This is a genomic window from Chitinophaga sp. YR627 (assembly GCF_900114995.1).
Lineage (GTDB): Bacteria > Bacteroidota > Bacteroidia > Chitinophagales > Chitinophagaceae > Chitinophaga.
The window spans coordinates 288,358-749,730 of sequence record NZ_FOUX01000001.1 but is presented as its reverse complement, the minus strand read 5'-3'; the positions used below and the strand labels follow the sequence as shown (position 1 = coordinate 749,730).

General features: G+C 45.8%; 369 protein-coding genes, 1 tRNA gene and 1 pseudogene (2 of these 371 cut by a window edge). 168 read left to right on the top strand and 203 right to left on the bottom strand.

Features of this window, described 5'->3' with window-relative positions:
- The 7 genes in view from tssD to BMZ72_RS02615 are tightly spaced (at most 46 nt apart) and all read right to left on the bottom strand, a layout consistent with a single transcriptional unit that may run on beyond the window.
- Window positions 1–381, bottom strand: partial view of a type VI secretion system tube protein TssD gene (gene tssD / locus BMZ72_RS02645; protein ID WP_012792473.1) — the 5' portion only. Its footprint begins 12 nt before the window's first position; only the first 381 of its 393 coding nucleotides appear in the window; it begins with the start codon at window positions 379–381; its stop codon lies off the left edge, out of view.
- A 42-nt stretch (window positions 382–423) separates the two neighbouring features.
- Entirely contained in the window at window positions 424–1,794 is a 1,371-nt protein-coding gene (locus BMZ72_RS02640; RefSeq protein WP_089807181.1) for a DUF5458 family protein, read from the bottom strand.
- Between the two features lie 31 nt (window positions 1,795–1,825).
- Window positions 1,826–2,272 carry a hypothetical protein gene (locus tag BMZ72_RS02635; protein ID WP_089804980.1) on the bottom strand — a complete coding sequence of 149 codons (447 nt, stop codon included), beginning with the start codon at window positions 2,270–2,272 and terminating at the stop codon, window positions 1,826–1,828.
- A gap of 31 nt (window positions 2,273–2,303) precedes the next feature.
- Entirely contained in the window at window positions 2,304–4,775 is a 2,472-nt protein-coding gene (locus tag BMZ72_RS02630) for an ATP-dependent Clp protease ATP-binding subunit (RefSeq protein WP_089804978.1), read from the bottom strand.
- 8 nt (window positions 4,776–4,783) lie between these two features.
- Entirely contained in the window at window positions 4,784–7,120 is a 2,337-nt protein-coding gene (gene tssR, locus BMZ72_RS02625; protein ID WP_089804975.1) for a type VI secretion system protein TssR domain-containing protein, read from the bottom strand.
- A gap of 6 nt (window positions 7,121–7,126) precedes the next feature.
- A complete protein-coding gene (locus BMZ72_RS02620) occupies window positions 7,127–8,068 on the bottom strand; it encodes a PKD domain-containing protein (RefSeq protein ID WP_089804973.1) in 942 nt (313 codons plus the stop codon).
- 46 nt (window positions 8,069–8,114) lie between these two features.
- Complete coding sequence (locus BMZ72_RS02615; protein WP_089804971.1) at window positions 8,115–8,609, bottom strand: type VI secretion system transmembrane protein TssO; 495 nt, start codon at window positions 8,607–8,609, stop codon at window positions 8,115–8,117.
- Window positions 8,610–8,828: 219 nt separating this feature from the next.
- Here BMZ72_RS02615 and BMZ72_RS02610 point away from each other — a divergent pair, with 219 nt between their 5' ends.
- Entirely contained in the window at window positions 8,829–10,268 is a 1,440-nt protein-coding gene (locus tag BMZ72_RS02610; protein WP_089804969.1) for a L,D-transpeptidase family protein, read from the top strand.
- Here BMZ72_RS02610 and BMZ72_RS02605 read toward each other — a convergent pair.
- Genes BMZ72_RS02605 through BMZ72_RS02585 form a run of 5 tightly spaced genes read right to left on the bottom strand, consistent with a single transcriptional unit; the run spans window position 10,261 to window position 14,903 of the window.
- A complete protein-coding gene (locus BMZ72_RS02605; RefSeq protein WP_089804967.1) occupies window positions 10,261–10,941 on the bottom strand; it encodes an ABC transporter ATP-binding protein in 681 nt (226 codons plus the stop codon). The genes BMZ72_RS02610 and BMZ72_RS02605 overlap by 8 nt on opposite strands.
- 1 nt (window position 10,942) lies before the next feature.
- Window positions 10,943–12,196 (bottom strand): ABC transporter permease, encoded by a 1,254-nt coding sequence (locus tag BMZ72_RS02600; protein ID WP_089804965.1) that lies wholly within the window; start codon window positions 12,194–12,196, stop codon window positions 10,943–10,945.
- Window positions 12,193–13,272: an efflux RND transporter periplasmic adaptor subunit gene (locus BMZ72_RS02595; RefSeq protein ID WP_218155193.1), complete on the bottom strand. Its 1,080-nt coding sequence runs from the start codon at window positions 13,270–13,272 to the stop codon at window positions 12,193–12,195. Before BMZ72_RS02595 ends, BMZ72_RS02600 begins: the two co-directional genes overlap by 4 nt.
- Window positions 13,273–13,283: 11 nt before the next feature.
- Window positions 13,284–14,222 (bottom strand): 1-phosphofructokinase family hexose kinase, encoded by a 939-nt coding sequence (locus tag BMZ72_RS02590; protein ID WP_089804961.1) that lies wholly within the window; start codon window positions 14,220–14,222, stop codon window positions 13,284–13,286.
- A 21-nt stretch (window positions 14,223–14,243) separates the two neighbouring features.
- The gene (locus BMZ72_RS02585; protein ID WP_089804959.1) at window positions 14,244–14,903 is read right to left on the bottom strand and encodes a hypothetical protein; all 660 of its coding nucleotides are present in this window, start codon (window positions 14,901–14,903) and stop codon (window positions 14,244–14,246) included.
- 284 nt (window positions 14,904–15,187) lie between these two features.
- Between BMZ72_RS02585 and BMZ72_RS02580 the strand changes: the two genes are divergently transcribed.
- The 4 genes from BMZ72_RS02580 (at window position 15,188) to BMZ72_RS02565 (ending at window position 17,725) form a co-directional block, all read left to right on the top strand.
- The gene (locus BMZ72_RS02580; RefSeq protein ID WP_089804957.1) at window positions 15,188–15,694 is read left to right on the top strand and encodes a nicotinate-nucleotide adenylyltransferase; all 507 of its coding nucleotides are present in this window, start codon (window positions 15,188–15,190) and stop codon (window positions 15,692–15,694) included.
- Window positions 15,695–15,751: 57 nt separating this feature from the next.
- Window positions 15,752–15,934, top strand: coding sequence for a hypothetical protein (locus BMZ72_RS02575; RefSeq protein ID WP_089804955.1), 183 nt, complete (start codon window positions 15,752–15,754; stop codon window positions 15,932–15,934).
- 54 nt (window positions 15,935–15,988) lie between these two features.
- Complete coding sequence (locus tag BMZ72_RS02570) at window positions 15,989–16,810, top strand: adenine nucleotide alpha hydrolase family protein (protein WP_089804953.1); 822 nt, start codon at window positions 15,989–15,991, stop codon at window positions 16,808–16,810.
- Between the two features lie 120 nt (window positions 16,811–16,930).
- Complete coding sequence (locus BMZ72_RS02565) at window positions 16,931–17,725, top strand: polysaccharide deacetylase family protein (protein WP_143087574.1); 795 nt, start codon at window positions 16,931–16,933, stop codon at window positions 17,723–17,725.
- A gap of 142 nt (window positions 17,726–17,867) precedes the next feature.
- Here BMZ72_RS02565 and BMZ72_RS02560 read toward each other — a convergent pair whose 3' ends face one another.
- Together BMZ72_RS02560 and BMZ72_RS02555 are read right to left on the bottom strand one after the other, a co-directional pair.
- On the bottom strand, window positions 17,868–18,353 hold the full coding sequence (locus BMZ72_RS02560) for a glycosyltransferase (RefSeq protein WP_177222660.1): 486 nt from the start codon (window positions 18,351–18,353) through the stop codon (window positions 17,868–17,870).
- Window positions 18,354–18,366: 13 nt separating this feature from the next.
- Window positions 18,367–19,131, bottom strand: coding sequence for a glycoside hydrolase family 57 protein (locus BMZ72_RS02555; protein ID WP_089804947.1), 765 nt, complete (start codon window positions 19,129–19,131; stop codon window positions 18,367–18,369).
- 179 nt (window positions 19,132–19,310) lie between these two features.
- Between BMZ72_RS02555 and BMZ72_RS02550 the strand changes: the two genes are divergently transcribed.
- On the top strand, window positions 19,311–20,327 hold the full coding sequence (locus BMZ72_RS02550; protein ID WP_143087573.1) for a hypothetical protein: 1,017 nt from the start codon (window positions 19,311–19,313) through the stop codon (window positions 20,325–20,327).
- 196 nt (window positions 20,328–20,523) lie between these two features.
- On the opposite strand, the gene BMZ72_RS02540 is transcribed toward BMZ72_RS02550, so the two are convergent.
- A complete protein-coding gene (locus tag BMZ72_RS02540) occupies window positions 20,524–21,627 on the bottom strand; it encodes a site-2 protease family protein (RefSeq protein ID WP_089804939.1) in 1,104 nt (367 codons plus the stop codon).
- A 180-nt stretch (window positions 21,628–21,807) separates the two neighbouring features.
- Between BMZ72_RS02540 and BMZ72_RS02535 the strand changes: the two genes are divergently transcribed.
- The 4 genes from BMZ72_RS02535 to BMZ72_RS02520 all read left to right on the top strand — a co-directional run bounded on the left by BMZ72_RS02535 (window position 21,808) and on the right by BMZ72_RS02520 (window position 29,561).
- Window positions 21,808–22,461, top strand: a complete 654-nt coding sequence (locus tag BMZ72_RS02535) for a BON domain-containing protein (RefSeq protein WP_089804937.1) — start codon at window positions 21,808–21,810, stop codon at window positions 22,459–22,461.
- Window positions 22,462–22,471: 10 nt separating this feature from the next.
- Window positions 22,472–24,466 carry an amylo-alpha-1,6-glucosidase gene (locus tag BMZ72_RS02530; RefSeq protein WP_089804935.1) on the top strand — a complete coding sequence of 665 codons (1,995 nt, stop codon included), beginning with the start codon at window positions 22,472–22,474 and terminating at the stop codon, window positions 24,464–24,466.
- Window positions 24,439–28,608: an alpha-glucan family phosphorylase gene (gene glgP, locus BMZ72_RS02525; RefSeq protein ID WP_089804933.1), complete on the top strand. Its 4,170-nt coding sequence runs from the start codon at window positions 24,439–24,441 to the stop codon at window positions 28,606–28,608. The genes BMZ72_RS02530 and glgP overlap by 28 nt, the downstream gene beginning before the upstream one ends.
- 116 nt (window positions 28,609–28,724) lie before the next feature.
- Window positions 28,725–29,561: a universal stress protein gene (locus BMZ72_RS02520; RefSeq protein WP_089804932.1), complete on the top strand. Its 837-nt coding sequence runs from the start codon at window positions 28,725–28,727 to the stop codon at window positions 29,559–29,561.
- A gap of 107 nt (window positions 29,562–29,668) precedes the next feature.
- Here the strand turns inward: BMZ72_RS02520 and BMZ72_RS02515 are convergent, their stop codons facing one another.
- Window positions 29,669–30,112: an Hsp20/alpha crystallin family protein gene (locus tag BMZ72_RS02515; RefSeq protein WP_089804930.1), complete on the bottom strand. Its 444-nt coding sequence runs from the start codon at window positions 30,110–30,112 to the stop codon at window positions 29,669–29,671.
- 257 nt (window positions 30,113–30,369) lie between these two features.
- On the opposite strand from BMZ72_RS02515, the gene BMZ72_RS37100 reads away from it, so the two are divergent.
- A complete protein-coding gene (locus tag BMZ72_RS37100) occupies window positions 30,370–31,428 on the top strand; it encodes a response regulator (protein ID WP_089804928.1) in 1,059 nt (352 codons plus the stop codon).
- Between the two features lie 15 nt (window positions 31,429–31,443).
- Here BMZ72_RS37100 and ppsA read toward each other — a convergent pair whose 3' ends face one another.
- From ppsA to BMZ72_RS02480, 6 genes are read right to left on the bottom strand one after another with little or no spacing between them, the layout of a single operon-like run.
- Window positions 31,444–33,834, bottom strand: coding sequence for a phosphoenolpyruvate synthase (gene ppsA, locus BMZ72_RS02505; RefSeq protein ID WP_089804926.1), 2,391 nt, complete (start codon window positions 33,832–33,834; stop codon window positions 31,444–31,446).
- A gap of 11 nt (window positions 33,835–33,845) precedes the next feature.
- Entirely contained in the window at window positions 33,846–34,682 is an 837-nt protein-coding gene (locus tag BMZ72_RS02500) for a universal stress protein (protein WP_089804924.1), read from the bottom strand.
- Between the two features lie 16 nt (window positions 34,683–34,698).
- Window positions 34,699–35,535 carry a universal stress protein gene (locus BMZ72_RS02495; RefSeq protein ID WP_089804922.1) on the bottom strand — a complete coding sequence of 279 codons (837 nt, stop codon included), beginning with the start codon at window positions 35,533–35,535 and terminating at the stop codon, window positions 34,699–34,701.
- A 12-nt stretch (window positions 35,536–35,547) separates the two neighbouring features.
- Window positions 35,548–36,375, bottom strand: a complete 828-nt coding sequence (locus BMZ72_RS02490; RefSeq protein WP_089804920.1) for a hypothetical protein — start codon at window positions 36,373–36,375, stop codon at window positions 35,548–35,550.
- Window positions 36,350–38,107 carry a hypothetical protein gene (locus tag BMZ72_RS02485; RefSeq protein WP_089804918.1) on the bottom strand — a complete coding sequence of 586 codons (1,758 nt, stop codon included), beginning with the start codon at window positions 38,105–38,107 and terminating at the stop codon, window positions 36,350–36,352. The genes BMZ72_RS02490 and BMZ72_RS02485 overlap by 26 nt, the downstream gene beginning before the upstream one ends.
- Window positions 38,104–38,607 carry a hypothetical protein gene (locus BMZ72_RS02480; RefSeq protein WP_089804916.1) on the bottom strand — a complete coding sequence of 168 codons (504 nt, stop codon included), beginning with the start codon at window positions 38,605–38,607 and terminating at the stop codon, window positions 38,104–38,106. The genes BMZ72_RS02485 and BMZ72_RS02480 overlap by 4 nt, the downstream gene beginning before the upstream one ends.
- A 175-nt stretch (window positions 38,608–38,782) precedes the next feature.
- On the opposite strand from BMZ72_RS02480, the gene BMZ72_RS02475 reads away from it, so the two are divergent.
- A complete protein-coding gene (locus BMZ72_RS02475) occupies window positions 38,783–39,016 on the top strand; it encodes a YgaP family membrane protein (protein ID WP_089804914.1) in 234 nt (77 codons plus the stop codon).
- A gap of 95 nt (window positions 39,017–39,111) precedes the next feature.
- Here BMZ72_RS02475 and BMZ72_RS02470 read toward each other — a convergent pair whose 3' ends face one another.
- Window positions 39,112–39,570, bottom strand: a complete 459-nt coding sequence (locus tag BMZ72_RS02470; protein ID WP_089804912.1) for a pyridoxamine 5'-phosphate oxidase family protein — start codon at window positions 39,568–39,570, stop codon at window positions 39,112–39,114.
- Window positions 39,571–39,712: 142 nt separating this feature from the next.
- Here BMZ72_RS02470 and BMZ72_RS02465 point away from each other — a divergent pair, with 142 nt between their 5' ends.
- Genes BMZ72_RS02465 through BMZ72_RS02450 form a run of 4 tightly spaced genes read left to right on the top strand, consistent with a single transcriptional unit; the run spans window position 39,713 to window position 45,057 of the window.
- Window positions 39,713–40,753: a zinc-dependent alcohol dehydrogenase family protein gene (locus BMZ72_RS02465; protein WP_089804910.1), complete on the top strand. Its 1,041-nt coding sequence runs from the start codon at window positions 39,713–39,715 to the stop codon at window positions 40,751–40,753.
- Window positions 40,746–41,774, top strand: coding sequence for a zinc-dependent alcohol dehydrogenase family protein (locus BMZ72_RS02460; protein WP_218155192.1), 1,029 nt, complete (start codon window positions 40,746–40,748; stop codon window positions 41,772–41,774). The genes BMZ72_RS02465 and BMZ72_RS02460 overlap by 8 nt, the downstream gene beginning before the upstream one ends.
- A gap of 14 nt (window positions 41,775–41,788) precedes the next feature.
- Window positions 41,789–42,553 (top strand): LOG family protein, encoded by a 765-nt coding sequence (locus BMZ72_RS02455; RefSeq protein ID WP_089804908.1) that lies wholly within the window; start codon window positions 41,789–41,791, stop codon window positions 42,551–42,553.
- A gap of 11 nt (window positions 42,554–42,564) precedes the next feature.
- Entirely contained in the window at window positions 42,565–45,057 is a 2,493-nt protein-coding gene (locus tag BMZ72_RS02450) for a cation-translocating P-type ATPase (RefSeq protein WP_177222659.1), read from the top strand.
- A gap of 232 nt (window positions 45,058–45,289) precedes the next feature.
- On the opposite strand, the gene BMZ72_RS02445 is transcribed toward BMZ72_RS02450, so the two are convergent.
- Window positions 45,290–45,736 (bottom strand): pyridoxamine 5'-phosphate oxidase family protein, encoded by a 447-nt coding sequence (locus BMZ72_RS02445; RefSeq protein ID WP_089804905.1) that lies wholly within the window; start codon window positions 45,734–45,736, stop codon window positions 45,290–45,292.
- 93 nt (window positions 45,737–45,829) lie between these two features.
- A complete protein-coding gene (locus BMZ72_RS02440; RefSeq protein WP_089804903.1) occupies window positions 45,830–47,917 on the bottom strand; it encodes an LTA synthase family protein in 2,088 nt (695 codons plus the stop codon).
- 191 nt (window positions 47,918–48,108) lie between these two features.
- Between BMZ72_RS02440 and BMZ72_RS02435 the strand changes: the two genes are divergently transcribed.
- From BMZ72_RS02435 to BMZ72_RS02415, 5 genes are all read left to right on the top strand, one after another.
- Window positions 48,109–48,783 (top strand): response regulator transcription factor, encoded by a 675-nt coding sequence (locus BMZ72_RS02435; RefSeq protein ID WP_012792484.1) that lies wholly within the window; start codon window positions 48,109–48,111, stop codon window positions 48,781–48,783.
- Entirely contained in the window at window positions 48,780–49,823 is a 1,044-nt protein-coding gene (locus BMZ72_RS02430) for a sensor histidine kinase (protein ID WP_089807175.1), read from the top strand. Before BMZ72_RS02435 ends, BMZ72_RS02430 begins: the two co-directional genes overlap by 4 nt.
- Before the next feature lie 51 nt (window positions 49,824–49,874).
- Complete coding sequence (locus tag BMZ72_RS02425; protein WP_089804900.1) at window positions 49,875–52,277, top strand: TonB-dependent receptor; 2,403 nt, start codon at window positions 49,875–49,877, stop codon at window positions 52,275–52,277.
- Between the two features lie 260 nt (window positions 52,278–52,537).
- A complete protein-coding gene (locus tag BMZ72_RS02420; RefSeq protein ID WP_089804898.1) occupies window positions 52,538–53,782 on the top strand; it encodes an exonuclease SbcCD subunit D C-terminal domain-containing protein in 1,245 nt (414 codons plus the stop codon).
- 6 nt (window positions 53,783–53,788) lie between these two features.
- The gene (locus tag BMZ72_RS02415; RefSeq protein ID WP_089804896.1) at window positions 53,789–57,523 is read left to right on the top strand and encodes an AAA family ATPase; all 3,735 of its coding nucleotides are present in this window, start codon (window positions 53,789–53,791) and stop codon (window positions 57,521–57,523) included.
- On the opposite strand, the gene BMZ72_RS02410 is transcribed toward BMZ72_RS02415, so the two are convergent.
- The 4 genes from BMZ72_RS02410 to BMZ72_RS02395 all read right to left on the bottom strand — a co-directional run bounded on the left by BMZ72_RS02410 (window position 57,520) and on the right by BMZ72_RS02395 (window position 61,726).
- Window positions 57,520–58,464, bottom strand: a complete 945-nt coding sequence (locus tag BMZ72_RS02410) for a lysophospholipid acyltransferase family protein (RefSeq protein ID WP_255373081.1) — start codon at window positions 58,462–58,464, stop codon at window positions 57,520–57,522. The two genes, BMZ72_RS02415 and BMZ72_RS02410, sit on opposite strands and share 4 nt — an antisense overlap.
- 256 nt (window positions 58,465–58,720) lie before the next feature.
- Window positions 58,721–59,140 (bottom strand): response regulator, encoded by a 420-nt coding sequence (locus BMZ72_RS02405; RefSeq protein ID WP_089804894.1) that lies wholly within the window; start codon window positions 59,138–59,140, stop codon window positions 58,721–58,723.
- 382 nt (window positions 59,141–59,522) lie between these two features.
- The gene (locus BMZ72_RS02400; RefSeq protein ID WP_143087572.1) at window positions 59,523–61,289 is read right to left on the bottom strand and encodes a hypothetical protein; all 1,767 of its coding nucleotides are present in this window, start codon (window positions 61,287–61,289) and stop codon (window positions 59,523–59,525) included.
- Window positions 61,290–61,318: 29 nt separating this feature from the next.
- Entirely contained in the window at window positions 61,319–61,726 is a 408-nt protein-coding gene (locus BMZ72_RS02395; protein ID WP_089804890.1) for a hypothetical protein, read from the bottom strand.
- Between the two features lie 106 nt (window positions 61,727–61,832).
- On the opposite strand from BMZ72_RS02395, the gene BMZ72_RS02390 reads away from it, so the two are divergent.
- The gene (locus tag BMZ72_RS02390; protein WP_089804888.1) at window positions 61,833–62,324 is read left to right on the top strand and encodes a DinB family protein; all 492 of its coding nucleotides are present in this window, start codon (window positions 61,833–61,835) and stop codon (window positions 62,322–62,324) included.
- Between the two features lie 61 nt (window positions 62,325–62,385).
- On the opposite strand, the gene BMZ72_RS02385 is transcribed toward BMZ72_RS02390, so the two are convergent.
- Window positions 62,386–63,513, bottom strand: a complete 1,128-nt coding sequence (locus BMZ72_RS02385; protein ID WP_089804886.1) for a hypothetical protein — start codon at window positions 63,511–63,513, stop codon at window positions 62,386–62,388.
- Between the two features lie 125 nt (window positions 63,514–63,638).
- Here BMZ72_RS02385 and BMZ72_RS02380 point away from each other — a divergent pair, with 125 nt between their 5' ends.
- On the top strand, window positions 63,639–64,934 hold the full coding sequence (locus tag BMZ72_RS02380) for a hypothetical protein (RefSeq protein ID WP_089804884.1): 1,296 nt from the start codon (window positions 63,639–63,641) through the stop codon (window positions 64,932–64,934).
- 88 nt (window positions 64,935–65,022) lie between these two features.
- Window positions 65,023–65,466, top strand: a complete 444-nt coding sequence (locus tag BMZ72_RS02375; RefSeq protein ID WP_089804882.1) for a hypothetical protein — start codon at window positions 65,023–65,025, stop codon at window positions 65,464–65,466.
- A 93-nt stretch (window positions 65,467–65,559) separates the two neighbouring features.
- Here BMZ72_RS02375 and BMZ72_RS36240 read toward each other — a convergent pair whose 3' ends face one another.
- Window positions 65,560–66,054 carry a hypothetical protein gene (locus BMZ72_RS36240; RefSeq protein WP_143087571.1) on the bottom strand — a complete coding sequence of 165 codons (495 nt, stop codon included), beginning with the start codon at window positions 66,052–66,054 and terminating at the stop codon, window positions 65,560–65,562.
- Between the two features lie 600 nt (window positions 66,055–66,654).
- Here BMZ72_RS36240 and BMZ72_RS02360 point away from each other — a divergent pair.
- The 6 genes from BMZ72_RS02360 to BMZ72_RS02335 all read left to right on the top strand — a co-directional run bounded on the left by BMZ72_RS02360 (window position 66,655) and on the right by BMZ72_RS02335 (window position 70,970).
- Window positions 66,655–67,404, top strand: a complete 750-nt coding sequence (locus tag BMZ72_RS02360) for an SDR family oxidoreductase (protein ID WP_089804876.1) — start codon at window positions 66,655–66,657, stop codon at window positions 67,402–67,404.
- A gap of 48 nt (window positions 67,405–67,452) precedes the next feature.
- A complete protein-coding gene (locus BMZ72_RS02355; RefSeq protein WP_089804873.1) occupies window positions 67,453–68,034 on the top strand; it encodes a TetR/AcrR family transcriptional regulator in 582 nt (193 codons plus the stop codon).
- Between the two features lie 271 nt (window positions 68,035–68,305).
- Complete coding sequence (locus BMZ72_RS02350) at window positions 68,306–68,860, top strand: phage tail protein (RefSeq protein WP_089804871.1); 555 nt, start codon at window positions 68,306–68,308, stop codon at window positions 68,858–68,860.
- A gap of 41 nt (window positions 68,861–68,901) precedes the next feature.
- The gene (locus BMZ72_RS02345) at window positions 68,902–69,453 is read left to right on the top strand and encodes a phage tail protein (RefSeq protein ID WP_089804869.1); all 552 of its coding nucleotides are present in this window, start codon (window positions 68,902–68,904) and stop codon (window positions 69,451–69,453) included.
- A gap of 24 nt (window positions 69,454–69,477) precedes the next feature.
- Window positions 69,478–70,056, top strand: a complete 579-nt coding sequence (locus tag BMZ72_RS02340; protein WP_089804867.1) for a phage tail protein — start codon at window positions 69,478–69,480, stop codon at window positions 70,054–70,056.
- 8 nt (window positions 70,057–70,064) lie between these two features.
- Window positions 70,065–70,970: a methionyl-tRNA formyltransferase gene (locus tag BMZ72_RS02335; protein WP_089804864.1), complete on the top strand. Its 906-nt coding sequence runs from the start codon at window positions 70,065–70,067 to the stop codon at window positions 70,968–70,970.
- Between the two features lie 3 nt (window positions 70,971–70,973).
- Here the strand turns inward: BMZ72_RS02335 and BMZ72_RS36900 are convergent, their stop codons facing one another.
- From BMZ72_RS36900 to BMZ72_RS02320, 5 genes are all read right to left on the bottom strand, one after another.
- The gene (locus BMZ72_RS36900) at window positions 70,974–71,099 is read right to left on the bottom strand and encodes a hypothetical protein (protein ID WP_255373080.1); all 126 of its coding nucleotides are present in this window, start codon (window positions 71,097–71,099) and stop codon (window positions 70,974–70,976) included.
- Window positions 71,096–71,233: a hypothetical protein gene (locus BMZ72_RS36770; protein ID WP_218155191.1), complete on the bottom strand. Its 138-nt coding sequence runs from the start codon at window positions 71,231–71,233 to the stop codon at window positions 71,096–71,098. Before BMZ72_RS36770 ends, BMZ72_RS36900 begins: the two co-directional genes overlap by 4 nt.
- A gap of 226 nt (window positions 71,234–71,459) precedes the next feature.
- A complete protein-coding gene (locus BMZ72_RS02330; RefSeq protein ID WP_089804862.1) occupies window positions 71,460–73,301 on the bottom strand; it encodes an asparagine synthetase B family protein in 1,842 nt (613 codons plus the stop codon).
- A gap of 3 nt (window positions 73,302–73,304) precedes the next feature.
- The gene (locus BMZ72_RS02325; protein WP_177222658.1) at window positions 73,305–73,712 is read right to left on the bottom strand and encodes a lasso peptide biosynthesis B2 protein; all 408 of its coding nucleotides are present in this window, start codon (window positions 73,710–73,712) and stop codon (window positions 73,305–73,307) included.
- A gap of 2 nt (window positions 73,713–73,714) precedes the next feature.
- Window positions 73,715–74,551 carry a phosphoenolpyruvate carboxykinase (ATP) gene (locus BMZ72_RS02320; RefSeq protein ID WP_143087570.1) on the bottom strand — a complete coding sequence of 279 codons (837 nt, stop codon included), beginning with the start codon at window positions 74,549–74,551 and terminating at the stop codon, window positions 73,715–73,717.
- A 135-nt stretch (window positions 74,552–74,686) separates the two neighbouring features.
- Here BMZ72_RS02320 and BMZ72_RS02315 point away from each other — a divergent pair, with 135 nt between their 5' ends.
- Together BMZ72_RS02315 and BMZ72_RS02310 are read left to right on the top strand one after the other, a co-directional pair.
- Window positions 74,687–74,986, top strand: a complete 300-nt coding sequence (locus BMZ72_RS02315) for a PqqD family peptide modification chaperone (protein WP_089807171.1) — start codon at window positions 74,687–74,689, stop codon at window positions 74,984–74,986.
- A 4-nt stretch (window positions 74,987–74,990) separates the two neighbouring features.
- Window positions 74,991–76,091: a nucleotidyltransferase family protein gene (locus tag BMZ72_RS02310; RefSeq protein WP_143087569.1), complete on the top strand. Its 1,101-nt coding sequence runs from the start codon at window positions 74,991–74,993 to the stop codon at window positions 76,089–76,091.
- Window positions 76,092–76,149: 58 nt separating this feature from the next.
- Here the strand turns inward: BMZ72_RS02310 and BMZ72_RS02305 are convergent, their stop codons facing one another.
- The 3 genes from BMZ72_RS02305 to BMZ72_RS02295 form a co-directional block, all read right to left on the bottom strand.
- The gene (locus BMZ72_RS02305; RefSeq protein WP_089804853.1) at window positions 76,150–78,897 is read right to left on the bottom strand and encodes a galactose-binding domain-containing protein; all 2,748 of its coding nucleotides are present in this window, start codon (window positions 78,895–78,897) and stop codon (window positions 76,150–76,152) included.
- Between the two features lie 255 nt (window positions 78,898–79,152).
- Window positions 79,153–79,386 (bottom strand): hypothetical protein, encoded by a 234-nt coding sequence (locus BMZ72_RS36235; RefSeq protein WP_143087568.1) that lies wholly within the window; start codon window positions 79,384–79,386, stop codon window positions 79,153–79,155.
- A gap of 319 nt (window positions 79,387–79,705) precedes the next feature.
- On the bottom strand, window positions 79,706–79,936 hold the full coding sequence (locus BMZ72_RS02295; protein WP_089804849.1) for a hypothetical protein: 231 nt from the start codon (window positions 79,934–79,936) through the stop codon (window positions 79,706–79,708).
- A gap of 188 nt (window positions 79,937–80,124) precedes the next feature.
- Here BMZ72_RS02295 and BMZ72_RS02290 point away from each other — a divergent pair, with 188 nt between their 5' ends.
- From BMZ72_RS02290 to BMZ72_RS02280, 3 genes are all read left to right on the top strand, one after another.
- A complete protein-coding gene (locus tag BMZ72_RS02290; RefSeq protein ID WP_089804847.1) occupies window positions 80,125–80,610 on the top strand; it encodes a dual specificity protein phosphatase family protein in 486 nt (161 codons plus the stop codon).
- A gap of 254 nt (window positions 80,611–80,864) precedes the next feature.
- Window positions 80,865–82,415, top strand: coding sequence for a CotH kinase family protein (locus BMZ72_RS02285; protein WP_089804845.1), 1,551 nt, complete (start codon window positions 80,865–80,867; stop codon window positions 82,413–82,415).
- 126 nt (window positions 82,416–82,541) lie between these two features.
- Complete coding sequence (locus BMZ72_RS02280) at window positions 82,542–84,950, top strand: ABC transporter permease (protein ID WP_089804843.1); 2,409 nt, start codon at window positions 82,542–82,544, stop codon at window positions 84,948–84,950.
- A gap of 6 nt (window positions 84,951–84,956) precedes the next feature.
- On the opposite strand, the gene BMZ72_RS02275 is transcribed toward BMZ72_RS02280, so the two are convergent.
- Window positions 84,957–85,454: a GyrI-like domain-containing protein gene (locus BMZ72_RS02275; protein WP_089804841.1), complete on the bottom strand. Its 498-nt coding sequence runs from the start codon at window positions 85,452–85,454 to the stop codon at window positions 84,957–84,959.
- 412 nt (window positions 85,455–85,866) lie between these two features.
- Here BMZ72_RS02275 and BMZ72_RS02270 point away from each other — a divergent pair, with 412 nt between their 5' ends.
- From BMZ72_RS02270 to BMZ72_RS02250, 5 genes are all read left to right on the top strand, one after another.
- A complete protein-coding gene (locus BMZ72_RS02270) occupies window positions 85,867–86,379 on the top strand; it encodes a DUF4402 domain-containing protein (protein ID WP_089804839.1) in 513 nt (170 codons plus the stop codon).
- A gap of 86 nt (window positions 86,380–86,465) precedes the next feature.
- A complete protein-coding gene (locus BMZ72_RS02265; RefSeq protein ID WP_089804837.1) occupies window positions 86,466–87,296 on the top strand; it encodes a fimbrial biogenesis chaperone in 831 nt (276 codons plus the stop codon).
- 58 nt (window positions 87,297–87,354) lie between these two features.
- Complete coding sequence (locus BMZ72_RS02260) at window positions 87,355–95,307, top strand: T9SS type A sorting domain-containing protein (RefSeq protein WP_089804835.1); 7,953 nt, start codon at window positions 87,355–87,357, stop codon at window positions 95,305–95,307.
- A gap of 7 nt (window positions 95,308–95,314) precedes the next feature.
- Window positions 95,315–95,818: a DUF4402 domain-containing protein gene (locus tag BMZ72_RS02255; protein ID WP_177222657.1), complete on the top strand. Its 504-nt coding sequence runs from the start codon at window positions 95,315–95,317 to the stop codon at window positions 95,816–95,818.
- 7 nt (window positions 95,819–95,825) lie between these two features.
- Entirely contained in the window at window positions 95,826–98,468 is a 2,643-nt protein-coding gene (locus BMZ72_RS02250) for a hypothetical protein (RefSeq protein WP_089804832.1), read from the top strand.
- Here the strand turns inward: BMZ72_RS02250 and rhaM are convergent, their stop codons facing one another.
- The 18 genes from rhaM to BMZ72_RS02160 form a co-directional block, all read right to left on the bottom strand.
- A complete protein-coding gene (gene rhaM, locus BMZ72_RS02245) occupies window positions 98,469–98,780 on the bottom strand; it encodes an L-rhamnose mutarotase (RefSeq protein ID WP_089804830.1) in 312 nt (103 codons plus the stop codon). It lies immediately after the preceding gene.
- Window positions 98,781–98,798: 18 nt separating this feature from the next.
- Complete coding sequence (locus BMZ72_RS02240) at window positions 98,799–99,380, bottom strand: LutC/YkgG family protein (RefSeq protein WP_089804829.1); 582 nt, start codon at window positions 99,378–99,380, stop codon at window positions 98,799–98,801.
- Between the two features lie 47 nt (window positions 99,381–99,427).
- A complete protein-coding gene (locus BMZ72_RS02235; protein ID WP_089804827.1) occupies window positions 99,428–100,810 on the bottom strand; it encodes a lactate utilization protein B in 1,383 nt (460 codons plus the stop codon).
- A 3-nt stretch (window positions 100,811–100,813) separates the two neighbouring features.
- Window positions 100,814–101,554 carry a (Fe-S)-binding protein gene (locus BMZ72_RS02230; protein WP_089804825.1) on the bottom strand — a complete coding sequence of 247 codons (741 nt, stop codon included), beginning with the start codon at window positions 101,552–101,554 and terminating at the stop codon, window positions 100,814–100,816.
- Window positions 101,555–101,559: 5 nt separating this feature from the next.
- Window positions 101,560–102,942, bottom strand: coding sequence for an FGGY-family carbohydrate kinase (locus BMZ72_RS02225; RefSeq protein WP_089804823.1), 1,383 nt, complete (start codon window positions 102,940–102,942; stop codon window positions 101,560–101,562).
- Between the two features lie 177 nt (window positions 102,943–103,119).
- Window positions 103,120–104,394 carry a sugar isomerase gene (locus BMZ72_RS02220; protein WP_089804821.1) on the bottom strand — a complete coding sequence of 425 codons (1,275 nt, stop codon included), beginning with the start codon at window positions 104,392–104,394 and terminating at the stop codon, window positions 103,120–103,122.
- 149 nt (window positions 104,395–104,543) lie between these two features.
- Complete coding sequence (locus BMZ72_RS02215; protein WP_089804819.1) at window positions 104,544–106,667, bottom strand: bifunctional aldolase/short-chain dehydrogenase; 2,124 nt, start codon at window positions 106,665–106,667, stop codon at window positions 104,544–104,546.
- Between the two features lie 39 nt (window positions 106,668–106,706).
- Window positions 106,707–107,759: an L-rhamnose/proton symporter RhaT gene (rhaT, locus tag BMZ72_RS02210; RefSeq protein WP_089804817.1), complete on the bottom strand. Its 1,053-nt coding sequence runs from the start codon at window positions 107,757–107,759 to the stop codon at window positions 106,707–106,709.
- A 154-nt stretch (window positions 107,760–107,913) separates the two neighbouring features.
- Window positions 107,914–108,534 (bottom strand): hypothetical protein, encoded by a 621-nt coding sequence (locus tag BMZ72_RS02205; RefSeq protein WP_089804815.1) that lies wholly within the window; start codon window positions 108,532–108,534, stop codon window positions 107,914–107,916.
- Between the two features lie 44 nt (window positions 108,535–108,578).
- The gene (locus tag BMZ72_RS02200) at window positions 108,579–110,558 is read right to left on the bottom strand and encodes a sensor histidine kinase (protein ID WP_089804813.1); all 1,980 of its coding nucleotides are present in this window, start codon (window positions 110,556–110,558) and stop codon (window positions 108,579–108,581) included.
- A 96-nt stretch (window positions 110,559–110,654) separates the two neighbouring features.
- Window positions 110,655–111,680, bottom strand: coding sequence for an LLM class flavin-dependent oxidoreductase (locus tag BMZ72_RS02195; RefSeq protein WP_089804810.1), 1,026 nt, complete (start codon window positions 111,678–111,680; stop codon window positions 110,655–110,657).
- Between the two features lie 124 nt (window positions 111,681–111,804).
- Complete coding sequence (locus BMZ72_RS02190) at window positions 111,805–112,251, bottom strand: PepSY domain-containing protein (protein WP_089804808.1); 447 nt, start codon at window positions 112,249–112,251, stop codon at window positions 111,805–111,807.
- A gap of 85 nt (window positions 112,252–112,336) precedes the next feature.
- Window positions 112,337–113,131 (bottom strand): HAEPLYID family protein, encoded by a 795-nt coding sequence (locus BMZ72_RS02185; protein WP_143087567.1) that lies wholly within the window; start codon window positions 113,129–113,131, stop codon window positions 112,337–112,339.
- A 107-nt stretch (window positions 113,132–113,238) separates the two neighbouring features.
- Window positions 113,239–114,519 carry a sensor histidine kinase gene (locus BMZ72_RS02180; RefSeq protein ID WP_089804804.1) on the bottom strand — a complete coding sequence of 427 codons (1,281 nt, stop codon included), beginning with the start codon at window positions 114,517–114,519 and terminating at the stop codon, window positions 113,239–113,241.
- Entirely contained in the window at window positions 114,516–115,190 is a 675-nt protein-coding gene (locus BMZ72_RS02175) for a response regulator transcription factor (RefSeq protein ID WP_089804802.1), read from the bottom strand. Before BMZ72_RS02175 ends, BMZ72_RS02180 begins: the two co-directional genes overlap by 4 nt.
- Window positions 115,191–115,321: 131 nt before the next feature.
- On the bottom strand, window positions 115,322–116,608 hold the full coding sequence (locus tag BMZ72_RS02170) for an MgtC/SapB family protein (RefSeq protein WP_089804800.1): 1,287 nt from the start codon (window positions 116,606–116,608) through the stop codon (window positions 115,322–115,324).
- Window positions 116,609–116,885: 277 nt separating this feature from the next.
- On the bottom strand, window positions 116,886–119,096 hold the full coding sequence (locus BMZ72_RS02165) for a helix-turn-helix domain-containing protein (protein WP_089804798.1): 2,211 nt from the start codon (window positions 119,094–119,096) through the stop codon (window positions 116,886–116,888).
- Between the two features lie 51 nt (window positions 119,097–119,147).
- Window positions 119,148–120,041: an SAM hydrolase/SAM-dependent halogenase family protein gene (locus BMZ72_RS02160; RefSeq protein ID WP_089804796.1), complete on the bottom strand. Its 894-nt coding sequence runs from the start codon at window positions 120,039–120,041 to the stop codon at window positions 119,148–119,150.
- Window positions 120,042–120,162: 121 nt separating this feature from the next.
- On the opposite strand from BMZ72_RS02160, the gene BMZ72_RS02155 reads away from it, so the two are divergent.
- Window positions 120,163–120,501, top strand: coding sequence for a four-helix bundle copper-binding protein (locus tag BMZ72_RS02155; RefSeq protein ID WP_089804793.1), 339 nt, complete (start codon window positions 120,163–120,165; stop codon window positions 120,499–120,501).
- Window positions 120,477–121,055: an HD domain-containing protein gene (locus BMZ72_RS02150; RefSeq protein ID WP_255373079.1), complete on the top strand. Its 579-nt coding sequence runs from the start codon at window positions 120,477–120,479 to the stop codon at window positions 121,053–121,055. Before BMZ72_RS02155 ends, BMZ72_RS02150 begins: the two co-directional genes overlap by 25 nt.
- Before the next feature lie 318 nt (window positions 121,056–121,373).
- Here the strand turns inward: BMZ72_RS02150 and BMZ72_RS02145 are convergent, their stop codons facing one another.
- From BMZ72_RS02145 to BMZ72_RS02115, 7 genes are all read right to left on the bottom strand, one after another.
- Window positions 121,374–122,594 (bottom strand): ABC transporter permease, encoded by a 1,221-nt coding sequence (locus BMZ72_RS02145; RefSeq protein WP_089804791.1) that lies wholly within the window; start codon window positions 122,592–122,594, stop codon window positions 121,374–121,376.
- A gap of 2 nt (window positions 122,595–122,596) precedes the next feature.
- The gene (locus BMZ72_RS02140; RefSeq protein WP_089804788.1) at window positions 122,597–123,346 is read right to left on the bottom strand and encodes an ABC transporter ATP-binding protein; all 750 of its coding nucleotides are present in this window, start codon (window positions 123,344–123,346) and stop codon (window positions 122,597–122,599) included.
- The gene (locus BMZ72_RS02135; protein WP_089804785.1) at window positions 123,343–124,602 is read right to left on the bottom strand and encodes an efflux RND transporter periplasmic adaptor subunit; all 1,260 of its coding nucleotides are present in this window, start codon (window positions 124,600–124,602) and stop codon (window positions 123,343–123,345) included. Before BMZ72_RS02135 ends, BMZ72_RS02140 begins: the two co-directional genes overlap by 4 nt.
- Before the next feature lie 16 nt (window positions 124,603–124,618).
- A complete protein-coding gene (locus BMZ72_RS02130) occupies window positions 124,619–125,968 on the bottom strand; it encodes a TolC family protein (RefSeq protein WP_089804783.1) in 1,350 nt (449 codons plus the stop codon).
- A gap of 332 nt (window positions 125,969–126,300) precedes the next feature.
- A complete protein-coding gene (locus BMZ72_RS02125) occupies window positions 126,301–126,738 on the bottom strand; it encodes a hypothetical protein (RefSeq protein WP_089804781.1) in 438 nt (145 codons plus the stop codon).
- Window positions 126,739–126,751: 13 nt separating this feature from the next.
- Window positions 126,752–127,621: a helix-turn-helix domain-containing protein gene (locus tag BMZ72_RS36895; protein WP_255373078.1), complete on the bottom strand. Its 870-nt coding sequence runs from the start codon at window positions 127,619–127,621 to the stop codon at window positions 126,752–126,754.
- Between the two features lie 448 nt (window positions 127,622–128,069).
- Window positions 128,070–130,052 (bottom strand): alpha-L-arabinofuranosidase C-terminal domain-containing protein, encoded by a 1,983-nt coding sequence (locus tag BMZ72_RS02115; protein WP_089804778.1) that lies wholly within the window; start codon window positions 130,050–130,052, stop codon window positions 128,070–128,072.
- A 534-nt stretch (window positions 130,053–130,586) separates the two neighbouring features.
- Between BMZ72_RS02115 and BMZ72_RS02110 the strand changes: the two genes are divergently transcribed.
- A complete protein-coding gene (locus BMZ72_RS02110) occupies window positions 130,587–131,270 on the top strand; it encodes a hypothetical protein (RefSeq protein ID WP_143087566.1) in 684 nt (227 codons plus the stop codon).
- A gap of 68 nt (window positions 131,271–131,338) precedes the next feature.
- On the opposite strand, the gene BMZ72_RS02105 is transcribed toward BMZ72_RS02110, so the two are convergent.
- The 5 genes from BMZ72_RS02105 to BMZ72_RS02085 all read right to left on the bottom strand — a co-directional run bounded on the left by BMZ72_RS02105 (window position 131,339) and on the right by BMZ72_RS02085 (window position 135,803).
- Complete coding sequence (locus tag BMZ72_RS02105) at window positions 131,339–131,881, bottom strand: hypothetical protein (RefSeq protein ID WP_089804775.1); 543 nt, start codon at window positions 131,879–131,881, stop codon at window positions 131,339–131,341.
- A 66-nt stretch (window positions 131,882–131,947) separates the two neighbouring features.
- On the bottom strand, window positions 131,948–132,316 hold the full coding sequence (locus BMZ72_RS02100; RefSeq protein ID WP_089804773.1) for a hypothetical protein: 369 nt from the start codon (window positions 132,314–132,316) through the stop codon (window positions 131,948–131,950).
- Window positions 132,317–132,684: 368 nt separating this feature from the next.
- The gene (locus BMZ72_RS02095) at window positions 132,685–132,891 is read right to left on the bottom strand and encodes a heavy metal transport/detoxification protein (protein WP_089804771.1); all 207 of its coding nucleotides are present in this window, start codon (window positions 132,889–132,891) and stop codon (window positions 132,685–132,687) included.
- 11 nt (window positions 132,892–132,902) lie between these two features.
- Window positions 132,903–135,149, bottom strand: coding sequence for a heavy metal translocating P-type ATPase (locus tag BMZ72_RS02090; RefSeq protein ID WP_089804769.1), 2,247 nt, complete (start codon window positions 135,147–135,149; stop codon window positions 132,903–132,905).
- Between the two features lie 90 nt (window positions 135,150–135,239).
- Window positions 135,240–135,803: a helix-turn-helix domain-containing protein gene (locus BMZ72_RS02085; RefSeq protein ID WP_089804767.1), complete on the bottom strand. Its 564-nt coding sequence runs from the start codon at window positions 135,801–135,803 to the stop codon at window positions 135,240–135,242.
- 133 nt (window positions 135,804–135,936) lie between these two features.
- Between BMZ72_RS02085 and BMZ72_RS02080 the strand changes: the two genes are divergently transcribed.
- Window positions 135,937–136,785 carry a hypothetical protein gene (locus BMZ72_RS02080; protein WP_089804765.1) on the top strand — a complete coding sequence of 283 codons (849 nt, stop codon included), beginning with the start codon at window positions 135,937–135,939 and terminating at the stop codon, window positions 136,783–136,785.
- A gap of 187 nt (window positions 136,786–136,972) precedes the next feature.
- Here BMZ72_RS02080 and BMZ72_RS02075 read toward each other — a convergent pair whose 3' ends face one another.
- Entirely contained in the window at window positions 136,973–140,023 is a 3,051-nt protein-coding gene (locus tag BMZ72_RS02075) for a response regulator (protein ID WP_089804762.1), read from the bottom strand.
- Between the two features lie 3 nt (window positions 140,024–140,026).
- Window positions 140,027–141,193, bottom strand: coding sequence for a lycopene cyclase family protein (locus BMZ72_RS02070; protein ID WP_089804760.1), 1,167 nt, complete (start codon window positions 141,191–141,193; stop codon window positions 140,027–140,029).
- A 181-nt stretch (window positions 141,194–141,374) separates the two neighbouring features.
- On the opposite strand from BMZ72_RS02070, the gene BMZ72_RS02065 reads away from it, so the two are divergent.
- Entirely contained in the window at window positions 141,375–142,007 is a 633-nt protein-coding gene (locus BMZ72_RS02065) for a MarR family winged helix-turn-helix transcriptional regulator (RefSeq protein WP_089804758.1), read from the top strand.
- Window positions 142,008–142,009: 2 nt separating this feature from the next.
- Here BMZ72_RS02065 and BMZ72_RS02060 read toward each other — a convergent pair whose 3' ends face one another.
- The 3 genes from BMZ72_RS02060 to BMZ72_RS02050 all read right to left on the bottom strand — a co-directional run bounded on the left by BMZ72_RS02060 (window position 142,010) and on the right by BMZ72_RS02050 (window position 146,462).
- Complete coding sequence (locus BMZ72_RS02060) at window positions 142,010–142,441, bottom strand: SRPBCC family protein (protein WP_089804756.1); 432 nt, start codon at window positions 142,439–142,441, stop codon at window positions 142,010–142,012.
- A gap of 156 nt (window positions 142,442–142,597) precedes the next feature.
- On the bottom strand, window positions 142,598–143,959 hold the full coding sequence (gene xrtN / locus BMZ72_RS02055) for an exosortase N (protein ID WP_089804754.1): 1,362 nt from the start codon (window positions 143,957–143,959) through the stop codon (window positions 142,598–142,600).
- Window positions 143,952–146,462 carry an XrtN system VIT domain-containing protein gene (locus BMZ72_RS02050; RefSeq protein ID WP_218155190.1) on the bottom strand — a complete coding sequence of 837 codons (2,511 nt, stop codon included), beginning with the start codon at window positions 146,460–146,462 and terminating at the stop codon, window positions 143,952–143,954. The genes xrtN and BMZ72_RS02050 overlap by 8 nt, the downstream gene beginning before the upstream one ends.
- A 237-nt stretch (window positions 146,463–146,699) precedes the next feature.
- On the opposite strand from BMZ72_RS02050, the gene BMZ72_RS02045 reads away from it, so the two are divergent.
- From BMZ72_RS02045 to BMZ72_RS02020, 6 genes are read left to right on the top strand one after another with little or no spacing between them, the layout of a single operon-like run.
- Window positions 146,700–146,981, top strand: coding sequence for a DUF427 domain-containing protein (locus BMZ72_RS02045; protein ID WP_089804750.1), 282 nt, complete (start codon window positions 146,700–146,702; stop codon window positions 146,979–146,981).
- A gap of 25 nt (window positions 146,982–147,006) precedes the next feature.
- Window positions 147,007–148,389, top strand: coding sequence for a mercuric reductase (locus BMZ72_RS02040; RefSeq protein WP_089804748.1), 1,383 nt, complete (start codon window positions 147,007–147,009; stop codon window positions 148,387–148,389).
- A gap of 43 nt (window positions 148,390–148,432) precedes the next feature.
- Window positions 148,433–149,419: an ABC transporter ATP-binding protein gene (locus BMZ72_RS02035; protein ID WP_089804746.1), complete on the top strand. Its 987-nt coding sequence runs from the start codon at window positions 148,433–148,435 to the stop codon at window positions 149,417–149,419.
- Complete coding sequence (locus tag BMZ72_RS02030; RefSeq protein WP_089804744.1) at window positions 149,394–150,962, top strand: ABC transporter permease/substrate-binding protein; 1,569 nt, start codon at window positions 149,394–149,396, stop codon at window positions 150,960–150,962. Before BMZ72_RS02035 ends, BMZ72_RS02030 begins: the two co-directional genes overlap by 26 nt.
- A gap of 12 nt (window positions 150,963–150,974) precedes the next feature.
- Window positions 150,975–152,126: an ergothioneine biosynthesis protein EgtB gene (egtB, locus tag BMZ72_RS02025; RefSeq protein WP_089804742.1), complete on the top strand. Its 1,152-nt coding sequence runs from the start codon at window positions 150,975–150,977 to the stop codon at window positions 152,124–152,126.
- 29 nt (window positions 152,127–152,155) lie between these two features.
- Window positions 152,156–153,148 (top strand): L-histidine N(alpha)-methyltransferase, encoded by a 993-nt coding sequence (locus tag BMZ72_RS02020; RefSeq protein WP_089804740.1) that lies wholly within the window; start codon window positions 152,156–152,158, stop codon window positions 153,146–153,148.
- A gap of 71 nt (window positions 153,149–153,219) precedes the next feature.
- On the opposite strand, the gene BMZ72_RS02015 is transcribed toward BMZ72_RS02020, so the two are convergent.
- A complete protein-coding gene (locus tag BMZ72_RS02015) occupies window positions 153,220–153,708 on the bottom strand; it encodes a DinB family protein (protein WP_089804737.1) in 489 nt (162 codons plus the stop codon).
- Window positions 153,709–153,812: 104 nt separating this feature from the next.
- On the opposite strand from BMZ72_RS02015, the gene BMZ72_RS02010 reads away from it, so the two are divergent.
- Window positions 153,813–154,373, top strand: a complete 561-nt coding sequence (locus tag BMZ72_RS02010; protein WP_089804735.1) for a TetR/AcrR family transcriptional regulator — start codon at window positions 153,813–153,815, stop codon at window positions 154,371–154,373.
- A gap of 132 nt (window positions 154,374–154,505) precedes the next feature.
- A complete protein-coding gene (gene fabF, locus BMZ72_RS02005) occupies window positions 154,506–155,759 on the top strand; it encodes a beta-ketoacyl-ACP synthase II (RefSeq protein WP_089804733.1) in 1,254 nt (417 codons plus the stop codon).
- Between the two features lie 16 nt (window positions 155,760–155,775).
- Here the strand turns inward: fabF and BMZ72_RS02000 are convergent, their stop codons facing one another.
- Complete coding sequence (locus BMZ72_RS02000) at window positions 155,776–156,003, bottom strand: DUF3820 family protein (protein WP_089807167.1); 228 nt, start codon at window positions 156,001–156,003, stop codon at window positions 155,776–155,778.
- 412 nt (window positions 156,004–156,415) lie between these two features.
- Here BMZ72_RS02000 and BMZ72_RS01995 point away from each other — a divergent pair, with 412 nt between their 5' ends.
- Entirely contained in the window at window positions 156,416–157,570 is a 1,155-nt protein-coding gene (locus tag BMZ72_RS01995) for a sensor histidine kinase (protein WP_089804731.1), read from the top strand.
- A 21-nt stretch (window positions 157,571–157,591) separates the two neighbouring features.
- Window positions 157,592–158,005 (top strand): response regulator, encoded by a 414-nt coding sequence (locus BMZ72_RS01990; RefSeq protein ID WP_089804729.1) that lies wholly within the window; start codon window positions 157,592–157,594, stop codon window positions 158,003–158,005.
- On the opposite strand, the gene BMZ72_RS01985 is transcribed toward BMZ72_RS01990, so the two are convergent.
- From BMZ72_RS01985 to BMZ72_RS01970, 4 genes are all read right to left on the bottom strand, one after another.
- Window positions 158,000–159,232 (bottom strand): hypothetical protein, encoded by a 1,233-nt coding sequence (locus tag BMZ72_RS01985; protein ID WP_089804727.1) that lies wholly within the window; start codon window positions 159,230–159,232, stop codon window positions 158,000–158,002. The two genes, BMZ72_RS01990 and BMZ72_RS01985, sit on opposite strands and share 6 nt — an antisense overlap.
- 132 nt (window positions 159,233–159,364) lie before the next feature.
- The gene (locus BMZ72_RS01980) at window positions 159,365–160,042 is read right to left on the bottom strand and encodes a DUF3823 domain-containing protein (RefSeq protein ID WP_089804726.1); all 678 of its coding nucleotides are present in this window, start codon (window positions 160,040–160,042) and stop codon (window positions 159,365–159,367) included.
- Between the two features lie 19 nt (window positions 160,043–160,061).
- Entirely contained in the window at window positions 160,062–161,951 is a 1,890-nt protein-coding gene (locus BMZ72_RS01975; RefSeq protein ID WP_177222656.1) for a RagB/SusD family nutrient uptake outer membrane protein, read from the bottom strand.
- A gap of 20 nt (window positions 161,952–161,971) precedes the next feature.
- Complete coding sequence (locus BMZ72_RS01970) at window positions 161,972–165,139, bottom strand: SusC/RagA family TonB-linked outer membrane protein (protein WP_089804722.1); 3,168 nt, start codon at window positions 165,137–165,139, stop codon at window positions 161,972–161,974.
- 365 nt (window positions 165,140–165,504) lie between these two features.
- Between BMZ72_RS01970 and BMZ72_RS01965 the strand changes: the two genes are divergently transcribed.
- On the top strand, window positions 165,505–166,269 hold the full coding sequence (locus BMZ72_RS01965; RefSeq protein WP_089804720.1) for a hypothetical protein: 765 nt from the start codon (window positions 165,505–165,507) through the stop codon (window positions 166,267–166,269).
- Window positions 166,270–166,532: 263 nt separating this feature from the next.
- On the opposite strand, the gene BMZ72_RS01960 is transcribed toward BMZ72_RS01965, so the two are convergent.
- Both BMZ72_RS01960 and BMZ72_RS01955 read right to left on the bottom strand, forming a co-directional pair.
- The gene (locus BMZ72_RS01960) at window positions 166,533–166,958 is read right to left on the bottom strand and encodes a hypothetical protein (protein WP_089804718.1); all 426 of its coding nucleotides are present in this window, start codon (window positions 166,956–166,958) and stop codon (window positions 166,533–166,535) included.
- Window positions 166,959–167,049: 91 nt separating this feature from the next.
- Window positions 167,050–167,478: a hypothetical protein gene (locus BMZ72_RS01955; RefSeq protein ID WP_089804716.1), complete on the bottom strand. Its 429-nt coding sequence runs from the start codon at window positions 167,476–167,478 to the stop codon at window positions 167,050–167,052.
- Between the two features lie 334 nt (window positions 167,479–167,812).
- Between BMZ72_RS01955 and BMZ72_RS01950 the strand changes: the two genes are divergently transcribed.
- Window positions 167,813–172,069: a sugar-binding protein gene (locus BMZ72_RS01950; protein ID WP_089804715.1), complete on the top strand. Its 4,257-nt coding sequence runs from the start codon at window positions 167,813–167,815 to the stop codon at window positions 172,067–172,069.
- 165 nt (window positions 172,070–172,234) lie between these two features.
- Here the strand turns inward: BMZ72_RS01950 and BMZ72_RS01945 are convergent, their stop codons facing one another.
- Both BMZ72_RS01945 and BMZ72_RS01940 read right to left on the bottom strand, forming a co-directional pair.
- Window positions 172,235–172,627, bottom strand: a complete 393-nt coding sequence (locus BMZ72_RS01945; protein WP_089804713.1) for a hypothetical protein — start codon at window positions 172,625–172,627, stop codon at window positions 172,235–172,237.
- Window positions 172,628–172,638: 11 nt separating this feature from the next.
- Window positions 172,639–172,992 (bottom strand): hypothetical protein, encoded by a 354-nt coding sequence (locus BMZ72_RS01940; RefSeq protein WP_089804712.1) that lies wholly within the window; start codon window positions 172,990–172,992, stop codon window positions 172,639–172,641.
- Between the two features lie 202 nt (window positions 172,993–173,194).
- On the opposite strand from BMZ72_RS01940, the gene BMZ72_RS01935 reads away from it, so the two are divergent.
- Both BMZ72_RS01935 and BMZ72_RS01930 read left to right on the top strand, forming a co-directional pair.
- Entirely contained in the window at window positions 173,195–174,091 is an 897-nt protein-coding gene (locus BMZ72_RS01935; RefSeq protein ID WP_089804710.1) for a LysR family transcriptional regulator, read from the top strand.
- Between the two features lie 78 nt (window positions 174,092–174,169).
- On the top strand, window positions 174,170–174,439 hold the full coding sequence (locus tag BMZ72_RS01930) for a hypothetical protein (RefSeq protein ID WP_089804708.1): 270 nt from the start codon (window positions 174,170–174,172) through the stop codon (window positions 174,437–174,439).
- 4 nt (window positions 174,440–174,443) lie between these two features.
- Here the strand turns inward: BMZ72_RS01930 and BMZ72_RS01925 are convergent, their stop codons facing one another.
- From BMZ72_RS01925 to BMZ72_RS01880, 10 genes are all read right to left on the bottom strand, one after another.
- The gene (locus BMZ72_RS01925; protein ID WP_089804706.1) at window positions 174,444–174,914 is read right to left on the bottom strand and encodes a hypothetical protein; all 471 of its coding nucleotides are present in this window, start codon (window positions 174,912–174,914) and stop codon (window positions 174,444–174,446) included.
- 2 nt (window positions 174,915–174,916) lie between these two features.
- Window positions 174,917–175,297: an SRPBCC domain-containing protein gene (locus BMZ72_RS01920; RefSeq protein ID WP_089804704.1), complete on the bottom strand. Its 381-nt coding sequence runs from the start codon at window positions 175,295–175,297 to the stop codon at window positions 174,917–174,919.
- Between the two features lie 285 nt (window positions 175,298–175,582).
- Window positions 175,583–176,098, bottom strand: a complete 516-nt coding sequence (locus BMZ72_RS01915; RefSeq protein ID WP_089804702.1) for a hypothetical protein — start codon at window positions 176,096–176,098, stop codon at window positions 175,583–175,585.
- A complete protein-coding gene (locus BMZ72_RS01910; protein ID WP_089804700.1) occupies window positions 176,095–184,689 on the bottom strand; it encodes an RHS repeat-associated core domain-containing protein in 8,595 nt (2,864 codons plus the stop codon). The genes BMZ72_RS01915 and BMZ72_RS01910 overlap by 4 nt, the downstream gene beginning before the upstream one ends.
- 12 nt (window positions 184,690–184,701) lie before the next feature.
- Entirely contained in the window at window positions 184,702–185,490 is a 789-nt protein-coding gene (locus BMZ72_RS01905) for a hypothetical protein (protein ID WP_089804698.1), read from the bottom strand.
- A gap of 13 nt (window positions 185,491–185,503) precedes the next feature.
- Window positions 185,504–192,895, bottom strand: a complete 7,392-nt coding sequence (locus BMZ72_RS01900) for a hypothetical protein (RefSeq protein WP_089804695.1) — start codon at window positions 192,893–192,895, stop codon at window positions 185,504–185,506.
- Window positions 192,892–193,392, bottom strand: a complete 501-nt coding sequence (locus BMZ72_RS01895; protein WP_143087565.1) for a hypothetical protein — start codon at window positions 193,390–193,392, stop codon at window positions 192,892–192,894. Before BMZ72_RS01895 ends, BMZ72_RS01900 begins: the two co-directional genes overlap by 4 nt.
- A complete protein-coding gene (locus BMZ72_RS01890) occupies window positions 193,392–194,489 on the bottom strand; it encodes a hypothetical protein (RefSeq protein ID WP_089804691.1) in 1,098 nt (365 codons plus the stop codon). The genes BMZ72_RS01895 and BMZ72_RS01890 overlap by 1 nt, the downstream gene beginning before the upstream one ends.
- 6 nt (window positions 194,490–194,495) lie before the next feature.
- Complete coding sequence (locus BMZ72_RS01885) at window positions 194,496–196,895, bottom strand: hypothetical protein (RefSeq protein ID WP_089804689.1); 2,400 nt, start codon at window positions 196,893–196,895, stop codon at window positions 194,496–194,498.
- Between the two features lie 870 nt (window positions 196,896–197,765).
- Window positions 197,766–198,434 (bottom strand): NAD(P)H-dependent oxidoreductase, encoded by a 669-nt coding sequence (locus BMZ72_RS01880; protein ID WP_089804687.1) that lies wholly within the window; start codon window positions 198,432–198,434, stop codon window positions 197,766–197,768.
- Between the two features lie 100 nt (window positions 198,435–198,534).
- Here BMZ72_RS01880 and BMZ72_RS01875 point away from each other — a divergent pair, with 100 nt between their 5' ends.
- The 3 genes from BMZ72_RS01875 (at window position 198,535) to BMZ72_RS01865 (ending at window position 200,044) form a co-directional block, all read left to right on the top strand.
- Window positions 198,535–198,912 (top strand): winged helix-turn-helix transcriptional regulator, encoded by a 378-nt coding sequence (locus BMZ72_RS01875; protein WP_089804685.1) that lies wholly within the window; start codon window positions 198,535–198,537, stop codon window positions 198,910–198,912.
- A 103-nt stretch (window positions 198,913–199,015) separates the two neighbouring features.
- Window positions 199,016–199,492, top strand: a complete 477-nt coding sequence (locus tag BMZ72_RS01870) for an RNA polymerase sigma factor (RefSeq protein ID WP_089804683.1) — start codon at window positions 199,016–199,018, stop codon at window positions 199,490–199,492.
- Window positions 199,493–199,495: 3 nt separating this feature from the next.
- Window positions 199,496–200,044 (top strand): hypothetical protein, encoded by a 549-nt coding sequence (locus BMZ72_RS01865; protein WP_143087564.1) that lies wholly within the window; start codon window positions 199,496–199,498, stop codon window positions 200,042–200,044.
- A gap of 5 nt (window positions 200,045–200,049) precedes the next feature.
- On the opposite strand, the gene BMZ72_RS01860 is transcribed toward BMZ72_RS01865, so the two are convergent.
- Genes BMZ72_RS01860 through BMZ72_RS01850 form a run of 3 tightly spaced genes read right to left on the bottom strand, consistent with a single transcriptional unit; the run spans window position 200,050 to window position 201,333 of the window.
- On the bottom strand, window positions 200,050–200,454 hold the full coding sequence (locus BMZ72_RS01860; RefSeq protein ID WP_089804680.1) for a DUF5071 domain-containing protein: 405 nt from the start codon (window positions 200,452–200,454) through the stop codon (window positions 200,050–200,052).
- A 10-nt stretch (window positions 200,455–200,464) separates the two neighbouring features.
- Entirely contained in the window at window positions 200,465–200,875 is a 411-nt protein-coding gene (locus tag BMZ72_RS01855; RefSeq protein WP_089804678.1) for a hypothetical protein, read from the bottom strand.
- Between the two features lie 2 nt (window positions 200,876–200,877).
- A complete protein-coding gene (locus BMZ72_RS01850; protein ID WP_089804675.1) occupies window positions 200,878–201,333 on the bottom strand; it encodes a macro domain-containing protein in 456 nt (151 codons plus the stop codon).
- A 467-nt stretch (window positions 201,334–201,800) separates the two neighbouring features.
- On the opposite strand from BMZ72_RS01850, the gene BMZ72_RS01845 reads away from it, so the two are divergent.
- Entirely contained in the window at window positions 201,801–204,902 is a 3,102-nt protein-coding gene (locus BMZ72_RS01845; RefSeq protein WP_089804673.1) for a SusC/RagA family TonB-linked outer membrane protein, read from the top strand.
- Between the two features lie 11 nt (window positions 204,903–204,913).
- Window positions 204,914–206,722, top strand: coding sequence for a RagB/SusD family nutrient uptake outer membrane protein (locus tag BMZ72_RS01840; protein ID WP_089804671.1), 1,809 nt, complete (start codon window positions 204,914–204,916; stop codon window positions 206,720–206,722).
- A gap of 55 nt (window positions 206,723–206,777) precedes the next feature.
- On the opposite strand, the gene BMZ72_RS01835 is transcribed toward BMZ72_RS01840, so the two are convergent.
- From BMZ72_RS01835 to BMZ72_RS01825, 3 genes are all read right to left on the bottom strand, one after another.
- Window positions 206,778–209,096 carry a family 20 glycosylhydrolase gene (locus BMZ72_RS01835; protein WP_089807165.1) on the bottom strand — a complete coding sequence of 773 codons (2,319 nt, stop codon included), beginning with the start codon at window positions 209,094–209,096 and terminating at the stop codon, window positions 206,778–206,780.
- Between the two features lie 75 nt (window positions 209,097–209,171).
- Window positions 209,172–209,810 carry a pseudouridine synthase gene (locus BMZ72_RS01830; RefSeq protein ID WP_089804669.1) on the bottom strand — a complete coding sequence of 213 codons (639 nt, stop codon included), beginning with the start codon at window positions 209,808–209,810 and terminating at the stop codon, window positions 209,172–209,174.
- On the bottom strand, window positions 209,810–211,246 hold the full coding sequence (locus tag BMZ72_RS01825) for a hypothetical protein (RefSeq protein WP_143087563.1): 1,437 nt from the start codon (window positions 211,244–211,246) through the stop codon (window positions 209,810–209,812). The genes BMZ72_RS01830 and BMZ72_RS01825 overlap by 1 nt, the downstream gene beginning before the upstream one ends.
- 126 nt (window positions 211,247–211,372) lie before the next feature.
- On the opposite strand from BMZ72_RS01825, the gene BMZ72_RS01820 reads away from it, so the two are divergent.
- From BMZ72_RS01820 to BMZ72_RS01810, 3 genes are all read left to right on the top strand, one after another.
- Window positions 211,373–213,775 carry a glycoside hydrolase family 127 protein gene (locus BMZ72_RS01820; protein ID WP_089804666.1) on the top strand — a complete coding sequence of 801 codons (2,403 nt, stop codon included), beginning with the start codon at window positions 211,373–211,375 and terminating at the stop codon, window positions 213,773–213,775.
- Window positions 213,776–213,803: 28 nt separating this feature from the next.
- Entirely contained in the window at window positions 213,804–214,625 is an 822-nt protein-coding gene (locus tag BMZ72_RS01815) for an MBL fold metallo-hydrolase (RefSeq protein WP_089804664.1), read from the top strand.
- An 88-nt stretch (window positions 214,626–214,713) separates the two neighbouring features.
- The gene (locus BMZ72_RS01810) at window positions 214,714–216,012 is read left to right on the top strand and encodes an acetyl-CoA hydrolase/transferase family protein (RefSeq protein WP_089804662.1); all 1,299 of its coding nucleotides are present in this window, start codon (window positions 214,714–214,716) and stop codon (window positions 216,010–216,012) included.
- Window positions 216,013–216,015: 3 nt separating this feature from the next.
- Here the strand turns inward: BMZ72_RS01810 and BMZ72_RS01805 are convergent, their stop codons facing one another.
- Window positions 216,016–216,414, bottom strand: coding sequence for a winged helix-turn-helix transcriptional regulator (locus BMZ72_RS01805; RefSeq protein ID WP_089804659.1), 399 nt, complete (start codon window positions 216,412–216,414; stop codon window positions 216,016–216,018).
- 99 nt (window positions 216,415–216,513) lie between these two features.
- Between BMZ72_RS01805 and BMZ72_RS01800 the strand changes: the two genes are divergently transcribed.
- The 3 genes from BMZ72_RS01800 (at window position 216,514) to BMZ72_RS01790 (ending at window position 219,861) form a co-directional block, all read left to right on the top strand.
- A complete protein-coding gene (locus tag BMZ72_RS01800) occupies window positions 216,514–217,233 on the top strand; it encodes a DsbA family oxidoreductase (protein ID WP_255373077.1) in 720 nt (239 codons plus the stop codon).
- A 213-nt stretch (window positions 217,234–217,446) separates the two neighbouring features.
- On the top strand, window positions 217,447–218,505 hold the full coding sequence (locus tag BMZ72_RS01795) for a winged helix DNA-binding domain-containing protein (RefSeq protein WP_089804657.1): 1,059 nt from the start codon (window positions 217,447–217,449) through the stop codon (window positions 218,503–218,505).
- 24 nt (window positions 218,506–218,529) lie between these two features.
- Window positions 218,530–219,861, top strand: a complete 1,332-nt coding sequence (locus BMZ72_RS01790; RefSeq protein ID WP_089804655.1) for a S41 family peptidase — start codon at window positions 218,530–218,532, stop codon at window positions 219,859–219,861.
- Window positions 219,862–219,937: 76 nt separating this feature from the next.
- Here BMZ72_RS01790 and BMZ72_RS01785 read toward each other — a convergent pair whose 3' ends face one another.
- The gene (locus BMZ72_RS01785; protein ID WP_089804653.1) at window positions 219,938–220,939 is read right to left on the bottom strand and encodes a YeiH family protein; all 1,002 of its coding nucleotides are present in this window, start codon (window positions 220,937–220,939) and stop codon (window positions 219,938–219,940) included.
- A 273-nt stretch (window positions 220,940–221,212) separates the two neighbouring features.
- Here BMZ72_RS01785 and BMZ72_RS01780 point away from each other — a divergent pair, with 273 nt between their 5' ends.
- The 4 genes from BMZ72_RS01780 to BMZ72_RS01765 all read left to right on the top strand — a co-directional run bounded on the left by BMZ72_RS01780 (window position 221,213) and on the right by BMZ72_RS01765 (window position 224,936).
- Complete coding sequence (locus BMZ72_RS01780; RefSeq protein WP_089804651.1) at window positions 221,213–221,797, top strand: TetR/AcrR family transcriptional regulator; 585 nt, start codon at window positions 221,213–221,215, stop codon at window positions 221,795–221,797.
- Window positions 221,798–221,861: 64 nt separating this feature from the next.
- A complete protein-coding gene (locus BMZ72_RS01775; RefSeq protein ID WP_089804649.1) occupies window positions 221,862–222,602 on the top strand; it encodes an SDR family oxidoreductase in 741 nt (246 codons plus the stop codon).
- A 68-nt stretch (window positions 222,603–222,670) separates the two neighbouring features.
- A complete protein-coding gene (locus tag BMZ72_RS01770) occupies window positions 222,671–224,212 on the top strand; it encodes a DHA2 family efflux MFS transporter permease subunit (protein WP_089804647.1) in 1,542 nt (513 codons plus the stop codon).
- A gap of 79 nt (window positions 224,213–224,291) precedes the next feature.
- The gene (locus tag BMZ72_RS01765; RefSeq protein WP_089804645.1) at window positions 224,292–224,936 is read left to right on the top strand and encodes a class I SAM-dependent methyltransferase; all 645 of its coding nucleotides are present in this window, start codon (window positions 224,292–224,294) and stop codon (window positions 224,934–224,936) included.
- Window positions 224,937–225,176: 240 nt separating this feature from the next.
- Here the strand turns inward: BMZ72_RS01765 and BMZ72_RS01755 are convergent, their stop codons facing one another.
- Entirely contained in the window at window positions 225,177–225,383 is a 207-nt protein-coding gene (locus tag BMZ72_RS01755) for a hypothetical protein (protein WP_089804641.1), read from the bottom strand.
- 163 nt (window positions 225,384–225,546) lie between these two features.
- On the bottom strand, window positions 225,547–225,939 hold the full coding sequence (locus tag BMZ72_RS01750; protein ID WP_089804639.1) for a hypothetical protein: 393 nt from the start codon (window positions 225,937–225,939) through the stop codon (window positions 225,547–225,549).
- A gap of 328 nt (window positions 225,940–226,267) precedes the next feature.
- Between BMZ72_RS01750 and BMZ72_RS01745 the strand changes: the two genes are divergently transcribed.
- From BMZ72_RS01745 to BMZ72_RS01715, 7 genes are all read left to right on the top strand, one after another.
- Window positions 226,268–226,987, top strand: coding sequence for a pirin family protein (locus BMZ72_RS01745; RefSeq protein ID WP_089804637.1), 720 nt, complete (start codon window positions 226,268–226,270; stop codon window positions 226,985–226,987).
- 82 nt (window positions 226,988–227,069) lie between these two features.
- Window positions 227,070–227,645 (top strand): nitroreductase family protein, encoded by a 576-nt coding sequence (locus tag BMZ72_RS01740; RefSeq protein ID WP_089804635.1) that lies wholly within the window; start codon window positions 227,070–227,072, stop codon window positions 227,643–227,645.
- Between the two features lie 10 nt (window positions 227,646–227,655).
- Complete coding sequence (locus BMZ72_RS01735; RefSeq protein WP_089804633.1) at window positions 227,656–227,967, top strand: hypothetical protein; 312 nt, start codon at window positions 227,656–227,658, stop codon at window positions 227,965–227,967.
- A gap of 23 nt (window positions 227,968–227,990) precedes the next feature.
- On the top strand, window positions 227,991–228,851 hold the full coding sequence (locus BMZ72_RS01730) for a pirin family protein (RefSeq protein WP_089804631.1): 861 nt from the start codon (window positions 227,991–227,993) through the stop codon (window positions 228,849–228,851).
- 17 nt (window positions 228,852–228,868) lie between these two features.
- The gene (locus BMZ72_RS01725; RefSeq protein ID WP_089804629.1) at window positions 228,869–229,801 is read left to right on the top strand and encodes a ring-cleaving dioxygenase; all 933 of its coding nucleotides are present in this window, start codon (window positions 228,869–228,871) and stop codon (window positions 229,799–229,801) included.
- Between the two features lie 10 nt (window positions 229,802–229,811).
- Window positions 229,812–230,114 carry a GNAT family N-acetyltransferase gene (locus BMZ72_RS01720; RefSeq protein ID WP_089804628.1) on the top strand — a complete coding sequence of 101 codons (303 nt, stop codon included), beginning with the start codon at window positions 229,812–229,814 and terminating at the stop codon, window positions 230,112–230,114.
- Window positions 230,115–230,132: 18 nt separating this feature from the next.
- Window positions 230,133–230,753, top strand: a complete 621-nt coding sequence (locus BMZ72_RS01715; protein WP_089804625.1) for an alpha/beta hydrolase — start codon at window positions 230,133–230,135, stop codon at window positions 230,751–230,753.
- A gap of 199 nt (window positions 230,754–230,952) precedes the next feature.
- On the opposite strand, the gene BMZ72_RS01710 is transcribed toward BMZ72_RS01715, so the two are convergent.
- Window positions 230,953–231,537, bottom strand: coding sequence for a Crp/Fnr family transcriptional regulator (locus BMZ72_RS01710; RefSeq protein ID WP_089804624.1), 585 nt, complete (start codon window positions 231,535–231,537; stop codon window positions 230,953–230,955).
- 117 nt (window positions 231,538–231,654) lie between these two features.
- Between BMZ72_RS01710 and BMZ72_RS01705 the strand changes: the two genes are divergently transcribed.
- The 3 genes from BMZ72_RS01705 (at window position 231,655) to BMZ72_RS01695 (ending at window position 236,361) form a co-directional block, all read left to right on the top strand.
- Window positions 231,655–234,102 (top strand): MG2 domain-containing protein, encoded by a 2,448-nt coding sequence (locus BMZ72_RS01705; RefSeq protein WP_089804622.1) that lies wholly within the window; start codon window positions 231,655–231,657, stop codon window positions 234,100–234,102.
- 412 nt (window positions 234,103–234,514) lie between these two features.
- On the top strand, window positions 234,515–235,687 hold the full coding sequence (locus tag BMZ72_RS01700) for an MFS transporter (protein WP_089804621.1): 1,173 nt from the start codon (window positions 234,515–234,517) through the stop codon (window positions 235,685–235,687).
- A 2-nt stretch (window positions 235,688–235,689) separates the two neighbouring features.
- On the top strand, window positions 235,690–236,361 hold the full coding sequence (locus BMZ72_RS01695; protein ID WP_089804620.1) for an HAD-IA family hydrolase: 672 nt from the start codon (window positions 235,690–235,692) through the stop codon (window positions 236,359–236,361).
- Window positions 236,362–236,485: 124 nt separating this feature from the next.
- Here BMZ72_RS01695 and BMZ72_RS01690 read toward each other — a convergent pair whose 3' ends face one another.
- Window positions 236,486–236,725: a hypothetical protein gene (locus tag BMZ72_RS01690; RefSeq protein WP_089804619.1), complete on the bottom strand. Its 240-nt coding sequence runs from the start codon at window positions 236,723–236,725 to the stop codon at window positions 236,486–236,488.
- A 149-nt stretch (window positions 236,726–236,874) separates the two neighbouring features.
- Here BMZ72_RS01690 and BMZ72_RS36485 point away from each other — a divergent pair, with 149 nt between their 5' ends.
- The gene (locus BMZ72_RS36485) at window positions 236,875–237,048 is read left to right on the top strand and encodes a DUF305 domain-containing protein (protein WP_177222655.1); all 174 of its coding nucleotides are present in this window, start codon (window positions 236,875–236,877) and stop codon (window positions 237,046–237,048) included.
- Between the two features lie 13 nt (window positions 237,049–237,061).
- Complete coding sequence (locus BMZ72_RS01685; protein WP_089804617.1) at window positions 237,062–237,454, top strand: SPW repeat domain-containing protein; 393 nt, start codon at window positions 237,062–237,064, stop codon at window positions 237,452–237,454.
- Window positions 237,455–237,505: 51 nt separating this feature from the next.
- On the opposite strand, the gene BMZ72_RS01680 is transcribed toward BMZ72_RS01685, so the two are convergent.
- The 10 genes from BMZ72_RS01680 to BMZ72_RS01635 are packed head-to-tail and all read right to left on the bottom strand — an operon-like array spanning window position 237,506 to window position 245,013.
- Window positions 237,506–238,486, bottom strand: a complete 981-nt coding sequence (locus tag BMZ72_RS01680; RefSeq protein ID WP_089804615.1) for a TIGR03885 family FMN-dependent LLM class oxidoreductase — start codon at window positions 238,484–238,486, stop codon at window positions 237,506–237,508.
- Window positions 238,487–238,528: 42 nt separating this feature from the next.
- A complete protein-coding gene (locus BMZ72_RS01675) occupies window positions 238,529–238,780 on the bottom strand; it encodes a hypothetical protein (protein ID WP_089804613.1) in 252 nt (83 codons plus the stop codon).
- Between the two features lie 38 nt (window positions 238,781–238,818).
- A complete protein-coding gene (locus BMZ72_RS01670; RefSeq protein WP_089804610.1) occupies window positions 238,819–239,358 on the bottom strand; it encodes a 4'-phosphopantetheinyl transferase family protein in 540 nt (179 codons plus the stop codon).
- Window positions 239,355–239,618: an acyl carrier protein gene (locus BMZ72_RS01665; RefSeq protein WP_255373076.1), complete on the bottom strand. Its 264-nt coding sequence runs from the start codon at window positions 239,616–239,618 to the stop codon at window positions 239,355–239,357. The genes BMZ72_RS01670 and BMZ72_RS01665 overlap by 4 nt, the downstream gene beginning before the upstream one ends.
- On the bottom strand, window positions 239,615–240,886 hold the full coding sequence (locus BMZ72_RS01660; protein WP_089804608.1) for a beta-ketoacyl-[acyl-carrier-protein] synthase family protein: 1,272 nt from the start codon (window positions 240,884–240,886) through the stop codon (window positions 239,615–239,617). The genes BMZ72_RS01665 and BMZ72_RS01660 overlap by 4 nt, the downstream gene beginning before the upstream one ends.
- Window positions 240,879–241,325, bottom strand: a complete 447-nt coding sequence (locus BMZ72_RS01655; protein ID WP_089804606.1) for a 3-hydroxyacyl-ACP dehydratase FabZ family protein — start codon at window positions 241,323–241,325, stop codon at window positions 240,879–240,881. The genes BMZ72_RS01660 and BMZ72_RS01655 overlap by 8 nt, the downstream gene beginning before the upstream one ends.
- A 3-nt stretch (window positions 241,326–241,328) precedes the next feature.
- Complete coding sequence (locus BMZ72_RS01650) at window positions 241,329–242,126, bottom strand: SDR family NAD(P)-dependent oxidoreductase (RefSeq protein ID WP_089804604.1); 798 nt, start codon at window positions 242,124–242,126, stop codon at window positions 241,329–241,331.
- Window positions 242,120–243,172, bottom strand: coding sequence for a type III polyketide synthase (locus tag BMZ72_RS01645; protein WP_089804601.1), 1,053 nt, complete (start codon window positions 243,170–243,172; stop codon window positions 242,120–242,122). Before BMZ72_RS01645 ends, BMZ72_RS01650 begins: the two co-directional genes overlap by 7 nt.
- Window positions 243,169–243,882, bottom strand: a complete 714-nt coding sequence (locus tag BMZ72_RS01640) for a methyltransferase domain-containing protein (protein ID WP_089804599.1) — start codon at window positions 243,880–243,882, stop codon at window positions 243,169–243,171. The genes BMZ72_RS01645 and BMZ72_RS01640 overlap by 4 nt, the downstream gene beginning before the upstream one ends.
- A gap of 6 nt (window positions 243,883–243,888) precedes the next feature.
- Window positions 243,889–245,013 (bottom strand): NAD(P)/FAD-dependent oxidoreductase, encoded by a 1,125-nt coding sequence (locus tag BMZ72_RS01635; RefSeq protein ID WP_089804597.1) that lies wholly within the window; start codon window positions 245,011–245,013, stop codon window positions 243,889–243,891.
- A 135-nt stretch (window positions 245,014–245,148) separates the two neighbouring features.
- Here BMZ72_RS01635 and BMZ72_RS01630 point away from each other — a divergent pair, with 135 nt between their 5' ends.
- The 5 genes from BMZ72_RS01630 to BMZ72_RS01610 all read left to right on the top strand — a co-directional run bounded on the left by BMZ72_RS01630 (window position 245,149) and on the right by BMZ72_RS01610 (window position 250,623).
- A complete protein-coding gene (locus BMZ72_RS01630) occupies window positions 245,149–246,066 on the top strand; it encodes a bestrophin family protein (RefSeq protein ID WP_089804594.1) in 918 nt (305 codons plus the stop codon).
- Window positions 246,067–246,517: 451 nt separating this feature from the next.
- Entirely contained in the window at window positions 246,518–246,802 is a 285-nt protein-coding gene (locus BMZ72_RS36480; protein WP_177222654.1) for a hypothetical protein, read from the top strand.
- Window positions 246,803–246,909: 107 nt separating this feature from the next.
- A complete protein-coding gene (locus tag BMZ72_RS01620) occupies window positions 246,910–248,628 on the top strand; it encodes a carbamoyltransferase family protein (protein ID WP_089804593.1) in 1,719 nt (572 codons plus the stop codon).
- 10 nt (window positions 248,629–248,638) lie between these two features.
- On the top strand, window positions 248,639–249,610 hold the full coding sequence (locus tag BMZ72_RS01615; RefSeq protein WP_089804592.1) for a glycosyltransferase family 2 protein: 972 nt from the start codon (window positions 248,639–248,641) through the stop codon (window positions 249,608–249,610).
- Between the two features lie 2 nt (window positions 249,611–249,612).
- Window positions 249,613–250,623 carry a glycosyltransferase family 9 protein gene (locus BMZ72_RS01610; RefSeq protein ID WP_089804590.1) on the top strand — a complete coding sequence of 337 codons (1,011 nt, stop codon included), beginning with the start codon at window positions 249,613–249,615 and terminating at the stop codon, window positions 250,621–250,623.
- Here the strand turns inward: BMZ72_RS01610 and BMZ72_RS01605 are convergent.
- The 5 genes from BMZ72_RS01605 to BMZ72_RS01585 form a co-directional block, all read right to left on the bottom strand.
- Window positions 250,576–251,607, bottom strand: a complete 1,032-nt coding sequence (locus BMZ72_RS01605; protein WP_255373075.1) for a glycosyltransferase family 9 protein — start codon at window positions 251,605–251,607, stop codon at window positions 250,576–250,578. The two genes, BMZ72_RS01610 and BMZ72_RS01605, sit on opposite strands and share 48 nt — an antisense overlap.
- Before the next feature lie 69 nt (window positions 251,608–251,676).
- Window positions 251,677–253,161: a PfkB family carbohydrate kinase gene (locus BMZ72_RS01600; protein ID WP_089804586.1), complete on the bottom strand. Its 1,485-nt coding sequence runs from the start codon at window positions 253,159–253,161 to the stop codon at window positions 251,677–251,679.
- Window positions 253,137–253,733, bottom strand: coding sequence for a D-glycero-alpha-D-manno-heptose-1,7-bisphosphate 7-phosphatase (locus BMZ72_RS01595; protein ID WP_089804584.1), 597 nt, complete (start codon window positions 253,731–253,733; stop codon window positions 253,137–253,139). The genes BMZ72_RS01600 and BMZ72_RS01595 overlap by 25 nt, the downstream gene beginning before the upstream one ends.
- Complete coding sequence (locus BMZ72_RS01590; protein WP_089804582.1) at window positions 253,730–254,998, bottom strand: glycosyltransferase; 1,269 nt, start codon at window positions 254,996–254,998, stop codon at window positions 253,730–253,732. Before BMZ72_RS01590 ends, BMZ72_RS01595 begins: the two co-directional genes overlap by 4 nt.
- Window positions 254,999–255,015: 17 nt before the next feature.
- The gene (locus BMZ72_RS01585) at window positions 255,016–256,059 is read right to left on the bottom strand and encodes a glycosyltransferase (protein ID WP_089804580.1); all 1,044 of its coding nucleotides are present in this window, start codon (window positions 256,057–256,059) and stop codon (window positions 255,016–255,018) included.
- A 449-nt stretch (window positions 256,060–256,508) separates the two neighbouring features.
- On the opposite strand from BMZ72_RS01585, the gene BMZ72_RS01580 reads away from it, so the two are divergent.
- The 4 genes from BMZ72_RS01580 (at window position 256,509) to BMZ72_RS01565 (ending at window position 260,209) form a co-directional block, all read left to right on the top strand.
- Entirely contained in the window at window positions 256,509–257,666 is a 1,158-nt protein-coding gene (locus BMZ72_RS01580; protein WP_089804578.1) for a zinc-dependent alcohol dehydrogenase, read from the top strand.
- Window positions 257,667–257,895: 229 nt separating this feature from the next.
- The gene (locus tag BMZ72_RS01575) at window positions 257,896–259,437 is read left to right on the top strand and encodes an FAD-dependent oxidoreductase (RefSeq protein WP_089804576.1); all 1,542 of its coding nucleotides are present in this window, start codon (window positions 257,896–257,898) and stop codon (window positions 259,435–259,437) included.
- Window positions 259,434–259,937 carry a CinA family protein gene (locus BMZ72_RS01570; RefSeq protein WP_089804574.1) on the top strand — a complete coding sequence of 168 codons (504 nt, stop codon included), beginning with the start codon at window positions 259,434–259,436 and terminating at the stop codon, window positions 259,935–259,937. Before BMZ72_RS01575 ends, BMZ72_RS01570 begins: the two co-directional genes overlap by 4 nt.
- A gap of 47 nt (window positions 259,938–259,984) precedes the next feature.
- Window positions 259,985–260,209, top strand: a complete 225-nt coding sequence (locus BMZ72_RS01565; RefSeq protein WP_089804573.1) for a hypothetical protein — start codon at window positions 259,985–259,987, stop codon at window positions 260,207–260,209.
- A gap of 64 nt (window positions 260,210–260,273) precedes the next feature.
- On the opposite strand, the gene BMZ72_RS01560 is transcribed toward BMZ72_RS01565, so the two are convergent.
- The gene (locus tag BMZ72_RS01560) at window positions 260,274–260,807 is read right to left on the bottom strand and encodes a hypothetical protein (RefSeq protein WP_089804571.1); all 534 of its coding nucleotides are present in this window, start codon (window positions 260,805–260,807) and stop codon (window positions 260,274–260,276) included.
- 384 nt (window positions 260,808–261,191) lie between these two features.
- Between BMZ72_RS01560 and BMZ72_RS01550 the strand changes: the two genes are divergently transcribed.
- Window positions 261,192–262,580 (top strand): MFS transporter, encoded by a 1,389-nt coding sequence (locus tag BMZ72_RS01550; RefSeq protein ID WP_089804567.1) that lies wholly within the window; start codon window positions 261,192–261,194, stop codon window positions 262,578–262,580.
- A gap of 37 nt (window positions 262,581–262,617) precedes the next feature.
- On the opposite strand, the gene BMZ72_RS01545 is transcribed toward BMZ72_RS01550, so the two are convergent.
- A complete protein-coding gene (locus tag BMZ72_RS01545) occupies window positions 262,618–262,992 on the bottom strand; it encodes a response regulator (protein WP_177222653.1) in 375 nt (124 codons plus the stop codon).
- A 429-nt stretch (window positions 262,993–263,421) separates the two neighbouring features.
- Between BMZ72_RS01545 and BMZ72_RS01540 the strand changes: the two genes are divergently transcribed.
- Entirely contained in the window at window positions 263,422–264,180 is a 759-nt protein-coding gene (locus BMZ72_RS01540) for a 4'-phosphopantetheinyl transferase superfamily protein (RefSeq protein WP_089804564.1), read from the top strand.
- Window positions 264,181–264,631: 451 nt separating this feature from the next.
- Here the strand turns inward: BMZ72_RS01540 and BMZ72_RS01535 are convergent, their stop codons facing one another.
- The 4 genes from BMZ72_RS01535 to BMZ72_RS01520 all read right to left on the bottom strand — a co-directional run bounded on the left by BMZ72_RS01535 (window position 264,632) and on the right by BMZ72_RS01520 (window position 269,125).
- Complete coding sequence (locus BMZ72_RS01535) at window positions 264,632–265,783, bottom strand: putative sensor domain DACNV-containing protein (protein WP_177222652.1); 1,152 nt, start codon at window positions 265,781–265,783, stop codon at window positions 264,632–264,634.
- A 312-nt stretch (window positions 265,784–266,095) separates the two neighbouring features.
- On the bottom strand, window positions 266,096–266,839 hold the full coding sequence (locus tag BMZ72_RS01530) for a LytR/AlgR family response regulator transcription factor (RefSeq protein ID WP_089804562.1): 744 nt from the start codon (window positions 266,837–266,839) through the stop codon (window positions 266,096–266,098).
- Window positions 266,805–268,562, bottom strand: coding sequence for a sensor histidine kinase (locus BMZ72_RS01525; RefSeq protein WP_177222651.1), 1,758 nt, complete (start codon window positions 268,560–268,562; stop codon window positions 266,805–266,807). The genes BMZ72_RS01530 and BMZ72_RS01525 overlap by 35 nt, the downstream gene beginning before the upstream one ends.
- A 92-nt stretch (window positions 268,563–268,654) precedes the next feature.
- A complete protein-coding gene (locus tag BMZ72_RS01520) occupies window positions 268,655–269,125 on the bottom strand; it encodes a hypothetical protein (protein WP_089804558.1) in 471 nt (156 codons plus the stop codon).
- Between the two features lie 89 nt (window positions 269,126–269,214).
- Between BMZ72_RS01520 and BMZ72_RS01515 the strand changes: the two genes are divergently transcribed.
- Window positions 269,215–270,126, top strand: coding sequence for a DnaJ C-terminal domain-containing protein (locus BMZ72_RS01515; protein ID WP_089807158.1), 912 nt, complete (start codon window positions 269,215–269,217; stop codon window positions 270,124–270,126).
- Between the two features lie 10 nt (window positions 270,127–270,136).
- Window positions 270,137–270,430, top strand: coding sequence for a chaperone modulator CbpM (locus BMZ72_RS01510; protein WP_089804556.1), 294 nt, complete (start codon window positions 270,137–270,139; stop codon window positions 270,428–270,430).
- A 349-nt stretch (window positions 270,431–270,779) separates the two neighbouring features.
- Here the strand turns inward: BMZ72_RS01510 and BMZ72_RS01505 are convergent, their stop codons facing one another.
- From BMZ72_RS01505 to BMZ72_RS01490, 4 genes are all read right to left on the bottom strand, one after another.
- Complete coding sequence (locus BMZ72_RS01505) at window positions 270,780–272,048, bottom strand: PQQ-dependent sugar dehydrogenase (protein ID WP_089807156.1); 1,269 nt, start codon at window positions 272,046–272,048, stop codon at window positions 270,780–270,782.
- Window positions 272,049–272,231: 183 nt separating this feature from the next.
- Window positions 272,232–272,666, bottom strand: coding sequence for a hypothetical protein (locus BMZ72_RS01500; RefSeq protein WP_089804554.1), 435 nt, complete (start codon window positions 272,664–272,666; stop codon window positions 272,232–272,234).
- 887 nt (window positions 272,667–273,553) lie between these two features.
- On the bottom strand, window positions 273,554–274,207 hold the full coding sequence (locus BMZ72_RS01495) for a GDSL-type esterase/lipase family protein (RefSeq protein WP_089807154.1): 654 nt from the start codon (window positions 274,205–274,207) through the stop codon (window positions 273,554–273,556).
- 27 nt (window positions 274,208–274,234) lie between these two features.
- A complete protein-coding gene (locus BMZ72_RS01490) occupies window positions 274,235–274,747 on the bottom strand; it encodes an alpha-ketoglutarate-dependent dioxygenase AlkB (RefSeq protein WP_089804551.1) in 513 nt (170 codons plus the stop codon).
- Between the two features lie 123 nt (window positions 274,748–274,870).
- On the opposite strand from BMZ72_RS01490, the gene BMZ72_RS01485 reads away from it, so the two are divergent.
- Entirely contained in the window at window positions 274,871–276,217 is a 1,347-nt protein-coding gene (locus BMZ72_RS01485) for an NAD(P)/FAD-dependent oxidoreductase (protein WP_218155189.1), read from the top strand.
- Here BMZ72_RS01485 and BMZ72_RS01480 read toward each other — a convergent pair.
- Genes BMZ72_RS01480 through BMZ72_RS01470 form a run of 3 tightly spaced genes read right to left on the bottom strand, consistent with a single transcriptional unit; the run spans window position 276,201 to window position 279,288 of the window.
- A complete protein-coding gene (locus BMZ72_RS01480; RefSeq protein ID WP_089804549.1) occupies window positions 276,201–277,373 on the bottom strand; it encodes a DUF5009 domain-containing protein in 1,173 nt (390 codons plus the stop codon). The two genes, BMZ72_RS01485 and BMZ72_RS01480, sit on opposite strands and share 17 nt — an antisense overlap.
- Window position 277,374: 1 nt before the next feature.
- Window positions 277,375–278,988 (bottom strand): alpha,alpha-trehalase TreF, encoded by a 1,614-nt coding sequence (gene treF, locus BMZ72_RS01475; protein WP_089804548.1) that lies wholly within the window; start codon window positions 278,986–278,988, stop codon window positions 277,375–277,377.
- Between the two features lie 33 nt (window positions 278,989–279,021).
- A complete protein-coding gene (locus BMZ72_RS01470; protein ID WP_089804544.1) occupies window positions 279,022–279,288 on the bottom strand; it encodes a hypothetical protein in 267 nt (88 codons plus the stop codon).
- A 125-nt stretch (window positions 279,289–279,413) separates the two neighbouring features.
- On the opposite strand from BMZ72_RS01470, the gene BMZ72_RS01465 reads away from it, so the two are divergent.
- The 7 genes from BMZ72_RS01465 (at window position 279,414) to BMZ72_RS01435 (ending at window position 285,430) form a co-directional block, all read left to right on the top strand.
- Window positions 279,414–280,508 carry a DNA alkylation repair protein gene (locus BMZ72_RS01465; protein WP_089804542.1) on the top strand — a complete coding sequence of 365 codons (1,095 nt, stop codon included), beginning with the start codon at window positions 279,414–279,416 and terminating at the stop codon, window positions 280,506–280,508.
- Window positions 280,509–280,652: 144 nt separating this feature from the next.
- Window positions 280,653–281,426, top strand: coding sequence for a DUF899 domain-containing protein (locus tag BMZ72_RS01460; protein WP_089804540.1), 774 nt, complete (start codon window positions 280,653–280,655; stop codon window positions 281,424–281,426).
- An 11-nt stretch (window positions 281,427–281,437) separates the two neighbouring features.
- Window positions 281,438–281,866 carry a hypothetical protein gene (locus BMZ72_RS01455; protein ID WP_089804538.1) on the top strand — a complete coding sequence of 143 codons (429 nt, stop codon included), beginning with the start codon at window positions 281,438–281,440 and terminating at the stop codon, window positions 281,864–281,866.
- A gap of 44 nt (window positions 281,867–281,910) precedes the next feature.
- Window positions 281,911–282,555, top strand: a complete 645-nt coding sequence (locus tag BMZ72_RS01450) for a hypothetical protein (protein ID WP_089804536.1) — start codon at window positions 281,911–281,913, stop codon at window positions 282,553–282,555.
- A complete protein-coding gene (locus BMZ72_RS01445; protein ID WP_089804533.1) occupies window positions 282,556–283,497 on the top strand; it encodes a hypothetical protein in 942 nt (313 codons plus the stop codon).
- Window positions 283,498–283,523: 26 nt separating this feature from the next.
- Window positions 283,524–284,312, top strand: coding sequence for a hypothetical protein (locus BMZ72_RS01440; RefSeq protein WP_089804531.1), 789 nt, complete (start codon window positions 283,524–283,526; stop codon window positions 284,310–284,312).
- A 143-nt stretch (window positions 284,313–284,455) separates the two neighbouring features.
- Window positions 284,456–285,430 (top strand): hypothetical protein, encoded by a 975-nt coding sequence (locus BMZ72_RS01435; protein WP_089804529.1) that lies wholly within the window; start codon window positions 284,456–284,458, stop codon window positions 285,428–285,430.
- Window positions 285,431–285,498: 68 nt separating this feature from the next.
- Here the strand turns inward: BMZ72_RS01435 and BMZ72_RS01430 are convergent, their stop codons facing one another.
- Both BMZ72_RS01430 and BMZ72_RS01425 read right to left on the bottom strand, forming a co-directional pair.
- The gene (locus BMZ72_RS01430; RefSeq protein ID WP_089804527.1) at window positions 285,499–287,208 is read right to left on the bottom strand and encodes a GMC oxidoreductase; all 1,710 of its coding nucleotides are present in this window, start codon (window positions 287,206–287,208) and stop codon (window positions 285,499–285,501) included.
- A gap of 12 nt (window positions 287,209–287,220) precedes the next feature.
- The gene (locus BMZ72_RS01425) at window positions 287,221–287,772 is read right to left on the bottom strand and encodes a gluconate 2-dehydrogenase subunit 3 family protein (RefSeq protein WP_089804525.1); all 552 of its coding nucleotides are present in this window, start codon (window positions 287,770–287,772) and stop codon (window positions 287,221–287,223) included.
- A 121-nt stretch (window positions 287,773–287,893) separates the two neighbouring features.
- Between BMZ72_RS01425 and BMZ72_RS01420 the strand changes: the two genes are divergently transcribed.
- Window positions 287,894–289,543, top strand: coding sequence for a carboxylesterase/lipase family protein (locus BMZ72_RS01420; RefSeq protein WP_089804523.1), 1,650 nt, complete (start codon window positions 287,894–287,896; stop codon window positions 289,541–289,543).
- A gap of 171 nt (window positions 289,544–289,714) precedes the next feature.
- Window positions 289,715–289,990: a hypothetical protein gene (locus tag BMZ72_RS01415; RefSeq protein WP_089804522.1), complete on the top strand. Its 276-nt coding sequence runs from the start codon at window positions 289,715–289,717 to the stop codon at window positions 289,988–289,990.
- A gap of 3 nt (window positions 289,991–289,993) precedes the next feature.
- Here the strand turns inward: BMZ72_RS01415 and BMZ72_RS01410 are convergent, their stop codons facing one another.
- Window positions 289,994–290,872 (bottom strand): SDR family oxidoreductase, encoded by an 879-nt coding sequence (locus BMZ72_RS01410; protein WP_089804520.1) that lies wholly within the window; start codon window positions 290,870–290,872, stop codon window positions 289,994–289,996.
- A gap of 220 nt (window positions 290,873–291,092) precedes the next feature.
- Between BMZ72_RS01410 and BMZ72_RS01405 the strand changes: the two genes are divergently transcribed.
- From BMZ72_RS01405 to BMZ72_RS01395, 3 genes are all read left to right on the top strand, one after another.
- Window positions 291,093–291,971, top strand: a complete 879-nt coding sequence (locus BMZ72_RS01405) for a hypothetical protein (protein WP_089804518.1) — start codon at window positions 291,093–291,095, stop codon at window positions 291,969–291,971.
- 253 nt (window positions 291,972–292,224) lie between these two features.
- Window positions 292,225–292,686 carry an SRPBCC family protein gene (locus BMZ72_RS01400; RefSeq protein ID WP_089804517.1) on the top strand — a complete coding sequence of 154 codons (462 nt, stop codon included), beginning with the start codon at window positions 292,225–292,227 and terminating at the stop codon, window positions 292,684–292,686.
- On the top strand, window positions 292,664–293,008 hold the full coding sequence (locus tag BMZ72_RS01395) for an ArsR/SmtB family transcription factor (RefSeq protein ID WP_089804515.1): 345 nt from the start codon (window positions 292,664–292,666) through the stop codon (window positions 293,006–293,008). The genes BMZ72_RS01400 and BMZ72_RS01395 overlap by 23 nt, the downstream gene beginning before the upstream one ends.
- A gap of 105 nt (window positions 293,009–293,113) precedes the next feature.
- Here the strand turns inward: BMZ72_RS01395 and BMZ72_RS01390 are convergent, their stop codons facing one another.
- The 8 genes from BMZ72_RS01390 to BMZ72_RS01355 form a co-directional block, all read right to left on the bottom strand.
- The gene (locus tag BMZ72_RS01390) at window positions 293,114–294,487 is read right to left on the bottom strand and encodes an MFS transporter (protein WP_089804513.1); all 1,374 of its coding nucleotides are present in this window, start codon (window positions 294,485–294,487) and stop codon (window positions 293,114–293,116) included.
- A 12-nt stretch (window positions 294,488–294,499) separates the two neighbouring features.
- Complete coding sequence (locus BMZ72_RS01385) at window positions 294,500–296,824, bottom strand: glycoside hydrolase family 65 protein (protein WP_089804511.1); 2,325 nt, start codon at window positions 296,822–296,824, stop codon at window positions 294,500–294,502.
- Window positions 296,825–296,869: 45 nt separating this feature from the next.
- Window positions 296,870–297,529, bottom strand: coding sequence for a beta-phosphoglucomutase (gene pgmB, locus BMZ72_RS01380; protein ID WP_089804509.1), 660 nt, complete (start codon window positions 297,527–297,529; stop codon window positions 296,870–296,872).
- A 29-nt stretch (window positions 297,530–297,558) separates the two neighbouring features.
- Entirely contained in the window at window positions 297,559–299,418 is a 1,860-nt protein-coding gene (locus tag BMZ72_RS01375) for a glycoside hydrolase family 13 protein (protein WP_089804507.1), read from the bottom strand.
- 67 nt (window positions 299,419–299,485) lie between these two features.
- The gene (locus tag BMZ72_RS01370) at window positions 299,486–300,523 is read right to left on the bottom strand and encodes a SusE domain-containing protein (RefSeq protein WP_089804505.1); all 1,038 of its coding nucleotides are present in this window, start codon (window positions 300,521–300,523) and stop codon (window positions 299,486–299,488) included.
- Between the two features lie 43 nt (window positions 300,524–300,566).
- Entirely contained in the window at window positions 300,567–302,159 is a 1,593-nt protein-coding gene (locus BMZ72_RS01365; protein ID WP_089804502.1) for a RagB/SusD family nutrient uptake outer membrane protein, read from the bottom strand.
- A gap of 19 nt (window positions 302,160–302,178) precedes the next feature.
- The gene (locus tag BMZ72_RS01360) at window positions 302,179–305,145 is read right to left on the bottom strand and encodes a SusC/RagA family TonB-linked outer membrane protein (RefSeq protein WP_089804500.1); all 2,967 of its coding nucleotides are present in this window, start codon (window positions 305,143–305,145) and stop codon (window positions 302,179–302,181) included.
- A 426-nt stretch (window positions 305,146–305,571) separates the two neighbouring features.
- Window positions 305,572–306,603 (bottom strand): LacI family DNA-binding transcriptional regulator, encoded by a 1,032-nt coding sequence (locus BMZ72_RS01355; protein ID WP_089804498.1) that lies wholly within the window; start codon window positions 306,601–306,603, stop codon window positions 305,572–305,574.
- A gap of 331 nt (window positions 306,604–306,934) precedes the next feature.
- Here BMZ72_RS01355 and BMZ72_RS01350 point away from each other — a divergent pair, with 331 nt between their 5' ends.
- Entirely contained in the window at window positions 306,935–316,804 is a 9,870-nt protein-coding gene (locus BMZ72_RS01350) for a Calx-beta domain-containing protein (protein ID WP_177222650.1), read from the top strand.
- An 89-nt stretch (window positions 316,805–316,893) separates the two neighbouring features.
- On the opposite strand, the gene BMZ72_RS01345 is transcribed toward BMZ72_RS01350, so the two are convergent.
- From BMZ72_RS01345 to BMZ72_RS01335, 3 genes are all read right to left on the bottom strand, one after another.
- Window positions 316,894–317,496 carry a TetR/AcrR family transcriptional regulator gene (locus BMZ72_RS01345; RefSeq protein WP_089804494.1) on the bottom strand — a complete coding sequence of 201 codons (603 nt, stop codon included), beginning with the start codon at window positions 317,494–317,496 and terminating at the stop codon, window positions 316,894–316,896.
- A gap of 141 nt (window positions 317,497–317,637) precedes the next feature.
- Window positions 317,638–318,231, bottom strand: a complete 594-nt coding sequence (locus BMZ72_RS01340; RefSeq protein WP_089804493.1) for a TetR/AcrR family transcriptional regulator — start codon at window positions 318,229–318,231, stop codon at window positions 317,638–317,640.
- Between the two features lie 145 nt (window positions 318,232–318,376).
- Window positions 318,377–319,129 (bottom strand): hypothetical protein, encoded by a 753-nt coding sequence (locus BMZ72_RS01335; protein WP_089804491.1) that lies wholly within the window; start codon window positions 319,127–319,129, stop codon window positions 318,377–318,379.
- Between the two features lie 374 nt (window positions 319,130–319,503).
- On the opposite strand from BMZ72_RS01335, the gene BMZ72_RS01330 reads away from it, so the two are divergent.
- From BMZ72_RS01330 to BMZ72_RS01315, 4 genes are all read left to right on the top strand, one after another.
- Window positions 319,504–319,749: a hypothetical protein gene (locus tag BMZ72_RS01330; protein WP_089804488.1), complete on the top strand. Its 246-nt coding sequence runs from the start codon at window positions 319,504–319,506 to the stop codon at window positions 319,747–319,749.
- Window positions 319,750–320,162: 413 nt separating this feature from the next.
- Window positions 320,163–320,756 (top strand): inclusion body family protein, encoded by a 594-nt coding sequence (locus BMZ72_RS01325; protein WP_177222649.1) that lies wholly within the window; start codon window positions 320,163–320,165, stop codon window positions 320,754–320,756.
- Window positions 320,757–320,895: 139 nt separating this feature from the next.
- Window positions 320,896–321,201, top strand: coding sequence for a c-type cytochrome (locus BMZ72_RS01320; RefSeq protein WP_089804483.1), 306 nt, complete (start codon window positions 320,896–320,898; stop codon window positions 321,199–321,201).
- Window positions 321,198–321,752 carry an anthrone oxygenase family protein gene (locus BMZ72_RS01315; protein WP_255373074.1) on the top strand — a complete coding sequence of 185 codons (555 nt, stop codon included), beginning with the start codon at window positions 321,198–321,200 and terminating at the stop codon, window positions 321,750–321,752. Before BMZ72_RS01320 ends, BMZ72_RS01315 begins: the two co-directional genes overlap by 4 nt.
- An 85-nt stretch (window positions 321,753–321,837) precedes the next feature.
- On the opposite strand, the gene BMZ72_RS01310 is transcribed toward BMZ72_RS01315, so the two are convergent.
- The 3 genes from BMZ72_RS01310 to BMZ72_RS01300 all read right to left on the bottom strand — a co-directional run bounded on the left by BMZ72_RS01310 (window position 321,838) and on the right by BMZ72_RS01300 (window position 324,548).
- Window positions 321,838–323,235 carry an aminopeptidase P family protein gene (locus tag BMZ72_RS01310; protein ID WP_089804481.1) on the bottom strand — a complete coding sequence of 466 codons (1,398 nt, stop codon included), beginning with the start codon at window positions 323,233–323,235 and terminating at the stop codon, window positions 321,838–321,840.
- A 300-nt stretch (window positions 323,236–323,535) separates the two neighbouring features.
- Complete coding sequence (locus BMZ72_RS01305; protein WP_089804479.1) at window positions 323,536–324,096, bottom strand: group I truncated hemoglobin; 561 nt, start codon at window positions 324,094–324,096, stop codon at window positions 323,536–323,538.
- 20 nt (window positions 324,097–324,116) lie between these two features.
- Window positions 324,117–324,548, bottom strand: coding sequence for a hypothetical protein (locus BMZ72_RS01300; protein ID WP_089804477.1), 432 nt, complete (start codon window positions 324,546–324,548; stop codon window positions 324,117–324,119).
- Window positions 324,549–324,944: 396 nt separating this feature from the next.
- Between BMZ72_RS01300 and BMZ72_RS01295 the strand changes: the two genes are divergently transcribed.
- The 3 genes from BMZ72_RS01295 to BMZ72_RS01285 all read left to right on the top strand — a co-directional run bounded on the left by BMZ72_RS01295 (window position 324,945) and on the right by BMZ72_RS01285 (window position 326,815).
- Window positions 324,945–325,709: a hypothetical protein gene (locus tag BMZ72_RS01295; protein WP_089804475.1), complete on the top strand. Its 765-nt coding sequence runs from the start codon at window positions 324,945–324,947 to the stop codon at window positions 325,707–325,709.
- A gap of 63 nt (window positions 325,710–325,772) precedes the next feature.
- Window positions 325,773–326,039 carry a DUF2024 family protein gene (locus BMZ72_RS01290; RefSeq protein ID WP_089804473.1) on the top strand — a complete coding sequence of 89 codons (267 nt, stop codon included), beginning with the start codon at window positions 325,773–325,775 and terminating at the stop codon, window positions 326,037–326,039.
- A gap of 155 nt (window positions 326,040–326,194) precedes the next feature.
- Window positions 326,195–326,815: a MarR family winged helix-turn-helix transcriptional regulator gene (locus BMZ72_RS01285; protein WP_089804471.1), complete on the top strand. Its 621-nt coding sequence runs from the start codon at window positions 326,195–326,197 to the stop codon at window positions 326,813–326,815.
- A gap of 6 nt (window positions 326,816–326,821) precedes the next feature.
- Here BMZ72_RS01285 and BMZ72_RS01280 read toward each other — a convergent pair whose 3' ends face one another.
- A complete protein-coding gene (locus BMZ72_RS01280; RefSeq protein ID WP_089804469.1) occupies window positions 326,822–327,838 on the bottom strand; it encodes a serine hydrolase domain-containing protein in 1,017 nt (338 codons plus the stop codon).
- A 186-nt stretch (window positions 327,839–328,024) separates the two neighbouring features.
- Here BMZ72_RS01280 and BMZ72_RS01275 point away from each other — a divergent pair, with 186 nt between their 5' ends.
- The gene (locus tag BMZ72_RS01275; protein ID WP_089804467.1) at window positions 328,025–330,298 is read left to right on the top strand and encodes a GAF domain-containing protein; all 2,274 of its coding nucleotides are present in this window, start codon (window positions 328,025–328,027) and stop codon (window positions 330,296–330,298) included.
- 319 nt (window positions 330,299–330,617) lie between these two features.
- On the opposite strand, the gene BMZ72_RS01270 is transcribed toward BMZ72_RS01275, so the two are convergent.
- Window positions 330,618–331,847 (bottom strand): family 16 glycosylhydrolase, encoded by a 1,230-nt coding sequence (locus BMZ72_RS01270; protein WP_089804465.1) that lies wholly within the window; start codon window positions 331,845–331,847, stop codon window positions 330,618–330,620.
- Between the two features lie 281 nt (window positions 331,848–332,128).
- Here BMZ72_RS01270 and BMZ72_RS01265 point away from each other — a divergent pair, with 281 nt between their 5' ends.
- The 14 genes from BMZ72_RS01265 to BMZ72_RS01200 all read left to right on the top strand — a co-directional run bounded on the left by BMZ72_RS01265 (window position 332,129) and on the right by BMZ72_RS01200 (window position 357,898).
- On the top strand, window positions 332,129–335,029 hold the full coding sequence (locus BMZ72_RS01265; RefSeq protein WP_089804463.1) for a ligand-binding sensor domain-containing protein: 2,901 nt from the start codon (window positions 332,129–332,131) through the stop codon (window positions 335,027–335,029).
- A 45-nt stretch (window positions 335,030–335,074) separates the two neighbouring features.
- The gene (locus tag BMZ72_RS01260) at window positions 335,075–335,689 is read left to right on the top strand and encodes an RNA polymerase sigma factor (RefSeq protein WP_089804461.1); all 615 of its coding nucleotides are present in this window, start codon (window positions 335,075–335,077) and stop codon (window positions 335,687–335,689) included.
- A gap of 76 nt (window positions 335,690–335,765) precedes the next feature.
- Window positions 335,766–336,992 carry a FecR family protein gene (locus BMZ72_RS01255; RefSeq protein WP_177222648.1) on the top strand — a complete coding sequence of 409 codons (1,227 nt, stop codon included), beginning with the start codon at window positions 335,766–335,768 and terminating at the stop codon, window positions 336,990–336,992.
- 317 nt (window positions 336,993–337,309) lie between these two features.
- Complete coding sequence (locus tag BMZ72_RS01250) at window positions 337,310–340,558, top strand: SusC/RagA family TonB-linked outer membrane protein (protein ID WP_177222647.1); 3,249 nt, start codon at window positions 337,310–337,312, stop codon at window positions 340,556–340,558.
- Between the two features lie 11 nt (window positions 340,559–340,569).
- On the top strand, window positions 340,570–342,012 hold the full coding sequence (locus tag BMZ72_RS01245) for a RagB/SusD family nutrient uptake outer membrane protein (RefSeq protein WP_089804455.1): 1,443 nt from the start codon (window positions 340,570–340,572) through the stop codon (window positions 342,010–342,012).
- Window positions 342,013–342,086: 74 nt separating this feature from the next.
- Window positions 342,087–344,627, top strand: coding sequence for a zinc-dependent metalloprotease (locus BMZ72_RS01240; RefSeq protein ID WP_089804453.1), 2,541 nt, complete (start codon window positions 342,087–342,089; stop codon window positions 344,625–344,627).
- Between the two features lie 333 nt (window positions 344,628–344,960).
- The gene (locus BMZ72_RS01235) at window positions 344,961–348,137 is read left to right on the top strand and encodes an Ig-like domain-containing protein (protein ID WP_089804451.1); all 3,177 of its coding nucleotides are present in this window, start codon (window positions 344,961–344,963) and stop codon (window positions 348,135–348,137) included.
- 296 nt (window positions 348,138–348,433) lie between these two features.
- A complete protein-coding gene (locus BMZ72_RS01230; protein ID WP_089804449.1) occupies window positions 348,434–351,832 on the top strand; it encodes a carbohydrate-binding protein in 3,399 nt (1,132 codons plus the stop codon).
- 111 nt (window positions 351,833–351,943) lie between these two features.
- Window positions 351,944–352,016: transfer RNA gene (locus tag BMZ72_RS01225), tRNA-Lys, on the top strand.
- A gap of 189 nt (window positions 352,017–352,205) precedes the next feature.
- Window positions 352,206–353,438 carry a toll/interleukin-1 receptor domain-containing protein gene (locus BMZ72_RS01220; protein ID WP_089804447.1) on the top strand — a complete coding sequence of 411 codons (1,233 nt, stop codon included), beginning with the start codon at window positions 352,206–352,208 and terminating at the stop codon, window positions 353,436–353,438.
- 1,413 nt (window positions 353,439–354,851) lie between these two features.
- Complete coding sequence (locus tag BMZ72_RS01215; RefSeq protein ID WP_177222646.1) at window positions 354,852–355,907, top strand: hypothetical protein; 1,056 nt, start codon at window positions 354,852–354,854, stop codon at window positions 355,905–355,907.
- Entirely contained in the window at window positions 355,904–356,878 is a 975-nt protein-coding gene (locus BMZ72_RS01210) for a CBASS system CD-NTase-associated NAD(+) hydrolase Cap12 (RefSeq protein ID WP_089804445.1), read from the top strand. The genes BMZ72_RS01215 and BMZ72_RS01210 overlap by 4 nt, the downstream gene beginning before the upstream one ends.
- Window positions 356,879–356,902: 24 nt before the next feature.
- Window positions 356,903–357,181, top strand: a complete 279-nt coding sequence (locus BMZ72_RS01205) for a hypothetical protein (protein ID WP_089804443.1) — start codon at window positions 356,903–356,905, stop codon at window positions 357,179–357,181.
- A 195-nt stretch (window positions 357,182–357,376) separates the two neighbouring features.
- On the top strand, window positions 357,377–357,898 hold the full coding sequence (locus BMZ72_RS01200; protein WP_089804441.1) for a hypothetical protein: 522 nt from the start codon (window positions 357,377–357,379) through the stop codon (window positions 357,896–357,898).
- A 324-nt stretch (window positions 357,899–358,222) separates the two neighbouring features.
- Here the strand turns inward: BMZ72_RS01200 and BMZ72_RS01195 are convergent, their stop codons facing one another.
- The 7 genes from BMZ72_RS01195 to BMZ72_RS01165 form a co-directional block, all read right to left on the bottom strand.
- A complete protein-coding gene (locus tag BMZ72_RS01195; RefSeq protein WP_089804439.1) occupies window positions 358,223–358,552 on the bottom strand; it encodes a nuclear transport factor 2 family protein in 330 nt (109 codons plus the stop codon).
- 9 nt (window positions 358,553–358,561) lie between these two features.
- Window positions 358,562–359,530, bottom strand: a complete 969-nt coding sequence (locus BMZ72_RS01190) for a zinc-dependent alcohol dehydrogenase family protein (RefSeq protein ID WP_089804438.1) — start codon at window positions 359,528–359,530, stop codon at window positions 358,562–358,564.
- A gap of 50 nt (window positions 359,531–359,580) precedes the next feature.
- Window positions 359,581–359,886, bottom strand: a complete 306-nt coding sequence (locus BMZ72_RS01185) for an ArsR/SmtB family transcription factor (RefSeq protein ID WP_089804435.1) — start codon at window positions 359,884–359,886, stop codon at window positions 359,581–359,583.
- 473 nt (window positions 359,887–360,359) lie between these two features.
- Window positions 360,360–360,770 carry a hypothetical protein gene (locus tag BMZ72_RS01180; protein WP_089804433.1) on the bottom strand — a complete coding sequence of 137 codons (411 nt, stop codon included), beginning with the start codon at window positions 360,768–360,770 and terminating at the stop codon, window positions 360,360–360,362.
- A gap of 300 nt (window positions 360,771–361,070) precedes the next feature.
- Complete coding sequence (locus BMZ72_RS01175) at window positions 361,071–361,844, bottom strand: SDR family oxidoreductase (protein WP_089804431.1); 774 nt, start codon at window positions 361,842–361,844, stop codon at window positions 361,071–361,073.
- 314 nt (window positions 361,845–362,158) lie between these two features.
- Window positions 362,159–362,938, bottom strand: coding sequence for a helix-turn-helix transcriptional regulator (locus tag BMZ72_RS01170; protein WP_089804429.1), 780 nt, complete (start codon window positions 362,936–362,938; stop codon window positions 362,159–362,161).
- A 268-nt stretch (window positions 362,939–363,206) separates the two neighbouring features.
- Window positions 363,207–365,780 (bottom strand): TonB-dependent receptor, encoded by a 2,574-nt coding sequence (locus tag BMZ72_RS01165; RefSeq protein ID WP_177222645.1) that lies wholly within the window; start codon window positions 365,778–365,780, stop codon window positions 363,207–363,209.
- Between the two features lie 685 nt (window positions 365,781–366,465).
- On the opposite strand from BMZ72_RS01165, the gene BMZ72_RS01160 reads away from it, so the two are divergent.
- Both BMZ72_RS01160 and BMZ72_RS01155 read left to right on the top strand, forming a co-directional pair.
- The gene (locus tag BMZ72_RS01160; RefSeq protein ID WP_089804425.1) at window positions 366,466–367,395 is read left to right on the top strand and encodes a GlxA family transcriptional regulator; all 930 of its coding nucleotides are present in this window, start codon (window positions 366,466–366,468) and stop codon (window positions 367,393–367,395) included.
- A gap of 65 nt (window positions 367,396–367,460) precedes the next feature.
- Complete coding sequence (locus BMZ72_RS01155; RefSeq protein ID WP_177222644.1) at window positions 367,461–368,225, top strand: DJ-1/PfpI family protein; 765 nt, start codon at window positions 367,461–367,463, stop codon at window positions 368,223–368,225.
- 176 nt (window positions 368,226–368,401) lie between these two features.
- Here the strand turns inward: BMZ72_RS01155 and BMZ72_RS01150 are convergent, their stop codons facing one another.
- Together BMZ72_RS01150 and BMZ72_RS01145 are read right to left on the bottom strand one after the other, a co-directional pair.
- Window positions 368,402–369,376: an SMI1/KNR4 family protein gene (locus tag BMZ72_RS01150; protein ID WP_089804420.1), complete on the bottom strand. Its 975-nt coding sequence runs from the start codon at window positions 369,374–369,376 to the stop codon at window positions 368,402–368,404.
- Between the two features lie 227 nt (window positions 369,377–369,603).
- Entirely contained in the window at window positions 369,604–369,993 is a 390-nt protein-coding gene (locus tag BMZ72_RS01145) for a hypothetical protein (RefSeq protein ID WP_089804418.1), read from the bottom strand.
- A gap of 157 nt (window positions 369,994–370,150) precedes the next feature.
- Between BMZ72_RS01145 and BMZ72_RS01140 the strand changes: the two genes are divergently transcribed.
- Window positions 370,151–370,810: an SMI1/KNR4 family protein gene (locus BMZ72_RS01140; RefSeq protein ID WP_089804417.1), complete on the top strand. Its 660-nt coding sequence runs from the start codon at window positions 370,151–370,153 to the stop codon at window positions 370,808–370,810.
- 162 nt (window positions 370,811–370,972) lie between these two features.
- On the opposite strand, the gene BMZ72_RS01135 is transcribed toward BMZ72_RS01140, so the two are convergent.
- Window positions 370,973–372,436, bottom strand: coding sequence for a M56 family metallopeptidase (locus tag BMZ72_RS01135; protein ID WP_089804415.1), 1,464 nt, complete (start codon window positions 372,434–372,436; stop codon window positions 370,973–370,975).
- Between the two features lie 6 nt (window positions 372,437–372,442).
- A pseudogene (locus BMZ72_RS01130) lies at window positions 372,443–372,787 on the bottom strand (BlaI/MecI/CopY family transcriptional regulator).
- 304 nt (window positions 372,788–373,091) lie between these two features.
- On the opposite strand from BMZ72_RS01130, the gene BMZ72_RS01125 reads away from it, so the two are divergent.
- The 3 genes from BMZ72_RS01125 to BMZ72_RS01115 all read left to right on the top strand — a co-directional run bounded on the left by BMZ72_RS01125 (window position 373,092) and on the right by BMZ72_RS01115 (window position 379,532).
- Entirely contained in the window at window positions 373,092–374,789 is a 1,698-nt protein-coding gene (locus BMZ72_RS01125; protein ID WP_089804413.1) for an RICIN domain-containing protein, read from the top strand.
- A gap of 82 nt (window positions 374,790–374,871) precedes the next feature.
- Window positions 374,872–376,836 (top strand): hypothetical protein, encoded by a 1,965-nt coding sequence (locus tag BMZ72_RS01120; RefSeq protein WP_143087561.1) that lies wholly within the window; start codon window positions 374,872–374,874, stop codon window positions 376,834–376,836.
- Window positions 376,837–377,153: 317 nt separating this feature from the next.
- Window positions 377,154–379,532, top strand: a complete 2,379-nt coding sequence (locus tag BMZ72_RS01115) for an ABC transporter permease (protein ID WP_089804410.1) — start codon at window positions 377,154–377,156, stop codon at window positions 379,530–379,532.
- 73 nt (window positions 379,533–379,605) lie between these two features.
- Here BMZ72_RS01115 and BMZ72_RS01110 read toward each other — a convergent pair whose 3' ends face one another.
- A complete protein-coding gene (locus BMZ72_RS01110; protein WP_089804408.1) occupies window positions 379,606–381,975 on the bottom strand; it encodes a TonB-dependent receptor in 2,370 nt (789 codons plus the stop codon).
- A 282-nt stretch (window positions 381,976–382,257) separates the two neighbouring features.
- Entirely contained in the window at window positions 382,258–382,686 is a 429-nt protein-coding gene (locus BMZ72_RS01105; RefSeq protein ID WP_089804406.1) for an EthD family reductase, read from the bottom strand.
- Between the two features lie 225 nt (window positions 382,687–382,911).
- Between BMZ72_RS01105 and BMZ72_RS01100 the strand changes: the two genes are divergently transcribed.
- Window positions 382,912–383,454, top strand: a complete 543-nt coding sequence (locus BMZ72_RS01100; protein ID WP_089804404.1) for a glycosyl-4,4'-diaponeurosporenoate acyltransferase CrtO family protein — start codon at window positions 382,912–382,914, stop codon at window positions 383,452–383,454.
- Between the two features lies 1 nt (window position 383,455).
- Entirely contained in the window at window positions 383,456–383,650 is a 195-nt protein-coding gene (locus tag BMZ72_RS01095) for a hypothetical protein (protein ID WP_089804402.1), read from the top strand.
- 59 nt (window positions 383,651–383,709) lie between these two features.
- Here BMZ72_RS01095 and BMZ72_RS01090 read toward each other — a convergent pair whose 3' ends face one another.
- The 8 genes from BMZ72_RS01090 to BMZ72_RS01055 all read right to left on the bottom strand — a co-directional run bounded on the left by BMZ72_RS01090 (window position 383,710) and on the right by BMZ72_RS01055 (window position 396,593).
- Complete coding sequence (locus BMZ72_RS01090) at window positions 383,710–386,223, bottom strand: zinc-dependent metalloprotease (protein ID WP_089804400.1); 2,514 nt, start codon at window positions 386,221–386,223, stop codon at window positions 383,710–383,712.
- A gap of 4 nt (window positions 386,224–386,227) precedes the next feature.
- The gene (locus tag BMZ72_RS01085; RefSeq protein ID WP_089804398.1) at window positions 386,228–387,082 is read right to left on the bottom strand and encodes a peroxiredoxin family protein; all 855 of its coding nucleotides are present in this window, start codon (window positions 387,080–387,082) and stop codon (window positions 386,228–386,230) included.
- An 84-nt stretch (window positions 387,083–387,166) separates the two neighbouring features.
- Entirely contained in the window at window positions 387,167–388,633 is a 1,467-nt protein-coding gene (locus BMZ72_RS01080) for a PKD-like family lipoprotein (RefSeq protein ID WP_089804396.1), read from the bottom strand.
- An 18-nt stretch (window positions 388,634–388,651) separates the two neighbouring features.
- Window positions 388,652–389,476: a DUF4843 domain-containing protein gene (locus BMZ72_RS01075; protein ID WP_089807146.1), complete on the bottom strand. Its 825-nt coding sequence runs from the start codon at window positions 389,474–389,476 to the stop codon at window positions 388,652–388,654.
- A gap of 8 nt (window positions 389,477–389,484) precedes the next feature.
- The gene (locus BMZ72_RS01070; protein ID WP_089804394.1) at window positions 389,485–390,987 is read right to left on the bottom strand and encodes a RagB/SusD family nutrient uptake outer membrane protein; all 1,503 of its coding nucleotides are present in this window, start codon (window positions 390,985–390,987) and stop codon (window positions 389,485–389,487) included.
- A gap of 12 nt (window positions 390,988–390,999) precedes the next feature.
- A complete protein-coding gene (locus BMZ72_RS01065) occupies window positions 391,000–394,344 on the bottom strand; it encodes a SusC/RagA family TonB-linked outer membrane protein (protein ID WP_255373073.1) in 3,345 nt (1,114 codons plus the stop codon).
- Between the two features lie 366 nt (window positions 394,345–394,710).
- Window positions 394,711–395,952 carry a FecR family protein gene (locus BMZ72_RS01060; RefSeq protein WP_089804390.1) on the bottom strand — a complete coding sequence of 414 codons (1,242 nt, stop codon included), beginning with the start codon at window positions 395,950–395,952 and terminating at the stop codon, window positions 394,711–394,713.
- A 53-nt stretch (window positions 395,953–396,005) separates the two neighbouring features.
- Window positions 396,006–396,593, bottom strand: a complete 588-nt coding sequence (locus BMZ72_RS01055) for an RNA polymerase sigma factor (RefSeq protein WP_177222643.1) — start codon at window positions 396,591–396,593, stop codon at window positions 396,006–396,008.
- 240 nt (window positions 396,594–396,833) lie between these two features.
- Between BMZ72_RS01055 and BMZ72_RS01050 the strand changes: the two genes are divergently transcribed.
- Window positions 396,834–398,534 (top strand): GH39 family glycosyl hydrolase, encoded by a 1,701-nt coding sequence (locus BMZ72_RS01050; RefSeq protein WP_089804386.1) that lies wholly within the window; start codon window positions 396,834–396,836, stop codon window positions 398,532–398,534.
- Between the two features lie 448 nt (window positions 398,535–398,982).
- Here BMZ72_RS01050 and BMZ72_RS01045 read toward each other — a convergent pair whose 3' ends face one another.
- The 4 genes from BMZ72_RS01045 to BMZ72_RS01030 all read right to left on the bottom strand — a co-directional run bounded on the left by BMZ72_RS01045 (window position 398,983) and on the right by BMZ72_RS01030 (window position 402,121).
- Window positions 398,983–399,498, bottom strand: coding sequence for a VOC family protein (locus BMZ72_RS01045; protein ID WP_089804384.1), 516 nt, complete (start codon window positions 399,496–399,498; stop codon window positions 398,983–398,985).
- Between the two features lie 94 nt (window positions 399,499–399,592).
- Window positions 399,593–400,423 (bottom strand): pseudouridylate synthase, encoded by an 831-nt coding sequence (locus BMZ72_RS01040; protein WP_089804382.1) that lies wholly within the window; start codon window positions 400,421–400,423, stop codon window positions 399,593–399,595.
- 53 nt (window positions 400,424–400,476) lie between these two features.
- Window positions 400,477–401,163 carry a hypothetical protein gene (locus tag BMZ72_RS01035; RefSeq protein WP_089804380.1) on the bottom strand — a complete coding sequence of 229 codons (687 nt, stop codon included), beginning with the start codon at window positions 401,161–401,163 and terminating at the stop codon, window positions 400,477–400,479.
- The gene (locus tag BMZ72_RS01030) at window positions 401,144–402,121 is read right to left on the bottom strand and encodes a hypothetical protein (RefSeq protein WP_089804379.1); all 978 of its coding nucleotides are present in this window, start codon (window positions 402,119–402,121) and stop codon (window positions 401,144–401,146) included. The genes BMZ72_RS01035 and BMZ72_RS01030 overlap by 20 nt, the downstream gene beginning before the upstream one ends.
- Before the next feature lie 227 nt (window positions 402,122–402,348).
- Here BMZ72_RS01030 and BMZ72_RS01025 point away from each other — a divergent pair, with 227 nt between their 5' ends.
- On the top strand, window positions 402,349–404,229 hold the full coding sequence (locus BMZ72_RS01025; protein ID WP_089804377.1) for a helix-turn-helix transcriptional regulator: 1,881 nt from the start codon (window positions 402,349–402,351) through the stop codon (window positions 404,227–404,229).
- Here BMZ72_RS01025 and BMZ72_RS01020 read toward each other — a convergent pair.
- The 7 genes from BMZ72_RS01020 to BMZ72_RS00990 form a co-directional block, all read right to left on the bottom strand.
- Complete coding sequence (locus tag BMZ72_RS01020; RefSeq protein WP_089804375.1) at window positions 404,192–404,764, bottom strand: cupin domain-containing protein; 573 nt, start codon at window positions 404,762–404,764, stop codon at window positions 404,192–404,194. The two genes, BMZ72_RS01025 and BMZ72_RS01020, sit on opposite strands and share 38 nt — an antisense overlap.
- Window positions 404,765–404,926: 162 nt before the next feature.
- A complete protein-coding gene (gene mgrA, locus BMZ72_RS01015) occupies window positions 404,927–405,961 on the bottom strand; it encodes an L-glyceraldehyde 3-phosphate reductase (RefSeq protein ID WP_089804373.1) in 1,035 nt (344 codons plus the stop codon).
- A gap of 86 nt (window positions 405,962–406,047) precedes the next feature.
- Complete coding sequence (locus tag BMZ72_RS01010) at window positions 406,048–406,806, bottom strand: response regulator transcription factor (RefSeq protein WP_089804371.1); 759 nt, start codon at window positions 406,804–406,806, stop codon at window positions 406,048–406,050.
- A 52-nt stretch (window positions 406,807–406,858) separates the two neighbouring features.
- The gene (locus tag BMZ72_RS01005) at window positions 406,859–408,901 is read right to left on the bottom strand and encodes a S9 family peptidase (protein ID WP_255373072.1); all 2,043 of its coding nucleotides are present in this window, start codon (window positions 408,899–408,901) and stop codon (window positions 406,859–406,861) included.
- Window positions 408,902–409,135: 234 nt separating this feature from the next.
- On the bottom strand, window positions 409,136–409,540 hold the full coding sequence (locus BMZ72_RS01000; protein ID WP_089804369.1) for a hypothetical protein: 405 nt from the start codon (window positions 409,538–409,540) through the stop codon (window positions 409,136–409,138).
- 54 nt (window positions 409,541–409,594) lie between these two features.
- A complete protein-coding gene (locus tag BMZ72_RS00995; protein ID WP_089804368.1) occupies window positions 409,595–410,341 on the bottom strand; it encodes a LytR/AlgR family response regulator transcription factor in 747 nt (248 codons plus the stop codon).
- A gap of 3 nt (window positions 410,342–410,344) precedes the next feature.
- Complete coding sequence (locus BMZ72_RS00990) at window positions 410,345–411,550, bottom strand: sensor histidine kinase (RefSeq protein ID WP_177222642.1); 1,206 nt, start codon at window positions 411,548–411,550, stop codon at window positions 410,345–410,347.
- A 185-nt stretch (window positions 411,551–411,735) separates the two neighbouring features.
- Between BMZ72_RS00990 and BMZ72_RS00985 the strand changes: the two genes are divergently transcribed.
- Complete coding sequence (locus tag BMZ72_RS00985; RefSeq protein WP_089804364.1) at window positions 411,736–412,680, top strand: hypothetical protein; 945 nt, start codon at window positions 411,736–411,738, stop codon at window positions 412,678–412,680.
- A 120-nt stretch (window positions 412,681–412,800) separates the two neighbouring features.
- On the opposite strand, the gene BMZ72_RS00980 is transcribed toward BMZ72_RS00985, so the two are convergent.
- Both BMZ72_RS00980 and BMZ72_RS00975 read right to left on the bottom strand, forming a co-directional pair.
- Window positions 412,801–413,145, bottom strand: a complete 345-nt coding sequence (locus BMZ72_RS00980) for a DUF488 domain-containing protein (RefSeq protein ID WP_089804362.1) — start codon at window positions 413,143–413,145, stop codon at window positions 412,801–412,803.
- A gap of 20 nt (window positions 413,146–413,165) precedes the next feature.
- The gene (locus tag BMZ72_RS00975) at window positions 413,166–413,699 is read right to left on the bottom strand and encodes a hypothetical protein (RefSeq protein ID WP_089804360.1); all 534 of its coding nucleotides are present in this window, start codon (window positions 413,697–413,699) and stop codon (window positions 413,166–413,168) included.
- A 250-nt stretch (window positions 413,700–413,949) separates the two neighbouring features.
- Here BMZ72_RS00975 and BMZ72_RS00970 point away from each other — a divergent pair, with 250 nt between their 5' ends.
- Window positions 413,950–416,076: a hypothetical protein gene (locus BMZ72_RS00970; protein WP_089804359.1), complete on the top strand. Its 2,127-nt coding sequence runs from the start codon at window positions 413,950–413,952 to the stop codon at window positions 416,074–416,076.
- Between the two features lie 124 nt (window positions 416,077–416,200).
- On the opposite strand, the gene BMZ72_RS00965 is transcribed toward BMZ72_RS00970, so the two are convergent.
- Both BMZ72_RS00965 and BMZ72_RS00960 read right to left on the bottom strand, forming a co-directional pair.
- On the bottom strand, window positions 416,201–416,773 hold the full coding sequence (locus BMZ72_RS00965; protein ID WP_255373071.1) for a cold-shock protein: 573 nt from the start codon (window positions 416,771–416,773) through the stop codon (window positions 416,201–416,203).
- A 455-nt stretch (window positions 416,774–417,228) separates the two neighbouring features.
- Window positions 417,229–418,113: a sugar phosphate isomerase/epimerase family protein gene (locus tag BMZ72_RS00960; RefSeq protein WP_089804357.1), complete on the bottom strand. Its 885-nt coding sequence runs from the start codon at window positions 418,111–418,113 to the stop codon at window positions 417,229–417,231.
- Window positions 418,114–418,564: 451 nt separating this feature from the next.
- Between BMZ72_RS00960 and BMZ72_RS00955 the strand changes: the two genes are divergently transcribed.
- Together BMZ72_RS00955 and BMZ72_RS00950 are read left to right on the top strand one after the other, a co-directional pair.
- Window positions 418,565–419,314, top strand: coding sequence for a hypothetical protein (locus tag BMZ72_RS00955; RefSeq protein WP_089804355.1), 750 nt, complete (start codon window positions 418,565–418,567; stop codon window positions 419,312–419,314).
- Window positions 419,315–419,453: 139 nt separating this feature from the next.
- A complete protein-coding gene (locus BMZ72_RS00950; RefSeq protein WP_089804353.1) occupies window positions 419,454–420,017 on the top strand; it encodes a PhnA domain-containing protein in 564 nt (187 codons plus the stop codon).
- Window positions 420,018–420,117: 100 nt separating this feature from the next.
- On the opposite strand, the gene BMZ72_RS00945 is transcribed toward BMZ72_RS00950, so the two are convergent.
- A complete protein-coding gene (locus tag BMZ72_RS00945) occupies window positions 420,118–420,714 on the bottom strand; it encodes a hypothetical protein (protein ID WP_089804351.1) in 597 nt (198 codons plus the stop codon).
- A 165-nt stretch (window positions 420,715–420,879) separates the two neighbouring features.
- Between BMZ72_RS00945 and BMZ72_RS00940 the strand changes: the two genes are divergently transcribed.
- The 3 genes from BMZ72_RS00940 (at window position 420,880) to BMZ72_RS00930 (ending at window position 425,312) form a co-directional block, all read left to right on the top strand.
- A complete protein-coding gene (locus BMZ72_RS00940; protein WP_089804349.1) occupies window positions 420,880–423,357 on the top strand; it encodes a hypothetical protein in 2,478 nt (825 codons plus the stop codon).
- Window positions 423,358–423,500: 143 nt separating this feature from the next.
- On the top strand, window positions 423,501–424,370 hold the full coding sequence (locus BMZ72_RS00935; protein WP_317043479.1) for a hypothetical protein: 870 nt from the start codon (window positions 423,501–423,503) through the stop codon (window positions 424,368–424,370).
- A 45-nt stretch (window positions 424,371–424,415) separates the two neighbouring features.
- Window positions 424,416–425,312 (top strand): Ppx/GppA phosphatase family protein, encoded by an 897-nt coding sequence (locus BMZ72_RS00930; RefSeq protein WP_089804346.1) that lies wholly within the window; start codon window positions 424,416–424,418, stop codon window positions 425,310–425,312.
- Window positions 425,313–425,432: 120 nt separating this feature from the next.
- Here BMZ72_RS00930 and BMZ72_RS00925 read toward each other — a convergent pair whose 3' ends face one another.
- Window positions 425,433–426,092, bottom strand: coding sequence for a dihydrofolate reductase family protein (locus tag BMZ72_RS00925; protein WP_089804344.1), 660 nt, complete (start codon window positions 426,090–426,092; stop codon window positions 425,433–425,435).
- Between the two features lie 164 nt (window positions 426,093–426,256).
- On the opposite strand from BMZ72_RS00925, the gene BMZ72_RS00920 reads away from it, so the two are divergent.
- Together BMZ72_RS00920 and BMZ72_RS00915 are read left to right on the top strand one after the other, a co-directional pair.
- Complete coding sequence (locus BMZ72_RS00920; protein ID WP_143087560.1) at window positions 426,257–426,631, top strand: DUF7674 family protein; 375 nt, start codon at window positions 426,257–426,259, stop codon at window positions 426,629–426,631.
- Between the two features lie 72 nt (window positions 426,632–426,703).
- On the top strand, window positions 426,704–427,693 hold the full coding sequence (locus BMZ72_RS00915) for a hypothetical protein (RefSeq protein ID WP_089804340.1): 990 nt from the start codon (window positions 426,704–426,706) through the stop codon (window positions 427,691–427,693).
- A 72-nt stretch (window positions 427,694–427,765) separates the two neighbouring features.
- On the opposite strand, the gene BMZ72_RS00910 is transcribed toward BMZ72_RS00915, so the two are convergent.
- Complete coding sequence (locus BMZ72_RS00910; protein ID WP_089804337.1) at window positions 427,766–428,341, bottom strand: hypothetical protein; 576 nt, start codon at window positions 428,339–428,341, stop codon at window positions 427,766–427,768.
- A 231-nt stretch (window positions 428,342–428,572) separates the two neighbouring features.
- On the opposite strand from BMZ72_RS00910, the gene BMZ72_RS00905 reads away from it, so the two are divergent.
- From BMZ72_RS00905 to BMZ72_RS00890, 4 genes are all read left to right on the top strand, one after another.
- On the top strand, window positions 428,573–428,995 hold the full coding sequence (locus BMZ72_RS00905; protein WP_089804335.1) for a hypothetical protein: 423 nt from the start codon (window positions 428,573–428,575) through the stop codon (window positions 428,993–428,995).
- Between the two features lie 172 nt (window positions 428,996–429,167).
- Complete coding sequence (locus tag BMZ72_RS00900) at window positions 429,168–430,253, top strand: efflux RND transporter periplasmic adaptor subunit (RefSeq protein ID WP_089804333.1); 1,086 nt, start codon at window positions 429,168–429,170, stop codon at window positions 430,251–430,253.
- 24 nt (window positions 430,254–430,277) lie between these two features.
- Window positions 430,278–433,445 (top strand): efflux RND transporter permease subunit, encoded by a 3,168-nt coding sequence (locus BMZ72_RS00895; RefSeq protein ID WP_089804332.1) that lies wholly within the window; start codon window positions 430,278–430,280, stop codon window positions 433,443–433,445.
- Complete coding sequence (locus BMZ72_RS00890; protein WP_089804330.1) at window positions 433,438–434,871, top strand: TolC family protein; 1,434 nt, start codon at window positions 433,438–433,440, stop codon at window positions 434,869–434,871. Before BMZ72_RS00895 ends, BMZ72_RS00890 begins: the two co-directional genes overlap by 8 nt.
- Window positions 434,872–434,966: 95 nt before the next feature.
- On the opposite strand, the gene BMZ72_RS00885 is transcribed toward BMZ72_RS00890, so the two are convergent.
- From BMZ72_RS00885 to BMZ72_RS00860, 6 genes are all read right to left on the bottom strand, one after another.
- Window positions 434,967–435,692: a DUF7003 family protein gene (locus BMZ72_RS00885; RefSeq protein WP_089804328.1), complete on the bottom strand. Its 726-nt coding sequence runs from the start codon at window positions 435,690–435,692 to the stop codon at window positions 434,967–434,969.
- A 121-nt stretch (window positions 435,693–435,813) separates the two neighbouring features.
- On the bottom strand, window positions 435,814–437,577 hold the full coding sequence (locus BMZ72_RS00880) for a RagB/SusD family nutrient uptake outer membrane protein (RefSeq protein WP_089804326.1): 1,764 nt from the start codon (window positions 437,575–437,577) through the stop codon (window positions 435,814–435,816).
- Window positions 437,578–437,588: 11 nt separating this feature from the next.
- Window positions 437,589–440,603, bottom strand: a complete 3,015-nt coding sequence (locus BMZ72_RS00875) for a SusC/RagA family TonB-linked outer membrane protein (RefSeq protein ID WP_089804324.1) — start codon at window positions 440,601–440,603, stop codon at window positions 437,589–437,591.
- A gap of 353 nt (window positions 440,604–440,956) precedes the next feature.
- The gene (locus tag BMZ72_RS00870; protein ID WP_089804323.1) at window positions 440,957–441,775 is read right to left on the bottom strand and encodes a hypothetical protein; all 819 of its coding nucleotides are present in this window, start codon (window positions 441,773–441,775) and stop codon (window positions 440,957–440,959) included.
- A gap of 145 nt (window positions 441,776–441,920) precedes the next feature.
- A complete protein-coding gene (locus tag BMZ72_RS00865; protein WP_218155188.1) occupies window positions 441,921–442,403 on the bottom strand; it encodes an LIC11966 family surface protein in 483 nt (160 codons plus the stop codon).
- Window positions 442,404–442,505: 102 nt separating this feature from the next.
- Window positions 442,506–443,015: an SRPBCC family protein gene (locus BMZ72_RS00860; protein WP_089804320.1), complete on the bottom strand. Its 510-nt coding sequence runs from the start codon at window positions 443,013–443,015 to the stop codon at window positions 442,506–442,508.
- A 153-nt stretch (window positions 443,016–443,168) separates the two neighbouring features.
- Between BMZ72_RS00860 and BMZ72_RS00855 the strand changes: the two genes are divergently transcribed.
- Window positions 443,169–444,143: a GlxA family transcriptional regulator gene (locus tag BMZ72_RS00855; RefSeq protein ID WP_089804318.1), complete on the top strand. Its 975-nt coding sequence runs from the start codon at window positions 443,169–443,171 to the stop codon at window positions 444,141–444,143.
- A 13-nt stretch (window positions 444,144–444,156) separates the two neighbouring features.
- Here the strand turns inward: BMZ72_RS00855 and BMZ72_RS00850 are convergent, their stop codons facing one another.
- Together BMZ72_RS00850 and BMZ72_RS00845 are read right to left on the bottom strand one after the other, a co-directional pair.
- Complete coding sequence (locus BMZ72_RS00850) at window positions 444,157–444,792, bottom strand: alpha-ketoglutarate-dependent dioxygenase AlkB family protein (RefSeq protein WP_089804316.1); 636 nt, start codon at window positions 444,790–444,792, stop codon at window positions 444,157–444,159.
- A 95-nt stretch (window positions 444,793–444,887) separates the two neighbouring features.
- On the bottom strand, window positions 444,888–445,220 hold the full coding sequence (locus tag BMZ72_RS00845; RefSeq protein ID WP_089804314.1) for a winged helix-turn-helix transcriptional regulator: 333 nt from the start codon (window positions 445,218–445,220) through the stop codon (window positions 444,888–444,890).
- Window positions 445,221–445,382: 162 nt separating this feature from the next.
- On the opposite strand from BMZ72_RS00845, the gene BMZ72_RS00840 reads away from it, so the two are divergent.
- From BMZ72_RS00840 to BMZ72_RS00830, 3 genes are all read left to right on the top strand, one after another.
- On the top strand, window positions 445,383–446,291 hold the full coding sequence (locus BMZ72_RS00840) for a ClpXP adapter SpxH family protein (RefSeq protein WP_177222641.1): 909 nt from the start codon (window positions 445,383–445,385) through the stop codon (window positions 446,289–446,291).
- A gap of 129 nt (window positions 446,292–446,420) precedes the next feature.
- Window positions 446,421–447,536 (top strand): acyltransferase family protein, encoded by a 1,116-nt coding sequence (locus BMZ72_RS00835; RefSeq protein WP_089804312.1) that lies wholly within the window; start codon window positions 446,421–446,423, stop codon window positions 447,534–447,536.
- A 40-nt stretch (window positions 447,537–447,576) separates the two neighbouring features.
- A complete protein-coding gene (locus BMZ72_RS00830; protein WP_143087559.1) occupies window positions 447,577–449,214 on the top strand; it encodes an alpha-N-arabinofuranosidase in 1,638 nt (545 codons plus the stop codon).
- 82 nt (window positions 449,215–449,296) lie between these two features.
- Here the strand turns inward: BMZ72_RS00830 and BMZ72_RS00825 are convergent, their stop codons facing one another.
- Window positions 449,297–450,241, bottom strand: coding sequence for an alpha/beta fold hydrolase (locus BMZ72_RS00825; RefSeq protein ID WP_089804308.1), 945 nt, complete (start codon window positions 450,239–450,241; stop codon window positions 449,297–449,299).
- A 243-nt stretch (window positions 450,242–450,484) separates the two neighbouring features.
- Here BMZ72_RS00825 and BMZ72_RS00820 point away from each other — a divergent pair, with 243 nt between their 5' ends.
- From BMZ72_RS00820 to BMZ72_RS36475, 6 genes are all read left to right on the top strand, one after another.
- Window positions 450,485–451,627: an alkene reductase gene (locus tag BMZ72_RS00820; RefSeq protein WP_089804306.1), complete on the top strand. Its 1,143-nt coding sequence runs from the start codon at window positions 450,485–450,487 to the stop codon at window positions 451,625–451,627.
- 120 nt (window positions 451,628–451,747) lie between these two features.
- Complete coding sequence (locus BMZ72_RS00815; RefSeq protein WP_089804304.1) at window positions 451,748–452,380, top strand: hypothetical protein; 633 nt, start codon at window positions 451,748–451,750, stop codon at window positions 452,378–452,380.
- 39 nt (window positions 452,381–452,419) lie between these two features.
- Window positions 452,420–453,604 carry an acyltransferase family protein gene (locus BMZ72_RS00810; RefSeq protein WP_089804303.1) on the top strand — a complete coding sequence of 395 codons (1,185 nt, stop codon included), beginning with the start codon at window positions 452,420–452,422 and terminating at the stop codon, window positions 453,602–453,604.
- 169 nt (window positions 453,605–453,773) lie between these two features.
- A complete protein-coding gene (locus tag BMZ72_RS00805) occupies window positions 453,774–458,666 on the top strand; it encodes an Ig-like domain-containing protein (protein WP_089804301.1) in 4,893 nt (1,630 codons plus the stop codon).
- Window positions 458,667–458,677: 11 nt separating this feature from the next.
- Window positions 458,678–459,760, top strand: coding sequence for a PorP/SprF family type IX secretion system membrane protein (locus BMZ72_RS00800; protein ID WP_089804299.1), 1,083 nt, complete (start codon window positions 458,678–458,680; stop codon window positions 459,758–459,760).
- Between the two features lie 362 nt (window positions 459,761–460,122).
- Entirely contained in the window at window positions 460,123–460,263 is a 141-nt protein-coding gene (locus BMZ72_RS36475; protein ID WP_177222640.1) for a hypothetical protein, read from the top strand.
- A gap of 279 nt (window positions 460,264–460,542) precedes the next feature.
- Here the strand turns inward: BMZ72_RS36475 and BMZ72_RS00795 are convergent, their stop codons facing one another.
- On the bottom strand, window positions 460,543–461,373 hold the 3' portion of the coding sequence (locus BMZ72_RS00795) for a M48 family metallopeptidase (RefSeq protein ID WP_089804297.1). It continues 243 nt past the right edge of the window; 831 of the gene's 1,074 nt are visible here — the last part of the coding sequence; its start codon lies off the right edge, out of view; its stop codon occupies window positions 460,543–460,545.

Below are 461,373 nucleotides of genomic sequence, written 5' to 3'. Positions count from 1 at the left end.
GTCGTTCTCATGATCTGCATTACCCATCTTGATCTGACGGGCAGAGATCTGAAAGCTGACCGTCATCGGACTATCACTGTAAGCATTCATACCTTCAGAGAAGCTAACGATATATGCATCGGAAAAGGTGATCTCTTTCATTTTGGCATCTTCATCCTGTTTCTTGATGGTGATGCTGCCGTTCACCGGCTTAAACTGGTTATTTACCATACTTTCGATGATCGAAGTATCCTGATTGGATTCAACTTCCACATCGATCTTACCACCGTACACACCGGAAGTAGGTCTGCCTTTCAGGTCCACATCGCGATACATGGAATAGGAGCACTGTAATACATCATATTGTTTACCAGAGAAGGTTAATGTTGCTTTGAAGGCCATAACTGTAATTTTTTAAAAGTTTATGTTTTGATGGTTTGTTTATTATTGTTGTGCATATTCTGATGCCCAGGTGGTGGCTTCGTCTTCCCCTTTATAGCCATCGAGTTTTACCACAAAACTCTTGGCCGGGAAATAAGGCGTGATATGAATATCCAGGTGGATGGTATCCTTCTGTACTTCATCTCTTTCAAAACGCATGATCTTAAAATGTTCGATCAGGCGGTCTGGCCCCTGTATCCTGTCCAGGAATTTAACGATCTGTCCACGCAGGTCTTTTTCTGTCTTGGATGTCCAGTTTTCAAACGCGCGTCTGTTGAGGAAGTCAAAGAGCACTTTGGTGATGTAGTCAAATACCCTTACGACAGAATAGGTTTGCAAACCGATGTTATCGCCGTTGAAGAGGGTCTTGGCAGAGAAAGCCATCACCTTCCCGTACTCATTTACCATCGGTACCAGACCCAGTCTTTCGAGATGGGAGATCTCGCTCTTCTTCAGTTCGAAGCGTACGCCATCCACATCGTTCATAGAACCATGTTTCTTACCAGCCGTTACCTGCGACATGAGGGTATGGTACATTTTGCCTGCCAGTGCTGCCGAACCGGGTACAGTCAGGTCATCGTTTTCTCCGACTTCCTGCACTTTACCACGGCCGATCAGCCAGTTGCAGGTCATAATTACGTTTGATCTGTAGGCGTCGCCACCGGTAAGATTGGCTTCTGTGAACAGGTCGATCACATCATCCGGATGATCCAGATCAGCAAAGTCTGTGATCAGCATGGCTTTATGCCTATAGGCAATAGCTGCCCACTTCTCCACTACTTTATTGGAACCCATATAACCAGGTACTACCAGCAGGGAATAGTTCTCCCGCAGATCCAGACGGTCATATTTCTGCTTCAGTTCATCATTTACATATTCGATGAAACGGGGATTATCCAGATCCTGTATCTGCTCCTGAGAAGCATTCAGCAGTACCACATTCTTCAGTTTATCAGCCTCCGTATTCTGATAGAACAGGTTCACTGCACGGTAAGATTGTTCCAGTTCACGGGTCGCTTTCAGGGCGATACCGATATTCTTATTGATGTTCTCTTCTGCTACCTGTAAGCGCTCGTTGCTACGTTCTATCATGGTAGCTACAGAGTCTGCATTCTCCAGGATATCTATCCAGAGGCGGATCTTCTTTTTCAGTTCTTCACGTTCCCTGCGTTTCTCATTACCTGTGAGAAAGATCTGTTTCCTGGCTTTTCTGTCAGGGTTCAGGTTCTGTAAACCATCAATTGCTGTTTCCAGCAGATCGATGCCACCCACACGGGCCAGTTTTTCCAGGCTTTCTGCCAGGGACAGTTCGGCCTTTACTGCTTTCTCAGCGGTTTGAACACCGGCCGCCTGTTGTTTTTCGGTACTTGCCATATCCATTTATTTTTATAGCACGATGTGCCGGTTATTTATTGTCTTCCAGTTCGGTGATGAAATTTTTGAGCGCACTGATAAATGCGTTCTTTGTCTCCTCGTTGTCCAGTGTTGTCTTTAAGGTCTTATTCGACTTCAGCTGTTTTATCACACTCATTGACATTTCTTTTTCAATGCTCACATTGTTGAGATGCTGGCTTTGTCCCACAATACTCTTAATGGAGAAGTCGCCCAGGTTATTGAACTGCAGGTTCTCATTGGCAAAAGAACCGTCATAGCGTTCAAACTCCACATTCACATTCGGTTTGTAGTGATTGAATACTTCCTGTACTGTCTTCAGTCCTTCCACTTTCTCCGGTCTGATCGGGTCATTATCCGTGAGCTTTTGTACAAAAAGTGTCTTATTGTAGGCAATGTCAGCAAATGCCTCCGAGGTGTCGATCTTTCTTTCGTTGCCGCCTATTTCGTAGTTAAACATGGTATTATTATTTACAAGTGATGATTACGTGTTATTGTATGCTCCATTCCAGCTTCTCTTCAGCTGTATGTCTGCCCACCCTGATCTCCTGTCCTTTCTTTACATCTCCAGCGATAATAAACCGGGAGATGGGTCTTCGCAGTTCATTCCGGATGACACCTGATAACTGTCTGGCGCCATACTTCGGATTGAATCCTCCTAATGCAAGCATACGCGCTGCATCTTCTTCTACCTGCAGCCGGATGCCCTGTTGTTGTAAAGCCTGCGTCAGACTATGCAGTTGCATTTCGAAGATGCGTACCACGTTCTGTTCACTGATCGGTGCGAAGGGCACGATCTCTGACAAACGGGCCAGGAATTCAGGCCGGAAATAAGGAGACATGATCTCCAGCAGTTGCTGTGAAGCGGGAATCTCTCCCCTGCTGATCTGTGCTGCTATCTGTTCGCTACCGATATTCGAAGTGAACAGGATCAGACTATTGGAGAAGTCACCTTCTTTACCCAGACGATCATGCATATGTCCTTCATCAAGTATCTGGAGGAAAGTGTCAAATACAGAAGGATGCGCTTTTTCTATTTCATCAAACAGCAGTACGGTATATGGCTGTTGTCTGATCTTGTTGACCAGCAGTCCGCCTTCCTCGTAGCCCACATATCCCGGAGGAGCGCCATACAGCAGGGCTGCCGAATGTTCTTCTTTGAACTCGGACATATCAAAACGGATCATGGCTTTTTCATCATTGAAGAGGAACTCTGCGATAGACTTCGCCAGTTCTGTCTTGCCTGTACCGGTAGGTCCCAGGAGAAAGAAGGAACCAATAGGTTGTCCTTTTTTATTCAGTCCGCTCCGGGATTCGAGAATGGCATCTGCCACTACCCTGAGTGCATGGTCCTGTCCTACGACCCTATTCTTCAGGAAAGGCACCATATTCAGTAGTTTTTCCCTTTCCCCTGCCTGAATCTTACCCAGGGGGATACCGGTCTTATAAGAGACGATAGCCGCTATTTCATGTCCGCTGACTTCCTGCACCGGTATTGTCGCGAGCTGTTGTAAGGCAGTCAGTGTTCTTTCCAGGTATTCCTGGTATTGTGCGTTTGTCTCAAAACCAGCGACAGCCGTTTCGTCCTGTAGTTGTCCCAGCAGTACCGGACTTACCTTGTCCTGCAATTGTGTATACAACCACTGATAATCATTGAGTGATACAGGTGTTTCCGCTGACACCAATGCCTGTAAGGCATGTTGCAGGTCTTCCAGTACTTTCGCGCTGGTATCGTTCATCAGTTTGATGGCAGCCAGTGTACGGTCCAGCAGATCGAAAGCTGCATCCGGTAAACGGCGGTCTTTCATATATCGCTTGGCCAGGTGTACACAATCAGCCAATGCAGCAGGCTGTATCTGTAACTGGTGATGAGTGGCATACCGTTCACTCAGTTTCTCCAGCATCCGAATGGCGGCTGCTTCAGTAGGCTCTCCGATCTGCAATACTTCAAATCTTCTGCTGAATGCCTGTTCCGGTTCAATGTATTTGCGGTATTCTTCCAGTGTAGTAGCGCCGATCACCGTGATCTCTCCCCTGGCTAGTTCCGGTTTCAGAAGGTTGCCGATACCCGCTCCCAGCGGACCTTTACTATCCAGCAGGGTATGTATCTCATCGATAAAGAGGACAGCTTTATCAAACTGTTTGATCTCTTTCAGAATGTTCTTCAGACGGTCTTCTGTTTCTCCCTTATAGGAAGCACCAGCTATCAGCGCTCCCAGGTCCAGTTCGAAGAGTTGCGTATGTTTCAGTTGTTCCGGTACTTCACCCGCTACGATATCTGCTGCGAATCCGTCTACCAGTGCTGTCTTCCCTACGCCTGCGTCGCCTGTAATGATGACATTCGGTTTGGTACGGCGACACAGTATTTCCATCATCATGCGCAGTTCTCTGTCTCTTCCGATGATCGGATCCGTTTTGCCTTCACGTGCCGGCGTCAGACGATCAATACAGTATTTGTACAAAGCAGCGGTAGAAGTAATGGTTGCTTTCTCACCTGTCTGGCTTACCGGTGCAACCACCTGTCTGATCTCCTCATCCCGCATAAAACCGTCCAGTACCTCCCGTTCCTTCAGCGGAAAGGATTTTAGTTGCTCAACAGAGAAGGCAACAGTGGGTTTACAGAGTGCTGCCAGTACACAAACCGGATTGATCAGATCTGCCCCGATCTTCAGCCGGATATGGTCAGCCTCTTCAAACACAGCCGCTATCTCCATACTGCCTTTCACTTCATCCATCACCTGTGCGGTCTTCTCCAGTGATTCGATGCGCACTTCCGCCCATTCTGCGATGTATGTAGCATCTTTATTGATAGCAGCCAGAAAACTGTAGAGGCTTACTTCTTTATGCATCAGTGCTTTCAGCAGATGCGCGGGGGTAAATTCACCGTTATGATATTCCTTTGCCAGGGACTGTGCGATCCGGATGGCAATCTTCACCGATTCATTACTATTCGAAATGTTCATACTGCTATTTACTTTGTGGTGTCAGTACTGAAATTGTCTCTTGTGATGTAGTAGTAGATCTTCCCGTTGGAGATGAACTGTTGTCCTACCTGCGTAGCGATCTTGATCTGCTCTCCTGAATGGATCAGGAATCGGATATAATTCTCAAAATCAGCTTTAGGCATACGGCTATCCTTTTTGAGATCGCCTACTGTAAAGCGGTCAAAGGACATTTGTTGCAATGGGAAGCCGGTCACTGTTTTAAAGTATTCCGTCAGCGACATAGACCGGATCGCATTTTTCGACAGATCAAGATCTAACAGATGACGGGGGACGCTGATATAGTTAGTCACCAGTTTCTTTCTGAAAGAGGACTGATCCGGCGCCAGGTTCTGACCAGCCATAAAGGCAATGATATCGTTCATCTGTTTGTACTCTGCCGCATTCAGTACAAGTGTGTATTGCAGCAGTCCGGGATGAGCAGCGACCACATTCGCGGGAACATCACTTGTCATAAAATATTTGAACCCATTATGTGGCATTCTGTCGGCAACGTCTTCTCCAACAGGCACCGGCAACTGTGCCTTCACCGTTTCAGAGAGATTGGCATTTGCGATACCTCGCAGCCGGAAGGCGCTATCCAGTGAGGTGATCTGTGTGCGGATATCATAATCTGTCTCCCGCAGGAATCTTCGGGTAGCTTCTGTGATATACTTTTTGGAGTTCACTTCCCCTTTGGTCGGGAATACCACACCACCCTGTATCAGACTATTCTCCGGATAATCCAGGAAGTAGGACACGGAATCCTGCTGACTGATATTGTAGGCATGACGTTCATCCAGTCCTTCGCCATTGATGAGGAATTTCTTTTTCACTTCGGATGCATAGACGGCTGATTCAGAAACCAGTTTCTTTGCATTCAGCACGAAATTATTATACCACTCATTGTAGTCACTGTACATCTGCATCGTCAGTAAGCGAACATTCTGCTTACCCAGTTGCTCGCTGAGCTGCTGAAAATGTTCCGTAGAATCGCCTACACTACCGATCAGCATAATGAGATTAGTTTCGTTATGATGGGACTTAAACAGATCAAGCGCTGCACGTACGCCATCATACATGGGTTCAGCCGTAACATTGTTATTACACTGTGCTGTTTTCTCTGCCTGTGTACCCAGAAAGGCCATCAGCTTACGATAATCCGGATAGATGCCGCCGGTAGTTTCTATGCCCCTTGCCACACAGTTCTGATTATCTCTGTACACCACTGCTCCAAAGCTTAACTGATGTTGTTTATCATATTCACCGAAAATATTCTCGAGTGACTGAATCGTGTTGGTCAATCCGGGATAGTATTTCTTCATGGCGCTGCTGGCATCGATCACAAATACGACGTTCAGCTGATGAATATGTTTCCGCAGATCGAGGTAGTCATTGTATTGCAAGGCTGATCCATCTATCGTAATCAGTGTATTATGTGATTTATCATATACATCCACGGTTTTACCTACCTTATATCCTGTAGCAATATTGTTCAGTACCGGTGCGCTTTTCAGGATAAAATCCTCCTCACGCAACAAGGGGTCTGCGTGTTCCTGGTGTAAGACAAGAGAAGCTGAGTCTACCAGTGATTCATCCGCAGGAGAAGCTGGTGATATATATAATCTGTCGCCCCAGTTATGCAGGGCATCCGCCGCAATCCATCCACAGATCACTTTATCTGCGCTATCAGCCACCAGCTGTGTCTCGTTCCCGATCAGGTATTTCCTGCCATCTTCTGAACGTTTATAGATGTAGCTGATCTGGTGTAACCTAACCTTTGCTACTGCCCTTTTCAGTTCCGGGGAACTATATACAAAGGCTGAATCCGTACGGTCATAGTAAGTCTGTGCAGACGTCAATGGCATTTTATCACTGATCACGGTGATGGCTTTCTCCGGAAAACCTGTCTTTGTATCGGACCACGACCTATTCCACATCAGCAGTTTCCAGCGGGAGATCCAGCCATAGCTAACAGCGCTTTTCTTATTATTGATCTTTCTGCCCGTTAATAAGCTGGTATTGTATTTTACCAGTTTCACATAACCACCTTTTTCTTCTGTTAAATAGAAAGCTTCCATAAAGGTCAGCTTCTTCATCACCAGACTACCACCGGGCGTTGTAGTCGTGTAGTTATCATCTCTGTCGGAGAATACCACCCACGGTGCAGCCGTTTTAGGTTTCTGTGTACTTAATCTTGTGTCTTCTGCAGGCTTTACAAAAGCATCAGGCAAAGGCTTTACTTTCTGATGAAAGGGCAAAGTTATCTGCGCACTTACCCAGACCGCCTGGGTAAGCAGTATAAAAAGAGAAAATATGTGCTTCATGATTACTTATTTATTCGCTGTGCGGGCGGAGTGTTGTTTGATGTTTAACAATGTGGCGCAGGATGCTTTCGGACTAATGGTTAACTGTGCCTGATCGACAGAGATCTCTCCACCGAAGGTGAGTCCCATACAGTAAGTATAGAAATCACTGCTTTTTTTGTTGCTGTCCTGTTCAATCGCAACTGTGATCTTTTCGTTGCCGCACAGATATTTGTTGATGAGGTAGTAGTAATTACTGTTAAAGTCTTCTCCATCGGCTATGGCCTGCAGGCGTGCACGGATATCATCAATGATCTTGCGTTCTCCTTCTCCGGGCACTACCAGCACCGTATCCAGACTTGGATCGGTGATGTACATGATATGGGTGACCGGATGACTCTTATCACTGATCAGTCTTACCATATAGGTGCCCGGTTTGCGGAAGGTATACAAAGCAGTACGGCCGTTGACATCTACCCTACCGGTCTCACCGAAGGACCATTCGAACTGCGTTCCTTTTCCTTCTGCTTCCAGGCGTACTTCTTCATTGACTACGCCGGAAGTAGGTCCGTTGATGATGAGTGTCGTGTCAGTCTGCGCGATCACGGTATCTTTCACCGTTACGGGAAACTGTACCTGCATATCCCCGTCTATTGTGAGACGCACGATATAAGAGCCTGCTTTTCCGTAGTGATAAGTACCACTTTGTGTATTGGAAGCGTTACCGTCTCCGAATTCCCAGCGCCAGTTTTTTGCACTACTGGTATTATCCGCATAGACCAGTTCTTCGTTCATATACAGCTCATTTTTCAGGATACTGGCGTCACTGCTGCGTTTATCGGCAAAGACGTTCTTAAACAGAAAGATGAATGCTGTCAGCGCCAGGATAACAATAATGACATAGATAAAGATGGATCGTCTCGAATTACTGTTCACTGACTTTGCATCGTCGATGATTGGGTCGAACATGTTGTGTTGTGTTTACTTAAAAAAAGAATAATGGTTATTTTGGGGCTTAATGGTTACCCTGCGTCCCGATACTTTCTTTCAGTTGACGGGTCGATAATTTGCAATCCTCCAGCGTCTTTCTGAGGTTGTCAATATCATTGATATTCCCTTTCAGCTCCCGCCTGTTGAAGAAAAAAGTATTATATAACAGTGATACCTGCAGAAAGGACTTATATCTTGGGTCAAAGGCCTGTCTGTCGTAGTTGGATTTGATAGAGCCAAGTGAATACCGGATATCATTCTCCAGGAATACCGCTTTCACGGCGGGGTCGAAGTTAACGATCTGTTTATATGCCGTGTCAATGGTCGCGCGTTGCACCTTTACCAGTTCTTCAAACTCCGCATCGCGGGAGAGTTTATCTGTGAGGTCCTCTTTTGATATGGTTTTGCTATCTCCAAAATCATGAAACAATCCAAATCCGAGGAGGCTAACGGTGAACAAAAATATTCCGCCAAGGAATAAGAATTGTTCCCTTCGTTCTTTTACGCTAAGTTTTATCATCGTTCGTTGTTGTATAATCTGTCACAATTATTTCACGACTCAAAATTGAGGATAAATCAATTCATGGGATATCCCCAAATGTGGGAGTATCGGTCACCGGTAGCGGTGTGAATGAGAATTTTAACATATATGATCATAATAAGTGACCACTGACAGGTACTGTCATAACGATCATCATTGCTGCCGGAGATGCAATAATGTAGCTTTAAAAAAAAAGCGATGATGAGAAAAATTTGTTATCTGATCATCTGTATGATGATGCATGCTGCCATCGGCCGTGCCGCAGAAAAGATGTTCTGGTTACCGGCTGGGTGCACACACAACCGTCAGCAACTATTCACTTACTTTAGCCAGGCCCCTTTACTGGGACTAGACCAGCGGGATTATGCGTATGCACTCGTGCAGCAACTGGGATCCGGCTACGTACCTACTGACTCGCTCAAAACCGATAAGGCACTCTCAGAAGCTGCGGTGGCCTTCTTTACGGATGTAGCTTATGGCCCTGTAACCACACGTATGGGATATGATGGTCTTAAATATGTTCCTGATTGTCTTGATATACCCGGACTGCTTTACAGCGCTCTTTCCAATAACAGCTTTAGTCAATTGCTGGAAAAAGTAGAACCCTCTGCGCCGCAATACAATGCCTTAAAAAGTAAGATCGCTCTCTATACCGACAGATTACAACGCAAAGACTATCATCCTGTAAAAATCATAGCCGAAATAGCTGACAGCAGCAATCATCCACTAATAGACAAATTATACCAACTTGGTTTCCTGGATACGTCTGATTATACAATTCACGAAGACACCCTTCGCATAAAAATAAGGTCAGCACAGTATACGTTCGAATTCCTGGAAGATGGCGCGCTGAGACCAGGTGTAATAGAAGAACTAAATGTATCTCTTGAAAAAAGACTGTTAGAACTCAAACATGCATTAAACACATTCCGATGGCTGAATTGCCTGCGGAAATACCAATCAGTTGTTATAGTAGACATCCCTGCTGCTGAACTGTTTGTATATCTTGGCGACAGTACAATACTCAATTCCCGGGTAATTGTAGGTAAAGCTAAAACGCCCTCATCACCGCTGAGCAGTAAAATAGACGAAATTATTATGTTCCCTTACTGGACGGTGCCACATAATATTGCTGTTAAGGAGCTATTACCTGGTATTAAAGGAGCCCCATCATTATATCTTGAAGCAGGGAATTATCAGGTATTAGACAAATCCGGTAGAATACTGGACCCACTATCTATCAACTGGGCGGCCCTGAATAAACATAATTTCCCTTATACACTCAGGCAAATGAATGGCTGCGACAATTCACTTGGTATAATTAAATTAAACTTCTTTAATCCCTACAGCACATATCTTCATGATACACCGGCCAGAAGTTACTTTATGTTTAACAGCAGGTATTTCAGCCACGGTTGCATTCGCGTAGAAGATGCCATTCCATTGGCAAAATTGCTCTTACCGGCTGAATCAGCGCGTATTGATAGTCTATCTAAACTAAAAGATGCGCCAGCAGGTAAACCTGTCATTATTCCGGTAAAGCCGGGCATTCCTGTAATGGTACTGTATGAAGTAGCCTGGCCGGAAGCAAATGGTACGGTGCGTTTCTTTGAAGACGTATACGATAAATTTAAATAAGGTAGATTTTTCCATCTTCCATTTTTATGGTCCTTTGAGTTCTTGCAGCAAATTCCTCATCATGTGTCACAATTAACAGCGCCTGTTTTTGCTGACTGGCAAGCTCATAAAATATATTAAATACTATTTCACTATTCTTTTTGTCAAGATTTCCGGTAGGTTCATCTCCCATGATAATACAGGGATTATTGATCAATGCCCTTGCGATCGCAACACGCTGCTTTTCGCCGCCGGACAACTGATTTGCTTTTTTAATCGCCAGTTGTCCGATTCCAAGCATGTTAAGTTTCTCCATCGCCATATGTTCAACTTCCGCCGCCGGATATTTGTTTAGTTTTAATCCGGGTAGCATTACATTATGTAATACGGTGAACTCATTGAGCAGATAGTGAAACTGAAAAACAAATCCGATTTTCTCATTTCTTATTCTTGCCAGCTCCGGCTCTGTTTTATTATTCATCGTTACATCCTCAATAAGCAGTTCACCACTATAATCTGTATCCATGGTCGATAATATGTATAAAAGGGTGGACTTGCCACATCCTGACTTACCAGTCACCGCAACAAACTCGCCCTTCTTTATAATGAGATTAATATCGCTTAATACTTTCACATCAACAGGATCGTGGAAGTATTTATTGATATGACGTGCTTCAAGTATAATATCTCCCATATTATTTCCCTCTGATAATGATTACCGGATCAACTTTACTAGCCTTTCTGGCAGGCTGCCAACTCGCCAGGTAACAGGACAATAGCGTAAAACTGAGACCTACGAAATAAATATACGGTGCATAACTTACGGGATAAGTTGTCATAGTTGGTAATGACATTGTATGAAAAGGCACCTGATCTATGCCCAGAGACACTAAAAAACCTGTTATAAGCCCCGTCAGTCCTCCCCCTAAGCCAATGCTCATAGCAATTAGAACAAATATTCTCTTCACATCTCTGCCCGCAAAACCAGTAGCTTTCAATATAGCGATAGCATCCATTTTTTCGTAGATCATCATATTTAGTATATTAAAAATTCCAAAACCCGATACAGTAAGCAGGGTGATACCTACCGCATAAGATATAAGAGACCGTATAAAACTTCCTGTTTCAAATTCTGCACTGAGCGTCTGAAAGTCCTGAGCGCTGATATCAAAAAGTCTGCTGTACTCGCGCGCCATTTCCGGGGCGCTGGCGATATCTTTAATGCTGACCTGAATATCTGTTATATAATTAGCAGTTTTACCCAACAATTTCTGTGCTGTAGCTAACGATGTAAAACTCTGGACCTTATCATAATCCTGAATACCTGATTGCCATAATGCAACAACTTTAAGCGGGAACCGCTCTCCTTCCGCAGTTGTCAACTGCACAGTTTCACCAATATGGACCAACAGATTCTCCGCGAGCGCCTTACCAAGTATAATGCTATTGGGATCCTCCGCCAGCCGCGATGCATCTCCCTCGACAATATAATCTTCAAAATGAAATAGTCTACTTTCCGCACGTTCTTCAATTCCATTCACTGTAGCCGTTATATCAATGGTTCCTTCATTGAAAAAAGCCTGCATGGTTATTTTGGAAGCTATGCCGGCAACACGTTTGTCCCGGTGTAATGACGCAAGGATGGCCAAAGCATTATAAATTCCCTGCCGGCTGCCCGTTGCCTTCACCGACCTGATAAAATGATAACCGGAGCGGTAAGCCGGAGACTTCTCCATTGGCTGAACAACCGCCGGCCTTATCTCATTATAGAGACGGACATGCGGCGTACGGTTCAGGAAAAGAGAATCCATCATTTCATTCAGTCCGGTCATAAAACCGAGCAGCGACACAAACATCATGATGCTAAATGCCACTCCAATAGCAGCAACGAGACTTTGCCGCCATCTTGCCCTCAGCAGTGACCAGGCAATATTAACTATAAGCTTCATGGCATGGGTTTTAAGACTACATCATCTATGGTAAGCCCGGAAAGCACCTCTACCCTTTCATAGTCCATCAACCCGGTAGATATCTTCCTCCTTCTGTTGTTGGTCAGAAGAACAAAATTACCATCCAGGAGGCAGGAACGGGGAATTGTAAGTGCTCCCGACCGGTCTGCAGTAATAATATTTGCTTCACAGGTCAGATTGGGATATAATATAGGGGGTGGTTTCAGGAAGCATGCTTCCACCGTAAAGGTCTTTGATCTTTCATGCATATATGGTCTTACCTGCGTGACACTCGCTTCAAATATCTGCCCCCTGTAACTGTCCATAGCCACGATGATTTTTTGTCCGGGCTGAATGAGTGCTATATCATATTCATCTACCTGCAGCTCCAGCAGGAAAGAGGCAGTATCCCCAATTACCGCCACAGGTTGCTGTGTATTGACCATTTCCCCTTCTTCAATAAGTATATTATACACTCTACCGCTATACTCGCTTCTTACAGTATAATCACTGGTGCGTGACCGCGATATTTTCAGGTCATTCAATGCCTGCTGCTCATCATACTTTAGCGTCCTCTCCAACTCTGCATAGCGCAGACAGGCAGCATCATAATTATCATGAGAAGTTTTCCAGCTGAGTTCCCGCTGCTCGAGTTCATTACGGCTACCTATCTGTTGAGACCAGAGATTTTGCTGGCGCCTGAGTTGCAAGGCATCCTGATCCATTTTTATCTTCGCCTGATCGATCAGCAAACGTAGTTCATCCAGTCTCCTGAAGTTGGCTGCCTGTGCAGCATTTTTTGCGGCAATATCTGCACTTTTAGCCTGTAGTTGCGCTGTTACTGAGGAAAGCTGAAGAATAGCATCGTTCTGACGCACAATATCGCCCTCCTTCACAAGTCTCTTTTTTAAAATTCCATTAACCGCCGGAAAAACATCATACTGATGATTACTTTTGACATAACCGGAAGCATACACCGATTCCGTAATCCGCTCAAACACAGGTTTTATTTTTTCCAGCCTGTCCCTGCAACCGATTATCACAAACAATAACATAATAGCAAATAAGCATTTCATAAGCCCGCATATTACATTTCCGCCTTAATGTTCTCCGACAAATCCTTATATATCCTCTGAACATCACTCAGTTTACATAGTGCAGTACCCGGATTCAGGGTTGCAGCTGTTCCACACGCAACTCCAAAGCGGGTCGCATCTGCCAGATCCTGCCCCCTGAGCAGTGCAAAGACGATCCCAGCCACCATTGAATCACCAGCGCCAACCGTACTCTTCACAGGTACTGCTGGTGCTGAAATAGTCACAGAAGCTTCCCTGGTAATAAGTATTGCACCAGCGGCGCCCAGCGAAACAACGACATTTTCGCAGCGCCCTCCCTGAATAATACTTCTGGCGACAGGCACAACATCATTGATATCACACGCCTTCCTGCCGGCTAATAAAGCAAGTTCATTCAGACTTGGCTTTATCAGATAGGTGCCGACTTTGACAGCCTGTAACAGTGCATCACCAGAGGTATCAACGATATATTTGGCGCCCATTTCTGCCGCGATTATGCCCAGTCTGGCAAAAGTATCGCCAGGCATTCCCGGTGATAGACTTCCGCTGGCCACCAGATAATCTGCCGGACCACTATTTTTTATTTTTTTCAGACCATTATCCAATTCCTCCGCAGATATATCCGGACCAGGCATAACAAAGCGGTATTGACAGGCGGCTGTGCTATCATATACTGTGATGTTCTCGCGTGATTCCGCCTTTGCAGGCAACATAACAGCGGCAACTCCTTCATTTGCCAGCAGGCGATCTATCTCCTTTCCTACACAGCCTCCTCCCCAGAAGAATGCTGTTGCTTTAGCTCCCAGCGATGTAAGTGCACGGGCAACATTAATACCCCCTCCTCCCGGTTCCGGCACTGCTGCCGAACAACGCATTTTTCTTTCAGGAACTAAAGCCTGAATACTAATAGATTTATCCAACGCGGGATTAAACGTTACTGTAATTATCATGGCATTCAATTTATCTGATTGTCAGTCTTTCAAAGCCTGCTGCTGTCCCGGTAAGGCTATTACATCGTGACTTACCAGGTACCTTGCTATAAGCTTACCGTGTTCATGCGCGAGCTTATCTGTGGATAAAGGATCAAATGATTCCGTTTGTAACGAGCAGACCAGCTCTCCGGTACGAAGGTTATAAAGATTACTTTCCCAGAAATAACGCGTATTTTCCGCATAGTATCCGGGCGTGATCATATGCTCATATATTCTGGAATAGTAACTCCAGAAACGTAACTCATACAAAACATCAGGAGTATAAAAAATACGGCCCTGAACATAATGACTTCCCTTTGCTTTGTCCAGCAATACAATAGTTATGACAGCATCAAAATTGCCTCTCTTTAACTTACTGATGGCAATACGCTCCTCACTGGCAAAAAATCCACCTGGACCGTATTCCTCCAATGAAGTAACGGCATCGCAGCCAAGCTTCTTCAAGTCATCTGCCAGGTGCCTCTCCATCTGATAACGCAAACCGGTGCTGCTATCATTGCCTAAACACAACACCAGCATTTTATCATACTTTTCAGGGAGTTTGTTTTCTACCTGCCATGACTGTGACATCCTGACGGTATCACATCCAGATAACAGCAACAATACACTTATATAAATAAGTAGCTCCTTCCCTTTCATCTTTCTGCGATTTGTAAAATCAAGCTAGCACAAATAATATAAATATTAGATGACCATGGTCACTGGTAATTACGACACATCTCATCATTTACGCTCCCGGATAACATTTATGACAGCCGGATGAATGACCACGTAACTGTATTGCCTGTAAATGCGCGTATCTGCTTTTGATGAACTTCAATCATTTCAGTGATCACCGTCATTGTCCGACACTCTGTTAGACAGTTAATTTTACAAGAAGAAACTTGTAAATAACACACATTTTGAAAGCAAAAACCACGAATATGAAACAGATTAAACTAATACTGCTTACCGGTTTATTACTTACCGGATCACACATCACATTATTTGCCCAACAGGTATTACCAGAATTTGTTGTGCTGGCAAGAAACTATAAGTACCTGAGCTCAGTAGACGGTGATGTGGGCCAGCCCGTCAGATTGCTGCGCCAGCAAGCAGTCTCATACGACATAAAAAATTCAGAGATCTACCAGGAAGATTATGACACTTACTCAATATCTTTCTACTTGCCGGGCGGTTATATACTCGCTGCCTATGACTCCAAAGGAGCCTTGATAAGCACAGCTGAAAAGTACAAGAATGTAGCGCTTCCAGAGGCAATTACCACTGCTGTGGCAGAAAGATATCCCAACTGGGGTATAGCTAACGATACCTATCTCGTAAATTATAAGGATGGCCGGGCAACACGTATATTGTATAAGCTGGTGCTACAAAACGGCGATAAACGCCTGCGTGTAAAATTAAATCCCAATGGCGATTTTCTGGATTGACATTCGGCTGCCTGCAGAAAAACAGCTGACATACCTCATACATGCTAAAAAAAATCTATGAAAAAAGAATTTCCAGCTCAGACATCCCAGGGAGCTATATATGGATTGGGCTTTATCGGAGCAGCCATCTTTTATATCTCACATGCGGTAAGCTTCTGGCCGGGTGTAATAGGCTTACTGAAGGCATTCGTCTGGCCCGCATTTCTGGTATATGAGGCTTTAAAAGCACTAAGTACCTGAGAGCCGGCCGGAAACAACCTTTACTTATGTATTTACTTGTTAAAACAAAGATTTATGAGAAAGATATTGTTATCATTTGAAGGCACCGATTATTCGCAGGGCGCTTTTGACTTTGCCAGAAGAATGAATGAAGGTGAACCTGTTTTGCTGACCGGCGTTTTTTTACCACAGGTCGATATTGCCAACTCATGGAGTTACGCTTATGGAGGGGGAAGTGTGTATATTCCGCTCATCGAGCGGGTCGACGCCGAAACTGTGGAAGAAAATATATCAAGGTTTAAAGCCGCCTGTGCGCGTTATGGAATCGACCACAGAGTACATACTAATTTCAGTTCCTACGCACTTCCTGAACTTCAGAAAGAAACCCGTTTTGCTGACCTCATGATACTGGGTGGACAACTCTTTTACGAGAATCTGGGTACCGAAAGTCCCAACGAATATTTACGGGATGTACTGCACGAGGCCGAATGTCCGGTGGTGGTAACACCGGAAAAATTCAACTATCCGGAAAGTATAGTACTCGCCTATGATGGTAGCAGCGCCTCCGTACGCGCTATTAAAAACTTCGCCTACCTGTTTCCTGAACTATGTGAATTACCAGCTACTGTCGCATTTGCATCAGACAAAAGCGGTAAAAAATTACCAGACGAGGACTATATCAGAGAACTGGTTGCCAGGCACTTCAGCGATCTGACCTTCCGCGAGCTGCAATTTGCACCAAAAGATTACTTTTCAACATGGATGGCTGATCAGGCCAACCCAATACTGGTAACTGGCGCATTTGGCCGTTCCGGTTTCTCACAAATATTCAGGCACAGCTTTGCCTCTGATATGATAACAGATCATCTGTTTCCGGTATTTATATCACATGGATAATGATTATGCTTCAACAGACACGTTGTGTTTCCATCATCTGATTACACATTTAAGGTAGCCACTCTGCATATCGGCTACCTTAAATGTGCTTTAAATTTCAACAGCATTAAATTCATCCACATGCTCAAAATCAAATACACCCTCCTCATGACACTATTAATATCCGCAGTCGCCCCAGCCTGCTATAAATATGCCTATGATCACACCCAGGTTCCCTGGCAACCATTCTCCACTGGTATATTGTCTGATAATATTCCGGTTCTTTGCTATCATAACATCAGTATGACCGGAGGGAAAGAAGATGTTTACCATATCAGCGCACTGCATTTTGATGAACAGATAAAAATATTGCATGACAGCGGCTATCATGCTATCCTGCCGGATCAGTTATATGATTACCTTACCCAGCGGCAGCCGCTTCCTTCCAGACCGGTAATGATAACTTTTGACGACACACATGAAACACATGCGTCGATTGCCGCACCTATACTTGAAAAATATGGATTCAGGGGCACTTTCTTTATAATGACCGTTTGTATAGGGAAGAAAAACTACCTGACCACACAACAAATCAGGTTTTTGTCCCGGAAAGGCCATGTAATAGGATGTCACAGTTATGATCACCCGGCTGTTACCACCAGCGCAGGGCAGCAATGGAAACATCAGGTGGACGAACCCGTAAAGCAACTTGAGGCCATAACCGGAACAACGATCAGGTATTATGCTTACCCTTTTGGCGTATGGAATAATACCGCAATTACCGCATTAAAGAGGCTAGGGATCAAGGCAGCATTTCAATTATCTGAGGAGACAAGTTCAGAGGAACCTCTTTATACGGTGAGGCGAATGCTGGTGTCGGGAAAATGGTCTCAGATGGATTTACTGAAACGGATAAAAAAGCAGGTCCGTTCATGAAGCTGATAATGTTTCATACAGCTTTTTTATCAGGTGAGTCTGTTTTTCCCAGCTAAGGTGCCACAACTCTTCCTGTGCGCCTTTTTTAAGTATTTTTGAGAGACTGTTGTATTTTGCAAGACCATATATTGCATCAGCCATTTTATCTACATTCCACCAATCCACCTTTAAGGCATATTTTAGTACCTCCTGTACACCGGATTGCCGCGAAACTATAACCGGCTTTAATCGCTTCCAGTGGAGATATCCCGAAAGGCTCAGATACCGATGGCATCACATAAACGTCAGTCAGGGAAAACAGGTGCAATAAATGCGGCAGATCTACAAAACCGGGAAAATGTACTTTTGCAGATATACCCAGCATTGCTGCCTTTTGAATCATTTTGTCGCGTAACTCACCGTTTCCAGCCATTACAAAACGGAAATGAGGATCTTTCTCAAGTATACGCTTCTCCGCATAAAGAAAATTTTCCGGATTTTTCTGATAAGTGATCCTGCTCACAAAAGACACAATCTTTTCACTGAATGGACGCGCATGATGCAATGTATGACTAAAGGAAGCCGCCGGCATTGCATTATTAACAACGGTTATCTTGTGTGAGGGAATATCATATTGACTGACAAGCATTTTCCCGGTAAATTCACTGACTGTAATTATGCTGTCCGCCGAAGGTCTCATAGTCCATAAACAGATTCAACAATTGCTCATCGCCTGGTATTGCGTTCAGCCAGGAAATATATCTATTAGGCGAGAGTGGCCATTCTTTCCAACCCCGATCGGCAAACCGGAAGGCAATATCATCACTCAACTGTCCATTCTTCAGCAAAAGTTTCACCGCCGGACAACCTGCTGCAGCGTAAATATAATTAGGGCTACGCCATTGTAAAACATCATGTCCGGCATCCGCCAGTATTGAATCAAAACCGAGATCATTGATTATCGGAGCAATACTGTCAGCATAAATAAGCTCCGTATTACGGAAAGTCTGGGGCATCTGCCCAAAAAGATCATATATAAGATGAGTATGTGCGCGCACCTGTTCGCGGAACTCTTTCTCACTGACTATTGCAGCCAGGGAATGTGCTGCTGTTTCACCCAGGAGCTCTACGCAACCAGTAGCTACCAATGCCCGGAAACTATCCAGCACTTCGGGGACATACCACAACAACTGCTCAATTACTGTACTGCTAAGGGAAAAACTAACCTGCAGCCTATACCCCGTAGACTCGATCAACCTGAGTAAGAGCCCGTTGAACGGCAGATAGCAATTATACGCAACTCTCCTTAATATATCCCGGTTCATCATTTCATCAAAATAGGCCTCGTCCGAACCTATCTGAAAGAATGAATAATTATTCAGCCGGAATGGCTGGTGTACCTGAAAATACAGACAGATGTTCTTCATGTGATAAATGCTTGTTGTATTTCCAAAATAACATCCATCTGTTGACTACGGCAATGATGCTCATCACTGACAGTCATAACGTCCTTCATTATTCCGGTGACAATGATCATGCGATCCCGGCCGCTGGGTCATCTGTATACTGTCTGCCTTCGGCTAACTTGAAATAAAAAACAGCTATGATGCCGCAATCAAAAAAAATGATCACAGCCTTATGCCTATGGTGCATGTTGCAATCCTGCACAGCTACACCGACAGAAGAAAACGGGAATTCCCTTACTGATTACGTGATTACAGACACCCCTTTACCAGGGAATCAGCTGCCTGCAGACAGCAGCATTTATCAACGAAAACTGCAGCACATGGTACATAACAGGCCTGGTACAAAATGGCCTGTTGTGGGAAATGAGCCGGAACAAGCGGGAGTACTACCATATAGCCGGATTCTGGCTTACTATGGTAACTTCTATACGCCGGCAATGGGTGTTTTGGGCGGCCCTGAGGCAGAAATGCTTACCCGCCTCAAAGCGGAAGCAGAAAGATGGTACAGAGCCGACACAATGATGCCGGTGATACCAGCGATACACTACATCGCAGTTACAGCGCAACGCAATCCCGGCATATCCGGGAAATACCGCCTGAGGATGCCGCCGGCACAAATCAATAAAGCGATAAACCTGGCAACCACCAACAACATGCTCTTATTTCTCGATGTACAGGTCGGCCTCAGTACGCTTCAGGAAGAACTTCCACCATTGGAAACTTATCTCAGGCGCCCTGATACCCATCTGGGCATTGACCCCGAATATGCTATGAAAAATAAGGCAATTCCCTGTTCCAGTATAGGCACTTTTGACGCAGCTGATATTAATTATGCAGTTTCCTTTCTTGCCAACATTGTCAGAATATATCACCTGCCGCCCAAAATACTGGTCGTACATCGTTTTACACAAGCCATGCTTACAAACTATAAAAATATAATACGGGTTCCGGAAGTACAGATTGTCATCAACATGGATGGATTCGGATCACCTGCGAAAAAAATAGACAGTTATAAAGGTTTTGTTGCGGCAGAACCTGTACAGTTCACAGGATTCAAATTATTCTACGACGTAGATCCCAGGACAGGGAAGCGGATCATGGAGCCGGAAGAAGTACTGGCTTTATATCCCAGCCCCTTATATATTCAATATCAATAAAATCTACTTTTATGCATACCAGTATCATTCCTGTTAAGTCTCATACTCGCCCTGCTGATAAATTTACGGATGTGCATATTGCCATAGTCGCATATATGTCGGCAATGCTACTCGCAACAATGACTTTTCCACTACGGAAAAGCCTTCTGCTGTTAATGCTTGACAAGTTATATGCGGTATTAATAGAGCACAGGTACTAACTGTATACCTGCCCAAGCGCATCCTCCTGATCATGCAGGATCAGATATTCAACAATTGTATCCCTGCTGATTACACCCGCTATATTGCCATTGACGGTGATAGGAACGATCATGTCAAATTCAGGAGGTAATTGTTCCCAGGCTACAATTGCTGGTATTCCGGCATCAAATGCCTGACATTGTTTATCCAGTAATTCAGTCACAGGACGCCCTATATGCCTCCTGTCAATACTGTGTAACATCTTTCCCCTGTCAAGCACCCCAATAGGGTGTTTTCCGTCAGTGATGATAAAATATGGTTGGCGGTAGTCAGCAAGTGCTTCCAGTGCATCACGCAATGACATGTTACCCGGAATTGAATGATATCTGGTTGTCATCAAATCTTTCAGCAAAAGTCCGGACAGACGCATCCTGATCACAGCATGCTCTTTCTCAACAGCGCCCTGCAACAACAGGTACAGACCAGCTACGATCAGCAATATATTTACATTCAGAATGCCTGTTGCGAGAACCAGCAATGAGATAAAACGACCGGTCCAGATAGTAATGTTTGTCGCTTTTACGGGAGTCGTAAATACTTCCAGCACCGCCCTCAGTATTCTGCCGCCATCCATCGGAAACACCGGGATCAGATTGACGATCGCTACCAATATATTGACGGCATGCATCAGGAATAAAAAATTTGCACGGTCCGTATTCAGGAAAAACGGTACGGATTTCCATACGGGCGCCTGCTCCGGCAGCAGCGGTATAAGTATAATTCCAATCAGGAGATTGGCCAGCGGGCCGCTTAGACTTATCATTATCTCCCTTCCAGGCGTATCAGGCAGACTTCTTAAATGCGTAAATCCACCAATCGGAGATAACAGAATATCCCGCGTCTTTATTCCAAAATAGCTTGCAGTATACATATGTGCTAATTCATGTACGATGACAGTGGCCAGTATTCCCATTACCACCAGCAGACTCCAGAAAGTATGCATAGCAGATTTCCCGGACTGCCCTTCGATGATCAGTAACCATCCGATCAGCAAAAGAAAAGACCAGTGAATCCCTACCCTTGTACCTTTGATCGTCATCAGGGTGAATGTATGTTTCATAACAGCTCATTTAGTTCATCTCAAGATCTTATATCATCCGGAAGGGATCAATGACGAACATTATGGACTGAGATTGATACAGATCACCGGTAAAAGCAACTACCGTCATTGCAGTGCACTTCGCGCTGCTGTAAATTGAATACTGGTTAATCATTCTTCACATTATTAATTCCTCATTTTATGAAAACAGATCTGCAACTCCAACAGGATGTTATGGACGAACTGCTCTGGGACCCTACGCTGGAAGCAGCCGAAATCGGTGTTGCCGTTAGTGACGGCGTTGTGACGCTTAGCGGAACAGTAAATAGCTACACAAAAAAGCTGGCCGCTGAAAAAGCCGCCAAACGGGTTAAAGACGTACAGGCGGTTGCAATGGATATCTCCGTTCACTTCTTCAACGGTGAAAGCAGGTCAGATACAGACATTGCCCATGCCGGCATTAATGCCTTGTCATGGAGTACAGTTGTACCTAAAGACCATGTAACACTAAAGGTGGAAAATGGATGGATTACCCTCGAAGGCGAACTCGATTGGCAATACCAGCGGCAAGCTGCCGAAAACCTGACAAAAGACTTACAGGGCGTTAAAGGAATTACTAACCTGATCCGGCTGAAAGAGGCGCCTACAGAAAGAATAGTAAAAGATATCATCAAAAAGGCGCTGGAACGAAGCGCAGAAGTAGAAGCTGCTGCTATCAATATTATCACCGAAGGGCACCGTGTTATCCTGAAGGGCAGAGTACGTTCCTGGGGAGAGCGAAGCGAAGTAGAAAAAGCCGTGTGGGCCGCCCCCGGTGTCACAGAAGTAAGAGATGAACTGATCATCGCACCTTAAATGCTGTCATATGCTATACGATTGCTTCCACGCGCCGCTAATGCAGGACCTGAACTTCTCGGCAACCAGGGAATACCTGGTTGCTGCGCCTTCGGGCGCCTGGTCTGCCAGCACCATCTCCGGTTGCAACACAAGAAAATACCATGGTTTGATGGTGATGCCTCAGTCTTTCCCTGGAGATGACAATTATGTATTATTATCTTCACTGGACGATACATTCACCTGTAATGAAGAGAGCACCGATTTGTTCTTCCATTACTATGCCGATACCTGTCCGCCTGCCCGGAAGCAACTGCTTGCTTTCACCGCCAATCCATTACCTCAGTGGTGGTACCAGATACAGGATGAAGTTATAGTAAAAGAACTGCTCATGGATGCTGATGGAACACTGATGATCAGATATACCCGCATCATCGGTCAACATCCCGTAAATCTAAGGCTGCGTCCACTCCTGGCCTTCCGGAACATGCACTGTCTGACCTTTCAGAACAGCCACGCAGACACTGCAGTAAATGAGCTGCAGGACGGCATCGGAATGGAGCTCTATGGAGGATACAGCGAGCTTTTTATGCAGGTAAGCGCCGGTTCATTTGTCCAGGAAGGCTATTGGTATAAAAACATTGAATACCCCAGTGAAAAACAACGTGGCTATGACTGGAAGGAAGATCTATACTCGCCGGGCTATTTTGATATCAGTCTGCCGCCCGGTGAATCCGTAATATTCGCCGGCAGCCTGCATCAACAGCATATGCCATCCATACAGAACCGCTTCAGTCAGCTTCAGCACACCACTGACCGCCCTATTACGCTGAAAGCACACCTTTTATCGGCAGCAACACAATTCCTCAGAGATAACGGTATAAAAGCCGGCTATTACTGGTTCAATAACTGGGGCCGCGATACCTTCATATCTCTGCCCGGCCTGACACTGGTCACCGGGAAAATAGCTTCTTTTATCCAAATTACCAGATCATGGATTTCACAGATAAAAGATGGGCTTCTTCCCAATACCGGGCATGATGCAACAGCTACCTATAACAGCGCAGATGCGCCACTCTGGTTAATATGGTCAATACAGCAATATGCAGAAAAGACACACTCCTGGAAAGAGATCTGGCGTAATTACGGACAAATATTAAGCAGTATCCTCGATGCCTACAAACATGGCACCCAATATAATATTCGTATGGAGCAGGACGGTCTCATCACTGCCGGTATTACCGGGACTGCCCTCACCTGGATGGATGCAGTAACAGATGGAGAACCAGTGACTCCCCGCACAGGCAAAGCTGTCGACATCAATGCACTATGGTATAATGCCGTATGCTTTTGCCTCAAAGTATCTCTCCATGCCAAAGACAGTGCATTTACAGATAGCTGGGAAAGCTATCCTGAAATGATAGCAAAGTCATTCAGTGCAACCTTCTGGAATGAAGAAAAAAGATACCTGGCTGATGTTGTGCACAACGATATAAAAGACTGGTCTGTCCGGCCGAATCAGTTATTTGCCGTATCTCTTCCGTTTTCTCCACTGGCACCGGCACAGCAACGCGCTGTCATGTCAAAAATAAAAAGCGACCTGCTCACACCAAGGGGGCTGAGAACACTGTCTCCATCCGATCCGGCTTATAACCCAACATACCAGGGTGATCAGCATGCAAGAGACAGGTCTTATCATCAGGGTACAGTTTGGCCCTGGTTACTGGCTCATTTTGCAGAAGGACTACTAAGAACCGAAGGACCGGTAGTCCTGCCTTTGCTGGACAAAATTTATGATGGCTTTAAATACGTACTCGATGAATACTGTCTGAATACTATTCCGGAGATATTCGATGGTGATTTCCCGCATACAGCCAGAGGAGCTGTTGCCCAGGCATGGAGCGTGGCAGAACTGCTCCGCATGGAAGACTTACTTGCAGGATTTAAATTCCGGAACGCCGCCACATTATTTTCTCATCATGAAGAAACATTACAGATATGGAACCTTTCACTAACGGACACTTGACGCCGGACTATCTATTTGAGGTAAGCTGGGAAGTATGCAATAAGGTCGGAGGCATACATACTGTCGTCAGTACAAAAGCAGGATTGCTGCAGGAAAAGCTGAAAGAACGGCTTATCATGATCGGACCTGATATTGTAAAAGCCAGTGGAGGCGTGCCGGTCTTTCAGGAAGACAGAACGCTGTTTCCATTATTACAGGAAAAGGCTACCGCCGCCGGACTAAAAATAAGGACCGGACATTGGAATATTGCAGGCGCTCCACAGGTGATACTCATTGACTTCACCACCTTATACAAAAACAAAAATGATATTTTCACCACCCTCTGGAGAGATTTCAGGCTTGATTCACTGTCTGGTCAGTGGGATTACATTGACCCGGCCCTCTTCGGTTATGCCGCAGGTCTGATAATTCAATTTTTTTACGAATTACACCTGAATGCAAACGAACATATCATAGCACAGTTTCATGAGTGGATGACCGGGGCAGGTATTCTCTACCTCGAAAAACATGTACCTCAGGTAGCAACCGTGCTTACAACGCATGCTACCGTACTAGGACGAACGCTATCAGGCGCCGGACAACCTGTCTATAACTGTTCCGCCCCACTCGCAGATGCCGCCAGGTACGGTATCACCTCCAAACACTCCCTGGAGACTATTGCAGCATCAACAGCAGACTGCTTTACCTGCGTCAGCGAAACAACTGCAAATGAATGCCGTTTGCTATTGCATAAAAATCCTGACTATCTTACGCCTAACGGCTTTGATTTGTCCATAGTTCCCAAAAAAGATTTTTCTGAAAAACGTACAACCGCACGCAATGTGCTCCTCCGTATAGCCAGCCAGCTGATACAGGAAACACTACCACCGGAAACTATATTGATTCTAAAAAGTGGCCGTTATGAATTTCATAACAAGGGAATAGATGTTTTTTTAGACGCGTTAGGAATATTAAATCATCAATCGTTTTCCACTCCTGTCGTCGTGTTTATATTTGTTCCCGCGGCTCATACAGGCCCCAAACACAAATCATTGATATCGGGAGATCAGGTGCTGACGCATAACTTGTATACAGCCGCCAAAGATCCGATATTCATCAAGTTGCATGAAAAGCAGCTGGATAACACAGCTCGCGCCAACGTCAAAGTCGTTTACGCGCCGGTTTACCTGGATGGAAACGATGGCGTTTTTAATCTTGATTATTATAGTTTGTTACCGGGTTTCGACCTCGGTATATTTCCATCCTGGTATGAGCCCTGGGGTTATACGCCCCTCGAAAGCAGTGCATTTTATATCCCATCAATGACCACCTCCCAATCAGGTTTTGGGCAGGCAGTAAGCACACTGCCCGCAGATAACAGAAAAGGTATCACTATTCTGAACAGATGCGAAAACGACGATCCAGGTACCGCTCCTGATATCGCAGCATTCATACACTCAATTATAACACTGTCTTCCGAAAAGATAGCCAGTCTCCGCGAAAACGCGCATGCAGCAGCTGCTCATTTCAGTTGGAAAGTTTTACTGCCGAAATATTACGATGCCTATAACTTTGCATTGCATAGAAGCAGACAGCGGGAAGATCTGTATTGCGACAAGCCACAGGCACAGCCTGTGCTGACAGGAACACCTGAAAAAGACAAGGTTGTTTGGCGGGAAGTCTACATCGCAACAAATTTTCCGGCACAGCTGGAACCTCTCAAAAGACTCAGCAGGAATATATGGTGGAGCTGGCATCCAGATGCGGCGGCATTGTTCCGGAGCATAGATCCGGTAAGCTGGGACGAGGTAAACGAAAACCCCGTCAGACTATTAAACAACCTGCGTTATGAACAACTGGAAATGCTAAGTCGCAACAATAGATTTCTGGCAGCTATGCAATTGCAGGAAGAAACACTTGACGAATACCTGCATATGACATCCGAAAATACTCCTGCTATCGCTTACTTCTGCATGGAATATGCTTTGCTGGGAGCCCTTCGCATCTATTCCGGTGGCCTTGGCGTGCTGGCCGGAGACTTTCTCAAAACAGCCAGTGATAGCGGTATGAACTGCGTGGCCATCGGGTTGTTTTATAAACAGGGATACTTCCATCAGCACTTTTCTGATGACGGCAGACAGATTGCTGTGCCGGAACAACTGGACCCATCTGATTTCCCTATGGAAAAAGTATCAGGCTGCAATGGCGAACGATTACTGATCCCCTTCACCTTCCCTGGACGGACTGTCCATGCTGAAGTCTGGAAAATACAGGTCGGAAGAGTTCCTTTATATCTGCTGGACACAGACATAGCTGACAATACCACGGCGGACCGCCTCATTACCTCCAGGCTGTATCCATCAGACCGGGAAACACGCTTACAGCAGGAAATTATTCTGGGGCAGGGCGGTGTACGTCTGCTGAATGCTCTTCAGGTAACAACTGACGTGTATCACTGTAATGAGGGACATGCTGCCTTTCTATCAATTGAAAGAATTGCACAATTAATTTTGCATAACCACCTGTCATTTGACGATGCCCTTGAAGTTGTCAGAGCATCTTTACTTTTTACGACTCATACTTCTGCTCCTGCAGCGATGGATAGTTTTAATGAGCATCTGCTGCGAACCTATTTTTCAGGTCTTACCGTGTCGTCCTGCATTAGTTGGGAAGAATTCATGTCCTTAGGCAAAAGACAATCTTCACAAATGCAGGAAGAATTTTCAATGTTTTATCTCGCAGCCCATACTGCGGGAGAGATCAATGCGGTGAGCCGTATACATCAGGCTGTATCCGCCAGTCTTTTGCAGAAGATCTGGGATGAATATTATCCCGCCGAAATCCCCGTCAGCTATATCACAAACGGTGTACATCTATCTACATGGCTGGCGCCGGAGTGGAAAAATGTGTTTCAGGAATGCAACATAAATATCTCCCAGGGCAATGGCTACTGGCAACATTTTCAAACCATAAGTGATGCTAAAATCTGGCTTACCAGAACGCAGATCAAAAAAAAGTTCCTCGAAAAACTTAAACAGATTATTGTCCGGCAATTAAGACAACATCATACAGCTACTGAAAAAATTACTGAGATGATGCGGGTCCTGCAACCAGATACCATGTTTATAGGATTTGCCAGGAGATTTACCCCATACAAAAGATCGACTATATTATTCTACGATCACACAGAACTGGAAAAAATTACCGGCAACCTGCATCAGCCTGTCGTCTTTCTTATCTCCGGCAAAGCACATCCTGATGACCAGGCAGGCACAAATATGTTGCAGGAGATCATTGGTCATACATACGATCATCGAATTATCTTTCTGGAAGATTATGATCTTGATATTGCCCGCCTGATGGTACAGGGCTGCGATTTATGGCTGAACTTTCCGGTAAGGGGGAAAGAAGCTTGTGGCACAAGCGGCATGAAAGCACTGCTGAATGGCGTATTACAGTTCAGTACTCCCGATGGCTGGTGGGCAGAGCAATATCATCCGGAAACCGGATGGGCGCTAAAAGCAGGTCCAATGTATCAGGAAGAATCAAAACAATTTGAAGTAGATGCAGCGGAAGTATATAGCATGCTACAACACGAGATCATACCGCTCTTTTTTGATCGAAATGAACAAGGATTGCCCCATGGATGGATACAGAAGATAAGAAATGCATTGTCTGTGTCCGGAGAGGCAGTTTGTATGACAAATGCACTGCAGCAATACATAGAAAGTTACAAAAAGCTTGCTGACCGTACATATATGCTTAGTACTGGCGATTTTGCAGCAGCTAAAGCGCTCACGGCATGGAAAGAAAAGATCCGTAAGGGCTGGGAAAGCGTTAAGATCCGCAATGCATTACCCCGAAATGATCAGACACCCGCTGCCGTAACAGGAGATGAATTGAACGTCTCACTTGATGTAGACACCGGCACACTGACAGCAGATGATATCGGGGCCGAAATTCTATTCACACCAAAACATGGAGGAAAAGAAACTTTCTTCAAAAAAGAACTGCTTGTATCTCAGCAGCATGGCAATAAACTGCTACTTACAGCAAGCGTACCGTTAAAATATAATGGAGATTATAACTATTCATTCCGTGTTTACCCAAGGAATTTCACACTTACCCACAGAACCGATATTGTACGTCTTAAACCGGCATAACCGCCGTCATATAGACTTCCAACCAGAGACATCGTATAAGAGACCACCGTCATTGCCGGGCGCTCATAGCTTCAATAGCTTTACCCGTAGATTCTATCACACTAAACTCATTAATAATGAAAAAAATAGTTGCCATTATCGATGCCATAAACTACAAAGAAGAGCAGCTGGATGCCATCGAATATATATCCGGTATGATCAAAAGCACACTGACCATCATTATGATGGAAGATATCAATAGCATCTCTACCCTGATGGCGCCTGACTTTGCGGAAGGCGTACCTGCACATTATTATGAGATCGTCATTAAGGCCGCGGACGAAAAAAAGAAGATCATAAAGGAAAACACAGCCGCTTTACAAAAGGCCTGCAAAGAACGAAATATCGCCTGCACGATCCGGGGAGATAAAGGATCTGCTGTCGAAGAGACTATCCTGGAGAGCAGATTTGCCGATCTCCTGCTGATCGGCAGAGATATCTCTTTCCCCTTCCTGTTTGACACCAATCCAACCAGTTATGTCAGAGATATGCTGGTAGCCGCGCAATGCCCGGTAATGGTTATCCCTGATAACCTGCTCGTACCCAAAGGTGTTATATTCTGCTATAACGGCACCTATTCTTCCATGTACGCTATCAGGGCTTTTGCCTCGTTATTTCCCGCACTGGTCGCCAAAAGCTGTACAGTTTTATATGTTTGTGAAAAGGGCAATAGCGTGCCTCCAAATGAAAAGTTATTACAGGAGTACCTCTCTTCCTATAACGACCAGGTAGCATTCAAGATTCTTTCAGGACGAATGGACAATGTTCTTACCGGCTACCTGGAAGGTAAATCAGATTATATCAGCACTTTTGGCGCTTATGGCAGAAGCAGGTTGTCACGCTTTTTTGATGACAGTAGCGCCGAAAGTATTCTCAGAAAAATGAAAGGGCCTCTTTTCATCACACATCCATAAAAGTTTATCCGGGTTTTAGGTACATAACGAAAAAGATAGCGGCTATAGCTGCTATCTTTTTCAATTATACCCAAAAATTCGCCGGAAAGACTTCCGGCGGGGATAAATCAATGAATCTCTATCTTTTTGGCTTGATCAGCTTTAAGGGCTACTTCTTTTTTTGGCAGGATGACCTTTAACACGCCGTCCTGATACACAGCAGAAATATTATCCATTTTCACTCCCTCAGGCAGCCGGAAACTACGGGTAAAGCTGGAATAGTTATACTCTTCCCTGTTTACCTTTTCTTCTTTTGTTTCCTTCTTTTCTTCTTTTTCTGCGCTGATCGTGAGCACATCTCCATCCACGTCAACATTAAAATCACCCTTACTCATTCCAGGGGCGGCAAGTGATAATTTAAATACATCCTTCTCCTCACTGATGTTAACAGCTGGGACTGTAGCAGTCCAGGAGCGGCCGCCATTCGAGTCAAACAGGTCTTTCCAGGGTTTGAACATATCATCAAAGAAAGAGGGCAGTAATGGGGTAGCTTTAGCTAAGTTTGCAGACATAATTACCTCCTTGTTTTTGTTGGTAAGATTTGTATTAACACTACTAAGTTACCATCTGAGGAAACCTGATAAAATGATGTTCCTCAGCGAGTAAGATGATTGTTGTCAATATCATCGTGACTGGTAATAAATTATCCTGTTTTCCCATTTTTGGTTTATTATGCTTAATTTTGAATGCACGTTAAAAACATTCCCCCGTCACACAACATTTATAGAACAGAATAAGATAACATGTAACAACTCATAAAACACCATACATGCCCACAATACTGTTAATTGAGGATAACGACCACGTACGGGAAAACACCGCCGAAATCTTAGAGTTGGCCAACTATAAAGTACTAACCGCTCCGGAAGGTAAAACCGGTATTCGGCTGGCAGAAGAACATAAGCCAGACCTGATCATATGCGATCTGACAATGCCTATTCTTGACGGATTCGGCGTTTTACATTTATTAAGTAAAAAGCCGGAACTCAGCTATATCCCTTTTATTTTCCTTACAGCCCGAAGTGAACGTGCTGACATACGTAAGGGGATGGATATGGGGGCAGATGATTACATCACTAAACCCTTTGACCCCCTGGAGTTACTGAATTCAATTGAACGGAGGCTGAAGAAAGCCTCTACGTTAAAAGAGGCAGCGCTACATGGTATCAATGGCGTAAATTCACTTTTACAAATGGTATCTGCAGAGCAATCCATCAAAGCATTGAAAGAAGGCCGTAATATCCTTAAACATAAAAAGAAACAATGTATATACCAGGAAGGAAACCATCCCTCATGTCTGTTTTACATTTTAAAAGGAAAAATTAAAATCTATAAAACAAATGAAGATGGCAAGGAGCTGATCACAGGACTTTACAATGAGGGTGATTTTCTGGGTTATGCAGCCCTCCTGGAAGATACGGTCTATAAAGACAATGCCGAGACAATGGACGAGACGGAACTTGCCGTCATACCCAGAAAAGATTTTGATGAACTGACAAATGTCAATCCACAGGTTACACAGCGGTTTATTAAATTACTGGCAAATAACATTGCAGAGAAAGAAACACAGCTATTAAGCATTGCATATAATTCACTACGGAAAAAAGTAGCAGAAGCCCTACTAACGGTGCATAAGAAATACAGTCCTTCCGGAAGCGATTGCTTCGGCATAGATATCAGCAGGGAAAATCTCGCCGCCATAGCTGGTGTGGCTAAAGAATCCCTTATCCGGACAGTTGGTGACTTCAGAGATGAAAAACTCGTCGATATAAAAGAAGGTTATATTTTTATTATCAATGCAAGGAAACTTGCAGATCTGGCCAACTAATTCCTGGCGCTACGGTCAAAGCAGTATCAGGTGTCTCTTCAGGCTATTTTCAGCCGCTACAATGTTCTTTATTCCTTTCAGGACCGCATCAGCATTGAAAGAAATGCTATTGATGCCAGCTCTCACAAGCAGATCTGCAAATGCCGGCAGATCGCTGGCTGCCTGGCCACAAAGTCCGATATGCCTTCGTGATTTATTGGCTCTTTTTATCATATGTGATAGCATGGCTTCCACTGCAGGATCTTCTTCATTAAAAAGCCCGGATATCATCGCTGAATCACGGTCTATGCCCAGCGTTAGTTGTGTAAGATCATTAGACCCTATAGAAAAGCCATCAAATAGTAGAGCAAATTTATCTGCCTGCATTACGTTTGAAGGCAATTCTGCCATAACATAAACTTCGAGTCCGTTATCACCGCGTTTCAGTCCATAAGTGGCCATTGCTGACAAAACCGATTCTCCTTCCGCTACCGTACGGCAGAAAGGAATCATCACCTTTACATTTGTCAGCCCCATGCGCTCTCTTACAAAACGCACAGCGGCGCATTCCAATGCAAATGCCGGACTATAAGCCGGATGATAATAGCGGGATGCTCCACGGAAGCCAAGCATCGGATTTTCTTCCCGGGGCTCAAATTCAATACCTCCCAGCAATTGCGCATATTCATTTGTTTTAAAATCACTCATCCGAAGTATGACCTCCCTCGGATAAAATGCTGCCGCAATAGTACTGATGCCCTGCGACAACTTCTCTACAAAGAATTGCTTTTTATCAGCGTAGCCCGCCGTCAGTTCACCAATACGTGTCATTACTGCTGTGTCTTTCAGATCCGGATACCTGATCAGCGCCATGGGGTGAATACCGATCGTATGAGTGATCATAAATTCCATACGCAGCAGACCTACACCAGCAACAGGAAGGGCTGAAAGTTTAAACGCTTGTCCCGGATCACTCATGATCAGCATCGGTTTCACTTTCTCCGGAAGTTCAATATCTGTGATACCGGAAGCAGTTTTCTCGTAACGAAGCGCCCCCTCATAAATAACACCGGTTTTGCCTTCAGCGCAGGACACCGTAATTTTCATACCGGTTTTAATAACAGTAGTGGCATTGCCACAACCAACGATAGCGGGTACACCCTGCTCTCTGGCTACAATAGCGGCATGACTCGTACGTCCGCCGGCGTCTGTAACGATGGCGGCAGCTTTTTTGAGCAGTGGGTCCCAGTCAGGCGTCGTAGTGCGGGTAATAATGATTTCCCCATTTTCCAGCTGTCCTCCCTCCTCCGGAGAGTTCAGTACTCTCGCCGTGCCGGTAGCGATCATGGTACCCACAGCCTGTCCTTCCGCCAGTACAGCCCCTTTTTCAAGCAGCCGGCATTCATATTCTTTGGTGCCTGCTTTCTGTGAATGGACAGTCTCAGGACGCGCCTGTACGATGAACAATCGTCCGTCTGTACCATCTTTTGCCCATTCAAAATCCATAGGACATTTATAATGCTGCTCGATCAGCAATGCCCAGCGGGCCAGCTGCTGCAACTCCTCATCTGTTAATGTCAACCGGGAGCGTTGTTCATCCGGGGTAGTAACATTCATTGTCTCTCCGGATGCGGCCCTGTATATCATTGTGAGTTGCTTGGCGCCTGCTTTCTTGCTGAGGATAGCGTATTTCCCTCTTAACAGGCCCGGTTTGAACACACAAAATTCATCCGGGTCCACATTGCCCTGCACTATATTTTCGCCAAGTCCCCAACAACCGGAAATAAGGATAATATCCCTGAATCCCGATTCCGGATCAAGTGTAAATCCAACACCTGAACATGCCAGGTCCGCACGTACCATCTGTTGTATACAGGCGCAAAGCGCCACCTTTTCATGAACAATTCCATTGTCCTCGCGATATTTGATCGCCCTGTCAGTATATAAAGAAGAATAGCAGTGTAAAAGCGCATCTACTACAGCATCATGACCCGTAACATTCAGAAAAGACTCATGCTGGCCCGCAAAACTGGCAAAAGGCATGTCTTCAGCTGTAGCGCTGCTCCTGACTGCCACAGCAACAGGTTGCAGAAAACACATCCTTTCATAGGCCTCTTTCACTTCCCTGACGACGATCTCAGGCACATCCGCTTTTAGTATCATCTCCCTGGCAGCAGCGCCGATTACCTTCAGATTACTGAAGTTTTGCCGGTCAAGTTTCATCATTAAAGCGGCCAGCGGCTCCCACAGATTGTTATAATCCAGGAACGTCCAGTAGGCAAACGCGGTAGTCGCAAAGCCATCAGGAATATTAATTCCCATAGGCACGAGATAATGCATCATCTCTCCCAGCGAAGCACTCTTGCCTCCAACAATAGCGACGTCCTTCATATTAACCTCAGAAAGACGTTTTATGAAACCTTCCATAAAAAATATAATTATTGATGAGCAATAAATACCGGCCATTGCAACTCCTGCAGCAAGGCATCCGCCATACTTTCCCTGAAAAGCCTCGAAAAGGCGCTTCTCCTGTAAGCACCGGCTACGACTACCACACCTGGCCCCTGCTTCCGTAAATGCAAAGGTATTTCCTCTTCCGCGAGCCCTCTCACGACGGTATATACTGCATTTTTGTGATGGCGTTTCATAAATTCCTTCATCAGCGCATTGTCCGGCAAATGAAGGTCCTCGTCAGTAGTCTTGACAGTAAATACTTCAGCAGGTAAGGCACTCAAAACAGGCAGCAGATAACTAAACATTTTGACCGCATACACAGACGAAGGCTTACCATCATATAACAATACTGATTGCTTTATAGGAACATAAGTTTTAGGAACAAGCAATACCGGGCATTGTACATCAGCCAGAAATTCCCGGATAAACCTGGCAGGCGGCGAATCAAAATACCGGTTGAACGTTTCCCCCTCTCCTATAACAACCAGGTCAGCATAAATGCTTTCATGTAAGAGCTCCCGCAGCGCAATGTTTTTATCTTTGTGAACGGAATAGTTAATGGCTTCTTCGCTACAGGCACTAATAAAGCGCTGGACGGCCTTCTCCCTGGTTGCATGATCATCCTCCTCTAGTGCTTCCAGTGTCCAGCCGGAATTTACAGCATCCGTCATAACTGCGTAGGGACTTCTGCTGAAATAAGTCATATCGTTCAGAAATACCCCGACGAGGTGTGCATCATGCTGTCTGCATAATGTAGTTGCATACTGCAGGGTACTTTCTGAAAATTTGAGTCCGTCAAAGGCGGCAACGATCTTTTTCATATTCTTAATTATTAAATCACTGATGAGCAATAAAAACAGGCTGGGCTACCAGTTTGAGTACCGGGGTGGCATGACTCGGCGTAAACATATTCGAGAATGCATTTCTGCCATACGCTCCCATGACAATGAAATCCTTCGTCCTCAAGAGCAGACTATCCAGCAAACTGGTTTTAACATTACCATCCATGACAATAAAGTCAACATCTGTATAATGATCATGCAGCCATTCTTTTAACTTGTACCTTTCTTCAGGCAGCGGTTTTTTTCCCTCCATAACCGTAATCACAACAACCGGATGATCCTTCAGCTCCGGAAAAAGATAGGTAAACTGTTTAATAGCAAATACAGAAGAACTGCGTCCATCATAAGTAAATACAACTTTATTCAGACCCTCAAAACTTTCAGGCAGCACTACCACAGGACATTCCGCATCAGCAAGTACGTCCATTACAAAACGTGTCGGAACAGCTTCGTGCTGTGCCGAGAAAGAAGTGGCGGCATCTATCAGTAACAGATCGGCATACCTGCTTTCCATAATCACATCATCAACAGGCACTCCCTGATCCCTGTGTATAATGCCTGTTACTCCTCTCCGCTCACATCCGTCTTTAAAAATCTGAATATTTTCGGCTGTACAACGCTCCTTCAGCTCCACGGGATTGCTGGTCTGAACGTTGATACCACTTTCCATCGCTGTTTTCTGTAGCAGGCTGGCCGGTCTGAACTCATTACTCAGGTTTTCAAGGAATATACCTATCAGCTTAGAATGGGACAAACTACACAGATAACAGGCAAAATCAAGCGTAGCCACATCTAACTTCAAAACATCAGTTACATACAGTATCTTTTTCATGGTTATAGGTTTTCAGTGATTAGTAATAAATAGCGGAAAAGGAAGCGTTTTTAATTGCAAATCGGACAAGCTGTGCTGAAAGAAACGAAGAAGTGTTGCCCTGCCATGAGCCCCGGTGACGACCATTACTTTCTTCTTTCTTAAAAGATAATCGAATAGCCCTTTCTCCTGATGGTCTTTCAGCATTACCACGTCTCCGTAATCGTAATAACGGCTCAGCCAGTCCATGATATGATGTTTATCATAGATCTCTGTTTGTTCTTCGCTCTGTGCCACTGCAATCGTTGATTTCACGTATTCAGGAACCTCAAACAAATAGGCAAACTGTTTCATCGCAAAGGCAGCAGAAGTACTTCCGTTATACCAAAAGACGATCTCTTCAATTTCCTCAAAGGAAGCGGGCGCAATAATGACCGGACATTCCACGGCAGCCACCAGTTCCTTTACGATTCTTTCATGTACAGCTTCTGCCGGCAATCCTTCAGCGGGAGTAGCATCCACTATAATGAGATCGGCGAAACGGCTTTCTGAGACCAGCTCGGGTGTGGTAAACCGGGTGGCATTATGAACAGTAGCATGTATTCCCTTTCTGTCGCAGACTTCCTGAAAACGATGGATATCACTTATTATTCGTTCGTCCCGAATATGACTTTCGTCTGCATCTATCCATGTGCGCGCGGAGTGCTCTTTTTCCACTAATTCAGTCGGGTGTCTCTCATATTCAATCACCTCCTGAAAGACACCTATCAAACGCGCTTGGGTCAGACCCGCCATATAGCATCCAAAATTCAGCAGATTGACTGAAGCGCTGCCGTTAAAGATCAATAGAATCTTTTTCATGACTGTCGTTTTTATAGGTCATTAAATGCTGTTGTTTGAACCGCTGTACATTCTCCCAGTTTCCTGTATTAAGAATATCTGCTTTACCACACCATCCGCGGCGGGCCATAATGACACCCATCTGCATATAATCATATTGACTGCAAAGCTGTGCACAACTATTAATAACGATCTTAACACCGCTTACTGCCGCACCTTTAATCAACCTATCCGACAGGTCCAGATGCTGTGGTTGTGCATTTACCTCCAGGGCAGTGCCTGTTTTCACTGCACGTTTGAATAACTGGTCCCAGTTTTGGGTACTGCTTTCCCTGGCGCCGATAATTCTACCGGTCGGATTCGCAATACAATTGATCAGGGGATGATCGCAGGCACTGATGAACAGCTGTCTGTACCTGAATGGCTCATGCTCATTAATGATCGCCGTTACCCATTCCGCTTCACGTAATAACTTCTCCGGAACGGCTATCGCTTCTGCAGTCATCTCCACCACTATTCCTTTTTTCAGAAAAGGATACCCCAGTTCACTGTTTACACGATCGATCTCTGCAAACTGCTGATGATACATTTCAAACGGTAACTGATCTGCCACAACCAGGTATTCATAATGAGGAAACGCATTAATCGCATAGCGTGCGATCGTGTTCAGCGATTCTCCCCCTTTTTCGTAATCTGTACGGATACGCATATCTCCCCTTATATCACTGAAAGTGACCAGCTGCGGCAGCATATTCCTGCCTGCGCGGTATATTTCCCGCCCACCTTCCCGTAATTCCGGTGGTACGTAGGCAAGTTCAAGTTCTTTGAAAATGCCTCCTTCTGTATCACCGGCAACCCAGACCCCGGTAATTCCATTGAACAAACCCATTGGCGTAAACAGATAACCTCTTTTCTCCGCACGTTCAGTTAATATGGCCACATGTCGCAGAGAACCGGTATAATATATCAGGGATGCACCATAAGACTTTTCATCTGTAAGGCGGATGTCCAGTTGTGTATCATTATATAACACTACAGATACCCGTCTCCAGCCAGTAGAAACGATGTACTGGATTTGCGGCAGCTGGAGCAGATGTCTTATGAAATCTGCACGACTTTCTATCCGCACACTTACCACCATATCAATATCTCCTACAGTCTCAGCTCCCCGCCGTAAACTACCGGTAAGAGAAACATCATCCACCTCCGGAATACCTTTTATCACCCTCAGAATTTCATTTCCCTGCAGAATAGCGTCCCAGAGTAATAATCTGGAACCCAGTGATTTATATAATTTCAGATTTCTTTTAAGCAGATCGATCTTCGCATTGCTGAATCCCCGAACCCTTTTCAGCGCGCCGGAAAGAATAGCCGTTTTCAACTCCTCTTCAGATGTTATATTCAATTCTTCATAAAGCTTACGGACCAATGTCGCAGCAATCCCTTTTACCTCCAGCGTATCCAGTAATGCTGCCGGCACACGCTGCAAAAGGCGGCTGTATTTCCTCAGCGTTCCTGTCGCCGAAAATTCAGAAAGATCCTTCTCCAGCAGCGCTGGGATACTTTGCTCATTGATAATATCCGGAGAGGGCATGATCGTTTTCAGCATGCCCGCCTGAATAGCCATCTGCTCATATAACCTGGTCATTGATCCTCTTCCCAGGTACCGGTAGCAACCGGCCATAGTATAATAGATGTCGCTGAGCGCTGCCTGACAACGGGGTAATACGGTATGATTTGCAATTGTGCTCATGATATGATTTTTTTACTATCTGATTTGATATGAAACAGCGTCTCAGGCCAGGGCTTAATCTCCTTTTCCCTCATCAGTAGCAGACAAGCCAGGGCCAACAGTAACGAACTTGGAAAAGAAGATCCCGCTCCCAGTGGAGCTATAGCCACCAGGAACATCGTAGCGCCGCCAAGTGCAAATTTTTCCAGTGTTCCCTTCCAGATAAGCAGACCGCCGATGATAAACTGCGCGGTTGCTATAGATAATACTATTGTGGTAATATGACGGCTGAAGAAACCATTTATAAACTGTACATACAACGGCACTGCTGCCACATCTGCATAAGTCAGATAAAGCCTTGGATGTGAAATGGCGATGACCGTATTCACGATTGATGCGCCAATAAAAAGAATTGAGATACACATCCTGCCAAATGCCGGCTTCAGTATACAGAGATACACTATCATCACCGCAATAACATTGGATAACATGTAAGCTGTTGAAAAGATATTACCTCTCATAACCGGAAAATTAAAGGGAGTTAAACAATCTGTTTCAAAGCTATTTATGATTAGTTTACACTACAATAACACTCATGACCGGTTTTCAGGATATAAATCATCACTTGCGATGATGCCTGTCACCAGTCCCGAATAAAATCTGTGCTATTTTCGGGATGTATTCAAAACATGCATTATGAAAAAGAATGAAGGTATGTTTGACCGAATTCTGCGGGCGACACTGGCATTAACCGCTTTCTTTATTTATTACAATAAACTCGTAACAGGCACCGGGGGTATTATTCTGCTGATCATTGCTGCTGTGCTGGCAATCACCAGTCTGATAGGTATTTGCCCACTATATACCGCTCTGGGGATATCCACTGAGAAACAGCATAAAACAAGCGCGGGCGCCCATCCCCGCGATTGACCTGAAAAATACTCTACTGTATGTAGTCGTTGACGCCAAAAATGTACAAGGTCTGCTTTTCAGCAGACCTTTAATCTTTATTATTTACAATCATTTCACATTTTCTCGTACCTGCCCGTCATGTGCTGCAGTCGTATCCGGTATACAACCGGGCGTATGTGTGGCGGCAGTAAAGATTCCTCCTCCCCTTCCTCGCTCACATGAGACAAGTGTGCAGTCTCACTGACCCTGAGATGAACCAGGCGGCTGACAAGAAATTTCGTCGCGTAATACTTCTCTTTTTCGTTATGAATCTCTTCATATCTGCCAAAACAGATAACGCTTTTCCAGTTGCCCAGGTCCTGTATCTCGTCGACTTCAAAACAGACCTCCGGTTTTTTTCTCATCATTCTTATCTTAAGTCCTTCTGAAGAATGAGCGATGATATATTTATCATTGTACGCGTAACTGACAGGGACTATGTAAACGCGGTCACCATCCCTGCACCCGATCCTTCCGGTTACATTATTGAGTAACAGGTCCTGCATTTCCTTGTGGCTAAGTATACCCAACATACAATACGATTTAGAGATGAACAATAAGTGCTGAAACAAATTGACAACTATTCCGGTATCGTATCAATGACAACAATCACCGACCGACTGGTGTTTCGTCATTCCCGAATGATTGCGCGCGTGGTAAATTCACAAAAAAAAGATGAAAGCACTGGTATATCATGGCCCCGGCCAGAAAGCATTCGAAGAAAAACCTAAACCTGTTATACAGACGCCAACTGACGCGATTGTCAGGATCCTCAAAACGACGATCTGCGGAACTGACCTTCATATATTGAAAGGTGATGTACCGGAGGTAACAGATGGCCGCACCCTTGGCCATGAAGGCGTGGGTATGATCGAGGAGACCGGCAGTAATGTATCCAATTTTAAAAAGGGCGATCATGTACTCATTTCCTGTATTACCTCCTGTGGCAAATGCGACTATTGTCGTAAGGGCATGTACTCACATTGTGAAAACGGAGGATGGGTCCTTGGACACCTGATAGATGGCACACAGGCCGAATATGTCAGGATTCCTTTTGCGGATACCAGCCTTTACCATATTCCGGAGGGTACAGACGAAGAAGCGCTTGTTATGTTAAGTGATATCCTGCCCACGGGCTACGAATGCGGGGTGCTGAATGGGAAAGTTTCCCCCGGCAGTACAGTGGCTATCGTTGGCGCAGGACCCATTGGGCTTGCAGCCCTTCTGACAGCCGCTTTTTATTCCCCTGCAAAAATCATTATGATCGATCTGGATGAAAACAGATTGCAGGTAGCCCGGCAATTTGGAGCCACTCATACAATTAACAGCGGGAAAGAATCCGTAACGGCAAGATTGATGGCTATGACCGGCAATCGCGGGGTCGATACAGCAATAGAAGCCGTAGGTATACCGGCTACCTTCGAACTATGCGAAACTATAATAGCCCCGGGAGGTTGCATCGCAAATATTGGTGTTCACGGTAAACCTGCCACACTTCATTTACAGGACCTATGGGCAAAGAATATCACCATTACCACCCGGCTGGTAGATACTGTGACAACACCCTTATTGCTGAATACCGTTGTCTCAAAAAAACTCGATCCCGGACGTCTGATTACACACCGGTTCAAACTCAATGAGATCATGCAGGCATATGAGACATTTGCCCATGCAGATAAGGAAAAATCACTAAAAGTAATTCTTTCCAATGACTAGCATTATACCTTCAACCATGCAGGCAATGGTACTGGAGATGCCAGGGACGCCACTACAACATAGAACAGTGGAGACGCCCGTACCTAACCCTGATCAGGTACTGATCAGGGTAATGGCCTGCGGTATCTGCAGGACCGATCTGCATATATTGGATGGTGAACTAAAGAATGCACGTTTCCCCCTAATACCCGGACATGAAATAATCGGCATTGTTGCCGCAAGGGGGAGCAATGTACAAACACCCCTCATAGGTACGATAGTAGGCGTTCCCTGGCTCGCATATACCTGCGGTAAATGCAGGTATTGTCAGCATCAGCGGGAAAATTTATGCGAGAATCCATTATTTACCGGCTACACGGTTGACGGTGGATACGCTGAGTATACAACTGCCTGGGCGAAATACTGTTTTGTACTTCCGGCACCATACAATACAGCTGTTGCTGCGCCGCTGTTGTGCGCCGGACTTATCGGGTACCGCTCCTGGCGGATGTTACCTGACAACGCCACGAATGTTGGTTTATATGGCTTCGGGGCAGCAGCACACATCCTGACACAGTTCGCCTCCCAACAGGGAAAATCAATTTATGCCTTTACCAAAAAAGATGACCTGTCTACGCAGTCATTTGCACTAAACCTGGGCGCTACCTGGGCGGGAAGTATAGATCAGGCGCCTCCGGTAAAGATGGATGGAGCTATCATATTTGCCCCGGAAGGCAGCCTCATTCCACTTGCATTATCGCATGTTGATAAGGGCGGACAGATCATCTGCGGAGGAATACATATGAGCGATATCCCAGGCTTTCCCTACCGCCTGCTTTGGGAAGAACGGCTTGTCAGATCTGTGGCAAATCTCACAAGGGAAGACGGCATTCTCTTCTTTGATACTATTGCCAGGTTGAATGTAAAGACAAGCACACGGCTATTTACGTTATCTGCGGCTAATGAAGCCATCGCAATGCTAAGAAGCGGTGCAATTAAAGGGGCGGCGGTACTGGTACCGGGCTTAATAGGCAATCACTGAAATCAGGACTAACAATGGACGCCACTACGTTAAACGAAAAACTGAAAAGTACTGGTAAAGGCTTTCAGGAGCACGAAGAAAAGTATTTCCTCGAGGGCCCCCGCTCCAGGTTGAGGGAATTACTATTTGTCATAAAGATCTTCTTTGAATTTATACGGGGCTTTAGAATACTGCACTTCGTTGGGCCATGTGTCTCCGTTTTCGGCTCCGCCAGAACAACGTCAGACTCCCCTTTCTATAAAAGAGCCACCAGCATGGGCGCTGGTATTGCAAAACTTGGCTTTACCGTAATGACAGGCGGCGGTCCGGGTATCATGGAAGCGGCCAACAAAGGCGCTAAATCAAGCGGCGGTTTTTCAGTAGGATGCAATATAAAACTACCAAAAGAACAGCAACCCAACCTGTTCATGGACAAATATTTCACCTGCGAATATTTCTTTGTACGAAAAGTACTCATGTTTAAATATTCGTATGCTTTTGTCATTATGCCTGGTGGTATAGGTACAATGGACGAATTCTTCGAAGCACTAACGCTGATCCAGACGCGAAAAATACTGGACTTCCCGGTAATATTAATGGGCAGACAATACTGGGAGCCCCTGATGCCACTCTTTGATAATATGCTTGAAGCCGGAATGATAGACAAAAAAGACCTGAAATATGTACTTTTTACGGACTCAGAAGAAGAGGCACTGGCACATATTAACCGGTTTGCCAGAGAAAAATATCATTCCAGGAGACAGTTGCTGTACAAAAAATTCCGTCTGCTTGCTGAATAAATATGGGCAACATGATCACAAATTCCACATACAAATCACCATCCGGTCTGCGAAGTGCAGATATTCCGGCCCTGCATGCTCATCATGGCAGGAACGTGCTTACAGACAGGCGGAAGTACCGCCTGCTGAAAACATTTGGCCATATAATTGCAGAGCCGATGTTCGTGCTGCTGTTGTTTGCAACAGGTTTATATTTCCTGCTCGGCAGCATTGCTGAAGGATTCATGATGATCGTAGCCATCTTGCTGGTATCTGCCATTTCTTTTTACCAGGAAGTTAAAAGCGAAAATGCGCTGGAAGCACTCAGGCAATATACAGCCAGCTTAAGCACCGTTATCCGGGATGGCAAAGAGACACAAGTTCCCTCTTCCGATCTCGTGCCCGACGACATCATTCTCTTACAGGAAGGCGAACTCATTCCCGCAGATGCCCTGGTTATCAGTTCAAATGACTTTACTGTCAATGAATCTATACTCACCGGAGAGGCATATCCTGTGGAAAAAAATGCTGTCACTGCTGCAACACTTTTCCATGGTACTACCGTTAATTCCGGATCCTGTATCGCAAAGATCAGTGAAACAGGAGATAGTACCCTGCTTGGCAAACTGGGTAAAAGCATCTCCGGGGTGACTTCAGAACCCACATTACTGCAACGACAAACAAGCGTGTTTGTACGTCAGCTGGCAACCTTCGGCATATTGGGTTGTATTGTTGTATTCGTTGTCAACTTTGCACGCAGCGGTAACTGGAGCAATAGTTTTTTACTTGGTCTTACACTCGCTATGGCTGCAATTCCGGAAGAAATACCCGTTTCCTTTTCCTCATTTATGGCGCTGGGTGCTTATTATATGAGCCGCATGGGCATCATTCCCCGCCAGGCCCAGATCATTGAGAACCTTGGAGCCGCTAATGTATTATGTCTGGATAAAACAGGGACACTTACAGAAAACCGTATGAAAGCAGTCGCCCTTTACGACTACCGTGCAGATATCCAATACGACCTTCAGAACAACCTGCTGCCTCCGGATAACCACGTCCTTTTTCTGAGCGCATTGGCCTGTGAAAAGAAACCATTCGACCAGATGGAGAAGGCGATCCTTGAAGCCTTTCATGAAAATAATGCCCGTGGGATAACGCTGCCACCAATGATCCATGAATATCCCCTGGAAGGCAAACCGCCTATGATGACGCACGTCTATAACTGGAATGGTGTTACACTGGCTGCGGGTAAAGGCGCAATAGAAAGAATATTGCAGGTCTGCCAGCTGAGCCCTATAATAAGCAATAACGTTTTGCAGATTGCCGGAGAAATGGGGAATAAAGGCTATCGTGTGCTGGGCATAGCAACGGCAGTAATACCTGGAACTCTTATGCCAGCCAGACAGGATGATGCAGCATGGCAATTTTCAGGACTGCTGGCATTGTACGATCCTCCACGCAAAGGAATGCCTGACGTTATTGCAACAATTAAACAGGCTGGCATCAGGCCAATGTTACTAACCGGAGACCATGCGGCTACCGCTGCGTATATCGCTGGTTGTGCAGGGATCGCATTTAACCGACCCGTTACAGGAGATGACGTTATGAATATGCAGGAACCGGAACTTCGCCTCATCGTACAACAGGAATCACTGTTTGTCCGAATGTTCCCTGATGCCAAACAGAGAGTTATAGAGGCACTTAAGGCCGATGGCGGGATCGTTGCCATGACCGGAGACGGCGTGAATGATGGTCCCGCCATTAAGGCCGCCAACATTGGTATTGCCATGGGGCAAAAGGGAACAGAAATCGCCAGGCAGGCAGCCGATCTGGTCATTACTGATGACAACCTTAGCAGTATTCCGATAGCAATAGAACAGGGTCGTAAAATATATAGTAATCTCAAAAAGGCAATACGCTACATCATTTCCATTCACATTCCTATTATACTTGTTGCGGCCGCGCCGTTACTGCTGAACTGGAAATATGTCAATATATTTTCCCCCGTCCATGTAATATTCCTTGAACTCATAATGGGCCCCACCTGCTCACTGTTCTTTGAAAAAGAACCTGTGGAAAGCAATCTTATGCGCCTGCCGCCGCGAAAAGCGACATCAAGCCTGTTTACCGGAGGTGAAATGACAATGAGCGTTATACAGGGTCTTGTTATCACCAGCGGCATTCTTACGCTATATGCCCTTTACATGCAACAGCATGATATTGCCTATACACGAAGCATCGTATTTATCTGTCTGATACTTTGCAATGTATTACTCACGTTTACTAACAGGTCCTTTACAGCTAACATCAACGTAACGATGCGCTATCATAATGTCCTGACGCCCTATATCCCAGGCCTCTCAGTCGTTTTTGTCGTAGTTTTGCAACTTATCCCTGCTGTCAGAGACCTCTTCGGATTAAAACTGCTTTCACTGTCAGATATGGGTATCTGTCTCCTGACGGCATTAATCTGTACGGGCTGGCCTGAGTTATATAAAATTTACGTCCGCAGACAGCGTCAATAAAGCTGCCGCTTATGTTTCAGGAGCCAGCTGATAATCTGGTAATACACGATGGCTTCCCGCGAAGAAGAGAGTGTCTGTTAAATACCCGGAAAACATCAACTAGTTTGTATTTTCAATAAAACCCTCCATAATGTTTCTGCCTGGATTCACCGGGTATCGTCCTTTCACTACAAACCAAAAAAGTCTGCTATAAAGCAGACTTCGTTGCAACTTTCGGATACATATACAACTATTACGCAAATTCATATCTTCCTGTCATCGTCTCCATACGGATACGATATACGATAGGTCTTATCAGCGGAACAACCTGCCCTTCATCTACCGCATCCGGTAACCGTGCCGTCTCACTCAATTGCGTGTGCATCAGCCGGCTTACCAGAAACTTCATAGCATAATATTTCTCTTTCTCATCCAATATTTCTTCAAACCTCCCCTGACAGATCACACTCTTCCAATTCCGCTGATCACTGATCTCATCTACTTCAAAACCCACATAAGGATTCTTCCGCATCATATCTATCTTCAATCCCTCGCTGGAATGGGCAATGATATATTTGTCATTATACGCGTAACTCACCGGCACGATATATATCTGATCACCATCACGGCAACCAATTCTACCGGTTATATTACGCAACAATAATTCTTCTATTTCCTGTTGACTGAGTGTGCCTAACATACGTCCCTGTTTTATGTTATGACACAAATAGACGACTATTCAGTCGCCATGACAATGACGACAATCAGCAGATAACCCGGCATTGGTCATATATCAAAACGACTGTTTTCTGTTCTTCAGGAGCCAGCTGATACTCTGATAGTATGCAATAGCCTCCCGGGACAGGTCAGATTCTACCTGTACAGGCGCCGCATTGCCATTATGAAAGTCGGGGATATACTCATGTACGTTCTTTACCGGCGACTGTACCACCAGTTTCCCAGCCCGCAGGTAACCTAGTCCCTGATAAGTACTGATAAACGCGCGTTGTTTGTCTGATGGCGTATTCAGTACATCCTGACCAAAGAATTTAGAACGATAATCCAGGTGGAGTAAACCGAGAATAGTGGGTGCCACATCTATCTGGGCCGTCAGGGTATTCACCTCCTGCGGCTGGAGTATTTTTGGCGCATAGATAAGCATAGGAATATGATAACCCGTTACCGGTAATTCCACACTTCCCGCACTACCGGCACAATGATCTGCTACGATCACAAACAAGGTGCTGTCAAACCAGGGTTTATGACTGGCCTCCCGGAGAAATTTATTGATGGAGTAGTCAGTATACTTCACCGCCCCCTGTCTTACCTGCATAGCGGCAGGAATGTCTATCCTTCCGTCAGGGTATGTAAACGGACGATGATTACTTACCGTCATAATATGTGTGAAGAAAGGCCTTCCGGCACTGTTATCCTTATCCAGTACATTCAGTGCTAAAGTGAACAGGTCTTCATCTGCAACACCCCAGATGTTCTCATAATGGATTTTATCAGCTGGTATGGCAGCGCGGTCGATGACAGTATAACCATTGTTCCCAAAAAACTCCTTCATATTATCAAAGTAACTATAGCCGCCATACAGATACTGTGTAGTATATCCATGTGCACGTAATACACTGCCCATAGAGAAGAGATGTGCATTATCCGGACGTTTCACAATACTCTGTCCAGGCGATGGAGGAATGGATAATGATAAGGCTTCCAGTCCGCGGACCGTCCTTGTACCGGAGGAATACAGCTGCGTAAACAACAAACTTTTTTTCGAAAGCGAATCCAGGTAGGGTGTGATGTTCTCTGTACTACCGAATGTTTGCATAAAATCAGCACTCAGACTCTCCACGCTGATCATCACTACATTCAGCTTACGTTCAGGCCCCGGATAGTTAATATCTCTTTCGATACTATAAGGATCTTTACCGACAAAATGACTATTGGGAGAAGCCAGCTGTTGTCTTACCATACTAAACGCAGTGGTATCAGGGATCGTCTGATAGAATTTATAGAAGTCCAGCTCATTTTGCGTAAAGGCGACTGCAAACTCATAGAGACCATTGCCTGCAAGCGAATTGGCATATTCATTCCTGCTGAAATGCCGGTATCTCCCGTTAACAAGAGTATAGGTTGCAAAAGCAAACAGGAACAAACTCACCGCAACAATCGTCCGTCTTACAAAAGACATCCGCGCAACACTGATGCTTTCTCTTATCGGACGCCGCACAATAACAACAATCAGAATAGCTATCAAAACGAGTGTACTCACAATCGGCACCAGCGGATACGACTCAGAGATATTCCCCAGCACTTCCGTTGTATACACCAGGTAATCTACCGCTATAAAGTTATACCGCGTAGAAAACTCCCGCCAGAAGAACCACTCACTAACAGCATTCACCAGCAACACAAACACCGTCAATGCTGTCACGATATACAGGACACCCGTCCGCCATTGCAGGCGAAAACGATACGGCATAAAAAACAGGAACAGGTAAATGACAAACCGTGCAGTCAGGTAATACAACAGGATATGATACAGGTCGCTGTTATAGTCTTTCGGTACGAGATGCGTAAAAAGCAATATCCCCATCAACACGAGAAATCCTCCTGCTATAAAGGGCAATACTTTCTGCTGATAAATAAAATCATTCTGTAACCAGAGGTGTAGTACAAAAGGAATGATAACAAGGGAAGCGACCGACAGGTCATACATCCCGCCAATAAACAAGGCACTCACAAATTGTATGGCTGATACGCCTGAAACCGGTGTACTCAGCAGTAAAACGACACGTGTCAGGGAGGAAAGTACAAGTACCAACAGTACAATCAATACAATCAGTGAGAATCTGTTGCGAAACACATTCTTCATTATCCAGGCTGTTTTAATCTGCCTGCAAACTTACCAGCGAATTCTGTCGGAAATTGGTGCTGATCGTCTGTACGCTGCCCATATGCCTCTATTTTCACAATACATTAACGCCCAATAAAATATATGTCCTAAAAACCGCACAATAAATCTTAACTTCAGAATGTTTTTAGAATTCCTCTATATTTTCACGGATGAAAATTTTGATAATAGAAGACGAACCGGCTCTTTCAAAAAGCATCGGCGCTTATCTGGCGGACGAAAATTATCTCTGCGAATATGCAGGCAACTTCGGACAGGCCATCGACAAGATCACCGTATATGACTATGATTGTATCCTGCTGGACCTGATGCTACCCGGTGGTGACGGACTCAAAATACTGGAAGAGATCAAAGAGCAGAATAAACAGGATGGCGTCATCATCATCTCTGCCAAAAACTCACTGGACGATAAGATCAAAGGCCTGCAGATCGGTGCGGATGATTATCTGACCAAACCCTTCCATCTCCCCGAACTCGCAGCACGTATCTATTCTGTGATCAGACGTAAACAATTCGGGAACGTCAACATCATCGAACTAAACGAACTAAAGATCAATCTGCTGGCAAAAACAGTCTCCGTTAACGATAACAACGTTGTACTCACCAAAAAGGAATTTGACCTCCTCCTCTACTTCATCAGCAATAAAAATAAAGTCATTTCCAAAAGCGCCCTCGCAGAGCACCTTTCGGGTGATGTTGCCGATATGTTTGACAATTATGACTTCATCTACGTGCACATCAAAAACCTGAAAAAGAAACTGACAGAAGCCGGTTGTGACAACTACCTGAAAACACTCTACGGCACAGGTTATAAATGGGAAATATGAGCAAGCTGCTGAACCGCACCATGAAACGTTTTATGGGATACGCCGGACTGGTACTGATCATCAGCATACCGGTGTATTACTATGTGATCAATATGCTTTGGCACCACGAACTCGATGAACATAAGATCGAACTCACCGCCGCCGCCGGACGGGAAGACCGGTATCTCATTATCCTCTTTGTGACACTGCTGACAGTATTATTTTTCCTCCTCCTCATGATCGGATTTATACTACTGAACCGCAGGATATCCAAACGCCTCTGGCAACCCTTTTATAATAGTCTCGCACAGATCAAGGGCTTCAACCTGGACCAGCAGCAGACCGTCAGTTTCGAAGAAACTGATATCGAAGAATTCTCAGAACTGAATAGTAGTCTGAATAAGCTGATTGCAGGCAATATCGCCGTGTACAATCAACAGAAAGAATTTGCCGATAATGCATCTCACGAACTACAGACACCGCTCGCAATTATTCAATCCAAACTGGACCTCTTACTGCAAACCAAACTGCTGACAGACGAACAGTATGATCTCATTGAAGATGCCAACAAGGCACTGGCCCGCGTCACCCGTATCAACAAAAACCTGTTACTGCTGACCAAGATCGAGAACAGTCAGTTCATGGATAAAGAAACCATCGATCTTTCCGAACTACTGGAAAATTCACTGATCCTGTTCTCTATTTTTTCAGAGAATAAAAACCTGGTATTTGATAAAGACATCGCTACCGGTGTAACCATTGAGGGTAATAAAATACTGGTGGAAATATTATTAAATAATCTGATCACTAACGCCATCCGGTATACACCCAATGACAACACCATCCAGATCACATTGAACCATAAAGCACTGTTCATTGCGAATCCGGGTACACTTAGTCTGCAACAGGAACAATTGTTCAAACGCTTCGGTAACACCTCTGCGGAAACACCTGGCACCGGATTAGGATTGTCTCTGGTGAAGCAGATCTGCAGCCGTTACAACTGGAGAACGGATTATACATTTAGTGACATGCGGCATATCTTCTCCGTAACGTTTTAGTTTAGATTTCCTTTCGAATCGCGTCTTAACTATGCAGAAAATATCAACTGCATGAAAGGCGTCTCATTATTCTGTATCATCTTACTTTTTCTTGCGCAGCACCTACACGCGCAAGCTATCAAGGTGACGCTTTCCGGGCAGATGAAAGAAGCTTCCGGCAAGCGCCCCTTACCATTTGTAAGCGTAACCCTCAAAAAAGCAAAAGACAGTAGTTTTGTAACCGGTACTATTTCCGGTGATGATGGCCGCTTCAAAATCGCAGACCTCAGCAGTGGCAACTACCTGCTGGAATTCTCCTATATCGGATATCAGCCGCTTACCCAAAGCCTGACCATCGGACAATTAAGTCCGGTACTGGAACTGGGCGGCATAGAACTGACCGCTGATCCCAAATCCCTGAACACGGTAACCATTACCGGCAAACAGGAAGAGGTCCGTCTTGATAAGAAAACGTTCAGCGTAGCGGATAATATCAGTCAGGCCGGTGGTTCCGTATTGGAGGCCATGAAAAATCTGCCAGGTGTGACCACACAGGATGGAAAAATCGTATTAAGAGGCAGTGATAAGGTGATGATATTGATGGATGGAAAGCAGACCGCGCTGACAGGCTTCGGCGGACAAACCAGTCTGGACAACATTCCTGCATCCGCCATCGAAAAGATAGAGATCATCAACAATCCTTCTTCAAAATACGACGCCAACGGTAATGCCGGCATCATCAATATCATCTACAAAAAAGAGAAAAAAGAAGGCTTTAACGGTAAAATCGGCCTGAGTGCAGGTGCGGGTGCTTTATGGATAAAAAGACAGAATTACCCTACCATAAGACGGCAATACCAGGGTACTCCCAAGATCAATCCCTCCCTGTCACTGAACTACCGGAAGAACAAAGTCAATCTGTTCTTACAGGCAGATGATCTGTACACCAAAACACTGAATAAAAACGAATTCGTAGACAGGTATTACGATAACGGAAATGTGGTAAAACAACAGACCAAACGTAACCGGAACACCAATTTCTCCAATGTAAAAGCCGGTATGGACTGGGCAATCAATGGTAACAATACCATCACGGTTTCCGGCATGTATGGTACGGAGAAAATACTGGACCATGGCGATGAACCTTTCTTTAACGGTAATCTGACCGAAAGACAGCGCCTCTGGCAGTTCCTGGAAGACGAACTGAAGACTACCGTGGTAGGTTCTGCTATCTGGCAGCACAATTTCCATGAACCAGGCAGAACCCTGAATGTAAGCTTAAGCAGTACTTTCCACCGCGAAGATGAAAAGTACTTTTTTACGAACATCATGCCCGAATATACCGGCATAGATTCCTTCAAGGTACTGTCTGACGAGCACGTTACCGACATCAATATCGACTATGTACAGCCACTGCGGCACGGTCGTTTTGAAGGTGGCGTGAAATTCAGGTACCGCTATATTCCTGTGAATATGGACTTCAAACCAGGCGTACACTCTGTACTGGACGCACGTGCCGGTGGATTCACCCGCTATAAGGAGAATATCCCGGCCATTTATGGTAATTATGTCTACGAAAACAAACACTTCGAACTGGAAGCCGGTCTGCGACTGGAATATGTACACCTGGCCTATGACGTCAATCCGAATCACCCGGTGTACAAAAGCGACGGCTACAACTATACACAGCCATTCCCAAACCTACGACTGGCTTATAAACTGACGGACAATAACAAGGTATCCTTCTTCTACAACCGTCGTGTGGACCGCCCTAACGAAGGCGATATCCGTATCTTCCCGAAATACGACGATGCGGAGATCATCAAAGTAGGTAATCCTGCACTTCGTCCGCAGTATACCAATCTCTTCGAACTGGGCGACAAAACCAGCTGGGGTAAAGGATACCTGTTGTCCTCCGTCTACCACAAACGTATGGATGCCACCATTACCCGTATCGGCAGCACCGTACCAGGCAGCAATATCATCTATAACATCTTCCAGAATGCCGGTAAAAGCTACATGACCGGTATCGAACTGGTATTCTCCCAACAGGTGGCAAAATGGGCTACCTTTAACCTGGCCCTGAATGGCTATAACAATATCATCGACTCCTTCACCGTGGTCAACAAATACCCGGTTGAAAACGTTTTCAGTGCTGCCCGTGAAGATATCTTCTCCGGTAATATCAAGCTGAACGGTCAGTTCCATTTCGCCAGACAGATAGACGCACAGTTAAGCGCGATTTACCAGGCGCCTGACCTGGTACCGCAGGGAAAGATCTATTCCCGTTTTTCTGTAGATTTGGGTGTTAAAAAAACTATTCAGCAGGGAAAAGGAGAGATCTTTGTCAATGCGACCGATGTGGCCAATACCCTGCGTAATAAAAGGGAGATCAGGGGAAATGGATTCCATTACCTGGCTACTGACTACAATGAGACGCAGGTAATAAGGGCCGGATATAGTTATAAGTTTTAATTGATCTTCATTATCCTACGTTAATCCTACGTTCATGAACGTAAGATTAACGTAGGATAATGAAGAATTAGAAATTAACTATTAGGAACTAGGAATTGAATGCAGCGAAGATTAACGCGGAGTAATTCCTAATTCCTATTCCCCTCTCTCCCAGGGCATAAAGCCCCTTTCCACTTGCGGAAAATACCTGATTTTTACACATTCCCCTTCCCTTTTCTGGCTTAACCACTCAGGTAATTTATCTTTGTAAAAAAGAGTGGATGAAAATATTGCATACTGCGGACTGGCATATCGGACAAACCTTTTATCAGTATGACAGGACGTATGAACATCAGCAGTTTTTACACTGGCTGGTGGATACCATTAAAGCAAAAGATATAGAGCTGCTGATCATCAGCGGAGATGTCTTTGATATCGCCAATCCATCCGCTGTTGCTATAAAATTGTTTTACGCATTTCTCAATAGTGCCGTAAAGGCACAACCCGGATTGCAGATCATCGTGACCGCCGGTAACCATGACTCTGCCGCCCGTCTGGAAGCACCAAAACCCTTACTGGAATCGTCCGATATCCATATTGTCGGACTGATAGAACGCAAGGCTGACGGCAGTATTGATTATGAAAAAATGCTGATCCCTGTGAGAGACAGGAGCGGTGAAACAGTGCTGTGGTGTATGGCGATCCCATTTCTGCGCATGGGTGATTATCCGGCGGTAGCCGAAAGCCAAACCCTCTATGCAGATGGCGTAAGCGCACTGTATAAAGAGGCCTATGAACATGCACTGACAAAAAAACAAGGAGGACAGGGCATCATCGCAATGGCACACCTGCATACGCTGGATGCTGAACTGTCTGATCACGATAAATCAGAGAGAGTTATCATGGGAGGTATTGAATTCGTTCCTGCGAAAGCATTTCATGAAGATCTGCTGTACGTAGCATTGGGACATATTCATAAAGCCCAGAAAATAGGCGGCAAAGACCATATCCGCTACAGTGGTAGTCCGCTGCCCATGTCATTCTCCGAAATGAACTACAAACACCAGGTGGTGAGCTTTGATATCAGCAATGGTGTCATGAGCGGACTGGAAATGCTGGAAATACCGGTGACGACCGAACTACTGCGGGTACCTGCCAAACCGCAGCCGATCGATACGGTGCTGGAAGCCTTACTGCAACTGCCGGAAGCGACGGAGACCATACATACCGCTCCTTACCTGGAAGTACGCGTACTGCTGGAAGGACCCGAACCTGCCCTGCGACATAAGATAGAAACGGCCCTTGCCGGTAAACACGTACGACTGGCCAAAATAGACGTCCGCTATCCATCCTCTGCAGGCGAAGGAGCAGAAGAACGGATCGCCAGCGCTACACAGCTGCAGGAGTTAAGTCCGCTGGATATCTTTAAAAAGATCTACCACGAAGACTATGAACGTGAAACACCGGAAGAGCTGGTGGCCCTGTTTCAGCAGGTATTGCAGGAGATTAACACAAAAGAGGAGTAATTACGCATGAAGATATTAGCCATTCGTTTCAGGAACCTGGCATCACTGGAAGATACGAACGAGATAGATTTCACAAAAGAACCACTGAGCAAAGCAGGGATCTTTGCTATTACCGGTCCGATAGGTGCAGGTAAGTCCACCTTACTGGACGCCCTTTGTCTGGGCTTGTATGCAAAAACTCCCCGCTATCTGCAAGCCAAAGAGACGGGTATAGAGATACAGGATCAGGGAGGTACTACAATGAGCCAGGGAGATGTCAGAAGTATTCTGCGTAAAGGTACCGCAGAAGGATTTGCAGAGGTTGAATTTGCAGGGGTTGACGGCAACAATTACAAGGCAAAATGGTCCGTTAAACGCGCCCGTAACAAGATCAATGGTAACCTGCAGGCAGATACGGTGGAATTGCTCAATCTGACCACCAACGGTACCTTCCCGGGAAAGAAAACAGAAACCCTGCGGGAAATAGAGCGGGTGGTCGGACTGAACTTCGAACAGTTTACCCGTTCGGTACTACTGGCACAGGGAGACTTTACCGCCTTTCTGAAAGCTGATAAGGATGCCAAGGCATCCCTGCTGGAAAAGCTGACCGGGACAAACATCTATTCTGAAATATCCGTTGGCATCTATAATAAATTCAAAGAGGCAGATACGGAACTCAGGAACCTGAAACAACAGGTGGCAGGTATCGAGCGACTGACCGAAGAAGAAAGAATGATCCTGCATGCCCAACAGGAGGAACTGGGTGTAAAGATCAGCAGTCAGCAGATCACCATCGCGGAACTGGGAGCTGCCATCAGCTGGTATCAGTTACTGGATACCCTGGAAAAAAGCAGGAAACAGGCAGCTGATCAATATCAGCAGGCTGCACTGGCCATGGAAAATGCAGGAGAAAGGATCCGCACTTTTACACTGGTAGAACATGTACAGGCGGCGAGAGGTCCGGTGGAAGCCCGCAGATCGCACGAGCTGCAATTGGTGGAAAAAGAGAAGGCATTACAGGAGATCAACGCCCATATCTTACGTACCACTGAGGCACAACAACAGACGGCAGCTGCGCTGGAAACAGCCAATACAGCTGTCCTGCAGGCACAGCAGGAAGCTGCGAAGCACCAGCCTGATATTGTGCGGGCAAGGGAATTAGATACGCTGACAGGCGAAAAAGACCGGCAACTGCAACAGGCGGGTACAGAAGCTGCCAATGCACAAAAGCAACAGGATGCCCATCTGAAAGCATTCGAAGAAAAGGAAAAAGAGATCCAGACACTGGCACAGGCCATTGGTAAACTGGAAGACTGGCAGCGGGAAAACCTGGGCAGAAAAGATATTGCAGAGAATATTATAGAGATCAGCGCGCAACTGGGGCATACCGCCAAACTATTGCCTGTACAGCAGGAAGCGCTGAAAGAACAACAGGAAAATGCCAGCTTTATACAAAAAGCACAGGACCAGATAAAAGATTTACAGGAAAAAGCGGATAAAGAACAGGCAGAGAGCACCCGTTTACAGACAGCACTGGAGACTGCCAATAAGGAGTTACAGACCATTCCACTGGAAACGCTGAAAGAAAACGATACGAACCTTGTTCTGCAGATAAGAGAAGGCGAAGCGGCGAAAATACATTGGGAAAGACTGTTTGGTAGTCTGCAGGAAAAAGAAAGAACCGCCCGTCAGCTGGAAAACTGCGAACAGGAACTAAAAGAAAAAACGGTTGCCCGCACAGAAAAACAAGCCGAACTGACCATCGCCCGGGCAAAAAAGGAACAATCCGATAAGCTACTGCATCAGGCACGCCTGCAGGTAGCAGAAAATGTCGAATCCCTGCGTGCACAACTGGTACAGGATGAACCCTGTCCGGTATGCGGCAGTAAAGAACATCCTTTCGTTACAGATAATCCGCTGGCACATGCCATGCTGCAAACACTGGAAGCTGAATTCAATGCGGCTTCAGGGCACTATAACGCCTTATCAGGTGATATCATCAGTCTGGAGCAATTCTGTAAAAAACTGCAGCTGGACAGTGAAACATTCACCAGGTCTTTACAGGAAAGAGTTGCACAGATAAGGATCCTGGAAGAGAAATGGGCTGGTTTCAGTCTGGCAGCTGCCAGTGCAGTAATTGCTGACGAAAACAGGGCACATTGGCTGGAAGAACAGGTGCAGCAATTACAGACTACCCAACGGGAGATGACCGTACAGCTAAATGCTTATGAAGCGAAAAGAAATGCGGCGGAGGGACTGAAAAATCAGCTGGATCTGAAACAACAGGCGCTGTCTGCGAATAAAGAGCAGCTGAAGGACAGGCAACGTGAAAAGACCAGTAAAGAAGAAGCGCAGGAACGTATTGACAAACAACTGGAGCATATTGAGGATAGTCTGCGGACCATGACCGAACAACTGGCCCCGCATTTTAGTAATCCGGACTGGGTAGACAACTGGAAAAAAGATCCGCAGGGATTCAATGCAAAAATAGTGGCCTTCGCCCAGCTGTGGAAGCAACAGGCAGAAGCGATCGTAGCCAGTAATCAGCAGCTGCGTGAGCACCAGTCAGCCTTACAGGAAATGGGCAGACAGGGTCCCGCCATCGCCGCTGCATTAAGTGAAAAGATCAATGCCCTGCAACACCAGCAACAGGCGTTTAATGCCCTGCAACAGGAACGGCAGGCATTATTGAATGGAGAAGCGGTGGCCAGTTTTGAACAAAGGTTAAAACAGGTCATTGAACAGGCTGTTCTCACACAACAAAGGGCTACAGAGGCATTTAATGCAGGAAAGGAAGATCTCCGGGCCTATACCGCCAGTAAAGACACGACAACAGCAGATATTACCGGCATCCGCAGTAATATCGACAAAGAGCGGACAGCGATCAGTGACTGGTTAAACAATTATGCAGCAACGTATGGCAATACATTGACAGAAGAAGAACTGACGCAGCTCCTCTCCTATACGGCCGGCTGGATAGAGACAGAAAGAAAAGCGATCACTGCCCTGCGGGATACTGTCAATACCACCCAGGCGACCCTGACGGAAAGAACATTACAGTTCAATAATCACCAGGAAAAGCGGGTAAGCGAAGAATCACTGGAAGCGCTGACGGCCTCCTCTAATGAAACAAAACAGGTATTGGAAGACCTGGGCAGGGAAAAGAATAATCTTGCCTACAGATTGCAACGCGATGAGGAAAATAAACTTAGAATAGGCGATCTGCAATACACCATCGACGCGAAAACAACGGTACATGAAAACTGGAGTAAACTGAATGAACTGATTGGTTCCGCAGATGGCAAGAAATTCCGGCAGATCGCACAGGAATACACACTGGATATGCTTCTGGATCATGCAAATATGCATTTATCTATGCTGACCAGCCGTTATAAATTATTGAGAATACCCGGTAACCTGGCTTTACAGGTCCTTGATAAAGATATGGGCGATGAACTGAGGACTGTTTTTTCTCTTTCCGGAGGAGAATCTTTCCTGGTATCACTGGCACTGGCATTAGGATTGGCATCCTTATCCTCCAGTAAGATGAAAGTAGAATCCCTGTTTATTGATGAAGGTTTTGGAGCACTGGACCCTGATACGCTGAATATTGCTATGGATGCACTGGAACGTTTACACAATCAGGGACGTAAGGTTGGGGTGATCTCTCACGTACAGGAGATGACAGAACGTATTCCTACACAGATAAAGGTGATCAGGATGGCCAATGGAAAAAGTAAGGTGGAAGTGACCGGCTCTTAACCATGTTCCCGCTCCCACTGTTTATGCGTCCATAACCAGTACGCCGGTGCATGCATGATATCATGTTCCAGGTACCAGGCAAAAATCTTTGTGATCTCATTTGACTCTATATCCGCTGTTTCCTCTGTAATCAGGGAAAAACCGATATCCCAGCCAGGCGCGCCGCTACGTTTCCTGACAGAAGCATATAATACGACCGCATCCAGGGATCGCGCCAGTTGTTCGGCACCGGTAAACAGGCCGGTAGACTGGTGCAGGAAATGCGTCTGGTAACGGGGTCTGACCACGGGAGACTGGTCCGCAATAAATACATAAGCATTCGGATGCTGGCGGTTGGATAACATGAAACGGGCCGTCTCATTGGTTGACAGCAACTTAATACCAAAGCGCGACCGGATACGGTACAAGACCATATTCAGCAACCGGTAAGGCGTTGGCTTATAGACCGCATATACGTCAAAGGATAGGTATTTTGGCAAAATATTCAGGCATTCCCAGTTACCGTAATGTCCCATCACAATGATGATATTTCTGCCCTCCTTATGGCAATGTTCTAATACCTCCGGATTATGCAGGCGTACCCGTTTACGATGCTGTTTCTCCGACATGGTTAACAGTTGTAAAGTCTCTATTATCAATACACTGAAATGGCGGTAAAAGGAACGCGCCATTATCTGTATCTGGCGATAGCTTCTATCCGGAAAGGAACGCGAAAGATTCTGCACTACAACATCAGTTCTGTATCTGATCACCCGGTGGAGGAGCCAGTATAATAATTTCTGAATGATTTTCAATACCCATGCAGGTAAAAGGCTTATGAGATAAATAACCGCAAACAGCGGCTCATACACCAGGTTACGGCGTTTAAGCATTGCCGGAACTTTTATCTCCTGTTTGACATAACCTACTGGTCTTCTGATGGAATTAGCAGCGTCGTACATAGGCTTCTACTTTGGCCTTGAGGGTTTATTTTTTTTCTGACCTGTCTCTGCTTTAACGCAAATTTAGAACCGATTTATATACGTGCTCAAATCTTAACTTTTCTTTGCAACGCACATAAATCTCCCATCTTGCTATTATATTGAGTGCCAGTTGTCCATAAAAAAAAGCACAAACATACTATTCAAAAAATGAGTAGATAAGGATGTGTAGGGAATGCACGAGGTGGGGAATCGCCGATGTGTTTACTGGTGTGTCTTATTCGTTTGGACTTCTTGCCATCAGCCAGTATTCAAGAATTGCCCTGATCTGGTTGGCTATATCGTCGTAAAATGGCTTCTTGATAAAGTATCCCTGTACGGTGAGGTCATATACTTCATCAACGATCTCCTTAGACTCTATTGTTGTGAGAAATACAAAAGGAATGCTCTTCTTTCTGAGCACCTCATCCTGATCGATCCGGCGTCTCAATTCCAGGCCGTTCATCCTTGGTACATTGATATCCGCAATGATCACCAGCGGCTTCTCTGTTGTCTCTTCCAGAAAAGATAACAGGGCATCTCCCGAATCGAAAAAATGGATCGTATTACGCAATCCCAGCTCCTTCAGGACATTCTGATATAATTCCCTGTCATCTTCATCGTCTTCGAGTATCAGCAGCGGACCATACTTTGCCATATCACTAATAATTTACATGGAGATAATAGTACAATTTGTGTACACAGCTGCATTAGTCATGCCAAAATTGACATGCAAATTTCCCCATAATATGCTACTACATATATAGTAAACAATAACCCCTCCCGGTTGTTGAGCACAATGAGATATTCTTATGCAGGTTGTCATCATTAATGACCATCGTTATGAAATATAACCATATGATTATCTGATATCAGCAGCGGTTACATGAATAAATCACGCTGACTGGTTATCTGTTTGATAAAGAACCAGGCGAAGGATCATTCGTACAACATCGCTTTTCCATGGGTTAGAACATAAAAAAGGCTTTCGTGTAAGTACGAAAGCCTTTTATTGTATATAACTGTAGGATTAAAGCGTGTTATCTGGCGCCTGCATTACCACCCAGACTCATAGTAGGAATAGGCAGTCTGAAGCCCACAAATACATAATGCGCACCATAAAACAGGTTATACGCCCAACCTACCTGCAAATAATCATGTAATGTGGAGGCTACCACGCCAAGGCCTAATTCGGGTACATCGTCCTTATCAAAATCAGGAGAAGACACGTGTAAACCAAAGTTCAGGTCCAGCAGGTTATTCGGCAGCGAAGAATTACGTTTCCATTTTTGACTCATCCCCAATATCCCTTTAAACAGAACGTTATAATAAGGAGCCATCTGGACATCCTTTTCGATCTTCGTTGTCTTTAGCGGATGTGCGAAGATCACGCCGACAGTCGCCTCTATATGGGCAAGAATACGGTATAAGGTCAGACTATGCGTTTCTTCCATCAGGTTCCTTTTCGAACTACCGTTGGTCACCTGCATTTTGATCACTACCCTGTCGCCTGATTCCCGATAACCGGAATAAAGCAGGTCAGTGGTAGCCTCTGAAGGGATATTCCCTAAAGCCAAGGAAAATACCTTGTCAGAGAAACGGAGCGCCAGTTCTGCGAGCTTTCTTTCTTCTTTACCGAATTGCAATACATCATCGGGAATCACCATATCAGCCAGTGCGGTCACTTTACCGGAAGCCAGCGACAACAGATTAGCACATTGCGTCTGTACAGCTGCGGAAGCTGCCGGAATATCTGTTTTTATGGCTGTCAGCAGCCCTTTCATTTTGGTGAATTCCCCATTTATGCTTGTAACGTCTGACTGCAAACGCGACATAAATCCGGATAATTCAAACTTACTGGTATTATCGAGGGCCTGGTAATACTTCACTTTTTCATTCAGCAGGGACTTGATCAGTTCTCCCTGTGCCAGTGCCTGCTGTATATCTGTAATGATCTGTTCATCCTGCAAAGTGCTCAGTACCTTCTCTCCTTCTTTTCTGAAGTCTTCGTAGTCTGCTTTCAGTCTTTGCTGCAGGATATCGGTGAACTGCCGTACATATTCGCCCCGTAGGATCTCATTGACATTCATTTCCCGCTGCTGACTGCTTTTTACCCATTTCTGGATGTCTTCCAGCTGGGAAAGCTGTGCGTCAGACAGAGTGAACTTCCAGCGTTGCACTTCATAGTACTCTCCCTGCGGATTATCATCCAGTCCGTTGAAATGCAGCGGAGAAGGCTGGTTATTATGCATCAGCCATCCACCGATCTGTACGCGGACATCGTTGTAAGCACCGCCATCAGTCAGTTGCTTTTCCAGATCGGCAATACGCTTATTCAGGGCGTAGGTGATACCTCCCCATATATCGGTTACATCGTCGTAGGCTTCGAAGTAATCACGCGTAGCCGGATCACGGTCAAAGACAGTGGTGATTTCCTGGGCAATAGAAGAAGTCTTTTCCAGGAAGGCCGGCAGACTGTTTTTATCGCCGCGTACATGCTGGCGGACAGCATCTTCCATTCCTTTAGCCCATATATCAACCTTTCTTGTTCCTTCATATAGTACATTGAGGAGGCTAACGGCATCTTCTGGTAGTGGATTACCAATACCCGCTGTATTCACCTTCCGGATAAACGCAGAGCGGTCAAAACGGATGGTCAGCCGGCTATTGATATCGGCGTTATTTTTATTGTCGTAGGTTTTATTATTCTGGTCTGTTTCCCGGATAGTCAGGATAGACTGTGCAACAGCACTGCTACCTAACAGTACAGGGAACAGTATGGCACATGGCAATAGTAGACGTCGCATATTGGATTTTCATTAAGGTAAACAGGGCCTCAGCCATTGGCGTAAGCAGTCATGACAGCGGTATGCATACTACCTCTGCCTTTCATAAAACGAGCTTTGGTAACGCCTTCTGAAATAACGTTCCTGAATGGAGAAATAGACAACAGCACAAAACTGTCATAGTCGGATGGCTTGACACGCGGATGCCATTCCATTTTCTTTAGTACCGGAAGAATGACCTGGGGATTGGTCACCCGTAAAAAGATGACCATGTCATACATTCCCATTCCTGTTTTACCGATCCTGGACCTGATAAAGTTGGCTGTATCATTTGCTTCAGCAGCCACCTCGTCGTCTCCCAAAATCAGTAATAAAAGCTGGTCAGGTTGATCCAGCAGATCCTGAAAAACTTTTAGTGCCTCGGCTTCGGCTGTGGGAAGCTCTACATAATTTTGCATTTACAGTTTGTTAAGTGTGTCAGCATTGGGGGGAAAACATGAAAATAGATAATTAAACGGGAATTCCAATATTATAACACAAAAATTCTAATATATAAGACACCGTATGAATAAAGTTTACAGACAGGGAGCAAAGGGCGCTTTATTAGATGAATATGAGCGGGTTATCGGGGAATTGCAACAAACGATAACAGGCCTCAGCAACAGGGAGTTAACAACAGTTACTGACCCTCATACACAGGACGACAACTGTCGTTCTATACAAACGGTCCTGTCGCATGTGGTCAATTCTGCGCATAGCTATGCGATCTATATTCTGCACGCCTACGGTTATCAGATGGTGAGACCGGAGAAACGTTACCATCCAACCGTAAACGACTATATCAGGGAGCTGCAGGAAGCCTTTGCATTCACGCAGATGGTCTTCCAGGATATTAAGGACAGCGAACTGGAACAGCCGGACAACGATAAAAAGATCCTGACCCGCTGGGGGCAGATATATGATATCGAGCAACTGATGGAACATGCCATCGTACATGTGATGCGGCACAGGCGGCAGATTGAGCAATTCAGGATCATACTGGGGACGGTATCCTGAAAGAAGGGCAAGGCTGTCCACCTGACGGAAGGACAGCCTTACTACATCATTCTTCCACTACTTAATCGAGTCGCGCAATAATCCCCCAGCCGTAGAAGCTATTGGCGATGCCGATGAGCAGTTCGTTATCGCCTTCGTTCAGCGGAACGCTAAAGGCTGTATTTTCAATGGAACACCTGCCTTCAGGCGTTTTCATGATCGGCATACCGTACAGGTTCTTGTCCACATACAGGTATTTACCATTGATAAATACCCATACTTCATCACTGAAACCCAGGTTAAGCTTTTTCAGTTGTTGTTTCTCCGCATGGATGCTGGTCTTCAGCCATACGATACGACGTTCCTTACTCATCCCAAATTTGCGGGTCAGGTTCACCAACCCACCTCTTTCTGTCCAGATATCCTCCCAGGCCGCTTCCTTTGCCGGCATAAAACTGCTGCTGAAGTCTACATCTTTGGTTGTCACCAGGGGACTGGTAACTTTCCATGCACGGAGATAACGCGGATCACTATCGGTAGGGTCAGGCGATTCAACAGGAGAAAGGCCACCGGTATCACCTGGCCGGATCACGAGATTAGCAATGATGACCTGGCCTTCAAAACCGATACTGCCATGTTTTGCATTGGCTTCCAGGCGGGGAACCTTTAGTGCAGCACGGGCGGTATCATTGATGTATACCCACATCTGTTTTCCGGAGATGACCAGTTTAACGTGGTTCCATTTCCCCCTTTCATAGGTCGCATTACCCTGATAACCTGGCAGCATGTCCCAGAGGTTGACACCTGCGATAAATGGCGCATACTGGATGGCATCCATGGCCATGTTATTACCGGCAGCTTTGGTACGGAAGTAAAAGCATTCCCTTTCATCTGTGGAACTTTGTCTGAAGTACATGGATGTAAAACGCGGATCAACGGGGTCCATATCGTACTCGATGGTCCCGTCGGTGAAATCTATCCCTTTGAGTACGGCCGAGCCGTCGCTGCTTGTTATTTTCATGGCAGGGACAGATTGCCAGGTCAGGAATTCAACGGAGTTAGGTTTAACTTCCCAGTTGTCGGGCGTTAATGCAATACTGTTTCTTTGTGGTGCGGATAATGATTTGCCCTGTTGTCTGCTCACCCTGGGTTGTGCGGCGGCAATAAGGGAGCAAAGCAGCAATACTAAAAAGGCGGATGTCTTGTACATGGTCTGTCGTTTTAAGTTTTCAGATGATAATGCCGCAAAGCTGAATAATAAGTAACTTGACATCAATTCAAAGAATGTTCAAGTTTGTGCAAGTCTGTTCACGGAGATAACAAACTCATTATCAAATGGAAAACAATTTAGAAACAGATCACATACAATATTGTCTAACACTGGCAGAGAAGCGGTTCAACCGGGGTAGCAGTGACAGGTGGACGACCTATGATTTTGAAAAACTGAGTGAATCCATCCAGGAAGTAACCGGCGTTGTGTTGAGCGTGACCACTTTAAAGCGGTTATGGGGGAAATTGTCTTATACGAATACGCCGGCAACGACAACGCTGAATACCTTAGCCCGATATGCCGGTTTTGAAGACTGGAGTTCATTAAGAGCACAACCAGAGCCGGAAGAAAAACAGGAAAACGAACCGGTGAGGATCATTCCTGCAATACCCGCTACCCCTCCACAGGAGGAAAGGCGTCAGGGACGGCGTTGGCCTTTATGGGGATTGGCCATGTTGCCGCTGGCTTTTGTGCTGTATCTCGGACTTCGTTCAGACGGCCGGACAACAACCCCTGACCGGCGTGCGAACTATCAGTTCAGCAGTAATAAGACCGTCCTGAAAGGGATACCGAATTCGGTAATTTTCAGATATGACGCCAGTGCTGCGGGTAAGGATACAGTGTATATCTCTCAGTCATGGGACATCAGCCGGAAATTTGCGGTCCCCAAAGACCAGAAGGAGTATTCCTCCATTTACTATTATCCCGGTTATTTCAGGGCGAAGCTGATGGTCGGGAAAGAGATCGTAAAGGAACATGATCTGATGATCAGTTCCAATGGCTGGCTGGCACTCGCCGATCAACAGAAGGTGCCGGTTTATTTTGCAAAAAAGGAATTCCTGCGTGATAGTATCGTGATGGTGGACAAAGAGATGCTGGATGCCTATAATATTCAGATGCAGCCGGAGCTCCCGGACCTCCGTTTCTTTTATGTGGAAGATATGGGCGGACTACGGAGCGACGATTTTCGTTTTGATACCAGGATAAAAAGCACTTATAGTATAGGCGCGGCTGCCTGTCAGCGGATAGAGGTATTGATCCTCTGCAAGAACGACGTGTTTATTATTCCGCTATGTGCAAAGGGTTGTGAAGGAGCGCTTTTTCTGCGGGCGGGTAACCGGTTTCTGGAAAGTAAAGATACTGACCTGTCAAAGTTTGGCAGGGATCTCCATGAGTGGGTACGGCTGCAGGTGGAAGCGAAAGATAAACAGGTGCGGATCCTGGTCGATGGAGAAGTAGCCTGCGCTTTTAAAGCGGATTATATGGCTACGGATATAGTCGGTGTGCAATATCGGTTTCAGGGACCCGGAGCGGTAAAAGACACCCATTTTTCAAACGGGGAACGGGTGATTAACTTGTGATGCTTTCGGTAAATTTTCCTACATTTAAATCATTAACCCTGCTTACACACAACTGATAGTTTTCACGTTTCAAACCCTTAACAATTCCATGATGACAACTGATGAGATTATCAAGGCACTTACCTCCTTTGAGCCTGACGGGCGTTCTGATGATGACAATATCTCTTATTTCTACGAACTGATGGACGCGCTGAAACACAATGCTGATAAAGACAAAGCGATAGAACCTATTTTCCGGCTGATAGAAAAGCATCCGCATCTTGATTACGGCTCTCCCGGACCACTGGCGCACACGCTGGAATCCTTCCATGAATTCTATCATGAACCGCTTTTTGCTTCACTGGACAGACGCCCTACCCCACTGACGGTATGGATGCTGAACCGGCTGACAAACGCCGATCAGAACTACCTGGAACATAAGACACTGGTGGAGAAAATGCATTCATTGCTCCAGCATCCGGAGCTGGATGATGTAACCAGAAGTGCGATACAAGACTTTGTGGATTTCCAGGACCATCCTGGTGAGGAATAGGCGCGAAGGCGTCACAGGAAAGTATACTCAGGAGGGGCGATCCTTCTGACATCTACACCATGAATGGCTTATCACTGTCCACCGGTTCTCAGGTCAGGAGATACTATTCCTTCTGGCTTTCACACCGAGTTGCTGCAGATGCCAGATCATATCATCAATATATGGTCTGTCTGTAATGCGGTACTCGATGGTTTTGCCATGTGTTTTAATCCGCATAAAAGTGCCTCTTCGCGGACCGCTGAAGCGGGTGAACTGGACCTGTCTGATCGCCGACAACGGAATAACCGTAGTAGTACCTGACAGGTGTGTCAGGGGCTTCTTAACCACCAGTTTGTCGCCATACAGATGGAAGGTATGCGGCGTAAAAAGGATCCAGCCGGCAATTAACAGGAAGAAGAGCGCCATGGTGAGCTGGCCGCCCCATGAAGTGGGTGACATGAGATACATACAGACGATGGCCGCAATGACAGATATTGTGGCAAAGGATATGCAGATCAGCAGATCACCAAAAAAAAGATTCGTCTCAAATAAAGGTAGGGACGATGGTTCCTCCGCCGTAGCGGACGGATGTGTTACAGTTTCGGACATCGGAAAATCAGGTTACTCCTAATTTAACGAAAAAAAAGACCATTCTCTGATAAAGAATGGTCTTTTTCTTTTTTACCACCAGATGTTGTCTTCTGATTTCACCAAAAGGAGGTCTTGGGCTTCCCATTTACGACGCCATTTCACCGCGATTTCACGGGAGATCTCATAGATGCTGTGCTAAGGGCAGTAGCCTGGGTACCGGCCGGGGTTGTCAGTTGGTCCTGCATGTTGTGTGGTTTTAATGTTAACAGGCATGTCATATAAAATATAATCTTAATTGAATAGAGCAGGAAGGGAAACGTCTGCTGTCTTTCCATTGTGCTGTCCGTTTTAAAGGGGTATTAAAAAACTTAAGGAGAAAGCAGCTATCAGACAGCAGCAATTGCGCTATAAAAGACCACTCCCGTCTCTCTGGCCATTGATCCAAAAAACATCCCCAATTGTACATTTCAACTTTTCCATTTCCGTTCTTATGGCTTTTATAAAACTTTATTTGGAACATTCGTTCCACATACTTAATTTTACATCCGGAACGATCGTTCCAAACAAACAAAGGGAAATTTAAATCATCAACAACAACTCACAATTAAATCAAGTTTTATGAACAGGTTACAGAATAAAGTGGCAGTAATTACCGGCGGTAACAGCGGTATTGGTTTTGCAACAGCACAGCTTTTCATTGCAGAAGGCGCACAGGTGATCATTACGGGCCGTAATAAGGAGTCAGTGGACAAAGCGGTTGCAGAACTGGGTCAGTCAGCAAAGGGTATTGTCTCTGATACAGGCAGTATGAAAGACATCAAACAGTTACAGGCACAGGTAGCAGCCATACATCCGGTGATCGACATTATATTCCTGAATGCAGGCGTAGCAAAATTTTCCCCTATTGAAAATGCGGATGAGGCTTTCTTTGATGAACAGTTCAACATTAACGTGAAAGGTTCTTATTTCACCGTACAGCAATTACTGCCTTTACTGAAAGAAGGCGCTTCTATCGTACTGAACACTTCTATCAATGCACATATCGGTATGGCGAATGCCGCTGTTTATGCAGCGAGTAAAGCGGCGCAGTTAACGTTGATCAGAAATCTTTCCGCAGAATTCCTGAGCAAAAAGATCCGCGTGAATGCCGTAAGTCCTGGTCCGGTTTCTACACCGCTTTATGGCAAACTGGGTCTGTCCGAAGAGCAATTGTCTGCTACTGCCAGCGGCATATTATCCAGCATACCTATGGGCCGTTTTGGTACGCCGGAAGAAATCGCAAAAACAGTCCTCTTCCTGGCTTCTGATGACTCCACTTTCCTGCTGGGTGCTGAGCTGATTGCAGACGGTGGCATGAGTACATTATAATTTTTTTTCGTACATTTGGAACGACTATTCCAAACAAACTATCGTACGATGCCTAAAGAAGTATTATTCAATGAAGCAACAGTGTTACAGAAAGCGACCGAATTATTCTGGCATAAGGGATATAACGGTACGTCGATGGATGATCTTACCAGGGCAACAGGATTGAGTCGTTCCAGTTTGTACAACTCTTTTGGCGACAAGCACAGTCTGTTCATGCGTTGTCTGAACTATTATTTGTCGGATCAGGAGAAATCGCTGATGCAGGCTGTGGGCGGGACCAGTTCTCCTTTGAAGAAAATAAAGATCGCGTTTAAATACATGGTGGATGTTATCCTGCGGGATGATAAAAGGGATGGATGTCTGATGGTCAATACCACAACAGAACTTTCCAATGTAGATGAAGAAGTGGGTACGTTGGTGTTACAGAATACAGACGCCATGGAACATCTTTTCCAGCAATGGGTAAAGGAGGCGCAGCAACAGGGTGAGATCAGCAAAACCTTTACGCCGCAGGCGATCGCAAAACATCTCTTCAATACGTACAGTGGTCTGCGTATCAGCGGACAGGCAAGACCGGATAAGAAGTCGCTGGATGATATTGTGAAAGTGGCACTTTCCGTACTCGGCTAAACGGGCATCATACCTATTAATATATATTTACCGAATTTAAGGGGAAATAAAAAGTCTTTTATTTCCCCTTAAATTTTTATTTCCCATTCAGTTCCATTAACTTAGAAATAACTTAAACAGAAAAATATACCTGCTACAGAGTTAAAAAATGTTTCCCTGAAGTAATTACCAGTTCCATGAAAAACAGAATGCGCTAACTCCACTTTTTTGATGTAGTCATACATTTTGTAATCTTTTATCATTTATTATTCACCCAAAAAAAGCACCCCTTATGGCAGATGCGTACATAGGCGAGATAAGAGCCTTTGGATTCAATTTTACACCTACGGGATGGCTTCCCTGTAACGGCGCCATCTATTCCATTCAAAGTAATCCTGCCCTGTTTTCAATCCTGGGTACCAATTACGGCGGTAATGGCACCACTACTTTCGCGGTTCCTGATCTTCGTGGTGTTGCAGCGATAGGCATCAACCTGCAAAACCCTTCATTCGGCGTACCCGGGGTAAAGGGCGGCAGTGAGAACGTCACGCTGACAACGGCCACCATACCTGCGCACACGCACATGATGCAGGCAGTTGTCCGTACCAGTCTGGCACAAACGGCAGCGGCTATTTCACAACCAGGCCCCAATGCATATCTGACGAATGCGTTCAGTAGCGGGCCAGGCAAAGGTGTTGTTGCTTATTCCAACAATACTTCAGGCGCCACATTAAATCCGCAGGCTATCGGTATTGCAGGCGGCGGCGTCCCTCATAATAACATGGACCCCTATCTGGCAATGACCTACTGTATATGCGCCAGTGGTGTGTTCCCTCAACACCCGTAAGCATTTCACCACATTTCCTCACCTTATCTTCATCTTAAACCATGGAAAACTATCTCGGAGAGATCCGTTTGTTCCCTTATACACACATCCCCAGAGGCTGGGTATCCTGTAGCGGACAAACACTGGCTATTGCCCAAAACCAGGCGCTTTTTGCATTACTGGGCGTCTACTATGGCGGCAATGGCACTACTAACTTTATGTTACCCAATCTAAATGGCCGTGCGATTGTCGGTACAGGCCAGAGTACCACTGGTACGGTCTATAATATCGGCGAAGCCGCCGGTACGGAAACCGTTACACTAGTGCCTAATAACCTGGCTCCACACTCCCATCCTGTGAAAGTGAATGTTTCTTACGATCAGGGTAGTCCCAATACAAACTACTTCGGTAACGCAAACACCCCCAGCAGTCCGACACAACCGGGACAAAACACCGGCACTGTCAATCTCTTTGCCCCTGCGACGACCCCTCTGGTAGAGATGGCTCCTTCTGTAACAGCAACGGGCGGTGGCCTTCCGCATGATAACAGGATGCCGTACCTGACCCTTATCTACTGCATCGCAACACAAGGCATATTCCCTTCACGCAACTAAATGTCAAACCTCTAAAAAGATTTTATGGATAATTATCTGGGAGAGATCAGATTATTTGCGGGCAACTTTGCGCCTGTGAACTGGTCCGTATGTAATGGAAGCCTGCTAGCCATCAGTCAGTATGATGCGCTATTCAGCCTGATCGGTACACAATACGGCGGGGATGGCATTACGACCTTTGCCCTGCCTGATCTGCGTGTAAGAGTACCAATCAGTATCGGTCAAATCTCCCCTACTGGCGGTAGCGGCAACTATATCCTCGGCCAGGCAGCTGGCAGCCCTAATATTACGCTGCTGACAAGTAATATTCCCAATCATACACATCCGCTGATGGCAGTCAATACCACTGCCACTACCGGCGATCCTGTCAACAACATGCTGGCTGCTACAAATGGTAATAACAATACCGGTCCAACTGCCTATCCGGATGTCAACCTGTATACCACACTTCCTTTGCCAGGCGGTGGTACAACCATTCCCAATGCCCTGATGGACCCTGCTTCTATCACCCCTATAGGTGGCACACAGGCACACGACAATATGATGCCATACGTAACAATAAATTATATTATAGCTTTGTACGGTATCTATCCAAGCTCTTAAGACAAAATATGAAAGTAGGAATTATAACAGGCAGCGATTATTTCATTCCCCTCGCCTACACACTTGCAAGCCATGGCATGCAAGTGTGTATTTTCTTTTCACCGACAGAAGACATTGTCGCTCAACAGAAAGTACAGGCATTTATCCATACCACCAAACTGCCCATGCAGACGGAAAGAGACCCTGATACAGACGTCTACTACTGGCTGGAAACGACCAGGCCGGAAGTCGTATTTGTCTACGGATACCGTTATCTGCTGGATATAAGGCGTTTCGGGGGAATACCCGCTTTTAATATCCATAGCGGTCCGTTACCTTCCTTCCGCGGACCATCACCTGTATTCTGGCAACTAAAAACCGGACAACCCACACTGGGATTCACCATACATGTACTATCTGAAAAATTTGATGCGGGTACAGTCGTATGGGCAAAGAGCATTCCGGACCAGCCGCATTATCACTATGCCATGGTCAACCAGTTATGTGCACAATTCTGCATTGAAGGCGTCTGGACTATCATGGGAGCCATACAGCAACGCCTGCCGCTTCCCGAAATTAATAACGGAAATACGCCTGCGAAATATTACAAACGGCCACAGCTACAGGATGTGATGATCAATTGGGAAAAGATGACGCCAGTTGAGGTAAGTAATCTGATACGGGCATGCAATCCATGGAACAGAGGCGCTATTACGATCTTTAACGGACAGGAATTAAAACTGATGGACGGCACCCCCACAGGAACACAGACGGATGCTGCTCCTGGTACCATACTGGTACAGGATGACATCTTCCATATTGCCTGCGCGGGCGGCACAACCATCAAAACAAACATGCTGTACCTGCAGGATGGATATATACCCGTTTATTATGCAGGTATGTACGGCATACGGCAGGGTATTAAACTGGGATAAGTCTTAACTTAATTCTCCAAATACATCACCGCCGAAGTACCAGTAACCAAGTGTTACCTCATTAATGGGGAGCACTGTCATGTCAGGGGATTCCCAGGTAAGCAGATGTGAAGATATATCGTTTTTCATCCGGCACTGACTTCCCATTCGGCGGCAAAATCTGAACCGGATCCAGCTTCGCCAAGTGTAACGTCATGAATGGGTAGTACGACCATTTCTGGCGTTTCCCAGGTAAGTAGCAGTTGTTGCGTATTGTTTTTCATTACGTGAGTCAGGATTAAGTGGAATGGAAGAAAATGGATTACTGTCTGGAAACCCAGACAGTAATAAATCAGACACTGATTTCGGATCCGAAATCTGTACCAGCGGCTCCTGCGCCTAATGTAATTTCATTAATAGGAAGCACTGTCATATCAGGTGTCTCCCATGAGGTCTTTAATTGAGTTGTTTCGTTTTTCATATGTGATATTAGATTGGAATGAACTGAAGTTAAGAAAAGTTTCCATCAAACAGATACCCATTTTTTTGCAGAACAGAAATTACCTCGCTACATATAACACCCTGTATCAGTCTGATAGCAGATAATTCATTACCGTCCGCCAGCTGAGACATGGCAGGTCCCGAGAGGTATTTATCGAATGCCAGCGCGTATTCAGGCGATTGTATGATCGCGCCCGTTCGTGGTATCCCGGCCTGGCTGCGCGCCATAAAATCAGGCGAATACTTGCCTTTATCCTTTCTCCAGATTACTTCATCAGGAACAATGCCTTCCATGGCATGTCGTATCAGGCTACGTTTATGACCGTTATACACGAACATCTGATCGGGCACATCCATCATGTACTCCAGCACGGTCCTGTCGAGCAGCGGGACAGCGGAGATGATACCATATGCTTCATTCCGGTTCGAGAGCAGCGCCGGCAATAATCCAACACGGCCATTCGTGACATTATCCATCATAGCAGCGAAAACATCTGTTACCGGACGCAGATCGATCATCTGTTTATATTTGCGGATAAATTCTTTACGTAATGCGGTACCGTTGAGCGATTTTCGTCTCCCTCCCCGCAATGCACGATAAATGGAAGTCTGAGCGGCCAGTTCTCTTTTAACGATCTGTAAGGGATGTCGTTGTTCCTGTTCCGCAAACTCCATGATCAACTGATAAACCAGCTGATAACGGCCTGCAGCAAGCATATTGTAAATAACAGTATGCCCCTGCCACGATACCCAGTGATCGCCTCCGTAACCGGTGAACAGGACCCCCACTCCTTTTTCCTTTGCTGCCCGCAATATTGCATGGTCCATGTAGAAGAATGGATTGGGAAATGTTCCGTCACGGTCAAATGCATCGCTGATATCATCAAACGGACCACAGGCAGGCGCATCTACAAACGTTGGAATGATATTCGGACAATGCCGGAGTATCCGTTCTATATAGGCTCTCTCATCCTTTCCCTGTGCCGTTTCTGGCAGTACTGAAGAGAATGCATATAAGGGCTTGTTGACGGCGGCCAGTTCCTTTGCCAGCAAACAGGCGATCGAGGAAGAGTCCAGTCCGCCGCTGAGTGTAATACCTATCGGACGGTCTGTGCTGATCCTGTTCTTTACCACAGTTGTAAGCAGGTTCCGCATTTCCCAGGCACATTCTTCTCCGTCATCAAAACTGTATTTACCCGGTGATGGATTCCAGTAGCGTACCTGCCGCATACACCGGTCTTCCAGGGTCAACCCATAGCCTCCCAATAACGCATACACATACTTTGTATGTGTGGCCACGGGATCGCCATCACGGAAGTGGTAAGTAATGAGACTTTCTTCATTGAAATAATGCGGTAATGGTTTTACTGCCAGCAGTCCTTTCTGCTCTGTACAGAAAATAAACATATCCGGCGTATCATAATAGTAAAGTGATTTGAAACCTACACGATCTGTTGCCAGAAACAACCGGTTATGCTCCCGCTCCCATATACCAAAAGCAAATTCTCCATTGAAATAATACACGCAATGCTGTCCCCACATACGGAACGCTGCCAGCAATAGTTCTATATCGGTCGCCTCTTTGGGTGAGTTGGTGAGTTTACGTATATAGGGACCATTATCAATACGAATATCCGCTACTATGACCAGATCATCTGTTACAAGCGGCATCGGCCAGGATTTATCTGCTGCCTTAAATGTCAGCATACACTGCCCCAGCACAACATTCTCTTCATGCCAGCTGCCTTCTCCATCTATCGCACGGTGTCGCATGGCACTGGCCATGATATGCGCAGTTTCCTGCGATACCGGATCTCCATTCTTATGTATAATACCATAGATCGCGCTCATGGTTCAGTTTTTAAAACGTGCGATAACTGTATACTGTTCTATTCCTTTTGCCCCTGTGATGATGACGCCTTCTGATTCCAGCCAGGCATGTGCTTTCAGCTCTGTGCCGGCCTTATTGACACCAAAGAAAATAACACCGGGCATTCTTCTGTAACGTAGCATCAGTTTACCTGCCAGGGCCTGTTCAAAACACTTCGTACGCCAGGGAGCGCAGGATGCTGCTCTGGTGATAGCAGCCCTGATCCGTTGCGGCCGCAGGGAAGAAGGTAAAGCAGCCGTATCTGTATAGATAGATTCCCCCAGCATGGGCGCTATTTTCCGGAAAGGCATAAATAGCAGCATCGCGCGTGCCACGCCCAGGTACATCCAGGCTTCTGCAAACAGAAAAGATGCTTTAAATATGCGTTTCATTTTCATAACAAGGCTGTTACCGTGTTCAGCAAATGTTCCGGGTCACAAACCGAGGGACGTCTTATCAGATGTGTCTCTGCGTGTCTGGTCATTGCGCTGATCGTATCAAAACACAATGCCCGGGTAGCAGGTTGCCGGAATAACACCTCTTTATAGATATGTTGCACAATATGGGTAAAAGCTTTACTCCCACTTAACGCTTCATGCTGAATTTTATCGACCTCCCCTGCAGAGAGCAGTATTATTTTTCTGACAGGATAATGCTGTGTATCAAAATGCTGGTGAAAGAATATACCATATTTCTCCATACCCGGCATTACCGGAAAAGAGCGGTCATTCCATTGCAGAGTTTGCAGGGATTGTTCCCAGAGTTTCAGCATGGGATAAGACGCTATTCCCCGGACGCAATCGTCATCGGGCAATTGTCTTAAGACAGTGACATCATCTGTAAAAATGCGGTATCCTCTTTCCTGCAGGCCCGCAAGCGTGGTAGACTTACCCGCGCCTGAATGTCCGCTGATCAGTGTCAGTCCATCTTCCATCACAATACCCGCAGCATGCAGGGGCAGCTGTTTGCGTTGCTGTAATATACCCGCCATGGCGCCAGCCAGTACAAACATCCGTAAGAAACGGTCTTCTACTTCTGTTGTTAATGGGGAAATAATAACCCTGTTACCATCAGCGATATAATAAGACGCAAGATCTCCCACCGTAAAGATCAGTTCACGATCATTCATATAATACGTAATACGTCCTGTACTGAAAGTGGCTGTCGCATAGATTTGTGGAATTACATCGATTGTAATGGTTACATCTGTATGCGGGGATGATGCAGGCATCAGTTCAGGGAATTCAATTCCGGACGAAATCAACAGGCCGAAGCCCCAATATTTGTGCATGTAGGTTAAACTATTTCGGGTCATTTTATGTTACCAATACTATATACACGCAACTTATCATTAATGTTTAAACATATGTCACAAAGTGTACAAACGTCCCTCTGTAAGGAAACGATCGTGCGACGAAACGAGCGAAATTTCCTGGTAAGCCGCATTGGAGAAGAAGTCGTCCTGATGGACATCCATAACGGACAATACATAGGTCTCAATGCTGTCGGCAGCGCTATCTGGGAAAAACTGGAACAGCCTGTAGCTATTCATGATGTCGTAAACGCACTGATGCAGGAATATGCGATCAGTATGCAACTCTGCGAGCAGGAAACCCTTCTTTTTCTTCAAAAGATGATGCAGCACAGGATGCTGATTGTTGATTAACCTCATGCTGAACAACGAAGTCACTGTAGTAGTACTATGCTGTAGGGTATATCTGCAAACCAGCGCCATCTCCGATCTCAAAGCCTTTATAAACCAGCACCCGGTCCAGTGGCAGCAGGTATATCAGCTGAGCACGAAACACAGGATGAGGCCACTGGTATTTAAGGTCCTAAGTAAGTTGTCTGCTGACGTACCTGCAGCAACCCTGCAACAATTCAGGGCTTATTGCCGGGAATTCCTGTTGTTTGCCGTTGACCGGCACCAGGAAGCTGCGCGTATTATCAGCCTGTTGCAGGAACAGGGTATCGCCGCCAGACACTATAAAGGAACGGATTATGCCTTACTGCTGTACCGTGATATCGGTATGCGGGAGTTTACTGATATCGATATTATTATCGATGAGCGACAGGCAGACCGTGTAACCGCCCTCATGCAGATGGAAGGTTATGACATGTATCATGAAAAATACTACAGAAAATATCCCGCCCATTTTCAGCGGCATATCAAAGAGGTGACATTCGGGAAAGCTTGTCAGCGGGGTCGGAGATTCTCTTTTGAATTTCATTACCGCCCGACCCACGGACTGATGGACCTGCAATATTCATTTGCCGGTCTGCTGGGAACTGATTACCTGCAAAGAGCATATACCGCTGAAGACTATTACAAACTGATGGTGGTCAACAATGGCGCCAGCGACTTTTTCCCGCATCTCCGTTCATTGATGGATATGATATTGTTGTACCAGAAAGGCCCCTTTTCAGTACCTGCAGCATTACGTCCATATGAATTGCTATGGCAACAACTGGCGGCCAGTTTATTGGGATTCGAGACAGCGGCCCCTCCGGCGCACAACAATACCTACCAGTTACTGGCACACAGATTACAAGCCCGGGCAGGACAGTCCTACACCCTGCTGCAACAGGCCCGTGTGCGGTTGTCACTCGCTGCGGATATCTCCGCCAAATGGCGTATCACGCACCGTTATCTGACCCACCTGCTCCGGCCAAATGCCAATGATATAGCAGCCCTGCAATTGCCTTATTTCCTCTACTATTTCACCAAGCCGGTCAGACTCGCCTCCAATCTGCTGAAGCAGAAAAAATAAAAGGCCGCCCGCTTTTGACGGACAGCCTTTTGCTTCAAGACAGTATTCGCTGGTAGAATTATTGTTTAATGATCTTCTGGTTGATCACACCCTCTTTACCAAAGATCCGGATGATGTACATACCGGCCTTCAGCTGACTCAGATCGATCTTCGCACCAGTTACCTGTGTTCTTAATGCAGGCGTACCATCCATATAAAGCACTGTTACATGGGAACGGTCTTCCACACCTTCTACATTGTAGTTATTTACAACAGGATTAGGATAGCCTCTGAACTTCGCTGTGATGATCTTATCTTCAGCTGGTTTGAGTGCCGCCTGGGTATTGGCAGGCAGTGAAGCTGCGCTGCCATAGACCTCTGTTGAGAAGATGGAATAACCCCATTGTGTACCTCTGGCCGTTCCATAGATACGAACATAACGTCCGGTACCGGAGAGGCCTGTCCAGTCGTTAGCAAGAGCGGTATTAGCGGTCACCGTCTTCAGCACCTGCCAGTTATTGAGATCAGTGGAGATCTCAACACGGTAATCTCTCCCTAAAGCCGTTTCCCAGGTTACTTTCACCCGATTGACGTTATAGTTACCTCCCAGGTCTACATAGATCCATTGCGGGTCTGTATAGGCACTTTCCCAACGGGAGCCCGCATCTGCATCAAATGCATTATTGGCATTAAATACGCCTGTTACACTGGACGCGGTACCGGTTTTATTCAGGGCAATATTGGCGGAAGTAGACGCACCGGAACCATAAACTTCCATACCAAAGATGGAATAGCCGTATTGCGTACCACGCGCCGTTCCATATACCCTTACATACCTGCCGGAACCAGAGAGTGCTGTCCAGTCGTTCACCAAAGCGGTATTACCTGTCACCGTCTTCAGCAATTGCCAGTTGTTGAGGTCATTGGAGATCTCTATACGGTAGTCTTTACCCATGGCTGGTTCCCAGGTGATCTTCACACGGTTCACATTGTAGGTATTACCGAGGTCTACATAGATCCATTGCGGATCCGCATAGGCACTTTCCCAACGGCTAGTGGCACTGGCGTCGAACGCATTGGAAGCCGCAAAAGCACCGGTTACACTGGAAGCGGTACCAGGTCTGTTCAGGGCCAGATTAGAGCTTGTGCCATTCACGGCAATTGTCACCGCGTTAGAGGTGGCAGTAGCACCACCATTATCAGTTGCTTTTGCGGTGATGGTATAGCTACCTGCCGCTACATTATTCCACTGAACGCTGTATGGAGCGGAGTTATCAGTACCGATGACAGCTGTACCGTTGTAGAATGTCACAGAAGAAATAGTACCACCATCACGGTCGCTGGCGGTAGCGGTCAGGGTAATGTTACCCGGCGCTGCATAGGTTTCTGTACCGGTTGGCGCTGTCAGCGCGACTACCGGCGGAGGATTATAGGTAATACCATTGGAATACACCCTTACCCAGTCGATGTACACATCAGCAGGGAAGATAGCCTGATCCACGATCGGACCTCCATAGGTATTGCCACTGCCGCCTACGCCTACGCTCAGGATAGCGTACATTTTATGTTCGAAAGGATGCCATTCGGAATAGAGGTTGGAGAACTCCGATTTGCGGACGCGTTTACCATTGATCACCTGTACCTGAGCTTCGTTCTGACCATCAGCGGCAAAGGCGGCGCCATCTTCAAAATAATGGATATGATAAACGTTACCATCTACAAAGAACTCCATTCTGTCGGCAAACCAGTCTATCCCATACTCGTGCCAGCCATTAGCGGCTACTGCAGGATCAGTGGTGGAAGACTGCGCACAACACTGGTAATCAGGGTTTCTCAGGGAACTGCTCCAACGGGTCGTCGCGGAACCATCAAATGCTAATCCGGCAGCGACATCGGCTCCCTGGGTAGAAGAGGCTACAGCAGGCTTGTTTAATGCAAGATTAGCACTGCTGCCACCAAATACCTGAAATTCGAAGAGTGAATAGCCCCAGTCGTTGGAGCGCTGCGTACCGTACATTCTGACGAAACGCGCATTCCTGGCGCCGAAGGTGATATTGTCAATACCGCCATCACCGGCTGTTGTCGTATAAGCGTCTGACCAGGTGGTACCGTCCGTAGATGTCTGGATTTTGAAGGACTTACCGGTATTCTCCCAGCTCAGCTCTACCCTGTCCACTGATACAACTGCACCCAGATCTACCCGGATATACTCCGGATTATCAGGCGCCTGTTGTTCTGCGAAACTGTAATAACCGCCCTGGTGACCATGGTTCCAATCGGCCCACTGGTTATTATTCCATGCCCAGGCATAGTGCGTGGAACCTAGGTTAAAAGTGGGAATGCTACCGACATACTCCATGATATCGATCTCTCCACCCTGGGGCCAGCTGATAGTGCTCTGCCCCTGCGGCAATTCATCAGGCATCATCCAGAAGGCGAAGCCCTGTCCCATGGTGCGTACACCTTTGGGCCATACCCTGGCTACAATTCTGTGCTGAGGACCCCAGCTGGCCTTTCCATTAGAATTGATCCTGCCGCTGGTATAGTTACGATCAATATAAAATTCTTTTCTCGTGGATATTCTGAGCACATTGCCATTGGCTCCGGCGATACCGGATTCAATACCAACGTTCTCTATGCGATTGGTTGCACGATCCAGCTGACCGGTACCAAAGTCTCCGTTGACACCGGTACCTGTTTCATAAGACCATTTTGTAAGATCAAGGGAAGGACCGTTGAATTCATCACTCCAGATGAGAGTCCAGTTCTGGGCGCGTACAGTACAGCATAGTAGCAGTGCTACGCTGAGGCTTAAAAGTGTTTTCATGTGGTTTTCAGTTTGGTTACTTCGAGATTTAGTTTAATAACGTGACGTGGGTTTCCGGACGGGCACAGGTGGACTGTGGGCTGCCCTGAATCGTGGAATTGCCATCTTTTTTAATTGTTTCTGCGATCTGTCTTGAAGTGGAGAAGGGTTTATTGAAATTTAATTAAAAAAACGGGGATATACAACAGGGAGATGGCTACTGCTGCGGAGGTTTTTCAGGGAAGGAGGTTATGGGGATGGAATATGTGAGCTTTATTATACTGTTGGTTTGAGTTTGTAGAAAAAAGAGGCCGGAATGATAACAACGGCATTGGCAATAAATATCAGTAAAACGAACTTGTCAGTCAGACCTCTTCCCACAAAAATGGTCAGACTGCCGGCTAATTCAATGAGTATTATCAACATCAGCAGAGATTTCTTCCAGAAAACGTCCCAGCTTCTTGCATTGATGATCATCACCGTAATACAATAGAGAAAAAATGCGGGCACTGAACATATAAAAGCTATTGAGGTGGCAAATATTATAAAAACGGGGATTTCGTACAGACCAGGAGAACGGACGTCTGACCTCATATTTATAAACATCAATATTCCGAATATTAGTGCACCCAATATTATGGTCGTCAGCCAGACATTTCTCGCATATTCAAAATCATTACTGTGAAAACGTAGCTTTTGGGTGATATACTGTACTAATGGCATAGACATAAGTTCTTTTAAATATCAGGAATTGTTCTGATCAAGTCCACCTCTTCACCGGCGCCAGGTCGTCGCTTATTCATCGGAAAGACCTCCCGATGGCTGTTTATCAGCGGGAAGCGGATGACTTCACCGGGTCCATATCATAAAAGAAAATAGTCCCGGCTGCTACCAGACCGTAGATAACAGCCATATTTAACGGCAGGCCTGACAGCTGATGCTTTGAGCAACTGATCAGGATCATTTCACCTGTCGCAACTGCCACTAATAAGCTTTTCTTTTGTTTATCGGAGATCTTCAGCAACTGTACAAGCCTCACGGCGATAAAAAAAATAAGCATAGAGATCGGCCTGCTTAGGTTACTATATAATGAAGCAGGCAATCCGCAAGATATATTTTTCTCCAAATATTTGAAACAAACGATATCTGGCGCGATCCATGCATGTATTACCCGAAATCGCCACAATAACAAATGTGGTGTATTGACAGGTTTATGTATTTTTAGGTCGCAATAAGTAAGGAAATTTCATGATACAGGTATTTGAGAATCTATATGTAGGAACTAACACAGACTGTCAGCAGGTGACTCCAGGCTTTGCCATCATTCATGCCTGTAAGGAACCCTGTCACCGGCAGGCGGTTGGTTACAGCGGCAATCTGAAGGCCAGTCACCCCTCCTACCTGATGCACCTCCATGGTGACCGTCACCTGTATCTGAATATGGTGGATATGGACCAGGAACTATCTCCCCAGTACACCCATCCCATTATGGAAAGATCCATGTTGTTCATCGAGCGGCATATCCACGACAAAAAAGTACTCGTACACTGTAACTGGGGTATATCCCGTTCCCCTTCCATTGCCCTGCTGTACATGGCGCGTAAAAAGGCGATAGGTAATGCTACCTATGATATGGCTAGAAACGATTTTAACACCATTTACGCTGCGTATACCCCTGGCAGAGGTATTTCGGGCTATATGGAAAGATATTGGGCAAATCTGCTCTCTATTTAAATAAAACATCCTGTTATAAAAAAACTTACCTTCAGGGCGCTGATAGCTATCAGGCGCCCCGATTGACCATTCTTATCCGTTAGTATTTTGCCAGTATAACAGCTTATTATTCCATGTCCATGATTAACGTCGTGCGCAGCTAACGAGCTATGCGCCAAATTTGCCACCAGACAGAACCAATAAAGACAGCACAACCGAAATCACCAGCGCCAATCCACTTTCACCCGGCTATGCCCGGATAATATCTCCTACTTATGACCAGAAACATCTACGCCATTTTGGTTTTACTATGTACTGTACTGCCTGCCTGCAGAAAAGAGGATGCACCACAGCTGACCAGCGAATCGATAGCAGATACTGTCGTGCCTTCCGCAAAAGAAATACTGTCATTCACGTTTGAAGCAAAGAACAATCCACAGCAACTGGTAAGGGACGTCGTCTGCCATGTCTACGAAGACCATATCAGCGGTTGTATCCCCTACCTCAGTAGTAACAAGTCATTGATTGCCACGTTTACCTCCAATGGTACATCTGTAACTGTCAATGGGGTTGTACAACAAACCGGCATCACCAGTAATGATTTCAGCCGCCCGCTCACATTTACGGTAAAAGCAGCTGATAACACCACAAAAGACTATACGTTACAACTCTTTACATTCACCGGTCTGCCTATACTTTATATTGAAACGGAAGCGCCGGTTGTATCAAAAGAGGACTATGTAAAAGGCAGCATGACGATAGACGCCAATACAAAGTATCCGCAGACCGTCACCAATATGCAACTGGAAATGAGAGGCCGGGGCAGCAGCACCTGGAACATGCCAAAAAAGCCTTACCGTATCAAGCTAAATAGCAAAACAGAAATGCTTGGGATGCCCGCTGCTAAAAAATGGGTATTGCTCGCCAATTTTGCCGACAAGACCTTACTGCGCAACTATCTGGCGCTGGAAATCGGCCGCCGGTTTGAGGCGGCCTTTACGCCCCGTGCCCGCTTTGTAGAAGTCATCCTGAACGGAGAATTTATGGGCAATTACCTGCTCACTGACCAGGTAGAGGTTGGGGCTACACGGGTCAATATCCCCGAACTGAAGTCTTCCTCTACAGATATCAGTGGCGGTTATCTGCTGGAAGTCGATGAACGGCTGGATGAAACAGTCTGGTTCAGAAGTCAGTTGCAGGTGCCCTTTACGATCAAATCACCGGAGGATATTACATCCGCTCAACTCGACTACATCAGAAATTACATCCAGCAAACAGAAAACACATTGTATAGTCCGGGCTTTGCCGATCCCGTGGAAGGCTACAGCAAGTATATCAATGCATCTACTTTCATTAACTGGTTCCTGGTCAATGAGCTGCTGAAAAACAACGATGCTGTTTTTTTCAGCAGTGTATTCATGTACAAGGACAAAAATGCGAAACTCTCCATGGGACCCATATGGGACTTTGACCTGGCATTGGGCAATATCACCTACAATGGCAACAATATTCCGGAAGGATGGTGGGTGAAAAATGCAGTCTGGATCAACAGATTATTTGACGATCCGGTGTTTGTAAATCAGGTAAAGGGCAGATGGAATGCGCTCAAAACCACGCAGATCAGCACCTTATACACTTTCATCAACGAGAGTGCCGCACAACTGAAATATTCCCAACAGGAGAATTTCAACAAATGGGACCTCCTCTATGACTATACCTGGCCCAACGCCGTATCACTGGGATCATATGATTCGGAAGTACAGTATATGAAAGACTGGCTCGCTAAACGGATAAAGTGGATGGATGCTGAAATAAACAAATTGTAAAAACGGACAAATACTGTATTAAAACCGGACAGTTCCATTTGTTTCACTATCCCGATCCCATTGATTATAAGCATTATAGTATTGAGGTATATTTTTTGAACTGTCCGGTTCTTTTAACTTACAGTTATGCTCAGGAACTACATCAGGATCGCGTTGCGAAACTTACGTCGTCACTCGTTTTATACGATCTTAAATGTATTCGGTCTGTCACTGGGTATTGCCTGTGCGCTGATCCTGTATCAGTTTATCAGCTGGCATCTTGCATTTGATACACAGCACAGTAAGGGGCAAAATATCTATAAGGTCGTTACGGAACTCCACCTCGACGATGGCTCCGTACAATACGAAAAAGGGACTCCCGTAGCGCTGGCAACAGCTATCAAAACAGAAATCCCGCAAATCCGTACACAGGCATTCCTGTTCCATAATTACAGAGATCTTCCCTTCACGATAGCCATTCCACAAAGTGGTCACACACAGCAGCTTTTTTCAGAGCATGGAAATGTGGCCTTTACAGACCAGCACTGGTTTGAACTGTTTGACTACAAATGGGAAACCGGTCAGCCGGCAACATCGCTGGAAGCTCCCAATACCGCGGTGCTGACAAGGAAACAGGCAAACAAATACTTTGGCAATGCCGATCCCATTGGCAGGACTATACGCATCAACGATAAAATTACGGCCACAGTGACCGGCATCCTGAAAGACTATCCACCAGAAACGAGTACCAAAGTAGATATCTTTCTGTCTGCCGCCTCCATGAAGGGCCTGTATCCGGAGATGTTTCCTTCCATGGAGACCGAATGGGGCTGGATCAATTCTTCCAATAATCTGTTTCTGTTACTGCCGGATGGTCTTTCTGCTGATCGTCTTAATAAAACATTACGTACCGTTACCCAACGGCATATGGGAGAAATGGCCAAATACTATCATTTCCACCTGGAGCCGCTAAAAGACCTGCATTTCGATGCACGTTTTGGTGGAGTGATCTCCAAATCCCTACTGACAACCCTGTCAATCATTGCACTGATCATCCTTGTTATTGCAGGCGTGAACTTCATCAACCTGGCAACAGCGCAGAACGTACGCAGATCTAAAGAGATCAGTACCAGGAAGGTACTGGGCAGCAGTGCCGCCAGTATCTTCTGGCAGTTCATGACGGAAACCTTCTGCATCACACTGTCTGCTACCATGTTGTCACTGGTATGGGTTGCATTTGCTTTACCTGTATTAAATCCCTGGTTGCAGACCTCACTTTCCCTTTCTCCTTTCGCCCATCCTCAACTGATCATCGCCTTAATGTCCCTTGTCCTGTTCATTACGTTATTATCAGGTTCCTATCCGGCGTTTCTTCTGAGCAGGTACAAACCTGTTGCGCTCTTAAAAGCGAATCAGACCAGCGCCGGACGTCCCTGGATGCGGAAGAGCTTAATACTGTTTCAGAACCTGGTGGCACAGTCTCTGATTATTTGTACGCTGATCATTACCCTACAGACCAGGTTCATGAAAACCGTCAATCCTGGCTTCGACAAAGCAGGCGTTGTCATGGTACCACTCCCATCCGCAGACAAAAACAAACTTGACTATCTGCGCACGCAACTGATGCATACGTCAGGAGTAAAAGATGTCAGCTTTTGTTTCCGTCCGCCGGCCTCGGCGACCTTTAAAGCCGGTTCCGTCAAATTTGACAACAGGGAATGGGAAGACTATACCGCACTATGCACGCTGGGAGACGCCCATTATCTGCAAACCTTCGGTATACAGTTACTGGCGGGCAGAAATCTCCTGGAAAGTGATACGGCCAGTGAGTTTCTCATCAATGAATACATGATGAAACAGCTGGGATTCCACCAGCCATCCGAAGTGATCGGACACCAACTGGTAGCAGGTACACTGGATGATCGTCCGGGCATAATTGTAGGTGTGGTCAGGGATTTCAATCTGCACTCATTACATAGTAAAATGGAGCCGCTGATCATGACCTCACAGGCAAAAGATTATGCCTATGCAGGTATTAAAATAAGTGGGACGGGCATGATGAAAAGTATCAGTGGTATTAAGGATAACTGGCAGTCGCTATATCCGGATAATGTGTTTGAATATGACTTTCTGGACGATCAGATAGCAGCGTTTTATAAAGCGGAAGATTTGCTTAACAGATTGATTGGTGGCGCCGCTATACTGGCTATTTCAATCAGTTGTATCGGCCTGTTAGGACTGATATCACTACTAACTGTCCAGCGTACAAAAGAGATCGGCATACGAAAGGTGATTGGTGCCTCCGTGGCGAATATTGTACTGTTATTATCGGGAGATCTGATGAAATTAGTGGGGATTGCATTGGTACTGGCGGCAGGTGGCAGCTGGCTGGCCATGCAGTACTGGTTACAGGGATTTGCCTACAGGATCAATATACCCTGGTGGGTGTTTGTGCTGGCTGGTATGTGCAATGTGGCACTGGCGCTGGTAACGATCGGTTATCATGCGGTGAAGGCGGCGACGATGAATCCGGTAAAGAGTCTGAAGGCGGAGTAGGCATCATCACCTATCCGCCAGTAATATCACCACATCTGTCCGCCAATCTTCCGGATCTTCCACCTCATCAGGATCCGTCAGATAAAACTCGGTACGGGCCGCATACTCCGTTCCATTTACTTTCTGCACCCCTTCCTTCAACCCGTTCTCTTTCATCCATGCCTCAAGTCCCATATGTACCTCTTTCAGGTTGCTATAATCCCCCATATACGTCACTGTCACATACTCCGCATCAGGAAAAGAACCGGCCACCACATCTCCATTCACCTCAGCAGGCACCTGTGTCGGTACACCTACATCCACCAGTAACTGGTCTTCATGATCAAATTGCAGATATCGGAAAAATACCGGGCCTGCCTGGGCTATATGGTGCTGTTCCATCCACTGAACGATCTGCGGCACCAATGGCGGCAAAATGACTGGAATTTCGGCCATTTTCACCCTTTTGCGGATCGCTATATATGGCTGCTCAGGATGGCGTGCTATTTTAGGATCGCTGGTCATATCATATCTATTTTTATAATAAGTGTTACTACTGCTAAAGTAGTAAGGTAATCACAAGCAGCAACGGTGTAAACAGGACAATATAGCGGGGCGGCTCCGACAACTTACCGCTGAAAAATGTCCATTAAGGATTAGCAAAAATGAACAAACGGACTTTACAACTGTATTTTGCAGACCCCGGTAAGCATAAAAAAAGTCTTGCATTAAAGAATTAATGACTGGCTTTTTTCTATATTCGTCAAGGATTTGGTTAATCCCCGCAGCAAGCGGTAACCCTGTCAAGCAAAATGCAATAAGTAAACTGTGCAGGGAAGCACAGTGACCATCATTCTATCAACCTCGTCTCACTCCTCAGACGTAAGGACACGTCTATGCGATAAAATCTCTACTGTAACAATCTAAAAAAGTAAAAATGAAAAGAACACGACTGCTTTTCGTTGCTTCGTTTGCATTAGTATGCGCGGCAACAACAGCGCGGGCACAGGAGACGGCATCGGCGACGGTGACGGCGACTATTGTCACGCCTATCAGCATCACCAAGGATGTTGATATGAACTTCGGTAATGTGGCCGTACGATCCTCTGCAGGTGGTACGGTTGTACTGACGCCTGCCGGTACACGTACAACCACTGGTGGCGTAACATTACCAACAACTGCCGGAACAGTAACAGCGGCTTCATTTACGGTAAACGGTACATCCGGTTATACGTATGTCATTACACTGCCTACCACACCGTTAACCATTACCAGTGGTGCTAACACGATGACAGTAACTGCCTTTACCAGCGACCCTTCCGGTACAGGTACACTGACTGGCGGTACACAGGTACTGAATGTAGGCGCAACACTGAACGTCAGTGCAGCACAACCTGCTGGTCAGTACGTATCCGGTACCCCATTCAATGTTACTGTTAACTACAACTAACGGTACACTGATCTTTACCCAAAGGCCCTCCCGGTATACATGATGCCCGGGAGGGGCTTCCCGGGTATTTAACTTCAATTCTGCTTATGCGCATTATCCATTTACTGACATTCATTACGCTCTTACTATTCCCGTTACTCTCCTCCGCCCAGGGCAACCTGCTGATTACACCGATGAGGGTCATTTTCGACGGGCAGAAAAGAATACAGGAACTTAATCTTGCCAATACCGGCCAGGACACTGCCCGGTATCTGATTTCTATCATTGAAATACGCATGAACAGCAATGGCACTTTTGATAAGATCACCGAACCTGATTCAGGACAATTATTCGCCAGTAGTTTCCTCCGTTTCTTTCCCAAAAGCGTCACACTCGCTCCGGGAGAAGCGCAGCTGGTTAAAGTACAGCTGATCAAAACAGGACAACTGCAGGCCGGTGAATACCGCTCGCATATCTATTTCAGGGCAGTACCAGATCCTAAAGTACAGGGAGAACCGATCAGACTGAAAGACTCCTCCAGTATTTCTGTGAGTCTGACACCCGTCTTCGGTATCAGCATTCCTGTGATCATCAGAACAGGGGCGCCTGACGCACAGGTGAACCTGACCGATATTTCACTACAGGCCCCGGAAAATGCACCGGCCCATCTGAACATGGTAGTACGCCGCTCCGGTAATCATTCCGTATACGGCGATATCAATATTGACTATGTATCTGAAAAAGGCAAGATCACCACTGTTGGAAGTGTAAAAGGCCTCGCGGTATATACCCCCAATGTGTTCAGACAATTCCAGATGAAACTGGAAACAAAGCCGGGCATCGATTATCACAACGGCAAACTGAGGATCTCTTATACCAAACCATCAAAAGACGCTGTTCCCGATCCGATGGCGCAGACAGAACTGCAGCTACACTGATCATTGATTGGTATTATTCCGGTGTACGTGTGGTATGCCCTGAACAATAACAAAACACATGAATACTGACAGAAGATTTACACTTGTTTGTTTTACGCTCCTTATTCTATCACTCAGCCTGCCGCTTACCCTGTGGGGTCAGACGACAAGCTGGAAGGGCACTGTGAGCACCGCATGGGCCACTGCTGACAACTGGACAGCAGGTGTTCCTACAGCATCTGTAGACGCGATCATTGGCGACGCGGCGTTCACAGGGTCCTTCCAGCCTACCATCAGTGGCACCACCGCTGCAAGCAGGGCGCTTACACTCGTCACCAGCGCCAAAAATCCGGTACTGACCATCTCCAAAGCTATTACCATATCCGGTACACTCACCAATGGTAGCGGTTGTACGATCTCGCACAGAGGCGTAACCGTTACGGTAAAAGGAGATTTTGTCAATAATGGGACTTATACGACCACCAGTACCTCCTCCAGGATCACAATGGCAGGTACGACACAAAGTATTAGTGGTAGTGGTATTTCCTTTAGAAGACTGACCATTAACTCAGGTGCCACTGTCACTCCTGCTGTCAGTTTTCCGGTTACTGTAGCCCTTTCTGTCAGCGGTAACCTGGTTCCACCGGAAGGTACAACCACACTTATTTCCGGCGCGGGTACACTCAGCGTGACCGCTACGGGTGTGTTACATGTCAAAGGGGCAACCTTCGCTACCAACTATACACTCACCGGCACCAATACGCTCGCTGCGGGTAGTACCGTTGAATATAGCGCGACCACCATCAATCAGACTGTCCGGAATGACCTCACCTACTCTACGCTCAGGATCAGCGGCGCGCTGGTAAAAACGCTGGCAGGCAACCTTAACGCGATGAATGCTACAACCAGCACATCGGGGATGATCGTTGTGAATAGCGGGATACTGAACCTCTCCACCTTTACGGCCAACAGAGGCACTACCGTAGCTGGCGGCGCTGTCAGTGTCGCAAACGGAGCGACCCTGCGAATCGGTGGTACAGGTACCTTTCCGGCCAACTTTGCTTCCCGTTCACTGGCACTGACAAGTACTATTGAATACAACGGACTTGCCCAGACTGTATCTGCAGAAACATATGGCAATCTAACCTTATCCAGCTCCAGTGGCGCTGTTGTAAAAACACTGCCCTCAACCGCATTTACTGTTGCAGGTAATTTCTACTGCACTCCGGGAGCCGGTACCAGCGTAAGCGCCACAGCTGCTGCCAATATTATTGTCACAGGAAGCACCACATTAGATGCCGGTGCGACGCTTAATGGCGGAAGCTTCACAATAGATCTTAGCGGTAACTGGATCAACAACGGTAATTTCACCGGCAGCACCGGCACCGTGAATTTCAACGGTCCGGGCACCAATATCAGTGGAACAGGCACACAGAGTTTCAATAACGTCAATATCACTGCTACGAATATCACGGCTGCTGCAAACGCAGCACTTACAATTGCCGGAAACCTGGCCACTACCGGTCCGGGCGTATTTACACAGGCATCAGGTGGTACGCTGACAATGACTGGTGCAACCAAAACAATCTCAGGCGCCAGTATCACACTGGATAACCTCACCATATCGGGATCCGTCAGCAGTACCAGTAGTATTTTACTGACAGGCAATCTCGCAGTAAGTGGCTCCTTTACCGGCACAGGCGGATCCGTTACCATTCAGGGCGCCAGCAAAACTATTTCAGGCGCAGGTACGCTCACATTTGGCTCGCTGATCGTACCTGGTTCTGTTACAACTGCTATTCCTTTTTCCATCGGCACCACCCTGGATGTTAGTGGCACGTTCAGCGCCAGCGCCGGTACAGCGACTTTTACAGGTACCAGTACCCTCAATGGTACCGCCAACCTGTTCAATGTGACCCTCAATGGCACCTCTTTACAATTATCTACCAATGCCGTACTTGGCATCGCCAGCACATTCACTGTTACTGCAGGTACACTAAACGTGTCGGCGACTCCACCAAATACGGTCAACTTCAACGGCACCGCCGCCCAGAATATCAATGCCCTGACCTACAACAGACTATTACTCTCCGGCAACTCCGCCAAAACAGCGGCGGGCGCTATCACAACCAGCTATTTTACGCTGGCAACAGGAACGACCTTTAACGCCAGTTCCTTTAGCCATACCATACTAATAGACTTTGTGAATAGCGGCACCTTTAATGCCGGTACAAGTACATTCACCTTTACTGGCGCCAATCTATCAACCATTACCGGCGTCACTACATTCAACATTCTTACACTGAATAAAAGCTTACAGTCTACACTGGTGAACATGAACAATGATGTGAATGTATCTACTGTAAATATGACTGTCGGCACCATCAATACCGGGGCTAACATTTTCAATATGACGGTGGACAGGACAGGGCCAGGTATTATACTAGGTAACGTACGCCGTACGCAATCCTTCGGACTGGGTGGTATATACGCCTTCGAGAGCCCGAATACGACGCTGAGTCTTGTCGGACTTCCATTAACAGGCGCCATCACCGTTTCTGTAGCCATTGGTCCGGTAAGTGACTTTCCACAGGGTAGTGCAGTTAACCGCGTCTATACGGTCAGTACTGGCCTGACAGTTAGTTTGACCACGCTCAGATTCCATTATGAAGATGCAGAACTGAATGGTAACAATGAGTCCTCTATGAACCTCTGGTATAACAGTGGCAGCAGCTGGGTGCTTCAGGGCAGAACAGCCGGTAATACAACATCAAATTATGTAGAATACGGTTCAACACTGGCTATTAACGGCCGCTGGGCCTTCTCTGATAATTCAAACGTAGTACGCTGGAACGGTTCTGTCAGCAGTGACTGGTCAAATGCCAGCAACTGGACTGTGGTACAGGGTAGTCCGTCCCGTCCTCCGGGCGTCAATGATATCGTTGAAATTGGTACGGCCGCATTCACCAATCAACCCACCATCAACACTGCGGTATCTGTAAAAGCGATATCATTAGGCAGTACACAGGCGGCAACACTTACCCTCGCTTCAGGTGGTAGTCTGACCACACAGGGTAACATTGCAGGTAAATGGTCCTCCAATGTGACCCATACTATCAACACAGGTGCACAGGCACTCACTGTAAACGGGGACCTTGCCCTTAGTGACGGTACCGCTGCACATGCCATCAACCTGAATATCGGTACGGGAACGGTGACAGTAGGTGGTTCCCTGACGCAATCCGGAGGTGCTAATGTTATCTTCTCCGGTGCAGGCACCCTTAACATTGGTAGTAACTACAACTACACAAATGGCACGTTTACATCCAGTACCGGGACCGTCAATTATAACGGCAGTGGTGCACAAACAGTGGCAGGATTAGCTTATAATAATCTACTAATAGGTAAATCAGCCGGCGATGCATTATTAAGCAGTGCGTCCAGTGTAGCAGGAGACCTGAGTGTGACCGGCGGCTCCATGACCATGAATGGCGCCACTACGGTAACGGGCAATGTCAATATTTCCTCCGGTGCTACGTTGAACAGTGGGGTCATCGGATTAACTGTTGGCGGTAACTGGAATAACAACGGCACCTTCTCTTCTTCCGGTGGTACGGTTACCTTAAATGGTACCGGTACACAAACCGTCTCTGCGACTACATTCAATAACCTGATCATTACCAAAGGAGCCGGAACGGCTACACTGACCGGTAACTGTCCTGTTAACAGTAACCTGACCGTCAATACCGGTACGCTGAATCTGTCTACATTTACGGCTAACAGAGCTTCTGCCGGCGGGGCATTTACACTGGCGAATGGCACTACATTACAGGCAGGCGGGGTGAATAACTTCCCTTCAGGCTATTCTACCTATACATTAGGCGCTACCAGTACGACAAACTATAACGGTACCGTCGCACAGACGGTTGCGGGTGTGCCTTACGGTCATCTTATCTTCAGTAATGGCGGCACAAAAACACTGGCCGCTACCTGTACTGTCAACGGAGACCTGACCATCAATAGCGGAGCGACCTTTAACGGTGCGACCTACACCATCAACCTTTATGGTAACTGGAACAACAGCGGCACCTTCACTCCTGCTACCAGTACCATCACACTTAACGGTGCAACTAAAACCATCACAGGAAATACCGTCTTCAATCGTATGACCGTCTATGGCAGTTATACCGTAGCCGGTAGCGATATCACCTATAATGGTCTGCTGACGATCACCACAGGTGGTTCATATGTCGCAGGCGCAGGAACGGCAACTGTAAACGGTGACCTGACAAACAATGGCTCTCTTACCAGCACCGGGACCACCACCTTCACCGGGACTGCCTTACAGACGATCCGTTTTGTCAATGCAATTGTATCCAACTCAAGCGGTATTATCAACTTCAACGGTACGGTGCCGCCAGTACTCAATTCTACCAGTACACCTACCTACGCTACGCTCAATGTCAATAATACCGGCGGTGTAACTGCAAGCGTTGGCTGGATCGTGGGAATTGCTTTCAACATCGGTAGTGGCGCTACCTTCAATGGTGGTGTTTCTACGCATAATGTTCTTGGTTCGTTTACAAATAATGGTACAGTGACCAGCAGTGGTACAATGAACTTCACTCCTTCTGCTGCACAAACCATCAAACTGGCTGGTACGGCCTTTACCAGCACAGGTACGGTACAATTTGGCGGTACTGCGGCCATGAGCGTAACCGGTACACCGAATGCACTGGGTAATGTACTGATCACTAACACATCTGGTGTAACGCCTGCTTCGAACTGGCCGGTAAATGGCGACTTTATGATTACCAATAACGCCATCTTCAACGCAGGCACCTATACATACACGGTAGCGGGTGACGTAGAAAGCAATGGTACACTGAATGGCGGAACATCCCTGTTCACCATGACGGCTTCAGATGCACAATTAACAGGCACACCAACGACCACTTTTTATGACCTGACGATCACCGGTATCACTACCGCTATTTCCGATTATAATGTCAGTCATAACTTCACCAATAATGGTACCTATGATGGTACCGTAGGCACGCTCACCATGACAGGTGGTCTGCCTTCTATTATAACCGGTTCTGCCGCTTCATTTAACCTGGCGCAGGTCACTAATCAGAAAGATCCCGGCATTACCACTACCCTCGCTAAAGCTATTACTGCAGTAGATGATATTACGATCACTACAGGGATACTGGATGCAGCTGGTTTTGCTATCACGCCAAGTGCAACCGGTTCATTGACCATAGAAGACAATGCCCGGTTAATACTACGCGGTACACAGACCTTACCTGCATTCAGTACCTATTCGCTGGATACGCTTAGTACCGTAGAATATGGCGGTAGCACGCAGGCTATTTCTTCTGCTACGCCTTATGGTAACCTGGTTATCTCTGCAACGGGGTCTAAAACAGCATCCGCAGTGCTGAAAATTCTGAATGACTTTACCCTGTCTACCGGCACCTTTGTACAGGGTAGCTTCACAGATACTGTTGGCGGCAACTGGACCATGAGCAGTGGTACTTACACCAATACCGGCTCCACTGTTTATTTCAATGGCCTCGGTACGCAGACTATTACCTCTACCGGTGCATTCAATAATCTGACGGTTAATAAATCAGCTGGCATCATCAACCTTGGGTCTAATGTGACGGTCAGCAGTGTACTGAATTTCATCCTGAATAAGATCAATACCGGCAGCACATTCGCTCTGATCCAGCCTACCACGGGTACAGTGACCGGCGCTTCCCAGTCCACCGGCTGGGTAATTGGCAGACTACAAAAAGCCCTGCCAACCGGTAGTGTAACCAGGAATTTCGAACTGGGTGACGCCACCTATTACAGTCCTGCATCTATCACTTTCACCAATGTGACTACCTCTGGTAGTATACTGGCCACCGTCACACCCACAGATCATCCGAATATTGCTACATCCCCGGTAAATCCCAACAGAAGCGTCAATCGCTACTGGTCGTTCACCAATACAGGAACCAGCTTTACTACCGCTTCTGTCACTATGAACTGGAACGCGGCCGATGTAGATGCGGGGTCTAATACAGCTAATTTCAAAGTAGGCAGCTACAATGGCTCTACCTGGACAACACCGGCAACGGCCAGTCCGCTGCCGACCTCCATACAGGCTACGGGCCTAACGAATCTCAGTGTGGCGCTGGCCGTCGGACAACTGATCGCTGACAACGTATGGACAGGTGCTGTGAGTGTCAACTGGTTCGTAACCGGCAACTGGTCCAATAACCTCGTCCCTGTCAGCACGACCAATGCAACGATCCCAACAGGTCTGACCAACTATCCGTTGATCAATACGGGTACCGCGATGACTAACAATCTGATCATACAAAGCGGAGCCTCAGTTACCGTCAGCGGCGGTACATTACAGATATACGGCGCGATCACCAATAGTGGCACATTCACTGCCAGCAACGGAAGTATCGAAATAACCGGCGCCGCTTCCCAGACAATACCTGCAAATACTTTTGCCGGTAATACAGTGCTCAACCTCACTACGAACAATGTGGCGGGTGTATCACTATTGGGCACGCTGAATATCGCCGGTGTATTAAAGGCCACAACGGGCCTGTTTGTAACAGGCACCAACCTTACTTTGCTGTCTACAGCTACCCGTACGGCGTTGATAGACGGCACCGGTGTTGGCTCCGTATTGGGTAGCGTTACCATCCAGCGTTACCGTCCGAATAGCTTTGGTTATGTATATCTCAGTTCGCCGTTAAACGCCGCGACTGTAAATGAATTTTCTGACGATGTGAACCTGAATTCCAGCTTCCCGTCCTTCTATCGTTATGTAGAAAACAGGGCTTCTTCCGGTTGGGTATCCTATACTGCTGCTTCTGGTATCCTGGCCTCCATGGTCGGTTATGCAGGTAATCTGGGTACGAGCATGTCTCCTGTTACCCTCGATATGACCGGCACAGTTAATAACGGTACGATCACCGCTCCTACCCTTACCAACAACAACCAGCCTTATACCAAAGGCTTTAACCTGGTGGGTAATCCTTATCCGTCACCGGTCGACTGGGATGCAGCAGGTGGATGGACACGCGTGAATGTCGACAATGCGATTTACTATTTCAATGCCGGTACGACCAATCAATACACGGGTACTTACAGTTCCTACATCAATGGTGTTTCCAGCGATGGCGTTGCTAACAACGTCGTTCCTGCCATGCAGGGCTTCTTTGTACACGTGACCAACGGTACATTCCCGGTATCGGGTACGCTGACCGTAAATAATACCGCCAGGGTCAATAATCTGGCGCCTAACTTCCACAGGGAACGACCACTGACAGAACCATTACTCCGACTGAGCGCAGGCTTTACCGACGAAGGCTCTCCTTCCGATCCGGCAGTTATCTATTTTGACAATAGCTACTCAAGAGATTTCGAGCAGGACATTGACGCGCTGAAGATCATCAATACCGACGAACATGTGCCCAATCTGTATGTCATGGCAGGCACAGAACGGCAATCAATCGCTGCATGGCCCAATGATATTGATAGTACGGAAATGATCCCGCTGGGTATTACGACAGAGCAGGAAGGATATGTCAGCTTTACCATGCCGCTGATCGAACGCATGCCGGCTGGCAGACATTTCTATCTGTATGATAAAGAAGCGGGCATCACACATGATCTGCATCAGACGACTCCTTACAGACTCTTCCTGCGTAAAGGAAGTTTTGATACCCGTTTCTTCCTGGTACTGAAAGCAGGCGATGACGGTGGCGTGTCAACTGAAACGCCGTTGTATCATGCTTACGCAGCTGGTAACAGTCTGTACGCACAGTTTGACAAAATACCAGGAGAGAAATGTACGATCACCGTAAGCAATGTAAACGGACAGGTACTGCTACGGAAAGACTATACTGGTAATGGTCGTTACCTGCTGGGATCACATTACAACGGAGGTATTTACATCGTCACCTTCTACGCGAATAAACAACAGGTATCGAAGAAAGTGTTTATTGCTAACCAATAACAAAGTGATGAGCAAATTCAAACATATATATCACCTTTTTTTCAGCGGTCTGCTACTGGCACCTTTTGTGGTACGGGCGCAGGAACCTCCTCCACGGCCGATCTCCGTGTTCGTCAATCCGGCACAGGGATTGATCTTCGGCGCATTTTTCCAAGGCATCACAGGAGGAACGGTAATCCTCTATCCGGATGGCTCCCGCTCTGTAACCGGGACTATTGTGCAGGCGAATCTGGGTTATCCATTCTCCCCTGCCATTTTTGAAGTAGATGCAAATCCGGGCACACTTATTTCCATCATGAATGGTCCGGATGTGACACTGACAGGCAGTAACGGCGGCTTTTTATCACTACATATAGGGACGGCCAGTACCGGCACTCCTTTCATAGCTACGGCTACATCTCCTGCCCGCACGATCGTGCGTATCGGAGGCACTCTTACAGTAGGGCCACCTCCGGCAAATCCTGCGGGCAATTACAGCGGCGTGTTTCAGGTCACATTCATACAGGAATAAAACATTGATGACAGGCATTACTATCCATACCAATCCATTGAAGCGCCTTTGCTGCAAAGCAGTTTGCATACTGCTGCTGGCAGCTTGTACGCTACCCCTTGCCGCCAAAGATAAGGACGGCGATAACGACGAAGACCCCAAATATGAAGAAACCTCTATCATGGTTGTGTTACAGGGTGTCGGCGGTGCCGAGATCCCTGCTGTTGTTCAGGACGAAGTTGCCTATCTGTCTATTCAGGACGTATTCAACTTCCTGAAGATCCGGAATGCCTCTTCTGAGACACTGGACACCCTTTCCGGCTTCTTCATCACACAGGACGCAGCTTTTCTGATTGATAAGAAGAATAACCAGATCCGGTTCCGGGACAAGGTATTCAAGGTCGGGGCAAACGGTCTTGTGAAAACAGAAACCGGCTTATACCTGCGTACAGACTACTTCGCCAGTATATTTCAGCTGAGCTGTAATTTTAACTTCCGCAGCTTATCTGTAAAAGTGGAGTCAAAGGTTGAACTACCCGCTATCCGGGAAATGCGGCAACAGCTGATGTACCGCAACCTGAACAAACTGAAAGGGAATATTGTCGCCGATACCACCATCGGACGAAGCAATAAGCTCTTTAAATTCGGGATGGCCGACTGGTCGGTCGTATCTACACAGCGACTGCAAAGCACCAATGATACCTGGTTTAATCTGACGATGGGTGGCACCTTCGCAGGTGGAGAAGCGACCGTTTCATTGAATTATAACAACTTCGCACGGCAGCAACTGAAACCAACGCATCCGGACAGTAACATCATCCGTCCTTTTGACCAGCGGCAGCAATATTATCGCCTGCGCTTTGTCAATAACGACCGGAAATGGCTGCGTCAGATCATTGCCGGAAAGATCTTCACCCCTACCATTGCCTCCCTTTACGCACCGGTAGTGGGTGTGCAGGTGACCAATGCGCCTACCACCTACCGTCGCTCTTATGGCACTTATACACTCAGTAATTTCACTGACCCGGGATGGACGGTGGAATTATATATCAACAATGCCCTTGTAGATTATACAGTGGCTGACGCTGCTGGTTTCTATACATTCCAGGTTCCCCTGGTGTATGGCAATTCGCAGATAAAACTGCGTTTCTATGGCCCGTGGGGAGAAGAACGATTCCAGGAAGAGAATATCAGTATTCCTTTCAACTTCATTCCCGCAAAGGAATTTGAATACACAGCCAGCGCGGGTGTGGCAGAAGACACCGTAAACAGCAAATTAGGCCGTATACAGGCCAATTACGGCCTTACAAACACCATTACGGTAGGTGCAGGGGTCGAGTACCTTTCATCGATCAGAAAGGCTAATACGCTTCCTTTTGTGACAGCCTCCCTCCGACTGGTATCCAACCTGCTGTTTTATGGTGAATATACCTACGGCGTGCGCTCAAGAGGAATTCTGAGCTACCGCTCCCAGAACAATCTGCAGGCAGAACTGAACTATACCCGGTATAATAAAGGACAGACGGCCATCATCTATAACTGGCTGGAAGAACGCAAAGCAGTCATATCCAAACCTTTTACATCGAAGAACTTCTCGATGTTTACGCGTCTGACCCTAGACCAGATCATTCTGCCAGGGTCCTATTATACTACTACAGAATGGCTGATGTCGGGTGCACTGTATAAAGTAGGCACCAGTCTGTCCACCTACGCGATCTTCATCAAGGACGAAACGCCTTTTGTATATACCAACCTGGCCCTGACCTTCCGGGTACCGGGCAATATTCTGCTGACGCCACAGGTACAATACGAATACAACAGCAACCGCTTTATGGCCCTACGTTGTGAAGCAGGTAAATACCTGTTTAAAAACGGATACCTGAACTTTTCCTACGAAAAGAACTATCGTACCGACATTACCAACATCGGTATCGGCCTGCGTTATGACTTCTCTTTTTCACAGATCGGGTTCTCCCTCTGGCGCAACAACAACCTGACAACATTCGTGGAATCAGCCAGGGGTAGTATCATCCATGACGGCGCCTCCGGTTATTCAGGTACACATAACCGCTCCAGTGTAGGTTCAGGGGGTGTGGTGTTTGTGCCATTCCTCGACCTCAATAACAACGAAAAGTTTGATAAAGGAGAACCAAGGGTAGAAGGTTTGCAAATGAAATATAACGGTGGAAGGATGATCCGCAGTCTGAGAGATACCAGCATTTGTATACTTGATATGGAGCCTTATGCGGCCTATCTGTTCGAACTGGAATCAAAAGGCTTTGAAAGTGTATCCTGGCAGATCCGTAAACCAACCATCCGTATCACGATCGAACCGAATCAGCTGCGCCGCATCGATGTACCAGTATCTGTGATGGGAGAAGTATCGGGTAGTGTAAGTCTGCGGGAAGACTCCACCCTGAAGGAACAGGGTGGTATCAAGATCTGTATTTACAGATCGGACAGTACCCTGGTAAAATGTCTGTTGACGGAATCAGATGGTTATTTCAACTACATGGGCCTGCCACCGGGCGACTACGTCATCCAGCCGGATAAAGCACAGCTGAAAAAGCTGAAGCTAAGACCACAGCAGGCGGCTTACGACCTCCATATCAGTACGAAACGGGAAGGTGATGTGATAGATGATATTCACTTTATACTGGAAAGGAAATAGTCAGTCCATGTGAAAGACCTGCACTAATGGTCTGGTGACAGGAGAATTGTCTTCATTGGTATCCATGATATCGGCCATATATGCCCACCAGCGCTGTACAATGGGTAAGGTCCCCAGATCCTGGGATGACTGTTCGCCTGTTTGCTGCTGTACGCCAAACAGGATATTGGTCTCCTCATCCAGGAAGATAGAATAGTCGCTTACGCCATTGTCTTTCAGCAATGCTTTCAGTTCCGGCCAGATGGCGTCATGGCGTTTGCGGTATTCTTCTTTGCAGCCAGGTTTGAGCTGCATTTTAAAAGCGATTTTCATAACATGGAAATTGATGGGTTATCCGATCATAAAGACCGTCAGACTTTTCGCCCCATGCGCTCCTAACACCAATGATTGTTCGATATCTGCAGTCTTGGATGGTCCGGCGATAAAAGCGCTAAAACCAGTTGACGGCGCACCGATACGTGCATAGGCATCGTGCATGGTGGGCAGGATGCTCTTACTGTCAATAACGATCGCCAGATGTTGTGTGATAAACGGCAACACTCTTACTTCAATCTCACTTTCCGTCACCCAGATAGCGCCGTTTTCGGCTACGCCCAGTTGTCCGGGGATAATAGCCAGATCCACGTGTTCCAGCTGACGACCATCTCCTGTCTGCCACTGCGTAGCAGCACCAGGGAGATATTCCTCTTTGATAGCAACTACCTGTTTCAGATCAGTATAATGTTCCGCCACGAGCGGTTGTATTTCTGCGAATGAGTTGATTTCATATACCTGCCCGCCGAGCGTTTCCACGACCTTTTTAAAGGCAGCTGGATCTCCTGGTCCTGCCTGACCGAAGCCTGACAGATCGGGTAATGCCTGATATTCAGGCTGATTCTTTTTTATGGCGGCGAGTATCGCTTCGCGTGACATATCGTAATTACAAATTAATAATTGAGAATGATTGCCGGATGGTCCGCTTATTTCCTGTTCTTCTTATACCAATCAGCAAATGACTCTTTCGGAGGAGCCGGCATTTCGCGTTGTTTATACCATGGATTCATACCATTGTTCACCACAGCAGGGAATGTACGCATCACCCAACGCCCTACACCACCAGCTGTTTTATAGAGTCCTGGTTTGGATAGCACGATATTCATCGCATGCATACCTGCCGCTTTCGTCTTTTTGGTATAACCCTCTTTAGTGATCACCTGTCTCCATTTATAGAGCTGCTGGTGTATGTCGATCTTCACCGGACAAACATTCGAACACGAACCACATAAAGTGGACGCGAAAGGCAGATCGGCATAATCTTTCATATCCAGGTTAGGCGCCAGAATAGACCCGATCGGTCCTGCGATCGCATTATGGTAACTATGACCACCACTGCGACGATATACAGGACAGGTATTCATACACGCGCCGCAACGGATACATTTCAGAGAGTTACGGAAATCTTCCCTGCCCAGCTGACGGCTACGGCCATTATCAACCAGTACGATATGTAACTGCTGTCCTTCTTTCGGTTTACGGAAATGACTGCTGTAAGTGGTAATAGGCTGTCCTGTCGCACTTCTTGCCAGCAAACGAAGGAATACCCCCAGGTGTTTGCGCTGCGGGATAAGCTTCTCGATACCCATACAGGCAATATGTACATCTGCCAGGTGAGCGCCCATATCGGCATTTCCTTCATTGGTACAAACCACCATTTCTCCCGTTTCAGCAACAGCAAAATTGACACCGGTGATAGCAACCCTTGACTGAATGAATTCTTTTCTGAGATGCTGACGGGCAGCTGCTGTCAGGAACTTCGGATCAGCATTACCTGCTGGTGTGCCCAGATGTTCATGGAACAGATCTCCTATTTCTTCTTTCTTCTTATGAATACACGGCAACACGATATGACTGGGTGGCTCCTTTGCCAGCTGCACGATACGTTCACCCAGATCGGTATCTATCACCTCAATGCCATGTTCTGCGAGATATGGATTCAGGTGACACTCTTCCGTCAACATGGATTTACTCTTCACCATGCGCTTCACGCCCTGTTCCTGGAGCAGTTGCAGCACGATCTTGTTATGCTCAGCTGCATCAGCAGCCCAGTGAACGACGGCGCCATTGGCAATCGCATTCTTTTCAAACTCAAGCAGGTAATCATGCATATTACCCAGCACGTTATGTTTGATCTGGGAAGCCGCTTCCCTCAATTCCTCCCACTCCGGAATGCTCCAGGCCATCCGGTCACGTTTCTGACGTACCCACCAGAGCGTTTCATCATGCCAGTCCACACGGGGCTCATTCTGGTTAAAAGCGTCCGCAAGGACGGCATGTTCCTGATGTTTATGATTCTCGTGTTCCATTGATTAGTCTATACTAGCATTTAATATTTCTGCCATATGCAGCACCTTCACATTGCTTTGTTGTCTGCGTAAGATCCCTTCCAGGTGCATCAGGCAACTCACATCATTTCCCGTAATATACTCAGCACCATTGTTGACGTGATCTGCAATACGGTCCTTTCCCATTTTTACCGAAACGGCCTCCTCAAACACACAGAAAGTACCGCCAAATCCGCAGCATTCATCCTTACGTTTGAGTTCTACCAGTTCCAGCCCTTCTACCATCTGCAATAACTGCTGTGGTTTGGAGAATGGTTCCGCCACCAGTTCACTCATCTGGGAGAGTCCTAAACCACGTTGTCCGTGACAACTCTGGTGGATACCTACTTTGTGAGGGAATCTGGCCTGCAGACTTTCCACCTTCAATACATCCGTCAGGAATTCTGCCAGTTCATAAATGCGCTGGCGGATATGGGTGGCTTTATCTTCCCGCTCCGGTACATGCAGATGGTCTTTAATATGCAGTACGCAGCTTCCGGAAGGCCCAACGATGTAGTCAAAGTCCTGGAAATGGTCTACGAAAAGTGTATTACAACCGGAAGTAAGGTGTTCGAATCCGGAATTGGCCATGGGTTGACCACAGCAGGTTTGTCCCTGCGGGTATACCACTTCACAACCCAGTTTCTCCAGTAGCGATAACGTGGCGATACCTACCTGTGGATAAAACTGGTCGATGTAACATGGTATGAATAGTCCTACTTTCATCTTGTTCAAATATAAATCGAGCCGTGGCTATAGTGTCTCATCTCTACAAGGTCAGCCGGTAGTGATTGCGTATTCCAGTGCCTGTGGATAGCGAGAGCGGCTCCTACTGCCGTAGCCTGGGCTACCGAGGCAGCATACACTTCCATCTGAGGGAATGCTGCTGCCAGCAGATGCATATATACCGTATTCCTGCTAAAACCACCGTCCACGAAAATCCGTTTTACCGGTGTGTCTGCCAATACCAGCGATGAAGAAAACTGCTGCTGTTCCATGATATCCATCAGTAAACGGTGATAAGCGATCTCATAGCTGGTAAAGTCAGTTAATGACCTTTCTGCAAAGCGGGAAGACTGCAACAGGCCTGTACCAGGTACAGGTATTTGGTGTTGCGGAGGTACCGTGAGCAATTGAGCAAATATAGCGGGGTCGAATACGACTTGCTGGTAGTAATTTACCGGTGTCTGATAATATTCTGCCAGCCTTTTCACCTGCTGCTCATGTTCGTTGCCGGCAAACAGTCTTGCGGCCTTTACAGGGCGGTTTTCATAGGTGAGATAGCAAAGACAGTCTGATGCCAGTTCGGTGGGAGTTAAGGGGCTATTATTGAACGGATTAAGGGTAATACACCAGGTGCCTGTCGAGATCAGGGCAAATGGCTCAGAAAAGCTGGATAAGTAAGGGATCAGTGCAGCAGAGCTGTCATGCAGTCCGACACCTGCCATATAATGCTGCTCTTTAATAGTGGCAGGTAATACCCTGTTACCAGGAAATACCGGCGCCAGCTTCTCCGCCAGTCCCTCCTTCAGCACCCACTCATGATAGTGCTGCCGGGAAAAGTCCCACAACATCGTATGGCAACCAATACTGGTGATATCCGACAGGGGCTGTCCAGTCACAAGGAAACTAATATACTGTGGCAGATGCAGTGCATACCTGATCTTATCAAACAGCGCAGGTCTTGTCTTTTTGATACGGTACAACTGTAATCCTGCATTCAGACTACCCAGTGCCGGAGAAGCCGTATCACTGCATACCTTATCAAGTCCGCCACTCTCCGCACAAAGCGCTTCCTGCATTCCCTGCGGAAATGGCTTCAGGTAGTTATAAAGAGGCGCCAGTACATGCCCTTCCTCATCGAGGTAGACCATGCTGGCGCCATAAGTACTGAAATTGATTGCGACCACCGTATACTCCGGTAAAGAAACCAGTTCATGGAGATTGTCTTTTACCCAGTCGGTCAGCAGCGTAATGTCTTCACAAAGATCACCGTCTTCGTCTTTTGTTTCAGGGAAACAGGTGCCACTCTCCCGGACAATCCGGTAGTGTTCATCTATAAGAAAGGCTTTCTTATTGGTTTTACCAATATCAAGTATCGCAATACAACGCATGAGGAGAATTAAGAATTAAAAATTTATAATTAAGAACTGGCCTTAGCAACTGGAATTTACTTAATCAGGAAACGGACTAATCTATTTGCATGTTGGATATTGCTGTTTCAGCCTTACATCCAATGTTCCGGCAATTACGCATCATTCTTAATTGTTAATTCCTAATTCTTAATTTATTTAAAGTCCTGTAGCAACCGTCTTCAGTCCTCTTTCCTTAATGAGCTGTTCTCTTATCTTATACTCACGATAGAAAGCAACAGGCTGTAAAACACCTCCTGCCTGCAGGCGCGCCTGCGCTACCAATGGACGAACATCTGTACGGTAAGCAGCCTGTAATATTTCCTGTGCAGCCACCACATCATTATTCTGCTGTGCGGCCTGTAATGCTTTTGTATCTACCAACAATGACTGGGCATACGCGATCATAATAGCTTCAACAGATTGCAGGAGGTCCTCCAGCGGATCTTTCACATTATGAGAGGCATCGATCATCCAACCCAGGTCAGTCGCGTGATTCATACCACGGGCATCCATTCCCTCCACCAGTTCATTGAAGATCAGGAACAGCTGATAAGGATTGATGCTACCAACTGTGAGGTCATCATCACCGTATTTCGAATCATTAAAATGGAAACCAGCTAGTTTACCTTCCATCAGCAATAAAGAGACGATCTGCTCGATATTGGCATTAGGCAGATGATGCCCCAGATCAACCAGTGTATACGCCTTAGGCCCAAGTTTATTGGCAAAAAGCAGGGATTGGCCCCAGTCTCCGATGGTGGTGGAGTAGAAATTAGGTTCAAATGCCTTGTATTCGATATACAGTTTCCAGGCATCCGGCAATGCTGCATAGATCTCCTGCAAACTGTCCAGTGTACGTTTGAATGCCCCCCTGAAATTCAGCTGACCAGGAAAACAGGACCCGTCTGCCAGCCAGAGACTGAGCGCGTTCGACCCGAGTTCCACACCGTATCTGATCACTTCGATGTTATGTTCTATTGCCTGTTTGCGAACAGCCTTATCTACATGGTGCAGGGAGCCAAATTTATAGCTATGCGCCTGATCTGCCTGGTCCTGGAAGGTATTGGAATTAACCGCATCAAAACGGATATCATATTGCGCCGCCAGGGCTTTGATGTTAGCCGCATTCTCCGGAATATCCCAGGGAATATGCAAAGAAATAGCGCCACTGCTTCTGTTCAGCGCGTGTAATATGCCAATATCAGAGATTTTCTCTTCAAGATTACCCGGTTCTCCTCCTCCGGAGAAACGGCCAAAGCGGGTCCCACCTGTCCCCAGGGCCCAGCTGGGAATCGCTACCTGGAAATCCTGCAATTTCTGAATCACATCCTGTACGTCTGGAACACTAGCAGCAACATGCTCAAAATTGCGCTCATGTGCCTGTATATGGGAATCATTAAAAGCAGCGGTCTGGAATTTTTCTATATTCATAACGGGTGGTTTGGGTCATGAGTAAATTAGGAAAAGTTTTTCGTTAGTGGCAGCAAATCTCCTCACATCGGCAACACATGCCGTTCTGGTGGAAACCAGAAGCATGTGTTGTCTCAATGTTAAGGAATGTAACTGAAGAACTTATGACATTATCGTACAAATGCTGCCGCTACGCCGCCATCTACATTGATCACGTTGCCGGTTGATTTGCTGAGCAAACCACCGGTAACAGCAAAGCAGGCGCTGGCAATATCTTCAGGAAGGATCACCTGGTTCAGCAGGGTACGTTTCGCATAGTAACCCGGCAGCTCTTCTACCGTAATACCGTACGCTTTGGCACGACCAGCGGCCCAGTCGCCTTCCCATATTTTACTATCTGCAATAACAGCGTCCGGATTGATCACATTTACACGGATACCATCCTGACCCAGTTCTGCCGCATTCAGACGGCTCAGGTGTAACTGAGCAGCTTTCGCAGAACCATAGCCTGCATTATTCGGACCGCTCATCAGCGCATTTTTGCTAACAATATTGATGACATCTCCGCCCAGATCCTGTTTGCGCATCACGGCTACGCCTTGCTGTGTTACGAGGAACTGACCTTTTACCAGTACATCATACAGCAGATCCCAGTCCTTTTCCGTATGCGCTTCCAATGGTTTGGAGATCGACAGACCAGCACAATTCACCACCATATCAATACCTCCAAATGCCAGACTGGCCACTTCATATGCAGCATGTATGTCAGCTGCTTTTGTTACGTCCAGCACAGCCGTTGCAAATACATCTGCGCCATACTGTTTGGTAAATTCTTCTTTGGCAGATTGCAGACGACCCGCATCATTGTCATTGATGATCACACAAGCGCCTTCATCAGCAAAACGCTTTGCAATCGCCTTTCCGATACCACCTGCACTACCCGTGATCAATGCGATACGACCAGACAATGCTTTCGGTTTTGGCATACGCTGTAATTTCGCTTCTTCCAGCAACCAGTATTCTATATCAAATGCTTCCTGTCTTGGCAAAGCGGTATATTCAGAGATCGCCTCTGCTCCTTTCATTACATTGATCGCATTGGTATAAAACTCTGCAGCCACCCTGGCGGTCTGTTTATCTTTAGAGAACGTAAACATACCAATGCCCGGATAGAGGATCACCACAGGATTGGGATCACGTAAAGCCGGACTGTTGGAATGACGGCAGGTATTGTAATAGTCGGTATACATATCTCTGTAGGCAGCAAACAGTGGTTCAAGCTGTTGCTTGAGTACCGCTACATCTTCCAGCGAAGCCTGGGGTTCCAATGGCAATACCAGCGGACTAATCTTCGTGCGCAGGAAGTGATCCGGACAACTGGTACCCAGTGGTGCTAATCTGTCGAGATCTTTTGAATTGATGAATTCCAGCACCCGCGGATCATCGGTAAAATGTCCGACCATACGTGTATGTCCGGAGCAGAGTCCGCGTAACACCGGCGCCAGGGCGGCAGCCTGTTTCTTACGCACTTCTGCTTCTGGAGAACTGATACGCGCACCGCCAAATACAGGGCCTTTTTTGCCATAATGTTCTTCCAGGTAAGCTGCGCAACGCTCAATCACTTCCAGGGTATTGATATAACTTTCGTAAGCAGTATCCCCCCAGGTGAACAGCCCATGTGAACCCAGCATAATACCTCTGATACCAGGATTATCCTGCAGACATTGTCTCAGTTGCAACCCCAGATCAAAACCAGGACGCTGCCAGGGTACCCAGCCAATTGTACCACCGAATAATTCTTCTGTGATACGTTTACCATCTTTTGCCGCAGCGATCGCAATAGCAGCATCAGGATGCAGGTGATCTATATGTTTGAACGGCAGAAAACCGTGTAATGGCGTATCAATAGAAGGTGCTTTAGAGCTCAGGTCAAAGATGCAGTGGTTGAACAGTTCCACCATCTCATCTTCATGTTCAATACCTCTGTAGATGTTTTCAAGGCTATGCAGTCTGTCGACATATAAAGCAGCCAGACCACTGCGTTTCAGCGTTCCGAGGTCTCCACCGGAACCTTTTACCCACATGACTTCCGTTTGTTTACCAGTAAGCGGATCTTTGGCCATCACTTTGCAGGAGGTATTACCACCACCATAGTTTGTCAGCCTCAAATCGGCTCCCAGCAGGTTGGAACGGTAAATCAGCAATGCTACTTCATCCCCCGCCAATGCTGCGGCCTTCTGCTCATCCCAGAGATAGCTTACGTGTTTGAAATTTGTTAAGGAAGAAACCGACATATATTCTTATTTAAATGAATTACAATGATTCTCTTGCTGTCAGATCGAGTTACCGTATCCAACCAGCATCACAGACAAAAAGATGGTCAATACGCCGAGCAGTATTGTGCCGAATGTTTTACGGCTTACGCCTTTCCACTCCTTCAGGGTAATGCCCCACAGGCTGGATATCATGATAATGAAGGCCATATGTAAGATCCAGGAACTGGCGCCATTTCCCAGTTTGCTTTCACCCATACCATAGAAGAAAAACTGGAAAAACCAGGTGGTACCTGCCAGGGCGGCAAAGAAGTAGTTGCCGGCCAGCGGCGTGTCTTTATTTACATAATCGCCGAAAGTCTTATTACGTACATTGAGGATCATACACCAGAACAGATTGGTGGTCAATCCACCCCACAATAACACGACGAAAATGACATTGTTCTGAAACAGCGGATTGCTGCCCTGTTCTACAGCGATAGCTGCCATTGGCTTACCTGCCTCTATCCCAAAATTGAAACAGGCGCTCAGGACACCTGATATCGTAGCCACGATCAGTCCTTTACGCAGATTAAACTCCTGGATGCTTTGTTTTTTTGCTTCATCAGAAAGCTCGCGTTCCTTCATTACCCCTGCAGCACCACAGATCGCGATACCGATCAGACATACGGCTACGCCGGATAAAACCAGTAGTCCGCCGGGACTCTGGATCATATTGGAAAAGGTATGTTCCGTATCATTTGTGAAAATATCCCTGTATATAGGCGGGATGAGTGCCCCAAAAGCCGAAGTGTATCCCAGTGCTACAGACATACCCAGAGACATACCCAGATAGCGCATCGCCAGACCAAAAGTCAGACCACCAATGCCCCACAATACGCCCATAAAATAAGTCCAGAAAAGTGTTGTACCGTCTGTTGCGCTGATGATGCTCAGAAAGTCCGGCACAGTGATCCAGGCAGCCAGAAAAGGTACGATCAGCCAGGAAAAGAAACCACCAACGATCCAGTAACTTTCCCAGGACCAGTTCTTTACTTTCTTAAAAGGGATATAAAAACTGCCCGAGGCAAAACCTCCGATAAAATGAAAGAATACACCTAAAATAGCTTGCATAAATGTGGAATTGTTTGTTTTATTCGTGGAACCTTTCAAATTTAAACAAACACCATGGGGCAACTGTCCTACACACTCCTACTGGGCTAAAATTAGAAAAGGCCATCCGCAAACAGCGGACAGCCTTTATTTTCTCTGCATAAATATCTTAATATCAGTACGTTACTTTAACGTCTGCAATTACGTAGTCAGTGCTCATTGCTTTCACTTTAATGATACCTTTCTTGCCAAAACCGTTCTGGAAGAATACCACCAGTGGCAGGTCGGCCGTCGCAAAAGACTGATCATCAGTTTTTACAGTAAGCTTCTTGAGAGTAGATGCGTGCATGATCGTATCGAAAGCATTCACATCAAAGGTATCTATTGGTACATAGTTACGCACCAGCGTAGTCAGTGTACCAGGTATTTTCAGATCAACAGTGGCGTCATTCGCGCTGGCGAAGAACATATAGTTCGCACCAAAGTTGTTGAAAAAGATATCGACGTATTTTCCCATGGTATCAGGGATCTCTTTATCCGGGAAAACTTTGCCCTTGAAAGAAGAGAACGCACGACCATAACTTTCATTACCAGGAGTAAGGGAGAATTTCAGGTCTGTAAAGGTTACAACACTATCAGCAGTCTTTCCACCACTACCACCATTGGAGCCGGATCCATTTCCAGGTGTAGATGTTGAATCACCCGGATTGTTTGTTCCACCGCCCACGCCGGATTCCTTTGTACAGGCAGCAAACGTCAGCACTATAGCTGCAATCAGCAGGAAGTATTTTCTCATAGGATAGGATCAGTTATTTCCAGCAAAAATATAAAAAAATATAATCAAGTGTACGCCGGTAGAATAACTATGAAGGTAGCACCCTCTTTTTCTGCTGATTCTGCGTAGATAATACCATGGTGAGCGATCACTATTTTCTGGCATAACGCAAGCCCGATACCGCTTCCCTCATATTCTCCTCTCCCATGCAGGCGCTGGAAAATGACAAATATTTTGCGTGCATACGTTGGGGCGAAACCGATGCCATTGTCCTTTACCCTTATTTCACAATACGTTGTGCCGTTTTGTAGCTGTGGATGTGCCGCTACTTCCTGAGGGTCCATCATCCTGGAAGTGACAGCAATTACCGGTGGCTCCTCTACTTTACTGAACTTCAGGGCATTACTCAACAGATTCTGGAATAACTGGGTCATATGCAGCGGAATAGCCTTCACCGGACAAAGTCCGTCGTATTCAATCCTGGCTCCTTTCTGCTGTACAGTAACCTCCACATCTGCTATTACCTGTTCAAGTATCTGCCGCAGGTCGACTTTTTCAAAAAGATGATCCTGACGGGATACCCTGGAGAAGGCCAGCAGGTCCTGTATCAATGTGGTCATACGGGTAGCCGCATTCCGGATAATACCCAGATTACGTACGCCCGTTTCATTCAGCTCATTGGCATATTTATCCTGTAACAGCGCGGAGAACATATTGATCTTACGGAGTGGCTCCTGTAAGTCATGACTGGCCACATAAGCAAATTGTTCCAGGTTCTGGTTTACGATATTCAGATCGATATTAGCTTTTTTCAGCTCGTCTGTTCGCAGTTCCACTAATCTTTCGAGTTCCTGCTCATTATCGATCATCTGCTGCCGCAGCGCCTTTTCTTCCCGCAGATCGCGTGCGATACTGGCCCTTCCCTGAGAAGCACCCGTTACCGGATCATATACAAGCATGGTCGTCGCCTGTACAGGTATTATTTCCCCTGTTTTGAAATGACGATAGGATATTTCCCCTGACCATTGTCCCCGGTTAAATAATTGCGCATTCACCTCCTGCTTCAGCCGGTCCTTCTCCTCCGGCATCAGGTAATTGCTGTTATGGATCTTTGCCTCCTGTAAACTATCCAGTCCGACAAGCCTCAGACCAGCCGCATTGACATAGGATACCTGTCCATCTTCATCAGACAGACTAACAAAATCACGGCTATTTTCCAGTAAGGCGAGTAATTTCTGTTGCTCTTTCTTGGCTTCCAGTTCGGGCCGGAGATCACGCAAAGAAGCCCCGCGACCAATAATACTATTGTTCCTCGGGTCTCTGATAGCGGTATAATCCGCGTGAAAAGGGATGATTTCTTTAGTAAGATAATGTTTGAGATAGAGTGTTCCGGTCCATTTCCGGCCATTTTTCAATCCAGGAAGTACATCATTGCAGAAAGACTGATAGTTTTCAGCATTATACAGCTCTTTTTCCTCCAGCTGAGAAATATCCAGTTCCATGGGAATGCCCAGCAATTTCCTGCCGGACGCGTTCATATAAAACAGGCCGCCATCCATATCAGAAGCGGCCATACAATCAGAACTACTTTCTACCAGGGAAAACAACATTGCCTGTCTTTCCCTGCTTTTACGCTGTTTCGTAATATCCTGCGCAGTACCAGCAAAACGAAAGGCGATGCCGCTTTCATTGAAATAGGCCTGTCCGATACATCGTAACCAGCGTAACTTATGATCTACAGCGCCAATCGTACGGAACTCCATATCATACCGGCCTCCCTGTTCGTCAGAAAGCGCACGGTTAACGGCATTCTCTACCAGCTCTTTATCTTCCGGATGGATATAGGCCATTACGTTATCAAATGACGTCACATTACCTTCTGGAAATCCATACAGTTCTCTGCAACGCTCATCCCATATTACGTGCTTATTGATAGGATCCATGTCCCAGGTACCGAGCCCGGCAGACTGTAACGCAAAGCGCATCCATTCCTGATATTCACCCCGGTACGTAACCGGATCTACTCCCTTATCTTTTTGTTCCATTGCAGTATAAACAGACGAATTTAATTTGCTCTTCCTGTAAAGGAACAATAATCGGTAATATCTGCCAATACTACGTAAATGTCAGGGGATATTTTATTAAATGTTTCTTGGCTGCAGCTCAAAAATCTCTGCCAGTAGCTCATACGAACGGAAACGATCTTCCGCATGCTCCGCCATGGTTGCGGCTACAATCTCGTTCACATCATAATCAGCCGCCAGTTTCAACATACGTTCCTTCACCTGGTCCGGTGTACCGGCAATCATACGTCCTCTGTTAGCCATTACACGCTGCCACTCCATATCGCTGTATTCATAGTCTCTTACTTCTTCATAAGATGGGAACTCGTCAAACCTGCCTTTCTCGAAACTCAGCAAACGGTAATCCATCATTGCCTGTAGTTCATCCGCTTTTTCCTGTGTATCTGCACAGAAAACAAAGATGCCTACACTCGCGGCCGGTTCCTGTAAAAACTGAGATGCTTTAAATCGTTCTCTATAGTTTCTGACAGCCTGCGGGCCACCTACCGGATAAATAAAATGCGCAAAAGACAACGCCCAGCCCTGTCTTGCAGCCAGCAAACCACTTTCTCCGCTGGATGTCAGCATCCACAGTTCGGGGGCTGTTTCAATAGTTGGAATAGCTATCACTTTCTCGTGAATCGTACCTGCTTCCCTGGAATCAGATAAATATCCCTCGAGGTCATTTATCTGTTGTACGAAATCTCTCGGTTCAAAGGTATTGGAGGGATTCAGTACATGCGCCGTCAGACGGTCTCCTCCTGGTGCACGGCCGATCCCCAGATCGATACGTCCCGGATATAAAGCCTCCAGCAGACGGAAATTCTCCGCCACCTTAAGCGTACTATGGTTCGGCAACATCACTCCTCCTGATCCCAGGCGAATATGTTTAGTAGCTGCCGCCAGTCTGGCGATTAATATTTCAGGTGATGCACCTGCGAGAGAGCGGGTATTATGATGTTCTGAAAGCCAGTAACGGGTAAAACCCAGACGGTCTGCCATCTGGGCCAGCCTGATGCTTTCCTGTAATGCTTCCACTGCATTGCTGCCCCTTCTGATGGGCGATTGATCCAATACACTGATTCTTAATTTGCTTTCGGCCATGAATTCGTCTTTTTAGAATGATTGTTCCAAAATTACGAAAGAATTGTGAAAGAAAAGGTAGAATTGGCAGTTTTAACCTAAAAGAAGGGGCAGGAACCAGGGAACGGGACAGCTGTTGTTCCCGCTAGTCACGCTTATCAGAGATAATTTTACCGGCAGGGTCGATTACCAGGTCCCATTCGTCACCGGCGTTATTCTTCACCTCAATCTTATAGGTTACAGCGCCCGTCTCGATCTTTTTCGCTTCTGTTAATACCGTTCCGGGGTGTTTGGACATTGCTGCTGCACGTACCGGCTGAGGAACAGCAGCAGTATCCATTTCCTCTTCGTAGGACAGCATCGCCCCTTTTGTATCATATTTGATCTCATAATCACGGTGCGCTACTTCAAACTCTACTTTATAATATCCGTTCTTTAACTTCCATTCCACATCTTCTGCATTACGGAACTTTGTCTGAAAATTGTTCAGTATAACCGAAGGCACCTCTTTCGACGACAGCTTCTGAGCGGATACCGATACTGTGCTAAAAGTCAGCATTGCTGCGCCTATTACTAATAATCTGTTTTTCATGCTTTGCGTTTTATTGGTATTTCAGTGACAATGTTTATTGATAAAACAAAGTTGCAACCTGAAACCGGAAAGAATCTGGAATTCGCTACAATTTTATCTCCAGACTTCCCTGAATATTAATCCCTTCGTGTGTTTTTTTTGCTGGAATAGCTGCCGCCAGACAAAGATCCATATGCCTGGTGAGTGCCATTTTTAGTTGTGGATAGATCTCAGGTACTGTTTCTTTTCCGCTTTTATAGACGTATTCAAGGCCTACATACTGACGCTTTGCCACCTGCCAGTGAATACTGATATCGCTATGTAAAACGGGCTTACGGGATGCACCAGGCATTATTTCCCATTCCGGTCCTGTATACAACATTGTATGTATACGTCTGCCCAAGCGTTTGGCAGCAACAAAAGCCGCAGTTTCGGAATAACCTTTCATCAGGCGACTACCCTTTTTCATTGATGTAAAAGAATGAAAATGACTTTCGTGGATCAGCGCAAGCGCCATGGTTGTCCTGATCTGCTGTATAGTGGAAAAGGTATATTGCAGCCCCAGTTTTAGCCCCTCTATCCTGTTGTGAGGAATATCCGCCGCTGTATTATAACCTGATTTCAGACCATATAAACTGAGTGGCATCGCTAGCTCCATTCCCAGTCTCTGTGAAAAGGTATGCTCATATTCCAACTCGATACTCACTGCATTATAGCGATGTTGCAGATCAATATCAAGATCAATCTCCAGCTGTCTGTCACCCTTACGGGCATTCAGATCCTGTATCAGATCTACCTGCAATGGTTCGACGTGCTTAATATTCTGCCTCACTGAGGACTGGGCGTTAACATTGATTGCATACATGATCAATAACTGAAATAGTATCGTTCTTTTCATCATCGCAGACATTTTTTTCTACGACAAGATTAGGACCCGAAACCGGAAGAATCCGGGAATAACAAAAGACTTCAGGACGATCTATCCTGTTATGAATAGATTGTTCACAGCTAATGATCTGATTTCTTGGGAAACAAAAGAGAAATAACGTGCAGGCCATCTCTATAGCTATATACAGCATTCAGTCCATACTGATTGGCAATCGCCTTTACGATAGCCAATCCCAATCCCGTGGATTGCTTATTCGCTGAGTTCTTATAAAAGCGGTCAAAAACTCTTTTTACATCCAGCGGCTCCTGTGCACCTGTATTCGCAATCTCGAGTCTGTCAGCATAGGTGGCAACTATGACTTTCCCCTGTTCAACGTTATGTACAATCGCATTTTTCAGGAGATTTACTATCAATATCCCTGCAAGATCTTCATTCATAGATAACTGCAGCGAGGGATTATTTTCTGTAAACTGAACCTGCACACTCTTATGCCCTGCCAGGTCTTCAAATTCATGTATCAGAGAGGCGATCAGTTTATTGAAGTTCACCACCGTCGTGTCTAAATACTGGTTATTTTCTATCCGGGTCAGTAAGAGTAAAGTCTTATTCAGACGGGAAAGCCGTTCCAGTCCTTTCATCACCTGTGAGACAGCGGTCGCACCTTCAGGGGAAAGAGGTTCATTTTCCAGTAGTAGTTCCAGTCTGTTTAAGCTGATCGCCAGGGGTGTTTGTAGTTCATGAGATGCATTCTCCACGAACTGGCGCTGACCAGAGAAAGCATCTTCTGCTCTTGCTACCAGTGATTCAATGGTCTCGTTCAGTGATGCAAACTCTGAAATCTTTGTGGGCGTTGTTGTAATACGGGTATTCTTCCCTAACTGGAACTTTTCAATCTGGCGGATAATGGCATAAAATGGCCGCCAGACTTTCCTTAACAGTAAGTTATTGATAAACAGCACACTCAGTAAGAGTGCCAGATACAAAAGAATAATACCATAAAGGATATTTTTGATCAGGGTATCTTCCTCTAAAGTTGAAGTAGTCACTTCAAGCCTGTAATAATGGCCATTCAGTTCAAAAGCGGAGCTTAATCTCCGGGCAGCAATCGTTTCCCCGTCCTGTTCAATTGTGTTGTCCTCATATCTGTCGCGGATCTTCAGCGCTTCTTCTTCTCCGATCTCCTGTACCTGAAAGAAGTTACCCGATACTGATAAACGTGTTAATACAGCAGCATCCTTTTGTGCAGATTCAATAAAATCAAGTTTATAATTACTGAGATTCCGGTCCAGGCTCTCCCCTATTTCCTGCCTGATATGCAGATAAAACAGCACTCCCCACAAAACAATAATCGATAGCAGTGCTATTGCCAGATATTTCAGTGTATAATTGTGCAGTTTCATGCTTCCAGCTTATACCCCATCCCATACATCGCGCTAATTTTAACTTCTGCGCCGCTGTCCTTCAGTTTCTTTCGTAAGTTTTTTATCTGGGAATAGAGAAATTCAAAATCATCAGCATCGTCCATATAGTCTCCCCATACCTTCTCTGCAAGGGAAGATTTGCTGATCAGACGATTCCGGTTTGCCATGAGATACACCAGGATATCAAACTCCTTTCTGTTCAGCGTCATGGGTATATCATTCACATGCGCCATAAACTCATTGAGATCCACCTTTATATTTGCGCATTCGAGGATATTCTTTCCTTCAAATGTCTTTCTGCGCAAGACCGATTTAACCCGTGCATTGAGTTCTGCAATATGAAAAGGTTTAGTCAGATAATCATCTGCCCCGAGGTTCAAACCCCTGATCTTATCATCTACTGAATCTTTTGCTGATATGATGATCACATTCTCTGACTTACCTATATTCTTAAGGTGTTCCAGTATCTGCAGCCCATCACCGCCTGGCAACGTGATATCCAGTAACACGCAGTCATAGTCGTAAAAACTGATCTTTTTCAATCCTTCCTGAAAGGTATCAGCAGTTTCCACCAGGAATCCCTCCTTTGCAAGCGAATCTTTCACTACTTCCTGTAAATCCGTTTCATCTTCTATCAGCAGTATATTCATTACCCGGGAACGTTTTTAGTCTTGTCTATTGATGGAATTTCATAAAATAGTCCAGGCAGCAAAGTTCAGGCCCAAATCTGGAAAGAAACTGGAATTGATAGCTGTAAACCATTACGGGATAGGAGAAATGTTTACTTTATTGCATTGATCAGGGCTTCTGATATCCTGAAAATATGATCAAGCGCTACTGCGGCAAACCCCACGACGAGCACACTTGTCAGCTTCAGACTAAATGCCTTTACCAGGCGCTTATCCCTGATATTCTTCCATACTATCGGAAAGTCTACCAATGCGCTGGCCATCGATGAAAGGATGGCTGTACTACCAGCCAATGCAGGTGAGATCTGTCCATGAGACGCCATGGTCGCCGCTGCGGCTGTGGTACTGGCACTGCTGACCAGCCCTCCCAGAAAACCAGTCGCCAGCAGGCCACCCTCTCCCAGCATGCGGGTTAACAAGGTGCCCCCTATCTGAATAATTAAAAATAACAGGCCAAATGATAGGATTTTCTTTACCGATATTGGAGAGGTTAATTGAAGCTCCTGCTCCACTTCTCCATAGGCTGCCTCCTGCTTCAGATCGCGCCAGATCCAGAAACCGGCCACACAGGACATTGCCAGGAGGGGCAGTAAGGTCGCGGTCAGGGATAATGGCACAAAAATGGCCGCCAGTATCATATTCCTTGTAAACATGGAAATATTGATGATACTTGACAAAATCGTGATCCTTGAGGGAGTACCTGATTCCTCCACTCTCGTAGTCATCTCCGCTATCGTAGCGGTACTGTTGACCAGTCCTCCGAAAACAGCGCCAAGATACAGCCCCTTCGAACTGAATAATTTCAGGAAAATGTAATTGAGAAAGCCGATACCCGCAATTGCTATAATACTGACCCAGGCATCACTTAGATTGACAATCTCCCAGCGGTCAATATAGCGGTCAGGCAACAATGGATATATAACAAAACCAATCAACCCAAGCAGGATGGCACTTCTTATCTCTGAAGGCTGTAATCCGCCGGCAAACTTCCTTAATTCTGATTTCCAGGCGAGCAGCATGGTGATCACAATTGCCGCCGCCACCGGCGTAAATATGTGCCCCTTGCCAATCAGCACTCCAAGTATATAACACGCGATCAGCGCCGCAGAAGTGGTCATTTCCGAACTTCTGTCTGTCAGGAAACTCTTCAGGTTAGATATAATGATCAGCAGACATACTGCGGCAAGTCCTGCTACAACCAGACTGGTATCTATCTGCATGCATAACATGCCCGTCAGTGAAACGATAGAAAATGTCCGGATACCGGCCTCTTTATGCGACCAGTTTCTTTCAAGGCCAATCAGCATACCTATACCCACGGCGACTGCAATCTTCATTGCAATGGACAAAACATCAAAATGCTCTACCTGATCATTCAACGCTACATCTATTTAAGTTAACAATACATTTGTCCCCTGAATATAATCAATCTGGCATGAATGTGCTCTGCACCCTGATACACCAGATACAGATAATGTGCCTGCATATAGCACCTGTCTTTACCCGCACAACATCATATCCACACCGAAACTGATAGTACCATCATCAGCGCATATTATTCCATAGCCATCCTCCTACGTGCCTGTACCGTCCTTATTACCATCCAGGTAACATCCTTTACGAACCATACCGAATAAAGCCCTCATCACCTGCACACTATTCCATCGCTCTCCTCCAATGTGCCTGCACGGCCCTTATCTCTGCCCAGGTCACGTCTTCTCCCAATCGTGCCTTAATCGGCCCTGAAGCAGTCACACCCAGCTCCTTCACAAGCGGCAATATCATGGCCAGTTTTTTATCACCTACAAAGCGGTTCACCTGTAATTCGTCATTAGCAACACAATCCGCAAGATGACTCTCTACCGTACTCAGTGCCAAACCACGTTCTGCAGAGATCTCTGCCAGTGATTTACCGGCGAGGTACAATTCAAGGGTGCCTCTCCGGCTGCCTCCGGCCTCACGTTTCTTGCCCGCTTTCTCCTTTTCCTTAGCCTTCTCCTCATTAGCTGGCGCACGCAGTGTGCCATAGTCTGGCAACCCTTCATTGAATTTCAGGTTCCCGTAACTTGCGTCAGCAAAAAGCTGTAACCTGTTCCAGAGGAAATGTTCCAGTCCTGATAATTGCAGCACATATTTTTTCACTTTGGCAATACTCTTCACCAGGTCTCTTTCCCTTCTGATCGGCTGTATGAACCCTTCGTATATTTCATTTGTAAAGTATGCCACTGCCTTCCCTACACGCTCTTTCAACAGGGATGTATTCCCATTCAATAACACATCTTTCAGCAGGGGATCCAGTTGTTGCCTGAATTTTAGTCCTACTTCGTGCAACTGAGCACCCCGCTGCTGCAAACCACGGCTCAGTGTCACCGCGCTTTCCATACCGTTCATTTTCTTGTCTCTCAACCAGGCAGCATGTTGTTGCAGTTCCGTCAGGATCTTTTCCGCTCCGAATAACTTCAGCAGCTGTTCTGCCCAGAAAACCATTTTCTCGCTATCCAGCAGCAGTTCCAGTTCATCTTCCTTATGGAAACCGGAAGAGAACTCCTGTACCTGCTGATCCGTACGGATCGCACCAGGGTGAATACGCGAGTGTAATACCAGTCCGTCCAGGGAAGTACAGCGGCTCAATGCCACATAAACCTGTCCGGGGGCAAAGGCATTACCTGCATCTATAATAGCTTTTTCAAAGGTCAGGCCCTGACTTTTATGGATCGTGATCGCCCAGGCAAGCCGGATAGGGTATTGTTTGAAACTACCCAGTTCTTCCTCGTCGACGGTTTCTTCTGTCTTGTTCCAGGAATAACGAATATTCCGCCAGGTCTCTTTTTCAAGCACGAGCGTGTCCTCGCCACCTGCCAGTTTCACGACTACCTTATCGTCTGATAGAATATCTATCACCGTACCCAGTTTACCGTTAAAATACCTGCGGGGCTCTGCCACGTCATTTTTGATAAACATGACCTGTGCGCCCAGCTTAATACGCAGGTCCATATCGGTAGGCAACGCCTTATCGCTGAAATCTCCACTGATCTCACCCGTGAATGTATGCATCTGTCCGGGCATAGCGGCCAGACGGGCATTATTGATCTCATCTGCGCGACGGTTATGCGTTGTCAGTACGATATACTGTTCGTCATCGCCGGTAAAATGAGGCAGATAACGCTGATTCAATATTTCCAGGTCATCCCAGTCCAGTGTACTGTTACGTACACCATTGAGCAGATTGATGAAAGTTGCTTCATTCTGCCGGTAGATCTTGTTCAGTTCGATGAACAGCGGCGCTGACTGCCGCATCACCCTGGCATGAAAGAAGAATACGCTCTCATAATGATCTTTCAGGAACTGCCATTGATCATCCGGCATTACCGGTGGCAGTTGATAGAGGTCTCCGATATACAATACCTGCACACCTCCGAAAGGCAGCAGCGGTTGTCCCCGGAAATGACGGAGAATAGCATCAATAGCGTCCAGTGTATCGGCACGCACCATGCTGACCTCGTCTATAATCAGCAGCTCCATCTCTCTCAGGAGCTCTTTTTTATCATGGTTAAATCGGATGTTACGGAAAAGCGCATGTGTATCAGTCACCCCGTTGTTCACACCAAAAAGATGTGCATTCGCGGGCACATAAGGACCAAATGGCAACTGGAAAAACGAGTGCATGGTCACACCTCCTGCATTGATCGCGGCAACGCCTGTCGGCGCTACTACTACAGTATTTTTAGCAGTATGCTCCCGAATGTATTTCAGGAAGGTAGTTTTACCCGTTCCGGCTTTACCTGTCAGAAATATGTGGCGGTTGGTATGATTGATAAAGTCTGCCGCCAGATGAAACATCGTATTTGTAGTATCCGGTTGTGGCATCTGAAATTTGTAAGATTAAAAAAGCTAAGCGACAAAAATAAGTAAAATTCTCTATGGACGACTAATCACCACTGTCCAATCCGGACCACTCTTTACCTGATGGCGCGCCGCAAAGTCACCCATATTCACTGCAAATGACACATTTAGCAGGCTATTGAGGTATAAAAGCTGTTCGCCCTCAGGCACAGCAGCAAAGGTGTTAGCCAGCGGCATTGTACCGTTATAAATCTGTTCACTCCCCTTGTAGATGACCACCTTCAGCAGATCACCCGGTTTTACCTGCATTTTTGCAAAGGTCTGCTGATCTATGTTTGTCCAGATATTGCCATACTGCACATCCAGTACCGGGATATTCCCCTTTACAGCACCATCCGCATACACAGGCTGCTGAAAAGAAATCGTTACGACCGAGTCTGCCAGTTTAGGTCCTACCTGCTCAAAGCTGATCTTACCGGCAGCCAGTTTACCTGCTGTGAAAGCATATACATCCCTTCCATGGAAAGTATAGGAAGCCCCTGAGTTTTTCCGGCGGTTGACCGCCTCGTCAATCTGCCTGATTTCCGCAATTCCCAGCTGTTTTGCCACCAGGGTCAGCGTGCCGTTATCAGGGGTGACAAAGAAATGGCCGGTTTTCGTCTTGAGTACAACAGAGCGTCTGTCTGAACCCACACCAGGGTCCACCACGGAAACAAACACCGTTCCCGCCGGCCAGTAAGGTGCGGTCTGTTGCAGACGATAAGCCGCCTCCCAGATGTTATAGGCAGGTATTTCATGTGTGAGATCGAACATTGGAATATCAGGTGACAGACTGTACACCACTCCTTTCATTTCGGCGACAGCCCCATCCTTCAGTCCGAAGTCCGTCTGAAAGACCAGTGCGCGCTTTTGCGCAAAGCAGGAGCAGCAGATAATAATCAAACAATGGAAAAGAAAAGTATGTTTCATCGGCGCAAATTAGCAAATTCTGCCACAATATTGGCTGAGCATGCCTGCTCAGATTTGTATGGTATTTGAAGTGATTAAGAAAGAACGCTTTAGATTTCTTCACCACCAATAAATACTCAAAATGAAAAACGGTTATCACTTCTACAAGGACTGTATCGAGATCTGCCTCCGTTGTGCAGCCATCTGTAATCACTGCGCCTCTTCCTGTACAGACGAAAAAGACGTCACCATGATGGCCCGCTGTATCCAGCTGGATATGGAATGTGCCGCTATTTGTTACGCTACCGCACAGTTAATGAGCCTGGGAAGCGCAAATGCAGTACAAATTTGTTCAATTTGTGCCGATATTTGCGAAGCATGCGCCGCAGAATGCAGTCAGCACAGCAACAAACATTGCCAGGAATGTGCTGAAAGCTGTAAACAATGCGCCGAGGCATGCAGAAAATTACTCGTATCCTGATGGACCAACTTACCCAGATAAAAGACTTCGCCGGACAGGCGCACGGCAGCCAAAGGCGTAAATTTGCCGACGAACCGTATATCAACCATCCTGTAAGAGTGATGGAAATATGCAGGGCATACATCCCAGATCTTCCGGTATTGTCAGCAGCCCTGTTGCATGACGTACTGGAAGATACTGCCGTTACGAAGGAAGAATTATCAGACTGGCTGCACAAGACCCTGTCTTCCGCAGACGCAGATCGTGCACTCACCCTGACCGTCGAGCTGACAGACATCTATTCAAAGAAAGATTACCCGCATTGGAACAGACGCAAACGCAAACAAATGGAAGCTAAGCGCCTCGGCCAGATCAGCGCGGCAGGTCAGACAATAAAGTATGCTGATATCGTCGATAATGCCAATGACATTGCCAGTGCCGATGCTGATTTCATTCCGACCTTTCTGCATGAATGTCGGCAACTGCTGAATGTAATGGAAAAAGGAAACCCTGAACTACGGCAGCGTGCCATGGATATTGTCAATAAGCACCTGTCTGCAGCAGATAAACATTAGTAGTTAACAAGGTTCGCTACAGGTTAACCTTTGCGTATAGTTTATATCAGACATCTGCCAGCGATGAAGAATCGAATTCTTAGCTATAATAGCGATAGATAAGGCTTAAGTGCGCCCTATCTGCAATAGCTCAAAATGTCAGCTCTCCATTCTGCAAACCACCTGGCATTAACTCCATCAACTGTGGCCTGCAATGCAAGGACAAATCCAGCGCTATGGTAGCCGTAAATAGTCAGCTAAACTGAGTTACAGGCATGCCTGACCAGGTATTGCCAACGTATGTCTACCTGACGAACAGGCTACAATAACAAATACGATCTATTCATATCGTAACGCCTCTATCGGATCCAGCCGGGAGGCTTTCTGCGCAGGATAATATCCAAAAAAGACACCTGTCAGCGCACATACCATAAAAGATAATATAATCGAAGATTCAGACACCAACGTTGGCCAATGCAAGAAATAGGTGATCAACCACGCAGAAGTAATACCCAGTACAACGCCGATCAGCCCACCGGTAATACTGATCATGATCGCTTCTATCAGGAACTGCATCAGTATATCTATCCCTCGTGCGCCAATAGACATGCGCAAACCGATTTCCCGGGTACGTTCTGTTACCGACACATACATAATGTTCATGATACCGATCCCGCCAATCACCAGGGATATACCGGCGATAGCAGTCAGCAGAATTGTCAGCAGATTACTGGTAGAACTCAGTGTATTGATCAGTTCTGCCATGGTCCTCACCTGAAAGTCGTTTTCATCCGCATCCCTCAGACGGTGAGATTTTCGCAGGATGGTCTCAATTTCTTTTGTCGCAGCATCTGTCGCGGCCTCACTTACTGCGGAGACATATAGTGTCCTGAAATAGATAGTAGCCAGGATACGTTTCTGCACTGTAGTATAAGGCGCTAATATCACATCATCCTGGTCCTGACCGAAAGAACTCTGTCCTTTGGCAGCCAATATACCAATCACCTGGAAGGGAATATTATTGAAACGGATAATTTTCCCTACAGGATTGTCTCCATTAGGAAAGAGGTTACTGACAACAGTCTGCCCCAGCAGACAAACCTTCGCGGACGCCCTCACATCTTCATCTGTAAATGGCACCCCATCCTGCAGACTCCATTTCCTGATATCCAGATATCCCGGCGCAACGCCCTGTATACTGGTGGGCCAGTTAAAGGCGCCGTTGATGGATTGTCCGCTGGAATTGGCAGCAGGTGAAATCGCACTGATATTAAGTGCCTGTTTCTGAATCGCCTTTACATCTTCTATGGTCAGTGTCTGCACACTCGCCCCTTCCAGTCTGGCGCCCCCTGTCACATTACTTGCCGGCAGTATGGTGATCATATTTGACCCCATACTGGATAATTGCGATTGTATACTTTCCTTTGAGCCTTGTCCGATAGCTACCATTGCGATCACCGCCGCCACACCGATAATAATACCGAGCATGGTCAGAAATGCCCTCAGCTTATTCCGCTGCAGCGCCTTTAAAGCAATCCGTATCAGGTTAAGAATATTCATAATCAATAATCATCCGCTGGTGGTAATGACGCCAGCGCGTCTTTTGCCGAGCGTATATTTTCGTTGACAGTATCTTTTACCACTTTGCCGTCGCGTAACATTACTGTACGGCTGCTGAAAGCAGCGATATCCGGTTCATGCGTTACGAATACGATCGTTTTCCCCTGTTCCCTGTTAAGCTCCTGCATCAAAGCCATGATTTCATAGGAAGTACGTGTATCGAGGTTACCCGTTGCCTCATCCGCCAGGATCATCACGGGTTCATTTACCAGTGCACGGGCAATGGCCACACGTTGTTGCTGACCACCTGATAACTGATTGGGTGTATGTCCCAGACGTTCTCCCAGCTTTACAGCTTCCAGGGAATGAATCGCCTTCTGCCGGCGTTGTTCATGTGTGATCTCCATGTTGTACAGCAATGGCAGTTCTACATTCTCCAGTGCCGAAGTACGGGGGAGCAGGTTATATGCCTGAAATACAAACCCGATCTTCCTGTTCCGCAATGTAGCCAGATCATTCCTGGACAGCTGGCCAATATTCACACCGTCCAGCAGATAATTTCCGTCAGTCGGTTTATCCAGGCAGCCCAGTATATTCAGCAGCGTGGTCTTACCAGATCCGCTACTCCCCATGATGGTTACAAACTCCCCGGCGAAAACATCAAAAGATACGCCTTTAAGCGCACGAACCACCTCCGTGCCCATCCGGAACTCCCGTTTGATATTTTGTATTTCCAGTATCTTTTTACTCATCGTCTTCTTCTTTGAGGCATGAAAGGACTGGCTTGTCCCCCGCTTCCAGCCGTGCCTTTTTTACCGCTCAATTCCTGCATACCGGTAATCACGTCTTCGTCGGGCGATAAACCAGCAATCACCTCCGCATGGGTATTATCATTCAATCCTATTACTACCTTCTTTTGCAACAGGGTATCTCCCTGCCGCACCCATACATAGTTAGCTGCCTCTCCCAGTTTCTTCTCCGACCCAGGCATATTCCTTCTGATCGTATCTCTGTTCCCCCCTGTTACCGGTGTTGCGCTTTTCCTGCGCTCTGTTGCTGCCGGTGCTACAGCGATCACTTTAAACTGCCCTGACAAAGCAGAATCCGGCTTAAACATCAATGCCTTTGAAGGAATCAGCATTACATTATCTTTCTCAGACGTATAGATCGTCACTGTCGCCGTCATACCCGGCTTCAGTTTCATACTTTCATTAGAGGCGCTGATCATGGTGGTATAGGTCACTACGTTCGCCGACACTGACGGACGTAAACGGATCTCCTGCACCTTTCCGGCAAATTCTTCATCCAGATAGGCATCTACCGTAAAAGACACCCGCTGGCTATCCCGCACGTTGCCAATATCTGCTTCATCCACACTGGCCTGCACCTGCATTTTGGTAATATCTTTTGCCAGCACGAATAAGGTAGGTGTATTAAAGCTCGCGGCCACCGTCTGACCAACACTCACACTTCTGTTCAGCACCACGCCATCTATAGGAGAATAGATCTCTGTAAAAAACAGGTTCCTTTCTGCTGTCCGCAAAGAGGCCGCAGCACTTTCCACACTGGCCTGGGCCGCCTTATTCAGATAGGTTGCGTTGTCATAATCTGCCCTGCTGATGGCGCCTACCTTATATAACTGATCCTGCCTTTTATATTGTGCCTGCTGGTATATCAGCTGACTTTGTGCATTCGCCAGCGTGCCTTTATTCCGGTCTACCTCTGCCTGAAGCAATACCTTATCCAGTTCTGCCAGCAACTGTCCTTTTTTTACCGGCTGATTAAAATCCGTGTAGATATATTTAAGAATACCGGAGACCTGTGTACCCACAGCAACCGTATCCACAGGTTGTACGGTCCCCGTGGCAGTCACGCTGGTGGATATATGACCATATCCTGGTTTTTGTGTACTGATCACCACCTGACTTTCTTTTTTGCGGAAAAAGAAGTACCAGATGGCAAGTGCGGCCAACAGTACTATTATTGTAATGACGATCTTTCTCTTCATTCCTTATTATTTTATACTATAAATGGACTGGCACGCCCCTGTAGAAATCATATATCCTGATATACAGCGCTGCTGCGTATTTGGCCTGAATGTATGATTGCATGGACTGGACATAGAGATTTTTCTGTTGCAGCACTTCCACGGTATTCGCTGCACCTATTTTCAGCTGTTCATTGGCAATCCGGTATGCCTCCTGCGTATAGCGCAACTGTTCAACGGCTGCATCATACTGTCCCTGTGCATTCTGCACATTGATGTATGCACGTTCCACTTCCTGTGACAGATTGGTACGTGTATTCTGTAACGTCAGTTCGGCCTGTCCCACGCCTATTTTTGCTTTTTCCTCATTCACCCTGTTTGCACGGCGGCTGAAAATAGGTACCGACAAGGTCAGTCCTACCTGCTGATAAAAGTTGTTATCCAGCTGTCGTAGAAAAGAGTAGTTGTCATTATGCGCATAACTGGTCCCTAATCCGGCTCCTGCAGTCAATGCCGGCAGGTATCCTGCCCGCGCCTTCCTGACATCTAATGTAGCCACCTGCACACCCAGTTCGCTGCTTTTCACTTCAGGTCGTGTATCCAGTGCTGTCTGCTGGGCGTCAAGTAATGGCGTCAGCAAGGCATTCCCCATCAATGTATCCGGTTCCACGATCTCAAAAGGCGTAACCGTCGGTAACTGTAACAGTTGTTTCAGCACCAGCAAATTTTGCCGGTGTGTATTTTCAGCTGTGACAAGTGTATATTTATCATTGGCCAGCTGCGCCTGTAACTGAACAAGATCTTTCAGTGCGACTGCTCCTACATCATAAAACTGTTGCTGTTGCTGTACCTGTGCGCTGGAGGTAGCCACCACGTCCCTGACATACACGATATTCTCTTTAGCCAGCAGAATATTGAGATAAGCCTGTGTGATCTGCAGGGTAATATCATTTTCAACAGTTGCCACATCCAGCCCTGCAATCTTTACCAGCAGGTCTTTCTGCTGGATATCCGTCTTCAGATATCCTCCATTATACAATATCACTGATGAATTCAGCGAACTACTACCTGAAAACCGCACACCCGATTTCAGGTCACCGGTAACCGGATCGATCGTCTTACTCTGTATCAACGAAGGGGATGCACTGGCAGAAAGATTGGGTAGCACAGCGGCTTTAGACAGCTCCAGGTCCTGCTGACTGCTAAGGCGGTTCAGCCGGTAACTGTTTAATGTAATATTATTGATCTTTGCGTAGTCCAGACAAGCCTGCAAGTCCCATTTCTCAGGTAATTTCACCTGTGAAGCGGTGGTGTCCTGTGCATATGTAGGAACTATTCTGAAAATCAATATCCAAAAGAGGAACCGATGTATATAATTGCTGAACATATACTTGCATTTCCGGTAGTCCGGTCTCAGATAAGGCCTAAAAAGCGTGCCACAGCGGGCATAAGCGGCTTAAAGATGGCTTAAAATCCATGAGTGTCCGGTTATACCCTATACAAGGCATATAACAGCAGAATACCGGAAATAGTTGAAGACAGACTAACAAACAACGAAGCTGTATATTGTGTAAACGTCCCCGAAAGAGACCTACATATTGAGGAGAACAAGCGTCGGTCGTCTGCACCGCTATCTATACCAGATAAAAACAACGAATAACAGCGTTCTATAAATACTGCGCGTACAATGTTCAATACACCGGCATCAGCTAACCTATATCATGCATCCTGCACTACTTCCCGTAAGATCTTTTCCGGTGCGACAAGCGGCAGAACAATCGCCCCCATCAGATCATTCCTTCCCCTTTCATATAACAATCCCCGTGTATTATTATAGGCAATACCAATCAGGTAATTCTCCAGTTCCGGTGTAATTACTGCTGGCTTCTCAGCCGTCTTTGTCTTCCCCGGTCCTGCTTCCACCAAAAACACCGTCTGGGTTTCAATATAACCCACCGGGAGCATCTGCGTACCTTTTCCGGTTCTGATATAACCTTCCGCCTTTATTACCACAGCTATTTTCTTAACAGCCGCCTGGTACCTTATCACAGCAGCAACTCTCAGTTCACCGCTATAATGTTCCTTCTCCTCAACAGGATTATATGCTTTGTAGGTAATGATCGAAAGGGATTCCAGTGTAGTGCTGAATACAGACATAAGTTTACAGATATTAATACTTCTTCAATACAAAAGGCAGGGACAACATCTGCCCTTCCGGAATTTTATACAGGGGGTTACTTACTTTCACCTCCTGTATATCCCGCTTTGGTGCGATGCTGCTCAGTGGCACCACCACCGCATTATCAGGATGTAAGCGTCCCATCACCGTCCTTTTACGGCCGCTTTTAGGGATCTCAATAACTTTTACGCCGAGCGCCAGATTGATCTTTGCGATCGTATCGAACGTAAAGTTATGTGTCCCTCTCATCCATTTGCTGATCTCTGACTCTGACTTGCCCAATGCCGCCGCCAGCTCCCGGTGCGACATACCTTTCATTTCCAGTATCGCCTCGATACGATCAACAACATCAAGGCTCATAGCAGCTCTTTCCTGCCCATACGCAGGCACTGCATTCATTGCATCTTCGAAAATTTTACTCATAACAATCTCCAATTTTAAAATGTAATTACCTTCAAACTGTTTGTTAACGATTTTGAGATCTCCGGAAACAATACGCTGTGTGATCTGGGTGCTTAAAGCATTCACTAACTCAAAATGAAACAGACAATCTTTACTTTGCTGTACCTTCTGTGTGATCTTTACACAACCATTTCCAAGAATAACGATGTCTCTGGTGATCCTGCTGCAATAAAGCCTTACATCTCCTGATGTATAGGGCGGCGGTAATGCCTCTGCAGCTTTTTCGTGCCGGAAGTATTTTGCTTCCGCACCTCTGTTCATGCCCATCTCCCTGATAACAGACATGATATTATGATAGTCCTCTCCGTATGCCGGTTCATTAAATGTGGTCACAAACTTCTCTACTTCACACAGGTCATCTCCATCAATATGAAATGAATAATAAGTAATCTTATTCATTGTCATTACCGGTCTTATTTTACCGTTTAAAAACTTCACCTTTAAGTTAAGTTCAAAAGTACAACAATAGCCAGTGTTTTCAAAAAAATCACCAACTTTTTTCTTCTTAACTCATTGTCAGACATAGTAGTTATGAAATAATAAGATCACTATGATAATACATAGATCATTTATCATTCCCCGCGTTTAGGCGGCAATTGATCATCGTAATTTATAAAGGGGAGAAACGAGCGCTCAGAAAGAAATATTGAAGTAACGTTACTACAAATCTGAGACGAATGAAGTTAGCTAACAAACTATTGTACAACCAATTTACATCTTTTTTTCAAAGCAAAAATATTTCTTCCACTTTTCACAAAATTTTTCCTCTCTATCATGCCTACACACAACAAAAAGCCCGCTACTGTTATACAGCGCGGGCATTCTGTGTTTTAAAACCAATAACAGTTTACTTATAAGGTATCGTGATTACATTCAGAGAATTAGCCCCCGTGGTGACCGTCACTTTATTCTTTGCGGCTTTAAGCTGCATAGTAACAGGCTTTACTACCGATGGCGCATCCAACGTATTGAAATCAGTTTTATCCTTCGCCGTCAGCACCTCCTGCGTAGCTGTACCCTGAGCCGCTACTGCGCCTTCCAGCGCAATTGTATACGGCACTGCTTTATCCGTTGTATTCACTACTTTCAGCAGTATTTTGCGGGTCTGTTTGTCGATCGTTGCACTTGCATAAATACCCTCCTGTCCTGTTAACGCCTGATTGCCCGATGTAACTGATACAGTATGCGTACCTTTATTGTTAGCAAAAAGACGCTGCACATAATAATTCGGTGTTCCAACGGAACGCAGGTTGTCAAACCAGATCAGATCCGGCCGCCACTGCCACGCATCCACATGGGCGAGTAAAGGCGCATAGGAAGCCATTTGTACAAGATCCGCATTTCTTTCCAGTCCTGTCATAAATGCCGCCTCTGCCAATGCACTCTCCCAGGTATTCCTTCCTTCTGCTGTATCCGTCTCTTTTTTGCCCTGCGGCACCTTCACATGCGCCGCATATTCACCTGCAAAGATCTTTGGTCCCTTCCGCTCATATTTATCATAACGGGCGCTATTTTTCAAAAACCACTCCGGTGGCATATAGTAATGCTCATCTACAAGATCCGCTTTTGAAGGCTTCAGTTCAGACCACAGATAATCAAACCGCTCGCCGCTGGAAAAAGGGCCTACACTGGACACCAGTTTTATCTCAGGATGTCTGGTCTTCAGTACCTCCTCAAAACGCTGATAACGGGCTATATACTGACTATCCCATTGCTCATTGCCCACTCCCATCAGTTTCAGGTTAAACGGCGCAGGATGCCCCATTTCTGCCCTCAGCTGTCCCCATTTCGTGCTCGTACTACCGTTTGCAAATTCGATCAGGTCCAGCGCATCCTGTATATACGTTTCCACGTCCTCATCGGCTGCCACTTCTCCGGTATTAAACTGACAGGCCATACCACAGTTCAGGATCGGTAATGGTTCGGCACCTACATCTTCCGATAACTGGAAATATTCAAAAAAGCCCAGTCCATAGCTCTGGAAATAATCCCCCGGGGCACGATGTGCAAACTCCGTATTCCAGCGATTCACAATCAGCGTACGATCTTCTACCTTACCCACCGTCTTTTTCCATTGATACCGGTTTGCCAGGTCCCGTCCTTCTACAATACAGCCTCCGGGAAACCTCACAAATCCGGGATGCAGGTCAGCCAGCAACTGTACCAGGTCACTACGCAGGCCTCCCGGACGCTGTTTCCAGGTATCCTGGGGGAATAATGACACCATATCTATATCAAGGGCTCCCGTGCCGGAGAACAACAACTGTACGCCTCCTTTGGCCACCGTACGATCAGCGGTCACCGTAGCCGTATACTTTTTCCATTCCTTATCACCTGCCGTAACCATCGCCTCCCCTATTGGCACTCCTTTATCATCTACCAGTACCAGCTTCCCACTCACCTTACCAGCCGTACTACGTGCCAGAAAAGAGAAGTTATATGACAGCCCTTTTTTGAAGCCCATACCACGAAACCCCTCATTGAACAGTCCGTAACTACCTTTGTCCGCAGTTACCGTAATATGTGCATACCTGGGGTTAGCCGCATGCCCCGTTTCCCGGTTCACTATTAATATATTACCCGCTCCCTCTTTCTTTACCTCTTTCCAACCCATCATCGGCTCTGTAAATTCAAAAGAGCGGTTCTTTATCAATTCAGCGTAGATCCCCCCATCTGCGGAGAAGTTAATGTCCTCAAAGAAGATTCCCCACATCGTTGGTGAGACCTCCGACTGCGGACCATTTACTTTTAGCGTCATTGTCTGAGAAAGGGATGCTGATCCTGTCAGCAGCAAAAATGCTGTGGCAACAAAGTTTATTATTCGTATCATAACGGGATTTGTTACAACAATATACACCCTAAAATCAATATCTGCAAGAATTATAAGCACTTTTTGTGTTCAATTGACATTTATTTATCCCACTGCTGTAATCAGACAGGTATATGGTCATAAGGACAAACTGCAATCATCTGAATAGCTCCTTCCCCGGATACTACTAAGCCCATTATGCCGGCATCACCGGACATATTATTGCTGATTGCTACTGTCAATAATGCAAGGAAATGTTAACGGTTTCAGTGTACACATGCTATATAGAGAAATTGTGAAAGCGTATACCCGGTATTGTTACCTCCTGTCCACATTATGAAATATTTACAGACTTACTCTTACCAGTAAAGTTTAATACACGATAGAAAACTACTCAAACAAGAAAAACCCACAATTGATTAGTAATCAATAAGATAAAAAGAAGTGAAATCACTTTAACATTTCGTTAGAGTATTCTTGCAGGATTTTGGTTGAAATGTATTCAACCATCTTTTATTGAGATCTTTATTTTTTAACCAGTTAAATTGAAAAACCATGAAAAAGCAATTATTGAGATTTGGCCTCATGGCTGGCCTGGGAGCATTCGTAATGACACAGACAAACGCAGTAAATGCGATGACATCAAAGGCAGACACTGCAAACTTCGTACTCGACACAGCGAACTTTGTAAGCGACACTGCTAACTTTGCGCCAGACACCGCCAATTTTGCAATGGACACAGCCAACTTCAAATTTGACACAGCCAACTTCAGGATGGACACGGCTAACTTCAAAATGGATACGGCTAATTTCAAAGCAGACACCGCCAATTTCTCACCAGACACAGCCAACTTCAAAATGGACACGGCTAACTTTAAGTACGACACAGCGAACTTCAGGTTAGACACCGCAAATTTTGTAAGTGACACGGCTGCCTTTGGCAAGGACACTGTCAGCTTTTCAAAAGACACTGCATTCTTCAAAGACACTGCAAACTTTGCTTTTAAAGCAGATACAGTAGCGTTCAGAAATGCAGACACAGTAGCGATTAAAGCAGACACTGCTACTACCAGAGACACACTCAGTTTCGCCGCGAAACTGGACACAGCAACAGCCGCTGCCGATACTGCCGCTGCTAAACGCGACACAGCAGTCATTAAAAAAGATACTGCTGCCGCAACTCCGGCTGACACTTCCGCAGCGAAGAAGTCAAAAGCCGTTAAAGTGAACAAAAAGTAATTACAGGTCTAATGAAAAAGGGCTTCCGGAATCCGGAAGCCCTTTTTTTATTGCAACAACTTTTCAACTTAGAAATTATAACCGGCTTTCAGACCAAAGAAACCACTGGTTCCGTCTTTAAACCACATTTCATATTTTCCTTCCACATCCAGGCCCAGGAAACGAATACCGATACCCGGAGCAAAGATGGCTGCAGTACCTTTGTACCCATCTGACTTGCCACCTACAAATGTAGCACTACCACCCTCAGCCTTCACATACAATAACGGAAAACCGAATTTGTACTTCAGACCAACTCTTACCGGCAGCGCCTTAATAGATTCTGCTTTTACACTAGTCCGGTTGCCCTCAATATCAAAGACATCATAGCTTTTACCAGAGAAATACATGAAACCAGCAGAGCCAGTCACGCCAAATCCTGCGATCAGCTTAATATCTGCGTTCAAACCACCTCCGAAACCAGAGTTATGCGTGTCCTTAAAATCACCCACTGGGGTGCCGATTTCAGCATAAGGACCAATACTGAAACCTTTTAACTGTGCTTTGGCTTTACCAGCAAACATGCAGGTCGCTGCCATGAAAAGCCCAGCGGTGTACAAGGTCTTTAACATAGAGGATATTTTAAAATTTCCACAAATGTAAGTAATTCAAACTAAACCAAACAAACCAGATCCCTGCTATTGCGGCTTCACCTTAAACACAGTGTCCGTACGCAGGCTGTCAGATGGAGCCTTCTGTAATGCTCCCGTGGCCGGAGATTTTGTGGCCGGTTTGGTATCGCCGCCAGACTCAGATGCCTGATTAGGTGCGCCGATGGGATAACCCATTTTTTCCAGATCCTTCCGTTCCTTTTTACTGAAAAGATATTGCGGGTTCTTTTCCTTTTTTAATCCTTCCTCAAAGCGATATTCCGCGCCCATTCTCGGAGCCGGATCGTAACCGCGATTGGTTCTGCAAGCTGTAAAAGTGAAAATACCTGCCAGCATACAAAATGCGATCGTCCTGCTGGCAGGTTGTCTAAATGATTTCCAGGTGGAGTTTAACATATTTCCTGGGTTTACTGTCCGGTTAAATAACGTTACTGTAGAGCAATTATTATACCGTTAATATATTCGCTGATGAATACCTCTTTTATTATTCGATGTATTCCCTTATTACACCGTCATTACGCCGTTATTTCTTCGTTCCCGAGCGGACAAATAGCGGCGTAGTAACGGTATAATGGCGATATAATCGAAGAAATAGTACCTTTCCTATACTACATCAGTCTTTTACCTGTTCTTCTCCGTCACAACTCCGTTTTGAACGTAGCATTAACGCAGCATAACTATAGTCAGACTATAGATAAACCCATAAAAAAAACCGGACTGATATGTATCAGCCCGGTAAAACACTAAAGATTATATATCTGCAACTATAATTGTGCTGCCTTGTATCCGGCCTTCTCTACCGCACTGATAATCGCTGCTGCAGATACAGCATCAGCCGATACCGTCAGTATCTTTTCAGGTGCTGCCGTATCTACCTTCCAGGTATTTTCACCTGCTGCTTCATTGAGAAATGGTGTGACTGTTGCTATACAGCCGCCGCATTTGATATTTGTTTTAAACTGTTGTTCCATAGTTTATATTATTAAATTTTTGACCATTTTAGCCGCAGACTATTACTTACCACCGACACAGAACTTAACGCCATCGCTGCGCCTGCTATCATCGGGTTCAGCAGGAATCCGTTCACCGGGAATAATACACCTGCAGCCAGCGGAATACCGATAATGTTATAGATAAACGCCCAGAAAAGATTCTGGCGGATCGTACGGACTGTTTTACGGGATAATTGCAGCGCCTTTGGAATGACATTCAGATCGGAGGTGATCAGGGTCATTTTCGCTACGTCCATCGCTATATCCGTTCCTTTGCCCATCGCAATACTAACATCCGCCTGTGCCAGTGCATGACTGTCGTTAATACCATCTCCGGCCATTGCAACCACTTTTCCCTGCTCCTGTAATGACTGCACAAAAGCAGCTTTTTCTGCGGGCAACACGCCCGCCTTATAATGCCTGATACCAACCTGTCCGGCTACGGCTGCTGCCGTGTGCTCATTATCACCGGTAAGCATATATACCGTAATACCACTCTTCTGCAAATTCTCCACCGCCAGCGCCGACGTCGCCTTCACTTTATCTTCTATCGCAATAATACCCAGGATCTTTCCATCTCCTGCAAAGGCAATTACCGTTCTTGCAGCAGACTGCCAGTCCGCAATCTTCTTTGACAAAACATCATCTGTCCGGATGCCATTATCCGCCAGTAATGCCATGTTGCCAGCCAGGTATTTCATTCCCCGATAACGGGCCTGTATACCCTTTCCTGTGATACTTTCAAGTGCCGTGAAAGGAATACCAGGCAATGCAGCAACGCCCTTCTGCTGTAAGTCCTTTACGATCGCAGCAGCCAGCGGATGCTCAGAATGCTGTTCTATGGTAAGCAGGACACGTTGCAGTTCCCATTGTTGATCCGAAGCCGCTAACCAGTAGCTGTCAGTCACCACAGGCTTTCCTTCTGTAATAGTCCCTGTTTTATCCAATACCAGGGCATTTACTTTGTGCGCCAGCTCCAGACTTTCCGCATCTCTGATCAGCATATTATTCTCTGCGCCTTTTCCGACACCTACCATGATCGCTGTCGGTGTGGCCAGTCCTAATGCACAGGGACAGGCAATCACCAACACGGTAACGGCTGATAATAAGCCGTGCGTAAATGCATTCTCCCCTCCTGCCATCATCCAGACACCAAAAGTCAGTATCGCAATACCAATCACCACCGGCACAAAAATACCCGCGATCTTATCGACCAGCTGCTGCACAGGTGCTTTACTACCCTGTGCTTCTCTTACCATTCGGATGATCTGTGCCAATACCGTATCAGCACCTACTTTTTCCGCCTTAAAATAAAAACTTCCCTGTTGATTGATCGTTCCTGCAAACACCGCTGTATCCTTCTCTTTCAGTACTGGTACCGGTTCTCCGGTGATCATACTTTCATCTACCCAGGAACTGCCACTTTGTACGTGTCCATCCACAGGGATACGTGCACCTGGTTTTACCAGTAACAGATTACCTGCCTGCACCTCACTTAAAGGAGTCTCTTTTGTATCAGCACCATTGTTGACTACTATAAATGCAGTCGCTGGCTGTAATCCCATCAGCTTTTTTAATGCTGCAGAGGTGTTTGATTTTGCTTTCTCTTCCAGTAATCTCCCCAGCGAGATAAACGCTACCACGACCGCTGCCGCTTCAAAATACACATGCGCATGTAAACCACGGGCATGCCAGTATTCGGGATATACAGTGTTAAATAAACTAAATAACCATGCAATACCGGTACTCAGCGCCACCAGTGTATCCATATTGGCTTTGCGGTGACGGGCCTGCTTCCAGGCATTCAGAAAGAACTGCCGGCCGAGGTAGAAAATAACGGGAGTTGACAATACCAGCATGATCCAGTTGGCATATGGTATATCCATAAAGAACATCCCGATCAGCACTACCGGCGCTGACAATATCAGTGAAGCAATTGTTCTTTTTTTCAGTGATTGATAGTGATCCAGCTGTGCCTGTTCCTGTACCTGCTCACGGTTATGTGTATCGATGACAAGATCATAGCCGATACCACGGATCACATTCCTTAATCCTTCAGGCGTAACACTGTCACTATCATAAGTGACGCGGGCTGTCTGATCGGCATAGTTTACCGATGCATCCGACACACCTGGTACAGATTGCAGCATGGAAGCGACGCTGACAGCGCAGGCCGCACAGCTCATCTCCAGTACAGGAAACGTTTCTTTTGTTATATGTCCGGTTGTTGTAGCCATTGTCCAAACTTTTCACAAAGCTACTACCGGGTAAGAGAAAGATTGTTATAGAATGATGGGGAATATGTATATAATTATGACGAGTGCCCCTCACACTTTATCAAGGGGCTTTCTGTCATTATGTTTTAACTGACGGTAGCCGGTTGGCGTCAGACCAGTCACCTTTTTAAACTGCTGAGACAAATGCTGCACACTGCTATACCCCATACTGTCGGCGATTTCACTGAGGTTCATCTCATCATAATGCAACAGTTCTTTCACACGCTCTATACGTTGTAAAATGACATATTTTTCGATCGTCAGTCCTTCTGTTGAAGAAAACAATGTTGAAAGATAATGATAATCAACGTCCAGCGCTTCCTGTAACACCACTGACAACTTCGTATTCAGCATCTCATTATCATTCCCATGGATCAGGCGTATAATAGTTGTCTTTATCTTCTCGATTAAAGCGTCTTTCTTATCATCCAGTACCTCAAAACCAAGGGCATGCAATTGCTGGCCAAGCGCATCCAGCTTAGCTTCGGAAGGCGCCTGCTCCATCTCCACATCTCCCAGCTGAATGCGTGAATAAGGTATCTCCAGTTTATCTAATTCCTGCTGTACTACCAGAATACAGCGATTACAAACCATATTTTTTATAAACAGATGCATGAATCCCATTTGAATGGACAAAGGTAGCTGAAAAATACTATCTCAACCCAGCGAAAGCAGAAATGCAATATTTCCCACTATTTATGGGACGGGAGACTTTGAAACAAGTTTATATTCATTAATTTTAGCGATCATGAAAAATCATTCATACCTCTTATTAGCATTGCTGCTGACTGCCTGTGTCGACAACAAACAACATGAGCAGCAGGCAGATAGCACCGTACAGGAAGCAGAAAAACCGGCCAAAACAAACCCAAAGCCTGCGACTGCGTCAGAAGGAAAGAAGCCGGTTGCGGAAAAGATCATCAGGGAAAGGGCAGCCGGTACTGTTACCCTGCTGGATGAGGTCAATGGCAAACCAATGGCTCAGGTAAATGATAACGTAGAACTGGAAGCGGGTATTCCCACCAAAGGATGGTCAAACACGCTGGTCACCACCGAACTGTCCAATGCACAGCAGGAAGGCCAGGTCCTGAAGAAAGGAGCTCCGATCATTGCAAATGGTAAAACTGTCGGTAAAGTACTGCAGGACGTTGTGATTGAAATGACCTTTAAAAATGATAAAGGAGTGAACACTGGTGTATTCCATGCCGCTGTACAGCAAAATAAGCTTCAACAGGCCACTATTATCGAAAACGCACTGGCCAGCTATATGAAAGAACAACCGGAGAAAACAAAGGCCGGTATGGAATCTTTCATTCAGCAATTCCAGCTGGAAGCTATGGATAACAATAAACCGTATATTGAATACTACAATTACGAAAGCGCAGCAGATGATCCGTCTCCGGGTTTCCGTACCGTGCTGGTATTCCATAAAGACAAGCTGATCGGCGTCGTTGATTCAAGAAAACTGCAACTGGAAGGAGTCAAATATACAGCACTTGACCGTGGTTATCATGGGTACTTCTTTACAGAGACAGATGAAAAACTGAAACAGGCGTACATTAAGAAGTTTAACTACTTCGTGAACAACGCAGACTAAGTCAATTAGGAATTAGGAATTATCAATTAGGAATTATACGCAAAAAGCGTCCTCTCAACGATGGACGCTTTTTCTATTAATAACACAAATTAATTCGTAATTCGTAATTCGTAATTCGTAATTCTTTTCCTAATAACAGCCAATTCAAACCAATACCGCCTCGTCTCTCCAATTCCTAATTTCTAACTCACCCATAGGTCGCAATCTGCTCCTCCATCAACTGAATCGTCAGCAAAGACTCTCCCTGCATCGCCTCAATCAGCTGACTGAATTCCGGTTCATGTTTTACCGTCAGCGTATCCAGTTGATCAGCTATACGTGCTAATTTACTCAACCCGATGATCTGTGAAGTACCGCGTATCTTATGCCCGATACGGTTGATCTTACGGATATCAACCGCCGCTGCTGCTATCTGCAACTCCGATACCGCCGACTTCAGTTCATCGATCGTTAGTTTCAGTAACTGTTTTAATACAGCCCTATCCTCTCCCATCAGGTAAGTTTCCAAAGTAGCAATATTGAAATGCTCTTCCTTGACCTCTCTGACAGTCGTGAGATGCACAGGCTCTTCTTCCACAGGGATGGTCAACCACTTCCGGAAAAGTTCCATCAGTTTCTCCTGTATAAGCGGCTTGGATATAAAGTCATTCATACCTGCCTCCATACACTTTTCCCTTTCTCCTTTCAGATTACCGGCAGTCAGTGCGATAATCGGTATACGCTGTCCGCCTTTGATCTCCCTTATACGTCCGGTTGCTTCATAACCGTTCATGATAGGCATCTGTATATCCATCAGGATCAGATCAGGTAATTGTGCGCGACAGATCCGGATGGCTTCTATACCATCCTGTGCCTCGTAAATACGGGCATCATGCGCGATACGTTTAACAACCGTCGTCGCCAGCAACATATTAATAGGATTGTCCTCTACGATCAGGATATTCAGGCGACCTCCGATCCATTGTTCCGCCTGCTGTTCCTGCTGATGGCGTTTACGCTTTTCCTTATTGATCAGTAAAGAGAGCCTGTTGTATAACTCATGAATTTTAATCGGCTTCACCATGCGCTGTCCTATCCCTAACTGCTCACAGGCCGTAATGATCCGTTCATCATCAGAAGAGCTGTGCAACAACACGATTCCCTGTTCACGGGGTTTGGCGCCGAAATGATGCCGCATCTTTCGGACAGTTTCCAGTCCGTCCATATAGGGCATATGATAATCCATCAGGATGATGTCATAACCATCATTGGTGGACAATAATTCCAGTGCATCAAATCCGCTACGGGCCTCCGTACAGGAGATCCCTTTCATTTGCAGCATTTCCTTCAGGATATGACGGTTGTTGTCATTATCATCTACGATCAGGACATCTTTAATACGTTCCAGGTTATTCTGGTCTTCAGCAGGTGCTTCTACAGTGGTTAATACAATATCGAAATAAAAGGTACTGCCATCCCCTACGCCACTATCAATATGCAGTTCGCTTCCCATCAATGCGAGCAATTTATTGGAGATGGTCAGACCCAACCCGGTACCTCCATATTTCTTAGTGGTGGAAGCATCTTCCTGGCGGAAGGCTTCAAATATTTTAAACTGCTTTTCCGGTTTGATACCAATACCGGTATCCCTTACCTCAAAGCGGATCTTTGCTTTATCATCTTCCAGGAATTCCAGGGGATGTACCTTTAATTCGATCTCTCCGTTACTGGTGAATTTAACCGCATTTCCCAGAAGATTGATAAGGATCTGTTTCAACCGCACCTCATCAAACCAGGCAAAGCGAGGTAATTGCGTGGATACGTTCAGTAACATCTCCAGCCCTTTATGCTGTGCCTGATAACTGACAATATCACTTACCTGACTGCTGAACTCATACAGGTCATATTTGTCAATATCCAGTTCCAGTTTACCGGATTCTATTTTGGAGAAGTCGAGGATATCATTGATAATGCTTAGCAGGGCATTGGCGGACTGGTTAACAATAGACAGATACTGGTGCTGTGTTTCATTCAGGTCGGTCTTCAGCACCAGTTCAGTAAAGCCGATCACCCCATTTAAAGGAGTCCGGATCTCATGACTCATATTAGCCAGGAATTCTGATTTAGCCATATTCGCCTGTTCCGCCTGTTGCTTGGCGGCGGCAAGATTGGACTTCTGTAGTATCAGCTGATGCTCCGCCTCCTTGGTAACAGATATATCCTGGAAAGTGCCATACAGGCGTTTACATTTCCCGTTTTCAAATTCAGCATTACCGATAGCCCTCACCCATTTCTCCTGTCCTTTCGCAGTAATGATCTGCAACTGAAGGTCCCAGGGTTCTCCTGTTTCCACACTTAAGCGGAGGGCTTCCGTAATGGCCTCCCGGTGATCCCCTTCTTTATAGAAACCGATGGCAGTTGCCATGGTAGGCTGAAAATTACCGGGTACTTCGTGAATCGCCTTTGTTACGTCAGACCAGAACAACTCCATGTTCACCAGGTCCGCTTCCCATCCCCCGATACGAGACATCTGACTGGTACGTTCCAGTATCTCACGGGTACGCTTGAGGTCTCTCTCCAATACCTGCCTTTCCGTTACATCGATGGCGTTGCCGATCACATAAGATTCTCCTTTGAGATTCCTGAACAGCACATTGTTGAATAACACGGACCCCATGGTCCCATCTTTATGAATGGTGATCATGAGACCATGCGCCTTTCCTTCTGTACCGATTTTTTTCAGATAAGCATAGAGCTCATTTTCATACTGGGCTGGAACGATATCGGCCAGGGTCATATCCTTCATTTCTTCGCAGGTATAACCCAATATCGCCGCACAGGCATTATTTACGGTCAGCAACCTGCCTTCCAGATCATGTGTACACATCAAACCATGAGAATTCTCAAAGAAAGCCCTGAAATTGCGCTCACTATCCAGTAATTCTTCATAATGATAATGATCTGTAATATGAGACACGATCTCCAGGATAAGCAGCTGTATGGCCCTTTCCTGTCGACTGTCGACCTGTTGAGCATGCGTATCGCTAAGGGTAAGTTGACCCAGTAAGCGCCCGGCATTGTCCTTTAGATCGTATGTACGATGGAATGGAGGTTCAGGTACAGTTATAGCAATGCCATATGCAATGACAACGGATGGCTGTTGATCATCACTGATAGAGATCGTTGCTACCTGTACATTGCAAACCAGAGCGGCTAATTCAGTCAATCTATTTAGTTCCTGCTGTAGTATTGCATTCAAACACTAAAAACTTTTCGCTGTGGAAGAAATTTGTCCTTTCAATTTCCTGAATATTTCTGTTGCAAAAGCCCGTTTGTGTAGAGTAGTGAAGATACGTAATTCTTCCCAACACGAGGTTTCATGATCCAGGAATTTCAAAATAGTAGCAGGTGAATTTCGCTGGAATAAGCGTGAAAAAAGCCCTTTTAATGATACAGCAGGTAACGCGAGTAAACGAAGAAAGATACTATCATAGAAACCAAAACGATCGAAACGTATGCCACCGGTAGCAGGATGTTCCCCATCCAGCAAACGCTGGGCGATATGTTGTGCATGCCTTTGTATAAAGCGGAACGCATGACCACCGGAGGCTTTAATGTCGTAGGCGCCTGTCCCCAGATAGATGATCCTGTCATCAATACTGTTACGCGCATATTCATACAGGGGAATATGGCCTGTCTCTGTGTAACTGATGTTGTAAAGACTACATTGCAGCTGTTGCCTCATATAGCGCTGTAATACCATATCATACATACCCTGATCGGGTATTTCCGGTGCAATAAGTGTATACGTTACAACTGCTCTCGTAGAGGAATAAGGCAGGGTATAAAAGAAACCACTATCGTCCATGGATACCGCCTTAAAGTCCATCAGCGTAGCCATATCCGGATCAAAACAGGGTGTAACGGTCTCCACCTGCCAGCTTTTAAAAGACCGGATCAGGTTGCTCTGAACGGCTCCGGGCGCCACAGGCGGCTGACCACTTCTAAATACATATTCCGCCGTAAAACGTTGTCCGTCTACAATGACGGCCGATTTACCCCGTGAGTTAAAAACTTTCCCGATCAGTCCTTTCCTGATCGTCACATTGGGAGCAGCTGTGATCAGTTTTTGGGTATAATCGTAAAAACGGTCGGCCGCGATCATTTTATAATGATAGGGAGCAATGTCAAGCACCTGTTGGCCCTCACTCCCCGTAAATGATAGTTTAGCCCAGTAATGAGAAACGATCTCGTCAAACAGGCCGGGATCCTTTTCCCAGAAACACCAGTGCTGATGATGTTCCCTGCCTTCAATATCGTCTACCAGGAGAACTTTTTTACCCGCCAGTTTGCGGGCATGAATGAGATGTACAGCCAGGCTTCTTCCGGCGCATCCGGCGCCGGCAATGATGTAGTCGAAATGTTCCATTCAAACCGTTTTTCAACTCCGCTATGGGGGGTTCTTCAATAATAAAAATGTTGTGCGCAGGGGCAACAAGTATGTTTACACACTAAATTGGTACAATAATATATCATTAGGCGGTAAGTATAAAATGTTTTTATACCAGTTTTACTGTATAATCTTATTATTATTGCCAAAATAGTTTTCATTGGATTATACATTCCTGAAAGACCTGATCGTTCTCGCAGAAGAATTTGAACGGTCAACGGGTACGGAGCCAAAAACAAATGACTTCATTGCCTGGTTACAAACAAAGGAACTGCCGCCGGTCCCTTTTCACGATACACCGCTTACAAAAGAAGGATATGGCGATGCACACACGCCTGGACTGATCAGTAAACTGATCGTTTATATGTACCGTTATGCCAAACTATATATAAAGAAAGCACTGGAAGGCTCTCCCCTTCAGTCGATGGATGAATTCGGCTATATGGTGTCCCTGCTCCAATATGAGCCGATGAACAAGACAGCGTTGATACAACAGAACAGACACGAAAAGCCCACCGGCATGGAAATTATCAAAAGACTGGTAAAACTGGGCTATATGGAAGAAACCATACACAAGGAAGATAAACGCAGCAAGGCTTTACGGGTAAGCGAAAAAGGCAGGGAACTGCTGGCTGGCCTGTACGGCAATATGGATAAGATCTCCCGGCTGATACTGGGAGACCTCAGTCCCCTGGAACAGTATCAGCTGGTCGTGACCTTACAACGACTGGACGACTATCATCATCCTATTTTTATGGATAATCTGTCCAGACTGGATGATATACTTGAATAAGACTATACCTTCTCTACAAACTCCCGCAGGGAAGTTCCGATCAACTGGGTCCAACCCATCACAAAATTCTCTTTTTTGAAGCTGGCATTGTCCTGCGGGAATGTCTCCAGACCGGCATGTGTCAGTTTCACCCTGGTTTTATCGCCCTCAGAAAACAGCTCAAAGCTGACCAGGGAAGCTCCCTCAAAACCTTCATACCGCCAGCTATAGGTCAGTTTATGGTTTTCTTCTACCTCCGTCACCTTACATAGGTGTTTGAATCGTTCCCCCTCCGGACCGATCCCGTAAAAGTGGAATTCTGCGCCCAACTCGGCTTTGAAATCAGCAATATCAAAGTACCACTGCTTCATCTGCTCCTTCGTAGTTATAGCTTCCCATACGCGCGTAACAGGCGCATCATATGTACGTTCAATAACAAATGGTTCGCTTTTCATGTTTCTGATGGATTTGAAATGTCAGCGGAATAAAACATTATTTAACCGATCGGTTACAAATATATAGGAAACCATTTGGTTACAGAAATTATTTTAGGAAGATAAGGATGCCTAAAGAACCAGACATCCTATACAAAGACTTCTTTATGAACAACTTTACAGATACGTAGATAACCGGTGCTTCTCAAGCAGATCTTTCACAGCCAGCTGCAATTCCCTCTCCGAAGCAGCCGTCACATTGACCAGGGAATAAGGATGCGCCCCTAACAGTGCATCCCAGCGCCATTGCAACTGACTGTTAGTAGTCACTACCCCATTATCGTACCACCAGGCCGTATAAAGCACATCCTTTTCCTGTTGTAACCGGGCAGTATAGATCCGGTGACCGTCAACCGGTGTTTCCTGTACCCGGTAAAAATTGTAACCGCTCCCCTTCCAGCAGATCATGGGATGGTGCTCTGAATAATACCCGTTGGGAATGTGTTTGATGTACACCAGCAGACGATCATTCTGCAACCTGATAATATCTCCGGGCAGCGTGGCCACCGCAAAACCAGGGATGCCCGCCGCTTGTTGTGTACCCGCATTTTCCGTTGCTATAAAAGACCTGAATACGAGCGCCAGCAATATGACACCCGCCAGTGAAACATTCAGCAATGACATTTTCAACGCAGAACGTAATACATAACGACGCCGGTGCGTCTGCTCCGGATAGCCATATCTGTTGCCCCCCCAACGGAGCAAAAACAGCGCAGGTGCGATTACATAGACCAGCAAACACAGGATACCCGCCACATCATGCAAAACCGTATCCGGCATGATATGAAACCACACCAGTAAGATAATACGCAGCAGATTAGACCCGATATTCAGTACCATAACAAGCAGCAACGCTCCAAACACCATACGCGCTGACAATACCTTCTGATACTTCTTCTGATAAAAGCCGATGATCATGATCGCGCACAACAGCGATGTGATCGTCATCTGTAAGCCCATACAGGCAGGGTCTACAGAAAACTCCGCGCCGTTCATGACGATCATATTTCCCTCTACACGGGTACCACCTCCCATCCGGCTTAACACAGTGCCTGCACATTTCGTCAGCACCAGCCGGATCGGAAAACTGAACACATCCGTCACACTTTTAAATAGAGGCGTGATGATCCCCAGCACCATCAGAGGCAAATGATTGATCCGTCCATAAAACGTTTCGGCAAGGAAAAGACACCCGCATACTGCAGCAGCCCAGAGTAAGGTCTTTGCCGGTGCCAGCAGATAAAGTAACAAAGGCAGGAGTGCCAGCAGGAAGAAACGGATCCCTCCTTTTTCGCTACGCTTAAAAGAGGTTACTGTCAGCAAGACCACTACTCCCAGTATACTGCTCACTGAAGACCAGTCATGATAGGCCCGGAGACCATAAAAAAGTATGAATCCATAACAACCGAAGAGCAACACCGGCCAGCAACGACCGGCGTATATCATCTTCAGCAGTATCTGATAGAAATGCTTAGCCATTTATCCAGTTAAATCGTTTTGAAAAAACAGTACGGTATTTCAATCCTATCAGGAGCAATACGGCCATAATGATCAGTACCCACTCGTGTGGTTCCGGTACAGCGCCTTTGTTCTGTATCGCTGCATTCTTCAGACTTCCATTACTGTCCTTAATATTAAAACGGTCATAGTCTGCCTGCGTTTCCAGAACGATCAGACTGGACAAAGGCGTCACGATATGCGCTTCTTTTGCTGCTGCGATCAGCGTATCCGCTGTTTCTCCCCCTGTCAGCAGATGTGGTCCCATCTCATGCATAATATGATTATAGGCAAATAAACGTTGCAGGTGATCAGGCGCAGTCGTACCACCTGTACCGGGTTGCGCCGTAATAACCATATCCGCCGCTTCAATCACCACACGCTGATCATTCTCAATATCCTGCGGGAAAACCCTGGCCTGTAGTAATGCCCGTAAGTGCCCCGTCTCTCCATCATCATAGCGGAAGGCGCGGCATTCTTTTAATGTACGCAGATAAGGGGATAGTTCTCCTCCCAGGTTGAACAACATCACATGATGTGATGCACCCAGCCATTGTTTCAGATCATTTGTAAAGGTGCAATCACCCAGGTCGCTTATACCCGGCGACTGCATAATGCTTTTGGTGATCACCAGGGATCTGTCAGGATCAGCGATCTTATGAAAAGGAAACAGGCTGAAACGCTGTACTGATAATCGTGCGAATAACTCATCTCTGTTAATGACCGTCATTTCCTGTAGTTTACCATCTGCATATACCCATACACGATAATTCTTTAACAGGGAAAACACCTCATTAACTTCAGCGGCAGTCCAGGCACTATTGATATCCAGGTAAGCAGTTTTAATATCCGCTTCTCCCTGCTCTTTCCTGTATGGCACAGCCGTATACGTCACATCCTTGTTACTAAAGACCTGATGCGCCAGCCCTTCATCTTTCAAAGACACTGCCCATAATTCACGATATCCGCCGGTATTCATGAGCGTTTGCTTACCCTCATGACCAAACGCCACTGAATAATTCAGGTCTACCGGTACCGTTTCAAACCGAACATCTACCTTTTCACGCGCCCCGGCAGCCGAAGGCCCTTTAAACGGAATATTACGATATACCAGCTGTCCATACTCCAGCGACAATGGGGCTGTAATACCAATCCTGAACTGACGCTCCTCTCCTCCCAGTACCGGGAAGACACGTACTGCTACCACATTCCCTTCCCGCCAGTGTACAACAGAAGGATCTCTGCGCTCATGACCCACAATGCTGGTATACGCGCTGTCCGCCTTTGCCTTTGTGGTCAGGATACCTTTCTCTTCCCTGTTATTGATCCAGAGAGAAAGAGAAGATACCACAGCACCTTCGGGCAACTGAAATCTGTAAATAGCTTCCTGCTGATTAAACCTGTTTTTCTCTCCGTCATTCTTTACACTAATGGTCTTTTCCGTATAGGCGAGGCGCAACGCAGGCCAGATCTGCGTGGCTGTCTGTACATGAGAGGTGACAAGATCTTCGTCTGACCACAGATGTAACTCTTTATCTGATTGATGATCATATAAGGTCTCCAATATGTGTGCACGATCCTCCCATGGAATGTAAAGCGTACCACCCAGACATGCAGAGATCATCACCAGCGGATCGTGCAGTACCGGCTCCCTTCGCGATCTTCCGAAAAGGTTATCTTCTCCCCAGTTATCCGGCACGGAAAAACCAATATCTGCCACCAGTACTTTCTGTGTAACAGGGTCAGTTGAAAGTTTAGATACAAGATTCACCCATTGCGGCAGACCATTGTCAATAGCGGAAGCATTATACTGTTTTTCGATCTCTACTACGCTCACCCGCCAGAGCAATGCATAAAACACTACAAATAATACCGTCGCGCCGATACCAGAGAAGAAAGCAATATCATAACTACGCCTTTGCTGACGACTCTTCCACCATACGCGGATCGTATACACACAAAGCAATAAAGGCAGGATCGCATGCAGGGGAATACCCAGTAAAAAGAACCCCATCATTCCATACAGACTAAAAGGGAATATATACACCGTCATATACAGGAAACAACAGAAAGACAGGCCCAGCAGAAAGAACATGCATAACCTGACCAATACCGGCAGGAAGCGCAGATAGGCGAATGCCAGGTAGTTTACCGAACAGAGAATAATGGTAATGGCAAACCAGGTAGCTGATCTTGCAAATACGGCAAAATAGCGGTTCAGGGAATAGGCACTCACCAGAAATATCAGCAGAAATAGTATCATCAGGGGCAATCCGTCTCTCCGCTTTCTTAAACGCCCGCTGATCAGCAGTGTAATAAAATAGGCACAGGTAAAGAAATGATTGGCAAAGAACCAGGCTATATATTCGTCCTCTCCTTTTGGCGGTATTACCTCACCGATGCAAAAAAAGATCAGCGTTAACACCAGTACAACCACCCCGAAATTGTACATATTATCCTTTAACCGTGTTTCCAGAATTCTCAAAGGTATGGATTGTCCTTTCATAATATAAAGCACTTTGAATTACAAAGAAGATTTATCTAAAAAAAGCCCGGTAGGGCATTATGTGATCTTACAATCACTTTGAAATACAAAGTAAGTAAAAGAAATTGATCCGGGCAAATTCCAATTCAAAAAAAAGTCCTATCTTCTGATTTGCCATATAACACCCCATGGTATAATATTTGGGCCTGTAATCATAACACATTAAACGACAACACGATGAAAGCAATCTGGCACAATGAGGTTATTGCGGAAAGCGACAAAACGGTGGTAGTCGAGAACAATCATTATTTTCCTCCGGCATCAGTAAAACTGGGATTGCTGAATCCTTCAAACACACATACAAATTGTGCCTGGAAAGGAGAAGCCTCTTATTACGATGTCAATATCAAAGGTAAAGTCAACCACGATGCAGCCTGGTACTACCCTGCGCCAAAACAGGCGGCAGAGAACATTAAAGGCTACATCGCGTTCTGGAAGGGAGTAGAAGTCATAGAATAAGCATAGTAAACGCAAAAGCTGAGTTATGAGAAAATTTGATGCAATTGTCATTGGCTCCGGCCAAGGTGGTGTTCCTTTGGCTAAAAAGCTGGCTAAAGCCGGCTGGCAAACAGCCATAGTAGAGAAAAGATGGATCGGCGGTACCTGTATCAATGACGGCTGCACGCCCACCAAATCAATGATTGCCTGTGGCGCTGCTGCCCATGTCATTGCAAACAGTCAGGAATGGGGTATCACTGTTAGCGATTTTAAAGTTGATCTTGAGAAGATTGTCCAGCGAAAGAACAAAGTAGTGGAATCCTTCCGCGGAGGTGCCACAAAAGGAATGGAGAAAACAGAAGGTTTGTCCATTATATACGGGGAAGCCGTATTCACCGGCGAAAAGACCCTGAAAGTAGCCCTGAAGGATGGCGGAGAAGAAGACATCACAGCGCCTCATATCTTTATCAATACCGGCACACTTCCCAAAGTCCCCCCTGTTCCCGGTCTCGATACTGTAAAATATCTGACCAATACCAGCATCATGGAACTCACCAAACTGCCCTCACACCTTGTGATCATGGGCAGCGGATATATCGGACTGGAATTCGGTCAGTTATTCCGCAGATTGGGGAGTCAGGTAACCATTATTGATAAGGGCAAACAATTGTTAAAATATGAGGATGAAGATGTTGCTGCCGCTGTAAAAAAAGTAATGGAAACTTCCGGTGTCACCATGCACACCGGCGCAAATATTCAAAAGGTAGAACAGATAGGTGATACCATTCGTTTACAACTCACTGCCAACGGTGAAAACCTTGCCATCACCGGCTCTCACCTGCTTGTAGCAGTAGGACGTACGCCACAATCTACTTCACTGCAGCCTGAAAAAGCAGGCATTGCATTAGATGATAAAGGCTACTTCAAAGTGAACGATCAGCTGGAAACCAATGTACCAGGTATCTATGTACTGGGCGATGTAAAAGGCGGACCGGCATTCACCCACATTTCATACAACGATTACCTGATTTTGTACAAGAGATTGGTAAATAAAGAGGATACATCTATTAAGGATAGACCCGTACCTTACTGCATGTTTACCGACCCTCAGTTAGGACGTATCGGACTGACCGAAAAAGCGGCAAAAGAAGCAGGATATGATGTGAAAGTAGCCTGCCTCGATATGACGCGGGTAGCCAGGGCCATAGAGACAGGTAACACACAGGGATTTATGAAAGCTGTTATTAATTCTAACGATGATAAATTACTGGGAGTTGCTATCTTGGGCCCCGAAGGAGGAGAAGTGATGTCTGTTATGCAGATGGCAATGCTCGGAGGAATCACAGCTAAACAGCTGAGAGAAATGATATTCGCGCATCCGTTGTATTCAGAATCTATTAATAACCTCTTTATGACATTGGAAAAATAACCTTGCACAATGTGCGGATTAAAATCCTCAATGAATCCCGGCCATGATAAAGCTTGAACGTGTCAACAAATCTTTTCAGAACGGCAAGCCTGCTGTCAGTGATGTGTCTTTCGAGGTCAATACGGGAGAAACCCTCGTACTGCTGGGTACCAGCGGAAGCGGGAAGACTACTACCCTGCGTATGATAAACCGGCTCATAGCGCCTGATAGCGGAAAAATATATGTGAATGGAGAAGCCGTTACCGCTCAGGAAACTACTTCGCTTCGTCGTAATATCGGCTATGTCTTACAGGATAATGGATTGTTTCCGCACTATACGGTCGCAGAAAATATCGGTATTGTCCCCTCTTTACTCAAATGGGATAAAAAACGCATAGAAGAAAGGACCCGTACACTGATGGAAAAATTACACCTGCCGGCTGACGAATACTATGATGCTTATCCGCAACAACTAAGTGGCGGACAACAACAGCGTGTCGGGCTCGCCCGTGCCCTCGCAGCAGATCCTCCGGTATTACTGATGGATGAACCTTTTGGTGCGCTGGACCCCGTAACAAGGGCCAGTGTCAGAAACGAATTCCGCTCATTAGACGAGATCAGCAATAAGACCGTCATCATGGTTACACACGATGTACAGGAAGCCTTTCAACTAGGCGATCGTATCTGTCTCATGGATAAAGGAACTATTCAGCAGACCGGTACGCCGGCTGAACTGCTGTTCTCTCCCGCCAATGAGTTTGTTACACAGTTTTTCCGGGAGCAACGTCTGCTGCTGGAACTGAATGCGGTAAAGTTATCAGACATCCGAACACTGTTACCAACAGATCATGTCACAGAAAAAGTATCGTTCATTTTACCTGAAGATGCCTCCTGCTGGGATGCCCTGGAGCAGATGACCACGCTTTCCGCGCCCGTGTATTATTCTTTTGATGACAAGCTCATTCGCATAGACAGCGCCGCGTTGATGCAGGCATTTACACAATACAAGCAAACTATCAGCAGCAATGGAAGATCAACCCGGCTTTCCTGAATTTGTACAACAACAGGCCGGCAAACTGCTGGAACAAACGTTGCAACATATCGGGCTAACATTTATTTCTTTACTGATCGCAGTCGTCATCGGTGTACCGCTGGGAATACTGATCACGCGTAAGAAAAAGCTGGCAGGCGCTATATTAGGTATTGCGGGCGTCCTGCAGACCATACCCAGTATCGCCTTACTCGGTTTCATGATCCCCTTACTGGGCATCGGGGCAAAGCCAGCGATCGTAGCACTCTTTCTCTACGCACTCCTCCCTATTATCAGAAATACCTATACTGGTATTCTGCAGGTGGATGCTACCGTGATCGATGCAGCAACAGGCATGGGGATGAGTCAGCAGCAACTGCTTTTAAAAGTACAACTGCCACTGGCTATGCCGGTCATACTGGCGGGCATTCGCACTGCCACAGTGATCAATGTCGGCGTCGCTACACTGGCGGCCTATATTGCAGCAGGAGGTTTAGGTGAATTCATCTTTGGGGGTATCGCACTCAATAATACCAACATGATACTGGCAGGTGCTATTCCGGCTGCCTTATTGGCGATATTGTTTGACACGGGTGTGGCACGGCTGCAAAAACTACGGATGAGAAGCGTCAAAACGGCATTGTACATCTTACCTTTTTTGTTGCTCATCTTATCGTCTTTTTACCTGCTGCCCGCGGCCTATGGCAGTAGCCTCGTAGCCGGATTTACACCTGAATTCATGGGTCGTAAAGACGGTAATCTGGGCTTAAAACAGGTATACGGACTCGATATGCGCACCGTCGTGATCAGCGATATGATCATGTACAAAGCGGCTTACGAGAAAACACTGGATGTGATCAGCGGCAGCAGCACAGACGGCAGGGTAAAGGCTTTTGACCTCCAGGTGCTGGAAGATGATAAACATATCTTTCCGCCTTACTATGCAGCCCCCATCGTACGCCAGGCCACACTCGATAAGTATCCTGAACTCGCGCCCGCATTAAATAAACTATCTGGTATAATTAATGATAGTGTAATGACTGAACTGAACTACAAGGTAGATCACCTGAAACAGGATCCCGCACTTGTAGCCAGTGATTTTTTAAAAGCTAAAGGATTATTACAGCCTGCCAGAAAAGGCGCTAAAGGAACAGTTGTCATCGGTGCTAAAATATTCGGGGACGGCTACATTCTTGCCAATATGTATAAACTGCTGGTAAACGGGTACACTGACCTGGAAGCAGTCACAAAAACCGGCCTGGGAGGCACTAAAATCTGTTTTGATGCACTCACCAATGGACAAATAGATCTTTACCCGGAATATACGGGTACCGGTCTGTTAGTCATTTTACAGGCAGACAAAACTGTTATCGACAGTCTGATTGCGGACAAACAAAAAGTATATGACTACGTTTCAACCGCCTTTATGCAACAATACCAGATCAGATGGTTACCGCCTATTGGCTTCAACAATACTTATGCATTAATGATGCGCAAACAGCAGGCAACAGAGCTGCATATCACATCTATATCAGATCTAAAGGAATATTTACAGCATCACTAACCACGAAGGTATATGCAATTGAAAAATGATTTTAACACCGTGCGGAAAAGGTCCATGCATATCTGCGCGCCCCTGAAAACAGAGGATTATGTGGTTCAACCTGTCGTTGATGTGAGTCCGCCGAAATGGCATCTCGGACACACTACCTGGTTCTTTGAAACATTTCTGCTGAAACCGCATTTCCCGGATTATAAAGAATTTGATCCGAACTATAATTTCGTATTCAACAGTTACTATGAAACAGTAGGCGCCCGCGTAATACGCACGGATAGAGGCAACTTAAGCCGCCCCGCTGTGGAAGACGTGATGCGCTATCGTGAGCATGTCGATAAAGCCATGCAGGCGTTCCTGGACACACCGCTGTCCGACGAACTCAAGACATTGGTAGTACTGGGCCTTAATCATGAAGAGCAACACCAGGAACTACTCTATACGGACATTAAGTTCATCCTGGGTCATAACCCGCTGATGCCGGCTTATTCCGATACACCAGCCGATAACTACATCGCACCTGCGACAGATAAACCATTTGTAGAAATGGAAGCTGGCCTGTACGATATCGGTTATAAAGGGGATGGTTTCTGTTTTGACAATGAATTGGGCAGACATACCGTCTATCTCCAGCCATATAGCATCGCTTCACAACTGGTGACTAACGGAGAATACCTCGAATTCATGGAAGCAGGTGCTTATACCGACTTCCGTCACTGGCACGCAGAAGGCTGGGACTGGGTAAAGACAAATGAAGTAAAAGCACCGCTTTACTGGCACCATGTTGATGGAAAATGGCAACATTATAACTGGCAGGGACTTCAGCCAATAAATGAAAATGATCCGGTTTGTCACATCAGTTATTATGAGGCCACCGCTTATGCCGCATGGAAAGGTTTACGACTGCCAACTGAATTTGAATGGGAAGCAGCATCGGCACAATTTTCCTGGGGACAAAGATGGGAATGGACAGAGAGTGCATACCTCCCCTATCCGGGTTTTGTAAAAGCACCCGGTGCTATTGGTGAATACAATGGCAAATTCATGGTCAGTCAGATGGTACTGCGTGGTGGTTCGGAAGTAACGCCTCCCAATCATAGCCGCGCTACTTACCGGAACTTCTTCCATCCTTCATTGAGATGGCAGTTTACCGGTATCAGACTGGCAAAATAAATTAATCTTATTACTCTAATCATAACATTATGGCCACCACCTCTGTAATGCATACGGTATTAGTTCCTGTCAAACAGGACCAGCAGGAGATCTTTTTACAGGATGTGATCCGCGGACTCAGTGCAAAAAACAAGTACCTGGACTCCAAATATTTTTATGATGCCGAGGGCGACCGCCTCTTCCAGGAGATCATGCGTTGCCATGAATACTATCCGACCAACTGCGAAATGGAAATATTGCAGGAACAGTCAGCTGCTATCAGCCAGACCATCCTCTCTTATACCAATCGCTTTGACGTAGTGGAACTGGGCGCAGGTGATGCGACAAAATCCATACACCTGCTCAGGGAATTACTGAACACCGGTAAAGATTTTACTTACTACCCTGTTGATATATCCGGCAATGTGATTACTCAGCTCGAGCAATCCCTGCCCGCCCAGTTACCGGCACTAAAAGTACATGGTTTACATGGTGAATACTTTGACATGCTGCAGGAAGCCAATGTGCTGTCAGATAAAAACAAAGTAGTACTCTGCATGGGCGGTAACATCGGTAATTTTACACCGGCAGAAGCAAGAAAATTCGCCCGTCAGCTAAGGAACTACCTGCAACCGGGAGATCTGGTGATGATCGGCTTCGACCTGAAAAAACATCCACAGATCATACTCGACGCTTATAACGACAGCGCAGGGATTACAAAGGATTTTAACCTTAACCTGCTGAAGCGTATTAACCGCGAACTGGGAGGTAATTTTGATATCACGAAGTTTGACCATTATCCGACCTACGATCCCGGTACAGGAGCCTGTAAAAGCTACCTGGTGAGCCTGGAAGAACAGGATGTGACTGTCGGCGGACAAACATTCCATTTCGGTCTGCACGAATACATATACATGGAGATTTCCCAGAAGTATGACCTTGAAACAACAGAGCAACTGGCTGTACAGTCAGGCTTTGAAACGGTTGCTAACTTCTTCGATAATCGTAAATGGTTTGCAGATAATATGTGGCTTTGCGTATAATGCAGAAAAATATAAGAGGCTGTTCGCTTATTAAAGTGAACAGCCTCTTTCTGTTTAATGAATCTTCTTCCCTATTTCCAGGCCCCCAGCAGTCTTCTGAGTACAATGATCTCTCCGGTATGATAACTGGTATGATCTGCGATCAACATTGCTTCCCGTAACAGATGCTGTCCATCTCCATGCGCAAATGGTTTATACAGATCCACATCAGGATCATTTAACAGCGCTACGAATTCTTTCAGATCACTTTTAATCTGCGCCAGACTATGCTTCCAGGCAGCTTCGTCTTTCGGGGCCTTTTCCTTCGGCCAGTATCCTTCCGGCCAGTCGGGAGATGTATGTTTTGCATCACGGGAAAATTCAAGAATATCCCATTGGGTAATGCGGATATGTTCTACCAGTTGCCAGATACTATAAGGCATTCCTTCAGGCACCTCTCCCCTGAGTGCAGCAGGCAAACCTTTTACTGCATCCTCGAAGGTGGCATGTGCATGTCCTCCGGTAAGGAACTGCTCTAATGTCTTTACGATCTCTTTATCATGATTACGCGCTGTAGTCATATTGAAGACAATTTTACGTGATAATAAATGTACAGATATGCACCAAAAGAGTGCCAGTTGAAAATATTTGCTTACTTACTTACAAGTAAGTAATTTTGCTTTCTATGCAGGACACAAGAGAGAAAATTATCGCTTTGGCAGATCAGCTGATCAGGACTAAGGGTTACAATGCCTTTAGTTATAAAGACATATCTGACCCGCTGGAGATAAAAAATGCGGCCATTCACTATCATTTCCCTACCAAAACCGACCTGGGTGTGGCGGTGGTAGACTTTGAAACTGAACGTTTTAAGGAGCATACAGCCAAATGGTCCGGCATGCCGGAAGATAAACAGCTGAAACAGTTGTTCGAGACATTTAACAGAAAACACAAAGAGGGACTGGTCTGTCTGATGGGTACCCTGTCACCTGACTATAAGACCTTCCCCGAATCCTTACAGGAAAAGGTGACAGAAATGTCAGCAGCTTTCGCCAACTGGACCTCCCAATGCCTCGAAAACGGGCGGAAAAAGGGGTTCTTTGCATTTGATGGCGATGCTTATGACAGGGCATTACTGGTACTGAGTAATCTCCTCGCATCGCTGCTGATGAGCAGGGTCATGGGACCAAAAACATATGGTAAAATAAGTGGTCAGTTATATAAAGACCTCCTGAAGAAAAATTAAGAATTATCAATTAAGAATTAAGAATTGGTGAGCCTTCCTATATAAAAGGACTCCCATAATATCCAATTCGTAGTTCTTAATTCGTGTACAATTCTTAATTCATAATTTTTAATTCTTAATTAAACAAGATACATGCAAACACTTAAAAGAGCAGTCATCACCGGCCTTGGCGCACTTACTCCGATTGGCAACAACGTGGCTGATTTCTGGAACAACCTGGTAGCAGGTAAGAGCGGAGCTGCACGCATTACGAAGTTCAATCCGGATCCATTCAGGACGCAGTTTGCCTGTGAACTCAAGGATTTTAACCCGGCCAGTGTACTGGACCGCAATGATATACGCAAGACAGATCCCTTTACACAATATGCACTGGTGGCTGCTCAACAGGCAGTGACTGATTCCGGACTGGATTTCTCAAAGATGGACCCATTTGACAGTGGTGTGATTTGGGGCTCCGGACAAGGTGGAATGCTCACCTTCGAAGAACAGGTAAAGGAATATACTGTGGGCAATTATGTGCCACGTTTCAATCCTTACTTCGTACCTAAGCTGATCGCCAATATGGCCTCAGGTATGATCTCTATCCGCTTCGGACTGATGGGTATCAACTATACCACCGTATCAGCCTGTGCAACGTCTAATACAGCTATTATGGATGCACTCAACTACATCCGTCTTGGTAAGGCAAAAGTGATCATCACAGGTGGTTCTGAAGCACCTATTACAGAAGCTTCCGTAGGTGGTTTCTGTGCGATGAAAGCAATGTCTACCCGCAATGATGATCCGGCAACAGGTTCCAGACCGTTTGATACAGACAGAGACGGTTTTGTGATGGGAGAAGGCGCTGCAGCACTGGTAGTGGAAGAATATGAGCATGCAATAGCCAGAGGCGCACATATCTATGCTGAACTGGTAGGTGCCGCCATGACAGCAGATGCTTATCATATGACAGCCACACATCCGGAAGGAAAGGGAGCCTTACAGGGCATGAAATTAGCCTTGAAAGATGCCGATCTGGAACCAACAGACGTTGATTATATGAACGCACATGCCACCTCCACACCGGTAGGCGATCTGAGCGAACTGGCAGCCATCAGAAGCCTGTTTGGAGACGCACCTGATCATTTATCCATCAGCGCTACGAAATCCATGACCGGACACCTCCTGGGAGCTGCGGGCGCCATTGAAGCAATTGCTTCGATCCTCAGTATAAAAAATGGAATTATTCCGCCAACTATCAATACGACACAACTGGACCCTGCTATACCTGCAGGCTTACAGATCGTGCTGAAAGATGCAATACATAAGAAAGTACGTGTGGCGATGAGCAATACATTCGGTTTTGGAGGTCACAATGGTATTGTGGTATTCAAAGAATTGAACTGATCATTGATCATAGCAACTATTTCCCTTTAAGGGGAGTGAGCAGCCCCGTAAGGCCGTTCAATTTTATCTCATAGACCGTCGCCAGTAACATCCCCAGTTTACCATCCGGAAACCCCTTCCGCTGGAACCATTCCAGATAGGAAACAGGCAGGTCGCACAGCAATACATCCTTGTATTTACCAAACGGCATTTTCATTGTCACCAACTGCTGAAAGATCTCCCGGTCAGGTTGTGCGAATTCCATGATTAATTGATTTAAAGTCTGTTCCGATCGCAAAGATAGGCGCAAAAACACCTTGCGCCGAAAAAAGTTCATTTATTTTTCCCATTCTCAAATCCATAATCACAGGCCATACGTATGTACCAACATCAATTATAATAATTCTATATCTGTTTGATATAGCAGCAGCATTCTTTGAGGGGACAATTTTTTTAACGGGACAATATTATATGTGTTTTTGACAGCTTGCTTTCAATAGCTGTTATCGGTATGCTTTCACCTATACTTATATAACATAATTAGTCTTTCTTTTCGTTTTGCAGTGTTGTAAACTTTTTGATTAAACATCCCCCCAGAAGAGTGGTTATTTCAGAACATCCGGTTACAGCCCTCAGTGGCTGTAACCCTTTTTTGTGAGGTAAGGAGAAGTAAGAACATGAACAGGAGAAGCGCACTACGTAAACGACTTCAGGATTCAGAACAAGCGTTACGGGCAGCCAGGCTGGAATTAAAACAAACCCGGGACAACTACCAGAACATGGTAGAGGAAGTGAAAGACTATGCCATATTGTTACTGGACATAGACGGTAACATCCTCAATTGGAATAAAGGAGCTGAGAAGATCAAAGGATATACAGCCAGCGAGATCATCGGACAAAACTTCCGCTTATTTTATACGGCCCGTGACAGAGCCAGTCTGGTACCGGAACAACTCCTGCACTCCGCAGTAAAAGACGGCCGGGTACAACATGAAGGATGGCGGGTACGAAAAGACGGAGCACTCTTCTGGAGCAATGTGACCATCACGGCCATGCATAACCGGGAAGGACAGGTCACCGGTTTTCTGAAAATAACACATGACCTCACCGAGAGGAGAATGGCAGAAGAAAACAGCCGCCTCTACACGGAAAAACTTGAAATAAAGAACAGCGAACTAGAACAATTCACCTATATTGCCTCGCATGACCTGCAGGAACCTTTACGTTCTATCAGCAGCCTGGCAGAAATGATTTCAGACCAATATCAGGGCAAACTAGACGAGACAGCAGATACCTACCTGCATTTTATATTACAGTCCGTGAACCGCATGAGTCAGCTGATCAAAGGACTGCTTGATTATTCCCGCTTAGGGAAAGCAGAACTGGACCCCCAGGTAGATTGTAATGTGATCATGGAAACAGTGCTGGCCGACCTGCAATCAGCGATCAGAGACAGTAACGCAATCATTAACGTAAAACAGCTACCTGTACTGAGTGCTTACCCGATGGAACTGAAACTCTTATTTCAGAACCTCATCAGTAATGCCATTAAATTCAGAAAGAAGGACCAGCAACTGTATGTAAACGTTTCAGCCTGCCTGACCGATGATGGCTGGATCTTCGAATTCCAGGACAACGGCATCGGTATAGATCAGCGATTCAGTGATAAGATCTTCGAAATCTTTCAACGGCTGCATAGTAAATCAGCTTATGAAGGGACCGGCATCGGTCTCGCACACTGTAAAAAGATTGTCGCCATGCATAACGGCAGGATATGGGTCGACTCTATTCCTGGTGAAGGCAGTAAGTTCTATTTTATTATTTCGGTATAACCAACCAACCACTAACCCGGCATGAACAGGAAACTCAACTCCATTTTGCTCATCGAAGACGATGAAGCAACTAATTTTATTAATCAGATGGTCATAAAACGTCTGGATTGTACGGACCATGTACATATTTCATGGAATGGCGCCGACGCCCTGGATTATCTGAAAGGTTGTGTGGAAAGAGCTTCCTGTCAGCAACCCGAACTGATACTGCTCGATATCAATATGCCAGGCCTTAATGGTTGGGAATTCCTGGATGAATATGAGAAACTGCAACCCGAAGAAAAAGGAAAGATCGTCGTGGTCATGCTTACCACCTCACTCAATCCGGAAGACAAACACAGAGCCAGCCTTAATCCCAGCGTTGCCGGTTTTAAAAATAAACCCCTCACCCCTTCCCTGATGAAAGAGATCTTGAAACAATACTTTCTGTTATAGCCAGCCCCGCTCCTTCCAGGCAGCGATCGTAGCACCGGTTGCACCACATTCGCGCAGCACATCCTCAAAATCCTCCATTTCTACACTCCAGTCTACCGCATAAGCAGCAAACTCGTCGCTTACAGGTATACGCCCGAATAATTTATTCGTGGTCAGTATATGCGCTACTTTACGCAGCATCAGAGCCCCCATATCCCACTTCTCTTCCTTACTGATGATCTTGATGAGCTGTGTAAAAGGACGCTCAAATTTCTCACGATTGACCTCCAGATAGGCATGGTCCAGCTCCGTAGCTAAGAATATCAGATCAAAAATATCTTCATCTGGATGCTGCCGGGAAATCTGTCTTGTCACAGCTACTGAACGTGGCGATAAAGAAGGGATATAAGTATCCGCGTAGTGATAATTCAGTTCAAGCAAAGACAATGGCGTTTCTACTTCCTGCTCTTCCAGCGTATCGACAATAGCAACCGCCATATTCTCCGCAACAGTGCTCATAAGGGATTGTATATCCAGATTAGTGTCCGGCCTCACATACGCCAGCTCATTCTCTCCGTTTTCATACACCATCCTGATCTCATCAAGAATACCATCATCCCCGTACCTGTATAAATTCTCGTACTTGATCTCCCCTACGCCCGGCACAATTCCCAGACAATCCGCCTTCGCAATACGGCCGTCGATGATCTCATACTGTTCGATATTACAGAACAAAGAATGCTCATAACTCTCAATGCTGCTCATCTTTTCCTCAGCGGTCATATCAGCATATTCTTCCCCAATGCCTCTTCCATTCACCATTAATGACTGATAAGCTATTTTCTGACCATTTTCATCAAAGCGGATGCGTTTAATGCCGGAGGGTATCTGCGTCTCAAGATTGTATTCTATATACTCCACCCATTCTTTACCGTACGAATAATAACCTGCCCAGAATACATTGTTAGCCGGTTTCCCATAAGATGTATAACAGGGCATTCCGTCTTCCGCAAGACCATAAAAGTGATAATCACCTAACTCACGTACATTTCCTACCGGGAATATCTTTTCATCTGGCTGTAAAAAAGCGGGAGTACCATAATCATCGAGATCGTACCTGTAACCTGGGATATATTTTTCAGTGGCTATTTGAGTTTTAAATTCCTGTAAAAGGTCAAATTCAACAAAGGCTTGTTTCCATCGGGATAGGATATTCTGCTTCAATAAGTCCAGGTACATCTGCGGCATTTTGAATAAAATTAATATTTTAAAATAAAAGATGCTACTTGGTTTGTTCAATTGGTTTACAGATCATTACAAAGCCCACCCGAAAGATATGATCTTCCAGGTGGGCCCGTTATTTATGATTATGAGTCCTACCTATTCAATTTTAATGGGTTGCGAGTAAATATGCTCTGCAACGCCTGCTGTCTTGACACTTACACGTGCAAAGAAAAATGATTGCCCCGAAAGGCTGCCTGGAATTGTCAGACTGACAGTAAGCGGCGCATTGATATCCGTAATATCGCTTCCGTTGACCGCCACAGATCCCAGGTTGTTTACGGCGTCAACTATATTTGTTTTACCCACAAACAATGTTACTGATTCAAGTGTACCGCCATTGGCTATTTTCCCAATAGAGCATGTGCCGGTCACCGTCGTGCCTGATTTGCTGATTGTCGCATTCTTGATCACAAAATAAGGCTGTACCGGCACCTCTACCACCGTATTACCATTGACGGTTACGTCAATAGAGTCGGTATTATTCACCCATGGTCCGTTACCTGGCAGGCGGACCAGTTTGTAGGTACCATTGAACAAAGAGGCGGAGAAGGTACCGTCCTGCGCTACATAGACAGGTATTTTCGTGAACAGCTCAAAACCGTGCTGCCAGAGTTCCAGTTGCACACCATTTGAGCGGAGGCCCACTGCTTCTTTATCGTACACCACTTTACCGGTAAGTATGGAAGACGGCTTTTCGTAGTTGTCTTTCTTACAGCCATTCACCATCAACAGCAGCAACAGTGTAATGACGTATGATGATATTAATCTGATCATGTCAGTTCGTTTTAACAGGTTAATGGAATGGATTTTTTACAATCTTCGGGTTGTTGTTCAGCACCGACTGATTGATGGCAGTATAATAGTTGCCCAGTCTGAAAAAGCGGGGCGCCCTGAAACGGGGTGCAACCATCTTCACAAATACATACTTGCCATCCCTCGCAGCATCTCCCGGCCGGATCACACGATAAGGATACAAGGCATAGATCATGGCATCCGGACTGGAGGTACTGCCATTCCATACCTTATCCGCCGTTCTCCAGCGTTTAAGATCCCATAACCGGTGATCTTCGAACGCCAGCTCTACCCGGCGCTCATTGCGGATACGATCAATTGTCAGTGTTGTCAGACTATTAGGACCAAAACCCGCTCTTTCGCGCAGCGTATTGATATAAAGCAAAGCATCTCCTGTCAGTCCCAGCTCAAAAGCAGCCTCTCCCGCATTCAGATAAATTTCACCCAGCCGGAACCACACCCACCATACATCACTCTGTACACCACGGGTACTGGTCTTGTCATTCGCATCGATAAACTTACGCAGATAGAAACCCGTATTGGACACCTCCTGGATAGAACGATGCGGACCAGAAGTACCCGTCAGCAACTTACCATCCGTGTAAGTGGTACCCAGGTCACTACCCTCCACGATATCGTAAGCATTACGGCCGGCATTCCATACCAGCACGCCCGCCTGAATAGATACCGGCAGACTCTTAAAAGACGTACCCGGATAGATGACCGTACCATACAACCGTGCATCTTTATTGGTGAAGATATCTGCTACACTGTTGTAGTAGATATAGTCTGTATTGTCAGCAGTACGTGTTTTTAGTGCGCCATTTGTACCATCTTTGTATTCATAGGCTTCTACCAGGTTCAGCGAAGGAACGACAGAAGAAGAGCCCAGATTATCTTCTCTGATACCACGCGCAATATTGTCATAAGAGAACACATGCTTACGGGTAGGTAGCAGAAAGTCTTTCACAAAGATCACTTCCCTGTTATTGGCCTTCTTCGTGACTGCTTCATAGAAGTTCTCTCCCAGATCAGGATTGTTCTTATACAAAGTATAAGGACCACTGTTGATGATTTCTTTGGATGCATCCAGTGCCTTCTGATAGTAGCCAGTAGCCATGGAAGCCGGAATACCTACTTCTCCACCTGCCGTTGTGATAGGCGCTGCCATAAGCCCATTATATTTTGCCAGCGATCCTGCATATAACATGGCCCTGCTCTTTAATGCAAGCGCCGTGTATTTATTGGCGCGGGTAGTACTACCGTCATTGCCGATCAGATCTTTGATCGCATCTACTTCTGAAGCAATAAAATCATAGACATCTGATTCCTTTGCACGTGGTTGCTGGAGATTTTCCACGTTACCGGAGTAATCATACACCAGCTGTTTAGTGACAAGCGGAACGCCGCCCAGTCTTTTCACCAGGTTGAAATAATTCAGTGCGCGCAGGAAACGTAGTTCAGCGGAATACTGTTTCTTTGAAGCCTCTGACAGCTTTAAGCCATATTTCTCAATGTTCTCCAGCGCCAGGTTAATATCCCTGATGTAGGTGTAATTCCAGAGATACCAGCTGTCATAGCCATAGGAAGTGATGTTATTACGGCCATCTTCATTGGATTGACCACTCCACATTCCCTCATCATAGTTCGCCAGATTACGCCATTGAAAAAGCCGTCCGTCAGCGCCCTCATTATTGACGTCTGTCAAACCGCTCTCCGCAGGTATCCTGTCATAAAAGTTCGCCAGCAATGCGACGATCTGTTTAGGATCATTCCATACCTGCTCATCAGAGAGGATGGTGCGTGGTTCTCTGTCCAGCCAGTCTTTCATACAACTGGTCAGCAGGAACAGTCCCGTTGCCATCAGGCAGTATATATAAACTCGTTTCATGATTAGCGGGTTAAGATGCATTAAAAGGATACGTTAAAACCGAAGTTGTACAATCGTTGCTGCGGATATACCAGACCATTGGAAGAGCCGATCTCAGGATCTATCTCATACTCTTTCACATTGTCGATAGAGAACAGATTGGTTCCGTTGGCATACACACGCAGTCCGGAAATACCGATCCTCTTCACAAACTCGCGCGAGAAGTTGTAAGCCAGTTCGAGGTTTTTCAGACTGATATACCTTACGTTGGTGATCCAGAAATCGTTTACAGCGTAGTTCACATGAGTGGTGTTATCCTTTCTGATAGCAGGATATTTACCACTCACCCATTTGCTGTCTGCATTATAAGGGTCTTCCCTGTGCCAACGGTCGGTCAGCATATAGGCTGGAGACGAACCATTGTTCTGGAAAGGATAACGCAGTTCCCAGTCACGCAGGAAAGACTGCATCGCTGCACCTGCAAAATCAAAACGCAGGGAGATCCCTTTCCAGGATACACTACTGTTGATACCAAAGCTGACATAAGGCTGCGCCCCCTGTGCATACCCGATAGGACGCTGGTCCTGTCCGTTGATGATCTTGTCGCCATTCACGTCTTCATACATAAAATCACCCGGCAGTTCGGTACGGTTACCCTGTCCGTCATTATCAATGCCATAGTTTTTGATCTGTTCTTCTGACTCAAAACGGCCGGTTACATGATAGCCCCAGGTGATATTTGACCAGCGGTCTTCAATAGAGTTACGGTACTTATCCCATGCATTACCAAAACGTGGTTTGTAAGTACTGACACTTCTCAGTCGCGCATAGGTAGCATTAACGCCGATGGAATAGCGCACATCACCGGAGGTGCCGTTGTAAGTAACCATACCTTCGATACCACGTGTCGCATCCTTATTAAGATTCGCATTCGGCAGCGAATAACCCACTTCACTTGGCAGCAACACGTCATAACGGGCCGCAGGTAGTCCCGAACGACGACGTTCGAACACATCCAGCTGACCACTGACCTTATTGTTCAGCAACGTAAAGTCAAGACCAATGTTGAAGTTCTTATTCTTCACCCAGGAGAGTTCTGTTACCGGCAAACCACGTGGCCGCAGACCGATCACATAACTACCATTCATGACAGCACCGCCCTGGTTGAAATTATAACCGGCGAGATAGTCAAATGCATTCGGCGCATTACCATTTGAAAAGCCGATCTCACTACCTGTTTCGCCGTAGGAAGCCCTCAGCTTCAGGTCATTCAGTATATTACCAAACTTGCCTTTCAACCAGGGTTCTTCAGAGAGCCTCCAACCCAGCGACACACCCGGGAAGAAGCCCCAGCGTTTGCCTGAGGCGTAGAGGTAAGAACCATCATAACGGCCGAGTACTTCCAGCAGATATTTGGATTTGTAGTCATAGTTAATCCTGCCGATATAGCCTGCTCTGGCTTCCAGGTTCCACTCATCAGAAAGATAGTCCTGTTCCACCAGGTACTGCACAGGTACGTAATTGTTGGTAGGAATCGTATGTACCACATAATATGAGTTTTCATAGTCTGACAACTCATACGCCGCAATAGCAGAGATATTGTGGTTATTGAATTTACGCGCATAGCTCATCTGGAACTGCGCATAGCGGGAGATGACATTTCGCTTATGTCTTTCACGCCATGGGTTCTGGTTACCAAAGCCCGGTTCCGTAAAATAGTTATCTGTGTTCGCATCGTATTTATAGGCGTTCCAGGTATATTCAAATCCGTCAAACTCCTCGTTGAGATAGTTGTAGGAGTATACACCTTTTAAACTCAGACCGAAATCAAAATCGTACTGTGCATTTAAGTTGACGTTCATCCCTCTCCACCATTCATCCAGATAACCGGTCACGTCATCTCTGTAGGTAACAGGGTTAACGTTTACGTTGTGCGTCTGATGGATATAATTCGGATTATCATTCGCGTAAGGGCTCTCTGTAGGCCACATACTGAAGATACTCAGGAAGGGGTTGAAATAATCATCCAGCCCAGGTACACCGACGTTGTGACGTTTTTCAAGACGACCGCTGATCTGTGTGCCGACCTTTAATCCTTTCGCCAGACTGGCCTCCAGGTTAGCCTGGAGATTGGTACGTTCATAGGTAAAGTCTTTGACGAGCGCATCCTGACTCAGTCTGCTGACAGACATATAATAACTGGTACGCTGTGATCCACCGGAAGCATTCGCGCTAATGTAGTTTTGAGGTACATTAGGGCGGAGTACTTCCTTGTAGTAGTCATAACTCTTATAACCTTTTTCTGTACCCGTTTCCCACTTCGCGAGCTCACCGGGCGTATACAGCAGCGAAGGATCACGGCCGAGGTTCTGTTCTGACTCTACGAGTGCGCGTACATATTGTCCGGCATTCGCCGGATAAGGATAACGCGTAAAGTTTTGGAAACCGTAATAACCTGACAGGTTAATACGGGGCTGTTCGTTCTTCGTTCCCTTCTTGGTGGTTACGAGTACCACACCGTTACTGGCGCGTAAACCATAAATGGAAGCAGAAGCGTCTTTCAGGATGGTGATGTTTTCAATATCCTCAAGACCGAGTGTATTGAAAATATCCTGTCCTGAACCGGTGGTTAATCCAAAGGCGGATGCAGCCGTGTTACCGGTGTAAGGCACCCCATCGATAACGAAGAGCGGCGTACCCAGGTTACGGATTTGAAGATTGGTACCGTTACCCGGGCGGGCATCAGTAGCGCGGGCTGTTATACCCGGCATTTTTCCCACGAGGGCAGCTGAGGTAGTAGTAGCAGGCGTTCGTACGAGATCGTCCGATTTAAGGGTACTAACGGCGCCTGTAACGGAGGCCTTTCGTTGCGTACCATAACCTACTACAACAATGTCTGTCAGATTACTGGCCTGTGAAGAAACAGTGATCTGTAATTTTGTTTCTTTTCCCAGGACAAGCTCCTTTGTCTGGAAACCTACAATGCTGACGGAAATAAGCGCGCCGGGCATGGCTTGAATGGAAAACGAACCATCATTCTTCGTGACCACTCCTTTGTTACTGTTCCTCACTGATACGGTGGCGCCCGGAATGGGAATGCCTGTGGAATCTGTTACTGTTCCTGAGTAAGTAACGTTGTTTGTCTGCTGCGAAAAGCCCTGGAGGAAGGCAAATAGCAACAGCACTACGAGTACGTAGAGCGTTTTCATAACGTTGGGTTTAGTTGTGTGTTTTTTCGAGGTTTGTTAATTGCACTACAGTTCCTGGCCGGTCAGTACCTCCGGCGTTTTTCATGCTAACGGTGAAATTCAAGGTTGAATATAATATAAATGTCAAAAATACAGTTATTTATTTTCAGACTTTTTTATAGGATAGAAAAGAGCCATGACAGCAGTGATTATTTTCGATATTCGCTAATATGTATTCGGGTAATGTTTGTTATTATCAAATAGGTCTGTAAGCAGGTTGAAGAACGTTCACAGCTGATACGACGACGATTGCAGGACGGTCAAAACAGCACATCAGCACTCATGAATTCTTTACCGTATATTTATGTATAACCAGATATATCTTTATGGCAAGACAAACCTCGCTGATCACCTTCACCGGCAAAATCGGTAACATGATCGGTTATCAACGAAAAGACAAGCACTTTCTGCGCAGTGCGCCTGAAACGGTCAGACAAACGGAGAATACCCGGCATGCAGCGCAGCGCTTCGGCATCGCGAGTAGAAAAGGCGCCCTCATCCGCCATGCGCTGTATGAGCAAATGGACATACTTCCGGACGGGACACACGTCAATCGTCTTAACAGGGCATTTATCAGGAATGGAAGGAACTATGAGGCAGCGCTCAGGGGCTTTCGTTTCAATCAGCATGCAGGCATTGACCGCTTCTTTGCAACAGTACCTGCATGTTCACCGGAAGGCCTGGTGCATATTCCTGCACAGATACTGCCTGCAATCAAAGATTGCATCGCCTTTGAATTGAAGGTGATCACTGCTAATGTCAGTTTCGCTACACAGCGCATCATACATAGCAGTACAACTGGGATGATGCTAACGCCCGGTGAATATTTTGCGGGCACGACGTTACAGGTAGACCAGAGTAGTACAGGTGTATTGGTGATAACAGTCCAGGTGAGAGCGTTCCGGCATGGTGTACCTTCCTGTGATAGAAAATATGTAGCTGCCGATATCATAGCGGTTATCACGCCTGAAAGAGGAAGCACTTTCCATAAAGCCGCTCATGTACAGCAGCATTTTTCATATAAATTGTCTGAGTTTATTGCTGCTGATGTCTGTCTGCATCAGTCTCCCGTATTTATTAAAAGAGAATAGACGACTTTCCGCCCGAAAGATATAAAATGGTTACTATGATAGATTGTCACTTTACTTTTTGAATCCCCGATTTCCCGGATAACTGCGGAGCCTCCCCGCAATAGAGAAAGTATTGCCTCTTCCCATACCATATAGCTAAACTATTCATCATTGCACACTTAAGAACTGCGAGGCATCATCTCGCCATCAAGTCCACGTATACGTCGGGTATATAGCGGCGATGCGTCCTGTTTATCTGCTATCAACAGGGTAAATAATAAATATCAGGCCGCTGACGAGGTCTTCATCACATAGAAAGCGGTGATCAGGTTTTTGAATGCTTCTTCTGTATATCCCTCTTTCACATGTACCTGGCGTACACATTTCTTTCCTTCAAATACATTCAGCATGGCATCCGTTGCCTTCCCTGTTGATCCTGAATAAATGAGTTCCATCCAGATGTCCTGCACATTATAGCTGACAACTGTTCTGAAAATTAAATTCACCCCAGTAAGTACCAGCGTACCCTTATCCAGTACAATAGTGAATGTCCGCTTATATCCTCCCGCCAGCATAATCACCATGGTAAACAAAGTCAAAATCGCATACATACTACCCGTACGGGTAACGATAGACGTTATCAATACCAGTGCCGAAAGGCCAATCTTCCCCCAATGCCACAGTGCTGTATATTCTCTACCAAGTTTCACGTAATATCTAATATTTAATCCTTAATTAACCAATCGCTGTCCTCGTCCATCTCCCCTGCACTCCAATTCCTAATTCCTCATTATACAATTCCTAATTACTGATCGTCTGTCCTGCGATCTTAAATTTCTCCAGTTTAACGATCAGCCTTCTGAAGTCTGCTTCTTCAAATCCCCGGTTCGCATACACCTGGTGTATACATCTGGTTCCGTTGAAGATATGCAGGATCGCTTCCTCCGGATTTTCTTCCACACCAGGATAAACCACCTCCAGTCTGATGTGCTGGATATTCTTGCTGGTCGTTCGCTTAATAAAGAACTTGAACCACGTAATAGTGATCCTTTCTTTATCCAGCCGGATGGTAAAGATAAATGGTCTGACGCCGATCAGCCACACCGTTAATGCGATATAAGTAAACAACACCCAGGGACTATATTCCAAAAATGTCATCGCTGCAAGAAACAGGCCCCACACTCCTAACAAGACATATCCGATCTGGGAGAAACGAGCTTTAATTTCCATGGTATAGGTATTTCATAGGTAGCGCTAAATTAAACAAAATATCCGGCCAAAAAATGACATGAAAAACCGGGGAAACATCCCGCTCATGAGGGCAGAGACCCTCCAAAACGCCTATATCAATTAAGGTGCTTATATATCTACAGCATACTGATAATGAGAAAATTAAAGAAAAATAGCTCCTGATATGCCCCCGTATTTTCTATATTTTCTCCGTACTACTTGCCCATTTCAGCCGACTTCTTTTCCTTTGAGATTACCACGGATGAAAACTTTACCACGTTGTTGAAAATGAGAGGCCCCTGGAAAACACTCCTGTCTCTAAATACCTACCATAATGAGAAAACCCGTTTCTTTTCCCTCGAAAGCGGAGCATTCCGCGTCCATTACGCAGGCTGGTCCTGCCTGGCTCAGGTACCTGAAGAAAATTCCCTTCTGGTACCAGACTATATGCTGTTTACTGCTACTGATGCAAAGTAGCGCACTGCTGGCGCAAAGCGACGGTTTACCCCGTGGCGCGTACCAGCTGCCTTACACCCGTTATGAAGCAGAAAATGCAGCCTTGGATGGAGGTGCAGCCCTTGAGCAATCACCTCAGTTCATTCAGACACAAATCGCCTCCGAAGCATCTGACCAGAAGTATGTCAGTCTTGCGACAAATGGCGCTGGTGTTGAATGGACCCTTACGCAGCCCGCACAAGGGGTCAACCTGCGTTTTACCATGCCCGATGACAATACAGGCGCAGGCCGTACCGGTACCCTGGGGCTGTATGTCAACGGCGTTAAAGTACGTACGATCAACCTCTCATCCTACTGGGCCTACCAGTATTTCCCTGCTGCCGATCCTGTGCAGACACCGGGAGGAAAGACCTTCATGCGCTTTGACGAAGTCCATTTCCGGCTCGATGCGCCGATGAATGTAGGCGACAAACTCAGTATCCGCAAAGACAATAACGACGGCATTACTTATGGCGTCGACTTTGTGGAAGTGGAAGCTGTTCCTGCCGCATTACCGCTACCGGCCAATTTCCTGTCTGTTACGGACTATGGCGCTACCGCCAATGACCAGACAGACGATTTTGCCGCATTCAATGCCTGTATCGCCGCAGCGGCCTCACAGGGTAAACATGTTTATATCCCGGCAGGTCGTTTCCTGTTGAGCGATAAACTGGCCCTGAATGTGACCAACATGAAAATCCAGGGCGCAGGCATCTGGTACACAGACGTTAATTTCTCCACCGACAAACAATTTTATGGCGGCTTTATGGGCCGTGCCAGCAACGTAGAGATCTCTAATTTTACACTTAGTACTATCAACAATGACCGTCTGAAATATGACGAATCCAATCCCAGACTCCCTGGTGAAATGTACAAGACCTATAAGGGTTTCATGGGTACCTACGGCTCCGGTTCCCGTATCCATGACATATGGGTGGAGCATTTTGAATGTGGTTTCTGGATAGCTGGTTACGATCCTCCTTATCCGATCGATATCACCAATAACCTCGTGATATCCAGATGTCGTATCCGGAACAACTATGCAGATGGCGTAAACTTCTGTCAGGGTACTTCCAATTCCGTAGTGGAACAATCCAGCGTAAGGAATAACGGTGATGATGGTCTGGCGGTATGGCCTGCCAATGCAGCGGGTAATAACGCTACCTGCCGCAACAACATCTTCCGGTACAATACCATCGAAAACAACTGGCGTGCAGGCAGCATCGCTTTATTCGGCGGTACCGGACATGAGATCCATCACAACCTGATCAAAGACGGTGTAGGTGGCTCCGCCATACGTTTTACCAACGACTTCCCCGGCTTTACGTTTGAGTATCCTGGTGATCTCATCAAAGTATATGAAAACACCATGATCGGTTGTGGCACGAGCTATGACCTGTGGGACCAGAAAAGAGGTGCGATCGAATTCTATGCAGGCGGCACCGGTATTTTCAATATGCAATTCGACAACAATACCATTCTGCGCTCACAACGCGACGGTATCCAGATTTACGGCAATAACCTGCATCACCTCGTATTCAATAATACTACCATCGATGGTACCGGACTCGATCCTGTTGTAAGAGACGTTCCTTCTGATGTCTATGGCGGTTTCGGACTCTATGTACAGGCAGGTTCACAGACAGCGACATTCAACAACCTGACCGTCACCAATGCGGAATCAGGCGCTTATCTTAACCGGAATAACAGCTTCCAGCTGATCATCCAGAACATCAACATTCCTGTATCAGGCGTGAATATCAAACCAGCGAATGATACCACCCTTACAGAGGGACAAGTATTACAGCTATCTGCTGATATTATCCCTTCCGATGCGACCAACAAAAACGTTACCTGGAGCAGTTCCAATCCATCTGTGGCGACAGTAGACGCCACCGGTAAAGTGACCACTGTAGGCATCGGCACGGCCAATATTACCGTAACGACCGCCAGTGGTAATTTCACGGCTACCCGTAAGGTGACGATACTGCCCGGCGTGAATATCACAGCAACTTTACCGAATGCAGCAGAAGGCGGCGCTGCCGGCAGATTCACTGTCAGCACCTCTTCCCTGTCACAGAGTATCAATGTAAAATATGCAGTATCTGGTACAGCCAGCGCCAGTGATTACAATGCCAATCCTTCTTTGAGCGGCACGATCACACTGACGCCGGCACAACCATCCGCAGTGATCAACGTTACAGCGGTAGACGACGCCGTGTTTGAAGGTCCGGAAACATTACGCCTGACCTTAAAACCGGATGCTTCATATAAGTTGGGTGGCGACACCATTGCGACCATTAATATTGCTGATAATGATAATCCTCCCTGCGTATCGCCAGTCATTGCGCAGGTATCCGGCACGGCCCCTGTCATTGACAATACGATCGATGCAGCGTGGTCGATTGCGCCGGTAAGAAATATCAGTAATGTGGTGCTGGGTGGTTTACCATCCGATTATGCCGGTAAATGGCGCGCTATGTATGATAATACCAACCTTTATCTGTTGGTAGAGGTCAATGATGCGACCCGGATTTCCGACTCCGGCGCCAGCTGGTGGGAGGATGATGTAGTAGAGATATTCCTGGATGGTGATAATAGCAAAGGAAGTGCCTACGACGGTGCGAACGACTTCCAGCTGGGCTTCCGTTGGAATGACAATGTGGTACATACCGGTTCTAATTCTGTAACCAGAACAACAGGTATCAACTTCAGACAATATACAACTGCCACCGGTTATAACCTGGAAGTGGCCATTCCATGGACAACCATCGGAACGACACCAGCTATAGGCAAACCTATCGGACTGGATGTACAAATCGATGACGATGATAACAATGGAACACGCGACGCGCAGATCGCTTCATTTGCTACGAATACAACCGCATTCTCTAATCCTGCTGTATTTGGTACGGTATACCTGACCACCTGTAGCGGACCGCAGAATCAGCCGCCTGTGGTAAACGCGGGCGCTGACGTTACGCTGGCAGCCAACACAACAACAGTCACGCTACAAGGCGCCGGCTCTGATCCTGAAGGCAACGTCGTAACCTATAGCTGGACAAAGGTAAGCGGTCCTGCCGCCACTATCAGCAACGCGGCGATCGCCAATCCTGTGATCACCGGTCTGACAAACGGCAGTACGTATGTGTTCCAGTTGACCGTCAGTGATGGTACACTCTCTTCCAGTGATCAGGTACAGGTAACAGTAGGTACTGTTGTCGATCCAAATCAACCTGGTACGATACAGGCACGTCCTGCTACCGGTACGATCACGGTAAATGGTAATCTGAATGAAAGCAGCTGGAATCTGTCACAATCGATCAGTAAAGTAACGACCGGTTCACCTAATAACACAGCAACCTTCGGCGTACTGTGGGATGCAAACAATTTGTATATCGGTGTAAGAGTACTGGACGGCTCCCTATATTCAGATTCCCCTGATCCATGGGATAATGATGCCGTTGAAATCTTCATCGATGCAAACAACAATAAGTTAAGCACTTTTGACGGACGTGATAACCAGTTCATCAAAGCATACAACAGCAGTTCCCTATTCAGTAAAACAGCTGTAACAGGCGTACAACATGCCTATGCTGCGATCACTGGTGGTTACACAGTGGAGATCAGTATTCCATGGTCACAGCTGAACATCACTCCTGCAGCAGGCGTATCCTTCGGTTTTGATGCTGCGTATGACGATGATGATAATGGTGGCGCACGTGATGGTCAGGCGGTATGGTTTGGCACTTTGTTCAACTATGAAAACACTTCAGGATATGGTACGGTGATACTGGCCAATAGTTCACCGGCAGCGGTGGCGGCAGCAGTTACCAAAGAAGTCGTTACCAAGCTGAAAGAACCATCCATACAGATCTTACCTAACCCTGCTACGGATGGTCAGGCCAAAGTGATCATCTCCAACTACAGCGGTCAGGGACAGCTGTTCGTGTATGATCTGAACGGCAGACAGGTATATGCAGCGAAGGCACAACCGGAAGTGAGACTGAATCTTCCGCAGTTGCCGAAAGGCATATATGTTGTGAAGTTCACCTACGGTGAAAAGGTCATTACTAAAAAACTGTTGATACGGTAAAACGACGCTTACTAAAAAAACGAACGCCTGTTCCGGAAACGGAGCAGGCGTTTTACTGTATGTATGGAAACGCTAAAGATGCCAGGGCATAAACCGTAGCATCTGAAGCCGAGGATTAGACAAACAGGGAAGGCCGGTGGTATAGGGATAATGACAGACCGCGGATCATCCTTCTATTTTAGGAGTTGCACTCAGTGGTGTATAACGGGCTTTTGCTTTTCTTCTGCCTCTGAAGAACAGATAGAGGTTCAGGAACAGCATGAGACCAAGATTAACACAGAAGCCGCCTATTTTTGTACTAAGCGCTTCTACCATGTCCCGGTTGTCCAGCAGCCCATGCGTGATCTCCATTACCCAGAAAGCAAAGCCCAGATTGATCAGATAAAATCCTGTTTCAAAAAGTTTGTTGGTTGCCAGGGCAATATCCGTCTTGCCGTTAAAGATATCCTGCATAAATACTTTACTGTTTTTGAATAAAGTATGTGCTACATACCATGTCAGAAAAATAACGATCGGCAGATAGATCAGGTAAGCGGTGAAATTGAGCGTTCTTTCCATACAACAGTGTTTTAAGGGTGAAGAATTGTTTTATTTCTTTTACTGATAAAGTAAATAACAAGCATGTTGATATAATGCATGACAGCCAGTGTCATCACTATCTTTCCGGTCATCACGGTGATCGACAGAAACAGTTCCATCCAATTGTGAATAGTACTCCAGGTACTGATCATGAGTGCCGCATATCCCAGATTGACCAGGTAATATCCGATCAGTAAGATGCGGTTAATAGCGTCTGTGAGAGTCACATCGTCCTTCAGCAGACCAAGTATAAAAATCCTACCGTTACGAAAGAAAACAAGACCAACACGCACAGTTATCAGGTAGGTGATCAGGAGATAAATGATGTAGGCGATTGTGTTCATACCGGGTTCATTTCAGGTGACTGGCAGAAGGTTGCTTTTGTGATACAAACCTAGCTATTAATATTCGAACTTTCAAAATATTCTGAAAGTTTAACTCCATTGAAATCGTAAATAATTGATATTCTTTCGAATAATTTTTAGATAACCGAACGCTTTTGGAACAGACTGGTATTTTAAATACCTTGGCTATAAACAAAAGCCTATGTTATCGACCCGACATCTGGTATTTATGGAAGTGGCCCGGGAGAAGAGCTTTTCGAAGGCAAGCGAAGTATTATTCATCTCACAGCCTGCTGTAAGCAGTCATATTAAAAGCTTGGAGGAACAGTATCAAACCAAGCTGTTTGAGCGAAAAGGCCTGCATATTGAACTAACGGAGGCCGGCCAGCTATTATACAAGCGGCTGCTGACGGTAAAGATGATCCAGCAGGAAACAGAGTTCGACATCTCCGTCATGAAAGATAAATTACAGGCCACCGGCAGACTGAACCTCGGCGCCAGCACAACAGCGGCCCTGTACATTCTTCCACGCGTAATGTCGGCCTTTAACCAGGAATATCCCAGGGTAGAAATATCCCTGCTGAACAGGAACAGCGAAATCGTCCTGGACGCCCTTCTAAACAACGAAATAAATATCGGTGTGACCGAAGAAAAAGGCAAGCTCAGTAATGTGACCTATCAGCCTTTTCTAAAGGATCAGATCGTAGCTGTCTGCAGTCACAACAATCCCCTGGTCAGGAAGAAAGAATACCCCCTCAAAGAGATATTAAACATGCCCCTGGCCATCCGCGAACGCGGCAGCGGTACCCTGGAAGCGATCAAACAGGGATTAAAGAAAAGTAAGATTGGCTTAGACGACCTGAAGATTAATGTCCGGCTTGGTGGAACGGAAGCCCTAAAGAACTTCCTGGTAGAATCCGGTTGCGTAGGATTTTTATCTACCCGTTCGATTGTCAAGGAGTTACAACTGGGAGAACTGGCAGTTTTACAGTTTGAAGGTCTGCGTATCGAACGTAGTTTTTACTTTATCCAGCGAAAGGGTGAAACCAGCGAACTGAATAAACGCTTTATCAAATTAGCAAAATCTATCTATAACTAAATCTTATGGATCATAAGATTTCCATATGGCTTTCATTATAACGTAAGGGCTACATTTGTTCCATAAACAAGTGCTTTTATGAACATCCTTTTTTACTACGAAGAATTGTATAATACGACGTCTGAAAGATTAAAAACGTTAGCCGGTCTCTCTATACAACATAAGAATAACCTGCTGAGACAAATGAAGGAACATACGCCAACTTTCCTGACTACAAGTTCCGACATCGAAACACTCGCGAAGAAAGCAGTAGCCTCTCTAGGAGCTATGTTGTGCCCTGAAGCGTCTGCGGAATATGCCGGCGTAAGTAAATTACTGGAAATGGATATGTCTGAAAAGGCAGAATAGGACTTTAGAGCCGCTCTAATTGCCTTTTATAATCATACTGGAGATCTTCATGCTGCAGGGAAATAGATTTCTCGATCTTTTTCACCTGTTGCACGTATAGTTTTGTGAGCGCAACGCTCTCTCCTACTTTGAATTCCCCCTTCTTTACTTTCATACAGTAATACAGGAGTAACTCTACCTCGGCCTGTTTAGAGCCGGTATACTTGATATGCTTGTTTGTAGCGCGGAGGATCTTACGGAGGTGCTTCTTGACGAAATAGACATGCTGTTTCGGGGCTTCTGCAAAGGCTTCATCCATCTCCTGCTTGACAGACGCTATATAACCCTGCAGATCGTGGGATTCAAACAACAGGTAGTTCAGCAGTTCCTTATTCTCTTTCTTAAATTTAGCCAGACGCAGACATAGTTCCACCAGCTGTGCCGGTGGAACCTCCTGCAATTCTTTCTTTAATTCGCTGACACTGGCGGCTTTCATCTCTATTCGGTATAAAAGTCGATCAGTGCGCCGAAATACGTCTCATTCCATCCACCTACGATGTCTTCGTAAGCTTCGTCTGGTATATTGGTATGTCTGAGTTCAACGTCAGTTCCCTTTTTATTCGGGTGCAGGATGATCGTCACAATAGACGCGTCTTCCTGTTCGCCGAAATACCACTCCTGCACGATTTTCTTATCCTCTTCAAATTCCAGGTTCATCCCTACAATGCTATCGCCCCAGAGGGAGAACTCCGTACCAGCCTCAGTAGACATTTCAGCAGGTTCACCCGTCCAAAGCTGGATGGTGTTAGGATTGGTGAGCGCTTTATAAAGGTCTTCCGGAGGCGCCGGGACGATGAAGTGTTTTTTGTAGTCTTTCATGGGCGCGAAGGTAGGGAAATATTATAGACAATCAATTTGATTTTGAATAGCTAAATATGCTTTGAAAAGGCATATTTAGCTGTTCAAAATCTTACTATCTACAAAAAGCATTTAAAATATCAATCGCTGTGATGAAACGTTCCCCATGCGCTAATTAGAATATTGTAATGTACAACCCACTTTACTTTCATAGTAACTTAATAATATTGTTTATGAAATTATTTTGCGGTGTCAGATCAATTATCATGATTTCTGGAGAAAGGAAACGTTCTTATTTAAATTTATTTAGTAATCAAATCCTTTCCGCAACAGCTCTTTTCGAGCATACGCGGCTATTTCTGGAATTTCATACAGTGATAGTTCTTTTATTCTTTCAATTGCCTCCATGTTAGCAATAGCCGCCAAAGCCTTGATACACTTACGTGCCAGTTGGTATGTATCATCATAACTTAAATAGTCATATTGTACTACCGCAGCGTTAAATAATGCATCAACACTTTCTGGAGAGTTGATGCCGTTCAATAGAGATGCAATATCCTCATGCATTTTATGCCAATCTGCTTGAATTAGTTTATTTAAAATTTCTACGTATTTCGTAGATTCCGTGAAATTATCTAATGGCAATAGCATAAGTCCATATTCTAATGCATCCTCATCACGATTCTGATACGAAGATTGCAAAACATGTAAAATGTATCGATCCTCCACAGACAAGTCAATAGGATAATGCGCTAAAAACGTCTCCTTTGTAATTTCATTCAGTACCAAAGACTTAATTAGTTGTTTTTCTATTATTGTCATTTCCCTATAATTTGAACGCTTGAGATATTTTTATTGAAAATTTCTAATGCCTTTCCATTACCCAAACCGATGTTAATTTGCTTAAGGCCATATTTATTTGTCTCTTGTTTAAAATATGATTTCGCAGCTCTCCATCTTCCTTTCATAATAGGCATTGAAGGGTAAGCTTCATTTATTATATTCCCAGCATTCCTTACGCCAATCGCTTCTAACTTTGCAGTAGTTCCTGGTAATAACTTAAATTCAAGTAAAACTCCTTCATATCCTTTCGAAAATGCTGCTGTTGGAGAAATAAATGTCTCCGTTCCAGCAGGCATTTTTCCAGTGGCCTTAAGAACCGCAAAATGTTCATTTGATATAGACCTATAATATGTTTCATATTCGACGGGAGCCGATGTAGTAGTCACAGCGTCAACCAATAACGCTAAGTTAGCAGCTCCTCTCATTCCCTCTTCCACCTTCATACCAATTCTGGCAATACTCAAACTCTTGTAGCTAGGATCTTTTTTTACAAGATCGTCAACTAACCACTGGGGAGAAATTTTTGCTAAAGAGATCAAATCTAAGTCATCAACCTCTTTAAATGGGATATTATTAGACGGTGATTGCGTTATTCCTACAGCGCTTCCGGGTACATTAGGATAAAACTGAGTAGATTTTGAAGACACCGTGGTCACTCCATCATGAACACTAAATGATTTCTGTACTACATCATAGTAAAAAACATCCTTTCCTGGAGCCTTAGTTACCGAAACCGTGTTTGTTATAGATGATCCTCCTCCAATATAAAATCCGTCACTCACTTGAGTTCTAGGAAAAGCCGTTGTTGTCTTTGTAAAACGGATAATATCTCTCCCATCTACATCAATAAAATTGATTGGATTAGCAGCTCCAAAATGATACGGTGTCACACTTGGATACTTCTTTTGTAATGGATCAACGCTTAACCATATACCAATTCTTGGATCATAAACCCTTGCACCAAAATCGACACTATTTCCATTACCTTTTATTTCATTATCATTCTCCTTCCCATTGAACCCATATCTATAACTTCCTAAACTCCACTGTCTATCCGGTTGCAACATACCATAAGGGTAATAATCCTGCGCACTTAAGGCCTCTGCTTCATAATGATCAACCGCCCCTCCACTCACCAAATCTACTCTTTTATCTGAAATAGTAGCCATTACGTTACCAAGATGGTTCGTCAACTCATAAGTCTTATTCCCTTTTGCTAACCAAGCTGACTCACTCGAGCTACCCGTAGCTATAGTCATATTAGGTTTCCATATACCTAACCTACTGCTCCCATATAGATGCTGCTCAGTCCATTTTGGATTTGCATCACCATTGTTCACTTCATATACAGCTAACACATTTCCATTAGCATCACGAACATATGAAGTACTACTTTTAAAAAAGATGCCACTACGATACAGTGTCTTTTCTACTCGATTACCGATCCTATCATAACCATATTCAAGACTAAATGTATTACTTGGAGTAGCAGTCTCATGATAGCTTGTACTTTTTATCTTATCAAAAAAGTTCCATTCTATTTTATCTATTCCTGCTTGACTATCACTTATAAGGTTACCTATTTCATCATACTTGTAGTTATCTGAACTTTGACCATTTTTTAAATCATTTGCATATAAAGAAGTCGTTATTTGATCTGTAACTTGTTGTAATCTGTTATTTATTAAGCCACCAGATGCATCCTTTGGATAAACATAGGAGAGATTATCCATATCAAATGGACTTGCTTTTGTACCATTGATACCACCTCGTTTATACGTTAGAATGTTTCCATTCGCATCATATGTTACATCTTCGCCAAATGCGTTACCAACTGTCACGGCCGCCCAGCTTCCCGAATTAAATGTATGCTGTCGCATATTTTTTATACGGTTCAGCTGGTCATACCGATAAGAATATCCAACCGGCGTTCCACTATTTATAGGTTTCAATCCAACTGTTGTACGGGAGATATTGCCATTGAATAGATCCGTCCCAATTTCAGTCTTTTCACCAGCTGTCCACGTCAATGCTAAAGCATTATTAACAATAACACTACGACCAATTGCCTTGAAGTCATCCTTATAATAATCTAAAGAATAAGCATATACATCACGAGCGACTGTCGGTCTATCACCGCTATTCAGGCCATCCTGGCCGACGTCTTTAGTAGGATCAAGATTGGTTCCGTTAATCGCTTTTAACCAGCCTTGAAGCGTATATACGTAATCTATACCCTGTACCAGCTGTTTATCTCCTAACTCGGTTCTGGCCAATGGTCCATGGTAATAATACTTATATAAAGCATCATTATGTGGAGTCAACATCTCCCAGCTATTAGGCGATGTTGTTTTTGTATCTGTCGAAGCTTTTATGAGGCGATTCTCCGCGTCATATTCGTAGTTGTAAATAAACTGATCTGGCTGTCCAGCCTGATAACGTATTTTATTAATTTTCCCACTCACTAAGTCATACTGATAGTCAACTCTTTTAAAAAGAATATTTGGCCAGTACGTTTTAATATTGCCCATCAGATCATAACTGAAATATTCAGTTTTAATGCTTGCAGGACCAGTTCCTCCGGCGTCGTTGATTTCGATACTTGATATTCTATTTCTTAAATTAGTCTGTAGCTGAGTTCCTAAACTTGGAACATCATAATAGTTCAAAATATAATTTGAACGAGTCAATTGTCTCAAATACATTGTCCCTTGACTCTCTTTAAGAAATGGCACCAGTGCTAAGTCACTTGTATTGGACCATCTCCCCGCAATCATGCTGATACGACCAAGTTCATCATATAAAGTATGACTGTAGCGACCTCGATAATTAAATGTTCCTGGCTGTGTTGCTGTATATGACTTTTGCTGCGCATCCTGAGCTGCAATTACTCTACCCACCCTGTCATACCAAAACCGTTTCTCTCCTCCATCAGGGCTTGCCTCTATCTCTATCCCATTCAGTGACTGATAAGCATACGACGTCGCTAGCAAATGCTTAGGATAAATACCAACCGCATCAAACATGCCCCAATGAAACATAGAGCCAGTCGGGTCTGCCGCATAGGCACTATTAATACCAAAGCAGCTTTCCCCTGCATTCGCGGCTATTTCATTAGTCGCCATCAAACGACTATACAAACGAACATGCTTCAAAGTAGTCAGATTCTCAGGATACACCACTCCTGTTGAACCGACAGACAACTCCCAACCACACTCCGCTGGAACCGCCGTCGCTACTGTTGGACATAACACGCCATCAACATACACCGACAGATTATTGGTATTTAACCCGCTATTACTCTGCAACACCACATGCGTCCGCTGAGATAATGGTGCTACTTTACTGATATCAGCCGTCGTATGTGCAGACAACACGATATCCGCAGCGGTATTGCCAGTTCCCGGGGTCACACTATACACGTCAAAGTTCAGATAGTTCCCATGCAGACATAAATTAAAGAAATATCTGTTACCATCTGTAGTTGCCAACACCTGACCACCGCCATTGTTTGCACCATAGATCCACATCTCCATAGATGTAGCTCCGGTTCTCGAAAATGCTGTCGCCCATTGTTGTAAAGAAACTGTTTTATCAGTTTTTACCTTCGTAGGATCATAACTGCAGGAAGTGATATCTCCCCCTCTCATACGCACAGCATCTATCTGTGCACTCAACGCGTCATCCAACAAACGTACACCTTCAGGTGGAATAGTACGTACAAGATTCCCTGCCTGATCGTAGTAATATAAGGTATAGTGATAGATCTGCTGCTTCGATGTCAATGTCACCTCCGGACGGTTAGCGCCACAGTAAGCAATATAATCTCTGCGGAACTTACGCTTCTCTTCCTCGATGTACTTGATGTATCCCATACGGCCTGATACAACAGCATCGTCTATCACACTCATCATACATGCATACGGATCAATTTTCACATAGCTATACACTGGCTTGTTGCACAACATTGCATTTGCATCTGTCGCAATCACCTGCTCATACTTCATATAAGCGCTATATGACAAGGTAAATCCGAATTTGCCATTGTAGTAGTTCGTTACGATCGTCTCATAATTCTCATGTGTTGTATTTAACGATGTACCGATCAATCCATTCAAACCACTCTTAGCAGTGGTATATTCGGTTTTGGTAATACAACCTTTTGCTGGTGCATCCAGGAATACCGGTAACTCGATTGGCTTTTCCAGTAAATAACGACAGTTACTACACCCTTTCTGCAACATCGTCAGTTCAGCCTCTGTGATAGTCATCGCTGCACCATATCGACTTTTCAGATACGAGTAGAATGACCCTCCTATCTGGGCGGCTGTTTGTGCTGCCTGTAAAGCAGTCAGACGATCACATACTGTAGCATTAGTCTTGCTGATAGTAGACACAGTCATTTGTGCCTTTGTATCAAACGGCATTGGCGCATCCAGCATATATGCATTACAAAGCATATCCGTTTTACCCAAAACACCCTGGATCACTTCCGCAAATGACTTGTAACCTTCAGCTGTTGCCTGACCATTAGGTACAGTAGTTGCACCAAAAGGATGATTCAAATCTCCTCCCAGTTTACATACTTCAATCAGTTTACTACGCAGTAAAGCCGTTTTCACAGCACGATTCGCTTCCGTAGTACTGGACAAAATACAAGGATCCAGTTGCTGTAACCAGTTGTCCGCCTGTGCTTCACAATTGGCTGCGACAAATCCACGCATCTGGCTCTCTCCAAGCGCCTGAAGAGCAGCTACGTCCATATTTAGATTCGAAACATCATAAGACACACTTGGAATACGGGAGCGCTTCGTTTTTAATGTCGGATTACAATTATCAGGTACCGTAGGTGTATATTCACAAATTAATTCATTAGGACCTTCTGTAAACAGACGTCCGCCACTAGGCGCATTGGCCGAAGCATTTTCACTTCTACCAGTAACAGACCAAGACTTGTATGTGTAAGTTCGGTGGTAATTAAGACCATCTGTTAGATGTACCTGTACCCAAACTCTAACGCCCGCAGGTATCTTGTTATTCATACCATCATGGAATTGCATATATGCATTTCCACCAAGTTCGTCCCAGATAAACTCAAAGTTCTCTATTGTATAGTCTGTACAGAACATAGACGGATCAGCTGTGTTGCCACAAACAACCTTTGATACCTTCAGGGTATTCACTGGTATATTTTTGTCAATACATATATCCATTTGAGATTGCCCTGCACTAAACGTAACAGATTTCACATCAGTCATAGATGCATACTCCTGCGGATAATAGATATAAGCCTTTGCTGAATTGATCAGCGCTGCGCCATTGTACATAATCCGGACAGACTGCTCATTTGATGAACAGTTGGTAGCTGAACCCGCCTGAATAGTAAAGTCTCCCCCGGCCGGACAAGTACCAGGTGCAACCGGTATTGGGTTTCCCACCGAACATTTACCATTACAATAGGTCTCTGATCTTACTATATTATAATACCTTTCTTTTAGTTCAAAATACTTATCTCTGTACATCCTCCACTCAAGATCAGGAATCGTACAAGTCGGATTAGGCGTACAATTGGACCATTTATCGGCAAGCGTACTTGTATTTGTATTTCCATCTTTATCACTGCAATACAGCTCGAAATCAACATACTCAAACAGCGTTTTTGCAGGCAGACCTTTAGTTGAAAAATCTGGAATAGTGTTTGAATACGCCGCCAGATCGTTAATAAAACCAAGTCTGTAATTTCGACCCAAACCTCCGTCAAGAAAGAACGGATCTTTGTTCGCAAGCCAACCAGCTACAGTTTTGCCATATATGGCTCCAGGCACAATTGACGGAATATCTGATATCTTATCCGCCAGCGTCTGCAGACGTTCATCCCACTGGTAAGAAGCACTATTAGCGCGACAGAATTCCAGCGCACAATATTCAGGATGATATACCATAAAACGCTCCGCCCACTCTGGCTTCCAGTATCTAACCAACTGCGCAAGCTTAAAGTTAGATTCATACGGAGAAGTAATCGTACCATCCGGTAATTCGACCTTGTCAACATCAGGAATTGTAGATGGCTTGTTAGCTGGGTTAAAGACCACGCGCCAGTATTGCGATATAACATTGATATCCGCTTCCTGTGTATTACCAACAGCATCAAATAGTGCATACTGTCCTCCCGGACTGACATCCTGCTTTATAACATCTGCAAGATCATCACATGGGCTTGATGCACATGTAGCCCTTGATGCAGCACATTCACTCGACAAAGTCGCATACAGATTATCGATCCACGAGTTTATCATGGCACTGTTTTGACTAACAGCCACATTATTAGCTGTCAGGCGTTCCAGTATACGATTCCTGAAATCTGACAATTCTCCTAATGACTCCCTACAAGTCTGGCAGTCATTAAAACAAGACAGAAAATTCTTTCCAAGCAAAGCATCATTAATAAATGACCACTCACTGCGTAGATTCGTATTTCTATTGATAAAGTCTTCTGTGAAAGTTCTTATAGCTTCCTCGGGCAGACGCAACTCGAAGTTGATATAATAAGTACCCGCCTTATTAAATTTAACATCCTTTATATCATTTTTTATACCATCTATGCTGGTGCAATTCGAGGTCAGACTACCGATTTTCAGCGGTGTCGTTGTATTATAGATCGGCTCGTTACAATCATTTGTAATTTTTATAGACAACTCATAGTAGCAATTACTACAAATAGTAACACCATTCTCCGCATAATTCCTGATCAGCTGATCAATATCATAATGCAGTTCGACCATATCAGGCACATCCTGCTGATAAGTAGTCGTCGCTGATATTGTGAGCTTAGAAGCATCAAAATGGAATTCATCAGGCGTTATAATAACCGACGTGATCTCCTTCGCATCTGGCTTTGATGGCAATGCATCGACATTGTCCGGAGAGCCGCCCGCCAATGCAGTGGCAATCGTTTTTCCTCCTGCATTCTGATACGTGATACTTACCTGACCGTTGGGATCTACTGATGTCGTCTTCAGATAATGGTCAGCATAACCCACATCATTTCCAAATATCCTATTCAGCTCCCAGGACATTGGTTTGGAATAATAAAAACGTGTTGCTTTGCTTACATCATTATTCACTCCTGGTTGGAATAATTTACCTACCCCACCCTGTACTGCAACACGGCCGGTATTATCTCCTATGTAACGGGTTACTGCAAACGGATATCCTTCTGCATCCGGAATGTATTTATTCTCGGGCGCTGCAGCCAGGAATTCGTTCGAAGGCGAATAATACTTTGCCGCACCAAATGAGGCTTTCATTGGCTGTGGTGTACCTATACAATCAGCGTCCTGTCCATAAATTTGCTGGTAACCATAGTCTTTATCATTGGCATCTTTATGCAGACTACCATAATATTTCAATGTTGAAGAACTTTGTGGCGCCGGCAATATCTCCGCCATGGGCCGCCCAAACTCATCATATAAAGTCTCCTGAACGATCGCTTTGTTATCGGCATTATTCACTGTAACCATCTGCCTTTTACGCAGAGAGCCATCAAAATAACTAACCACCTCTTTCTTCTTCCCTTCTTCACTATATACCGCATCCAATTGCCAGTTCAAATTCTGTTGATGCCAGGAATTATCCACCGCAATGACGGAAGGTACAATAACTGCGCTCTCAGCATCCTGATACTTCTGATATTTCCAGGGACCTTCCTTTCTGGTACCATCATCTCCATATTGTACTGTACGTAATCGCAGCAACAGGTATTTCGAATAACTCACCAGCGAGATATTATAGCTTTCACGTTGCAATGTTACACGTGTAGCGTTATTGCGAAACATTGTCGCCAAGGTAGTAGTTGTTACATTATTCCCCTGATTCTGGAGCAGTTTACCATTGTCGGCCTCCTCATCTACAAACGTCCATTCAAGGTCATACTCTTCTGCACCCCTGATAGACGCCCATTTAAGAGAAACCTCTGTTGTCGGTGTGCCAATGACCTGTACCGCAAGATTTGCTGCAGGGTCCAGATCATAACTACGTTCTACAACAATCAATCCCGCCATCCTGAACGCAGCAGGTAGCTGGCTACCTAATTCGGTACTGGTGATGTCATTGACCGTCAGCCGTACGCGATACCCCTCCATAAACTGATAGGTCGCCTCATCCTGGTAAGCAACACCTGCCGCCGGGTCATAGTTTATCTTCAGCTTGATATGATCATTCACAATAGGATCAGCCTGATTCGGCTGAGACCAGTATTCTACCTTCAGATCCAGTTCACATTTAAAAGCCTTATCCAGTACTACACCAGATTCCCGATATAGCCCAAAGCTGATAACGTCATTAACTGACTTTTTATGGATCTTCGCCCAGTCATAATCCGGGTTCTCAAATTTCTCATCCTCTATGATCAGTACATCTCCTTTTTTGATCTGTCCCTGCTTTTGGTTCTGGTACCTTTCAACTGCATTGAAAGCTGCCACCCTGATGGAAGACACAATCATCAGCAAAAGCATCACCGCTTTCAGTACCGAATATCTTTTATTAATGGAACGCATAGGTATCTTTAACATGATGGGGTAACCTTAATCCTTTATTATTTCATAATCCTGCAGTGCACCAACGGGCTTAGGTTCACCGTTCTTTGCAGATATGTAACGGTCAGTTCTCAGTAGCTCCTGACGAACAACGCCTACCTGCCAGTTGTCTATGTTTATTTCAATCTTTTTGTCCTTAGCAGAATTGCTCATTGCATTGGCATCTGCCAAACGCATCCTGACATGATGAATGCCTCCGCTGCCGTCAAATAGTATGCTGTATTCACGGCAAGTCGCATGTGTGCTGTTCACCAAAGAAATCTCAATTAAAGAGTCTTTCACTGAACGACTGACTTTATACCCTTCCTCCTCCAACAGTTCGCTTTCTTTTGGAAGCTGTACTTTCATTGGGTTTTCCATCTTTACCGGTTCGGAAAGAAAGATCTTCTTCGCGCTATGTACAACTACCAGATATACATCTCTGGCTGATAAAGTTTCATTATCACCCATTTTGTAATAGCCTAGCGTCCCCTGCCGCGTATACTCAAAATCTGTCACTAAATTATTAGTACTGTCCGCCAGATCATTGACACTCATACTGCCTTTGAAACTTAGAGTAGTAAGACTGTCCAGCCCCTTTACTACCTGTATCAACTCATGTACTATTGCTATCGCTTTTTTATCTGGATTTTTGTTACTCGCCACGGGACTCAAAGGCTTAGATTCCTCATTGATGAAGCGGCCCCTTAATCCGGGAATGGCGGCAAAAGCACCGGCGATGGCTAAAATAGCCAATGCCGGTACGAATATCGTTATATATCTTTTCTTGAATTTCATGGTTCAGGATTTCTTAGAGTGGTTGTTTCTTGTACGTTGATCTGTTTTCTTTAATCGTCATGATACCTCTTTCGGTTTCTTTCTTCACTCTGACTAAAGCCCCTTCTTCATCGTACTCATAAAACGTCGCATAGTTATTTTCATCCAGTTCAGCCATTACACGCTGGGTACGGTCGTCATAAGTAAAGGACTTTAACTGACCATCGTAAGGGAATATGCGGATATCATCTATCAGCGTCGAGGCTGTACTTCCGGTTAATACCATCGTCATTTTCGACATCTCCGGCCCGGTAACGAGCGTGGAAATATCCATAATACCCTCAACAAGTGTCCAGCCCTCAACAACGGCTTTCTTTTCAAAAGTAATACCAGTACCATTCACAGTCGCAGTAATGCCCGTAGTTCCGCTTCCCCCTTTTACCCAGGCAGAAATGATATATTTACGACCCTTCACCGGATTAAACCCTCTCAGTCCCTGCCATCCGTCCGTACGGAAATAATACTCCCCGGATTCGTTATTAGCAAGATAAATACCAGGCATATGCTCATAAGAGTAAACATATGCTTTAAGCTCAAGAGGATCTGTACCTAATTTCAAACTATAATTACCTGTATGCGCATCCTGATCGTTTAACTTTGATGCCAGATTTCCTGCCACCGCATTACGGATACTGAATTCAGCTTGTGTACATGGAGCTGCTGCAAGACATCTGCTAACAAACTTATAGTCGTCAAACCCATCGTAGAATATTTCCCTGTGCTTCATGTTCGTACCAACCGCAACAGGCAACTGGGACATATAAGCAAACTTCGCTGCTTTGTAATGGCCAAGCGCATCTTTTGCCTCCAGCTCCTGACTTTGCTCGTCATATAAGGTTGAGGTAGTTGAATTGACCCAATCAATGTCGCCACTTATTTTCCAGCCATCATTGTATATCCAGAACGCCTGGAAACGGTTGTAGGCACCATTCTGACGTACGCCCGCACTTCCCTGTGTCTGGGTAATGATTTCCTGGCCTGTACGGCTTGACAACCACGCCATCTGCTGATAAGGTAACCAGTTTCCTAAATGACCTGTTACATAAGGGTTAAGAGACGAACCATCAGGAATAGGACCACAACCAAGATTATCACCACAGATATCCATCAGTTCGGCCGGACAACTGAACCGCTTCAGCTCTATTACTCCGGATGCATTCTTCACATATGTGTCTTTCGGCTTACCATTCAGCAGATTCTTTGTTGAATAGATCGGAGGATCAATCACACCACTGGTCAATTGTGCCAATGTGTTATTGTATACCTCTAGTCCTACAGCATAAGTGCCACTGTTATCGACCTCCATTGCTTCAATGGTAAGAATATGGTTACCCGCAGTGAGATTTACCGGATGGACCTTCCAATCTAGAAACGGTTCTGAAGCACTTCTTTCTCCAAGAAGCTCTTTCCATAACACACCATCGATATACACACGCATCTTGTTATCAGCACCAAACCCGATATAATATGTCTTAGTTGCCGGTATTTTCAGACAACTGTTAAAACCGATCCATTTATCTGAGTATGCATTTGACAACCAAATTCCCGTCTCATTCAAACGTCCGCAAAAGCCTCCTGTTGCCTGGGTGCTTAAAGACCTGGCGGCTACCGAAGAAGCATAATATACCGCTACATCACCCGTATCAGTAGCGACGGTAGTTCCCGCAGTTGTTGTTGTTGCCATCCGACTCCCCCCACCTGTGTTACAATTTGCTGTGCCCCAGAATGGTGAATTAGAGACTCTCTGGAGCTCATTCCCCTGAACATCGTGGAATATAGCGCCTTGTAACGAATAGGCTGACATCTGAACTGCCTTCGTCAATACCAGTCCCGGATCTGGATTTTCCGAACCAGAACCACCACCAATAGGAACACAGGACTGTCCATCCGGGCTTCTTTCATATCCAGCCGGACAAGTTCCTTTCTCTTTTGTACCACAATCAGGATCGCCATTCATGATACTTACATCATTACCCTCCGGACAGATGAAATTACCATTAACCTGATTATTGCCTGCATCGAGTTCGTAAAAATATGCGTTCGGATCATCCTTCAACAAGTCCGTAGAATAAAGGAGCTTAGAATTGATATAGTTCGCATCACCACCTTCTAATATACTTTTGGTGGTCGCATATATCTGCATACCACATGCTTCGCCAGTACCATCAGCCCATCCTTCCACACGGACACTGTGTTTACCTGGCGTAAACCGATATGATCGCATATTCCATATTTCGTAGTTTCCCACACTAGTCGTCGGGAACTCGTAGAACACCTGATCATCTATTAAAATCCGCTGGCGCTTAGTACCAGAATGCCCTATATATACATCTGTGGCTGTCTCGAAAGTCAGCAGTTTTTCAACCCCCCACCAGCGATTAGCCGGCAAACCTGTCAACCAGATACCAACATTATCCAGGCGCTCGTGCCAGTAAGCGGCATCACTCTGACCATTCTTCTCAGTAGTTCCGCCTACATAGAAGAATGCACCCGACTTCCCATAATCTCCCGACCAACCGCTTGGGCGGACCGTGTATTTATAATTAGGATTCGCAAATGCAGACATATAACACTTACCATCTGCACGTTCTTCATAACCTTTTGGACAACTCTTAATGTTGCAGTCAGCCGGCTGTCCCCATGCCTCGTCATACAAAACGGCACTGGCATTCAGCACACTAAACCTGGACAGGTCGCCCGCACTGATTACTTTTAACTTATTTCCCTCTACCGGGTTCACCAGACTAGTAATACTGGTGGCAGCAGGGCTCAAAATATTACGATATCCCGAACGGTATACGACCACCTTTCCACCCTGTGATCTTGCCAGTCGTCCGGATACATCCACCAGTCGCAATGACTTATCTCCCGTCCCGTTGATAGCGCTGTTAACCACCCAGGAACGTAATCCCCCACCAATAGTAGGATCAACGTTAATCAATTCGTCTCCTGCCGTAAGATAATCTTTGAATGGCGCTACAGGTACCGCATTATCATCTACTTTAAAACCGTCGAATACCATACCTGCAGTCTGATAAGCCATTCCCATATGATCATAGATCCAGTATGCAGGCAATGACAACGTATACACAGGATCTTTAAATTCATTCTCAGAGACGGTCAGTACTGGCTCCCCGGTATATTTATCAAACAACACGTGAGAAGATGTCGTCTGAGCGCCATTTAGTTTCTTAATTACTCCCGTCATTACACCATAATACTGTATAGTTTTCACGACACACGAAGAACGGAAGCGACGGTACTCATCATTTTTTCCGCCATAAACATGGGGCAGAAAAAGATACGCAAATAATACAGGTACGACGTCCACACCTGGTGTAAGTGAATTCCCCTTACTGGATGTGACAGACTCACGCATATCGGTGAATATGTCAACCTCACGCCCAATCACCTGATCATTGATAATATTACCAGTATTATCTACAACATTCACCTTGTTGTTTAAGCGCATATGTCCCCCCTCTTCAGTAGCTGCATACACATACTCTGTTGAGGAAACTTCCTGCCCCGATTGATTGAAAACTCTTTCCGCTTTGGGTTTACCATGCATATCATTAAGGATAACAGCGTAACCCTGCGACATCGCAAGCTCATTTACCGATTTTGTAATCAACGGTAAGATCCTTGGAAGCGGTTGATGTCTATCCTTATATATATCCGTCGCATCAACCATAACCGGGAATTCCTTCGCGGTATAAAATTCGTACGTCAACCATCCTGTGCGGTTCTTGGTATCTGCGACTGCGTCCGATCCCTTACCAACAACATTCCGGACCTTTACCTGTCGATATCCGACCTGCGGTCTTGGAAATAACGCTTCACAGGCAGGCTCTTCCTGATAAAAATAATAGTTCAGTCCTATGCCCCCACGTTGCTCATATTTCATTGGAAGACGCATCGGATTTTCATCTCCGCCAATAGCTGGCTCATAAGCAGCAACTCCACTACTTCTCTTAACACCCTCCTCTTCTATTGTATAATCATACTCCTGTCCGTAAACAGCATCGTCCTGATCGCCTGTCATATTATTCCACGAATCCAACAGACGCACTCTTTTAACTCTCACACCTCCGCCCTTCTTAAAATCTGCAACATTCCCCCCTACACGCACAAAACTTCTTTCAAGTTTTACATTTTGAGCAAAGTTCTTATCATTTGCCCGCTCGTTGAAATTCTGCAACAGCTCCGTCAGGTTCTTGATCGAATTTGCCAAAGCTGAAACAGCAGCTGCTACAGGTCGGTCACTAGTAATACGGTTCTTATATCCAGGAAACGCATACCTCGGATAATCCGTACGCATACGTTGCCAGGCAGCACTGGCTATCGCATTGACATCAACATCATCATCTACCTCATCCTCAAACCATACCCTGACCTTCCCATTGACCATTTTCACTTCTTTTACCGCGGCATAAACAGGCACATCGTCATATGCCTTTTCCTGCGTGGCTGATACGATATCAGACATGCACACAAACATTTTGACATACATGTACTTGTTCCCATTCAGATACTTCCTGATAAAATCAACTGTATTGAAGAAAGACACTCCGGGAATATCGATCTCGAAACTCTTAGCCCGGAGCAGACTTGGCGTTGCGACATCACGGTCATCATACATTCCGGTAATTCGTTGCATAGCCATTGCATGCCTATCCTGCACATAAGCATAATCATCCGATTCATAATCGACCGATATTTTACCTCCGGTAGGCAAAACAATTTCAGAAAGATGCCATTTTTTTGCGTTGGCATCTGCCTTGGCCTTATCTTGTAATGCATAAGGATAATCTTCGTTTCTTAAACCACCGGGATTGTCAATAGCCGATTTATATGTACCCCAACCATCTGTAGACATGAGTGCATATGCCGCATTACTAGCCTCCTCATAATTAAATTTATATGGATGATACTTCCCCCTTTCGGAACCTGCATATTTGAAATATACTTTTGTAAGCGTCAATTTGCTATTAACCTCATCACCATTAGGCAGACCTGGACAAAGTTTATAATCATAATCAAAAACTACCGTTTTGATCGGCTTACTAAGGTCCGATTTAGAAAAGAGACGTATTTCTTTCAGCAGCTTTTGCTTGACACTTTTATCAACTTTACCATTTACATCTGCCCCAAGTGCATCCTTCCTATCTTCCGTAATAAAATACGCGATCTGTGTCTTAGACTCTATTGAATTCAAATACCACAGTTCCTTCTTTCCCCATACAAAAGATGCCTTATCATCTTCCGGATCAGCATTCAATCCACGATTGAACTGTGCCTTATTCTCTGCATAAGGTGTACGCCACTGAAAATTATCTACCTTGGAATAGTTAAATTTGATCGCCGTTCCACGATCATCATCGGTAATACCATCATTACCAATATCGACATAATCCGGAGACAACACTGCCGTCAGCAGGTAGGACGTCGCATGCGGAGGCTGCTCTTCTTTATGATAATATTCATCGCTAACATCATTCCCGTTGAAGTCCTTCGGCTTGTGATTATATTGCGTACCATCCTTACTGATAGTAACAAGATTATTATTCAGATCAGCATTGACAATTGAGGTCGCAAATGAATATTCTTCCTGTTGTTTATTATAAACCGGCAGGCCATATACCATTCTCTTACCATCATCACCGGTAACAGTCATTTCAGAGATATGTTTCTTTCTCCTGAAATCATTCACTCTCGGTTCCGCCGTAGGCGTAACACAAAGATTCGGACTAAAAGCGCCGCCATCTAATTTATTCTCAGGATAACTATTGATAGTTTTTGCAAACCCTGCTCTTGTCGCCTGCTCAGCGGTCAGATAGGTAATTGAAGTTCTTCTAAGCTGACGGCCCTCCTTTTTATAAGAGGAAGGCGCCACACCACGTTCCTTAAAATCCGCCTGCAACTGATTAGATGCAGACTGCTTATTTAACGCTACATGTACGGCCTCTTCTCCCTGTATACGATTGAAAAAAGCCGGGTCCTCCAGCGAACGTTCTCCAACCTGCCTGAAGTAAGACCCTTCTTCCTTGCTTGCAACAGGTGCATTAAAATCTCCATTACCGGCAAACGCATTCTCATTACCCCACTTCCCATTCGTTGTAGTTGTATTCACGTCGTGTATCGTGAGACCACCATGATACACAGTACCATATCCAACTTCCAGACTGAGCGAATTATTATCAGAAACCTCGCCTGTCTGACCATCAAAAAATATGCCTCCACTATGACGATACGCCTTTATCTGCCCACTTCCAAACTGACTACTGTAACTAAAAAGGTCCGGTGTGGCGACCGGGGTCGGCAACAAATACATCTTAGTGGAAATAGGCACATCTCTCTCTCTGAAAAAGTCCATCATCGCTGTCCTGTCACCGCTACCATGTTCTGCATACATAAGGCCGTAAGCCTTATTCACCTGTCTTTTATTCTGTACTACCCTTTTCGTTTTATAGCCAGTCACCCCATAACCAAGATAGCTGCCAAACACACCTGGTCCGACGTCACCACTATAAGTATAGTTAGATGCGGTAAAATTCATCGACGACTTCGGATAAAAAACAGGTAGGTTGAATGATATAGTACTACTTGCTATGTCATACGAAGAAGCACCGTCAATAGGTGTATATGTATGGCTCAAGGTCAGGCTCTTCAAACCCTCTCTTGTATTATAAGTACGGCCCAATGACAACCCGCCCGTGCTGGAAATATTATCATTGATCATCTGTCTTGCAGATGCAGAGATACTGGCAATTGCGTCGACACCACTGGAGGTGCTGGAATTGAACCCAAGATTGAGGGTCAACGGACTTGAGCCTCCGTTAAGAAAGGGGGCTCCTCCATTTAAACCAAATTCCGCGCCGATGCCCATATAGTTATCACTAAATATTCCGACAGACACAGAACCTGATATAGGTCCGCCCAATAGTTCCCCTCTCACTTTCACACTTCCACCAATTGTAATTTTGGGCTTCATATCATTCTCAGTCACAACCGTATCCCCATCACTATCATCCGCCACACCACGTATCTGACGGTTCATCGCACCAGCATTCAGCGTCCAGCCCAAACCAACCCAACTGGCCTCATCATCCATCCCTACACCTGACTGATAATTCAGGTTCACAGGATAGCCGCCTACATCCAACAGCGGAACATTATACTTAAAATCACCTGTAAACATGTCAATCATATCACTGGTGCCTGCAGGCTCAAATTTGCGGGTTTCCGGCTGTGCAGGCCCGGACGTCAACGCCCAGGCTACCGAAGGCACCAGCCCTTCTATTAATAACAAACCAAGAAAAAAACATGCGATACGTACGCGCGCCCGCGTAGTTCTGATCATCATATATTCAGACTTAAAGAATCAATGTGAGCAATAGCCTCTCCCGATACTGGAAAGGAAATATACTGGTGAGTGAACAGCCAGTCACGGAACAATACCTTAAACTCAGGCAGTGCATATAAACGCTGCTTGTCAAACACCAGCATATATTCTGCACCATTTATTGTCCCGTTTGCAATACGGTTTATATCCAGCGGACTGATGGTATCAGTAGCATTGACAATAGAGAACAACGTATCCAGTCCATAACTGAAACTGAGATCATTAGTACCTTTCAGTGGTGTGCCATTATTGTTACTTACGTTTAAACGGAAATATAACAATGATGTATCCGCACCCTTCTCTTCCTGTGGCATATACTGTAAACGGAACACATAGTCACTCACTACCTTTTCCTGTAGCAGATTGTTATCCTTCACAGATTGCATCACCTCTTTTTTGCTGGCGCCACAGGCACAAAGCAAAACGATACAACATCCTGTTAAAACTCTCTTTAGCATTACTCCTCTGGTTGTTTATATACAAATCGCAATTGTCTCTGTTCTCCGGAAGGCAACTTCACATCCATGATATAGAAATTCCCGTCTACAAAACCATTCTTTCCTGACACCTCGATTACCACCTGATTCAATCCCCTTGACACTTTCACCTCTGGTAATTTCTTCAGTTGCTGGTCTTGTTTGGTCAGACAAGTAATGGTATACTGGAGTTTAGTTTCCGCATAGGAATTATTAAATGCAAACAATATCTGTCCGCGCGCGATATAGAAATTCCCTTTCGCCAGGTCTTCCAGATTCCTGAATGCACCAGGCTTTGTCTCCTCTGGTGTCTTCTCACACTCCACTGTAAAATCCCACATCTCTGACTCTGCCAACAGTAACTCATTCTTATAGGCAGATACCTGCCATGCATATTTCTTACCCTCTTCCAGCTGGTTAGCAAGCGATGGATAGATCAATATCGGTAGTGGTATCTGACGCTGATTAATAATAGCCAGGTTCATCCGCAAAGCTTCCGCACGTTGCTGCCCTTCCCTCACCTCTACCAGTAATAAACGGTACATCAAACCATTAATAGCCGGAATCAGTGGCTGCCACGAAAACGTAGGACGCTTATCACAGATCTTATCGGCATCATAAGGCTGAATCAGCTGCATGGTGCTAAAGGGCTGGAGGTTATAACTAAAACACTGCTCGTCTATCGGACCTCCATTATGGTTCCCGCCCTCATACAACTGGAAACAATAGTCATAATCACCTTCCGGAAAGAAACCACTCTGGCTTACCACCGTTGCGACCTTGCTGCTACCGAATGATACAGCTGCATTATACACGGCTCCCGGAGGCACCGTATTCATGCCCGGCATCAGTTCGAATGGAGCAGTTCTGATACTCACAACAGCTCCGGACTTTGCCTCCGTCACATTGATCACAAGATTGACTGTCTGGCGATTACCAGGATTTCCTATACGCACTTTATAGATATTCTCTACCGTACGACCCTGAATTTCAGGCATGAATGAAAAAGTGATCTGGGCCTTCAATGGCATCAATACACTTAACAACAGCCCTGTCAATAATATTCTGTATCCGTTCATATGCTGTTAGTTTATCTGGTAATGCAAAGACATTGCGGTATTAAATCTGCCATAATAGTAGTTGGCAGCTGTATTTCTGATATTGTGACGGCCATCTGCTGATACGCTCAGACTCCAGTGCCTGAAGAACTGTGCTGATACCTGCTGACGAAGACCCAGCTGAGTGACTACATCTTTGCTGTCCATAAAGATCAGGGAACTGCCACAGGACAATTTCCATAATGTATACTGATAGCCACCTTCTGTATTCAACAGGTTATTATACACCGCAGCATTGTTTATATCTCTGCTATACAATGCGCTCACCATCACCATACCTGGTCCGGCCATCCATGTCTGCATAGAAGATGCGTTTACAAAAAGGCTTTTTAACGGTGCATCCGGCTGCGTATAATTCAGCTGTTGTAATCCCAGACTACTACTATTGCTGAAAGCCTTACCTGCGATCTTACCATTCGCCTGACTCATAAATGATATCTTTCTGTTCAGGAAAGCAGTATACTTATGTCCCTCTGAAGTTTCCTTCAGCTCGTTCTGCAGCAAATTCATGCTAAGTGAGAACCTGCGCGTAAAGCGGTAACGGGCATCCAATGCATATTGTGTGCTCCTGCGTTTATCATCGCTCAGCGGAGACACCGCCAGATTACGGATATCCGTTTTCAAACTGACCATTGCCTTATTCTTCAGCCAGCTTCGTTTTACATATAAGCCATATTGTGTAGTTCCCCTGCTACCAAAAGGAGCACCGGGGTTCACATACCCAAGACCAGCGTAGTTGAAATATACTTTGTGAGAGAGACCGATCTTCTTTACATCACCATTGTAAGCCATGCCGATAGAAGCGGTGGCCCACATATTATCTAAGAGATGACTTGCAGCAGATTTAGAAACGGCAGCGCCATCCTGACTGTTAGTACCAAACTGACCAGAGGATTTAGACAGTTCCAGGTCCAGTGTACCCAGATCACCCAGACTCAGTTGTTTTGATACCGATCCTACGAAAATATTACGACTGATCGCACTCGTACTAAAACCATATTGTTGCTGAGGCTTTGCATTTGCATTCAGTACTGTCACATGACTCTGTTTGCTGCCTATATCGCCACGCCCCAGACGCAGGAACTGCATACTATACGCCGGGTTGCCGGTTGCTGACTGTAAGCCTGCATCCTGAATACCCATTTCTTTGCTCTTACCTAAGCCCATCATGATGAACTTATTACCTTTCAGGAAAGTACCCATTGCACCGGTCATAAACAGATCCGAAACAGACCCCTTGCTGGCATCAGCACCTACGCTACCAACCCTGAATTCCTTCATATGCAGCATCAGACGTTGTAAAGGACCTAGTTGCATCAGGTTATCCGCAATACGACCTGTATTCTGTGGCTGTTTCATCCAGGCTTCTATACTTCCGTTCACTTCCCGCTGACTGCCCAGCATACGGTTCATTTCCTTTACTCCTCCAAACTGCTTCTTCAGTGCCATCACCTTATCTCGATAGGCGACAGATGTATCGCCACCATTCGCCAGCACGTTACTCAACTGCGTACTATCAAGATATATCAGCTGGTCTGCAGAGATATTACCACGCAGTACACTGTCCTTTCCTTTAATAGCAGCTAACTGGTCCGCAGCATATTTCTTCATACTTCCTTTAATATCAAGATCTTCGAGGAAGTACTTGTTCAGGTCATATTTCTTCTGTAACTGTTGATTGACTTTGTCAAGATATGCCTCCCTGTCAAAAGAGATCTTCATAAAATGAGCATCCCGCAATCCGGTATTGGAATAATCATACCCGGATAGCGTTGAATAATTCAGCTGGAAAGGAATACCTCCGACTGACACAACATCCTGTATGATACCTTCATTCCACCATCCTGACATCATAGCGGTAGAATCGCTATAAGAGGATGTCCAGGATGCGCCTTTGAATGTATTCTCCGGCATTCCCGGCAAAGTAAGGCCCCCCGGCAACTGATGGTCTCTCAATGCATAAAAACCTCGCAACTTGTTGTCAATGTATTGCATCTTTCGTGAGCTATCCTTCATTTTATCAAGGGTGCCCTGCATCTTCGCAATACCTGTTGCGCCTTTACCCGCTTGTAAATATTGCATAAACTGCGCCTTGGCACCTGTATTCAGGCCGCCCAGTCCCAGCTTGTCAAAAGATATGGCCGGTATATTATCCGGCACATGTGTATCATCTACACGACTGTTAATAGCATTTACCACTGCAGACTTTAAAGCAGGCTGATTCATCAGGTTCCTTTTTGCCAGGTCCCCTGGCAAACTATCTGGCAAAAGAGATTGAGCGGCTAATGGTGTAACAAAACCAGCAGGCACAAGCCATACCGTCAGGCATGCCAGCACCGGCAATACCTTTTTGCATATTTTATACATATGACAAAGGTTCAAACGAATGAGAGAACGCATATAAGTATAGATAGGGATAATATTTCCTTGAATTCGGTATAGGTCTCCCCGGTTTAAAATAAAGTGATATCCTACTGTACAGACGATTTTTAAATGCCAAAACCCTAAGGCCGACAGTGTACGACCTTACGCACAAAGTTGACAGACACATGATAGTTAACAACGTTTAACAGCACGAGCATTTCCGACATTTTACGACTATATAACAATATGCAGAGAAAACAGCCCCGTTCCCGCAGGAATACATCCTACAGCGATACAGTCGGCCATCTACCCGAACTAAGTGGACACTAACATAGCAACCGCCATCTGACAGGCAATTACATGCTAATACCTCTGATTAATTCTTTTGCATTTTACAAATAAGATAAAGGCTCAAATAACAATCTGGAACAGGCATGTATGCAGAAAAGTCCCCCTTTTAAGCATAAAAGACAACAAGTCCCGGTCTGACAAAGTATTGGTAACAATCATTAAGCTTAGTAGCAGGGTTTAAATCCCGATGCATAGGCCATAGATCGATAAATCATCAAGCATCCTCTCATATACAAGTACAGGGTCAGTTAACAATAGCTTGACATTTACGAACATTTTATAACATCACCATAGGTATACTTAACTTCTTGACGCAAAGAAAGATAATATTCCTAATATCAGGAAATTTTTCCTTCTCACGGCATTCTTTTTTTTTTAAAAAATGTCTTTGATTTCATTACAGCTGTAAAACTATACCGGACATACGCAATCAATATGCGTAGCTCTAGCATAATTCGGATACAAAAGAAACGGGGAAAGACTTAAAAAGCAGCCTATCCCCGATCATATAATAAAGCAGTATCAATATCTGCCTACAACCATCGGCTCCTCCCCGAAAATCCTGCTTAAACGCTCTTCCCAGTCATTCAGCACCGTTTCCCGTTGCTCCTCCGGCTGTCTCACCGGCGCATACACCACCTGTGGCGATAACACACTAAATCCTACAAACTCCAGCATACCCCGGTGTACCGGCTTCAGAATCCCCTCCAGGTCACCATGCAAGCCATCCTTCAGATAACTCTCCCCAGCCCCTCCCGTCGTAAGGGACAACAACGCCTTCTTACCCCTCAGCATACCAGTCTCATAACACCTGCTATTGCCATAAAACCTGCCCATCGCAAACACCCGGTCTACCCAGCCTTTCAGGATGCCTGGTACCGTAAACCACCACAGCGGGAACTGCCAGATCATCAGGTCACACCATTCCACTTTCTGTTGCTCCTGCTCAATGTCGATAGCGAAACCGGCACTCTCCACCGCATGCATTTCCTCCAGCTGCTGTTTGAAGAAAGCTTCATCATAAGTAGTCGTAAAATTGCCCCGGTCAGATACAGGATTAAACTGATCCCTGTAAAGATCAGATACCTTCACTTCGTGCCCAGCGGTAGTCAGTGCCGCTATTGCCTTTTGAAACATAGCCCCGTTCATGCTCTTTAATTCCGGATGGGCCAGTACTATCAGTATTTTCATATTTTTATCCCGTTTTATGGTAACAGCTGCAAAATTATACCGCTGTGCCTTTCCGGGTATCCGTGCAGCCTATTGTATGCAGCACACAAATGTGTAAGTAATGGGAAAAAGAAAAGTCACATCCAGCAATTCTCTCAACCTGCAAAAGCTGATCGGCTTCTGCGGAATGATGTATGCAGTCGACATGCTGGCAGGAAGATGGAAACTGGTCATCCTGTATAAACTGGAGAAGAAAACCCTGCGTTTCGGCGAACTCAAAGCCCTCATCCCCGAAATCTCCGACCGTATGCTCACGCTCCATTTACAGGAACTGGAAAAGAACGGACTGGTGATCAGGACGGCATATGCTGAAATTCCTCCCAGGGTGGAATACAAACTATCCGATAGTGCCCGTAAACTGACACCTATCTGGCAACAACTGGAAGAATGGGCCATAGACCATAAAACGATCATGGATAAAAATATCCCGGATATTTAGCTCCTCCTGTAAGTTTTCTGAAAAAGCTGCAACTAACAATTCCGGAAAGCAGGCATTATCACTGCCAGAAAAGAATCACAAGTATCCTCATCAATAAAAACACATGGATGAAACGCAGTTTTTACAGCTAATAGATCAACACCAACAGATCATCCATAAGATCTGCTGGCTCTACCGCGACTCCCCGGAAGACAGGGAAGATCTCTTCCAGGAGATTGTAGGCCAGTTATGGAGATCAGTCCCCTCTTTTGAAGGTAAATCTCAGTTCAGCTCCTGGCTGTACCGGATTGCTATCAATACAGCCCTGACAGCCTTCCGCAAAAAACGACCCGATGTCAGATATCCTTCCGTACTGCCTGACATACCAGCAGGCATGCCGGATGACAATGAACAAATGGAACGACTACGGATCGCGATCCGCCAGTTAAATGATTCAGATAAAGCCATCATAGCCCTGTATCTCGAAGAACTCACTTATCAGGAAATAGCCGCTATCACAGGCATTACGGAGAATAATGTGGGAGTAAAGATCAACAGAATAAAAAACAGATTACAACAACTCTTACAGGTAAAAAAATAACCCATGCAAAACGATCCTTTAAAATCAATGTGGAACGATCTGGGCAATACGCCTAAACATCAGCAAACACTTAAAACAATGTTGTCTGCACCAGGCCTACGGAAGATGCGCAGACAGCTCTTTCTGGAAACAATCGCATTTATCCTATTCCTTATTGTCTATTATGATTTCTTTGACGGCGACAAAAAGCCTTTATATGCTAATATTGCATTGGTGGGCGCTTCACTGTTTGCCATCATTCACAGCATCCTGGGCTATAAACTGGCCAATCAAACACTACATGCAGAGACGATCACACAATCACTCAGAAAGTCTCTCCTACGACTGCGGAGATACGCCGCTATATCAGTTAGCAGCAGGATCATAGCCGCAGCCTGTCTGTTGTTATTCTTTACATCAGTGATCAGTTTCACAAACCACAAATATCTGCTACTGCTGATCATACTCGCTGTTTTCGCTGTTCAGATCCTCCTGCTACGGAACGTATGGAAAAAGCGGATCATTAAATTAGAAAGCGATATCGCAAACTTCGATGCACTCCTGCCGGAATGACCTGATTAATCTTCAGCATTCAGTTCAGCCTGTCGTTGCAGTATTGCTGTCGCCAGTTCATCAACTTCATCTTCTTTTTCGCTGGGTGTAGGTGCTGATGCCATTCTTTTTACAGACAGGATCAGCATCTCATCCAGCTTATATGAGGCTTCATATAACAGACTTAAAACGTTATGTTTCCATATCTCGTCATTGATTTGAAAGATCTCCAGTATTTCCTTCTTTATCTCGTTCACATATGGCACGAAGTAATCACTTACCTCCGAAGCAATAGGCCAGTTCATATCCTGTATCCACATCAGTAATACAGGTACATCTTCCCTGATCTGCTCCAGCGGCATAGTATGTAGCATCGCTACAGCGGCATCGTCAAATTTTGTTTGTGGTATATACGGTTTCTTATTTTCCATCCATTATGTTTTATGGTTTCGGACATTGCGGTATCTCATCCCATATCAACCGCATACTCTCTTCATTATCAAAACAAGCCGGCACCCGCTCATAATAAATGAGCTCGTATGTCTCAGGATGAGACTCCAGCACCTTTAGTATAACTCTACCTACCGGCGGCGCATCCCGTTTCGCCACCTGCAAAGTCAAAGGATATTCAATATCGGTTAAATAAAAATGTCCCTGCGCCATCCTATCTTTATACTTGCCGGATTCAGGCTCATAATACCTGATCATTGCCACCACATAACGCCCGTTTTTATTCAGGTCTTTTTGCCAACCATGACCGTTTATAATATTACGTATAGAGCACACAACCACAATACCCAGCAACAACAGAATGATGACCGGTATGATCATTTTACGTATTCCTTTTGCCATTCTTATACCGCTTTATAATTTTCAATGACATACAATTCCACTTGCGCATAGCTACCCGCTATACGCCCCATTACACCTTTCACCTCGTCCCAGTCCAGTCTGCCTAATCCCGCTCCGATCCTTGGCAATGCGAGCTGTCGTATCCCATGGGAAGCCGCATACGCCAGCATTTTCTCAAAAGATTGCTCAATCGCAGGCAAAGTCGCGCCCGTTGTCCAGGAAACCTGTGTACCGAGATTAAATACATAACCTTCGTCATACTGATACACATAAATATCTCCCGGCGCAAATTCTCCTGATTTACACCGGCGCTTGTATTCCAGGTACATCTTCGGATATTTCTCTTTAAATGCGACCGCAATACCTTTGCCCATCGCCCCGGCACAATTACAGCCATGCGCATAATTGACAATACCTTCCAGCTGAAAGATATCTCCGTATTCGATATAATGGATCATGATAATTATACTACGTTTACGTACTAATCAGGCGGGTTAAAATAGCAGGGTATTCTCTACAGGCACATTCTTAGTACAGGGATCAGTCCGCAAGTTACAAATAAAATGTATCCCGCAAATACACCCTTCCAAAATCACAACCCGCTCAATATCAGCTAATGCACACAAACAACCACTCACCTGTAATTATCAACTGTCCTATACTGTCCCATAACAATATTCAACTACAAATAAGTAGTATTACACTATGATCGTAATCAAATAGTGTCACTATAACACCTATTTTATACATTTATGACCTGATATCCATAAAAACGACAACCAGCTACGCCTCCATGTTATAAAGCATCACCTGTACAACGCGTTCAGACGCTTATTGCTACAATTCCACGAGAATAGCCCAACCAGCCATACTGTCTGTAGGCGGTTTCCACTAAGAACATTTCGTGCATTTATAAAAAACGTTTATGAAAAAACTAACAATGCTGCTGCTGCTCATTTGCGCGTTCCATACGCATATCTCGCTCGCAGCAATCCACTCATCCGGCCCTCCCATCACAATCAGCGGGAAAATTACAGCCAGAGACGGTACACCTATTATCGGCGCTACCATACGCGTCAAAGGTTCCGGCACAGGCGCCACCACCAATGCCAATGGCCTGTTTACATTGACCTCCGTCGCCGATAATGCAGTGCTGGTCATCTCCAGCATGGGTTACAACACCATAGAATGCACGCTCAAACCAACTGAAAAAGGTCTTGCCGTCACTACCGCAAAAGCAGGCGACGCGGAGAATATCCGGCTGACCGAAGGACCCTCTCCTTCTCTTCATATCACACTCAGTGCTGCTGTACAGGAGCTGGGTGAAAACGTGGTCATCGCCTATGGTACCGTTAAAAAACGTGACCTGACGGGCGCCGTTGTTTCTATCAAAGAAGCCGATATCACCGCTACGCCTGTCAACAATGCCATGGAAGCATTACAGGGAAAAGTTGCCGGTATGGATATTATGCGGGGATCGGGAGCCGTAGGTACAAACCCTAATATCCTCCTACGTGGCAGCCGCTCTATTTATGGGGATAATAGTCCGCTATTCATCGTAGATGGCATACAAAGCAGCTACGACCAGATCAACCCCTCCGATATCGCTTCTATCGACATACTGAAAGACGCCTCTTCTACGGCTATCTATGGTTCTGCCGGTTCCAATGGTGTCGTGATCATCACTACAAAAAAAGGAAAGGCGGGTAAGTCTTCCGTCAACCTGGATGTGTTCTATGGTCTCTCCGGTAGTCCGCATTTCTTTCATGGTATGACAGGAGATGAATACACCAATTATCGCAAGGAAATATATCGCACCGTCAATGGAGAATATCCGCAGGATATGTCGCAGATCTTTACTACTGAACCTGTCCTGGATGCCTACAATAAAGGGAAATGGATCGATTGGGTAGGATTGATCACCGACAATACCGCCACTCAGCAGAAATACCATCTTTCGCTATCCGACGGTACCGGAAAAACAAAGGTCTATACCTCTTTTACCTATACAAAAGAAGAAGGTATCCTCAGCAATGAAAACCTCAACCGGTACGCTTTGCGTATGAACCTGGACCGCGACATGGCCAGCTGGATGAAACTCGGCACCAATATCAACGTTAACTATTCCATTCAGAACGCCAGGGGAAAAAATATCTTTACCAAATCATTATCCGCCCTCCCGCTGGGCGATGCATATGATGCCAATGGTAATATCAATCCCGTATTTGTACAGGGTGAAACAACTCCGCTGGGCGATCAGCTGCCCAACCAGTATGCAGACAATACACGCACCACGTTCGCATACATGAACGGCTACCTGGATATCAAACCATGGAAAGACCTGACCTATCGCTCTGTATTAGGTGTTACACTCAACAACTATCGCAACGGTAAATACTGGGGTAAACAGGCTGTATCCAACGTCGTAAGCGGTTATGCATCGCCACTGGCCGCCATATACAATGGCTTCACGTACGGATATACCTGGGAGAATATCCTGACCTACAATAAGACCATCGCGACTGATCATCAGCTGACCGTCACCGGCGTCACTTCCTGGGCAAAGAACAGCGCCGATTACAACAACTCACTGGGACAAGGCCAGGAACTGGATTACTACCAGTTTTATAACCTTAGCAGCGGCACACAGAAAACAGGTAACGCCTCCTCTTATGAACAACGTCAACGGCTCTCCTTTGCAGGCAGGATCAACTACAGTTTCAGGGGGAAATACCTACTGACTCTCACCAACAGATGGGATGGCGTATCGCACCTCGCCAAAGGACATAAATGGAGCACCTTCCCCGCCGGTGTAGTCGCATGGCGCGTATCTGACGAAAGTTTTATGCAAAGTGCAGGTAACTGGATGGATGAATTAAAACTTCGTGCCGGATATGGTGTTACCGGTAACTCCGGTGGTATGTCCGCCTACTCATCTCAGACACAGGCCGCGACCTATCAGGTGATTTCCCTGGATGGAAAACTCGCCCCTAACGTACAGAACTATGGTACCTACTCCAATCCTCTCATCAGCTGGGAAAGAAGCTACAATACCAACATCGGCCTGGATCTCACCGTGCTGAAAGGCCGTATCACCCTGAATGCGGATTATTACAACACAGACACAAAGGGACTCCTGTTTAAACGTTCTCTGCCTGTTACCTCGGGCCTTACGGCATGGGCATCGCCCCTCCAGACCTGGCAGAACATCGGACAAACCAACAACAAAGGTATCGAGATCACCCTCAGCACCCGCAACATCGTAAAACCCGCATTTGAATGGAGTACCAACTTCTCTTTTACCAGCAATAAAGAAAAGATCGTATACCTGCCGGATGGTGACGTGATATCTGAAAAACTCTTCGTCGGACAGCCTCTCAGCACACATTACGATTATAAATACCAGGGCATCTGGTCCACCGCCGATGAGGCCACCGCTACGCTTTACGGCGCAAAACCAGGTTTTGTGAAAGTAGCCACTAATGAGAAATTTGATGCCAATGGCACCGGTGACAAAGGCGTACACCCTTATTCCATCAATGACCGTATGGTACTGGGATCAACCGTCCCGAAATGGCTCCTTGGTGTGAACAATAACGTCACCTTCCGCAATTTTGATCTGAATGTATTTACCATGATGCGCTGGGGACAAATGATCAGCAGCAGCCTGCTAGGCTGGTATTCTACCACGGATGACGGACAACCCGCCGGTATTAACTACTGGACGCCTGAAAACCAATCTGCGCGTTATCCGCGTCCGGGTATCAACAGCACGACCGGTATAGAGTCGCTTCGTTATGTAGACGGTTCTTTCATCAAGATCAAAACGATCACGCTCGGTTATACATTCCCTGCCCATCTGACGAAATACGCGCATATCAGCAAAGGCAGGATCTATGCCAGCGCCTATAACCCGCTGATCATTACAAAGAACCGCGATCTGAAAGGCACCGATCCTGAAACAAATGGCTCCGATACCTTCCCGCTCTTCGCGACCTATGTATTCGGTATGAACATCACCTTTTAATCCTGGCAATCATGAGAACCAATATATTATCTGCTTTACTGCTTAGTCTCCTGACAGGCATCACATCCTGTTCACTGGAAGAGGTCAATCCATCAGGATTCACCATTGAATCCGTTGCCGCTTCTTCTGTAGATGGCTACAGAAACCTTGTCAATAACTGTTACTTTGGTATGGAACGCCAGTTATACGGCTACAACCAATGGATGATGTTCTGCGAAGCAGGCACCGATATCTGGACCTATCAGAAGAATGGCATATCCTGGTCTCAGTTCTTTAAATACAATGCTGGCGCTGCTTCCAATCTCACCATCGGCAATGGCGTCTGGAACTCCTGCTATGACGGTATCGGCTCCTGCAATACCGCGATCAAATATGCAACTATCGCTCCCTTCACCACCGAAGAGGAAAGAAATAAGGTCGTAGCTGAAGCCTACTTTCTGCGCGCCATGTACTACTACAACCTGGTAGAACAATTCGGAGGTATTACCTTAACCACCGTTCCGGCAGCTACGATCGATCTGCATCCTGTCAGAACATCCGCATTGGATACCTATAAACAGCTGATCATTCCGGACCTGGAATTCGCCGCTAAATGGTTACCGGTTGACAATGGCACTACTAAGCCATCTAAGAAGGCCGCTATGGGCTTCCTGGCCCGCGCCTATCTCCAGACCGTCGAATACGATGAAACAAGAGCAATGGCTGCTAAAGCGCTGGAAACAGCTAAACTGCTGATCGATGACTGCGAAAGCGGAGGTAGTAAATACAACACCTACCTCTATCCCACCTTCGACGACGTATTCCTGGAAACCAACAACTACACCAACAAGGAATCTCTGTGGTCGCACCGCTTTGTCGTGGGAGGTGTCAGCAATAACGCCTGGAACATGAATATGAACAATGAACTGTTCTATTCTGTGGTGACTGACTTCGGCGCCATGCAACAGGTAGGTGCGGACTATACCACCTGGGGCCGTCGTTCCGGCGGACAATTCATGCCCAGCGCCTATCTCCTTGGCCTGTTCGTTCAACAGGACGGCTCACTGGACCCGCGTTATCATAAGTCCTTCCAGACCTCATGGACCGTCAATAAACCCACTTACAGCTGGACAGACGCTGCACTGAAAATATTTGACCGGAGTAATGATATCAGTACAGGTACCACCCTCAATACAGGAGATGTCGGAATCGCGTTCATTCACCCCAACGATCCCGATTATAGTTCCAGGGTAGCGACCAAATTGTCACAACCCTACCTCGTTGTTGATTTTGCGGATGTATACGATGCCAGTACAAAAGCCGTTAAGATGCAATACAACCAGGTGAACAGACCGCTCGATGGCGGAGGTACCACCACCACCAATCCCTTCTTCAGCTTCTATCCATCACTGACAAAACACAACAGCAGTAACTACTACGTCAATAATCCAAATAACAACCGCTATGGTAACCTGAATGCCACCTTTATGATGCGCATGTCAGAAGTATACCTGATCGCGGCAGAAGCAGAACTGTATGCTGGCGGCGGAAATGCCCTCCAATACGTCAATAAGATAAGAACGAGGGCTGGCGCCATTCCGGTGGGAAGCGTCAACATACAGACCATCCTCGACGAAAGAGCGCGGGAGTTGTGCGGAGAATATGTACGTTTCTATGATCTTAAACGGACGAAGAAGCTGAACAAAACTTATCTCATGGCAACGAATCCTGATGTGGGACAGTATTTCATCGACAATCAGCATGAAGTACGTCCGATCCCGTCTGCGTTCCTGAATACCTTACAGGAAGGTGGCAGCTATTATCAGAACCCGAATTATTAAAATAAAAAAAGCGGTCCGTCTGAGACGGACCGCTTTTTACTATTATACAGCTCGTTTATTTTCTTTTGAACCAGCTATCCGGTACTGCCTGGATCTTACCGCCATTCACGCGGTATTCCAGCTTCAGCGTGTATCCGCCGCCGCCCTCAACAAACTTCAGTTCAAACGGATGTAACCCTTTCTGTAATGCAACCTGGCCGCTCTTCTGCACGGGTGCATGCCAGCCATCGTTATCCACTACCTTATCTCCCTCGATATAGAGGTTCGCACCATCATCTGCTGTCAGGAAAAAGCTATAAATGGCTGTTTCTGGTGCTTCAATATAACCTGTCAGTTTCGCACCAAAAGCCTTACCTCCTTTACCCATGCCTTCCGGAATGATTGCATTGCTGACATTTACAACGCTGTCTGCGGTATCCGGAAGTTTGGTAACACTCTTATAAGAACTGCCGAAATACTGTACCTGTAAGCCGCTTTGTAAGCCTTCCACATTCACCGGAGGGAAGAAAGATTGTTTACGGTAGTTCAGCGTATAGATATCACTGCTGCTGCCGGACGAACTGAAAGAAGCCAGTTTGATGGTACCAGGACCTGGTACGATAAACGCTTCCGGTAATTCAGGAGAAGATACAGTCGGCACTGTGCCGTCTGTCGTATAACGGATGCTGATTTCCGGCGCCGGCTTCTGCAATTTCAGCACCGTCTTACCTACCAGTACGTTATCATCTGTAAAACCATCCAGATCAGGCATACGGTAATGTACCTTCAGCTGATCCAGGCGTTTGTATTGTTTGTTCAAACGGAGCAGATAATTGTCATAATCCTGACGATGCGTCCAGAGTACTTCTGCCAGTGCAGTCATACGGGGGAACATCATGAAATCAGCACGTTTTTCTGAAGGAATCCATTCTGTCCAGGTATTTGCCTGCGCACCAATGATATGCGCTGCTTCGTCTTTCGTTAGTCCTTTTGGTACCGGATCGAAGTGATATACGTTGGAGATGGAATTACGATCAGGAATACCGTCGAAATACAGCGGATTACCCGGCGTCATGATCACTTTGTTACCATTTTTTGCCGCCTTAACGGGTGCATCAGGTACCCAGCTACGCCAATACATCAGGATAGCGGTTTCACTGATACCGCCTTCCAGGATCTCATCCCAGCCGATCAGTTTTTTACCTTTGGAGTTGAAGAATTTCTCCATTCTCTTCACAAAATAGCTTTGCAGTTCTTCCACGTTCTTCAGGTTATTCGCCTTCATCACACCTTCGCAAAGCGGAGATTTCGCCCAGCTGCTTTTTTCTACTTCATCAGCGCCCAGATGCACGTATTCGGAAGGGAATAAAGCGAAGATCTCTGCATAAACATTCTCTGCAAATTCAAAGGTCTTCTCATTACATGGACAGATCGGTGTGGTAAACAAAGGGCCCCAGGTAGAACCACCTTCGCAGCTCAGATAAGGGTATGCCTTGATCGCTGCCATCATGTGACCCGGCATGTCGATCTCAGGGATCATATCGATGTGACGTGCCGCTGCATAAGCGATCACCTCTTTCATCTGTGCCTGGGTATAGAAACCGCCATAAAGCGTCTTACCGTTCTTCTGGATGATATGGGATTGATCGATCGCCATATCCGGATTGGTCTTTGCCTTCTCCATACATACAGAATCCTGGTTATTGAATTCTCTCCAGGCGCCCTGTTCTGTCAGTAAAGGATATTTCTTGATCTCGATACGCCAGCCCTGATCATCGGTAAGATGAATATGAAACTTGTTCATTTTGTACAGGGCAAGCAGGTCGATGAACTTTTTCAGATAGTCTACAGAGAAAAAGTGTCTGGACACATCCAGGTGCATACCACGCCATCCATACACAGGATGGTCTGTGATCTTCACCGCAGGTACCGCTATCTTCGTCAGCTTTGCATTCTTAACGCCCTCAATGGTAGCCGGCATCAGCTGACGCACCGTCTGTACCGCACGGAACATACCCGTAGGTGTTTTTGCGGCGATGATCACCTGCTGTGGCGTTACCTCCAGCGTATAATCTTCTTCTCCTGCCAGCTGACTGTCCTGTTTCAGTACGATCGTACCGTTGCCTGCCTTTGCAGCAACTGCCAGTGTCTGTCCAAGCCCCTGTTTGATCAGTGCCTGTAACTGAGCTGCTTCTTTGCTGAAAAGTGTTTTGTCGGACGGTAATACCAGTCTGGTCTTTGCAGTAATGACAAAGTCGCCTGTAGCAGGCACCAGTTGCTGAGGATAAGGGACGATTGCATAACGTGCAGGGTCCGCCTCCTGCGCACGGGCAACAGAAATACCCAGCAATACGCTGAATAATACGGCGCCCGTAAGCCTGAATGGTTTAAACATAATAGATTCTTTAAGCATGATAATGGAAGCAGGCAAAATACCAAGAATCTCAGCAGCAAACTAATGGCATATTGCTCATTCCTGCGGTAATATTGACGCTTCCGGTTGCCAGTTCTCTATTTTCAGCAGACGGAAGAAGGTTTCTTCCTCAATTTCGCGTACACCGCCCGGTGGCAGATCCCCAAGTTCCATATCTTCTATAGATACGCGGATAAGACGGTCGCAATGGTGATGGATAGCGGAGGTCATCTTACGCACCTGGTGGAACTTTCCCTCTGTGAGGGTAATGAGTAACCACGAATGGGGCAGAAATTCCTTTACGGGGTGATGTTCACGTGGCGCAATATAAGCCGGTTTTTCCACGATCTCTGCTTCACAGGGCGTAGTGACCCAGTCAACGCCTCCCTTGATCCGGATGGTGACTCCCTGTCTTAACTTTTCGATCGTTTCCTGGGTGACGATGTTTTTCACCATCACCAGGTAAGCTCTTTTATGGGGTTGTTCACTTTCGAAAAGCAGGCGGGTTACCCTTTTATTGGTGGTCAGCAGGAGTAATCCTTCTGAATTATTGTCCAGCCGGCCCACGGCATGTGTGCCTTCAGGAAAGTCAAAATCAAGATCTCCCAGTAACCGGACCTTGTCAGGACTGATAAACTGGGAGACCATGTTATACGGTTTGTTAATAGCAAAATAACGATGTCCGCTTGCACTCATCACTTCGATGCTTTCAATTTTTCAAGTTCTTCTTTCAGCTGACGGTTCTCCTCGTCCAGTCTGATGAGGTGCAAAGTTAACTGTTCAATCTTTTCCATCATCGTTTTCTGCATTTCGCCTACATCAAGACCACTCTTTTCAACTTCTGCAGCGGCTGGTACGCCTGGCAGACGGTGGTTTTCCTTAATATATCTGCTGATCTCCTGAAGAGAAGGTAATTTATAATCATCGGTAAATACGAAGTCAGGCCATCCGGTAGTTGTGACTTTCACCTTGCGGGTGGAAATCTCTCCGTTTACCTTCATAGTGACCTGCGCTGTAGTATTTCCTACCACCATATTGCCACTTGTACTGAAGTTACCAACGCCGTCGAGATTCGCGACCAGGGTTGTCCCGCCATAAAAATTCCAGCCATGACCGGTTGTATTTGTGGGGACCGCAAACCATCCATACGTTGTGGCGCCTCTTTCAAGTCCGATCGCATAGTCCATATTTGTTGGAGCAGATCCGACTGCATCATGTAATACGATCTTCGTACCGAGACTTCTTGTGTTAAAAGTAGGAGCACCAACACCACCCGGAGCAAACTTGATCAGGTTACTCGTCGTGTTGTTCAGCGTAAGGGTACCTTTCGTGGTAATATTACCTGCTCCATCCAGTCTCACTACAGGCACTGTACCGCCGTAAAAATCCCAGTAGTGGGTCTCTGTATTACTTGGAACGGAAAACCATCCGGTGACAGTTGCACCCAGTTGGAGACCCAATGCATAATCTGTCGCAGGAGATCCCGCAGCAACCCTGCTGTGTAGTACCAACCTGGTACCAATACTTCTCGTTTCGGCAGTTGGCGCACCGTATTCCGCCTGATAGAAATCCATGACGTTCCTCACACCATTTCCTGATATATGGACAGCGCCATCCCCCATAGGAGACAAACGTATCCCTCCTATTTCAGATACCAGGAACATATCATTACTATTATTGACATACTTTCCGACCATTCCCTGCCGCGTTTTGGCATTTGATTCATAAAACCCCAGAACGGAAGTATTCGCTATACCAGTACCGGTACCGGTAATACCCGCGCCAGTCAATGCCGGCTGACCGGCAGCTGTCGAATTAGCACGGAAACCACCATACATTTCAACCAGACCAGTGGAACGGTCAATCGCAAGCGCGCTCGCAATCCAGTTTCCATTATCATCGATCCTGGATATCCGGAAATTTGAACCCTTATTACTGCCGGATTCCGTCTCGATCATGCCAATGGTCCACCTCAAAGCTGTATTGGCACCCGATCCGTTAAAAAGTTTGTAATGATAGTTTCCCGTCTGTGTCGTAGCCTCGGTTGCACTATAGGAAGGCTGCGTTTGCGCATGCGCATAATATGTCTGCAGGGCTAACATCCCCGACAAAAATAAAAATCTCTTCTTCATGGGTAACTTCAAAAGTTTAAGGATAAAGATTTCAGATAAAATCCGATTAATGCTGATTAATATATTTTAAATGGTGTTCCGCGGCAATGTATAACTTTAGCCATTGCCAAAACTCATTCTCGCTATATGAAATTATTCACAGTTATTCTTTCGCTGACAGGCATCAGTACATTCGTACAGGGACAGCTGAAAAAAGATTATCCCATTCAGCCGGTTGCTTTCACACAGGTACAGGTAACAGATAATTTCTGGGCACCAAAAATACGCGTAAATGCCGACATAACAATACCCTATACGTTGGAGCAATGCCGGGAAACAGGCAGAATAGATAATTTCAAACGTGCTGCACATACCCTGCCCGGCGACAAAATGACCGAATATACTTTTGATGATACAGACGTCTATAAAGTGATCGAAGGCGCATCGTATAGTCTGCAGATGAAAAAAGACCCCGCACTGGAAAAATACCTGGATACACTCATTGCTATCATTGACGCTGCACAGGAAAAAGACGGTTACCTCTACACCTTCCGGACGGTCAATTCCTCACAACCGCATGCCTGGATCGGCACCCGCAGATGGGAAGAGGAAGAAGACCTCAGTCATGAACTATATAACTCCGGCCATCTTTTTGAAGCCGCCGTTGCACATTATCAGGCAACGGGCAAACGTAACCTGCTGAATATCGCTGTTAAAAACGCAGACCTGCTGGTGCAGACATTCGGTTTTGGCAAAGAAGAAAGATTTCCCGGTCACCAGATCGTTGAAACAGGGCTGACAAAAATGTACCGTGTCACCGGTAACAAATCCTACCTCGACCTTGCTAAATTCTTTCTCGATGTACGTGGTCCGGGCAAAAAACACAGTGGTGAATATAATCAGTCCTATAAAAAAGTAGTGGACCAGCACGAGGCTGTCGGCCACGCCGTAAGAGCCACCTACATGTACACCGGTATGGCGGATGTAGCCGCGCTGACCGGCGATCAGCAATACCTCCATGCAATAGACGATATATGGGACGATGTAGTGGAAAAGAAACTCTATATCACAGGAGGTATCGGCGCTACGGGTAACGGAGAAGCTTTTGGTAAACCATACGATCTGCCCAATATGTCCGCCTATGCGGAAACCTGCGCGTCTATCGCGAACGTATACTGGAACAGCAGAATGTTCCTCCTGCACGGGGACGCGAAATATATCGATATACTGGAACGCACACTGTATAACGGACTTCTGTCAGGCGTCTCGCTCAGCGGCGACAGGTTCTTCTACCCTAACCCGCTTATGTCCATGGGCCAGCATCAGCGCAGCGCCTGGTTTGGATGCGCCTGTTGTATATCGAATATGACACGCTTCCTGCCTTCCATGCCAGGATATGTATATGCACAGAATAAAAACGACCTCTATGTCAATCTCTTCGTAGGTAATACCGCCAATATCACACTTCCCGCAGGCAAAATACAGCTGGTACAGCAAACGAACTATCCCTGGGATGGTAAAGTAGCGATCACTGTTAATCCTGCTAAAACGACCTCATTCGCACTCCATATCCGCATACCCGAATGGGCCAATGACAAACCCGTTCCCGGCAACCTCTACTTTGATGCAGACAGCAGCACGCAAAAACCGCTGGTCATTCTCCTGAATGGTACACCGCTTCCCTATAAAACAGAAAAAGGATATGCCGTACTGCAACGCAGCTGGAAAGCCGGAGACAAGATCAGTTTTGAATTCCCGATGCAGGTACAGAAAGTACTGGCCAATACAGCGGTTGCCAGTGATAAAGACCGCTTCGCTTTACAACGCGGTCCTGTTATGTATTGTCTTGAAGGGCCGGACAACAAAGACGCTGTCGTACAAAATATCGTAGTAGATAAAAACGCCGCTGTTACTGCTGTTTATAAACCGGAGATGCTGAATGGTGTAACCGTACTGGAGATGCAGGGTACGTCCGCCAGCAGACAACTCAACACCGATCAGCTGATCAGCACCACACAGATGGTCACCGCTATTCCATATTATACATGGGCGAACCGGGGACCTTCGGAAATGACCGTATGGATTCCATACGAAGCCTCTGCCGCCAGACCCAAACCCGCGCCGACCATCGCTTCCAAAAGTAAAGTAAGCGCCTCTACACCCAATAAAAGGATGTACCTCGCACTGAATGACCAGTATCAACCACTGAACTCACAGGATAATAATTCCATGTACCTGCATTGGTGGCCAAAACACAACACGCTGGAATGGGTACAGTATGACTTTGACCAGGAATACACCGTATCCGGATCTGAGGTCTATTGGTATGATGACAGTCCGTTTGGAGATTGCCGTATCCCCGCCTCCTGGAGAATCCTGTACAAACAGGGTGACCAATGGGTCCCGGTAAAGAACACAACGCCTTATTCCGTGCAGAAAGACAAATATGACAGCGTACAGTTTGAACCGGTAAAAACAAGCGCATTAAAGCTGGAAATACAGCTTCCGAAAGAAAATGCATCCGGTATTCATGAATGGATTGTCAAATAACTAAAATTTTTAGTAAACTTGCGGTGCTATGTCATTGCAAATTACGTCACTCAATTCCGGCAGCAACGGAAACTGTTATTATATCGGGAACGCCACTGAGGCCGTCCTGATAGATGCCGGTATCTCCTGCCGGGAAACGGAAAGACGGATGAAAAGGCTGGGATTGAAGATGGACATAGTAAAAGCCATCTTTATTTCGCACGAACATTCCGACCACATCCGCGGACTGGAAGTACTATCCAAAAAATATAATCTCCCGGTCTATATCACAGAGAAAACCATGCTGCATGGTCGTCTGAACCTCCATACTGACAATGTAAGGGTCTTTGACGAAGCTACGCCTGTACTCATCGGTGCACTCACGGTACATGCCTTCTCAAAAGCGCATGACGCCATAGAGCCACATAGCTTTATGATCACTGCGGATGAAATACGTATCGGTGTTTTTACAGATATCGGCGTGCCCTGTAGTAACCTGATCAGGCATTTCAAGCAATGTCACGCCGCATTCCTGGAAGCCAACTATGATGAAAAGATGCTTGAACAGGGACGTTATCCGTTTTTCCTGAAGAAACGCATCCGTGGCGGCCAGGGGCATCTTTCCAATACACAGGCCCTGGAGGTCTTCAAAACACATAAACCGGCTTATATGACACACCTGTTATTATCCCATCTTTCCAGGGATAATAATAATCCCGAACTGGTACTGGAACTTTTCCGTCCACATGCAGGCCGGACGGAAGTCATCGTCGCCTCCCGAGATATAGAAACAGCTGTATACCACATCAGCGCCATTCCGCAGGTCATCGTCCCCCAGATCCAATACGTACAGGGACAACTCGCATTCTAACATATATCATCTTTCCGGCTAATCTTTGTCATGTTTTATGTGAGCATGCAGGCATAATTTTGGGACATCGTTCTTAAAATATAATACTATGTCTGACATTTCATATATCACCGCGGCGGAAGCCGTTAAGTGCGTTGAGTCTGGTAATCGTGTATTTATTCATGGTAGCGCTGCTACTCCCGTTCACCTGCTCAGGGCTCTCCAGAACAGACACGCCGACCTCAGAGATGTAGAACTCGTCAGCATCACCACACTGGGAGATGTTGACTTCGACAACCCATTATACCGTAAAAGCTTTTTTGTCAATTCATTGTTTGTTTCCGCCGCCAACCGATCCGTTGTAAACAGTGACGACGGTGACTATGTACCCATCTTCCTCAGTCAGATACCGCAGTTGTTCCGGAATAACATCCTGCCGCCGGATGTAGCTATCGTACAGGTATCTCCGCCCGATGCACACGGATATTGTTCCCTTGGTACTTCTGTGGATATTGCCAGAGCTGCGATCGACGTAGCGAAGCACGTGATCGCACAGGTCAATCCCATGATGCCGCGCACACATGGTGAGGCCTTCGTACACTTCTCCAGGTTTCATGCAGCAGTATGGCAGAAAGCCGCCCTCCCGGAAGTAGATTACTCTCGGCAGGCCACAGCTGTCACAGAACAGATAGGCCGTAATATCGCCGAACTGGTAGAAGATGGGGCTACTTTGCAATTAGGAATCGGTAATATTCCTGACCAGGTGCTGAAGAACCTGACGCAACACAAAAACCTGGGTCTGCATACAGAGATGTTGTCAGATGGGGTGATTCCGCTGATTGAAAATGGCGTGATCAATAACAGTCTGAAGAAACTGAACAGAGGCAGATCAGTGACCGCATTTATGGCGGGTACACGAAAATTATACGATTTTGTCAATGATAATCCGGCGCTGAGAGTAATGGATATCAGCTATGTGAATGATACAAGCATTATCCGTCAGAACCCAAAAGTGACGGCTATAAATAGCGCGATCGAAATAGACCTTACCGGCCAGGTATGCGCGGACTCTATCGGTACTTATCAGTATTCCGGTATCGGCGGACAAATGGACTTTATGCGCGGTGCGTCCCTCTCTGAAGACGGCAAACCAATTATCGCCCTTCCGTCCGTCACCAGCAAAGGGATCTCCCGCATCACGCCATTTCTGAAAGAAGGCGCAGGCGTAGTAACGACCCGTGGACATATGCACTGGGTGATCACCGAATACGGCAGAACCAATCTGTTTGGGAAAAGTCTTAAGCAACGTGCAAAGGCACTGATAGAGATCGCTCACCCAGACCACCGGGAGGCGCTGGAGAAAGCTTATTTCGATCGCTTCGTAAAGAAAGTTTCAGTTTTAGGTTGAAGGTTAAAGATGGCTTAGTGCATCCTGTAGGTCTAACTGATTTACGGGATGCATAATCCTTTTACGGTGAGAATGGCCCCATTTAGCCATCTCGTCAATGATGCTTTCCAGCGTTTTACCGTAATCCGTCAGTTCATACTCTACCGTGACCGGTTTGGTGTCATAAACCGTTCTTCTTACCAGTTCATTCATTTCCAGCTCCCGCAACTCCTTGGAGAGCATTTTGGACCCAACACCCTCTACTTCCCTTTGCAGTTCCATAAAGCGGCGTTTTCCAAAACGTAAAGAACCGATTATAGCGATCTTCCATTTCCCGTTGAGCACGTCCATGGTGTCGTGAATGGCACGGAGATGCTCCGTACATGCTTCAGACTTCTCTGATGTCTGTGTTTTCCTGTTCATAATACTTCCCCATAGTTTCCCCGATGAAAGTACTTTCCCTCGGGACACCACTTTCAAAAGTAAAGTATGTTTAGGAACTTTACAAAAGAAAACGATACTATGAGCACAGCGAATAAAATGAAAGTAGAGATCTGGTCAGATATCATGTGTCCCTGGTGCTACATCGGCAAACGCCGGTTTGAAGCTGCTATGGAGCAATTCCCTGACGCCGGATCTGTAGAGATAGAATGGCACAGTTTCCAGCTGGATCCAACCATCGAATCAGGACATGGTGACAACCTGTATACTTACCTGTCCAAAAGAAAGGGGATCCCTTACGAACAGGCAGAACAGATGAATAACCAGGTAACCGGATTAGCCGCTACCCTGGGGCTCACTTACAATATGGAGCAGGCAGTTGTGGCCAATTCCTTTGACGCACACAGACTGATACAGCTGGCTAAAAAACACCAGTTGGGCGACGCTGCTGAAGAAAGATTATTCAAAGCTTATTTCACCGAAGGAAAGGATTTCAGTAATCCGGATACCCTGGTAGCCCTGGGTAAAGAGATCGGCCTGGAAGAAGGCGTATTAAACGAGCTTGTTGGTAGTCAGGTATTTACAGCAGAAGTACGTCATGATATTGACGAAGCGGAAGCACTGGGTATCAGAGGCGTTCCTTTCTTCGTTTTTGACCGTAAATACGGCGTTTCCGGTGCACAGGCGTCTGAAACCTTCCTGGAAGTACTGGGTAAATCAGTGGCTGAGTGGAAAAGTACGCAGCCTTCAGGTCTGGAGATCATAGAAGGACAAACCTGCGGACCAGACGGAGATTGCTAGTATAAAGGCCTTTTCTTCGATGTATCTCCGTATTACACCGCTATTACGCCGGTATTTCTTCGCTCATGAGCGTACAGATAGCGGCGTAATGACGGTGTAATGCCCTTCTAATGGGACATTCCGACCCATATGAGCGAACAATTATTCCTGGCTGCTGACATACTGTTGTCATCTTCGTATCTTTCCTTTGTCCACGGAAACAAATGATATCAGATGACAGCCAAACAACTCCTGCAACAACGACTTACTAATCAACAGCTTGCAACACCCGCTTTTAAAAATGCCCCCGACCTGGTGCACTGGTGCGGCGCTATACAGGCCCAGGACTATGAAATGTCCAAATGGGCAGTCGGCATGCGCCTACCTGCTGTCAGTCACCAGAAAATAGAACAATGTATTGCAGATGGTCAACTGGTACGCACCCATGTACTCCGTCCTACCTGGCATCTTGTACATCCCGGTGATGTACGCTGGATGCTGGAACTGAGCAGTCCCTATATAAAGCAGTCAATGGGCACCTATAATCGTAAACTGGAGCTGGACGATAAAATATACCGGAAAAGCAATAAAGTCTTCGAAAAGGCCCTTAAAGGCGGCAAACAACTCACCCGTACCGAACTGGCGGCCGAACTACAAAAAGCAAAGATCGCCACCGATGACCTGCGTATGAACTTCCTGCTGATACAGGCAGAACAGGATATGATCATCTGTAACGGCGGCAAACGCGATAAACAGATCACATACGCCCTGTTTGAGGAACGCGTCCCTCCTGCTCCGGGCAAAAACCGGCAGGAAGCCCTGGCCACATTAGCCCTTCGTTATTTCAACAGCCATGGCCCCGCCACCCTGAAAGACTTTACCGGCTGGAGCGGACTCCCCGTCACAGCAGCCCGGGAAGGCTTACAACTCGTACAGGATCAGTTGCATACAAGCACCTTTGGTGAACTGACCTGTTATGGTCCTGCACAGGCAACCGAAGACAGATCCACCGGCAATGATGTACTACTCATCCCTAACTATGATGAATATCTTGTTGCCTATAAAGACAGGGAAGTGATACATAGCGCAGATAGTGCCTCCATGCTGAATCGGGATGGCAATCCCCTCTTCAGCAACATCATCCTTGTTAAAGGACAGATCGCGGGTACCTGGAAGCGGACTTTCAAAAAGAAGGATATCATCATCGACCTCTATCCCATCGAACCATTCAACAAAAGCACGCAAGCCAGACTGGACAAGGAAATAGCCCGTTTCAAACAGTTCTACAGCTAACGATAAATATGTTACCTTGGGTATATGTTCACCCGTATTACAACCCTGCTGACAGTCATCATCCTGTACTGTTGCTCTTTTCAGGTAGCCGCGCAACGTGCGGATTCGCTGAAAGCAGACCTCCGGTTACTACAAACCAAACTGACCACTACACATCCGGATATGTATGCCTACATCTCTGACAACAAATGGGCAGATCTATTCGACAGCTGTTACCAGCAGATCAATGATGACACCGACGAACGGCAATTCTATGGTATCGTAAAGTTACTACTGAGTGCTGTAGGAGACGGTCATCTGTCCACCGGTGCAGCGCCACCATTTGCACAGTTCATTCATACGGAGAATAGCTATCTGCCGCTGCTGACATACATTTCAGAAGATAGTATTTTCATCACCGGCAGTATCGACAATATCATTCCGACAGGCAGCCGGTTGATCAGCGTCAACTCGCACCCGGCGAATGTCATGCTGGAAAAAATGCGGGGATACCTCATGTCGGACGGTTATAACAATACGAAGAAAAACCTTGTCCTGAATCAGATCTTTTACTTTTACTATTACCTCGCCTATGGCTATTCCGGCGGCTTTACAGTAACGTACGCAGAGGGCTCCGGTCAGATAAAAACCGTCTCTCTGACAGCGGTTAAAGAAGCAACGATCAATAGATTAAAAACACCGGCAACTGCTTCTCCTCTATTATCTTTTTCTATAACTGAGGATAAAACCGGCATCCTCATTATCAGAACCTTCGGTTACACCGACCTGCAGGAGGCTAAACTGGATTATCCTGCTTTCCTTGAACAATCGTTCCGGCAGTTGAAAAAAGCAGGGATCAAAAAACTGATCATTGACCTGCGGGATAACGGTGGCGGACGCGATGCCTATGGTGTAATATTATACAGCTATCTTTCCAAACAGCCGTTCCGCTATTACCTGTATCAGGAAAAAGATAAAAAGAAACTATCCGGCAGACCAGGACTGGGATTACAACAACCCGCAGCCCTACACTATGATGGTCCTGTTGCAATACTTATCGGTGGACAGACATTTTCCGCTGCCGCAGAATTTTGTTCCGTTGCGTATAGCCATGACAGGGCTATTTTTTTCGGTGAAGAAACCGGTGGCACTTATGAAGGCAATCACTCCGGACAACTAATAGAAACAGTACTGCCATTCAGTAAAGTCAGCATATGGATTTCCACCATCAGATATGTAATGGATGTTCGTCCACCGAAATATCCCGGCCACGGTATCATTCCTCATCAACCGGTACCGGTAGGCATTGACGCATATATCCGGCAGGAAGATAAAGTGATGGAAGCAGCACTGCAATGGACACCTGTACGGCAATAGTACAACGCTATCCTATCAACATAAAAAAACGCTTACACAGTTTCCCGTGTAAGCGTCTTTATTATAATAAAACGACTTAAGACGCGAGTGTCATCACCGCCCACAAAGCTGCGCCAGAGATCAATACCCAAAGGAATACACCCTGTATCAGCGGTTTCACACCAACACCTTTCAGTACATCACGGGAGAGCCCCGCACCTATCAGAAATAAAGTGATCGTAAGACCGGTTTTTGCTACACGAACGATCACCTCACTTGCGGCCTCCATCGGGAAGTAAGTATGTGCCAGCATTGCCAGTATGAACAGCCCAATGAAATAAGGAATTTTCATTTTCTGTTTACCCGTTTTAAAACAGACAGCTGTCAGCAGGGTCACCGGAATAATCCAGAGTGCACGGGCCAGTTTAACGGTTGTAGCGACTTCCAGTGCCTGCGGACCATACCTGCCGGCTGCACCTACCACAGAACTGGTATCATGAATGGCGATAGCACTCCATAACCCAAACTGGTTCTGTGAAAGATGTAAAAGATGACCGACAAAGGGAAACAGGAACAAAGCAGCAGAGTTCAGGATAAATACGGTTCCCAAAGCAACAGAGAGTTGTTTTTCTTCGGCCTTGATCACCGGAGAAACAGCTGCGATCGCACTACCACCACAAATAGCAGTGCCGCAGGAGATCAGATGAGAAGTTTTACTATCTATTTTCAAGAATTTCCCAACTACATACCCGATCAGTAAAGTACCGGTAATAGAAGCAATGGTAAATATAAACCCATCACTACCTGCCTTCAGCGCACTGTGTACATTCATCCCAAAACCCAGTCCTACCACGGAGATCTGCAACAGTACATGCGTTGCTTTATGATTCAGGTGCAGGAACGGATGACCGATAAACTGAGCAATGATCAGTCCACCCATTAAGGCGATCGGAGCAGAGATCCAGGGCGTCATACATAAAGCCAGTGCCAGTACAAAGATCACTTCACGCGTCGTAATACTTCTGTCCAGGAAATGCTTCCTGCCGGTATGGTTGATCCCTTCCTGTCTGACGCCTTCATTGTGCACGATTGTATTCATATTGCTAGTCTTTTATTTTGCTTTGATGATACAAATGTCAGCTCTTCCGGGATGTAAAGGAAATCATCATTAGTGATTACGGATAACATTAAGTTATAGATAAACAATCAAACAAGTTATAATGGAGTGTATCGCTTCACTTCCCGGCTCAAACCAGAATAACACTTTTAATTAATTATCAACTACTTACACTCAGGCACATCAAACAGGAATAATTTTATTTGGTAGATAATACCAACTGGTATAATTTTGTATTGTCTTAATCAAAACACTATGAGCAAGGCTGAAAAAACAAGACAGTTTATTGTAGAGAAGACCGCTCCTATTTTCAATACGAAAGGATTTGCCGGCACTTCCTTATCTGATATGACAGAGGCTACCGGTCTGACAAAAGGCAGCATCTATGGCAACTTCGCTAATAAGGATGAAGTAGCACTGGCTTCATTTGACTACAATCTCCTCAAACTCAGATCTTATCTCAACGCAGAAGAAGAGAAAGCAACAACGATCAAAGACAAACTGAAAGTACGTACCAGGATCTTTGCAGATGAGCGTCCTGTTGCTTATCCAACAGGAGGTTGTCCGCTTTTAAATACCGCTACAGAAGCAGATGATACACATCCGGCACTGAAAGCAAGAGTGGCTGACGCACTGGAAGCCATTAAGGACAGAGCCATCAGATTGATCGAAGCAGGTAAACAGAATGGAGAAATCGCCGCAGATACAGACGCAGAGCAGGCAGCACTGACACTGATGGCCATGGTACAGGGAGCGATCATGATCGCCAGGACTACCGCAAAACGTAGTTATGGTAAAAGTATCATGGAGGCAACGCAACGATACATAGACTCACTCTAAATATTTTTTTACATATAAATATACCAATCGGTATAATCCATATAACACATCAAACAGAAACAAAATGAAAACAGTAAATAATACCGTATTAATCACTGGCGGTGGCGCCGGTATCGGTTTTGAAACAGCTAAACTATTATCAGAAAATGGTAACCAGGTGATCATCACCGGTAGAAATGCAGATACACTCAACAAAGCAGTGGCGCAGTTGAAAAACGTGACAGCGATCGTTTCAGATGTATCTAAAGAAGAAGATGTTCTGGCATTGGTAGAAACACTTAAAAAGGATTTCCCGGCACTCAATATCGTGATCAATAACGCAGCTGCCGCACAGGTATACAAACTGGAAGCAGGCGCAGATGCTTTTAGCAAAGCGGCAAATGAAATGCATACCAACTATCTGTCTGTTATCAGACTGAATGAATTACTGCTGCCATTGTTATCTCAACAGACAGAAGCGGCTATCGTAAATGTCTCTTCTATCGTAGCGATCACGCCAGGTCACAGATTACCAGGATATGCCGCCAGTAAAGCTGCTCTCCACTCCTATACACAGACACTCCGTTTTACCCTGTCCGATACTAATATCAAGGTATTCGAACTGATGCCGCCATTGGTGAATACAGAATTCTCCAAAGAGATCGGTGGTGAAAATGGTATGCCGGCAGCTGGTGTAGCCAGCGCATTGATCGATGCATTCGCTACCGACAATTATGAAATACACGTAGGTAATACTGCCGACTTCTATAAACTCTTCCTTTCTTCTCCAGCTGACGCATACGCTGCACTGAATCAAAGGAATTAATCTTTCCCTTTTTCAGGACTGTAATTATACCGAATGGTATAATTACAGTCCTTTCATAATCACTACACATGAAAAGGATCCTCCTGCTGATCACCGTTATTGCAGCTGCGGTAATGGAGCTGATCGATACCTCTATTGTCAACGTGGCGCTGTCACATATGAGTGGTAATCTTGGCGCCACCCTTGAGGATACTTCCTGGGTGATCACGGCCTATGCGATTGCCAACGTGATCATCATTCCGATCACCAGTTTTCTTGTCAACAAACTGGGCCGACGCAATTACTACATCGGTTCCATTATAGCCTTTACGTTCTTTTCATTTATGTGCGGACAGGCCAGCAACATCTGGCTCCTGGTTACGTTCCGTTTCCTACAGGGTATAGGAGGTGGTGCATTGCTCTCCGTATCTCAGGTGATCGTATTTGAATTGTTTCCAAAAGAGAAACAGAATATCGCCAGTGCCTTATTTGGTGTGGGTGTTTTCGTAGGCCCTACGATCGGACCTACACTAGGTGGTTATATCACCGAGTTTTACGACTGGCCATGGATCTTCTATATCAATATTCCCATCGGTATCGTAGCTGCCAGTATCTGTTATGCATTGCTGAAAGAACCGGAAGTCCGGGTAAAAAGCACCAGTGTCGACTGGGCCGGTATTATTCTGCTGGCGATAGGTATTGGTTCGCTGCAAACAGTGCTGGAACGCGGAGAAACAGACGACTGGTTTGAAGCAGGTTACATCATTTTCCTGAGTGTAACTGCGTTCTTTGGCCTCCTGTTATTCGTATGGTGGGAACTGACCACACCTAATCCCGTCGTCAATCTGCGGGTACTCAAAAGCAGGAATCTTAGTCTGGCGGCCGTCATGACATTTGTATCAGGCGTAGGGCTGTTCAGTTCCGTGTTTCTCACACCGGTGTTTGCGCAGCGATTACTCAATTTCACACCGACACAGACAGGCCTGTTGCTACTACCTGGGGCTATTCTTGCTATCGGAGGCCTGATCATTTCTGCCCGGCTGTTACAACGTGGGATCTCTCCGATTGTGATGATCACACTGGGTATGTCTATGTTTATTCTTTTCAGCTGGCAAATGTCAGGATATAACCTGGATGTGAGTGCGGGCGGACTTACGAATACACTGATATTGAGAGGTGTCGGACTGGCCATGATCACTGTGCCTTTATCGGTACTGGCGGTGTCTTCACTGGCGCCGGCTGACTTTGCACAGGGAGCGGCGCTCAATAATATGATGCGTCAGCTGGGAGGTTCGTTCGGATTAGCCATGGTCAATACCTATCTGGCTAACCGTAATGCCGTGCACAGATCAGATCTGGTATCCAATATCACACCTGATAATCCGGCTGCTGTAAAACGTCTGGCCGACTATACGCAGTTTTTTATATCCAAAGGCACGGGGGCTGTAGAGGCACATACAAAAGCCCTCCGGCTGATAGATGCCAATATCGTCAAACAAACATCTTTGCTCAGCTTCAACGATGCCTATCTGTTGGTAGGTATCGTATTCCTTGTTGCGCTGCCGCTATTACTACTGGCAACGCCTAAGAAGAAAGGACAGCAGGTAAAAGTAGTGCTGGCTGACCACTAATGTAACTTGTCTTGTTTTGTGTATATGGGGTTGGGGTTGCTTTTGGCACCCTGACCCTTTTCTGTTAATTTACAGGCGCATGAAGAATAACTATGACAATATTGCCCGGTATTATGATTTTCTAAGCAGTGTAGTATTCGGCAGTGCGCAAAAGGATGCGCAGACGGCATTGTTGTCATATATTCCACCTGGCAGCACGATCCTCATTGCCGGTGGTGGCACGGGATGGATCCTGGAAAGGATCGCAGCAAAGTGTCGGCATGGTCTGCGTATATACTATGTAGAGATTTCTGCGAATATGATCGCCAGGGCAAAAGAGCAGGCCTATCAACCCAATGAAGTGCAGTTCGTCCATAGCGCCATAGAGGATTTTAATCTTTCTCAGACGGATACTGCCGGCTTTGATATCATCATCACGCCTTTTCTCTTTGATAATTTTAAAGCAGCAAGAATACCACAGGTATTCCGGCATCTCGATACCCTGTTATTGCCTGGTGGCAGATGGTTGTTCACGGATTTCCATTATCAGCAAGCGGCGCCCTACTGGCAACAATTGCTGTTAAAGTCAATGTATCTTTTCTTCAGGATATTATGTGCGGTAGAGGCCAGTGCACTGGCGAATGTAAAGCCGCTGTTTACATCCGCAGGATATGCCATGGAAAAGGAGGTCTATTATTTTAAGCAATTTATCTGGTCGGCTGTTTACCAAAAGCGACAGCAGTAGCCATAAAATAAGAGAGATAGGCATAATGCCTATCTCTCTTTTCAATATCCCGACTCATGTCCAGTCACGTCTGTTTCCCTTCGGGATTGCCTGTGATCATGGTGACCAAGGCTGTTTTCCTGTTTGAAGCTTATCTGGCTTTACACATGGCATTCACACGTTGCATCCTCTCAGCACATTTGCCAAATAAAGCGATATATATAGAGGAAAACCGTTTCAGCGGCTTACCGTACTATACTATTAACGGGAATTCTTAAGGCTCTCAGGCGCTTCTTTTAATTCCGGCCTTTCCTTATGTGCTTCAGGTGTTACATCCTTTGCCCCTTTATTATGCCTTTCCCTTTCGGTTTGTTCTATTGCTGCTTCGGACTGTTCAGCTTTGCCGGTAAGGTCTTCTTTCCGCATCTGCGTTTTATCTGTGTCCTTGTCATGATTTTGCTGTCCCATGATATTCCGTTTTAAAGGTGAAAGAATACTTTATCAGGAACAAAGAACACGCCATGTATGCCATCCTGGGAAAGTAAAGCGTGGTCAGCCGGTATATTTGTATACATGCTGAAACACCACTGTGGAATTTGTTGCTGCCTGAGGGGATCTCAGGCAGATAAGCCTACGCTTCTATTTCTGTCTCTGCTGTTTCTGCGGTAACACTTTCCCTGCCGAGTTCATTCTGTTCGGCGAGGGTCAGATCGTCCGTTTTTGTTGTTTGCAGCCAACCGCTTTTATTACGGCGGAATACCTGGATCGCAAGTCCCATATCATGGTAGAAATCTCTTTCCACCGCCTCAACGGTACGATGCTCACCGATATCTACCCAGCCAAAGCTATGCACCAGCCGGATATCTTCAATAGGCGTATCGGCAGCTACTTTCTGGCTGTTGCCGCTCCCCATTTCTGTTGCATGCGGACAGAGGTAGCACTCGAGTTTCAGATAGGGATATATCTCGCGAAACTTATTCTGGATATTGAGAAGAATGTCTTCTTCGCTGATGTAGATTTCCATCGTGTTGTGTTTTAGCAAGTTAAATGTATATCCAGTCGGCCAGGCCTGTTCCTTCCCTGAGTTAAACAAATGAAATGTTGATTGGTTCCTGAAATCCTGTCGAATTAACTTATTCTTATGACCGCCTGTATCATAAAATTAGAACATATACCTCCACAGGCCTATGATGACCATCATCCGTAAATGTATTTGTAATCAGCCCTTTATACCCCGGCAGCTATCCCCTGTCCCCCTCTGATCGACCCTCCGGGCGATTTCTTAAGCTACATTAATGGATTGCTGAGAGATACCGGCGTATATTTGTTGCAACATATAAAAACACCCAATCATGGCAAATACGATATTACATAAGGCAGACACCCGCGGACATGCAGACCACGGTTGGTTAGACAGCCACCATACCTTCAGTTTTGCTAACTACTACAACCCTGAGCGGATGCAGTTTGGCGCACTGAGAGTATTGAATGATGACGTGGTAGCCGGAGGACGGGGTTTTGATTCCCATCCTCATGATAATATGGAAATTATCAGCATTCCGCTGGAAGGCGCGCTGGAACATAAAGACAATCTGGGCAATACCGTAGTCACTGAAGCCGGAGAGATCCAGGTAATGAGCACCGGCACAGGTGTATTTCACAGTGAATACAATGCCTATCCTGATAAAACAGCCCGTTTCCTGCAGATCTGGCTGTTTCCCAATCAACTGAACGTAACACCCCGCTATGATCAGGCGAAGATCAATATTGCCGACAGGAAGAATACCCTGCAACAGCTGATCTCTCCTGACAAAAACGGAGAAGGTACCTGGCTCTATCAGGATGCCTGGTTCCACATGGGTCGCTTTGATAAAGGCTTCTCTACGGCGTATACTGCAAAAAAACAGGGTAATGGTGTCTATTTTTTCGTGATCAGCGGGTCTTTTACTGTCAACGGACAGGAACTGAACGCCAGAGACGGATACGGTATCACTGATCCCGGACAGTTAAATATCACCGCACTGACAGAAAATGCAGAACTGCTTGTGATAGATATACCTTTATTCAGTTGAAATCGACAACTCATTGCCTGAAAAGCCTGAGTTGATACATATACCTTTGCTTAACGTAAACATTAAATATAAACTTAAGAACATGTCTATTAAGATTGCCAATACACAACACGATGTAATTGATCTGATTAAGAACAGATGGAGCCCACGTTCCTTTTCTCCAAAAGATTTAACTACGGCAACACTTGAGACCATCCTCGAAGCCGGTTCATGGGCGCCGAGTGCGAACAATACCCAGCCATGGAGGTTTATATATGCTTTACGTGGTACTGCTGGTTTTGACAAGTTGCTGGCTACATTGGCGCCGGGTAATCAACCCTGGGCGAAAAATGCAGCCGCACTGGTAGCAGCCGTCGGTATCCGTGAAACGCCTGACACCCAGCAGAAGAATCATTACTTCATGCACGACGTCGGTATGGCAACCTCCTTCATGCTGTTACAGGCACTGAACATGGAAGTATATGCCCACGTAATGGCAGGATTCAATAAACAGCAGTTTGCTGAAACAGCCGGTCTGGCAGCGAATGAAGAAGCGGTATCAATCCTGGCGATGGGTTATATCGATAGTGCGGAGAAACTGGAAGAACCTTACAAAACAAGGGAACTGACCGCCAGAAGCCGTAATCCGATTGCAACGATCGCTGCTCACCTCGACTAAATCAACTGATATGGATACGCAACAACTGCACATCCTTGCGATAGGAAGAAACGCTGAGATCATGACAGTGATGCAACGCCTGCTCAATACGCCGGAGAACTGGAAAGGCCTGGCTGTGACAACAGACGAAGCGGCGCTCGCGGCATTCGATAAAGAAGCCTTTGATATCGTTCTGTTGTGCGCAGGTGTTACTCCTGACGAAGAGGTGGCACTGACCAGCCACTTCAGACAACACTCACCCGGTATCATTGTGAAGAGACACTTTGGCGGCGGCAGCGGTTTACTAAAGAACGAAATATTATACGCCCTGGAGCACAGATAACACTCCGGCATAAAACATCTGCTATGAAAAAGAATATTGCACACATCCTTGCAGGAAGAGCAAAGAACATCACCCCTACACAGACGGTATTACAGCCATTACCTCATCAGGATTTCCGTTTTGCCAACCCGTTTATCGTGTTGCATCACGGCGGACCAGACATCATTCCCCCGGGATCTGATGAAAGGATCCACCCTCATCCCCACCGTGGTTTTGCACCAGTAACCTTCCAGTTACAGGGTCAGGCACACCACAAGGATACAACAGGTAATGACCAGCTACTGAATGCCGGTGATGCGCAATGGATGTTTGCAGGTAAGGCCATCCTGCATAGTGAAGGCCCTTCAGAGCAGATGCATAAAGAAGGCGGCAACATCGAAATATTGCAGTTATGGGTCAATGTACCCGCTGCTCATAAATGGGATGATCCCCGTTACCAGTTCGTACGGAAAGAAGACATGCCCAGGATCTTTGAACAGGACGGTGTCAACCTCAGGCTTGTAAGCGGAACATTCGATGGCAAAACAGGGCCGGTGAATATCTCCTTTACGCCTGTTATTTCAGCAGTAGGTGAAATCGCCGGTGGGAAAGAAATAGAGTTCAATGTCACAGAGAACTACTGGACCCTGCTCTACGTTGCACATGGACGTGTGACCATCGACGATATCACTCCTGTTGCGGAACATCATCTGATCGTATTCAACAGAGAAGGCAGCACATTCTCCGTAGCTGCCAATGAGGACAGTCAGATCCTGTTCCTCTCTGCGGAAGTCATTGACGAACCAGTGGCTGCTAAAGACAATTTCGTGATGAACACGAAAGAAGAAGTAGACCAGGCAATAGAAGATTATAAGAACGGACGCTTTGGCACATTGGAGTATTAACTTTTAAAACATTTTTTATGGAAGATAGAATATTAGGCCTGCACCACATTACAGCAATTGCTGATAATGCGAAAAGAAACCTTCAGTTTTACACAGACACATTAGGAGTTCGTTTTGTAAAGAAGACCGTTAACTTCGACGATCCCGGTACATATCACTTCTATTTCGGTGACGAACACGGCACGCCTGGTACCATCCTCACATTCTTCCCATGGGAAGGCATCGGCCGCGGTAACACCGGTACCGGTATGGCTACAGAGATCGGTTATTCCGTTCCTGCCGGCAGCCTGGATTTCTGGGCAGACCGCTTTGCTGCTAAGAATGTGGTACATGGTCCGGTAGCAGAAAGATTTGGTGAACTGTATCTCCCCTTTGAAGATCCGGATGGTCTGAAATTAAACCTTATTGTTCCTAAAAATGCGGACAACCGTACCGGTTGGGAAACAGCGGACATCAAAGCGGCGCATGCCACCAAAGGCTTCCACAGCGTAGTACTGAACCTCAGAAGTATCGGTCCTACCGCTAACATCCTGACAGATGTACTGGGTTATAAATTCCTGGAACAGGAAGGTAACCGTCACCGTTTCATTACGGATGCCGTACAGGAAGCTGCCATCGTAGACCTCATCGAATCTCCGAAAGAATCTGCCGGTAAAGGCGGTGGCGGTACAAACCACCACATTGCTTTCCGTGTGGAAAATGACGAGGTCCTGATGCAGTTCCGGGATAAAGTCCTGAAAAAAGGACTCAATATCACCCAGAAGATCAACCGTGATTACTTCTACTCCCTGTACTTCAGAGAACCAGGCGGCGTACTGTTTGAACTGGCAACCAATAACCCCGGTTTTACCGTGGACGAACCGCTGGATCAACTGGGTCAGCACCTCAAACTGCCGGTACAGTATGAATCTATCCGCGCAGACATCGAAAAAGTATTACCAGCTCTTTAATCTGAATAAAATGGATGAAGTAGTAATCAGGCTCAATGCCAAAAAACACGGCGCCTTCTATCTGATGCATGAAGGCGAACAGGCGGGTGAAATGGTGATCGGTATAGACGGCGATGTACTCACAGCCTATCATACAGAGATCATGCCTCAGGTCGAAGGTAAAGGCCTGGCCAGGATCCTGATGAATGGAATGGTGGCCTACGCCCGTGAACACAATCTGAAAGTCAAGCCGTTGTGTGCCTACGTACACGCACAGTTCAAAAAACATCCCGAAGAGTTTGCGGACATCTGGCTGAAACAGGAAGGAGAATAATCCAGACAAATTGAACTTATGCATACCAAGAACATAATAACAGCAGGGAAAAAGACGACAGAAGCAAAGAAAGCGCTGATCATGATACATGGTCGTGGTGGTAGTGCGGAAGACATCCTCACACTGGCCAACTACCTGAACGTAAAGGACTATGCGCTGTTAGCCCCACAGGCTACCGGTCACACATGGTACCCGTACTCGTTCCTCATGCCGCCGGCTCAGAATGAACCATGGCTGTCTTCCGCACTGAGTGTGCTGAAAGAAGTTGTGGACGATGTAGTGGCAGACGGTATCGCAGCAGAAAATATCTATTTCCTCGGATTCTCCCAGGGCGCCTGTCTGACCCTGGAATTCATCACCCGCAATGCGGCTAAATATGGTGGCACAGTAGCTTTTACCGGTGGACTGATCGGAGATCAGCTCTATCCGGAGAACTACAGCGGCAACTTCGGCGGAAGTCCGGTATTCATTGGTACCAGCAACCCCGATCCGCATGTACCGGTAGATCGTGTAAAAGCCTCAGAGAAAGTGCTGAAAGATATGGGAGCTGATATTACCGTCAATATTTACAACAATATGGGACATACGATCAGCCAGGAAGAGATAGACTGGGCGAATAAGCTGGTCTTTAAAAATTAGGAGTTACGAATTAGGAATTAGGAATTCAAATGCAGCGGAGATCGTTGTGTATGTGAGGCAAGTTGAGTGTAATGTAATGTGCTGTTGAATCAACGTTTCTTCTCTGCACCCTTTCTGTTATTATAATTTTCGTCTATTTCAATCTGATCAAAATAATCTGGCAGTCTGACTTTTTCAATCAATTCCTAATTCGTAATTCCTAATTGCCCTTCCGGTACATCGTACTCCTCACCTTACTCAAAAACTCCGGCGATACCCCTATATACCGCGCAATATGATGCTGCGGAATACGTTGTACAATAGCAGGGTATCTTTCCATAAAGGCAAGATACCGTTCTTCGGCCGTCTGGGAGATAGAGGCATAGATACGCTGCTGCATAACGCTGGCTGTACGTTGTAACAACACCCTGAACAGTCTTTCAAACTTAGGGACCTTTAAAAACAGCAGGTTTTTATTCTCGAAACTGATGGTCAGCAGTTCACAGTCCTCCAGCGTCTCGATATTCTGTCTTGAGGGCTGTTGCTCAGAGAAACTGGCCAGGTCAGCTACCCACCAGTCTTCTATGGCGAAGGCCAGATTGGTTTCGGCGCCCTGCTTGTCTACATAAAAGGTACGTACACACCCTTTCAGGATATATGCCTCATAATCACAGACTTCCCCTTCTCTGAGGAGAAAGCTTTTCTTTTTCACTTTCCTGTGTTCCAGGAGAGAATGGAAGATCTCCAGCTCTTCCGGCGTGAGCTGAATAAACCTGGCAACGAATTGGTCAATTGGGCCGAACATAGTAAATTGATGGGCGGTTTTCTTAAATTTTACTTAAATGCTTACTTTCATCCGCAATAATAAGCAAAGCGCTTAGTTTTTGACCGTAAATTCGATAGTTATTAATAAATCGCCCGCATGGAATTTTCATCATTAAGAAAGTACACCCGACTGAAATGGATCATCCCTATCTGTTCGGCAGGCGTGCTTACAGCATTCTCCCTGTTGCCGGCTGACGACTGGCAGGATAAGGTTACAAATGCCCTGGCACTGTTTGGAAAGCGTTACCCACAGGAAAAAGTATACCTGCATTTTGACAAAGACATCTATGCTTCCGGCGAAACGATGTGGTTTAAGGCATACATCATGCTCCAGAACCAGCCGTCCCTGACCGCCTCCATCCTCTATGTGGAGCTGCTGGATAAGGATGGGAATGTTGTTACCAAAAAAAGGCTGCCGGCTCAGGGTGCTGCCGCAGCTGGTGACTTTGAGTTGCCCGAAACCCTGAAATCCGGTCAATACCAGATCAGGGCATATACTGCCTGGATGCTGAACTATGACCAGTCCTTCCTTTTCTACAAGAATATCGAGATACTGGATCCTTCCAAAAAGGTGCCGCTGCCGGCAAAGGATACTGCCAAAGCTGACTTTGCAGTACAGTTCTTCCCTGAAGGGGGTAACATGCTGGCAAACAATGCCGGTCTGGTAGCCTTTAAAGCCATCGATCAGAATGGCTTCCCGGTAGCCATTGCCGGTACGGTACAGAACAGTAAGAAAGAAACAGTCGCAGAGATCAAAACCATACATGATGGTATGGGTACTTTCGACCTGACTCCTGCCGCCGGTGAACAATACCGTGCAGTCGTAAAAGTAGGCACCGGTCTGCAGAAAACATTCGACCTACCGATAGCCAGCAGCGAGGGCGTAGCCCTGAAGCTGTACAACAGAGGCAACCGTATTTTCTACCAGGCTACCCTGGCAAACCCGGATGATACCGCCTATCGCAGGATGATGGTGATCGGCCAGGTACAGAACCAGCTGGTGTATAAAGCGCTCCTCGATGTAGGGGAAGGCCGTATCAGCGGTTTCATTCCTACACAGGGATTGCCTACAGGTATCGTCCACGTGACCCTGTTCAGCGATAAGGGCCTGCCGGTTTCCGAGCGACTGGCCTTTGTGCGGAAAGCAGACCAGATCGACCTTAGCTTCATGAATGCAGAGATCTCTACTGCACCAAGGGGTAAGAGCTCCATCGAACTGTTTGCACCAGACAGTATGCAGAGCACTATGTCCATTTCTATCACAGATGCCGATCAGGTAGTGAAAGATCCGGATGAACATAATATCCTGTCTACCTTCCTGATGACCTCCGATCTGAAAGGATATGTCTATAATCCGGCCTGGTACTTCAGAGATACCGCTAAAGCAACTGTTGACGCTATCGATCTGGTCATGCTGACCAACGGCTGGAGCAGATTCAGCTGGAAAAAGATCCTCAATAACGAGATGCCACAGCTGAAATTCCCATATGAACAGGGTATGTCCATTAAGGGTACTGCGGTAACCAATACCGGCCGTTATCCGGCTGCAGGTGGTAAAGTAGACTTTATCTTTAAAAACCCACTGGACAGCAGCACCTCCTTCTCCTCTGCCGAGGTAAATGATAAAGGCGAGTTTGAAATTCCTAATATCCAGTTCATGGATACCGTCCTGGTATTTTTCCAGGGGAATGACAAACAGCGCAAAAAAGATGTACAGGTTACTTTTGACAAACACTTCTTTGATATCAATCAGCCGGTAAGTACGCCTTATCCTGCCCGTGTACCACTGGGACTGGATAACGCAGCAATGAGCCGTTTCCTGATCACCGCCAACGAAAGCAATAAGGTCAACCGGTCTATCACCAATAAAACTGTTTACCTGAAAGAGGTGAATATCCGTGATAAAAAGATCACACCACAGCAGACGATCGAGCAGCGTTATACCTCCGGTATGTTCTCTTCCGGTGATGGTTATACCTTCGACCTGACCAAGGAAACACCTTTCCAGCTGAATATATTCCAGTACCTGCAATCCAGAGTAGCTGGTCTGAATATCACCGGTGATCTTAACAACCCAACCATGTCATGGCGTGGTGCGAAGCCATCATTGTACCTGAACGAAATGCCTTCAGACGTAAGTATGCTGGCCAGCGTGAACGTTAATGATATTGCTTTGGTAAAGGTATTCCGTCCGCCATTTATGGGTGGTTTCGGTGGTGGCGCCGGTGGTGCGATTGCTGTATACACCAAGAAGGGTGGCGACAACCAGGGCGATCAGACCATCCGTGGTTTCGAGCGTATGAAGAAAGCGGGTTACAGTCTGGTGAAAGAGTTTTACTCACCTGACTACGCCGTGAAGAAAGAAGTACATGAACTGCCTGATAAACGTCTGACCCTGTACTGGAACCCTTACATTTCTGTGGATTCTATTACTTATGCCAGGACGATCCAGTTCTATAACAATGACTTCTCCAAACGTTTCCGTATCGTAGTAGAAGGTATTACTGCGGATGGACGCGTGGGCCGTGTGGAACAGGTGTATTAGACAATTAAGAATTGGCATGTAAATGCTTGTTTACTATCTAATTTCCTTAAATGAATAGGTGTAAAGGCGCTTCAGGAATGAGGCGCCTTTTTACATTTATTACAATACCAGTTCAGCTAAGCAGACCTGGTCCAACCCTCCCACTCACTTCTTTCCAAACCGGAAAAACTTTCCCTTATACACCCGTTCCCTGTCGTACCTCAATTCCCTATATCCCTGCTCAACTAAATACCCTCCACCTTTTGCTCCCCAAGCTGCCATATCATGCTTCTAACTGCTATTTCAATCCCACTTAGTCTCATTGCGAAACTTCACCTCCTTCCAATCCTCCATTACACCGATATCCCCTCTGCTATTCGCACCTCTCTTCCCTGCATTCCAATTCCTGATCCCTAATTATTAATTTTGCTCCATGACAACCACTCCCAGGTCCGCCCGGCTCGCGACCGCTGCTTTCTTCTTTATCTCCGGCTTCAGTTTTTCCAGCTGGGCCTCCAGGATACCTGATATTCAACGCCAATTATCCTTAAACAAGGCCCAGTTGGGCTTTTACCTCTTCGCGCTGCCGATCGGACTGGTCATGACCCTGCCTGTCACAGGTTACCTTTTACAGCGGCACAGCAGCCGGAATATTATGATGATCGGGGTATTGGTCTTCAACCTGATGCTGGCGATGATCGGAGTTGTGAATGAGCCCTGGCAGCTGGGCCTGGTACTTTTCTGCTTTGGTTCCTCCCGGAATCTGATGAATATTTCCGTAAATGCACAATCTGTTGCCGTTCAGGCATTGTATAATCGGTCAATAATCACTACTTTTCATGGAGTATGGAGTCTGGCAGGTTTTGCTGCCGCAGCGGTAGGTGCTGTGATGGTGGATGTAAAGATCACTCCGGCATGGCATTTCCTGGTGGTGGCGGTATTGATGACCATCATGGGTTTTATCGCATTCCCGGATAGTCCGCATGAGCCGCCGAAGAAACAGGCCGATACCAAACGTTTTATCTGGCCCGACAAACACCTGATGAAGTACGGGCTGATATCATTTGCCGTCATGGCATGTGAGGGGACAATGTACGACTGGAGCAATATCTTCTTCCAGGAAGCCGTACATCCGCCGCAGAAACTGATCGCCGCGGGTTATGTCATTTACATGATTGCCATGAGTACCGGACGTTTTACCGGAGACAGGCTTGTCAACCGCCTGGGTATACCAACCATGATCAGGTACAGCGGCATACTGGTCCTCTGCGGATTCCTGGTATCAGCTGTATTGCCGCATACGATCTCCGCCAGTATCGGTTTTATGATGATCGGTTTCGGTGTTTCCTGTGTGGTGCCGCTGGTACTGCGCATGGCCACCATGAACACGCAGCTGAGCAGTGGTTCAGCCATTGCAGCTGTTTCCACCGTAGGGTATATGGGATTCCTGGTGGTACCGCCTGTAGTCGGTTTTCTGGCAGAAGGCTTAGGTATCAGATGGGCATTCGCTGTAATGGCCCTCTTTGGTGTACTGATCACCGCCCTGATATTACAGATCAAAGAAGCAACACAAAAAACTACATTAACAGATAATCTAAAATCGTAAACATGCAAAAGCCCGGATGTATCATATTTGACTGTGACGGCGTATTGGTAGATAGTGAAGTGATTGGTGTAAGAGTACTTTTAGATATGGCATCCGAATATGGCGTGACCATGGACCTCCAGGAAGCAGTAGAAGAATTCAGTGGCATCCGGCTGAAAGAAGGTATCAAAATGTTGCAGCAAAAGGCTAACAGCCCCTTTCCGGAAGATTTTGAACAGGCATTCCGGAAGCGTTCATATGAGGTTTTTAAAACGGAAATGCGCCCTGTAAATGGTATTAAAGCCGTACTTGACAGTCTGACCATACCGTTCTGCGTTGCCTCCAGCGGTCCCGTAGAAAAGATGAAGCTGAACCTCACCATTACCGGCCTGCTACCTTATTTTGAAGAAGGCAACAGGATCTTCAGCGGTTACGATATCAATAGCTGGAAACCTGACCCGGGGATCTTCCTGCATGCAGCAAAACAAATGGGCTTCTCTCCTGCGGAGTGTGTAGTGATTGAAGACAGTAAGGCAGGCGTGATTGCGGCACATAGGGGTGGATTCAAAGTATATGGTTATGCAAAACCATTTAATGGTGAAGAACTTAAAAAAGAAGGGGCCAATGTTTTTTATGAAATGAAAGAATTATTAGGCATTCTTCACTTAAACAATGCCGCAGTACAGCTCCCCTGAGGCTGATGTTTCTTCGCTGATCAGATAATACGTGTATACTGAACCACACTTCTACGTAAATATCTCTCTTAATAAAAGTCCGGAACTCCCATAAGCTCCGGACTTTCACATTACATTCTTGCTGTTAGTCATGGCCTTCTGTCTTCACAATTTTATTGTAAATGCCTAGTAACAGAAATGGCGCAGCCCATTGTCCTACAAACAGACTGACATGCTTCTGTTTCAGGCATTGTAATGCCAGTGATACCCCCATAGCACCTATTGCTGCCCATAGAAAAGTATCTGATGGCAGCTTCGCCGTCTGGTTTTCAATCGCTTTGGCGACCGGTCCTTCTTCATGGCCCTGATTAAGTATTGAACTCATATGAATTGTTTTTTGATGATAGAATCATGTTCATGACTATACAAGCTGATAAAACTATGCCAGCAAAGTGATGGTACCCTTTTTGCGCCACATCTGTAAATTATAAGAGATGAAAAGACTAAACTTGGGCTGGATAACATCAGGCGACAATGGAAAAACCGGATAAAGCAGCGCATAACATGAAGGATGCAGCACGGCAACATTATGCGCAGAAGACACTGCCTATCGTCACCGCGCACCTGGACGAAGCCAGAAACATGCGGGAAGACATGCGTAAAGCTTATGCGCCGGAACAATTCGACGATATGGAATCTTATCAGTAATAATCTGTTTACTATGCCACTTATAACCACCAAAACACATGCACTGCTAGACTTTACATCCGGGATACTGCTCGTCGCCACGCCCTGGGTGTTTGCATTCCACGACGGCTCTATCGCCAACTGGGTATCTGTTATTTACGGCGTCATTATTCTAATAGTCTCCATCATTACCAATTATGAAGGTGGATTCGTCCGCATCATCAGTATGAGAACCCATCTTACAATAGACGTCGTCGCAGGTATAATACTGATGGCATCTCCATGGTTGCTTGGTTTCGCCGACAGGATATTCCTGCCACACCTGATCATCGGAGGCTTTGAACTGATGATCGGACTACTGACCGACAGGACACCATTTCTCCTGGGAAAAGAAATGTCAGTCAGGACGGCACATCATTCCAAATAGATCACTGTTCAGTATATTTCTTTATAGGGCAGCCAGCCGCTATACCTGTAGTCATAATTTTCCCTTTTGGGATAAACGGATATGGGGTAAAACTTTATCACCGAAATCACGGATGAAGCGTTCCTGATCGCGGTGAACATTGTGCAAAATAATGCGGTCAAAACCAAGGTCCACGTAATGTTGAATTACGCTGATACACTTTTCTGCACTGTCTGTAATAAGCATTTTCTCCGCTATATCTTCCTGTCTCACATAATTACTAATGCTGTCAAACTGTGTTGGCCTGTTAAGATCGTTCAACACCTCCGGTGCGAAGAAATTTGTACGCCACTGGTCATAAGCAGCATCCATAGCTTTCTTTTCAGTTGCTGCGTACGAGAATGCCATCTGCAGATAAACAGGTTTTCCAGCACCTCCGTTGTCACGGAAAGCATCTGCAATCTTTTTAAGTTGCTCATCACCTGTATCTACCGTGATAAGCCCATCTGCCCAGGCGCCTGCCCAGGCAGCAGTCTTTTCGGACAAAGCCGCTACCATTAACGGAGGAATAACAGCAGGAAGTGTATAAAGCTTTGCTTCTTTTACCCGCACCAGACCATTATGTGTGACCATTTCGCCCTCCAGCAGCCGCCTTATCACCTGTGCACATTCCAGCAACCGTGCATTCCTTTCCTCTTTGTGTGGCCATATATCACCCGTAATACACTCATTCAGAGCTTCACCGCTGCCCAGTTCGACCGAATACCTGCCCGGGAACATTTCACCTAACGTGGCAACGGCCTGTGCAACAATTGCCGGATGATAACGCTGTCCGGGCGCACATACCATACTAAAGGGCAATGTAGTGGCCTGCATAGCTGCGGCTATCCATGAAAAGGAAAAGCCGCTCTGTCCCTGCCGCTCACTCCATGGATGGAAGTGATCGGAAGAATGAACTGCCTGAAATCCGGACTGTTCAGCTGCAATAGCATACCGCAATAATGCAGAGGGCGGATGTTGTTCGTGAGATGCATGATAGGTGATCTGTGTCATACAGAACAACCTGCTATCTCCATACCAAACTCACTATATATGTCATGTAGCTTGTCCTTTGAGTTCCCAATGGTCTTTGATACGATTGCCCTCACGGTCATATTTCAGCGTACGTGCATAACGCTCGCCCCTGACATTTCCGTCAGCAGTTCTTTTGCCAATAAAAAGTAAAATGGGATTGCCTTCTTCATCCGTTTTAAAAGAGAGATCGTTGCCTTTGTATTCCATATCCAGCATAGTAGAAGGCGCATATTGCTTTGCGAGTTTTTTGATAAGATCATCGTTCAGTTTCATATGTCATGTCTTTACATGACATATTCAAAAACTGCACCTTACAATTGTGCCTTTTTCCTGACCAGGCCATAATACTCGCCATGATGACTGATAGAAACAGGAAGCGGAGCATCATTGTAACAATCCATCATATAGGGTATGCCATCCTGATTTTTCATCAGTGCACATTCTTCAAACAGATGTATCGGCCAGCTGTTACCTGTGTAAATATCCAGGCTGTCAAAGAAGATCTCATGTGCTACAGCGACGGTATGTATACAGCTATCCTGTCTGTTACTGATGAAGGCATAGCTTTTTGATTCGTGGAATATTCTGCCGGTGAAAGAATGCCCCTCCTGATGTAATAAAGTGCAGTCAAACTTTACAGGGTTATATATCCTGACATTCGTTACGCGGTTAACGATCTTATAAGCTGCCTCTTTACAGCTCCAGAGCAGCCATACCATGTGGGAAGGCTCACTGGCCCCACAGATCATTTCCTGCTCGGCAGCTGTAAAGATCTTGCCCAGATATCCTTTTCGTTGCCAGTTACTTTCCTGACAGGCGAGCCGGAGATCTACAATGTCGTTGCCGATCATTGTCCGCCGAGTTTGGCTTCAATGATCTCTATCGCCGATTTCACATTCAGCATATGTTCCATCGCCTCATTGTCTATCACTATGTTGAATTGTTCTTCTACATCGAGTATCACATCTACCAGGTTGGCAGAGTTGATCTTAAGGTCCTTTACAAAATCCGTGTGTTCATTGATGTTTTGTAAAGCTTCCTGGTCTTTCGCATACGGTTTGACGATCTCTTTTAATTGTGCGATCAGCGTTTCTTTATCCATCGTTTTCATTTGTACTTCTTTAAAATCACGCAGGCATTGACATCTCCAAAGCCAAAGCTGGCCTTCGCGATCAAATTTAGTTCTTTATAGATCAACTGCCGGGGTATTTTTTCCGGATCCACAATCGCCGTAATCTCCGGATGCAGGTCTTCGCAGTTGATATTGGGGAATAAAAATCCTTCGTGTAATTGCAGCACTGCTGCTACCAGTTCGATACTGCCCGAACCGCTGAGACAATGGCCGATCATCCCTTTCAGCGCATTCAGATAAGGGAAATCCTGCCCTCTTCTATCAAGTGCGATACTCCAGTTCTCTACTTCCAGTGCATCCTTACCCGTTGCTGTCAGGTGGCCATTGATCGCATCTATTTCTGCGGCATCGATGCCTGCCGCTTTCACGGCCTCTCTGATACAACGCTGCACGGCAATACTATTAGGCGCTGTCATAGAACCATCGCCCCTTTGTGCACCCGAATTGACATGCCCGCCTAGTACTTCTGCATAGATCGTAGCGCCTCTTTCTTCTGCGCTTTCCAGCGACTCCAGTAATAAAGCGCCTGCGCCACTACCTGGTACAAAACCACTCGCAGAGGCACTCATTGGCCGGGAACCTGCTGCAGGATTGTCGTTATGTTTGAATGTGCAGACTTTCAGTCCGTCGAAACCACCCCATATATAAGGCCCTGCATCGCTGGTACTACCTGCCAGCATGCGTTTTGCATAACCATTACGGATACGGTCATAAGCCATCAATACGCTCTCTGCACCCGTCGTACAGGCAGATGAATTGGTTGTTACCTGATTCGCCAATGCCAGTTTACCACCCAACCAGGCACTGATGCCACTCGCCATGGTTTGCGGTACGACCGTACTACCTAGACGACGTACATTCAGGGCGTCCACTTTATAGATCGCTTCCCGTAGTTTGTCTACACCGGCAGAACCTGCGCCAAAGATGGTACCGCTATCCCAGTCGGCCGCCAGTTCAGGCCCCGTAGGTAACTGCGCATCTTTCCAGGCATCCATACCAGCGATCAGTCCGTAGAGGATACCGTTGCTGTTAAAGCTTCTGAGTTCCAGCGGATCAAGATATTGCAGCTGCAGGCTTTCCGGCACTTCAGGTTTTCCTGCGATCTGGCAGGAGAACTGTAAAGCAGCCAGTTCTGCATCATGACGGATACCGGAAGTACCTGTTTTGATCGCTTCCGTAAAAGCAGGAATGCCCACGCCATTAGGCGCCGCTACTCCCAGACCGGTCACAACAACTCTTTTATTCATATGGTTTCGTAATGATCATTCCGGCAATAACGCCACCACACACTTCTTCCTGTGCTTCGTTTTTCATGGTCACCCGGCACTTCAGTTTACCAAAACGGAAGTACACTTTCTCTCCTTCCACCGTCACTTTCTCCCCCGGAAAAACAGGGCGCATAAATTCCATTTCGGTGGATGTGAGTCCGAAGCTCATATGTTCTCCCAACTCCTCATCTTTCATCAGATAGATTCCCAGACAAACAAGTCCGATCTGCGCCGTCACTTCCGTCAGGATCACACCCGGTGTAACCGGATAACCTTTAAAATGTCCTTTATAAAAATCCAGGTCTTCCCGGAAGGTAAAATGCCCTTTTACTTTATCGTCGTCAATATGGTCGAGACCATCGACAAAAAGAAAAGGAGCTGTAAAGGGGAGCTTGTCCAGGATTGCTTGTACAGTCATATATCAGCTGATATGTTCACCACCGTTCACCGGTATCACGGCGCCATTGATCCAGGCTGCTTCATCTTTACATAACAGATAAACAGCATTGGCAACGTCTTCGGGACTTGTCAGCCGGTGAAAAGGGTTCCTTTGTTTTGTATATGCGATCAATGCTTCACTACCGGGAATAGCCTGTAGAGAGCGGGTATCAGTCACACCAGCCTGAATACAGTTGGCCCGTATACCCAGTGACGCAAATTCCAGGGCCATATTACGGGTAATGGCTTCCAGGGCGGCCTTGGCTGCTGCTACGGCAGCATAATGTGCCCAGGCACGGCTGCTGCCTTCACTGGTGAAAGAGAGGATCCGGGCATCAGCTGCAAATAATTGTTGCTGTATCAATGCCTGTGACCAGTCATACAGACTGATAGCCATACTGTCCAGTGTGATGCGAAAATCATCAGTACTGAGTACGGCGTTGTCTGTATTATACATCGCTTTCAGATTACCTTTTGCGATGCTATGCACGAGGGTTCTGATACGGCCTTCACGCCCCATCGCTGCTTTCAGCGCCTGTATAACATCGTTTCTTTTTTCTGCCTGCAGCGCATCTGCATTAAAGCTGAGCACTTCTACACCGTTGGTGCGTATAGCTTCGAATTCCCGGTTGATCCGTTCCATGTCTACACGTGGATCACGGTGTACGATACAGATATGCATCCCATGCTGCGCCAGTTTATGGGCCGTTGCCAGTCCCAGCCCATTGCTGCCGCCGAGTATGAGGGCCCAGTACCGGTGTGCAAGAAATTCTTTTACCATTGTAACAATATTCGCTGTGCAGAAAAACCTGGTCCGAAACTCAGCATCAGACCTTTGTCACCTGCCGGTACCCCTCTGTCCATAAAACGCTCGAGTACATATAAGACCGTCGCGCTGGACATATTACCATATAAACGTAGTACTTCTTTGGTATCGTCTATATTCTTTCCCATATCACTAAACAACTGCTCTACCGTCTGGATGATTTTCTTTCCGCCGGGATGGAAGATCAGGTGTTGTATATCTTCTATGCGGCAACCGTGTTTATCGAGAAAGGGATGTACGATAGCGGGAAAGTGTGCGGCAATCGTATCAGGTACTTCTACATCGAGTACCATCTGCAGACCGGTATTGGTAAGCCGGAAGCCCATCATATGTTCTGCTTCGTAGAAGTGGTACATATCTTCACCAAGGATCTGCGGCCCGGCATCTTCTTCATGTGAAGACAGGATCACACAGGCGGCACCATCACCAAAGATGGCGGCACTCACGATATTGGGCATGGAATAGTCTTCCAGCTGAAAAGTAGCGGTGGGTGATTCTACGGCAATAACAGCCGCCCGTTTACCGGGATTGGCCTGTAAGAATTTCTTTGCGTAGATCAAACCGGAGATACCTGCGGCGCACCCCATTTCAGTAACGGGTAAACGCACAATATCCTGCCGTAGTTGCAGGAGATTGATGAGGTAAGCATCCAGTGAGGGGATCATGATACCCGTGCAACTCACGGTGATAATATAGTCCAGCTCCTGTGGCGCCAGACCAGCTTTTTCCAGTGCACCTTCCAGGCACTGACGGCCAAGCTTCACCACTTCCCTGATATAGATATCGTTTTTTTCTTCGAAAGAAGTACTGGTAAATACTTCCTCTGGGCTCATGATAGAATAGCGTCTGTCAACAGCGGCATTCTCAAAGATCTTTTTAACTTTTCTCGCGAAACGGTCTTCCTGGCCGGACAACCAGACATCCAGAAAAGGCATGATCTCATCTGTACTTCTGGTATATGGAGGTAAGGCTTTCGATACTGCTGTTATTTTAACGCTCATACATTATTAATTATCCACTGATAACGGAAAGCCCATTTCCATTTGAGTGTATATTGATTGAAGTTAAGTTTTTGCGACAGTTGTTCAATTTCTTTTCTTTTAAAACCCCGGAGGATAGAAATAAGGCCATCAGATTTAGCCATCTTACCCAATCCGGCGATCCAGCTGAATACCTGGAACAAGCGATAAGCTACAGCGCTTCTCTGGAGATCATTGATCACGATACCTAAGGCGGCATTCCTTCTGAAGAGAGACATCAGCTTCAGGATCTGCTTTTCCTCGAAGTGATGCAACGTAAGCGTACACAATGCGATATCATATTGCAGGTTCCGGAACCCGTCCTGCATAATATCCATGCAATAGTAAGTGATTTCCGGGTATTCTGCGGATAGTTCACCAGCATAATCTACAGTAAACCGGTTGGCGTCAATACCAATTAACCGTACCCGCCAGTTGCATTTACGGGCCAGTTTCGCCACTGACCGCAGCATATCTCCATTACCGCAACCAATATCTGCAATGGTGATCATCTTTCCTTCGGACACATCTTCCATCAGTGCGCAAACGCCATCAAGCGTGATCCTGTTCCCTCCCAATATCCTGTTAATGTAAGCGATCTGGTCCAATGTATTACGCAGGGTCTCTCCTTCCATCAGGAAGTCATCCATAATCTCCGGAGCAAGGGTCCGCTGTTGCGTATTGACAAACATGTGTAACTAGTTGTTTAAAGGTTTTCCGTGTGTTTGCCGGATAATCACTGACAGTAAGCCGGGAAATAGCGTCAATCCCCGCATTGCTGCCGCCCCTAACTGCTGTTTCCTGAATATGGCCGACAGTAGTCTGCCGGTTGCCATTCTTTTCCCGAACGTCACATGCCATGTGCTGTTATACCCTCTTTCCAGTTCCTCCCTGGAGGAGACATTCCCTGAGAAGAAGGACAATAATTGTTCCGAAGCGATCTTGGCACTATGAATAGCCATCGCCATACCGTTGCCGCAGAGTGGGTGAATGAGTCCGGCAGTGTCGCCCGTCATAAGAATATGCCGGTCTACCTTCTGTTTCTCTGCAAAGGAGACCTGACTGATACTCAACGGACGTTCAAAAAGCGGTTTGCTGCCTTCAAAAACGGCTTTTAAATGCGGGTTCCGATATAATACTTCCTCCCGGTGTGCATCGATATTTTTATACTTTTTAAACGTATCATAACTAACCAGGTAACAGATATTGATGATATTATTCTCCACTTTGGAGACGCCACAATACCCTCCCATGAAATTGTGTAATGCTACCAGTCCGTCGGGAAAACTACCTTCATAATGGCTCTTTACCGCCAGCCAGGGAGATTTCTGTACGGTGAAGTCACGTTCCAGTTGCTGGTCCAGGGCTGCCCGTTTACCATATGCCCCTATCACAAAACGGGCGCTCAGCACACTGCCGGCCACTGTATTGACCTGGAAAGCGTCGTGCTCAAACACAATGTCACTGACGGTGTCTTCCAATATGACCCCACCGAAAGCCAGTACCTTTTGCATCAGGAAATGGTCCAGGGCATACCGGCTGATACCAAAACCTCCCAGGGGCAGCGCAGACTCCACGCTTTTACCGGAAACGGTTGATATACAGACCCTTTCAATACGTGCAGGCTGTAGCACGGCAGGATCGGCTCCCAGCCATTGGAGGTAGGGCAATACTTCATTGGAGATATACTCTCCACAAACCTTATGCTTCGGAAAGGAGTTCTTCTCAATGACAGTAACGCGCAACCCTGCACGTAACAGGTGCAGGGCACTGGTTAATCCGGCCAGCCCGCCTCCCACAATGATGATATCATTTACCGGCATTGGACTTAACTAATTGGTTTTAAGCTTCCGAACATCAAAATGACAACTATATGTTGCAACAAGTGTACGTCAAATTCCTGAAATGTGGAACCCGGAGTAACACCGAATTCATAATTTTGTGTGCAAATCCGTCCCATGATCATCAGAAAGAAAGAGAACTGGTTCAAGATGTTGTTCGTAATGAAAGGTTCTGTGCTGCCGCGGGTACTCCCCCGCCTTGTGTTATTACTGATACTATCTCTTTTGGTAGTGTATGCAAGGGGTTCCTTCTTTCATATGAAGGTCCAGCTGAATCCTGCTCCCTTTACACTTTTCGGTATCGCGCTCGCACTCTTCCTTGGATTCAGGAATAATGCCAGTTATGACCGCTTCTGGGAAGGCCGGAAATTATGGGGCGCTTTACTGAATGATACACGCTCCCTTGCCAGACAGGCGCTCACCCTGGGTACTTATCCGAAAGAGGCACCTGAGCCGAAGGCGTTCATCCAATATCTGATCGCCTTTACATATAGTCTGAAACATCAGTTGCGCCGGACGGATGCCGCTTCTGATATCGACAGACTTTTACCAACCTCCCTGGCAACCAGCATCAAAAGTGCTCACTACAAGCCCATCATCCTGATGAAAGAAATGGGTGAATGGATACAGACAGCCAAACAGGACGGAAAGATCGATTCTATCCTGCAGGCAGCATTTGATGAAAACCTGAATAGACTCTCAGACATCGTCGGTGGTTGTGAGCGACTGGCAGGCACGCCGATCCCATATACCTATAGCGTACTCTTACATCGTACTGTTTATATATACTGCCTGTTATTACCTTTTGGTTTTGTTGACAGCCTGGGATGGATGACGCCTGCTATTGTAACATTTATCGCCTACACATTCGTAGCGCTGGAAGCCATTGCAGATGAACTGGAAGAGCCTTTCGGTCTGGCCCCTAATGACCTGGCTCTGGATGCCATGAGCAGGATGATTGAAAATACGTTACTGGAAATGACAGGTAAAGCGGTTGTGCCTGATACACCTCCGGCTGACTACTACATCAGCTGATGTGTTATAAATAAAGAGGGACCGGCTTTCACCGACCCCCAAGTCCACCTTATCTAAAACCATAAACTTTATACATGCCGGGGAGGCTTCCCCATTGGCAATAACGTTCACTTCAGTACTTTGAGTTTGCTTATATCGCATCTTAAGACGCCAATGTTGCGTCACCAGATCATCCAGGTAACAATGCAGCGAAACGTCAGTCAGAGAAGATGCTCCCGCTTGTCGCTTTATACATCAGGAGTCAAGATATAACAGTGACTATAAACATGCCATGAATGATTTAATGTAAGCGTTTCTTCTAAGGTGTTTCTCATATTACATACGTGTGTAGATAAGCTTTCCCCTTTATGGTGCAGAAGGCTATTCTTCACCTGTTTAGTGTAGTGGCGTAATCTTTGAGCCATATATATAGTACAGCGGCTTATTATTTCATTCCACTAAAAATATTTTTATGCAAACAGTAGAAAACATCCTGCAACCAGAGGATGACAAAGACCCATTAAATGCAAACCTGGCTGAAGATCAAAATAACTCTACCGACAACACAAATCAAAATGAAGATCTGGAAAGCGAAAGCGATCTGGAAGAAGATGATCTGGAAGAAGACGAAGAGGATGAGGAAGATGAGGAAGAGCTTGATGATGCGCCTGAACTTGATGAGGAAGATCTCGATGAAAACAAGCTGTCAGAAGATGACGCAGACAAAGTTCAATGGGAACCTCCTAAAAATAGTTAACCCGTAGCGTAGCTGCGCATAAATAGGGGCAATGAATGAACATCCACCATTCATTGCCCTTTTTAATGTCATCCGCGCCCATCGGAAAAGATAAAACCTGATTTTATATGTACACTCTTGGAATCAACGCAGCCTTTCATGACTCCGCAGCATGCCTGGTAAAAGATGGTCAACTTATCGCGGCCGCAGAAGACGAACGTTTCACGCATATCAAACATGGGAAAAGGCCTATTCCTTTCTCTGCTTATGAACTTCCCTACCACGCAATAGATTACTGTTTAAAAACCGCAAATATCCATATCAGCGATGTTGATCACATTTCTTATTCTTTCGATCCGTTTATTCTGCTGCCCGAAGAGGATGCAGCAAAAAGTCTGATAGATATACCATTGAGACAACCTTCGCAATTTATGCCTGAGAAATGGATCTCTCCATGGGACCCCTTATTTCTCTCTGCGATTATTAATGCCCCCGGACAGCTGACGGATGGCTATCCGCATCATCTGCAACAACGTTTTCGTGGTGCACAGTTCAGTAATGACCAGTGGCATTTTGTAGAACACCATTTGTGTCATGCAGCCAGTGCTTTTCTGCCCTCACCCTATCATGAAGCAGCTGTATTGACAATAGATGGGCGTGGTGAAAAAGCCACCACTACCTTCAGCATGGGTAAAGGCAATGATCTGCAACGTATCAGTCAGGTGGATATGCCGCATTCGCTGGGGTTATTGTATGAAAAAGTGACTACACATCTTGGTTTTCTTCATTCTTCAGATGAATATAAGGTGATGGCGCTGGCATCATATGGCAAACCGGTTTTTGTAAACGCATTCCGTTCGATGATCAATATACTCGATAAGGGACAGTATGCGATCGATGACGAGCGCATGGTAGAATTACTAGGCCCCGCAAGAAAAAAAGGAGATGAGTTCACTGCGCATCACTTTAATATCGCGCATTCACTACAGGCTGTACTGCAGGAATCCGTGCTGCAACTCGCTGATTGGTTATACAAAGAAACACAGGCAGATAATCTTTGTTTTGCAGGCGGAGTTGCCTTAAATTGTGTATTGAATGCAAAGATCAGGGACGCCGGTATTTTTAAAAATATCTGGGTACAACCTGCCTCTGGTGATGCAGGTACAGCACTCGGCGCTGCTTTATGGACAGATGCAAAAGAACGTGGAAGCCAGGAAAAAACCTTCCGCATGGACCATGCTTACTGGGGCCCGGAATATGGCGATGATGAAATAAAAGCCTTTCTCGACTGGACAAAAACACCGTATACAAAACTGGAGAACGTAGCGGAAGAAACTGCCGCATTGTTAGCACAGGACAAGATCATTGGCTGGTATCAGGGACGTATGGAGTTTGGCCCCCGCGCATTAGGCAGCCGTTCTATTCTTGCATCTCCTATCTCCGCCAGTATGCAGTCCAGGCTCAACGAGGTCAAAGACCGCGAGGACTTTCGTCCGGTAGCGCCCGTTGTGCTGGAAGATTTGGCGGCTGAATGGTTTGACAATGCGCACTTCTCTCCTTTTATGCTGTTCGTATACAATGTGAAGGAAGATAAAAAAGATAAAATTCCGGCAGTTACACATGTAGATGGTACTGCACGTATACAAACCATTAACCGGAACCAGCACCCGCGTTACTATGATCTTTTACAGGCCTTTTATCAAAAAACAGGTGTACCCGTATTGATCAACACCTCATTTAACACGTTAGGCAAACCCATCGTATGTACACCGCGGGATGCAGTCGAATGCTTCTGGTCATCCCCTTTTGACGCTTTAGTAATAGGTTCTTTTCTTGTTCAGAAATAAAACTGTCGCTATGGAAAAAAAAGTAAGCGTTGTTATTCCCTCTTATCAACGCCCCGAATTACTCTCCCGCTGTCTGCGGGCACTGGAAGTCCAGGAATTTGATCTCAGTGCAATAGAAGTGATCGTCGTCAGTGATGGCCCTGATAGATATACCCGTCAGGTAGCCTGTAGCTGGAAATACGCAGGACTGGTAGATGTCCGGTACCTGGCACTGCCAAAGAAAAAGGGTCCGGCCGCGGCAAGAAATGCCGGTTGGAAAGCGAGCGAAGCTGCTTTAATCGCATTTACAGACGATGATACCCAACCGGACCCTTTGTGGATACAAAGTATCTGGAATGGCTGGAAAGGAGAACCGGCCATTGTCTATACCGGCCGTGTAGTGGTGCCTATAAAAGGACGTCCTACCGATTATGAACTCAATACAGCGCAACTGGAAAAAGCGGATTTTGTTACCGCCAACTGTGCCTGTACAAGAGAAGCCCTTGAAATGGTAGGCGGCTTTGATGAATCATTTGAAGCTGCATGGCGGGAGGATAGTGATCTGGAATTCCGCCTGCTGCAACATAATATTCCGATCTATCACCTGCAACAGGCGATTGTGGTACATCCGGTGCGAAAAGCAGGATGGGGAGTAAGTATCAGAGAGCAGAAGAAAAATATTTTCAATGCTTTACTGTATAAAAAGTTCCCCCGGGAATACAGAAAACGTATACAAAAGCGGCCGGCCTGGAATTATTATATGATGATCCTGTTCTTCATACTGGGCACGGGTTCTCTGCTGACAGCCGAATATACGACCGCCACCGTTTCTTTTGGTGCATGGTTATTGCTGATCGGATTATTTGCAGGCAGACGGCTGCGGCATACATCGCGTAGCACGTCGCATGTGCTTGAAATGATCGTTACATCAGCAGCCATACCCTTTGCAGCTGCCTACTGGAGCTTGTATGGATCATGGCGTTATAAAGTACTTTATCTGTAAACATGCAAACATCCATTAAAAAGATTGCCATCTTCCGTGCGTTGCAACTGGGAGATATGTTATGCAGTGTACCGGCATTCCGTGCCCTGCGTACTGCTTTTCCGGAAGCACATATTACGCTGCTGGGATTACCCTGGGCAGCGTCCTTTGCAGAACGTTTCCATCATTACCTCGATGAATTCGTACATTTTCCCGGTTATCCCGGTTTGCCGGAACAACCGGTAGTACCTAAACAGGTCCCTCCTTTCCTGATGGCTATGCAGGAACGACAGTTTGATCTCATATTGCAGATGCAGGGAAACGGGTCCATTGTAAATCCAATGGTGGCGTTATTGGGTGGACAATATACGGCCGGTTACTGGCGCCGTGAAGACGGTTGTCCGGATGCCGGCCTTTTCCTCGAATACCCCGAACAGGTATCGGAGATAGAGCGCCATCTTCAACTAATGGAATATCTTGATATTCCGCTTCAGGGTACGCACCTTGAATTTCCCATCACTGCGAAGGATGTGGAAGCGTTCAATCAGTTATGTCTTCCGCTGGAAGCACAGGAATACCTTTGTGTCCATCCCGGGTCAAGGGGCAGCTGGCGGCAATGGCCGCCACATATGTTTGCTGCAATGGCAGATGAATTTGCAGAGAAAGGATGGAAAATTGTATTGACAGGAACCAAAGATGAGCGGCCATTGACGGAAGAAGTGGCGGGACTTATGAAACATAAGTCTATTAACACGGCAGGATTGACGACACTGGGAAGTCTGGGCGTATTGATAAAAAACGCGCGGGCGCTATTATCCAACTGTACGGGTGTCTCACATATGGCTGCTGCATTTGAAACGCCCAGTGTGATTATAAGTATGGACGGAGAACCTGCCAGATGGGCGCCGCTAAACAAGCAATTGCATTATACGATAGACTGGACGACCGACCCTGATTACGAAATAGTATTAAGACAGGGCATCCGGCTACTCGAGACTACCGGAAGAGGCGCGGCGCATGGCCAGCATCGATGACACTGTTTCTGCTATACGCATTGGTGTGGCAAGCGGCAACTCCTCCCGGGAAAAAGACTGATAAACATATCTCACCACCTCGTTCTTACTTTGCAGGTTTGTGGGTACATCAAAATACAGTACTTCGTTACTGACACACCAGGGTGTATGCTGCGGATTGGTCAATGCATACAATACCAGCACAGGCGTATGAACAGCAGCAGCAATATGCACCGTACTGGTATTGACAGATACCAGTAATGGCGCATGCGCAATAAGTACGATCAGCTCCTGCAAACTAAACAGGCCCGCAGCGGCAAAACACTTCCCTCCTATACCTGCGGCAATAGCGGTAGCTTCCGTCTCATTGCTTTTGCCTGTGATCAGCAACTGATAATCCTTTTGTACCAGGATCTTTCTACCTGCGGCAATCCAGTCTGCCACTGCGTACTTCCTCTTTTGTTCAGAAACTTCCGGATGCAGTATAATCCAGGGTTGTTCAGGATCTATACCAATTGACTGTAACTTATTCCACACCAGTGGCCATAATCCTTCACGCACACGTATGCTTAACTGTCTGTCTTTTACAATACATCCTATGCGGGTTACCATTTCAACATCTCGCAGTACCTGGTGCCGGATAAAACTATAGGGCTCTTCATCCGGTATCCAGTGCGTCAACAGATGATATGGATTCTCCCGGCAATAAGCCAATCTTAGCGGAATTTCCGCCAGGTATGCCAACAGAATGGATGGCATAGGATTCTGACTATATACAGTGAAAATTACAGCCGCGTCGAAGCGACGTTCTTTCAGCTGTTGTACCAGTTCGTGAAACTGTGAAGGAAGAGCAACGTTACTGGTCTGCACCCAGGGCACATCGCAGATAATAGCATCGTCTATCTCAGGAATTTCAGGAACAACTGCGGCCCCCATGGTGGATACGAGTACCGTGATATGACAATGGAGTGTTTCTTTCAGGGCTTTGATAGCTGGTGTACTCATCAAAAGGTCTCCTATATTATCCGGCCGTATACACAATATACGGCGGCAGGAATGCCATTCATTTTTCATTTATGCTTCCGCTAATTTTAAAACAGGCGTTGTATAGATGCGTTTAATAATCAGGGTAGTAGAACGATCCGGCACAAGTGGCAATAGTACTATTTCGCCTCCATACTCTTCTACTGCTGCTGCTTCAGGCAGCGATTCCCTGCTGTAGTCTCCTCCCTTGGCAAATACCGCGGGCTGAATGATACGGATCAGGGGTTCCGGCGTGTCATTGTCTTCACTGCCAAAGGAAATAAGGTGCGTAATTGCGCCTAATCCCGCCAGTACCTGTATGCGGTCAGTCAGCGTGTTAATCGGGCGTTCCGCACCTTTCAGCCGTTTGATACTTTCATCTGTATTGACCCCTACGATCAATACATCTCCCAGAGAAGCAGCTCTTTCCAGATAGCTGACATGTCCGCTATGCAGAATATCAAAACAACCATTTGTGAACACGATCTTCCTCCCCTGTGCCTTATACATATTACACAATGCATGCAGTTCGTCTGAGTCACGAACATATTTATCTTTCATTGAGAAATAAGCCATCAGCTCCCCCTGTTTGCAGTGCGCAGTATCACTCTTCCCGATAGCCACTGCAGCAGCCGCACCAGCTACTTCAGCTGCGGTGACGGGTAGAGCGCCGGAAAGGCAGGCGAGCATAAATGCACTGATATAAGTATCACCTGCACCAGACACATTAGGACTATTGACAGGGCGGGCAGCGGTATGACACAGGAGCTGATCTTCCTGGAAGATCAATGCACCTTCTTCGTCCAGTGTAAGCGCTATGACACGCGCATTGGTTGCTTCAAAGATCGCTGCGCCGGTTTCCTCCATTTGTCTGGCTTTAGACGTGTTTATTTCCGGTAATCCAAGTAATGCGGCCGCTTCCTTATAATTAGGCTTTACCAGGTCAGGCCGCAGTTGCTTATACCGCGACAGTAGTTTTGCATCCACTGCAATGAACTTTTTATGTACCTGGTTCATCTTTTCCAGAGCATCGATAATTCCATTTGTGATCAGCCCTTTATTGTAATCAGCAATCAGAATAGCATCATGTAAAGGCAGCTGCTGCTCAAGCAACGCTATTAATTGCCTTTCGCAATCTTCATCCGGTTGCATTTCTGTCCCCTCGTCATAACGGGTGAGCAGTTGCTGTCCGGCAATCACCCTTGTTTTAGTGATCGTCCTTCTGGTATCACACCTGATCACTTCATTTCTTATACCCTCCTTTTCCAGGAGGTCTGCTGCAAGTCCGGCGGCATAATCATCTCCGGTCAGGCTGACGAAAGTAACGTTTGCGCCAAGGTTACGCAGATTAACCGCTGCATTGGCGCCACCGCCCAATACAGAAGTATGAGAACTGATATCCACGACGGGTACCGGCGCTTCCGGAGAAAGACGGGTACTTGCACCTCTGAGATATGTATCTATCATCAGGTCTCCTAATACCAGGACCGCCGGTTGCACAAAAGACCTGATCAATGTCTGATATATGAGTTCCATATCCTTGATTTTTCTATTGAATGACTGGCAATCAGCTTAGCTGCTTCCAGCAAGTCTTTTGCGATATATTCCGGCCGGGAATGTTGATTCATTTCCCATACCGTTTCATTCCCGTTATTAATTAATACCGACTTACAGCCTGCGCGGTTTCCGGCCTCCACATCATGCAGGATATCACCTATCATCCAGGATTCACCAAGAGAAATCCTCAATTCCCTTGCCGCCCGTAATATCATTCCGGGCAAGGGTTTACGGCAGATACATGCTGACGCATATCCGGCTACTTTCCCCGCAGGATGATGCGGACAATAATAGAATCCGTTCAGCCGGATATCTGCTGCTGCAAGCAAATCCCGCACAGTAGCGATCACAGGTTGCATGTCTTCTTCTTTGAAGTAGCCATGCGCAATACCTGACTGATTGGAGATCACGATCAGGGAATATCCCTTCCGCTGTAACAACTGTAAGCCCTCAATGGCGTTATATTCAAGTGCTATTTTATCGGGATCTACATTGTAAGGCACATTCCTGATCAGTGTTCCATCTTTATCTATAAATACTGCCTTCTTCATAAACTGAGTCTTTCACCTTTGCCGGAATTCTGTTGATGGACAACGCTGCCACATCCGATGATCTGTTCGTACACAGCCTGCATATCCCTGGCTACCAGTTCCCAGGTAAATAATTTGTTGATCCTGCGGACAGCATTCGCACTCATCTCTCTCAGTCTTACAGGAGAACGTAACAGTGAATTAATCTTTGCAGCCAGTGCATCCGGATCTTTCGGCGGCACGAGTGCGCCTGTCTTTCCTTCTGATACGCTGAATTTGATTCCACCTACATTACTGCCGATGACTGGCGTTCCACAGGCCATCGCCTCCAATGGCGTAATGCCGAAAGGTTCATACCAGGGGGTAGTAATAAAGAGATCAGCGGCTGCATAATAGTATTTCAGCTCTTCCCGCTCCTTTTGTCCGGCGAAAACAACCTGCTTACTGATATTAAGTTCTTCCGCCAGCGAACGCAATCTATGCAACTCATCAACAGTATCGGCGTCTCCTCCTACTATAAGTAGTTTTATTTTAAGATCTCTGAATGTAAGTCTGGACAAAGCAGTGATCACATTATCTACTCCTTTCCTTGGTACCATCCTGCCCAGCTGCAAAAGAATACGGTCATCCTGAGAGAGCTTTAGCAGTGAACGTGCAACAGACTTATTCATCGGGTAAAACTCCTCCATATTTACCCCGCAGGGTATAATGGTGATCTTATCTACAGCTGCGTGATAGTAATTAATCAGATCATCCCTGTCCTGCGGACATTCGGCAATGATCAGACTGGCTTCTTTTACAGCCCTTTCTTCAATATTGATACGTTCTTTGGGAAAAGCATCGTTATTCCCCTGATGAATGCGCCGGATATGCCCTAATGCGTGAAACGTGACGACAAATGGTATATTGAGTGCTGCTTTTATATCCATTGCCACCAATGCCGACATAAAGAAATTGGCATGCACCAGTTCATAAGACAGCTGCTCATCCTGCATAAACTGCAACATGTCGCTGGTAAAAGCAGGCATATACTGTAAGAGTGTTTCTTTAGGTATATCTTTCGCCGGACCTGCATCTACGTGTATGACCCTGATCATATCGCTGAAAGTAAATACTTTAGGCAGTTCCTGATTGTCCCTCCGGGTAAAAATATCGACCTGGTAACCTTTATGGGCCAATTGCCTGGCTACCTCTCCCACGTATACATTCTGTCCTCCTGCATCAGCACCGCCCAAAGCAGCCAGTGGCGAGGCATGCTCGCTGATAAATGCAATTCTCCGTCCCATAAGTTTGTATGATTTTATCAGATGTCGCTGGCAATAGTACTCCGGTCAGCATCTGCTGTCTGTTTACCGAAAAGCTGGTCAGTGTAGATCAACTCATTCATATTCCCATTACATACGTTTTGAAATAACCGCTCCCAGTCAGCAATAAAACGGTCGATACTAAAGCGTTTCATGGCTGTCGCCTTTGCTTCTGCACCCATTTGCGCAGCGAGTTCAGGTTCATTCAACAACAGCTTCATTTTTTTAATGAGGTAATTGATATCAGTATGGATAAAACCGTTCTTTCCATTCTCAATAACGGTGACCAGCTCTGTAGTGGCTAGTCCGACAACTGGTAAACCCTGCATCATTGCCTCACAGACAGCCAGCGCAAGACTGGTATGTCTTACCGGATGAAAATAGAAACGGTATCTGCTTCTGAATGATGGTAACTGCGGATGTAGGATCTCTCCGAGACCGTCTTCTCCATTACCCATACCTACCAGGTCAACCGGCAATATATTCCGTACCTGCTGAAAAATATCCCAACCAAGTCCTCTGCCGCGCTGCGGGAGGTGATTGATCGTAACGATTCCCTTTGCCAGGTCACCGGTATACGGTGCATCCGGCATAGTCACACCATGCTCAATGACAGTAGCCGGCGTGCGGTTATTATCCCACATAAGCCGGTTGTAATGGGTTACATGTACAAGACAGATACGACGGTCATTTACCACGTGTCTTGTTGTTACAGGATTCTTTGCGGGCGTATTATGTTCCAGATAAACCCTGGGCAGCCTGCGTTGTGAAGGAGACAGGATATCATACTGATCTACCAGATAATCCTTGGTAGATTGGTATAGAATGACGTCGAAATCAAAGTCCTTCACCATCTTAACCGGAATCTCATGAACATTATCTCCAAATGGAAATGTCTTCCCCTTTCCGTAATACCCAGGTGTGCGTTGCTCGTTGACAGGAATATAGATATCGAAATTGCCCTGAGACAGGTAATACAGATAACTTCCGTGAATGTGCCAAGTAAAAATTTTCAGCCTGGGCCTCTGCTGTGTAGTCGTCATATATATAATTAAATAGGATTGACAGTTGGTAACAAAAATGTGCTTAAGGCCTTCCCGATGTATCTCTTATTCACCAGACAATTAATCTTACTGATCTAAAATGGGCTCGTAGAAAGGAAGATCAATAAACAAACCAATCTTGCCATTCTGAAATAATTGATTTATAGGATTTTACTTTTGCATATTGTGATTCATTGTAAAGGGCTTCGTTGAAGCACTTCCAGGGCGGACGCTGCCGTTAAATAGTCATATACTTAGCTGGTATTTATTTATCACAGGTATAATAACACATTGCCCCAAGAGTTCTACACTTGATGTATGCTATTCACAGAACAGCCACAAGCTGTATCTAAACTTCATGAACATAACCATGGCATGATTTTACAACACAATTAACTGTTCTATCGATTCCCGTCCTCATATCATCTCTTTACAAAAAAATTCATCTTATGAAGGCAGCTGTGTTTCACAAAATCGGAGACATAAGTGTAGACACCGTGGAAGATCCACGTATCGAATATCCGGAAGATATCATTGTGAAAGTGACCTCAACTGCCATCTGTGGCTCGGACCTGCATATTTATGACGGGTTCTTTCCACAGCTGAAAGATCAGGTGATGGGACATGAATTCATGGGTATTGTAGAAGATGCCGGGTCGGGCGTTACCAAACTGAAAAGAGGCGACCGGGTAGTTGTACCCTTTCCTATCGCCTGCGGTCACTGTTATTTCTGTGATCATCAGTTACCTGTGCATTGTGAGAACAGTAACAAAGAGCATTATGGTCCGCAGGGAGATATGACTTCCGGCAAAGGCGGCGGATTGTTTGGTTACACAGATCTCTACGGCGCTTATGCAGGCGGACAGGCAGAATACGCGCGTGTGCCATTTGCGAACTTCGGTCCGCGGGTAGTACCGGACAATCTTACAGACGAACAGGCGCTCTTCCTCACAGACATCTTCCCTACCGGTTGGTCAGCCATTGACTGGGCACAGTTAAGAGGCGGCGAAACAGTCGCTATTTTTGGTGCAGGTCCGGTTGGGCTCATGGCCCAGAAAGCGGCCTGGATACAGGGAGCAGGTCGTGTAATTGCTATTGATCCGGTGCAATACAGACTGGATATGGCCAAAAATACCAACAAGGTTGAAACCATTAACTCTTCCGAATCTGACCCTGTTCAGGCTATATACGATCTGACACATGGACGGGGCGCAGATGTATGTGTGGATGCTGTAGGCATGGAAGCAGACAGGAGCTTCCTGGAAAAAGTAAAAGCAGTGATCAACGTAGAAAAAGGTACCGCCAAAGTTCTGGAAAACTGCTTCAAAGCAGTAAGACGTGGTGGTACAGTAACCGTAGTAGGCGTCTATGGCAGTCCGTACGACAACTTCCCGGTACACCGTATTTTTGATAAAGGAATTACCATCAAATCCGGACAGGCGCCTGTGCACAGATATATCGATAACCTGATAGAGCTCGTTGCATCAGGTAAAGTGACACTTAATGATATTATTACTCATAAGTTACCGCTGTCTGCTGCAAGTAATGCGTATGATATTTTTAAGAAGAAGGAAGACGGTTGTGTGAAGGTTGTATTAAATCCGTAATTAAGGAAAAGGCGTCCGCCAATAGCGCGACGCCTTTTCCTTATACAGACTGCATCACTTCGATACTTATACTGCCTCGGTAATGTGGTTAGAGTACTCTCCCTATTCAGAATGCTGCGCCACCAGTAATCAATTGTTGTAACTACTGATCGATGGTTCCCATACCATTCGTTATTGCCCGTCGGGCATGCTAATTGATCCTTTCTCAGCGAACAAAACTCCATAAGATATGATACAGAGAGATGGTGCGCAAACCAGTTTATGGCAGGGCAATGTATCACCATACATTACCACCAGCAGAGCCGAAAGAAAAACCGTGTACGACGTAGTGATCATAGGAGGCGGTATTACCGGCCTTACAACAGGACTACTACTGCAGGAAGCTGGCAAACAATGCCTTGTAGTAGAAGCGAATGATCTGGGTTTCGGTACTACAGGAGGTACTACGGCCCACCTGAACACCCTGCTGGATACCCCTTATTATGTAATTGCAAAGAATTTTGGGGAAGATAATGCAAAACATGTCGCGCATGCAACTGCAGAGGCCCTCAATCTGATAAGGAACAATGTAAACAGGTTCAATATTGATTGCGGATATCAGGAAGCTGCTGCCTTTCTGTTTACCCAGGACGCAGACCAGGAAAAGGAATTGGAAAAGATAAAACAAACGTCTGCTGACGCCGGACTGCAAATAGACTATACACAGGAGATTCCGGTAAACGTTCCTTTTACCAAAGCCGTTCGTGCTGCCGGACAGGCGAAATTTAATCCGTTGGAATATATACATGGCCTTGCAAAAGCCTTTGAGGCAGCTGGCGGTACTATATTACAACAATGCCGTGTCATCAACGTGACAGCAGACGATACAATGAAAGTAGCGACAACAGCGGGCGTATTCAGTACGGTTGATGTTGTATATGCGACACATATTCCACCTGGCACTAACTTACTGCACCTGCGCTGTGCACCTTACAGAAGTTATGCAATGGCTGTTACACTGGAAGACGATGCTTATCCGGAGGACCTGAGTTATGACATGTACGATCCCTACCATTATTATCGTACACAGATCGTCAAGGGTCAACCCTATCTGATTGTAGGCGGTGAAGACCATAAAACAGGCATGGAAGAAAATACAGACAGATGTTTCCGTACACTGGAAGCTCACGTAAGAAAACATTTCAGGATCAAAGAGGTCGCGTATAAATGGTCGTCACAGTATTTCGAACCAACAGACGGATTACCTTATATCGGCTATCTGCCCGGACATGACGATCATATATATGTCGCATCCGGATATGGCGGTAACGGTATGACATATGGTACGTTGGCAGCACAATTGCTGAAGCGTATCATCCTAAAGGAAAATACCATGCTGGAAAAACTGTTCGACCCTAACAGGATCAAACCGGTGGCTGGCTTCACTAATTTTGTGACGCACAATACAGATGTTGTCAGGGAAATGTTCGGCAGGCTTTTCTCAGCAGATGAGCTCAAACAACTGGGAGACATTGCACCAGGTGAAGGAAGACTTGTCAGCTATCATGATAAAAAAGTTGCTCTGTATAGAGATGATGCCGGCAAGTTCTATGCGTTAAACCCCACCTGTACACACATGGGCTGCGACGTTAAATGGAACCAGACAGAAAGATCATGGGATTGTCCCTGTCATGGTGCCAGATATAATTACGATGGTAAAGTCATCACCGGTCCGGCTGATGCCGACCTGGAAGCCCTTGTTTTATCTAAAGAAAATTCAAAAGTTGTATGATCGATCAGGATTATGACATAAACATCATCAATCATATATCTGCTATTCTACAGCGAAGAGAGGAGACGCTTGCAGTAGCTGAGAGCGTAACGGCCGGACAGCTGCAGGTAGCCTTCTCTCTCGCAGATGGCGCCACCCAGATTTTTCAGGGCGGTATTACCACCTATAATATCGGACAAAAGGCACGACACCTTAAGGTAGATCCTGTTCATGCCGGAAATATCAATTGCGTATCTCAAAAGGTCGCTAATCAGATGGCCGCGGAAGTGTTACACCTATTTTCTGCTGACTGGGGTATCGCTATTACCGGTTATGCCTCTCCCGTACCAGAGGAAAACATCGATGAGCTGTTTGCGCATTATGCAATCTATCACCACCAGCAATGCATAAAATGTGAGCGTATTATAGCTCCTGTTGGTGAAGCATTGCGCGTAAGAACGCATTTCACCAGTATTGTATTACAGAAATTTCATGAAGCCTGCAGGGAGATTCATATCTGAGTCATGGCATGGAATAATCTTTGTCGCACTATTCATAAATGTGTATTATGAAACAGACATCTATTGATAAAGAAATCCTGCATGTAGATTACAGCCGGGAGGGTATTCCCGAATCGGCGAAAAACTTCATGCCCTCTGTCTATAGAGATGGAGAGGTATATCATTGTATACTTGGTACAGATAAGGATACTGGTATATTTGGGAGCGGTAAATCTGTCGATGAAGCTATCAGTGAGTGGGATAAATCCTACCAGGAAAAGAAACATAAATAATCATAAAAAAGTCATCCCGTATAAACGGGATGACCACATTTTATTCACTAATTATTGAGATTTCTCAAGGCGTTCCTTCAGTCATGTTATCATTGTTAACGCCTCCTCTGCTGTAGGCATTATTCTCCTCATCTTCGGCACCAATGTCCTCATTTGCATCATCCAGTTCTGCGCCGGGAATATCCAGGTCCTTACCAGATGTTTCGTCGCCAAAACTACCTTCATTCAAAGGTTCACCGTCCTCATCCTTATTGTCCAGTGCTGCCCTTCTCAGGTTTTCAGCATCTTCTTCACCAGGTGTCACATTTGCACTGATATCCAGGTCATTTCTTTCATCTTCTGTAACATCTGCATCATTATTAATATCGTCCTCTTCATCATCAAGAATACCCTTCCCTTCTTCGTCATCAGAAGAAATCGTTGTGTCCGCCAGTTCCCCTAATGGTGCTACATGAATATGTTCCTGTCCTGGAATATCGGATACATCCGGCAATTCCATTTCTATATCCTCCCTTTGCATTTTCTTTTCATCCTGCGGACTATCCTGCAGATCCTGATACTCGTCACTGCTTTTTACGCGTGAGAATGCTTTTTCCATATGAATATTTTTTAATTTCTATTATCCTGATCCCTGGTGTTATTACCAGCCTGAAGTAACAGGTATACTACGATGTCTGATTACAACAGCAAGTGCTATAATGATACCAGCATAAAGATCATTACACGGATAGTATTACAAATAATTTGCCACGCAGAAAATACCATTGCCGCGGCAATAGAGGAACCTACTACTTTTTGGGTATATGAGCAGATTAAAAATATCAGATATGATGAATTAATTTTGCGTCGTCTTAAAAAACGATAAGCAGGATTTTTATTCCATAAGGATTAATTACGAGAAGACGGCTATTTATCCCGCACCAGACTTTAGAAAAACACCGCAACAATTTGGCTCGTCGGCAGATGACGGGAAGAAGCATCAATGAAACTTATACCCACTACAAAGTTAACAGAGGAACAGGTAAACGCAGGTATGACACTGGTTACCAAAGATGGATTGGCAGTAGAAACAATGGTCGTACTGACTGGAGGTACGTTCCTTACTGCACTCGCCTTAAAACTCGGCGCTTCCAATTTTCAGATAGGATTGCTGGCAGCATTACCTACGCTTACCAATATCTTTCAGCTATTCGCGATATGGCTGGCGCAACGTTATAACAACCGGCGCGTTATTACGGTCGTCTGCACTGCCTTTGCAAGATTTCCGCTGATCGTGATCGGTATGATGCCATTTGTATTTACAGCGGGTACAACCATCCACACGCTGATCTCCTTACTTTTCTTTCATTACCTGTTTGGCTCTCTTGCCGGCGCCACCTGGAATTCGTGGATGAAAGACCTCTTACCGGGAGAAAAACTGGGGAGTTTTTATGCACAGCGAACACGGCTGACACAAATATTGAATGTAACGTTGAGTCTGACAGTTTCTTTATTGATCGACTTTGTGAAAACTCGTTTTCCTGAGTACGAAACCGCAGCATTAACGGCATTATTCCTTGCAGGCAGCGTAGCCGGGTTGTCCAGTCTATGGTTATTGGTCCGCACGCCGGAACCATTAGCGACCATACAGGCAAGCAATCTTCTGCAGCAATATGCATTGCCGCTGAGGGATACGAATTTTAAACGCCTGTTATTGTTTAATGGCAGCTGGATTTTTGCGGTAAACCTTGCAACACCTTTCCTGACAGTCTACATGTTAAAAACGATGGGATTGTCGGTATTTATGGTTACTGTAATGGCAGTTGTTGGGCAGTTAAGTGGTATCCTGTTCGTCAGGATCTGGGGACGCTACTCAGACAAGTACAGCAACAAAACAGTGATTATGATCTGCGCCCCCTTATACGTAACAGCGATGATGGCGTGGGCTTTTACAGCAGTCTCTGCTTCTCTGCATTTTACCATTGCCTTGCTGACACTGATCAATATATTGACAGGGATCGCTAACGCAGGTATTAATCTCTCGTTAAATAATCTTGGAATTAAACTTGCCCCCTCTGGCCATGCGATGGTGTATCTGTCGGCAAAGAATATGATGATCGCACTATGTTCCGCCGCTGCTCCTCTGCTGGGTGGCGTAATGGCTGATTTCTTTGCGCATCATCAACAGGTATGGATGATGGTATGGAAGAGCCAATGGAACTTCTTTTTTATCATGAGTGCAATACTTGCTACGTTTTCAACCCGCCTCCTCAAAAGAGTACAGGAAGCAGGAGAAGAAAGAAGAGGAATCGTACTGGAAGAAATGCTGGTGTCCTTTAAAGCACGGCTGGTCAGTGTACCAGCGGTATTATCCAGAAGGAATAAAAAATAACAATGGTCTGTGCAGGTCTGAGATCCCGGGACGGCTATCAGACCTGTATCAGCAATTGCTGTAATTCCCTTACAAGGTCATGCACGGACGTTGTCTTCTGAATACAACGAAACGCGCCTTTCTGCATCGCTTCCTGGCGCAGACCATAATCAATATAAGTAGAGTACATCACGATCGGGATATGGCGCAGCTCCTGGTTGCCTTTCAATTCTTCCAGACAGAGCAGACCATCACGCCCCGGCATGTTATAATCCAGCAGGATCATGTCAGGTTGATTTCCCTTTAATAATCTGTAAGCTACTTCTAAACCCTGTGCCCAATCGCATATGCTATCGGTGCCAGTCATTTCCACGGCTTCATTCAGGATACTGATTTCATCTGCATCATCATCAATTAATAAGATAGACTTCATTACAATTAAATTTGAAGAGGTAAATAAAAATAGGGATGCACCCATTCATTCTCGTATACATTGGGGATAAACAGTCCTGTTGAATGAAAGGAAAATGGATGTGTTTACATCAGAGAGAACCTGTAAAAAAAAGTCGAACGATTAATGGTGTATACCAACTAATTACTTATGTTCAATCTACCGCTATTTTGCTGAAAGACCAAATAAGATACACGAATGACGGGCTATATGCAGACTTCGCTTGACATTGATGCAATAGTATATTGCGTCTTATTTCATATCAGGGCTGCGCGTATAACGGCGGCATAATTCCTGTAAAATGTTGTATCATTGATGTAGCACTTCAGCGAGCCTTACAGATCCACTTGTAATATTGACACTGAAATGCAGACATCAGTTATTATAAACTGAAAATCAGATAGATACGAGATGTTAGTCCAAAGAGGAAAAATAGCGTTAAACCGGGAAAACAGCGTACATCAGGCAGGGTTTTGTGTGCTGTGTGCAGACCTGCAGGAGCTGACGGCTAAAATCAACTTATTGCATACTGAGGAGAAAGTATACTACGATCATCTCACATTTGACAGAAGAAGACAAAGCTATCTTCTAGGACGTATCGCTGCAAAAAAAGCCATCGGTGCACTCGCAGTATATGAGGATCTGGAGAAGATCGCCATTACAGCTGGGATCTTTCAGTTTCCGGTTGTACAATATGCCGTTACCCGTAATCTGCAGGTATGCATCACGCATTGCGATAATCTCGGTATTGCCCTTGCTTACCCTGAGGTACATCCTTTAGGACTTGACATAGAAAAGACCAATAAAGCGAATATAAGCGTTATTAAAGGCCAGCTGACGGCCGATGAACTAACCCTCACCCAAACTGTTTCTTTATCAGACGATGCCTCCTGTACAATGATCTGGACCATGAAGGAAGCTTTGTCGAAAATACTCCGCACCGGATTGACCATAGATATGAAAGTCTTGGAAATACAATCACTTGTAAAGGAAGGTCCGGACCTCTATATCAGTCATTTTAAACATCTTATTCAATATAAGTCAATTTCCTGCTTATCAGGACCTTATGTCTGCTCGCTTGTCATTCCGCGTAAAACAACGGCTGATTTATCAGCTTTCTGGCAGGCCTTCCGCCAGGCAACTGCTGCAACGATGGAAAATATCCACTAACTGAAGTTTCACTATGACTCATTAAGTCATACTTACAATTATCTAAGGTTCTAATCAGCCAGCAACACAATACCTGGTTGTGTCCGGAAAGGCTGGTGTCACCCATGGCTTTTCTGTATCAGGACGCCCTTTGTAACGGGCTCACTGAGACAATCTCATACCTGTAAAGCTAATCCTGCATTCAATATGTCAATTGTAAAGTTTTTCTGTACTACAGATAGGCCTTTATCAGGGCTTTATCAGGAACATTACCCATAGATAAGCCGTAGATAACTCGTAGATGACCCGTAGATAACCCGTATCTATAAGAATGGCTTGTATACGGGTTATCTATGGATTATCTACGGCTTATCCAGGAAATATCGACCTGATGCGGACACGACAAAGCCAGTCAACGGTCGCTTTACTTCCGATGACTGGCTTTAGTATTTATAAAAAGGGAAATGCTTAATCAGAGCAGCAGGGTATCGATACGATGCGCCTGTACCAGCTGTACCTGTTCAGACCAGGAGAAAACGGTAAAATAGCCGTCCTGAGAAGCGACCAATGCAATTGCCTCCGGCTGATCATTTACAAACTGTGCAGCGGAGAGGTGACGGGTACCACCAATAGCAGAAGGATGCATCAGTTCGGGTGTACCTCCGATGACAGGTTCTATCATCACTACTTTATCCACGCCGTGTTTAGACCAGGGTGCACGAGTAATCTTTGCGCCAAAAGTGATCAGTTCATGACGGTCAGTGATCACAGAGGCGCCATCAACGGCGGTGAGTCCGGTGACGTTGTCCACTTCCCGGCGCAGCGCGTTCTGCCAGTAGATCTCTGTTACCTTTCCGCCGTCCTGACGTACAAGGTCAGACACCCCGGAAAAAGCGGGAGAAAGCGGGTAGGTCAGCGGATGTACGATTGATTCCTTCCATTTTGTGCTACCGGCAGGCACTACGAGGAGAATGCCGCCTCTTTTATGCGCCCGCATGGAAACGGCGATCTGTATAAGGACGTTGACCGGGTCATTCCAGACCGCAGAGGAGGTTAGTCCTAACAGGGAGGTCACTATTTCGGGGCTATCCGGCAGTAAACCACAGGATTCATCCACAATCTTCACCTGATCTCCTTTCAGTACTGCAACGTTGGCAAATTTACCCAGTCCGACGCTGCGGCGGTGTTTTACCACCAGCAGTCCCGGTTCGGATACATCGAGTACGAAACAGAAGTTGGGTAGTTTAAGGGTTGTACCCCATATAAACAGGCTGTCGCCTTCATACCAGACACCTACATGTACACCAGCTCTCTCGACCCCTGGGGCCAGTTTAGTGAGCACCCGGACGTCAAAAGGCAGTTTTTGTGCAAATTTCAGGGGTTTTCCCGCCTGACAGGGATTGAGGAAAGCGAGGGATATACGGGTAGGAACACCTTCCTCCCTGCGTAAACTGGCCCAGAAGGCCACATCCAGCATTTTCTCAATAAATTTCGCATGAGGGACTGTGGCAAGGTCTTCCTCACCACTCACAGCAGCAATAGCCAGATGTTTGGAAAAATGGTTTTCTATCTGGTCGGCTACCTTCGTGGCAGCCTGGTAAGTCGAGTCAAGAGTCAAATCCATACCTTATCAATTAGCGCCAAATGTCGATTCAAAATTAACCTTTTATTCCGTCGGTAGCCGCGCAGTGACACGGAACTTCCATAACGGCGTTAGGCATTACAGGGGATCGGGAATGGACCCATCCATTATAAAACGAGCGCAAAGCTATTCATTTTATGCCCTAAAAAATACCGCTTATGCCTGATGTATGCATCTTATGCCATTTTTATCCCGGAGCAGGGTTATAATCAGGATATTCGAATCCTCTTTAAGTATAGGATATGGATATGGTCATGAGAAGGAATGCCCCAACCCCAGGCATTCCTTTCTTTTTTATTTGAAGATCTTAAACGCCTGCAGGAATTCATCGATATACCGGCGGCTGAAAAACAGGGATTCCCCGTCTTTGAAGAAGATCTCGTTATTAAAGGTATTGATCTTGGTTACCTGTTTCACGTTGACGATATAGTTACGATGCACCCGGCAGAACTGTACGGGAGGTAACTGTGCCTGCAGGTCCTTGAGGGATTGCTGGATGACGAATTTCTCCGCCGGACAAACCACCTTACTGTACTTACCGTCCACTTCGATGTACCTGATATCGTCAAAGGCGATCCTTTGTAGGAGATTCCCTTTTTTGATAAACAGCGTATCCGAAACCGGCGCTACGGCCTGAGCAGGTGGAGCGGTCGACTCCTGTTTGAACTTGGAAAGGGCCAGTTCGATGGCATATTCCAGTTCAAGCGGATTGTAAGGCTTTAACAGGTAATTGTACGGAGACGTGAATTTGGCGAGACGGAAAGTGGTACTATCGCCGGCACTGGTCAGAAAGATAAAGGGACGTCTTTGTTCCCTGTGCTCATTGATCGTTTCGGCAAATAGAATCCCGTCTGGTTTGTTGGCCAGGTAAATGTCAATCAGGCAAATGTCTGGCAGTTCCGCATCATAGGCAGTAACTGCGTCTTTGAGGTTTGTTGTGATCCGGATGTCGGAGCATCCCTGTTTACGTAAAAAGTTCTCCAGGTAGTTTGCTTCGTCAGGGCTATCTTCCAGAATCAGCACTTTCAAATGAATCATAATGTTCGTTTACCGGCAGGCAAACTACGATACTCGTACCGGCGCCTACGCTTCCGGTGATGCGCAGGGCACCTCCATTCTTTTCGGTCATGGCCTTTACCAGCCACAGACCCAGGCCCGTACTTTTACTGCCTGCCGTATCCTGTTGTATACGTTTTGTATCCCGCTTATAAATGGCCTGGATGATCTTTTCATCCATCCCGATACCCGTATCCTGTACGGTTACCTCGCAGGTATTGTTAACAATGCGACCACTAATAGTGATCGATCCGTTCGCATGCGTGTATTTGATCGCGTTATCTATCAGATTACGGAAAATGATCTTGGCAGTGTTCATATCCACATAAAAATACATTCCTTTCGGCACCTCATTGGAGATGGTGATCCTTTTGAGTGCAGCACCGGCATTAAAATCATACGCCACCTGTGCGATGATCATATGTGCGTCGTGCTGTTGCGCCTGAAGGCTCAGCTGCCCTGTTTGTCCTAATGACCAGTATAACAGGTTGTTCAGCAGGGCATATGTATTATCGGATATCTTTTCAATATTCTCTGACAGGGCGGTTGCTTCCCTGATCTTGTTACGTGCCAGGGTATCCTTCAGATAAGACAGGTTGATCTTCAGGTGATGTACCGGCGAACGCAGGTCATGCGCCACGATAGAAAAGAGCTGGTCCTTCGTTTCGTTCAGCAGTTCCAGTTTGTCTTTCTGTTCCGCGATAATGCGTCGCTGTCTGTTGGTATGCCGGTAAGCAAAATAGATCAGCCCCGCACAGGACAGGAAAAACAGGGACAAGATAAAAAATGTATTGCGTTGCCACATTCTTCTTTTGGATTCTGCGGCGCGTAATTTATTCTCCTGACGGAGTAACTGCATTTTATACTCCTGTTGCTGGATAGCGATCTTTTTCTCCTGTTCGGCCAGTTCCCAGATCTTATCTCTGTTGGCGATCTGTGCTTCCAGCTGTTCGTATTCCTTTCTGTATAACAGGGCTTCTTTCAGATTGCCTCTGCGCTCTTCCACGATAGCCAGGTTCAGGTATACTTTACTGCGGATCTTGAGATCACTGGCATTCTTCACCAGGGCCAGGGCCCTTTGCAGGTAACTCCACTCCTGCGGATAACGGAATTGCTGATCGTACAGCAATGCGATGTTCAGGTAAGAGTTCACCAGTGCGGTGGTATCTTTCAGGGAGGCTGCTATCGCGATACTCCTTTCGAAGTTGTCTCCCGCTTCATCGAGACGTTCCAGGTGCAGCAGACAAACGCCTGTATTATTCAGGATCTTTCTGGCCACCGGCGGTTCGTAAAAGTGGAAATAATGTTTTTTAACGAGGTTAAGGTATTCCAGGGATTTGTTGAACAGGCCCTGCTCCAGGTAGATTTCGGCGATATTAGGGTAAATGTTGGCCTGTATATTACTGTCCAGCGAGGAAACATCCGCCAGTTTCAGGTATTCCGAAAGGGCTTCTTTATAGAAATCCTTGAAATACAGGATTTTGGCTTTCAAAAACCGGACGGTCAGCAGACGGGGTGTGATGGACGTACTATCAGTAATAGCACCGATCGTAGCTGCATATTTAAACCCATCATCCAGGTTCCCGCTGTCCACGGCCGCATGGCACTGGTGGAAATAACGGGACACGACGCTGTCCTGCCCTGCCGGCAGCCGACTACACGTATTACATTGTTGTGTAATCAACTGACGGATGGCAGGCGGCAAATTAATTTTCTGCGCAGTGGCTCGATTCAGCAGACCTACGCAGCAGAACAATAAAATGATAAGTTGACAAGACAGGTGTTTAAACATGCAAATCAGGTCTTCTCAACACTGGTAACGGTACCGTGCGTGGTTTCAGGATCATCAATCACATAACGTACACGGATAGCCGGCAGTTCGCGTCCTTCTACGCAGTAGCGGAAACTGATATCCCAGAGAGAATAAGCGTAGATCTCAGGTTTGATCTCCGGATTGTCGTATATAACGTCAATCTCTCTTACCTCGATTGGGCCGTTTTCAATGTCGATGGTACCCGCCTGAGAAATGTCTTCACTCAGTTTCAGGTTCCTGGACTGATCAGGGAGGTAGATGTGCATCCTGACATCATAGCAGTTGTAAAAGTCGGCTGACTTACGTAATGACACCAGCGGTGACATAGTTGCAAATTGTCCCATAATACCAGTAGCGATTAATCTGATGCTCTGGGTTTTAATGGTGGCCTCCGAAGGTGGCGTAACATCAATAATACCGGGCGCCTTGCCGGTCGAAGAATGTTGTGTGTCCAAGGGATAAGGGTTTAAGTACCAAATATAAATAAATAATTATAATGAGAGATGGCAAAGATTTTGTGCTGCACAGGATATACACGATACATATGGCTTTTATAGATTATTACCAGATACTTGGAGTAGATAAAAAAGCTTCCGCAGACGACATTAAAAAAGCATACAGGAAACTTGCCAGGAAACATCACCCTGACATGAATCCCAATGATAAGGAGGCTAATATTAAATTTCAGCAGATAAATGAGGCGAATGAGGTACTGAGTGATCCGGAGAAGCGTAAGAAATATGACGCTTACGGAGAACACTGGCAGCACGCCGACCAGTTTGAACAGTCCAGACAACAGGGTGGTAACCCCTATGGCGGACAGGGTTTTGAAGGTTTTGGCGGCCAGGGTTTTGAAGGGAATTTCTCTGAGGGACAGTTCTCCGACTTCTTTGAGTCGCTCTTTGGCAACCGGGGTGGCGGAGGCGGTGGCAGACAGCGTAAATTCCGTGGTCAGGACTACAATGCCGAACTGCATGTGGGACTGCGGGAAGCGTATACCACCCATCAGCACACCCTCAACGTAAATGGCAAACAGGTAAGGATCACGGTGCCTGCCGGTATTGCTAACGGACAGGTCATCAAGCTGAAAGGACACGGTGCACCCGGTGGTAATGGCGGGCCGAACGGAGACCTTTACATCACTTTCGTCATAGCGGAAGATCCTGCATTCAAAAGGGTCGATAATGACCTGTACATGAATGTCGAAACAGACCTATACACCGCCATGCTTGGCGGAGATCTGACGATCGACACCCTGAGCGGCAAGATCAAACTGAAAGTAAAACCGGAAACGCAGAATGGCACCAAGGTCAGACTGAAAGGCAAAGGCTTCCCTGTGTATAAACAGGATGGTGCCTTCGGAGATCTGATCATCACCTATTCCGTTTTACTGCCCACCAACCTGACGGAAGAACAGAAAGAATTATTCAGAAAACTGGCTCAATCATCACATTAAAATTCCCGTTATGCAAGCAGCATTGATAGCCATCCAGCAATATTGCAGCGTTCATGAGATTGAATCCAATTTCATCGATTCACTGGCTGATGAAGGACTGATCGCCATTACGATTGTAGAAGGCAACAGTTTTATTTCAGAAGAACAATTACAGGACCTGGAGCTATATACGCGCTGGTATAGCGAAATGGGAGTCAATACGGCCGGTATTGATGTGATCAGGCATCTGCTGGACAGGGTCCGGCACATGCAACTGGAGATAATCAGTTTGCGGCAACGACTGCAATTGTACGAAGGACAATGAACCGTCCGGGCCTGATTATTGTTTTATACTGCGAAACAACTATCAGGTATGAACAAATTCTTCAGAGCTATTATCGCCTTCTGGGGCGCAAAGAAATTCGGAGGTGGCTGTCTGGGGTCCATTGTGGTATTTATCATTATTTACTATGCACTCGGACATTGTCACTAAACGCTTAATTGCGGGTCTGTAGGAAAAGGTTGTATGTACTATACAGCCTTTTGCAGTTAGTAGCGGCAGTGGATGTTTAGTCAATCAGGAATGGGAATACAGTCAGCGCTGATTTTATAAATAAGAGGGTCGCTTCAATATTGAAGCGACCCTCTTATTTATAAATGAGGTGTTATTGTTATTACGGCTTCGGAGCGGCATAACTGATGCGCCAGATCCTGTTTGTCCGGTCATCTGTAATGAACATTGCGCCGGTCCGGGACACAGTGATACCTACTGGTCTGCCTCTCACAACACCTTTCACACTGTCTTTTACAAAGCCGGTCAGGAAGTCTTCCTGTGATCCTGCAGGTTTACCATTCTTAAACGGTACAAACAACACTTTATAACCTGATACAGGTTTGCGGTTCCACGAACCATGCTGTGTAACAAACGCCCCATTTTTATACCTCTCCGGGAAGGCATTACCAGTATAAAAGGCCAATCCCAGGGAGGCGGTATGTGCATTTAAAGGAAAATCAGGTACTATCGCACTTTCAATCAGTCCAGCGGGAGCATCGGGAACACGGGGATCCGGATGCTGGCCGAAATAACTGTATGGCCATCCGTAGAAAGCCCCCTCTTTTACCCCCGTAATATAATCGGGTACCAGATCATTCCCCAGCTTATCTCTCTCATTGACCGCAACCCAGAGCGTATTGGTACCCGGCGCCCAATCCAATCCAACAGGATTCCTCAGTCCGGATGCATACACCCGCATACCGCTACCGTCAGGATTCATTTCAAGAATATTCGCACGCAATGCCTCTTTATCCATTCCCTTCTCTCCATGATCAGTACCACAACCCACGGCTACATAAAACTTCGTTTTGTCTTTATTGGCAATAATATTCCGCGTCCAGTGCTGATTGACTTTCCCCGCGGGAAAAGACGCGATCTTCTCTCCTGTCGTCGTAATACTGGTCGCATCTTTCATATACGGGAAACGCATTAATCCATCTGTATTGGCGACGTAAAACTGATCTCCCACCAGCAGCATTCCAAAAGGCTGGTTCAATCCTTCCAGAAAAACAGTCTTCGTTTCCGGTATCCCATCATGATCTGCATCCCTCAGTAAGGTGATCCTGTCCGCACTTTTCTTCATACTATTCGACCGCGTCGCACCTACAATCGCCGCTCCTATCTTCTTAAAGAACTTATAATGAGAGTTAGACTCTGCCACCAGCAGATCTCCATTGGGCAATTCGTATAGCCACCTGGGATTCTGTAATCCGTCTGCATACAGATTAACCATAAACCCTTCCGGTGCCTGCGGCTTTTCATTGTTCTCCCACCCTTTTACGTTACTATACTTCATGTAGGATTTTGTCGCGTGTGGTGGGGGCAATTCGGGGCTTTTTTTCTGCGCAGACACAGCGCTACCCAGGAGCAACAGGAAGATTATTCGCATAAGAAGACCTTTATGGAGAAAAGATGCAAAAGGTATGCCTTGCGGCACAAAGGCAATCCGAATAACCAACTCAATGATCAGGCATTCCGTCTGATCATTTCTAGCCAAATTTCCTGCTATAAGGTCCATCCTTTATTGTCCACCGAGCTACTCAGCAACGAAATGCAGGCATATCAGGAGGGATTATTTATAATCCTTTAAGTCCCGCGCTATTTTATCAATTAACAGGTCTGCTACTGGTATTGCAACCGCCAGAAGAATTGCCAGGATATTCAGAATGCTATTCTCGTCGGTATACAGATGTATCGCTGTTGATACAAAGTCAGACCATGACTCGTGCGATGTTATAACAATTAATAATAAGAAGCCAAGGTGATAGATACAGAGCAGCACCAATGTACCCAATACAGCTGTATATACTTTGTTAGTTGCAATTTTCTTTTTTATAAAGTAGTATAACAAAACTGCCAGGAAAGTAGGGAATGCTGCGCAAAAAAGGAACATCAGGGAAACGGCTATAGCTGCGCCTAACGATGATGAGGAGCCTAAAGTGATCACAAAGGGGATGACCATTATAAGGGCTAACGCAAGGAATGTGTTTTGTAAGATCCTTTTCATAATTTCATTTTAAGGTAAGGGACTGTGATATTTCACTTTATTGGGTTACGTGTTGTTACAGGGATACGATTCAATTTGACGATGGAAAGGTAGTTACTTTCATCAAGGCAATAAATGACATTTGACATAAAAAGGTTCCCTGGGATCAGGTTTGGGGAATAATGCCTTTCATCTGACAGGGCTGGTGTTGAGTGCAATTGTAGTCATCATTTTTGGGCTGGGCCTTACGCTGCGGTTTCAGATGGGACCTCTGGCTGACGGTCTTTGAAGTCTATATATGTAGCTTTAGTTGGTCGTGTTAGGCCTTGGAATATCTATGAAACCTTTATCAGGCGGATGGGCACTTCAAAGACCTAAGGCCAGGGTCTCCATCTGAAATCCTTCGCTGTGATAAGGCCGTCGACTTTCAATATTGTTTCGGGAGATAATGACTTCATAAGCCGTTGTAGTTATTGCTGTAATGAGGCTATATATCGCTACATGATGACAATCGGCTCATTTTGGCACATATCGGATCATATCGGAGTATACTGGTGTATATCAGCAAGCAACGGTATGAGCGTATTGGTATCCGGCGACTATTACTTAAATGGTACGCATTATCAGCGGAGGGTTGAAATGGAGACAAAGGGCCTTAGCCCTTTGAGAGCCTCCCCCGCCTGACAGGGGTTTAATCAACCATCCCACCGCCCCACACGACCTCCCACCGCCCAATAGCACGCCTCGAAAAAGGGCGTCAGCCCGGCGTCCCATCTCAACCCGCAGCAAGATGTCTAATATCAAACGTCATTCCTCAACTCCCCCCAAACAATACTCTCCGAAAAAGACTTCACCCCACAGAAACCATCAAGCCGCCGACATAACAGCGACCTAATACCAGGGGCTTCCTATTTCTTCTTCAGATACGGCTCCACTGCCTTCCGCCAGATCGCATACCCCTGTGCGTTCATATGCAACATATCTCCTACAAACAGCTCTTTCCGAGGCTTTCCCTCCTTATCCAACATCAGCGAAAACACATTCACATAACTAATATGAGACTGCCCGGAAATGTACTCTTTTATCAATGCATTTGCTGCCTTTGCAATAGGTAGGAACTGCTCTCTGCTCGGACTCGGTTTGATTGAAATATACACGACAGGCACGTCCGGCAATTTCGTTCTGATGGTACTATAAAGGTTTTTGAATCTGTTGAAAATACTATCCGCAGTAATACCTTTTTCGACCAGGTCATTCTCTCCTACATATATTACAATCTCACGTGGATGATAGGGAAAGATAATATCATTGGCGTAGTAAATGATATCGTTGGTAACAGCACCTCCTACACCCCTGTTCATAGCAACATAACCGGCAAATGTCCGCTCCAGATCCTCCCACTTACGGATAGAGGAACTACCGATAAAAAGAATAGGATTAGCTGGAGGAGCATACATCTTGTCATACTTCAGAATAGTATTCACATCATCCTGGTATTTCTGTGCACGCAGCGTGGTACAAACAGTCAGTGAAAGTGCAAAAAGGTAGATTAACTTCTTCATAAACATGGTTATATTGAAAGGTAATAATTATTTAATAGATCTGAAAGTCAGACTCATTCTCCCATGGCCGGTATCCGCTGCAGGAATAGCATGCAGCCATTCATCCTGTACAGCCTGCGTCATGTAGATCAGGGAACCTGCATTTAACGGAAAATCAACCAGTTCGGCAGGGTCCTGTATATTTTTAAAACGCAGCGTTCTTGTTTCACCAACAGAAACGATCGCGATACCTGTTCCATCTTCAAGTATGTCTGTCTGATCGGCATGATAGCCCATTTTAGACTTCCCATCCGGATAGTAGTTGATCAGGCAATTATTAGGTGTAAATCCGAGGGTATGACTGATAGCGATGATGATCTCCTGCAATTCGGGGATAAAGGCCTGAAAAGGGTAGCTCATCTGCGAATAATTGTAGGCGACGCCAAAACTTGCGGTTTTGCGGGCAGTCATCCTTTCGTCCCATAAAACATTATCTCTCAGTGAAATAAACAAGGCCTCAGGGTTAGCTACAAAGTTTGATATAAATGTAATTCCGTTCATGTGTCCGCAAAAATAGAAAATCAAACCATGAAAGTGGCATCAATATTCCCTCACTTATGACATATGTCAGGAGTCATGTAAGCGAGATTGACTATATTTACATACCAGGAAATTATGTTTACAATGGAAAGCTCAGAAACAAGAGAACAAGCAATTAAGGTCGTGATAATAGGCGGAGGATTCGCAGGTATCAATCTGGCACAGAAATTACAACGTGACAAACGCTTTGACATCACATTAGTAGACAAAAACAATTATAACTTTTTCCCCCCTTTAATCTACCAGCTGGCGACGGGATACCTTGAAACGTCAAGTATCTGTTATCCCTTCCGCAAACTGTTCAGAAATAAGCCCAATCTGCACTTTCATATGGGCGAGTTTCAGAAAGTGGACCCGGCTGCACATACCATTTACCTACATAATGGCGAATTACAGTACGATTACCTCGTATTTGCTACAGGTACAGAAACAAACTACTTCGGCAACGAAAATATAAAGAAGCGGGCCATTCCGATGAAAACCGTGAACGACGCGCTGGAAATGCGTAACCGGCTGCTCAAGCGACTGGAAATAGCGTCTATTACCAAAGACCCTATCGAAAGGAAGAAGCTGACAACGATCGTGATCGCAGGTGGTGGACCTACCGGGGTGGAAGTCTCCGGGATGCTCGCTGAATTAAGGAAATATGTCATCAGAAAGGACTACCCCGAACTGGAAGGACAGGGCGGTGAGATCTACCTGGTGAATGGTGGGGATAGTCTGCTGGAGCCGATGAGTACCAAATCGCAGAAACACACCTATAACGCATTACGCAGACTGGGGGTTAAGATCAAGCTGAAGACGAGAGTAAAGGACTTTGTGGACGACCAGGTGATCCTGAACAATGGCGATACGATTCATACCAGTACCCTGATCTGGGCAGCGGGCGTAACCGCCTATCTGCATGAGGGTATTCCTATTGCCAGTACGGGGCCGGGCAGAAGAATGATGACCGACGCCTTTAACAGGGTAATCGGTGTTGATGATATTTATGCCATTGGTGATACCTGCCTTACCAAAACTGATAATAACTTCCCCGAAGGCCATCCACAGCTGGCACAGGTAGCCCTGCAACAGGGACGTAACCTGGCTAAGAACCTTTCGCTGATGGTTGATAATAAACAGCTGAAGCCTTTCAGTTATGTAGATAAAGGCACCATGGCGATCATTGGCCGTAATAATGCGGTGGCAGATATACCATCGCCCAAGCTACATTTCAATGGCTTTATAGCCTGGGCGATGTGGTTGTTTGTGCACGTCATGGCGCTCATTAACTATCGTAACAGACTGAAGACCATGTACAACTGGACAGTCGCTTATTTCACCAGAGACCAGGCATTACGCATGATCATTAAACCGATCCTGCGCCAGCCCGAAGTCAAACCTGAAGTAAAAGCAGCTGAACCAGCCGCCGTTAAATCTTCAACCTGACCTTTTTCTTTTCCATCCATCCTACCAGGAGAATGACCAGGAAAGCGATTGCCACTGACCTGAGCAGTCCCGGCATGCCTTCGCTCAGCCAGGCGGGATAATGAAATCCTGCCAGCATCAGCAGTGAATATAGCAGGTAAGGTATCAGGTAACAGGTCAGTGTACTGGTACCTGCCGGACGGATCGCTTTAAACCAGTTCATCTTTCCTTTGATATCTACCAGCCATATCATGGCCGTAAATACCAGTATGCTGATACCGCTGCATATTAATACCCAGGCGGGTGTGGAACGTATTTTAGAGATTCCTTCCGTATAAGGACGCAGGACGAAACCGGCAACGATCGCCAGTACACCCAATCCGAAAAAGATGGGCAGTACGGACCCCTGTTTGCCTTTCTTATCAAGCAGGGTATACAGGGAAGAGATCACCGCACCAGCCATGATCAGCGATACCGAAGAAGCATCGCCTATAACCGGAATATCAATGTGTAAGAGGCCTGCGTGTGTTAATATATTAATGAGCAGGAAAAGGCCCAGAATAGCCGCAATCGCTACAAACCGGCCTTTTACGACCAGGTAAAGCGTAGCGGAGACCAGGTATGCCCATCCGATGATACCCAGGATCCCCCACCAGGATGGCTGCATCCAGTGAGGATCTTCTGCCGAACCACCCTTATACAGGGCAGCCATTAGCCCTAAAAGCACAATACCAGCCCCTGTAAGGGTGTATTTGCGACCGGCCTTCATATCAGCCGGATAATCCAGCCATACGAGGAAAAAGCCAATGGTGATCAGCAGTTCCCACAAAGCGTAGGGAACGACTGCTGCGGAACTGTAACTTTCGAGATTCACATGGAAGAATCCCATGACGATCATGGCCAGGGATCTTAACAGTATATGTGATTCGATACTGAAAAAAGAGTCCTGTTTGCTGATCCGTTTACCGATCGCAAACGGAATGGAGAGGCCGACAATGAACAGGAAAGCCGGAAATACAGTATCGGCGAAGCCCATACCATCATCCTGGGCTTTAACGTGGTCGATCCATTCAGGGATGTTTTTCACACTGCTTACATCATTGACAAAGATCATGGTAAGCATGGTAAGGGCGCGGAATGCGTCGATTGACAAAAGGCGTTGGGAGGGTTTAAGCATGCTATAAGGTATCAATATTTTTCCCATTATTCAATAGTCCCTGCTGTTGCATGTGCAATATTTTCAGCAATACTCCATTGGTCCATCCGAAGCCATCCTGGTTAGGGTATTCGCCCCCTCCTCCTGTCAGCGAGGTATCTTTCACATTATACTTTTCAAGTAGTTTACCGGTCTGTTTAAACACCCTGATATTCTGACGGGACCAGCGACCAGCGATTTCCGAGGCCAGGGTTGTTTTATCGTAGTTGAGTAAGCCATTGATAGCCATCCATTGCAGCGGCGCCCAGCCATTAGGAGCATCCCATTGTTCTCCCGTCTCGAAGGGCGTAGATACCAGTCCGCCGGGATACAGGAATTCCTTCTGCAATACCAGCGTCATACTATCTGCCTGTCCTGCTCTGGCGATACCAAAAAAGAAGGGATACATCCCTCCCAGGCTCAATACCAGCGTTCTCTTTTCTTTCTTAAAATCATAATCGCGGAAGAAGCCTGTTTTCGGGTCCCAGCAATAACGGAGAATAGCGTCTCTACGGTTAGCGGCGGCGGATTCATATTGCAGGGCTTTCAGCGTATTGCCTTTCATGTTATAGGCATCGGCGAGGGTCTGCTCCAGGTTGTACAGGAGGCAGTTCAGGTCGACGGGGATGATATCTGTAATATGAATGGTTTCCAGCGACTTCCCATCTTCAAACCAGCGACAGCTGTAGTCCCATCCTGACTCTGCACCAGTACGGAGTTCGCGGTAAACAGCATCATGCAGAGGCGACTTTTTTGCTGTCAGGATATCTTCCCGCCAGGATTCTTCTCTTGGCCAGGTGCCCCGGTCCCAGTAGCGGTTTAAAGTCGCACCATCCTTTAAGGTGATGAGGTGCTCCGCTGTATGTTGTCCTTCGGTGGGTTTCTTCATCCAGAACTGGTACTCTTTTTCCAGGACGTCGAGATAGGTGGTCAGGATCTCCTGTTTATGGTCTTCTCTGGCCGAGACCAGCAGCTGCACCATGAGTGCAAAATAAGGTGGTTGAGAGCGGGTCAGGTAGTAGGTACGGTTACCATTGGGAATGAAACCGTAGGTGCGGATGAGATAAGCGAAGTTTTTGATCATATGTTCTATAAGATCGACCCTGCCGCTTTCTTTCAGTCCTAACATGGTAAAATAGCTATCCCAGTAGTATACCTCACGGAAACGGCCCCCCGGTACGACATAGGGATCGGGCAGCGATATCAGTGAGCCCCAGGTATTAGCAGTATCTGGTAAGCGTTTTAAGACATTCCACAGGGATTCAATGTGTGCGATCACGTCCTGGGCTGTATCCGTTACATACGCGGAGGTAGCGGCCGCCGGCACATAAAAATGATTGTGTACAAATGTCGACAGATCAAACCCTACAGCCGTACGTTCTTTCGCATAAGATTGCAGTACACTGGCGGGTGAAGCTTTCGGTGCACAGTCTGCGAAAGTTTTACTGTCCGGGAAGATACGTGCTGTCTGTACCTCTTCGAATAATCCTGGGAATTCCTGACGTGGGGAGCGTTCTTTTACAACTGGCTGCTCCCGGTGCTTACAGGCCATAAAACTGGCTATAGCCCCGGTTATGAGCAAAAGTTTTCCATTCATATTTACGTGGTTTCTATATTAAAGGCTACCTGATTACCGGTTGACGCGGTTCAGCAGTATAGCGAAAGATCGCATGTATTCGCGCGTTGTATTGACATCACTTTCCGCACCAATAAGTAATTGCCTGAGATCTTCCATTTGTCGCATCAATTCTGCTGAGATGTTATACTTTTTCAGGATAGTAATAGCTTCATCTACCTGTGGCATTGCATAACTGTGAATCCTGAAGGTGTAAGGAGGGTCAAGGAAATAAGATTTGATCTCTGCGAGTCGTATTATATCCGGATTACTTATTTTCATAATTACACTTTTCAAGGAAACAAAGTGCAAAGTTACGCTATTACGAGGGGATAGCGATAAATTTATCCCTTTTCCCCCCTAACGGGACAATCCGTACTTTTGCCGCAGCCGAAAATTTACAGATAATGAGTTTGCTGAAAGATCTCTATTCCCCTGCTTTTTACGACGGATTAGCCAATATACTGGTAAAAACGATTCCTGCCTTCAATAAACAAAAATTCATCGGGCGCATCTACCAGCCGGGATTTGAAGAAAAGGAACTGAAAGAACGGATGAAACATACGACAGCGGCATTGCATGAGTTCCTGCCTGCTGATTACCCAAAGGCGGTCCCTCTGCTCAAAGACAGTATCGATGCGCTCAGAAAGGCGGGTTATGGAGAGGCTCTGGAATTCATCTTCTTTCCGGACTATCTCGCGACCTACGGACTGGATCATTACGATATTTCCGTAAAAGCCCTTGAGTTTGTGACACAATTTATCACCTGTGAATTTGCTGTCAGACCCTTCCTCATTAAATATGGCGACAGGATGATGCAGCAGATGCAGGCCTGGTCTTTACATAAAAATGCCAAAGTACGCAGATTGTCCACAGAAGGGTGCCGTCCTCGTTTGCCCTGGGCAATGGCTGTACCTTTCCTGAAAAAGGACCCGTCTTCCATACTCCCCATCCTGGAAAACCTGAAACAGGACCCTTCGGAGTCCGTAAGACGTAGTGTAGCCAATAACCTGAATGATATTGCCAGGGACCATCCGGGGCTGGTCATCGCGATCGCTTCAAAATGGAAGGGGCTTGGCAAAGAGACAGACGCCATTATCAAACATGGCAGCCGTACCCTGCTCAAACAGGGGCATAAAGAGATTCTGGCGCATTACGGACTGGAAAGCGTCCATGTTGCCTTCAGCGGCTTTCAGGTACTGACCCCAAAGGTGAACACCGGCGATAGCCTGGAATTCTCGTTTACCGTCAGGAATAAGGATGCTCAGGCACTGATCATCCGACTGGAATATGCTGTTTATTACCTCAAACAGAATGGTACCTTATCCAGGAAAGTATTCAAAATCAGTGAAAAGACCTATGGTCCGGGAGAGCAGGTCAATATTGTACGTAAGCAGTCCTTCCGGCTGATCACGACACGGGTATTCTACCCCGGCAAACACCAGCTTTCCGTGATCATCAACGGAGAAGAACAACCCGCCAAAAACTTCGAACTGATCTAGCTCAGTATCAGTTGGTTGACAAAAGCTTTCCTGTTCCAGTGTAATTCCTAAATATGTCCGGAATACCCCCCGGTTTTGGCAATTATGCACTGCAGATAATTCCTCCCAGTGGCTGACATTTGTAGTACACTAAACCTCAAAGACATGAAAGCGTCCAATACTGATCAAGCCGTTGAGCTGGAACACCCTGTAGTAGATGAGGCGGAATGGATAAGCGCCCGTAAGGAGTTACTAAAAAAAGAGAAGGAATTAACCCATCTACGTGATGAAATAAGCAGGCTGCGCCGTGAGTTGCCCTGGCAGAAAGTAGAGAAAAACTACATTTTTGATGGTCCGGACGGCCCGGTATCATTATCCGACCTGTTTGAAGACAAAAGCCAGCTGATCGTACAACATTTCATGCTGGGACCGGGATGGAAAGAAGGTTGTGTAGGTTGTTCCTTTATGGCGGACAATGTAGACAGCGGACTGGTACACCTGGTAAACCATGATGTGGCTTATGTGGCTATCTCCCGTGCGCCTTACAATGAGATCGTTCCATTTAAGCAACGGATGGGCTGGTCTTTCAAATGGGTATCCTCCAATAACAACGAATTCAACTTCGATTATAATGTTTCTGCCACAGAAGAAGAGATCGCGAAGAACGAAATGACCTACAATTTCGAACGGGTGCCTGTAGCTGAAAAAGAGTTACCCGGTATGAGCGTATTCTATAAAGACGAAAACGGAGACATCTATCATACTTATTCCACTTATGCCCGTGGTGCGGAAACAGTGCTGAACACCTATAACCTGCTCGATATAACGCCTAAAGGCCGAAATGAGCGGGATGGAGAAGGTAATCTGACTGACTGGGTAAAACACCACGATAAATATCAAAACAAAATGCCGGAAGCACATAGCTGCTGCAGCCACTAAACTTTGATATCATGCGTGCATTTCATTGCTGCGGGGGACATTCATCTGCGGATGTTCCCTGCACTATACAACAGGAACATGGAGGGGAAAAAACACTTGTAAAAACAACACCTCCCCGGAACATCTTCAAAAGAGGTATCCGGTTCATTAAACCCCTGCTACCGGCCTTTCTCCTCGCAATCATTCCTAAATGCCCGTTTTGTCTGGCGGCTTATGTAGCGCTGGGTACCGGTATTGGATTATCAGTAACCAGCGCCCGCTGGCTGCATATTACTTTATTAGGTGCTGCGATCATACCATTGTCCCTGTTTGTCGCTATCCGGATTGGTAACTATCTGTATAGGGACCGCTTGGCATTCTCTGTATCACGGCAACGGCAGTTGTTGTTTATCAGCCTGTTGGGTATACTGATCGGCTGTAGTTTATTATGGCTGTTCTGAGTCAGGGATTTTGTTACCTTTAGGCAACTGAGCCCTGATACCTGATGAAATACTTATACCTTTTTTTGTTAGTAGTGTCGTTGTGCAACTGCCGCACGACGCAATCATTCCACCAAACCGCCGCTAATCCACCCGTTACTTTAGATACAATACGAAGAATCATCTCCTATGGCTGGATACCTGTCGATACGTCCGTTTTTGTGAGGGAATCACAACTGGCAAAGGACTGGGGGTTTTATTTGCTCAACATAAACGAACCCGCCAGCAGAGATTCCATTGTCATTTTAAATAAAACGGCTGATCGTCAGCTGACAAGAAAACATGGAAAAAACTGGAAAAGGAAGTTCGACCAGGAATTGATGATATTGACGGCTACGCCGGCACGCATGCAAACGGCACTGCTAGTGTCTGACCTTGATTATTTTCATCTTATGGGATTGCTTCATTCTAAAGGCGATACACTTTTCTCGTATTTTGAACCAACATCCAGACGGGGAGTTTATCACGCAAAACTACTAGGATGGTCGCGTAAGGATACGCTGAAAGAATGGGGTTCTTTTGCACGGTATATAATTGATAATAGTAAAATAGACCCTGAAGTGACTGGCAGAGAATTTATTCCGGAAGCATATGGGGCAAACGCCCCTCTCTATTATCTGGACTCACTTTTTAAAATTCAGCAGCGATAAATGGAGACAAATACAACTGAACTCACCCAACAGGAGATGCAATTACTGGAGGGGCTGAATGAAAGAGAAAGGGATGCCGGAAAAACCAGACTTCGACTCGGCCTGATATTATTGCCGGTAGCCATATTGACCATCATAGGCGGCTGGCATGACATCAATGTACGTTCTATAGGCATACTTCTATTTATTCTTGGCACACTCATCACCATCTTTGCCATCGGAAAAAGAAGACGTAGCAAACGACAAACCCTCCCGCAGGATATTACCAAGAAGCAGATAACGGATATCCTGGTGCATACAACACTCAGCAATCATGGGGTCATCTGTTACACCTTCAAAGAGTGTCAGATCGAACTTTATATCCCTATGACAAATAGTATTAATCAATACGGCGATTTCAGCTATAATAGCCTGATAGACAAGGCGGACATACTGGTGGGAACAAGTGTTACACTCTCCTATCTTACATTCAAACCAGGCATAAACTTACTGATGGATATCCGTTATGAAGCATACCGTCATAATGAAATGATTGTTCCTGTTGATACGTCCGACATAGACAAGGTGGAAACGAAGATCTATAAAAGTAACCGGATAATACTTGGAACCGCTGTCATAGTAATAATATTATGGAATCTGGATGGCGGATTTAGCATAGAAAGGACCTTACTGATCTTTCTATTTTTTGCTGCCATCATAGTTTTTATGTTCTATTCCAGTTCGAAGAAAAAGTTAGCACAGAACAAGCTGGTTATACGTACAACAATTACCGAAGTACTGAACCTGTTGTCAGAAGATGAGTTGACATATTACCGGCTGGCCGATGGTACGCTGGTTCATGTATCTTCCCGGCAATACGATCCGGGAGATGCCATAGAGATTCAGGTGATGGAAGATAGTAGTGGCCGCAAGGAGACATTTATAACGAAGATAACGATGTAAGGATAGTCGAACCCTAAAAACAATCTATGGAATCCACCCAAAGTACATTAACAAAACAGGACATTCAGCTACTCAATGCGCTTTATGCGAGAGAAAAGCAGCCCATTCCGACAAAACTACTTTTACTTAATAGTAATACAAAACAACAGGTAAACGGTATACTGTTGCATGCAAAACTGACGCTCCAACAGACAATACGCTATACTTTCACTGACGGGTACCTGGACCTTCGCATACCAACGAAAGACGAATTAAACGGATACCGGGATTTCAATTACAAAAACACAATCGACAAAGCTTACTTCCTGACAAACACTCCTGTGATACTATCTTATGTGGAATATAAACCCGGCATGCAAGTACTTTTGAATATTTGTTATGAAGCCTTTGACCACAAAGAAGCTGTCACACCCATGGATGCTGCAGACAGAAAGACGATCACCCAAATAACCTACAAAAGCTTCTGGTTATATCTGGCATTAGGTGGCGGGATCAGTCTGGTATACGGCTTATTGTCAGGGTTTAAGACTTTTGATGCATTCCATCCATTAATTTTCTTTGCAATTCTCTTTCTCTATCCCGTCTATCTGGCATGGAAGCAAAAATCTGCATCCAATAGACGTATCATCCAAACAACAATTACGGAGGTATTGACTTTATCGATGGAGGATAGTCTTACGCAATACAGACTGGCGGATGGTACAATACTACCTGCGTCGGGAAAAATGTTGAAACCGGGAGATACTGTGTCTATCATGGTGGCGGAACATCACGATGGCACTGACAGGAGATTAGTTCAAATACAAACAACATAACTGCTGGCATCGTAATAGTCGTCTGATGGCAATTGCAAGAAAATAGAAGGATGCCATCCATATACGACCAGTGTGGCTATTTGCCAGATAATTTCTATCTTTCCGGTTTGACGATTTATTAAGTATAGCCCATATCGTAACCAATGCAAACAACAACCCTGCTAACAGACCGGGACATTAAAATACTGAAAGACCTCAAGCAACCCGACGGCGTCTCTGTAACAGCTTTACTGATAATGGGCCTAGCCCTGCTCCTGATGGGCATCGTTATCTGCATCATTGCCATTTCCGAAGAATTCCTGATCATACTGGGACTGATCGTAGTGTTAATGGGAGGAGGCATTACGATAGCTGGCGCACGACTACGCTGGAAAACAAAGGCTTATTTCGCTAATCCACCGCATGGAAATATGAAACAGGTGGTGAATGATAAACTCCTGCGCGTAGAACTGGTTGACAAAAAATTACTCCGTTATTGTTTTAATGGCTATCAACTGGAACTATACGTTGCCAGCGGTATAGGCCACCATCCGTCCGGTTTCAGGCACAAACGCGCGATCGACGAAGTAAAGACATTACAGAACACTGCTGTTCAGCTATCATATGTAGAGTACGTGCCAGGAGAAAAAGTCCTGCTCGACATCACCTATACGCAGTATAACAACTATACGGAGGTCGTCTTACCCATCACCGAAGAAGACCGGAAAAAGAGTCTGAGCGGTAATGCTGGTGCTATCGGCTGTATCCTGGGGATGGCGGTGTTCCTTGGTATCGTGTTTGGCTTTATCACACATTTCGATAGTAAAACATTTCCACTTATTCTCCTTTTCGGAGTAGGTCCGATGATTGCTATCGGCCTTGGAGCGGTCGCTTATACGAGCTGGAAAACTAAACAGGCGACGAATAAAATAACCATCCGTACGGCGATCACGGAAGTTGTGGTATTCTGGATAAGAAGCGGAAAATCGAGTAGTAAGGATTCCTTTTACAGACTGGGAGATGGTACGCTGGTACATATTACCAATACGCCATTTCAACCCGGCGATAATGTATTGATACAATTCCTGCAAAACAATAGTGGCAGGCGGGGGTTTGTGATCGAGATGGTAAAGATCTGATAAACCTTATTCATACAAACAGAAAAGGCCTTCCCATGAGGAAGGCCTTTTATCATTTAGCAGCAATATTATATTTCACCTTTCTTCATCTGGCTAACCGCATAATCCACTGCCCTGGCTGTAAGCGCCATGTAGGTCAGTGAAGGGTTCTGCGTAGAAGTGGAGGTCATACATGCACCATCGGTCACAAATACGTTGTTCACGTCGTGCAGCTGATTCCATTTATTGAGTACGGATGTCTTCGGATCTTTCCCCATACGTGCACCACCCATTTCATGTATATCAAGGCCTGGCGCCTGTTTAGAATCTCCTGTGCGGATATTGGTGAAACCGGCTTTGGTATACATTTCGGTCATTTGTTCGTGGAAGTCCTTCACCATCTTCTCATCATTGTCATCGTAGCCGATATTGACATGGATCACAGGCATACCCCATTCGTCCTTTTTGTCTTTATCAAGGGTCAGCTGACTGATCTCTTTCGGGATCGTTTCACCCATCATATGAGATCCTACGTACCAGTTACCCATTTCTTCGTTGAACAGATTATCCTTCAGGCTTTTGCCAACACCATCATGGCTATTCCATTTACGGCGACCGGTGTCAAATCCGGCGGCATAACCACGCAGGAAATCTGTCTCCTGTTTCTTCACGTTACGGAAGCGTGGGATATATGCACTGGTAGGACGACGCCCATCGGTGGTAACGTCCATATGACCATCATGGTCTGCGTAAATAGTAGCGCGGTAATTGTGGAAAGCGAAGTATTTACCCAATACACCACTGTCATTGCCTAATCCATTCGGGAAGCGGCTGGAAGTGGAGTTAAGCAGGAGCAGGTTCGAGTTGATCGCAGATGCGTTGACAAAGATGACACGGGCATAGTACTCGGTCATTTCCTTAGTTTTAGCATCTACCACACGTACGCCTGTTGCTTTTCCTTTCTTTTCATCATAGATGATGGAGTGTACAACTGAATGCGGACGGAGGGTCAGATTACCCGTCTTTTCTGCCCATGGCAGCGTAGAAGAGTTACTGCTGAAATATCCGCCAAAGGGGCATCCGCGCTGACAGAGATTTCTCTTCTGGCACTGTACCCTACCCTGTTCAATATGGATCTTCTGCGGCTCAGTAAGATGCGCGCAGCGGCCATATATAACGTGACGATCTTTATAGTTATCCTTGACAAACTTTTGAAAATATTGCTCAACAGCGGTCATTTCCAGGGGTGGCAGGAATTCGCCGTCAGGCAGGTTGTCAATACCGTCTTTATTACCCGAAATACCTACAAATTTCTCTACGTAGCTATACCAGGGCGCGATATCTGCATAACGGATCGGCCAGTCGACTGCGAAGCCATCCCTTGCAGGTCCTTCGAAGTCATAGTCACTCCAGCGCTGTGTCTGTCTTGCCCAGAGCAATGATTTACCACCTACCTGGTATCCACGGATCCAGTCAAATGGTTTATCCTGTTCATAGGGATGTTCTTTATCCTTTACGAAGAAATGCATGGCATCCTCCTTAAAGGCATAACAACGACTCACAACAGGAGCTTCTTCTTTAATCGCTTCAGGTATTTGTCCGCCGTGAGGAAATTCCCAGGGATATTTGTTTGTTGTGGGATAGTCTTTCAGGTGCTTTACATCGCGGCCTCTTTCCAGTACCAGCGTTTTCAGCCCTTTCTCCGTGAACTCTTTTGCTGCCCATCCTCCACTGATACCCGATCCTATCACAATCGCATCGAATGTGCGGTCCTGAGCACTTATATTAATATTCGCCATAACTATTCTCTGTTAAGCAGTTCTTCTGCTGACTGGTTTTACAGGTACGCTTCCATGAAAACGGCCGGGAACCAGCTCGTATACCTGCACTTTAGTAAGATAAAATTCTGAATTGGTATAACCTCTGATAATCAGATTTTTGGTAGCGTGGTAGAAATAAGCAGCGCCCCCTTCTTCTGCTTTGGACTTTTCGAGTTGTTCCAAAAGAGCAGTCCTTGCTTCAGGAGTGCTTTTTTCGAATGACTTCCCATTCTTTTTCTCACTCAGTTCAGCAAATGCCTTCATCCCGGCTGTCCATTTCTGCTGGTCTTCCTTATTAAAGCAATCATCTACCATCGTCAATGCAAACAAATGCGCTTTGACGTCCTTCGCACCAGGTGTCGAAGTAGTAGGAATTAATGTATCTGCCAGCAATGCCAGCATGTTCTCGCCCTCACCATCTACCGCTATATTCTTTAATGAAATAGAAGCTGGAGTCGTTTTCCGTACACAGGACGGCAGGAACGCCAGACCAGCGGAGACGACCAGGACCTGTTTTAATGCGGTTCGTCTGTTTATAAGCATGAAAATGTTTTTACATAACTGGCGATAAGGTATACGTAATAATTAATATTTCCAAGCCAATTGTTTGATAATTTTCGATGTAGTAAATTGAGTTATTCTACATTATAATAATATACATGTTATGAAATCATACTGTTTGTCGCTCCTTATGCTATGTCAGCTGGGCTGGCTGCCCGGAATAGCCCAGAAAAAAAGCGCTGTTTCACCTGCTTTGGTAAAGATTGAAAGTGGCCGGATCCAGGGTGTCGTTTCCCGTACTACCGGTATCCGGAGCTATAAGGGCATCCCCTATGCCCAGCCGCCTGTAGGTAATCTACGCTGGAAAGCGCCTCAACCGGAGAAGACCTGGGATACGATCCTGAGGGCCGATCATTTTGGTCCGCGGGCGATGCAGGGCAATATTTTTGGTGATATGGGCTTCCGTTCGGACGGTATGAGTGAGGACTGTCTGTACCTGAACGTCTGGGCGCCGGCCAATCCCGGCAAACAGCAATTACCTGTACTGGTCTATTTCTATGGCGGTGGTATGGTAGCCGGAGATGGCTCAGAAAGCCGCTACGACGGGGAAAGCATGGCTAAAAAGGGTATTGTCTCCCTGACAGTGAACTACCGTCTGGGCGTATTTGGTCTGCTGGCACACCCGGAACTATCTAAAGAGGCATCTTATCACACTTCGGGTAACTATACCCTGCTGGACCAGCAGGCGGCCCTGGAATGGGTAAAGAAGAATATTGCCGCTTTTGGCGGTGATCCCAACCGGGTGACCATTGCCGGGGAGTCAGCAGGCTCTATTTCTGTTTCCGCCCTGATGGCCTCTCCCCTGTCTAAAGCGCTGATTCATGGCGCTATTGGTGAAAGCGGCGCCATGATCAATCCGACAATGGCCCCAATCAGTAAAGAGGAAGCTGAACAGAATGGCGTAGCGATGGCTAATGTGTTGGGCGCTTCTACACTGGAGGCATTAAGGGCGATCCCGGCAGAGGAGTTACTCCGCAAGGCTTCCGGTCCGGGCGTGCCGCATATGGCCTGTAATGTGGATGGCTATGTATTGCCTAAAAAGCCGGTAGATATCTATGCTGCCGGTGAGCAGGCACATGTACCCCTGCTGGTGGGCTGGAATTCCACAGAAGTGCCCTATAGAGCCTTATTGTGGAAGGATGACCCTACAACGGAGAATTATGTCAAAAAGCTAACAGAACTTTACCCTAAGCACACAGACGAGGTATTACAGCTCTATCCGGGTAGTACGGAAGAGCAGGTGATCGCCTCTTCTACTGATCTGGCCAGCGACCGTTTTATCGTTTACAGTACCTGGAAATGGGCGGACCTGCATAAAAAGACCAGCCAGCCTGTTTATCGTTATATATTCTCTCATCCGCGTCCGGATATGGTACCTAAAATGGGGAATGCACAAGCTGGACTCGCGGGTGGCGTGATTAAGACCACTACTCCACAACCTAAACAGCCTAAACAGGCGGACCCTGTAAAAGGGGCGCCGCATGCGGCTGAAATTGAATATGCGATGGGAAATCTCCAGCACAACAAGGTGTATGCCTGGACAAAGGAGGATTATGCAGTTTCTAATACCATGCTTAACTACTTTGCCAACTTCGTGAAGACGGGTAATCCAAATGGCCCCGGACTGCCAAAATGGGAGCAGGATGGCATACAAAATTCATGGTACATGAATATTGATGTACAGTCATCGATGAAGAAGGAGACTACAAAGGCGAGGTATATTTTCCTGGATAAAATGTATAAAGAAAACTAAGGAGTCAGATCTCCGATTAAAGAAAGCTCTATAAGCTATTCATTTGCAAAAACTGTTCAGGCCAACTAATGCATAATTCTTAAACAGCCAGACCATGGGCGAATAACTACCTCGGCAGTTATTCGCCCATGGTCTGGTTGTTGCATATTGTTTTGTATAAAAACAATGCTTATGATGACCCGTCAACTCACCGTATCCTACAATGATCAGCACTACATGTATGATGTAGCTTTTGAGCGGCAGGACAATGCCACTGTTTATCATATTAAACCGCACACAAAATCCGTTGTCGCTTTTCCTGAAAACTTCGATATTATTAAGGCAGATGACAGTGAGCAACCGCAATACGATGTAAAAGGATTGAATGAGGAAGGAAAACAGATTGCCGATGTTTTGTGGCAGCAGATCAGTTTATTCCCTCCTCAGTTCAAAGGCGGTAAAGCGTAGCTATTATTTAAATAAGAACGCATAATCTGTCACGAACTGCCTGAAAGTACGCGCCTGTTTACCTGTTACATCCTGTACGGTATTTGTCACTACAGCCGCTTCATTAAGCCGGTAATGAGCATAATCTTCCAACAGACCATCGGCCTGCCATTCGGGAAATCCAATACCCAGCAGGGCATTTTTCATATCGTCTTCAGGTACATTGATAAAGTGTACCGGATGTACGAGTACATCTGTGAATACATCTGCCAGCTGCTGATGTGTGAATGATTCAGGGCCCGTAAGATCATAGATTTTATTTTCATGTCCGTCTGTTGTCAGCGCAACAGCTGCTACTGCTGCGATATCCCTGATATCGATGAGGGAGATCCTTGCCTCCCCGGCAGCCGCGAAGAATTTGTGTCCTGACCTGATCACGTCCTTAAAGCCTAATAACCCCTGCATAAACAGGTTGGGACGTAAGAAGGTATATGTCATACCAGAAGCTTTTATTGCAGCTTCAACAGCTGCATGATAGCGCAGAAAGCGTACTGGTGAACCTGCATCCGCTGCCCATTGGGACAACTTCACAATATGTTTTACACCGGCTCTTTTAGCGGCATTAACAAAACGGATCTGTTGTTCTTCCGCATGTTCAGATGAGTTAGTCAGCAGAAAGGCCCTTTCTATGCCTGTCAATGCTGTATCCATAGAGCCTTCATCATCAAAATCACCCTGCACCAGTGTAATACCAGGCAATGCTTCCAGTTCTTTTGCACGTTCTATAGAGCGCACCATCGCATTATAGGAAATACCTTTCGCAGAAAGTAGATTGATCAGTTCTTTACCGATGTTGCCGGTAGCACCGGTAATAAGAATAGTAGCGGATCCTTGTGTTAACATGTGAATTCTTTTAGTGTTTGACTAATTATATCTCAAAACTAAGACCAGCTGATTCACTGGTATTGTAAGAAAACGAAAAATGCCTGGTTACCTGATCCAGGACAACATGCGCCGCACCAAAAAATTTTATATCCCTCAGGCAACCTTTTTATTTCTACCCTCGTATTAAGTAGTTGACACAAGTGCTCACAATTTGCTTATTTAAAATTTTCTAATCACCATGCATTTATTCAAGAAATCAATGGTGGCAATGCTTTTAATTGCCACAGTGGCCACCTCATGCTCCAACGATGACAACGATGGAGTTACGCCAACGCCACCACCAGTTCCGCAGAAAACCGTGAAAGTAGCCAGTAACACAACTTTCGGCGCTATTATGACTGACAGCACAGGCAAGACTTTATACTTCTTTTCTAATGATGCACAGGGCATCCCTACCTGTAAAGATGGTTGCGCTGCTGTATGGCCAACTTTCTATGTGGAAGAATCTGCACTCACTGTTGATAGTTCCCTGAACAAGGCTGATTTTACGACTGTTACACGTCCTGATGGTACCAAACAAACCGCGTACAAAGGATGGCCTTTATACTACTATGCGCAGGATGCTGCAGCAGGAGAAGTTAAGGGTGATAACGTTGGTACAATCTGGTTTGTAGCAAAACCTGATTACTCCGTAATGGTGGCTAACTTCCAGTTGCACGGCAACGATGGTACAGACTATGTACTCAATAACACAGGTGTAATTGCAGCAGGTACCGGTACATCCAAATACCTGGTAGACGATCGTGGTCTGACACTGTACAAGTTCTCCAACGACAAAGCCGGCACCAACAATTTCACTAACAATGATGATACGCATAACGCTATCTGGCCGATCTACGAAATATCAGAAGTGAAAAATGTACCTACCGGTTTCAACAAAGCAGATTTCGCCATCATCACTGTACTCGGTAAAAAACAGATCACTTACAAAGGATGGCCTATGTACTACTTTGGCCAGGACGCTAAAGTAAGAGGCGCCAACAAAGGTGTGAGTGTTCCTGCTCCAAATGTATGGCCTGTATTTTATACAACTACAGCTGCCGCTCCTCAACCGTAACTGCATAACCTTATAATACTGCCGTACTTGTGTAAAGCCCGGCAGCATTGTAAATAAGCAGATTGCCCGGCCCGGTTTCGTACCGGGTTGGGCTATCGGTTTTCAGACCAATAGAAGAGCAACCAGTTGATTTACATATTTTTTCTTTTAAGAGGGAGGTACCGGCCAGTCTGGTACCTCCTTCTTTTTATCAGCTTTATTTGCGTAACTCAAAAGTTACACATACATTTACGTAACTTCAAAGTTACATAATATGAAAAGAGACATTAAACTCAAATGGTTCTATCCGCACCCTGTAGAAACGATCTGGGAGTGCCTGACCAATCCGGAACTACTGGCGCAATGGAACCTGAATTCCGGCGACTTCAGGGCTGAAACAGGCTTTAAATGGATGGCAGCGTCCAGGCCCCGGCCTAAAATGGACTGGGACGGTAAAATGTACTTTGAAGTGCTGGAAGTCATTCCTTTGCAGAAACTCTCCTACTCATTTAAAGGAGGACCACGGCCAGGCGAATACAATCTTGATACAATCGTCAGCTGGACCCTGGTACCAAAGGATGGTGGTACAGAATTACATCTTGAACAGACGGGCTTTACAGGTATGAAGAATTATATCAGCAGCTTTATCATGGAAATGGGATGGAAAAATAAAGTGGCCAAACGTTTTCAGAAAGTACTATCAAATCTATCAAATGACAGCACCACAATTGGATAGCTTCCAGGCGCTTGCAGATCCCAGCAGACGGGAGATCCTGCTGATGCTGACAAAAGACAAGCGATCTATCAACTCGATTGCAGAACAGTTTGATATCAGCCGTCCGGCAATTTCAAAGCATATCAAAGTGTTGTATCAGGCAGGGTTTATTACGTTTGAAGAAAAAGGACGTGAGCGATACTGTATACTGAGACAGGAGGGATTTGATCAGGTGAAGGAATGGATGAATTTCTTTGAACAGTACTGGCTGGAAAGGCTGGGTAAACTGGAACAACTGCTTGCGAAAAATCCGGATATCGGAAAGAATACACAAAAGAAATAGATACAATGAGGGTACGATGGTCATGAACAGACATCGTACCCTTTTCCATTGATCGTTGATTGGTTGAATTACACGACGTTTAGATTTGTTTCACCTTCACCGGACCTACGCCACACCATAAGTTGACACCAATTGTTCAGCAGCTTTCTTTTCTCTATCCTTCACATACATCACCGCGACTGCGGCAATGATCATAAATGCGCCGCCCATCACCAGTGCAAAAACGGCTTCTCCCTGGAACAGGTGTTTTACGATCAGTCCTCCGAAGATGCCATTGACAATCTGCGGGAAGGTGATAAAGAAGTTAAAGATACCCATGTACACACCCGTCTTGTGAGACGGTATTACGCCGGATAGTATCGCATATGGCGTTGACAGGATGCTTCCCCATGCCATGCCGATACCGATCATTGGCCATATCAGCAGATCAGGGTTCTGTATAAAATAAAATGAGATCAATGATAATCCACCCGCTGTCAGGGAAATAGCATGCGCTGCCCTGCGGGACGTTTTACGGGCAATAGCCGGCAGTACCAGGGCATATACTGCTGATACCGCGCTATAGATACTGAACAGGAAACCTACCTTATTACCGGCATCTGCAAAGAGCGCAGAAGAGGTATCTCCGGGCGCTACTTTGTAAATGTGATGCGCGACCGCGGGTGTTGTAAATACCCACATGGAGAATAAAGCGAACCAGGAACAGAACTGCACCAGTCCCAGTTGTTTCATCGCCGAAGGCATATTGGAAAAGTCCTTGAGGATCGTTCTCAATCCGCCGCTATGATTCTCTGCAGCCTGTTCAGGATTAAACTTTGCAAACTCCTCCGGAGAATATTCTGACGAAGTAAATATCGACCAGAGAATGGTAGCGAGTAACACGGCTGCTCCTACATAAAAGGAATAGATCACATTATCCGGTACGACACCCGGCGCCGCTGTTTTGGATACGCTCATATATTCTGCCAGCAGATACGGTAAGGAAGAACCCAATACGGCACCAGCTCCTATCAGAAAGGTCTGTGCAGAGAATCCCTGGCTGCGCTGTTCATCCGGCAGGTTATCCGCCACCAGTGCCCTGAAAGGCTCCATGGCCACATTGATAGAAGCATCCATCAGCGTCAGCATGCCTGCACCTATCAATACCGGCGGCAACATAGCTGCCAATAGTGAGGAATTAGGCAGTAACATCAGCGCCAGTGCAGTTGCGATAGCGCCCACAAGAAAGTAAGGCCTGCGACGTCCCAGTTTATTCCAGGTACGGTCACTATAGTGCCCGATAATAGGCTGTACGATCATACCGGTCAGCGGAGCTGCCAGCCAGAAAAGGGACAGGTGCTCTACTTCCGCTCCATAGGTTTGTAAAATGCGGGAAGCATTTCCATTCTGTAAAGCAAAACCGAACTGGATACCGAAAAAGCCCATGCTCATGTTCCATATGCGCGCAGCGGACAACCGCGGCTTAGCCATTCCTTTCATGGGATAAATATTTTAATTAACTAAATTTCCTTGCTTTGAAGTTACTGTTGCACCAGCAGCGACATGCACTGCTTCGCCATAGATCAACACGGTGATGTCTTTGGTAGCATCGTTTTCAATGGTCACATCCTGCTTGCTCACTTTCACCTTTAATATCCTTCCACGGAAACGGATGCTGAATGCAAACGACTCCCATTTACCGGGCAGGAATGGCGTGAACTGCAATTGTCCATCTCTCACACGCATACCGGCAAAACCTTCCACCACACTCATCCAGGTACCAGCCATAGAAGTAATATGCAGCCCGTCTTCTGTATCGTTGTTATAATCGTCCAGATCGAGACGGGAAGTACGCAGATAGAACTCATGCGCCCTCTTTTCGTCACCCAGTTTCGCCGCCAGGATCGCATGTACGCAGGGAGACAGGGAGCTTTCGTGTACGGTACGCGGTTCGTAGAAATCAAAGTTACGACGCAGTGTATCCATATCATATCTGTCTTCCAGGAAGTATAATCCCTGCAAAACATCTGCCTGTTTTATATAACAGGAGCGCAGAATACGGTCCCAGCTCCATTTCTGATTCAGCGGACGCTGTGCCGGATCAAGGTCTTTTACCAGGATCTGTTCTTTGTCCAGATAGCCATCCTGTTGCAGGAATACCCCCAGCTGTTCATCTACAGGATAATACATGTTATCGATCACATGCTGCCATTTTTCCAGTTCTTTACCGGCGTCAAAAGCAGTTGTTCTGATAATTGCATCATACCGGCCGGCAGCAGTCTCTTTTACATACTGCAAAGCCTCTGTAGCGTATTGCAGGCACCAGGTGGCCATGGTACTGGTATACCAGTTATTGTTGACGTTGTTCTCGTATTCATTTGGTCCCGTTACGCCCAGCATTACATACTGTCCGCGCGCATCGCTCCAGTTCACACGTTGTGCCCAGAAGCGGGCTATACCGATCAGTACTTCCGTACCGTATTCTGCCAGATAAGCCGCATCACCGGTATAGCGAATGTAATTGAAAATAGCAAAAGCGATAGCAGCGTTACGATGAATTTCCTCAAAGGTAATCTCCCACTCGTTGTGACATTCTTCTCCGTTCATTGTCACCATCGGGTATAATGCTGCGCCATTGTTAAAGCCTAATCTGGCTGCATTTTCAATAGCCTTACCTAATTGCTTATAACGATAGATCAGCAGATTACGGGCTACCTGTGGTTCAGCAGTAGCGAGATAGAAAGGTATACAGTAAGCTTCTGTATCCCAGTAAGTGGAGCCGCCATATTTTTCACCCGTAAAACCCTTAGGCCCGATATTCAGACGCGCATCTTCACCGGTGTAGGTCTGGTTTAGCTGGAAGATATTGAAACGGATCCCCTGTTGCGCAGCCGGATCACCTTCAATGATAATATCGCTTTCTTTCCATTTGATCGCCCAGGCAGCCGCCTGTTCTTTCAGCATGGTCTCAAAGCCTTTTGCTGCTGCTTTACCAACTGCGATTTCGCAATTATTAGCCAATGCTTCTACTGCGTGGTTTTCAGAAGAGAGGTTTGCCGCGTATTTGTAGATAACTGTTTCCTGCTGATTGTTCACTCTCACGGTCGTCACTACGCCTACGTATTTCTCTTTCTGTACCGGTGTTACGTTCAATGCCATAGGCTTCGCATCCTGGTATATATTGAACTGCATCCCGGTACATACCTGGAAACCGGTTTTCTTGGTCTTCAGTGTGATATAGGCACTGGTATGCTGGATACTGGCGCCTGTTTCTTCCCAGAACTTCTCATCGTAGTTGGCATCCTGGTTTTTGATGTCGCCATCGATGTAGGCGGTTACCTGCACATTACCTTCAAAATTCAGGGGAGTGATACTATAGCGGATCGCACCGGTTTCATCATCTGCAATACTACAGAAACGCGTAGCGGTTACCTTTACCTGTTTACCACTTGCCAGCGTTGCGGTAAAGTTACGTTGCAGATACCCTTCCTGCATGTTCAGTATACGGCTGAAATCAGTCACCCGGGCCTTATGCAGGTCCAGCTCTTCTTCCTCAATACGGATACCGATACCGATCCAGTTCGCCGCATTCAATACCTTGGCAAAGTACTCCGGATAGCCGTTCTTCCACCAACCCACACGGGTCTTGTCAGGATAATAGACACCGGCAACGTAATTGCCCTGTAATGTTTCGCCGGAATAGGCCTCTTCAAAGTTGGCACGCTGGCCCATACGACCATTCCCCAGACTGAATATGCTCTCGGATATCTTATTATAATGTGGTACAAAACCTTCTTCGATAATGTTCCACCCGTCTACTTTTATGTATTGCTTCATGACTCTCCTGAATGGCACCTTTCGCTAAAATGCGATCAGCATTGTTTATTTTGAGTATAAGTTGGTCAGTGTTTGCAGATCGATCTGCTCCAGGCTACTGACTACCAGGTCAGCTTCTCCCAGTACGTCCTCCTCTCCTATGCCGACTACCTTCATACCGGCAGCTTTTGCAGCCTGTACACCGGCAATGGCATCTTCAAAAACGATACATTTAGCCGGTGATACGCCCAGGGCTTCAGCTCCTTTCAGGAAGACCTCCGGATCGGGTTTGGAAGCGGAAACGGTATTACCATCTACCAATGCATCAAACAACGGCAGAATGCCTACTTTTTCCAATATGACAGTTGCATTCTTACTGGCAGATCCCAGGGCCGTTCTTATACCGGCAGCCCGCAGATTATCCAATAATTCTTTTGTTCCCGGCAGGATCTCTTCGGGTGTCATGTGATGGATCATGTCAACATACCATTCATTTTTACGGGTAGCGAGCACCTGTTGTTCATCAGCAGACTTCTCTATCCCTCCCCATTCCAGGATCAGTTCGAGTGACTTAACTCTGCTGATTCCTTTTAGCTTCTCGTTCTGCGCTTCCGTAAAATTGAACCCTAACTCATTGGCCAGCCTCTTCCAGGCTTTGAAATGATAGACAGCGGTATCTACGATCACCCCATCCAGGTCAAAAATGCATGCTTCAAATACTTGCATATATTCAGATAAAATCGTTTGAAAAATTGTTACTTGAGCAGTTCCAGCACCTGTGTTGTTTCTGCCGGTATATGCAGACTATCGGCCAGCGGATAGGTTTTACCACTGACGATGTCCCTGGCCTGTGTGAAGCCGGTCACCCTTTCCGTGAAACGCGCGGGAGATATCGCAGCCTCCTGCTCATTTGGATTGAGTACGATCATCACTGTCTTTTCTCCGTTATAGCGGAAATAAGTGTAAATATTATCCTGCGGCACATACTGCATCAGTTTACCCGTTTGTAATACCGGGTTATGCTTTCTGTAGTTGGCTAAAGCGCTGACATAGTTGAATAACTCATTTTCTTCTGTATTACGGCCACCGGCAGTGAATTTGTTCTGTGCATCACCTGTCCATCCACCTTTGAAATCTTCACGTACCAGTCCATCGGGCGCACTGAAGTTCTTCATACCGATCTCCGCGCCATAGTACAATTGCGGGATACCACGGGTGGTGAGTAACCAGGCCAGTGCGGCCTTGTATTTATTCCTGTTCTCCTTTACCACTGAATAGAAACGGCTCAGGTCATGGTTGTCCAGGAATACCACGTTACGCATAGGGTCCTGGTATTGATAATCCTGTATCAGGGTGGCATAGAGTTTTACGACGCCATCATCCCATCCCGGCTTTTCATTGAGTGCAGCTGAGATCGCCCAGAGACTCTGAAAATCGGTAGTGCCAGGGAGGTTTGTATCAAAGCCTCTGTTCACCGTATTACCCTGGGTAAAAAAGACCTGTTCCGGACCACTGTGTACCCATACCTCTCCGAAGAAGGTAAAACCGGGATAGGCCGCTTTAATAGCTTTACCCCACTCCGACATGAAGTCTGCATCGTTATAAGGGTAAGTATCAAGACGAAAAGCATCTACCCCGGCGTATTCAATCCACCAGATATGACTTTGTGTAAAATATCTGCGTACATATGGATTTTTCTGGTCCATATCAGGCATGTGTAAATCGAACCAGCCATCGGTCATGATCTTCTGATCAGATGGCGCTGCGTAAGGATCCATTAAAGGAGCAGCACGAAAGCTTGAACGGGTGAAAGCGGGCCATTGATGTACCCAGTTCTTCATGGGCAGATCTTTCATCGTCCAGTGCTGACTGCCAATATGATTGTGTACCAGGTCCTGGATCAGCTTCATGCCTCTTTTATGCAGACTGTCAGCCAGCACCTTATACAGTTCATTCGACCCAAAGCGGGGATCAATGCGGTAATTTTCCGTTGCTGCATAACCATGATAAGAAGCGGACGGCTGATCATTGGTCACTAACGGCGTCATCCACAAGGCTGTTACCCCCATCTCCTGCAAATAACCCAGGTGATCAATGATACCTTGTATATCGCCGCCATGGCGTTTATACATGGAATCTCTGTTCAGTGAAGTTTCCTGCATTCCTTTGATAATATCATTGTTCTTATCGCCATTTGCAAAACGGTCCGGCATGATCAGGTATACAAAGTCGCTGCTGTTCACGCCCTGCGCTTTGATACCGCCTTCTCTTTTCCTTAGCTCGTAAGTGTATACAATGTCTTTCTGCCCTTTCTGTTTAAACTTGATGGGGAACGTTCCCGGAGCAGCCGAAGAAGTGATATTGAGATCGACAAACAAATAATTGGGATTCTCTACTTTATGTACTTCCTGTAAGGTGATACCCGGATAGCTGAGGGACACTTCCTTTTCAGCGATCTTGTCTCCATGAATGATCAGTTGCAGGAAGGGTTCCTGCATACCCGTCCACCAGAAGGCGGGTTCTACCCTCTCCAGTTTAGGCAGTTGTGCCAGTGATATCGAAACAGTAGTGAATGCCAGGATAGCGGTCAATAACAATCTTCTCGTCTGTAACATGCTTAATAATCTATGGTTTTGAGAGCTGCAGCCCGGTGTTGAAGCAGGCTGCAGCTGATATCATTCCTTATTGTACGCTCAATGTGTAGATGTAGTTGCCAGGATTACCCAGATCCATCGTGATGGTATAAGTTCCGGCAGTCGTGATGTTGATCACACCAGCGGCACCGGCGCTCAGTACCCCGTTATTATCATCATCACTCAGACTGATGGTATTGGCATTATTTGCCCTGAAGTAGAAGCTTCCCGCGCTCATTGTAGTGGTAACGCTCCATTTCTTTGTCGTCGCGTTAAAGGTCATTGCCTTATCGGCGCCACCTACTGCACTACCGGTAATACTCCACGAAGTACGGGTAACCGCAAAGCTGAGTGCATTCAGGTCAACTGTAAGCCTGTAATAACCTGCTTCAGCAGCCTTTATATTGCCTCCATTACTAACAAGAGAACCACCGCCGGCATCACCATAGTTCAGGTCCCAGCTTTTAGCAGGCGTGATCTTGAACTCAGTGTTGGCATCCGGGAAATTCAGGTAGCCTTCATACTTCTTGTCATTGTTTACTGATGCCAGTGCACCAAGACCATCATTGTCGAATGACCATCCCTGGTAACCACCCGGTACATAGATCGCCGGATATATCTTTGGTACATAGTAAGGCGTTACTGTCAGCAATACACTGTCAGAGTATACCTTATCTCCTATAGTATCTACCGCTGCTTTTACACGGATCACCAGCTGGTGTTCACGACCGGCAGCCAGGCCCATATTGTTGATCGCCTGATTCAGCTGCGCAACCGTGAAGGTTTTGGTCAAACCGTTACTAGCGCTAAATATCTCAGAAGCGTTCCTGAAACCATTTCCTTTTTCGGCCACTTCAAGTGCATAGTTCACTACGGCTCTGTATCCCCAGTCCTGAGAAGCAGTCCAGGTATAGGTTACCGCATTTTCTGAAGCTTTATCCGCTGAAAAAACAAACTCAGTCGCTGTAGCAGAAAAGGTAGGCGTTGTACCTGTCTTCACCTGTGTGAAGCTGTCCTGCTTTTCGCAGGAGGCGAGCGCCAACACACATAAACTTCCTGCAATAATTTTATTCAACCAGGCATTCATGATGCAAGTATTTTTAGTATTGTGGTTAAATGCTGTTCCTGAATTAATAACCGTCGTTCTGTTTCAGGTTGGGATTAGCCACCCTTGCAGTAGTTGGTATGGGATACAGTTTACGGAAATCACCTACTGCTGCTCCGGCAGGTACGCCGCCTTTAAACGGCCATACATAGGATGCACCTGTGAACAATCCGTAACGGATCAGGTCAGTTCTGCGATGTCCTTCCCAGTAGAGTTCACGACCTCTTTCATCGAGGATGAACTTCAATGTGAGCTGTGCTGCCGTGATGTTACCGGAAGTATTACCATAGGCGCGCTGGCGCAGGTCATTGATATAAGTCACGGCCTGGCTGGTGCTGCCACCTGTACCGCCACGTAATACGGCTTCTGCATAGGTCAGGTGCATTTCTGCCAGACGCATTAACGGGAAGTCTGTATCTACGAAAGTGGAGTTGGAACCATCTGTATTTTTAGATGTCCTGTTGGACCATTTTGTAATAGCATAACCGTCGGTGAAAGTACCCAGGTCAGCGATCTCACGGTTTTGTCCTTCAGTATAGAACATCGCACGTTTATCGGTAGCACCAGTAATGTCACTGAACAGATCTACAAATGCACTGGTAGCGCGTAAACCACCCCAACCACTGTTCACACCGAAGTTAGCGGCATTCATACTACCACCTACGGCCGCATGTATCAGGTAAGTAGTACCGCCATAAGTCTGGGTCCTGGTACCGTCGAAGTTGGCGGTAAGCATCAACTCAGATTCGGAAGTGACATTGTTATCTGCTTTGAACATATTCGCGTAGCTGTTCGCAAGTGTGTAACCGGAATTGATCACTTTACTGCTATAGGTAACCGCATCGGTGTAACGGGCAGTACCGGTATATACTTCAGCGTTCAGGTATAATTTTGCCAGCAATCCCCATACACAGGCTTTATCAGCACGACCGTATTCATTTGCATGGGCATCTACCATATCTCCTTCTATTGCTACTAACTCACGTTCCACATAAGCAAACAGGTCCGCGCGGGAGATCTGGTTTGGGTTATAATATGCCACTTCGTTACTGTCAGTCACAAATGGTACACTTCCAAACAGGTCCATTGCGTGATAGTAGCTCAGCGCACGCAGGAAGCGGGCTTCTGCGCGGAAGGTATGCGCCGTCTCACGGTCTTTTTCAGCGATACCATTGCTGCTCAGTTTATCATCGCTGGTTTGTCGGATAAACTCATTACACTGCGCGATCTGATAGAACAGACGGGCAAACATAGCGTTGATGAAGTTATCATCCGGCGTCCAGTCCATCTGATGAAAATCCTGTATCGTACCATCATTCCAGGCCATTACAGCTTCATCAGTTGGCAGTTCCTGCATCTGAAAATATCCGCGGATATAACTGGAAGTTCCTTCATCAATACCGCTGATATCCGGGCTACCAGTAGGGCCTACCTGTCCGGTAACAGAGAAACCACCATATAATTTTGCCAGGATGGCCTTATAATTGGAAAAGTCTTTATACACGCTGGCTGATGTAGCCTCTGTGATCGGTGTACGGTCAAGATCTTTGGTACAGGAAGTCAGTCCCCATGCTATTGCACCCGCCAGTACCACCTGATATATGAATTTCTTAGTCATAACGTTTCCTGTTTGTTAATTAAAAATCAAGGTTAACACCTAAAGAATATACACGCGGACGAGGGTAGAACTTATCGTCTATACCACTGAATACTTCAGGGTCCTGACCGCTGTATTTGGTGATCACGAATACGTTCTGCACGTTAAAGTTTGCACGCAGGCCGACTTTCTTATTGATCACTCTTCCGAAGTCGTAACCCAGGTTCAGGTAGTCCATGCGCAGGAATGATCCGTTTTCTACGTAGTAATCAGACCAGTATTGTGTGTTCCTGAATTTAGTTTTCAGCACACTGGTGGACAGGTTTGCCAGGTAATTACTATTCTGGAATGTTTTGTAAGAACCGTTGTTGGATGCCTGGTTGTTATAGATGTAGTTACCGATGTTACTACGCACACTGAAACCGAGGCTCCATTGCTTGTAGTTGAAGCTTGAATTGAAGTTCAGGTATACTACCGGATTGGAGGATTTATAGCGGTATTTATCATCTGCGTTAACGACGCCATCGCCGTTGGTGTCTTCATACACACCTTCAATCGGATTGCCTGCTTTATCGTAGATCTGTTTGTATACGTAGAAAGAATTGATCTGATGTCCGGCAGTATTGATCTGGATCGTGTTACCGGTACCACCGCTGATCCCGCCTGTAGCGATACCTACGGAAGTATCTGTCTGCGCTTTGGAGAGCGACAGGATCTTGTTCTTGTTATAGGTCACGTTGAAACCAGCATTCCAACGGAAGTCTTTTGTTTCTACCGGTGTGGCATTGATGATGAACTCCACCCCTCTGTTTTCCAGACTACCGATGTTGGTATACAGGGTGTTGGTCAGGTTTGTACCGGTAGGAGCTGTTACATCTGCCAGCAGGTCGGTGGTTTTCTTGTAGTAGAAGTCTACGCTACCGGTGATCTTATTATCCAGGAAGCCATAGTCTACTGCTACGTTGTAAGTAGCTGTCTGTTCCCATTTGATGTTCTGGTCATAACCGGCAGCACGCAGTGTTTTGTAGAACACATCTCCCAACTGGTAGGAAGAGTTGGCGTCACCATAGGTATAGCGGGACAATGCTGCGTATTCTTTACCCACACCGATATTTTCCTGACCGGTCACACCGTAACCGAGTCTGAGTTTCAGGTCAGATAAGGTCTTTGTATTCTTCAGGAAAGGCTCGTCTTTCAGTTTCCAGGCGAAAGCGACTGAAGGGAAGTTACCCCAGTGCTGACGGAAACGGGAAGTACCATCACGACGCATGGTGAAAGTCAGGAGATATTTGTCATTGAAGGTATAGTTCAAACGACCGAAGAAAGATACCAGTGTATGCTGTGCTTCGCTGTAGTTACCCGCAGCAGTGGTCGTATCGCCTGATTCGTCCAGCGTAGGATAACCCGGAGTAGCGGTGATAAAGTCCTGGTAAGAATAACCACCCATTACGTCGATACGGCTTTTGATACCTTTCAGATCTTTTACATAGTTCAGGTAAAAGTCAAACAGTTTGTTCTTCATTTCCTGAGAGTAATGCTTGTAGGAACCGCCGGTACCATTGTAGTAGGACAGTGCTGCATACTTCGGAATGTTTGTATTACCGTCTCCTTTCTGGTAGTCGTAACCCAGGTTCAGGTTAACACGCAGTTCAGGGAGGAAGTGGAACTTATAATCAAACTGGATATTGCCAATACTTCTCTTTACCTGGGATTTGTCCATTTTCTGTTCCAGCATTGCCGCCGGGTTTTTGGTAGCGAGGTCGTACAGTTTGCCATTGTACAGCCATTCGTAGTAACCACCAAAATCATTGCTGTTGCCGGAGCGAAGCGGTTTAGTCGGATCGTAGGCAATAGCGGCGTTGATAGCACCCTGGTCGGCAAAGCGGTAGTCAGCGATAGAACCCTTTACGTTCATGTTGATTTTCAGGTGATCATCAAATAAACTTGGAGACAGGTTAATGGAAGCTGAATTTCTTTCCAGGTTGGATGTTTTCAGGATACCGTCCTGGTTCAGGTAACCAACAGAAATGCGGTAAGGCAGTTTCTTCCAGGCGCCGCTGAGGGCCAGGTTGTTATCGGTGCTGAAAGCAGACTGGTAGATCTGTTTCTGCCAGTCAGTATTATCAGTGCCCAGCAGTGCGATCTGCGCAGCCGTACCATTCTGTCTTACAACATCAGAGAACTGGCTGGCGTTCAGCACCGGAGAAAAGCCGGTTACCTTGGAAACAGCGTTAGTTGAGCTGAAGGAAACGTGGAGTTGATCGCCAAGACGTCCTTTTTTAGTAGTAATGATAATGACACCGTTGGAGGCACGGGAACCGTAAATAGCGGTTGCAGATGCATCTTTCAGTACGTTAAATGATTCAATATCATTCGGGTTGATCAGGGCGAGCGCATTGGAGGCGCCGCTGATATTGTTATTGTCAACAGGAACTCCATCGATAATGATCAGCGGATCGTTAGTGGCATTCAGGGAAGCACCACCACGTACACGGATCGTACTACCAGCGCCAGGTGCACCACCATTGGAAGTGATCTGTACACCAGGAACTTTACCGGTGATCAGCTGATCGGCGGAGCTGATAGGTCCTTTGTTAAAGTCTTTGGAAGAAACGACAGCGATCGCACCTGTCAGGTCGCTCTTTTTCTGTGTACCGTAACCTACTACTACAATTTCATTCAGACCTTTAGTGTCAGCTTTCAGCTGGAAAGTGATCGATTCTGTGCTGTTACCTGCATTGACAGGCATTTCGAATGTTTCATACCCCAGGATACGGGCTACTACTACGATGTTTCCCGGAGTAATGCCAGTGATGGTGAATTTTCCTTCCGCATCGGCTGTCGCGTTCTTACTGGTACCTTTGATGAAGACGGTGGCGCCTGGAATTGGCTGTCCTGCGTCGTCTGTCACCTTCCCACTAATACTGCCTGATTGCGCATAGGTAAACAGAGAGATCAACACAAAGCACAGCAGTAATGCATACCGGGCAAAGCGTGTTTTTTTCATTTAACGTTGATTAATAGTTTCACAATAAGTTCACTGCAGGTACTTTTTGAGCAAAAAGCCCCCCTTTCGAATCCTTTCGAATTCAATTGCCTTTCGTTTGTTTTTGTTGTAATCGTGGAAACCAGAGACTGATCTTTCTGTCTTCCGGTGATCTGAATGCTGTAAAGCTTTAAGTAGGATTCATTTTAGTTACGTTTTTCTATTTCCGGGAACGTTCCCGGAGTGTGGAACATGTTGCTAAAGTATACCTTTTTATGAAAACTGTAACATTCTGAAATACTTTTTTTAAAAAAAAGTTAAAAAATAGCGGGGAAATGGCACGTGAAATCAGCGTAATAATCGATATAACGCTTGATTATCAGCAATTTGAAGAATGTTTATATACAAGATTATCTAGTAAAGCACTTTCGTTTTGTTTCTTTTCGCTTACCCCTTCCCTCCTATGGTGGTTTTTACACCGGTGCTGGAAGTTCTGGGAATTAGTTTTGAACTTAATACAAGGTGGTCAGTAACAGGCGCATCGCTTTCCAGTGCCCTGAAAAGGAGCTCTGCGGCATTTGTCCCCAGATCAAAAGCTGGTTGTGTGATGGTCGATAGCGCTGGATTCAGCAGAGAAGCGATCTCCAGACTGGAAAAGCTAACAATCTTAATATCATCCGGAATCCGGATACCGAGATTATGACAAACGTAGTAGCTGGAAATAGCCAGACGTTCCACAGAAGCCAGGATACCATCCGGATGCTGTTCATTTAATGCTTTTGAGAGAATATCAAAGTTCTCGTCATAGTCGTTGGAGCAATCTATAACGAGGTGGGTGTTATATGGAATACCCGCATCTTTCAATGCGTCGTGATAACCCTGCATACGGACATTACCGATGGACAGACTCTTATTCACCACAAGGAATGCGATCTTCTTACAGCCTACTTCTATCAGATGACGCGTAGCGGCAAAACTACTCTCATAGTCATCTGTAGTGACTTTTGGCACATTGATATCATCGTACACCCTATCAAAAAAAACGAGTGGAATATGTTTATTTCCCAATCTGTTCAGGTACTGGTGATCGTTGGCCTCACCGGATGCAGACATGATGATGCCATCCACACGACCGTTATACAATTTGTCAATAAATGCTACTTCTTTCTGGTATTCGTCATCCGTCACATAGATCAGTGTATGGTAGCCTTTATCTCTGGCTACGCGCTCAATACCATGTATGGCCTGGGAAAAAAAGTTATTGGCCAGTTCCGGAACGATGATGGCAATTGTCTTGCTTTTCTTCTCCCGCAAATTGCTGGCATAGTGATTTGGCTGGTAGTTGAACTCCTTCGCCATGGATAAGATCCTGGCTTTTGTTTCGGGATTGATGTCGCTGTTGCCTCTGAATGCCCTGGAAACCGTGGAAGTAGACAAATTAAGTTTTTCAGCCAACCTTTTAATATCAACGCGATCCATTGCTAAAGTTGTTTAAATAGGCTCAGCGGCCAAATTAGAGAAAATAGCTGAGAAAGCAGGAAACTAATAATTCACGCCTATCGTATATTATATATTTAATATAAAATAATTAATCATTTTGATATTTTTGCACATAGATAATTTTAACCAGCAGCATTCCTATACCGAAACACCTCGACATTTTTCCCTCAGAACTGCTGATTGATGAGAAGTTCGTGCCCCTGTGTTGAATACCAGTGGCTTATGTGCTTCCGGTGAACAAACCGTAAACGAGAAAACGTAATATACCTGGTTGCGCGGGCAACCTATTCCCTAACCTATGCATTACACAATGATTAGGCTTTTATTTACATTCCTATTAGTGGCTTTTTTAAGTCCGCTGGCCATTGCACAGACCTGCAACAAAGATCTGGCATTAGGCAAAGCAGTTACCACCTCCTCCGTTACCGCAGGCAACCTTCCTACAAGGGCTACCGATGGCGATCCCACTTCCCGTTGGGAAAGTGCGTGGAATAACAACGAGTGGATCATGGTGGACCTTGGGCAAAGCTATCCCATTTGTACCATTACGCTGAACTGGCAGGTACTGGCCACCGGTTACACGGTAGAAGTATCGCCGGACGGAACGTCGTGGACAAACCTTGTCACTGAGACCGCCAATACAGGGCTTAACAAGACCTACAGCGTATCAGCCAACGGACGCTATGTACGTATGACAGGTCTTACGAGGGGTTCTGCCTATGGTTTTTCTCTCTATGATTTCATAGTGATCGGTACAGAACCAATCAGTTATTGCTCCAGTACGAACGTGGCCCAGCTACGCCCTGTGACGGTATCTTCTGTCGCAAACGGTAATACCGGCAACTTCGCAGTGGACAATAACATGGGGACCCGCTGGGAAAGTGCGCACAGCGACAACCAGTATATGTATGTGGACCTGGGCGCCAACTATGATCTTTGCCGCGTGGTACTGAACTGGGAAGCAGCGTATGGCAGGGATTATAATATTGACATCTCAACCAACGGAAGCAGCTGGACTACGGTGAAAAGTGTTACCGGCAACTACATGAGGGACAATACCATTTCCATCAGTGGAAATGCCAGGTATGTACGTATGAACGGATTTACCCGCGGAAGCACCTATGGTTTCTCACTCTGGGAATTTTCGGTATACGCCTTACTACCTGCTATCAGTGTCACTAAAGTCACGGACGCAGCAGAACCGGGAACAGGCGGCAGCTTCAGATTCAGTCTGCCAACAGGTATCACCTTCACAGAAGATATTACCGTTAACTATACTACCTCAGGTACGGCATTGAGCGGTACCGACTATACAGCGCTATCCGGCTCCGTGGTCATACCCGCAGGGCAACAAGGTATAAACGTTCCGCTTTCTGTTATCGATGATCAGATTATTGAAGGAAACGAAACGGTGATAGCAACCATTACCAATGCTACATCTCCCACACATCTTGGTTTTCCCGTCAGTGCTACTAATCCCAGTGCTACAATGACGATCAGCGATAATGATAACATTGCAGCTAATAAGATCGTAAGAATTAATGCTGGCGCCAATAGCGCGGAACCCAGCACCAATGGCGCTTATGTAATCAGTCTGCCGGTAGGTATCACCTCCGCGGAGAATATCACTGTCAGCTATACGACCGGTGGGACCGCCACTGCGGGTGCAGACTACAATCTGCCTGCTACTTTCACCCTTCCCGCAGGGCAGAATAATGCAGTGCTTACGCTGACCGTTACGGACGATCAGATCATCGAGAACACAGAGTCAGCAGTTGTCACCATCACCGGTGGTACTGCTGCTACGCTTGGCACATTTACCGCAAGTACAGGCAGTGCCACCGCTTCTTTGAATATTACAGACGATGATAATACCAGCGCCAAAAAAATTATACGGATCGCTACCATTGCCCATGCGGCCGAACCGTTAACCAATGGCAGATTCAGGATTTATCTGCCAACGGGTATGACTGTTTCTGAAGACGTCACCATCAACGCCAACGTCACCGGAAGCGCAACGTCTGGTACAGACTATGTTGCGCTGGGCTCCGTATTCGTTATTCCGGCTGGTCAAAACTCAGTTATAACGCCGGTGCAGGTGATCGATGACAATAACATCGAAAGTACTGAAACGGTAACAGTGACACCAACTGCTGCATCCAGTGCATCGTTTGGCAGCTTCCCGATCGTCTTTGGTGCAACGGCTAACATTAATATCATAGATGATGATGATGTTGCGGCTAACAGAAGACTGAGCGTAACCAAAACCAGCGACGCTGTAGAAGGCACCAGTAATGGTAACTTCAGGATCAGTCTTCCGGCGGGTGTGACCTATCCGGCGGATATTACGGTGAACTACACCACTGGCGGTACTGCTGTTGGTGGCACAGATTACACCACGATTCCTGCCACCGCTACCATCCCTGCCGGACAAAACGGTGTGGATGTTCCAGTAACAGCACAGCCATACAATAACAATATCATTGAAAATGATAAGACGGTGATTATAACACTGACCGGCGGCTCTGCTCCTTCTTTCAGTGCGTTTACACCTGATCCGGCTAATACTACTGCTACTGTGATCATTGCTGATGACGACAGTAATGCCACTAACAAAAGACTTTCTGTCTATAACACGGGTACGGCAGCAGAACCTTCTACAAACGGATCTTTCCAGATAAGACTGCCCGGTTCACTGACTGCATCAGAAGACATCACTGTCTCCTATACGGTTACGCCATCCAGTAGTGCCGGCACTACTCCTGCGACACCTGGTACTGACTTTAACAACTTAACAGGTACTGTCATCATTCCCGCCGGACAGAATGCAGTTAACGTTCCCTATTCACCTGTCGATGATCAGATCATTGAAACAAGAGAGGAATTTACCGTACAGCTTACAGGTGGTACGACTTCTACTTTAGGTGCATTTGGCCTAGACGTAGCTACAGATGTTATGGCAATTGATGACAATGACAATACTCCGGCGAATAAAATATTTACCATTACGCCGACAGCTACGGCTGCTGAACCATCCACCAACGGATCATTTAGTGTTAGTCTGCCGGCAGGTTATACCGTTTCTCAAAACGTTACTTTTTACTATACTGTCGGTGGCACCGCTACTTCGGGCACAGACTATACTGGTATCGGTACTGCTGTTATCTTAACTGCCGGACAAAACAGCGTACAGATCAACGTACCAGTCATTGATGATAATATCATTGAAGGAACGGAATCAATAGACGTCACGCCTACTTACGGAGAAAGTACAGATATCACCGGATTTACCAGCAGTGGTATTGCCAGCAACACGATCGCGGATGATGATAATACCGCCTCAAATAAAGTGATCAGTATTGCAGCTGCGAATAATGGCGCCGAGCAAGCTACAGATGCTGCATTTACAATCAGTTTGCCAGCCGGCATTACATCCGCTACTCCAGTAACGGTGAACTTCTCTGTAGCTGGTACCGCTACCGCCGGCGCTGACTATACCGCTTTAGGTACTTCTATCGTCATCCCTGCCAATCAGAACAGTGTAACACTGACTGTTCCGGTACTGGATGATCAGGTTATCGAGGGTACTGAAACCGTTATCGTTACCATAACGGGTGGTACTGCGCCTACAGCCGGTACATTCACTGCCAGTGCGAGCAATGCAACTGCGAGTGTGAACATCAGCGACGATGATGATGTAGCCGCCAATAAAGTCATCAGTATCGCCGCTGCGAATGATGGTGCCGAACCAGGTACGGATGCCGCATTTACCTTCAGTTTACCAGCTGGTATAACAGCAGCAGAACCTGTCACCGTGAATTTCACTGTAGCGGGTACGGCGACTGCTGGTACCGATTACACGGCATTAGGTGTTTCCACTATCATTCCCGCTGGTCAGAACAGCGTAACACTGACCGTTCCGGTACAGGATGATCAGATCATTGAAGCTACAGAAACAGTTATTGCGACCATAACAGGTGGTTCCGCTACAAACGCTGGTGCATTTACTGCGAACCTGATCAATGCTACGGCTACAGTAAACATCAACGACAACGATAATACTACCACCAATAAAGTCATCAGTATCGCTGCTGCGAATGATGGTACCGAGCCAGGTACAAATGCTGCGTTTACTATCAGCCTCCCAACGGGTGTAACCGCAGATGAAGAGGTTATTGTCAACTTCTCAGTTGCTGGTACGGCTACATCAGGTGTTGACTATACAGCGCTGGGGACTTCCGTTACCATCCCAGCTGGTCAGAACAGTGCTACACTGACTGTTCCCGTATTGGATGATCAGATCATTGAAGCTACTGAAACGGTTATCGTAACCGTAACAGGTGGTTCCGCAACCAACGCAGGCACATTTACTGCCAACGCAACCAATGCTACTGCTACTGTCAACATCAGCGATGACGATAATACTGCGGCTAATAAAGTCATCAGTATTACTACTGCTAACAACGGAGATGAGCCTTCCAATAACGGCGAATTCACCATCAGTCTGCCAACGGGTGTTACTGTCAATGAAGATGTCACTGTTAACTTTACGGTTGCCGGTACCGCTACCGCAGGTACTGACTACACCGCGCTGGGTACTTCGGTAGTTATCCCTGCTGGACAGAACAGCATAACACTGACCGTTCCGGTACTGGATGACCAGATCATTGAAGGAACGGAAGCTGTTACTGTTACCATCACAGGTGGTACTGCCACAAACGCCGGTGCATTTACTGCTGGTACTAACAACGTAGCTACTGTCAACATCAACGATGATGATAACACCGCTACTAATAAAGTCATCAGTATTACTGCGGCAAATGATGGCACTGAGCCTGGTACGAATGCGGCGTTTACTATCAGCCTTCCAGCGGGTGTAACTGTCAATGAAGATATCACTGTAAACTTCACCGTGGCTGGTACGGCTACCGCTGGTACCGACTATACAGCACTGGGTACGGCTGTTACTATTCCTGCCGGACAGAACAGCATCACACTCAATGTGCCTGTACTGGATGACCAGGTAATAGAAGCTACAGAAACTGTCATTGTAAATGTAACAGGTGGTACTGCTGCTACAGCTGGCGCATTCACCGCCAGCACTACTAATGCAGCTGCTACTGTTAACATTACAGACAATGACAATACCGCTGCCAATAAAGTGATCAGTATTACCCGTACAGCTGATGGCTCAGAGCCTTCCAGTAACGGTGCATTCAGTATCAGTCTGCCAGCAGGTGTAAGTGTGAGCGAAGACCTGAATATCATCTATAACATCGCCGGTTCCGCAATCAATGGCACAGACTACAGCACCTTAAATGGTACGATCACATTGCCGGCTGGTCAGAACAGTATCTCGCTGCCAGTGATCGTCACTGACGATAATATCATAGAAGGTGCTGAAAGTGTTGTCGTAAGTATCGCCAACGCTACCGGTACAAGCATCTCCGGATTTACGGTCAGCCTCACCAATAGCTCTGCTACGGTGATCATTGCTGACGAAGACAATACAGCTACAAATAGAGTACTCAGCATCAACACTGTAACAGACGGATCAGAACCAGCTGCCAATGGCCGCTTCGCGATTAGTCTGCCGACAGGTATCACAGCTGCTGAAGACATTACTGTCAACTACACCGTAGCAGGCACCGCTACTCCAGGTACGGACTACACCGCATTAGGTACTTCGGTGATCATCCCGGCTGGTCAGAACAGCGTAACACTGAATGTTCCGGTACTGGACGACCAGATCATCGAAGCCACTGAAACAGTCATAGTAAACGTTACAGGCGGTACAACGATCAGCATCGGCTCCTTTACCGCCAGTGCAACAAATGCTACTGCTACTGTCAATATCAGCGATAACGACAATACGGCTGCTAATAAAGTGATCAGTATTGTTGCAGCAAATGACGGCGCTGAGCCTGCGACCAACGGGGCGTACACCATTGGTCTCCCGACAGGTGTAACCGTCAATGAAGACGTCACTGTCAACTTCACAACAGCTGGTACAGCTACCGCTGGTACTGACTATACCGCTCTGAGTACTACGATCATCATCCCTGCAGGACAAAACAGTGTAACACTGACAGTCCCTGTACTGGATGATCAGATCATTGAATCTGCTGAAACGGTGATTATAACCGTAACAGCCGGTTCTGCTACTGCTGCTGGTACATTTACCGCCAGCACAACAAATGCAAACGCTACGATCAACATCACCGATAACGACAACACCGCCGCCAATAAAGTCATCAGTATTACTGCTGCGAATGATGGCGCAGAACCTGCCACAAACGGTGCGTTCACTGTCAGTCTGCCGACAGGTGTAACCGTAGATGAGGCAATAACTGTCAACTTTAGCGTAGCAGGTACTGCTACTGAGGGTACAGACTACAGCGCGCTGGGTACAACGATCACCATCCCGGCTGGTCAGAACAGCGTAACGCTGAATGTACCTGTACTGGACGATCAGGCAATAGAATCTGCTGAAACGGTGATTGTTACGGTTACAGGTGGCGCCGCTATTAACGCCGGTGCATTTACGGCCAGCACGACCAGCACCGCTACCCTGAACATTGGTGATGATGACAACACTGCCACTAATAAAGTCATCAGTATCGTTACTGCGAATGATGGCGCCGAACCAGCAACTGATGGTGCGTTTACTATCAGTCTGCCGACAGGTGTAACCGTGAATGAAGACGTAACTGTCAACTTCACCGTTACCGGTACAGCTACCGCGGGTGCTGACTATACCGCCTTTGGCGCTTCGGTGATTATCCCTGGCGGACAAAACAGCATTACACTGGCTGTTCCGGTGAGAGATGATCAGGCGATTGAAGCGACAGAAACTGTTATCGCTACTATTACGGGTGGTACAGCTACCAACGCCGGTGCATTTACTGCCGGTACGAATAATACAGCGACGGTGAACATCAGCGATGATGATAACACGGCCGCCAATAAGATCATCAGTATCGTTGCTGCGAATGATGGCACCGAGCCATCTGCTAACGGCGCGTTTACGATCAGTCTGCCGACAGGTGTAACTGTCAATGAAGACGTAACGGTGAACCTTACCGTTGCCGGTACAGCTACCGCAGGTACAGACTACACAACCCTGGGTACAACAATCACGATCCCTGCAGGTCAGAACAGCGTGACGCTTACTGTCCCTGTACTGGATGACCAGGCGATAGAATCTCCTGAAACAGTGATTGTTACGGTAACAGCTGGTACAGCTGCCACTAACGGTGCATTCACTGCCAGCGCAACGAATGGCACAGCGAGTATCAATATCAATGATGACGATAATACCGCTGTCAATAAGGTGATCAGTATTGTGGCTGCGAATGATGGTAGCGAACCATCTGCTAATGGCGCATTCACGATCAGTCTGCCGACAGGTGTAACTGTCAATGAAGACGTAACGGTAAACTTTACCGTTGCCGGTACAGCTACCGCAGGAACAGATTACACCTCTCCGGGTACAACTATCACCATCCCGGCAGGTCAGAACAGCATAACGCTGACTATCCCTGTACTGGATGACCAGGCCATAGAGTCTCCTGAAACGGTGATTGTTACGGTAACAGGTGGTACAGCGGCTACTACCGGTGCGTTCACTGCCGGCGCAACGAATGGCACAGCGAGTATCAATATCAATGATGACGATAATACCGCTGTGAATAAGGTGATCAGTATTGTGACTGCGAATGATGGTAGCGAACCATCCACTAACGGCGCATTCACGATCAGTCTGCCGACAGGTGTAACTGTCAATGAAGACGTAACGGTGAACTTCACCGTTGCCGGTACGGCTACTGCAGATGCTGACTACAGCAGCTTAGCTACTACCGTGATCATCCCTGCGGGACAAAACAGTGCAACACTGACAGTCCCTGTACTGGATGACCAGGTGATTGAATCAACAGAAACAGTGATCGTTACGGTAACAGGTGGTACAGGCGCCAATACGGGTACCTTCACCGCCAGCACCACCAATGCCAACGCAACGGTGAATATCAGCGACGATGATAATACTGCCGCCAACAAGATCATTAATGTCAGCAATAGCAATGATGGCAGTGAACCTGCGACTAATGGCAACTTCACGATCAGTCTGCCGGCTGGCATTGTTGCCGCCGAAGACATCATCGTTAACTACACCTTAGCGGGTACTGCTACCGCTGGTACGGACTATACAAGCGGTACGACAGTTACCATTCCTGCGGGACAAAACAGCATTACATTGCCGATCGTAGTCAATGATGACCTGCTGATGGAAGGCGACGAAACAGTGATCATCACCATCACAGGTGGCACCACTGCTACCCTGGGAACTTACACGGCAGGTACTGCCAGCGCCACCCTGATCATTGCTGATGATGAAAACATGCCTGCTAATAAAGTGCTTAGTATCTCCAGGAATGCAGATGCAGCAGAGCCTTCTACGAATGGCAGCTTCACGGTAAGTCTGCCGGCTGGTATCAGCGCTGCTGAAAACATCAGCGTTAATTATACGATCAGTGGTACGGCTACCCCGGTTACTGATTATGCTACACTCAGCGGATCAGTGATCATCCCTGCGGGCCAGAACAGTGCGAATATCGATGTGGTGGTGAATGACGATCAGCTCATAGAGGGTAATGAAACCGTTATTGCGACCATCACCGGTGGTACGGGTATGGCACTTGGCGCATTTACTGTCAGCAGTACGAATAATACCGCTACTGTTACCATCAGCGATGATGACAACACAGCGGCTAATACGACGATCAGTATCACCACCCTGAATGATGCAGCAGAACCAGGTACAACCGGTAATTTCACCATCAGCTTGCCAACCGGTATTACGGCGGTGGAAGACATTACCGTTACTTACAACACCAGCGGTACGGCTACGCCGGGTGCTGACTATGCTGCTTTAAGCGGCAGCATCACGATCCCTGCCGGACAGAATAGTGTAATACTTCCGGTAACTGTTGCTGATGACGGATCAATGGAGGGTACTGAAACGGTGATTGTAAGCCTGAGCGGTGCTTCTGCTGCTACACTGGGTACATTCACGATCAGTACAACCAATGCACAGGCAACTGTCAATATCAATGATGACGACAATAGTGTTGTCAGATTTGAAACATGGAAAACAGCGGCCCTGCCTGCTGATAATACAGACGGTAAGATCGGTCAGGGTGAACAGATCACTTATACCATCTTTATCCGCAATACCGGTAATGTCAATATCCCTTCACTGAGCGTACAGGACCCGGTACCCGCTTATACTTCTTATATAAGCGGTGGCGCATTGATCGGTAATAATGTACATTTCAGCATTGTTGACCTGCAACCAAATGCGGTGAGCCAGGTAAGCTTTGTTGTACAGACCTACGATAACCTCAACGGCGTACAGCATATCACCAACGTGGCACAGATCAGCGATGGTACGACGACCCTGAATACGGTAGCCTGCGATCCTTCCGATCCAAATTGTAGCGGAGGTAATCAAACGGTTGTTCCGGTACGTGAACCACAGGGAGATCTGGTGATCAGCAAACAGGCAGTGACACAGCCAACCAGTGGTCAGTACTATGCACTGGGTGAGAATATCACTTATGAGATCAGGGTGAGCAATGTGGGTGAGAAAACATTTACCAATATCGCCATTACAGACTCCCTGCCTGCTTCGCTGGATATGCCTTCTTATTATATCAGCAGCAAGGGTAGTATCATTGCGAGTCCGGCAGCGAAGAAGGTGATCACCAGTGTCGATCAGCTGTTGCCAGGTGAGGAAGTAACAATCACTATCACCTGCCGTATTAATAATAAGGAGATTGTCAATACCGCTTATGTTCAGGCAGATGAAACAGAAACGGACCTGTCGAACAATACAGCAGTAGCTACGGCGGCGGCTTCTATTAAGGACCTCGCCTTTATCAATGCATTCAGACCAGGCAATGGTGCGAACAACCGCTTCGTCATTGTCGGACTGGAAAAATACCCTGGATCTAAACTGCTTGTTTACAGCAGATGGGGTTCACTGGTGTATCAGTCTAATGATTATAAGAACGACTGGAGAGCATTGGATCTGCCAATGGGAAGCTACATCTATGTGGCCGAAGTGAAGAAACCGGAAGGTGTGGTGATTTATAAAGGTGATTTCATTATCATCAGATAAGCACGCACGCTACTATAAACGAAAAGGGTCTGCTATACGGCAGACCCTTTTCGTTTTAATTCATTTTGCTGTACAATATGACTGATGGATTATGCGGCTGATGCCACAGCGGCTGTTTGTCTGAGCATATCCAGCACTACCCGTTCATTGAAGGCATCGGTATTATCTTTATAAATACGTCCCAGTCCGATAACGCCATGCACGACTGACCATTGGAGGAAATATCTGCGGGCAACCTCTTCTACAGAAAGGATCTCTCCGTTCGCTGTTTGTCTGATCACGTCCTGTACCAGTCCGGCAAATATGTCAATTTCCGGGGAAGAGTTATTGTCTGCACTCAGCGGAATACCCATACCGAACATCAGCTGGTAGTATTCCTTCTCGGTTTGCGCGAAATGCAGATAGGCCATCCACATTGCCTGCAGCTGTTGTTCCGGCTGATCCTGTTCCTGCTGCGCGGCAGTTGTTGCGGCAGCCAGTAATCTGAAACCGGCGCGGGCCAGTTCTCTCATAATGGCCTCCTTATTCTGAAAATAGTCATAGATAACCGGCGCGGTATGCGCGATCATTGTAGCTATTTTCCTCATGCTGACAGCTTCCCAGCCGTTTTCTTTTGCCAGCGTGAATGCAGCGTCCAGTATACTGGCACGGATCTCCTCTTTCAGTCGCGATTTTTTATCTTGAGCTTCCATGACGATGATATTAGTGGTATTATTAAGACTATTCAGTCTATTTTATAATAAAAAAATATATTGATCCTTTTTAAACATATAGACCATTTAGTCTTTTTACAAGCAATAAAAAAACAGCCATCGGTGGGCTGTTTCATACTATTAAATAAGACTATATGCTATAATTTCTTTCTTCATTGCCCTGATCGCTGTCTTCATGGGTAGTGGTGATCCCATCACACGAGACATCAGGAAGGCGCCCTCCATGGTAGCAAAGAGCTTGATAGCGAATTCTTCCGGATTGATCTCCGGAGATAACTCACCGGCTGCAACCCCCTCCTTCATAATATTGACCAGATTTCTGTTGGCAGCTTTGATCACGGCATGTACCTTTTCGCGGATGGCCTGATTGGTATCATCTGTATCTACCCCAAAATTGAGAATGGGACAGCCGCCATGTACAAAGGAGTTGTCCAGCGGATTGACATTCATCTCAGCATAAGCCAGTAGCTTGTCCACTGACGTTTTATGCTGCTGTAATATGTTCATCCGGCGGGCAGCCACCTTATCGAGCAGGTACGCTGCGCTGGCGAGGGCCAGTTCATCTTTACTCTGGAAATGTCCATAGAGACAGCCTTTGGCTACTTTAGCAGCCTGCAGAACTTCATCAATAGAAGTACCTGCAACGCCTTTTTCGTTGAATATGTCCGCAGCCTGTTCTATGATCAACTGCCTCGTTCTTTCTGACTTTTTCATCTCCAGAGATAATTGATTCCGTCAAAATTAGACTAATTAGTCTGATTAGACAAATAATTGTGTACCGGACAGGCATACAAAAGGCCGCCCACTTTTACAGTGGGCGGCCGTCACCTTTCTTTACCAAATGGTTATAATTACATGACTATCTTAACTTATGCTCAACTGACATACTGTTTTCCAGCGCAGATTTGAGTCTGTTGTTGGTATCGACGTCTGCATCGATACTCAACACGATCTTGCCACCAGTGAAGGTACCGGTAAAGTCTCCTATCTGCAGTTTAGACATTACCAGGTTCAGGTCCAGTTTGAGTTTGCCGTCAAAGGAAAGACCATCGGCGCCGATAGCCACGTCATTGCCCGTTGCTGTCAATTCGATCTTACCAACAATTACTACCTCAACAGGGATGTCATTACCCTGCCAGGTGATCCGGCCTTTCATCAGGATAGCAGGTTTCTGCTTGTCACCCTGTGCGCGGAAATAAACTTTTACATGATCAAAGTTGCCGACCGGCAGCATGATGCTACCTAATGATGTACTATCGAGAATATCGATAAAGCGGTCTGTCTTAATGCTCATATTAATTTCGTCTGCTCCGCTTCTGGCTGCGAATTTCAGTTCCCTGAATCTTACTTTGATGCTATCCCAGGTCAGGTCAAATCTTAAAGATGGGAAGGATGCTGCAGACGGGTCATTAATGATTCTACCCAGGCGCTCTGCTCCTGATCCATCAATAGAACCAGCAGGATTAACTGCCTGGATCTGATAGTTGACAGTGGCATTACCCTCCTGCTTTGCGGGGTCTACAGTTTCGTCAGAGGATTGCTTCGAACAGGCAGTGAATAATGCAGCAACCAGGGTCACAGTTGTGCACAACTGAATAAATGATTTTTTCATGAGTGAAATCTGTTTAAGTGTTTCCAATAAAAATTGAGGTAAGAAAGGTTTCTCCAGTTGATATGTTATTCCACCCCTGAGATGCCGGAAAATGGTCTACAGTGTTTCAAATAGAATAGATGGCTTCAATAAATGTGTCTGCCGGTATATCAGGGGGCGCAATCCCAACAGCAATTATCATACCGCAAGCGTCTGAAAAAAAATCTCTTAGGGCTGCTAACTAATTCTGATTTAATCTGTTGCCTTTATAGCGCGCTTTCCATCTCACAGTGAGGAAATATGTCAATACTCATTTTAGTAAAGGGGGTGGCGTGAACGGCCGGGGCTGTCATTAAGGTCTGATTCTTGTGTGCATAACCGAAAAATGGATAACTATGAACAAATTATCATTTAACTTATTAGTTGACGGTGTTCCATACATGGTGAAAGCGGAACCTTTTTCATTCAATGATGAGCAACGTTATAATGTAAGTTTTAATGGCAGTGAGACATACATTTTTGCCTGGGATGAAGAAACATTGCGATATGCGCCGGTAGGTGATGTGGCGTCTACAGTACCGGTATCCCTTGAACAGGAAATTGCCAGCAAATTGTATGAGGTCACGCCGGCTAAAGAATAGTTATGTCCTCCTCCCTGTACCTATTTTTCTGAAATTATAAGCACCTCATCGAACAAAACTACCCAGGTCCTGTTATTAATGCTGTGAGACCACTATTTCATTAGTTAACTATTACTCAGATAACCAGTTTTATTCAGCAAAAGACCACAATCACCAGGACAATCATGAGAAATATAGCACACCGCAGCGCTACCTTTCCTTAAACTAAAGGATCATATATGGCATTGCAGCCCCCCTAACATCAGATAGTGCACTATCTGAAAGGATATCGCTTTGCCTGCACTGTAATTATGCTGTTTCCTCCACGGGAAATACAGTCCTTCTTTTGTCTGCTACACAACAACAAACACAATCTAAAATGGCGTATACCGAAAAGCCTTAAAAGAGTAGGTAATAATTTTAAACCACATTTTATGTCTCAAACCGCTACAGCTACCAGTCGTGCAACGCAGGGCAATATCCTGGATGTGAACGACTCGATCGTCCATGTTATGTTCCTTGTAGATACTGCTTATATCTACAATAAATACACAACGGGTATCAGCACCGACCCCAACAATCCGATGCCCATTGACCATAACTCTGAAGTAATGGCCTGTTCTTTTGTCAATAAGCCATCCAAACAGGGTACTGCTGACCTTTCCTTTTCCGTACCTAATCAATCTACAGTAGCTTTCTGGGGATCGTCTCTTTCTAACAATGGCCATGATGCCATCATCATCTATGATATAGAAAAAAATACAAACCAGGGTCCGACCGATGATGTATTTAATCCTTTTGTTATGAACCAGACATTGTTACCAGGCGGTGTTATCCCATCCGGTAGCGTTAACGGATTACCTGCTATCACACAGCAACGTAATATTTACGCACTGACTTCCACTGTGAAAGCAAAAGGCACAGAGAATTTTGTGATCAGATTCGGTCTTTATTTATTCGATCCCGCAACACAGACTCAGAAATTATGGAGCTATTGCCAATGGGATCCAACCATCACGGTGTATTAATCATCCGCTCCCACATCACATACACAGACGTATTACGAGAGCAGTCCGCCTTTGCGGGCTGCTTTTTACATTTAGCCCTGCCTGACGGTTTTGTTCTATTTTCCGCCCCTGCCCCACCCTAATTTTGAGAAAAAAAGAAATGCCGCCACTACGAATTACCCTTTCCTTTGTGCTATGCCTCCTGCTGACAGCCACATTTGCAACTCCTGTGGAAGAAGGCCGCGCGCTTTATGATCAACATTGCGCCCGTTGTCACGGCGCCGATGGCACAAGAGGATTGTTTGGGGCTAAGAACCTGCAGAAAAGTCTGTTGTCTGATAGTGCGATCCTCCATCAGATTACCAATGGCCGGCGGATCATGCCTGCTTTCAAAAAACGCATCACCCCTAATCAGATGACAGCCATCGCCAACTATATTAAAAGCTTTAGAAAATCATCCGTATGACACGCAGTAAAACTAATCACATGTTCACCTTCTCACATATCATCATGATCGCCACTGCTCTGACAACAGCGCTGATCAGTGGATTATTCTACGCATGGTCCTGTTCTGTGATTCCCGGTCTGGCCCGGGTATCTGACAGTACTTACCTGGAAGCCATGCAACAGATGAACAGGGCGATATTAAACCCGGTATTCTTTCTGAGTTTCATGGGTACTGTCTTGCTGCTGCCCTTATGTACTTATCTGCAATATGGTCCGGTGTTATCTGTCCGCTTCTGGTTGCTGTTAGTAGCATCCATTATTTATCTTGGAGGTACATTCGGTGTGACGATGTTTGGCAATGTACCGTTGAACAATATGCTGGATGCCTTTCAGTTGTCCGGCGCAACAAGTGTGGAACTTTCCGCTATGCGGGCAAAATTTGAGCAACCCTGGATATACCTGCATACCATTCGTACGATAGCTAATGCCATTGCACTGATACTGGTTGTGATGGCTTGTCTTAGTCCTGCGCCTGTTGCTGAACGTATTGCATATCTGCATCGACCGTGATACCGCCAGTCTATCACCTGCACAAAGAAAGGAGCCCGCCACCGGCGGACTCCTTTACGATATAATATATGGGTTAGTCTGTAGTCTATTGTCTTAACGCTTCAACGTCGGCGATTGTTTTTGGTAACGCTTTGCCTAACTTTCTGCTACCTGTTTCTGTAATCACAAAGTTATCTTCTATACGAATACCACCAAAATCGCGATAGCCTGCGAGCGTGTTATAATCAACAAAGTTACTAAGTTTATTCTCAGCAACCCAACGATCTATTAATTCGGGAATAATATAAATGCCCGGTTCAACTGTCAATACAAAACCTGGTTGCAGTTCACGACCCAGTCGCAGTGATTTCCAGCCGAATTCAGTGCTTTTTTTCAGTGTATCGGAATAACCTACATATTGTTCACCCAGATCTTCCATATCATGTACGTCCAGTCCGATCATATGTCCGAGACCACACTGGAAGAACAAGGTATGTACACCTGCAGCTACTGCTTCCGCAGGATCACCTTTTACCAGTCCGAGGGTCTTTAAACCTTCCACCAGTTTAACGGATGCCTGTGTATGTACTTCCTTATACTGAATACCCGGCTTCAGCAGACCCGCTGCATGATCCAGTGCATCCAGTACGACCTGGTACATTTCGCGCTGACGGGTGGTAAACTGTTTGCCTACAGGAAATGTTCTTGTCAGGTCACCTGCGTAGTGCATCGCTGTTTCCGCACCGGCATCACAAAGCACCATGTGTCCTTCAGCGACCTGGTTGCCATGAAAGTGGTTATGTAATACCTGACCGTTGATCGTCAGAATAGTAGGATAAGATAAACGACCGCCTGCAGCCAATGCAGCTTCTTCTACTTTCGCCGCGATCTCATATTCTTTCATACCAGGTCTGGTATATTGCATAGCAGCCAGGTGCATATCCACGCTCACTGACACAGCTGCTTCCATCTCTGCTATTTCATTTGCATCTTTACACTCACGCTGTGCTATCACCGCCTTGATCAGTTTCAGGGATACGACTTCCTGTAAACCGCCGATAGATAACTGCAACCATTCTGCCAGTTTGATCTTATTCTCCGGCCGATAAGGCGGTAAAATATGTATACGGCGTCCTGTGTCTTTTGCTTTCTTCAATACTTCTCCCAGCTGTGCGTAAGGTCTTGTCTTTGCAATACCTACTTTATCTGCCAGATCCTGTAAAGAAGGTAAAGGTCCTGTCCAGATGATATCATCTATACCTGCTTCTCTTCCGAAAAGCGTTTCTTCTCCGGATGCAGGATCCAGAACAAGCGCCAGTCCGGCTATATCAATACCTGCGTAATAAAGGAAAGTGCTATCCTGGCGGAAAGGATATGTATTATCCGCGTAGTTCATACTACTGTCTTCATTTCCCATCAGGAGAATAAGACCGTCTCCTACATTAGCGGAGAGCTTTTGTCTACGTTTGGTGTAAACGAGTTCATCAAACAAATGTAAATGCATAGATGTTCTTAGTGACGGACGAAGTTAGGATATAGTAGGCGGATGGAAAAAAAATACTTACACTATACTTACTGAACGTTAGTGCTACGTAAAAAAGGTAGCACCAACGTTCAGTAAGTATAGTGTAAGTATGGTAATAACGGCGCGGTTATATTCAACTGATTCAGGGCTTCTGTCGGATGACGAAGCCCCTGAATACCTTAAAAGCTATTTACACTGTTTCTTTTTCCTGCGTTCTATATTGTCGTCTGTCTGCAATTGTTCCGCAATGCTTAATTCTTAACTTTTAATACTTATTTTTTAGCTCTTTTGCACCACCACTGGTCGCAGGGTCTCTACCAGAGCGCCTACCTGACCAATCAGCTGATCAGACAAACCATTCTTCTTTGCAGCTACGACCAGGTCTGCGACAAAAGCGTCAAAATCTGCACTGGAAGCTTTTCCATTCATACGTGGATTCTTAGCAGGATCGTGTGCATCTTTCATATTCAGACCGCCATAAGTAAAACCTTTTCCGCCGGTAGCTACGCAGATAAAGTCTGTCAGATTTTTACTGAGTCTTTCGAAACCGCTGGTATTACCACTGGTCACTTCTGCCAGCAGTACGGTAAAGAAGCCATTGATCTTTGCATCACCTGCGATCACAAAGATGGCGCTGTCCACTACAGAACGGATCCCCAGTCTGCCCTGTTCGATCTTCATGCCGGAATTGGCAGGATCGTTTACCATAGCGGAACCACCAAGGGAATCATAAAGAGACATTTTTGTAACCATAGGGGCATCGTCGTCCTTTTTACAGGATTCCATTAGTCCGACGAAGGCAACAAGCCCGAGCATAAATAACCACGCTGATTTTTTCATATGATATTATTGATTAGCCGTTAGAAAACATGTTTGAATACACCTGATAACTTCGCTGTGAAGGATTGCGCCATAGCCGGACAACCACTCTTCATCTCTTCTTCGCCGGGGACGTAACGTTGCGAAGGATAATGAAAGGCCGTCTGAAAATTGCTAACAATATTATCCGCAGAGGTTTTCACAGGAAAGAAAGTAAACACGACGATCGATGTGGCCGGATTGACCATCACCCTATCCACGCCTTTCTGCCGGTACAACCATGCGGAGATCTTATCCGCATCCTGTTGCGAAATATCCTGCCTGATGTCAATTCTGGCCATGATACGGGTGTTAGCTCCTGGTGGCTTGGGCCGCGTTACCATATAGATATGCACCGCAAGCGCTACTACAAGACATACGGATATGCCTCCGGCCCATAACAGGATCTGCTTTAGTTTTTTTTTTGTGTTCATAAAAGGTCTTGATTAATTAACGTGAGGTCCTGTGCATGTGCACTCACAGGATGACTGGCATGTATATTATATCTGCTTCCTTATCGGTCTTAGTGAGTTAGTCTGTACAATGCTATTGGCTAAAACCGGTACATGATTAGATACGGGGATTTATTATGTGCGGATTTAAAAACATAAAAGAATTTTCTGCTACTAATCTGAGCTATAGCGGCATTCATCCGCGAAAAAACATCACTACGTAAATAGCACGAATCTGGATTTTGTAATTGCACAAACACCTATTGAGGAACAGTTATAAAGGACTCCTATATACTTATAGAAAACCTCAATAACATATTGTTAGGAATCCTACCTACATTTGTCCTGTCAAAATCAATCACACTAATTCATAGCATCATGAAACACATCACAGCTACAGCAGCACTGGTTCTTTCCAGCATATTATCTGCCTTTGCAGGACCGGATTGCGACTCCTGTAAAAGACCGAAATCTACTGTCAATGAAGCAGACTATAAGATAGTATCCGCCAGTGTTACGCATAATAAGAAATGGGGACAGCTGGAATTTGAGATCATCGTTCAGGGACAGGCGGGTAAAAGTACCTCCAAACCTGCGGGTAAAATGAATGGCGCTCCGGTAGACGGTTATGTATTCCCCACGACGCTCAGTCCGGAGGATGTTGGATTCAGCAAAACAGCAGGTATTCTCGCATTAGCGATCACCGCGCATCCAGACTTTGATGATACTCCCTTATGGGATGAAAACGGCGATGGTGATTATCGCAACGATAAGATCGTCTGGCATCCGCACTGGGTGGTATTAGTGGAAGACAAACGTGTTCCCGGCGGACTATCCGTAAAAGAGTTTGATCCTGCTGATAAATCAGTTGTATTACCAAAGACGAATCCGGGCATGCCGATGTATATGGATTCTCCGGGCTTCCAGGTAGTTACTGAAGGTAAAGCGATCAGGATCGTTGTACCTGACTACAGGGTACGTTTCAGGACCAGTTTTAAATACGATGCGGTAGCTGCCTATATGCAGGTAGTAACAGGCGAAGGTGGAGAACACGCAAAGGGTGATAACATGCCGATGCTGGGCGTATATAAAGTATACAGTGTACTTTCCAAAAACCTCTCGCTTCCTTACCAGGTAAAATAATCGCTTACATTATCGTAAGCGGGGAACGCTGCTCTCCGCTTACTTCCATAAAAAACAAAGATCATGAAAGTTTCAGTTTTCGACACTTATGTCCAGAAGAAAAACGGTGCTGTTATGCACTTTGATATATTAGTTCCTGCTGACCTTAAAGACGTGGAAAAGATCCATACCTACGGACGTCAGTATCTGATGCAGAAAGGACAGGAAGGACAATCGCTGACCACCAATGAATGCCGTTTCTGTCATATCGAACAGGCGGATGACAATGTGGTAGCCGATATTGACCGCCAGGGATATTCAATTATAGAAATGCAGGGATGTAATAACTAAAGAATGTAATTTTATCTCCTGTAAAAGGATATCAGGATACAGATCATCTACAGCGATGCGGACCATTCATCCGCATCGCTGTGCTGATAAGAACAACAGGTTTCTTCCTGGTATGCCGGTGGATGAAATACAGGAAGCATATAGTTATACAGACAATGAGTAACACAAACACGACGCCGTTCAATCCGGATGTACAAAATTCATCTAATGACGCCCTGATCGTTGCGGCACTGGAACGGGTAGGCGAATCTTTCCGGGTGATGCTGTGGGAACAGGCAAAAGAACACGGACTGAGTCCGATACAGATACAGTCACTGATCTTCCTGCATACGCATGATGATTCGATGGCAACGGTGACCTATCTGTCCAGGGAATTTAACGTCACCAAGGCAACGGTCAGTGATGTGATAAAAGTGCTGGTAGAAAAGAAGCTGGTGGTAAAAAAGGATAATCCAACGGACAGTCGTGCACAGGTGCTCAAATTAACCGCAGCAGGCAAAAAGATCGCGGAATCTGCCGGGGGATTTGCGGATACCCTGCTTGGATATGTGAGCCAGTTGCCCGACACACAAAAAACCGGACTGAAAACAGTCTTACTTCAGCTTATCTTCCAGCTCCATAATGCGCAGATCATCACCATGCAGCGGATGTGTTTTACCTGTACGCATTATGCTGGTAGTGGCAACAAACACTTCTGTAATCTCCTGCGTATTCCGCTGGTAGCAGACACCCTGCGTCTGGATTGTCCGGAGCATGTGCAAAAGAAAGCAGGATAGCATATTTTACTGTGCATCCCTTACTATCTTCAGTATCTGTTCGTGGTAATAAAAACTATTCTTCAGTTCCTGCATATCGGTGGCGATGTTCTCCAGTACCACCAGACTTGTCTTTGTAAAAGGGAAATACATATCCATCGCAATAAAACCCTGTGCTACGCCAGTTACGCACAGTTCAGGAACGCTGAACTGATGTGGAATCGTTATACCATAGCCGTAGTCGACCGTCCCTAAAATAACATGATCCCGAAAAGCATTTTCCTTTTTGCTGATCATGAGCCGGTAGGTACTGTCCGCCAGTAATTTCCCGCCATGCAGGTTGTTGTTCCATTTTACCAGGTCTTCTCCGGAGGATACCAGTCCGCCGGCAGCAGCAAACACATCCAGGTAAGAAGGTTCTTCTTTCCGCTCTCCATTTTCCAGTACATATCCCTTACAAAGATTTCTGTAAGATCTGCCTCTCGGATGCGAACTATGTTGCATACCACACATTTTGAACAGGGCATTACAAAGGTCCGGGAAAGACTGACCGGATGTTTTCTCTACGATCTGCGACAGCAGGTCATAACTGATAAAGCCATATTGGAAGCGGCTGCCGGGTTTGAACGCCAGTGGTTTATCTAACGCTGTAATACCATGTGTATGCGTCAGGAGATGATGAATGGTGACGGTGTCTGCCCATTTTTCTGTCAGCTGGGGCAGGTACCTGCGGATAGGGTCTTCCAGGCGCAGGCGTCCTTTATCCAGTTCGCGTAGTACGATCACTGCCGTAATCTGTTTGCTGATGGAACCGACGATAAATTCGCTTTCGCTGGTAATGGCTTTTTTCTGTTCGAAGCTGGCATAACCGGCTGCTTTCCTGTAAGATGTTTTGCCGTTGGTACTGAGTACGACTACGCCATTAAAGGGTGTCTGTGAAGGAGCGTTGAGCAGTGAGTCAATACGCCTGATGGTCTGTTGTTGTGCAAATAAATGATTGAAAGAAAATAAGATGGCAATGAGGAACAGGATACGTTGGGTCATCGGGTAGCATTTTAGGAATGAAGACTTTTCTTCTGACTGCAAGGTGCGGGAAATTAGCGGGATATTTTAAAGGGCTGCAAAAAAAATTTCCAACGGCAACTGAAAGGCCCGCGCACTATGCGGTCATTGTAGCAGCAGGGGAATAGGAAATTATGATTAATTTTATACCGGTAAGATAACAAGAACATGAACCTGCATTCGATTCCGGACAGTCCATTTAAGATTCAACTCAGTTTTTACCAGTTAGCCGAGCGACTGGAAAAACAGGCAGCAGGACCTGCAGGCGAGGCCGCCAGCCGTGCCAAAGCCCTGTTGGAAGAACTTGCACAAAATCCAGCACTGGTCGAAGGTATTACATCAGCTGATCAGATAGAAAAGAACGAAGGACTGATACGCCGCCTGCTGGTGGACTATTTCCCTGAGGCGCTCACGATGAACGAGATAAAGGCCATCAACCTGCCTTATGCAGATCTCATTTTCAATCACACAGAGCGGTTTAAAAACATCCTCCGGGCCGCGGGTCCCGGCTTTAGCTTTGCCATCAGGGACTTTGACGAACATCAGGCCTATGTGCTGAGCTGCTGTATCATCCTCAATGAATTTTATGGCACTTCACTGGATTTCGGCAGACCGTTTTTCTACGATATTCCTACTGCGGATGGCGTTATCAAACATTACAGGATATTATACAATGCAGATTTTCTCGATATCATCCCAACGGATACAGCGCCGACGCTGAGCCAGGAAGAGATCGACCTGCTGCTGAATAACTATGATGATCTGGCCCTGTGGAAGTCCAAATTTCCTAAGGAAAGCTGGATCCTGAAAGGATTTGCCATCATGACGCTGTATGATGCGACAGTGGAGAATGCCGTATCTATCTTCAAGGAAAAGCTGCTGGGATTGAATACAGAAGGCTTTGAAGACAAGATCCAGTCCATCTTCCGGTCCATCTACCGTATTCCTGATATTCAGGTAGGTTTCACCCTTTATAACCCGGAAGACGATCATTTCACAGCCGACCCTTTTGGTTTACAGCAGATGAACAGTTTTCTTGTACAGGGACATAGACACAGCGAAGCGCGTGAGTTGCTGTGTACGTCTTCGTATAGCTGTGTGGTGAAGAACAAACAATACTTCGCCGTGTCCAATGTAGACGAATTTCTGGCGGCTGATCCGGAAAACCGGCTGGCTGGTTTCCTCTATAAAAAAGGCATTAAAAGCTTTATCCTGGCCCCGGTTGTCAAGAACGGGCAACTGCTGGGCGTTATGGAAATGGTCTCTGTAAGGACCAAAGAGCTCAACAGCATCAACGCCAACAAACTGGAAGTTGTGATGCCTTTTCTGACAGATACTGTCGAAAGACTGCTGGCAGAGATGCAGAATGAGGTACAGGCGGTGATCCAGAATAATTATACGTCTATCCACGAGAGCGTATACTGGAAATTCAGGAAAGAAGCAGAAAGGTTTATCGCACATCATCATGCCGGGAAAGAGTATAAACCACACGAGATCGTATTCCGCGATGTGTATCCTCTATATGGACAGATCGATATCAAGGGCTCGTCAGAAGTACGTAATCACAGCGTGCAGGAGGACCTGTTATTACAGGTAAAGACCTTGTCCCGGTTACTTAAACAACTGGGCGGTTTTGACACCATACAGGAACAGCTGAAGGAGTACCTCATAGAGTTGTCTTTCCCTTTAAAGGCGGGTACGGAACAATATATCACGGCTTATGTGGTGAGCGAAGTGCATCCCAAACTACATCCCTTCATGGCCGATCCGCAGGTAGAGGCTTATTTTTCGGATAATGACAAGGCCTATGGCCGGTTTCACCTGCATCGCCGGAAGTATGAGGCTACGATTGCTGCTATCAATGACCGGATGACCGGTATCATTGATAAACAGCAGGTTGCAGCACAGCGCGCATTCCCCCATTACTTTGAACGGTTCAAAACCGATGGGGTAGAACATAACCTGTATATCGGCGCCTCTATTGCCCCGAAACTGAAATTCGATATCCAGCGATTATATACGCTGCGGCTCTGGCAACTGGAGACGCTTTGTAAAATGGAAATCGCTCATCATCACCTGAAACCGGAGCTTCCTTACGGTTTGGATGTTACCACACTAATTTTAGTATATAATTCTACTATTTCCATCCGGTTCAGGATGGACGAAAAGCGATTTGATGTGGATGGTAGCTATAATGCGCGTTTTGAGATCGTCAAAAAACGGATCGATAAAGCCTTTATCAAAGATACCACTGAGCGTATCACACAATCGGGTAAGGTAACGATTGTGTATTCCAGTGCGTTAGAGGAGGAAGAGTACCTGGGATACATAAAAACGCTGCAATCACGTGCTGTGCTGGATGAAGCTATTGAACGCTTTGATATTGAGGACCTTCAGGGAGTATCAGGTTTGAGAGCTATCCGGGTGAAGCTGATACACTAGTTTTATTAAACTTTTACATTATACAACAGGAGCGCTGGTCAGGTACCGGCGCTTTTTTTTGCGTAGCTGTGTCATACCTTATACTCGAGGTATGCATGCTTCATACATGCCTTATACACGATGCATAGGTGGACTTGATCACCTGGGTGATCAACGAAATCCGGCCAAATGCCTGATTGTCCGCTAGTAATGTCCTGTTTCTCCCATTATACCGCCATTATAACGCCATTACGCCGCTATTTCTTCGCTCATGAGCGAAGAAATAGCGGCGTAATGGCGGCCAGCTAAGGGTTTAATCGAGGGAAAAGACAATATTTAGTTAGCGGGTGAATTTCTCCCAGCCCTGGATCGTCGGACGGTTGCAGGTCATTGCCTGGGTACCGTTTTCACTGGAGACATATGCTCCATTGTTTCCACGGAGAGAGAACGTGCCATCGCCATTATCTATCCAATCAAATTTTTCCCAGTCCTGGATGGTCGGGCGGCTGCAGGTCATTGCCTGCGCACCATTTTCGGAGGAAACATACATGCCCTGGCTACGCAGGGCTACTTTACCACCACCTGCATCTACTACGGTGAACTGTTCCCATGCCTGTGCCGTTGGACGGTTGCAGGTCATTGCCTGTGCACCATTTTCACCGCTGGCAAATAAACCGTTGCTGCCTTTGATGGTGATGGTAGAACCGATCGGAGCAGTACCACCACCAGGTGTGTCGGTGATGCTGTACACTCTTACGTAATCCACCAGCATGGAAGCTGGTAAAGCACCATCATTGATGTTATTACCCGGCAGGTTACCCCCTACGGCAATGTTCAGCAGGATAAAGAAAGGTGCATGGAATTCTTCTGTACCGTTGATGTTGTTGAGGATGTTTGCCTCATGGAACTGTACACCATCCACATACCAGCGGATCGCGGAAGCATCCCAGTCAACCGCATACACGTGGTAATCGGTTGGTGTGGTCTGGGTGTTACCACCATAATAGGAATACACGGTATTGAACCAGTGGATGGTACCCAGCACGGTATTACCGGTGTTTACATGCTCCATGATGTCAATTTCACCACAGGCTGGCCAGCCGGCGCCGGTGCTGATACTGTTACCCAGCATCCAGAAAGCAGGCCATAAGCCCTGTACGCCTGGCAGTTTGATACGGGCTTCGATACGACCGTACCTGGTAGAGAATTTACCGTTACTGTTGATACGGCCGGAAGTGTAGGGCTGGCCGGCAACGGTTTCTTTACGGGCAGTGATCACCAGATTACCATTGCTGACAGCAACGTTCTGGGTCTGGTAAAACTGCTTTTCATTGTTGACACCGAGGTTACCATTTTCGTACCCCCATTTTGAGGTATTCAGGCTGGTGCCGTCAAATTCATCAGACCAGATCAGGTTATAAGATCTGGCAGCAGCGGATACAGCGCCAACGGTTTTGTCATCTGCGGACAATTTAGGCGCCTGTTCTGCCTTGTTTTCTTTCTTACAGGATGTTACTGCCCCTGACAGGAGCAGTACGCTCAGCAACGTGGAGAGGGTTTGCCTTTTCATAGTTAAATTTTCTGGTTTTCATTGTTTCCACGGTATAGCCTTATCGCTGCCGGACAGGTGTAAATAATACGCCTGTTTCAGTAACAAGGTGTCATAACGCGGAAACGAATGGTTAATTTGATCAGGGCAAAGATGCGCTTAATTTTCATCCTCCTTCTTTTAGGGGGTACGTCTAATCTACTACAAGCAGAACGTAGTATATTGATTATCAATAAACCTTATTTACGTCACCCTTACTTCGCGCTATATTATTCCCTATTTTTAGTGAAACGTTATGGAAAATGAACAAGCTTTTTCTGCTTGTGCTGTCTATCCTATGGAGCAACCTGTCCATCGCACAACAAATAATCGGGCTACCGCCTGTGATCAATTATACCCGCCAGCAATATCCTGGTGGCGGGCAAACCTGGGACCTGGATATGGACCGGAATGGCATTCTTTATTTTGCCAACAATGAAGGGCTGATGACCTTCAACGGTCATTCCTGGAAGTTGCTCCCGGTGCCCAATCATACCCGGCTGAGAGCTGTCAAAGCAGATAAGGATGGCCGGATCTATATCGGCGCCCAGGATGATTTTGGTTATTACCTGCCGGATGCGGATGGGGTATTGCGGTATACTTCACTCAAACCGGTTGTCAGGAACCGGAAAGATCAATTTGCCGATATCTGGGATATTGTGATCGATGACAGTGGTATCTTCTTCAGAAGCACCAACAAGATCTTTCATTATGATCATAAGACATTACATATCTATGCCGCCCAGGCGGAATGGCAGGTCTTACGCCGTGCCGGCGGACACCTATATGCACAGGATGCAGCCAGGGGATTGTTACGGTTCCGGAACGGACAATGGCAATCCGTTTGTAGTGAGATAGCCAGTCAGCGGTTGCTGGTCAGGGAAATCCTGGACTACGGACAAGACACCTTACTGATCTGCACCCTGAAACAGGGCCTTTTCAAATTGCATGGCAGACAGCTGATGCCCTTCCGTACAGCTGCAGATGACATATTCACTGAAAAACAGATCTACTGTGCCAGGAACTGGGGAGATAGTGACAAGCAACTACTGGTCGGCACTTCCTATGGCGGCTGTTATATCATTAATAGTACTACGGGGAACATTATCCAGCGATTTACGGTAGATGAAGGCCTTCAGCATAACAGTGTACTTAGGATCTTTACCGATCCTGCCAGGAATATCTGGCTAACGCTGGATAACGGGATCGATATGGTACGGTATAACACCGCTGTGAAACAGATCCTACCGGATGGCAAACGATACCTTACCTCCTATACGGCCGCAATATTCAAATCGCAATTATATATAGGTACTTCGGATGGGGTTTTTGCCACGCCGGTGGGTACCCGCAAAGACCTGAGTTTCCAGGAAGGACATTTCCGGCGGATCGGGCATACGCAGGGACAGGTCTGGAACCTGAGTCAGATAGGCTCACATTTATTGATGGGACATCATGAAGGCGCTTTCGAGATTGACGGACAGGACGCCAGACTACTCTCCAAACTAACAGGCAGCTGGTTGTTTCGTCCCTTTGCCTCGCATATTCTCTCCGGCGGATATAATGGACTGCAACTGATCAAAAAGAATGGCAGTCAGTTAGGCAACCCTGCCAGGGTAAGAGGACTATTTGAATCATTTCGTTTTCTAACGGTGGAAGACGACAGTATTGTGTGGTCTTCGCATCCTTACAGAGGTGTGTTCAGGATGCATGTGGAAGAAGACAGTCTGCTACAGTATACACTTTTTACCAGCAAAGACGGTCTGCCATCTGACTACAACAATTTTGTATTCCGGGTCAGGAACCGGACGCTGGTGGCCACACAGGCAGGCGTATATGAATATGATGCCGTTAAGAAAAAATTCGTGCCCTCCCCCTGGTTGTATCCTGTGTTAAAGAATATCCCATTACAGCACCTGGCGGAAGACGCTACGGGCAATATCTGGTTTGTTTCAGATAAGATGCCCGGCGTGATCGATTTTCACAAACCGCTGCCGGAGCATCCTTATAGTATTGTGTATTTCCCGGAGCTGAAGGGCCAGGTGGTCAGTGGGTTTGAGTTCCTTTATCCTTATGATGATGAGAACATTTTTGTGGGCGCGGAGAAGGGGATGTATCACATTAATTACAGGCACTACCGTCATTCGCGGGAGTTGCCTGTTGTACTGATTGGTCAGGTCAGCGCACATGGAAAGCGGGACAGTCTTTTATTTGGCGGGTATCATCCCCCGGGAAAGCATTCCTTCAAAGCAATGCCTCATGCATTTTCGGGTTTTCATTTTGAGTATGCTTCACCGGTATATAGTCAGGGGAATACGATCTCCTACAGTTACCGGCTGTCAGGATTTGATCAGGGCTGGAGTGAATGGTCGGTAAAAACGGAAAAAGACTACACCAATCTGCCGCATGGCTATTATGCATTTTCTGTGCGGGCGAAGGATAATCTGGGCAATGTGTCGCGTCCGGCAGTATATGCTTTCCGGATATTACCTGCCTGGTATCAGACGGGTCTTGCGATGAGCGTCTATGTGCTGAGCGGGCTTGCCTTACTGCTCTGGGCTTATATTTATCAGAAGAAGAAATTCATTCGTCAGCGGAAGCGCTATCAGCAGAAACAGGAGCAGCTGATCTTACGGCACCGGTTTGAAAAGGAGCAGCGGGAGAAAGACCTGATCAGTCTGCAAAATGAAAAGCTGACGGCGGAAGTCCGTTTCAAAAACAAGGAGCTGGCGACGGCCACTATGTACCTCTTACACAGGGGCAAGGTATTATCGAATATCAAGGAAGAACTGCTGAGTGCTATGAAGAAATTAGACTCGCCGGCGGGGGCATTTAAAAAGGTGATGCGGCTGTTTGAGGAGGCGGAAAACAATGAAGAGGACTGGGAGCAGTTTTCCAGGCATTTTGACGAAGTACATAATAACTTTCTGTTTAAGCTGAAACGCCGTTATCCGGAGCTGAGTACAACGGATCTGAAACTCTGTGCCTATCTGCGCATCAATCTGACCACCAAAGAAATCGCACAGTCGCTGGGGATTTCCGTTCGAGGTGTGGAAACGAGCAGGTACCGGTTACGCAAGAAGCTGGAATTACCGGCAGAGGTCAGCTTATATGACTTTCTGCTGGCGGTAGCAGATGATCAGGTAAGACCGGCACAATCCTGAGGAAAACGGTTATATTTGTGACTTACTCCTTTACCATTTTTTTCATTGTCAGCGCTTAATGTTCATATACATATAACGGAAGAAGAGGAAAGAAATCTACTCAGTAATGTTGCGGAAGGTGACTGGCAGGCATTTACGCGCCTTTACGACGCCTATTCTCCGCTCATTATACATTATCTGCAGGTTTATCTGACTGAAAAACATGACGTAGAGGAAATTGGCCAGGAAGTATTTCTGAAAGTCTGGAAAAAGCGGGAAATACTTGTCACAGTACGTTCTTTTAAGAACTATGTATTTATCATGGCCAGGAATGCATTGAACGACTTCCTGAAAGCCCGGCAGGCATTGCTCCAGAAGCAGGCCGGATACAGCAAAGACTATGTTTTACCACACTATAGTGCTGACGACAAACTGATCACGGACCAGTATGAATCCATTGCCCGTTCGGGACTGGATATGTTGTCAGAAAAGCAGCGCCGTATTTTTCTGTTGCGTACACGCGATGAAATGACCATCCAGGAGATCGCGGATGCGGAAGGTATGTCTGTTGGCGGCGTTCATAAGTCATTACAGCAATCCACCCAACAGCTGAAAGACTATCTGGCGCGCAATGGCATTAGTTTTACCCTTCTTTTACTGATACTTTTCTTTCAGCCCTGAAACTTTTTTTTAAAATTTTTTACTGTCCTGGTGAAAATTCGGAATTAAGAACCGTCTTTACCTATATATGTCATATATGAATATAACTGAAGCCATCACGATCGTGACAAAACTGGCGGAGGGGACCCAGGTCAGTGAAGAACGAATAGCCGCTTTCAGGCTATGGAGCCTGACCGAAGCAACAGATGAGGAGTTACAGGAACTTGCGCGTGCGCATGAAGCAGTGCTGATGGGCATGCAGGAGATACCTGTGTATAATAACCAGGAGATTGTCAATAATATATATAGCCGGCTGACGGCCTACTATCAGGAAGAAACAGCAGCACTGGCAGCAGTAACGGGACAGGACAATAACATCCGGAAGATCAGGGGACGTAATTACTGGTGGGCCGCGGCGGCTTCCCTTCTTTTACTGGGAGGCGGTACTGCCGTTTGGATGATACGTACGCAGCGACCACAACCTGCCGTAATTGTACAGCAAACAACACTTACACCGGGTAGCAATAAGGCGGTTCTGACGCTGGCTAACGGACAACAGATCATATTAGATAACGCCGAAAAAGGCACTATTGCCGAATCAGGCGGCGTCTCAGTTATTAAAGCAGATAGCGGTGCTATCGCTTACAGTGGAACAGGGGGCAACATACAATACCACACACTGTCTACACCAAGAGGTGGACAGTTCCAGCTAACATTACCAGACGGATCACATGTATGGCTGAATGCAGCATCATCTATCCGTTATCCGACCGCATTCACGGGGGCTGAAAGAAATGTGGAACTTACCGGAGAAGGCTATTTTGAGATAGCCCCAAACGCCGCCCAACCTTTTACTGTTAAAACCGGCAAACTGGACGTACATGTATTGGGCACAGGATTTAACATTATGGCTTACGCCGATGAAAATGCTGTACGTACAACGCTCGTAAACGGATCTGTAAAGGTTGCGGCAGGCGCAGCAACAACGATACTGACACCTGGCACACAGGCCAGCTTACAAACAGGCGCAGCTGGTTTTACCATCAGCAAACCGGACCTGGATGAGGTGCTGGCCTGGAAGAACGGACAGTTCCGTTTCAGCAGGACCAACATCAAGCAGATCATGCGGCAGGTGTCCAGGTGGTATGATGTAGAAGTAAGTTACGAGGGGAACGTAGACAATATAGAATTCCAGGGTATTCTGTCCCGCAAAGTGACGGCACAGGCCCTACTGGAAACAATCGCAGCAACAGGAGAAGTACATTTCCGTATAACAGGGGATCATATCAGCGTAATACCTGGCGCGGAGAGAGTTAAGAATTAGGAATTAAGAATTAAGAATTAAGAATTACAACCGAAACTAGTCGCTTATTCACATCAATAACCAACCAAATGCATATGAAGTAGAAAGAAGAAAACAAGTAAATAGCAACAACCAAAAATCAGCAAACAAGAAAACAGCAGTTGTAGGTCCTATTACTAAAAAAGTGAGGACCCCAGTTGCACCTGGGGCCCTCCTGTGCGGACTACTTCAAAATGTCTCTTACGTCATTTAATCAGTAAATCCCTAAATGTACAAGTATGAACAACATTGTACCTGGCAAAGGTATGCCAATTCCTTTTTCCAAATTATTTATGATTATGAAGCTAATCATTCCGTTGATGATCGTGGCAGTGTTGCATGTAAGCGGCGCCAGTTATGGCCAGAAGGTCACGATCAACAAAAAGAAGGTGGCATTAACTGATATCTTCAAAGCCATCAGCGAACAGACAGGACGTGAGTTTATCGCGAATCCTAACCTACTGGCAAATACCTTTCCGGTAGACGTCAATGTAAAAGATAAAGAGATCAGCGAGTTTCTGCCGGAACTGTTGGGTAAACAGGGACTGGCTTATGCGGTGGTCAATAATGTCATCGTTATTACCAGGGATCCGAAGTTGCTGCATGGACTGTCTTCCTCACTGGTCATGGCAACGGAGCCTCCGAAAGTGATCAAAGGCTGGGTCTCTGATGTTATGGGCGTACGCCTGCCGGGAGCAACCGTTTCATTGAGGGGAACGAATAAGGGGGCGACCACTGATGCAAATGGTTATTTCGAAATACGCAGTGAACTGGCGGGCGATAGTGCTGAAGTAGTGGTTTCTTATACAGGCTTCATCACGAGAGTGGCGCACATCAGACACTCCCTACCTACTTTAATATATCTCAAACCTTCTACCAGTGAGCTGGATCAGGTACAGGTGATCGCTTATGGTACTACTACCAAACGTTTCAGTACAGGAAACGTTGCCACTGTTACAGCAGCTGAGATTGAAAGAAGCCCTGTCAGCAATCCTTTATTAGCATTGTCGGGAAGAGTGTCAGGATTGGTGATCAATCAGGTGAATGGTATGCCGGGAGGAGCTGTAAATGTACAGTTAAGAGGGTTTAACTCCATCTCCGGCGCTACTGCGCCTCTGTATATTATTGATGGAGTGCCTTTCAAAGGCGGTGGTTATGGTTCAATCAACAATGCATTAGATGGCGGTAACTTACTCGATTTTGTGAACCCCGCGGATATCGCCAGTGTAGACGTGCTGAAAGATGCAGATGCAACTTCCATTTATGGTTCCCGGGGTGCAAACGGTGTTATCCTTATCACTACAAAAAAAGGAAAACCCGGTCGTATGCGTTCCAATGTAACGGCATATACCGGTATCAGTAAAGTAACCCGTATGCCCGAGTACCTGAACCTACAGGAATATCTCCAAATGCGTAGAGAAGCAATGGCAAATGATGGCGTACGTCCTGGTCCGGCCGACTATGATGTAAACGGGACCTGGGATACAACCAAATATACCAACTGGCAGGAACGCATATTAGGTGGCAACGCACACATCTCAGATGTACAGGGTAGCGTTTCCGGTGGTAGCAACCAGGTACAGTACCTTGTTGGTGGTGGTTATCACAGAGAGAGCCCGGTCATGCCAACAGATGGATCTTCCAGAAAAGCCTCTGCTCATTTTAATATAACGGGCAACAGCGAAGATGGAAAATTTACGGTGAATGCAGGTGGTTATTATGTGTCTAATAACAATGACATCCCTCCTATGGACCCGACAGGATCTATAAGAGACCTGGCACCGAATGCACCGGAACCATTTAACCACGATGGCACGCTTAACTGGGAGAACGGCACTTATGGCAATCCGTTTTCTTCACTACTGCAACCTTACCTGGGACGTAGTAATAACGTGAACGGTAATATTACGTTAAGTTACAGACCGATCAAAGGCCTGGATATCAAAGTAGCTGGCGGTTATCAGAACACAGCGATCAAAGAGTACACCGGTTCGCCACTATACCTTATCAATCCTTACCTGACCGGTATCAAACAAGCTTCTGCCCGTTACAGCAACAGCAATTACAACATCTGGAATATAGAACCACAGGTTACTTATAATTTTCGTTTTGGAAAAGGCAATGTAGAAACCTTGCTCGGGGAAACATTCAGACATGAACTAAATGAATCGCTTACGCAGTTCGGTTCTAACTATGTAAGTGATGCATTGCTTAAAAGTCCGGCAGCTGCAGCTACGTTGACCAATGAAAGCAGCGGGATGTCAGAGAACGCTTACAATGCGACATTTGGCAGGGTGAAATACAATTGGGACAATAAGTACATCCTGACCCTGAATGGCCGGTATGATGGTTCCAGTCGTTTTGGTCCGGCGAACAGATTCCACTTCTTCTGGTCAGCAGGTGGCGCCTGGATATTTACACAGGAGAAGGCGGTGAAAGAGCTGGTACCATTCCTGAGTTTTGGTAAACTGAGAGGTAGTTATGGTACGACGGGTAATGATGCTGCGGGCGATTATGCGTTCCTGGACCTGTATCGTTCTATTTCTTACCCCTATCAGGGTTCCAATGGTTTACAGCCGCAGGCGCTGTTTAATGCAGCATTACAGTGGGAAGCGACGCGTAAGATAGAAGGTGCGATTGACCTGGGTTTCCTGGAAGACAAGATACTTGTTACGGCCAGTTACTACACCAATCGTAGCAACAATCAGTTACAGAACCTGCCCTTATCTGCAGTAACCGGATTTAGCTCAATCAGAAGTAATATACCGGCGATCATCCGTAATAACGGATGGGAGTTTGAACTGCGCACCACAAATATCAAAACCAGGGATTTTGACTGGAGCACCTCCATAAACATTGCGTTGCCACGTAATACACTAGTATCTTATCCTGGTGTAGGACCTGATGATCCTACATTCATTCTGGGCAAACCACTGGGTACAATAAGAGTATATGAATATGCGGGTGTCGATCCACAGACAGGTGTGTATACGTTCTACGATAAAGAGCGTAAGAAAGTAACCTCGCCGGTAGACAGAACCGGACTGCTGGATCCTGTAACAGTTAAATACTATGGCGGATTCCAGAACAGTTTTCGTTATAAGGGCTGGACAGCTGACATCCTTTTCCAGTTTGAGGACCATACTGTCAGGAATCCGTTACTGAATGGCACGTTTCCTTCCGGTTTCCTGGGCAATCAGTTGAAAAGCCGTGCACTCGGCCGCTGGCAGAAACCTGGAGATGAGACCGACATTCCGAAATACACACAAGGTCTGCTGGGCTTCCTGCCATGGGCTTTATACGCGAAGAACAGTGACCTGGCTTATTCCAGAGCGCCTTTCCTCCGCCTGAAGAATGTTTCCATTGCTTATCAGCTGCCAGCCTCCCTGATGAAGAAACTGCGGCTGCAACAGGTCTCTCTCTTCGCACAGGGACAGAACCTGCTGACATTCTCCAGGAAAGAATTCCGCGACTTCGATCCGGAATCAGATGCGACCAATTTCGGACCATTGAAAACATTCACCGGCGGTATTAAAGTAAACCTCTAAAAAGCAACAACATGACATTATTATATCAACCACTCCGTTCACTGTATGCAGGACTTGTGCTGGGTCTGTTAGTGACAGCCAGTTGCAAAAAAGCCCTGGAAATAGATCCGCCAAGCACACAGATCGTAAGTTCGCAGGCCTTTGTGAATGACATGTCTGCCACCTCTGTAATGACAGGCATGTATAGTAATATGATGAGCGCTGCAACGGGCTTTGTGTCCGGTAACAGAAGTATCACCACCAGAGAATCGCTGGCTGCTGATGAACTGGTGAACTATTTACCTGCTTCGCAGGATGCTTCCATGCAGGAGTTTTATACCAACACCTACAATATTGCCAGTCCGTATTTCTGGAATGATTTCTACCAGCGCATCTACACCTGTAATGCTACCATTGAAGGCGTTACTGCTTCCACAGGCATATCAGATGCAGTACGTGCACAATTACAGGGAGAAGCTAAATTCTTTCGTGCCTTTATCTATTTCTACGCTGTGAACACGTACGGTGATGTGCCACTGGCATTAACTACCGACTACAGGATCAACAACACGCTGTCTCGTACACCCAAAGCCAGGGTGTATGAGCAGATTGTTGCCGATCTGAAAGATGCAGAAGCACTGATGGGCAATGATTATTTCAAAGGCACTACAGCAGGCAGCACAGAAAGAGCAAGGCCTAATAAGGCAGCAGCCAGTGCATTGCTGGCCAGGGCATATCTGTATATGGAGCAATGGGCCAATGCGGAGGCAGCAGCGACCAGTGTGATCAACAATGGCACCTATTCTCTTGAAACGGATCTAAACAGGGTGTTTATCAGCACGAGCAAAGAAGCCATCTGGTACTTACAGACAGTGATCCCTACTAACTACTCGACTTATGACGGACAGTATTTTATGCTGACCAGAGTGGCGCCGGGCACCAGTGCGCAGAGCCCGACAGCGATCCGGCTCTCTTTCTTTGATAGTTTTGAGCAGGGAGATGCCCGGCGTACGAACTGGATTGACACCTTTACCATCAACAATACCAATTACTACTTCCCTTTCAAATATCAGAAGAACATGAGCACTACACCGGAAGCACTGCTGGTATTACGACTTGCAGAGCAGTACCTGATACGTGCTGAAGCCAGGGCGAAACTTGGGAATGTGACCGGCGCGAACAGTGCAGCATCTGACATCAATGTGATCCGCAAAAGAGCGGGACTGCAGGATACACAGGCTGCGAATCAGCCGGATATGCTGAAAGTGGTAGCGGCAGAGCGCAGATCAGAATTGTTCACAGAATGGGGACATCGCTGGTTTGACCTGATCCGTACGGATAAGGTAGACTCTATCATGAGTGTACTGACGCCGCTGAAAGGAGGTGTATGGAACAGCAACTATAAGATACTGCCTATTCCGTACAGCGAAACACAGATCAATACGAATCTGAAACAGAATCCGGGATATAATTAATCACAAACAGCCTTTATCATAACCCTCCCACAAAGGGAACATGCCATCATCACAGTAAACTAGTATTCATTACAATGAAATCAGCAACAACCCATGTTTTGCTTGGGGCATTGTGTGCCCTGACGGCAGCATTGCCAGCAAACGCGCAGAAGCACAAGAAGGGAAAAGATACTCCGGCACCTAACAGGGACAGTGTAGCCGCAGCGCTGGCGAAAGTGGCCTTTCCGGCAAAGCAGGAAACACTGAAGCCTTACAGGGAGGTCATTCCGGCCAATGCGATCACCAGCAGTGGTTTATTTAAGGTGCATAAATCAGCCGACAAGTATTTCTTTGAAATACCCGATTCATTACTGGGCAGGGACCTGCTGGTTGTCAGCAGAATTTCCAAAGGCTCCGCAGATTACCGTCCGATGATCCTGCCTACCTATGCAGGCGATCAGATCGGAGAAAAGGTGATCCGCTTTGAAAAAAGTACCGGCAATAAAATATTCCTGCAGACCATCTCTTACAGAGAAAGAGCCACGGATAGTTCTTCCAATGGCCTGTACCGTTCACTGATGAACAGCAGTCTGCAACCCATCCAGGCAGCATTCGCAGTGAAAGCAGTGAATGACAGCAGCAAGAGTAGTGTGATCGAAGTAACGGATTATCTGAACAATGATAATTCTGTCTTCTTCTTTGACGCAGGTACCAAAGCGCTGGGCGGACTGAATATGATGGCGGCTGATCGTTCCTATATCGGCGATGTGCATGCATATCCGATGAACATTGAGATCAAGAGCGTACGCACCTATACCGGCAGACCAATGCCTGTTACGAATGAAGTGAAAACCTACAGTTTTGAGCTGAACAGTTCGATTGTATTACTTCCTTCCATTCCGATGCAGTCCCGGTTCTTCGACCCGAGAGTTGGGTTCTTTGCAGATGAATATATTGACTTTGACGCCAATCCGCAGGGTATCAAAAGTGAAAGTCTGATCTGGAAATGGCGGTTGGAACCACGCAGGGAAGACATTGAAAAATACAAACGCGGCGAACTGGTTACACCGGAGAAACCGATCATTATTTACATCGATCCGCTGACGCCGAAGAAGTGGGTACCTTATCTTATTGCAGGCGTAAACGACTGGCAGGCGGCGTTTGAGGCAGCAGGCTTCAAAGATGCGATCATCGCAAAAGAAGCGCCTGCAGATGACAGCACCTGGAGCATAGAAGATGCGCGCCATTCCGTACTGGTATACAAACCATCTGCTATGGCCAATGCGATGGGACCGAGCATTAAGGACCCGCGCACCGGCGAAATACTGGAAACCCATATCAACTGGTATCACAATGTGATGGACATGTTGTACAAATGGTATTTCGTGCAGGCGGGCGCCATCGATAAGAGAGCACAGGCGCCGCAACTACCGGATGATCTAATGGGAGAACTGATCCGTTTTGTGTCTTCACATGAAGTAGGACATACACTGGGTCTGCGTCATAACTGGGGCGCATCTTCTACTGTTCCGGTGGACAGTCTGCGTAGCAAACGCTGGGTGGAAGAGAATGGTCATACCCCATCCATCATGGACTATGCCCGTTTCAACTATGTAGCGCAACCAGAAGACAATATTGGTCCGAAGGGTATTTTCCCACGCATCGGTGCTTATGATAAATGGGCAATCGAATGGGCATATCGCGTATTACCAGAAACGAAAACACCGGCAGAAGAAACACCCCTGCTGAACAAGATGGTGATTGCAAAATTAGCGTCTGGCAAACAGTACTTCTTTGGTATCGAGCGAGTGCCCTGGGAACCAGCGACACACTATGATCCGCGTAATCAGCGCGAAGACCTGGGAGATGATGCCATGAAGGCAGGTACTTATGGTATTGCCAATCTGAAGCGCATAGAAAAACATCTAATGGACTGGACCCGTCAGCCGAATGAGGATTACAGCAAAGCTGGTGAGATGTACAATGAGCTGGTGAAACAGTTTGATCTTTATATGGGCCATGCAGCGGCAAATATCGGCGGTATACTGACTACACCTAAAACCGTAGAACAGGCAGGACCGGTATATGAATTCCCTGCTAAGAGCAAGCAACAGCGTGCGATGGCATTCCTGCAGGAACAGTTATTCACCACGCCGATGTGGCTGAATGACACGCAGCTGGCGGGACTGACGAAGACCAGTTTTGCTGTTGTGACCAATGTACAGAAAAAGACCTTATTCCAGTTGCTGAGTCCTGATGTACTGGACAGATTGTCCTTACAGGAGAATATTGAAGGAGCAAATGCATACACTGCTGCACAGTTCTTACGCGAACTGAAACAGGGCATTTTCTCTGAACTTGCTGCACATAAAACGATCGATACTTATCGTCGTGGATTACAGCGTGTATATGTAGAAAGACTGCTGATGATGATCATACCGGGACCACAAAACCCGCTGATGCCATCAACTGCTCTGAGCAAGGATGGCGATGCGCTGCCACTGATCAAAGCCCATGCGAAAGCACTGGCGGAGCAGATCAAAGCGGGCATTCCGCAAACGGCCGATGAGATGACACGTAGTCATCTGCAGGACCTTTACGACAGGCTTGATAATGGGTTACATCCCAGGAAATAGATATGGTAAACGAGTATACTGAGCTCTATTTTAAAACTGTAAACGTGCGATTTCTATCGCGCGTTTTTTATTTATATACAACTGCTTTTGTGTCAACATCCTGGTTGTTACAACCCTGGCTATTATACGACTGCTGCGGTATTGCGGGTACCAAGTACCAGCGCACGGTTTCTCTCAAAAGGATTACTTATTCTCCCTTATTATGCTTAAATTCGTATAGTAAATAATGGCCTTTTCGGCCCTGTACATCCACCCTCCTCCATGTTATGAAAAGTGTTATCCTGTACCTGAAAATTTTAGATACCACGTTCACGTTACCTTAAAATTGACCAAATGAAGAACCCGGTTTACCCAAACAACAAGGTGAAAAAGAGTCCATGGCTTGCAACTGTGCTCTGTCTTTCACTCTTACCAGTTTCCACGTTTGCCCAGCGTACCCTCGTCTGGGAAGAAAGTTTTACCAGCTCAACCCTTAATGCGCAGACCTGGACCTATGAAACAGGTGATGGTTGTGCCAAGGGCAATTGTGGCTGGGGCAATGCGGAGTTGGAGTACTACACCAACCGCACAGAAAATGTCAGAATTGAGAACGGTCACCTGGTGATCGAAGCACGACGGGAAGATATGGGCGGCAAGCCTTTTACTTCCGGTCGTATCAAAACAGCCGGCAGGGTCACTTTCCGTTACGGCTCACTGGAAGCACGCATCAAAGTACCGAAGGTCGGGAACGGTCTTTGGCCTGCTTTCTGGTTGCTGGGCGCCACTGGTGGTACCTGGCCGCACAACGGTGAAGTAGACATCCTGGAAATGGGCTTTGCAGGCGCTATTGCGGCCGGCAGACCAAACAACACCCTGAGTGCAGCTACTCACTGGTGGACGGAAAACCCTGGGGGCTATACCGGTCATGCCACCTATGCAAAAGATACCGTTGCTACAGGCGTTGACCTGAGTGATGATTATCATCTGTACAAACTCGAATGGGATCCGCAGTTCCTGACTATTTACCTGGATAACAGTCCCTTTTACAAGATAGGGATCACTGGCGGAAACGGATTTGAAGCCTTTCACAATCCGTTTTACATCCTGCTGAACCTTGCCGTCGGCGGCAACTATCCGGGTATTCATTCCGCAGCAGGGATCACAGCTCCCTTACCCGGACGAATGGAGGTTGATTACATCAGATTGTACCAGGACCGGGCACAGGGAGAAGAACTGATCCTGGCGAGCAACAATGCACCGGAAGGCAATTATGGTATTTTCACTGACAATACCACTGTCAGCGACAGGGTTGCTTTTGGTCAGGGTGCTAACCTGTATCTCTGGAACAATATCACCAACATCACCTCCCCTGCTCCTGCACCGTTTGAGGGCAGCAATGTGTGGGCTTTTCATGCCAATGCCGGCGCCTGGTATGGTCTGGGTGTGGCGAATGACATGAAGAATATGAGTAACTATTCAGGCGGTAGTCTGAAGTTCCATATGAAGACCAGTTCTACTGCTACTTTCAAAGTAGGTATTGCTTCGGATGGTGCGGAAGGCTGGATCAATTTCAATGGCAGCAACGAGCATGGTCTGGTCAGAGACGGACAATGGCATGAGGTCACTATCCCTGTGAGTGAATTCGGTGCACTGGACCTGATGCAGGTGACGCAGTTGTTTATGTTCTCCGGTGATGCACCGGTGGCGGCAGCTGATTTCTATTTCGACAATATCTATTACACCGGTGGTGTATCTGCGAATCCGGCGCCAAAGGTCGCTATTACGAATATTGCAAATGAGGCGGTGTATACCACACCTGCCGCTATTGCCGTACAAACGAATGCCAGCGATCCGAATGGCAGCATCAGCAAGGTCGATTTCTATAACGGCGCCTATTATCTGGGTACGACCAGCACGGCTCCGTTCAATTACACCTGGAATACTTCCACGCAGGGTATTTACAAGCTGATCGCCAAAGCGACAGACAATCAGAATAAAACGACCACTTCGCAGCCGGTCACCGTACTTGTAGCAGCACCTGGCAATACCGCACCACAGATCAGTATTACCTCTCCTACGGCCAGTACGCCATACCGCAAACCGGCCAAGGTGGTGATCAATACCAACGTTACCGACAATGGTATTATCTACAAAGTAGAATTCTTCAATGGCAGCACCTTACTGGCGACACTGACACAACCACCGTATAATTATACGTGGGAGAATGTGCCACAGGGTACGTATACGATCACTGCGAAGGCAACAGATAATGGTAAGCTGAGTACCACTTCTGCACCGGTGACCATCACCGTACAGGATAATAAGATCCTCTCCAGCAAATATGGCATTTATAGTGAAGATGCGTCTATCACTGAAAAGATGACCTATGGACTGGATGCGAACCTGTATATCTGGAATAACCTGGCGACGATCAGCGGTGCAGCACCCTATGAGGGTTCACAGGTAATAGGCGTTACGGCGGCAGCAGGCAGCTGGTTTGGTTTAGGCGTTGCACATGACGTACGTGACCTGACGCATTTTGCCAATGGCTCACTGAAGTTCCATTTCAAAACGTCTTATCAGGGACAATTCCGTTTCAGTATCATTTCACAGAACGGTGAGCAGGTGATCAACTATGCGGCCGGCGAACAGAAACTGGGATTACTCAGGGACGGACAATGGCATGAAGTGACGATTCCTGTGAGTTCGCTGACCAATGTCAACCTCACAACGATGTCGCAGGCATTTACATTCTCCGGAGATGCACCGGCGGCGGCGGCGAGTTTCTATATAGACAACATCTATTATGTTACTTCCGATCCTCCGGTTACACAAACCAATCTGGCATTGAATAAACCGACACGCACCACTTCCAACGAGAATATCGCTATGGAAGGAAAGTATGCAGTGGATGGTAATATCAATACCCGCTGGTCCAGTGGTTTTGGCGATCCGCAATCCATCAGGGTTGATCTGGGTGCAGATTATGATATCAACCGTGTGAAGATCACGTGGGAAACGGCGGCCGGAAAAGACTATGTCATACAGGTTTCCAATGATACGATCAACTGGACTCCGTTACGTACGGTGACGAACAACAGTACCCTGGTGAATGAGTTTACCGGTCTGACAGGTCACGGTCGTTATCTGCGGATCTATGGTACAGCGAGAACGACGGTGTATGGTTATTCCATTTTCGAACTGGAGGCGTATGGTAGTCTGCGCACAGGAAGTGCCTTACTTGCCAGTGCTGCACCGGTGAAACAACAAGCCATTACTGTCTGGAAAGCAACGTTGTATCCGAACCCGGTAGTCAATGACAGAGTACAGTTACTCAGTAATGAGGCCGTGAAGCAGATCAGAGTTGTAGACCTCAACGGACGTACCTGGTCGACGCAGCAGTTGTCGCAGGAAGGTAAGGTATCATCCACCTACGGTGTGGATGTAAGTCGCTTACCAGCAGGCGTTTACTTCATTCAGTTAAAGAACAGCGCACAGCAAACATTATTGCTGAAGTTTGTTAAACAATAAATATCAATTACTTAAACAGCCGGTACGTTTATTTGTCTCCGTTAGACATACGTACCGGCTATTTTTTAGGATAGTATTTGAGCGCCAGTGCGTACTTGTATAAGTACAACATAAAAATAATATGCGCAATCACTAGGAGTATCCAATAATGTTTGTAAATTCCATCGTTAAAAAAATTTTGAAAACCTTATCCCGCTTTTTGATTAACGTCACTCACTTTTTGGACTTAGCATCTACAGAAAAACAAATTAAAAAACCTGGGAAACCTAGTATTCAACAAAAAACCATTTAAGACGATGAAGAAAAACCTGCTGCTAACATTTCATAAGCGGTTCTTTACGGCCTGCTTTGGAATTGCCCTGCTCGCAGCGAGCACTGACCGTGCCTACAGCCAGGTGCCTACTGGCTTTACGCTGAAAAAACTAACCGACAATTCTATCGTTGAAGCCACTGCAATGGCGCATTCCGCTGATGGCAGAATATTCATGGCTGAACGTGGAGGTAAGGTGAAGGTTTATCAGAATGGAACCGTATCTACCGTGTATACCGCTCAAACAGTAACCGATGCAGAACAGGGTTTACTGGGTATCACATTGCATCCCTCATTCACCAGCAATGGACGTTGTTACATTTTCTACACCAATAAGGAAATGACACGCCATTACCTGGACATCCTGTTTATCAACCAGGCTAACGGTGTTGACTCTGTCAGAAGAGTAATGGAATTTGATCAGATCATCAACGGCGCGCACAATGGTGGTGCACTGTTGTTCCGCAAAGGTCTGCTGTATGTAGCGATCGGCGAGAGCAATGAAGCGATCGAATCTCCGAAGCTGACCACTTACCGTGGTAAGATCCTGCGTCTGACAGAAGACGGACAACCAGCTCCGGGCAACCCTTATTATGACACCCCTAACGCCACGCGTCAGCAGAGAAGTATCTGGGCACGCGGTATGAGAAATCCATGGAGGATGTCTCTGGATCCTGTATCTCAAAGAATCTTTGTGGTGGACGTAGGAGGTGACTATGAAGAAATTAACGATGTGACCAATCCTGATCCTGCCAGAGGATATAACTATGGCTGGGACCAGAATCACAAAACAGGTTATCAGCCGGATACCACGACTACGATCCCTCCGGTTTATTTTTATGACCACAGCGAAGATAAAGGCGGATGTGCGATTACATCAGGTCTGTTCTTCAATCCGCCTGCTACCAACTATCCGCCACAGTATCTGAACAAGTTCTTCTTCTCAGACTGGTGTCGCGACTGGTACAGGTTTGTTGACATAAATGGTCTGAAGCCTTCTTCTCCCTATACAGAGTTCTCCGCGAAGAACTTTACCAGAATACTGGGTACAAGCGTAGGTATAGATGGTAACATTTATTACATCGCTTATGCGGGAGATGGAAGTCTGTACAGAATTGAATACAATAACAACCAGGCGCCATCTATCGTGAATCAGCCGGAAAACAAAACGGTTACAGCAGGAGATGCAGTCTCTTTCTCTGTGACTGCTTCCGGTGGTACACCTTTATCTTTCCAGTGGCAGAAAAACGGCGCTAATATTACCGGCGCTACTGCTGCCACCTATAGCATCGCACAGACTACGCAGGCTGACTCAGGTCAGTACCGTTGTGTGGTGACCAATCCGATCAGCACGATCAACAGTAATCCTGCGAAGCTGACCGTATTGCCATTCAATGCGCGACCAGTTCCGAAGATCCTCACACCAGCAGCTACGCTGACCTGGAACGTAGGTACGATCGTTAACTACTCCGCAACAGCTACCGATGCTGAAGACGGTACCTTACCTGATTCTGCATACACCTGGGAGGCCCGTTTCTATCATAAAGATACCCCTACCAGTGAGCACTGGCATCCTGGTCCGACCCTGGCGAAAGGCGTAAAATCAGGCAGCTTTACGGCTGACAACCTGGGTGAGTCTTCTCCGAATATCTGGTTCAGACTGATGCTGACCGTAAAAGATTCTAACGGCCGTACCGGTGTAGACTCCGTTGATGTCTATCCAAATAAGGTACAGGTAACTGCTGCTTCCAACATCGCTGGTATCAGTCTGGTGTTAGGTTCCAGAGAAGTTGCTCCGTTCACCAAAACAATGGTGGTAAACTCCCTGACCACACTGCAGGCCGTTACACCACAGTTGCTCGGCGACACCACTTATGATTTCGTATCATGGGCACACGGTGGCGACGCATTACAGTCGATCCGCGTACCAGCGAAGGATACTGTCTTCCGTGCTACCTACAAAGCAGGAGCATCCCGTCAGAATCCATTCCCTGACCCGGCTGTACCTTCCACTATCCCGGGTAAGATCGAGATCGAAAACTTTGACCTGGGTGGCGAAGGTATTGCCTACCATGACGAAAGCACTGCCAATCAGGGTAATCAATACCGTACCACTGAAGGCGTAGACCTCGAAAACTGTTCCGAAGGTGGTTTCAACATCGGCTACGTTAACAACGGCGAATGGCTGGAATATACTGCTAACGTAACCGTTACCGGTAAATATACCTTCTCTGCCCGCGTAGCGAATCCGGGTGCTGCCAAGACCTTCCACGTAGAAATGGACGGCGTGAACATCACCGGCACCGTAACAGTACCAACAACCGGTGGTTTCCAGGCATGGCAGACCGTTTCCACGACGACCACACAGTCACTGCCTGCAGGCATACATGTGTTCCGCATCGTACTGGAAGCAAACGACTTCAACGTAAATTACTTCACATTCGATCTGGCAATCGGTAACGCGCCAACAGTCAGCATCACTGCTCCTGTTAATGGCGAGGCTTTTGTCACCAATTCCGATATCCTGCTGAAAGCAAATGCTGCTGACTCAGACGGTACTATCAGAAAAGTTGAGTTCTTCCAGGGTGCAACCAAACTCGGAGAAGATACCACTGCTCCTTATCAGTTCCTCTGGACAGGTGTTGCCACCGGCGCTTACAGCATCACTGCAAAAGCAACCGACAACACACAGATGACAGCAACCTCCGCTCCTGTTGCTATCAACGTAACAGCTGCTGCTGTTGAAAAAACAGTTCCAGGACATATTGAAGCAGAAAGCTTTGATGCTATGTCTGGTATCCAGACAGAAGGTTGCGGCGATACCGGCGGTGGAGAAAACATCGGCTGGGTAGATACCGGCGACTGGATGGACTACTTCGTTAATGTTACCGCTGCAGGTAGCTATAACGTATCCTTCCGTGTTGCCAGCGCACCAGGTGGTGGTCAGCTGCAACTGCAATCAGGCGCTAACGTCCTGACAACTGTTGATGTACCAGCTACCGGCGGATGGCAGGCATGGACCACTATCAGCAAAACTGTGACCCTGACAGCAGGTAAGCAGACATTGCGTGTATATGCCTCCCATGGAGACGTCAATCTGAACTGGATTGAATTCGCTGCAAGTGCACAGGCAGCAAGAACATCAGCCGTGGTAGAACAGGAACCTTCTATCAGAATGTATCCTAACCCGGTTGTGAATCTGCTGACTGTAGGTAATGTGAAAGGCGACGGTCTGTTCACTATCACTAATGTAGCTACTTCACAGACGATCATCATCAAGGCGACCAATGGTATACTTGACGTAAGCAACCTGACACCAGGTGTTTATGTGCTTAAGTTCACCAACAATGGAAAACCTGTAACGAAGAAATTCGTGAAGATGTAGATTTGATAAGGGTTTAAATAAAAAAGCTGCCTCGTAGGAGGCAGCTTTTTTATTTTTTGTTTGGAGTTTATAAATATGTGATGTAATATTGCACCCCCGTTCAACGGGAATGATTCCGTAGCTCAGTTGGTAGAGCAATACACTTTTAATGTATGGGTCCTGGGTTCGAGTCCCAGCGGGATCACGAAAGCCCGGCTTCGAAGAGAAGTCGGGCTTTTTGTTTGTATAAAATACCCATTAGTTTCACAGCATGCGCGAATGGTTGATTACTATAACCTAAATTGAGGTTATGACATCTCTGTTCCGTCAAGGTTTTAAGAAATTTAGTAAATTGATATCTTTAATCAATTACTATTAACAGTATCTGGAATTTATGGAATTTCATTATGATTATGACGTAACACTTTCTTTTGCAGGAGAGAATAGAGATTTTGTAAGTTGTGTTGCTAAAAAGCTGCACGCGGCAAACGTTAAGGTTTTTTATGATGAATATGAGCAAGTATCACTTTGGGGGAAAGATCTATACACACATCTTGATGATATTTACAAGACGAAGGCTAAATATTGTGTGATGTTCATCTCCAAAGACTACAAGGAGAAATTATGGACGAATCATGAAAGGAAAAGTGCACAAGAAAGAGCCTTCAAAGAAAACGAAGAATACATATTGCCATTTAGATTAGATGCCACTGAAATTCCCGGGATTAGGGCCACTACTGGCTACTTGTCCAGGGAAAAATATGATTGTCAACAACTAGCGGATGCAATAATGAAAAAATTGGGAATGCAATTGCCTTCTAATCCTCCAGCTAATGATCGTAGCGTATTGGAACCGGGTATTTTTCTACATAAAGATGGAAGGAATGAGATAGCAATAAACATGTCCGATTTTTTTGCGCAAAGACTGTCGAGTGCCTTTCCTGGAGTTCGCGGCCTCAAATGGTTTGACGATTCACAAAAAATATCCCAAAGACTTAAGATTTTATTAAGACCTCCGTTGATATTTGAAATTCATCCTAAGAATCGCCCAAATGTACAAGGGAAGTATTCTCCAATTTGGTGGTTTAGAGGAGGGAAATCTATGCCAATAGACAGAATTGAAGATTTAAGTAATGGAAGGCTACTCATTGGCAAATATGAATATGATGTTGATAAAATTGCTGTATATGTTGGTTCATCAGACAACGAAAGCTTTATTTATGTAAAGGTCAGAGGAGAGAGTTCTGTTTTTACTGGTATCACTGGCCACAATAATAAATCTGAAAGTTTTTTGACGTCGGGTTTTACAAGAGAGGAATATGCAATATACAAAAACCAAATCATTACTAGAGAAGAGTTTGACGATGGAGCAGCGGAAATCGAAGGAACAGTTATTAATTTCACAGAAAGTCCTGAACTTAGGGTTAGGTGTCTAAGTCCATTTAATTTTATTATCTCGGCCCAAACATCAATTTATAATTCTCAAATAAGTGATTCCAGTTTTAAAGTGTTTTTGGATAAAGATCTAGTTGAAAATAATGAATATCATTTAGAATCATTCATAAATAATTTTCTAAATGAAAATTTTGGCATAGAATCTATGGCACCAGATTTTTTTGAAGATTAAACTACATATTTCACACATTTCCTGGGCTTGGACTATGTTATATTGAAATCATTTCAGAAGAAGCTGTAAAAAAAGCAGATTGCTAATGCCATCAAATTGCTTCGCAATAAACTGGGGATGTTTTGTTTGGAGTTATCATGGTTTTGCCTTTACTTATTTAATCAGACGGATCATTTTAACATCATGTTTAAGGTGAATGGCGGTGGAGATTTGGTTCGTCCGCGGATATCAAGATACTTGTAATTGAATAGCCTGGCGATATGACTCGACCCTTATGGCGTTATTATAACTTATTTTGGATTAGAACTGTTCAAGCAAGATAATCCCTGCATAATCTGGTTCGAGTTTCCGATACCTGGGATCACTGGAAATTAAACGCTTCAAGTTCAATGACTTGGAGCGTTTTTGTTTTTAGGGATTTTCTGTGGTGTATTGAATTCCAATCGCCTAGCTGATTCGAGTCTCCTTAGCGTTCAGCACACTCAACAACCATCATATCATCATCCTCTTCACAAGGAACATCTAATTCTATCTTTCGCTTTATCTTCCGGATTACTGAACCAATGCAATACCAATAACTAGAGTAATTCGAGATAAAATAACGAAAGTGCTAAGCGAGTGGAATCTTGACTTACAGATTTAGCCGGCATACAACAAAATGTTGCGCCAAGGAGAGATTACAAGCAAAAAAGCATTATCTCCGTCCAGAAATCCCTAAGCGAATCCTATAATGCGGGGCCTCTTGTCAAACGATCCTGGTTTGGCGCATACAGTTACTGAGGAGTAGAGGATTTTTCCGGTGCAAAAAGGGGAAAATTCCTGAGTCTAGGGACATTAACTTTGCATTAACCAGCGCATGATTGATTGTATTTAAATTGCTCGTGTTTCATGTGAGGTACTATTCACGATATTACAATTATCTCTTAACCTTCAAAATCTATAGTAAGTCACAATTCCATGCAATAGAAATTTAAATGAACAGCTAGTACAGGGATGACTGGATAGACCTTGACATTCGTAAAAATATGCGAAATGAAATATTATGGATAATTATTAACACTGTATTCTGCTGCGCTTTAATGACCTCAATATACTTGCCGTCACTCAGTACTTTAAAAAAATAAATTAAGTGCATTACATTTTATTTGACACAATTTGATTAAACCATCTGCGGTGAAGATCGCTGCCTTGATATTTCAGCGCAGACTTAAGCTAATTTCAGCCCAATCGTACGTATTAAATCTTAACCGGCGCAAGTTAAATGTAAAGGGATTCTCAAATCAAATTTCCAGCATATGCAAAAATGTGTACAATTCAATTTAAAAAATCCAGGAATTTCGAGAGACACGGTAGTCTGCCTGATAGCTTCGCTATACAAAAAATTATCAACTCAAATAAAAAAGGAGGATCATCGTGCCACAGAACTATAAAGAGCTTACCCGCCAGCTTCGTAGCAGGCTTGACCCGGAAAGTCTGATTTTTGAAAAATCGATTAATGAGGAACTTTCCAGTATTAATTATTCCGATGTAGTAGAGTATGTACGTTATGCTATGAATGCAGTTGAACCGGCCTATACACAACGCAGTAAAGATGCAGGAGAACGAGTGAAAACCCATTTGACCAGCGGAGGTATAACCGATGCGATATTTCGTTATCAGGGATCGGTGATGACCGATACACATATCAGGGGATACAGTGATATTGATCTACTTGTTATCTCGGATAAATTTTACAGTTGGGACAGCGCTGGAGTCAGCAGGGCATTAAACGAAAGTTATAATTACCAAACTGCCCAGGTGCAAAAACTGCAGTATGAAACGAATATAGGTGGGTATAGCGGAAACGCTTTAGATGATTTATATCAACTCCGTATCAATAGTGAAACCATTCTTTCGCAAAAATATTCGGTATGTGATACTAGTAAACCCAAATCCATAAGGATTAATAATAAGGATCTTAAGAGAGATGTAGATGTAGTGATAGCAAATTGGTATGACGATGTTGTCTCCATCATTAATAACAAGGGTGATAATAGAGGCATACAGGTTTACAATAAGCATGAACATGTAAAAGGTAAAGTGGACTATCCATTTGTGAGTATCGAAAGAGTCAATACCAAAAGTGCAGAAACATCCGGTCGCCTTAAGAAAATGATACGTTTCTTGAAAAACATCAAAGCGAAGTCGGGATTGGTAATTGATCTTTCCAGCTTTGATTGTAATGCGATCTGCTACGACATACAGGTAGCAAAATACCAGTACTCAACCTTTTATCAGTTGGTTCCAGTTTTATATCAACAGCTGAAAAGGTTAGTCGATGATGTTAATGCCGCTAACAGCCTCAAGTCTGTAGATGGCCGTGAATACATTTTTTTAGGTAAACCAGATAAAATTCAGAGCCTGAAAAACCTAATGACGGAGATAGATGCAATTTTGTTTGACCTTAGAAACTCACATATCCAGCTATGAAAAAAAGAATTTTTATCGGATCATCATCCGAGCAACTTTCAATATTAAATGAGATAGTTGATTTACTTGGTAGCGACGTAGAATGTATTCCCTGGACTGACGCATTCACTCTAAATAAAAGCGGCTTAGATTCGTTGATTAAGCAAACCAGGCTCGCTGATTTTTCAATTTTGATTGCCACCAAAGACGATTTGACGAAGCAAAGGGGTGAGTCTCTGACAAAGCCCCGTGATAATGTGATTTTTGAATTTGGTTTGTTTTTGGGAGCGGCAGGTGCAGAAAAATGTTATTTGATTGCTGAAGAGGATGCTGACCTGCCGTCCGATTTAGATGGCATAACGGTTGCCAAGTTCAGTAGAACCACCGGTCAATACAATTCATTAGATAAGATTGTCGAAAGTATAGCTGTGCAGATAGAGAAATCCAGTGAAATGAGCCAATTGGGCTTGTTACCATCTACAGCGTTAGCAATTGGGTACTATAATAGCTTTTTAAAAAGGGTGTGCGAAGAACTTCATACCACTGAAAGTATAGAGATTGAAGGAAAAAAGATGAAGGTTAAAAGCTTTAAAATTGATGTAATTATTCCCGAGAGCTTGGACGATAACGGCGTAGGGAATTTTACAACACTTTATAACAAAAAACATGGGCTAAGTAAAGCAACTACTTCTTCAAACCCGGCAATTCGTGGAGCCAGGGGCTACCCATTCCATTTTAAAATTGACCCACCTGATGCCAATCAGGATAATCCGATTGACATACATCTATCGGATATCCCCTCAACGTTGAGTACGATAGTCGAAAGTTTAAAACTTTATCTACCAACTAATCTTGTCGGTCAGGATTTCGATTTGGATTATTTAGAAAAAAGGGAATTAGAAAATTTTGCTAAAGTGCTCAAGTATTTGATAAGTAGAAATGTGGCGACAAGGGAATATATTGCTGTTCACTCCGATGCGTCGTTAGCATAATGTTTACTATAAATAACTCAATTTATGAATGTGATCGTTACGTATGATATCATAAGAAACCATAAAGAAATAAAAGACGAACTGAAACAACTTGGCTATAAAGATATTATTCAAGGAGTAATATTGTCTGATAATACTCCAGTTAATCAAAAGCTTCCGAATACCACTTTATTAAAATATGAAGCGACAAGTACCAAAATTGTTTGTGATGAAGTTTGTAGCATTATCACAAAACACAATGGTGGCAAAGACGTGGTATTTTGTGCGGAGTTGGCTTCAAATTTTGATTGGAATGCGCGATAATTGATTATTAGTAAGCAAGCGATTTACAGATTGATCAAATCAAGTTAAATTTTGGAGAAATACTTTTTTTAATGACCGCCTTTAATTGTGTAACAGTAATACTATTACTAGCTGCACTTATCATTTCGATTTGCACTTTCTTATCATTTCGATTTGCACTTTTGGGCTTACAAGAATAAGAAGTAGAAAGGTAAAATGACTGAACCAACTATTATTTTCTTCGGACCGGATGGTGGCGGCGAACGACACAACAAGGTGTTTATTCGGACATTATTGTACAGCACTTCTGATAAAGGGCAATATATTCAGAATATGTTTATTCGCCTTAGTAGAGGTGAATCAGTTCAGAGTTTTAACGTTTGGATTTATGATGACAAAAGTCTTGTAAGGGGAAGTGGTTTATTCATTAGTAAAATGGGTATTGCTTGCAATCATCACTTTTTGTTGCCCAATGAGCAAACAGACTACCCATTTTTGGCTGGTGAGTACTTACTTGAGATTTTTATTGAGACCTTTGAGTCGAAAGCCCATCAAATTTTTGAACAATCTTTGAAATTAACAAGAGAACAATCTGAGGAGATGAGGCTAAAAGAGGCAGGCATATATTTTGATTGGGCCCCAAATACTCAGACTTACTTTTCACATGTGGATGTAAGGTCTAAAGATGAAAAAGGAATGTCAGACTTAATGAAAGTTCTAGCAGGTGATCAGAAATAAAACTGTCTATGATAGTGTTGTACATACACGAATTCCAACTCAGATCCTTATTTACCATCTGCAGACACCCTAAAATGATCCTCGAACTTTTATGATATTATTTTGCTCTACTTAAATCTTAAGATGGCAAATTTTGGATAAAACGTCAACAATCTGGTTCGAATTTCCCATACTTGGGATCACGAAAGCCCGGCTTCGAAAAGAAGTCGGGCTTTTTGTTTTCGTAAAGTGCCAGTCACTTAACGAGGGCGAGTAAAGGATTTATTGGGAAGTCCCCTGTTTTATTCCAAGCTTTTTGAATTAGTGCTTTTCTATCAAGCCTTCTCAAATCACAAATGAAGTTACCTGACTAATCATCCCATCCTTAAAACGCCAAACGTCGCAATAAGAACATTCTTTTGACTCGCCGTTCTTTTCAAATACGATCTGCCCAAGCTCAACTACAAAATCTTTCTCTCTGATATAATTTTCCGTCGTAAATGCCAATCCATCATAAGTAGAGCTTATGTACGCAAGCAATTCGGCTTTCCCGTTAAAAGTTCTTTCACCTACGCATTCCCATTTGATATCTTCCGCGCAGTAAGTAATGAACTCGTCGTAATTTCCTTCTGTCAAAGCTCTGTTCGCCGCTGTTAAAATATCTTGATTATTCATATGATTTTTTTAATCGCCTATCTGTACACCAATCTTTCCGTAGAAGTTTTTATCACCTTCTTTAAATTCGAGTAAGCTGTGCGCCTTAGCTATTTCCGATAATTGGAAGACTTTATTTAGCACAGGCTTCAGCTTCCCCGACTCTATTAATTTTGTGAGTTCGTCCAGCTTATTTCTATTCTGCCTGGTAAATACAAAATGGTAAGTGGCATTCTTCCCCCAGGCATGGATCAGGTTTTGCGGCTTTTCAATATCAACTATTGTTACGACCTGTCCCATCTGACTCAGAACCTTACCACTGTCAGCAAGTGTTTCACCACCTACCGTATCGATTACGACGTCTACACCTTTATTATTGGTCAGATTTAAAATTACATCGACATAATTTTCCTTCTCATAGTCAATGATATGATCTGCCCCTAATTCTTTGAGAAACTGATGATGTATAGTTCTCGCCGTCGTATAAACGATTGTCCCCATAGCCTTTGCCATTTGAATAGTGGGTATCCCGACACCGCCTGCACCACCGTGTATCAAAATCGTTTGATTGATCTTAAGTTGTGCCCTGGAGTAAAGCATTTCCCAGGCAGTACCAGCTGCTAAAGGAAATGTTGCGGCCTCTAAATGGCTTACGTTTTTCGGTTTGATACCAATTATTGACTCATTAGCACAATGATATTCCGCATAGCTTCCGTGTCCGTTAAAAATTTCTGGTGTATAATATACCTCATCACCGACCTTAAAATTTTTGACGCCCTTTCCTATCTCTACTATCACGCCGGACACATCATGCCCGGTGATAACCGGAAGCTGCAAATCATTTTTATAATCCCCCCGGCGGACCTGATAATCCAGCGGATTCACTGATGTAGCCAACACTTTTACAAGTACTTCATTAAATCCCGGCTTGGGGATTGGGACATCTAATATTTCAAACTTTTCAACCGAGCCGAACTCGTTGAGCACTGCTGCTTTCATAATACATTTAGTTATTTAGGTAATTTTCTAATTCTATGTCTAAAAAAATTTTATAAGCTTTCTTTGATCAACTCAACTAACTGTTGTATTGCTTCTTCATTACGCTTATAATATGTCCACTGATCCTTTCTTGTTGCCACCAAAAGACCTGCCGCTGACATATTTTTAAGGTAAACTGAAACCGTCGGAATAGACATTTCTGCCTTATTAGCAATATCAGACACACAGACACCTAACGCCGGACTGTAATCCACCAATTCCTCCGCAGGAAAATAAGCAAACGGATCTTTCAACCAGGTAAGAATATTCAGACGAGTTTGGTTAGATAATGATTTAATTATTTCGAGCAATTTCATTCAACGAATTTAGGCATTTACCTAAATCCCTACAAACTACCTTTAGAAACTTACACTTTTATGACAAAGAACAAATAGGGAAAATCAGCAGCCGCAGTATGATCAACACGCAGGGATATGATTGGGAATTAAAACCGGGCATCTGAACCTTCAGACAAAATCTCCTTTTCAAAAATCTTTTAAAATCGTGTAAGACATGGGATGTTAATGAAGGATTACTATTATCGAATCTCCAATAATGGAGGCTCTATATATTTGTAGCATTGTTTGGAAGAGTAATTTGAATTGAAGTTAGTTCATCAACAATCTGGCTTGAATTTCCCACATACGGGATCACAAAACCCGACTTCCTGAACATAATCTCAAAAGGTCGGGTTTCTTCTTTGTATGAAGTGCCTCTCCGGTCAGGAACGAACATAGATATTAATATTCTGTCGTTACAGATAATAACCTATAATAGCAGGGGGTTGATATTATTTCCCGATTGATGCTTTTTTCGGCGGCTTTATTGTCACTATCAATTCCGGTATTAACAAACCGTGGCCAACAGGAATATCTCCAGGCAGTTTAAACCTATCAATGCCATCCTCTGAATGCACAGTAATGTGATGCAAAAGCCTCTTCAAATCTTTTTCCTCAGATTTATTCCAGGTCCCTTTACCAAAGTTTATAGTAACATGCCCTGGCGCTATGCGTTTTCCGTTAAGTGCAGTTAGAAATGCCAGCATTGTCCCTTCTTTATCACCGGGCAAACTATCCTCCAAAACGATCGTTATTACTTTTCCTGTGTTGTTCTTTAAGTATAACCTCTTTGAGGTATTACGAAACAGAAACGTCGTTATAAACAACACCAAAATACTAATGCCCCCAATTATATACTTCATCTTATTCAGTTTGTTTGAAATTACTTATATACAGATACTAACAGGAATAACGAGGAGCACTCTATTTTTTTTAAAACAGATCATCCCAGTAGTTATAAAATATCGCTCACGCCCTTAGGTGTTTATGATGTATTCATTCCCGAATAAGAAAACCATGACCAAATCCTGTATCAGACTACCAGTTTATATCATTTACTGTTTGAGTACTTAAACCCTTAGCGGATAAAGTAAAAAGGATATGATACTTACTGTATTCATCTAAAGGTCCGATGAGTACCCTCAATTTTTTTGTTCATCTGGCTAATGGCCCTGTAATTTTGACTTTCTTATGTTTTTGTCAATAAGCTTCGCGAAAAAATCAGGAGCGATCCTGCTCATCCATTTCATTACGTTAGACAATCCGGGCCTGATCTCCAATTTATCCTTTGAGATCCCTCTGATCGCAATTCTTACCATGTCCTCCACTTTCATATCCCGTGAATTAGGCGCTTCCGGAACTGCTGTCTGCAAAGGTTTATCTGTTTTGGGCGGGGCCACTTCAAAAACCTTTACGTTTGAACCCCTAAGTTGAAGACGCAGGGCCTGCGTGTAAACATGTACACCAGCTTTTGTTCCACAGTATATTGGCGAAATGGTAAACGGTATAAAGGCCAGACCCGAGGTTACATTAACTATCGCGGACGCATTTTTGGCCATCAGGTGAGGCAAAAACTGATGGATCATCCGGACCGTTCCCGAAAAATTTGTCTCAATTTCAGCGGTGACTTTCTCAAGCTCCATGTTCACATCCTCTGGGCGCACGCTGTGCATTATCCCTGCGTTATTTATAATAATATTTAAGTCCGGGAACTCCTTTAAAATCTGTTGATGAAGAGATCTTATCTCGTCCGGATTGTCGATATCACATTGTATGGTGTGGATCTCAGGAAACTGTTCTTTTGTTTTGATCAGGTTTTCAATATTACGGCCGGTGACAATTACATTCGCTCCCTTTTCCAGTAACTGCTTCGCAAACTCCAAACCAATTCCATTGGTACCTCCTGTAATGAGTATTGTACTATGCTGTAGTTTCATTTTTCTTTATTAAATATGTATAAAAGTCAATTAACAACTAAGCACACAGGTAACCATTAGCGGCGACCTAATTATCGCTCGCCATCAGATGAACTATGCTCTTTATTTGTTCATTTATATGCAAATTTCCGTTATTGCCGGCAACAGTATTTACCTTAAAGGTCCAACTTTACTTACCTGACAAGTTCATCATAAGCATACATGGATCCTTTTAAAAATTCTGTAAAAGCTGTATGCAGGGGAACTGAAACATATCGTGATAAAATCAGCAACCCGGTCTGCTAATTTCAAATATCGGGAATACTGTTACCGCTTCAATGAACAGTCAACGATGTCGGCACTACGCCAAATTCTTTCTTAAATGCATAAGAAAAATGAGAGAGAGATTCAAAGCCCAGGTCGAGATAAATATCAGAGGGCTTTTGTTGTTGCTTTCTAATTAGAAAATAAGCCTCTTCTAACCTCCGCTTTGTTAACCAACGTCCTGGCGTTTCATTATATATCGCCTTAAAATCACGTTTAAACGCTGAAATACTTCGACCGGTCAAAAAAGCGAAACGTTCAAGACTGATATTAAATTTAAAATTACGATTCATGAAGCCTTCAAGATTTATCTTTTGAGGAATGCTGAAATTAAAGAGCAGACCAGATAACTCCGGGTTACTCCGCAATAGTATGAGCAGCAACTCTTCATACTTAAGACCTTCAAAAGCTTCATCCAATTGCATAAAACCTTTATAATAGGGTTTTAATGACAATATAAATTCGTCTACCAGGGGTGCTGGACGGAGTTTGAATAACGCATCGGGTGATTGATGCTCAGTAATTGTAACCCGATGTTTGTCAAGGAAGCTTTGCAAAAACGGTTCATCGAAACAAAATACATACGGTAGAAATTCTTCGTCTGTAGCAAGCAATTCGAACTTTGCCAGGTGATTTTTGCGGGCAATACCATACTCCCCGGCTTTCAGCGTGTCCGTCTTATTGCCATCAAAATAACGCAGCCCTCCCCTGACAATATAAATAAAAACGTTATCCGGAATGAACTGCTCTTTTAATATACCAGGCCTCGGACTGTTCGCCATTGCTTTCATATATTCGAATTTTTAAACTTACATTAGTATAACATTCTACGTCTGAGAAAGATCTATAATCTATCACAAAGTTCGAAATATTACTTACAAAGAACTTACCTGAAAGGTCCAATTTACTGTATTCAAAAGTCCAGCATAATTAACAGATCGCTACTGGTCTGTGGTTTTTCCCTTTCTTTTTCCTATCCATTGCCACGCCTTCCTGATCGCAAGCATTGCGGCGGCTATAACTGCAAATATCATAGTGTTTAGTTTTCCTTCATTTGTTCTATAATTCGACCCTAATCCCGAAGGTTGGGAATACGCCCAGTCCGACATTGAAAACTCGGCCTGTATCAGGCAGGAATACCTCCGTATTGACATTGAACCGATTGAATACGTTGACTATATCTATAAAAGCGGAGAATACGCCCCATCGGGTTTGCTTATTGTAATCTACCCGTGCATCCAGACTGATGTAATCAGGCAATCTTGTACCATTAACCGATGTTACTTCCTGAGCATATTTCAGCAGCGCGGGATCATTTAACACATTTGTATAAACAATATATTGATCGGTAGGACGCCCTGTACTATAGCGGAATTTGCCGGAAAAGATCCATTGTTTATTTGGTTTATAGCTGCCCATCAGACTGACAGTATGCGGTATATTAAATACATAATCATATTCACCAAGCCCATCGTTATTATTCCTTTTGCTCTGCATATAGGAATAACTGATCTGCCCAAAATAATTCTCTGACAACCTTTTGGTCAAATTAACGTCAGCTCCATAGGCATATCCACTACCATTATTGTTAAGATAACTTTGTGAACGGTTTGGTTGAACAACAACATTCCTGAAATCTTTGTGCCATCCCTCAACCACCAGTTTTAAATCACTGGAAAATTGCATTTTGTATCCGAGAATAGATTGGATGGAACGTTCATTTTTTAATTTGTTCCCTGCAGACTGACCAGCAATATCAGCGTAAGCTGCATCCTGATAATAAATACCGGAGGCAAAATTGAGACTTTGCCTGTCATCTACAGCTACACTCCCACTCAATCGCGGAGAGAACGTATGTTGACCGGTGAATCCCGTATAATCGTAGCGCATACCGGGATTGATAGTCACGACACTGGAAATGTTCCAGGATAAATTTATATAACCGGAACCATTAAAGGTTGCCTTATCAAAGCTGGAATTGTACAATGAGGGATTCAATACCTGATAGTTTTGCTGTTGCCCAGGCTGACGGTCTGTAGAACGAAAAGAATAGATTGTATCTGTACGATCCAGCGTTCTGGCATAATCCAGGTTAATCACCATCGCATCAGCACCTGCAGTGAGTGTCAGTTTGTTGAACCGCTTTGTATATATTGACCGGTATCCTATCTCCTGTTGATCATTTTTGATAGTTCTGAGGCTGGCATCAAAGCCGCCGGAGGCAGGATTAATAATAACGCCATCGTCATCCAGAGAAGGATTAAACCGGCCAAAGTGATTGTCAACATGAGAAGACCGGTAGTATATGACGTTTTTGATATAACTTTTTGCATCGATCAGTGTTCGCAAATTTAAGCCAGCCATTATTTTATTCCCCCTGTGATCGTATAGGGTTGTGCCGCCGCTGTTATCATCGTTTATATTTTTTCCTGACTCCACATCGTCAATTGTTCTGACTGGTCGTTCAGGATTATACATTGCGATAAAGGAAAGCTTATTTTTGGCATTAATCTCAGTTGTTGTTTTGATCAGATAATCTCCGTATGATATCGCCGCCCGCTGTTCATCCAGAAGCCGGATCAGCGCACTGAAGTTTTGATAGCGGCCGGAGGCAAAAATGCTGGTCTTCTGCGAAACTGGTCCATCAGCAATCAGTGTCGCTCCCATAAGATCAAATTGTCCGCTTAAAGACCAACTTTCCTTATTACCTTCTTTTACACCAAGTGCCAGATAGGAAGACGATCTCCGGCCATTCAGGGCATCGAATCCTCCATTTTGAAACTGCACATTATCAATGATGCGTGGGGCAAAAATGCTGAACCTGCCGCCATTAGGATCGTTGAAACCGGAATTGTAGCCTTCTGATTCCAAATGCGATAAGTTAAACATAGGTATGTCGTCTACCATATACACGTTGTCCTGTGTGCCCTGTCCCCTCGCTGCAATCGCTGAAAATTGCGACCCACTGCTTACCACACCGGGCAAACTTGACAAAGCCCGCATTATATCGCCTTGTGCCCCCGGACTACGAAATAGCTCCTCCCTTGAATAAGCGTATGTGGATACGGGTGTTAAAAGGTTGTTTTCTCCTTTGAAAGACATTACCGTAACCTCTCCAAGTTGTGACGTCAGCGGTAACAACGCTATTTCTGTATAGTAGGTCTTATTTGCGGTTATGACCACTTCACTTATCTGCTTATTTTGAAACCCCATAGAAGCGATCGTTACCGGATATGTTCCTACAGGAATTGATCTTATTACGAAGATTCCACCTGTATCAGTTGTCGCCCCAACTTTTAAATTATTGACATATACACTTGCTCCGGGGATAGGTTGTTTTGTTGATTCTTCAATAACCTTCCCTTTAAATGTTCCGGTTACCTGGGCCATAGTAAGGGATGTTACCAGGAAGAAAAGACTGGTTAAAAAAAGTGTACGCATCAGCTTAACATTGCTGACTGCTTTGTTTTCACCCGCGATGATATTACTCTTTCCCTGGCATTCCTGCTCCATCAATGCAGATCTACTTCTACCCTTTTTTACCAAGTATTCAGCCTCGTATGTTACATGCTTCAGGGGTGGCAGATAACGCCATCTTTCACTTTTGTAACTACTGTTTTTTTCATTTCCCATGACTAAAAATTTATGCATGCAAAATGCGCAGTAATCACTTATTCTGTTTACCTTAAAAGTCCAAATCTCTTTGTCTGAGAAGTCCAGCATATGTATAAGACGGATGGGCCTTGCTGCATAGTTTCATTATGAGGCATATACGTTAGCTATTTAAACAGAAAACATAAAAACCTCATTTCTTTTGCCGTAGCGTATATCGTAATTCACTATGAATTATAAATTGAAATGCAATGGTGAGTATTTGAAGAATATAGCAGGATTGAGATGCTGCCGTTTTTTATCCCCGGTTAACTAAGGTCAGGATATAGTCAGGCTATACTTATCTTACGCTAATGCTCCGTTTCGAACGCAACATTAATGTAAGATAAGTATTACATAAGGCTTATGTGCGAGCGATTAAACGAAGCTGTCTTAATTTTTTTTAATTTCTTAAAAATTTTATAAGCCGTCGCTATTAAATGAGTGCTGACCTATAATCGATTATTGTGGAATTCATATTCTCTTTTTATATTTTGTACTCACTTTCAAATAAATCGGATATAAAAAGGTTCGGGATTAGCATCATTTGGATCATGAAAGATGAAACGTTTCCAATGGAGAAATCCGGAGCGTTTTGTTTATTAGGAATATGATATGTAGCTGCTACGAATCAACCTTTTAATAATCTTATCCTTACCTTAGTTTCATGGAAAAGCGCGTTATTTTTTTCTTGCTGGACCATGTCCATTTAATGGACCTGGCCGGTGCCGTAACAGTTTTTTATGAGGCAGGATGTTGCGGGCATCCCTATGAATTACGCTATGTATCTCCCTATCCCTCCACTGGCAGTTCCGCAGGCCTGGGTTTTACAAACGTAGAGCCGCTTGAGGCTGTAGTGGTGCAGCCGGAAGACATTGTGATCGTAGCAGGGATTGACCTCAGCAAATGGGACCATACGGCGGATGAGCAGTGGTTACCCTGGTTGCAGCACGCCGCAGCAATTGGAGCGACTGTTTGTTCCGTATGTACAGCGGCTTTTGTGCTGGCAGTAGCAGGCCTGCTGAATGGGCGCGACTGCACCACTCACTGGGGATATACAAAAGCGCTGGCCAAACATTTTCCCCGGGCCAACGTAATAGAGAACAAGCTGTTTGTGAAAAGTGATAATATCTATACCAGCGCGGGCATTTCTACGGGCATCGATCTGGCGCTGTACCTTGTGGAAGCAGATCATGGACCAGCCTTCGCCTATACAGTAGCCAAAGATATGGTAGTGTATATCCGCCGGGACGGGGATGCTTCCCAGCATAGTATCTACCTGCAACACCGGCAGCATATCAGTTACCAGGTACACCAGGTGCAGGATCATATTACCCGGCAACTCCATACTAAACTCACTATTACTGAGCTGGCGGAACAGGCCCATATGTCGCCCCGCAACCTCACACGCCTCTTTAAAACGACTACCGGTATTACTATCGGAGATTATATCCGCCATCTCCGGGAAGAGAAGGCTGTTCAGCTACTGAAGGAAGGACATAAGCTGGCCTGGGTGGGTAAAGTCTGTGGCATAGGTAGTAGCCGGCAGTTAAGCCAGCTGGCACGAAAAGGAGAAGTAAAAGCTAAAATGGCCTGATTTGCAGTCGGGTTGTCCTTCTTTGCAAATTATATAGGTATAATTTGGGGAGAGAATTAATGCCCATGAAACAATTGTTTATCTTACTATTATGCCTTCCATTATGGGGACTGGCACAGCAACAGCCGGCCAACTATGTATGCCCGCCTTGCGGAAGATCCTGTGATTCCATTATTCATCATGCGCCCGGCGTTTGCGCCCACTGTGGTATGGCGCTGGTTGCAAAAGATACGGCTAAGCCTGTCATTTACTCCATTTGCTTCTATCTGTATAATGGCACTGAAGTACTGGATTTTGCCGGTCCGATGGAAGTATTCTCCTATGCCGGGTTTAAGATATTTACTGTTGGTAAAACCAAAGCGCCGGTAACGGTGCAGGGCATCCTGAAAGTGGTTCCTGATTACAGCATTGTGGATGCACCACCTGCTAATTACTTCGCTATTTTCGGTGGAGACGATGACGTAGCAGCGAACGATCCGGAGGTGATCAGCTGGATCAAAAAGCGGGATACAAGCACTGATGGCTATTTCTCTGTTTGTACGGGGGCTTTTGTACTGGGTAAGGCCGGTCTGCTGGACGGTTTGACGGTAACCACCTTTCACAAAAGTATTGAAAATTTACAACGGTCGGTTCCCAACGCTAAAGTCCTAAACAATGTACGTTACGTGGACAACGGCAGGGTGATTACCACAGCCGGTATATCAGCAGGCATTGATGGAGCATTACACCTGGTGGCGCGACTCCGTGGAGAAGAAGCGGCGCTGCGCATTGCGCAACATATGGAGTATGACAAATATGTTCCGGAGCAGGGACTGGAAGTGACGAAATAATCACAACGGCCGCTGGTGAGTGCTGTTGGTTTAGTCGCTACTTATTGGAATCAAATCCTACACCTCGCATAGCTACATCAACAATGCTTTGGTTCGATCTTTAAATCAGTCAGGGTCACTGGAAACCGGTTTCAGATGACCCTGACTGATCTATTTAGAGACTAAAAGAATGAGCGCTAATTTTGGGCAGACGTTGACTCATATTTCCTGATCTGCTCCAGGAACTGCTCCCTGTACTCTCTGCTAAACGCAAAATTACCCGCTGTTTTCATTATCTGGCTATTATTAACTCTTTCATCAAACCAATCCTTAAAGAAATCCGCATAACCTCCTGTTGAGATTTCGTTGTTTCCCATTGCTACCAGCGGCAGGTATTCTTTGATAAAAATTTCTTTTGATTTTATTTCCTTATTTAGCGTTAAGAGGTAAAACTGAACATCATAGGCCAGATAAGAAAGTGGATCGCCATGCAAAGCGAAGTAACCCTTTTCTTTACTCAGTTCTGTGAAAAGATTACGCAAAATGGTATCAAAGTTAATGGCTTCCTCTTTTTTTATGTATTGCTGCAGTGTGTCTGAAAACCTGCCTGTTTTAAAAGATTCGAGTGTGTCGATCAGTTCCTGTGCAGAAGTATCGTATATATCTTCATTTACAAGCCCTCTGATGAAAGTCTCAAAATCCTTCGCCAAAAAAGTTTTCTTATAATCCGATTCCTGGTCAACATGCACCACTTCGGGCTCTCCGTCTTTTCCGCATCTGGAGTAATCCAGCATTACCATATCGTGTCCCGCAGATGGGCAGTCACAAATGTAAACGCCTGTGTCCGGATATCCCCAGTTATCAATCATAAACTGACTACCCAGTTCCCCGCATAAAGAATACGTTTTTTCCCGTCCTATGCCCATTATTGCTGTAATGGCAATATGGTCATCTGCCCAGGAAGTCGCCCCGCTGGTTGGGAAACAAGTGTTTTTAGGGATTCCGCCATTATGTGACTTCATTAATTCAATGTAAGAAGCGGGTAGCTTAAAACCCAGCTCGGCTTCGATATCCGCAATAAGATTGTCAGAAGGTGTCTGGTCAACGTATTCCTTCAATGCGTATTCGCTATCGTCCCAAAAACCGGAAAGGTCAAAGTCTTTGAATATCATAATGCTTTTTTTAATGATCTTATTATCTGACGGTTGAAAGTTGAAATAATAGTTTCTTTATTAAGTCCTGGTCATGCTGTAGCCATCTTCACTCAGACCCTGCAAATACAGAGATATTATATTGTTCATATATGCGGTAATTGACAAACACTGGTTGTTCTCTCCTAAACAGATATTCATTGAAACAGGATCAATTATTACCTGTTTGCGGTAAGCTTCGGGAACAATTAACTTCTATAATTATCGATACCGATCTGCATGGCTTTCTTTCTGCACTCCTCCGACGCCGTTGCGTCATACCAGGTGATGTTGAAATGGTCTGGTGTAAATTCTTTGGGCAGATCTTCCACCTGATAAGTAACTGGATTACGCCCGACACAAATGACATTACCAAATAACGGGAATTTTTCCAATAACTCTAAAAGAAAGCCCGGAGTACCTGCCTGGGCAAAGACCAGTGGATCAAAAAGAATGGTGAGTAGTTTATCAGGATGTATACTATCAACATCTTCTGAATGCAGGTATTGTTTTACCTGTTGATGAAACATTGCAGCTTCTATCGGCAGATCGATTTCTTTCATCACCTGATCAAAGCCGTCTATTAATAATGCACGCATAGGGTATTATGGTTTTAACAACGAAGGTAATTATTATTGAAATTAGCGATCATACTTCTCTTGTCTGCTTTCATGAACAGCAATCTGGCAAAAAGAAAGTTATCTTTACCGGCATAAAGAGCTGTTACTATCAACAAGCTTAAATCGTACAGGCACAATGTGGTACTCAAAATATACTTTCTTTAGCAAAGAAGAAGGACTAAAAGGCGAAATCCCCGATAATTATTTTCTTCAACCATACACTGAAGAAGAATTTAAAATTATTTCCAACTATACGGGAGGTAAAACAGTAAATGATTTTCAGATTCCCCCTTATTTACAATTACCTGAAGAATACAGGCAGCTACTAGCCTATTCAAATGGCGGTGGTATCATAAACGGCGAAAGAGAATTTGGGTTTCTGAGTCCAGAAGGGATCAGGGAAATGTATATTGCATACGGGTTCTTAATCTGGGCGCCAGATCTTTTACCGATCGCTTTTAATGGTGGAGGAAAGTTTTACGTCTATGATTTCAGCAACCAGCGAAACGATCCATCTGTTCTTCTTGTTCCGGCGGGTTGTATTGGAGATGATGATAGTTATGCGTTTTTAGGGAATACACTTGATGACGTATTGGGTAAAACGACAAATGTCGAAGAGGAACTTAACAAACTTTATCCTCAAAGAGAATTATCAGCAACAGAGAAAAAAAGAGCGGATCTGAACAGAGAGCTCCAAAATATTAAGCAAAAGAAGGAATCAGGAGAAATTGACTTAAAAACATTCCTAAAAGCCAAACAGGATATTGCGCTACAGATGAAGAATCTGGAGTTGTAATCAGGCTTCCCGATCACCGGCGATATATAAAGAACAAGCGGCTACTCACGGTAAATGGAGCAGCCGCTTGTTATTCAATTCCTATGCAGCAATGTTGTTATAAAATTATGGTTTAGCCGCATCAGCAGCCTCAATATCAATCATCTGCGCACCACTGTTTATCTATTTGTTATTTTCAGCAGTCTTTACCGGCGCATTTGTGCCCGTTGTCTGAATCTTAACGCCATCGACAGTGGTAACAGTTTTTACCGGCTGCGCATTCTTCATGCTGGCGTCACCTTTATAAGCCTTAGTATAGATCAGTATTGCGCCATCTCTGGCTTCACTCCCATACAGTTTTACTGCCGATTCACCTTTAAAGACATTAATGTAGCTGATATCGTAAGAATTCAGGTCTGGAGGCGGCTCTACTCCATAACGGATACCATCTATGTAAAACACCGGTTTCATTTTAACATCCGGATTTATTTTCCTTAGTGCAACACCTCCGCCAGGAAGCGGTGTTTCTTCGACGTCTTCAACCAGCGATCCCATTGCTGTCGCAGGGATAGGCGTTGTTACAGGTTCCATCTTAATGTCTTCCACCACAGGTTGTGCTGGTGCAGCAGGAGGTGGAGGTGGTGGCACCGCTTTACCTTTTACAGGTTTAACAGCGGGGGAAGTAGCTGGTGGTACCGGCGGTGGTGGCGGTGGTACCGAATAAGGAACATATGCCGGTTTAACGGTATCATACTGAAAGAACATCGTTGCAATATGTCTGGCAGACGTCTCCGCCTTTACAGCTGCCCTGGTGAAATTCAGTGATAATACAGCGAGTCCCATGATCGCGCCTAATACTACATAACGCACCAAATGATAGCGGGATGATCTTCTCTTATTCATCATCATGATCCTTTGTTTTAAATGTGAGAAATTGAAATTGTTTGCGATGGCCGTCGCATATGGGATCCCACTTACTTTTATCAGATTGTATTGATAAGCTTTTGCATCCATGCCCTGTTGTAGTATACATCTGTCAGTGATAAACTCAAGGTTCTCGCGGATAGCCGTACTCATTAACCACGCGCCGGGATTAAACCAGTAAAAGATCCTGATCAATTCTCCCAGTAAGACATCCAGCGTATGCCACTGTCTCACGTGTACCTGTTCATGCCTGATAATAGAGACTAACTCTTCATTGCTATGCAGGGATGGATTGATATAGATATTACGCATGAAAGAAAAAGGATTGACATGCCGCTCTGTAACGCGTAGTTGTTCTTTACCGTATAACGTTTTAGTTGTATTTCGGTGCAGGTTCAGTAACGACAGTAATTGTATCACCAATCGTGTGAGCATCACTCCTACTCCACCCCAGAAGATATATTCCAGTACCACGTGAATGAGCGGCTTTTCAACCCTTTTAAACATAGAAAGATCTGGTAGCGTTTCTGCTACAGCATTCAGTCCGTGGTGCTGCTGGATGAAAACAGAAGGGTCTATCAATGGTCCTGCAGCTGCACATACAATCCCCCCAATCAGGAAAAACCTGTTCAGCGTGTAAAAGGTCAGTCGTCTTAATCCGAAGCGATACGCCAGATAAAAAAGAACCAGTACGATGTTGGCTTTTAACAGATAAATAAGCATAAGCAGTTACTTTTTTTCGATCATTCTTACAATCTCTCTGAGTTCTTCAGGCGTAATTTTCTTCTCTTTTGCAAAGAAGGTAACCAGCGCCTTATAAGAGTCTTCGAAGTAATCTTTCACAAAACCATTCATGAATTTCTATTTGTACTCCTCTTCCGCAATGGCAGGCGTATACTCATAGAGATTACCTGTCTTACGACTTGTGAGATATGCTTTCTTTTCCAGGTTTCTAATGGTAGAAGCCAGTGTGGTATACGGCGGCTGAGGCGAAGGATGGTTTTCCAGAAAGTCCTTTACAGACCCTGAACCGGTTTTCCAGATCGCGAGCATTGCCAGCTCCTCCTGCTGCATTAGCTTTTCCATAAACATGCTTTTGAAAACAAACAACTACGATTATTTCGTAAATCTACGAAGTTTTCGTAAACCACCAAATTAAAATGAAAAGCACCTATTCAGAAAGGTATGTTCCTTTGTGAGGAAGGTATTTTATTATCATTCACTGGCAAGAGAGAGCAGCTCTGTTTATTTCCCCTGAAGATCTGCGGAAATCACCGTCATTTTATTACTACAAAATATATTGAAATAATTTTTAATCTTTATACCAGACACAACTAGACACAGCAACCTGCTTTCTAACCCTTAATACAAAAATTCAATGGCATTTAAGAATTTACCGGATCAACGGTATTACCTTGTCGCAAAGCATAGCGGTAAAGCGCTTGGTTTTAAGAACGATTCAAAAGGGGCAACTCTAACCCAGATGACCCTGGACCCCGATAATGAGAACCAGAAATTTACCTTGGCAGAAGGTCCTCATTTCTTTTGGATTATGCCACGGAAAAACGAGCGCTACCTCGCGGTTAATAATTCTTCTCATGATAATAGAGCGGCCTTCATTCAATGGCATTGGGAACCAGGGAAAGAAAACCATCAGTTTCACCTGGACCCTGCCGGTGATGGCTATTACCGGATCAGGGTACTGCACAGCAACAAGTTCATAGACGTTATCCTGGGACGGAAAGAGGATGACGCCGAAGTTGGGCAGTTTCAGTTATCGGGTACTGACAACCAGCTGTTTAAACTGGTGCCCGTCGCATATGACCCGGTAGGAGGTAGCGCTGTGTCTTACGTGGAGCACAATGAGCTATTGAGAATGATGGTATTAGGGTGCATCAGTGCTGGTGCCCCCAACGGTGGAGCTGTAAGTGCCATTATTGGTTTTTTATGGAGTTCAAACAACACCTTATCGGATGTATGGGACCAGATGAAAAGTTATGTAGACAGCCGGATTGCGCAGGTGATGGAACACAGTATGCTGTCCGGCTTACGAGATGATCTGACAGGGATATTGAAAAATGCAAGCACTTTTGATGGTATGTCCGATGGGGAAAATGACAAGGGTATCCAACTAATATCAACCCTGGTATTAGCAGAGGGAAGGCGGCCTCATTTCTTTAATAAGCAACCTGCTGTATTGCCTTATCTGATAGGACTAGGTTCACTGATGATCGCTTTATATCGTAGACTGGTGGTAGACTATGAATTGATATTCGGACGCAAGCCAAGTGCAAAAGATGCTGCACAACATCTGACCGATCTGAAGGACTGCATTGAAAAATTCAGCAAAGAAGTAGAGAAACATACAAAATCGCTGAAACAATCCCGGATGTCGCATATTCAGCCAGCTCAGGAATCTGCCAACCTTTATGAGCCTGCCTGTACCGCCAAAGATACCTTTGACAACTGGACAATGACGTTCTATCCTGCCGTAGAAGGATCAAAAGGTGCTTATATGCCCACTACCATCAATGCAGTTGATCAACGCAGGAAACAGATAAAAGAACAGTATGAATCCGAACTGGATGAGATAACAGCTCAAACAAAAGTATGGAAGTATCTTAATCCTGATGAAAAAGGGCAATACGGAAGAAGTAAGAAGAAAAGAGCTGTTGGCTCCTTTGGTGGTATTATGAATACCCATGCGTTCTCCGGCCTGGAAAATACAGTCATCAAATCGATTACTGTTTATTATGATAAAGACGAATTAACAGGTATTGCGCTTGGCTATGAGGGTAAAACCGGTGTGACGGCAGGAAAAGTTACTTCGACATATATAGAGCAGGAGCTGAAGGATGACTACATCACCAGTGTTTATGGGTATATGTATAAGCATATTCAGGGTATCTGGTTTACTACAATGAAGGGACATGTAATAGGAGCAGGCAAGAAAAATAAGACGCCTTTTTCAGCAGACCTTGCAGATGGACTTAATGCCAGATTAGTGAATATTACGGGCTCACATAATGATGCGTTACTTGAAAAACTTACTTTTCACTGGGAATATACCTACTAAAGTATTATCCGCACCCCGATCTTTAACCCCGGCTTCCTGAGAATATTTTCAAAAGCCGGGGTCTTAGTTGAAAATTACATTCATGGTTAGAGATAGTAAAATCAAACAGTTAATAGCTGGAGTACTGGTCGACAGGCTTACTCCACACATGTCCTCTCTGGGATTTAAATATTCTAAAACAAAAGTTCAGTTTATACGACAACGGGGATTACTTCAGCAGGTTTTCAGCATATCGTACGTCTTCTGTTCCCTGTATTACGATAAACCTGCTGATAAATTATATTTCTCCTTCAGACTCTCTTCCTCTATAGAAGCACCAAAATTTGACAAATGGTATACCGAACAGACTGGTGAAGGCATGCATATGCAACATCATATGAACTATATCCATTCGGCGATAGAACTGCCTTTTGATGAACTCCAGCTGGACGACTTTTATCAATCTGGATCTGCGGCGGAATTCAAAAAAAATATAACAACCTCGCTGGCCGCAACAAATGCAAGACAGGCAGATTTTGTGTCTTTTGAGGAATTGGTCAGCCACGCCTTACCTGATCTGATCGCTGCTATGGACCAGATTTCAGATATCAGGCAGTTCTATGAAATACTTCCTCAAAAGTATGACATCCATCACACCTTATTGATTTATGGTGGCTATACAGACGAAGCCAGGACTTTATATGATGCACACTTTCAACGTTATATAGACATTATTGAAGAATACCAATCTACTGATCCCGCATCGGCTGTCGCTTACATAGGACATCTGGATAACTTTATCGCTTTTACGCAACGCGTATTACAACATACCTATACGAATCCTTTTACGCACATGATAAAAGTGCTGGACCGGCAAAAGGAGACACTCAGCATTGGACCAAAACTGCAATTCAACGAATGCCTGCGGTTTGATATAGGCGGGTTTAATATCACTGATGTACGGATCAATACTGCCGGTGATGTATTGATCATTGAAAACAGTAAAAACGTATACAAATACAACACAAAAGGCGATCTGGTATTTGAAAAAACATTATCTGCCCCTGATGGTTTTTACAAGTCTTTTAACGTTAAAACCGGTTATCTGCAAGGGAAAGATGCATTCTATGTAAACAATTACATTATTGATCAGGACAACAAGTGCCTGGAACTGCCTTTACCTATCCTTGAAAAGACAGATAAATACGGACAAAAATGCGACATCACCGACCTTGCCTATTTACCATCGAAAGATCAATACCTGCTCTTGTACGAAAACTGGTTTATCATCTATAACAGTAATGGCGGTATTGAAAAACAGATTGAAATTGAAGGACACAGGAACAACAGTATTGTTGCAGAGAAACAATGGATTGTGACGCATAAATATGATGTGGCAAATACATTATTGAATTTCGACGGAGAAAAGATAAAAGTGTATCCCTACGCGCATGGTAATCACGAATATGCCTTCTCTCACAATAGAAACCAACTTATCAGTTTTTTTTATTCTTCAAAGTCCCAGTATTACGATCTGGAAAATGGCCGGGAAGAAAACTTCTGGGCACATCCCACCTATCTGAAAGACTACAAAGAAACCATGTATAATGATATCAATCACAACTTTGGATTGACGATCGCAGCTTTCTCGCCAGACGATCAATATATTACAGGTTGTGCCGATCATGGAAAGTATGTAGCCTGGAAATTACCATCTCTCGAAAGAACGGAACTGATTCCACTACAGGAAGTGATTGACATGCTGAGTCCCCATACCTACTCAGCATATAAAGATGGCGTACATACTGAATATTCTTATCATCCGGCATTGGTAGAATTTGAAGGGCAGACATACCTAAAAAATAGAGGTAATGATGCACACCGTATCCTGTTCTTCGACAAAGGGGATCTTTTCGTGATGTTGTTAAGTGACGGTATTGCCCTGGTATGGAACAGACAATTTGAAAATCTGGGCGGTTATAAAATAACCGGTAGTTTAGACTGGCAGGCGGACAAGTATTTAACCAGGCAATTAGAAAAGGAGATTGTTATATACACCCGGGTATAACATCAATATGTTCTCTTCACTTCAATTCCTGCAACCTCGTTTTCATGGGCGGACAGATAACGTCCACTAATGAACACTTCCAGGCACACGAAACGAACATAAACAATTACATATCAACAGAATATAAAAAATAAATATACGGGCAAGCTATTTGGGCTTATAGTAAATTTAGCAGTAAGGGACAATTTCTGGTCGAGACCGGCAGGTTCTCTGATACCGTATCGGGTTTATGAACGTTTCAGGGCTAATACCCCGTGAAAACCGACCCGTCTGACCAGTAATGTCCATATCCATCAACCTCCTACTTAAGCCATGAAATGATACGTAATTACTTCAAAATCGCTTTCAGAACCATTCTCAAACAGAAGGGCTATTCTGTCATTAATATTACAGGGCTTGCCACGGGTATGGCAGTAGCGATGCTTATCGGTCTCTGGGTGTATGATGAGTTATCCTACAATAAATACCATGAAAATTATAACAGGATCGCAAAGGTCATGCAAAGTTCAACGGTTAACGGAGAATTTGGAGTAGGTGAATATATGCCGCTTCCGTTAAGGAACATTTTGCAGACAGAATTTCACGATGATTTTAAACACGTTGTAATTGCATCCTGGATTGGCAATCACGTGCTGGCCTATGGCGACCGAAAGATCACCAAAACAGGTAACTACATGAGTCAGGAGGCCGCTGAAATGTTAACGTTGAAAATGGTCCGCGGAACAAGAGATGGGTTAAAAGAACCAGCTTCGATTATGTTATCATCCTCTGTTGCGCAGGTCCTCTTCGATCATATCGATCCGATTGGTAAGATCATGAAGATTGATAATAAGCTTAGTGTCAAAGTTACCGGCGTCTACGAGGATTTGCCATACAACACCGAGTTCAGAGAAATGACCTTTGTCGCACCATGGGAATTATACGCTTCCTCCGAACCCTGGATTAAAAACACTGGTGGATGGCAAAACAATTCCTGGCAAATACTGGCTCAGCTTTCTCCCAATTCCGGTTTTACCACTGTTTCTAAAAAAATAAAGGACCTGAGGGTGCTTCATCTTCCCGAAACCGCCTATTCCAAACCGGAAATATTCCTGCATCCTATGAGCCGCTGGCACCTGTATACGGGGTGGGATAAATCTGGTAAAACAGATGGGCGGATCCAGTATGTATGGTTATTTGGGATCATTGGTGTCTTTGTGCTACTCCTCGCATGTATCAACTTTATGAACCTGTCGACAGCCAGGTCTGAGAAGCGGGCGAAGGAAGTCGGTATCCGAAAGGCTGTTGGCTCCATCCGTTCGCAGCTGGTTGGTCAGTTTTTCGCTGAATCACTAATGGTGACTGCTTTTGCATTTATACTCTCACTGCTGCTAACATGCCTGGCACTTTCCTTCTTCAACGAAATAGCTGATAAACAACTTTCCCTGCCCTGGAACAAGCCGTTTTTCTGGATGTTGGGTGTAAGCTTTAGTATACTAACCGGCCTGATTGCAGGCAGCTATCCGGCGCTCTACCTGTCTTCGTTCCAACCGGTTAAAGTACTGAAAGGTACCTTCCGGGCCGGCCGGTTTGCGTCAGTACCAAGAAAGGTATTAGTAGTTGTCCAGTTTACCGTATCAGTTACGCTCATTATCGGGACAATCATCGTTTTCCGTCAGATCCAATATGCCAAAAACCGGCCCATTGGCTACAACCGTGAGGCTTTGATCACGGTCGATATGAACACACCGGAGCTGTATGGACATTATAATGCATTACGAAGAGAGCTGATTGAAACAGGCGCCGTTATTGAAATGTCAACGTCTTCCTCACCAACAACCAGTTTACAATCACGGCAAATTGGATTTGACTGGGAAGGAAAAGATCCAAATCTCAGAGAACAACTGGGAACAGTTGCCATAAGCCATGACTTTGGTAAAACCATAGGTTGGCAGTTTATTGCTGGTCGCGATTTCTCCCGTGACTTCGCCACTGATTCTTCCGGAATGGTTTTAAATGAAAGTGCGGCCAGGTATCTGGGATTGAAAGATCCTGTGGGCAAAACTGTAAAATGGAATGGTAAACCATTTCAGATATTAGGTATTGTCAAAGATATGTTGATGGGTTCACCATTTGAGCCGGTCTACCAGACCGTTTTCATGTTGGATTATAATTGGGCAAGCGTCATCAACATTAAGCTGAATCCCCAGAACAGCACAAACGAGTCATTAAAAAAGATCGCGACTGTCTTCCGCAAGTTCAACCCCGGAAGCCCTTTCGATTATAAATTTATCGACCAGCAATATGCTTCAAAATTTGCCGCCGAAGAGCGTATCGGACAGCTTGCCTGGGGCTTTGCTATCCTGGCGATCTTCATTAGCTGTTTAGGCTTATCTGGCTTAGCTTCATTTGTCGCCGAACAACGCACAAAGGAAATGGGTGTCCGGAAAGTACTAGGGGCATCTGTCTTTAACCTCTGGACTTTACTTTCCAAAGAGTTTGCATTCCTGGTCATCATCGCTTTTATCATCGCAATACCGGCATCCTACTATTTCCTGGAAAACTGGCTCCAGAAATACGAATACCGTACAAACATCTCCTGGTGGATTTTTGCAGTTTCAGGCATAGGATCACTAATGATTACGCTGCTGACCGTCAGCTTTCAGAGTATCAAAGCAGCCATGGTAAATCCTGTAAAGAGCCTGCGTAGTGAATAAATCCCCATTACTTTATATAAAAAAGGGGCTGACCATACCGGTCAGCCCCTGATATCTTTTGCAGATAATGCGCTTAGAACTTAAACGTCACACTACCTGTAACCCTGGTAGGATTCTGCGCTGCCAGACGATATGACCAGTATTTTTCATTGGTCAGATTATCCACCTTCAACCCGATCCTGTAGCCCGGTTTGTCATAGAAAACAGCCGCATCCAGTACGGTATAGGAAGGTATGGTAAATTTGAAGGTAGTCGTATTGGTCTGATAATACTCACTCGCGTAAATACCGCCAAAACCGAAACCAAGTCCTTTAGCTGCTCCGGAGGCCAGACGATAACTGATCCACAGATTTCCTACTTTAGGAGAACCGGCAGTTGTTGGCCTCAGACCTTCCACAGTAGCATTCGCCTTGGTGAATTTGCTATCGTTGTAGGTGTAACCTGCTACGATGTTCAGGCCTTTTACCGGATTTGCGATCACTTCCACCTCATATCCTTTGCTCAGCTGTGTACCGTCCTGGATGGAGTAGGTAGCATGCTCCGGATCATCACGGGTAACATTGGTAACAGAGATGTTGTAGTAGCTCAGTGTTGCACTTACTTTGTTGAGGTCAAATTTCACACCACCTTCCCATTGGTTAGCCTGTGTTGGTTTAAACGTATTACCCTCAAAATCAGAACCTGAAACGTTGTTGAAACCGTTCATATAGTTACCGAAGACGGATACCTTGTCTTTAATCACCTGGTATACTGCTCCGAATTTCGGTGACAGCGCGGTCTGGTTATAATTGCCTGCGGTTGAATCCTGGGCAGGATAATAAGTGCCTTTGTTCATATACCTGTCCACACGCAGACTGGCCATTACCAGTAATTTATCCGTAATATTCAGTACATCAGATACATAAGCACTGTAGGTTTCTTCCCTTCCGGCTACAAAATTGCTGTATGTAGCATTGGCAAAGAGAGGTTTTACCTTTTCAAGCGTAAAGTTGTTATATCCTGCACCTGGCTTTCTGACATCGATAGGCGCCAGATTTACGGTAGCGTCATTGCGGGTTGATTTCAGACTGTAAAAGTCCAGACCTGCAACAACCCTGTTCCTTAAACCGCCAATTTTAAAGTCGCCGATGAAGTTCTGCTGAATATCTGTTCCGTAGTAAGGAAATTCCTGGTTAGTTACTGCCTGACGCAGGGATGTATCTGAGGTCATTGTCAGCTGCACCACGTTTCCATCAGAGGAAGACCGGGTACGTGAAACAATTGTCTGGGAAGTCCAGCTTTTGGAAAGTATATACTTTGCCTGCGCAAAGATGTTATACTGCTGGCTGTTATAAGTAATGGTATTGTTTGCGAAGGAAAGTCTGTAAGGGATATGTAGGTCTTCAATGCTTTTAGCCGTTCCTTTGGTATAAGGCGCCAGACGCGTCGGAGAAGTGGCTTTATTTAAACTGAACTCCACATCCAGGGAAAGTGTCAGTCTGTCGCTTACTGCATAGGAAAAACTGGGAGCGATCAGAAAACTTCTGGTAAAGCCTGCATCCTGGAAACTATTCTCACTATGCAAAGCTGTATTTACCCTTAACAGGGCAGTTTTCTCTTTGTTCAGCGGGGAGTTGATATCCATGGTGAGACGGTTCAGATTCCAGCTTCCACCGGAATATGAAATTTCACCCATAGCATTCTGCAATGGCTTTTTCGTTACCCTGTTAAACAGTCCACCAAAAGAGGATACTGTACTACCAAACAAGGTAGCGGATGGTCCTTTGATCACCTCAATACGCTCCAGGTTTACCGGATCGATCGTTGTGTAGGTAAAGCTGCTTACACCATTACGCACCAGCTGAGGCGTCGGAAAACCTCTTGAAATAAATGTGGTTCTACCCTGGTTTCTGATTTCCGCAACACCAGCTCCCGGCACATTCTTAAAGGCACTGTTATAGTCTGTGATCAGCTGTTCTTTCATCAGCTCTTTGCTTACAACCGTATAAACCTGTGGATTCTCCATGTTGGCTAAGGCCATTTTGGAAACATCCACACTTTCTTTTCTTCCGAAACGGTTACCGCCACTGGTCACCACCACTTCTTCCAGTTTTTGCGAAGAAGTACTTAATGTGATCTTAATATGGTTTTCCCGGCCTTCTTCTGCCTTCACCTCCACCACAACAGGCTCCAGACCAATTAATGATGCTTTCAGATGATAGGTGCCAACCGGAATGTTTTTGAAATTGAATGCACCGTTTTCATTGGTGATCGCCCCTTTAGACAGTTCCTGAATAATCACTGTCACTCCCGGAGCAGGTTCTCCATTGCTGGTAACGACGATACCAGAGATACCTGTCGCTTTATCATCTATATCATTTGCATAGATGTCAGCCGCATTAAATAAGAAAAATGATAATATTAGTGCAAGTCCTGAAATTAGTTTCCCCAGATGCCTTCCCATATACAAAGTTAAATTAGGCTGCAAAAGTGCACAGGTCGGCGGACATATTATATGTCGAAAACGGAATTTCTTTTATCAAATTGGGAATTTCCTGCTGCTTGCTATCCAATTTCCGTTTTAGGGGCCAAACGCGCTACTGACGGACATTCCTCTATCTACCACCTTACTTTGTTCAACGGGCCAGATATCGGCCGTGGGCTATTTTTATCAGTAACAGTGTTAGGAAACAGGCAAGTCATCTTACACATTGATAAAGAACTGTTTACTATGGATCAAATCAGTTTATTTTACCACTTCACTTACCAGAATAAGAGGAAGAGCATTGGTATAGTTAGCAAAATCCGCACGAATTGCATCTATGTTTGGTGCAATAGCCGCCTGATATTCACTTAAGCTTTTTACATAAAATGCCCCTACTGCCATAAAAGGTAAAGGTTGATTGGGAGCACCGCCGGAAAGCCCTTTCTCGATTGTATATTTAACCAGATTAGACCCTAAGAAACCCGCTACCATAGGCATGTGCTTAGTCTCATAATACGCCATATTGAAGGTCTTACCTTCAGCATAAGGATATAAGATAGATATCTTCACTAAACCCTTTTCAACTACACCAATATTTTCCTTTTTAGATTTCCCACCTCCCTTTTCCTGACCAAATGCAACAAAACAAACAGTTAAAAATAAGAATGATAACATTAGTTTACGCATCATGATAAGTTATTTTAAGTATAAGAAATTTAAGCTTTTAATAGCACTTTAAGAAATAGCGTACTAACATGAAATCCTGAACGCTTGTGCTGTTTTTTTAATTAATTTGCTCCGGTAGCAATAATTCATGTGGCAAAGACACAGCTGTACCTATATTCCTGCCAACGATAAACCTGTCCTGGAATATGGCGGTGGAGTAATTGGCAATCAATGCTTTTATAATAACTAATGAAAAAGACCTTAATTTTAACCTCAATCGCGATCGCCTCCATTGGCGCAATTTATGCCCTCGTTACCTATATCAGAATGGATGGGTTTGCGTTCGCCTGGGCCCTGAACTTCCTTCTGATGCTCTGCGTATCCGTTTTTACAGAGACACAAAAAAGCCCGCTTACGTCTTCCTACTATAATCAAAAGGCATGGGAACAGCGGGGAAAAGTGTACGAATCCCTGGGAATAAACTTCTTTAGAAAACTACTGGTCCTGATTGGTTGGGAAGCAGTGATCAGAAAATCCAGTCCGATAGAAAAAAATACTGCTGCGCTGGAAAGTTTATACTACAAAACAAAGAAGTCTGAACTGGATCACGCAATTATCCTGCTGATCGTCCTGCCGTTTAACGTTTTTGTGGCACTCAGGTTTGGCATTGTCAGGTCTTTATCATTACTGATATTGAATATCCTGCTGAATCTCTATCCAATTTTCCTTCAACGGTATAATCGTCCCCGGATAGCAAGAGCACTCAACTTAAGTAAACGGAGGGCCGCTTAGTATGATACAAAAAGGCAGTAAAGTCAGACACTCCGATCCGGAAATTGATGATGCAGCAGGCGTCATGATCGTCTTTCAAATCGCCAATGGTTTTGCGCTTTGCGGTTATCCTGACAGACAAGGACAGGAACTGCAAAATTATGCGGTAGCTGATTTAGTACTTATTTCCGGATCTTTCAGCTCTAAAAGCAGATAAAAAGAAACGGCTGCAGGTCGCCCCACAGCCGCTGGTTTATTCATAGGAATAGTTAGCAATTATTTATTCTCCACTTCTTTACCTTCCAGGATCATGGTGATCCTGTTTTCAATGTCCTGCAGGTGATATTTTGAAACACCTGTCTGCACCGGAATCGCCTTGCGGATATCGCTACGCAGGGTTACCAGCTGAGCGCGCATTAATGAAGAGGCGTCGTTGCTGGTAGGGTCCGGATTGATATAGAAGATGGTACCGTTACCATTGTTTCTGCCAACTATCTCGTTTACCTGCTTAAATGCCTTTTTAGCCTGGTCGATATACATCTTTTGCAGATTGCGGCGATACAGGTCAACCGGCTTATTGTTGTATAACTCACTCCAGATGCTATTTCTCAGGTCATCCAGCATCTCGCTGGCAGTATAAGTTTTAGTGCCTTTATGGAGCTCAGCATCACGTGTGAGCGTAACAATAGCACCGGATGCCATCAGCCGCATGATCACGTTGAACTGCCCCACTCCTATGTAGGTAGCGCCATCAATACCTGTCAGTGCAGTCAATGTGTCATTGATCAGCCATTTAGGAGTAGTGAACACATACTCGTTCAGGAACTTCATGGCCTCCTTTTGCTGCTGATAGCTCACCGGTGATATCTGTACACCTGGTTGTTCTACGCTTTTCAGGGTCTGGAATTCGCCACCAATGCTTTTCATCACCTGCGCGCCAAACAGGATATACTGACGCAGCACCGTTTCGTACATGTTCTTCAGATTGTCATATCCTTCATTGGGTACGCTGGTCCAGTTCCTGAGCTGTGGTAAAACGCGTTGCAGGTTTTTAATACCATATATGGCAGCGAGTACGTTGTTATCGCCGAGATCTTCGCTCTGACTACGTGGATCGCTACCAGCATTTTCACTACCAAAGAAAAGACGGTTATTGGCTGCCAGACTATCAATCACCAACCTGTTCAGATACGCAACTTCTTCATTAGGTGTTTTAAACTGTGGATACCAGCGATAGCCAAACTGTATGGCCCATTTGTCATAGTCTCCGATTCTGGGGAAAATTCCTTTTTGTCCGATGTTATCTTCTGGTTGTGCCACCCAGTTAAAACGGGCGTAGTCCATAATGGAAGGCGTATGACCATTCGCTTCAACCCATGCCTTATCCCGCAGCTTCTCTACCGGCACGGTGGAGCTGGAGCCAAAGTTATGGGCGAGTCCCAGGGTATGACCTACTTCATGGCTCGATACGAATCGGATCAACTCACCCATCAGCTTATCATCAAACTCCATTTTACGGGCATTCGGATCCAGCGGACCTGCCTGTACCATGTACCAGTTATGTACCAGCTGCATAATGTTATGGTACCAGTTGATATGCGTTTCGATGATCTCACCGCTACGTGGATCATGTACATGAGGACCACTCGCATTAGCTACTGAAGAAGGTTTATATACGATCACGTTGTGACGTGCATCGTCGATACTCCAGGTAGAATCATTTTCCGGTGCAGGTAAAGCTTTGATAGCGTTTTTAAAACCCGCCTGCTCAAAAGCCTTCTGCCAGTCGTTTACACCTGCAATGAGATAAGGCACCCATTTCTTAGGTGTGGCCGGATCAATATAGTAGACGATCGGTTGTTTTGGTTCTACCAGTTCGCCACGCTTATATTTCTCAATATCTTCCTCTTTAGGCTCAAGGCGCCAGCGTGTGATCAGGTAGCGCGCTTTAACGCCCTGTGGATCCGCATCAAAGTCTATATAACCTCTGGCAAAAAAGCCCACACGTGCATCCGCGTAACGGGCCTGCATCGGTTCTTTTGGCAACAGCACCATAGAACTGTTCAACTCATAGGTATCAGGTATCGTAGCGCCGGGTGTAGCTGACAGATAGCTGCGCATGGTACGGATCTCGATGTTCATCGGGAAAGCTTTCAGTCCGGTGATAAAAGATCTATCGGACTGGATCGCACCCAGTTTCAGCGTTGCCTTTACCTGTGTACCGAAATGAAAGATCTCATTTTCATTGGTCAGGATATCCGTCACATCGATGACAGTAGTATGTGCTGCCTTGTTGTAGGCTTTTACGGGAAACACAGCTGCAATAGGCTCCAGGTTGGATTTGAGCACCGCCCTGTACATCCCGTTCTCTGTAGTATCGCCGGAACGCTCCTGGAAACGCATGACCTTCAACAGTATTTTGTCGTCCTGGCCTTTATCAAAATGAATAACGTTTTCAGCGATCTGGTCACCCGCATAACCTGTCATATTAGGCCGTGCACTGGTAGCCGCTTTCCCGATACGGTTCACCACCAGAATGGCGCGGGTCAGCAATGAATCATGGATCTCGAAATAGTAGCGGCTATTCAGATAATGCACCTTAAACAAACCATCGTAGCTGGTGGCTTTGTTAGTGATCACCTGATCATAGGGTTTAATACCGGCAGGTAATGAGTCTGTCTTCCTGCTGGCACTATCTGTCGGTGTATTCTTTGCTGATGTATTCTTCTGTGCCTGCGCACCTGCGCCCAGCGCCATCAGGGCCGCTAAGGCAATGTTGTATTTAAGCATGGTTCTATTTAAATATTTCTTCCAATTTTGTTGCTAGTGCTGCTCCCCGCAGGTCTTTTGCGATGATCTTTCCTTTTGGATCGATCAGGAAATTCTGTGGAATGGATTTTATCGCGTATAGTTTCGCTACATCGCTGTCCCAGAATTTAAGTTCGGAGACATGCTGCCAGCTAAGTCCATCTTTCTGAATGGCCTTAATCCACTCTGCCCGCTTTCCCGACTGATCCAACGAAACAGAGAGGATATCAAAGTTTTTGTCTTTAAACTGCTGATAGGCCTTTACCACAGCAGGATTCTCCTCCCTACACGGCCCACACCAGCTGGCCCAGAAATCGACCAATACATACTTCCCACGGTAGTCTTTCAGACTGATACTATGTCCGCTGGTATCTGGTGCAGTAAATGCAGGTGCAACTGCGCCTACGCGTACGGTCATGTATTTATCGATCGTCTTTTTGACACCGATCCCTGCCTCACTCTGGCGAACATTCTTTTTCAATCCATTGTACAGGGTATTATAACTTTCGATATCATCCGGTAACGGACCTATCACATCTTTTAATGCATCCAGACTGGCCATATAATCCGGGTGTTGGCGGATAAAGGTGATCTCCTGCGCCTTACGTGCCAGTTTCAGCACCTTCATCTGGTAGCGCCATTCACCAAGACCAATTGTGTCGTAATGCCCTTTGGCTTTCTGTGCATCATAATATTGTTGCTGGCAGGTAGCCAGTTTTGTATCAGCATCTGCCAGGAAAGCGGTGAGTTCCTTCTTTTGTGCTGAAAGCATCGTGGTATCCTGGGCCTTTGCATGAAGACCCAAACCGCAGATAAAAGTGAGTAACAGGATATTTTTCATAGTTATTATTTTCCGTTTGACGTGCATTCCCCTGCACCGGTGCAAACGCACCGGCAACAGGTAGAATAGCTATAATGGTTGGATTTAAAAGACGCGGCTCCCCTGTCCCTGTTCCATGTAGATGATCGTGTTTATCCGGCCATCTCCTTCAAATGTGGGTTGAGACAGTGGCTGTATCGTTCCCGTAGAACTGAGCCTGTGTAACCATACCTTGTAGCGGCCCTGTTTATACGTGGCGATAGCCAGGTAGTCAGTCGTGGACACCACATTGGCTGCAGGCACCGGGTATTTTACATGTTGTATATCGGTAACAACTTCTCCTGCCGGCAACGTCAACTGCAAGCGCTCTGATGCAGTAGCGATATCTGTCATGAATATATCGGAACCCACGGCATAGTAGATATAGTCTGCATCATAGTTGCCTCCTATTACGCTGGCATTCATCAACCCATGAGAGGACTCCAGGGTATCACGCGCCATAATGAGGGTCCCGGAACCCAGCAGAAAACCATACAGGGTATTGAGTTTATAAAGCATCCCTTTGCCATCAGGCAACTTAAACAGCATAAATGCGACACTGCGCACGCCAGGAAAACCGGCCATCCAGCGAAGATCGGCATTCATGTTTTTTAAATCCGTACCATTGCTGCCAAGGCCCGCATAAGCGGTGGCATTATAACAGATCACAGATCTTGTATTCAGGTCCCAGCCTATGTCCATCGCACCTACTATAGCCATCCCGGAAGGTTTATAGGTTTGCGGCAGATCCGTAAACAAAGCGCCCTTGTTCATACAATAGGCCTTATTATCGTTGATCAGCATCAGATTGGCGGTGTTCTGCGGCTGGAAAACATTCTGCGGACGACGGTTGGCTGGCTTACCGAAGAACATACTATCATAGGCATATGTTGCTACACCGTTGCTCACACGATAGATAGCGGCATCTTTATCTGACAATACGATCAAACCGCCATAGAGATCAGAAGACGTCAGTGTACGACGCATACTGCCAGCAAACAATCCCTTCACTGCATTTCCTTCCAGACTCTTACCATTGTTATAGAATGCTATCCAGTTATCAATCCTGCCCTTTTTATGGATAAAATCAACGTCTGTTTTCCCGTTATTATCTTTAATAAGGTACCAGCCATCGTTATTGAGGGTGGATACATTAAAGATCATTTTTCTCAGCTTTACCACGCCGGTTTTCTTGTCCCGGATATTCAGCACGAGATAGTATTGTCCGGGATCGAGCATTACAGGATAGTTGATATCCTTGGTAAATGCCAGGGTATCTGTCTTATTCTGATTGCCTATCAATGAGACAAAGTTCGCACTGATGTTTGTCCAGTAATAATCATACAACTTTTCATCTGCTACCACAGGAGAAAGACGGAGCGTATCCTGGTGTGTAAACAGGCTGACAGTATCTGCAATACCTCCTACCTCGAAGGCTGGCAGGAGATTGGTAGCGCCGGTACTGTCATCTTTCTGGCAGCTGAACGCCAGTAAACTGATCAGTAATACGACAAGTATATTTAATTGTTTCATGAGATGGATGGTTGATGGTTATGGGAATGTGATAGCAGAACTGGAAGGCGAAGATGTTTCACGTATCGGCGCTTTACCACTGGCTATATTGTCAGGGTTACCGTTGAAGTCTATTAATGCCTGTTTCAGCACTGTGACATACTGCCGAAGCGACCCATTGCTGTTGGCTGCCTTAAACCATCCGTCATCGATATTCTGTTTGAGTACATCGATCATAAACTGGTGTTTCCCTACACTGTATTTGCCAAACCAGCTGAATGCCGGCGCCAGGTAACTATCTACGCGCCAGGAATCAAAACGTTCCAGGTGGTCAGAGAAGGTCAGCATTTTTTCACGTGCTATCTGTTCGCCCAAACCAAACTCTGAATTCGCTGCCAGCTGGATATGAAGACGGTAAGTATTGGTAGCCAGACTGGTATCTCTCAACAGGATCACCGGAATGCGGGCAGTTGCCTCATTCGCCTTCACAACCATCAGCGACTGCATGTTTTTGTCGTCAAAGTTGACATAGTGAACACCAGGTATCGCCCTGAAAGGTGTCTCAGTTGCAACGCTGTCTATGATCTGATTAGTGATGCTATCGCGTTTATAGGTATAGGAATAATCGATGATCTGTACAAATTTCACCTGTCTGTCGTACGGGGCAATACCTCCAATCGTATTCACCTGAATGTAGGCGGTATCCTGTACAATGTTCTGCGGTTCAAACACGAAGGTGGCAGACTGTGTAATGGTATCAGCCATCTGAATACGGGCGATATCAGAATAGGTGAGATAGGGCGCTTTCTTGCAGCCGGCAGCCATTACCAGCGCAAAGCAGCAAAAGCATATGATCTGTTTCATGGTCGTCATTAGTTGTTGTGGTAGTTAATTTCGCGATCCGGTTTTGGTACAACATATCTGGCAACAGTGCCGGTATAATAAGCAGCGGTCCAGCTGGCAGGAAGCGTAGTCACATTCAACCTTTTGTAAGTAAAGAATGTCTGGCCTTCTGCATACAGTTCACGTACATATTCACGAATGATCTTATTCCTGCGGTCAGCTTCCCAGCCTGCGGTATTGAAGCCGGTAGGGAAAGGAATGCCCTTTTCATTGCAATAAGCGCCATAGGCAGCCTCTGCGTCCTCTTTTCCGGTAGCGCATTCTGTCAGGATCAGGTACATCTCGCTAAGCCGCAATAACGGTACCTGTAACACAGGACCTGACGCACGCTGATTGAACTTCCTGTAAATAACATAACTGGGATTATTGGCTCTGTATACCCACATTTCCTTCCATCTTACATCAGAAGTCCTTTCTGCCACAGGGAAGAGATTATTGAGGAAATAAAACCCATCCTGCACGTTAAAGTCACTGCGTGCCAGCGAACCGAGTTCACCGAAAGTACCGTTAGCAATGGCATCCAGATTATACACGCTCAGCGATGCAATATGTTCTGAAGACATGAGATAATCACCGGATACGCGGTCACTTTCCTTCCCTAATCTGAAAGTCGGTGCACCGAAATGGTCTCTTGCGTCCACCACCATCTGCGCATATTTTGCGGCATTGATCTTATTGGAAGGATCGGTAGTAGAGAGATACATATACACCCTTGCTTTCAATGCCAGCACAGCATAGTAGTTCAGTCTTATCTGACGGTACATGTAAAAATTATCCGCTACCACCGGCGGTGTATTGATATTGGTCGGCGGATTTAACTCTGCCAGTGAATAGGTCCTGATAGGATCTGTATCCTTCATCAGGGCTTCTGCTGCATCCAGATCAGAAAGGATATTCTGTGCGAATTCATTATAGCCTACAGGCGTAATGATCTCATGTGTCACTTCTTTCACGTAAGGTAATAGTGGCCCCTGACCAGGATTATCAGGCATAGGTCCGTACATGCGCAGTACATCAAAGTGGTTAAAAGCACGTAAGGCCAGCGCTTCTCCCTTAATCAGGGAATAGTTATTACCGGTAAATATGCCCTTCTGTGCATCAATTCTCTCCAGAATACTATTTACACTGGCTACCACCTTATAGAGATCAGCGTACGTATTATCAAGCCAGCTTCTTACGGTCGCATCCGTATAGTTAGCGTTGACAAGGCTGTTCAATCCCACATTACTCACAGATACTACATCCCAGTTACGGGCCATAAATTCAATATTGCCCCACATCAGACTACCACCGTAGGTATTGTTACTTTTCATCTGAATATAGGCGCCCGTCAGCGCATCACGGAAGCCCTTCTCTGTGCTGAATATCTGGTCTTTCGTTGTTTGCGCCTGTGGCGTTACGTCAAGATATTTATTACAGCTGCTGAATGCCAGCGCGCCTAATAGTATAGTTGTTGATATTAGTTTCTTCATGTTCATCCTGGTTTAGAAAGTGGCAAATACATTAAATGAAACCTGCCTTGTAAATGGATAATCCAGTCCTCTCTCCTGCTTTACCGTAGACAGGTAGAACAGCTCACCGGTATTGGCTGAAAGCGTCAATGCCTGCAGACCGGCATGTTGCAACCATGCTCTGTTCAGCACATTATAGGTAATGTTGATGTTCTGGCAGGTGAGGGTTGATTCATTCTGCACAAATCTGGAAGAAGGGAAAATAGCGGAATAGTCATTGATACCTCTGAAGAACGATTTGTCACCAGGCTGTTTCCAGCGGTCGGTAAACACGCGGGCATCTACGTTAAAGAATTTATCTGCACTTTCCACACGATCAACCAGCGTCTGGTTGTATATCTGTCCACCCAGGCGATAGCCGAAGGATGCATTAAAGGAAAGCCCCTGATAACGTACCAGTGTACTGAAGTTACCACGATAGGTTGGCTGATTTAAGCCCACTGCTACCCTGTCTGCCGCATTCCAGGAGTAGGTAACTTCTCCCTTGCGTGTCTTAAATAATTCGCGGCCGGTACTGGGGTCTATACCCATTGAACGCACGGCGTAGATGGTATTCTGTGAAGCGCCTTCCCGTATAATCTTATTGGGTGTACTACCGTCGGTCAGCAATGCCAGCTTCTCATTGGCAGCTTTCATGGCCTGCGACAGTTCTACGATCCTGTCCGTGTTGTGTGTAATGTTTCCGGTTACGGACCAGTTAATGCGGCGCGCATCATCCTGTATCAGCATCACAGTCGCACTCGCCTGCCATCCTGTTTGTTCCAGCTGACCGATATTTTCGACATAGCTGGTGAATCCGTTGGAATAAGGAAGTTCCAGGGATGATAAAAGATTAGAGGTTTTCTCTTTATAGAAATCAGCCTGCATGGTGATCCTTCCGCGGAATAAGTCAGCCTCTGCACCAGCATTGTATTTCTGGTTTTTCTGCCACTGCAGATCTGGATTACCCAGGGATGTTTGGCTGGCACCCAGCCAGTTCTTATAGTGATCATTGATGATATACCCATAGGTGGCCAGTGGCTGATAAGCGGAAAACGCCTGGTTACCTGTCACACCGTACGAACCACGGAGTTTTAATCTGTTTACGAACGGCAGATTGTCATGTATAAAGTTGATATGATGCAGGTTCCAGCCAGCGCCCAAAGAATAAAATGGTGCAAAGCGGCTGTTGGTACCAAACTGAGAAGCTCCATCTAAGCGATAACTGACGTCTGCAAAGTAACGGTCGTCGTAGCTATAACTGACGTTACCTACCGCACTCACTCTTCTGGTAGTGGCTTCGCTACCACCTGGACGGCCATTCTGCTGGTATTGCAGCGCCATACCCAGGAAATCGATACTGGCATCCGGGAAACCTTCTGCGGAAAAGCTGTAGTTATTACTTTTATCTTCAGCTGCTTCCATTTGTGCACCGATACTCAGGTAGTGCAGTCCTCTGAAGAGATTACTATACTGGAGATTCAGGTTACTGGTATAGCTGAAGGACTTGCCTGTACCATAGTCATAGGTACCTTTACGAAGGATATCTGCATCACTGTAACCAGCGAAGGCAGAATGTTCTGCAGGTTTGAATATATCGGAGTTGAGGTTGGTCGCATTGATACCAAAAGCACCTCTTACAGTAAAATGTTTAAATGGCGACCAGTCAACCTGGAAATTGTTGATGATATTGAGATACTGGCTTCTGTTGAATGTATTCAGCGTAGCGTCATACATCGGGTTGGGATATGGCTTCCCGCCGGTGCCATTTTTTTGTACCCAGTAATCATAGTTAAACGGCGTAAATGTCCTCACGATATTGCCGGCAGAATCATAAGGGCTCCAGTATGGATTGAGCTTCACATAGTCACCGAAAGCACCCCATGGAGATTCGCTTGCATTGACACTACCCACTGTCAGACTATTACGGAAATTCAATGTTTTAAGGCGGTAAGAGAGGTCCGCAGTTCCGTTGATGGTCCGTCTGTCAGAACCTTTCATTACACCATTGATCTTATGTACATCACCGATCAGGGCATAACGGAAGGCCGCGTCACCACCTTCCAACCGAAGGGAATGCTGCTGGTCTACACCATTGCGTAAAGGTTTGGACATCCAGTCAGTATTAACGCCACTTTCCACCACTGCTTTAATCTGGTTGTAGTATTGCTGCAAACTGATATTCTGTTCAGGGCTCTTTGTTGAGTTGTAGTAGAAGCCGGACAGTCTTTCCAGTTCCAGTTTATCACGTGCATTCAGCAGGTGATAGGAACTGAGATCAGGCGCACTCAGACTCAGTCCACCTCTGTAGGTAAGGCGCAGCTTACCGGGTACAGGTTCTTTAGTGGTGATGACAATAACGCCATTCGCACCTCTGGAACCATAGATAGCAGTTGCAGGACCATCTTTCAGCAAAGTGATGGAAGCAATTTCATTGGTATTCAGGTCCATCATACGTTGCAGGGTGATGGGAAAACCATCCATGATGATCAGCGGCGTATTGATGAGTGCAGAGGTATTATCCTGCAGCTGATCGATATTGGGCAGGTTCCTGTTTCCTCTCATCTGGATATCCGGCAGATGGTTTGGATCGGAACCAAAGCTGTTGTTGGGTACGATATAAAAAGACGGATCGATATTACCAATGGTGACAAAAATATTTCTACCCTGGAAGTTCTGGATCTCTTTGGCCGTAATTGTCTTGGCAGCCCCTGTGTAGGATTCTTTTGCCTTGTTGAAGATACCCGTTACCACCACATTGTTGATAGATGATACCGCAGAGGCCATAACAATCGTAATGCTCTTATCTCTGCGAACGGTATATGTTGCGGGCCGGTATCCCACAAAGGAAATAAGCAGCACATCCCCGGTTTCTGCTTCAATCGTGAAGTTACCCTGTGCATCCGTTGAAGTAGTTGCTGTTTTCCCTTTCACCCGGATAGTCGCTCCCGGCAATGGGCAGTTACATACGCTGTCAGCTACATGTCCGGTGATTTTCGCGGGTACTGCATTGACATATTCCAATGTAAACTCAACTGGGATCACCTTTGGTGTGATGACAATTGTCTTTGTGTTTTCTTTCAGCTCCATATGAAAGGGCTGGTCCTTCGACATGATGCTGATCAGTTCAGGTAAAGCGATATTACCTTTGACGGAAACGGTTTTGGCATTGGTGAGCATATCCTGGTTGTAGAATGCCACGTAGCCGGTTTGCTGACGAATGGTTTGCAGGAGTGCTTTAACGGACAGATTGTTGCCGGACACTGACACTGTTTGTGCTTCCACGGAAGCCCTGACATGAAGAAGTGCTACAAAAAGCAGCATGAATGTCAATTTCATAGCAAGAAATATTGTGGCTGTCCACGAGTGGTGGCCTGTCTTGACTTTCAGGCTGTCCACCGGCAGCGATTTGGTTGATAAGCCCCGGGCCGCAGCTTCCTGAACAGGCATAGCTTTCAGGTACGGCTTGGGATAAGCAGTAAAATCCATAACTTACACGTTGGTTAGGGTTGATAAAATTGCATTTCGTCCTAGAAATTGTAAAGGGATCAGCCCAGCCTCCGGCCGGGAGTGTCGCAACCACTTCCGGCTTTTTTGCTGCTGTTTCCCTGAGAAACTCAGGTCATGTTGCGGTTGAATATTTATTGTTAACGATATTGCATACGTTGGCTTTAATTGCCGGTCCCTGCCATGAATGGGCCGGAATTATGGCTTTACAATGAGCTTACGTCCTTCCAGCTGAAAGTCGACTTTTGAGCCTTCAAGGATATGTAATACGTCCTGTAGTGTATTCTGTTTGTTGATCTCACCGCCGAAATGTGCGGTCGGTATACCTTTCTCGTACACCACTTCTATGTCGTACCAGCGCTCCAGTTGACGCATTACTTCATCGAGGCTGGCATCATCAAAATTGAACAGCCCATTTTTCCAGGCCATTACCTGATCTGTATTTACTGCATTAAGTACCACCATTTGTCCTTTAGATGGCTTCACAGCTGCCTGTTGTCCCGGTTTAAGCGTGGCTGTCTGGTGATAAGCATTGATTCTTACGGCTCCATCAAGGAGGGTGGTCCGTATGATATTTTCGTTGGTGTATGCATTAATATTGAAGCTGGTGCCCAGCACTTCGATTGTGGTTGCTTCGTCTGTAGTGACTTTAAATGGTGTTTTTGCATCCTGACTCACCTCAAAATAGGCTTCTCCCTGCAATGTTATATTACGTTCTTTACCTTCAAAGGAAGTTGGATATCTGATGATGCTGGCAGCATTCAGCCAGACTTTTGTACCATCAGGTAATATGAGCTTAAACTGTCTTCCCTTGGGCGTACTCACGGTATTATATACCGGCGCTCCGGCGGCTCCGTCACCTGTATTATAGGCCAGTTGTCCGTTTTGCAGTACAACGCTGGTACCATTCTGGTTAGCCAGGACGCCATTACCAGCGCTATCCAGCACCATGGTAGAACCATCTGCCAGCGTGAGTATGGCGCCATCACGGCCAGGTGCTATCGGCATATTTTTGCCGGCAGCCGCCATATTATTACCTGGTCCTGCAGGCTTCCGTTGATTGACCCACAGGAATGTGGCTACTCCTATGAGCAATGCAACAGCAGCTGCATAGCGGAATACACGATGACTGAGGAAACGCAGCAAAGGACGTTTGCTGATGGATGAATGCTGCAAGTCCTGCAGCATGGAGAGAAAGCGTATTTTGTTCTGTTCCCGGTTACGTTCTATCTGATGCCAGACCTGTAGCATCTGCTGTACAGCGGCTTCGTCATTTATTTTCTCTGATAAAGCGGTATTAGACAACGACCTATTCTTCCAGGTATCCAGCTCCTGCTGCTCTCCGGCAGTCAACACCTCTCCCGTAAGCTGCTGATGTAGCAGACGTACAATCCTTTCGTCAAAAGCATGGTCCATCGATGTAAAGTCGTCTGTTGGCATTCCCGTCATTTCCAGTATAACAACTGAGCATTACAAAACGTGACAGCATTTTCTCAAAAAAATAAAATTGACAGAAACTGGCTGCTTACTCCTTTCTTCAGGAGTACCGTTTTTAACTCTTTTATGGCCCTGGCTTTACGTTGCCGCAGGTTTTCCATTGAAATATCCAGTTGGGCAGCTACATCTGCCGAAGGCATATCCTGTAGATATAATAATTCTACTATCTGCCGGTAATTGTCCGGTAGTCTGGCTATTTCCTGGTAAATAAGGCGCATTAACTCCGATTCCGCCATCAGCGAAGCGATGCTGTTGTCGTCATGTTGTTCCTGCTCCGAAATTTCCAGGGAACGCTTTTCACGTACACGGAGGTGTTTCAGATAATTAAGACTGGCATTCCTGGCCAGTGTAAAAAGATAAGCTCTCAATTTCCCGATTGACTCAAACCGGTTTGGCGATTGCCATAATTTAAGTAGCGACTCTGTAGCGATGTCTTCCGCCTGATGCTGATCCTGAATAATACTGAGGGAAAAATATACCAGGGTGTTATAATACACATCATACAAATGGGAATAGGCAGCGGTATCATTGGCTGCTATGGCTGTAAGTAACTCATCCTCCTCATATGACGAAACACCTGGCAAAATCGATTTTTTGGTTGTCTATCTTTTCGCAAAATAGTAAATAAATTAAAAAAAAAGGAATGAAAAAGAGGCCTCAGCCTGGAAGAACTGGTCTATTATAACGCCTGTGTACATAGACCAAATTCATGTTATCTTTTTGTAATTACATTATACTGTTTAGCAACAGGGAGAAGACACACTATAAGTGTTTATAGGACATTCAATCAAATTGTTTAAATTTAGACAAGTAATGCACCCGTTATGAAACAATCCATACTGATCAGCCTTTGTGTAGCCCTAAGTGGTACCTTGTCAGCACAATCCACCTTCCAGACTTCAGCCGGCAACGTACCTGCATCTATAGATGTACAGCTGGGACAGGTTGTCGGTCCGATGAAACCCGTATGGGCCTGGTTTGGTTACGATGAGCCCAATTATACCTATATGAAAGACGGTAAAAAGCTGCTCAGTGAGATCGCGGCACTGAGTCCGGTGCCGGTATATGTCAGAACTCATAGTCTGCTGGTGACGGGAGACGGTGTGGCCGCCCTGAAATGGGGTTCCACCAATGTCTATACGGAAGATGCAAACGGTAAACCGATCTATGACTGGCGGATCATTGACAGCATCTTTGACACCTATATCAACCGTGGTATGAAACCCCTGGTACAGATCGGCTTTATGCCCCAGGCACTCTCTACCCATCCTGATCCTTACCGGCATTACTGGAAACCCGGCGATCCCTATACGGATATCATAACCGGCTGGGCATATCCGCCTAAAGACTATGATAAATGGCGAGAACTGGCCTATCAGTGGGCCAGACACTCCATTGAACGCTATGGTCAGAAGGAAGTGGAAAGCTGGTATTGGGAAGTCTGGAATGAGCCGAACGGGCATTACTGGAAGGGTACGCGGGAAGAGTTCTTCAAACTGTACGACTATGCTGCTGATGGCATTAAAAAGGCCCTTCCGACTGCCAGGATAGGTGGTATCAACATTGCCGGCACAAGTGGTAAAACAGCCACGGAATGGACCACTCAATTCATAGCGCACTGTATTTCAGGTACCAACTATGCTACCGGTAAAACCGGCGCTCCCCTGGATGCCCTGCTATTCCATGCCAAAGGAAGTCCGAAGCTGGTCAATGGTATCGTCAGAATGAATATGTCACCTCAGCTGCGTGATATAGCAGCAGGTTTCCGTATAGCCGCCTCCTATCCCCAGACCAAAGATCTGCCACTCATCATCGGTGAGTCAGACCCGGAAGGCTGCGCCGCCTGTGGCATGGCCACCAATCCTGAAAATGCCTACCGCAATGGCACCTTATATTCCAGCTATACTGCCGCTTCCTTCGCCCGCAAATACCTGCTGGCCGATCAATATGCGATCAATTTCCTGGGCGCTGTTTCATGGTCATTCGAATTTGAAGATCAACCCTGGTTCTACGGATTCAGGGACCTGGCTACCAATGGTGCAGATAAGCCCGTGCTGAACGTATTCCGGATGTTTGGTATGATGAGTGGTGACCGGGTCAGCGTTACTGCTAACCGCATGTATCCATTGGAGACCGTCCTGGACTCCAGTATCAGGGGTCAGCAGACCGAAATCGGTGCACTCGCAGCCAAAGCTGCCAAATCAGCAGCCGTCATGATCTGGAATTATCATGATGAAGACAAAAAAGGAGCCGCCGAAGCGTTGACCCTCACTATTAAAGACATCCCGGTTAAAAAGGTGAACGTGAAAACCTATCTCATAGATAGTGATCACAGTAACTCCTATGAAGTATGGAAAAAAATGGGGTCTCCGCAACAACCTACAAAAGCGCAGATCAGCCAACTGGAGAAAGCCGGAAAATTACAATGTGTACAGGTAGTACAAAAGAATACCACTAACGGTGAACTGAAGTTATCGCTGGGCTTACAGCGGCAGGCAGTCGCATTAGTTACGCTGAACTGGTGATAACATGAACCTGAGAACAAAGCAGGTATTTATCTGCGCTGCAATTAAAGCGACGCTGTTGCACTCTGATCGATGCATGTAACAGGACCGGTATTGCCACAGTAAAAACCTGATTGTATTCAACGGCTAAAAAAGATAAACTTTATATAGACATCCGGCTGGCCCAGTGATTGTATACATTCACCGCACCCACAGAATGGAGTATTTGTGATAGCTGTGAATACAATATTAGCACAATTATTCACTCGATTTTAAGTAATGTGCACAGGACGCCAAATCATGTGCACAGGACGCCAAAACGTGTGCATGGGATGTAAAAACGTGGGTTTAGCAATCCTTTCTTTTATGTGATACAATGTAGTTTTGATATTTGTTATCTTACGTTAATCCTACGTTCAGGAACGTAAGATTAACGTAGGATAACAAATATCAAAGCGGCATCTGACAACTATCCTTTTTTCACCTGCTCCATCTGTCTGACAATCGCCCATCCTTCTGGTGTAATACCCATAATCTCAGTAACAACACCTAAAGCTTTATATGTATCAAAGAAAGCCATTCTTGCAATAGGATGGTCCACTTCACTGACCACCGCATAGCCCTGTTCGCGGAGACTACCGGTGATCTGTTCGAAATCGCTGACAGGCAGTCGATAGGCGACGTGTTGGATACCTCCTTCGGGATGACGCTCCAGATAATCATGAAACATACTTTGACCAGAAAGTGGTTGCACAAGTTCGATAAAAGCACTGCCATTATGTGTCTGTGTGGTTAACCATTCAGCAGCTACCACCTTGCCATAATAGCTCATATCCAGGTCCTGTGCCCGCACATGTTCTTCTTTGGGGAATCCGGCAATACCAAGCGTATCTGCAAGGAATTTAATGGCTGTTGCAATATCAGGAACTACCCAGCAAATCTGGGCCATTTCAAGTCCGGCGGTTATTTTACTATTCGTGATCATGTGTGCTGCTGTTTAGATGAACGACAGCACTAAGTTAAAACGCGGGTATGTCTTCGGTGAGGGGTATCTGCGCCAATATCAGGGTTGTTTGCGACTATTTTTCGCTCAGCATATGCGCCAGGATAGGCGCGCATTTCTCTTTACAGGGCTGATAAAATTCTCCGTGTTTCCACGTGGCTGATTTGGGGGATAGACCCCACCAGAACTCCGCTAAAGCCAGCGGTTCCAGCTGATGATAAAAAGCATATTGCAGCAGTTTGGGACCTGCGCACTCTCCTGCTCCTGCAGGTGGCTGTTTATACCCCTGCGTAGTGAAAATATCTACCAGGTTCTTAAAACGACCTGCTTTATTCCTGAAATTATATTCCTCAAAGATCCGGCGTTGCAATGCGATAGAATGTGTTTTACGCAACTCTTTCAGACGGATGATCTCGGATTTATGATCAACCGTATTTAAGGCTATCAGGGCGGCTATTTCGCCATTGATCTCTGTCAGACGGGTCATACCTGCATTGAGAAAGCCACCTTCTTTTAAACCATCGAATACAGGATCAACGAACTTATTATGATGGTTCCCATTGGCCAGTTTACCGGAAAATGCAGAAAGGTAGCCGACTGCGCCATCGCTGTCTTTCACCACCAGTACTCCAAACATTTTACCGATCACAGCACCATTTCCGGCACTGTTCAGCCCGAAATTATGCGTCCACTCAGTTTGCTGCCGGAGGTGTTCCTGTAGTGCCATAGCGGCCATTTCACAAAGCGGGTGGATCGTATTATTCAACTGGAAGTGCAGTCCTGCTGCCATCGCTGCTGCCTTTTCCTGATCGTCAAAGCGACAGAAAGCAGTGGCTGCTGCCAGACCGGACAATTCCGGTTCTGCTGGATATCGGGCATTGGCTCCCGCGACGGCTGTGGTGTTCACGCTAAAGATGGCTTAAAAGCCGCAAAGTTACGGAATTCCCACGAGGATGTTGGCTAGCTGCCGGTTGACCGCAAATTACCGGCGATATCGAATGTCATACGATAATTGCGTCTTGCAGCAGGTATAATGACATACCATTCCGTTACGTGTACAGCTTTCATCTGTGTGAAATAGACATGTTGCGTCCCTTCTGCGCCTTCAATGTCTTTTGATTTTTCCATGGCAATATCATACACTTTCTTTGCCGTACTGAATTTTATGTCATGCAGGGGCATCAGGAGCATTTTAAGCGGAAAATGTGTATTAGTACTGATCTTCACAGGCTTTTGTATCTCCCAGTGCCCGTTACTGTAAGTGTATGTATCGACATTCTCTGGTTTGTCAGGGTCCTGCAGATCCACCGATATCATACCTCCCTGATAATCGTAGAAATAAAGTCCTGCCAGAAAGAACAGTTCTTTCCCTTTCAGATGAGGCATCTCATACAATGCCTGCTGAATACTGTCCAGCTTTGCAGCATCTTCGAAAATGCTGCTGAATTCCTGCTCAGAAACAGCCGAAAAGACAGAGGAAGAAGAAAACGTAACAGTCGACGAGCTACTGCTACCAACCGGTGATTTTTCTTTTTTCCCGGCAACCGGATGTATCGTTTCTTCGAAACTGCTGCGGATCTCTTTACACGACGCGGTCAATAACGTCAATGTCAGAAAGATGATGTGCTTATAGTGTAAGGTCTTCATAAAATACAATTTGCTCAGGTGCTTCTGGTAAAAACAGGATCTCTCTGGGGCCTGTAGAGAGTTTGTGAACATCCAGCAGGGACACGATCTTTTTATAAACAAGATGCCGGTTATTATGCTGATGGTCGCTGTATTCCATTTCAAACTGTATCTGTGGCTGTTCATTGAAATACGTCCCCGTTTGCCTGTAGCTCAATATATTGGCAGTTGTCTTCATACCATACATGATCATGCGCAGGGGATCTTTTGAATCACCGGACGCCTTTCCTATGAAGCTTAACAAACACCAGATAAATAAACCCGTCCCGATGTTTATCAACGGTACGGAAATCCAGGGATGGGAAAGTGTGAGAAAACGCCAGCCACTTCCCTGACTTTCCTGATAATAGGAAAAAACGGGGTAAACGATCGCCACTAACAGAAAAAAGAAAAAAATGATGGCGTAGACTGATACCCTTCCCCTGTTACGTACCACCTGCATCTGAGCGGGGACCAATGTGATTTCCTTTCCCCGCACACTTACTCTCATATCAATCGTGTTTCCTGCTTCAAAGCGTTTTTCAAGGGGCCTGCCGTCATTTAACTCATATAACATCTCAACAGGTGTGCCCGCCAGGTTCTCAAACGCCAGTCTCAGTTCGAGTGCAGGCGTTCCATCACCGATAACGCCGGTCTGCATTTTCCGGACAATTTTTGCTGTAATGGGACTCCCTTCGTCCATACTTTTCTCCAGGCGTCGTTTATCGGTAAATACGCTCCGGATAAAAAAACGGCCAACCAGGCCTATCAATATCAACCAGCTGACCACACCAAGGCCAAGATAAAAAAAGGCCATTGCGGCATTTTCCTGGGGTTGTCTGTCCGAACTGTCAGCCACATAATACAGGAAAGTCGGCAGCACAACTGTAAATCCAAGTGTGTAAAATGACCAGAAAGAAATTGCGAAACCGGGTTTCATGATGATCTGTTTATCTCATTATTAAAGGTTGGTTACCATCCGCACAAAGATGAGCAGGTATTATCCAATAACAATCACCACCCCAGCTACAGACTATCGCAACAGCGTCTACAAAACGACTACAGACCAAATAACTTATTAATAAACAAATAATTACACATGAAACCGCCGATAGTATTACTAATTATTTCACATTCTTTCTTCCTGCTTTATAGTAATTTGCTGATATGAAATCCATGTTGTCGCTATTTATCTGGCTGGCCTGGTTCAACTCCTTTGCTCAGACCAGGACCTCCGATAGTATACGATCAGTTGTTGCCTCTACCATAAATGAACAGGAGAAAACTGTTTTATTGATCCGGGCCGGGGAGTTTTACCGGGTTAATAAAGAATATACCCAGGCGATGGAAAGTGCCCGGCAGGGTATATTGATCTCTTTGAATATAAAAGACTTTACCCTGGCGACCAAAGCTTACCTGGTGTTATTGAACAGTATGATCAGTGCACAGGAGCTTGGCCAGATAAAACAGGTGAGCGACACCCTACTTTTGATAGCCGGGAAAGCTGACAATCCCCTGGCTATGGCCTATGCCTATTATGGGCAGGCCCTGCTCTTCAAAACACTTGATCATCCGGAATCAGTGCTGGAGTACTGTCAGATGGCACTGACCGCACTGCAAAAAAATCCTGATCCCTACATCGCCGCCAAGATCTACTATCAGCTGTACGCCATCCATTCAAACTGGAATAACGGGGACAAAGCATACTATTATGCCCATCTTGCTATGCAGCATGCTTCAAAAACGACCGATTACAACCTTATCAGCAATTGTTATAATGCCATGTCAACCGCCTATGAGTATAAATATGAAGCACATCAGGAACAGACAATGCTTGACAGTATTCTGTTCTATCTTGATAGATCAGAGCAGCTTTATTTAGACCATCCGGGAGAGGTGAACAACTACGCCTATGCAATAAGTTGTGTTAATCTTGCCAGCTATTACCTGCGCTTCGGCACCTCCATTGACAACCATGCACAATCACGGGGTGTTTACTATGCCAGCAGAGCAAGAGCAGTCCTGAAAAACGCCCCGAATAGTCAGGAAGTGATCGCCAGCAGTCTTGGCATTCTGAGCGAATATGCCAAACGGGAGGGAAAACAGGCAGATGTAGAGCGCTATTTACTGGAGGCCTACCAGGTCATGCAAACACAACAGCCTCCCTATTACTATACAATGATCAATGTAACAAAAGGCCTGGCTAATTTCTATGAAGAACATGGAAATTATCAGCGCGCACTTCAATTCCAGCAACTTGTTAATGAATACAGCAGCAAAAGTTTTGATCAGCAGAAAGCATTAAAAGCCCAGAAACTTGAAATAGAATATCAAACAGAAAAAGCCAATAGTGAAGTGCAGTTCCTGAAAGAGCGGGAAAAAAGTCAGCAGCAGAAAAACTTCCTGTATATCTGTGTGACCATCGTATCTATTCTTTTCCTCTTATTCCTGTTCCGCTCCTATCATTTCAGATTGCGCTATTCTTTGCAACGTGAGAAACAGCTGGAACTGGAGAAACAGGACGCCGCGTTACAGCTGAGGTTTGAAAAGGAAGAACAGGCGAGACTCAAGGCAGAACAGCAATTGATGGAACTGCAACAGCAACAGCTGAAAAAGGAAGTAATCGCCAATGCTTTACAACTGGAACATAAAAATCAGGTATTGTATGACCTGAAAGACAGACTGGCCGAAGGAACTGAAGTGAATATGCAGAAAGTGCTGAAGGAAGAGCTGATACTGGATGATGATTTCGAAGTGGCCAAATTGCAGATACAACAGGTACATGCAGATTTTTTCCAGCTCCTGAATGAGAAAGCACAGCGGAAACTGACCTTACTGGACCTGAAACTTTGTACCTACCTTTATCTTCAGATGGATACACGACAGATCGCGCAACGCATGCATGTAGAGGCCAAGAGTGTCAGGATGAGCCGTTACCGGATCAAACAAAAACTGGGACTTGAAAAAGACCAGGACCTATATGCCTTTCTGCAGGGTTTACTGCCGCCACCTACTTCCAGATCTGAGGTAATCCCCCCTTCCCATTGAGCGGATCTGTTGCCGGCACCGGCAATGCTGCGATATTCTTATCCGCCTTTGGCCGCTCTCCGGCTTCTCCCCGGTTCAGGTCCCAGCTCCTGCCCTCGGGATAAGCCCCCACTATACCCAGATTGTCACTGCCGAGGTTCTTATGTCCTACGCCAGCCGGGATTACAATAATATCCCCTGCCTGTACCTTTACCTTTTCACCACCTTCACCGCCTAAATGCAGTAAGGCTTCCCCGGAATAGACGCCTAAAACCTCATGTGACGTACTGTGATAATGATGAAAAGGATACACCCCATTCCGCCAGGAATTGGTCCAGTTTTCCTTTGCAAACTGTTCCTCCAGCCAGGCGGCACCTTCACTTCCCCTTTGCTTAAACGCATTGCGGTAAAGTAACAAAGGGTATTTGTTGTTGGGGATCTTCCCGTCATCCTTAAAAAAGAATTGCTGCGCTTCCATATTGACTGATGCAAAAAGTTTTGAAACCGGCATTGTGGCGGCTAAACCCACGATACCTATGAATTTTTTTCTGTCCATATGAGATGTCTTATTAATGATAAACAAACAGGAAAAGTAATGCCCGATACCAATGATGAATCATGTTGGTATCGGGCATTTATTTTTATGCTGACGGGTCTCCTTTTATCGCTTCAAGCCAATATCCTGTCTATCCGGGAGACCAATGAGCGTTCTTTTGTGTTAGTTATCGATCTCTGCGGACTGGCTCCAGATATTAATATGCCCGTTCTGTGCATATTTATCGATCTCTTTCAGCTCCGCATCTGTAAATGTGATATTCTTTAACGCACCTACACAATCAATCACCTGCTGCGGCTTGCTGGCCCCGATCAATGCGGACGTTACCGCTTTTTGTCTCAGTACCCAGGAGATCGCCATCTGTGCTAATGTCTGATTACGTCCTTTTGCAATATCATTCAGTGCTTTGATATTCTGCATATTCTCCTCACTCAGGAAACCCTGTTGTAATGACTTACCCTGACTCGCCCTGCTGTCAGCCGGAATCTCTTTCAGATATTTATCTGTCAGCATACCCTGTGCCAATGGTGAAAACACGATGGAACCCAGTCCGGTGTCAGTTAAGGTATCCAAAAGGCCATCCGTTTCCACCCATCTGTTTAACATCGAATAACTTGGCTGATGGATAATGAAAGGTGTACCCAGCGACTTCAGAATAGCGTATGCCTCTTTTGTTCTTGCGGTATTATAAGACGACACCCCTACATACAAAGCCTTACCTGCGCGGACAAGCTGGTCCAGCGCCAGCATGGTTTCTTCCAGCGGCGTATTGGGATCATAGCGGTGCGAATAGAAAATGTCGACATAGTCTACGCCCATTCTTTTCAGGGACTGATCACAGCTGGAGATAACATATTTCCTGCTGCCCCATTCGCCATATGGACCCGGCCACATACGGTAACCTGCTTTTGAGGAAATCACCAGTTCATCCCGCAGACCAGCAAACTCTTCCCTGAGTATTTTACCAAAGGCGATTTCTGCGCTACCTGGCTGCGGACCATAGTTATTGGCCAGGTCAAAATGCGTAATACCCAGGTCAAAAGCAGTTGTGCATATTTCTACTTTGCGGCCATGTGCAACATCATCTCCGAAGTTATGCCAGAGCCCCAGCGAAATAGCAGGTAACTGCAAACCGCTGTTCCCGCAGCGATTATATAACATATGATCGTAGCGATCGTCTTTAGGTGTCCATTTCATGTTTATTCTTTTTGATCAGTTTTCGGGGCCTATTTTACTATTTTCCCGCCATATATGCTACCTATTTTTCCGGATAGCCGTACTTCCTAAATAAGCTTCGCATTAACAGCATAAGCCAGCGCCTCTACTACATTGCTGACTTCCAGCCGATCAAAGATCCGTCGCCGGTAATATTTGACAGTATCAGGCGCAACAAAGATCTTTTCTGCGATCTGGTTAATACTGAGCCCCTGGGCATGTAGCCGCAACACTTCCACTTCCCTTTCCGTGAGCATAGGTTTTTCTGACTTACGCCAGGCTTTCGCTGCCACATTCAGCTCCCACGTCTCCCCCGAATTCTGTCTGTAGATGCGCGCATTACCTGCGGTCTGGTGATGAGACAGTGACACAACACACATGGCTTTCCACATCTTTCCTTCAGGACTCAGAAAAAGCGGCGTCAACTTGTGATTGATCAGAATATGTTTACCTTCTTTATTAACAATGTGAAAATCATACGTAATACTAAAGTCTTTTCTTTCAGCAACAGGTACATTGGCATAAAAGTCAAACCCCACCTCATTGATCAGGGTCAATAGTGCCAGGTCCTTTTCAGGCACATGCCGGAAGTAAAATTCATACCCCAGCTGTAACACTTCTTCCGCAGAGAGACCACACAGGAACAGGGGATTGTCTGAGACATACTCAAATGACATATCCGTATAATCGATCAGGTATACACTCTCGTAGGTCAGACGGGCAAAAGCCTTCACCACTTCCAGATAATGCTGATCCTGTATACCCGTTTCCGGAATTTCACCCAGCTTGTTCTTTGTCAGGAGGCCTGAATGGGGATTATTTTTCATTTAAAGCTTTAAACAGCCCTAAATTTACACTGTAGTGTAGGGTTTTACAAATTTAATACACATCCCAGTCATCCAGGATGATCGGGGCGGGCCTGTTGAAATGCAAACTGAAGAAACCCAGCATCGCCTTATAAAAGACAAGCTGATTCGCTTCTTTCTGAAAGCCATGCCCTTCATCATATTTCACCATATAAGGCACCTCAACGCCCCTTTTTCGTACAGCCTCTACGATCCGGTCAGACTCCAGGATATTTACCCTGGGATCATTAGCCCCCTGTACAACAAACAGGGACGCGTTGATCTTATCCGTATGATAGATAGGAGAAACGGCCCGCGCGATCTTTGCTTCCTCCGGATCATCCAGGTCATACCAGATATCCTTCAGCATATCTTTTAAAGGTTTCCAGTACACCGGAAAAGCGTCAAAAAAGGTAAAGATGTTGGAGATCCCTACATAGTCCACCCCTGCCTTATACAGATAAGGCGTTTTGATCAGTCCCATCAATGTAGCGTATCCACCATGACTACCACCATAAATACCGATATTGTCCCGGTCAGCCCAACCCTTGTTAATGACATAATGCACCCCGTCTTCCAGGTCATCCATGATCTTACGACCGGTTTGCTTAAACCCTGCACGGAAAAAGTTCAGTCCGTATCCGTCAGACATACGGAAGTTGATATGCAAAGTGGCATAACCTCTGCTGGCAAACAACTGGGCCTCCGGATTAAAGCCCCAGGTATCACGGATACCATGAGGGCCGCCATGCGGATTGACAATCAGCGGGACTTTCTTCCTTTTTGAAGCACCTGGAGGTAGTGTGATATACCCATGTATCGTTAGTCCATCCAACGATTTAAAGGTAATCGGGCGCATCACCGCCATATCCTCCTCCTTCAGCTGTGGCATCAGATCACACAGGAGCGCGATCTTACCCGTCTTTGCATCAAAATGATAAAATCTGCCGTATAAACGATCGCTGCTCACTTTCACCAGGTACTGATCTTCATTTTCGGTCTGTGCAGCAATCTGGAACTGATAACCTTTAAACTGGTGCTTTAACTTTTTATAGATGCTGTTGAAATGTTTACTGACCGGTTTAATAACATGCTGCTCTCCTTCATAATCTATGTAATCAATTTCCCAGTTCCGCTTTCGCGATAAAGCAAGGCTGGACACATCATAGTCTTTGTCGGCATACACTTCTCTGATGATCTTTCCTGCTTTCAGGTCATAGAGCACGATACGTGCTTTATCTGCCTCAAGGTTCGTCAGCACATAGGCTTCATCCGGATTGGCGGATGCATAGTTAAAGGATAAGATCACAAATTTATTGTACCAGGGAGTGGTCTTTACCAGTGTGTAATCCTTCGCATCTTTTGATTTATAGAAGTACTGCATTTCCGTCCCGTTATGCATTCTGGAGAATGCCCGAAGGTTGCCATCCTTATCAAAATCATACCCATTCACAGGGTTGGTCAGATCGTCATTCTCATACAACCTGACCAGTTCACCTGTGTTAACGTTGATTTTATAAGGCTCGAAATTCTGCGGATTGTCTTTGTTCATAGAAACAATGATGAAGTCTCTATGCTCTGGCAAACGTTTTAATATCGTGGCCCGTACACCTTCGTAAGGCGTCAGGTCCATATTATCCGAACCGTCTGTATTCACGGCATATAAGTGATAGTTCTCATTACCGCCATTATCCATCATATATAACAGCCGGCTATCTGATGCCCAGCCATATCCGATGATAACATGCTCTGTTTCTTTGAGGGCACAGGCAGTTTTACCCGTACTCACGTCTCTGACCATCACATTACTTTTACCATGTTCATCACGTTCTCTGAAGGAAATATACCGGCCATCAGGCGATAGCTGAAAATCTGATGATTGTGGATGCGCAAAATAGTCTTCTACATTATACCTGTAGTTCCCTATTGACGCATCGATCAATTCCTGTAACTCTCTCTCAGAAGAAACCAGAGCCGGATTACCCGGCCTGGTTGATCCCGGTTGACGGGATATCTGAGCACTACTGATGACTATACTAAACGTACCTATTATTAAAAGAACAAGTTGCTGTTTCAAATATCTTTTGGGTTTATTCTCGATTAAGAATCACATTCACAAAACCCTACCAGATCTCCTTCATACCGACCAATAAAAGTCCATTCTTTTCCAGAAGCTTTTCTGAAAAAAGTATTTATATAAAAGAAAGCTGAGTGATGATTACAGGATGGGGCCCCGATACCCTGTATTTAGTTGCAGATCTGGCAGGGAATAGCTGGAGGTTATAACAGGTTAATCTTAAGAAATGGAAGATTACTTATACTTGATAAAAGTGGCCTGCACCTTTTTCACCTTGATATTGTTCGTTACGGAACCGCCGGTATAGGTATTGTTCTTCTTGCCATTCTCAATGGAGCCAAAATCACTTTTCTGGCTACCTGTCACTTCCTCCGTCAGTTTCATGATCACACCATCTGCGCCCTTGCCTTTGCCCAGATTGATGACCTTCTCCTGTACCGCGTTCAGCGAACTAAACCCCTGCCCAACATCTGATGTACCCATTACTTCATACGGCTTTTTCACATCAGCTGCATCCAGATAAATATCGACATTCTGTGTTGGCGTATAGGTTTTACCAAGATAAGCAGGTCCTGAACATGCTGTAAGTAATGAAAGCATGAGCACTACACCTGATTTAAATAATGATAACTTTTTCATTTTTTGAGTTGTAAACTGATTGTTTGGTTTTTAAATAATTTATTGCTTGCTATATTAAACAGACTCTCCCGGGTCTGAGTCTTCTTTGTTTTTATTGGTGATCACCTTGTCCAGCATTTGTCCCATAAAACCGTCGCGGTAGGTTTGTCCGATAGGGATCTGGTCTTCAGTAAACTCCAGGTGTACCATATTACCATGGATCATAATGATGAAAGGAACTGCGATGATGAAAGACTTATGGATGCGCAGAAAGCGGTCACCAGGTAGTTTCTCCTCTAAGCTGCCGATATTCAGCTGTGCCATCACCTGCTCTTTCTCACGGGTATGAAAACAAACATACCGTCCCTTCCCTTCGATATAAATGATGTCGTTCACATTTATTTTCAGCAGTTTTCCCTTATACTCTGTCTTGACCAGTATAAAATCATCTGTTTCCTTTTTAGGACTTGCTATCGCTTCCTGTGCCCGCTGTACTGCTTTCAGAAAACGGGGAAAGAAAATAGGCTTTAACAGGTAATCCACCACATTATGATCATATCCATCCAGCGCATACTCTCTGAAAGCTGTGGTCAATATCACCTTATACTTTTCGTTCAGCAATTGCAACAGTTCTATCCCTGACATACCCGGCATCTGAATATCCAGGAAAATGAGGTCTACTTCCGTCTGATTTAGCAGCTGCAATGCCTCCACAGGATTCGTAGCCGTACCTGCCAGTTTCAGAAAAGGCGTTTGCTCAATATGCAGTGTCAGCAATTCTATTGCATGCGCTTCATCATCTACAACAATACAATTGATCATGACTTAAAGGTTAATGATGATCTCGTTTGAATAAAAATTTTCGTCTTCTTTAATAACAAAAGATTGCTTCGCGCCGTACATCAGTTGTAAACGCTGCTGTACATTACTCAGACCAATACCTTTGGATGGTTCTTTCGGGCCTTTCTTTTTCTTATTACTCACCCTGAAACAGATCCTGCTTTTAGTCACGTTCAGCTCAATACACACCTGGTGCTGTTCATCATTCAGATCACCGTGCTTGAATGCATTCTCTACAAGCGTCACGAGAGCCAGCGTAGGCACATGTACATCCCCTTCTTCCACATGCTCCTGGTATCTGATATGCAGCATATGATTAAACCGGATCTGGTTCATTTCTATCACCTTCTTCATATGATCCACTTCCAGCGTTAGCGGCACTGTTCCCAGTTCTCCCCAGTCATCCAGGGCATAGCTCATGATCTCTGACAACAGGTGTACTGCGTGTGCGGCTTCCGGACTCGTTTTCAACGCCTTTGTGTAGATAAAACTGAGCGAGTTAAACAGGAAATGCGGATTGATCTGATAGCGGATAGCTGAAAGTTCTGCCTGCAACTTCTGCTTCTCCAGTTCCTCTTTTCGCCGGTGCATTTCATTGGATGTTATCAGCGTGGCAAAATAAACAGACATCATCACCATTATGACATCCAGGATGACCGCGGTGATCAGAAAAGTACGTACCGAAATGTGCGCACCTTCTCCGATGTTGGGATTACCCGTTTTGAAATTCCAGAAATACTCATATACTGTCAGCAATACCAGAAACAACAGACACTGTACCAGTGCTTTTTTCCATTTCCTGGTTTGTACTACCGGTAGCGCCAGGTGATAGATCAGGATATAATAAACGATGGTCCCTTTGATAATCGAATGACCAAAGTTGAAATAAACAGCCTGGCTGCCACCAAATTGTCTGATGGTCGTTTCCGGCCCCTGTAGTCCGATCAGAAACAGGAATACCGCCACACTCCAGGTCGTATAAATCGCCAGGATGATCAATATCTGCCGCCAGTGTTTCCTGACAGGCGTCAACATGCCAATATCTTTTATGTTCATATAGATCTTTCTGTAAATAGTAGTAGCTGCTGATGCTCCTTTGAGCGCGTCGTTACATGCACATTTACGATGCAATATTAGGCCATCTGCTGTTGCCGGTAAAGTATTCTGCAACAACAGGCGGATTACTGACATCAACAACCTGATTCCTGCCATTTTTATCCGTACGGATGCTATAAAACCCCTATAACAAGATAAGTTTTAACCTTTTGCTCTTTTTGCTGTTAATATGCGGGAATACCCCGCACCTCAAAAACCATTAGCTCCTGAATTATTGCGACCATATTCTCTTCTATTCACTAACGATCTAAAACTACATTATGAAAAGGATTGTATTAATTGGTAACAAATCCTGGGAAGTAGAACCTATTTTAAATGCCCTGTTGAATGTAAGGATCCGTCCTGTGGCCCTTCCCAATCCGACACAGCTCCACTACCCATGGACTTTTGCACAAGGCACTGCAAAGCCCCGGGCGGTATGGGATTCATTCCGTCAGACGACCATTGAACTCTGGTGTATACAGGACATTATGGATGCCAAATGGAATCCCTCCAGTTCCCAGGGTAAACATGAATGCCTGCCGAAGATCCTGGCTTACCGCTCTGAAAAACCAGATATCGTGGTAGCGCTGGGTACTGCAGCCCTCGGTCTGAATGGTGGTAATAACAATGGTTGTGTAGTACTGGGCAGCAATATCTTCATCCACAACTATCATCCTGACGGACAGAATCCGGAGAGCGTATGGGATGATCCTGCTAATTTTGAAAAAGTGCTGCATTCTACGGTAAATCCTGCCCTCTTCCAGTTTGATACCAATACGATCCAGCTGATAGAACAGCGTTTACTCAAACCTTACCTGAATCCTTCCGCCAATATCAGCGTACTATCAGATAAAGACAATATTGGCGTCAGTGTTGTGAATATTACCAATTACGCCGATTATGCCAATTCTGATGAAAGCGGGTTACAGCAACTGGCTGACACCGGCAATACATTACCGGTTGGCTCTGTAGAAACCACACATGGCGTTATCCGCCTCTTATGTGATGCCCCATTCTTCTTTATCTCCGGTATTACTGACCGGGTGGGACATTTTGCAGATGATGTGAACGGAAAAGACGCCAATGGCAATGTAAAAACAGAAGCACAGAATTTCACCGCCGCTTACAATATTGGTGTGTGCCTGAGCTACGTTATTCCTGAACTGGTAACACTGGTGGCACAGACACATGCAAAGCCATCCAAAGCAACAGCAGAAGCCTGATCAATACCACCACATCGATAAGCTATAAAAGTAAAAGGACAGGTACTTCACCTGTCCTTTTACTTTTGCCCGATCCCTGCCAGGTTGTCGTTATAATATTTACACTGGTTTTTTCAAATATTACCTGCGCAGTAAATCTGCCAATACCACCGCCTGGTTGTGTGCTTCATCTCTGGCGCCATATAAAAGCGTGATCTTACGCTTCGTCTGCACCAGTTCCTGTAGTTCTTTCCAGGCGGTGTTATCCTTTAACTCGTCTTTATATTTCTTTTTAAATTCAATCCACTTCTCCGGGTCATGACCAAACCAGGTCCTTAACTTCGCAGAAGGAGCTACCTCTTTACACCACTCGTCAATCCCGGCAGCCTCTTTTTTAATACCTCGTGGCCATAAGCGGTCTACCAGGATACGGTATCCATCATCCGAAGCGGCAGGTTCATAAATTCTTTTGACAGCGATCTTCATAGTAACAGCTTTATTGGCGCTTATCGTCGGCCAGGTACGCGTTCCTCCATCAGCTTTGCCTGCATGGCATCCAGCGTTTTTCTTTGCTGCTGCCATTCATTGATATTTCCATTCACGATCAGCACTGTTCTTTTCTGTGTTGCCGCAACAATGGTGCCTATCACCCCGCCCACAACAGCTCCCGCAAGGGCTACACCCGCCATATCTTCCCCTACAGAAGTCTCCAGGTCGAAATAGTCACTGCCGCTGTTAAGCGACTCGTGTGCGGCCAACCCTGTTATAGCGCCCGACAATGTGCCTATGATCCCGCCTATTAAGATTGGATGCCCGAAAGATCGTTTTGTTTTAATGGTACCGATATCCCTTACCAGTACCTCAACCGGTCTCTCGCCACGCCGGAGTTGTACAGAGCTGTCTGTAGCAGCGTAGAAGTTTCCTTTGGCGATTAAGTAACCATGTTGATCAAATACCCTGATGAAAAGGTGTTTAGCCCCCAGCGGACTTATATAAAAGAACAACAGGAGCAGCAGCAACAGGTAAAAGTTCTTTTTCATAACCAATATTTAGAAGTACAGATAAATGCTGCAGAAAAAACGTTGTGGTCCTGGAGTTTAATAAGATATGACGATCGGTTTGAGGGATACCCGTATTTTGGGGGAAAGTTGTTACAAAGATAAAGATTATATTTAGCTGCCGGAAATCCGGTCCGATACCCTCAAAACAGCCGGATCAGGTTTATCGCCCCTTTTGTTTGTCTGATGTGAATGTTTAAATCCCGTTTTTATACACCTCTAAGCATATACTATGACTACCAAAACCGTTCAATTTGAAGTGAACGTTAAAGACGTTGAGATCACTTCAGGAACTTATGAGATTGTGCATGCTATCGATGGACAGCCCTCCCATCATAAGACTGCTTTTAATGGTAACAATTTCCACGCTGACATTGATACAAACAGCGCCGCTTATTTTGTTGTCACCGTGTCCATACACAGCTACCGGCACAACAATACAGCACACACAGTAAAAGACAGGCCGATTACCCTGCTGGCCACCTTTCACCTGCCATCTGTCCCACATTCCGTAGTGATTTGTCCGGAATCTGCTATCGCATCCGTCTATACGTTCGCCCGTATGACCACCGTTGGAGATGAAGGCTGGGTACATATGCGTGGTACGGAACGGAACATGAAGATCGCCTATGGGATGAAGCAGCAGTTTTATCAGACGGGGGGAGGTATTGCAGAGATGATCAAAAACTCCCCTAACGGTTTTGAGACGAACAGCTACCCGATGTTCAATTCGCTCTGTAACCTGTTCTACTACTGTCTGATCAATGAAAAGACGCATGGGGACAAGCGCTTTTACGATCAGTTCCTGGACTATGCCTGGCATGAAAAAGACAGGCCTAATCACAATTTCCTCCAGGCACTCCGGAACATGCTGTATGATCCCTGTACGCATGCGGCGGAGATCTATCACATGCTGGCAGATAAGAAAGAAGTCTATCCAGATTCTCTTACGTCCATGCATGTACCGGCAGACAAAAAGGCCCCGGATCAATGGACGCTCACATTAAAAGCCAATTCCTCCGGAGCAAAGAATTTCATTCCTGCCGGCGCTGCATTTGTGGTATTTGATGCAGATGACAATGCCTGGATAGCAAACAACTTCAGGGCGGGTAGTGCGCTCTCCGGCACCCATTGTCCGGTGTATAAATACGACGCAACACCAGCCAGCTTCTCTCCTGTACAGGGAGGCGGATTGCTTGGCGTTGCCTTTGGAGTGGCAGTAAGTCCGGACAAACAACTGATCTCCTTTGGTAATTTCGGCTGGGGGCCGGAACTGAATAACCCACAGGAAGGGAGCATTTCCCGGTTCCACTATAAAGACGGTAAACCGGTGAGTCCGCCGAATGGCTATACCCTCGGCCTTTCCCGTGTGCAGGGTATGGAATATGACAAAGCCGGTAATCTCTGGATGGCTTCTGTCGGCTGCCAGGACCCGTTTGCACCTGCCAAAACAGGCGTATACCCGTTTGAAAGTCAGCCAAGTGCGGTTGTGGTATACCTGAATGGGGATCCTTCCGCAGAAAACGTTGTGATCTGTGATCAGTTTCCTGTCAAAAAGCACTTCCTGTCTGAACCCGAACTGACCCGTACCCCTTATCTCAAGATCTTTGATGTAACACCTGACCATGCAGGCAACGCCTACGTTTCGTGTATCGGGAACTATGATAAGGACAATCCCGGCAATTGTGCGCTGTCCGCTGTCTATAAAGTGGCACTGGAGGGCAAAAAGCTGGTAGTTAAAAACGCGTGGTTCAGCGATTATTACAGTACGCAGAACGACCAGAGAGGATTTGAGTCCTTACGGCAGGTTACTGTAAATGCGAAGGGAGAAGTCATCGTTGTAGGCGTTGCCAGTAGCAGGGCGACCATCCTTAGTAATGATCTTTCTCATGTGAAAGGATACTATGACATTAATACGTATGCACCCTGGGGCGTCAGGATCGATCAGCACCAGAGCGTCTTTCTGGCCAATTTCGGCCATGAAAAGGCTGATTATGCCAATGATGAAACGCTCGATATAAAAGGATCTTTTGGTGTTACGATGCTGCGAGATCCGGAACGCCCTGAAACAGCCAGACTCCTGACGGTGCCGACGGGTGGTGCAGAAGTAACACTGGCAAACGGGCATCCTTTATATGGCACACAGACCAGACCGGTCGTTGTGGATGGAAAACCTTCAAAGGTCGATGTAAGGATGCGGTGTCATCAGCCTATTATGCGCTTAACCTCTACCAATATAGACGGTGCGGGCAATCTGTGGTGTATGAATAACTGGAAACCTTCAGCGGTTATTGATGTGGTTGATAATCCTGGTGGAGATGGGGTGGTGATCTTTCTGGGGATTGCAGAGCCTGAATAAGGCTGGCTGGGGATGATAAGAACAATAGGTATTTACATAATTTCATATCCGGCTGTTAATCTCAGTCGGATATGAATTATATTCCATGCATTTAAACAAAACTTTCGTTTTGTTTAAAGAACTACTATTTGGCGGTGGTGATCTTCGTAACGTTGATCGCATTAAATCCACGTGGACCTTTTTCACGCAGGAAAGAAACTCTGTCTTTCTCCTTTACAGGATGCGCTAACTGATTCATGTGAAAGAACACGCTCTCTTTCGAACTATCATCATTGATGAATCCAAATCCTTTGGAAAGGTTAAAAAAAGAAACTACTCCTGTTCTTGTGGGATCTTCTTCCGGTCGGGGAGTTGCTCCAATATTAATATCACTCAAAGCGATCTCTCCTGCATTGCCACTTGGCGGGACCGGGCTGAGATTACCGTTTTCATCTACGTAAGCCAACATGTCTTCCAGCGATTTGCCTTTACTATTGTTGGCTTTTCGCTCTTCTTTTCTCTGGGCTTTGTCTTGTTTAGCCTTAGCTTTTTTATTTCTTAACTCTTTTTTGGAAAAGGACTCACTCATATTTTTCTGGTTTAATGATCCTGCAATATCGCAGACGGCCATTCTACGGCCTGATGAAATAATATAATAACGATTATCAGTTGCTATCTCATGATACTTTTTGCAGATATATTGAATTGCATGCTGCACAAATAACATATTTACACTGCGCGACAGCTATCAACATATAAATAAAATCATATACACGTTATCCGTATTCTCCTGGTGACAGACCAAATAATACACATACCTGCCCTTTCTTCATGGAGCCTGGTCTTAATGACCGTAGTAAAGATGCTGTTAGATAAGTACTTTCTGTAGTCTGGCTACCTGAATTACCACGTAAATAGTCCTCATTACTACGTTTTAGTACGTGAAAAGGCAGCTGGAAAAGCGCAGACTGAAGAAGAAAAAAGAATAATCCTAAATCAGAAGAAGCCTAGGCAATAGCCTGATATTCATTGAAGGTACGATTTTTAATCTAATTTAAGTCAGAAAGTATGAAGTATTGAGTAAGGGTACTAAATGAAGAATCCGCCCTGTAGTGTCAGACACCACAGGGCGGACCCGCATAAATGTATAGTAATAAGCCTGTTGAGATGTCCTTAGGACAACAAATTCTTCTGAATATACTGGAAGCTCTCCTTAATAGACCCGATTTCGTCCGGCTTGTAGTTATTCTCGTGTTCAACGAAGAAATGCTTCATGCCGGAAGTGGATGCTTTGGCGAAGATGCGTTTGTAATCGATACTACCCTTACCTACTTCCGTATTCTGGTCGCGGTTCACCTTGTCCATATCTTTCACGTGCCACATTGGGAATCTGCCCGGATGTTTTTCGAATAAAGCAACCGGATCATTACCGGAATGTACAGCCCAGTAGAGGTCCAGTTCGAATTTCACCAGCTTAGGCGATGTTTCTGCCAGCAGGATGTCATAACCGGTAGTATCACCATACTTCGTGAATTCAAAATCATGGTTGTGATATGCCACTTTCAATCCCGCAGCTTTACACAGTTCAGCCGCCTGATTGAGCTTTGCAGCTATCTTTTTATAGTCGTCAGCACTACTACGCAGCTCCTCTCCCAGCCAGGGCACTACAAGGTATTCAGCACCGATGATCTTTAATGCCTCAATATTGGCTTTCAGATCAGCAGTATCACCGTCTTTTATGAATTTGTCGATACTTACGTGACCACTGATGGCGGTCAGTCCGTTTGCCTTCAGCAGGGCTTTGAACGCTTTAGGAGACAGTCCCCAGAATCCGGATTGTGGGTTATAACCATAAGTTTCAACCTCTTTATAACCGGCAGCTGCGATCTGTCCGATAACACCTTTTACGTCCTTAGGCAGCAAATCACGCAGCGTATACAGTTGGATACCCACTTTCTTTACCTTACCTGAACCGGCAAAACTAGCCAGTGAAGGTAACAACAAAACGCTTGCAGTAGCGAGACCCGCCTGTTTGAGAAATGATCTTCTTGAATGCATTATTATTCGATTTACTAGATGCGGAAGATAACAGTATTTGTGATATTATGCAAGATATGTGATTAGTTACCCACATCGGCCAAAATCTGTTTGCAGTCTGTAATGTATATTATATCTTTGCCGCCCGGCATTTTAGCCGCAAATGATCTTTTATTCTTAGCTCAGAAGGTAGACTGAATAGTGGCCGGAAATTACTTTAAGCTGTAAAATCCTTTATAAACGAGTGACTCGTAGTGGCTGCATACCACTCTCTCACTTAGAAAGAAAGAACCCGCGTATTCACTTACGCGGGTTCTTTCTTTCTAAGGACCCGCAAAGGATGCGGCCCACTGGAACATACCCCGTCTGCAGACAGGTCATCATGAAATGCATAAACGCTATTTCTGATCCTGCAGATGTCAGCTTATAAGATCAATGAAGATAAAATATACGCTTAATCAGAACTCATTAAATGCAACTCATTCCAACAGATTATACGGAATTCTTTCACTGGTTTAAGAAACATACAGAAACATACTGGAACAAGGACAGAGATGCTTCACCTGAAGAAAAATTATGTCCGGAATGGATACAGGGCGCAAAATGGATCGGTATGACTGAAGAACAGATAGACCATGTACAGGAAAAGTACGCCGTAGTCTTTACACCGGAACATAGGGCATTTCTGAGGATCTTACATACCATCGACCGTAAGGAAAGAGTATACAATGCCGGCGGCGATTACTACGAGCAGCCGTTCCTGTTTAACTGGCTGGAAGATGAAGAAGCCATCCGTTTAAAACTAAACTTCCCTTATAACACCATTCTGGACGATGTACTGCGTATGGGTTTCTGGCATAACAGGACATGGGGAGAAAGACCTGACAGTGACGAAGACAGAACAAACATATTCACCGAACTATATAACACGGCCCCTAAAGTCATCCCTTTAACCGGTCACCGTTACCTCGTATCAGATGCCACCCTGGAAAGAAAACCCGTGCTGTCTGTATGGGGAGCAGATATCGTCTGCTATGGCCTGGACCTCAGAAAATACCTGCTGCACGAGTTTAACGAACACCTCGATATACGTCATCGCAGATACGATGTAGAAAATGAACAGTGGGAATGGGTATTGAACGAAGAGTATAAAACCAGCTTCCTGTATGAGGACCAGTCAGCGGTAAGAAAAGTGAAGTTCTGGGGGGATTTTGTGATGTAAAACCTTACAATCCTATACGCGCTACTGGTTCCTCCCGCATCCAAAAAATGATATTTGACAGTTCTGATATAGATATTAAGTATGTCATATCCCCGCCCTTATCGCTAACTTTGCGGCTTTCTTACCGCAATTCATTGAAATGAGCACAACTATTACGCCTGCCTTAAAAGACCGTAGCAACGGTACCTGTGAACTTTGTACCACTGAAGAAGCGGTAATCGCCTTCGCAGTGAGCCCTAAAAATAATGACGTCATTGAAAATGAAGTGGCTATCTGTCAGACCTGCGCTGATGCCATGGAAAATCCGGATGCCGTTATGCACTGGCATTGTCTCGCAGGAAGTATCTGGAACGCAGAACCCAGCGTACAGGCATTGAGTTACAGACTGCTTTACAAACACAAAGACCAGGAATGGGCATCTGAGATCATAGATACTGTTGAACTGGACGAAGTTGTCAGTAACTGGGCGTTAAGCGCATTTCAGGTAAAAGAATTACACCGTGACAGCAATGGCACAGAATTGCTGCATGGCGATACCGTTGTACTGACACAGGGCCTGAACGTGAAAGGAGCCAATTTTATGGCGCCAAAAGGAACGATCGTGAGAAGGATCAAACTGGTACCGGATAATGTGGAACAGATAGAAGGAAAGATTAATGATCAGACCATCGTGATCCTGACGAAATATGTGCGCAAATCGTAGGCATAATGTTTGACTGTATACTAATACGGCCCTGCGATTATCGCGGGGCTTTTTTTTAACAAAACTACAGGCAAAATATCCTCCATCCCTCAACAGTCTTTTATCTTTTTATTTTTTTCATCGTTCCCGGATTTCCGTCCTTTAGAAACATCTTCCGGAGGAAATCCTCCTTCAGCTCAAAAGGCAAAGAAGGTTTTATTGTATCGAGGTAAGCCCAGAAATCAGGCGTACTGTCGCTAAACGGAAAAAATAAGATCGGTGAACAATGATGCCGCTTTGAAAAAGACAATTCCAGGGAGGACTGCAGTTCCTGTCTAGGGAGAACACCGTTATCTTTATGCTTCAGATAAAATTTATATAAAATACGCAGTTCCATTTTGGGGGGCTGTATGGTCAGATGCTCCTGTATTGCCTCCAGCCCCGCTATCGCCTGCTCCAGTTTACTATTTTCAATAGTCCATAAATTTCCGGTGCCGCTTGTGCCTGTTATCCCCGTTACACCAGCAAGCTGCGGCCCCAGTTGTCTAAGATCAAAAGCAGGATAGATATCCAGCACGATCCGTTCCGGTTGATCCGTTGCAGCGGTTGTAAAATCCTGTAAAAACTGCTTCGTCTCTGCCCACAGCGCAGGCAGGGTCAGTTTCTTCATGGGTTGCTGAAAAGCATCAGTCCGGATAGAATAAAGTATATAAGGCATTGTTAGCCCTAAAGAAAAGCGGTTCACTGTTAAAATGTATTAATCTGCTACGTTAAATGTATATCCTGTAAAAGTAAGTAAACTATCTTCCATATCCCTGATTTTCGCTAATACTACCTATCAACTTTCTCCCTATCTTCACTCCCACGATTAAACTTTTATCCTGTGAACTTCAAAACATTGTTGCTCAAAGACGCAATAGCGCAAGAATTGTTAAACTCCCTGGCCGCCGACTTCGAATCACTCCTGGAAGAATCAGAAGAGTTGATTGTAAGAATTTACGAGGGAGATACTGTACTGAATGACCCGATTGACCTGTACGACCTCTATTACGAAGAAAATGTAGCCGGTATCATTGTTAATGGCAACCTCAAAGTTAACGGCACTATCATTGACTACGAACTTGACACCTATTCCTGTTTCCTGCAGATCAAAGGATCCCTGAGCTGTCATACACTGGCTTCCGGATGTGCAGAAATACTGATCGCTGGTGATGCCAATATCACAGAAACACTCGTCGCATTTTACAACCACGGTACGCTTGAAATTGACGGTGATCTGAATACAAGACTGCTGGTGGTAGACGATCATGGTATTTCCATCTACGGTAAGACCAACGCCACTACCTATTGCCGCGGATGGCATATTAAGGGCGCTGACTACACAGACTGGCGGGAAATCCTGTTACCCGAAGTGGCGAACGAACTGCTGGATGAAAATGACTACCTCTTTGCCGGTGATGTTCGTCTGCTGAAAAAATTGCAGGACCAGGCCCCTGTCTTCAAAGAACAAGTAGGCAATTTCTCTGCTGAGAATAACCCTGTCGCCAGGGTGGCTACCTGGGCAGAGATCAAGCCCCTCATCCAGCACCTGGAATGTGAGTATGAAGAGTATCCTTTTGCCATCGCTGAAAAACAACCCGAACAGGAACTGGAAAAGGAAAAATTCCTCCTGTACGAAGGCAGAACTATCCTCGACGAACTGGACCTGGTAACCGAAGCGTACATGGGTATCATCGTCGTTGGTGATCTGATCGTAAAAGGCAGTATCATCAGTGAAGATACAGATGGCGCTACCTCACTTATCGTATTGGGTAACCTGAAGGCGAAGAACATGTGCGTTGGCGGACAACTCATCTACATCACCGGTTATGTCGACGTGGAAGAGATGATCATGGGTATCTACAACCACGGCGAAATGTACGCGAAGGACTATGTATGGTGTCCGGTAGTGATCAATGACGATTATCATTTCTATTTCACGCACCTGGCCGGCGTAAAGGTCCTCGATTTTACTGATGACGATGATAAGGATATCATCAAAGAAAAACTGATCGATGATCTGTTCGATGAGGAAGAATGGTTTGTGTATTACAGTGTAATCCGCGAAGGAAAACCTTTGCTGAAGGAACAGTCTTCACGTAAGATCGTTACCAAAGAAGACCTGGCCAATCTGATGAATATCCCCCTGTTCGGGCCTCAGTCTCACACCTTTGCCTTCAGTGAAGACGACTGGTATATTACCGTAGACAGAGGTGGTTATATCGACGAAGACGGCGACCCTGTGGCTTCATCCCTGATCGCGATCAACAGCGAAAAGGGCCGCTACCTGATGTGGTACATGGAAGAAGATGAAACTATCAGCACACTGGTGAAAGGTGCCGACGAGGAATGGGTACGGGCACAACCTAAATGGAGAAGCTGGATCTCAGAAGAGTTTACAGCTGTTGAGTCAATCATTTTACGAAAAGTACGCTGGAATAACAGGCACATCAAAGTCATCAATAATGAAGAACTCTGGGCGCTGATCTGGATGTTCAGAAATGACCAGGATGATGAGGAGTTCCGTGGCATTGCCAATGAAATATTTACGCGCGTAATACATGGCGCCCTCTTCCCTTTTGCCTACGTGTACATTACATTCGCTGAAAACAGTGAAGAACGTGGTCTGGCGGAAAGTCCTGAATCGATACACAGGGTAGCATTGCTGGATGGTCTGATCGCCAATGGCCTGATCACTGAGGTCTCTACAAGTGGCCCACTGGCAGAAAAAAGCGATGAACTGAATATCGTCACTGAATACACCTGGGGCTACAGTCCGGAACTGGATGAAAGTTATGCGAACAAACCGATCGACAGGGCCTTTATCTGCAGCGTGAACGAAGAACTGCTTTCCGTCAACGGCGCCTTACTGCGACTGGATATAGGTACCAGATCCTATATACTTGCCGGCATGAATATCGACGAAATAGAGCTGGCCACAGATCGAATGCAGGCATTAGGTATCAACGCCAAATATTTCACTACCGCAGATGAAAAAGAAGAAGCGTCATTGAAACAAGTAGCCGCTGCCATGCTCGCCATAGCCAAAGAAAATAACACCGAAGCGCTGCACCTGTTGCGTGACAGGGCGCCGTTATTATGGAACTACGTGTATAACGAGCGTGGTGATATCGCTTTCTGGCAGGAATGGATCGATGATTTTAAATCCTGGCTGATCCTTAAAGCGGGTGCTTCTCATACGTTCCGTGGAGAAGAAAATATTGCGCCTTTGCACCCTGATGTGGGGTTCTGGATAGACTGGTGCGAGAAATATGATGTAATCAGGGAAACTTCAGATACTTCCGTCCCGGATGAAGAATAATTAATCAGGCGTTTTCTATAGTCTGACTATACTTATCTACCCTTAGTGCTACGTTGTGAAGGCAGCACTAAGGGTAGATAAGTATAGTCTAAGTACGGAATAACGCATATTTCACTACTTATAATTTACCCCTTTTTAACTATATAAACAAAATAAAAGTCCAGTACCTTCGCAGTCCAAACAACCTCCTGCGAATGAGCCGAAATGACTGGACAAACGATAAATTGTTCGAACGGTTAATAAATAACCAGTCCACCCGCACCTACTGGGATAATATCAAAACATTGTGTTCCCGCCCGGAAAAGACCGTATTTAAACGTTGTGCTACGCTGACCAGATCACAGGTACAACGCGAAAGACGAATAGGGATAGATGTCCTTTCACAGCTAGGCGGCGCCGAACGTCCCTATCAGGCTGAGACACTTGCATTGTACCTCCGTATCCTGCCAAAAGAGACCGACCTGAAAGTACTGGAATCCCTGTTGCATGCTATCGGTCACAACAATACAGGAATGGATAATAAAGGCGCTGAAAAACTGGCCGCACTAAAAACACATCGTTCTGCGGTCGTACGTTTCGGTGTTGCCTGTGCACTTAAAGGCGTAGATACACCTGCCGCTATCGATACAATGATCACGTTCTCCGCCGATAAGGACAATGATATCCGCGACTGGGCCACTTTTGCACTCGGCTCACAGATCAACAGAAATAATAAAGCCATTCGTGAAGCCCTCTGGGCCAGAACAAATGATGCGAATGAGGATACGCGTATGGAAGCGATCGTCGGACTGGCAGTCCGGAAAGACCTCCGTGTACCGGACCTTATCCGCAGAGAACTACAGCAGGGCGACGCAGGTACATTGTTGTTTGAAGCTATTACAGAACTGGGTACCAGAGAGTTTCTGCCCGATCTCAAAAAGCTGCATAAACAATCGGCCAATGATACCACCATCCACCCTACCTGGCGGATGAAACTGGAAGAAACCATCGCTACACTGCAGCTATCTGCCTGACAAACAAAAACTAATCAATAGCTTTACCATAAACTGATCCATCACATGAGAGCGGCTGTCATTGACCTCGGTACGAATACCTTCCATCTGATCATCGCTGATCTTTCCGGTCAGGAGAAAAAGATCCTGTATAAAACCACTGTTCCGGTTTTATTGGGCCAGGGCCGTATCAACGAAAACATGATCATTCCCGAGGCTTTCGAAAGAGGGATCAATACCCTGAAAAACTTCAAAAGTATCATCGACGCGCATGCAACTACACTGATAAAAGCTACTGCCACATCAGCCGTAAGAAGTGCGGTAAATGGACAGGACTTTGTTGACAGTGCAAAGGAAATCGGTATCCATATCGATATCATCACGGGAGAGGAAGAAGCTGCCTATATTTTTAATGGCGTACGCGCCACAGGCATCATTCAGCAAACCTCGCTGGTCATGGATATCGGCGGTGGCAGCACCGAATTTATTCTCTGTAATAAAGAAGGACAGATCTGGAAGAAGAGCTATAATATTGGCGCAGCCCGTCTGATGCAGGCCTATTTCCACTCCGATCCGATGAGTCAGGGGGAACAGCAGTCTATCATTGACCTGCTCGACAATACATTGCAGGAACTGAAAACAGTCTGTGCCGCACATCATCCTGAGATGCTGATCGGTTCTGCCGGTGCTTTTGAGTCATTCGCCGCCATGCTGAATGACGGAGAAGAAATCACCGGTATAGCAGCCATGCCCCTGGATCTCACGCGTTACAAAGTGCTGGCATCACAGCTCATCGCTTCTACCCATGAAGAAAGGACCCACATGAAAGGACTGATCTCATTAAGGGTAGACATGATCGTTATCGCTGCCATTCTCACTAACTACATCCTGGAAGAGATCAGGATAAATGCACTCAGCCTGTCCACATATGACCTGAAAATGGGCATATTGTATTCATTATAGGGGAAGTCAGCATTTGTTCGCTGCGCAGCAGCAGTGGCGACGCTCCATTCAAAGTAAGTACTACTATCGGACAGGCAATCTGCAAGACAGCATCCTACGGGCTTGCAGACTACCAATATATCAGGCCTTTGCGTGTTTCTCTCTTCTGGCAATTTCAGCGGCATTGAGTTCACCATCTGGTATGGAGGCCGTCTGTACTTCTCCATCCGGCACATAACTCGCTATGATCATGCCTTTGGTACCTATCAGCGTTTCTACCAGTTTCCATTGCTGCGGGTTTGTTCCTTCCTGGAATAATTGCTTGCCTTTTCCCAACGTGATCGGGTGTATCCACATATGCAGTTCATCGATCAGGTGCTCCGCCAGCAATGTTTGTACAAGCCGGCTGCTACCATGTACCAATAACGCCGGACCATCTCCGTTTCTAAGTTGCTTTAGTTCATCTGCAACATTTTCACTGATTAGTGTCGAATTGGCCCAGGACAGGTCAACCGGTGTCGTACCCACCACATATTTCTGAATACGGTTAAACATCTCCCCTATCGGATGATCCCCATGATGAGGCCAATAAGCGGCAAATATTTCATACGTCCGTCTGCCTAACAACAGGTCAAATGGTTCCGACATGATCTTTGCCAGTTTCTGGTCTGTCAGGTCGTCTCCATAAGGAAAGGACCAGCCTCCCCATTCAAAACCATTGGAAGTATCTTCATCTGATCCACCGGGAGCCTGTAATACGCCATCCATAGTCATAAACATAGTAACGATGATCTTTCTCATAACAGTGTGATTATTTATGGTACAAAGCTACCGGATAGCGAGATATCGGATGCGGGGTGATTGAGACCCGCTACAGGCATTTTACGACTCAGGCGGACATATGCATAATAACGCATATTATTATATCTTTGCACCGCGTATACCCCATAAAACAATATGTACAAATGAGTGTTTGGAGAAGAAAAGCCATTGAATGTATGCCCGAAAACAGGACCGAACTGCAGGATCCGGGGACCTCTATCTATGGCGCATTCATCGACCTGTTGGCCGCCACAAAAATTGCCCATCAGCAAAAGGATACCGCAAAACTAAAAAGCTGTTACGCTTTTGCAGAATGGTGTTTCAGTCAGCGGGAAAAAGACCTCTGGAATGCAGCAGGAGTTAGTTTTTACGAGCATCTCGGAGACCATGCAATAACCCTTCAGGAAATGCCCAGGTGGGTCAAAAGAAGCATTTATATGCAGATACGGGACCTGCTGGTATTCAGACTCGGCGAAGACGCTGTAAAACAGATAGATAAGCGGTACCAGACCTTCTAAAGCCCTCGCCGGTAGTATTATCAAACTATAAAATATATCTTTACGTAAGTAATGTTCGTTTAAACCATCTTTATGTCTATCACAAAAACCCGCTGGAAAATTGAATCCGACAGGATCATTATCCAACCCTTTGGCCTCCTTTTTATTTTAGCAGGCGTATTAGCCCTGATCTTCGCCGGACTATTTATCGCCTTCCGGGCGATGGGCGAGCAAAACATTGTTGGAACAGGCCCTGTTGCATCATTCCTGTTCATCACACTTGCCCTGTTCTTTCTTGGTGGTTTTACGTATATCGTATTCGACCGTACGAATGGTGTGATGAAGAAAATGTTGTTTGGTTTTATTCCTGTCAGGAATATCCCCTTCAACAAGTTACAGGGCGTCAATATCGTCACCCAGGGATATGGTGGCTTTAGCTTCCGCCTCTTTACCAAAGCCCATAAATATGGCCGCGGTATTACGCTTTCTTCAGGATACAGCAAAGACACTGACAGGAATGCTACTGCATTCAGTAACGAAGTCGTTCCATTGATCCATCAGTTCCTCGATGCAGCAGATCCCCTGCCACAGGAAAAGCTGGAGGCAATTACGGACTTTAAGTACTTCATCCCTGATGGTGGTGTATACACCCTGAAAACAAGCAAGATCGGTCTGCTGATATTTGGTGTAGCCTGTTTTGCCCTCGGTATTCATGAATGTACATCTGCTGCCTGGATGAAAGACCTGAACCCGATCGGTAAAATACTCATGACCGCTGGTCCTATCGTATTCGGCGTACTATTGATCGCAGCTGCTTTCACAAAAGTGACCTTCAATACCGGCACCCGTATGATTGAAAGAAAAAGCCCGATCAGACTGGGCAATCTTCAGCATCCGTTTGAACACTTTGTGACTTTCCAGACCGTGCGAAAGACCTACAATGGACTTTATTCCGGTACAGAAGTACATATGTATTTTCAGAAACCGGGAGAGAATAAAGAGAAAGCAGTGGTATTGGCGTCTTTCAGAAATACACAGAAGATCGAACGCTTTATTCAGGAAGTGAATAGTATTATGAGATAGGAAATTACCTGTTATATAAAGAAGGGGCATTCGTCATGACGAATGCCCCTTCTTTATGCTATGGATCAAAGATCAATGTCCATGTTCTTCCCTCAATCCAAGGCGGTATATACAGTTATCTCCGATCAGCGAATCCCTGTTATTGTCATATTTGTAGTCTCGTCCCATTGTATAATTCCACAACAATTCATGAGAAATATATAATCCGTCACCTGCTTTTTCATTTTTAACCTGTATATACAGCTGCTTACTTTCACAAATACCGAAACTCAGCACATTCCCTTCCCCGAGATCATGATACAGACTATCCAGTTTCAGTTTCAAAAAATCAGGAACATTTGCAATATCATAGTTCGGATTGCCCTGAAAAAAAGTATAACATTCACTGGATTGCAAAACCGTATCCATCGTTTTGCCATCCGTTTCAATAACATAATTCCTGGCATTCCTGTAAGCCACAATGGTATCCGCATACCGGAGTAGAAAATCCCGCAGATCGTTATACCTGCTCATACCGGCAATCACCTGTTTGTCAAAAACAGCTGCATGCATAGCTGTATGTTTTTCTTTTTCTGTTGCAAAAGAAGGCCCTGAAAAATCACAGGCAGAAAGTAGGGTCAGCAAAAGTAACAGCAATGGTCGTTTCATATGCACTTTTAAAGTTAGTATGGGATATTAGCAAAGCGAAAATAACGTAAAATGTGACCGTTCATCATTAAAACAAGTTTTATACTATAATTCATTAATATTCCCGCGCCCCCCGAAAGTCACACCATACTGCCGGTTAACTGAACCTGACACTACTTATAACCATACTTTTTTCCGTTTATAAAATACGGGCTTGTCTATATAAGCAACTTTATATAATTTTAGCATCTGATGAAAAAGGGGTTAACTGGATTTTTTCTCACGCTGTTTTTTCTCCTGATTGGCGTATATCACCAGTCGTATGCTCGTACGAGCCACGACGATATCAGCTATGCCCTGAGAAGCGTGTTTGAGAATCCGGACTATTTACATCTTGCAACCACCTCTCACAGACACGGCCTGCATAAAACACTACATACGCCGGGTAAGTCTAAAAAGAATTATATAAAGATCTACGCCGCGGACAATGAAGAAGATGATGACATCACTTCTTTCAGAAAAGCCCTCGAAATACCCCGTGAACTTACCGCTTTCTTCGCTGACCATTTTACTGATCATTCTTCCCATCAAACGATACCAGGCTTACCTTCTGACAAGCCACTATCCTACTTTCCCGCAGATCGTTACATCATGTTCCTTGTAATCAGGATCTGATTTACCCACACCCGGTCATCTCCTTTCGGTTGTCCGGTTTTATAAGCTTGTTTTATTTACTCAACTACGTCCGATAGCATCGTCTATAAGGAATGCGCTTGTGTATTGCATCATATACATCTTAAACACAATTATCCGAATCAACATACCGCGCTGAAAAAGCAACATTACCATGAAAAGAATTGTCATGCTTACGGGCCTGGGGGCATTGCTTTGCCATACCAGCTGCAAACCATCTAAAGCCGAAGAAAAAGAAGGCGACAGCAAGTTTTTTGTTACCAATCCTATCAGGATGGACACCTCCGTCACAAAGGAATATGTATCACAGATCCGCTCTGTCCGGAACATTGAGATCAGAGCACAGGAAAGAGGCTATCTGGAAAACATCCTGATCGACGAAGGACAGTTCGTAAAGAAAGGACAACTCCTTTTCAAGATCATGCCGAAGATCTATGAATCAGAGCTGGCAAAAGCACAGGCAGAAGCCAAAGCCGCAGAGATCGAGTTACAGAATACGCAGGCATTGTCAGATAAAAACGTCGTTTCTCCCAACGAACTGGCTATGGCAAAAGCCCGGCTGGAAAAGGCCAATGCCGAAATGTCCCTCGCAAAAGTACACCTCGCATTTACAGACATCAGGTCTCCTTTTGATGGTTATATCGACAGACTGCCCCTCAAACTGGGTAGCCTCATCGATGAAGGTGAATTACTCACTACCCTGAGCGATAACAGTGAAATGTTCGTCTACTATAATGTCTCAGAACCGGAATACCTGGATTACAAGAACAGTGAACAGAATGGCGCCAAAACAAAGGTGAATCTGCTGGAAGCCAATAACGAGCAGTTTAAATATCCTGGCGTCGTTGAAACTATTGAAAGTGAGTTCAATAATGAAACAGGTAATATCGCCTTCAGGGCCAAATTCCCTAATCCGGATAAACTCCTGAAACATGGTGAAACCGGTAAAGTGCTGATGACCGTTCCATTAAAAAATGCACTCATTATTCCGCAGAAAGCGACCTACGAGATCCAGGACAAGAAATATGTATTTGTGGTAGACAAAAACAATGTGCTGAAATCAAGAGAAGTCGCTATCGAGGCACAAATGCCTGACCTTTTCGTCGTAAAAAGTGGTGTTACTGAAAATGACAGAATACTGCTGGAAGGTGTACAGAAAGTGAAAGACAATGACAAGATCACCTATCAGTTCCAGGATCCTGCTACTGTCATCAATCACCTCAGACTAAAAGCGGAATAGTGTAACCATTAAAATACATGTAAAATGTTCAGTAATATTATTAAAAGGCCCGTCCTCTCTATAATGCTCTCACTCATTATAGTGCTCCTGGGGGTATTGGGTATGATGAGTCTTCCGGTAACGCAGTTTCCTGCGATCTCACCCCCTACTGTAAAAGTGACGGCCGAATATCCCGGCGCCAACGGTGAACTGCTGGTAAAAACAGTGATCATTCCACTGGAAAGAGCCATCAACGGGGTACCCGGCATGAAATACATGACCTCCGATGCGACCAATACCGGTGAGGCCAATATCCAGGTGGTATTTGACCTGGGTACAGACCCTAACCTGGCAGCACTGAATGTGCAGAACCGTATCGCAAAGGTGATCAACAAACTGCCTCCCCTGGTAATACGCGAAGGCTTGCTGACCAGCCTTGAACAACCAGCGATGCTGATGTATGTGAACCTGCACAGTACAGACAAACATACAGATGAAAGGTTCCTGTACAACTTTGCCGATATCAATATCCTGCCGGAACTCTCCCGTCTGAAAGGGATCGGTAGTGCCCGTATCCTGGGTACGCGTGAGTATTCAATGCGTATCTGGCTGAAACCAGACAGAATGCTGGCCTACAAGATCTCTGCAGAAGAAGTCATGAAAGCGCTCAATGAACAGAGTCTGGAGGCTTCTCCGGGTAAAACAGGCGAAAGCTCCGGTAAACGTTCGCAGGCATTCGAATATGTAATGAAATATCCCGGCAGGTTCAGCACGAAGGAAGAATACGAAAATATCATCCTGCGGGCCAATCCCAACGGAGAACTGCTCCACCTGAAAGATGTGGCAGATATCGAATTCGGAAGCCTGTTCTATGATATCTACTCCGATCTGAATGGTAGTCCGTCGGCAGCAATCGTATTAAAACAATACTATGGCAGTAATGCCAGTCAGGTGATCAGAGAAGTAAAAGAGAAACTGGAGCAGATCAAGTCCAGGTCCTTCCCTGCGGGAATGGATTATGAGATCAGTTATGACGTATCCAAGTTCCTGGATGCCTCCATTGAAAAGGTATTGCATACCCTGGTAGAGGCCTTCATCCTCGTTGGTATCGTGGTATTCCTCTTCCTGGGTGACTGGCGCTCCACGCTCATCCCGGCACTGGCCGTACCAGTGTCACTGGTGGGTACGTTTATATTCATGCAGTTCCTCGGACTGACCCTCAACCTGATCACCCTCTTTGCCCTTGTACTGGCTATTGGTATCGTGGTGGACAACGCCATTGTGGTGATTGAGGCCGTACACGCGAAAATGGCAGAAGAACACCTCTCGCCTTATCTCGCGACGAAACGGGTCGTCCATGAGATCAGCGGTGCGATCATCGCAATTACGCTGGTAATGGCGGCCGTGTTCATTCCGGTGGCCTTCATGTCTGGTCCGGTAGGGATCTTCTACAGACAGTTCTCCATCACCATGGCAACGGCTATTATCCTGTCCGGTGTGATCGCATTGACGCTCACCCCTGCCCTGTGTATCATGATGCTGAAGAATACCCACGGACAGCCAAGAAAGAGAACACCGATCAACAGATTCCTGGACTGGTTCAATAACCGTTTTGATAAACTAACCGGCCGATATACCCGTCTCTTACGCAGGATCGTCAACCGCAGGGTCATCACCTTCGGTATACTGATCGGCTTCTGTGCCGGTACCTGGTTCCTGAGCAACACCGTTCCTCCGGGCTTTATCCCAGCGGAAGACCAGGGTATGATCTACGCGGTGATCCAGGCGCCTCCCGGCTCTTCGCTGGAAAGGACCAACGAGATATCCAACAGATTACAGAAAATAGCAGAAAAGATCGATGGCGTACAATCTGTTTCCTCACTGGCAGGTTATGAGATCCTGACCGAAGGTACAGGGTCTAACTCCGGTACCTGTCTGATCAACCTGAAAAGCTGGGAAGAACGTAAACATTCGGCAGAAGAGATCATCCAGGAACTGGAAGAAAAAGCCAAAGATATACCCGGCGCTGTGATAGAATTCTTCCAGCCACCGGCCGTTCCCGGTTATGGTGCTGCAGGTGGTTTCGACTTACGCCTGCTCGATAAAACCGGCACTAACGACTATAAGAAAATGGAAGCCGTAAACAGGGATTTTGTAGAAGCATTGAAGAAACGTAAAGAACTAACAGCCCTGTTTACGTTCTATAGCGCCAGCTACCCACAATTTGTCCTGCATATTGACAATGCCATCGCACAGCAAAAAGGCGTGACAATTGCCAATGCGATGCAGACACTGTCTACACTGATCGGTAGTAACTACGAGACCAGCTTTATCCGCTATGGCCGTCTTTACAAAGTGATGGTACAGGCAGGTCCGCAGTACAGATCGATGCCGGAAGATATCATGAAACTGTATGTCAAGAATGACCATGATGAAATGGTACCGTTCTCCACTTTCATGAAGATGGAAAAGGTTTACGGTCTGAATGAGATCACCCGTTACAACATGTTCACCTCTTCTGCGATCAAGGGCTCTCCGGCGCCGGGATATAGTAGTGGTGACGCGATCAAGGCCATTCAGGAAGTAGCGGCGCAGAGTTTACCAAGAGGCTATGATATTGACTGGGGAGGTATGACCAAAGACGAAGTAGGACGTGGCAATGAAGCGATCTACATCTTCCTTATCTGTCTCGCATTCGTATACATGATCCTGGCTTCACAATATGAAAGCTTTATGCTGCCACTGGCGGTAGTGCTTTCACTGCCTGCGGGTGTGTTCGGCGCCTTCCTCTTCCTGAAATTACTGGGACTGGAAAACAATATCTACGCACAGGTAGGTATGGTGATGCTGATTGGTCTGTTGGGTAAGAATGCCGTACTGATCGTGGAATTTGCCGTACAGAAACACCAGTCAGGCGAGTCCGTATTCCGTTCGGCGGTAGAAGGTGCGAAAGCGCGTTTCCGCCCGATCCTGATGACTTCCTTCGCCTTCATCGCAGGTCTGATACCACTGGTATTTGCCACAGGCCCGGGTGCGATCGGTAACCGTACCATCGGTACAGCTGCTGCAGGTGGTATGCTATTCGGAACCATCTTCGGGGTTATACTCGTACCGGGCTTATACTATTTCTTCGGTAAAATAGCGGAGAAACACAAGCTGGTGAAACATGAAGAAGAGCTTCCTCTAACTGAAGAAATTGAACACAATGTTTAAAGGAAAAAGATACAGATATATCGTAGGAGGCTGCATCGCGCTGGGTTTCACCGCGTGCAGCATTCCTAACGCCGTTGAAAAAACAGAGAATAAAAACACACCTGCCAGTTATAATACATCATCAGACACCACCAATATAGCCAGTATCAAATGGAAGGAATACTTCACGGATCCTTATCTGGCAGCACTGATCGATACCGCATTACAACATAACCAGGAGTTGAATATCACCCTTCAGGAAATTGAGATCAGCCGGAATGAGATCAAAGCCAGAAAAGGGGAATACCTCCCGTTTGTAGGCATCAAAGGTGCGGCGGAAGTAGAAAAGGTGGGCCGTTATACCAGTCAGGGTGCTGGTGATGCTACTACAGAGATCAAACCGGGAAAAGAAATGCCGGACCCGCTGCCTAACTATCTGGTAGCGGCCTACGCTACCTGGGAGATCGACATCTGGCACAAGCTGCATAATGCCACCAAAGCGGCTGTGTCCAGGTACCTGGCATCCGTTGAAGGCAGGAACTTCATGGTGACAGGGCTCATCGCAGAAATCGCTAATTCTTACTACGAATTACTGGCACTGGACAATCAGCTGACCATCGTAAAACAGAATATCGAGATTCAGAATAATGCGCTGGAAATTGTAAAGGTGCAGAAAGAAGCCACCAGGGTCACCGAACTGGCGGTACGCAAATTCGAAGCAGAAGTACTGAAGACAAGAAGTCTGCAGTATGATATCCAGCAGCAGATCACAGAAACCGAAAACAGGATCAACTTCCTGCTGGGCCGTTATCCGCAGCCAATCGCCAGGAATGATGAAGCCTTCGGTAAAGCACTACCGGCAACGATACATCCCGGCATGCCTTCACAGCTGCTGGCTAATCGTCCGGATATCAAACAGGCAGAGTTGGAACTGACAGCAGCAAGACTGGATATAAAAGTAGCGAAGGCGCAATTCTATCCTTCCCTGGGTATTTCAGCAGCACTGGGTTATGAGGCTTTTAATCCTTCCTATCTGCTCAAGACACCGAAATCCCTGCTGTATTCCATTGGGGGCGATCTGATAGCTCCACTGGTGAATAAGAACGCTATAAAGGCTGCTTATGCCAGCGCAAACGCCAAACAGATCCAGGCCGCATATAACTATGAAAGAAGTATCCTGAATGCGTATGTGGAAGTAGCCAATCAGTTGTCGAAGATGCAGAACCTGCAAAAGAGCTATGACCTGAAATCACAACAGGTAGCCGCTTTGTCGCAAAGTATCAATATTTCAAATGATCTCTTCAAATCAGCGAGAGCGGACTATATGGAAGTACTGCTGACACAGCGCGATGCACTGGAGTCCAGGTTTGAGCTGATAGAAACACAGAAGGAGCAGATGAGTGCACTGGTGAATATTTATCAGGCACTGGGAGGTGGCTGGAATTAGTACCGGATAGACGATCGATTGACGATCAGGATGTATATTTAAACAATAAGGCCCGCCTTTCCAGGCGGGCTTTATGTTTTATGCAAATCAATTACTTATACAGTACCGCCGTCAGGCCAGTTCTTCCAGTGGTTATTAGCCGCTTTTGTTGGCTGATAACATGCAGGATCACCTGTCTCGAGCATCTTTGCGATCAGCTGAAAAGCTTCTGCTTCAGAAGGCTTCTCCTCTGCTGCCAGATCATTATGATGCCATTCATCCAGTCGTAATACCAACGGCAGGTCCTTCGGTATCCTGTCCCTGATCTCCTCTTCCCTCGCCAAAAATCCTTCCCTGTGGTCAACCACAATAGCCCGTAAAAACTCCCATGTACGAATGGCAGGCGCACTTTCCAGTTCCACACCACGCGCGCTGTAATAAGCAGGATCATGTGAAATGGTGATCTTTTCTCCATTCAACAACATAGAGACTGCTTTCGGGTGCAGCATATCCCTTTGTTCGGGATCAAAGGTATCCCCGTCTTCACTATCGTCTGTTGACGTAAAGAAATTAAAGTTTTGTAAACCAGGTTCAAACGGCAGACAATTACCAAAAAAGTAAAGACAGTTTTCCATACCTGCATGGCCACGTGCACGGTAATTATACCCTATCACTTCGACCAGTAAGATCCATCTTTCCTTGTCTCCATAGGCCGACAAACGGGAATCAGCCAGGTAAACATACCCGTTGTCCAGCATAGGGAACTCAAACTTCTCAGCGTAGGCATCGAGTTGAGCCAGTATATCGGCGGCAGTAAATGTTGCCTGAAATGTTGTATCCATTCAATCCTTTTTAGAATAGTGCATCAATGTATAAAATTTCACCGACAACATTCCTATAAATAAAAAGGCCCGCCAAACGGCAGGCCTCTTATACTCAGTGTGTGTTAAAGAAATACCCAGGTTAGTATTTATCGTTCTGGGTGTATATTTTGGTAGCATCCATCGTTGACTGAGGGATCGGATAGATCCTTCTGTATGGCTGAGACGCTGGTTTTGCAGTACCTGCCAGATCAAATTTACCGAAACGGATAGCAGCCTTTCTTCTGTACATTTCCCAGTACATTTCGTAACCGGTTTCGTTATACAGACCCTGTTCTGTCAGCGTAGTCAGCTCTTTACCAGGAGCATTGTTGTACAGTGCTTCACGGGTTCTTGTAGTACGTAATTTATTCAGATCAGCCAGCGCCAGGTCACCCTGGTTTTTACGGAAGTAAGCTTCTGCTCTCATACAATACATACCACCCAGACGGTACAGAGGAATATCCACGTTGCTGGAGCTGTTATCTCTCTCAGGATCGAATTCAAATTTGAATACACGTACACCCTGATTGATCTGTGCCTGTGTAAATACAGACTGAACCGGATTATCGAATTTCAGCTCAGGCGTAAAGTCCATTGGCAGAGAAGTATTCTTTTCGCAGGTCAGTTTGCTTACTTTGATACGACCATCAGTTGTCATTTCAAAAGTACCGTTAGGCAGCAGTTTCGGACCATATTGCTGACCAGCCAGCAGACCACGGTTGAAGTGGAACCAGGGCAGGGAAGCACTGTTTGGAACGATGCTGGTAGCAGGTACACTTACGTCAGTACCATCGTTCATGAACCAGGTACCATCAGCATACTGATAGTGACGGGAGAAACGAGGGTCATCGTGGTTGTTATCCCAGGTGCTGTAAAACTCAGGAGTGATACAGGAAGCGTTCGTACCTCTGTTAGCAGGAGAAGGCTTCTGGTTTCTTTCCATAGACATATAAGCAAAGTCGTTGTCGCTGTTACGCAGGGTGTTGATCTGCTGAACAACAACGAAGATCAGCTCAGGAGCACCAGTGTTGCTGATATCGAAGTTTTTGAAGTAGTTGCTTTCCAGGTGGAACGCAGGATCGTTAATGAGTTTTGAAGTATACTCAATTACTTTATCCATATCGGTACCTGTACCGCCTACTGCAGCTTCGTCAAATTTAAAGCTGGCAGCATAACGGTCTTTGAATACAGCACGGTTCAGGTACATATCAGCCAGCAGTGCATAAGCAGCCTGTTTGGTGAAACGACCATTGTGTGTGTTCTGTTCTTTCAGGTTAGCCAGATCAGGCAGGATGGCTTCTACGTCTTTGATCAGTTCATCGATCGCGTCAGCAGCTTTTCTTACAGTTGCCGGTGCGTTTACATCAGCCGGATCACGGTAAGGAGCCTGTCCGTACATATCCAGTGTATGGAAGGTATAAAAATCCAGCAGACCTTTTGCTTCTGCCAGGAACAGCTTTTTGTTAGCGAAATCAGCTTTACCGTTGATCGCACTGATAGCTGTCAGGGATTTGGTGATACCTGCGTTCAGCGCGTTCCAGGTATTGGTTACAACAGAGTTGTCAGGCGCCCAGGTGAACTCGTGTACAGCACGCCATACACCACCGTCACCCCAGTCACTACCACGGGTAGGCAGCAGGGCCTCATCTGTAGAATATTCCTGTAAAGCGAATACGTTACCATGGTCCACGAAGGTACCATCGCCCAGCTGACCATAAGCGGCTGCCAGTGCATTCTCAGGATTTGAATTGTTTGAACCCAGTACCTCATCGATCACTTGTTCTTTGAGGTCTGTACAACCCGTCATTGCAACAGTCAGTGCAACGCAGGCCAGTATATGAAGTTTAAATGATTTCTTTCTCATGATCTAATCTCTTAAAATTTAACTGTTGTACCGAAGAGGAATGATTTTGCAGCCGGATAAGTCGTGTAATCGATACCCAGGGACTGGTTACCACCAACTGTCTTAGTCGTGTTCACCAGTGGATCGTAACCAGAGTAACCAGTGATGGTCAGCAGGTTAGATGCACTTACGTACACGTTAACGGATTTGATCCACTGTACGCGCTCAAGCGGTAAAGTGTATCCGAGACGCAGGTTGCTTAAACGAACGAAGTCAGATTTCTCCAGGTACAAAGTTGACAGCTGTACAGCATTTGCAGGGTTTGCATTTGCTTCATAGAACTTTCTCAGTACGTTACGGTCAGATGCAAGGCTGTTGATGTTCAGATCCAGTGCAGTGTTGTTCACCAGGTAACCGCCTGTCTGTCCGATCACTGCAAATGACAGGTCGAACTTCTTGTAGCGCAGCTGGCTATTCAGACCAAAGTTGAAGTTAGGAATAGCACCCTGGAAGATCTGTCTGTCGGCAGCGTTGATCACGCCGTCGTTGTTTCTGTCTTCAAAGATATCTTTACCATCCTTGTCATAACCCAGGTGTTTCAGCATGAAGAATGAACCAGCTTCGTAGCCATTCTTGTAGATGTTAGCGTTAACACCAGACAGACCAGGACCGGAAATGCTACCGGAGTAGAGTTCAGAAACCGGCAGGTCTTTGATCTTGTTGGAGATAGTCGCACCGTTCACATCCAGTGACCAGTTGAAATCTTTTGTATGGATCAGGGTAGTTCCCAGGGTGAACTCGAAACCTTTGTTCACGATGCTGGCGTCTACGTTTTTCCATACAGTAGTGGTTGGGCTCAGCGGACCAGATGGGATGTTCAGGATAGGATCTTTGGTAGTCTTGTTATAGTACTCCACGGAACCATATAATTTACCCTTGAACAGGTCGAAGTCAGCACCGATGTTATACTGTTCAACCATTTCCCATTTCAGGTTCGGGTTAGCAGTACGGTTTACGAGTACACCATTTACTACTTTCAGGTCATCATACAGGTAGTAACCTGCTGAAGTAGCCAGAGAGTAGCTGGCCTGTGTGATCTTGTTCGGAACTTCCTGGTTACCTGTCTGACCCCAGCTAGCTCTCAGTTTTAAGTTCTGAATAGCGCTGATATCTTTCATGAAACCTTCCTGAGACAGGGTCCAGCCCAGTGCAAAGGATGGGAAGTAACCATATTTTTTACTTTCACCGAAACGGGTAGAGCCATCTGCACGGAGGGAGGCTGTTACCAGGTAACGGTTGTCGTAGTTATAGTTTACACGTCCGAAGTAAGACTGTAATTCGTTCTCCTGTGCATAACCACTTGGAATGGTTGGTGTACCGGAATAACCAGGGTTGTATTCAGGATCTACACCCTGTCCCTGTTTAGCGATATTGATCATACCGAAAGCGGTACCAGCGAATTTAAACTGCTGATAAGAGAAACCACCCAGTACTTCAAATGTATGCTTATCGATAGAACGGTTGTAAGTCAGGTACTGATCCAGCAGGGTTGTATGTGACTGCAGGTTGTTCTGTGCATAAGCGCCCAGTGGCGTTCTGTCCGTAATGTTCGGATAGATCGTGGAGTTACGCTCAGAAGTAGACTTATCGATACCGTAGTTGATACGATAGTTCAGACCTTTCAGCAGTCTCAGGGACGCTTCAACGTTACCCAGTACGCGGAAAGTGTTGGTTTTATCTTTATAGATGCTCAGCAGGTAAGCAGGGTTATAGTGAGCGTTCATGTTAAAGTTGGTGTAACCACCCAGAGAGTCATATACTGAACGGGTTGGGTTAGCCATCAGGGCATGAATGATCAGCTGACCATCAGAACCTGCGGTGTTACCGTTCGGGATACCGGTTTCATCGATATCACTTGCAGTCAGGTTCAGTTTAACAACCAGGCGTCTGTCGTCGAAGAAAGATTCCTCCGCGTTCAGTCTTGCAGTTGTTCTTTTGAAGGAGCTGGTTTCAACGATACCATCCTGGTCCATGCGGGACAGAGAGGCCATGTAGCTACCAGTGTTGGTAGTTTTAGCGAAAGACAGGTTATGGTTCTGTGTAAACGCATTGCGATAGATCACATCCTGCCAGTCAGTGTTGCCTTTGTGGTCATAAGCCGGATCTTTGATCGCTTTACGATATTCGTCAGCATTCAGTACGTCCAGTTTTCTGATCACTTTAGAAGTACCGAGGTACGCATCGTAAGTCAGTGTAGACGTACCTCTGCTACCACGTTTGGTAGTGATCAGTACCACACCGTTAGAACCTCTTGCACCGTAGATAGCCGCTGCAGAAGCGTCTTTCAGTACGGTGATGGTTTCAATATCGCTGGTGTTCAGGAAGTTCAGGGGGTTTTTGGGCTCAGAAGAACCCAGACCGAAGTCTGTACCACCTGCACTCACGTTATCATTACTCAATGGAATACCATCCACTACGAAGAGCGGTGTACTACCACTACGGATAGAACCCACACCACGGATGAATACATCCACACCTGCGCCAGGTTCACCGCTGGACTGTGCGATACGCACACCAGATACTTTACCCTGGAGCATGTTGTCAACAGATACAGTTACGCCCTGTTTGATATTGTCTGCTTTCAACTGGGTCAGTGCGCCGGTTACATCTGCCTTGGTCTGGCTACCGTAACCTACCACTACCACCTCACCCAGCTGGCTATTGCTGCCTGACAGGGTAATACGCATTGGCGTGCTGGTAGCTACCACTTCCTGTTGGGTGTAACCAATGAAGGTGATCACCAGTTTGTCGCCTGCAGCTCCCTGCAAGGTAAATTCTCCGCGCTCGTTCGTCGTTGTACCCTTGTTGGTGGCCAGCGATTTGATCGAAGCGCCTGGTATCGGCGCACCATCAGAACCGACTACCACTCCCTTGATAGGTTCCTGACGGGCTACCTGATCATATACAAAATGACCTGCCGCGTTGGCCATGGAAGGGCTTACGGCTGAAAGCCATACCGCTACCATTAAAAGAAACTGCTTGTTCATGCAATCTACTATTATGCTTTATGTAAATAGAAATGTTTAAAAATGACCTGACGGTCATCGCCCCTCTTTGGTTGTGTCGGATTTCTCTTAAATTGCGCAACGTGGACTAGTCTAATCGAGAGCTTTCTGGAATGCTACTGATGCAATATATAGACTCTAAAGCAAAATCAATGAAAATAACATCGATAGTGTAAATTTTGTTGTGTTGCGCGTAAAAATCCCCCATAGGTAAGCATCGTTTTGAAAACCGGGTGTAATATTAGTACGGTTTCCGGAATTTTAATATTAAGACAAGGTTATGTTTATTTTAATTCCGGCCATACGATCCGCGAAAGCCCTATAAATCAATGGGACTACTCATTATTCTTCGCCTGCTTTTCCCACTCGTTTCTTGGTCTACCGACCAGTATATCATGCTCGCAATTCCATAAGGAAACGTCCGTCTGTGAAACAACCAGGTGCTCTTTCCAGCCTGCGAATTTCTCATACAGGCGCAGGGTACATATATCTGTTGCCGTGATAAAAGCACCTGTTTCCGGAAGATGTGTATGCATCGTTGTAACGGAGTCTTCCGGCTTACTGTACTTCAATACCATGATATCCTTATGTAGCTTTTTAGTGCCTGTCAGCTTATTCTGCTGGTCAAAGGTCAGCAGATAATCATTGCCGAAAATAACGACACCTGATACACTGGGACCTGTAAGCACATAGACTTTCCTGACATTATTGCGAACAAGCGGAATGATATTCAGACTGGTATTCTTATAATGTTTGAAGAGCGTATCCGTCCTGATAGCCTGTTGTGCCACAACCCTCATGCCGTACAGGATCGCTTCTTCCGGTGTAAAAGCACGTCTGTCAGCTACTACCTTTGCTTTGTCCAACCGATAGCTCGCATCAAAAGAAACTGCGCAGATAACGCCCGGATGCTCCTCCCGGGAATAAAAAACGCATATAGCGGAATCTCCCTTTGTATAGGAAAAATAACCTCCTAGCTCGTCCTTTAGATTAGGATATTTTTCAAGCGCGAGGTCTGTTCCATACCAGGATGCCATTTCACTGCTGTAAAGATTTGCGCCTTCCACTGCGATCTCCGCCAGTTCCTCCGTTTGTGCCCGTAGTGAACTCCAGACGGTATTTAGTAACAACAAAGTGATAAGGATAGCTCTCATAGATATATTTGTGGCGCAAATATATTAATTTTCAACACATTGGATCAATCTGGGGACATTTCAGGCATGTAAAAAGCCGGAAATGAAGCCATTACGGTCGAATGCTTCATTTCCGGCTATCGGGGTTTAACAGGGTCTGTCTCCCTTATTTCGCGTACTTCTTCTCAAAAGCATCAGAAGCCTTGTTTACTTCCTCTGCTGCCTTTTCGAATGCACTATTGATATTATTCAGTGCTTTTTCTTCTTTAGCCGATGTCGTCTCGTCAGCAACACCCGCCTTACGGATAGTGATCAACTCCTTATAATCATCTGTAACAACCTTTCTGTAAGTCTGGAGACCAGTCAGCACGCCCTTCTGCAATACATCATCGCCCTTATAACTGCCCAGATCTTCCACTTTCTTTATCTGCTTATCCAGCGCTTCAGACCAGGTGCTTCTTGCCTGTTCCGCACGGGTATAATCTTTCGAATTCATGGCCTCGTTCATACTTTCAATCTGCTTTTCATTGTCATTGATCACGGTGATCAGCTCATTGTTGTAGGTAGCTACATCCATGGATGAATTACAGGCTGCCAATGTACAACCTAATGCCAGTGCGAATAAGGAGGTTTTCATTTTTACAAACATGTGTACAGTTTTATGTGTTTTTCAATACAACAAAATTAAACTGCATGGCAGGCTGTTCATATCCCGGAATTCAACTATTTTTCACAACAAAGATTACGCCTCCTACTGTTCCATGGCCTGTTGCACCCTGGCCTGTTCAAGAAACTCCCCGCTCAGACAGGCAAATGGCAGCCCTTTACCCTTATCCAGTAATCGCTGCAGACTGTTGATCGTCTGATTCCAACCCTGTTCACAGATCGCCCAGCATTCAAATGCAGGTGTCAGCCCTTCATGTATCAGGGTTAATGTTGTCTCCGTTCCCTGAACGGTAATGTTCCAGATAACGTTTGTACCTACCCATTCTTTGGGATTATCCACAGGCCTGGTGCCCGGAGGCGCCTGCTGATGCGTGTCCATACAATACCATTCTACCTTCTGATCTTTCACAAGGTTTGCGATCCTCATCTGAAAGAACGAAGGACCAAACCTTACAATAAACACATCATCCAACTCCTTTGACGCGCCTTCAAAAGCCTCAGACCACCATTCAGGTATCCGTTGTGTAATGGCATTAAATACATCCTGCGGAGCAGCAGCTATCTTGATTGAGCGCTGATAATCGGGTGTTTTCATCTGTTTTGATTTAATGAATAAACTTTATCAAAACTAGCCAGAATACCAGCTGCATACTGGTGGCAAAAATGACAATTAAGCAGGACAATCCTGCCATCCCCCTATACTAATTCAATTGATTGGACGTAACTTGTACTTACGAAATAAAAAGGTATGCGCATCGCTGTTTTAAACTACCCTGACGCCGTCCCCACCTGTGTAACAGGTCCGGCAGATATATGGAGCGGCATGGCCCGTATGTATCCTGTTCTTACAGGTATACCGTTAAGAAAAGATATTCAGATCGATTTTATCACACCTGTTGATGGAAAATTATATGCAGGTGCACCGGCATCACCGCAAACAAGGAAACTTGCCGCTAAAGAAGTATATGACCTGATCATCATCCCGGCCATGCGTTTTGAAAAGATCGAACTGGTAGTCGCCAGGGAACAGCTGCTGATCAAATGGCTGCAACGTCAATATCTGCAGGGTGCTGAACTGGCCAGTATATGCGTGGGCGCTTTTATGCTTGCCGCGACAGGGCTACTCAGTGGTAAAAAAGCCACTACCAACTGGCTATTTGCAGATAAATTCAGGAGTCATCATCCCGAAATAGAAGTGGAGGATGATAAGGTCATTGTTGACCAGGGACGTCTGTACTCCTGTGGAGGTGCTTTCAGCTTTACCAGCTTTATGATCTACCTGATCGAAAAGTTCTGCGGACATGAAGAGGCAGTCATCGCATCAAAAATTCTCATGATCAACGTACATGAGCAGCCACAAAGCACCTTTTCTATCTTTCAGTTCCAGCACACCCACGCAGATGAAGCTATATCAAAAGCACAGCAGCATATCGAAAAGAACTTTGGTCAGCCGATTACAATCGATCAGCTGGCCCGTCACTGTAATATGAGTGAACGTAATTTCATCCGGAGGTTTGAACAGGCAACAACCAATACGCCACTGGAATACATACAGCGGGTGCGGGTGGAGGCCGCCAAGAAAATGCTGGAAGGAAAAAATGAAGGCATCGAACAGATTGCTCCTAAATGCGGGTATGAGGATACTGACTACTTCAGAAAAATATTCAAAAGGTATGTGGCAATGACTCCCCGTGCCTACCAGGAGAAATACGGAAAAAGTTAAACGGGATCAGCCCTCAACTCTCCTGAAACAATCCGTAATTCGTAGCCACTTCCGTATCCGACACCCTGAAAGTAAGATTGATCCGCGCCCCGATATTCCTTGAAGTCTTCGGCACATGGTGCTCATAATGCTCCTGCATCGTTGCTCCCATCAGCAGAAAACTCCCATGTGTCAGCGGAATATCCAGCGGCGCTACATCCTTCCGCCCCTTATGTCTGACCTTAAACAAGCGTGTCTCTCCAAAGGTCACAGACGCAATCGCATAATGCTTACCGCTGGAAGAAGGGTTATCGCTGTGCCAGGATACAGAATCCTGTCCGTCCCGGTAATAGTTCAGTAATACACGATTAAAGGTAATGCCACAGGCTGTTTCTACGGCTGCCTTGATATCCAGCAATACAGGTGTCCAGGTATAGCCATTCTGTCCGCCGTAAAAAGCAGTCAGACGGGGATCCGGCAACGTTTTATCATACATCTTACGGGTACGCTGCTGCCAGGGCGTAGTTTCTCTTAATACACTGAAATATTCATCAGAAGCTTTTTTCTCAAAAAAACGCTCCCATAACTTTAACTCCGTATCAGGTAACTGGAAATCAGTAAAACGCTTTTGCCCCTCGTCAAACAGGTCGATATCCTCAAAAAGTGTCATAGGCTACAAAGATAACAAAAACGGCCAAAATACTAATAATCTTAGTATATAGACCGTCTTTTATCTATTTCTTCCTTTCAATGAATAGTTTAGGTTTATTGCTTTGGCTCCTGGTTGTCTGATAAAGCCTCCAGCTCTCTGAATACTCCCAGTAATGAACGCCCTTTATCCGTCAGCACATATTCAATATGCAGCGGCTTTTGTTTAATGATCTGCTTCTCCAGCATCACCTCTTCTACCAGCTCATTCAGGGCTACCGACAAGGATTGCTTATTCGATCCGGGAATCTGCCGTAACAAATTACTGAAACGCAAAGGTCCCTCTACCGCCAGTCTGAAGATCTGCGGCTTCCACTTGCCAGACAACAGTTTCAGCAACTTCTCCGCATCACATTCCGGCTGGCATTTTATCTCCCTGTTAGTAGTCATGTTTTTCTGACTTATTGTTTAAGCAATTTTCTGCCGGCAAATTTGCAATAAAATATGACAAAAATGACAGGCAGCAGGATGCGAACATACAAAATGAAAACGTTATGGTGGGCTACCTGCTTCATTTTTCTCATTTCAACGTGTCAGGCTCAAAATCAGCAAATGAAAACAAACAATCCGCTTTTATGCGATCCGGAGAGTGGTATCTGTGAAATGCCAGGTACCAATAGCACAGCCACATTCACTACCAGTGAGGTCAAAGATAAACCTGTAAAAATTATATACTTTACCGATCCTATCTGTTCCAGCTGTTGGGGTATTGAGCCCCAGCTGCGGAAGCTGAAAATGGAATACGGACAATACATCGATATCGAATACCGTATGGGCGGACTCCTTCCCGACTGGAGCTACAACAGCGGCGGTATCAGCAAACCTGCTGACGTAGCGCACCATTGGGATGAGGTCAGCCGGTACTACCAGATGCCCATAGACGGAGACGTTTGGCTGGAAGATCCGCTGCCCTCCTCCTATCCGCCTTCTATTGCTTTCAAAGCCGCCCAGTTACAGGACGAACAGAAAGCACAGCTTTTCCTCCGGAGAATAAAGGAAATGGTCTTCCTCGAGAAAAAGAACATCACGAAATGGGAACATCTCAGTCAGGCGGCATTGGCTACTGGACTGGACCCAGCCCGTCTGCAGACCGACTTTGAAACCGTCGCCGTACAACGCTTTCAGGAAGACCTGGCGATCAGTCGCCAGTATGGTGTAAGAGGATTTCCCACCATCTTCGTCACCGACGGCAAAGGTCATCAGGAGATGATCTATGGCTCCAAACCTTACGCAGTCTTTGAAAGCGGCATCCGTAAACTGGTACCCACAGCAGAGAAAAAGACGTCTCTGCCAGACTGGGAAACCCTATTCAGTACCTTCCGGACACTCACCAGCAGAGAGTTTGCCGAACTAAGCGGACGGAGCATACCAGAAAGCGAAATATTGCTGGAAGACCTGCACAGTAAACAACAACTGGAAAAGCACCCTACAAAGAACGGCGCGCTCTGGATCAGGAAGTAACAGGAGCCGCACAAGATAAATCTGTATCATCCTGCTGCCGGCGCATTTTTGTGCTGCAGCAGGATCTTTTGTGTCAGAGATACCGGGTACTATCTTTTCAGGATTTTTGTCTCTATCTTATGCGGCATTATGAGTACACATCCTCTCCCTACCAAACCACATTATCTTGTACTGGACGGGCTACGTGGGGTAGCCGCATTGATCGTTGTCATTTTCCACGTATTAGAAGCGCATTCCACGAGTCACCTCGATCTGATGATCAATCACGGTTACCTGGCCGTTGATTTTTTCTTCCTCCTTTCCGGTTATGTTATCGGCTATGCCTATGACGACCGCTGGGAAAAAATGTCTGTCGGCACCTTTTTCAGACGTCGCCTGGAAAGACTACAGCCCATGGTGATTGTCGGTATGATCATCGGCGCTATCTTCTTTTATGCCTCTGATTCACCATTATTTCCTACCATTCACACCGTACCGGTATGGAAACTCCTGGTGATCATGCTCATCGGTTTTACCCTCATTCCGATCCCCGTTTCCTGGGATATCAGGGGCTGGCAGGAAATGCATCCGCTGGACGGACCCGGCTGGTCGCTGTTCTTCGAATATGTGGGTAATATTCTTTATGCGCTGGGCATCAGAAAATTATCAAAGACCGCACTCTCTATACTTGTCGGCCTTTCCGCGATCGCACTGATCTATCTCACCGTATTCGGACCGACAGGCGATGTGATCGGTGGCTGGTCCGTTACACCTGAGCAATTAAGCATTGGCTTTACCCGCCTGATGTTCCCTTTCTTTGCCGGTCTGCTGTTGTCAAGAGCCACTACGCCTACGCGTATTAACAACGCATTCCTCTGGTGTAGCCTGTTACTGATCATTGCCTTCGCCATACCACGTATCGGTGGTGCGGATCATCTGTGGATGAACGGTATCTACGAATCTTTTGTCATCATTCTCATATTCCCACTGATCGTCTATCAGGGCGCAAGCGGCCAGATCCACAGTAACCGGGAGTCTAAAATATGTAAGTTCCTTGCGGACCTCTCTTATCCTTTGTACATCACACACTATCCGTTTATTTACGTTTATACCGGCTGGGTAAGTGCACACAAGGGAACAGATATGCCACTGGCAGTGGTGTATGGTATATTGACATTCGTGGTGTCTGTACTGGTAGGCTATCTCAGTCTCAAGTATTACGACGAACCGGTAAGAGCCTGGCTGAAAAGACGGGGAAAAGCATAAGTACACGGATCCTTATGTATTCTGCTTAAAATTCACCATCTTGTTGTTCATCAGTGAACAATTAAGAGTTACTATTTACATGAACGCACAGGTAACAAGAAGAAATTTTATCGGCCTTATTGGCATGAGCGGATTAGGTCTTGCGCTGAAAGGCAGTGCTTTTGCAGCTGCCCGTGCTGCCTTTACCGGCGCTCCGTTAGAAGCCAGTATTGAGATCGACTTCACACATCCGGAAGGCACGGTGGACAATGGCATTTATGGTCAATTCATAGAACACCTTGGCCGGGCCATCAACGGAGGTATTTTCGAAGAAGGCTCTCCCCTCTCAGATGCCAGCGGCATCCGCAAAGACGTACTGGAAAAGATCCGCGGGTTGCAACCCAGCATACTGCGCTATCCCGGTGGTACATTTACCAAGATCTATCACTGGATGGATGGTATTGGTCCGCTGGCAGAAAGACGCAGCCGCCCTAATCTGATATGGGGCGGTGTGGAAGATAATCACTTCGGTACGGACGAAGCCGTTGCCTATGCCAGAGCGCTACAGGCAGATGCCTATTTTGCGGTCAATATGGGCACCGGCACCGCAGAAGAAGCTGGCAACTGGGTAGAATACTGCAATGGCACACAGGACACCTATTATGCGAATCTGCGCCGCAAAAACGGTCACGCTGATCCCTTCAAAGTAAAGTATTGGGGAATAGGCAACGAGGAAGCTGCCGGCCCTGATATCGGCCGTCTACAGGATGTAAAAGAGTTTGTGAAAGAGGCATGGCTGTATACCAAAGCCATCAAGCTACAGGATAAAGATGCCAAACTCGTACTCTGTGGCGCTGATGATGCCTGGAACGAATATGTCCTGAAAGAAATGGGCGGCGTATGCGACTATCTCTCCATGCATCATTATGTCAGCTCTGATAAAAGCAAACCGGCATCCCTGTTTCCGCAGGTAGATCATATGGAAAAACTGATCCTCACTTTAAAAGGACAGATCCAGACACTGACACCGGAGAAAGTAACCGACTTCAGTAAATGGTACCGCTTCCCGCACAGGGCCAACCCGGTAAAGATCGCTATCGACGAACTGGGTATCTGGGAACCCGGTGGCACCGGCGCGTATCAGCTGGAAGAATACTATACCTGGGACCATGCACTGGGTACCGCCACCTTCTATAACATCATGCTCAGACAGGCATCCGTAGTAGGTATGGCCACCTGGGCACAGACGGTCAATGTACTGGCTCCGATTATGACCAGTAAAACAGCTGCTGTTTGTCAGACCATCTACTACCCGATGCAGTTCTATCGTCAGCACGCAGGGAATGTCAGTCTGAAAACACAGGTAATGACACCTGACCTGAAAATGCCGGGATCTAAAAATGCCAAAGCATTGGATGTTGCCGTCACCCTGCACGACAGTGATGGCAGTCTGGTGATCTTTGCGGTGAACCGTCACCCGGAACAGGCGGTTAAAACAGATCTGCGCAGCATCGATAGTAAAAAGTATACGCCTGTTGCTGTATATGAACTAAACGCAACAGCAATAGATGCGATGAATACCCTGGAACATCCCGGGAAGAATGTAGTAACATCCACAGAGAGAAAACTCTCTGGTGGTCTTTCAAGCTACACCTTTCCGGCGCATTCCATTACAGCTATCAGGTATAAAAAAGTATAACTATTTAAAACGAGGAAGGTCCCTGCCAACGCAGAGACCTCCTCTTTCTTACGCCCTCTTTTCGGACGTCACCCTTAGCTTCTTATTCTCCCAGAAAATCACTTCCGTCTTTTACAAACTTATCTGCCAGCTGAAACAGGGAAGCATGTGCTGCATCATCATACACGATCAGGTGTGCATTTGGCAGGTGCTGCGCCATATTGGTCGGATTGATCACCGGTACAGGCAGATCTTCCTTACCCTGTATCAGCAGCACTGGTATTTTAACTGATTCCAGCTCTTTCAGCGCATCCGGTGCAGGCTGTGCCCACCCCAGTACAGCGGTCAGTTCTGCCAGACTGCTTTCATCGCTAAGTGGTTTATCACGATCCACCTGACGCAGTGCTATCCTTGCATACGCCTGTTTACCTGCGGCACGGCTGGCGTCTGATTTGGTAAAACCGAAGTACAGGAAGGATTCTTCAGCACTCAGCCCCTGTCCGCCACCAATGATTTCAGGCAGTTTGGATAAACCTTCGCTTCCCTTCGGACCAACACCTGTCAATACCATCTTGTTGATCAATACCGGTTCTGTCAGCGCGATCTGCTGTGCGATAAACGAACCCATTGAAAAGCCCAGCAGATTGACCCTGCTATATCCCATTGCTTTAATGAAAGTAACTGCGCCTTTCGCCATATCCGCGATCGTAGAAGGCGTCTTGCCTGTTGATGAACCCACACCTGTATTATCAAACAGGATCACTTTGTATTTCTTTGCAAAACCATCTGTTACAGCGGGATCCCAGTCATCCATTGTACTACCCAGCGGAGATAATACGACCAGCGGTACACCTTCACTGTTACCCAATACACGGTAAGCAAATTTGACATCACCTGATGTCACAAACTGCGTCGGTGCATGCTGGTGATCATAAGAAACTGCCGGCGGCGTAGCTGTATCTTCATCCTTGTCACAGGATACAAAACTAAATGTCAGTAATGCTGATAGAGCCAGCATGCTCATAGTAGTAAAACGTGTTGTTGCCATTGTGTTGAGTTTGTTGTTGTTGTTTCGTTGATGATTCAAAAGTACCTGCATCCGTTCCCGTTGGCAATGACGGAGTACGGCAGGTGGACCAATTACACCGTGAAGTGGTCATTTCAAAAGGGGAGTTACCTTTTTAGCATAACAGCCAGACAAACTATCATTTTAATAATACCTGCTACTACTTAACTTATTTTGATTATAGTTCCCTTCGTAGGAAATTTGCGTTATTAAATTAATAACGCGATGCTATTCGATTCATATCAGCTACAGCAACTCGGTTTGAAAAACCGTATCGTAATGCCGCCCATGACACGTTCCCGTGCAGCAGCAGGCGAAGTTGCTACAGATCTTATGGCGCAATATTACAGTCAACGCGCCGCTGCAGGCTTAATTATATCAGAAGGAACACAGATCAGTAAACAAGGTCAGGGTTATGCCTGGACACCCGGTATCTACTCCCCCGCCCAGATAGCAGGCTGGAAGAAAGTGACAGACGCGGTACATGCTGCCGGCGGACGTATATTCGCCCAGTTATGGCATGTAGGCAGGGTTTCTCATACCTCTATACAGGAGAACGGCGCTGCTCCGGTATCCCCCTCTGCTATACAGGCGGAAGGTGTAAAAGTATTCATCGATACCACGGGTAATGGTGCGGACGCAGGCAAAGGATCGCATACAGAAATGGTACAGCATTCCATGCCGAGAGAACTGACCATTCCTGAAATCAAACAGATCGTCAAAGACTATGCACAGGCAGCTAAAAATGCCATTGCAGCTGGTTTTGATGGTGTGGAGCTACACGGCGCCAACGGTTACCTCATTGAACAGTTTATCGACTCCCAGACCAACCATCGCACGGATGAATACGGCGGTAGTCTGAATAACCGGCTCAGCTTCCTGAAGGAAGTAGTGACCGCTGTCGCTGACGCTATTGGTAAAGAACGCGTAGGTGTTCGTCAGGCGCCGCTGACTACCTTAATGGGCGCGCAGGATGACAATCCGGAAGTGACCTATATCGAAGCAGCAAAGCTACTCAATGAGATCGGTGTTGCGTATATCCATATTGCGGAAGCAGACTGGGACGATGCACCTGTTATGCCGGTGGCCTTCAAAGAAGCTTACAGAAAAGCCTTCAGTGGTACCCTGATCTATGCCGGTAAATACACAAAGGAACGTGCGGAAGAAGCACTGGAAAAAGGATGGGCTGACCTGATCGCCTTTGGCCGTCCATTCATCGCCAATCCTGACCTGCCTTATAAACTGGCGCATAACCTGCCGCTCAATACACCCGACAGACCAACATTCTTCGGTGGTAACGCAACTGGTTATACCGATTATCCGGTACATAAAAGTGATGTCAATGTCCTGCAACCTGCAACTGTCTAATATATACCTGCTATAAATCTAAACCGGCGTAAGAAGCTTTCTTACGCCGGTTTGCTTTTATGCGCCGGCAAAAACAACTATATTGGGCAGCTGATGTAACACAACGATCAGCAGTTTTAAATGGGCCTGGATATATATCACTTAAAAATCACGGAAAAATATGATACTATACTGGACTATTTTCGCCTGAGCGAGCTTGCAGCATGTCCTGAAATGATCAGCCGTCATGAACACCTCATCGCAGAAATAGAAGAACCAGCAGGGTATTTTGATGTATTTATATTTAAAGACGAACAGGAGCTACAACTATATGCTAAAAAAAATCCTGCAACATCAGATCGCGCATTGATCACAGGCGGCCCCGATCATTTACGACAGGAACTAAAAAAACTGGAGGACCGATACAACCTGAATCCTTCAGACTTCTTCTCAGAACAGCATACTCACACGTACAGCAGCTTTCTAAAAAAAACTGAAATAACCTATACCCGGAGATTTTATTCAATGCACGATGTTAAAAGAAAAGTGCTCTACCATACAGATGCAGGCTATCAGCGAAGAGGTATGAATCAGGATTTTTTCAAGATCTTCACAAATGATACCTTGTACTTCAGAAAAGAGGACGTGATCAGAGCTATGGATTATATCTACGACGATGATCCGGCAGACTACAAAGAACGCATAGATAACTTCCGGCAAAACTTCATTGACAACTTCATAGAAGGTGAAAGCATATTTTTCATCTCCTGGTAAGCAAATTATTCACTACTTTACCCTTCCGGAAACATCCTTATGCTCAATAATACCCATCGCGACAACTGGATAGATTATCTACGCAGCTCCATTACGGTGCTGGTTGTGGCCCATCACTGTTCTCTCGCCTATACCACCTTCGCCTCATTCGATGCGAATGCCTATATCAACTCCACCCACCCGGTAGTAGACACGCAACGCTGGATAGGACTCGATATCTTCGAAAACTTCAACGATATCTTTTTCATGTCACTGATGTTTTTCATAGGCGGATTATTCCTCACTAAAAGTCTTACAAAGAAAGGCGTCGCCGCTTTCCTTAAAGATCGTTGCTACCGACTGTTCTTACCCTTTCTCTTTGGCGTAAGCGTACTCATGTTATTGGCCTATTTCCCGGCTTACTACCTGGCGCATCATGATCTCGACATTCCAGCATATATCAAAGACTTCTTTACAACAGAACAATGGCCTGTAGGACCACCCTGGTTTATCTGGGTCCTGTTTGCATTCAATGCCCTCTTTGGGATCAGCTGGTTGTTATTTAAAAACGCATACATCCGTGCCGGCAAAGCGATCCAGCGACTGGCCAGCCGTCCTTTTTTATTCTTCGGATTATTCATCGGTATCACCTGGATCACCTATGTGCCCTTATCTGCAGCTATCGGAATGGGCACCTGGACAGGCATTGGTCCTTTTGACTTCCAGTTGAACCGCGTCATTCTCTACTTTGCTTATTTTATCTTAGGTGTGATCACTGGTAGTGGCGACTTCCAGCAGGGACTCTTCTCCCGTGATGCCGCACTGACCCGTCACTGGAAAGTATGGTGCATAGGGGCGCTGATCGCCTATACACTGATCACCCTCAATGGTATTTATGAGCCATTACGCAACATGGTGATAAAAGGAATGATGCCTCCGCTGGCCGCCTGGATGATCTACTTTACGGTATATGTATCTTCCTGCACCCTCAGTTGTATTGCCTTCCTGACCGCCTTCAGGGCAAAGAGCAATAGTACCGGCCCATGGATGGATTCGCTGACGGCAAATGCCTACATGATCTATCTCGTACACTATATCTTTGTTCTCTGGACACAGTTCATCTTACTGCCATTACACGCACCGGCAGGGATAAAATTCCTGTTATCCTTCTTCGGCACCCTGCTATTGAGCTGGGGCCTGAGTATTGTCCTGCGTAAAATAAAGATCGTACAGCAATACATATAACAGAATAACCGCAAATAAGATGGCCATTCTTAATGCCTATCGGCAGCTCCATGAGCCAACAAAAACAATGATCCAACTCAGTTCCTGTTGACAAAATATTTCTCTTAAAAGCTGAACATAATCGCATGTTAGTTTGTTATTCGTTGGTCCCTAACTGTAACAACTTAATATGCGATTATTTGCCCCTGTTTTTCGTTTGTCCCACAACAACGTAAACTTATGTATTTTATTTAATGTCTTTTTATTCGTTTCACAGTATGCTTTCGGACAAACACCGCCGCCGCCAGCTATTACCAGTTTTACGCCAGCCAATGTTTGTCAGGGTCAGACCGTTACCATTACCGGCACGAACTTTCAGAACGCAACGGCTGTAAGGGTCGGTACCGATAATGCGGTCAGTTTTACTGTTAATAGTCCGACCTCTATCACAGCAGTTGTCTCTTATAGCGCTCAGACCGAGCGTATAACAGTGACAACGCCCGGAGGATCTGACAACAGTAACACCAGTCTCACGATCCGTGCTGCTCCACGCCCTGCTTTACGGGACGTTAGTACAAAAGATGTTGAGTTCTCCAACTGTGATGGCAGTCAGACGTATCTCCTTCGTATAAGAAATCTTTCCTATACGCCGGAGACGACAGGGAACAACTACACGATCAGCTGGGGTGATGGCACTCCTGCCTTCACACAACAAGACTGGCCCAGTGGCGCGGAGATCAGTCATAATTATGGCTCACAGGGGTATTTCCTCATCAGTATCAGCATCACACCACCCAATGGCTGTACGCAGACCAAACAATACCAGTTCTACAATGGTAAGAACCCTCTGGCCAGTTTAAGTACCTCTACCTCTACGACCGGTCTTTGTGTGCCGGCGCCTATCGAGTTCCAGATCGGGAACTGGACAGGCAATACACCTGGTACTACTTACGAACTTGATTTCGGGGATAACAGTCCGCACCTGATCTTACAACACCCGCTCAATACAACACTGACCACACATCTTGTCTCTCATACCTACACCACTTCTTCCTGTCCGGCGGTAGACTTTACCGCCACCTTAAAAGTGAGCAATGGTTGCTTTACCACTACCTATACGCTTAACCAGATCATTATCCGGAAAAAGCCGGTAGCAGACTTCCGCACAGAACCCGTCCTCTGTATCAATACACCGGTCTGTTTTACGAATCTCACAGAAGACGGTTACGGGGGAACAAGCTGTAACAGGAATACCAACTTTTTATGGGATTTTGGTGATGGCACGACGTCTACCGACAGAACGCCGCCCTGTCATACTTACGCACGCCCAGGTACCTACAACGTGAAATTAAGCGCGACTAACAGCGCCTGTGGAGATGATATTAAAATAAAACAGGTTACAGTCCTGGATGTTTCTCCACCACCTACTGTAGCCGCTGGTCCGGCGACCTACTGCCAGGGCGATCCTGCAACACAGTTGACGGCAACAGGCACCAATCTGCTGTGGTATAATTTTTCGACGGGTGGTACAGGTTCTACCACAGCCCCTACGCCCTCCACCAGCAGACCAGGTACCTTTAACTATTATGTTACACAAACACTACCCAATCGTTGCGAAAGTCCGAGAGCGGTGATCACCGTGATCGTCAATGCGCGGCCACCGGCACCTGCTGTCAATTCTCCGGTACAATTATGCCGGAATCAGACAGCTACGCCATTAACTGCTTCCGGTAGTGGTCTTTTATGGTATACCAATTCAACCGGTGGTACAGGAACAGCAACTGCACCTACGCCTGTAACAACGGCTGCCGGTACGACCACCTGGTATGTCAGTCAGACGACCAATGGATGTGAAGGTCCGAGAGCTGCGATCGAATTGATTGTCAGCGAACTGGCAGGAGCACCAACCGTGACTTCTCCGGTCAGCTATTGCCAGAACCAGTCAGCAATACCGCTGACTGCGGGAGGCACCAGTCTGCGATGGTATACTCTCCCTACCGGCGGTACAGGTTCGCCTGTTGCACCGGTTCCATCTACCGCTACACCGGGCAGCACCACGTATTATGTCAGTCAGATAACGGGTTGTGGAGAGAGTCCACGCGCTGCTATTGTGGTGAATGTGACAGCCAGTCCTTCGGCCAGTATTGCCTATAGTCCGGCGATTCTCTGTAATGCGCCCAATACGCCGGCTGCGCCGAATCCCGTTGTGCATGTTACACGTACCGGCGCCGGTGGAGGCAACTTTTCCGTCATTCCAGCCGCTGGTCTGACAATAGATGCCGCAACCGGAGATATTACACCTGCAGGTGCGAGTCCGGGTACTTATACAATACGATATACCATTAGCGGTACGGCCCCCTGTCCTGACTACGTGACGACCACGACTGTCACGATCAACAGTACTCCCTCTGCCACAATTGCCTATCCGGCGATGTGTTCGTCTGATGGTGTAACCGGTGTACAGTTAACCGGTGCAAATGGAGGTAGTTTTTCCTCCACCACAGGCTTAAGTCTGAGTGCATCCACGGGAGCTATTACCCCGGGAACCAGTACGCCCGGTACCTATACCGTCACCTACACAATCCCACCATCTCCTCCCTGTGCAGGTTTCAGCACCAGCACACGGGTAACGATCACCAGGGCGCCGGCTGCCACTATCAGTTATCAACCGGCAGTGCTCTGCAATGTAAGCAGCGGTACGCCTAATCCGCCTGTAACACCAGTTATAACGGGCAATACCGGGGGCACATTCAGTATCACGCCAGCTACTGGTTTAACGATCAATCCGGGTACCGGTACGATCACACCTGCGGGCGCTACACCCGGTATATATACCATCAGCTATACAGTTAACGGGACTGGCGGTTGTGCGCTTTTCAGCACCTCTGCTACTGTCACTGTCAATAGTACGCCTGCGGCAACTATTCGCTATGCCAATTCTCCTTATTGCGGAAGCACCAGTACACCACAGACAGTTACATTTTCCGGAACACCTGGCGGTACTTTTAGCGCAGGTACCGGCTTAAGTATCAATCCAACAACGGGTGCAATAGATCCTTCTCAGAGTACGCCGGGCAACTATACGGTACAATATGCGATCGCCGCAGCGCCGCCATGTCCAGGATTCAATACTACCGCCAGCGTCACTATTACTGAGCAACCTGTGATCTCATTCCCTGTCACCACACAGGCAATTTGTTCCGGTGGCTCGGCGACCTTCAGACCCAGATCGACAGTAGCCAATACGACGTATAACTGGTCCGTTACCGGTACATTACCTGCTGGCGTTGCCGGCATCAGTGCCGGTTCCGTCAATGGTACGAATGCAGCTATCAACTTATCATTTACCAATACAGGTAATGTCAGTCAGACGCTCACCATCCGTGTCTCACCGGTTAATCCGACACCATCGCCCTGTACAGGTGCAGACTACAATCTGCAGCTGACGGTCAAACCCGTGACCGCAGCACCTGTTACGGATACCGCGCATTTCTGTATGGGTATGCCTTCTACTTCGCTACAGGTAACGCCATCACCCGGTAATACGATCAACTGGTATGACGCCAGTCAAAATCCCCTGAATAGTGCGCCACTCATTAGAACCACCACCGCTGCTACTTACCGTTTCTATGTAAGTCAGACAAACGCCGAAGGTTGTGAGAGTCCGAAAGCGCCGGTTGTTGCGGTCGTACATCCTACACTAAAGATCACCAGTGCAACAGCGACCAATCCTGTCAGATGCGGCATCCCTTCCGGTACGATTGCCCTGCATGTGCTGGACCTGAATAACGGCGCCGTTCCGAATATGGATGTGATCGTCCACTACAACAAATTCCAGATACCTTACAGTTACAGCACCCGTACGGACGCCAATGGTAACATCAGCGTTCCTTTGACGGCTGGCACCTATTCTCAGATCTATGTTGAAACGGTGGGTAATTGTCTCGCTCAGAAAATACCGGATGTATTCATCCTGCGGGATCCTTCTCCGCCGGCTCAACCGGTAGCCGGATACAATCCGCCACTCTGTGCAGGTGCTACGCTGACATTGACTGCCTTATCTGCCACCAGCGAAGAAACAGGACCTGTTGAATATATATGGGCCGGACCCGCCTTCGGTCCTTTCTCTGATACCAGCAGAAACACGGTTGTTACATTCCCATCCGTCAGCACCAGCGACGCCGGTACATACGCAGTATATGCCATGCAGAATAACTGTATCTCCCTGCCGGCAGAATTCGAAGTAAAGATCACGCAGGGACCTACACAACCTTTGATCTCAACAAGATCGCCTTTGTGTGTAGGTGATGACCTGTTGTTACAGGCTTATAGTTCTATTTCGGGGAATAGTGCACTGACCTATCTCTGGAAAGGTCCCGGCGCCGGACTACCGGTAAGCACCGCTAATGTCACGATCAACAATGTACAGATCAGCAATTCCGGTATTTATACGATTACTGTTACTTCTACCGAAACGGGTTGCAGCGCATCTGCTGACACCCTGATACAGGTAGGCGCATACCCTGTCGTTACGCTGCCACAGGATACGGTGAGTCTGCCGACAGGCCACCTGCTCCCGCTTACCACTACTATCACCAATGCAGACGATCCCGGCGTATTACCGATCACGCAATACAAATGGACGCCTGTACAAAACCTGAGATGTAATGATGCGCTTTGCAGCGCACCGGTAGCCACGATCAAAAACGATATCTGTTATCAGGTAGAAGTGACCAACGCTTACGGCTGTGCAGCGAAAGATGAGATCTGTATAAAAGTGTTCTGTCAGGAGTCACAGGTATTCATTCCAAATGCGTTTGCACCTGGCGGAGATATACCGGAGAACAGAAGACTGGTCGTACGGGCTACGGGTATCAATGCCGTGAAATCATTCCGGGTGTTCAACCGCTGGGGGAGGATCATGTATGAGCGAAGCAATTTCGCTCCGAATGATCCTGCTTTCGGATGGGATGGACTGATCAACGGTAAACGGGCAGATACCGGCGTGTATGTCTACACAGTGGAGGTAGTCTGCGAAAACGGCGTACCGTACACCTTTAAAGGTAATGTTACATTATTCTAAACAACTTATCTATGAGACGATATTTAAAAACGTGCGCACTGCTGCTGATAAGCTGTCTTTCTTTTGCCACAGGCTTTTGCCAGGACGTAGCATTCTCTCAGTTCTACGACCAGCCATTATTACGCAACCCCGGACTTGCCGGCGTATTCACCGGCAATATCCGGGTATCGGCTTCTTACAGAAATCAATGGGAAAGCGTCACCATTCCTTACCGTACATTCAGTCTGAGCGGGGAATTCAAAACACCGGTCAACTTTGTACGGGACGGCTACGCTACTTTCGGACTACAACTGCTGAGAGATGTGGCCGGGACCTCTGAATTCAATACCACCCAGATCATGCCTTCGCTGACCTATGGCGTGTCGCTGAGCGAATACCGGAATTCCTATCTGAGCTTCGGCTTTATGGGTGGTTCTATGCAGCAACGCTTTGACCAGAGTAAACTGGTGTTCAATGACCAGTTCATTGCAGGCAGCAATGGCAGTTATAGTATCGCGCCTTCCTCCCGGCAGGTGATCAATAACACCAGCGTTAGTTATTTCGATGCATCTATTGGTCTGAGTTATAACGGCGTTTTCAAAAACCGTCGCGATGATCTCTATGACATTGACTATTTTATTGGTGCTGGTCTCTATCATATCACCATGCCGGAGGTTAGTTTCTTTAAAGGAAATATCATTACCCTGAACAGGAAATTTACGGCGAATGCAGGTCTTTCTGCTCCCACCAGTGAGACCGATCGTTTTATATTGTATGCTGACTATTTCAAACAATTCACCCGCGGACTGAAGCCCATCGGCATCAGCACAATACAGGCGGGTGCGATGTTCAGCCATGAATTTGATCAGCAGACGCTTACACTGGGTATGTTATACCGCATGCGGGACGCAGTCATTCCTGTTATACAACTCCAGTGGTCACAGTTTATGGTCGGTATGAGCTATGATGTGAATATAGATAAACTGGCGGTGGCATCCCAGCGACGGGGTGGCTTCGAACTGACATTATCCTACAGGGACTTTTTAAGCAGCAGCAGAGACGCCAGAAGTAAAGAAGAAAGGAGACAGTCATCCTGTCCAAAATTCGGGCGATAAAGGGCTAAAAACAGCGTTTAACGAGATCCTGTATTTCATTCACCCGGATCTATATTTTCCATACATTTGTCAGATCACTCAACATTTACTTACTCCCCCTTCTGATATTGTTTTAATATTTGTTATCCTACGTTAATCCTACGTTCATGAACGTAGGATTAACGTAGGATAACAAATATTAAAACGGCATCTGAACGATACCCAAACACCCGATAGCCCCTATCATTTTCCCGTTAACAATAAATAACAGTCCGTAACAGCATCTGGCACAGTTTTGTCATTACAGTAGACGAAAGAAGTTTAAACCGCCTGCAGACGTTGAACTTTCAAAAATTTCATCACGCTTAATTAAACTTCACCACATGAAAGCTTTTAAATATTTAGCCGTCGCTGTATTACTGGTTGCAGGATTGAGCAGCTGCCTGGTCGTTCGTGACAGACCCGGATATTATCACTCGCGTCCTCCTCATCACCATCATCACGGTGGTTACTATCACAGATAAGTATAGGCTGCATTCATCTGTCTTACACGTAAGATTATATTATGAATGACAATTCATCAATAGGACTTAGAAATGAAGCATCAGCATATTGAAGCAAATTGCTAATTCTTAATTCCTAATTCCTAATTGATTATACACCACACCAGGATTACCCCCGTTTTATAGCAAAAATACTTATGCCGGCTGGCTTATTGCCCGCAGTCATCAGCATGTGCTGTCAAAAGGGGCTTTCCTGTGTCAGGAAAGCTGCTGGAAAGAGAAAAGGGAAGAGAAAGATTATTACTTGTACAATGCTTTTAACTGCGCGAAAATGACGTCCATCTGTTCATGCGGATCTACCGTTCCGGGATGCTTTTTGATGTTTTCCTTCGCGTAACTGATCCTGTTTTTAGTCAGCGGATGCGTGCTGATAAACTCGGGCACATCCACCTTCTCGCTCAGTTTTTGCAGGACCTGCATCAGTTCTACCATGCCATGCTGATCGATATGGTTCTTACGTAAGGTTTCCATACCGACAATGTCCGCCTGTTGTTCATACTGACGGGAATAAGTGAGGTTGTATAACGCATTGGCATTGGAGTAAAACACACTGGCGGCCTGACTGCTGTTTGTCAGCACAAGGGTTACCAGTACAGAAGAACTCATGTCCCGGCATAATTTACGTACAGAGTGACGGCAGCTGACGTGTGCCACTTCGTGTGATAATAATGCGGCCAGTTCTTCTTTTTTATTCAGCTTCTTCAGCAGACCGGTATACACAAACACATAACCGCCCGGAAGCGCATAGGCATTTTCGATCTTGCTGGGTACAACAAAAAATTTCAGGGAATCAGGGGAATCCCAGTGCATCTGTGCGCCAAATTTTGCAAGTAAAGCACTGGCAGCCGGGTCACGTTCTTCATCCATGCTCTGCACGGCGGTTTCACCTAATTCTTTATCAAAGGACCGGGGTAAACGGTCAACGACCCTGTCGGCACACCAGGGCAGGATCACAAAATGCGCCAGTGCTGCCAGACCGACAATGACCAGCAGGGCAGCCAGGCCCACTTTAACGCCATTACGCAGTACCAGTCTATCCAGACCAATACTGCGTATGTGTTTGTATTTTTC

Excerpts from the sequence above, each read along its gene's own strand:
- BMZ72_RS02240 (WP_089804829.1), bottom strand. The coding sequence starts at position 99,380 with ATGTCACGCGAAGCGATACTCGCCGCCATAAAAAAGAATCAGCCTGAA.
- BMZ72_RS01440 (WP_089804531.1), top strand. The coding sequence starts at position 283,524 with ATGGAATCCACCCAAAGTACATTAACAAAACAGGACATTCAGCTACTC.
- BMZ72_RS02550 (WP_143087573.1), top strand. The coding sequence starts at position 19,311 with ATGCCGCAATCAAAAAAAATGATCACAGCCTTATGCCTATGGTGCATG.
- BMZ72_RS01205 (WP_089804443.1), top strand. The coding sequence starts at position 356,903 with ATGAATGTGATCGTTACGTATGATATCATAAGAAACCATAAAGAAATA.
- BMZ72_RS01145 (WP_089804418.1), bottom strand. The coding sequence starts at position 369,993 with ATGCGTGCATTATTAATAGACGGCTTTGATCAGGTGATGAAAGAAATC.
- BMZ72_RS00855 (WP_089804318.1), top strand. The coding sequence starts at position 443,169 with ATGCGCATCGCTGTTTTAAACTACCCTGACGCCGTCCCCACCTGTGTA.
- BMZ72_RS01075 (WP_089807146.1), bottom strand. The coding sequence starts at position 389,476 with ATGAAACAGATCATATGCTTTTGCTGCTTTGCGCTGGTAATGGCTGCC.
- BMZ72_RS02560 (WP_177222660.1), bottom strand. The coding sequence starts at position 18,353 with ATGCTTGTCAGTCAATATGATATTCCCTCACACAAGATAACCGTTGTT.
- BMZ72_RS00800 (WP_089804299.1), top strand. The coding sequence starts at position 458,678 with ATGAGACGATATTTAAAAACGTGCGCACTGCTGCTGATAAGCTGTCTT.
- BMZ72_RS01800 (WP_255373077.1), top strand. The coding sequence starts at position 216,514 with ATGAGCACAGCGAATAAAATGAAAGTAGAGATCTGGTCAGATATCATG.
- BMZ72_RS01850 (WP_089804675.1), bottom strand. The coding sequence starts at position 201,333 with ATGATCCATTATATCGAATACGGAGATATCTTTCAGCTGGAAGGTATT.
- BMZ72_RS01600 (WP_089804586.1), bottom strand. The coding sequence starts at position 253,161 with ATGGAACTCATATATCAGACATTGATCAGGTCTTTTGTGCAACCGGCG.
- BMZ72_RS01245 (WP_089804455.1), top strand. The coding sequence starts at position 340,570 with ATGACATTATTATATCAACCACTCCGTTCACTGTATGCAGGACTTGTG.
- BMZ72_RS02095 (WP_089804771.1), bottom strand. The coding sequence starts at position 132,891 with ATGGAACAACAGTTTAAAACAAATATCAAATGCGGCGGCTGTATAGCA.
- pgmB (WP_089804509.1), bottom strand. The coding sequence starts at position 297,529 with ATGCAAGTATTTGAAGCATGCATTTTTGACCTGGATGGGGTGATCGTA.
- BMZ72_RS01210 (WP_089804445.1), top strand. The coding sequence starts at position 355,904 with ATGAAAAAAAGAATTTTTATCGGATCATCATCCGAGCAACTTTCAATA.
- BMZ72_RS01950 (WP_089804715.1), top strand. The coding sequence starts at position 167,813 with ATGAGAAAACCCGTTTCTTTTCCCTCGAAAGCGGAGCATTCCGCGTCC.
- BMZ72_RS01890 (WP_089804691.1), bottom strand. The coding sequence starts at position 194,489 with ATGAACGGATACAGAATATTATTGACAGGGCTGTTGTTAAGTGTATTG.
- BMZ72_RS01925 (WP_089804706.1), bottom strand. The coding sequence starts at position 174,914 with ATGAAAGCCGCCAGTGTCAGCGAATTAAAGAAAGAATTGCAGGAGGTT.
- BMZ72_RS00850 (WP_089804316.1), bottom strand. The coding sequence starts at position 444,792 with ATGACACTTTTTGAGGATATCGACCTGTTTGACGAGGGGCAAAAGCGT.
- BMZ72_RS01880 (WP_089804687.1), bottom strand. The coding sequence starts at position 198,434 with ATGAAAATACTGATAGTACTGGCCCATCCGGAATTAAAGAGCATGAAC.
- BMZ72_RS02565 (WP_143087574.1), top strand. The coding sequence starts at position 16,931 with ATGCTCAAAATCAAATACACCCTCCTCATGACACTATTAATATCCGCA.
- BMZ72_RS01550 (WP_089804567.1), top strand. The coding sequence starts at position 261,192 with ATGAAACTTATACCCACTACAAAGTTAACAGAGGAACAGGTAAACGCA.
- BMZ72_RS01830 (WP_089804669.1), bottom strand. The coding sequence starts at position 209,810 with ATGAGTGCAAGCGGACATCGTTATTTTGCTATTAACAAACCGTATAAC.
- BMZ72_RS01410 (WP_089804520.1), bottom strand. The coding sequence starts at position 290,872 with ATGTTAACACAAGGATCCGCTACTATTCTTATTACCGGTGCTACCGGC.
- BMZ72_RS01610 (WP_089804590.1), top strand. The coding sequence starts at position 249,613 with ATGCAAACATCCATTAAAAAGATTGCCATCTTCCGTGCGTTGCAACTG.
- BMZ72_RS02235 (WP_089804827.1), bottom strand. The coding sequence starts at position 100,810 with ATGGAACACGAGAATCATAAACATCAGGAACATGCCGTCCTTGCGGAC.
- BMZ72_RS01160 (WP_089804425.1), top strand. The coding sequence starts at position 366,466 with ATGGAAAAGCGCGTTATTTTTTTCTTGCTGGACCATGTCCATTTAATG.
- BMZ72_RS01650 (WP_089804604.1), bottom strand. The coding sequence starts at position 242,126 with ATGGTAAAAGAATTTCTTGCACACCGGTACTGGGCCCTCATACTCGGC.
- BMZ72_RS01010 (WP_089804371.1), bottom strand. The coding sequence starts at position 406,806 with ATGAAAAATAATCCCCATTCAGGCCTCCTGACAAAGAACAAGCTGGGT.
- BMZ72_RS02615 (WP_089804971.1), bottom strand. The coding sequence starts at position 8,609 with ATGATAAAACTTAGCGTAAAAGAACGAAGGGAACAATTCTTATTCCTT.
- BMZ72_RS01775 (WP_089804649.1), top strand. The coding sequence starts at position 221,862 with ATGAAAACAGTAAATAATACCGTATTAATCACTGGCGGTGGCGCCGGT.
- BMZ72_RS00945 (WP_089804351.1), bottom strand. The coding sequence starts at position 420,714 with ATGCCTTATATACTTTATTCTATCCGGACTGATGCTTTTCAGCAACCC.
- BMZ72_RS00870 (WP_089804323.1), bottom strand. The coding sequence starts at position 441,775 with ATGAGAGCTATCCTTATCACTTTGTTGTTACTAAATACCGTCTGGAGT.
- BMZ72_RS00875 (WP_089804324.1), bottom strand. The coding sequence starts at position 440,603 with ATGAACAAGCAGTTTCTTTTAATGGTAGCGGTATGGCTTTCAGCCGTA.
- BMZ72_RS02180 (WP_089804804.1), bottom strand. The coding sequence starts at position 114,519 with ATGAAACTGCACAATTATACACTGAAATATCTGGCAATAGCACTGCTA.
- BMZ72_RS02220 (WP_089804821.1), bottom strand. The coding sequence starts at position 104,394 with ATGAATATAGAAAAATTCCAGACCGCTGCTTTTAATGATTCCCATATA.
- BMZ72_RS00955 (WP_089804355.1), top strand. The coding sequence starts at position 418,565 with ATGCAACTCATTCCAACAGATTATACGGAATTCTTTCACTGGTTTAAG.
- xrtN (WP_089804754.1), bottom strand. The coding sequence starts at position 143,959 with ATGGCTAAGCATTTCTATCAGATACTGCTGAAGATGATATACGCCGGT.
- BMZ72_RS01865 (WP_143087564.1), top strand. The coding sequence starts at position 199,496 with ATGCAAAACGATCCTTTAAAATCAATGTGGAACGATCTGGGCAATACG.
- BMZ72_RS01605 (WP_255373075.1), bottom strand. The coding sequence starts at position 251,607 with ATGAGTACACCAGCTATCAAAGCCCTGAAAGAAACACTCCATTGTCAT.
- BMZ72_RS01000 (WP_089804369.1), bottom strand. The coding sequence starts at position 409,540 with ATGAAAAAGTTATCATTATTTAAATCAGGTGTAGTGCTCATGCTTTCA.
- BMZ72_RS00910 (WP_089804337.1), bottom strand. The coding sequence starts at position 428,341 with ATGAAACGACCATTGCTGTTACTTTTGCTGACCCTACTTTCTGCCTGT.
- BMZ72_RS01805 (WP_089804659.1), bottom strand. The coding sequence starts at position 216,414 with ATGAACAGGAAAACACAGACATCAGAGAAGTCTGAAGCATGTACGGAG.
- BMZ72_RS01275 (WP_089804467.1), top strand. The coding sequence starts at position 328,025 with ATGAACCTGCATTCGATTCCGGACAGTCCATTTAAGATTCAACTCAGT.
- BMZ72_RS02355 (WP_089804873.1), top strand. The coding sequence starts at position 67,453 with ATGCCTAAAGAAGTATTATTCAATGAAGCAACAGTGTTACAGAAAGCG.
- BMZ72_RS00805 (WP_089804301.1), top strand. The coding sequence starts at position 453,774 with ATGCGATTATTTGCCCCTGTTTTTCGTTTGTCCCACAACAACGTAAAC.
- BMZ72_RS02295 (WP_089804849.1), bottom strand. The coding sequence starts at position 79,936 with ATGCTTATTTTTTTTATCGCCGTGAGGCTTGTACAGTTGCTGAAGATC.
- BMZ72_RS01540 (WP_089804564.1), top strand. The coding sequence starts at position 263,422 with ATGTTAGTCCAAAGAGGAAAAATAGCGTTAAACCGGGAAAACAGCGTA.
- BMZ72_RS01270 (WP_089804465.1), bottom strand. The coding sequence starts at position 331,847 with ATGAAAAGGCAAACCCTCTCCACGTTGCTGAGCGTACTGCTCCTGTCA.
- BMZ72_RS02530 (WP_089804935.1), top strand. The coding sequence starts at position 22,472 with ATGCTATACGATTGCTTCCACGCGCCGCTAATGCAGGACCTGAACTTC.
- BMZ72_RS01965 (WP_089804720.1), top strand. The coding sequence starts at position 165,505 with ATGGCAAGACAAACCTCGCTGATCACCTTCACCGGCAAAATCGGTAAC.
- BMZ72_RS01515 (WP_089807158.1), top strand. The coding sequence starts at position 269,215 with ATGGCTTTTATAGATTATTACCAGATACTTGGAGTAGATAAAAAAGCT.
- BMZ72_RS02115 (WP_089804778.1), bottom strand. The coding sequence starts at position 130,052 with ATGATACGAATAATAAACTTTGTTGCCACAGCATTTTTGCTGCTGACA.
- BMZ72_RS01050 (WP_089804386.1), top strand. The coding sequence starts at position 396,834 with ATGAAACAATCCATACTGATCAGCCTTTGTGTAGCCCTAAGTGGTACC.
- BMZ72_RS00905 (WP_089804335.1), top strand. The coding sequence starts at position 428,573 with ATGAAAAAGGGGTTAACTGGATTTTTTCTCACGCTGTTTTTTCTCCTG.
- BMZ72_RS01945 (WP_089804713.1), bottom strand. The coding sequence starts at position 172,627 with ATGGAAAGAACGCTCAATTTCACCGCTTACCTGATCTATCTGCCGATC.
- BMZ72_RS01255 (WP_177222648.1), top strand. The coding sequence starts at position 335,766 with ATGAATATAACTGAAGCCATCACGATCGTGACAAAACTGGCGGAGGGG.
- BMZ72_RS01085 (WP_089804398.1), bottom strand. The coding sequence starts at position 387,082 with ATGAAAAATATCCTGTTACTCACTTTTATCTGCGGTTTGGGTCTTCAT.
- BMZ72_RS01025 (WP_089804377.1), top strand. The coding sequence starts at position 402,349 with ATGAAATCCATGTTGTCGCTATTTATCTGGCTGGCCTGGTTCAACTCC.
- BMZ72_RS00960 (WP_089804357.1), bottom strand. The coding sequence starts at position 418,113 with ATGCATTCAAGAAGATCATTTCTCAAACAGGCGGGTCTCGCTACTGCA.
- BMZ72_RS01190 (WP_089804438.1), bottom strand. The coding sequence starts at position 359,530 with ATGAAAGCAGCAGTGCTCAACGAGTTCGGCTCGGTTGAAAAGTTTGAA.
- BMZ72_RS36900 (WP_255373080.1), bottom strand. The coding sequence starts at position 71,099 with ATGAAAAACGATATATCTTCACATCTGCTTACCTGGGAATCCCCTGAC.
- BMZ72_RS02195 (WP_089804810.1), bottom strand. The coding sequence starts at position 111,680 with ATGGCCGAAAGCAAATTAAGAATCAGTGTATTGGATCAATCGCCCATC.
- BMZ72_RS02125 (WP_089804781.1), bottom strand. The coding sequence starts at position 126,738 with ATGTCTGTATTCAGCACTACACTGGAATCCCTTTCGATCATTACCTAC.
- BMZ72_RS02570 (WP_089804953.1), top strand. The coding sequence starts at position 15,989 with ATGAGAAAGATATTGTTATCATTTGAAGGCACCGATTATTCGCAGGGC.
- BMZ72_RS02135 (WP_089804785.1), bottom strand. The coding sequence starts at position 124,602 with ATGAAGAGAAAGATCGTCATTACAATAATAGTACTGTTGGCCGCACTT.
- BMZ72_RS01485 (WP_218155189.1), top strand. The coding sequence starts at position 274,871 with ATGGAAAGCTCAGAAACAAGAGAACAAGCAATTAAGGTCGTGATAATA.
- BMZ72_RS02595 (WP_218155193.1), bottom strand. The coding sequence starts at position 13,272 with ATGAAATGCTTATTTGCTATTATGTTATTGTTTGTGATAATCGGTTGC.
- BMZ72_RS02260 (WP_089804835.1), top strand. The coding sequence starts at position 87,355 with ATGAATACTGACAGAAGATTTACACTTGTTTGTTTTACGCTCCTTATT.
- egtB (WP_089804742.1), top strand. The coding sequence starts at position 150,975 with ATGCAATTGAAAAATGATTTTAACACCGTGCGGAAAAGGTCCATGCAT.
- BMZ72_RS01090 (WP_089804400.1), bottom strand. The coding sequence starts at position 386,223 with ATGCTTAAATACAACATTGCCTTAGCGGCCCTGATGGCGCTGGGCGCA.
- BMZ72_RS02230 (WP_089804825.1), bottom strand. The coding sequence starts at position 101,554 with ATGAAAGTAGGACTATTCATACCATGTTACATCGACCAGTTTTATCCA.
- BMZ72_RS00930 (WP_089804346.1), top strand. The coding sequence starts at position 424,416 with ATGAGAGCGGCTGTCATTGACCTCGGTACGAATACCTTCCATCTGATC.
- BMZ72_RS01165 (WP_177222645.1), bottom strand. The coding sequence starts at position 365,780 with ATGGGAAATGAAAAAAACAGTAGTTACAAAAGTGAAAGATGGCGTTAT.
- BMZ72_RS02480 (WP_089804916.1), bottom strand. The coding sequence starts at position 38,607 with ATGAGAGGTAATATCTTTTCAACAGCTTACATGTTATCCAATGTTATT.
- BMZ72_RS01630 (WP_089804594.1), top strand. The coding sequence starts at position 245,149 with ATGATCATCAGAAAGAAAGAGAACTGGTTCAAGATGTTGTTCGTAATG.
- BMZ72_RS02265 (WP_089804837.1), top strand. The coding sequence starts at position 86,466 with ATGCGCATTATCCATTTACTGACATTCATTACGCTCTTACTATTCCCG.
- BMZ72_RS01200 (WP_089804441.1), top strand. The coding sequence starts at position 357,377 with ATGACTGAACCAACTATTATTTTCTTCGGACCGGATGGTGGCGGCGAA.
- BMZ72_RS01640 (WP_089804599.1), bottom strand. The coding sequence starts at position 243,882 with ATGTTTGTCAATACGCAACAGCGGACCCTTGCTCCGGAGATTATGGAT.
- BMZ72_RS02470 (WP_089804912.1), bottom strand. The coding sequence starts at position 39,570 with ATGTTGGGTATACTTAGCCACAAGGAAATGCAGGACCTGTTACTCAAT.
- BMZ72_RS01790 (WP_089804655.1), top strand. The coding sequence starts at position 218,530 with ATGTTCACCCGTATTACAACCCTGCTGACAGTCATCATCCTGTACTGT.
- BMZ72_RS01710 (WP_089804624.1), bottom strand. The coding sequence starts at position 231,537 with ATGTTCGGCCCAATTGACCAATTCGTTGCCAGGTTTATTCAGCTCACG.
- BMZ72_RS02420 (WP_089804898.1), top strand. The coding sequence starts at position 52,538 with ATGAAAATATTGCATACTGCGGACTGGCATATCGGACAAACCTTTTAT.
- BMZ72_RS00860 (WP_089804320.1), bottom strand. The coding sequence starts at position 443,015 with ATGAAAACACCCGATTATCAGCGCTCAATCAAGATAGCTGCTGCTCCG.
- BMZ72_RS01375 (WP_089804507.1), bottom strand. The coding sequence starts at position 299,418 with ATGTTACAGACGAGAAGATTGTTATTGACCGCTATCCTGGCATTCACT.
- BMZ72_RS02335 (WP_089804864.1), top strand. The coding sequence starts at position 70,065 with ATGAAAGTAGGAATTATAACAGGCAGCGATTATTTCATTCCCCTCGCC.
- BMZ72_RS01100 (WP_089804404.1), top strand. The coding sequence starts at position 382,912 with ATGAAAAAGACCTTAATTTTAACCTCAATCGCGATCGCCTCCATTGGC.
- BMZ72_RS01300 (WP_089804477.1), bottom strand. The coding sequence starts at position 324,548 with ATGAACACAAAAAAAAAACTAAAGCAGATCCTGTTATGGGCCGGAGGC.
- BMZ72_RS00920 (WP_143087560.1), top strand. The coding sequence starts at position 426,257 with ATGAGTGTTTGGAGAAGAAAAGCCATTGAATGTATGCCCGAAAACAGG.
- BMZ72_RS02330 (WP_089804862.1), bottom strand. The coding sequence starts at position 73,301 with ATGAGCGCGATCTATGGTATTATACATAAGAATGGAGATCCGGTATCG.
- BMZ72_RS00890 (WP_089804330.1), top strand. The coding sequence starts at position 433,438 with ATGTTTAAAGGAAAAAGATACAGATATATCGTAGGAGGCTGCATCGCG.
- BMZ72_RS02445 (WP_089804905.1), bottom strand. The coding sequence starts at position 45,736 with ATGTTAGGCACACTCAGTCAACAGGAAATAGAAGAATTATTGTTGCGT.
- BMZ72_RS01615 (WP_089804592.1), top strand. The coding sequence starts at position 248,639 with ATGGAAAAAAAAGTAAGCGTTGTTATTCCCTCTTATCAACGCCCCGAA.
- ppsA (WP_089804926.1), bottom strand. The coding sequence starts at position 33,834 with ATGGAAGGTTTCATAAAACGTCTTTCTGAGGTTAATATGAAGGACGTC.
- BMZ72_RS36485 (WP_177222655.1), top strand. The coding sequence starts at position 236,875 with ATGGAAAAACCGGATAAAGCAGCGCATAACATGAAGGATGCAGCACGG.
- BMZ72_RS01735 (WP_089804633.1), top strand. The coding sequence starts at position 227,656 with ATGGATACGCAACAACTGCACATCCTTGCGATAGGAAGAAACGCTGAG.
- BMZ72_RS01745 (WP_089804637.1), top strand. The coding sequence starts at position 226,268 with ATGGCAAATACGATATTACATAAGGCAGACACCCGCGGACATGCAGAC.
- BMZ72_RS02385 (WP_089804886.1), bottom strand. The coding sequence starts at position 63,513 with ATGTACAAGACATCCGCCTTTTTAGTATTGCTGCTTTGCTCCCTTATT.
- BMZ72_RS01370 (WP_089804505.1), bottom strand. The coding sequence starts at position 300,523 with ATGAATGCCTGGTTGAATAAAATTATTGCAGGAAGTTTATGTGTGTTG.
- BMZ72_RS01620 (WP_089804593.1), top strand. The coding sequence starts at position 246,910 with ATGTACACTCTTGGAATCAACGCAGCCTTTCATGACTCCGCAGCATGC.
- BMZ72_RS00900 (WP_089804333.1), top strand. The coding sequence starts at position 429,168 with ATGAAAAGAATTGTCATGCTTACGGGCCTGGGGGCATTGCTTTGCCAT.
- BMZ72_RS36475 (WP_177222640.1), top strand. The coding sequence starts at position 460,123 with ATGAAAGCTTTTAAATATTTAGCCGTCGCTGTATTACTGGTTGCAGGA.
- BMZ72_RS01470 (WP_089804544.1), bottom strand. The coding sequence starts at position 279,288 with ATGAAAATAAGTAATCCGGATATAATACGACTCGCAGAGATCAAATCT.
- BMZ72_RS01495 (WP_089807154.1), bottom strand. The coding sequence starts at position 274,207 with ATGAAGAAGTTAATCTACCTTTTTGCACTTTCACTGACTGTTTGTACC.
- BMZ72_RS02390 (WP_089804888.1), top strand. The coding sequence starts at position 61,833 with ATGAATAAAGTTTACAGACAGGGAGCAAAGGGCGCTTTATTAGATGAA.
- BMZ72_RS02250 (WP_089804832.1), top strand. The coding sequence starts at position 95,826 with ATGACAGGCATTACTATCCATACCAATCCATTGAAGCGCCTTTGCTGC.
- BMZ72_RS01080 (WP_089804396.1), bottom strand. The coding sequence starts at position 388,633 with ATGAAACAATTAAATATACTTGTCGTATTACTGATCAGTTTACTGGCG.
- BMZ72_RS02585 (WP_089804959.1), bottom strand. The coding sequence starts at position 14,903 with ATGAAAGGGAAGGAGCTACTTATTTATATAAGTGTATTGTTGCTGTTA.
- BMZ72_RS02225 (WP_089804823.1), bottom strand. The coding sequence starts at position 102,942 with ATGCGTTGTATTGCGATACTTGATATTGGTAAAACCAATAAGAAAGCC.
- BMZ72_RS01290 (WP_089804473.1), top strand. The coding sequence starts at position 325,773 with ATGAAAGTTTCAGTTTTCGACACTTATGTCCAGAAGAAAAACGGTGCT.
- BMZ72_RS02015 (WP_089804737.1), bottom strand. The coding sequence starts at position 153,708 with ATGACTACAGCGCGTAATCATGATAAAGAGATCGTAAAGACATTAGAG.
- BMZ72_RS02105 (WP_089804775.1), bottom strand. The coding sequence starts at position 131,881 with ATGTTAAAGACCTTGTACACCGCTGGGCTTTTCATGGCAGCGACCTGC.
- BMZ72_RS02320 (WP_143087570.1), bottom strand. The coding sequence starts at position 74,551 with ATGCCTGCATCATCCCCGCATACAGATGTAACCATTACAATCGATGTA.
- BMZ72_RS01500 (WP_089804554.1), bottom strand. The coding sequence starts at position 272,666 with ATGAAAAGGATCTTACAAAACACATTCCTTGCGTTAGCCCTTATAATG.
- BMZ72_RS00815 (WP_089804304.1), top strand. The coding sequence starts at position 451,748 with ATGGGCCTGGATATATATCACTTAAAAATCACGGAAAAATATGATACT.
- BMZ72_RS01405 (WP_089804518.1), top strand. The coding sequence starts at position 291,093 with ATGCATTTATTCAAGAAATCAATGGTGGCAATGCTTTTAATTGCCACA.
- BMZ72_RS01140 (WP_089804417.1), top strand. The coding sequence starts at position 370,151 with ATGTGGTACTCAAAATATACTTTCTTTAGCAAAGAAGAAGGACTAAAA.
- BMZ72_RS01585 (WP_089804580.1), bottom strand. The coding sequence starts at position 256,059 with ATGACGACTACACAGCAGAGGCCCAGGCTGAAAATTTTTACTTGGCAC.
- BMZ72_RS01155 (WP_177222644.1), top strand. The coding sequence starts at position 367,461 with ATGAAACAATTGTTTATCTTACTATTATGCCTTCCATTATGGGGACTG.
- BMZ72_RS00840 (WP_177222641.1), top strand. The coding sequence starts at position 445,383 with ATGAAAACAAACAATCCGCTTTTATGCGATCCGGAGAGTGGTATCTGT.
- BMZ72_RS01385 (WP_089804511.1), bottom strand. The coding sequence starts at position 296,824 with ATGAAGCAATACATAAAAGTAGACGGGTGGAACATTATCGAAGAAGGT.
- BMZ72_RS01455 (WP_089804538.1), top strand. The coding sequence starts at position 281,438 with ATGCGTGCATTTCATTGCTGCGGGGGACATTCATCTGCGGATGTTCCC.
- BMZ72_RS01980 (WP_089804726.1), bottom strand. The coding sequence starts at position 160,042 with ATGATCAGATTAATATCATCATACGTCATTACACTGTTGCTGCTGTTG.
- BMZ72_RS02580 (WP_089804957.1), top strand. The coding sequence starts at position 15,188 with ATGAAACAGATTAAACTAATACTGCTTACCGGTTTATTACTTACCGGA.
- BMZ72_RS02140 (WP_089804788.1), bottom strand. The coding sequence starts at position 123,346 with ATGAGTAAAAAGATACTGGAAATACAAAATATCAAACGGGAGTTCCGG.
- BMZ72_RS01565 (WP_089804573.1), top strand. The coding sequence starts at position 259,985 with ATGAAACAGACATCTATTGATAAAGAAATCCTGCATGTAGATTACAGC.
- BMZ72_RS02575 (WP_089804955.1), top strand. The coding sequence starts at position 15,752 with ATGAAAAAAGAATTTCCAGCTCAGACATCCCAGGGAGCTATATATGGA.
- BMZ72_RS00995 (WP_089804368.1), bottom strand. The coding sequence starts at position 410,341 with ATGATCAATTGTATTGTTGTAGATGATGAAGCGCATGCAATAGAATTG.
- BMZ72_RS01435 (WP_089804529.1), top strand. The coding sequence starts at position 284,456 with ATGCAAACAACAACCCTGCTAACAGACCGGGACATTAAAATACTGAAA.
- BMZ72_RS01420 (WP_089804523.1), top strand. The coding sequence starts at position 287,894 with ATGAAATCATACTGTTTGTCGCTCCTTATGCTATGTCAGCTGGGCTGG.
- BMZ72_RS00880 (WP_089804326.1), bottom strand. The coding sequence starts at position 437,577 with ATGAGAAAGAAATCATTTAAACTTCATATACTGGCCTGCGTTGCACTG.
- BMZ72_RS02000 (WP_089807167.1), bottom strand. The coding sequence starts at position 156,003 with ATGGAATTCGCACAACCTGACCGGGAGATCTTTCAGCAGTTGGTGACA.
- BMZ72_RS01230 (WP_089804449.1), top strand. The coding sequence starts at position 348,434 with ATGAAGAAAAACCTGCTGCTAACATTTCATAAGCGGTTCTTTACGGCC.
- BMZ72_RS02020 (WP_089804740.1), top strand. The coding sequence starts at position 152,156 with ATGGCCACCACCTCTGTAATGCATACGGTATTAGTTCCTGTCAAACAG.
- BMZ72_RS01930 (WP_089804708.1), top strand. The coding sequence starts at position 174,170 with ATGAACATCCTTTTTTACTACGAAGAATTGTATAATACGACGTCTGAA.
- BMZ72_RS01885 (WP_089804689.1), bottom strand. The coding sequence starts at position 196,895 with ATGTATAAAATATGCAAAAAGGTATTGCCGGTGCTGGCATGCCTGACG.
- BMZ72_RS02145 (WP_089804791.1), bottom strand. The coding sequence starts at position 122,594 with ATGAATATTCTTAACCTGATACGGATTGCTTTAAAGGCGCTGCAGCGG.
- BMZ72_RS02270 (WP_089804839.1), top strand. The coding sequence starts at position 85,867 with ATGAAAAGAACACGACTGCTTTTCGTTGCTTCGTTTGCATTAGTATGC.
- BMZ72_RS01105 (WP_089804406.1), bottom strand. The coding sequence starts at position 382,686 with ATGATGCGTAAACTAATGTTATCATTCTTATTTTTAACTGTTTGTTTT.
- BMZ72_RS02630 (WP_089804978.1), bottom strand. The coding sequence starts at position 4,775 with ATGAACATTTCGAATAGTAATGAATCGGTGAAGATTGCCATCCGGATC.
- BMZ72_RS01845 (WP_089804673.1), top strand. The coding sequence starts at position 201,801 with ATGAAAAAACTAACAATGCTGCTGCTGCTCATTTGCGCGTTCCATACG.
- BMZ72_RS01700 (WP_089804621.1), top strand. The coding sequence starts at position 234,515 with ATGACAACCACTCCCAGGTCCGCCCGGCTCGCGACCGCTGCTTTCTTC.
- BMZ72_RS01570 (WP_089804574.1), top strand. The coding sequence starts at position 259,434 with ATGATCGATCAGGATTATGACATAAACATCATCAATCATATATCTGCT.
- BMZ72_RS00990 (WP_177222642.1), bottom strand. The coding sequence starts at position 411,550 with ATGTCAGTAATCCGCCTGTTGTTGCAGAATACTTTACCGGCAACAGCA.
- BMZ72_RS02495 (WP_089804922.1), bottom strand. The coding sequence starts at position 35,535 with ATGAAAAAGATACTGTATGTAACTGATGTTTTGAAGTTAGATGTGGCT.
- BMZ72_RS01795 (WP_089804657.1), top strand. The coding sequence starts at position 217,447 with ATGACAGCCAAACAACTCCTGCAACAACGACTTACTAATCAACAGCTT.
- BMZ72_RS02610 (WP_089804969.1), top strand. The coding sequence starts at position 8,829 with ATGATGAGAAAAATTTGTTATCTGATCATCTGTATGATGATGCATGCT.
- BMZ72_RS01335 (WP_089804491.1), bottom strand. The coding sequence starts at position 319,129 with ATGAAAAAATCATTTATTCAGTTGTGCACAACTGTGACCCTGGTTGCT.
- BMZ72_RS02190 (WP_089804808.1), bottom strand. The coding sequence starts at position 112,251 with ATGAAAAACAGATTATTAGTAATAGGCGCAGCAATGCTGACTTTTAGC.
- BMZ72_RS01920 (WP_089804704.1), bottom strand. The coding sequence starts at position 175,297 with ATGAAAGACTACAAAAAACACTTCATCGTCCCGGCGCCTCCGGAAGAC.
- BMZ72_RS01170 (WP_089804429.1), bottom strand. The coding sequence starts at position 362,938 with ATGAAAGCAATGGCGAACAGTCCGAGGCCTGGTATATTAAAAGAGCAG.
- BMZ72_RS02555 (WP_089804947.1), bottom strand. The coding sequence starts at position 19,131 with ATGAAGAACATCTGTCTGTATTTTCAGGTACACCAGCCATTCCGGCTG.
- BMZ72_RS01095 (WP_089804402.1), top strand. The coding sequence starts at position 383,456 with ATGATACAAAAAGGCAGTAAAGTCAGACACTCCGATCCGGAAATTGAT.
- BMZ72_RS01185 (WP_089804435.1), bottom strand. The coding sequence starts at position 359,886 with ATGAAATTGCTCGAAATAATTAAATCATTATCTAACCAAACTCGTCTG.
- BMZ72_RS02275 (WP_089804841.1), bottom strand. The coding sequence starts at position 85,454 with ATGACCAGCGATCCTAAAATAGCACGCCATCCTGAGCAGCCATATATA.
- BMZ72_RS00885 (WP_089804328.1), bottom strand. The coding sequence starts at position 435,692 with ATGGATACAACATTTCAGGCAACATTTACTGCCGCCGATATACTGGCT.
- BMZ72_RS02070 (WP_089804760.1), bottom strand. The coding sequence starts at position 141,193 with ATGGAACATTTCGACTACATCATTGCCGGCGCCGGATGCGCCGGAAGA.
- BMZ72_RS01330 (WP_089804488.1), top strand. The coding sequence starts at position 319,504 with ATGAACAAATTATCATTTAACTTATTAGTTGACGGTGTTCCATACATG.
- BMZ72_RS01840 (WP_089804671.1), top strand. The coding sequence starts at position 204,914 with ATGAGAACCAATATATTATCTGCTTTACTGCTTAGTCTCCTGACAGGC.
- BMZ72_RS02620 (WP_089804973.1), bottom strand. The coding sequence starts at position 8,068 with ATGTTCGACCCAATCATCGACGATGCAAAGTCAGTGAACAGTAATTCG.
- BMZ72_RS02500 (WP_089804924.1), bottom strand. The coding sequence starts at position 34,682 with ATGAAAAAGATCGTTGCCGCCTTTGACGGACTCAAATTTTCAGAAAGT.
- BMZ72_RS02485 (WP_089804918.1), bottom strand. The coding sequence starts at position 38,107 with ATGAGCACAATTGCAAATCATACCGTATTACCCCGTTGTCAGGCAGCG.
- BMZ72_RS01725 (WP_089804629.1), top strand. The coding sequence starts at position 228,869 with ATGGAAGATAGAATATTAGGCCTGCACCACATTACAGCAATTGCTGAT.
- BMZ72_RS02060 (WP_089804756.1), bottom strand. The coding sequence starts at position 142,441 with ATGAAAAGCGAACCATTTGTTATTGAACGTACATATGATGCGCCTGTT.
- BMZ72_RS01755 (WP_089804641.1), bottom strand. The coding sequence starts at position 225,383 with ATGGGACAGCAAAATCATGACAAGGACACAGATAAAACGCAGATGCGG.
- BMZ72_RS01685 (WP_089804617.1), top strand. The coding sequence starts at position 237,062 with ATGCCACTTATAACCACCAAAACACATGCACTGCTAGACTTTACATCC.
- BMZ72_RS02045 (WP_089804750.1), top strand. The coding sequence starts at position 146,700 with ATGAAAGCAATCTGGCACAATGAGGTTATTGCGGAAAGCGACAAAACG.
- BMZ72_RS01705 (WP_089804622.1), top strand. The coding sequence starts at position 231,655 with ATGGAATTTTCATCATTAAGAAAGTACACCCGACTGAAATGGATCATC.
- BMZ72_RS02350 (WP_089804871.1), top strand. The coding sequence starts at position 68,306 with ATGGCAGATGCGTACATAGGCGAGATAAGAGCCTTTGGATTCAATTTT.
- BMZ72_RS01665 (WP_255373076.1), bottom strand. The coding sequence starts at position 239,618 with ATGAAAACGATGGATAAAGAAACGCTGATCGCACAATTAAAAGAGATC.
- BMZ72_RS02515 (WP_089804930.1), bottom strand. The coding sequence starts at position 30,112 with ATGTCTGCAAACTTAGCTAAAGCTACCCCATTACTGCCCTCTTTCTTT.
- BMZ72_RS02425 (WP_089804900.1), top strand. The coding sequence starts at position 49,875 with ATGAAAGGCGTCTCATTATTCTGTATCATCTTACTTTTTCTTGCGCAG.
- BMZ72_RS01120 (WP_143087561.1), top strand. The coding sequence starts at position 374,872 with ATGGTTAGAGATAGTAAAATCAAACAGTTAATAGCTGGAGTACTGGTC.
- BMZ72_RS01350 (WP_177222650.1), top strand. The coding sequence starts at position 306,935 with ATGATTAGGCTTTTATTTACATTCCTATTAGTGGCTTTTTTAAGTCCG.
- BMZ72_RS01740 (WP_089804635.1), top strand. The coding sequence starts at position 227,070 with ATGTCTATTAAGATTGCCAATACACAACACGATGTAATTGATCTGATT.
- BMZ72_RS02185 (WP_143087567.1), bottom strand. The coding sequence starts at position 113,131 with ATGATGAAAAGAACGATACTATTTCAGTTATTGATCATGTATGCAATC.
- BMZ72_RS02380 (WP_089804884.1), top strand. The coding sequence starts at position 63,639 with ATGGAAAACAATTTAGAAACAGATCACATACAATATTGTCTAACACTG.
- BMZ72_RS01430 (WP_089804527.1), bottom strand. The coding sequence starts at position 287,208 with ATGGCGAATATTAATATAAGTGCTCAGGACCGCACATTCGATGCGATT.
- BMZ72_RS01535 (WP_177222652.1), bottom strand. The coding sequence starts at position 265,783 with ATGGATTTGACTCTTGACTCGACTTACCAGGCTGCCACGAAGGTAGCC.
- BMZ72_RS02290 (WP_089804847.1), top strand. The coding sequence starts at position 80,125 with ATGATACAGGTATTTGAGAATCTATATGTAGGAACTAACACAGACTGT.
- rhaM (WP_089804830.1), bottom strand. The coding sequence starts at position 98,780 with ATGAAAATCGCTTTTAAAATGCAGCTCAAACCTGGCTGCAAAGAAGAA.
- BMZ72_RS36240 (WP_143087571.1), bottom strand. The coding sequence starts at position 66,054 with ATGTCCGAAACTGTAACACATCCGTCCGCTACGGCGGAGGAACCATCG.
- BMZ72_RS02110 (WP_143087566.1), top strand. The coding sequence starts at position 130,587 with ATGAAAAAGCAATTATTGAGATTTGGCCTCATGGCTGGCCTGGGAGCA.
- BMZ72_RS00970 (WP_089804359.1), top strand. The coding sequence starts at position 413,950 with ATGACTACCAAAACCGTTCAATTTGAAGTGAACGTTAAAGACGTTGAG.
- BMZ72_RS01645 (WP_089804601.1), bottom strand. The coding sequence starts at position 243,172 with ATGAGCGTTAAAATAACAGCAGTATCGAAAGCCTTACCTCCATATACC.
- BMZ72_RS02400 (WP_143087572.1), bottom strand. The coding sequence starts at position 61,289 with ATGCGACGTCTACTATTGCCATGTGCCATACTGTTCCCTGTACTGTTA.
- BMZ72_RS01575 (WP_089804576.1), top strand. The coding sequence starts at position 257,896 with ATGATACAGAGAGATGGTGCGCAAACCAGTTTATGGCAGGGCAATGTA.
- BMZ72_RS01150 (WP_089804420.1), bottom strand. The coding sequence starts at position 369,376 with ATGATATTCAAAGACTTTGACCTTTCCGGTTTTTGGGACGATAGCGAA.
- fabF (WP_089804733.1), top strand. The coding sequence starts at position 154,506 with ATGCAAACACTTAAAAGAGCAGTCATCACCGGCCTTGGCGCACTTACT.
- BMZ72_RS36480 (WP_177222654.1), top strand. The coding sequence starts at position 246,518 with ATGCAAACAGTAGAAAACATCCTGCAACCAGAGGATGACAAAGACCCA.
- tssR (WP_089804975.1), bottom strand. The coding sequence starts at position 7,120 with ATGAAGCACATATTTTCTCTTTTTATACTGCTTACCCAGGCGGTCTGG.
- BMZ72_RS02035 (WP_089804746.1), top strand. The coding sequence starts at position 148,433 with ATGATAAAGCTTGAACGTGTCAACAAATCTTTTCAGAACGGCAAGCCT.
- BMZ72_RS02255 (WP_177222657.1), top strand. The coding sequence starts at position 95,315 with ATGAGCAAATTCAAACATATATATCACCTTTTTTTCAGCGGTCTGCTA.
- BMZ72_RS01320 (WP_089804483.1), top strand. The coding sequence starts at position 320,896 with ATGCCGCCACTACGAATTACCCTTTCCTTTGTGCTATGCCTCCTGCTG.
- BMZ72_RS02435 (WP_012792484.1), top strand. The coding sequence starts at position 48,109 with ATGAAAATTTTGATAATAGAAGACGAACCGGCTCTTTCAAAAAGCATC.
- BMZ72_RS01995 (WP_089804731.1), top strand. The coding sequence starts at position 156,416 with ATGAACAGGAGAAGCGCACTACGTAAACGACTTCAGGATTCAGAACAA.
- BMZ72_RS02340 (WP_089804867.1), top strand. The coding sequence starts at position 69,478 with ATGGATAATTATCTGGGAGAGATCAGATTATTTGCGGGCAACTTTGCG.
- BMZ72_RS01835 (WP_089807165.1), bottom strand. The coding sequence starts at position 209,096 with ATGTTTAAACCATTCAGGCTTACGGGCGCCGTATTATTCAGCGTATTG.
- BMZ72_RS02460 (WP_218155192.1), top strand. The coding sequence starts at position 40,746 with ATGACTAGCATTATACCTTCAACCATGCAGGCAATGGTACTGGAGATG.
- BMZ72_RS01560 (WP_089804571.1), bottom strand. The coding sequence starts at position 260,807 with ATGGAAAAAGCATTCTCACGCGTAAAAAGCAGTGACGAGTATCAGGAT.
- BMZ72_RS01325 (WP_177222649.1), top strand. The coding sequence starts at position 320,163 with ATGTCTCAAACCGCTACAGCTACCAGTCGTGCAACGCAGGGCAATATC.
- BMZ72_RS02535 (WP_089804937.1), top strand. The coding sequence starts at position 21,808 with ATGAAAACAGATCTGCAACTCCAACAGGATGTTATGGACGAACTGCTC.
- BMZ72_RS02395 (WP_089804890.1), bottom strand. The coding sequence starts at position 61,726 with ATGCAAAATTATGTAGAGCTTCCCACAGCCGAAGCCGAGGCACTAAAA.
- BMZ72_RS01595 (WP_089804584.1), bottom strand. The coding sequence starts at position 253,733 with ATGAAGAAGGCAGTATTTATAGATAAAGATGGAACACTGATCAGGAAT.
- BMZ72_RS01590 (WP_089804582.1), bottom strand. The coding sequence starts at position 254,998 with ATGGGACGGAGAATTGCATTTATCAGCGAGCATGCCTCGCCACTGGCT.
- BMZ72_RS00865 (WP_218155188.1), bottom strand. The coding sequence starts at position 442,403 with ATGTTTGTAAAAATGAAAACCTCCTTATTCGCACTGGCATTAGGTTGT.
- BMZ72_RS02100 (WP_089804773.1), bottom strand. The coding sequence starts at position 132,316 with ATGTTAAACTCCACCTGGAAATCATTTAGACAACCTGCCAGCAGGACG.
- BMZ72_RS01125 (WP_089804413.1), top strand. The coding sequence starts at position 373,092 with ATGGCATTTAAGAATTTACCGGATCAACGGTATTACCTTGTCGCAAAG.
- BMZ72_RS01390 (WP_089804513.1), bottom strand. The coding sequence starts at position 294,487 with ATGAAAGGAATGGCTAAGCCGCGGTTGTCCGCTGCGCGCATATGGAAC.
- BMZ72_RS00980 (WP_089804362.1), bottom strand. The coding sequence starts at position 413,145 with ATGAAGATCGCTGTCAAAAGAATTTATGAACCTGCCGCTTCGGATGAT.
- BMZ72_RS01070 (WP_089804394.1), bottom strand. The coding sequence starts at position 390,987 with ATGAAGAAACTAATATCAACAACTATACTATTAGGCGCGCTGGCATTC.
- BMZ72_RS02405 (WP_089804894.1), bottom strand. The coding sequence starts at position 59,140 with ATGGCAAAGTATGGTCCGCTGCTGATACTCGAAGACGATGAAGATGAC.
- BMZ72_RS01195 (WP_089804439.1), bottom strand. The coding sequence starts at position 358,552 with ATGAATAATCAAGATATTTTAACAGCGGCGAACAGAGCTTTGACAGAA.
- BMZ72_RS01660 (WP_089804608.1), bottom strand. The coding sequence starts at position 240,886 with ATGAATAAAAGAGTTGTTGTGACCGGTCTGGGAGTAGCGGCGCCTAAT.
- BMZ72_RS01175 (WP_089804431.1), bottom strand. The coding sequence starts at position 361,844 with ATGAAACTACAGCATAGTACAATACTCATTACAGGAGGTACCAATGGA.
- BMZ72_RS01265 (WP_089804463.1), top strand. The coding sequence starts at position 332,129 with ATGAACAAGCTTTTTCTGCTTGTGCTGTCTATCCTATGGAGCAACCTG.
- BMZ72_RS01730 (WP_089804631.1), top strand. The coding sequence starts at position 227,991 with ATGAAAAAGAATATTGCACACATCCTTGCAGGAAGAGCAAAGAACATC.
- BMZ72_RS01315 (WP_255373074.1), top strand. The coding sequence starts at position 321,198 with ATGACACGCAGTAAAACTAATCACATGTTCACCTTCTCACATATCATC.
- BMZ72_RS01505 (WP_089807156.1), bottom strand. The coding sequence starts at position 272,048 with ATGCGAATAATCTTCCTGTTGCTCCTGGGTAGCGCTGTGTCTGCGCAG.
- BMZ72_RS00895 (WP_089804332.1), top strand. The coding sequence starts at position 430,278 with ATGTTCAGTAATATTATTAAAAGGCCCGTCCTCTCTATAATGCTCTCA.
- BMZ72_RS00810 (WP_089804303.1), top strand. The coding sequence starts at position 452,420 with ATGCTCAATAATACCCATCGCGACAACTGGATAGATTATCTACGCAGC.
- BMZ72_RS02345 (WP_089804869.1), top strand. The coding sequence starts at position 68,902 with ATGGAAAACTATCTCGGAGAGATCCGTTTGTTCCCTTATACACACATC.
- BMZ72_RS02430 (WP_089807175.1), top strand. The coding sequence starts at position 48,780 with ATGAGCAAGCTGCTGAACCGCACCATGAAACGTTTTATGGGATACGCC.
- BMZ72_RS01180 (WP_089804433.1), bottom strand. The coding sequence starts at position 360,770 with ATGAAGTATATAATTGGGGGCATTAGTATTTTGGTGTTGTTTATAACG.
- BMZ72_RS36770 (WP_218155191.1), bottom strand. The coding sequence starts at position 71,233 with ATGAAAAACAATACGCAACAACTGCTACTTACCTGGGAAACGCCAGAA.
- BMZ72_RS01465 (WP_089804542.1), top strand. The coding sequence starts at position 279,414 with ATGAGTTTGCTGAAAGATCTCTATTCCCCTGCTTTTTACGACGGATTA.
- BMZ72_RS01715 (WP_089804625.1), top strand. The coding sequence starts at position 230,133 with ATGCATACCAAGAACATAATAACAGCAGGGAAAAAGACGACAGAAGCA.
- BMZ72_RS01045 (WP_089804384.1), bottom strand. The coding sequence starts at position 399,498 with ATGATCACGAATAGTAAAATAACCGCCGGACTTGAAATGGCCCAGATT.
- BMZ72_RS00825 (WP_089804308.1), bottom strand. The coding sequence starts at position 450,241 with ATGGCAACAACACGTTTTACTACTATGAGCATGCTGGCTCTATCAGCA.
- BMZ72_RS02455 (WP_089804908.1), top strand. The coding sequence starts at position 41,789 with ATGGACGCCACTACGTTAAACGAAAAACTGAAAAGTACTGGTAAAGGC.
- BMZ72_RS01690 (WP_089804619.1), bottom strand. The coding sequence starts at position 236,725 with ATGAGTTCAATACTTAATCAGGGCCATGAAGAAGGACCGGTCGCCAAA.
- BMZ72_RS01905 (WP_089804698.1), bottom strand. The coding sequence starts at position 185,490 with ATGAAATTCAAGAAAAGATATATAACGATATTCGTACCGGCATTGGCT.
- BMZ72_RS02375 (WP_089804882.1), top strand. The coding sequence starts at position 65,023 with ATGATGACAACTGATGAGATTATCAAGGCACTTACCTCCTTTGAGCCT.
- BMZ72_RS01510 (WP_089804556.1), top strand. The coding sequence starts at position 270,137 with ATGCAAGCAGCATTGATAGCCATCCAGCAATATTGCAGCGTTCATGAG.
- BMZ72_RS01530 (WP_089804562.1), bottom strand. The coding sequence starts at position 266,839 with ATGATTCATTTGAAAGTGCTGATTCTGGAAGATAGCCCTGACGAAGCA.
- BMZ72_RS02165 (WP_089804798.1), bottom strand. The coding sequence starts at position 119,096 with ATGCCACAACCGGATACTACAAATACGATGTTTCATCTGGCGGCAGAC.
- BMZ72_RS00820 (WP_089804306.1), top strand. The coding sequence starts at position 450,485 with ATGCTATTCGATTCATATCAGCTACAGCAACTCGGTTTGAAAAACCGT.
- BMZ72_RS01030 (WP_089804379.1), bottom strand. The coding sequence starts at position 402,121 with ATGAAACCCGGTTTCGCAATTTCTTTCTGGTCATTTTACACACTTGGA.
- BMZ72_RS01280 (WP_089804469.1), bottom strand. The coding sequence starts at position 327,838 with ATGACCCAACGTATCCTGTTCCTCATTGCCATCTTATTTTCTTTCAAT.
- BMZ72_RS02305 (WP_089804853.1), bottom strand. The coding sequence starts at position 78,897 with ATGAAAACACTTTTAAGCCTCAGCGTAGCACTGCTACTATGCTGTACT.
- BMZ72_RS01310 (WP_089804481.1), bottom strand. The coding sequence starts at position 323,235 with ATGCATTTACATTTGTTTGATGAACTCGTTTACACCAAACGTAGACAA.
- BMZ72_RS01680 (WP_089804615.1), bottom strand. The coding sequence starts at position 238,486 with ATGACACAGATCACCTATCATGCATCTCACGAACAACATCCGCCCTCT.
- BMZ72_RS01895 (WP_143087565.1), bottom strand. The coding sequence starts at position 193,392 with ATGCTAAAGAGAGTTTTAACAGGATGTTGTATCGTTTTGCTTTGTGCC.
- BMZ72_RS01940 (WP_089804712.1), bottom strand. The coding sequence starts at position 172,992 with ATGAACACAATCGCCTACATCATTTATCTCCTGATCACCTACCTGATA.
- BMZ72_RS01110 (WP_089804408.1), bottom strand. The coding sequence starts at position 381,975 with ATGGGAAGGCATCTGGGGAAACTAATTTCAGGACTTGCACTAATATTA.
- BMZ72_RS02285 (WP_089804845.1), top strand. The coding sequence starts at position 80,865 with ATGACCAGAAACATCTACGCCATTTTGGTTTTACTATGTACTGTACTG.
- BMZ72_RS01415 (WP_089804522.1), top strand. The coding sequence starts at position 289,715 with ATGATGACCCGTCAACTCACCGTATCCTACAATGATCAGCACTACATG.
- BMZ72_RS01580 (WP_089804578.1), top strand. The coding sequence starts at position 256,509 with ATGAAGGCAGCTGTGTTTCACAAAATCGGAGACATAAGTGTAGACACC.
- BMZ72_RS01990 (WP_089804729.1), top strand. The coding sequence starts at position 157,592 with ATGAACAGGAAACTCAACTCCATTTTGCTCATCGAAGACGATGAAGCA.
- BMZ72_RS01785 (WP_089804653.1), bottom strand. The coding sequence starts at position 220,939 with ATGAATACAATCGTGCACAATGAAGGCGTCAGACAGGAAGGGATCAAC.
- BMZ72_RS02205 (WP_089804815.1), bottom strand. The coding sequence starts at position 108,534 with ATGAGAAAATACTTCCTGCTGATTGCAGCTATAGTGCTGACGTTTGCT.
- BMZ72_RS01035 (WP_089804380.1), bottom strand. The coding sequence starts at position 401,163 with ATGAAGACCTTACACTATAAGCACATCATCTTTCTGACATTGACGTTA.
- BMZ72_RS01480 (WP_089804549.1), bottom strand. The coding sequence starts at position 277,373 with ATGCTTAAACCCTCCCAACGCCTTTTGTCAATCGACGCATTCCGCGCC.
- BMZ72_RS02415 (WP_089804896.1), top strand. The coding sequence starts at position 53,789 with ATGAAGATATTAGCCATTCGTTTCAGGAACCTGGCATCACTGGAAGAT.
- BMZ72_RS01955 (WP_089804716.1), bottom strand. The coding sequence starts at position 167,478 with ATGGAAATTAAAGCTCGTTTCTCCCAGATCGGATATGTCTTGTTAGGA.
- BMZ72_RS01820 (WP_089804666.1), top strand. The coding sequence starts at position 211,373 with ATGAAATTATTCACAGTTATTCTTTCGCTGACAGGCATCAGTACATTC.
- BMZ72_RS01115 (WP_089804410.1), top strand. The coding sequence starts at position 377,154 with ATGATACGTAATTACTTCAAAATCGCTTTCAGAACCATTCTCAAACAG.
- BMZ72_RS02590 (WP_089804961.1), bottom strand. The coding sequence starts at position 14,222 with ATGATAATTACAGTAACGTTTAATCCCGCGTTGGATAAATCTATTAGT.
- glgP (WP_089804933.1), top strand. The coding sequence starts at position 24,439 with ATGGAACCTTTCACTAACGGACACTTGACGCCGGACTATCTATTTGAG.
- BMZ72_RS02310 (WP_143087569.1), top strand. The coding sequence starts at position 74,991 with ATGCTGAACAACGAAGTCACTGTAGTAGTACTATGCTGTAGGGTATAT.
- BMZ72_RS01855 (WP_089804678.1), bottom strand. The coding sequence starts at position 200,875 with ATGGCAAAAGGAATACGTAAAATGATCATACCGGTCATCATTCTGTTG.
- BMZ72_RS01425 (WP_089804525.1), bottom strand. The coding sequence starts at position 287,772 with ATGCTTATAAACAGACGAACCGCATTAAAACAGGTCCTGGTCGTCTCC.
- BMZ72_RS01400 (WP_089804517.1), top strand. The coding sequence starts at position 292,225 with ATGAAAAGAGACATTAAACTCAAATGGTTCTATCCGCACCCTGTAGAA.
- BMZ72_RS02160 (WP_089804796.1), bottom strand. The coding sequence starts at position 120,041 with ATGAAACATACTTTTCTTTTCCATTGTTTGATTATTATCTGCTGCTCC.
- BMZ72_RS02085 (WP_089804767.1), bottom strand. The coding sequence starts at position 135,803 with ATGCATCTGTTTATAAAAAATATGGTTTGTAATCGCTGTATTCTGGTA.
- BMZ72_RS00950 (WP_089804353.1), top strand. The coding sequence starts at position 419,454 with ATGAGCACAACTATTACGCCTGCCTTAAAAGACCGTAGCAACGGTACC.
- BMZ72_RS00915 (WP_089804340.1), top strand. The coding sequence starts at position 426,704 with ATGTCTATCACAAAAACCCGCTGGAAAATTGAATCCGACAGGATCATT.
- BMZ72_RS01490 (WP_089804551.1), bottom strand. The coding sequence starts at position 274,747 with ATGAACGGAATTACATTTATATCAAACTTTGTAGCTAACCCTGAGGCC.
- BMZ72_RS01875 (WP_089804685.1), top strand. The coding sequence starts at position 198,535 with ATGGGAAAAAGAAAAGTCACATCCAGCAATTCTCTCAACCTGCAAAAG.
- BMZ72_RS01765 (WP_089804645.1), top strand. The coding sequence starts at position 224,292 with ATGAAGAATAACTATGACAATATTGCCCGGTATTATGATTTTCTAAGC.
- BMZ72_RS00985 (WP_089804364.1), top strand. The coding sequence starts at position 411,736 with ATGAAAAGGATTGTATTAATTGGTAACAAATCCTGGGAAGTAGAACCT.
- BMZ72_RS01240 (WP_089804453.1), top strand. The coding sequence starts at position 342,087 with ATGAAATCAGCAACAACCCATGTTTTGCTTGGGGCATTGTGTGCCCTG.
- BMZ72_RS02010 (WP_089804735.1), top strand. The coding sequence starts at position 153,813 with ATGCAGGACACAAGAGAGAAAATTATCGCTTTGGCAGATCAGCTGATC.
- BMZ72_RS01395 (WP_089804515.1), top strand. The coding sequence starts at position 292,664 with ATGACAGCACCACAATTGGATAGCTTCCAGGCGCTTGCAGATCCCAGC.
- BMZ72_RS02450 (WP_177222659.1), top strand. The coding sequence starts at position 42,565 with ATGATCACAAATTCCACATACAAATCACCATCCGGTCTGCGAAGTGCA.
- BMZ72_RS01365 (WP_089804502.1), bottom strand. The coding sequence starts at position 302,159 with ATGACTAAGAAATTCATATATCAGGTGGTACTGGCGGGTGCAATAGCA.
- BMZ72_RS00975 (WP_089804360.1), bottom strand. The coding sequence starts at position 413,699 with ATGAAAAAGAACTTTTACCTGTTGCTGCTGCTCCTGTTGTTCTTTTAT.
- BMZ72_RS02325 (WP_177222658.1), bottom strand. The coding sequence starts at position 73,712 with ATGAAACGCATATTTAAAGCATCTTTTCTGTTTGCAGAAGCCTGGATG.
- BMZ72_RS01935 (WP_089804710.1), top strand. The coding sequence starts at position 173,195 with ATGTTATCGACCCGACATCTGGTATTTATGGAAGTGGCCCGGGAGAAG.
- BMZ72_RS01060 (WP_089804390.1), bottom strand. The coding sequence starts at position 395,952 with ATGCCAACAGACGACTTTACATCGATGGACCATGCTTTTGACGAAAGG.
- BMZ72_RS02640 (WP_089807181.1), bottom strand. The coding sequence starts at position 1,794 with ATGGCAAGTACCGAAAAACAACAGGCGGCCGGTGTTCAAACCGCTGAG.
- BMZ72_RS01135 (WP_089804415.1), bottom strand. The coding sequence starts at position 372,436 with ATGCTTATTTATCTGTTAAAAGCCAACATCGTACTGGTTCTTTTTTAT.
- BMZ72_RS02150 (WP_255373079.1), top strand. The coding sequence starts at position 120,477 with ATGCAGAAAATTACTCGTATCCTGATGGACCAACTTACCCAGATAAAA.
- BMZ72_RS01545 (WP_177222653.1), bottom strand. The coding sequence starts at position 262,992 with ATGAAGTCTATCTTATTAATTGATGATGATGCAGATGAAATCAGTATC.
- BMZ72_RS01305 (WP_089804479.1), bottom strand. The coding sequence starts at position 324,096 with ATGAAAAAATCAGCGTGGTTATTTATGCTCGGGCTTGTTGCCTTCGTC.
- BMZ72_RS01250 (WP_177222647.1), top strand. The coding sequence starts at position 337,310 with ATGAAGCTAATCATTCCGTTGATGATCGTGGCAGTGTTGCATGTAAGC.
- BMZ72_RS01675 (WP_089804613.1), bottom strand. The coding sequence starts at position 238,780 with ATGAAACTGAACGATGATCTTATCAAAAAACTCGCAAAGCAATATGCG.
- BMZ72_RS01635 (WP_089804597.1), bottom strand. The coding sequence starts at position 245,013 with ATGCCGGTAAATGATATCATCATTGTGGGAGGCGGGCTGGCCGGATTA.
- BMZ72_RS01220 (WP_089804447.1), top strand. The coding sequence starts at position 352,206 with ATGGAATTTCATTATGATTATGACGTAACACTTTCTTTTGCAGGAGAG.
- BMZ72_RS01860 (WP_089804680.1), bottom strand. The coding sequence starts at position 200,454 with ATGGAAAATAAGAAACCGTATATACCACAAACAAAATTTGACGATGCC.
- BMZ72_RS02475 (WP_089804914.1), top strand. The coding sequence starts at position 38,783 with ATGAAAAAGAATGAAGGTATGTTTGACCGAATTCTGCGGGCGACACTG.
- BMZ72_RS02360 (WP_089804876.1), top strand. The coding sequence starts at position 66,655 with ATGAACAGGTTACAGAATAAAGTGGCAGTAATTACCGGCGGTAACAGC.
- BMZ72_RS01900 (WP_089804695.1), bottom strand. The coding sequence starts at position 192,895 with ATGATGATCAGAACTACGCGGGCGCGCGTACGTATCGCATGTTTTTTT.
- BMZ72_RS02440 (WP_089804903.1), bottom strand. The coding sequence starts at position 47,917 with ATGAAGAATGTGTTTCGCAACAGATTCTCACTGATTGTATTGATTGTA.
- BMZ72_RS01770 (WP_089804647.1), top strand. The coding sequence starts at position 222,671 with ATGAAAAGGATCCTCCTGCTGATCACCGTTATTGCAGCTGCGGTAATG.
- BMZ72_RS02600 (WP_089804965.1), bottom strand. The coding sequence starts at position 12,196 with ATGAAGCTTATAGTTAATATTGCCTGGTCACTGCTGAGGGCAAGATGG.
- BMZ72_RS00845 (WP_089804314.1), bottom strand. The coding sequence starts at position 445,220 with ATGACTACTAACAGGGAGATAAAATGCCAGCCGGAATGTGATGCGGAG.
- BMZ72_RS01450 (WP_089804536.1), top strand. The coding sequence starts at position 281,911 with ATGAAATACTTATACCTTTTTTTGTTAGTAGTGTCGTTGTGCAACTGC.
- BMZ72_RS01355 (WP_089804498.1), bottom strand. The coding sequence starts at position 306,603 with ATGGATCGCGTTGATATTAAAAGGTTGGCTGAAAAACTTAATTTGTCT.
- BMZ72_RS01910 (WP_089804700.1), bottom strand. The coding sequence starts at position 184,689 with ATGTTAAAGATACCTATGCGTTCCATTAATAAAAGATATTCGGTACTG.
- BMZ72_RS01720 (WP_089804628.1), top strand. The coding sequence starts at position 229,812 with ATGGATGAAGTAGTAATCAGGCTCAATGCCAAAAAACACGGCGCCTTC.
- BMZ72_RS01825 (WP_143087563.1), bottom strand. The coding sequence starts at position 211,246 with ATGAAGAAGAGATTTTTATTTTTGTCGGGGATGTTAGCCCTGCAGACA.
- BMZ72_RS01780 (WP_089804651.1), top strand. The coding sequence starts at position 221,213 with ATGAGCAAGGCTGAAAAAACAAGACAGTTTATTGTAGAGAAGACCGCT.
- BMZ72_RS02090 (WP_089804769.1), bottom strand. The coding sequence starts at position 135,149 with ATGGCTACAACAACCGGACATATAACAAAAGAAACGTTTCCTGTACTG.
- BMZ72_RS01970 (WP_089804722.1), bottom strand. The coding sequence starts at position 165,139 with ATGAAAACGCTCTACGTACTCGTAGTGCTGTTGCTATTTGCCTTCCTC.
- treF (WP_089804548.1), bottom strand. The coding sequence starts at position 278,988 with ATGAATGGAAAACTTTTGCTCATAACCGGGGCTATAGCCAGTTTTATG.
- BMZ72_RS02080 (WP_089804765.1), top strand. The coding sequence starts at position 135,937 with ATGAAAAATCATTCATACCTCTTATTAGCATTGCTGCTGACTGCCTGT.
- mgrA (WP_089804373.1), bottom strand. The coding sequence starts at position 405,961 with ATGAAATGGACACCTAAAGACGATCGCTACGATCATATGTTATATAAT.
- BMZ72_RS01345 (WP_089804494.1), bottom strand. The coding sequence starts at position 317,496 with ATGGAAGCTCAAGATAAAAAATCGCGACTGAAAGAGGAGATCCGTGCC.
- BMZ72_RS02540 (WP_089804939.1), bottom strand. The coding sequence starts at position 21,627 with ATGAAACATACATTCACCCTGATGACGATCAAAGGTACAAGGGTAGGG.
- BMZ72_RS37100 (WP_089804928.1), top strand. The coding sequence starts at position 30,370 with ATGCCCACAATACTGTTAATTGAGGATAACGACCACGTACGGGAAAAC.
- BMZ72_RS02410 (WP_255373081.1), bottom strand. The coding sequence starts at position 58,464 with ATGTACGACGCTGCTAATTCCATCAGAAGACCAGTAGGTTATGTCAAA.
- BMZ72_RS36895 (WP_255373078.1), bottom strand. The coding sequence starts at position 127,621 with ATGAATAAGATTACTTATTATTCATTTCATATTGATGGAGATGACCTG.
- BMZ72_RS01815 (WP_089804664.1), top strand. The coding sequence starts at position 213,804 with ATGTCATTGCAAATTACGTCACTCAATTCCGGCAGCAACGGAAACTGT.
- BMZ72_RS02465 (WP_089804910.1), top strand. The coding sequence starts at position 39,713 with ATGAAAGCACTGGTATATCATGGCCCCGGCCAGAAAGCATTCGAAGAA.
- BMZ72_RS01975 (WP_177222656.1), bottom strand. The coding sequence starts at position 161,951 with ATGAAACGAGTTTATATATACTGCCTGATGGCAACGGGACTGTTCCTG.
- BMZ72_RS01985 (WP_089804727.1), bottom strand. The coding sequence starts at position 159,232 with ATGCCGCAGATGTACCTGGACTTATTGAAGCAGAATATCCTATCCCGA.
- BMZ72_RS00925 (WP_089804344.1), bottom strand. The coding sequence starts at position 426,092 with ATGAGAAAGATCATCGTTACTATGTTTATGACTATGGATGGCGTATTA.
- BMZ72_RS01020 (WP_089804375.1), bottom strand. The coding sequence starts at position 404,764 with ATGGACAGAAAAAAATTCATAGGTATCGTGGGTTTAGCCGCCACAATG.
- BMZ72_RS01670 (WP_089804610.1), bottom strand. The coding sequence starts at position 239,358 with ATGATCGGCAACGACATTGTAGATCTCCGGCTCGCCTGTCAGGAAAGT.
- BMZ72_RS02155 (WP_089804793.1), top strand. The coding sequence starts at position 120,163 with ATGAAAAACGGTTATCACTTCTACAAGGACTGTATCGAGATCTGCCTC.
- BMZ72_RS01295 (WP_089804475.1), top strand. The coding sequence starts at position 324,945 with ATGAAACACATCACAGCTACAGCAGCACTGGTTCTTTCCAGCATATTA.
- BMZ72_RS01065 (WP_255373073.1), bottom strand. The coding sequence starts at position 394,344 with ATGAAATTGACATTCATGCTGCTTTTTGTAGCACTTCTTCATGTCAGG.
- BMZ72_RS02315 (WP_089807171.1), top strand. The coding sequence starts at position 74,687 with ATGTCACAAAGTGTACAAACGTCCCTCTGTAAGGAAACGATCGTGCGA.
- BMZ72_RS02200 (WP_089804813.1), bottom strand. The coding sequence starts at position 110,558 with ATGGAACAAAAAGATAAGGGAGTAGATCCGGTTACGTACCGGGGTGAA.
- BMZ72_RS01750 (WP_089804639.1), bottom strand. The coding sequence starts at position 225,939 with ATGGAAATCTACATCAGCGAAGAAGACATTCTTCTCAATATCCAGAAT.
- BMZ72_RS02490 (WP_089804920.1), bottom strand. The coding sequence starts at position 36,375 with ATGAAAAAGATTCTATTGATCTTTAACGGCAGCGCTTCAGTCAATCTG.
- BMZ72_RS02605 (WP_089804967.1), bottom strand. The coding sequence starts at position 10,941 with ATGGGAGATATTATACTTGAAGCACGTCATATCAATAAATACTTCCAC.
- BMZ72_RS00835 (WP_089804312.1), top strand. The coding sequence starts at position 446,421 with ATGAGTACACATCCTCTCCCTACCAAACCACATTATCTTGTACTGGAC.
- BMZ72_RS02280 (WP_089804843.1), top strand. The coding sequence starts at position 82,542 with ATGCTCAGGAACTACATCAGGATCGCGTTGCGAAACTTACGTCGTCAC.
- BMZ72_RS01360 (WP_089804500.1), bottom strand. The coding sequence starts at position 305,145 with ATGAAAAAAACACGCTTTGCCCGGTATGCATTACTGCTGTGCTTTGTG.
- BMZ72_RS02040 (WP_089804748.1), top strand. The coding sequence starts at position 147,007 with ATGAGAAAATTTGATGCAATTGTCATTGGCTCCGGCCAAGGTGGTGTT.
- BMZ72_RS02175 (WP_089804802.1), bottom strand. The coding sequence starts at position 115,190 with ATGAATATACTGCTGATAGAAGATGAAACGGATTTACAGGAAGTAGTG.
- BMZ72_RS02520 (WP_089804932.1), top strand. The coding sequence starts at position 28,725 with ATGAAAAAAATAGTTGCCATTATCGATGCCATAAACTACAAAGAAGAG.
- BMZ72_RS01235 (WP_089804451.1), top strand. The coding sequence starts at position 344,961 with ATGAAGAACCCGGTTTACCCAAACAACAAGGTGAAAAAGAGTCCATGG.
- BMZ72_RS01445 (WP_089804533.1), top strand. The coding sequence starts at position 282,556 with ATGGAGACAAATACAACTGAACTCACCCAACAGGAGATGCAATTACTG.
- BMZ72_RS02030 (WP_089804744.1), top strand. The coding sequence starts at position 149,394 with ATGGAAGATCAACCCGGCTTTCCTGAATTTGTACAACAACAGGCCGGC.
- BMZ72_RS01285 (WP_089804471.1), top strand. The coding sequence starts at position 326,195 with ATGAGTAACACAAACACGACGCCGTTCAATCCGGATGTACAAAATTCA.
- BMZ72_RS02215 (WP_089804819.1), bottom strand. The coding sequence starts at position 106,667 with ATGTCGGTTTCTTCCTTAACAAATTTCAAACACGTAAGCTATCTCTGG.
- BMZ72_RS01810 (WP_089804662.1), top strand. The coding sequence starts at position 214,714 with ATGTCTGACATTTCATATATCACCGCGGCGGAAGCCGTTAAGTGCGTT.
- BMZ72_RS01655 (WP_089804606.1), bottom strand. The coding sequence starts at position 241,325 with ATGACTGTACAAGCAATCCTGGACAAGCTCCCCTTTACAGCTCCTTTT.
- rhaT (WP_089804817.1), bottom strand. The coding sequence starts at position 107,759 with ATGCAAGCTATTTTAGGTGTATTCTTTCATTTTATCGGAGGTTTTGCC.
- BMZ72_RS01460 (WP_089804540.1), top strand. The coding sequence starts at position 280,653 with ATGAAAGCGTCCAATACTGATCAAGCCGTTGAGCTGGAACACCCTGTA.
- BMZ72_RS02130 (WP_089804783.1), bottom strand. The coding sequence starts at position 125,968 with ATGTTCAGCAATTATATACATCGGTTCCTCTTTTGGATATTGATTTTC.
- BMZ72_RS02635 (WP_089804980.1), bottom strand. The coding sequence starts at position 2,272 with ATGTTTAACTACGAAATAGGCGGCAACGAAAGAAAGATCGACACCTCG.
- BMZ72_RS01340 (WP_089804493.1), bottom strand. The coding sequence starts at position 318,231 with ATGAAAAAGTCAGAAAGAACGAGGCAGTTGATCATAGAACAGGCTGCG.
- BMZ72_RS01915 (WP_089804702.1), bottom strand. The coding sequence starts at position 176,098 with ATGACAATAATAGAAAAACAACTAATTAAGTCTTTGGTACTGAATGAA.
- BMZ72_RS01695 (WP_089804620.1), top strand. The coding sequence starts at position 235,690 with ATGCAAAAGCCCGGATGTATCATATTTGACTGTGACGGCGTATTGGTA.
- BMZ72_RS01870 (WP_089804683.1), top strand. The coding sequence starts at position 199,016 with ATGGATGAAACGCAGTTTTTACAGCTAATAGATCAACACCAACAGATC.